427 protein-coding genes, 4 tRNA genes, 3 rRNA genes, 1 other RNA gene, 3 pseudogenes and 1 riboswitch (2 of these 439 only partly in view) are annotated in these 461,373 nt (G+C 55.8%); of the genes and pseudogenes, 182 read left to right on the top strand and 256 right to left on the bottom strand.

Features of this window, described 5'->3' with window-relative positions; all coding sequences use genetic code 11:
- From mtgA to mpl, 7 genes are all read right to left on the bottom strand, one after another.
- Positions 1–189 carry the start of a monofunctional biosynthetic peptidoglycan transglycosylase gene (mtgA, locus tag LT85_RS04390; RefSeq protein ID WP_038485754.1) on the bottom strand. The gene continues 504 nt to the left of window position 1, outside the view, so only the first 189 of its 693 coding nucleotides appear in the window; it begins with the start codon at positions 187–189; the stop codon falls past the left edge of the window.
- A gap of 52 nt (positions 190–241) precedes the next feature.
- Positions 242–1,081 (bottom strand): shikimate dehydrogenase, encoded by an 840-nt coding sequence (gene aroE / locus LT85_RS04385; protein WP_038485751.1) that lies wholly within the window; start codon positions 1,079–1,081, stop codon positions 242–244.
- A complete protein-coding gene (locus tag LT85_RS04380; protein WP_038485748.1) occupies positions 1,078–1,977 on the bottom strand; it encodes a TonB C-terminal domain-containing protein in 900 nt (299 codons plus the stop codon). Before LT85_RS04380 ends, aroE begins: the two co-directional genes overlap by 4 nt.
- 139 nt (positions 1,978–2,116) lie before the next feature.
- Positions 2,117–4,222: a ribonuclease catalytic domain-containing protein gene (locus LT85_RS04375; protein ID WP_052134641.1), complete on the bottom strand. Its 2,106-nt coding sequence runs from the start codon at positions 4,220–4,222 to the stop codon at positions 2,117–2,119.
- Between the two features lie 68 nt (positions 4,223–4,290).
- Positions 4,291–4,956, bottom strand: a complete 666-nt coding sequence (locus tag LT85_RS04370) for a chorismate--pyruvate lyase family protein (RefSeq protein ID WP_253273661.1) — start codon at positions 4,954–4,956, stop codon at positions 4,291–4,293.
- A complete protein-coding gene (locus LT85_RS04365; RefSeq protein WP_038485745.1) occupies positions 4,953–5,540 on the bottom strand; it encodes a YqiA/YcfP family alpha/beta fold hydrolase in 588 nt (195 codons plus the stop codon). The genes LT85_RS04370 and LT85_RS04365 overlap by 4 nt, the downstream gene beginning before the upstream one ends.
- On the bottom strand, positions 5,537–6,925 hold the full coding sequence (mpl, locus tag LT85_RS04360; RefSeq protein ID WP_081992024.1) for a UDP-N-acetylmuramate:L-alanyl-gamma-D-glutamyl-meso-diaminopimelate ligase: 1,389 nt from the start codon (positions 6,923–6,925) through the stop codon (positions 5,537–5,539). The genes LT85_RS04365 and mpl overlap by 4 nt, the downstream gene beginning before the upstream one ends.
- Before the next feature lie 186 nt (positions 6,926–7,111).
- Here mpl and LT85_RS04355 point away from each other — a divergent pair, with 186 nt between their 5' ends.
- The 10 genes from LT85_RS04355 (at position 7,112) to LT85_RS04310 (ending at position 15,516) form a co-directional block, all read left to right on the top strand.
- Entirely contained in the window at positions 7,112–7,744 is a 633-nt protein-coding gene (locus LT85_RS04355) for a hypothetical protein (RefSeq protein ID WP_052134639.1), read from the top strand.
- Complete coding sequence (locus tag LT85_RS04350; RefSeq protein WP_038485739.1) at positions 7,744–8,265, top strand: peroxiredoxin family protein; 522 nt, start codon at positions 7,744–7,746, stop codon at positions 8,263–8,265. The genes LT85_RS04355 and LT85_RS04350 overlap by 1 nt, the downstream gene beginning before the upstream one ends.
- A gap of 128 nt (positions 8,266–8,393) precedes the next feature.
- The gene (aroQ, locus tag LT85_RS04345; protein ID WP_038485736.1) at positions 8,394–8,831 is read left to right on the top strand and encodes a type II 3-dehydroquinate dehydratase; all 438 of its coding nucleotides are present in this window, start codon (positions 8,394–8,396) and stop codon (positions 8,829–8,831) included.
- A gap of 127 nt (positions 8,832–8,958) precedes the next feature.
- Positions 8,959–9,426, top strand: coding sequence for an acetyl-CoA carboxylase biotin carboxyl carrier protein (accB, locus tag LT85_RS04340; protein ID WP_038485733.1), 468 nt, complete (start codon positions 8,959–8,961; stop codon positions 9,424–9,426).
- Positions 9,427–9,623: 197 nt separating this feature from the next.
- Positions 9,624–11,006, top strand: a complete 1,383-nt coding sequence (gene accC, locus LT85_RS04335; protein ID WP_038485730.1) for an acetyl-CoA carboxylase biotin carboxylase subunit — start codon at positions 9,624–9,626, stop codon at positions 11,004–11,006.
- A 63-nt stretch (positions 11,007–11,069) separates the two neighbouring features.
- Positions 11,070–11,981: a 50S ribosomal protein L11 methyltransferase gene (prmA, locus tag LT85_RS04330; RefSeq protein WP_038485727.1), complete on the top strand. Its 912-nt coding sequence runs from the start codon at positions 11,070–11,072 to the stop codon at positions 11,979–11,981.
- A gap of 10 nt (positions 11,982–11,991) precedes the next feature.
- On the top strand, positions 11,992–13,431 hold the full coding sequence (locus LT85_RS04325) for a DUF3426 domain-containing protein (RefSeq protein ID WP_038485725.1): 1,440 nt from the start codon (positions 11,992–11,994) through the stop codon (positions 13,429–13,431).
- A 53-nt stretch (positions 13,432–13,484) separates the two neighbouring features.
- Positions 13,485–14,417: a carbohydrate kinase family protein gene (locus tag LT85_RS04320; RefSeq protein WP_038485722.1), complete on the top strand. Its 933-nt coding sequence runs from the start codon at positions 13,485–13,487 to the stop codon at positions 14,415–14,417.
- Positions 14,418–14,618: 201 nt separating this feature from the next.
- On the top strand, positions 14,619–14,861 hold the full coding sequence (locus tag LT85_RS04315; RefSeq protein ID WP_253273660.1) for a hypothetical protein: 243 nt from the start codon (positions 14,619–14,621) through the stop codon (positions 14,859–14,861).
- A 115-nt stretch (positions 14,862–14,976) separates the two neighbouring features.
- On the top strand, positions 14,977–15,516 hold the full coding sequence (locus LT85_RS04310) for a peroxiredoxin (RefSeq protein WP_038485716.1): 540 nt from the start codon (positions 14,977–14,979) through the stop codon (positions 15,514–15,516).
- A 74-nt stretch (positions 15,517–15,590) separates the two neighbouring features.
- Here LT85_RS04310 and LT85_RS04305 read toward each other — a convergent pair whose 3' ends face one another.
- Positions 15,591–16,826 (bottom strand): MFS transporter, encoded by a 1,236-nt coding sequence (locus LT85_RS04305; RefSeq protein WP_038495009.1) that lies wholly within the window; start codon positions 16,824–16,826, stop codon positions 15,591–15,593.
- Positions 16,827–16,995: 169 nt separating this feature from the next.
- Here LT85_RS04305 and LT85_RS04300 point away from each other — a divergent pair, with 169 nt between their 5' ends.
- A complete protein-coding gene (locus LT85_RS04300; RefSeq protein WP_038485713.1) occupies positions 16,996–17,802 on the top strand; it encodes an AraC family transcriptional regulator in 807 nt (268 codons plus the stop codon).
- Here the strand turns inward: LT85_RS04300 and dapA are convergent.
- Both dapA and LT85_RS04290 read right to left on the bottom strand, forming a co-directional pair.
- On the bottom strand, positions 17,799–18,656 hold the full coding sequence (gene dapA, locus LT85_RS04295) for a 4-hydroxy-tetrahydrodipicolinate synthase (protein WP_038485710.1): 858 nt from the start codon (positions 18,654–18,656) through the stop codon (positions 17,799–17,801). The two genes, LT85_RS04300 and dapA, sit on opposite strands and share 4 nt — an antisense overlap.
- A 293-nt stretch (positions 18,657–18,949) precedes the next feature.
- Complete coding sequence (locus tag LT85_RS04290) at positions 18,950–19,558, bottom strand: glutathione S-transferase N-terminal domain-containing protein (RefSeq protein WP_038485708.1); 609 nt, start codon at positions 19,556–19,558, stop codon at positions 18,950–18,952.
- 256 nt (positions 19,559–19,814) lie between these two features.
- On the opposite strand from LT85_RS04290, the gene purB reads away from it, so the two are divergent.
- Positions 19,815–21,188: an adenylosuccinate lyase gene (purB, locus tag LT85_RS04285; protein WP_038485705.1), complete on the top strand. Its 1,374-nt coding sequence runs from the start codon at positions 19,815–19,817 to the stop codon at positions 21,186–21,188.
- A 94-nt stretch (positions 21,189–21,282) separates the two neighbouring features.
- Here the strand turns inward: purB and secF are convergent, their stop codons facing one another.
- The 5 genes from secF to queA all read right to left on the bottom strand — a co-directional run bounded on the left by secF (position 21,283) and on the right by queA (position 27,216).
- The gene (gene secF, locus LT85_RS04280; protein WP_038485702.1) at positions 21,283–22,227 is read right to left on the bottom strand and encodes a protein translocase subunit SecF; all 945 of its coding nucleotides are present in this window, start codon (positions 22,225–22,227) and stop codon (positions 21,283–21,285) included.
- Between the two features lie 211 nt (positions 22,228–22,438).
- Positions 22,439–24,304 (bottom strand): protein translocase subunit SecD, encoded by a 1,866-nt coding sequence (gene secD / locus LT85_RS04275; protein WP_038485699.1) that lies wholly within the window; start codon positions 24,302–24,304, stop codon positions 22,439–22,441.
- Positions 24,305–24,483: 179 nt separating this feature from the next.
- Complete coding sequence (gene yajC / locus LT85_RS04270; RefSeq protein WP_038485696.1) at positions 24,484–24,837, bottom strand: preprotein translocase subunit YajC; 354 nt, start codon at positions 24,835–24,837, stop codon at positions 24,484–24,486.
- Positions 24,838–25,050: 213 nt separating this feature from the next.
- Positions 25,051–26,178, bottom strand: a complete 1,128-nt coding sequence (gene tgt, locus LT85_RS04265) for a tRNA guanosine(34) transglycosylase Tgt (RefSeq protein WP_038485693.1) — start codon at positions 26,176–26,178, stop codon at positions 25,051–25,053.
- Positions 26,179–26,196: 18 nt separating this feature from the next.
- Positions 26,197–27,216, bottom strand: a complete 1,020-nt coding sequence (queA, locus tag LT85_RS04260; RefSeq protein ID WP_038485690.1) for a tRNA preQ1(34) S-adenosylmethionine ribosyltransferase-isomerase QueA — start codon at positions 27,214–27,216, stop codon at positions 26,197–26,199.
- A gap of 150 nt (positions 27,217–27,366) precedes the next feature.
- On the opposite strand from queA, the gene recG reads away from it, so the two are divergent.
- The 4 genes from recG to LT85_RS04240 all read left to right on the top strand — a co-directional run bounded on the left by recG (position 27,367) and on the right by LT85_RS04240 (position 31,917).
- Positions 27,367–29,496 carry an ATP-dependent DNA helicase RecG gene (recG, locus tag LT85_RS04255; RefSeq protein WP_038485687.1) on the top strand — a complete coding sequence of 710 codons (2,130 nt, stop codon included), beginning with the start codon at positions 27,367–27,369 and terminating at the stop codon, positions 29,494–29,496.
- Between the two features lie 105 nt (positions 29,497–29,601).
- Positions 29,602–30,549: a hydrogen peroxide-inducible genes activator gene (locus LT85_RS04250; RefSeq protein WP_038485684.1), complete on the top strand. Its 948-nt coding sequence runs from the start codon at positions 29,602–29,604 to the stop codon at positions 30,547–30,549.
- Positions 30,550–30,644: 95 nt separating this feature from the next.
- Positions 30,645–31,499: a 4-hydroxybenzoate octaprenyltransferase gene (gene ubiA / locus LT85_RS04245; RefSeq protein ID WP_038485681.1), complete on the top strand. Its 855-nt coding sequence runs from the start codon at positions 30,645–30,647 to the stop codon at positions 31,497–31,499.
- A 97-nt stretch (positions 31,500–31,596) separates the two neighbouring features.
- The gene (locus LT85_RS04240) at positions 31,597–31,917 is read left to right on the top strand and encodes a DUF883 family protein (RefSeq protein WP_038485678.1); all 321 of its coding nucleotides are present in this window, start codon (positions 31,597–31,599) and stop codon (positions 31,915–31,917) included.
- Positions 31,918–32,185: 268 nt separating this feature from the next.
- Here LT85_RS04240 and proC read toward each other — a convergent pair whose 3' ends face one another.
- Positions 32,186–33,010 carry a pyrroline-5-carboxylate reductase gene (proC, locus tag LT85_RS04235; RefSeq protein WP_038485675.1) on the bottom strand — a complete coding sequence of 275 codons (825 nt, stop codon included), beginning with the start codon at positions 33,008–33,010 and terminating at the stop codon, positions 32,186–32,188.
- A complete protein-coding gene (locus LT85_RS04230; RefSeq protein ID WP_038485672.1) occupies positions 33,007–33,759 on the bottom strand; it encodes a YggS family pyridoxal phosphate-dependent enzyme in 753 nt (250 codons plus the stop codon). Before LT85_RS04230 ends, proC begins: the two co-directional genes overlap by 4 nt.
- A gap of 218 nt (positions 33,760–33,977) precedes the next feature.
- Here LT85_RS04230 and LT85_RS04225 point away from each other — a divergent pair, with 218 nt between their 5' ends.
- The 3 genes from LT85_RS04225 to LT85_RS04215 are packed head-to-tail and all read left to right on the top strand — an operon-like array spanning position 33,978 to position 36,708.
- The gene (locus LT85_RS04225) at positions 33,978–35,021 is read left to right on the top strand and encodes a type IV pilus twitching motility protein PilT (protein WP_038485669.1); all 1,044 of its coding nucleotides are present in this window, start codon (positions 33,978–33,980) and stop codon (positions 35,019–35,021) included.
- Between the two features lie 50 nt (positions 35,022–35,071).
- The gene (locus LT85_RS04220) at positions 35,072–36,208 is read left to right on the top strand and encodes a PilT/PilU family type 4a pilus ATPase (RefSeq protein WP_038485666.1); all 1,137 of its coding nucleotides are present in this window, start codon (positions 35,072–35,074) and stop codon (positions 36,206–36,208) included.
- Positions 36,205–36,708 (top strand): glutathione peroxidase, encoded by a 504-nt coding sequence (locus LT85_RS04215; RefSeq protein ID WP_038485663.1) that lies wholly within the window; start codon positions 36,205–36,207, stop codon positions 36,706–36,708. The genes LT85_RS04220 and LT85_RS04215 overlap by 4 nt, the downstream gene beginning before the upstream one ends.
- A gap of 60 nt (positions 36,709–36,768) precedes the next feature.
- On the opposite strand, the gene LT85_RS04210 is transcribed toward LT85_RS04215, so the two are convergent.
- The 4 genes from LT85_RS04210 to LT85_RS04195 form a co-directional block, all read right to left on the bottom strand.
- Positions 36,769–37,482 carry an MIP/aquaporin family protein gene (locus LT85_RS04210; RefSeq protein WP_038485660.1) on the bottom strand — a complete coding sequence of 238 codons (714 nt, stop codon included), beginning with the start codon at positions 37,480–37,482 and terminating at the stop codon, positions 36,769–36,771.
- Between the two features lie 90 nt (positions 37,483–37,572).
- Entirely contained in the window at positions 37,573–39,069 is a 1,497-nt protein-coding gene (gene glpK / locus LT85_RS04205; protein WP_038485657.1) for a glycerol kinase GlpK, read from the bottom strand.
- A 177-nt stretch (positions 39,070–39,246) separates the two neighbouring features.
- Complete coding sequence (gene glpD / locus LT85_RS04200; protein ID WP_052134637.1) at positions 39,247–40,779, bottom strand: glycerol-3-phosphate dehydrogenase; 1,533 nt, start codon at positions 40,777–40,779, stop codon at positions 39,247–39,249.
- A gap of 311 nt (positions 40,780–41,090) precedes the next feature.
- Positions 41,091–41,900: a DeoR/GlpR family DNA-binding transcription regulator gene (locus LT85_RS04195; RefSeq protein ID WP_052134636.1), complete on the bottom strand. Its 810-nt coding sequence runs from the start codon at positions 41,898–41,900 to the stop codon at positions 41,091–41,093.
- A 170-nt stretch (positions 41,901–42,070) separates the two neighbouring features.
- Between LT85_RS04195 and LT85_RS04190 the strand changes: the two genes are divergently transcribed.
- The 8 genes from LT85_RS04190 to LT85_RS04155 all read left to right on the top strand — a co-directional run bounded on the left by LT85_RS04190 (position 42,071) and on the right by LT85_RS04155 (position 52,487).
- On the top strand, positions 42,071–43,144 hold the full coding sequence (locus LT85_RS04190) for a LacI family DNA-binding transcriptional regulator (protein ID WP_038485651.1): 1,074 nt from the start codon (positions 42,071–42,073) through the stop codon (positions 43,142–43,144).
- Positions 43,145–43,430: 286 nt separating this feature from the next.
- Positions 43,431–44,786 carry a glucarate dehydratase gene (gene gudD, locus LT85_RS04185; RefSeq protein WP_052134635.1) on the top strand — a complete coding sequence of 452 codons (1,356 nt, stop codon included), beginning with the start codon at positions 43,431–43,433 and terminating at the stop codon, positions 44,784–44,786.
- Positions 44,787–44,834: 48 nt separating this feature from the next.
- On the top strand, positions 44,835–45,725 hold the full coding sequence (locus LT85_RS04180; protein ID WP_052134634.1) for an SMP-30/gluconolactonase/LRE family protein: 891 nt from the start codon (positions 44,835–44,837) through the stop codon (positions 45,723–45,725).
- Positions 45,722–46,507, top strand: coding sequence for an NAD-dependent epimerase/dehydratase family protein (locus LT85_RS04175; protein WP_038485649.1), 786 nt, complete (start codon positions 45,722–45,724; stop codon positions 46,505–46,507). The genes LT85_RS04180 and LT85_RS04175 overlap by 4 nt, the downstream gene beginning before the upstream one ends.
- Positions 46,504–47,460, top strand: coding sequence for an aldose 1-epimerase (locus LT85_RS04170; protein ID WP_052134632.1), 957 nt, complete (start codon positions 46,504–46,506; stop codon positions 47,458–47,460). Before LT85_RS04175 ends, LT85_RS04170 begins: the two co-directional genes overlap by 4 nt.
- A 45-nt stretch (positions 47,461–47,505) precedes the next feature.
- A complete protein-coding gene (locus tag LT85_RS04165) occupies positions 47,506–48,783 on the top strand; it encodes an MFS transporter (protein ID WP_038485646.1) in 1,278 nt (425 codons plus the stop codon).
- A gap of 36 nt (positions 48,784–48,819) precedes the next feature.
- Positions 48,820–51,228 (top strand): glycoside hydrolase family 31 protein, encoded by a 2,409-nt coding sequence (locus LT85_RS04160; protein ID WP_038485643.1) that lies wholly within the window; start codon positions 48,820–48,822, stop codon positions 51,226–51,228.
- A 77-nt stretch (positions 51,229–51,305) separates the two neighbouring features.
- A complete protein-coding gene (locus LT85_RS04155; RefSeq protein WP_038485640.1) occupies positions 51,306–52,487 on the top strand; it encodes a porin in 1,182 nt (393 codons plus the stop codon).
- 54 nt (positions 52,488–52,541) lie between these two features.
- Here LT85_RS04155 and glcF read toward each other — a convergent pair whose 3' ends face one another.
- From glcF to LT85_RS04130, 5 genes are all read right to left on the bottom strand, one after another.
- Positions 52,542–53,792: a glycolate oxidase subunit GlcF gene (gene glcF, locus LT85_RS04150; protein ID WP_038485637.1), complete on the bottom strand. Its 1,251-nt coding sequence runs from the start codon at positions 53,790–53,792 to the stop codon at positions 52,542–52,544.
- An 11-nt stretch (positions 53,793–53,803) separates the two neighbouring features.
- Positions 53,804–54,886 (bottom strand): glycolate oxidase subunit GlcE, encoded by a 1,083-nt coding sequence (glcE, locus tag LT85_RS04145; protein ID WP_038485634.1) that lies wholly within the window; start codon positions 54,884–54,886, stop codon positions 53,804–53,806.
- A 3-nt stretch (positions 54,887–54,889) separates the two neighbouring features.
- A complete protein-coding gene (locus LT85_RS04140) occupies positions 54,890–56,401 on the bottom strand; it encodes an FAD-linked oxidase C-terminal domain-containing protein (RefSeq protein ID WP_038485631.1) in 1,512 nt (503 codons plus the stop codon).
- A gap of 158 nt (positions 56,402–56,559) precedes the next feature.
- On the bottom strand, positions 56,560–57,447 hold the full coding sequence (locus LT85_RS04135) for a LysR substrate-binding domain-containing protein (protein ID WP_156117643.1): 888 nt from the start codon (positions 57,445–57,447) through the stop codon (positions 56,560–56,562).
- Positions 57,448–57,485: 38 nt separating this feature from the next.
- Complete coding sequence (locus LT85_RS04130; RefSeq protein WP_038485625.1) at positions 57,486–58,895, bottom strand: FAD-binding oxidoreductase; 1,410 nt, start codon at positions 58,893–58,895, stop codon at positions 57,486–57,488.
- Between the two features lie 98 nt (positions 58,896–58,993).
- Here LT85_RS04130 and LT85_RS04125 point away from each other — a divergent pair, with 98 nt between their 5' ends.
- Positions 58,994–59,551: a cob(I)yrinic acid a,c-diamide adenosyltransferase gene (locus LT85_RS04125; RefSeq protein WP_038485622.1), complete on the top strand. Its 558-nt coding sequence runs from the start codon at positions 58,994–58,996 to the stop codon at positions 59,549–59,551.
- 73 nt (positions 59,552–59,624) lie between these two features.
- Here LT85_RS04125 and folE2 read toward each other — a convergent pair whose 3' ends face one another.
- From folE2 to LT85_RS04105, 4 genes are all read right to left on the bottom strand, one after another.
- Positions 59,625–60,434 (bottom strand): GTP cyclohydrolase FolE2, encoded by an 810-nt coding sequence (gene folE2 / locus LT85_RS04120; protein ID WP_038485619.1) that lies wholly within the window; start codon positions 60,432–60,434, stop codon positions 59,625–59,627.
- A gap of 204 nt (positions 60,435–60,638) precedes the next feature.
- Positions 60,639–62,510, bottom strand: a complete 1,872-nt coding sequence (gene dxs, locus LT85_RS04115) for a 1-deoxy-D-xylulose-5-phosphate synthase (RefSeq protein ID WP_038485616.1) — start codon at positions 62,508–62,510, stop codon at positions 60,639–60,641.
- 11 nt (positions 62,511–62,521) lie between these two features.
- Positions 62,522–63,448 carry a polyprenyl synthetase family protein gene (locus LT85_RS04110; protein ID WP_081992018.1) on the bottom strand — a complete coding sequence of 309 codons (927 nt, stop codon included), beginning with the start codon at positions 63,446–63,448 and terminating at the stop codon, positions 62,522–62,524.
- Positions 63,445–63,711, bottom strand: a complete 267-nt coding sequence (locus LT85_RS04105) for an exodeoxyribonuclease VII small subunit (RefSeq protein WP_038485613.1) — start codon at positions 63,709–63,711, stop codon at positions 63,445–63,447. Before LT85_RS04105 ends, LT85_RS04110 begins: the two co-directional genes overlap by 4 nt.
- A 234-nt stretch (positions 63,712–63,945) precedes the next feature.
- Here LT85_RS04105 and LT85_RS04100 point away from each other — a divergent pair, with 234 nt between their 5' ends.
- Positions 63,946–65,049, top strand: coding sequence for an aromatic ring-hydroxylating oxygenase subunit alpha (locus tag LT85_RS04100; RefSeq protein WP_038485611.1), 1,104 nt, complete (start codon positions 63,946–63,948; stop codon positions 65,047–65,049).
- Between the two features lie 130 nt (positions 65,050–65,179).
- On the opposite strand, the gene LT85_RS04095 is transcribed toward LT85_RS04100, so the two are convergent.
- Genes LT85_RS04095 through LT85_RS04085 form a run of 3 tightly spaced genes read right to left on the bottom strand, consistent with a single transcriptional unit; the run spans position 65,180 to position 67,852 of the window.
- Positions 65,180–66,613, bottom strand: coding sequence for a hypothetical protein (locus LT85_RS04095; RefSeq protein ID WP_038485608.1), 1,434 nt, complete (start codon positions 66,611–66,613; stop codon positions 65,180–65,182).
- Positions 66,610–67,479 carry an ABC transporter ATP-binding protein gene (locus LT85_RS04090; RefSeq protein WP_052134631.1) on the bottom strand — a complete coding sequence of 290 codons (870 nt, stop codon included), beginning with the start codon at positions 67,477–67,479 and terminating at the stop codon, positions 66,610–66,612. Before LT85_RS04090 ends, LT85_RS04095 begins: the two co-directional genes overlap by 4 nt.
- Positions 67,463–67,852, bottom strand: coding sequence for a GntR family transcriptional regulator (locus LT85_RS04085; protein WP_038485606.1), 390 nt, complete (start codon positions 67,850–67,852; stop codon positions 67,463–67,465). Before LT85_RS04085 ends, LT85_RS04090 begins: the two co-directional genes overlap by 17 nt.
- A gap of 121 nt (positions 67,853–67,973) precedes the next feature.
- Here LT85_RS04085 and LT85_RS04080 point away from each other — a divergent pair, with 121 nt between their 5' ends.
- The 3 genes from LT85_RS04080 (at position 67,974) to LT85_RS04065 (ending at position 71,181) form a co-directional block, all read left to right on the top strand.
- A complete protein-coding gene (locus LT85_RS04080) occupies positions 67,974–68,897 on the top strand; it encodes a DMT family transporter (RefSeq protein WP_038494989.1) in 924 nt (307 codons plus the stop codon).
- Between the two features lie 57 nt (positions 68,898–68,954).
- Positions 68,955–69,821: a sulfurtransferase gene (locus tag LT85_RS04075; protein ID WP_038485603.1), complete on the top strand. Its 867-nt coding sequence runs from the start codon at positions 68,955–68,957 to the stop codon at positions 69,819–69,821.
- 122 nt (positions 69,822–69,943) lie between these two features.
- Positions 69,944–71,181 (top strand): IS3 family transposase gene (locus tag LT85_RS04065; protein WP_156117425.1). Its coding sequence is split into 2 segments (ribosomal slippage): positions 69,944–70,294 and positions 70,297–71,181, totalling 1,236 coding nucleotides; the frame shifts between segments, so codons are not numbered across the junction.
- A gap of 54 nt (positions 71,182–71,235) precedes the next feature.
- Here LT85_RS04065 and LT85_RS04060 read toward each other — a convergent pair.
- The 3 genes from LT85_RS04060 to polA all read right to left on the bottom strand — a co-directional run bounded on the left by LT85_RS04060 (position 71,236) and on the right by polA (position 75,920).
- Entirely contained in the window at positions 71,236–72,030 is a 795-nt protein-coding gene (locus tag LT85_RS04060) for a ZIP family metal transporter (RefSeq protein WP_081992727.1), read from the bottom strand.
- 165 nt (positions 72,031–72,195) lie between these two features.
- Positions 72,196–73,080 carry a dienelactone hydrolase family protein gene (locus LT85_RS04055; RefSeq protein ID WP_038485591.1) on the bottom strand — a complete coding sequence of 295 codons (885 nt, stop codon included), beginning with the start codon at positions 73,078–73,080 and terminating at the stop codon, positions 72,196–72,198.
- A gap of 47 nt (positions 73,081–73,127) precedes the next feature.
- Positions 73,128–75,920: a DNA polymerase I gene (polA, locus tag LT85_RS04050; RefSeq protein WP_038485588.1), complete on the bottom strand. Its 2,793-nt coding sequence runs from the start codon at positions 75,918–75,920 to the stop codon at positions 73,128–73,130.
- On the opposite strand from polA, the gene LT85_RS04045 reads away from it, so the two are divergent.
- The 4 genes from LT85_RS04045 (at position 75,921) to LT85_RS04030 (ending at position 79,081) form a co-directional block, all read left to right on the top strand.
- Positions 75,921–76,661: a TIGR00730 family Rossman fold protein gene (locus LT85_RS04045; RefSeq protein WP_038485586.1), complete on the top strand. Its 741-nt coding sequence runs from the start codon at positions 75,921–75,923 to the stop codon at positions 76,659–76,661.
- A gap of 113 nt (positions 76,662–76,774) precedes the next feature.
- Positions 76,775–77,212, top strand: coding sequence for a hypothetical protein (locus LT85_RS04040; protein WP_038485583.1), 438 nt, complete (start codon positions 76,775–76,777; stop codon positions 77,210–77,212).
- 103 nt (positions 77,213–77,315) lie between these two features.
- Positions 77,316–78,272 carry a homoserine kinase gene (locus LT85_RS04035; protein ID WP_038485580.1) on the top strand — a complete coding sequence of 319 codons (957 nt, stop codon included), beginning with the start codon at positions 77,316–77,318 and terminating at the stop codon, positions 78,270–78,272.
- An 11-nt stretch (positions 78,273–78,283) separates the two neighbouring features.
- Positions 78,284–79,081, top strand: coding sequence for a BPSS1780 family membrane protein (locus LT85_RS04030; RefSeq protein WP_038485576.1), 798 nt, complete (start codon positions 78,284–78,286; stop codon positions 79,079–79,081).
- A 48-nt stretch (positions 79,082–79,129) separates the two neighbouring features.
- On the opposite strand, the gene LT85_RS04025 is transcribed toward LT85_RS04030, so the two are convergent.
- On the bottom strand, positions 79,130–81,409 hold the full coding sequence (locus tag LT85_RS04025) for a UvrD-helicase domain-containing protein (protein ID WP_038485573.1): 2,280 nt from the start codon (positions 81,407–81,409) through the stop codon (positions 79,130–79,132).
- A gap of 247 nt (positions 81,410–81,656) precedes the next feature.
- Between LT85_RS04025 and LT85_RS04020 the strand changes: the two genes are divergently transcribed.
- Together LT85_RS04020 and LT85_RS04015 are read left to right on the top strand one after the other, a co-directional pair.
- A complete protein-coding gene (locus tag LT85_RS04020) occupies positions 81,657–82,889 on the top strand; it encodes an MFS transporter (RefSeq protein WP_052134628.1) in 1,233 nt (410 codons plus the stop codon).
- A gap of 108 nt (positions 82,890–82,997) precedes the next feature.
- Positions 82,998–83,486, top strand: a complete 489-nt coding sequence (locus LT85_RS04015) for a Dps family protein (protein ID WP_038485570.1) — start codon at positions 82,998–83,000, stop codon at positions 83,484–83,486.
- A 16-nt stretch (positions 83,487–83,502) separates the two neighbouring features.
- Here LT85_RS04015 and thiE read toward each other — a convergent pair whose 3' ends face one another.
- The 5 genes from thiE to thiC form a co-directional block, all read right to left on the bottom strand.
- A complete protein-coding gene (gene thiE / locus LT85_RS04010; protein WP_038485567.1) occupies positions 83,503–84,117 on the bottom strand; it encodes a thiamine phosphate synthase in 615 nt (204 codons plus the stop codon).
- A 13-nt stretch (positions 84,118–84,130) separates the two neighbouring features.
- Entirely contained in the window at positions 84,131–84,937 is an 807-nt protein-coding gene (gene thiD / locus LT85_RS04005; protein WP_038485564.1) for a hydroxymethylpyrimidine/phosphomethylpyrimidine kinase, read from the bottom strand.
- Positions 84,934–85,746 carry a thiazole synthase gene (locus LT85_RS04000; RefSeq protein ID WP_038485561.1) on the bottom strand — a complete coding sequence of 271 codons (813 nt, stop codon included), beginning with the start codon at positions 85,744–85,746 and terminating at the stop codon, positions 84,934–84,936. Before LT85_RS04000 ends, thiD begins: the two co-directional genes overlap by 4 nt.
- 173 nt (positions 85,747–85,919) lie before the next feature.
- The gene (thiS, locus tag LT85_RS03995) at positions 85,920–86,120 is read right to left on the bottom strand and encodes a sulfur carrier protein ThiS (RefSeq protein WP_038485558.1); all 201 of its coding nucleotides are present in this window, start codon (positions 86,118–86,120) and stop codon (positions 85,920–85,922) included.
- Between the two features lie 8 nt (positions 86,121–86,128).
- A complete protein-coding gene (gene thiC, locus LT85_RS03990) occupies positions 86,129–88,042 on the bottom strand; it encodes a phosphomethylpyrimidine synthase ThiC (RefSeq protein WP_038485554.1) in 1,914 nt (637 codons plus the stop codon).
- A 113-nt stretch (positions 88,043–88,155) separates the two neighbouring features.
- Positions 88,156–88,263, bottom strand: a riboswitch (TPP riboswitch).
- A 236-nt stretch (positions 88,264–88,499) separates the two neighbouring features.
- Here thiC and LT85_RS03985 point away from each other — a divergent pair.
- Positions 88,500–91,334 (top strand): valine--tRNA ligase, encoded by a 2,835-nt coding sequence (locus LT85_RS03985; protein ID WP_038485551.1) that lies wholly within the window; start codon positions 88,500–88,502, stop codon positions 91,332–91,334.
- A gap of 111 nt (positions 91,335–91,445) precedes the next feature.
- On the top strand, positions 91,446–91,880 hold the full coding sequence (locus LT85_RS03980; protein ID WP_437177289.1) for a DUF2147 domain-containing protein: 435 nt from the start codon (positions 91,446–91,448) through the stop codon (positions 91,878–91,880).
- Between the two features lie 97 nt (positions 91,881–91,977).
- On the opposite strand, the gene LT85_RS03975 is transcribed toward LT85_RS03980, so the two are convergent.
- From LT85_RS03975 to LT85_RS03930, 10 genes are all read right to left on the bottom strand, one after another.
- A complete protein-coding gene (locus LT85_RS03975; protein WP_038485545.1) occupies positions 91,978–92,820 on the bottom strand; it encodes a 2-keto-4-pentenoate hydratase in 843 nt (280 codons plus the stop codon).
- A gap of 150 nt (positions 92,821–92,970) precedes the next feature.
- Positions 92,971–93,423: a YaiI/YqxD family protein gene (locus LT85_RS03970; protein ID WP_038494981.1), complete on the bottom strand. Its 453-nt coding sequence runs from the start codon at positions 93,421–93,423 to the stop codon at positions 92,971–92,973.
- A 43-nt stretch (positions 93,424–93,466) separates the two neighbouring features.
- Positions 93,467–94,525 carry a Holliday junction branch migration DNA helicase RuvB gene (gene ruvB, locus LT85_RS03965; protein WP_038485542.1) on the bottom strand — a complete coding sequence of 353 codons (1,059 nt, stop codon included), beginning with the start codon at positions 94,523–94,525 and terminating at the stop codon, positions 93,467–93,469.
- A gap of 91 nt (positions 94,526–94,616) precedes the next feature.
- Positions 94,617–95,195: a Holliday junction branch migration protein RuvA gene (gene ruvA / locus LT85_RS03960; RefSeq protein ID WP_038485539.1), complete on the bottom strand. Its 579-nt coding sequence runs from the start codon at positions 95,193–95,195 to the stop codon at positions 94,617–94,619.
- 277 nt (positions 95,196–95,472) lie between these two features.
- A 5S ribosomal RNA gene (gene rrf, locus LT85_RS03955) occupies positions 95,473–95,585 on the bottom strand.
- A gap of 191 nt (positions 95,586–95,776) precedes the next feature.
- A 23S ribosomal RNA gene (locus LT85_RS03950) occupies positions 95,777–98,649 on the bottom strand.
- Positions 98,650–98,982: 333 nt separating this feature from the next.
- A tRNA-Ala gene (locus LT85_RS03945) sits at positions 98,983–99,058 on the bottom strand.
- 9 nt (positions 99,059–99,067) lie between these two features.
- A tRNA-Ile gene (locus tag LT85_RS03940) sits at positions 99,068–99,144 on the bottom strand.
- A 122-nt stretch (positions 99,145–99,266) separates the two neighbouring features.
- Positions 99,267–100,797: ribosomal RNA gene (locus tag LT85_RS03935) — 16S ribosomal RNA — on the bottom strand.
- The 16S, 23S and 5S rRNA genes sit together here with 2 tRNA genes alongside, the layout of an rRNA operon.
- Positions 100,798–101,282: 485 nt before the next feature.
- Positions 101,283–102,059, bottom strand: coding sequence for an enoyl-CoA hydratase (locus LT85_RS03930; RefSeq protein ID WP_038485536.1), 777 nt, complete (start codon positions 102,057–102,059; stop codon positions 101,283–101,285).
- A gap of 236 nt (positions 102,060–102,295) precedes the next feature.
- Between LT85_RS03930 and LT85_RS03925 the strand changes: the two genes are divergently transcribed.
- Positions 102,296–102,733 carry a universal stress protein gene (locus LT85_RS03925; RefSeq protein ID WP_038485533.1) on the top strand — a complete coding sequence of 146 codons (438 nt, stop codon included), beginning with the start codon at positions 102,296–102,298 and terminating at the stop codon, positions 102,731–102,733.
- A 74-nt stretch (positions 102,734–102,807) separates the two neighbouring features.
- On the opposite strand, the gene mltA is transcribed toward LT85_RS03925, so the two are convergent.
- Positions 102,808–104,016, bottom strand: coding sequence for a murein transglycosylase A (mltA, locus tag LT85_RS03920; protein WP_052134627.1), 1,209 nt, complete (start codon positions 104,014–104,016; stop codon positions 102,808–102,810).
- 11 nt (positions 104,017–104,027) lie between these two features.
- On the opposite strand from mltA, the gene LT85_RS26880 reads away from it, so the two are divergent.
- Positions 104,028–104,183, top strand: coding sequence for a hypothetical protein (locus LT85_RS26880; RefSeq protein ID WP_172656938.1), 156 nt, complete (start codon positions 104,028–104,030; stop codon positions 104,181–104,183).
- Between the two features lie 9 nt (positions 104,184–104,192).
- Here LT85_RS26880 and apaG read toward each other — a convergent pair whose 3' ends face one another.
- A complete protein-coding gene (gene apaG / locus LT85_RS03915) occupies positions 104,193–104,567 on the bottom strand; it encodes a Co2+/Mg2+ efflux protein ApaG (RefSeq protein WP_038485530.1) in 375 nt (124 codons plus the stop codon).
- Positions 104,568–104,755: 188 nt separating this feature from the next.
- Here apaG and rpe point away from each other — a divergent pair, with 188 nt between their 5' ends.
- The 6 genes from rpe to trpC all read left to right on the top strand — a co-directional run bounded on the left by rpe (position 104,756) and on the right by trpC (position 110,427).
- A complete protein-coding gene (gene rpe / locus LT85_RS03910) occupies positions 104,756–105,421 on the top strand; it encodes a ribulose-phosphate 3-epimerase (RefSeq protein ID WP_038485527.1) in 666 nt (221 codons plus the stop codon).
- Complete coding sequence (locus tag LT85_RS03905; RefSeq protein WP_038485524.1) at positions 105,418–106,116, top strand: phosphoglycolate phosphatase; 699 nt, start codon at positions 105,418–105,420, stop codon at positions 106,114–106,116. The genes rpe and LT85_RS03905 overlap by 4 nt, the downstream gene beginning before the upstream one ends.
- Before the next feature lie 269 nt (positions 106,117–106,385).
- A complete protein-coding gene (gene trpE, locus LT85_RS03900; RefSeq protein ID WP_038485521.1) occupies positions 106,386–107,900 on the top strand; it encodes an anthranilate synthase component I in 1,515 nt (504 codons plus the stop codon).
- The gene (locus tag LT85_RS03895; protein ID WP_038485518.1) at positions 107,900–108,469 is read left to right on the top strand and encodes an aminodeoxychorismate/anthranilate synthase component II; all 570 of its coding nucleotides are present in this window, start codon (positions 107,900–107,902) and stop codon (positions 108,467–108,469) included. The genes trpE and LT85_RS03895 overlap by 1 nt, the downstream gene beginning before the upstream one ends.
- Before the next feature lie 85 nt (positions 108,470–108,554).
- Complete coding sequence (gene trpD / locus LT85_RS03890; protein ID WP_038485515.1) at positions 108,555–109,592, top strand: anthranilate phosphoribosyltransferase; 1,038 nt, start codon at positions 108,555–108,557, stop codon at positions 109,590–109,592.
- Positions 109,593–109,623: 31 nt separating this feature from the next.
- Positions 109,624–110,427 (top strand): indole-3-glycerol phosphate synthase TrpC, encoded by an 804-nt coding sequence (gene trpC, locus LT85_RS03885; protein ID WP_038485512.1) that lies wholly within the window; start codon positions 109,624–109,626, stop codon positions 110,425–110,427.
- A 47-nt stretch (positions 110,428–110,474) separates the two neighbouring features.
- On the opposite strand, the gene LT85_RS03880 is transcribed toward trpC, so the two are convergent.
- A complete protein-coding gene (locus LT85_RS03880) occupies positions 110,475–111,278 on the bottom strand; it encodes a MetQ/NlpA family ABC transporter substrate-binding protein (RefSeq protein ID WP_038485509.1) in 804 nt (267 codons plus the stop codon).
- A gap of 243 nt (positions 111,279–111,521) precedes the next feature.
- Between LT85_RS03880 and LT85_RS03875 the strand changes: the two genes are divergently transcribed.
- From LT85_RS03875 to LT85_RS03845, 6 genes are all read left to right on the top strand, one after another.
- Positions 111,522–113,411, top strand: coding sequence for an alpha/beta hydrolase family protein (locus LT85_RS03875; protein ID WP_038494975.1), 1,890 nt, complete (start codon positions 111,522–111,524; stop codon positions 113,409–113,411).
- 420 nt (positions 113,412–113,831) lie between these two features.
- Positions 113,832–114,812 (top strand): LacI family DNA-binding transcriptional regulator, encoded by a 981-nt coding sequence (locus LT85_RS03870; RefSeq protein ID WP_038485506.1) that lies wholly within the window; start codon positions 113,832–113,834, stop codon positions 114,810–114,812.
- Between the two features lie 12 nt (positions 114,813–114,824).
- On the top strand, positions 114,825–116,054 hold the full coding sequence (locus LT85_RS03865; protein WP_052134625.1) for an AGE family epimerase/isomerase: 1,230 nt from the start codon (positions 114,825–114,827) through the stop codon (positions 116,052–116,054).
- Positions 116,051–117,007, top strand: coding sequence for a carbohydrate kinase family protein (locus LT85_RS03860; protein ID WP_052134622.1), 957 nt, complete (start codon positions 116,051–116,053; stop codon positions 117,005–117,007). Before LT85_RS03865 ends, LT85_RS03860 begins: the two co-directional genes overlap by 4 nt.
- Before the next feature lie 164 nt (positions 117,008–117,171).
- Positions 117,172–119,787 (top strand): GH92 family glycosyl hydrolase, encoded by a 2,616-nt coding sequence (locus LT85_RS03850; protein WP_081992010.1) that lies wholly within the window; start codon positions 117,172–117,174, stop codon positions 119,785–119,787.
- A 144-nt stretch (positions 119,788–119,931) separates the two neighbouring features.
- Positions 119,932–122,892 (top strand): GH92 family glycosyl hydrolase, encoded by a 2,961-nt coding sequence (locus tag LT85_RS03845; RefSeq protein WP_038485500.1) that lies wholly within the window; start codon positions 119,932–119,934, stop codon positions 122,890–122,892.
- 92 nt (positions 122,893–122,984) lie between these two features.
- On the opposite strand, the gene LT85_RS03840 is transcribed toward LT85_RS03845, so the two are convergent.
- The 3 genes from LT85_RS03840 to LT85_RS03830 all read right to left on the bottom strand — a co-directional run bounded on the left by LT85_RS03840 (position 122,985) and on the right by LT85_RS03830 (position 125,495).
- Entirely contained in the window at positions 122,985–123,626 is a 642-nt protein-coding gene (locus LT85_RS03840) for an FMN-binding negative transcriptional regulator (protein ID WP_038485497.1), read from the bottom strand.
- Between the two features lie 14 nt (positions 123,627–123,640).
- Positions 123,641–124,084, bottom strand: coding sequence for a GNAT family N-acetyltransferase (locus LT85_RS03835; RefSeq protein ID WP_038485494.1), 444 nt, complete (start codon positions 124,082–124,084; stop codon positions 123,641–123,643).
- Positions 124,085–124,229: 145 nt separating this feature from the next.
- Positions 124,230–125,495 carry a dicarboxylate/amino acid:cation symporter gene (locus LT85_RS03830; RefSeq protein ID WP_038485492.1) on the bottom strand — a complete coding sequence of 422 codons (1,266 nt, stop codon included), beginning with the start codon at positions 125,493–125,495 and terminating at the stop codon, positions 124,230–124,232.
- A 587-nt stretch (positions 125,496–126,082) separates the two neighbouring features.
- On the opposite strand from LT85_RS03830, the gene LT85_RS03825 reads away from it, so the two are divergent.
- The 3 genes from LT85_RS03825 to LT85_RS03815 all read left to right on the top strand — a co-directional run bounded on the left by LT85_RS03825 (position 126,083) and on the right by LT85_RS03815 (position 128,542).
- Positions 126,083–127,300 (top strand): ABC transporter substrate-binding protein, encoded by a 1,218-nt coding sequence (locus LT85_RS03825; RefSeq protein ID WP_038485489.1) that lies wholly within the window; start codon positions 126,083–126,085, stop codon positions 127,298–127,300.
- A gap of 145 nt (positions 127,301–127,445) precedes the next feature.
- Positions 127,446–127,970, top strand: a complete 525-nt coding sequence (locus LT85_RS03820; protein ID WP_038485486.1) for a class IV adenylate cyclase — start codon at positions 127,446–127,448, stop codon at positions 127,968–127,970.
- Between the two features lie 119 nt (positions 127,971–128,089).
- Positions 128,090–128,542, top strand: a complete 453-nt coding sequence (locus tag LT85_RS03815) for a methyltransferase family protein (RefSeq protein ID WP_038485483.1) — start codon at positions 128,090–128,092, stop codon at positions 128,540–128,542.
- Between the two features lie 49 nt (positions 128,543–128,591).
- Here LT85_RS03815 and LT85_RS03810 read toward each other — a convergent pair whose 3' ends face one another.
- Complete coding sequence (locus tag LT85_RS03810) at positions 128,592–129,650, bottom strand: NAD-dependent epimerase/dehydratase family protein (protein ID WP_038485480.1); 1,059 nt, start codon at positions 129,648–129,650, stop codon at positions 128,592–128,594.
- 425 nt (positions 129,651–130,075) lie between these two features.
- Here LT85_RS03810 and LT85_RS03805 point away from each other — a divergent pair, with 425 nt between their 5' ends.
- Both LT85_RS03805 and LT85_RS26385 read left to right on the top strand, forming a co-directional pair.
- Positions 130,076–133,528: a hypothetical protein gene (locus LT85_RS03805; protein ID WP_038485477.1), complete on the top strand. Its 3,453-nt coding sequence runs from the start codon at positions 130,076–130,078 to the stop codon at positions 133,526–133,528.
- Between the two features lie 162 nt (positions 133,529–133,690).
- Complete coding sequence (locus LT85_RS26385; RefSeq protein WP_156117424.1) at positions 133,691–133,894, top strand: hypothetical protein; 204 nt, start codon at positions 133,691–133,693, stop codon at positions 133,892–133,894.
- Positions 133,895–133,987: 93 nt separating this feature from the next.
- Here the strand turns inward: LT85_RS26385 and LT85_RS03800 are convergent, their stop codons facing one another.
- Both LT85_RS03800 and LT85_RS03795 read right to left on the bottom strand, forming a co-directional pair.
- The gene (locus LT85_RS03800) at positions 133,988–134,566 is read right to left on the bottom strand and encodes a hypothetical protein (RefSeq protein ID WP_038485474.1); all 579 of its coding nucleotides are present in this window, start codon (positions 134,564–134,566) and stop codon (positions 133,988–133,990) included.
- A gap of 185 nt (positions 134,567–134,751) precedes the next feature.
- Entirely contained in the window at positions 134,752–135,336 is a 585-nt protein-coding gene (locus LT85_RS03795; protein WP_038485471.1) for a hypothetical protein, read from the bottom strand.
- Positions 135,337–135,509: 173 nt separating this feature from the next.
- Here LT85_RS03795 and LT85_RS03790 point away from each other — a divergent pair, with 173 nt between their 5' ends.
- The gene (locus tag LT85_RS03790) at positions 135,510–135,938 is read left to right on the top strand and encodes a hypothetical protein (protein WP_038485468.1); all 429 of its coding nucleotides are present in this window, start codon (positions 135,510–135,512) and stop codon (positions 135,936–135,938) included.
- A gap of 307 nt (positions 135,939–136,245) precedes the next feature.
- The gene (locus LT85_RS03785; RefSeq protein ID WP_038485465.1) at positions 136,246–136,683 is read left to right on the top strand and encodes a VOC family protein; all 438 of its coding nucleotides are present in this window, start codon (positions 136,246–136,248) and stop codon (positions 136,681–136,683) included.
- Positions 136,684–136,847: 164 nt separating this feature from the next.
- Here LT85_RS03785 and LT85_RS03780 read toward each other — a convergent pair whose 3' ends face one another.
- Entirely contained in the window at positions 136,848–137,081 is a 234-nt protein-coding gene (locus tag LT85_RS03780; protein ID WP_038485461.1) for a hypothetical protein, read from the bottom strand.
- 281 nt (positions 137,082–137,362) lie between these two features.
- Here LT85_RS03780 and LT85_RS03775 point away from each other — a divergent pair, with 281 nt between their 5' ends.
- The 5 genes from LT85_RS03775 to LT85_RS03755 all read left to right on the top strand — a co-directional run bounded on the left by LT85_RS03775 (position 137,363) and on the right by LT85_RS03755 (position 142,638).
- Complete coding sequence (locus LT85_RS03775; RefSeq protein ID WP_253273659.1) at positions 137,363–138,763, top strand: PLP-dependent aminotransferase family protein; 1,401 nt, start codon at positions 137,363–137,365, stop codon at positions 138,761–138,763.
- A gap of 726 nt (positions 138,764–139,489) precedes the next feature.
- On the top strand, positions 139,490–139,843 hold the full coding sequence (locus LT85_RS03770) for an ArsR/SmtB family transcription factor (protein WP_038494962.1): 354 nt from the start codon (positions 139,490–139,492) through the stop codon (positions 139,841–139,843).
- Positions 139,785–140,315, top strand: coding sequence for an SRPBCC family protein (locus LT85_RS03765; RefSeq protein ID WP_081992004.1), 531 nt, complete (start codon positions 139,785–139,787; stop codon positions 140,313–140,315). The genes LT85_RS03770 and LT85_RS03765 overlap by 59 nt, the downstream gene beginning before the upstream one ends.
- Before the next feature lie 14 nt (positions 140,316–140,329).
- A complete protein-coding gene (locus tag LT85_RS03760) occupies positions 140,330–140,914 on the top strand; it encodes a dihydrofolate reductase family protein (protein WP_038485455.1) in 585 nt (194 codons plus the stop codon).
- A gap of 452 nt (positions 140,915–141,366) precedes the next feature.
- A complete protein-coding gene (locus LT85_RS03755; protein WP_081992001.1) occupies positions 141,367–142,638 on the top strand; it encodes a tyrosine-type recombinase/integrase in 1,272 nt (423 codons plus the stop codon).
- Positions 142,639–143,085: 447 nt separating this feature from the next.
- Here LT85_RS03755 and LT85_RS03750 read toward each other — a convergent pair whose 3' ends face one another.
- The 4 genes from LT85_RS03750 to LT85_RS03730 form a co-directional block, all read right to left on the bottom strand.
- Entirely contained in the window at positions 143,086–143,376 is a 291-nt protein-coding gene (locus LT85_RS03750; protein WP_038485453.1) for a hypothetical protein, read from the bottom strand.
- A gap of 359 nt (positions 143,377–143,735) precedes the next feature.
- The gene (locus tag LT85_RS03740) at positions 143,736–144,266 is read right to left on the bottom strand and encodes a hypothetical protein (RefSeq protein WP_156117423.1); all 531 of its coding nucleotides are present in this window, start codon (positions 144,264–144,266) and stop codon (positions 143,736–143,738) included.
- A gap of 106 nt (positions 144,267–144,372) precedes the next feature.
- A complete protein-coding gene (locus tag LT85_RS03735) occupies positions 144,373–144,594 on the bottom strand; it encodes a hypothetical protein (protein ID WP_038485444.1) in 222 nt (73 codons plus the stop codon).
- A 56-nt stretch (positions 144,595–144,650) separates the two neighbouring features.
- Positions 144,651–144,842: a hypothetical protein gene (locus LT85_RS03730; RefSeq protein ID WP_038485441.1), complete on the bottom strand. Its 192-nt coding sequence runs from the start codon at positions 144,840–144,842 to the stop codon at positions 144,651–144,653.
- A 125-nt stretch (positions 144,843–144,967) separates the two neighbouring features.
- Between LT85_RS03730 and LT85_RS03725 the strand changes: the two genes are divergently transcribed.
- From LT85_RS03725 to LT85_RS03700, 8 genes are all read left to right on the top strand, one after another.
- A complete protein-coding gene (locus LT85_RS03725) occupies positions 144,968–145,405 on the top strand; it encodes a transcriptional regulator (protein ID WP_038485438.1) in 438 nt (145 codons plus the stop codon).
- A gap of 313 nt (positions 145,406–145,718) precedes the next feature.
- On the top strand, positions 145,719–147,077 hold the full coding sequence (drt2, locus tag LT85_RS03720) for an antiviral reverse transcriptase Drt2 (protein WP_253273658.1): 1,359 nt from the start codon (positions 145,719–145,721) through the stop codon (positions 147,075–147,077).
- 95 nt (positions 147,078–147,172) lie between these two features.
- The gene (locus LT85_RS26380; protein ID WP_156117422.1) at positions 147,173–147,319 is read left to right on the top strand and encodes a hypothetical protein; all 147 of its coding nucleotides are present in this window, start codon (positions 147,173–147,175) and stop codon (positions 147,317–147,319) included.
- A 130-nt stretch (positions 147,320–147,449) separates the two neighbouring features.
- Positions 147,450–148,409, top strand: coding sequence for a DUF932 domain-containing protein (locus tag LT85_RS03715; protein ID WP_038485432.1), 960 nt, complete (start codon positions 147,450–147,452; stop codon positions 148,407–148,409).
- 67 nt (positions 148,410–148,476) lie between these two features.
- Positions 148,477–149,484 (top strand): YqaJ viral recombinase family protein, encoded by a 1,008-nt coding sequence (locus LT85_RS03710; RefSeq protein WP_052134618.1) that lies wholly within the window; start codon positions 148,477–148,479, stop codon positions 149,482–149,484.
- A 114-nt stretch (positions 149,485–149,598) separates the two neighbouring features.
- Positions 149,599–150,516, top strand: a complete 918-nt coding sequence (locus LT85_RS03705) for a recombination directionality factor (protein ID WP_038485429.1) — start codon at positions 149,599–149,601, stop codon at positions 150,514–150,516.
- The gene (locus LT85_RS27280; RefSeq protein WP_301280493.1) at positions 150,513–150,635 is read left to right on the top strand and encodes a hypothetical protein; all 123 of its coding nucleotides are present in this window, start codon (positions 150,513–150,515) and stop codon (positions 150,633–150,635) included. The genes LT85_RS03705 and LT85_RS27280 overlap by 4 nt, the downstream gene beginning before the upstream one ends.
- Positions 150,636–150,699: 64 nt before the next feature.
- Positions 150,700–150,879 carry a hypothetical protein gene (locus LT85_RS03700; protein ID WP_038485426.1) on the top strand — a complete coding sequence of 60 codons (180 nt, stop codon included), beginning with the start codon at positions 150,700–150,702 and terminating at the stop codon, positions 150,877–150,879.
- Positions 150,880–150,881: 2 nt separating this feature from the next.
- On the opposite strand, the gene LT85_RS03695 is transcribed toward LT85_RS03700, so the two are convergent.
- Positions 150,882–151,202, bottom strand: coding sequence for a hypothetical protein (locus LT85_RS03695; RefSeq protein WP_038485423.1), 321 nt, complete (start codon positions 151,200–151,202; stop codon positions 150,882–150,884).
- A 41-nt stretch (positions 151,203–151,243) separates the two neighbouring features.
- The gene (locus tag LT85_RS03690) at positions 151,244–151,516 is read right to left on the bottom strand and encodes a hypothetical protein (RefSeq protein WP_038485420.1); all 273 of its coding nucleotides are present in this window, start codon (positions 151,514–151,516) and stop codon (positions 151,244–151,246) included.
- Between the two features lie 582 nt (positions 151,517–152,098).
- Between LT85_RS03690 and LT85_RS03685 the strand changes: the two genes are divergently transcribed.
- The 6 genes from LT85_RS03685 (at position 152,099) to LT85_RS03660 (ending at position 159,421) form a co-directional block, all read left to right on the top strand.
- Complete coding sequence (locus LT85_RS03685; RefSeq protein ID WP_081991996.1) at positions 152,099–154,897, top strand: type VI secretion system Vgr family protein; 2,799 nt, start codon at positions 152,099–152,101, stop codon at positions 154,895–154,897.
- 39 nt (positions 154,898–154,936) lie between these two features.
- Entirely contained in the window at positions 154,937–157,213 is a 2,277-nt protein-coding gene (locus tag LT85_RS03680) for a phospholipase D-like domain-containing protein (protein ID WP_038485417.1), read from the top strand.
- On the top strand, positions 157,210–157,536 hold the full coding sequence (locus LT85_RS03675; RefSeq protein WP_038485414.1) for a hypothetical protein: 327 nt from the start codon (positions 157,210–157,212) through the stop codon (positions 157,534–157,536). The genes LT85_RS03680 and LT85_RS03675 overlap by 4 nt, the downstream gene beginning before the upstream one ends.
- Before the next feature lie 109 nt (positions 157,537–157,645).
- Entirely contained in the window at positions 157,646–157,957 is a 312-nt protein-coding gene (locus LT85_RS03670) for a hypothetical protein (protein WP_038485411.1), read from the top strand.
- 194 nt (positions 157,958–158,151) lie between these two features.
- Positions 158,152–158,472 (top strand): H-NS histone family protein, encoded by a 321-nt coding sequence (locus tag LT85_RS03665; RefSeq protein WP_038485408.1) that lies wholly within the window; start codon positions 158,152–158,154, stop codon positions 158,470–158,472.
- A gap of 94 nt (positions 158,473–158,566) precedes the next feature.
- Positions 158,567–159,421 (top strand): Shedu immune nuclease family protein, encoded by an 855-nt coding sequence (locus LT85_RS03660; RefSeq protein WP_038485405.1) that lies wholly within the window; start codon positions 158,567–158,569, stop codon positions 159,419–159,421.
- A gap of 169 nt (positions 159,422–159,590) precedes the next feature.
- Here LT85_RS03660 and LT85_RS03655 read toward each other — a convergent pair whose 3' ends face one another.
- Together LT85_RS03655 and LT85_RS03650 are read right to left on the bottom strand one after the other, a co-directional pair.
- Entirely contained in the window at positions 159,591–160,301 is a 711-nt protein-coding gene (locus LT85_RS03655; RefSeq protein WP_038485402.1) for a hypothetical protein, read from the bottom strand.
- Between the two features lie 353 nt (positions 160,302–160,654).
- Positions 160,655–161,809 (bottom strand): DUF3883 domain-containing protein, encoded by a 1,155-nt coding sequence (locus LT85_RS03650; protein ID WP_038485399.1) that lies wholly within the window; start codon positions 161,807–161,809, stop codon positions 160,655–160,657.
- A 431-nt stretch (positions 161,810–162,240) separates the two neighbouring features.
- Between LT85_RS03650 and LT85_RS03645 the strand changes: the two genes are divergently transcribed.
- From LT85_RS03645 to LT85_RS03610, 8 genes are all read left to right on the top strand, one after another.
- Entirely contained in the window at positions 162,241–164,181 is a 1,941-nt protein-coding gene (locus LT85_RS03645) for an ATP-binding protein (RefSeq protein WP_038485395.1), read from the top strand.
- 101 nt (positions 164,182–164,282) lie between these two features.
- Positions 164,283–164,852 carry a hypothetical protein gene (locus LT85_RS26875; protein ID WP_216595043.1) on the top strand — a complete coding sequence of 190 codons (570 nt, stop codon included), beginning with the start codon at positions 164,283–164,285 and terminating at the stop codon, positions 164,850–164,852.
- Positions 164,853–164,854: 2 nt separating this feature from the next.
- Positions 164,855–165,769 carry a DUF4868 domain-containing protein gene (locus LT85_RS03635; RefSeq protein WP_038485389.1) on the top strand — a complete coding sequence of 305 codons (915 nt, stop codon included), beginning with the start codon at positions 164,855–164,857 and terminating at the stop codon, positions 165,767–165,769.
- A 126-nt stretch (positions 165,770–165,895) separates the two neighbouring features.
- The gene (locus LT85_RS03630) at positions 165,896–166,354 is read left to right on the top strand and encodes a hypothetical protein (RefSeq protein WP_038485386.1); all 459 of its coding nucleotides are present in this window, start codon (positions 165,896–165,898) and stop codon (positions 166,352–166,354) included.
- Between the two features lie 28 nt (positions 166,355–166,382).
- Positions 166,383–166,793 (top strand): hypothetical protein, encoded by a 411-nt coding sequence (locus LT85_RS03625; RefSeq protein ID WP_038485383.1) that lies wholly within the window; start codon positions 166,383–166,385, stop codon positions 166,791–166,793.
- A gap of 118 nt (positions 166,794–166,911) precedes the next feature.
- Positions 166,912–167,817 carry a hypothetical protein gene (locus LT85_RS03620; protein ID WP_038485380.1) on the top strand — a complete coding sequence of 302 codons (906 nt, stop codon included), beginning with the start codon at positions 166,912–166,914 and terminating at the stop codon, positions 167,815–167,817.
- Between the two features lie 226 nt (positions 167,818–168,043).
- Positions 168,044–168,538 carry a hypothetical protein gene (locus LT85_RS03615; RefSeq protein ID WP_038485377.1) on the top strand — a complete coding sequence of 165 codons (495 nt, stop codon included), beginning with the start codon at positions 168,044–168,046 and terminating at the stop codon, positions 168,536–168,538.
- A gap of 156 nt (positions 168,539–168,694) precedes the next feature.
- Positions 168,695–169,378, top strand: a complete 684-nt coding sequence (locus tag LT85_RS03610) for a hypothetical protein (protein ID WP_038485374.1) — start codon at positions 168,695–168,697, stop codon at positions 169,376–169,378.
- Positions 169,379–169,455: 77 nt separating this feature from the next.
- Here LT85_RS03610 and LT85_RS03605 read toward each other — a convergent pair whose 3' ends face one another.
- From LT85_RS03605 to LT85_RS03590, 3 genes are all read right to left on the bottom strand, one after another.
- Complete coding sequence (locus LT85_RS03605; protein WP_253273657.1) at positions 169,456–170,130, bottom strand: hypothetical protein; 675 nt, start codon at positions 170,128–170,130, stop codon at positions 169,456–169,458.
- A 455-nt stretch (positions 170,131–170,585) separates the two neighbouring features.
- Complete coding sequence (locus tag LT85_RS25190) at positions 170,586–173,153, bottom strand: phage/plasmid primase, P4 family (RefSeq protein ID WP_052134613.1); 2,568 nt, start codon at positions 173,151–173,153, stop codon at positions 170,586–170,588.
- 105 nt (positions 173,154–173,258) lie between these two features.
- Positions 173,259–173,471, bottom strand: a complete 213-nt coding sequence (locus LT85_RS03590) for a hypothetical protein (RefSeq protein ID WP_038485368.1) — start codon at positions 173,469–173,471, stop codon at positions 173,259–173,261.
- A 79-nt stretch (positions 173,472–173,550) separates the two neighbouring features.
- On the opposite strand from LT85_RS03590, the gene LT85_RS26375 reads away from it, so the two are divergent.
- Positions 173,551–173,826 carry a hypothetical protein gene (locus tag LT85_RS26375; protein ID WP_156117420.1) on the top strand — a complete coding sequence of 92 codons (276 nt, stop codon included), beginning with the start codon at positions 173,551–173,553 and terminating at the stop codon, positions 173,824–173,826.
- Positions 173,827–174,096: 270 nt separating this feature from the next.
- Here LT85_RS26375 and LT85_RS03585 read toward each other — a convergent pair whose 3' ends face one another.
- From LT85_RS03585 to petA, 8 genes are all read right to left on the bottom strand, one after another.
- A complete protein-coding gene (locus LT85_RS03585; protein ID WP_052134611.1) occupies positions 174,097–175,935 on the bottom strand; it encodes a DNA primase family protein in 1,839 nt (612 codons plus the stop codon).
- A complete protein-coding gene (locus LT85_RS27460) occupies positions 175,932–176,240 on the bottom strand; it encodes a helix-turn-helix transcriptional regulator (protein WP_038485365.1) in 309 nt (102 codons plus the stop codon). Before LT85_RS27460 ends, LT85_RS03585 begins: the two co-directional genes overlap by 4 nt.
- A 472-nt stretch (positions 176,241–176,712) precedes the next feature.
- Positions 176,713–176,788: transfer RNA gene (locus LT85_RS03575), tRNA-Thr, on the bottom strand.
- Between the two features lie 25 nt (positions 176,789–176,813).
- A complete protein-coding gene (locus LT85_RS03570) occupies positions 176,814–177,323 on the bottom strand; it encodes a ClpXP protease specificity-enhancing factor (RefSeq protein WP_038485362.1) in 510 nt (169 codons plus the stop codon).
- An 84-nt stretch (positions 177,324–177,407) separates the two neighbouring features.
- Positions 177,408–178,019: a glutathione S-transferase N-terminal domain-containing protein gene (locus LT85_RS03565; RefSeq protein WP_038485359.1), complete on the bottom strand. Its 612-nt coding sequence runs from the start codon at positions 178,017–178,019 to the stop codon at positions 177,408–177,410.
- A gap of 82 nt (positions 178,020–178,101) precedes the next feature.
- Complete coding sequence (locus tag LT85_RS03560) at positions 178,102–178,869, bottom strand: cytochrome c1 (RefSeq protein WP_038485356.1); 768 nt, start codon at positions 178,867–178,869, stop codon at positions 178,102–178,104.
- 16 nt (positions 178,870–178,885) lie between these two features.
- A complete protein-coding gene (locus LT85_RS03555) occupies positions 178,886–180,289 on the bottom strand; it encodes a cytochrome b (protein ID WP_038485353.1) in 1,404 nt (467 codons plus the stop codon).
- A 3-nt stretch (positions 180,290–180,292) separates the two neighbouring features.
- Positions 180,293–180,913, bottom strand: a complete 621-nt coding sequence (gene petA, locus LT85_RS03550) for a ubiquinol-cytochrome c reductase iron-sulfur subunit (protein ID WP_038485351.1) — start codon at positions 180,911–180,913, stop codon at positions 180,293–180,295.
- A gap of 296 nt (positions 180,914–181,209) precedes the next feature.
- Between petA and mscL the strand changes: the two genes are divergently transcribed.
- The 3 genes from mscL to LT85_RS03535 all read left to right on the top strand — a co-directional run bounded on the left by mscL (position 181,210) and on the right by LT85_RS03535 (position 183,118).
- Complete coding sequence (gene mscL / locus LT85_RS03545; protein WP_038485348.1) at positions 181,210–181,620, top strand: large conductance mechanosensitive channel protein MscL; 411 nt, start codon at positions 181,210–181,212, stop codon at positions 181,618–181,620.
- Between the two features lie 185 nt (positions 181,621–181,805).
- Positions 181,806–182,390 (top strand): RNA polymerase sigma factor, encoded by a 585-nt coding sequence (locus tag LT85_RS03540; RefSeq protein WP_038485345.1) that lies wholly within the window; start codon positions 181,806–181,808, stop codon positions 182,388–182,390.
- Entirely contained in the window at positions 182,390–183,118 is a 729-nt protein-coding gene (locus LT85_RS03535) for an anti-sigma factor (RefSeq protein ID WP_038485342.1), read from the top strand. The genes LT85_RS03540 and LT85_RS03535 overlap by 1 nt, the downstream gene beginning before the upstream one ends.
- 97 nt (positions 183,119–183,215) lie before the next feature.
- Here LT85_RS03535 and clsB read toward each other — a convergent pair whose 3' ends face one another.
- The 20 genes from clsB to LT85_RS03430 form a co-directional block, all read right to left on the bottom strand.
- Complete coding sequence (gene clsB, locus LT85_RS03530) at positions 183,216–184,379, bottom strand: cardiolipin synthase ClsB (RefSeq protein ID WP_038485340.1); 1,164 nt, start codon at positions 184,377–184,379, stop codon at positions 183,216–183,218.
- 103 nt (positions 184,380–184,482) lie between these two features.
- Complete coding sequence (locus LT85_RS03525) at positions 184,483–185,289, bottom strand: endonuclease/exonuclease/phosphatase family protein (protein WP_038485337.1); 807 nt, start codon at positions 185,287–185,289, stop codon at positions 184,483–184,485.
- A gap of 27 nt (positions 185,290–185,316) precedes the next feature.
- Positions 185,317–185,781: a dihydroneopterin triphosphate diphosphatase gene (nudB, locus tag LT85_RS03520; protein ID WP_038485334.1), complete on the bottom strand. Its 465-nt coding sequence runs from the start codon at positions 185,779–185,781 to the stop codon at positions 185,317–185,319.
- Between the two features lie 123 nt (positions 185,782–185,904).
- The gene (aspS, locus tag LT85_RS03515) at positions 185,905–187,707 is read right to left on the bottom strand and encodes an aspartate--tRNA ligase (RefSeq protein ID WP_038485331.1); all 1,803 of its coding nucleotides are present in this window, start codon (positions 187,705–187,707) and stop codon (positions 185,905–185,907) included.
- A 102-nt stretch (positions 187,708–187,809) separates the two neighbouring features.
- On the bottom strand, positions 187,810–188,457 hold the full coding sequence (locus LT85_RS03510; protein WP_038485328.1) for a DUF502 domain-containing protein: 648 nt from the start codon (positions 188,455–188,457) through the stop codon (positions 187,810–187,812).
- Between the two features lie 70 nt (positions 188,458–188,527).
- Positions 188,528–188,896 (bottom strand): FmdB family zinc ribbon protein, encoded by a 369-nt coding sequence (locus tag LT85_RS03505; RefSeq protein ID WP_038485325.1) that lies wholly within the window; start codon positions 188,894–188,896, stop codon positions 188,528–188,530.
- A 148-nt stretch (positions 188,897–189,044) separates the two neighbouring features.
- Complete coding sequence (locus LT85_RS03500; RefSeq protein WP_038485322.1) at positions 189,045–190,106, bottom strand: ABC transporter substrate-binding protein; 1,062 nt, start codon at positions 190,104–190,106, stop codon at positions 189,045–189,047.
- A gap of 18 nt (positions 190,107–190,124) precedes the next feature.
- Positions 190,125–190,913: an ABC transporter permease gene (locus LT85_RS03495; RefSeq protein ID WP_038485320.1), complete on the bottom strand. Its 789-nt coding sequence runs from the start codon at positions 190,911–190,913 to the stop codon at positions 190,125–190,127.
- Positions 190,906–191,814 carry an ABC transporter permease gene (locus LT85_RS03490; protein ID WP_038485317.1) on the bottom strand — a complete coding sequence of 303 codons (909 nt, stop codon included), beginning with the start codon at positions 191,812–191,814 and terminating at the stop codon, positions 190,906–190,908. The genes LT85_RS03495 and LT85_RS03490 overlap by 8 nt, the downstream gene beginning before the upstream one ends.
- Positions 191,807–192,892 carry an ABC transporter ATP-binding protein gene (locus LT85_RS03485; RefSeq protein WP_038485314.1) on the bottom strand — a complete coding sequence of 362 codons (1,086 nt, stop codon included), beginning with the start codon at positions 192,890–192,892 and terminating at the stop codon, positions 191,807–191,809. Before LT85_RS03485 ends, LT85_RS03490 begins: the two co-directional genes overlap by 8 nt.
- A gap of 136 nt (positions 192,893–193,028) precedes the next feature.
- Positions 193,029–193,643: a methyltransferase domain-containing protein gene (locus LT85_RS03480; protein ID WP_038485312.1), complete on the bottom strand. Its 615-nt coding sequence runs from the start codon at positions 193,641–193,643 to the stop codon at positions 193,029–193,031.
- Positions 193,644–193,645: 2 nt separating this feature from the next.
- Positions 193,646–195,223 carry a ubiquinone biosynthesis regulatory protein kinase UbiB gene (gene ubiB / locus LT85_RS03475; protein WP_038485310.1) on the bottom strand — a complete coding sequence of 526 codons (1,578 nt, stop codon included), beginning with the start codon at positions 195,221–195,223 and terminating at the stop codon, positions 193,646–193,648.
- 235 nt (positions 195,224–195,458) lie between these two features.
- Positions 195,459–196,058, bottom strand: a complete 600-nt coding sequence (locus LT85_RS03465; protein ID WP_038485306.1) for a ubiquinone biosynthesis accessory factor UbiJ — start codon at positions 196,056–196,058, stop codon at positions 195,459–195,461.
- Positions 196,059–196,173: 115 nt separating this feature from the next.
- The gene (locus LT85_RS03460; RefSeq protein ID WP_038485303.1) at positions 196,174–197,118 is read right to left on the bottom strand and encodes a Tim44 domain-containing protein; all 945 of its coding nucleotides are present in this window, start codon (positions 197,116–197,118) and stop codon (positions 196,174–196,176) included.
- Between the two features lie 10 nt (positions 197,119–197,128).
- A complete protein-coding gene (gene ubiE / locus LT85_RS03455; protein WP_038485302.1) occupies positions 197,129–197,863 on the bottom strand; it encodes a bifunctional demethylmenaquinone methyltransferase/2-methoxy-6-polyprenyl-1,4-benzoquinol methylase UbiE in 735 nt (244 codons plus the stop codon).
- Between the two features lie 154 nt (positions 197,864–198,017).
- Positions 198,018–199,406 carry an FAD-dependent oxidoreductase gene (locus LT85_RS03450; RefSeq protein ID WP_038485300.1) on the bottom strand — a complete coding sequence of 463 codons (1,389 nt, stop codon included), beginning with the start codon at positions 199,404–199,406 and terminating at the stop codon, positions 198,018–198,020.
- A 31-nt stretch (positions 199,407–199,437) separates the two neighbouring features.
- Entirely contained in the window at positions 199,438–200,004 is a 567-nt protein-coding gene (locus tag LT85_RS03445; protein WP_038485298.1) for a phosphonate degradation HD-domain oxygenase, read from the bottom strand.
- 23 nt (positions 200,005–200,027) lie between these two features.
- On the bottom strand, positions 200,028–201,485 hold the full coding sequence (gene phnY / locus LT85_RS03440; RefSeq protein ID WP_038494943.1) for a phosphonoacetaldehyde dehydrogenase: 1,458 nt from the start codon (positions 201,483–201,485) through the stop codon (positions 200,028–200,030).
- Positions 201,486–201,541: 56 nt separating this feature from the next.
- Positions 201,542–202,780, bottom strand: a complete 1,239-nt coding sequence (gene phnA, locus LT85_RS03435) for a phosphonoacetate hydrolase (RefSeq protein WP_038485296.1) — start codon at positions 202,778–202,780, stop codon at positions 201,542–201,544.
- Positions 202,781–202,849: 69 nt separating this feature from the next.
- The gene (locus LT85_RS03430; protein WP_038485294.1) at positions 202,850–203,566 is read right to left on the bottom strand and encodes a phosphonate utilization associated transcriptional regulator; all 717 of its coding nucleotides are present in this window, start codon (positions 203,564–203,566) and stop codon (positions 202,850–202,852) included.
- Positions 203,567–203,725: 159 nt separating this feature from the next.
- Between LT85_RS03430 and LT85_RS03425 the strand changes: the two genes are divergently transcribed.
- Positions 203,726–204,856, top strand: coding sequence for a 2-aminoethylphosphonate--pyruvate transaminase (locus LT85_RS03425; RefSeq protein WP_038485292.1), 1,131 nt, complete (start codon positions 203,726–203,728; stop codon positions 204,854–204,856).
- A 20-nt stretch (positions 204,857–204,876) separates the two neighbouring features.
- Here LT85_RS03425 and LT85_RS03420 read toward each other — a convergent pair whose 3' ends face one another.
- Genes LT85_RS03420 through LT85_RS03410 form a run of 3 tightly spaced genes read right to left on the bottom strand, consistent with a single transcriptional unit; the run spans position 204,877 to position 209,777 of the window.
- On the bottom strand, positions 204,877–205,308 hold the full coding sequence (locus LT85_RS03420) for a gamma-butyrobetaine hydroxylase-like domain-containing protein (RefSeq protein WP_038485290.1): 432 nt from the start codon (positions 205,306–205,308) through the stop codon (positions 204,877–204,879).
- Positions 205,309–205,329: 21 nt separating this feature from the next.
- Entirely contained in the window at positions 205,330–205,758 is a 429-nt protein-coding gene (locus LT85_RS03415) for an HIT family protein (protein WP_038485288.1), read from the bottom strand.
- Between the two features lie 2 nt (positions 205,759–205,760).
- A complete protein-coding gene (locus LT85_RS03410; protein ID WP_038485285.1) occupies positions 205,761–209,777 on the bottom strand; it encodes a DUF3683 domain-containing protein in 4,017 nt (1,338 codons plus the stop codon).
- A 323-nt stretch (positions 209,778–210,100) separates the two neighbouring features.
- Here LT85_RS03410 and LT85_RS26370 point away from each other — a divergent pair, with 323 nt between their 5' ends.
- Positions 210,101–210,238 carry a hypothetical protein gene (locus LT85_RS26370; protein WP_156117417.1) on the top strand — a complete coding sequence of 46 codons (138 nt, stop codon included), beginning with the start codon at positions 210,101–210,103 and terminating at the stop codon, positions 210,236–210,238.
- Between the two features lie 24 nt (positions 210,239–210,262).
- On the opposite strand, the gene LT85_RS03405 is transcribed toward LT85_RS26370, so the two are convergent.
- Positions 210,263–211,123, bottom strand: coding sequence for a hypothetical protein (locus tag LT85_RS03405; RefSeq protein ID WP_038485282.1), 861 nt, complete (start codon positions 211,121–211,123; stop codon positions 210,263–210,265).
- A 108-nt stretch (positions 211,124–211,231) separates the two neighbouring features.
- The gene (locus LT85_RS03400; protein ID WP_038485279.1) at positions 211,232–211,723 is read right to left on the bottom strand and encodes a YqaA family protein; all 492 of its coding nucleotides are present in this window, start codon (positions 211,721–211,723) and stop codon (positions 211,232–211,234) included.
- A 176-nt stretch (positions 211,724–211,899) separates the two neighbouring features.
- On the opposite strand from LT85_RS03400, the gene ilvA reads away from it, so the two are divergent.
- The 7 genes from ilvA (at position 211,900) to LT85_RS03365 (ending at position 218,800) form a co-directional block, all read left to right on the top strand.
- Positions 211,900–213,426, top strand: coding sequence for a threonine ammonia-lyase, biosynthetic (ilvA, locus tag LT85_RS03395; protein WP_038494940.1), 1,527 nt, complete (start codon positions 211,900–211,902; stop codon positions 213,424–213,426).
- A 137-nt stretch (positions 213,427–213,563) separates the two neighbouring features.
- Positions 213,564–214,403 carry an NADPH-dependent 7-cyano-7-deazaguanine reductase QueF gene (gene queF, locus LT85_RS03390; protein ID WP_038485277.1) on the top strand — a complete coding sequence of 280 codons (840 nt, stop codon included), beginning with the start codon at positions 213,564–213,566 and terminating at the stop codon, positions 214,401–214,403.
- 132 nt (positions 214,404–214,535) lie between these two features.
- On the top strand, positions 214,536–215,147 hold the full coding sequence (locus tag LT85_RS03385; protein ID WP_038485275.1) for a hypothetical protein: 612 nt from the start codon (positions 214,536–214,538) through the stop codon (positions 215,145–215,147).
- Positions 215,148–215,469: 322 nt separating this feature from the next.
- Positions 215,470–215,946 carry a PTS sugar transporter subunit IIA gene (locus LT85_RS03380; protein WP_038485271.1) on the top strand — a complete coding sequence of 159 codons (477 nt, stop codon included), beginning with the start codon at positions 215,470–215,472 and terminating at the stop codon, positions 215,944–215,946.
- Between the two features lie 130 nt (positions 215,947–216,076).
- Positions 216,077–217,024, top strand: a complete 948-nt coding sequence (gene hprK, locus LT85_RS03375; protein WP_038485268.1) for an HPr(Ser) kinase/phosphatase — start codon at positions 216,077–216,079, stop codon at positions 217,022–217,024.
- Positions 217,025–217,247: 223 nt separating this feature from the next.
- On the top strand, positions 217,248–218,129 hold the full coding sequence (gene rapZ / locus LT85_RS03370; RefSeq protein ID WP_038485265.1) for an RNase adapter RapZ: 882 nt from the start codon (positions 217,248–217,250) through the stop codon (positions 218,127–218,129).
- Positions 218,130–218,173: 44 nt separating this feature from the next.
- Positions 218,174–218,800, top strand: coding sequence for an LON peptidase substrate-binding domain-containing protein (locus LT85_RS03365; RefSeq protein WP_038485262.1), 627 nt, complete (start codon positions 218,174–218,176; stop codon positions 218,798–218,800).
- Between the two features lie 506 nt (positions 218,801–219,306).
- Here the strand turns inward: LT85_RS03365 and mutY are convergent.
- The 3 genes from mutY to mutM all read right to left on the bottom strand — a co-directional run bounded on the left by mutY (position 219,307) and on the right by mutM (position 223,304).
- Complete coding sequence (mutY, locus tag LT85_RS03360) at positions 219,307–220,434, bottom strand: A/G-specific adenine glycosylase (protein WP_038485259.1); 1,128 nt, start codon at positions 220,432–220,434, stop codon at positions 219,307–219,309.
- Complete coding sequence (locus tag LT85_RS03355) at positions 220,435–222,372, bottom strand: dynamin family protein (protein WP_038485256.1); 1,938 nt, start codon at positions 222,370–222,372, stop codon at positions 220,435–220,437. It lies immediately after the preceding gene.
- A 110-nt stretch (positions 222,373–222,482) separates the two neighbouring features.
- Entirely contained in the window at positions 222,483–223,304 is an 822-nt protein-coding gene (gene mutM / locus LT85_RS03350; protein WP_038485253.1) for a bifunctional DNA-formamidopyrimidine glycosylase/DNA-(apurinic or apyrimidinic site) lyase, read from the bottom strand.
- A gap of 276 nt (positions 223,305–223,580) precedes the next feature.
- On the opposite strand from mutM, the gene LT85_RS03345 reads away from it, so the two are divergent.
- The 11 genes from LT85_RS03345 to LT85_RS03300 all read left to right on the top strand — a co-directional run bounded on the left by LT85_RS03345 (position 223,581) and on the right by LT85_RS03300 (position 234,653).
- The gene (locus tag LT85_RS03345; protein WP_038485250.1) at positions 223,581–225,410 is read left to right on the top strand and encodes a tetratricopeptide repeat protein; all 1,830 of its coding nucleotides are present in this window, start codon (positions 223,581–223,583) and stop codon (positions 225,408–225,410) included.
- Entirely contained in the window at positions 225,407–226,105 is a 699-nt protein-coding gene (gene lolB / locus LT85_RS03340; RefSeq protein WP_253273656.1) for a lipoprotein insertase outer membrane protein LolB, read from the top strand. The genes LT85_RS03345 and lolB overlap by 4 nt, the downstream gene beginning before the upstream one ends.
- 16 nt (positions 226,106–226,121) lie before the next feature.
- Entirely contained in the window at positions 226,122–227,006 is an 885-nt protein-coding gene (ispE, locus tag LT85_RS03335; protein ID WP_038485247.1) for a 4-(cytidine 5'-diphospho)-2-C-methyl-D-erythritol kinase, read from the top strand.
- 88 nt (positions 227,007–227,094) lie between these two features.
- A tRNA-Gln gene (locus LT85_RS03330) sits at positions 227,095–227,171 on the top strand.
- A gap of 173 nt (positions 227,172–227,344) precedes the next feature.
- Positions 227,345–228,295, top strand: a complete 951-nt coding sequence (locus tag LT85_RS03325; protein WP_038485244.1) for a ribose-phosphate pyrophosphokinase — start codon at positions 227,345–227,347, stop codon at positions 228,293–228,295.
- Between the two features lie 103 nt (positions 228,296–228,398).
- The gene (locus LT85_RS03320) at positions 228,399–229,031 is read left to right on the top strand and encodes a 50S ribosomal protein L25/general stress protein Ctc (protein WP_038485242.1); all 633 of its coding nucleotides are present in this window, start codon (positions 228,399–228,401) and stop codon (positions 229,029–229,031) included.
- A 126-nt stretch (positions 229,032–229,157) separates the two neighbouring features.
- Positions 229,158–229,742, top strand: coding sequence for an aminoacyl-tRNA hydrolase (pth, locus tag LT85_RS03315; RefSeq protein WP_038485239.1), 585 nt, complete (start codon positions 229,158–229,160; stop codon positions 229,740–229,742).
- A 135-nt stretch (positions 229,743–229,877) separates the two neighbouring features.
- Positions 229,878–230,969: a redox-regulated ATPase YchF gene (gene ychF / locus LT85_RS03310; RefSeq protein WP_038485236.1), complete on the top strand. Its 1,092-nt coding sequence runs from the start codon at positions 229,878–229,880 to the stop codon at positions 230,967–230,969.
- A 281-nt stretch (positions 230,970–231,250) separates the two neighbouring features.
- A complete protein-coding gene (locus LT85_RS25790; protein ID WP_081991990.1) occupies positions 231,251–231,658 on the top strand; it encodes a CzcE family metal-binding protein in 408 nt (135 codons plus the stop codon).
- A 377-nt stretch (positions 231,659–232,035) separates the two neighbouring features.
- Positions 232,036–234,339 carry an FdhF/YdeP family oxidoreductase gene (locus LT85_RS03305; RefSeq protein ID WP_038485233.1) on the top strand — a complete coding sequence of 768 codons (2,304 nt, stop codon included), beginning with the start codon at positions 232,036–232,038 and terminating at the stop codon, positions 234,337–234,339.
- 17 nt (positions 234,340–234,356) lie between these two features.
- Positions 234,357–234,653 carry a transcriptional regulator gene (locus LT85_RS03300; protein ID WP_216595041.1) on the top strand — a complete coding sequence of 99 codons (297 nt, stop codon included), beginning with the start codon at positions 234,357–234,359 and terminating at the stop codon, positions 234,651–234,653.
- A 21-nt stretch (positions 234,654–234,674) separates the two neighbouring features.
- Here LT85_RS03300 and LT85_RS03295 read toward each other — a convergent pair whose 3' ends face one another.
- Entirely contained in the window at positions 234,675–236,120 is a 1,446-nt protein-coding gene (locus LT85_RS03295; RefSeq protein ID WP_038485230.1) for a PLP-dependent aminotransferase family protein, read from the bottom strand.
- Positions 236,121–236,300: 180 nt separating this feature from the next.
- On the opposite strand from LT85_RS03295, the gene LT85_RS03290 reads away from it, so the two are divergent.
- The 3 genes from LT85_RS03290 to LT85_RS03280 all read left to right on the top strand — a co-directional run bounded on the left by LT85_RS03290 (position 236,301) and on the right by LT85_RS03280 (position 239,163).
- Positions 236,301–236,570, top strand: a complete 270-nt coding sequence (locus LT85_RS03290) for a MoaD/ThiS family protein (RefSeq protein WP_038494930.1) — start codon at positions 236,301–236,303, stop codon at positions 236,568–236,570.
- A 2-nt stretch (positions 236,571–236,572) separates the two neighbouring features.
- Positions 236,573–237,661: a WD40/YVTN/BNR-like repeat-containing protein gene (locus LT85_RS03285; RefSeq protein WP_038485227.1), complete on the top strand. Its 1,089-nt coding sequence runs from the start codon at positions 236,573–236,575 to the stop codon at positions 237,659–237,661.
- A 224-nt stretch (positions 237,662–237,885) separates the two neighbouring features.
- Positions 237,886–239,163, top strand: coding sequence for a dicarboxylate/amino acid:cation symporter (locus tag LT85_RS03280; protein ID WP_038485224.1), 1,278 nt, complete (start codon positions 237,886–237,888; stop codon positions 239,161–239,163).
- A gap of 17 nt (positions 239,164–239,180) precedes the next feature.
- Here LT85_RS03280 and LT85_RS03275 read toward each other — a convergent pair whose 3' ends face one another.
- Positions 239,181–239,684, bottom strand: a complete 504-nt coding sequence (locus LT85_RS03275; protein WP_038485220.1) for a cupin domain-containing protein — start codon at positions 239,682–239,684, stop codon at positions 239,181–239,183.
- A gap of 313 nt (positions 239,685–239,997) precedes the next feature.
- Here LT85_RS03275 and LT85_RS03270 point away from each other — a divergent pair, with 313 nt between their 5' ends.
- From LT85_RS03270 to LT85_RS03235, 8 genes are all read left to right on the top strand, one after another.
- Positions 239,998–240,963, top strand: a complete 966-nt coding sequence (locus tag LT85_RS03270; protein ID WP_038485217.1) for a MurR/RpiR family transcriptional regulator — start codon at positions 239,998–240,000, stop codon at positions 240,961–240,963.
- A 1-nt stretch (position 240,964) separates the two neighbouring features.
- Positions 240,965–241,957 carry an isoaspartyl peptidase/L-asparaginase family protein gene (locus LT85_RS03265; RefSeq protein WP_038485214.1) on the top strand — a complete coding sequence of 331 codons (993 nt, stop codon included), beginning with the start codon at positions 240,965–240,967 and terminating at the stop codon, positions 241,955–241,957.
- 31 nt (positions 241,958–241,988) lie between these two features.
- Positions 241,989–243,845, top strand: a complete 1,857-nt coding sequence (locus LT85_RS03260; RefSeq protein ID WP_038494927.1) for a dipeptide ABC transporter ATP-binding protein — start codon at positions 241,989–241,991, stop codon at positions 243,843–243,845.
- A 129-nt stretch (positions 243,846–243,974) separates the two neighbouring features.
- Complete coding sequence (gsiB, locus tag LT85_RS03255) at positions 243,975–245,528, top strand: glutathione ABC transporter substrate-binding protein GsiB (RefSeq protein WP_038485211.1); 1,554 nt, start codon at positions 243,975–243,977, stop codon at positions 245,526–245,528.
- A gap of 85 nt (positions 245,529–245,613) precedes the next feature.
- The gene (gene gsiC, locus LT85_RS03250) at positions 245,614–246,534 is read left to right on the top strand and encodes a glutathione ABC transporter permease GsiC (RefSeq protein ID WP_038485208.1); all 921 of its coding nucleotides are present in this window, start codon (positions 245,614–245,616) and stop codon (positions 246,532–246,534) included.
- Positions 246,535–246,542: 8 nt separating this feature from the next.
- On the top strand, positions 246,543–247,448 hold the full coding sequence (gsiD, locus tag LT85_RS03245; protein ID WP_038494924.1) for a glutathione ABC transporter permease GsiD: 906 nt from the start codon (positions 246,543–246,545) through the stop codon (positions 247,446–247,448).
- A complete protein-coding gene (locus LT85_RS03240) occupies positions 247,448–248,482 on the top strand; it encodes a DmpA family aminopeptidase (RefSeq protein WP_081991987.1) in 1,035 nt (344 codons plus the stop codon). Before gsiD ends, LT85_RS03240 begins: the two co-directional genes overlap by 1 nt.
- Before the next feature lie 16 nt (positions 248,483–248,498).
- Positions 248,499–249,317, top strand: a complete 819-nt coding sequence (locus LT85_RS03235; RefSeq protein ID WP_038485202.1) for a M55 family metallopeptidase — start codon at positions 248,499–248,501, stop codon at positions 249,315–249,317.
- 471 nt (positions 249,318–249,788) lie between these two features.
- On the opposite strand, the gene LT85_RS03230 is transcribed toward LT85_RS03235, so the two are convergent.
- Positions 249,789–251,018 (bottom strand): MFS transporter, encoded by a 1,230-nt coding sequence (locus tag LT85_RS03230; protein WP_038485197.1) that lies wholly within the window; start codon positions 251,016–251,018, stop codon positions 249,789–249,791.
- Between the two features lie 134 nt (positions 251,019–251,152).
- Between LT85_RS03230 and gcvA the strand changes: the two genes are divergently transcribed.
- Together gcvA and LT85_RS03220 are read left to right on the top strand one after the other, a co-directional pair.
- Positions 251,153–252,055 (top strand): transcriptional regulator GcvA, encoded by a 903-nt coding sequence (gcvA, locus tag LT85_RS03225; RefSeq protein WP_038485194.1) that lies wholly within the window; start codon positions 251,153–251,155, stop codon positions 252,053–252,055.
- A gap of 6 nt (positions 252,056–252,061) precedes the next feature.
- Positions 252,062–252,913: an MOSC domain-containing protein gene (locus LT85_RS03220; protein ID WP_038485189.1), complete on the top strand. Its 852-nt coding sequence runs from the start codon at positions 252,062–252,064 to the stop codon at positions 252,911–252,913.
- A 3-nt stretch (positions 252,914–252,916) separates the two neighbouring features.
- Here the strand turns inward: LT85_RS03220 and LT85_RS03215 are convergent, their stop codons facing one another.
- The 3 genes from LT85_RS03215 to LT85_RS03205 form a co-directional block, all read right to left on the bottom strand.
- Positions 252,917–254,491, bottom strand: a complete 1,575-nt coding sequence (locus tag LT85_RS03215; protein ID WP_038485186.1) for an aldehyde dehydrogenase (NADP(+)) — start codon at positions 254,489–254,491, stop codon at positions 252,917–252,919.
- Between the two features lie 22 nt (positions 254,492–254,513).
- The gene (locus LT85_RS03210) at positions 254,514–255,188 is read right to left on the bottom strand and encodes a GntR family transcriptional regulator (protein WP_052134608.1); all 675 of its coding nucleotides are present in this window, start codon (positions 255,186–255,188) and stop codon (positions 254,514–254,516) included.
- 88 nt (positions 255,189–255,276) lie between these two features.
- The gene (locus LT85_RS03205; RefSeq protein WP_038485183.1) at positions 255,277–256,197 is read right to left on the bottom strand and encodes a dihydrodipicolinate synthase family protein; all 921 of its coding nucleotides are present in this window, start codon (positions 256,195–256,197) and stop codon (positions 255,277–255,279) included.
- 216 nt (positions 256,198–256,413) lie between these two features.
- Between LT85_RS03205 and LT85_RS03200 the strand changes: the two genes are divergently transcribed.
- Positions 256,414–257,538, top strand: coding sequence for a branched-chain amino acid ABC transporter substrate-binding protein (locus tag LT85_RS03200; protein ID WP_038485180.1), 1,125 nt, complete (start codon positions 256,414–256,416; stop codon positions 257,536–257,538).
- An 89-nt stretch (positions 257,539–257,627) separates the two neighbouring features.
- Positions 257,628–258,392: an AraC family transcriptional regulator gene (locus tag LT85_RS03195; protein ID WP_052134606.1), complete on the top strand. Its 765-nt coding sequence runs from the start codon at positions 257,628–257,630 to the stop codon at positions 258,390–258,392.
- A gap of 15 nt (positions 258,393–258,407) precedes the next feature.
- Here LT85_RS03195 and LT85_RS03190 read toward each other — a convergent pair whose 3' ends face one another.
- From LT85_RS03190 to rsmD, 7 genes are all read right to left on the bottom strand, one after another.
- On the bottom strand, positions 258,408–259,682 hold the full coding sequence (locus LT85_RS03190; protein ID WP_038494914.1) for an NAD(P)/FAD-dependent oxidoreductase: 1,275 nt from the start codon (positions 259,680–259,682) through the stop codon (positions 258,408–258,410).
- Entirely contained in the window at positions 259,682–259,945 is a 264-nt protein-coding gene (locus tag LT85_RS03185; RefSeq protein ID WP_038485176.1) for a (2Fe-2S)-binding protein, read from the bottom strand. Before LT85_RS03185 ends, LT85_RS03190 begins: the two co-directional genes overlap by 1 nt.
- Positions 259,938–261,083 (bottom strand): NAD(P)/FAD-dependent oxidoreductase, encoded by a 1,146-nt coding sequence (locus LT85_RS03180; protein WP_052134605.1) that lies wholly within the window; start codon positions 261,081–261,083, stop codon positions 259,938–259,940. The genes LT85_RS03185 and LT85_RS03180 overlap by 8 nt, the downstream gene beginning before the upstream one ends.
- Positions 261,080–262,015, bottom strand: coding sequence for a 4-hydroxyproline epimerase (locus LT85_RS03175; protein ID WP_038485172.1), 936 nt, complete (start codon positions 262,013–262,015; stop codon positions 261,080–261,082). Before LT85_RS03175 ends, LT85_RS03180 begins: the two co-directional genes overlap by 4 nt.
- 103 nt (positions 262,016–262,118) lie before the next feature.
- Positions 262,119–262,397, bottom strand: a complete 279-nt coding sequence (locus LT85_RS03170) for a YfhL family 4Fe-4S dicluster ferredoxin (RefSeq protein WP_038485169.1) — start codon at positions 262,395–262,397, stop codon at positions 262,119–262,121.
- A gap of 106 nt (positions 262,398–262,503) precedes the next feature.
- On the bottom strand, positions 262,504–262,992 hold the full coding sequence (gene coaD / locus LT85_RS03165; protein WP_038485166.1) for a pantetheine-phosphate adenylyltransferase: 489 nt from the start codon (positions 262,990–262,992) through the stop codon (positions 262,504–262,506).
- Positions 262,993–263,038: 46 nt separating this feature from the next.
- On the bottom strand, positions 263,039–263,686 hold the full coding sequence (gene rsmD / locus LT85_RS03160) for a 16S rRNA (guanine(966)-N(2))-methyltransferase RsmD (RefSeq protein ID WP_038485163.1): 648 nt from the start codon (positions 263,684–263,686) through the stop codon (positions 263,039–263,041).
- Positions 263,687–263,912: 226 nt separating this feature from the next.
- On the opposite strand from rsmD, the gene ftsY reads away from it, so the two are divergent.
- The 17 genes from ftsY to LT85_RS03075 all read left to right on the top strand — a co-directional run bounded on the left by ftsY (position 263,913) and on the right by LT85_RS03075 (position 279,388).
- Positions 263,913–265,067 carry a signal recognition particle-docking protein FtsY gene (gene ftsY, locus LT85_RS03155; RefSeq protein ID WP_038485159.1) on the top strand — a complete coding sequence of 385 codons (1,155 nt, stop codon included), beginning with the start codon at positions 263,913–263,915 and terminating at the stop codon, positions 265,065–265,067.
- 171 nt (positions 265,068–265,238) lie between these two features.
- Positions 265,239–265,943: a cell division ATP-binding protein FtsE gene (locus tag LT85_RS03150; protein ID WP_038485156.1), complete on the top strand. Its 705-nt coding sequence runs from the start codon at positions 265,239–265,241 to the stop codon at positions 265,941–265,943.
- A complete protein-coding gene (ftsX, locus tag LT85_RS03145) occupies positions 265,940–266,866 on the top strand; it encodes a permease-like cell division protein FtsX (protein WP_038485153.1) in 927 nt (308 codons plus the stop codon). The genes LT85_RS03150 and ftsX overlap by 4 nt, the downstream gene beginning before the upstream one ends.
- A gap of 15 nt (positions 266,867–266,881) precedes the next feature.
- Entirely contained in the window at positions 266,882–267,718 is an 837-nt protein-coding gene (locus LT85_RS03140; RefSeq protein ID WP_038485150.1) for an AraC family transcriptional regulator, read from the top strand.
- Positions 267,719–267,807: 89 nt separating this feature from the next.
- The gene (locus LT85_RS03135; protein WP_038485147.1) at positions 267,808–268,767 is read left to right on the top strand and encodes a DMT family transporter; all 960 of its coding nucleotides are present in this window, start codon (positions 267,808–267,810) and stop codon (positions 268,765–268,767) included.
- A gap of 37 nt (positions 268,768–268,804) precedes the next feature.
- The gene (locus tag LT85_RS03130) at positions 268,805–269,350 is read left to right on the top strand and encodes a hypothetical protein (protein ID WP_253273655.1); all 546 of its coding nucleotides are present in this window, start codon (positions 268,805–268,807) and stop codon (positions 269,348–269,350) included.
- Positions 269,351–269,471: 121 nt separating this feature from the next.
- Positions 269,472–269,816 carry a DUF1840 domain-containing protein gene (locus LT85_RS03125; RefSeq protein ID WP_038485144.1) on the top strand — a complete coding sequence of 115 codons (345 nt, stop codon included), beginning with the start codon at positions 269,472–269,474 and terminating at the stop codon, positions 269,814–269,816.
- On the top strand, positions 269,816–270,715 hold the full coding sequence (locus LT85_RS03120; RefSeq protein ID WP_038485141.1) for an alpha/beta hydrolase: 900 nt from the start codon (positions 269,816–269,818) through the stop codon (positions 270,713–270,715). Before LT85_RS03125 ends, LT85_RS03120 begins: the two co-directional genes overlap by 1 nt.
- 193 nt (positions 270,716–270,908) lie before the next feature.
- Complete coding sequence (locus LT85_RS03115) at positions 270,909–271,547, top strand: LysE family translocator (RefSeq protein WP_038485138.1); 639 nt, start codon at positions 270,909–270,911, stop codon at positions 271,545–271,547.
- An 83-nt stretch (positions 271,548–271,630) separates the two neighbouring features.
- The gene (gene rsmB, locus LT85_RS03110; RefSeq protein ID WP_038485135.1) at positions 271,631–272,938 is read left to right on the top strand and encodes a 16S rRNA (cytosine(967)-C(5))-methyltransferase RsmB; all 1,308 of its coding nucleotides are present in this window, start codon (positions 271,631–271,633) and stop codon (positions 272,936–272,938) included.
- A 95-nt stretch (positions 272,939–273,033) separates the two neighbouring features.
- On the top strand, positions 273,034–273,612 hold the full coding sequence (locus tag LT85_RS03105; protein ID WP_081991981.1) for a DUF4390 domain-containing protein: 579 nt from the start codon (positions 273,034–273,036) through the stop codon (positions 273,610–273,612).
- Between the two features lie 2 nt (positions 273,613–273,614).
- On the top strand, positions 273,615–275,867 hold the full coding sequence (locus tag LT85_RS03100) for a sensor histidine kinase (RefSeq protein WP_038485131.1): 2,253 nt from the start codon (positions 273,615–273,617) through the stop codon (positions 275,865–275,867).
- Positions 275,868–276,038: 171 nt separating this feature from the next.
- Complete coding sequence (locus tag LT85_RS03095) at positions 276,039–276,761, top strand: response regulator (RefSeq protein WP_038485128.1); 723 nt, start codon at positions 276,039–276,041, stop codon at positions 276,759–276,761.
- Positions 276,758–277,132 (top strand): hypothetical protein, encoded by a 375-nt coding sequence (locus LT85_RS03090; protein WP_038485125.1) that lies wholly within the window; start codon positions 276,758–276,760, stop codon positions 277,130–277,132. Before LT85_RS03095 ends, LT85_RS03090 begins: the two co-directional genes overlap by 4 nt.
- Positions 277,133–277,391: 259 nt before the next feature.
- A complete protein-coding gene (rpoH, locus tag LT85_RS03085; RefSeq protein ID WP_038485122.1) occupies positions 277,392–278,291 on the top strand; it encodes an RNA polymerase sigma factor RpoH in 900 nt (299 codons plus the stop codon).
- Between the two features lie 126 nt (positions 278,292–278,417).
- Positions 278,418–278,984, top strand: coding sequence for a DUF4166 domain-containing protein (locus LT85_RS03080; protein WP_081991978.1), 567 nt, complete (start codon positions 278,418–278,420; stop codon positions 278,982–278,984).
- Positions 278,981–279,388, top strand: coding sequence for a thiol-disulfide oxidoreductase DCC family protein (locus tag LT85_RS03075; protein ID WP_038485116.1), 408 nt, complete (start codon positions 278,981–278,983; stop codon positions 279,386–279,388). The genes LT85_RS03080 and LT85_RS03075 overlap by 4 nt, the downstream gene beginning before the upstream one ends.
- Positions 279,389–279,475: 87 nt before the next feature.
- Here the strand turns inward: LT85_RS03075 and LT85_RS03070 are convergent, their stop codons facing one another.
- The 5 genes from LT85_RS03070 to LT85_RS03050 all read right to left on the bottom strand — a co-directional run bounded on the left by LT85_RS03070 (position 279,476) and on the right by LT85_RS03050 (position 283,548).
- Complete coding sequence (locus tag LT85_RS03070) at positions 279,476–280,108, bottom strand: SCO family protein (protein WP_038485113.1); 633 nt, start codon at positions 280,106–280,108, stop codon at positions 279,476–279,478.
- A gap of 8 nt (positions 280,109–280,116) precedes the next feature.
- Positions 280,117–281,001 carry a heme o synthase gene (cyoE, locus tag LT85_RS03065; RefSeq protein WP_038485110.1) on the bottom strand — a complete coding sequence of 295 codons (885 nt, stop codon included), beginning with the start codon at positions 280,999–281,001 and terminating at the stop codon, positions 280,117–280,119.
- Positions 280,998–282,158: a COX15/CtaA family protein gene (locus LT85_RS03060; protein ID WP_038485107.1), complete on the bottom strand. Its 1,161-nt coding sequence runs from the start codon at positions 282,156–282,158 to the stop codon at positions 280,998–281,000. The genes cyoE and LT85_RS03060 overlap by 4 nt, the downstream gene beginning before the upstream one ends.
- Positions 282,159–282,179: 21 nt before the next feature.
- Entirely contained in the window at positions 282,180–282,698 is a 519-nt protein-coding gene (locus LT85_RS03055; RefSeq protein ID WP_253273726.1) for an SCO family protein, read from the bottom strand.
- A gap of 79 nt (positions 282,699–282,777) precedes the next feature.
- Positions 282,778–283,548: an SURF1 family protein gene (locus LT85_RS03050; RefSeq protein ID WP_052134603.1), complete on the bottom strand. Its 771-nt coding sequence runs from the start codon at positions 283,546–283,548 to the stop codon at positions 282,778–282,780.
- 40 nt (positions 283,549–283,588) lie between these two features.
- Here LT85_RS03050 and LT85_RS03045 point away from each other — a divergent pair, with 40 nt between their 5' ends.
- On the top strand, positions 283,589–283,789 hold the full coding sequence (locus LT85_RS03045) for a twin transmembrane helix small protein (protein ID WP_038485100.1): 201 nt from the start codon (positions 283,589–283,591) through the stop codon (positions 283,787–283,789).
- A gap of 128 nt (positions 283,790–283,917) precedes the next feature.
- On the opposite strand, the gene LT85_RS03040 is transcribed toward LT85_RS03045, so the two are convergent.
- The 12 genes from LT85_RS03040 to rnpB all read right to left on the bottom strand — a co-directional run bounded on the left by LT85_RS03040 (position 283,918) and on the right by rnpB (position 294,426).
- A complete protein-coding gene (locus LT85_RS03040) occupies positions 283,918–284,784 on the bottom strand; it encodes a cytochrome c oxidase subunit 3 (RefSeq protein ID WP_156117416.1) in 867 nt (288 codons plus the stop codon).
- Positions 284,785–284,920: 136 nt separating this feature from the next.
- On the bottom strand, positions 284,921–285,136 hold the full coding sequence (locus LT85_RS03035) for a DUF2970 domain-containing protein (RefSeq protein ID WP_038485095.1): 216 nt from the start codon (positions 285,134–285,136) through the stop codon (positions 284,921–284,923).
- Between the two features lie 34 nt (positions 285,137–285,170).
- The gene (locus tag LT85_RS03030; RefSeq protein ID WP_038485092.1) at positions 285,171–285,752 is read right to left on the bottom strand and encodes a cytochrome c oxidase assembly protein; all 582 of its coding nucleotides are present in this window, start codon (positions 285,750–285,752) and stop codon (positions 285,171–285,173) included.
- Between the two features lie 159 nt (positions 285,753–285,911).
- On the bottom strand, positions 285,912–287,513 hold the full coding sequence (ctaD, locus tag LT85_RS03025; RefSeq protein WP_038485089.1) for a cytochrome c oxidase subunit I: 1,602 nt from the start codon (positions 287,511–287,513) through the stop codon (positions 285,912–285,914).
- Between the two features lie 15 nt (positions 287,514–287,528).
- A complete protein-coding gene (coxB, locus tag LT85_RS03020; RefSeq protein WP_038485086.1) occupies positions 287,529–288,701 on the bottom strand; it encodes a cytochrome c oxidase subunit II in 1,173 nt (390 codons plus the stop codon).
- Positions 288,702–288,733: 32 nt separating this feature from the next.
- Positions 288,734–289,189: a DUF2244 domain-containing protein gene (locus LT85_RS03015; RefSeq protein WP_038485082.1), complete on the bottom strand. Its 456-nt coding sequence runs from the start codon at positions 289,187–289,189 to the stop codon at positions 288,734–288,736.
- Positions 289,190–289,539: 350 nt separating this feature from the next.
- Positions 289,540–289,989 (bottom strand): DsrE family protein, encoded by a 450-nt coding sequence (locus tag LT85_RS03010; RefSeq protein WP_038485080.1) that lies wholly within the window; start codon positions 289,987–289,989, stop codon positions 289,540–289,542.
- 95 nt (positions 289,990–290,084) lie between these two features.
- Positions 290,085–291,245 (bottom strand): enoyl-CoA hydratase/isomerase family protein, encoded by a 1,161-nt coding sequence (locus LT85_RS03005; RefSeq protein ID WP_038485077.1) that lies wholly within the window; start codon positions 291,243–291,245, stop codon positions 290,085–290,087.
- On the bottom strand, positions 291,245–292,045 hold the full coding sequence (locus LT85_RS03000; RefSeq protein ID WP_437177281.1) for an enoyl-CoA hydratase: 801 nt from the start codon (positions 292,043–292,045) through the stop codon (positions 291,245–291,247). The genes LT85_RS03005 and LT85_RS03000 overlap by 1 nt, the downstream gene beginning before the upstream one ends.
- Positions 292,042–293,202 carry an acyl-CoA dehydrogenase family protein gene (locus LT85_RS02995; protein ID WP_038485074.1) on the bottom strand — a complete coding sequence of 387 codons (1,161 nt, stop codon included), beginning with the start codon at positions 293,200–293,202 and terminating at the stop codon, positions 292,042–292,044. Before LT85_RS02995 ends, LT85_RS03000 begins: the two co-directional genes overlap by 4 nt.
- Positions 293,203–293,401: 199 nt before the next feature.
- Positions 293,402–293,956, bottom strand: coding sequence for a fasciclin domain-containing protein (locus LT85_RS02990; RefSeq protein WP_038485071.1), 555 nt, complete (start codon positions 293,954–293,956; stop codon positions 293,402–293,404).
- 144 nt (positions 293,957–294,100) lie between these two features.
- Positions 294,101–294,426, bottom strand: an RNA gene (gene rnpB / locus LT85_RS25705) — RNase P RNA component class A.
- Positions 294,427–294,645: 219 nt separating this feature from the next.
- Between rnpB and LT85_RS02985 the strand changes: the two genes are divergently transcribed.
- The 4 genes from LT85_RS02985 (at position 294,646) to LT85_RS02970 (ending at position 298,005) form a co-directional block, all read left to right on the top strand.
- Complete coding sequence (locus tag LT85_RS02985) at positions 294,646–295,932, top strand: D-amino acid dehydrogenase (protein ID WP_038485068.1); 1,287 nt, start codon at positions 294,646–294,648, stop codon at positions 295,930–295,932.
- 8 nt (positions 295,933–295,940) lie between these two features.
- Entirely contained in the window at positions 295,941–296,870 is a 930-nt protein-coding gene (locus tag LT85_RS02980) for an ornithine cyclodeaminase family protein (RefSeq protein WP_038485065.1), read from the top strand.
- A 159-nt stretch (positions 296,871–297,029) separates the two neighbouring features.
- Positions 297,030–297,701, top strand: coding sequence for a MarC family protein (locus tag LT85_RS02975; protein WP_038485062.1), 672 nt, complete (start codon positions 297,030–297,032; stop codon positions 297,699–297,701).
- 154 nt (positions 297,702–297,855) lie between these two features.
- On the top strand, positions 297,856–298,005 hold the full coding sequence (locus LT85_RS02970) for an entericidin A/B family lipoprotein (protein WP_081991975.1): 150 nt from the start codon (positions 297,856–297,858) through the stop codon (positions 298,003–298,005).
- 79 nt (positions 298,006–298,084) lie between these two features.
- Here the strand turns inward: LT85_RS02970 and LT85_RS02965 are convergent, their stop codons facing one another.
- From LT85_RS02965 to LT85_RS02935, 7 genes are all read right to left on the bottom strand, one after another.
- A complete protein-coding gene (locus LT85_RS02965; RefSeq protein WP_038485058.1) occupies positions 298,085–298,849 on the bottom strand; it encodes an enoyl-CoA hydratase in 765 nt (254 codons plus the stop codon).
- Between the two features lie 242 nt (positions 298,850–299,091).
- Positions 299,092–300,288: an acetyl-CoA C-acyltransferase gene (locus LT85_RS02960; RefSeq protein WP_038485055.1), complete on the bottom strand. Its 1,197-nt coding sequence runs from the start codon at positions 300,286–300,288 to the stop codon at positions 299,092–299,094.
- An 85-nt stretch (positions 300,289–300,373) separates the two neighbouring features.
- Positions 300,374–302,761 carry a 3-hydroxyacyl-CoA dehydrogenase/enoyl-CoA hydratase family protein gene (locus tag LT85_RS02955; protein ID WP_038485052.1) on the bottom strand — a complete coding sequence of 796 codons (2,388 nt, stop codon included), beginning with the start codon at positions 302,759–302,761 and terminating at the stop codon, positions 300,374–300,376.
- A gap of 72 nt (positions 302,762–302,833) precedes the next feature.
- Positions 302,834–304,624: an acyl-CoA dehydrogenase C-terminal domain-containing protein gene (locus tag LT85_RS02950; protein ID WP_038485049.1), complete on the bottom strand. Its 1,791-nt coding sequence runs from the start codon at positions 304,622–304,624 to the stop codon at positions 302,834–302,836.
- A 22-nt stretch (positions 304,625–304,646) separates the two neighbouring features.
- Complete coding sequence (locus LT85_RS02945; RefSeq protein ID WP_052134602.1) at positions 304,647–305,327, bottom strand: TetR/AcrR family transcriptional regulator; 681 nt, start codon at positions 305,325–305,327, stop codon at positions 304,647–304,649.
- A 367-nt stretch (positions 305,328–305,694) separates the two neighbouring features.
- Entirely contained in the window at positions 305,695–306,081 is a 387-nt protein-coding gene (locus tag LT85_RS02940) for an RNA-binding S4 domain-containing protein (RefSeq protein WP_038485044.1), read from the bottom strand.
- A gap of 21 nt (positions 306,082–306,102) precedes the next feature.
- Positions 306,103–306,840 carry a Nif3-like dinuclear metal center hexameric protein gene (locus tag LT85_RS02935; RefSeq protein ID WP_038494894.1) on the bottom strand — a complete coding sequence of 246 codons (738 nt, stop codon included), beginning with the start codon at positions 306,838–306,840 and terminating at the stop codon, positions 306,103–306,105.
- A 74-nt stretch (positions 306,841–306,914) separates the two neighbouring features.
- On the opposite strand from LT85_RS02935, the gene LT85_RS02930 reads away from it, so the two are divergent.
- Entirely contained in the window at positions 306,915–308,081 is a 1,167-nt protein-coding gene (locus tag LT85_RS02930) for a S1C family serine protease (RefSeq protein WP_038485041.1), read from the top strand.
- Between the two features lie 36 nt (positions 308,082–308,117).
- Here the strand turns inward: LT85_RS02930 and LT85_RS02925 are convergent, their stop codons facing one another.
- Positions 308,118–309,557, bottom strand: coding sequence for a DHA2 family efflux MFS transporter permease subunit (locus tag LT85_RS02925; RefSeq protein WP_052134600.1), 1,440 nt, complete (start codon positions 309,555–309,557; stop codon positions 308,118–308,120).
- Between the two features lie 163 nt (positions 309,558–309,720).
- Here LT85_RS02925 and LT85_RS02920 point away from each other — a divergent pair, with 163 nt between their 5' ends.
- Positions 309,721–310,407: a DUF2461 domain-containing protein gene (locus LT85_RS02920; RefSeq protein ID WP_038485038.1), complete on the top strand. Its 687-nt coding sequence runs from the start codon at positions 309,721–309,723 to the stop codon at positions 310,405–310,407.
- A 48-nt stretch (positions 310,408–310,455) separates the two neighbouring features.
- Here the strand turns inward: LT85_RS02920 and tatC are convergent, their stop codons facing one another.
- From tatC to LT85_RS02780, 28 genes are all read right to left on the bottom strand, one after another.
- Positions 310,456–311,223: a twin-arginine translocase subunit TatC gene (gene tatC, locus LT85_RS02915; RefSeq protein ID WP_038485035.1), complete on the bottom strand. Its 768-nt coding sequence runs from the start codon at positions 311,221–311,223 to the stop codon at positions 310,456–310,458.
- A gap of 72 nt (positions 311,224–311,295) precedes the next feature.
- Positions 311,296–311,790 (bottom strand): Sec-independent protein translocase protein TatB, encoded by a 495-nt coding sequence (gene tatB / locus LT85_RS02910; RefSeq protein ID WP_038485033.1) that lies wholly within the window; start codon positions 311,788–311,790, stop codon positions 311,296–311,298.
- Between the two features lie 67 nt (positions 311,791–311,857).
- Positions 311,858–312,067: a Sec-independent protein translocase subunit TatA gene (gene tatA / locus LT85_RS02905; RefSeq protein WP_038485030.1), complete on the bottom strand. Its 210-nt coding sequence runs from the start codon at positions 312,065–312,067 to the stop codon at positions 311,858–311,860.
- A 102-nt stretch (positions 312,068–312,169) separates the two neighbouring features.
- Positions 312,170–312,541, bottom strand: a complete 372-nt coding sequence (locus LT85_RS02900) for a histidine triad nucleotide-binding protein (RefSeq protein WP_038485027.1) — start codon at positions 312,539–312,541, stop codon at positions 312,170–312,172.
- 76 nt (positions 312,542–312,617) lie between these two features.
- The gene (locus tag LT85_RS02895) at positions 312,618–312,995 is read right to left on the bottom strand and encodes a phosphoribosyl-ATP diphosphatase (RefSeq protein WP_038485024.1); all 378 of its coding nucleotides are present in this window, start codon (positions 312,993–312,995) and stop codon (positions 312,618–312,620) included.
- Positions 312,996–313,140: 145 nt separating this feature from the next.
- On the bottom strand, positions 313,141–313,536 hold the full coding sequence (hisI, locus tag LT85_RS02890; RefSeq protein ID WP_038485021.1) for a phosphoribosyl-AMP cyclohydrolase: 396 nt from the start codon (positions 313,534–313,536) through the stop codon (positions 313,141–313,143).
- Entirely contained in the window at positions 313,533–314,297 is a 765-nt protein-coding gene (hisF, locus tag LT85_RS02885; protein ID WP_038485018.1) for an imidazole glycerol phosphate synthase subunit HisF, read from the bottom strand. The genes hisI and hisF overlap by 4 nt, the downstream gene beginning before the upstream one ends.
- On the bottom strand, positions 314,294–315,130 hold the full coding sequence (hisA, locus tag LT85_RS02880) for a 1-(5-phosphoribosyl)-5-[(5-phosphoribosylamino)methylideneamino]imidazole-4-carboxamide isomerase (protein WP_038485015.1): 837 nt from the start codon (positions 315,128–315,130) through the stop codon (positions 314,294–314,296). Before hisA ends, hisF begins: the two co-directional genes overlap by 4 nt.
- Positions 315,131–315,163: 33 nt before the next feature.
- Entirely contained in the window at positions 315,164–315,802 is a 639-nt protein-coding gene (gene hisH, locus LT85_RS02875) for an imidazole glycerol phosphate synthase subunit HisH (RefSeq protein ID WP_081991972.1), read from the bottom strand.
- A 137-nt stretch (positions 315,803–315,939) separates the two neighbouring features.
- Complete coding sequence (gene hisB / locus LT85_RS02870) at positions 315,940–316,536, bottom strand: imidazoleglycerol-phosphate dehydratase HisB (RefSeq protein ID WP_038485012.1); 597 nt, start codon at positions 316,534–316,536, stop codon at positions 315,940–315,942.
- Positions 316,537–316,741: 205 nt separating this feature from the next.
- A complete protein-coding gene (locus tag LT85_RS02865) occupies positions 316,742–317,530 on the bottom strand; it encodes a DNA-methyltransferase (RefSeq protein ID WP_052134599.1) in 789 nt (262 codons plus the stop codon).
- A 19-nt stretch (positions 317,531–317,549) separates the two neighbouring features.
- On the bottom strand, positions 317,550–318,872 hold the full coding sequence (gene hisD / locus LT85_RS02860; protein WP_038485006.1) for a histidinol dehydrogenase: 1,323 nt from the start codon (positions 318,870–318,872) through the stop codon (positions 317,550–317,552).
- Between the two features lie 44 nt (positions 318,873–318,916).
- Complete coding sequence (gene hisG / locus LT85_RS02855) at positions 318,917–319,564, bottom strand: ATP phosphoribosyltransferase (RefSeq protein ID WP_038485003.1); 648 nt, start codon at positions 319,562–319,564, stop codon at positions 318,917–318,919.
- Positions 319,561–320,811: a UDP-N-acetylglucosamine 1-carboxyvinyltransferase gene (murA, locus tag LT85_RS02850; protein ID WP_038485000.1), complete on the bottom strand. Its 1,251-nt coding sequence runs from the start codon at positions 320,809–320,811 to the stop codon at positions 319,561–319,563. The genes hisG and murA overlap by 4 nt, the downstream gene beginning before the upstream one ends.
- A 91-nt stretch (positions 320,812–320,902) precedes the next feature.
- Positions 320,903–321,139: a BolA family protein gene (locus LT85_RS02845; RefSeq protein WP_038484998.1), complete on the bottom strand. Its 237-nt coding sequence runs from the start codon at positions 321,137–321,139 to the stop codon at positions 320,903–320,905.
- 54 nt (positions 321,140–321,193) lie between these two features.
- Positions 321,194–321,949 (bottom strand): ABC transporter permease, encoded by a 756-nt coding sequence (locus LT85_RS02840; RefSeq protein ID WP_038494885.1) that lies wholly within the window; start codon positions 321,947–321,949, stop codon positions 321,194–321,196.
- Positions 321,949–322,902: an ABC transporter ATP-binding protein gene (locus LT85_RS02835; protein WP_038484995.1), complete on the bottom strand. Its 954-nt coding sequence runs from the start codon at positions 322,900–322,902 to the stop codon at positions 321,949–321,951. The genes LT85_RS02840 and LT85_RS02835 overlap by 1 nt, the downstream gene beginning before the upstream one ends.
- A gap of 187 nt (positions 322,903–323,089) precedes the next feature.
- A complete protein-coding gene (locus LT85_RS02830; RefSeq protein WP_038484992.1) occupies positions 323,090–323,383 on the bottom strand; it encodes an STAS domain-containing protein in 294 nt (97 codons plus the stop codon).
- Between the two features lie 41 nt (positions 323,384–323,424).
- Complete coding sequence (locus LT85_RS02825) at positions 323,425–324,051, bottom strand: MlaC/ttg2D family ABC transporter substrate-binding protein (RefSeq protein WP_038494882.1); 627 nt, start codon at positions 324,049–324,051, stop codon at positions 323,425–323,427.
- 114 nt (positions 324,052–324,165) lie between these two features.
- Entirely contained in the window at positions 324,166–324,903 is a 738-nt protein-coding gene (locus tag LT85_RS02820) for an MlaA family lipoprotein (RefSeq protein WP_038484989.1), read from the bottom strand.
- Positions 324,900–325,373, bottom strand: coding sequence for an outer membrane lipid asymmetry maintenance protein MlaD (mlaD, locus tag LT85_RS02815; protein WP_038484986.1), 474 nt, complete (start codon positions 325,371–325,373; stop codon positions 324,900–324,902). Before mlaD ends, LT85_RS02820 begins: the two co-directional genes overlap by 4 nt.
- A 121-nt stretch (positions 325,374–325,494) precedes the next feature.
- A complete protein-coding gene (gene mlaE / locus LT85_RS02810) occupies positions 325,495–326,292 on the bottom strand; it encodes a lipid asymmetry maintenance ABC transporter permease subunit MlaE (RefSeq protein WP_038484983.1) in 798 nt (265 codons plus the stop codon).
- Positions 326,292–327,095, bottom strand: a complete 804-nt coding sequence (locus tag LT85_RS02805) for an ABC transporter ATP-binding protein (RefSeq protein WP_038494879.1) — start codon at positions 327,093–327,095, stop codon at positions 326,292–326,294. The genes mlaE and LT85_RS02805 overlap by 1 nt, the downstream gene beginning before the upstream one ends.
- A 244-nt stretch (positions 327,096–327,339) precedes the next feature.
- The gene (locus tag LT85_RS02800) at positions 327,340–328,803 is read right to left on the bottom strand and encodes a glutamate synthase subunit beta (RefSeq protein WP_038484980.1); all 1,464 of its coding nucleotides are present in this window, start codon (positions 328,801–328,803) and stop codon (positions 327,340–327,342) included.
- A 124-nt stretch (positions 328,804–328,927) separates the two neighbouring features.
- Positions 328,928–333,616, bottom strand: a complete 4,689-nt coding sequence (locus tag LT85_RS02795) for a glutamate synthase-related protein (protein WP_038484977.1) — start codon at positions 333,614–333,616, stop codon at positions 328,928–328,930.
- A gap of 170 nt (positions 333,617–333,786) precedes the next feature.
- Entirely contained in the window at positions 333,787–334,518 is a 732-nt protein-coding gene (locus LT85_RS02790) for a transposase (protein WP_038484974.1), read from the bottom strand.
- A gap of 302 nt (positions 334,519–334,820) precedes the next feature.
- On the bottom strand, positions 334,821–336,989 hold the full coding sequence (locus LT85_RS02785; protein WP_081991969.1) for a TonB-dependent receptor: 2,169 nt from the start codon (positions 336,987–336,989) through the stop codon (positions 334,821–334,823).
- A gap of 237 nt (positions 336,990–337,226) precedes the next feature.
- Positions 337,227–338,105, bottom strand: coding sequence for a LysR family transcriptional regulator (locus LT85_RS02780; RefSeq protein ID WP_038484971.1), 879 nt, complete (start codon positions 338,103–338,105; stop codon positions 337,227–337,229).
- Positions 338,106–338,251: 146 nt separating this feature from the next.
- Between LT85_RS02780 and LT85_RS02775 the strand changes: the two genes are divergently transcribed.
- Positions 338,252–339,355, top strand: coding sequence for an NAD(P)H-dependent flavin oxidoreductase (locus LT85_RS02775; RefSeq protein ID WP_081991966.1), 1,104 nt, complete (start codon positions 338,252–338,254; stop codon positions 339,353–339,355).
- 56 nt (positions 339,356–339,411) lie between these two features.
- Positions 339,412–340,593 (top strand): YbfB/YjiJ family MFS transporter, encoded by a 1,182-nt coding sequence (locus tag LT85_RS02770; protein ID WP_038484968.1) that lies wholly within the window; start codon positions 339,412–339,414, stop codon positions 340,591–340,593.
- Positions 340,594–340,595: 2 nt separating this feature from the next.
- On the opposite strand, the gene LT85_RS02765 is transcribed toward LT85_RS02770, so the two are convergent.
- From LT85_RS02765 to LT85_RS02740, 6 genes are all read right to left on the bottom strand, one after another.
- Positions 340,596–340,826, bottom strand: coding sequence for a hypothetical protein (locus tag LT85_RS02765; RefSeq protein WP_038484966.1), 231 nt, complete (start codon positions 340,824–340,826; stop codon positions 340,596–340,598).
- Between the two features lie 7 nt (positions 340,827–340,833).
- Positions 340,834–342,327, bottom strand: coding sequence for an AMP nucleosidase (locus LT85_RS02760; protein WP_038484963.1), 1,494 nt, complete (start codon positions 342,325–342,327; stop codon positions 340,834–340,836).
- Positions 342,328–342,444: 117 nt separating this feature from the next.
- Positions 342,445–343,116: a glutathione S-transferase gene (locus tag LT85_RS02755; RefSeq protein ID WP_038484960.1), complete on the bottom strand. Its 672-nt coding sequence runs from the start codon at positions 343,114–343,116 to the stop codon at positions 342,445–342,447.
- Between the two features lie 137 nt (positions 343,117–343,253).
- Positions 343,254–344,825, bottom strand: coding sequence for a thioredoxin family protein (locus tag LT85_RS02750; protein WP_038484957.1), 1,572 nt, complete (start codon positions 344,823–344,825; stop codon positions 343,254–343,256).
- 83 nt (positions 344,826–344,908) lie between these two features.
- Positions 344,909–347,650 (bottom strand): TonB-dependent receptor, encoded by a 2,742-nt coding sequence (locus LT85_RS02745; protein ID WP_038484954.1) that lies wholly within the window; start codon positions 347,648–347,650, stop codon positions 344,909–344,911.
- A 196-nt stretch (positions 347,651–347,846) separates the two neighbouring features.
- Positions 347,847–348,734 (bottom strand): HTH-type transcriptional regulator ArgP, encoded by an 888-nt coding sequence (locus LT85_RS02740; RefSeq protein ID WP_038484951.1) that lies wholly within the window; start codon positions 348,732–348,734, stop codon positions 347,847–347,849.
- Positions 348,735–348,886: 152 nt separating this feature from the next.
- Between LT85_RS02740 and LT85_RS02735 the strand changes: the two genes are divergently transcribed.
- Positions 348,887–351,250, top strand: a complete 2,364-nt coding sequence (locus LT85_RS02735) for a penicillin-binding protein 1A (RefSeq protein WP_253273654.1) — start codon at positions 348,887–348,889, stop codon at positions 351,248–351,250.
- A gap of 4 nt (positions 351,251–351,254) precedes the next feature.
- The gene (locus LT85_RS02730) at positions 351,255–351,878 is read left to right on the top strand and encodes a trimeric intracellular cation channel family protein (protein ID WP_038484948.1); all 624 of its coding nucleotides are present in this window, start codon (positions 351,255–351,257) and stop codon (positions 351,876–351,878) included.
- Between the two features lie 37 nt (positions 351,879–351,915).
- Here the strand turns inward: LT85_RS02730 and LT85_RS02725 are convergent, their stop codons facing one another.
- The 20 genes from LT85_RS02725 to chrA all read right to left on the bottom strand — a co-directional run bounded on the left by LT85_RS02725 (position 351,916) and on the right by chrA (position 373,159).
- Positions 351,916–353,001 carry a porin gene (locus tag LT85_RS02725; RefSeq protein WP_038484945.1) on the bottom strand — a complete coding sequence of 362 codons (1,086 nt, stop codon included), beginning with the start codon at positions 352,999–353,001 and terminating at the stop codon, positions 351,916–351,918.
- 185 nt (positions 353,002–353,186) lie between these two features.
- A complete protein-coding gene (locus LT85_RS02720) occupies positions 353,187–354,137 on the bottom strand; it encodes a PDR/VanB family oxidoreductase (protein ID WP_038484942.1) in 951 nt (316 codons plus the stop codon).
- Between the two features lie 57 nt (positions 354,138–354,194).
- On the bottom strand, positions 354,195–355,229 hold the full coding sequence (locus LT85_RS02715; protein ID WP_038484938.1) for an aromatic ring-hydroxylating oxygenase subunit alpha: 1,035 nt from the start codon (positions 355,227–355,229) through the stop codon (positions 354,195–354,197).
- Positions 355,230–355,256: 27 nt separating this feature from the next.
- A complete protein-coding gene (locus LT85_RS02710) occupies positions 355,257–355,490 on the bottom strand; it encodes a recombinase-like helix-turn-helix domain-containing protein (RefSeq protein WP_038484935.1) in 234 nt (77 codons plus the stop codon).
- A gap of 61 nt (positions 355,491–355,551) precedes the next feature.
- Positions 355,552–356,709 carry an FAD-dependent monooxygenase gene (locus tag LT85_RS02705; protein WP_038484932.1) on the bottom strand — a complete coding sequence of 386 codons (1,158 nt, stop codon included), beginning with the start codon at positions 356,707–356,709 and terminating at the stop codon, positions 355,552–355,554.
- 14 nt (positions 356,710–356,723) lie between these two features.
- Complete coding sequence (locus LT85_RS02700) at positions 356,724–357,689, bottom strand: VOC family protein (RefSeq protein WP_038484930.1); 966 nt, start codon at positions 357,687–357,689, stop codon at positions 356,724–356,726.
- 45 nt (positions 357,690–357,734) lie between these two features.
- Entirely contained in the window at positions 357,735–359,210 is a 1,476-nt protein-coding gene (locus LT85_RS02695) for an aldehyde dehydrogenase (RefSeq protein ID WP_038484927.1), read from the bottom strand.
- Positions 359,211–359,225: 15 nt separating this feature from the next.
- Positions 359,226–360,032 (bottom strand): aspartate dehydrogenase, encoded by an 807-nt coding sequence (locus LT85_RS02690; protein ID WP_038484923.1) that lies wholly within the window; start codon positions 360,030–360,032, stop codon positions 359,226–359,228.
- A 10-nt stretch (positions 360,033–360,042) separates the two neighbouring features.
- On the bottom strand, positions 360,043–361,740 hold the full coding sequence (locus LT85_RS02685; RefSeq protein ID WP_038484920.1) for a thiamine pyrophosphate-binding protein: 1,698 nt from the start codon (positions 361,738–361,740) through the stop codon (positions 360,043–360,045).
- Positions 361,733–362,542: an SDR family oxidoreductase gene (locus LT85_RS02680; RefSeq protein ID WP_038484917.1), complete on the bottom strand. Its 810-nt coding sequence runs from the start codon at positions 362,540–362,542 to the stop codon at positions 361,733–361,735. Before LT85_RS02680 ends, LT85_RS02685 begins: the two co-directional genes overlap by 8 nt.
- A gap of 5 nt (positions 362,543–362,547) precedes the next feature.
- Complete coding sequence (locus tag LT85_RS02675; protein ID WP_038484914.1) at positions 362,548–363,390, bottom strand: IclR family transcriptional regulator; 843 nt, start codon at positions 363,388–363,390, stop codon at positions 362,548–362,550.
- A gap of 9 nt (positions 363,391–363,399) precedes the next feature.
- On the bottom strand, positions 363,400–364,284 hold the full coding sequence (locus tag LT85_RS02670; RefSeq protein ID WP_038484911.1) for an alpha/beta fold hydrolase: 885 nt from the start codon (positions 364,282–364,284) through the stop codon (positions 363,400–363,402).
- A gap of 21 nt (positions 364,285–364,305) precedes the next feature.
- On the bottom strand, positions 364,306–364,845 hold the full coding sequence (locus LT85_RS02665) for a cupin domain-containing protein (RefSeq protein ID WP_038484908.1): 540 nt from the start codon (positions 364,843–364,845) through the stop codon (positions 364,306–364,308).
- Positions 364,846–364,892: 47 nt separating this feature from the next.
- Entirely contained in the window at positions 364,893–365,657 is a 765-nt protein-coding gene (locus tag LT85_RS02660; protein ID WP_038484905.1) for an SDR family oxidoreductase, read from the bottom strand.
- A 287-nt stretch (positions 365,658–365,944) separates the two neighbouring features.
- The gene (locus LT85_RS02655; RefSeq protein ID WP_038484902.1) at positions 365,945–367,237 is read right to left on the bottom strand and encodes an MFS transporter; all 1,293 of its coding nucleotides are present in this window, start codon (positions 367,235–367,237) and stop codon (positions 365,945–365,947) included.
- Positions 367,238–367,305: 68 nt separating this feature from the next.
- Complete coding sequence (locus tag LT85_RS02650; protein WP_038484900.1) at positions 367,306–368,265, bottom strand: NAD-dependent epimerase/dehydratase family protein; 960 nt, start codon at positions 368,263–368,265, stop codon at positions 367,306–367,308.
- A 16-nt stretch (positions 368,266–368,281) separates the two neighbouring features.
- On the bottom strand, positions 368,282–369,553 hold the full coding sequence (locus LT85_RS02645) for a D-amino acid dehydrogenase (RefSeq protein WP_038484898.1): 1,272 nt from the start codon (positions 369,551–369,553) through the stop codon (positions 368,282–368,284).
- Between the two features lie 133 nt (positions 369,554–369,686).
- Entirely contained in the window at positions 369,687–370,988 is a 1,302-nt protein-coding gene (locus LT85_RS02640; RefSeq protein WP_038484895.1) for an MFS transporter, read from the bottom strand.
- A 470-nt stretch (positions 370,989–371,458) separates the two neighbouring features.
- Positions 371,459–371,734, bottom strand: a complete 276-nt coding sequence (locus tag LT85_RS02635; RefSeq protein WP_038484892.1) for a hypothetical protein — start codon at positions 371,732–371,734, stop codon at positions 371,459–371,461.
- 249 nt (positions 371,735–371,983) lie between these two features.
- A complete protein-coding gene (gene chrA / locus LT85_RS02630; protein WP_038484889.1) occupies positions 371,984–373,159 on the bottom strand; it encodes a chromate efflux transporter in 1,176 nt (391 codons plus the stop codon).
- Positions 373,160–374,094: 935 nt separating this feature from the next.
- Here chrA and LT85_RS02625 point away from each other — a divergent pair.
- Positions 374,095–374,724, top strand: coding sequence for a malonic semialdehyde reductase (locus tag LT85_RS02625; protein ID WP_038494869.1), 630 nt, complete (start codon positions 374,095–374,097; stop codon positions 374,722–374,724).
- A gap of 285 nt (positions 374,725–375,009) precedes the next feature.
- On the opposite strand, the gene LT85_RS02620 is transcribed toward LT85_RS02625, so the two are convergent.
- Positions 375,010–375,912, bottom strand: a complete 903-nt coding sequence (locus tag LT85_RS02620) for a LysR family transcriptional regulator (protein ID WP_038484886.1) — start codon at positions 375,910–375,912, stop codon at positions 375,010–375,012.
- A gap of 105 nt (positions 375,913–376,017) precedes the next feature.
- Between LT85_RS02620 and LT85_RS02615 the strand changes: the two genes are divergently transcribed.
- The 5 genes and pseudogenes from LT85_RS02615 (at position 376,018) to LT85_RS02600 (ending at position 381,703) form a co-directional block, all read left to right on the top strand.
- Positions 376,018–377,442: an aldehyde dehydrogenase family protein gene (locus LT85_RS02615; RefSeq protein ID WP_038484883.1), complete on the top strand. Its 1,425-nt coding sequence runs from the start codon at positions 376,018–376,020 to the stop codon at positions 377,440–377,442.
- Between the two features lie 664 nt (positions 377,443–378,106).
- Positions 378,107–378,286 (top strand): hypothetical protein, encoded by a 180-nt coding sequence (locus LT85_RS26365; protein ID WP_156117415.1) that lies wholly within the window; start codon positions 378,107–378,109, stop codon positions 378,284–378,286.
- A 29-nt stretch (positions 378,287–378,315) separates the two neighbouring features.
- Entirely contained in the window at positions 378,316–378,855 is a 540-nt protein-coding gene (locus tag LT85_RS02610; protein ID WP_038484880.1) for a hypothetical protein, read from the top strand.
- A 378-nt stretch (positions 378,856–379,233) separates the two neighbouring features.
- Positions 379,234–379,569: pseudogene (locus tag LT85_RS02605) on the top strand (transposase); the annotation flags it as partial.
- A gap of 594 nt (positions 379,570–380,163) precedes the next feature.
- A protein-coding gene (locus LT85_RS02600; protein WP_253273653.1) for an IS3 family transposase occupies positions 380,164–381,703 on the top strand; the annotation gives its coding sequence in 2 pieces (ribosomal slippage) (positions 380,164–381,663 and positions 381,665–381,703; 1,539 coding nt in all).
- A gap of 139 nt (positions 381,704–381,842) precedes the next feature.
- Here LT85_RS02600 and LT85_RS02595 read toward each other — a convergent pair.
- The 15 genes from LT85_RS02595 to LT85_RS02525 all read right to left on the bottom strand — a co-directional run bounded on the left by LT85_RS02595 (position 381,843) and on the right by LT85_RS02525 (position 394,657).
- Positions 381,843–382,436, bottom strand: a complete 594-nt coding sequence (locus tag LT85_RS02595; protein WP_156117414.1) for a hypothetical protein — start codon at positions 382,434–382,436, stop codon at positions 381,843–381,845.
- 5 nt (positions 382,437–382,441) lie between these two features.
- Positions 382,442–383,536, bottom strand: a complete 1,095-nt coding sequence (sctU, locus tag LT85_RS02590; protein WP_038484871.1) for a type III secretion system export apparatus subunit SctU — start codon at positions 383,534–383,536, stop codon at positions 382,442–382,444.
- On the bottom strand, positions 383,533–384,321 hold the full coding sequence (gene sctT, locus LT85_RS02585; protein ID WP_038484868.1) for a type III secretion system export apparatus subunit SctT: 789 nt from the start codon (positions 384,319–384,321) through the stop codon (positions 383,533–383,535). The genes sctU and sctT overlap by 4 nt, the downstream gene beginning before the upstream one ends.
- Before the next feature lie 26 nt (positions 384,322–384,347).
- Positions 384,348–384,611, bottom strand: coding sequence for a type III secretion system export apparatus subunit SctS (gene sctS, locus LT85_RS02580; protein ID WP_038484865.1), 264 nt, complete (start codon positions 384,609–384,611; stop codon positions 384,348–384,350).
- A gap of 138 nt (positions 384,612–384,749) precedes the next feature.
- Complete coding sequence (sctR, locus tag LT85_RS02575) at positions 384,750–385,409, bottom strand: type III secretion system export apparatus subunit SctR (RefSeq protein ID WP_038484862.1); 660 nt, start codon at positions 385,407–385,409, stop codon at positions 384,750–384,752.
- Positions 385,403–386,542, bottom strand: coding sequence for a FliM/FliN family flagellar motor switch protein (locus LT85_RS02570; protein WP_038484859.1), 1,140 nt, complete (start codon positions 386,540–386,542; stop codon positions 385,403–385,405). The genes sctR and LT85_RS02570 overlap by 7 nt, the downstream gene beginning before the upstream one ends.
- A gap of 38 nt (positions 386,543–386,580) precedes the next feature.
- Entirely contained in the window at positions 386,581–387,201 is a 621-nt protein-coding gene (locus LT85_RS25185; RefSeq protein ID WP_052134594.1) for a hypothetical protein, read from the bottom strand.
- A gap of 1 nt (position 387,202) precedes the next feature.
- A complete protein-coding gene (locus LT85_RS02560; RefSeq protein WP_038484856.1) occupies positions 387,203–387,706 on the bottom strand; it encodes a hypothetical protein in 504 nt (167 codons plus the stop codon).
- Positions 387,703–389,094, bottom strand: coding sequence for a FliI/YscN family ATPase (locus tag LT85_RS02555; protein WP_081991956.1), 1,392 nt, complete (start codon positions 389,092–389,094; stop codon positions 387,703–387,705). The genes LT85_RS02560 and LT85_RS02555 overlap by 4 nt, the downstream gene beginning before the upstream one ends.
- 8 nt (positions 389,095–389,102) lie before the next feature.
- Positions 389,103–390,122 (bottom strand): FHA domain-containing protein, encoded by a 1,020-nt coding sequence (locus LT85_RS02550; RefSeq protein WP_038494859.1) that lies wholly within the window; start codon positions 390,120–390,122, stop codon positions 389,103–389,105.
- Between the two features lie 118 nt (positions 390,123–390,240).
- Positions 390,241–392,328, bottom strand: a complete 2,088-nt coding sequence (sctV, locus tag LT85_RS02545; RefSeq protein WP_253273651.1) for a type III secretion system export apparatus subunit SctV — start codon at positions 392,326–392,328, stop codon at positions 390,241–390,243.
- Positions 392,325–392,663 carry a hypothetical protein gene (locus LT85_RS02540; RefSeq protein WP_253273650.1) on the bottom strand — a complete coding sequence of 113 codons (339 nt, stop codon included), beginning with the start codon at positions 392,661–392,663 and terminating at the stop codon, positions 392,325–392,327. Before LT85_RS02540 ends, sctV begins: the two co-directional genes overlap by 4 nt.
- A complete protein-coding gene (locus tag LT85_RS25180) occupies positions 392,660–393,130 on the bottom strand; it encodes a hypothetical protein (RefSeq protein WP_156117413.1) in 471 nt (156 codons plus the stop codon). Before LT85_RS25180 ends, LT85_RS02540 begins: the two co-directional genes overlap by 4 nt.
- Positions 393,127–393,465 carry a hypothetical protein gene (locus LT85_RS02530; RefSeq protein ID WP_038484853.1) on the bottom strand — a complete coding sequence of 113 codons (339 nt, stop codon included), beginning with the start codon at positions 393,463–393,465 and terminating at the stop codon, positions 393,127–393,129. Before LT85_RS02530 ends, LT85_RS25180 begins: the two co-directional genes overlap by 4 nt.
- A 10-nt stretch (positions 393,466–393,475) precedes the next feature.
- Complete coding sequence (locus LT85_RS02525; protein ID WP_156117412.1) at positions 393,476–394,657, bottom strand: hypothetical protein; 1,182 nt, start codon at positions 394,655–394,657, stop codon at positions 393,476–393,478.
- Positions 394,658–395,139: 482 nt separating this feature from the next.
- On the opposite strand from LT85_RS02525, the gene LT85_RS02520 reads away from it, so the two are divergent.
- Positions 395,140–395,580, top strand: coding sequence for a hypothetical protein (locus LT85_RS02520; RefSeq protein ID WP_038484847.1), 441 nt, complete (start codon positions 395,140–395,142; stop codon positions 395,578–395,580).
- Between the two features lie 507 nt (positions 395,581–396,087).
- The gene (locus tag LT85_RS02515) at positions 396,088–396,654 is read left to right on the top strand and encodes an RNA polymerase sigma factor (protein WP_052134588.1); all 567 of its coding nucleotides are present in this window, start codon (positions 396,088–396,090) and stop codon (positions 396,652–396,654) included.
- A gap of 288 nt (positions 396,655–396,942) precedes the next feature.
- Here the strand turns inward: LT85_RS02515 and LT85_RS02510 are convergent, their stop codons facing one another.
- The 3 genes from LT85_RS02510 to LT85_RS27275 all read right to left on the bottom strand — a co-directional run bounded on the left by LT85_RS02510 (position 396,943) and on the right by LT85_RS27275 (position 398,372).
- A complete protein-coding gene (locus tag LT85_RS02510) occupies positions 396,943–397,467 on the bottom strand; it encodes a hypothetical protein (protein WP_156117411.1) in 525 nt (174 codons plus the stop codon).
- A gap of 257 nt (positions 397,468–397,724) precedes the next feature.
- A complete protein-coding gene (locus LT85_RS02505; protein WP_052134585.1) occupies positions 397,725–398,183 on the bottom strand; it encodes a hypothetical protein in 459 nt (152 codons plus the stop codon).
- A gap of 54 nt (positions 398,184–398,237) precedes the next feature.
- Complete coding sequence (locus LT85_RS27275) at positions 398,238–398,372, bottom strand: hypothetical protein (protein ID WP_301280490.1); 135 nt, start codon at positions 398,370–398,372, stop codon at positions 398,238–398,240.
- Between the two features lie 149 nt (positions 398,373–398,521).
- Here LT85_RS27275 and LT85_RS02500 point away from each other — a divergent pair, with 149 nt between their 5' ends.
- Positions 398,522–398,737, top strand: coding sequence for a hypothetical protein (locus LT85_RS02500; RefSeq protein ID WP_038484844.1), 216 nt, complete (start codon positions 398,522–398,524; stop codon positions 398,735–398,737).
- A gap of 128 nt (positions 398,738–398,865) precedes the next feature.
- Positions 398,866–399,075, top strand: coding sequence for a hypothetical protein (locus tag LT85_RS02495; protein WP_038484841.1), 210 nt, complete (start codon positions 398,866–398,868; stop codon positions 399,073–399,075).
- A 555-nt stretch (positions 399,076–399,630) separates the two neighbouring features.
- Here LT85_RS02495 and sctC read toward each other — a convergent pair.
- The 10 genes from sctC to LT85_RS02445 all read right to left on the bottom strand — a co-directional run bounded on the left by sctC (position 399,631) and on the right by LT85_RS02445 (position 409,108).
- Positions 399,631–401,676, bottom strand: a complete 2,046-nt coding sequence (sctC, locus tag LT85_RS02490) for a type III secretion system outer membrane ring subunit SctC (RefSeq protein ID WP_172656935.1) — start codon at positions 401,674–401,676, stop codon at positions 399,631–399,633.
- A 35-nt stretch (positions 401,677–401,711) separates the two neighbouring features.
- Positions 401,712–402,167: a hypothetical protein gene (locus LT85_RS02485; protein WP_156117410.1), complete on the bottom strand. Its 456-nt coding sequence runs from the start codon at positions 402,165–402,167 to the stop codon at positions 401,712–401,714.
- A gap of 4 nt (positions 402,168–402,171) precedes the next feature.
- A complete protein-coding gene (locus LT85_RS02480) occupies positions 402,172–402,399 on the bottom strand; it encodes a hypothetical protein (protein WP_038484836.1) in 228 nt (75 codons plus the stop codon).
- 415 nt (positions 402,400–402,814) lie between these two features.
- Positions 402,815–403,426: a FliH/SctL family protein gene (locus LT85_RS02475; protein ID WP_038484833.1), complete on the bottom strand. Its 612-nt coding sequence runs from the start codon at positions 403,424–403,426 to the stop codon at positions 402,815–402,817.
- A gap of 83 nt (positions 403,427–403,509) precedes the next feature.
- Positions 403,510–404,130: a hypothetical protein gene (locus tag LT85_RS02470; RefSeq protein ID WP_156117409.1), complete on the bottom strand. Its 621-nt coding sequence runs from the start codon at positions 404,128–404,130 to the stop codon at positions 403,510–403,512.
- Positions 404,131–404,189: 59 nt separating this feature from the next.
- Positions 404,190–405,032, bottom strand: a complete 843-nt coding sequence (sctJ, locus tag LT85_RS02465; protein WP_052134577.1) for a type III secretion system inner membrane ring lipoprotein SctJ — start codon at positions 405,030–405,032, stop codon at positions 404,190–404,192.
- A gap of 4 nt (positions 405,033–405,036) precedes the next feature.
- On the bottom strand, positions 405,037–405,450 hold the full coding sequence (locus LT85_RS02460; protein ID WP_038484827.1) for an EscI/YscI/HrpB family type III secretion system inner rod protein: 414 nt from the start codon (positions 405,448–405,450) through the stop codon (positions 405,037–405,039).
- Between the two features lie 102 nt (positions 405,451–405,552).
- Positions 405,553–406,506, bottom strand: coding sequence for a hypothetical protein (locus tag LT85_RS02455; protein ID WP_038484824.1), 954 nt, complete (start codon positions 406,504–406,506; stop codon positions 405,553–405,555).
- 128 nt (positions 406,507–406,634) lie between these two features.
- Positions 406,635–408,173: a sigma 54-interacting transcriptional regulator gene (locus LT85_RS02450; RefSeq protein WP_156117408.1), complete on the bottom strand. Its 1,539-nt coding sequence runs from the start codon at positions 408,171–408,173 to the stop codon at positions 406,635–406,637.
- A gap of 251 nt (positions 408,174–408,424) precedes the next feature.
- Positions 408,425–409,108, bottom strand: coding sequence for a response regulator transcription factor (locus LT85_RS02445; RefSeq protein ID WP_038484821.1), 684 nt, complete (start codon positions 409,106–409,108; stop codon positions 408,425–408,427).
- Positions 409,109–409,555: 447 nt separating this feature from the next.
- Between LT85_RS02445 and LT85_RS02440 the strand changes: the two genes are divergently transcribed.
- Positions 409,556–410,650, top strand: coding sequence for a type IV pilus twitching motility protein PilT (locus LT85_RS02440; RefSeq protein ID WP_038484819.1), 1,095 nt, complete (start codon positions 409,556–409,558; stop codon positions 410,648–410,650).
- 354 nt (positions 410,651–411,004) lie between these two features.
- Here LT85_RS02440 and LT85_RS02435 read toward each other — a convergent pair whose 3' ends face one another.
- From LT85_RS02435 to LT85_RS27055, 10 genes are all read right to left on the bottom strand, one after another.
- Positions 411,005–411,481: a lytic transglycosylase domain-containing protein gene (locus LT85_RS02435; RefSeq protein WP_081991953.1), complete on the bottom strand. Its 477-nt coding sequence runs from the start codon at positions 411,479–411,481 to the stop codon at positions 411,005–411,007.
- A gap of 61 nt (positions 411,482–411,542) precedes the next feature.
- The gene (pilV, locus tag LT85_RS25175) at positions 411,543–413,135 is read right to left on the bottom strand and encodes a shufflon system plasmid conjugative transfer pilus tip adhesin PilV (RefSeq protein WP_172656934.1); all 1,593 of its coding nucleotides are present in this window, start codon (positions 413,133–413,135) and stop codon (positions 411,543–411,545) included.
- Positions 413,136–413,156: 21 nt separating this feature from the next.
- Positions 413,157–413,621, bottom strand: coding sequence for a type IV pilus biogenesis protein PilM (pilM, locus tag LT85_RS25170; protein WP_052134572.1), 465 nt, complete (start codon positions 413,619–413,621; stop codon positions 413,157–413,159).
- 54 nt (positions 413,622–413,675) lie between these two features.
- Positions 413,676–414,224 carry a type 4 pilus major pilin gene (locus LT85_RS02420; RefSeq protein ID WP_052134570.1) on the bottom strand — a complete coding sequence of 183 codons (549 nt, stop codon included), beginning with the start codon at positions 414,222–414,224 and terminating at the stop codon, positions 413,676–413,678.
- 82 nt (positions 414,225–414,306) lie between these two features.
- Positions 414,307–415,383 carry a type II secretion system F family protein gene (locus LT85_RS02415; RefSeq protein WP_038484816.1) on the bottom strand — a complete coding sequence of 359 codons (1,077 nt, stop codon included), beginning with the start codon at positions 415,381–415,383 and terminating at the stop codon, positions 414,307–414,309.
- Complete coding sequence (locus tag LT85_RS02410; protein ID WP_081991950.1) at positions 415,373–417,019, bottom strand: GspE/PulE family protein; 1,647 nt, start codon at positions 417,017–417,019, stop codon at positions 415,373–415,375. The genes LT85_RS02415 and LT85_RS02410 overlap by 11 nt, the downstream gene beginning before the upstream one ends.
- Positions 417,016–417,552: a type IV pilus biogenesis protein PilP gene (gene pilP / locus LT85_RS02405; RefSeq protein WP_038484814.1), complete on the bottom strand. Its 537-nt coding sequence runs from the start codon at positions 417,550–417,552 to the stop codon at positions 417,016–417,018. The genes LT85_RS02410 and pilP overlap by 4 nt, the downstream gene beginning before the upstream one ends.
- Positions 417,542–418,822 (bottom strand): type 4b pilus protein PilO2, encoded by a 1,281-nt coding sequence (gene pilO2 / locus LT85_RS02400; RefSeq protein ID WP_038484811.1) that lies wholly within the window; start codon positions 418,820–418,822, stop codon positions 417,542–417,544. The genes pilP and pilO2 overlap by 11 nt, the downstream gene beginning before the upstream one ends.
- Positions 418,823–418,836: 14 nt before the next feature.
- Positions 418,837–420,492, bottom strand: a complete 1,656-nt coding sequence (locus LT85_RS02395) for a PilN family type IVB pilus formation outer membrane protein (RefSeq protein ID WP_253273649.1) — start codon at positions 420,490–420,492, stop codon at positions 418,837–418,839.
- Positions 420,489–421,121: a toxin co-regulated pilus biosynthesis Q family protein gene (locus LT85_RS27055; RefSeq protein WP_052134568.1), complete on the bottom strand. Its 633-nt coding sequence runs from the start codon at positions 421,119–421,121 to the stop codon at positions 420,489–420,491. The genes LT85_RS02395 and LT85_RS27055 overlap by 4 nt, the downstream gene beginning before the upstream one ends.
- Positions 421,122–421,544: 423 nt before the next feature.
- On the opposite strand from LT85_RS27055, the pseudogene LT85_RS02385 reads away from it, so the two are divergent.
- Positions 421,545–422,504, top strand: a pseudogene (locus LT85_RS02385) (IS5 family transposase).
- Positions 422,505–422,709: 205 nt separating this feature from the next.
- Here the strand turns inward: LT85_RS02385 and LT85_RS02380 are convergent.
- Complete coding sequence (locus tag LT85_RS02380; RefSeq protein ID WP_038484808.1) at positions 422,710–422,907, bottom strand: YqaE/Pmp3 family membrane protein; 198 nt, start codon at positions 422,905–422,907, stop codon at positions 422,710–422,712.
- 128 nt (positions 422,908–423,035) lie between these two features.
- Here LT85_RS02380 and LT85_RS02375 point away from each other — a divergent pair, with 128 nt between their 5' ends.
- Positions 423,036–423,641, top strand: a complete 606-nt coding sequence (locus LT85_RS02375; RefSeq protein ID WP_038484805.1) for a hypothetical protein — start codon at positions 423,036–423,038, stop codon at positions 423,639–423,641.
- A 371-nt stretch (positions 423,642–424,012) separates the two neighbouring features.
- Here the strand turns inward: LT85_RS02375 and ssb are convergent, their stop codons facing one another.
- Both ssb and LT85_RS02365 read right to left on the bottom strand, forming a co-directional pair.
- Complete coding sequence (ssb, locus tag LT85_RS02370) at positions 424,013–424,507, bottom strand: single-stranded DNA-binding protein (protein ID WP_038484803.1); 495 nt, start codon at positions 424,505–424,507, stop codon at positions 424,013–424,015.
- Positions 424,508–424,573: 66 nt separating this feature from the next.
- Positions 424,574–425,893 (bottom strand): MFS transporter, encoded by a 1,320-nt coding sequence (locus LT85_RS02365; protein ID WP_081991947.1) that lies wholly within the window; start codon positions 425,891–425,893, stop codon positions 424,574–424,576.
- 528 nt (positions 425,894–426,421) lie between these two features.
- Between LT85_RS02365 and LT85_RS02355 the strand changes: the two genes are divergently transcribed.
- From LT85_RS02355 to LT85_RS27050, 4 genes and pseudogenes are all read left to right on the top strand, one after another.
- Positions 426,422–428,329: a S53 family peptidase gene (locus LT85_RS02355; protein ID WP_052134566.1), complete on the top strand. Its 1,908-nt coding sequence runs from the start codon at positions 426,422–426,424 to the stop codon at positions 428,327–428,329.
- Positions 428,330–428,777: 448 nt separating this feature from the next.
- Positions 428,778–430,130, top strand: coding sequence for an ATP-binding protein (locus tag LT85_RS02350; protein ID WP_038484794.1), 1,353 nt, complete (start codon positions 428,778–428,780; stop codon positions 430,128–430,130).
- 234 nt (positions 430,131–430,364) lie between these two features.
- Positions 430,365–430,613, top strand: a pseudogene (locus LT85_RS27455) (YXWGXW repeat-containing protein); the annotation flags it as partial.
- Between the two features lie 34 nt (positions 430,614–430,647).
- Positions 430,648–430,851 carry a hypothetical protein gene (locus LT85_RS27050; RefSeq protein ID WP_253273648.1) on the top strand — a complete coding sequence of 68 codons (204 nt, stop codon included), beginning with the start codon at positions 430,648–430,650 and terminating at the stop codon, positions 430,849–430,851.
- Between the two features lie 257 nt (positions 430,852–431,108).
- Here LT85_RS27050 and LT85_RS02340 read toward each other — a convergent pair whose 3' ends face one another.
- The 3 genes from LT85_RS02340 to LT85_RS02330 all read right to left on the bottom strand — a co-directional run bounded on the left by LT85_RS02340 (position 431,109) and on the right by LT85_RS02330 (position 436,645).
- Positions 431,109–433,217, bottom strand: a complete 2,109-nt coding sequence (locus tag LT85_RS02340) for a peptidase domain-containing ABC transporter (protein WP_253273647.1) — start codon at positions 433,215–433,217, stop codon at positions 431,109–431,111.
- A gap of 151 nt (positions 433,218–433,368) precedes the next feature.
- Positions 433,369–434,202, bottom strand: coding sequence for a CPBP family intramembrane glutamic endopeptidase (locus LT85_RS02335; protein WP_038484788.1), 834 nt, complete (start codon positions 434,200–434,202; stop codon positions 433,369–433,371).
- Between the two features lie 1,117 nt (positions 434,203–435,319).
- Positions 435,320–436,645 carry an HlyD family secretion protein gene (locus LT85_RS02330; RefSeq protein ID WP_156117406.1) on the bottom strand — a complete coding sequence of 442 codons (1,326 nt, stop codon included), beginning with the start codon at positions 436,643–436,645 and terminating at the stop codon, positions 435,320–435,322.
- Positions 436,646–437,605: 960 nt separating this feature from the next.
- On the opposite strand from LT85_RS02330, the gene uvrA reads away from it, so the two are divergent.
- Together uvrA and LT85_RS02320 are read left to right on the top strand one after the other, a co-directional pair.
- Positions 437,606–440,479 (top strand): excinuclease ABC subunit UvrA, encoded by a 2,874-nt coding sequence (gene uvrA, locus LT85_RS02325; RefSeq protein WP_038484783.1) that lies wholly within the window; start codon positions 437,606–437,608, stop codon positions 440,477–440,479.
- Positions 440,480–440,531: 52 nt separating this feature from the next.
- Complete coding sequence (locus tag LT85_RS02320; RefSeq protein WP_038494803.1) at positions 440,532–441,311, top strand: phytanoyl-CoA dioxygenase family protein; 780 nt, start codon at positions 440,532–440,534, stop codon at positions 441,309–441,311.
- A 102-nt stretch (positions 441,312–441,413) separates the two neighbouring features.
- Here the strand turns inward: LT85_RS02320 and LT85_RS02315 are convergent, their stop codons facing one another.
- Together LT85_RS02315 and LT85_RS02310 are read right to left on the bottom strand one after the other, a co-directional pair.
- Positions 441,414–442,556 (bottom strand): PepSY-associated TM helix domain-containing protein, encoded by a 1,143-nt coding sequence (locus tag LT85_RS02315; RefSeq protein WP_156117404.1) that lies wholly within the window; start codon positions 442,554–442,556, stop codon positions 441,414–441,416.
- A gap of 65 nt (positions 442,557–442,621) precedes the next feature.
- Positions 442,622–444,646 carry a cation:proton antiporter domain-containing protein gene (locus LT85_RS02310; RefSeq protein ID WP_038484776.1) on the bottom strand — a complete coding sequence of 675 codons (2,025 nt, stop codon included), beginning with the start codon at positions 444,644–444,646 and terminating at the stop codon, positions 442,622–442,624.
- 139 nt (positions 444,647–444,785) lie between these two features.
- On the opposite strand from LT85_RS02310, the gene LT85_RS02305 reads away from it, so the two are divergent.
- The 7 genes from LT85_RS02305 (at position 444,786) to hpf (ending at position 450,492) form a co-directional block, all read left to right on the top strand.
- Positions 444,786–445,817 (top strand): KpsF/GutQ family sugar-phosphate isomerase, encoded by a 1,032-nt coding sequence (locus LT85_RS02305; protein ID WP_038494800.1) that lies wholly within the window; start codon positions 444,786–444,788, stop codon positions 445,815–445,817.
- 11 nt (positions 445,818–445,828) lie between these two features.
- Positions 445,829–446,428 (top strand): HAD hydrolase family protein, encoded by a 600-nt coding sequence (locus tag LT85_RS02300; protein WP_052135473.1) that lies wholly within the window; start codon positions 445,829–445,831, stop codon positions 446,426–446,428.
- Complete coding sequence (gene lptC, locus LT85_RS02295) at positions 446,425–447,042, top strand: LPS export ABC transporter periplasmic protein LptC (protein WP_038484773.1); 618 nt, start codon at positions 446,425–446,427, stop codon at positions 447,040–447,042. The genes LT85_RS02300 and lptC overlap by 4 nt, the downstream gene beginning before the upstream one ends.
- Positions 447,043–447,097: 55 nt before the next feature.
- Positions 447,098–447,643, top strand: coding sequence for a lipopolysaccharide transport periplasmic protein LptA (gene lptA / locus LT85_RS02290; protein WP_038484770.1), 546 nt, complete (start codon positions 447,098–447,100; stop codon positions 447,641–447,643).
- Positions 447,640–448,386 carry an LPS export ABC transporter ATP-binding protein gene (gene lptB / locus LT85_RS02285; protein ID WP_038484767.1) on the top strand — a complete coding sequence of 249 codons (747 nt, stop codon included), beginning with the start codon at positions 447,640–447,642 and terminating at the stop codon, positions 448,384–448,386. The genes lptA and lptB overlap by 4 nt, the downstream gene beginning before the upstream one ends.
- A 110-nt stretch (positions 448,387–448,496) precedes the next feature.
- Entirely contained in the window at positions 448,497–449,978 is a 1,482-nt protein-coding gene (locus LT85_RS02280; protein WP_038484764.1) for an RNA polymerase factor sigma-54, read from the top strand.
- 163 nt (positions 449,979–450,141) lie between these two features.
- Positions 450,142–450,492: a ribosome hibernation-promoting factor, HPF/YfiA family gene (gene hpf / locus LT85_RS02275; RefSeq protein ID WP_038484761.1), complete on the top strand. Its 351-nt coding sequence runs from the start codon at positions 450,142–450,144 to the stop codon at positions 450,490–450,492.
- Positions 450,493–450,730: 238 nt separating this feature from the next.
- Here the strand turns inward: hpf and LT85_RS02270 are convergent, their stop codons facing one another.
- The 8 genes from LT85_RS02270 to LT85_RS02235 form a co-directional block, all read right to left on the bottom strand.
- Positions 450,731–451,420 carry a DUF4197 domain-containing protein gene (locus LT85_RS02270; protein ID WP_038484758.1) on the bottom strand — a complete coding sequence of 230 codons (690 nt, stop codon included), beginning with the start codon at positions 451,418–451,420 and terminating at the stop codon, positions 450,731–450,733.
- Positions 451,421–451,514: 94 nt separating this feature from the next.
- A complete protein-coding gene (locus tag LT85_RS02265) occupies positions 451,515–452,663 on the bottom strand; it encodes a deoxyguanosinetriphosphate triphosphohydrolase (protein ID WP_038484755.1) in 1,149 nt (382 codons plus the stop codon).
- Entirely contained in the window at positions 452,660–454,423 is a 1,764-nt protein-coding gene (gene aroKB / locus LT85_RS02260) for a bifunctional shikimate kinase/3-dehydroquinate synthase AroKB (RefSeq protein WP_081991940.1), read from the bottom strand. The genes LT85_RS02265 and aroKB overlap by 4 nt, the downstream gene beginning before the upstream one ends.
- Positions 454,424–454,460: 37 nt before the next feature.
- A complete protein-coding gene (locus LT85_RS02255) occupies positions 454,461–456,653 on the bottom strand; it encodes a type IV pilus secretin PilQ (RefSeq protein WP_437177280.1) in 2,193 nt (730 codons plus the stop codon).
- Positions 456,650–457,198, bottom strand: coding sequence for a pilus assembly protein PilP (locus LT85_RS02250; protein ID WP_052134563.1), 549 nt, complete (start codon positions 457,196–457,198; stop codon positions 456,650–456,652). Before LT85_RS02250 ends, LT85_RS02255 begins: the two co-directional genes overlap by 4 nt.
- Positions 457,195–457,854, bottom strand: coding sequence for a type 4a pilus biogenesis protein PilO (locus LT85_RS02245; RefSeq protein ID WP_038484749.1), 660 nt, complete (start codon positions 457,852–457,854; stop codon positions 457,195–457,197). The genes LT85_RS02250 and LT85_RS02245 overlap by 4 nt, the downstream gene beginning before the upstream one ends.
- Before the next feature lie 10 nt (positions 457,855–457,864).
- Positions 457,865–458,512, bottom strand: coding sequence for a PilN domain-containing protein (locus tag LT85_RS02240; RefSeq protein WP_052134562.1), 648 nt, complete (start codon positions 458,510–458,512; stop codon positions 457,865–457,867).
- Positions 458,512–459,591, bottom strand: coding sequence for a pilus assembly protein PilM (locus LT85_RS02235; RefSeq protein WP_253273646.1), 1,080 nt, complete (start codon positions 459,589–459,591; stop codon positions 458,512–458,514). Before LT85_RS02235 ends, LT85_RS02240 begins: the two co-directional genes overlap by 1 nt.
- Before the next feature lie 536 nt (positions 459,592–460,127).
- On the opposite strand from LT85_RS02235, the gene LT85_RS02230 reads away from it, so the two are divergent.
- Positions 460,128–461,373: the 5' portion of a penicillin-binding protein 1A gene (locus LT85_RS02230; protein ID WP_038494784.1), read on the top strand. Its footprint extends 1,067 nt past the window's final position; 1,246 of the gene's 2,313 nt are visible here — the first part of the coding sequence; it begins with the start codon at positions 460,128–460,130; its stop codon lies off the right edge, out of view.

Here is a 461,373-nt window from a genome sequence, read left to right as displayed (position 1 = left end):
CCATTTGAATTGCAGCTGCGCGTCCGGCACGGTTTCCTGCATCTCGGCCAGACGATGACGCATGAAGCTGGTGGAACTCGGATTGTGGTCAACCCACCACCAGATCTGCACGAAGAAATAGACTTGCAGCAGCAGGACTGCAGCGATCAGCAGCAAACATAAACGTAAAAATAACTTGCCGACTTTCATTCCGCGACTTTCATTCCGATTCTCTGCAAACAATTAAACCAGGCAGCCATGCTTAGAGCTGGGTACGCAAGGCCGCAAATACGGCATCGGTGGAGGGCCGCACGCCGCGCCAGACAAAAAACGCTTCTGCCGCCTGCTCCACCAGCATGCCCAGCCCATCGCGCACCTGCGCGCCGTGCGCCGCAGCGAACTGCATGAATACAGTTGGCTGGCTGCCATACATCATGTCATAAGCCAACGTCGCCGGGCCGAACAGGCTGGCGGCAAGCGGCGGCAATTCCGCTTGCAGACTGGCCGAAGTAGCATTGATCACCAGATCGAACTGCTGCCACGCGTCGGTAAAACCGCAAGCGCTGAGAATGCCTGGACGATCACCATAAGACTGGAATTGCTGCACCAGTTCCTCTGCCTTAGCCACCGTCCGGTTCGCAATCACCAACTGCGCCGGCTTGCCTTCCAGCAGCGGCAGGATAACCCCGCGCGCGGCGCCGCCGGCACCCAGCAGCAGGATTTTTTTATGCGTCAGGTCGAAGCCGGCGTTACGCACGATATCGCTCACCAGCCCGATGCCATCAGTGTTGTCGCCCAGGATCCGGCCATTTTCAAATTTCAGGGTATTCACCGCGCCGGCAGCTTTGGCGCGGGTAGTAAGCTCATCGGCCAGCGCGTATGCCTCCAGCTTGAACGGCACGGTGACGTTGGCACCGCGACCGCCTTGGGCAATGAACTCCCGTACCGTTGCAGCGAAACCGTCGAGCGGCGCCAGCAGATGGGTATAGCGCATGTCTTGCGCCGTATCCGCAGCAAAGCGGGCATGGATCGCGGGTGACTTGCTATGTGCGATCGGATTGCCGATCACGACATAAGCTGCAAACCCGGCGGCGCTCGTCATTGGTTAACTCCTCCCATCAGCTGCGCTTCCAACTGCCCCTCGCGGGTAAATTCGAAGGTGGAGATCACTTCCCACACATCGTCTTTGCCGCTGCTGCGCATGTTTTCCGGGAAGCGGCCGAATGGCGCCGACCGCTCGATAATTTTCAAGGTCGCAGCGTCGAGATCACGGTTGCCCGAACCGCGCTCGATGCGGGCGCCGCCCTCTTTGGTGTAGAGCGAACCATCTTGATAAATCGGAATATAGACCACCAGCTTTCCGTACAGGTTCTTGCCATTCTTTTTCGGAAAATTCAGCGTCCCCAGTTTTTCGACGCGATCCTGGAATGCCTTGTAATACGCTGCGTAACCAACTGCACGCGTGCTCGGAGTAATCTGGGTTTTCTTCGGCCGTTTGTTGTAATCGTCGATATTCTTCGCGATCTCTGCTTCCTTGCGCGCAATGGCCTTGGCGCTCTCGACCAGGTCCCTGCCGTTAGGCTGCGGTGTATTGTCGCTGGCCTTGTCCTGCACATCCATGGCTGGCATTTTCAACGGCGTTTGCTTGTTCATCTGCGCCAGCATCTGTTGTTGCTGTTGTTCCAGTTGCTCGATACGGCGCTTGGTGGACTGGACGTTGTCGCCGTCTTCCGATTTGCGCATGTCCGGCAACGGCGATTTGGCGCGGCCGGCGTCGGCATTGCCGCCGCCATCCAGATTCGCTTGCGCCAGCGCCTCCGGCTTGACTGGCTTGGTGTTGTGCTTGGCGTTGACCAGGATCACTTCCAGCGCCGGATCGGTGGGCTTCAGCTTGAAGGCTTCAGGTGCGGCGAAACGCACCGCCAACAGCGCCGCATGCGCCACTACCGATGCCACGATGGCGCCGACCAGGATTCGATTTTGAAAAAAGGATTTCACGCGTGTGCCAAAGGTCGCTGTTAAGAAAGAGAGAATTTAAGAGAAGAATCCAACAAACCAAGAATTCTACAAGGGAAGCATTCTACGACAGAGAGATGCCCACAGGAAATTTACTGCAGGTCCCGACTGCCTGATTCCATCACTCCGCCACTGGTTTGCTCTCCTGAGTTGTACTCTCGTCATCAGCCGCCACGCCAACCGTCTCATCCGTCGCCGCTAAGACTGCCTCGCCATCCGCCGCAATCTCGACGGTTTCGTGCGGCATGTCCATGGCGGCGTCCAGCTCTTCCGCGATGTCGGCATCGTCCTCTTGCTCTTCGAACTGTTGGCCATCGACGACCGGCGGTGGCGCTGACACCTCCAGCAAGCGCGCCTCGACTGTCAGGTCAATCTCGTCCCAACGGATGATATCCAGCTTGACTTGGGTGCCGCGCGCTAGTTGTTGCAAGCCCGGCAATTTGATGATCAGTGGAATCTCGGCCAGCCGCAAGATTTCATCCTTGAGCACTGCGGCTTCGACCTGACGCACCTGTTCCTGGCCCAGCCAGCGCAGGCACCAGTAACGCTCCATGTTGGATTGGAAATCGCCGTAGCCCGAATACGCCGCGTCAAAGCCGGACACGATCGCAAACAAATCAGCATCGCGCGGTTTGAACGGCGCAACCAGCGGCGCAGCAACGCCGCCTTCGACGCACGCCAGGATCTGCCACTGGTTAACCAGGTCGGTATAGCGGCGCAAAGGGGAAGTACTCCATGCATATTGATCAACGCCCAAGCCCTGATGGGGAGCAGCGTGCGTGACCATGCGCACCTGCATCTTGGCGGCCCAGCCACCGCTGCCACCACCCTGCGCGCGATAAATGCCCGGCACGCCGTGATCGGACATCAGCTTGCCCCAGGTGCTGTTAGCGAAGATCATCAGCTCCGCGACGATCTTGTCGAGCGGCGCGCCACGCTTGCGGCGCGCGATGGTCACAACATCCTCTTCGACATAGAAATTGAAATCGACGCGATTGTTTTGCTCAGGTCGCAAGCCGAAGCCTTCGCGCTTGGCCATGCGGCCTTGCTCCAATACCTGTATCCATTTCCACAACAAGGCGATATCGGCCTTGTGCGGATAATCGCCGGCGTCGTTGGCGAGATTTTCTTCGGTCACCAGCTCATCCAGCGTGTTGTGGCGCAGGTTGGCGGAAATCGGCACCAGCTCGGCCTTGGTTTCCGTGCTGATCACGCTCCAGTCTTCCGGATTCAAGATGGCGTAGAGCGACAACGCCGGGCAGTTCTTGCCTTCTGCCAAGGTAAACGCATCCACCAGCTCATCCGGCAACATGGTGATTTTGTCGCCCGGCATGTAGACGGTAGACATGCGCGCCCGGGCAATCGTGTCCAGCGCGTCGCCGCGCTTGATGCCCAGCCCCGGCGCAGCGATATGGATGCCGACCCGGACGGTGCCGTCGGCCAGCGTTTGCACCGACAAGGCATCGTCGATTTCGGTAGTGGTGACGTCATCGATAGAGAATGCCTGTACCGGCGCCAGCGGCAACGTTGCCACGCTTGGAATCTCGATCTTCGGAAAGCCCGCACCCTTGGGGAAGAATTCCAGCAAGAATTTGGACAGATGCAGCTGCTTCGGCGAAGCGATGCCGCCGACCGACAGCATCAAGCGCTGCGGCGAGGTCTGCAATTCGTTGCAAGCTGCTTCCAGCGCCTTGTATTCGATACTGTTCTTGTCCGGTTTGAACAACAATTGCAGGGCCAGCGGCTTCATCACGTCCGGCAATTCACCGGCCTTGAGCTGCTCGACGTAGCCGGCTTGAACCTGGGCTTGCAGCTTTTTCTTTTCGATACCGGCCTGCGCTGCTTTCAGCGACGCCTCCGGCGCCGCCTTGTAGCGGCCCTTGCCCTTTTTATAAAAATAAATAGGCGCGGTGTGCAGGCTCAGCAGCAAGCCAGCGGCTTCCGCCGGCAATGGCGCATGGCCGAAATACTCGGCGCCCAGCTCTGCAAAGCCGAATTCTTCCTGGCCTGCGACTTCCCACAGGAAATCAAGCTCAATGCCCTGTGCGATCTGCTTGGCTTCATCCAGCAATTCCTGTGGCGTCGGCGACGTGAATTGCAGCAGCACATCCTTGGCTTTCACCTTGCTGCGTTTGCCCGTTGGCAGTTCGACCTGATAGGCCTCGCCTTGCTGCGACAGTACGACACCTGCTTTAAAGTCGCCGGACTCTTCAAAAAATAGATTCATTGCATGCTTTACGTGTGGATTTCTGATGATACCGCTGCCGGTACCGAGTGCTTAATTAGAGTGCTTAATTATCTGGCAGCGCCAAAGGAAAGTAATTGATGGGCCGGATGGATATGCCGGGACAGGTCGGAGGCCAAAGAAAAGCCGGTGGACAGCACCTTGAAGTCTGGCCGCGCCCGTTGTAACTGTTCGATATCAGGAAAGAATACTTCCGTTACCAGCATGACGCCGGTTTTACGCCGGAAAGCCGAGCGCCGCGCCCATAGCGGATAAGGAAAACTGTCGACGCCGCCAGCCATGCGCATGCGCCGCACCAGCGGATGATTGCCGTACAGGCGGGCGTATTGCAGCTGCCCGCGCTCTACCAGCGGATCGCCAAACAAGGTAGAGCCAAGTGAGCGCTCACCCAGGCTACCGAAGAACGGCCACTCGGTAGTTGTGGCATCCAGCGCCAGCACCGTATGCCCCAGCACCATAGGATGTTCGTCGCAACGTAGCAAGACATCGCGTTCCTGCACCTGTATCCGGCGCGGTAAGCCAATCGCTCGCCATTCATCGGCCAACGGCAGCGCCCGCTGCTGGTGAAGGCGCTGGATCCGGAACTGCTGGCAGTGCGCCATTAGCTTGTAGGTCAGCGAGACGCGATCGGTCAGCCAATCACGCATGTTGACGGACGGATCGACGCCATTGGCGTGGTCATGCCATTTGGCGATGGTGCGGGAGCGCGCCGTCACGTTGCCGGTCCCGAGGTCGCTACACCGCAAAAAGCCAGGACTTGATCCGCATAGTCGGCGAATTCGCTGATGCCATGGTCGCTGCCCTGGATGACTTGCTGCCGGGCTTGAGGGTAATGGCCAACCATTTCCCGCCAGTCCAGCACTTCGTCACCGGTGGCGGCAATCAGAAAATAGCGTTGCGGCTTGGAGATGACGTCAATTTGCAGGGCTTGCAATTCCGCCATGTACTCGCGCTTGAATTCAAATGGCTCGCCTGAATGATATTGCGTGCTGACGCCAACATACTTCTCGAGATCGCGCGGTGGCTTGACTGCAGGATTGAGCAGCACAGCTCGGCAACCGGTCTGTTCTGCCAACCAAGTGGCGTAGTAGCCGCCCAGCGAAGAACCGATTAGGGTCAGATTGGCCGGATCACAGTCTTTGATTAAACCTTCCGCCAAGGCTATCGCCGCCGCAGGAGATGCCGGCAGTTGCGGGCTAAGATAATCACCGGCCCGGCCCAGCTGCTGCATGCGCTCGGCCAGCAAGCGCGCCTTGAACGATTTTGGTGAAGAACGAAAGCCGTGCAGATACAGAATCATGAAGCTGCCGACAATGCCGTCAAGAGTTTTTGATGGACGCCGCCGAAACCGCCGTTGCTCATCACCAGCACCTGGTCGCCAGGTTGCGCTGCTTTGACAATCGCCGCCACCAGTTGCTCCAGGTCGCTGTAAGCACTCGCTTTGCTGCCGAGCGGCTGTAACGCTTCGGCCAGATTCCAGTCAAGCGCCTCCTTGCCGCTGCCCTTGGCGCCATAACCAAACACCAGGTCGGCCTCGCTCAGGCTGGCCGGCAACGCATCTTTCATGGCGCCCAATTTCATCGTATTAGAGCGCGGCTCAAGCACGGCCAAGATACGTGCCTGGCCGACCTTCTTGCGTAAACCGGCAACGGTGGTGGCGATCGCGGTCGGATGGTGGGCAAAATCGTCATACACAGCAATCTCGCGTACTACCCCGCGCAACTCCATGCGTCGCTTGACGTTTTCAAAGCGCGACAAGGCGGTAATCGCCTGCGCCGGCGGCACGCCGACATGGCGCGCAGCGGCGATCGCCGCCAGCGCATTCATACGGTTATGTTCGCCGCTCAGCTCCCATTGCACGCTGCCTTGCAACGCGCCATTAAAGAACACATCAAAGTGGCCGTTATCTTGCGTAGTCAGCGCCCAGCCTTGCTGATCGCCGCCGAACAGCTCTTTTTCACTCCAGCAGCCACGCTCCAGCACGCGCTGCAATGCCGGTTCGCGGGCATTCACCAACAAGCGGCCAACACCGGGAACCGTGCGTACCAGATGATGAAACTGGGTTTCTATCGCCGCCAGATTGGGAAAAATGTCGGCGTGATCGTATTCCAGATTGTTCAGGATCGCAGTCTTGGCGTGGTAATGGACAAATTTGCTGCGCTTGTCGAAAAATGCCGTGTCGTATTCGTCAGCTTCGATCACAAAGAATGGGGATGCAGGTGCGCCGGCTTTTCCCGACAACCTTGCAGAAATGCCAAAATTCATCGGTACGCCGCCGATCAGGAAACCCGGATCGTAGCCGGCGTCTTCCAAAATCCAGGCCAACATCGCCGAAGTCGTGGTCTTGCCGTGCGTACCAGCAACTGCCAGCACCCATTTATCACGCAAGATGTGCTCGCCAATCCATTGCGGTCCGGAAATATACGGCAAGCCGCGGTTCAGGATCTCTTCCATCAGCGGATTGCCGCGCACCACGACATTGCCGATCACATACAAATCCGGCTGCAAGCTGATCTGTTCAACGCCAAAGCCCTGGATCAGGTCGATTCCCTGCGCCTCAAGCTGAGTGCTCATCGGCGGGTATACATTGGCATCGCAGCCGGTGACTTTATGTCCAGCCTGTTTAGCCAGTACCGCCAAACCGCCCATAAAGGTGCCGCAGATACCAAGGATATGAATGTGCATTCTTGAGTTTCACTATTCTGAAAAGAGGGAATACCGTGATTTTACCTGAGCGGCCGCTACCGCCGTTAGCCGTGCGTTCAAAAAGTACCACGCTGGAATTTCATGCATGATTGAAATACCAGTATCAATCACGCACTGCACGCCAAGACGCCTATATGTAAATCGCGATTTGCACATTGAGATATCATGCCGGTCATGGCCTCCAATCTATCCCCCGAATTAGAACAACTGCGCGCAGAAATTGCGGCAGCAGCAGCACGCATGATTGCCGAAGACGGCGCCGATTACGGTACCGCAAAACGCAAAGCGCTGGAACTGTGCGTCGGCAGCACGCGCGCACGGAGTGGCAGTTTCATGCCGGATAACGCCCAGATCGAAGACGAAGTACGTATATATAACGAATTATTCTTTGCTGATACACAACCGGCCCGGCTTTTGCATTTGCGCCAACTGGCGGTAGAAATCATGGGCGAACTGGCGCAGTTCAGACCTTACCTGACCGGCGCAGTCCTGAATGGCACCGCAGGCGAACATTCAGATATTTACCTGCATTTGTTTGTAGATAGCCCGAAAGACGTAGAAATATTTCTTTTTAACAAGAATGTACAATTCGAGCTATCATCCAGTCCTTCACTTAAAAGCGGCGGGAATAACGACCCGGTAGAAACTGTGAGTTTTATGTATAAGAGAGAGGGATTGCATCTCACCCTATATGAAACTGATGATTTGCGCGGTAATATCAGGGCCGCCTCAGGGAAGCGAATGGAACGGGCAGATCTGAATACTGTACTTGCGCTGATCAACAAAGAAGAAGATTAATGAAAAGAAATATTCTAATATTTGTACCGATTGCGATCCTATTTTGCGTGATCGGCGTGTATTTCGGCGCACAACGACATACCCCAACCTCTCCAGAGAGCGTCGCAGTAGCGGGTTTGTTTGCGCAGGAAATGCCGGATGCCAGCGGCAAGGCTAGCTCCCTGTCGCAGTGGAAGGGCAAACCCTTGATCGTCAACTTCTGGGCGACCTGGTGTGCACCATGCGTGGAAGAGATGCCGGAATTGAATGCATTCCAAACAGAAATTGCTGCAAAGAACATTCAAATCATAGGGATCGGCATCGATTCTGTAGATAACATCGGAAAATTTGCCGAAAAATACAAAATCTCCTATCCCTTATATGTCGCTGGCAGTGGCGCTACCGCATTGCTGCGGCAGTTCGGCAACCAAGCTGGCGGCCTGCCCTTCACGGTCTTGATCGGGCGCGACGGCGAGGTCAAAAAGATGTATCTTGGCAGCATTAAATTCGACGAATTGCGGAAAGACCTAGCATTACTGTAAGCGCAAACCCTGCTCAAAAAACATTTAACAATGCCGCGCTGAAATTTCACAGAAACAAATTTTCTCTTGCCAGTCAACGTCATTTGACGGCAAAATGCGCCATCGTCGTCAAACGGAGCATCATCTCCATGGCAAAAAATATACTTCTACTCAACGGACCCAACCTGAATTTGCTGGGTACAAGAGAGCCGGAAGTCTACGGTTCGACCTCGCTGAGCGATGTCGAACAAGCAGCTCGGGTCCAGGCTACTGCCGCTGGCGCCCGGCTTGTGCACTTCCAAAGCAATCACGAAGGTGCACTGATAGACCGCATCCATGCGGCCAAGACAGAAGGCATCGACGCTATTGTGATCAATCCCGGTGGGCTTACGCATACCAGCGTCGCCTTGCGGGATGCGCTGACGGGAGTTGCAATCCGTTTTGTCGAAATCCACATCTCGAATATCCACCAGCGAGAAGCGTTTCGGCATCATTCTTATTTATCTGAAGTCGCTGTCGGCGTTATTTGCGGGTTGGGCGTGGATGGCTATCGCGCTGCTGTTGATTTTGCCATTAAGAAACTCTAGTTGATCTCTATTAAAGCTCTGTAGTAATCGATGCCTTTGCAATACATTGCAACTGCGTTGATCTGCATGTTAAAAAAACGAAAATAGCTTTAAATTTTCATTATTTATATATTCTGAAGGATTGCACATGGATTTGAGAAAACTCAAAACGCTGATCGACTTGGTCGCGGAATCAGACATCGAAGAGCTTGAAGTCACGGAAGGCGAAAGCAAGGTCCGTATCGTCAAGTCGTCTGCATCCCAGCAAAACCAGGTTGTCATGATGCAACCACAAGCACAGCAACAACACCCTGCCCAGTATCAGGTCGCCGCGCCAGTCGCAGCAGCAGCGCCGGTAGAGGCAGTGGCTGCAGTACCGGAAGGCCATATCGTCAAGTCACCAATGGTCGGCACTTTCTACCGCTCTTCGGCTCCCGGCTCGCCGGCATTCGTCGAAGTCGGTTCGGAAATCAAGGAAGGCGGCACCTTGTGCATCATCGAAGCGATGAAATTGCTGAACGAGATCGAAGCTGATGCATCCGGCGTAGTGAAGAAGATCCTGGTTGAAAACGGCCAGCCGGTCGAATTCGGCCAGCCATTGTTCATCATTGGCTAACTCGGCAGCACTGAGTCGTCCATAGTAAGCACCACGTAATCTGCACGGCGGCATCCGCTTTACCGGGGTTTCGCCGTTCTGGTTGTCAATACAGGCTTATTGCAGTTGTCCGCAATTTTCATCGATGCGGCACGCCTAATCCGATATTGGCAATCCAAAGTTTGATAACGCTTGACCCTTAGCGACACATACCACCTATGTTTGAAAAAATCCTTATCGCCAATCGCGGCGAAATCGCCTTGCGCATCCAACGCGCCTGCCGTGAAATGGGCATCAAAACCGTGATGGTCCATTCCGAAGCGGATCGTGACGCCAAGTATGTAAAACTGGCGGATGAATCTGTCTGTATCGGCCCTGCGCCGTCCAGTCTGAGCTATCTCAACATGCCGGCCATTATCAGCGCCGCAGAAGTGACCGATGCCGAAGCGATTCACCCTGGCTATGGTTTCCTCTCGGAAAATGCCGATTTCGCAGAGCGCGTTGAGCAGTCCGGCTTCGTTTTCATCGGACCGCGTCCCGCGAACATCCGCTTGATGGGCGACAAAGTATCTGCCAAGCAAGCCATGATCCGCGCCGGCGTACCCTGCGTTCCGGGCTCGGAAGGCGCGTTGCCGGACGATCCGAAGGAAATCGTCAAGATTGCCCGCAAGATCGGCTATCCGGTCATCATCAAGGCAGCTGGCGGCGGCGGCGGACGCGGCATGCGAGTGGTGCATACTGAAGCGGCCCTGGCCAATGCGGTGACCATGACCAAGACTGAAGCCGGCGCCGCTTTCGGCAATCCGGAAGTGTATATGGAGAAGTACCTGGAAAATCCGCGCCACGTGGAAATCCAGATCCTCGCCGACCAATTCAAGAACGCAGTCTGGCTGGGCGAGCGCGATTGCTCAATGCAGCGCCGCCACCAGAAAGTGATCGAGGAAGCGCCGGCGCCCGGCATTCCGCGCAAGATCATTGAAAAAATCGGCGACCGTTGCGCCGAAGCTTGCCGCAAGATGGACTATCGCGGCGCTGGCACCTTTGAATTCCTGTACGAAAACGGCGAGTTCTATTTCATCGAAATGAATACCCGGGTCCAGGTTGAGCATCCGATCACCGAAATGATCACTGGCATCGACATCGTGCAGGAACAGATTCGCATTGCGGCCGGTGAAAAACTGCGCTTCCGCCAACGCGACATCCAGCTCTCCGGTCATGCTATCGAATGCCGTATCAACGCCGAAGACCCGTTCAAGTTTACGCCATCGCCAGGTAAAATCTTGTCGTGGCATGCTCCGGGCGGCCCTGGCATCCGCGTCGATTCGCACGCTTACGCCGGTTATTTCGTGCCGCCGCATTACGATTCGATGGTGGGCAAGGTAATTTCTTACGGCTCCACCCGCGAGCAAGCGATCAAGCGGATGCAGATTGCGCTGTCGGAAATGGTCGTCGAAGGCATCCAGACCAACATCCAGTTGCACCGTGAGCTAATGATCGACGCCCGCTTCATCGAAGGCGGCACCAACATCCATTACCTGGAGCACAAACTGGCTGAACGACCAGTAGTGGCCAAGGAAGCGGACAAGGCTGTAAAGAAATAAGGATTTTTCACCGCAAACAGTCCGTGCGGTGAAAAATCCATCACACACATAGTAAGGCATCTGATGAGCTGGACCGAAATTGTTATTGAAGTAGCACTGAGCGATGCCGAGACTTTGTCCGATGCGTTGATGGAAGCCGGCGCCTTGTCGGTCTCGGTCGAAGATGCCGACCTGGGCACGCCGGACGAACAACCGCTGTTTGGCGAGCCTGGCATGGAGCCGAAGGAAGCTGCCTGGCAACGTAGCCGGGTAGTGGCGCTGGCCGAGGTCGATGCCGACCATGCAGCCATCGTCAGCAATGCTGCTGCAGCTTGCGGCATCGCAGTGCCGCCCTATTCTTTACGCCCGGTAGCGGCGCAAGACTGGGTGCGCCTGACGCAATCGCAATTCGACCCGATTCATATCGGCAAGAACATTTGGGTGGTGCCAAGCTGGCACGATGCACCGGACGCCAACGGCCTGATCCTGGAACTCGATCCCGGCCTCGCTTTCGGTACCGGCAGCCATCCGACTACCCGCCTCTGCATGGAATGGCTGGAAGTTAACGTACCGCTGCAAAAACCTGCGTCGTTGCTCGATTACGGCTGCGGTTCAGGCATCCTGGCAATGGTCGCCAAGAAACTCGACAATGCAACGACTGTCGTCGGGGTCGATATCGACCCGCATGCAATCGATGCGGCTCGCTACAACAGCGAACGCAATCATTGCGAAGTCGCTTACTATCTGCCGGAAGATTTCAGCAGCCACACCTCGCTGCAGGTATTCGATATCGTCGTCGCCAACATTCTGTCCGGCCCGCTCAAGCTCATGGCGCCAATGCTGTGCAGTCGTATCGCAGCCGGCGGCAGCCTGACGTTATCGGGTGTGCTGGCGGAACAAGCCAACGACGTCATCGCAGCCTATGCGCAATGGCTGCCATTGACGGTGTGGGCCGAGCAAGACGGCTGGGTCGCGCTGTCCGGCACTCGCAAGTAAGCCGCACGCCATGGCGCTCGCGACGCAATGTCCGCACTGTCAAACCACCTTCCGGGTCGCCAATGACCAGCTGAAGCTGCGCGGCGGTCTGGTCCGCTGCGGCAGCTGCCGCGAAGTATTCAACGGTATCGAGCACCTGGTGCGGCCAGAGTTGGCGGCACCTGTAGCGCCCGCCGCATCCCCTGCGCCGGAACAACCCGCCGTTGCATCGCCCGTAGCTGAGGCAATTGCAGATCATGTGACCGCGCCATCGTCGCCAGAGATTACCGGCCGATCGGCAGCCCCCGTTGATGATCCGATTCATGAGCATGTTCCTGCGCCTGAAGCAAAGCCGGAACCGGCCCAGGGAATCAATACTGCAATCGGAGTCGCAACCGGCCACCCGCTGCCGGCGACACATACCAATCCAGCGCCTGAAGCAAAATCTGCTAGCCTGGAGGTGAGCCCGAACAAGACCGCAGATCGGGTAGAAGCCGCTATCGACGGCCTTGAAGAAGATCTACGCATCGCCGAAGAAACCAGCCAGTCTGCGCCGGCCGATGTCCATCACACGCCGTTCGGACTGATCAAGCCATCCGCTGTCGAAACAGACGACAACGGCGACAAGCTGCCTGCGCCGAATGTCTGGCATCGCCATGTAGACGACGATGACGAGCCGGACAACCAGATGGCCCGCATGACCTTGATGCATGTCGCAGGACAGGACGATTACACGCTAGCGGCCAAAACCAATGCAAAAGACGCTGCCAACGCCGCCAATCGTGATGACGATGAACTCGATCGAATTATCGATGAATTACAGCGCAAACCATGGCGCGGAGAAAAGAATGCCTCGTCAGCATCGGATACAAGTGACGACACTGAAGGCCGCGGCAAGAAAAAGAATCGTGAGAAAGCCGCTGAGACAGAAGATAAATTAGCCGACGAACCTGATTTTGTTCTCAGCGCCAGGCGTCAGAAACGTATCGGCGGTACGCTGCGCTTGGCCATGTGGATTGCTGGTGGCCTATTGCTGATCGGCCTGATCGGTCAGTCGGTTTATTTTTTCCGCGACCAGTTGGCGGCCCGCATGCCGCAAGTGAAACCACTGCTGACCAGCGCCTGTGCAAAAATCGGCTGCAGCGTCGGCTTGCCGATGAGGATCGACAGTATCTCGTTCGAAGCCAATGAATTGCAGGCGCTCGATCCCGCCCGCAACCTGTTCTCGCTGAACCTGCTATTGCGCAACCACAGCGATACCGTGCAGGCATGGCCCAACATCGAGCTGACCTTGAACGACGGCAATGACAAACCTATCGTACGCCGCGTGTTTACGCCGCACGATTACCTGAGTGCGGCGACCAATCCAGCGCTGGGTTTTGCCAGCGACCAGGAACAAACGGTTAAAGTCACGTTTGAGTTATTGCAATTGAAGGCCTCGGGTTATCGAGTCTATCTGTACTACCCCTGATTATTTATTGCGCAGGCTAACGCGCCAACCAGCAAGTTTTCTCCTTATTTACTATGACCTCTCTTATCTGCGGTTCATTGGCCTTCGACGTCATCATGCAATATCCGGGGAAATTCTCGGATGCGCTGCTGGCGGATCAGTTGCACAAGATCAGCGTTTCCTTCCTGGTGCCGACCATGCGTCGCGAATTTGGCGGTTGCGCCGGCAATATCGCCTACAACCTGAAACTGCTGGGTGGCGAGCCGCAAATCATGGCGACCATCGGTCATGATGGCGGCGACTATCTGCAGCGGTTGGACCAGCAAGGCATTTCCCGCAAATCGATACGAACCATCGATTCGATCTACACCGCGCAATGTTTCATCACCACCGACGCCGACAACAACCAGATCAACGCCTTCCACCCGGGCGCGATGACCTATTCCCACGAAAACAAAGTGGCTGAAGCCGGTCCGGTCAAACTGGCGATTGTCGCGCCGGATGGCCGCGACGGCATGCTGCAGCACTCGGAAGACTGTGTGGCGCAAGGCATCCCGCTGATTTTCGATCCGGGCCAAGGGATGCCTATGTTTAACGGCGACGAATTGAAACATTTCATCGAGCTTGCCACCTATATCGCGATGAATGACTATGAAGCCGAAATGCTGGCGTCGCGCACCGGATTGTCGCTTCCGCAAATTGCAGAGCGGGTCTCAGCCTTGGTCGTGACGCGCGGCGAACTCGGCGCAGAAATCTATACCGGCGGCGACAAGATCGATATCCCTTGCGTCAAGGCCGAACGAATCCTGGATCCTACCGGCTGTGGCGACGCCTTCCGCGCGGGCATGCTGTATGGCCTGAGCAACGGCATGGACTGGGCCACTACCGGCCGCCTCTCAAGTTTGCTCGGTAGCATCAAGATTGCGCATCAAGGACCGCAGAACCATGCGCCAAGCCGGGCCGAAATTGATGAGCAATTCCACCGTGTATTTGGTTACCGTTTGTAAAAGTAGCACATGATTTTCCCTACTCCATCCATGTACTGGGTGGAGTATGGGATAAATTGATAAATTTTTATCCTGATACTTTGGATAATTTTCATATACTCCCAATCACTGCCGTTCTGGCGTGATACATGCCTCCCTTCCCAAGCTGAACTTATCTGCTACGCTTAAATCCAATTTGCATTAGTCGTATGGACGGAGGGCATGATGAAAAAATTACTTTTAGTCGGTATCGCTGCGCTGGGAGCAAGTCTGTTGCTGGGCGGCTGCGTCGCCGTGCCATATGGCGGCAACGGCTACTATGGCGGTTATGGCTATGATGGCGGTTATTACGGCGGCGGCTATTATGCGCCTGCGTATATCGCGCCTAGCGTCAATGTCGGCTTTGGCTATTATCGTGGCTGGGGCGGCGGCGGTTGGGGTGGACGTGGCAGAGGCTGGCGCTAACGCGAGCGACGCACTGAAGGCGGTATAAGTTGCCCGATGTTCCGTGCAGAACAAGTGATTGGACAACTCTCGAATCTCGCAGCATGATGGTGTGTATCTTTAACCAGGAGTCACCATGAAGCGACTGATTGCCACATTATTGATTTGCAGTGCTGTTGCAGCACCGGCGTTTGCCGCCCTCAAGGCCGGCGAGCAAGCGCCTACCTTTACCACCCAAGCATCGCTTGGCGGTAAAGTGTTCAGCTACTCCCTAGCCGATGAACTGAAAAAAGGGCCGGTGGTGCTCTACTTTTATCCGGCGGCATTCACTAAAGGCTGTACTATCGAAGCCCATCTGTTTGCCGATGCGGTCGACAAATACAAGGCGCTGGGCGCCACTGTTATTGGTGTTTCCGCCGACAACATCGATACGCTCAACAAGTTTTCAGTCAGCGAATGCCGCAGCAAATTCGCTGTAGCGGCCGACACGGATCAGAAGATCATGAAATCTTATGATTCGGTGCTGCTCTACAAAACCAACTACGCCGATCGGGTTTCGTATGTGATCGCGCCGAACGGCAGCATCATCTATGCATATAGCAGCATGGATCCGGACAAGCATGTCGCCAATACGCTGCAGGCCTTGGAAGAATGGACTGCGAAGCAAAAGAAATAATCTCCTGGACATTAAAAAGCGCGCTGACGTGAACCGATCAGCGCGCTTTTTTTATGGCTTGGCGTAATTTGTCGTCAACTCGCCGCTTTGCGGCGATGGCCATCTAGATTCGGCAAGAACATCGCCAGCAAGCCGATCAGCGGCAGGAAAGAACAAACCTGATAGACAAAGCCGATGCTCGTCATGTCAGCCAGCTTGCCCAGCGCTGCGGCGCCGATACCACCCATGCCGAAAGCAAAACCGAAGAACAAGCCCGATACGGTACCCACTTTACCTGGTACCAGCTCTTGTGCGAACACCAGGATCGCCGAGAACGCCGATGCCAGGATCACGCCGATCACCACGGTCAGTACGCCTGTCCAGAATAGGTTGGCATAGGGCAGCATCAGAGTAAACGGCGCCACGCCCAGGATCGAGACCCAGATCACCAGCTTGCGCCCGACCTTGTCGCCGATCGGCCCGCCCAGCACGGTGCCAGCCGCCACCGCAAACAGGAACACGAACAGATGCAACTGCGCCGCCTGCACCGACAACTGGAATTTATCGATCAAGTAAAACGTGAAATAACTGCTCAGGCTGGCCATGTAGAAGTACTTGGAGAAGATCAGCATCAGCAAGATGCCGATAGAAAACATGACCTTCTTGCGCGGCAGCGCTACATAGTGATGCTGCACCTTGGCCGGCTTGCCCTTGGCTTCCAGGCGCTTGCGCTTGTACCAGTTACCGATCTGCCACAACACCAGGATCGCCAGCAAAGCCGCAGCAGAAAACCAGGCGATGCTGGCCTGGCCGTGAGGGATCACTATCCATGCCGCCAGCAACGGCCCCATCGAACTGCCGGCGTTGCCGCCCACCTGGAAAATCGACTGCGCCAGACCATGACGGCCACCAGACGCCATGCGCGCCACGCGCGACGACTCCGGATGGAAAATGGAAGAGCCGGTGCCTACCAGCGCCGCGGCAAACAGCAAGATGCCGTAGCTAGGCGCGACCGAGAGAATCAGCAGGCCGACCAGCGTGAAACCCATGCCCAAGGCCAGCGAATACGGTTTCGGATGCTTGTCGGTGTACAAACCCACCAGCGGCTGCAGGATCGATGCGGTGATCTGGTAAGTCAGGGTAATCAAGCCGATCTGCGTAAAACTGAGATTGAAATTTCCTTTCAACAGCGGATAAATCGACAAGATCAGCGACTGGATCATGTCGTTCAGGAAATGCGCAAAACTGATGGCGCCTAATACGCGGAAACCGGTTTTCTCGGCATCCTGCGACCCTAAAGTAGGGGAAATCTGCTTGGCTGCGGTTTGCATGATGATGAACTGATAGTTGGAAAGTAGCGCAAATGAAAAGTACAAGGCGCCGGATTGGCGGCTGAAATCGTCTTTGTCGTTCGCAAGAATGCAGTGTAAGCAAAAAACACAAGACTGTTTTAAGATAGAAAGACATAATTTATCGCTTTTCAGTCAAATCACACACCTTATGCCCGCCAGTATTCTTACGCATACCACGATAGGCCTGCTTGACGTGGTACCTGACACCCGGCATCCGGTGCGTCTGCGCGCACGCGATCTTGGCGCTGCAAAGCTGCTGCCATCCCACTCCCATCCCTGGGGTCAAGTCACTTATGCGCCGGAGGGCGTGCTGCGCGTCACCGTCGGCAACAGTACCTGGATTGTGCCGCCGCTGCGTGCCATCTGGATTCCACCGCAACTGGTGCATGAAATCGCGACCATAGAAAAATCGCAATTGCGCGCCCTGTATATCCATAGCGACGCCAACCCGTTTCCCGGCCAGGAATGCATTGTGCTGGAAGTGTCGAACTTGCTGCGCGAGTTGATCGCGGCGCTAACGCAAACCGATGTCGACAGCGTGCGTGAATCGTTGCTTACTCAGCTGATATTGAATGAACTGGTCGAGGCAAAAACCCCGGGCATACGCGTCGCCTTGCCAACCGAAAAGCGCTTGCAGGCAATCTGCCAGGCCTTGATCGACGCTCCTGATTCAAGCATGACCCTGGCCGCCTGGGCCGATCGCGCTGGCGCCTCGGAAAGAACGCTGGCGCGTCTATTTGAAAAAGATCTCGGCATGACTTTCGGCCAGTGGCGGCAGCAGATCCGGCTAGCGCACGCCGCACCGATGATCGCGCGCGGCATGCCGCTGTCTCTGGTCGCAACGGAACTCGGCTACGCCAGCCAGTCGGCATTTTCCGCCATGTTCAAGAAAACCTTCGGCCAATCTCCGTCGACCTTCTTTGCACCGAAAAAGGCCAGCCGGCCTGCCAGTTAACCTTCGGCAAGCTGCAGCAATTGCGCCCGTAATGCCGGGCTGGCGACAGTCATCGGTACGCGCAACTCGTCCTTGATCCAGCCCTGCTGTGCCAGCACCGCCTTCACCGGCCCCGGACTGGCTTCGGCAAACAGCAGGCGGATCAGCGGTGCCAGTTCATGGAAGATGGCGCGCGCATCGTGCAGGCGTTGCTCACTGACGGCACGGTACAACGCGACAAAGCGTTGCGGCTTAACGTGCACTGAAGCAGCAATCGCACCACTGCCGCCCATGCACAAATTATTCAGAACGTTGATATCTTCCCCGGACAGCACTTGCAGGCGTCCGTCTGCAATCAGAGCCTGCGTCGTCGCCACAGAGCCGGCGCAGTCTTTCACCGCTTGTATCTGCGGATGAGCGGCCAGGGTCAACAAGGTACTGAGTTCGATCTGTACGCCGCTACGATAGGGAATGTCGTACAACACCAGTGGTACCGGGCTGGCGTCGGCAAGGCTGCTGAAATGATCGATCAAACCCTGCTGCGAGGGCCGTACGTAACATGGTGCGGGAATTAAGAAACCGGCGATATCGGATGCGCCAAAATATTGCAGGTTTTCATGCAGCTGCCCGCTGTGATTACCGCTCAAGCCGACAATGACCGGCAGGCCGGCAGCGGCTTGCAGCACCGTCGCGACGACGGCACGTTGTTCAAGCTGGTCCAGCGCAGCGGCTTCGCCGGTGGTGCCGAGCGCCACCAGCCCGCTCACGCCCGCTTCGACGTAGTACCTCGTCAGCTTGCCCAATGCTGCGTGATCCACCTGCCCGTTGAAAAAAGGCGTGATCAACGGGACCCAGATACCTGTAAAAATTGACATGATAAAACTCCTGAAAAAATTGACCGTTTGGGGTCCGTTCAGAAGTGCGAAGGAGTTTGCGTGCCGGGAGGGAGTTACCGAGAGCTTGCTGTTCCGTCGCCCATCTGACGGAACAGCGCGCTCCGGTCAGATGAGCTGCTGTTTTTTTGCTTTGACAACGCGGCACAATGCCAATGCGCCGTTAGCGGCGGCCTGGCATGTGGAATTGAAATTCTGCGTTGTCATATAGTTGAAGATGCCTATACACAAATCAGCCGCATCGCGTCAGCTCTCACTGACGCTTGGCAGCCAGCTTATTGAGGGACAGTATCCTTGAACGACTGGCGTTCTGATAATTTTTCAAACAGCTTGGCCAGCGTCGGATAATCTTCGCGCCAGGTGATTTGCGGGAAGCGGAAGCTGATCCAGCCCAATGCGCAACCCACCGCCACGTCGGCTAGTGAATAATGCGTGCCGGAACAAAACGGCTTTTCCGCCAGACCCGCAGCCATGGCTTTCAGGCCGGCGTCGATCTTGCGTTGCTGGCGGTCGATCCAAGCCTGGCTGCGCAGTTCTTCAGGTCGCTGCAAACCTTCCAGGCGAATCAGCACGCCGGCTTCCAGTACGCCATCAGCCAGCGCTTCCCAGCATTTGACTTCGGAACGTTCGCGGCTGTTGATCGGGATCAGCTTGCCTACCGGCGTCAAGGTATCGAGATACTCGACGATCACGTGCGAATCAAACATGGCGCCGCCGTCTTCCATCACCAGGCAAGGTACTTTGCCCAAAGGATTGGAGGCCTGGATCTTGGTGTCAGGCGACCACACATCCTCCAGCACAAAGTCGTAATCAAGCTTTTTCTCGGCCATGACGACACGGACTTTGCGAACAAAAGGACTACCCAGGGAACCGATCAGCTTCATATGTCACTTATGGTAAAAAATGTTGGCTGATTATAGCATTCGACCCTGGCGACTTTGCTCATTGCCAATCCTGTCCGCATTCAAAGCGGCATATTTACCACGTTGCAAATGGTAAAATTCGGTTTCGCTTTGGGTTTAGCCTGTATTTCAATTGTTACCATCGGCGTTGTTGCCTTGCGTGGTTGCCATGTTTTGCAAAATGGAAACTATCGCTGCACCAGCCTTATCTTCATCCACTTCTATAGCCGTCACTATCATGTCTCTTACCACGCTTTCTGCCCTGTCCCCGCTGGATGGCCGCTACGCTGCCAAAACCGACAAGCTGCGCCCGATCCTGTCTGAGGCCGGCTTCATGCACCACCGGGTCAAGGTTGAAATTGCCTGGTTGCAAGCATTGTCGAACGCCGGCTTCGCCGAAATCAAGCCGTTCTCAGCCAGCGCCAGCGCCTTGCTGGACAAACTGGCAAGCGACTTCACCGAAGCTGATGCAGAGCGCATCAAGGCCATCGAAGCGGTCACCAACCATGACGTCAAGGCGGTTGAATATTGGCTCAAGGAACAGGTCAAGGACGTGCCGGAACTGGTCGCGGCGTCGGAGTTCATCCACTTCGCCTGCACCTCGGAAGACATCAACAACACCTCGCACGGCATGATGCTGAAAGCAGCGCGCGATACCGTGCTGCTGCCAGCGCTGCGCAACGTGATCTCCAAGCTGACAGATCTGGCGCATGCCAACGCTGACCTACCGATGATGTCGCGCACTCACGGCCAGCCGGCCAGTCCGACCACGCTCGGCAAGGAAATCGCCAATGTCGTGGCGCGCCTGCAACGCGCCGTCAAGCGCATCGCCGCAGTGGAAATCCTGGGCAAGATGAATGGCGCGGTCGGCAACTACAATGCCCACCTGTCCGCCTACCCTGACTTTGATTGGGAAAATTTTTCCAAGGACGTGATCGAACAGCGCCTCGGCCTGACGTTCAACCCCTACACCATCCAGATCGAACCGCATGACTACATGGCTGAACTGTTCGATGCCGTCAGCCGCTGCAACACGATTCTGCTCGACCTGAATCGCGACATCTGGGGCTACATTTCGCTGGGTTATTTCAAGCAACGGACAAAGGCCGGTGAAATCGGTTCGTCGACCATGCCGCACAAGGTCAATCCGATCGACTTTGAAAACTCCGAAGGCAACCTCGGCATGGCTAACGCCGTGCTCAAGCATATGTCCGAGAAGCTGCCGCTGTCGCGCTGGCAGCGTGACCTGACCGACTCGACTGTACTGCGCAATATCGGCGTCGGCCTCGGCTACGCGATCCTGGCTTACGATAGCTGCCTGCGTGGGCTAAACAAGCTGGAAGTCAATCCGGCGCGCCTGGGTGAAGATCTGGACGCCACCTGGGAAGTGCTGGCAGAACCGGTGCAAACAGTAATGCGCCGCTACGGCATTGAAAATCCGTACGAACAGTTGAAAGAACTGACCCGTGGCAAAGGCATTTCCAAGGATGCGCTGCGCGAGTTCATCCTCAAGCTGGAAATCCCGCAGGACGCCAAGGACCACTTGCTGGCGATGACGCCGTCCAACTACATCGGCCATGCGGCCCTGCTGGCGAAGAAAATAAGCTATTAATACGCAAGGATGGCTGCCGGATTTTAATTGGCAGCCATTTTTTCCCGAAAAAAAACCAGCCCGAAGGCTGGTTTTTTTATTTTGCCTGCGACGCTTATACCACTGCGCCATCAGCCTCATCCTTTTCCTTGATCGGTTTGATCATGTCTTCACGCTTGACGCCCAGCCACATTGCTACGGCTGCGGCGACGAACACCGATGAATAGATACCGAACAAGATACCGATGGTCAGCGCCAGTGCAAAATAATGCAGCGCCGGACCGCCGAACACGAACATCGACAGCACCATGATTTCAGTGCTGCCGTGAGTGATGATGGTGCGTGAAATGGTGCTCGTGATCGCATGGTTCATGACATCGGCCACGGCCAGCTTGCCGAAGCGGCGATCGCGGAATGTTTCGCGGACGCGGTCAAACACCACCACCGATTCATTCACAGAGTAGCCCAGAACCGCCAGGATCGCCGCCAACACGGTCAGCGAGAATTCCCACTGGAAGAAGGCAAAGAAACCGAGGATGATCACCACGTCATGCAAGTTGGCGATAATCGCCGCCACCGCATATTTCCATTCGAAGCGGATCGCCAGGTAGATCATGATGCCGATCACCACGAACAGCAACGCCATCAAACCGTCATGCGCCAGCTCGTCGCCCACCTGCGGGCCGACAAACTCGGTGCGTTTCAGAGCGACATCGGGATCCTGTTTTTGCAACGCAGCCAGCACCGTAGCGCTTTGTGTATTGGCGTTCTCACCCTTTTTCGCTGGCAGGCGAATCATGACATCTTGCGCCGTGCCGAAATTGGTCACCTGGTTGTCGGCATAACCAATACCTTCAACCGTCTTGCGGATGCTGTCGATATCCGCCGGTTTGGTATACGCGACTTCGATTACCGTACCGCCGGTAAACTCGATCGACAGATGCAAGCCTTTCGAGAACAGGAAGAATACGGCCAATACAAACGTCAGCGCCGAAATTGCATTGAAAATCAATGCATGGCGCATGAACGGAATATCTTTTTTGATACGGAAAAGTTCCATCACATTCCTTTTGGTTCACACCACTGGTTCTTGCCTGTGTGGCCGCGCATCCTCTGATGCCGGTGCGGCCACAACGTTATTTGAGTATTTCAATGAGGCTCCAAAACCGTAGCGAGCGGTCCAAGGTCTGGTTGAGAAGCGCAGCTGTACGGAAGTACAGTGAGCATCGCAAACCGAATATTGGGCCGCGCAGTAGGTTTTGGATATCCCCTTAAGCGGTCGGCTTCCAGATCTGTCCTATCGACAAGCTGGTCAGTTTCTTCTTGCGGCCGTACCACAGATTGGCGAAACCGCGCGAGACGAACACCGCTGAGAAAATCGAAGTCAGGATACCCAGGCAATGCACCACCGCGAAGCCGCGAATCGCGCCGGAACCGAAAATCAGCAATGCCAAGCCGGCAATCAGCGTCGTCACGTTGGAGTCCAGGATCGTCGCCCAGGCGCGGTCGAAACCAATTGAGATAGCTGCTTGCGGCGAATTACCGTTACGCAGTTCTTCGCGGATACGCTCATTCACCAACACGTTGGCGTCGATTGCAATACCGAGCGTCAGCGCAATCGCGGCGATACCCGGCAAGGTCAAGGTCGCCTGCAAGGTCGACAGCACAGCGATCAGCAACAACAAGTTGACCGACAAGGCCAGCACGCTGAACAAGCCGAACAGCATGTAATAGATGATCATGAAGGTAGCGATCACGGCGAAACCGTACATCGTCGAATCAAAGCCCTTCTGGATATTCTCGGCGCCAAGTTGCGGGCCGATGGTGCGTTCTTCGATGATGGTCATCGGCGCCGCCAGCGAACCGGCGCGCAACAGCAACGCCAGGTCGGCTGCAGCTTCCGGTGAGCCCATGCCAGTGATCTGGAAGCGCGAACCGAGTTCGCTCTGGATCGTCGCAACAGTCAAGACTTCGCCTTTGCCTTTTTCAAACAGCACGATCGCCATTGCCTTGCCGACCTTGCCGCGGGTAGCGTCGCGCATCTTGCGGCCGCCATCGCCGTTAAGGTCGAGGCTGACTGCAGGCTGCTGGTTCTGGTCAAAGCTGACAGCGGCGCTGGAAATATAGTCGCCGGTCAGTACCGGTTCCTTGTACAGCACCACTGGCGCGCTCTTGCCTACCTTGAACAGTTCGGAACCAAACGGAATGGCGGCAGTGGCTTCAGTGCCTCGCGTAACGGTTTCGTCCACCATTCGCACTTCCAGCGTCGCAGTACGGCCAATGATGTCCTTGGCGCGCGACACATCTTGCACGCCTGGCATCTGGATCACGATACGATCAGCGCCCTGGCGCTGGATGATCGGCTCGTTGACGCCCAGTTCATTGACCCGTTTCGACAGAGTCGTGATATTTTGCGTGACGCCGTTATCGACAATCTGTTTGAGCGCTTCCGGCTTCAGCGAAGCAACCAGCATCGGATCGCTGCCTGCAACCGCCGGCGCCGCCTGGATCAGCATTTCCGACAGCTGTGGTGCAAGAATATCGCGCGCCTTGTTCAGGGTATCCTGGTCGCGGAAACTGATTTCGATCGTATCGCCATTACGGTTGATGCCGCTGTAGCGGATATCCTTGTCGCGCAACTCGCTGCGGGCGCTGGCTTGCAATCCTTGCAAACGCTTGTTAATGACCGCCTTGGTGTCGACTTGCATCAGGAAATGCACGCCGCCGCGCAAATCCAGGCCCAGATACATCGGCAGCGCATGGATGCTTTGTAGCCAGTGCGGCGTATTCGGCACCAGATTAAAGGCGATCACATAAGTCGGATCGGTTGGATCGGTGTTCAGGCTTTGTTCAAGCAGGGTCTTGGCCTTGAACTGCGTGTCGGTATCGTGAAAACGGGCGCGTACAGTACCTTGCGCGCCTGCGGTTTCATAGGAGACACCGTCGGTCTGCAAATTGCCTTGCTGCAGAATTTGCGTCACCCGGTCAGCCAGTGAACTGTCGATCTTCAAGGTTGCTTTGCCACTGCTCACCTGTACCGCAGGGGTATTACCGAAAAAGTTCGGTATGGTGTACAGCACGCCGAACAACAGCGCGATGACGATCAGAATATATTTCCAGAGAGGATAGCGATTCATAGTGATTCTGCGTTCTGTGTGAGTCTCAGAGGGAGTCTCTTGCTTGCATTGTTGATGCAGCCTATGCCCTGAGCGCGATGTCTTGTGGCATTGCGCCGCCAGGCTCTTTTTTATTCCCGGCCCTACATTTGAATAGAGCACCCGAAGCGGATGCTCTCACTCCATCAGTCGGGCGGTAATTACAGCGCCGTCTTGATTGTGCCTTTTGGCAACAATGTGGTGACCGAGCCCTTTTGCACCACGACTTCAGTACCGCTGGCGATCTCCAGGGTGATGTAGCCATCGGCAACCTTGGTGATCTTGCCCAGCATGCCGCCGGCTGTCACGACTTCGTCGCCCTTGCCGAGCGCATCCATCATGGCTTTCTGTTCTTTCTGACGCTTCATTTGCGGGCGGATCATCAAGAAGTACAGCACCACGAACATCAGGATGATCGGCAAAAAGCTGGTCAGGTTGCTACTCAAGCCCAGCGGGCCGGTGGCAGCAGTAGCCGCAGGTGCAGTTTGCGCGTAGGCGCTAGAAATAATTGACACGAGTTGCTCCAGGTAATAGTTTGAAAATAGCCCAGCATTCTAGCATTGGGTAACGGCATACAACCGTCCAGCCATCCCCTGCCGCTATTTATTGCCGGGAAAATCAGCCCGAGCCGTCTTCGCTACGGTGAACTTCGACTGCCTGGGCCAATAGAAATAGATCGTTATAGCTGAAAATAGTTGCAAAATACATACGTCAGTGCAAGAAAAATCCTATACTCCACGCGCCCGGTCCAGATGGAACTGGGTCACGAACACGCTGAATTGCCCGACATCCAGCGCAGCCCGGATATTTTTCATCAGATCAAGGTAGTAATACAGATTGTGGATCGTATTCAGCCGCGCGCCAAGGATTTCGCCGGTACGATGCAAATGATGCAAGTAAGCGCGCGAGAAATTACGGCAAGCATAGCAGCTGCAAGTCTCGTCCAATGGCTTTTCGTCATCCTTGTAGCGGGCATTCTTGATCTTGAGGTCGCCAAAACGGGTGAACAGCCAGCCATTGCGGGCATTACGGGTCGGCATCACGCAATCGAACATGTCGACGCCGTTTTCGACGCCCGCTACCAGGTCTTCCGGCGTGCCCACGCCCATCAGGTAGTGCGGCTTGTCGGCCGGCAAGCGTGGGCCGATATGCTCCAGCACGCGCATCATTTCCTCTTTCGGTTCGCCCACCGATAAACCGCCGATGGCGATGCCATGGAAACCGACGTCTTGCAACCCGGCCAGCGACTCGTCGCGCAGATTTTCAAACATGCCGCCCTGGACGATGCCGAACAGCGCATTCGGATTTTCCAGCTGGTCGAATTCGTTCTTGGAGCGCTTGGCCCAACGCAGCGACATGCGCATCGATTGCGCCGCTTCTTCGCTGGTGGCCGCACGGCCGTCGATTTCATACGGCGTGCATTCGTCGAACTGCATCACGATATCGGAATTCAGCGATTTCTGAATCTGCATCGATACTTCGGGCGAGAGGAACAATTTGTCGCCGTTGATCGGCGAGGAGAACTTGACGCCCTCTTCCGTAATCTTGCGCATCGCACCCAGGGAAAACACCTGGAAACCACCGGAATCGGTGAGGATCGGCTTGTCCCAGCCCATGAACTTGTGCAGGCCGCTGAACTTGTCGATGATGTCCGTGCCGGGCCGCAGCCATAAATGGAAAGTATTGCCAAGAATGATCTGCGCCTCGATCTCGACCAGCTCCAGCGGCGACATTGCCTTGACCGAACCGTAGGTGCCGACTGGCATGAAAATTGGCGTCTCAACAGTGCCGTGGTTAAGTTTCAGACGGCCGCGGCGGGCTTTGCCTTCGGTTTTTATCAGGGTGAATTCAAGCATGGATAAAGTCTTTGGTAATCAAACGTTGTAAGTAAGCAGCATCGCATCGCCGTAGCTGAAGAAACGATAGCGTTGCACGATGGCATGGGCGTAAGCGGCGCGTATGCGGTCATAGCCGGCAAAAGCCGAGACCAGCATCAGCAAGGTCGATTTCGGCAAATGAAAATTCGTGATCAATCGATCAACAGTCTTGAATACATAGCCAGGCGTGATAAACAAGGTGGTATCGGCGCTACCGGCCTGCAAAGCGCCGGATTGCGAGGCCGATTCCAGCGCCCGCAAGCTGGTGGTGCCGACAGCCACCACTTTGCCTCCAGCCGCCTTGGTGGCGCGTACGGCATCCACAGTAGCCTCGGTAATGGTGTACCACTCGCTATGCATCTTATGCTCCGCCAGATTCTCGCTACGCACTGGCTGGAATGTACCCGCGCCTACGTGGAGCGTGACATAGCCGAAGCTGACGCCTTTTTGGCTCAGCTGCTCAAGCAGAACCTGGTCAAAATGCAAACCCGCGGTTGGCGCGGCCACCGCGCCTGCATGCTTGGCGTAGACAGTTTGATAACGAGTCTCGTCAAATGCATCTGCGTCATGCTCGATGTATGGCGGCAACGGCAAGCGGCCATGGGCATCGATCAGATCGAAGACATCGGCGGGAAACACCAGCGTATAAAACTCGCCGACGCGCTCTCCCACCACCACGTCAAACACCTCCGCCAGACGGATCCTGGTGCCAGCGGGCGGCGATTTCGAGGCACGCACCTGCGCGTGCACGGTGCGATTATCCACTACCCGCTCAACCAGTACCTCGACCTTGCCGCCGGTTTCCTTGACGCCAAAGAAGCGCGCCTTGAGCACGCGGGTATCGTTAAACACCAGCAGATCGCCGGCGTTCAACTGCGCGACAATGTCGGTAAATTGACGATCTATTAACTGTTCGCCATCCAGATGTAGCAGGCGCGATGCGCTGCGCTCTGACAAGGGCGTTTGCGCAATCAATTCTGGCGGCAGGTCGAAATCGTAATCGGAAAGAGAATGCATGTTCGGATAAATAATGAAAAATAACGCTCGGGTTGCCATTACAGCTATAGGCTTTACAATGGCAAACGCTGAAATCCGTACCAGACAGGGATACAGCGAATTATCGAGCAAACCCGCTATTTTACGCCCTGCCGCCACTAACAGCTCTATATGCCTGCTCCAAAGCGAAAACCTGCCACCAAAGCCGCTCCCGTCCCAGCCGCGAACACCCGCGCCAGCAAGCTGGAGAAACTCGGATTGCGTACCGACATGGACCTGGTTTTGCACCTGCCGATGCGCTATGAGGACGAAACCGCGATCGTTACGATCCGGCAAGCCGGCATGATGGGCACTAGCGTAGCGCAAGTCGAAGGGGTCGTCAGCGCCTGCGAGATCCAGTACCGGCCGCGGCGCCAGCTGATTGTGACCATTGTCGACGATACCGGCCAATTGGTGATGCGCTTCCTGAATTTCTACGGCAGCCAGACCAAGCAACTGGCGGTCGGCACCCGGGTCCGCGCGCGCGGCGAAATCCGCCACGGCTTTTTTGGCGCCGAGGTGGTGCATCCGAATTACAAAATCGTATTGGAAGGCGCGCCTCTCCCCGATGTCCTGACGCCGGTATATCCTGCCGGCGAAGGCTTATCTCAGATCTTCCTGCGCAAGGCGATTGCCGACGCCATGACACGGGTCGAATGGCGTGACACCTTGTCGCCGGCGCAACTGGCGGAACAGCAGCTCAGCAGCTTTGAAGATGCGGTGCGGCTACTGCATAACCCGCCGCCAGAGGTCGACGAATATGCGCTGGAAGACCGCTCCCATCCAGCCTGGGTGCGCATGAAATTCGACGAATTGCTGGCCCAGCAATTGTCCTTGAAACGAGCCCAGGTTGCGCGCCGCAACAAGAACGCCCGAGCACTGCCGCTGGCGGGGGAATTGTCAGCGGCCTTTCTTAAAGCCTTGCCGTTCACGTTGACCAAAGCACAACAGAGGGTGGTTGCCGAAATCAGCGCAGACCTGCGCGCCTCGTTCCCGATGCAGCGCCTGCTACAAGGCGATGTCGGCAGCGGCAAGACCGTGGTCGCGGCGCTGGCGGCGGCCCAGGCCATCGACAGCGGCTTTCAGGCAGTGCTGATGGCGCCCACAGAAATCCTGGCGGATCAACATTTCCGCAAGATTGCTGCCTGGATGGAGCCGCTCGGCGTGAAGGTTGCCTGGCTCACCGGTAGCCTGAAAAAGAAAGAAAAACTGGCAGCCCAGGCGATGATCGAATCTGGCGAAGCGCAACTGGTGATCGGCACCCACGCCTTGATACAGGACAGCGTACAGTTCGCCAGGCTGGGACTGGTGATCGTCGATGAACAGCACCGCTTCGGCGTCGGCCAGCGCTTGGCGCTGCGAAACAAGACCACATCCGAGAATGGCGGTGGCAATCCGGCGCATGACGATGAAAAAGCCGCCGCAGTCGTACCGCACCAGCTGATGATGAGCGCCACGCCGATCCCGCGCACACTGGCGATGACCTATTACGCTGACCTGGAAATCTCGGTGATCGATGAGCTGCCGCCAGGCCGCACGCCGATTGTCACGCGTGCCGTGGACCAGATGCGGCGCGATGAGGTGATCGCGCGGGTCCATGCCGCTGTGCAGGATGGCCGCCAGGCATACTGGGTCTGCCCGCTAATTGAAGAATCGGAAGCCCTGCAACTGCAAACCGCGACCGATACCTACGCCATGCTGGCTGAAGCGCTGCCAGATCTGAAGGTCGGACTGGTCCACGGCCGCCTCAAACAGGCCGAGAAGCAGGAAGTAATGGACGCCTTCAGCGCCGGCGTTTGCCATGTGCTGGTGGCCACCACGGTAATTGAGGTCGGGGTCGACGTTCCCAACGCCTCACTGATGGTGATCGAACACGCCGAACGTTTCGGTCTGTCGCAATTGCACCAGCTGCGTGGACGGGTTGGACGCGGTTCGGCAGCCAGCGTATGCTTGTTGTTATACCAAAGCCCGCTCGGCCACATCGCCAAGCAGCGCCTGTTGACCATGCGCGAAACCACGGACGGCTTTGAAATCGCCCGCCGTGACCTGGAAATCCGCGGCCCCGGCGAGTTCCTTGGTGCGCGACAATCGGGCCAGGCCATGTTGCGCTTCGCCGACCTGATGACAGACCAGTGGCTGGTCGACCGCGCACGCGACCTGGCGCAAGCGCTATTGCAAGACCCGACGCCGGCCAACAACGCCACCGTTAGCGCCCATCTCGCGCGCTGGCTGGGCATGCGTGAAGATTTTCTGAAGGTTTGACCAGATGTTTTGAACAGTATCGACAGGGAGAGATGCCGTGCACGCAAAAACGGCACTAAAACACGGAGATACATCCTCCATTAAAAAATATGCGAAGATAACAACATGACTCTGACCGAACTCAAATATATCGTCGCGGTAGCGCGCGTAAAGCACTTTGGCCATGCCGCGGAAGCATGCTTCGTGGCGCAGCCGACACTCTCCGTGGCGATCAAGAAGCTGGAAGATGAACTGGGCGTCGTCATCTTCGAACGCGGAGGCACCGAAATTTCGGTGACGCCACTCGGTGGCCAGATCGTGGCGCAGGCGGAACGGGTGCTGGAGCAAACCGCCACCATCCGCGAAATCGCCAATCAGAACAAGGATCCGCTGGCCGGGCCGCTACGCCTCGGCATCATCTACACCGTCGGCCCTTACCTGCTGCCGCCACTAGTGAAAACCATGATCGAGCAAGTGCCGCAAATGCCGCTGGTGCTGCAAGAGAATTTTACGGTGCGCCTGCTGGAATTGCTTCGCCAGGGCGAACTCGATGCCGCCATCATCGCCCTGCCGTTCCCGGAACACGGCTTGATGGTGCAACCGCTGTATGACGAACCGTTCGTGGTGGCGTTGCCCAAGCACCATGCATGGGCCGACCGTGCCAGCATCAGCGCCCAGGACTTGAAGTCAGAAACCATGCTCTTGCTCGGCAACGGCCATTGTTTCCGCGATCAGGTGCTGGAAGTCTGCCCGGAAATGTCGCGCTTCTCGACCGCCGGCGATGGCATCGCCCGCACCTTTGAAGGTTCGTCGCTGGAGACCATCCGCCACATGGTAGCGTCCGGCATCGGCATCACCGTACTGCCGCAAGCGTCTGTACCTGATCTGGAAGCCAAGGACGGCATGTTGCGTTACGTGCCGTTTACCGCGCCAGGCCCGTCGCGCCGCGTGGTGATCGTCTGGCGCAAAAGCTTTACCCGTCACGCCGCTATCGAGGCGGTACAAAAGGCTGTGCTTGCCTGCGGCCTGAAGGGCGTGACCTTGCTGCATGACGCAGTAGCGGTCGAAGGCTGAGCTTAAAGCTGGCGACGCAACTGTAGCGCCAGCCGGCTTTTCACGGCCCCCTCCGAGACCTTTACAGGTCTCTTTTTTTGATCACATACATTGCAATGAATCGCCTCAAACTCTATTTCCAACTGGTCCGCTTGAATAAACCCATCGGCATCCTGTTGCTGCTGTGGCCAACCTTGGCTGCTCTGTGGCTGGCGTCCGGCGGCAAACCGGCCTGGACGCTAGTCGTTATTTTCTGCCTCGGCACGGTGCTGATGCGTTCGGCCGGCTGCGCCATCAACGATTTCGCCGACCGCGATTTCGATAAACATGTCAAACGCACCGCCGAACGGCCGCTCACCAGCGGCAAGATTGCAAGCTGGGAAGCCGTGATGGTGGCGGTTGTGCTGACCTTGCTGTCGCTGCTGCTGATCCTGCCACTGAACACGCTGACCAAGGAACTGTCTGTGATTGCCGTCATCGTCGCCGGCAGCTATCCCTACTTCAAACGCTTCTTCGCGATACCCCAAGCCTATCTCGGCATCGCCTTCGGCTTCGGCATTCCCATGGGTTTTGCGGCGATACAGGGGACCGTGCCTGTAGCCGCCTGGCTGCTACTGGTTGCCAACATCTTCTGGGCAGTCGCCTACGATACCGAATACGCCATGGTCGACCGCGACGATGACCTGCTCATCGGCATCAAGACCTCGGCGATTACCTTCGGCCGCTATGATGTGCTGGCGATCATGCTTTGTTATGCAGCCAGTTTAGGTTTAATATTTGCCGTAGGCTGGCAGTTCGGCCTGCGCGGCTGGTTTATTGCCGGCATGCTGCTCGCCGTCGGCTGCGCGATATACCACTACCAACTGATCCGCAACCGCGATCGCGTCGCCTGCTTTGCCGCTTTTCGCCACAATAACTGGCTGGGCGCTGCGGTATTTGGCGGCATTGCGCTGGATTACGCTTTCCGTTAAAAACCACGCTGCGATTTTTTAGCGCGACCTTTCGTGATATATTAGTCAACACATTTGAGCAACATCTTTCCCTGCAATCCACATTGAAGAGGCAAACATGGCTACTACCGACAACGTAAAAGAGATGCGCGACAATCTGGCTGGCGAACTCAAATCGGTCATCAAAGATGCGGAAAACCTGCTCGACGAGACCCATGACCACGCTGAAACAAAATACAACCAGGCGCGCACTAAATTGAAAGCGGCGCTGGAAACCGCCAAATCGGAATTGCCGAAAGCGACTAAAAAAGCCGTGGCCAAGACCAAGCACGCCGCGCATGTGACCGACGAATACGTTGGTGAAAATCCATGGAAAGCTGTCAGCGTGGCAGCCGCCATCGGCTTGCTGGCAGGCCTGGCGATTGGCCGCAGCAAATAACACCAACCAGAATTCCACCGCAATAAAAAACAGCGGTAGCCGCCATGCGACTACCGCTGTTTTTTTTCAACTTCGACGTTGACGGCAACGCAAGCTTAGTGGGCTGTTACCGTAAAATTGGGAGTGAAGGACGCGCAGACGATGTGCAGAGCAAGCGGATGGCCGCCCCGGGCACAGCGCAGCGATAGCTGGCTATCGCGAGCATTTGCAACGCCGCCATATGCATCGCCTGCGTGGCAGGCTCTCTCGATTTTACGGTAACAGCCCGCTAATCCCGTCCGAACTCGTCGCCCAATTCCTGCCCGCGCACTGCCGCCGCCTTGATGGCATCGACGATGGACTGTTTGACGCCTGCATTCTCCATGCTGGTCAATGCCGCATAGGTTGTACCGCCTTTCGACGTCACGCGTTCACGCAACAAGGAAACCGGCTCGTCCGATTGCGCCGCCAGTTGCGCGGCGCCGACGAAAGTCGCCTTGGCCAGTTCGATCCCCTGTTCCGCTGTCAGCCCCAGCTCCTGTGCCGCCTGCTGCATCGCTTCGATGAAATAAAACACATAGGCCGGACCGCTGCCTGAGACCGCTGTCACCGCATCGATCTTCGCTTCGTCATCCAGCCACACCGTGCTGCCCACGGCCCGCATGATCAGGTCGGCGGTTGCGCGCTGTTCTGCCGACACCCCGGCGCCGGCGACCATGCCTGTGATGCCCTTGCCGATCAATGCCGGTGTATTCGGCATGCAACGCACGATGACGTCGTGTCCGCCCAGCCAGCGCGACATATCGGCAGCGCGGATGCCGGCGGCGATCGACATCACTAGTTGGTCTTTCAGATACGGCCGCAGTTGACCGATGACGCCTTTCATTTGCTGCGGTTTGACCGCCAGTACGATGACGTCGCTGACGCTGACCATGGCATCGATCTCGCTCGCAGGCGTCACCCCAAAGCGCTGCGCTAGGTTCTGCAAGGCTTCCAGGTTCAGATCGATGACATGGATATTGCCGCCGTCGGTGACTTTTCCAGCCAGGCCGCCGATGAGCGCAGCCGCCATATTGCCGCCGCCGATGAAGCTGATGTTCAATTGTTTTTTCATGATTGTCTATTCTGCTCACGTTGTCCGAAAATTGCACTGCCGACGCGCACGATGGTGGCGCCCTCTTCAATCGCCACGGCCATGTCGGCCGACATGCCCATCGATAGCGTATCCAGTTGTGCGGCATGCGCCGGCAGCGCGGCTTGCAATTGCAGCAGCAGCTCCCTGGTCTGGCGGAATGCCGTATGTTGCTTCTGCTGATCTTGTGTCGGCTCGGGAATCGCCATCAGGCCGCGCAACCTAAGTCGCGGCAACTCGATAACGGCGCGCGCGACATCCAGCACTTCGGCAGGCGCCATGCCGCTCTTGCTGGCCTCGCCGCTGATATTGACTTGCAGGCAGATGTTCAGCGGCGGAATGTGCGGCGGCCGCTGTTCGGATAGACGCTGGGCGATTTTTTCACGCTCTACCGTATGCACCCAGGCAAAATGTTCGGCGATCGGTCGCGTCTTGTTACTTTGAATCGGGCCGATAAAATGCCATTCAAGCAAGATCTCCGCCGCCGGAGCGGTCGTCGCATGCGCCGCTCGCAAGGCAAGGTCAACCGCAGTCATTTTGGCGACGGCTTCCTGCAGATAATTTTCGCCAAAAGCGCGCTGGCCGGCAGCGATCGCCTCCAGCACCATGTCGGCGCCAAAGGTCTTGGATACGGCCAGCAACGCAACACTGTCAGGCTGGCGCGACACCGCAGCGGCAGCGGCCTGAATACTCGTATGCACGGCTTGCAACTTCTGGGACATTAAGGACATAATCGGAGACTTTGGAAATTGCCGCTAGGAACTACTAAGTTGTATCATCAAACGCTTATCGCCAAACGCCTCTGCCGGGCCTGTTTGGCAATTTCGGGATTTTGCCGCTGGCCAGATCGTGAAGAAAGCGCTACAACTAAGCTGCAACTCAGTTACGACCTTAACCAGCGCTTCCAAAGATGCCTTTCAACAAACAAAATTCAGCACAGGGATTATAAATGGACATTTCCGAACTTCTGGCTTTTTCGGTAAAGAATAAGGCATCCGATTTGCATTTATCCGCAGGCTTGCCGCCGATGATCCGGGTTCATGGAGATGTGCGTCGCATCAACCTGCCGCCGCTCGAGCACAAAGACGTGCACTCGATGATCTATGACATCATGAACGATGGCCAGCGCAAAGCCTACGAAGAACACCTGGAATGCGATTTTTCGTTCGAGATTCCCGGCCTGGCGCGCTTCCGCGTCAACGCCTTCAACCAGGATCGCGGCGCCGCCGCCGTGTTGCGGACCATTCCATCCACCGTGCTGACCCTGGAGCAACTCAACACGCCGCGCATTTTTGCCGAGCTGTCGCTCAAGCCGCGCGGCCTGGTGCTGGTCACCGGCCCTACCGGCTCGGGTAAATCGACCACGCTGGCGGCGATGGTGAATCATGTCAATGAAAACGAATACGCACACATCCTGACCATTGAAGACCCGATCGAATTTGTCCATCAATCCAACAAATGCCTGATCAACCAGCGTGAAGTCGGCCCGCATACCCATTCGTTCAACAATGCGCTGCGTTCGGCCTTGCGTGAAGACCCGGACGTGATCCTGGTCGGCGAATTGCGTGACCTGGAAACCATCCGCCTCGCGCTCACAGCAGCCGAAACCGGCCATCTGGTATTCGGTACCTTGCACACATCCTCCGCAGCAAAAACCATCGACCGTATCGTCGACGTTTTCCCGGCGGAAGAAAAAGAAATGGTGCGCGCCATGTTGTCGGAATCGCTGCAGGCTGTGATCTCGCAAACCCTGTTGAAAACCAAGGATGGTTCGGGCCGCGTCGCCGCCCATGAAATCATGCTGGGTACGCCGGCGATCCGCAACCTGATCCGCGAAAGCAAGATCGCCCAGATGTATTCGGCGATCCAGACCGGCAGCAACATGGGCATGCAAACCCTGGACAGCAATCTGACCGAACTGGTCAAGCGCAACGTCATTTCACTGGCTGCTGCGCGCGCTGCGGCCAAGACGCCGGATAACTTCCCAGGCTAAGCCGCAAACAAGCTAAAAATATAAGCACAGACAATTTAGGATAGAAATATATGGAACGCGATCAAGCCACCAAATTCATGCACGACCTGCTGCGCCTGATGGTCAGCAAACGCGGTTCCGACCTGTTCATTACCGCAGACTTCCCGCCGGCATTCAAGATCGACGGCAAGATCACGCCGGTCTCGAATCAGGCCCTGACCGCGATGCATACGCTGGAACTGGCGCGCGCAATCATGAGCGACAAACAGGCTGCCGATTTTGAAGAAACCAAGGAATGCAATTTCGCCATCAGCCCAGGCGGGCTGGGACGCTTCCGCGCTTCGGCATTTATCCAGCAGGGCCGGGTCGGCATGGTATTGCGTACGATTACCACCGATATTCCGAAATTCGAAGATCTAGGCCTGCCGGCGACGCTCAAGGACGTGGCGATGACCAAGCGCGGCCTGGTCATCATGGTCGGCGCGACCGGTTCCGGAAAATCGACCACCCTGGCGGCGATGATCGGCTACCGCAATGAGAACAGCTACGGCCATATCATCACGATTGAAGATCCGGTGGAATATATCCATCCGCACAAGAACTGCATCGTGACCCAGCGCGAAGTCGGCGTCGATACCGAAAACTGGGGCGTGGCCCTGAAGAACACCTTGCGCCAGGCGCCGGACGTGATCCTGATCGGCGAAATCCGCGACCGCGAAACCATGGACTACGCCATTGCCTTCGCCGAAACCGGCCACTTGTGCCTGGCTACCCTGCATGCCAACAGCTCCAACCAGGCGCTCGACCGCATCATCAACTTCTTCCCAGAAGAACGCCGGCCGCAGTTGCTGATGGATTTGTCGCTTAACCTGAAAGGCATTGTCTCGCAACGGCTGGTGCCGCTGAAAACGGTCAAGGGCCGTGCGGTAGCGGTTGAAATCCTGCTCAATTCGCCATTGATTTCCGACCTGATTTTCAAGGGCGACGTCCATGAAATCAAGGAAATCATGAAGAAGTCGCGCGAGCTCGGCATGCAGACTTTCGACCAGGCCCTGTTTGATTTGTACGAAGACGATAAAATCAGCTACGAAGACGCTTTGCGCAACGCCGATTCGGTCAATGACCTGCGGCTTTCCATCAAACTGCGCGGCAAGGATGCAAAAGACCGCGACCTCTCTGCCGGCACTGAACATCTGGGGATTGTATGAGCAACGACACTGGCAGCAAACAAATTTACGACTTTACGGTCAATCAGCTGGATGGCAAACCGAGCTCGCTGGACGCCTACCGCGGCAAGGTATTGCTGATCGTGAATACCGCGAGCAATTGCGGCTTCACGCCGCAGTACAAAGGCCTGGAAGAGATTTACCAGAAATATCATGCACAAGGCTTTGAAGTCCTCGGCTTTCCGTGCAACCAGTTCGGCGCGCAGGAACCGGGCACCGCCGACGAAATCGGCGCCTTTTGCGAGAAAAACTATGGCGTCACGTTTCCCTTGTTCGAGAAGATCGACGTCAACGGCGACCATGCAGCACCTCTCTACCAGTATCTGAAAAGCGCTGCACCGGGCTTGCTCGGCAGCGAAGGTATCAAGTGGAATTTCACCAAGTTCCTGGTGAACAAGGACGGCGCGATTGTCGACCGCTTTGCGCCGCAAACCAAGCCGGAATCACTGGCTGCGGATATAGAAAAACTGCTGGCGAAATAATTATAAAGACCCGCACAGCGCAACGTCGTCCGACATTACGCTGTGCGGGCCTTTGCGTTCTTAGTGCGCCAACTGCAGGCCGTACACCAGCGCTGCCAACACACCGCCGCAAATCGAACCGACAACCGGCACCAGGGCATAGCCCCAGTCGCTGTCGCGCTTGCCTGGAATAGGCAGCAATGCATGCATCAGACGTGGTCCCAAATCCCGTGCAGGATTGATCGCGTAACCTGTCGTACCGCCCAACGAAACGCCGATACTCATCACCAGCAGCGCCACCGGCAACGCATCCAGCGCACCCAGGCCCATCTTCGGCGATGCAATATTCAATACGCAATACACCAGCACAAAGGTGCCGACCACTTCCGACACGACGTTGCCGAAGGTGTTGCGGATTGCAGGCGCGGTACAAAAAGCTGCCAGCTTGAGATTGCCGTCTGTGGTTTCGGCGAAGTGATTGCGGTACACCAGCCATACCAGGAATGCGCCCATCATCCCGCCCAGCATTTGCGACAGGATGTAGCCAGGCACGCTACCCCAGGCGAACTTGCCGGCAACTGCCAGCGCCAAAGTCACTGCCGGGTTCAAGTGCGCGCCGCTTGAGGACGCTGCAACGAAAACACCGACAAACACCGCCATCGCCCAACCGACGGTGATTACAATCAGGCCGCTGCCGTGGCCATGGGTTTTACTCAACAAGACGTTGGCAACCACACCGTTGCCAAGCAAGACAATCAGGGCGGTGCCCACGAATTCAGCTAAAAAGGGAGTCATGACAAACTCTTTCGGAAATAGGAGGGGGAGGAACAGAGCAACGCTGTGCTCTGTCCTGTTTCTCATTCAACAGTGGAAAAAGGCTTTAGGTCAGGAATCGGCCCATACCGTGGCGGCGGAAATCGCCCGCTGCCATCCCTTGATGCTGCTCTGCACTTCCTCTGCCGGCAGCGCCGATTTGAAGCGCTGGTCGAGTTGCCATTGTCCTTGTACGTCGGCCGTGCTGCTCCAGTAACCAACCGCCAGGCCGGCCAGATAGGCTGCGCCAAGCGCTGTGGTCTCCGTGACCTTGGGACGAACCACGTCAACGCCGAGGATATCCGACTGGAATTGCATCAGCAGGTTATTGGCAGTTGCACCGCCATCGACACGCAATTCCGGAATCACTATGCCGGAATCGGCTTCCATTGCCTTCAGCACATCCATGGTTTGATAGGCGATGCTATCCAGCGCTGCTCTTGCGTAATGCGCCGACGTGGTGCCACGCGTGATGCCGAAGATGGTGCCGCGTGCGTGCGGGTTCCAGTGCGGCGCGCCGAGACCGGCAAAGGCTGGCACCAGATACACGCCGTCGCTGCTCTTGACGCTGCGCGCCAGGGCTTCGATTTCCGTGGAAGTCTTGATGATGCCGAGGCCGTCGCGCAACCACTGTACTACCGCGCCGCCGATGAAAATGCTGCCTTCCAGCGCATAGTTGACTTCGTTGCCGATTTTCCAGGCAACCGTCGTCAACAGATTGTTTTTCGAGGCGATCGGCTTGGTGCCGGTATTCATTACCATGAAACAACCGGTGCCATACGTATTCTTGACCATGCCCGGCTGCGTGCACATCTGGCCGAACAAGGCGGCCTGCTGGTCGCCTGCAATCCCGGCCAAGGGAATTTCCGAGCCGAATCCGGACATTTCAGTATGACCGTAGACTTCACTTGAGGAGCGTACTTCCGGCAGCATGCTGCGCGGCACGCCCATGATCTTGAGCAGCTCGTCGTCCCACTGCATGGTGTGGATATTGAACAGCATGGTGCGCGAAGCATTCGAGACATCGGTCAGATGCAGTTTGCCGCGCGTCATGTTCCACACCAGCCAGGTATCGACCGTGCCGAACGCCAGACGTCCCTGATTCGCCAATTGCTGTGCGCCTTCGACGTTCTTCAGTATCCAGCGGATCTTGGTAGCGGAAAAATATGAGTCCACCAGCAAGCCGGTCTTGGCACGAATGGTTTCGCCCAGGCCGTCCGCTTTCAGCTGATCGCAAAATTCTGCCGTGCGGCGATCTTGCCAGACGATGGCGTTATAGACCGCCTTGCCGGTTTCGCGATCCCAGACGATGGTGGTTTCGCGCTGGTTCGTAATGCCGATAGCGGCGATCGATGTGCCGTTCAGGCCGATGTTGGTGGAGGCTTCCGCAGCAACGCCAACCTGGGTGGACCAGATTTCCTGAGGATCATGCTCGACCCAGCCCGGCTGCGGATAGATCTGGCGAAATTCTTTCTGCGCTGAAGAAACGATATTGCCCTGGCGGTCGAACAGAATGGCGCGCGAGCTGGTAGTCCCTTGATCCAGGGCTAAAATGTATTTTTCTTTCAACTTGTCTACTCCAAGGTTGGTAAATCCGCCAGTGCGGATCGGGTTGACTTTGATCCGGCGACAAGGCTGGATCCGTCTTTTTTATCTGCCGGAATCATCTGCAAAAAAGAAACGTTGCCTGCAGATGATTCCGGGGTAAAACAGAAAAAACACAGTGGTCAATCGCAGTGATGAATCTTAAGCACGCATTGCAACTACCGGTTGCGCTTGCTCCTGCTCTTGCAACCAGGTCCGCAGTCTTTCTACCGCTACAGCATCGAGACGCAATCCCAGCTTGGAACGACGCCACAGAATATCTTCAACCGTCAGCGCCCATTCTTCGCGAATCAGATAGCGCACTTCCGCTTCGTACAGGTCTGCGCCGAACAGCTCGCCTAATCCGGTAACGTCGTGAATTCCCTCAAGCAAGCGCGCAGAGCGTGTGCCGTAAGCACCGGCGTAACGCGCCGCCAGGGTAGCCGGCAGCCATGCGTGGCGTTGCTGGAAAATCCTGTGGAACTCTGTGAAATTCGCGTTCGGAATATCGCCGCCCGGCAGCGGTTCATGCGCGGTCCAGTGCGATTTCATGTAGCCGAACAATGGCTGTAAATGCTCCATGACTTCTTCCGCCAAGCGCCGGTAAGTAGTGATCTTTCCGCCGAACACCGACAACACTGGCGCCAGGCCCGCTTCGTTACGCAGCTCAAGTTTGTAGTCACGCGTCACGGCGGAGGGATTGGCCACTTCCTCTTCGAGCAAAGGGCGAACGCCGGCATACGACCAGACCACTTGCCGGGGCGTCACGGCGACTTCGAAATAGCGGCTCACCGACTCGCACAGATAAGCGGTTTCCTCTTCGGAAATCTCGACCTTACCCGGATTGGCGCTGAACTCGACATCAGTGGTGCCGATCAGCGTGAAGTCTTTTTCGTATGGAATGGCAAAAACGATGCGTTTGTCGGGATTCTGGAAAATATAGGCGTGATCGTGATCGAACAAACGCTTGGTCACGATATGGCTTCCCTTGACCAGCCGGATATGATGCTGCGCCGGCGTATTCAAGGCGCCGTTCAACAGGCTGGCAACCCACGGGCCGGCAGCATTGACGACACAGCGCGCCTTGATCTCGGTGGTCTCGCCGGTTTGGGTCGACTGCAAGGTGGCGTCCCAATACTGTGCGCCTTGCTTAGCCTGGATCAAACGGGTTTTAGTAAGAATGGTGGCGCCGCGCTCCCTGGCATCCATGGCGTTCAGAACCACCAGGCGGGCATCTTGCACGGCAGCGTCGGAATAGACGAAGCCCTTGCTGATGGTTTTCTTGAGCGGCGCGCCGGCGACGTGCTTACGGAAATCGATGGTGCGGGAACCGGGAAGCAATTCGCGCTTGCTGAGGTGATCGTACAGGAACAGGCCGGCGCGTATCATCCAGGCCGGCCGCAGGCTCGATACATGCGGCATCACGAAGCGCAGCGGCGCAATGATATGTGGCGCCAGGCGCAGCAACAATTCGCGCTCTTGCAACGCTTTGCGCACCAGGCTGAATTCGTAATGCTCGAGATAGCGCAAGCCGCCATGGATCAGTTTGGTGCTGGCCGATGAGGTATGCGAAGCCAGGTCATCCTGTTCGCAAAGTAACACGCTCAGGCCGCGGCCCGCTGCGTCGCGCGCAATCCCGGCGCCGTTAACGCCGCCGCCCACTACCAGCAAATCTACAATTTCACCTGATGCCACAGCTATCTCCTTGTGTCGGTAACTCGCTCATCGGACAAGCTCGTTATTGCCAATTGGCAAAACGACATGCTTGCAATGTCACCGCACATCATAAAATATTTATATTCGAAAGTATATTGTTCGAATTCGAACATTGAAAATCATTTATATTTATTAAAAGCAATCCCGCGATAGGAATAATCTTATTTACGGATAGGCAATACCAATCCATCCACCTCGAAGGTGAATGGTCGTCATGTGCAAATAAGAGCGACGGCAGGAGATGGAGGGCGAGAGTGAGGTGACCCTCGCCAGAACGGGAATGACGGGGATTAAGCGGCTGCGTTACTGTCGGCGACAAATACGTCGATTTTCGCATCTGAAAAAATGTTGTTCATTTCCTCCGGCACAGGCTGGTCGGTAAACAAGGCATTGATCTTCGATATATCGCCCAGCCGCACCAGCGCCGGGCGGCGGAATTTGGAGTGGTCGGCGACTAGGAATACAGTGCGCGAATGCTCAATGATTGCTTCCGAAACCCGCACCTCGCGATAATCGAAATCGCGCAAGGTGCCGTCGGCTTCAATGCTGGAAATACCGATGATGCCGAAATCGACCTTGAAGCGCCGGATGAAATCGATGGTTTCTTCGCCGGTGATCCCGAGATCGCGCGCGCGCACCACGCCACCGGTGATGATCACTTCACAGCCGGGATAGCCGCTCATGATCGCCGCCACATTCAGGTTATTGGTGATCACGCGCAAATTGCGACGTCGGCTCAACGCCTTGGCCACCTCTTCGTTGGTGGTGCCGAGATTGATGAACAGCGTGGCCTGGTCTGGAATATGTTCAACCACCAGTGCAGCAATGCGGCGCTTCTCTTCCGAGTACAAACCCTGGCGCGCGCCGTAAGCGATATTTTCGGCGCTGGACGGCAGGCCGACGCCGCCGTGATAGCGCTGCAACAGGTTCAACTCTGCCAGCAGATTGATATCGCGCCGAATGGTTTGCTGGGTGATCTGGAAGCGCGTGGCCAAATGTTCTACCGTCATGAAACCGTCGCGCTGCACATAGCTCAATAACTCTTGCTGGCGGCTATTGAGCTGTTGCGCGGATATTTCTGGCTTGAACCCTGCTGGCATAAAACCTGTCCCGTACGATTTTTCAAAGACTTTTATTATGATGTGAATTCTGCGATATAGGGAGAATGCCGGCCAGATTGTATCGCACTGATCTCATGCACGGCCGTGGCTTTATCCGCTTACTTGCAAAATGGTAACGGTATCATTTTCATTGATGTTAAAATTTCGCCATGGAAAAAGAAACTCTACTGGATGCAGTCGTCGCCGATGTCACCGCCCGCCGCAAAGGCGGCCGCAAGACCGGAGGATTCACCTTGCGCGACGTCGCCAAACTGGCCGGCGTGGCCCCAATCACCGCTTCGCGCGCGCTCAACACGCCGGATGCGGTTTCCGCCAAGGTGTTGCAAAAAGTACAGGCCGCAGTACAGCAAACCGGTTACGTACCAAACTTGCTCGCAGGTGCACTAGCGTCGCAAAAAAGCCGCTTGGTGGCAGCCGTTGTGCCTACCTTGTCCGGCCCGATGTTCCTGGAAACCGTGGAATCGCTGACAGACACTTTGGCAGGAGCAGGCTATCAGGTCATGCTGGGTCAAAGCGGTTATGAAAATTCGCGCGAAGATGCGCTGCTGGACGCCATCATCGGCCGCCGTCCTGACGGCATTGTGCTGACCGGCATCAACCGTTCCGCGCAGGCGCGGCGACGCTTGCTCGCGAGCGGCATTCCGGTCGTAGAAACCTGGGATCTGACGCCGACCCCGGTCGACATGCTGGTCGGTTTTTCCCATGAAAAGATCGGCGCGGCGGTAGCTCAGTACCTGCACGCGGCCGGCCGCCGCCGGGTAGGCGCCATCTGCGCCAACGACGACCGTAGCCGTCGCCGCGCCAACGCCTTCTCCCAAGAAGCGATCCGGCTTGGCATGGCTATGGCGCAAGAAACCGAGATACCTTCCTGCGAAGTGGCGGCCCCTACCACGCTCGGCAACGGTCGCAGCGGCCTGCGGGCATTGCTAGCCCGCGCACCCGATATCGACGCCGTGTTTTGCAGTTCAGACCTGCTCGCTTTGGGCGTGATGATTGAAGCCCAAGCCAGCGGTATAAGCATTCCCAAACAACTGGCCGTCATCGGCCTGGGCGACCTGAGTTTTTCACTCGACTTGCAACCGCCGCTGACCACGGTGCGCATCGACGGCACCGCTATCGGCAGCACAGCGGCGCGCTTTATCATCGCCCGCTCCGAAGGAAAAAACGTCGCCGAACCGATCTGCGATATCGGCTTCAGCATCATAGAGCGCGCCAGCGTTTAATCCCTTTCGTTACAAAAAAAGTGATTGACAGCCAAAAATGGGACCGCTACCATTTGAATTTGGTAGCGGTCCCATTTTCTTAATACCGCATCTTGGAACCGGTTCGGGATGCGTTCGACACAAGCCCGCTCCTGCAGCATTAACAATTAGATTAGGACTTACGCAAAATTTCGCCAGCAAGGCATGCCGACGAAGATAGTACGAAGGTACAGCTAGGAGGCATAACGCCGCTGGCGGAATTTTGCGTAAGTCCTATAGATAACAATTCAGCCAGAGGCAGCCTTACATGATAACTTCGAGCACCAAGCCACCCGTCCCGAGCACGCCGCAGATCGTCGAAATGCGGGTAGTGCCGGTAGCCGGACGCGACAGCATGTTGCTCAATCTGAGCGGCGCCCATGGCCCCTACTTCACGCGCAACATCGTGATCTTGACTGACAGCGCCGGTAATATCGGTCTCGGCGAGGTTCCGGGCGGCGAACGGATCAGGCAAACGCTGGAAGACGCGCGCCCGCTGCTGCTAGGGAAAGCCATCGGCAACTATCAAGCGATCCTTAACAGCGCCCGCGCGGCGTTCAGCGACCGCGATGCCGGTGGCCGCGGCTTGCAAACCTTTGACCTGCGCATAGCGATCCATGCGGTGACGGCGCTCGAAGCCGCCCTGCTCGATCTGCTGGGAAAATTTCTTGACGTGCCGGTGGCGGCCTTGCTAGGCGAAGGCCAGCAGCGCGATGCGGTGAAGATGCTGGGCTATCTGTTCTACGTCGGCGATCGCAACGTCACCGACCTGCCTTACGCCAGCGAACCGGATGCCGGCGACGACTGGCTACGTTTGCGCCACGAGCCGGCACTGAATGCGCAAGCGGTGGTGGCGCTGGCGGAAGCCGCATACCAACGCTACGGCTTCAACGATTTCAAGCTCAAGGGTGGCGTATTACGCGGCGAGGATGAGATGGAAGCGGTAACTGCGCTCGCCGAACGCTTCCCGCAAGCCCGCATCACGCTCGATCCGAATGGCGGCTGGCTGCTGAAGGATGCCATCCGCCTGTGCCGCGACCAGCATGCCGTGCTAGCCTACGCGGAAGATCCTTGCGGCGCCGAGAACGGTTTTTCCGGACGCGAAGTCATGGCGGAATTCCGCCGCGCCACCGGCTTGCAGACGGCTACCAACATGATCGCCACCGACTGGCGCGAAATGGGCCATGCGATCCAGCTGCAATCTGTCGACATCCCGCTGGCCGATCCGCATTTCTGGACCATGCAAGGTTCGGTCCGGGTCGCGCAAATGTGCCATGAATGGGGACTGACCTGGGGCTCGCACTCCAACAATCACTTTGATATTTCGCTGGCGATGTTCACCCACGTGGCTGCCGCCGCGCCGGGCCATATCACTGCGATCGATACCCATTGGATCTGGCAGGATGGCCAGCGCCTGACCAAGGCGCCGCTGCAAATCGTCGGCGGTATGATCGACGTACCGAAAAAACCCGGCCTCGGCATCGAACTCGACCCGGCACAACTGGAAGCTGCGCATCAGCTCTACCGCAACATGGGGCTTGGCGCGCGCGACGACGCCATGGCGATGCAATACTTGATCCCTGGTTGGAAATTCGACAACAAGAAGCCTTGCCTGCTGCGCTAAGGCGCTCGACGTAGACCTATGACCCATGACCAGCCATAAGGTAGCACCATGATCCAGCAATTCGATTACCCCTTACACGTGATATGCGCCGATGGCGCAATCGTCGGTGAATCGCCGGTTTGGTCGCAGCGGGAACAGGCACTGTACTGGGTGGATATCCTGAAGCCAGCGCTATATCGTTTCGATCCGGCATCAGGACAGCGACAAAGCTGGGTGGCGCCCGCCTCCATCGGCTCGATCAGCCTCGCAAAGAACGGCAAGATTGTCGCCGCACTGCGTACCGGCTTTCACTGGTTCGATCCGGCCAGCGCGTGCTGGACCTTGATTGCGCATCCCGAGCCGCATATTTCGCACAACCGTCTCAACGACGGCAAGACCGGCCCGGACGGCGCGTTTTGGGCCGGCACGATGGACGACCGCGCAGACAAACAGGCTTGTGCTTCGTTGTATCGGCTGGCGCCAGACGGCAGCATCAGTGCGCACGGTAACGAACTGGTGGTATCGAATGGCCTGGCATGGAGCCCTGACGGCCGTACCATGTACCACTCCGATTCACGGCGCGCAGTGATTTACCGCTACGATTTCGATGTCGCCAACGGCACACTTGGCCCGCGCGAAGTGTTCGTGCAGATGCAACCTGAATGGGGGCGCCCTGACGGTGGCGCAGTCGACGTCGACGGCTGTTACTTGAGCTGCGGCATCACTGCCGGACGCATCAACAAATTCTCGCCGCAAGGTGAACTGCTGGGCTTTATCCCGCTGCCGGTATCGCGCCCCACCATGTGTGCATTCGGCGGCGCAGATCTGAAAACTATGTATGTCACCTCACTGACCGAAAACATGAAACCCGATGAACTGGCGCGGGAACCGCTGGCGGGCGCTCTGTTTGCTATAGACATGCCGGTCGCAGGTACACCCGTCGCGGAGTTCGGCATATGAAAACCATCGTCCTTACCGGCGCTGCCGGCAATATCGGCAAGGTCCTCAGGGAGCAATGGTCGGATGGTCGCTATCAGCTGCGGCTGAACGACATCAAACCGCTGGGCGAACTTGCCACGCATGAAACAGCATACATCGGCGATCTGCGCGATGCGGGCTTTTGTACAGAGTTGCTAAAAGGCGCAGACACCGTGGTGCACATGGCGGGCATCGGCACCGATCTGGAACTGGACCTGCTGATCGAGCACAATCTGAAAGCCTTGCTCAGTCTGTACCAGGCTGCCAGCACACATGCTGTACGCGTGATCTATGCCAGTTCCAACCATGCTATCGGCATGTATGCATCGGAGACCGACATCGACGAACATGCGGCAGTGCGGCCGGACAGCCTTTACGGCGTCAGCAAAGTCTGGGGAGAAGCGATCGCCAGGCTGTATTTCGACAAACATGGCGTTGAATCGATTTGCCTGCGTATCGGCTCATTCGAGACCGAGCCGTTCGAACGGCGTCATTTGCACACATGGCTGTCGCATGCCGATATGCAGCACCTGGTGGAGCGCTGTATCGAAGCGCTGCATCCGGGATTCCATATCATGTACGGCGTTTCGGCCAATACCCGCAACTGGTGGCGACAACGCGACAATCCGATTGGATATCACCCGCAAAGCAATGCGGAAGATTTTGCCGAGCGGATTGCCAGTATTCCGACCCGCGGCGGTCCACTGGCCGAGCTGTTCCAAGGTGGCGGTTTTGCAGCATCCGACTACACGAAAAAAACATGAAGACGCTTTTGCTGTCGCCCGAAATCAGCCTGAGTAAAGATGGCTGGCAACTGACGCTTTCGCCGTCCGCCGGCGGCCGCATCACTTCATTGCATTGTTCGCGCGACGGCCAGGTAACTGACTGGATCGTGCCTATGCAGGCGTACTGCCGTCAGCAGGGCTTTCCAGCAACGGCCTGGCCCAAGGCTGGCATTTATCCCTTACTGCCATTCTCCAATCGCATCCGCGCTGGAAAATTTTCCTGGGACGGGCTGGAAATCAGCTTGCCACTGCATCCGGGAGAACAACACGCGATGCATGGCTTCGGCCACACAGCTGAATGGCAATTACAGGATCGTGACGACAACAGCGCGAAAATGTTGTACCGCCATGCACCCGGCGCCAGTGGCTGGCCCTGGGCATTCATGGCGAAGCAGACGATCGTCCTGGAGGTCGGCGCACTCGCCATGCGGATGGAAATTACCAATGCCAGCGACGAGGCATTGCCGCCGATGCCGCTCGGCGTCGGCTTCCACCCCTATTTTCCACGACGGTTTGCACGGCATGTTGCGTTTGATGCGCAGCAGCTATGGCAAGCCGATGCGGAACATGTCGCAATCGGCGTAGGCGACATTCCCGCCCGGCAGAATTACCGCAACGCACGCCGGATTGCACCAGATGAAGAAATGACGCTGTACTACGGCGGCTGGCAACGGCACGCCGACATGGCGGACGATCACGGTAACCGGATCGTCATGACAGCGTCTCCGCTGCTGTCGCATCTGGTGTTGCACGCACCGAAAGCGCTCGATTATTTCTGCCTTGAGCCGGTGAGCCATGTCGCCGACGCTGTCAACCTGGCGCAGGCAGGCTTTGCCGACACCGGTTTGCAGCGCTTACCGTGCGGCCATACCTTCAGCTGCGATATGCGGCTGGATTTTTTTGATAGCGGGAGCACTCCGGAAGCACCATGACGCCTGTCAGGCGATCACCTATAAAAACTAACCGAGACAAAAAATATGAAACACATCAAAGGTCTGCGCTGGTGGATTATCGCCCTCGTTTGTTTTGGCACCATTCTTAACTACATATCGCGCAACTCGCTGGGCGTCCTGGCAGACACGCTGAAGCACAATCTGGGATTCAGCACCAAGGAATATTCCTATGTGGTCGCGGCCTTCCAGGTCGCCTATACCATCATGCAGCCGGTATGCGGCTACATCATCGATTTTCTCGGTTTGAAAGTCGGCTTTGCCTTGTTTGCCGCGGCCTGGTCTGTAGTCGGCATGCTGCACGGCTTTGCCACCGGCTGGATGTCGCTGGCATTCTTCCGCGGCATGCTGGGCCTGACCGAAGCAGTGGCGATACCGGCCGGGGTCAAGGCAGTCTCGGAGTGGTTTCCTAAACAGGAACGCTCGGTGGCGGTAGGATATTTCAATGCAGGCACTTCGATGGGCGCCGTGATCGCGCCAGTGCTGGTGGCGTGGCTGCTGTACAAGCACAGCTGGCAGGCTGCATTCATCGTGACCGGTGCGCTGGGCTTCATTTTCTCCGGCTTGTGGTTCTTCTTTTACCGCGCCCCTAAAGATCATCCTAACCTGTCCGATTCGGAACGCGCCTACATTCTATCCGGCCAGGAAAGCATTGCCGAGAGCAACGCGCACGGCAAGCCATCCATCAAGACGATCGTCAAGACGCGTCGCTTCTGGGGTATCGCAATCACTCGCTTCCTGGCGGAGCCGGCCTGGCAAACCTTCAATTTCTGGATTCCGCTGTACTTCATTTCCGTGCGCGGGATGAACCTGAAAGAATTCGCCATCTTCGGCTGGATGCCTTTCTTTGCCGCTGACATGGGCGGCATCCTGGGCGGCTATCTGTCGCCGTTCCTGATGAAGCATTTCAATTTCAAACTGGTGAATTCGCGCATCGCCGGCATCGCCACAGGCGCCGTATTGATGACCAGCGTCGGTTTTGTCGGCTACGTAGAGAGCCCTTATCTCGCCATTGCGCTGTTTTGCATAGGCGGCTTTTCGCATCAAATGATTTCCGGCCTGGTCAATACCATGACCGCGGATGTCTTCAATACCCGTGAAGTTGGTACGGCGAACGGACTGACCGGCATGATCAGTTGGATTGGTGGCCTGTCGTTCTCGCTGCTGATCGGACAACTGGCTGAATCGGTAGGCTATACCCCCTTGTTTGCGGCGCTGGGGATGTTCGACGTGGTCGGCGTAACGATCCTGTTCCTGCTGTATCGCGGCTATCAAGATAACAGCACTGCGATGTCCAAGAACTGACGTCCGGAAACTGAACAAAGATTATTGGAGATTTGCATGTCGGTTAATCACATTCCTGAATTCCATCTGGCAGAGCGGGACGGCGCAACGTTGACGCTGAAGAGCGCTGATGGCCATGTTGCGCATATCTTCCTACTGGAACAAGACATCATCCGCGTCATGGTGCTGCCGGACGCAACGCTACATTTTCCACGCACCTGGGCCATCGCTCCCGGAACACAGCATTGTCCGCTAGACGGACGCGAACGCTTCTCGCTCGCAGGTTTTTCCCAGCCTGGCTACATCCTCACCGATACTGCCGGCGCCTTGCAGATACAGACTGAAAAGATCCGCCTGACGGTGCAGCTGAAAGGCCTGTTCTGCAGTTGGGAAACCCGACCGGACGGAGATTGGAAACTAGTTGCGCAGGATCGCAACACACAGCATCTGAATTTCGATTACTGGGACGACAAGGTCTATCATTACCTGAAACGCGATGCCGAGGACGATATGTACTTCGGACTGGGCGAACGCAGCGGTGACAGCAATCGCCACGGCCGCAGTTATTCGCTGAAAACCATCGACGCGATGGGCTACAACGCTAGCAGTACCGACGCCCTGTACAAGCACATTCCGTTCTACATCACCTGGAGCAAGAAGCAGAAAACAGCTTTCGGCCTGTTCTACGACACTCTGTCCGAAGGCAAGCTGGACATGGGTTGCGAGCTCGACAACTATCACGGCCACTATCGCTACTTCGTCGCCGAGCATGGCGACCTTGATTACTACTTCATCGCCGGCGACAACATGGAACAGGTGGTGCGGCGTTACACCTGGATGACCGGCAAGCCGGCGTTCACGCCGAAGTGGGGCCTGGGTTATTCCGGTTCGACCATGAGCTATACCGACGAGCCGGACGCCCAGGAAAAAATGAATGAATTCCTGGTGAATTGCGAACAGCACGATATCTTGTGCGAGTCGTTTCACCTTTCTTCGGGTTACACCTCGATCGGCAACAAGCGCTACGTATTCAACTGGAACCGGGACAAATTTCCAGATCCGCACGCTTTTGCGCAACACTACCTGGAGCATGGCGTGCGCTTGTGCGCCAACATCAAGCCCTGCCTGCTGCAAGACCATCCGCGCTTCTCCGAAGCCGAGAGCCTCGATCTATTCATCAAAGACCAGGATGGCAAGCCGGAAATGGTGCAGTTCTGGGACGAGGTCGGCGCCTATCTGGATTTCACCAATCCGGACACCATCGACTGGTGGAAACGGGCGGTGACTACTTCCTTGCTGGAATACGGCATCACAAGCACCTGGAACGACAACAATGAATTCCAGGTATTGAATCCGCAAGCCACCGTCCATGGTTTCGGCCATCCGTTCAAGGCGGTCGAGGCCAAGGGCTTGCAAACCATGCTGATGATGGCCGCTTCGCAAGAGGCGCAAACCGAGTTTGCTCCTGAAAAAAGGCCCTATCTGGTGTCGCGCTCAGGCGCCGCCGGTATGCAGCGTTATGTCCAGACCTGGTCGGGTGACAATTACACATCGTGGCAGACGCTCAAGTACAACATCAAGATGGGGCTTGGCCTGGCGCTGTCCGGCATCTCCAACACCGGCCACGACGTCGGCGGCTTCAGCGGTCCGGCGCCAGGTCCGGAGCTGTTGTTGCGCTGGGTCCAGTTCGGCATATTCATGCCGCGTTTTTCGATCCATTCCTGGAACGACGACAAGACCGTCAACGAAGCATGGATGTATCCGGAAATCACGGGCGCCATCCGTAACCTGCTGAAGCTGCGCGCTTGCCTGACACCTTACTTCTACGATCTTCTTTGGCGTTATCACCAGCACTACGAACCGATGATCAAGCCGACTTTTCTGGCCTTCCCGGACGATCCGAAGTGCTATGCGGAAAACGACGACATGCTGGTCGGCGCCAATCTTCTACTGGCCGCAGTCGTCGAACCGGGCCAGAAAAGCCGCGCCATTTATCTTCCGGCAGGCGCAGACTGGTACGACTTCTGGAGCGGCGCGCATCATCGTGGCGGACAAGAAATCGCGCTGCCGGCAGCTGGCGAACAGCCGCCGTTGCTGGCCCGCGCAGGCAGCGCCATCGCCGTCAATGTCGCAGAACAACACTTCAACCAAGCCGCGCACCAACAAGGCTTCATGGTTTTCCCGCATCAGTTCGACGGTAGTTTCGATACCGAATTTTTCGATGACGACGGCGATAGCAATGCCTACGTCGACGGCAAGAGCAGCATGTGGAAAATCCGCGTACACAGCACGACATCGACCTTGGAGATCAATCTTGAATGCACTGGAATCCAACCGACATCCGACTTCGTAACACTACTTTTACCGCAGCACGAAACACGTCAGGTAGTAACTGGCGCCACTACTATTTCAGGAGATGCCATCGTCAACCAGCGCCGCGAAATAACATTGAAAATCAAATCGTAATCCAAGCCAAAGCTATCCAACATATAAAAATCGACAGCACGCTGCTTCGGTTAAAACAGTAACACCTCGGAGGAGACATGAAATACAACACACTCACATTATTGCTGGCAACGGCCGCGATCAGCGGCGTCGGTTATGCGCAAGCACAAACCAGCGTCACCATCTATGGCACGGCTGATGCGGCAATTGTTTATTCAAGCAATCAGCGCGGCAATTCCAACACCTATATGAACAGCGGCAATCTGAACGCCAGCAAACTAGGCTTTATGGGCAGCGAAGACCTGGGTGGCGGCAGCAAGGCCATTTTCACCCTGGAGCAAGGCTTCAGCATCAATACCGGTGCCCAGAGCGACGCCACAAAGGCGTTCAACCGCCAGGCTTTTGTCGGCCTGAGCGATGCCAGATACGGTACGTTCACACTCGGCCGCCAGTACACGCCATACTGGCGTTATGTCGGTGGACTGGGGCCGACAGGCGTGCTGACCGGCGCCACCGGCGCACATCCCGGCGATCTTGACGGCCTCGACACCACCATACGGATTAACAATTCGCTGGTGTATGCAAGCCCTGTGATTTCGGGTTTCCAAGCCAGCGCCTTGTACGGTTTTGGAGAAAACGCTGGCAATATCAGCGCCGGTAATTCTTCCAGTGCGGCATTGCGCTATGACTACAACGCGCTGAGCCTCGCCTTGGGATACGTCAAGCTGACCAATAATAATCTCAAGGGCTTTGCTCCGTGGGATCCGAATGTCACTTCAGGCAGCTATGCCCAGTCTCCGGTCAATGCCGGTTATGCCTCCGCCAGATCGGTGCAGATGATTGCGGCTGCGGCGCGCTACAACCCGTCGGACAAATGGATGCTGGGCCTGAATTTTTCAAATGTCCAAATGACGCCGGGAACCGCATCGCTGTTCACGCACCAGGCGACTTTCAATACTGCCGGGCTGATATCAACCTACAAGCTGACACCGGCAATCACGCTGGCAGCCGGTTATAGCTACACCCGCGAATCGGCAGCGAACGGTATCAGCGATCCGGCGCGTTATCAGCAACTTTCGCTTGAACAGACCTACGATTTTTCCAAGCGCACGGCGCTGTATTTCTTGCAGGCCTATCAACGGGCGCGCGGCCAGACCTTGGGCGCCAATGGCGTGACGCCGGTCAATGCAGTGGCGGTTGTCGGCGATTCGCAAAATGGTTCGCCGTCTTCGAATGGCAAGCAATTCGTGGGAGCTATCGGCATTCGCCATCAGTTCTAACTATCAGTTCCAACTGAGGGGCATGTAGGCCGGATGACGCTGCGTTCTTCCGGCCTACACGCTTTTATTCCCACAAAGCGCCTGATCCAGCAGCTCTATCCAATGCCTGACTGGAGTCTCCGTTCCCGATTGCAGATGCGTCAGGCAGCCGATATTCGCCGACACGATCATGTCGGGCTGGGTAGCCTGTAAATTTTCCAGTTTGTTATCGCGCAAGCGATACGACAGTTCCGGCTGCAATACCGAGTACGTACCGGCCGACCCGCAACATAAATGACTGTCCGCGCATAATTTCACGTCGACGCCGACGCCACGCAGAAGACCTTCGACTTTGCCGCGGATTTGCTGGCCGTGCTGCAAGGTGCACGGCGGATGATAGGCGACACGCTGGGAAATTTTTCCGCTCAGCTTCTGCTGCAGTTCAATTTCAAACTCCGGCAGGATCTCACTCAAATCCTTGGTCAACGCTGAAATGGCTTTTGCCTTCACTGCATAGAGAGGATCCGCGGCCAGCAAATGGCCGTATTCCTTTACGGTGACGCCGCAACCAGACGCCGTCATCACGATCGCTTCCACACCCTGTCCATTGCTGCCAATGACATAAGGCCACCAGGCATCGATATTGCGACGCATGTCGTCGAGGCCGCCTTGCTGGTCATTCAAGTGATAGCGGATCGCTCCGCAACACCCGGCTTTCGGCGCCACCAGCAACTGCACTTCCAGTGCATTCAGCACTCTGGCGGTTGCGCTATTGATATTCGGCGACATCGCCGGCTGTACGCAACCGTCAAGCAACAGCATCTTGCGCGCATGTTCCCGCTGCGGCCAGATGCCGGCATTCTGTTTTTCCGGTATCTTGTTTTTCAATTTCTGCGGCAGCAAGGGCCGCAACAACTGGCCGCTGGCCATCGCCGGCTTGAACAGCCATTGCCGCGGCAACAATTCCTTGAGCACGGTACGGGTGATTTTCTGTGCAAGCGGACGGCCGACCTGCTTCTCTACCACCTTGCGGCCAATGTCCAGCAAACGTCCATATTCGACGCCCGATGGACAGGTCGATTCGCAATTGCGGCAAGTCAGGCAACGGTCCAGATGCGTTTGCGTCTTGGCACTGGCTGGCTTACCCTCCAGTACCTGCTTGATGAGATAGATGCGCCCGCGCGGCCCATCCAGCTCATCGCCCAGCAATTGATAGGTTGGACAGGTCGCGGTACAAAAGCCGCAATGCACGCAGGCGCGCAAGATCGCATCGGCTTCCTTGCCATCGCGGGTGTTCTTGATGAAATCGGCTAGATTGGTTTGCATGGAGGCGTTTTCTAGAAATCCGGATACATACGGCCGCGATTGAAGATTGCCGACGGATCGAAGCTGGCTTTCAAATGGCGATGAATTTGAGCGACGACAGGCGCCAATGGCTGAAACGCACCGACATCTTTGTCGGCGCCGCGGAACAGCGTGGCATGGCCACCGGCGTCACTCACCACGCTGCGAATCATCGCTGCTTCCGCTGCCGTGCCGGACTCGGAAATCAGCCAGCGCTGCGCTCCACCCCATTCGATCAAGGTACTTCCGCTCAAGGCCAGCGGCGCGGCGGTCGACGGCACAGATAAGCGCCACAAGGCCTTGTCTGTGGCACCCGCAAAATATGGATGCGTCTGCTCGCGCAAGACTTGCCAGAATTCGCCGGCATTGGCAACGATATCGCCGCCGAGCTTTTTTTCTGCCGCGTGCACAGCGGCCTCGGCACCTGCCAGCCTGATTGTCAAACTACCGTCATGCCAGCAGCTGGCGGTAATCGGCAAGGGTTGGCCGCCCCATTGATTGAGGTTGCGAATCGCCTCGGCCTCACTCATCGAAAAGCGACGGCTGCTGACGGCAACCGGGAGCGGCAGTACTTTTATAGAGGCTTCCAGTATCAAACCCAAGGTCCCCAGCGAACCGGCCAGCAAGCGCGAGACATCGTAGCCCGCCACGTTCTTCATGACCTGGCCACCAAAGTGCAGAACCTCGCCTTTGCCATCCATCAGCACCGTGCCCAATACAAAATCGCGCAAGGCGCCAACTGCCTGCCGCGATGGTCCGGACAAGCCGCTGGCTAGCATGCCGCCGAATGTTGCGTCATTGCCGAAATGCGGCGGCTCGAACGCCAGCATTTGCTGATGCTGCGCCAGCAGCGCTTCAATTTCAGCCAAGGGAGTGCCGCAACGGGCAGTGATCACCAGTTCAGTCGGCTCATAGTCGACCACTCCGCTGTAGCCCCGCGTATCCAGCACGTCGCCTTGCACTTGCTGCCCGTACCAGTGCTTGCTGCCGCCGCCACGGATCTCCAGCATGCGATGACCCGCGGCGGCGTCAAGAATCTGCGCACGTGCCTGGTCTTTAAATTGTTGTGGGTCCATAGCTTAAAACCGAGGTAAATCAGGAAACTTGATTAAGCCGCGCTGTACGTGCATTTTTCCGTACTCGGCGCAACGCTGCAAAGTCGGAATCGCCTTGTCCGGATTCAACAGGAATGCTGTGTCGAATGCGCGCTTGACGTTGAAGAACGCCTCTCGCTCCAGCGGCGAAAACTGCACGCACATCGAGTTTATCTTTTCAATGCCGACACCGTGCTCGCCGGTGATGGTGCCACCGACAGTCACACACAACTCAAGAATCTCAGCACCGAATTCTTCGGCGCGATGAAATTCACCGGGTACATTGGCATCGAACAAAATCAAGGGATGCAAATTGCCGTCACCAGCATGGAACACATTGGCGCAGCGCAAACCGTATTTACTTTCCATCTGCTCGATGCCAAGCAACACCTGCGCCAGATTCTTGCGCGGGATGGTGCCATCCATGCAATAGTAATCGGGAGAAATCCGGCCGGCGGCCGGGAAGGCGTTCTTGCGGCCGGACCAGAAGCGCAGGCGCTCGGCTTCCGAGGTCGAGACTTCAATCCGGGTTGCACCGCTGGCGCTGAGAACATCGCTCATGCGGGCGATTTCCTCTTCCACTTCTTCGGTGGTGCCATCCGATTCGCACAACAGGATCGCTGCGGCGTCGGTATCGTAACCGGCCTTGACGAAGGGTTCCACCATCCGCGAGCTGGTGCGGTCCATCATTTCCAGTCCGGCCGGAATGATGCCGGCGGCAATCACGTTGGCCACCGCATTGCCGCTAGCGACCGCGTCGTCGAACGATGCCATGATGACACGCGCTGCTTGCGGCTTAGGGATGAGCTTAACCGTCACTTCGGTCACCACGCCAAGCATGCCTTCCGAACCGATGAAAACCGCCAGCAGATCCAGCCCCGGCGCATCCAGCGCGCCGCCGCCCAGTTCGACGATCTCGCCATCGATAGTGACCATCCGGACCCGCAGCACGTTATGCACCGTCAAGCCGTATTTGAGGCAATGCACGCCGCCGGAATTCTCGGCGACATTGCCGCCTATGGTGCATGCAATCTGCGAAGACGGATCCGGCGCGTAGTACAGATTATGCGGCCCCGCGGCCTCGGAAATCGCCAGGTTGCGCACGCCCGGCTGCACCACGGCGGTGCGCGCATAGGGATCGAGTTTGACGATACGGGTGAATTTGGCGGTAGACAGCACTACGCCGTCAGCAATCGGCAAGGTGCCGCCCGAGAGGCCGGTACCAGCGCCACGCGGCACGATCGGAACCTTGAGGTCGCGGCAAGTCTTGAGAATCGCTATCACCTGCGCTTCGGTTTCAGGCAAGGCGACCACCATCGGGCTTTGGCGGTAAGCGGCCAGGCCGTCGCATTCGTAGGGACGCGTATCTTCGTCGTTGAACAGCAGTGCATGCGGCGGCAGCAAGGTACGCAGCGCCGCCACCACTTGCTGCTGGCGGGCGGGGTCGAAAGCTGATTCAGCGGCGTTTGAAGCAGGCGCTGCGGCTGGCAAGTTCATGCTGGCGTCCCGGCTGTTGTGTGATTATTGACAGGTATCCAAGCAAGTATAAGGCCATTGTGAAGCCGGCAAGGCGCTTTCCTGTCGATTCCGCCTGAAAACCTTGCATGCCGCCTGTGAAATATTTTCAGCCATTGCCGAGCGCAACCGGGGCTTGTTCACATGCGGCTGAAGGTACTTTTCATCCAATGGATAAATGTCGTCACTTCCGGCCGTTCCTGCGGCTTTTGCTGGTACACCAGATAGTAGGCATGCGGCGGCGAAGTGAGGCTGATGTCGAACAACTGCACCAGCTTGCCTTGTTCAATCAGTTCCCGCGCAAAATGCTTGCGCGTCAGGCCGACGCCGTGGCCATGCCGCACCAGTTCCAGCAACAAACCCAGATCGTCGGCGCGCAAACCCGAGGACGGTTCCGACCAGTCCAGTCCGGCGGCCTGAAACCAAGGTTGCCAAGGCTCTAGCGCCGAGCGCAGCAAACTGGCCTTGCGCAGGTCGGCAGGATGATTTAGCGGGCCGATCTTTTTCAGGTATGCCGGGCTGGCGACGGCGAAAGTCGGCTCTTCGAACAGCTTCTCGGTCGTGGTATTGGGATACTTGCCGGCGCCAAAACGTACTTCCAGATCGCTCTCGGTCAGGCTCAGGTCGTACAGCGGCACCGACAGGAATATTTCCACCACGATATCAGGATGGAGATCGACAAATCCCTGCAGATGCGGAATCAGCAACTGCCGCGCAAACGTCGGCGGCGCGGTGATCTTGACGCGTGGCTGCACCTGCACGTGCCGTTGCGGTAGCGGAAATTCAGTCAGGGTGCGCAAGGCGTTGCGCACCACTTCCAGATAACGATGGCCGAATTCCGACAGGGCCACCGTGCGCCCTTCGCGCGAAAACAGGCGTTCGCCGACAAAATCTTCCAGCAAACGGATCCGGTGCGACAGCGCCGAGGGTGTAATGCAAAGCTCTTCTGCCGCCAGCGCGAATGAATGATGGCGCGCGGCAGCTTCAAAAGCGGACAAGGCATGCACCGGCGGCAAGCGATTGACCAAGGGCGTTTTATTCGACATGGCTGATTTTTTCGCTGGACTTACCACCGGATGATCTTGCCGGGATTCATGATGTTCTTGGGATCGAAGGCGTGTTTCAGCGCGCGCATGGTGGCGATCGCTTCAATCCCATGTTCTTCGATCAGGAAATCCATCTTGTGCAAGCCAACTCCGTGCTCGCCGGTGCACGTGCCGTCCATGGCAATGGCGCGGCTCACCATGCGCGCATTGACGCCCTCGGCGCGTGCGATGTCGGCAACGTCATTCGGATCGACCAGCATCTGCGCATGGAAATTGCCATCGCCGACGTGGCCGATAATCGAGTACACCATGCCGTTCGCTTCGCAGTCGGCTTTGGTGTCGAGTATGCACTCCGCCAGGCGCGAGATCGGCACGCAGCAATCGGTAGAAATCGCGCGGCTGCCCGGCCGCAATTGCAGCAAAGCGAAATAGGCATTGTGGCGGGCAGTCCACAAACGAGACCGGTCTTCCGGCAGGGTTGCCCATTCGAAACCGGTGGCGTGATGATCGGCAACGACTTCCTGGACGATTTCAGCTTGTTCCTTTACACCATTCTCGCTGCCATGGAATTCAAACAGCAGCAAGGACTGTTCCGGCAGCGCCAGCTTGGAATACGCGTTGATGGCGCGCACGCCGTTCTCATCCAGCAGCTCTACCCGCGCAATCGGCACGCCAAGCTGTATGGTCTGGATCACTGCATTGACTGCATCGGCGATATTTTCAAATGAACATACCGCAGCAGAAATGGCTTCCGGCTGCGGATACAACTTGACCGTCACTTCGGTGATCACGCCCAGCGTGCCTTCGCTGCCGACAAAAATCCGCGTCAGGTCGTAACCCGCCGCCGATTTCTTCGCGCGCGTACCGGTCTTGATGATGCGGCCGTCGGAAGTCACCACGGTTAGCGCAAGCGTGTTCTCCCGCATGCTGCCGTAGCGCACGGCATTGGTGCCGGAAGCGCGGGTGGCCGCCATGCCGCCGATCGAAGCGTCAGCGCCCGGATCGATCGGGAAGAATAGTCCGCTATCCTTGATTTCGTGATTCAGCTGTTTGCGGGTAACGCCGGCTTGCACCGTTGCCGTCAAGTCTTCTGCATGGATTGCCAGCAACCGGTTCATGCGCGTCAGGTCGATGCTGATACCGCCCTGCAACGCCAGAACATGACCTTCCAGCGAGGTGCCGCTGCCGAAAGGAATGACCGGGGTCTGGTGTTCGCTGCACAGCTTGACCACCGCCGCCACTTCTTCAGTGGTTTCGGCGAACACTACCGCATCGGGCAGCATGGGGTCATACGAAGATGCGTCGCGGCCATGCTGGTCGCGCATTGCCAGGGCAACCGAGAAACGCTCGCCAAGCAAGTCTTTGAGGGACGTCAACAAGGCTTCGGGCGGTGCTTTCTTCAAAGCGGCGAGATCGGTGATGTGATTCATGGGCAAGTCTCCTTATCCATGAATTTTACTCTGCAGCTGCATACAGCGCTGGTGTACAGTACCAGCATTGCTATTTCATCTTGAATATACTGAAACTCATGGGTAACCGACTTTCCAAGATCGCCACGCGTACCGGCGACAAAGGCAGCACCGGCCTCGGCGATGGCAGCCGCGTCGATAAAGACAGCCTGCGGATCCAGGCGATCGGCGATGTCGATGAATTGAATTCGCAACTGGGCTTGCTGCTTTGCGACAAACTGGATCCTGCGTTGCGGGAGACCTTGCTGTCGATACAACACGATCTTTTCGATCTTGGTGGTGAACTATGCATTCCGGGCTATACGCTGATCGTCGATGCGCAGGTCGCACGGCTAGACGCATTACTGGAAAAGTACAATGCCGACCTGCCGCCACTGAAGGATTTCATCTTGCCTGGCGGTAGCCACGCGGCGGCGCTGGCGCATGTATGCCGCACCGTTTGCCGTCGTGCGGAACGCAGCATTGTCGGCCTGGGCAAAAGTGAAACGGTGAGCGAGCCGGTACGGCAGTATGTCAATCGCTTGTCGGATTTGCTGTTCGTGCTGTCGCGGGTGTTGAACCGGATGGATGGCGGCAGCGATGTGCTGTGGCAGAAGGACAGAATACGGGGCGTCTAAAAAAAGGGCCTGGCGACGTAGCCAAGCCCTTTTCGGCAACCATCGGTTTTACTGGTTGCCTGTGCTGAGCACGTTACTTGAGCACGTTGCGCTTATCGTGTTCGATCAGCGCGTAGGCCGAATGGTTGTGGATCGACTCGAAATTTTCAGCTTCCAGAACGTAGGCTAAGACACGCGGTTCGTTGTTCAGGGCCACCGCCACATCGCGCACCAGGTCCTCGACAAATTTCGGATTTTCGTAAGCGCGCTCAGTCACGTATTTCTCATCCGGGCGCTTCAAAAGACCGAACAATTCACAGGAAGCTTGCGCTTCGATGCGGGCAATCAGTTCATCTACCTGGATTTCACCATCCAGAACCGCATTGACAGTGATGTGCGAGCGCTGGTTATGCGCGCCATAAGCTGAAATCTGTTTCGAGCATGGGCACAGGCTGGTCACCGGCACCATGACTTTGAGGCTGATTTCCAGCTTTCCCCGGTTGATCTCGCCGGTCAGGCCGACCTCGTAATCCATCAGGCTTTGCACGCCGGAAACCGGCGCGGTCTTGTTGATGAAATACGGGAAGGTCAGTTCGATGCGGCCGCGCTCGGCGTCCAGTAACGTAACCATCTCGCGCATCAGTTCGCCGAACGATGCCACATCCAGCGGACCTTCCATACCTTCCAACAGCGCGATAAAGCGCGACATGTGAGTGCCCTTCTGCTGCTCAGGCAAATGCACGTACATGTTCCAGCTGCCGATGGTCGCTTGCGCTGCGGCGCCGGTACGCACCGTCAACGGATAACGCACGCCTTTGACGCCGACGCGCTGGATCGCCAGGCGGCGGGTGTCGACGCTACTTTGCACGTCTGGGATCGTCAGATTCTGGTCACGAGTATTCATTGAATGTTTAACCTTTTGAGCAATAGACTGCCGTGGCGGTCTTATCCCGGCCCCGGTCATGCATCTTGCGGCACAACGCTGACGGGTAACCGGAATGATTGGAAACAAGCTGGCTTGAACGCTGCCGCTCCTTGCGACAGCGTCCTGGCTGGAACAACTGCGGACGCTAGGGCCCGCAAATTTCTGCGAGATTAATTCTGCAGGTTAATTCTGATTCACGACCAGACGCGGCTGGTCCTTGCCAAAGCGTTGCCGCACCGATGCCGCGATGCCCTCTGCATTCAGGCCGCATTGCGCCAGCAGCAGGCCGGCATCGCCGTGATCGATAAAGCGGTCAGGCAAGCCCAGATTCAGAATCGGCTTGACGCATGCGGCGGCGGCTAGCGCTTCCGCCACTGCAGCCCCGGCGCCGCCCATGATGCAGCCTTCTTCCACTGTCACCAACGCATCGTGGGTACGAGCCAGCTCCAGCACCAATTCCACGTCCAGCGGTTTGATGAAGCGCATGTTGGCGACTGTCGCCCCAAGCAATTCACCAGCGCCTAAACTCGGCGCCAGCATGGAGCCGAATGCCAGGATCGCGACACTCTGGCCCTGACGCCTGATCTCGCCTTTACCCAGCGGCAAAACGCTCAGCGCCGGATCGATGGCAACGCCAGTGCCGGCGCCGCGTGGATAACGCACTGCGGCCGGACCGTTATATTGATAAGCGGTAGTCAGCATCTGGCGGCATTCGTTTTCATCGGAAGCAGCCATCACCACCATGTTCGGAATGCAACGCAGGTACGCCAGATCGTAATTACCGGCGTGGGTTGCGCCATCGGCGCCAACCAGGCCGGAACGGTCCAGCGCGAAGGTGACATCGAGATTTTGCAGAGCGACGTCATGGATCAGCTGGTCGTAGGCGCGCTGCAGGAAAGTCGAATAGATCGCCACCACCGGTTTCAAGCCTTCGCAAGCCATGCCGGCGGCGAAAGTGACAGCGTGTTGTTCTGCGATGCCGACGTCATAGAAGCGCTGCGGATAACGCTTGGCGAAGGTATCCAGGCCAGAGCCGCCTGACATCGCCGGCGTGATGCCGATCAGCTTGTCGTCTTGCGCAGCCGTGTCGCACAGCCAGTCACCGAATACCTGTGTGTAGGTCATCTTGCTGGCTGCAGCCGGCTTGATGCCTTCGGCCGGATTGAATTTGCCTGGGCCGTGATACAGCACCGGATCGGCTTCGGCCAGCTTGTAGCCTTGGCCCTTCTTGGTCACCACATGCAGGAACTGCGGACCTTTCAGGTTCTTCAGATTCTGCAAAGTCGGGATCAGCGATTCCAGGTCATGGCCATCGATCGGGCCGATGTAGTTGAAACCGAATTCTTCAAACATGGTGGCAGGCACCACCATGCCTTTGGCATGTTCCTCAAAGCGCTTGGCCAGCTGGCGCATCGGCGCCGGCAGGATCGACTTGCCGACATTCTTGGCTTGCGCATAGAACTGGCCCGACATCAGGCGCGCCAGATAGCGGTTCAGGGCGCCAACCGGCGGCGAGATCGACATGTCGTTGTCGTTGAGAATCACCAGCATGTTGATGTCTTCATAGACACCGGCGTTATTCATCGCCTCGAACACCATGCCGGCAGTCATCGCGCCGTCGCCGATCACGGCAATCGCGTGGCGGTCGGTTTCGCCTTTGGTTTTGGAGGCCAGCGCCATGCCCAGTGCGGCAGAAATCGAGGTCGACGAATGGGCGGTGCCGAAGGTATCGTATTCGCTTTCGCTACGACGCGGAAATCCTGAGATGCCGTCGAGCTGGCGCAGCGTGTTCATGCGGTCGCGGCGGCCGGTAAGGATCTTGTGCGGATAGGTTTGATGGCCGACATCCCAGACAATGCGGTCTTCCGGCGTATTGAAAACATAGTGCAAAGCGATCGTCAGTTCCACCGTACCGAGGTTGGAAGACAGGTGGCCGCCGGTTTGCGACACCGATTCGATGACGAATTCGCGCAGCTCATCGGCCAGCGGTTTGAGTTGCGCCCGCGACAATTGTCGCAGGTCTGCCGGGCTGTCTATTGTGTTAAGTATTTCCATATGCCCTAAACCTAAGCTTTCCGTTGCACGATCAAATCCGCCAGCTCACGCAGGCGGCGTGCCTTGTCGCCAAAGATCGCAAGCGCCTGATGGGCGTCATTGCGTAATTTTTCTGCCAATGCCTGCGATTCGGGCAAGCCCAGAATCGAGACGTAGGTCGGCTTGTTGTCTGCGGCGTCCTTGCCCGCTGTCTTGCCTAGCGTGGCGGAGTCCGCCGTCGCGTCGAGAATATCGTCCACCACCTGGAACGCCAGGCCGATCGCTGTGCCGTAAGCTTCCAGCGCCAAAATCTCATTTTGCGCCAAAACCTTACCGCCCCACGCGCCCAACAAAACCGAAGCGCGCAGCAAAGCGCCTGTTTTCAGCTTGTGCATCTGTTCCAGCTCAGCTAGCGATAAATTTAGGCCGACGCTGGCGAGGTCGATCGCCTGGCCGCCGCACATACCCAGCGAACCCGACGCTTGCGCCAGCAAACGCAGCATCACGATCTGGCGCGCGGCATCCATCTCGCCATCGGCCAGCACCACGAAAGCCTGCGCCTGCAAGGCGTCGCCCACCAGCAAGGCGGTAGCCTCATCGTATTGCACGTGGACGGTCGGTTTGCCGCGACGCATGGCGTCGTCATCCATGCATGGCATGTCATCGTGCACCAGCGAATAGGCGTGGATCATTTCGACTGCCGCGGCCGCACGTTGCGCAACGGCTATCTGCGTCGAAAACAATTCCCCTGCAGCAAATACCAGCAAAGGCCGCACGCGCTTGCCGCCATCCAGTACGGCATAGCGCATAGCCTGGTGCAGCTTGGCCGGCGCAATGTTTTCTGCCGGCAAGAATTTTCCAAGCGCCGTTTCCATATCGGACTGGACCTGGCGCATCCACTCGGCAAAGGTTGGTTCTGTGGCTAGCGTTATCATTGCTAGCTGAGCGGCTGCTGTCATGCGTCTGCTCCGCCGCTGTGATCATTCAGCGCTTCGCCGGCGAAGGGCTTGAGCATGTCGCCTTCCAGCACTTTGACCTGGCTGTCGACTTTTTCGAGTTGCGCGGCACAAAACTTGACCAGTTCCGAGCCACGTTTATAGGCGGCAACTGATGCTTCCAGCGGCAACTCGCCAGCTTCCATTTGGGCTACCAGTTGCTCCAGTTCGGCCATCGCTTGTTCGAACGAGGCCGGGCTGCTGGCGGAAATCGGATTTTTTGGCATAGTAGGTGTAAAGAGATTAGACCGCTATTTTAGAGCAAAGCTTTATAGACCGTTGAATTTCGACGACGAATTTGGGCACCAGACTCGATAAAATGCCCGAAACGACCCCAAATCCGGCTTTTTTATGGGATAATCCTTGGTTCTGTCCAAAATTTCCGTTTCATATTATTTGAACACAGGTTTTTGCGGATTCTTTCTCTCTTAGGTTGATACAACACATTTGGGGGTGGAGGGATGTCCGATCTGGCTTCTATTACCAAACTCGCGCGCTCCGATGCGCAACTTCCGGTCAACGTCTACTTTGACGAAGCGCTGTTAAAACGCGAAATCCAGCAACTCTTTCAGAATGGCCCGCGCTACGTTGGCCATGAGCTGATGGTGCCCAATGTTGGCGATTACGCTACCTTGGCTTCTGAAAACGAAGGCCGCATGCTCGTGCGCAATCCTCAAGGGATTGAGCTGATTTCCAACGTCTGTCGTCACCGTCAGGCCAAGATGTTCGATGGCCACGGCAATGCGCGCAATATCGTCTGCCCGCTACACCGCTGGACTTACGACCTCAAGGGCGAATTGATTGGCGCACCGCATTTCGGTGAAACGCCCTGCATGAACCTGTCCAAGACACCGTTGCAAAGCTGGAACGGTTTGCTGTTTGAGCAAAACGCCTTCCATGTCGGCGAAAAGCTGCAGCAACTGGGCGTCGCCAAAGACCTCGATTTCAGCGGCTATCTGTTCGATCACGTCGAAGTCCATGAGTGCGACTACAACTGGAAAACCTTTATCGAGGTTTATCTGGAGGACTATCACGTCGAACCGTTTCATCCCGGCCTCGGCAGCTTTGTCAGCTGCGATGACCTGGAATGGCAATTCGGCAAGGATTACAGTGTGCAGACCGTGGGCGTCAATCACGGCCTGGCAAAATCCGGTTCGCCATCGTACAAAAAGTGGCAGGAGCAGGTACTCAAGTTCAACAACGGCCAGGCGCCGAAATTCGGTGCGATCTGGCTGACGCTGTATCCGAACATTATGGTGGAGTGGTATCCGCACGTGCTGGTGGTATCGACGCTGTGGCCGCGCGGCCCCCAGAAAACCACCAACGTGGTCGAGTTCTACTATCCCGAAGAAATCGCGCTGTTTGAGCGCGAGATGGTCGAAGCCGAACGGGCTGCCTACATGGAAACCTGCGTCGAGGACGATGAAATTGCCCTGCGCATGGACGCTGGACGACGCATCCTGATGGAACGCGGCGTCAACGAAGTGGGCCCTTACCAGTCGCCGATGGAAGACGGCATGCAGCATTTCCATGAGTGGTATCGGAGCCAGGAAGGGCTGATCTAGCCTCTTCTGACGGGCTTGCGCCTACAAGCTGGAGTTTGTTCGCGGAGCGAATGAACTCCAGCTTTTTTATTAACCGCTACGAAATTTTCGTCCATGCCATAGATGAAAAATGCGGCGGCCTAGATCGGAATCAATACAATTCGGAATCCTTGCTTAACCGGCCCAGAGCTCCGGGCCAAGTAAACCAGCGGCAGCCTGCGACGATATCTTCGTTAGCCGGAGCACCGGCAGCTATGTATGGCAGCAGACGTTGGATAGTCCAAAGACGATTCGATAGCGCCACCGCTGCGCCAATGGCAATCAACAAGCAGACTACATAGGCCGGACCGATATCCAGCCAAGGAACAAGCGCCTTTTCCCTGAAAAACCAGAAATAAGCCAAGCCGATCATCAATATACCAATCAGCACAATGAAATAGGCGAGCAACGGCCGGTGAAATCCACGTAAGGCGACGGCCACGGATATCATGAACAGCAACTCGATCGGCAACACCACGTAACGTGCGGCAAATTCCATATTACGCATGGGCGTTACACCAAAAATCATCCAACTCGCAGCGCCCCAAATCAAAGTAGCTATCAAGGCGATCACCAAGGCTATGGTCAAGGTCGAAGAAATGATATGCCAGCCAAGACGACCCCGCGCAAAACCGTTCGGCGCAAGCAGACGCCGCCAATGCAGGTCTTTGCAGAAGATGCCTGGGCTAAGACTCGCTGCGAAGAGAATCAACATGCAAACATAAACGAGACCAACGTGGTCACCCCATTGGCTTCTTTGGGACAGCCCCCGCAGCACCGGAAAATAGATCAATTGCAATGCCGTAACGCAAACTGCCCATTTGCGAGATCGCGGTCTGCGCGACATGGGGAAATTGAGTAAGGTGAAGCGCCGCATATAATCGGCGCCAAGACGCCACAAATGCAAAGTCGCCCGGTTACTTGAAGTGACCCGTTGAGGCAGCCGTCCGCGCCAATACACTGCCAGGCTCCCTACCAATAGCGGCCAGCTTGCTATAAACGGCACTTGCCAGACTGCGTGCAGCCGCATGAGATGCTCCAACCCACCAAATCCGCAGGCGATTAAAAGCAAGAACACAAGCAATGCAACGCCCCACTCCCAGCCCCAATGCAGTTCCCCATAATGCGCCAATGAAGCGACCAGGCTTAAGAGCATGATCGTGGAATACAAAAAAGCAGCGGAACTCCAGGTCCATGTCGCGTCCTTCATCGCCAAGGCTAGTGTTCCTGCAATGACAGCCAGCCCCCAGCACATGCAGGCGTCAGTCAACGCGCGGCGCAACCACGTGTGCCAAAGGCTGCGCGGAGCCTGCATCGCATGCAATACACGCGCTCCGCTTACAAGTACACGACCAGCACGCCACCCTGTCACCGCCAGGCTGAATCCCATGACAATAATCAATGCATGGATGCCTGCGCTGGCAGATGCCGTGGACGAATTGAGAAAAAAAAGACTGCCCCAATAAATCACCAGCATGGCGACCCAGAAACTCCCGACATATTGCTCAAGGTCAGAGCGCAGCTTCAGGCGAGAGCCGGTCATCATGAATTTAACTCGACAAAAAGTTCGTCCAGCGACATGACGCGGCCTGTATCGTGCAGCGCCGGCGCGAGTCGCGTATCGATAATATTATGAGAGCGATTGCTACAGACTATGGCTGCAGCGGGTATGTCAACAGCGCCGGATGGCACAAGACGCAAGTGTTCCAACATCGCGTCCCAGGTGTCAAACAGCTGCAAGCGGCCATCGCGCAGAAACGCAATGTGCGAAACGACACGTTCAAGGTCGTTCAGCAAATGGCTGGAGATGATGATGGTGGGCGCAACCCTGGACGGCTCCGCATCGTCGTTTTCGGCATGTCCGCTAAACATGGAACGCATGAAATCGCGCCGCGTCATCGGATCCAGGCTGGAAACCGGTTCGTCAAGGACCAGGACTTCCGGGTCGTGCGCCAGCGCCAGCACCACCGCTAATTTTTGCTGATCGCCGCCGGACATTTTGCGCACAGGCCGACCCAGCGGCAAGGCCAGGCGTAACGCCAGCAACATGCAGCGCTCCTGGTTCCAGGATGGGTAGGCTCGGCCGAGCGTCTCGATATGCTCGTACCCTGTCATCCACTCAAACAGGTCCGGTGTTTGCGCCACATAGCCCAGGCGCCCGCGCACCGCATCCGTCAAGTCAAGCGAAGGGCAACCGAGTAGAGTGGATACGCCGCTGCTCGGGGCAGCCAACCCCACCATGCAACGCAAAAGCGTCGACTTGCCCGCACCGTTACGACCGACCAAGCCGACAACGGCTCCGCGCGGAATATCCAGGGTAACTCCACTTAATATATTCGCGTAGTCGGCATGCAGGCCCAATTCACGGCAGCCAATAATGCTGCTTCGTTCCACCTCAATCATCTGGCTCATTCTTGCTCCATTCATTCAGGCAGGTTTGGAATACAGCATGCGCGTCAGCCTCGGATATATTCAATTGCCGCACGATCTGGGTAGCGCTCAATAATGCCGGCCGCAATAGCGCCAGCTTGTCCTGAACCGGCGGATCTGTGTCCGCGACCATCATCCCGACGCCACGCCTGCGCGTCAGCACGCCTTCCGCCTCCAGCAAGCTGTAGGCTTTGCTAACGGTCATGGGATTGATTGCGTGCTGCAAGGCGACAGCGCGCACCGACGGCAAATCATCGCCAGGCCGTAATGCCCCGCTTGCGATCAGACGGCGCACCTGTTCGACGATCTGGCGATAGATCGGCGTTGGCGCTCTGGGAAGGATGTCGAAGTTCATTGCGTCTTAGTGTATCACTACAATAATACACATCGCAACAAGGAAAGAATTTTCGTAGCCGTCCTGTATTTCATGGACAATGCATTCTCTGTCGCCCGCAAAAAATCTACGCCATCGCCTTATGCAATCACTCTGGATGCTCTTCGCCAGCCTCATGTTTTCCATCATGGGGGTCTGCGTCAAGCTCGCCGCCGAGCACTATTCCATCTCTGAAATCCTGCTCAGCCGTGGCTTGATCGGTATGCTGTTCATCGTTGCCCTGATCGTACTCAAGGGCGGCACGCTAAAAACCCCGCTGCCGCGCCAGCATATGTGGCGTGGCGTCATCGGCGTGATTTCCTTGGGGATGTGGTTCTATTCCTTCAGCCTGCTGCCGGTAGCCACCGCTACCACCCTTAACTACACGTCGTCGATATGGCTGGCCGCAATCCTGTTAGGTACCGCCTGGTGGCGCAGCAAAGCGCGCTTCGAATGGGGCATGGCAGCTACCATCTTGCTCAGTTTCATCGGCGTAATGCTATTGCTGCGGCCATCATTCGCTCCTGAGCAAACTGTGGCGGCGCTGGTTGCGCTCGGTTCAGGCCTTGTTTCTGCAATTGCCTATTTGCAAGTAAGACAGCTAGGCCAGCTGGGCGAGCCGGAGTATCGCGTGGTTTTTTATTTTTCCACCGTCAGCGCCCTCGCCGGCCTGGCTGGATGCCTTGGCTTGCCGGGCGGCGGTATCCCGTTCTGGCATCCTCACAACTTGGAAGGTTTGAGTTTGCTGATTGCCCTCAGCGTATCCGCGACGGTGGGACAAATCGCGATGACGCGCGCCTATCGTCTTGGCAACCCCTTGCTGACCGCCAACCTGCAATACACCGGCATCGTCTTTTCCAGCATCCTGGGTATCGTAATCTGGCAGGACCGGCTCGGCTGGCGCGGCTGGCTGGGGACAATCGTTATCCTTATCGGCGGTTTGCTGGCAACGTTTTATAATCAAAGGAAGGCGCGTGCACCGATACCGCTGCACACTGAAAAGCCGCTGGCAGAGGAGACTGCCTGAGACCGCTTACAGCAGACCGTCGCCGTATCTGATCAACACTCACACAGAAGGAATGTCATGTCTCAAGCCCATCCCTACACTACGCTGATTTCTGCCACGAATCTGCAGCAGAACGCGCAAAATCCGAACTGGATCATCGTCGACTGCCGCCATGACCTGATGGATCCCAACGCAGGAAGAATCGCTTACGATGCCGGACACATTCCAGAAGCGCGCTTTGCCAACCTGGATCGCGACCTGTCCGGCGCCAAGCAAGCAGCCGACGGCAGCTTCAAAGGCCGCCATCCCCTGCCGCAGCAAGACGCCCTGATCGCCGCCTTGCGCGGATGGGGTATCAACGATGACACGCAAGTGATCGCCTACGACGGCCAGGGCGGCATGTATGCAGCACGCCTGTGGTGGCTGCTGCGCTCCATCGGCCACGCCTCGGTGGCGGTGCTGGACGGTGGTTTGGCGGCTTGGCAGGCGGCAGGACAAGGATTGACGACTGCCGAACCGAAGCCTGCGCCTGGCGGCATCAGCGCCAAGTCGCCGCTGACCACCAGCGTTAGCGCGCATGATGTTCTGATCAACCTGACCAATCTGCGCCGCACCATCGTCGATGCGCGCGCACCGGACCGCTTCCGTGGAGAAAATGAAACCATCGATCCGGTCGGCGGCCATATTCCGGGCGCCAAGAATCGCTTTTTCAAAGACAATCTGCAAGCCGATGGCCGTTTCAAGCCTGGCCATCAATTGCACGAAGAATTTGGCGCGCTGATCAGCGAGCCGCAGACGGCAGTGATGCAATGCGGCTCGGGCGTGACAGCCTGCCATAACTTGCTGGCGCTCGAAATCGCCGGCTTGCATGGCGCAGCCCTGTATCCGGGATCGTGGAGCGAGTGGTGTTCCGATGCCACGCGACCAGTGGCCAAGGGCGCTTAAGGAATTGCCAAGCGGGAAATAAAAAAAGGGGAGCTGTGAATCTGCACTGCTCCCCTTTTTTGCATCAGGTGACTCGTCCTGAAATAGGTTGACACTTTTTCGTCGCAACGAAGGAGAAGTCAATGGAATCAATGGTTAAGCGGACGCAGCGCGATTATGGATTGGCCTTTAAATTGGCAGTGGTAGAACAGGTAGAAAAAGGCGAACTGAGCTATATAGAGGCGCAGCGCCGATATGGCATACAAGGTAGATCGACGGTACTGGTATGGTTGCGGAAATACGGTCATCAGGATTGGAGTGGCCAATCGAGCCGTAAGACTGTGGAGTTCGCAATGGGAAACGAGGTAAAGAAAGTGCTCACGCCGGAACAGCGCATCAAGGAATTGGAGGCACAACTCAAGGCTGCCAATGAGAAAGCGCAGCTGTTTGAGGCCATGATCGATGTTCTGAAGAAGGATTACGGAGTACGCATCGTAAAAAAGCCTTTGGGCAGGTCCTCTCACAAAGGCTCGTCGAAGGATTGAGCGTGAGCAAGGCCTGCGAATATGTTGGCATCAGTCGCCAAGCATATTACAAACGCCATCAAAGCCAGCAACAAAAAGATGAGCGAGAAGGCAAGATCATTACGTTGGTGAAGCAGGTTCGCTTACGTCAGCCTCGCCTTGGCACCCGCAAACTTCAACACATCTTGAGTCCGCCGCTGGGCGAGATTGGCGTCAAGCTAGGGCGAGACGGCTTGTTCAATGTGCTACGTAGAGCACGCCTGCTGGTCGTCCCCCGCCGGGCATATCACAAGACAACCAATAGCCACCATCGTTTCCGCAGGCATCCGAATTTGCTCAAGGATGGACCGTCGAAAATCGTACCGACTCAGGCTGAGCAGGTCTGGGTGGCCGATATTACCTATCTGCCGACGGCCCAGCGGTTTGCTTATTTGAGTTTGATCACCGACGCCTACTCTAGAAAGATTGTCGGCTACCATGTCCATGATAGCTTGCAGACCGAGCAAGTAAGCCAAGCACTGAAGATGGCACTAAGAGAACGTCAATCTCGGCAGCAATTGGTCCATCATTCCGATCGGGGAATGCAATACTGTTCGACCTATTATCAAAAAATTCATGCACGTCACGGTATCACCTGCTCCATGACCGATGGTTATGATTGTTATCAGAACGCTTTGGCAGAACGCGTTAATGGCATCTTGAAGGGAGAGTTTCTCTTGCAACGACCTGCCAATCTTCAACAGGCAGCCTTAATGGTAAAACAATCCGTGCGCATTTATAACGCTGAAAGGCCGCATCTGTCTTTACAATACAAAACGCCCGATGAAATTCATCGGGCGTCTCTGGCTACTATCTGATCAGTGAATCGACGCACTGACAGGTGTCAACCTATTTCAGGACGGGTCAAGGTGTTAATGCTGATGAGCGTGGCGCGTCAGGAACAGCACGATGGCGACGCCGGTGCCGATCAGCAGAATCTGCGGAATGGTCTCGCGCCAGGTCGAGCGACGTTGCATCTGAGGCATCAGGTCGCTGACGGCAATATAGATAAATCCAGACGAAGCAAATACCAGTACGTAGGGAATCCACTCCATGCCGCGCTCAAGCGTAAAGTAGCCGAGCAAACCGCCCAGCACCGCCATCAGGCTGCAAATAAGGTTGTACACATAAGCGCGGGTGCGTGAAAAACCGGCGTTGAGCAACACGATGAAGTCGCCGATTTCCTGCGGAATCTCATGCACGATGATGGCCAGGCCAGTGATCAACCCCAGATGCGGATCGGCCAGGAAAGCGGCGGCGATGAGGATGCCGTCGGTAAAATTGTGCAAGCCGTCGCCGACCAGGATCATCCAGCCGGCTTTACCGGCTTCTTTCTTGTCGTGGCCGTGATGATGGCCATGGCCGTCATCTTCGTGATGATGCGAGTGGCGCAGGATGGCAAACTTTTCCAGGACGAAAAAGGCCAGCAAGCCGCCCAGCAGCACCGCAAACAAGGTGTGGCTGTCAGCCTTCGATTCGAAAGCTTCCGGCAGCGCATGCAGCAAGGAGGTCGCCAGCATGATGCCGACCGACAAGCTGACCATGCGCTCGACCATCTTGGACAGCAACGCGAACGAGAAAATGGCAGCGGCAGTAATGCTGAAAAGGCCGGCGATGGTAGTCGCCAAGAGAATTGAAACAAGTGTGGAATTAATTTTGGGCCTCAGCAAACAAACGTCAGATGCAACAATGTTGCAAATTAAAACACAGCCGCTGCATTTCAGCAAACTTATCTGTCTATTTTCTTGCCCGGTTGACAGAAATTTTGTATCCGGACGCTACGCATCCGGATACAAATGAAGATCGGATAATTCGGACTCAACCCACCTTGATCAACTCACACCGTGCGCTTTAAACCACGCCAGCGTTCGCTTCCAGCCATCTTTTGCATCTGCTTCAACATAGCTTGGACGGTAATCGGCGTTGAAGGCGTGACCGGAATTCGGATACACCACGAACTCCGATTTGCTATTGCCCTTTGACAACGCCGCTTTCATCTGCGCTACCGCATCTTGCGTAATGCCTTGGTCCTTGGCGCCATACAAACCCAGCACAGGTACTTTCAAGGCCGCTGCAATGTCGACCGGATGCTTTGGCCTCAGTTCGCTCCGCTCTCCAACCAGGCCGCCGTACCAAGCGGCAGCGGCCTTTACCTTGGGATTGTGGGCGGCATACAGCCAGGTGATGCGACCACCCCAGCAAAAGCCGGTAATCGCCAGCTTGTCGACATTGCCGCCATTCTCTTTGGCCCAGGCGACACAGGCGTCGATATCGCCAAGCACCTGGTCGTCAGGCACCTTCGAAATCACTTTGTCTTGCAATTCCGCAATCGAGGCGAAAGCCATCGGATCGCCCTGGCGCTTGAACAAGTCCGGCGCGATCGCCAGGTAACCCAGTTTGGCGAAGCGGCGAGCGATATCGGCGATATGCTCATGCACGCCGAAAATCTCCGAGATCACCAGCACCACCGGCAAATTGGTTTTCCCCTCGGGCTGAGCACGGTAAGCCGGTACGCTCAAGCCGTTTTCCTGGACTTCGAGCGAACCTGCAGTGAGGCCAACGGTATCAGTCTTGATGATGGTCTGCGCCGACACCGGCAGCACCGCCGCGGCGAAGCCTGCGCCCAGCGTAGTTTTCAGAAAAACACGGCGGTCCACATTGTCAGACAAACTGGTTTTTGCAACCAGACTATCGAAATTTTCTTTCAAATTCGTCATCAACGTTCTCCTTTGCGGTTAACCATTTACCATCGCGCACCACTACATCAATGCGCCTCGTCCCAGTTCTTGCCAACGCCTACTTCGGCGATCAGCGGTACTCGCAACTCGGCCACACCGGCCATCAGTTGCGGCAATTTCTCCCGTACTAGCGTCAGTTCCTCCTGTGGCACCTCCAGCACTAGTTCATCGTGCACCTGCATCACCATCTTAGATTTTAGCTGCTCTGTCTCAATCCAGTTTTGCACGGCAATCATCGACAACTTGATCAGGTCGGCAGCCGTACCTTGCATCGGCGCGTTAATCGCAGCACGTTCTGCCCCTTGGCGACGCTGTCCATTGGGTGAATTGATTTCCGGCAGCCACAGACGGCGTCCGAATACCGTCTCGACGTAGCCTTGCGACTTGGCTTGCACCCGCGTCATGTCCATGAACTGCTTGACGCCGGCAAAGCGCATGAAATATTTTTCGATATACATCTGCGCCGCGGCGCGCTCGATGCCTAGGTTACCGGCCAGGCCAAATGCGCTCATACCGTAGATCAGGCCAAAGTTGATGACCTTGGCGTAGCGACGCTGTTCGCTGGTGACTTCCTCCGCGCCGGTACCGAAAATTTCCGCCGCAGTAGCGCGATGGATATCGATCCCTTCGGCAAATGCGCGCAGCATGTTTTCATCGCTCGAGATGTGCGCCATGATGCGCAGTTCGATTTGCGAATAGTCGGCTGACACGATCACGCTATCGGCCGGCGCCACGAATGCTTCGCGAATACGACGGCCTTCGGCAGTGCGGATCGGGATGTTTTGCAGATTCGGGTCGTTCGATGCCAGGCGTCCAGTGACTGCTACCGCTTGCGCATAGTTGGTATGCACGCGGCCGGTTTCCGCGTTGACCATCTTCGGCAGCTTGTCGGTATAGGTCGACTTCAGCTTCGACAAGCTGCGATAGTCGAGCAATACTTTCGGCAAAGGATAATCCTCGGCCAGTTTTTGCAGCACTTCCTCGTCGGTCGACGGCGATCCGGACGGCGTCTTCTTGACCACCGGCAGCTTGAGTTTTTCAAACAGGATTTCACCCAGCTGCTTAGGCGAACTGAGATTGAAAGGCTGGCCCGCCAGATCGTAAGCTTGCTGCTCAATCTCCAGCATGCGCTTGCCAAGTTCATTCGATTGCGTCGCCAGCAAACTGGCATCGATCAGCACACCATTGCGCTCAATCTTCTGCAGCACCACCGAAGTCGGCACTTCGATTTTTTCGTAGATGAAACGAAGCTTGGCATCATCGACGATATGCGGCCACATGGTCAGGTGCAGTTGCAGAGTGATGTCTGCATCCTCTGCGGCATATTCGGTAGCGCGACCGATCTCGACTTCATCGAAACCAATTTGCGACGCGCCCTTGCCGCACACTTCCTGGAAAGTAATCGTCTGATGATTCAGATGCCGCAGCGCCAGACTATCCATGTCATGGCTGCGGTGCGATTCGAACACATACGATTCCAGCAAAGTATCATGGACGATGCCGCGCAAATTCACACCCTGGTTGGCGAAGATATGGCTATCGTATTTGAGATTCTGACCGACCTTCGGCTTGCTATCGTCTTCCAGCCATGACTTCATTTTTTGCAGCACCAGTTCGCGCGACAGCTGCTGCGGCGCGTCCTGGTAGCGATGCGCCACCGGAATATACGCAGCGATGCCCACTTCGCAGCACAGCGAGATGCCGACCAGCTGCGCAGTCATCGGCTCGAGCGAGGTGGTTTCAGTATCGACAGCGGTCAATGCCGCCTTGTCGATGCGCTGCAACCAGGCATCGAGCTGCGCTTCGGTCAACACCGTTTCATAGTGCCGCTCGACGGCATCGAACAGACTGCTCTGCGCCGGCGCCGCGCTCTCAGCGCCAGGAGCGGTAGCTGCCGCAACTTCAGCAGTTGCGGCCTTAGCGCTACTTGCACTTGCGGCTGCGCCGGAAGCCGCCCCCGGAACGCTCAATTCACGCAGCCAGGTCTTGAAGTTATAACGGGTAAACAACTCGGCCAGCGTGTCGTTGTCCTGCGCCGGTGCAATCAGCGATTCCGGGATCGAGACCATGTGCGCACTCAAGTCGCAATCGGTCTTTACCGTCACCAGTTCCTTGGCCTTGGGTAGCCAGTCCAGCACCTGCCGCAGGTTCTCGCCCACCGCGCCGCCGATGTTGGCGGCGTTGGCGATCACCTGGTCGACTGTATCGTATTGCGCCAGCCATTTGACGGCGGTTTTCGGACCGACTTTGGACACGCCCGGGATATTATCGACAGTGTCGCCGATCAAGGTCAGGTAATCGACGATACGTTCAGGCGGCACACCGAATTTGGCGATCACGCCGGCGCGATCGAGCGTCTCGTTGTTCATGGTGTTGATCAGCGTAACGTGCTCGTTGACCAGCTGCGCCAGGTCCTTGTCGCCAGTCGACACCACTGCCTGCAAGCCATGCTGCACAGCCTGCACAGTCAAGGTACCGATAACATCGTCGGCCTCGACTCCCTCTACCATCAGGATCGGCCAGCCCATCGCTCGCACGGCGGCGTGAATAGGCGTAATCTGTTTAACTAGGTCTTCCGGCATGGAGGCGCGGGTCGCCTTGTAGTCGGCATACATATCGTCGCGGAAAGTTTTACCTTTTGCATCGAACACACAGGCAAGGTAAGCTGCGGGGTAATCAATACGTAAACGACGCAGCATATTTATGATGCCGTACAGAGCGCCGGTCGGTTCATTGGCGGCATTGCGCATATCAGGCAATGCATGGAAGGCGCGATAAAGGTAACTCGAACCATCAACTAACAGCAGGGTTTTTTGCATATGGAATTGAACGGAAAAAATGTGCCGCGTTTGCGGCAAGTGACGGATATCGAACGCGCAACGTCGAAAAAGGCGCGCGAATCGTGGCATATGTTCACGATTATGGCAGAATTTATCGAGTCGACCGAACGCCTTTCCGAGTTGCATCCGGCGGTATCGATTTTCGGCTCGGCGCGTATCAAGGAAGATAATCCGTATTACCCACTTTGCAAAGATATTGCACGACGCTTTTCCGACGAAGGTTTTGCCGTAATTTCGGGCGGCGGGCCGGGCTTGATGGAAGCAGCAAACAAAGGCGCTTTCGAAGGAAAATCCCCTTCGGTAGGCCTGAATATCGAATTGCCGCATGAACAAAGCGGTAACAAATGGCAGGATATTTCACTCAGTTTCCGCCATTTTTTCGCCCGTAAAGTTGCCTTCGTACGCTATGCCGACGCTTATATCGTGTTGCCCGGCGGTTTCGGAACCTTGGATGAACTGACCGAAGTCCTGACGCTGATCCAGACCGGCAAGTGCCGCCATATTCCTATCATCCTGGTCGGCAGCAGCTTCTGGAGCGGTTTGCTGGACTGGTTCCGTACACAGCTGGTGGGCGACGGCATGATTGCCGCGAAGGATATGGACCTGATCCAGGTGCTGGACGATCCTGCGCAGATTCTTGAAGCGGTGGTGAAGTTTTATGAGGCTGGTGAAACTGCCATGGCGGATGAATCTGATCGCCATGCGAGCGTATTGTTGTAATTGCGTACGTAGACGAAACAACATGCGCCTGCCGGCCCCTTATCGCCTATAGGGGCCGGCGGTTTGTTACAATGCAGCCATAGTCTTGTTTTCCTCAAGGTAGCCAAATTCACATGAATAAATCCAAAGTCTGGCCATTGCTGGCGATATGTCTTGCCTCTCTTGCAACACCCTTGCTGGCAACCGCGCAGCAGGCTACGCCGCCGGCCAAAACCATTGCACCGCCTCCTCCCGAGCTGCAAAAGCTGGAAGAAGGCGAAGCACCGGCCGTCACCGTCCGCAAACCGGGCGAAGACAACGGCGACATCACACAAACCCGCCAGCAAGGCCGGGTTGATGAAGTCAAAGTGAAGAGTGGCGGTAGCACCTATTACGTGAAGACGCCATCGCAGGCTGGTACCTTGCAGCCCGGCGATGCACCGCCACGTGGCGCGCAATGGCAGATCAAGGAATTCGACTTGGGCCAGAAAGTACGTAAGCCAGGCGAAGCGGTGCAGTCCGATAGCGATGCCGGCTTGCCGCCGCCTGCAATCTCCGAGCCCAAGAATTAGTCTACAAACACGCTCCAAGCAGCCATGCGGCTAATGCGCGGAAATATCCGCGTATTCGCCGCATATTTATTCCGACGAACATTGTCTTTCCGCGGTTTTTCTCATGGCAGTATTTACCCCCGTCACACTAGACGATCTCATCCAGTGGATCCCCCCTTTTTCCTTAGGCAAGGCACTCGCCATCAGGGGCATTTCATCCGGCATCGAGAACAGTAATTTTTTCATCGACACCGAGCGCGGCGAATACGTGCTGACGGTATTTGAGAATCTCAGCTTCGAACAACTGCCGTTCTATCTGGAACTGATGCGTCATCTGGCACAGCGCGGCGTACTGGTGCCGGCGCCCATCGCCAACCAGCAGGACCAGATTATCAATCCCTTGCATGGCAAGCCGGCGGCAATCGTCACCAAACTGGAAGGCGATTGCCAGATGGCGCCAGCGCCGGTCCATTGCGCAGCTGTAGGCGCGATGCTGGCAAAAATGCATCTGGCGGCGCAAGACTTTTCAATTCGGCAACCCAATTTGCGCGGACTGCCCTGGTGGCGCGAAACCGCGCCCGTGGTGCGGCCTTATCTGCCGGCGGACGGTCAACAGTTGTTGCGCGATGAAATGGCTTTCCAGGAGGCGTTTGCCGCCTCTGATACGTACCGCCAGTTGCCCAACGGCCCGGTACATGCCGACCTGTTCCGCAACAATGTCATGTTCAACGGCAACCAGCTGAGCGGATTTTTCGACTTTTACTTTGCCGGCTGCGACACCTGGCTGTTTGACCTCGCCGTCACCGTCAACGACTGGTGCATCGACCTTGCCACAGGCAAGCTTGACATTGCCCGAGTACGCGCCATGCTGGATGCATACCATGCCGTGCGGCCATTCAGCGTAGCCGAACAAGCCGCCTGGCAGCCGATGCTGCGTGCCGGCGCCTTGCGTTTCTGGCTGTCGCGGCTCTACGACTTTTACTTGCCGCGCGCGGCAGAAATGTTGACGCCGCACGATCCCGGTCACTTTGAACGGATCCTGCGACAACGTGTGGCTCACCCAGCCCCGAACCTGTACTGATTAGATAAACAATGGAAAAACTGCCTGCCAAAACCGGATGGATCTGGATCAAGGAAGGATTTGCGCTGTTCCGCAAACAACCAGCCGAAATATCCACCCTCTTCCTGGCGTATATGTTCACGATGCTGCTGCTGAATTTCATTCCGCTGCTGGGACAAGTATTACCGCTGATTCTGGTGCCGGTATTCGCCATGTCCTTCATGCAGGCCTGCCTCAGCATTGAACAAGGAAAACGCGTCTATCCGAATCTTCTGACAATCGGATTTCGCTCACCGGCGCTGCAGAAACTTCTGCTTCTGGGTGTGCTGTACCTGGTCGCCGCGGTTATCGCGCTAGCGGCATCATCCTTGATCGATGGCGGCCTGTTCTGGCAGATGGTGACCGGCCAGAGTACGCCTGATCCGAAGGAAATACAGGATTCCAGCATATCGCTGGCGATGATGTTTTCCGCAGTCGTCTACATCCCGGCGGCAATGGCGTTCTGGTATGCCGCACCGCTGATCATGTGGCAAAAAATGGGCGTGTCGAAAGCTATTTTCTACAGCTTCTTTGCAGTCTCGCGTGAAATGAAAGCGTTCGCCGTCTATGGCCTGGCATGGGCTGCCATTGGCGTGCTGCTGCCAGCCATTATCAGTGTGTTGATCGCTGTCGTGATCGGCAGTCCGTCGGTAACGATGATGATTCTGCTGCCGCTGTCGATTGCTTTGACCGTCGTGATGTATTGCTCTTTCTATCCTACCTACACCCATATCTTCGGCAAACCAGAAGAAGATTCGCCTCAGCAGCAAGAGGCCGGCAGCAAAGAGTAAAAAGATCCGGCGCAGGACGGGAAAATCATCCCGTCCCGCTCGTCCTTTCTAAGCGACCTTCTCCAGCTTCGCCACACTCAGATCCAGCAGTTTCATGCCATGCTTGCCGAAGTTGATATGCGCACGGGCGTTGCCGCCGCTACCTTCGATATTGACGATCACCCCCTCACCAAACTTCAGGTGAGCGACATTTTCACCGATGCGCCAGCCGATATCGCGCCGGCCGAAGTTCTTGGAAATATTGTTCGCAGCCTTTTCGGGTGCTTCATCCCATGCCGACTTGGTATTCGCAAACCAGCTGTGCTGTTGCACTTTCGGCGACAGCCATTTCAAAGCGTCTTCCGGCAACTCGTCAAAAAAGCGCGAGCGCATGTTGTAACGTGTCTGGCCGTGCAGCATCCTGGTCTGCGAAAAACTCATGTAAAGACGCTTCTTGGCGCGCGTAATGGCGACATACATCAGGCGCCGCTCTTCTTCCACGCCGGCGTCTTCCTTCTGCGAATTTTCGTGCGGGAACAAACCCTCTTCCAGGCCCGTGATGAAAACCGCATCAAACTCCAGGCCTTTGGCAGAGTGGACCGTCATCAGCTGCAAGGCATCCTCCCCGGCCTGCGCCTGATTGTTGCCGGCCTCCAGCGAGGCATGCGACAGGAATGCCGATAATGGCGACATCACGGCGGACAGCGGCGCATCGGCGTCGAGTATTTCGATCCCGTCGGCAGTCGTGATCGCCGCGCCTGACGCCGCTTGCGCCTTGGGACCAAGCAGGGCTGGAGCATCGACGCCAAAACCTTCTTCCGAGACAAACAGGGTCGCAGCATTCACCAGCTGCTCCAGATTCTCGATACGGTCTGCACCTTCCTTTTCGTTTTGGTAATGCTGCATCAGGCCGCTCATGTCGAGCACGATCTGCACCATTTCCGGCAGCGGCAGATGCTGGGTTTCAAAGCGGCCGCCTTCGATCAGTTTCAGGAAAGAGCCAAGAGTGGCGCCGGCTTTACCGGCCACATACGGCACCGCCGCGTACAAGGAAATGCCGTACTGCTTGGCGGCGTCCTGCAACTGTTCCAGGGAGCGCGCGCCAATTCCGCGTGCCGGGAAATTCACCACGCGCAGGAACGCTGAATCATTGTGCGGATTATCCATCAGCTGCAGATAGGCGATCGCGTGCTTGACTTCGGCGCGCTCAAAATAGCGCTGACCGCCATACACGCGATACGGAATGCCGGACGCCACCAAAGCGTGCTCAATCACCCGCGACTGCGCATTGGAGCGATACAGTACGGCGATTTCGCTGCGCGTAGCGCCGTCGTTGATCAGGCTCTTGGTTTCTTCGATGATCCACTGCGCTTCCTGCAAATCGCTGGTGGCTTCGTAGATCCGGACCGGCTCGCCATGGCCGGCATCGGTGCGCAGATTCTTGCCGAGGCGCTTGCTGTTGTTGGCGATCAGCGTATTGGCGCTATCCAGGATGTGACCGTGCGAACGATAGTTTTGCTCCAGCTTGATCAGATTCTCGACCCTGAATTCATGTTCGAAGGCGGTCATGTTGCCGACATTGGCACCTCGGAAAGCGTAGATGCTCTGGTCATCGTCGCCCACTGCGAACACCGCGCCGCGCTGCCCGGCCATCAGTTTCAGCCATTTGTATTGCAGGTCGTTGGTATCCTGAAATTCGTCCACCAGGATGTGCTGGAAGCGTGCCTGGTAATGCTCGCGCAACGGCTGGTTACGGCTCAGCAGTTCATAGGTACGCAACAATAATTCGGCAAAATCGACCACGCCTTCACGCTGGCATTGCTGGTCGTACAAATCGTACAGCTCGACGAATTTACGGTTGTAATCGTCATTGGCTTCGACTTCATTGGCGCGCAAACCTTGGTCCTTGGCGCCGTTGATGAAGTACATCAGGTTGCGCGGGGGATATTTCTCATCATCGACATTCATCGCCTTCAGCAGGCGCTTGATGGCCGACAACTGGTCTTGTGAATCGAGGATCTGGAAAGTTTGCGGCAAGGCGGCGTCACGGTAATGCGCGCGCAGCAGCCGGTTACACAGGCCGTGGAAAGTGCCAATCCACATGCCGCGCGTATTGATCGGCAGCATCGCCGACAAGCGCGTCATCATTTCTTTCGAAGCTTTGTTGGTGAAGGTCACCGCCAGCACACCGGACGGTGAGACCTGGCCGGTCTGGATCAGCCAGGCGATGCGGGTGGTCAATACCCGCGTCTTTCCAGAGCCGGCGCCTGCCAGGATGAGTGCGGATTGCGCTGGCAAGGTGACTGCCGCGAGCTGTTCTGGATTGAGATTATGAAGAAGATTTTGCATCTCCACATTATAAGCTGCGCGCGTGCTTGCCCGATGAACTGATCAAGACGGGCAGTCTTTTGATCGTTTCCTTAGGTGTCTCTCAGTGCAATGCAGATCTTCACCGGAAAACCCGAAAAACAAGCAATTCACGGATTAAATCCCGGCAAAGGTAGCGCTACCAGCGCGATTCTGCGCAGGAAGGTAAAATACTGCGTTGCATCAATCCCTCCACACACCGCAACAATCAACCGAATCGCCGTCCGCCATGCCTGAAGAAGTCCGTCTCGACCGCGCCAGCCGGCCGCTGTCTGAGAGTAGTACCACCGCAGTGACTTTCCACATCGTTTCCACTGCCTTTTTTACATTTATTTGCTATCTGGCAATTGGAATTCCGCTGGCGGTGCTGCCTGGCTATGTCCACGTCGACCTTGGCTACAGCTCAGTGCTGGCAGGCCTGGCGATCAGCATGCAATACCTGGCGACCTTGCTCAGCCGCCCGTTCGCCGGCCGCATGGCGGATTCGGTCGGACCTAAAACCGCAGTCTTGCACGGCCTGGTCGGTTGCAGCATCAGCGGCGTGTTCCTGCTGATAGCAGCCTTCTTTACCCATCTGCCGGCGCTGAGCCTAGCGATCTTGCTGATCGGCCGCCTGGTGCTGGGTTGCGGTGAGAGCATGGTCGGTACTGGTGCGATTACCTGGGGCATTGGCCGGGTTGGCGCGCAGCATACGGCGCGCATGATTTCCTGGAATGGCATCGCTACCTACGGCGCTTTGGCTATCGGCGCGCCGCTGGGCGTGGTAATCGCACACACATGGGGTCTGGCGGCGGTTGGCGCGACCGTCACAGCGCTGTCGATCATCGGCTTTCTGCTAGCCCGCATGAAAGCCGCAACAGCGGTGGTGCGCGGCGAACATTTGCCGTTCGGTCGCGTATTGCGCAAGGTTTTCCCGCATGGCATGGGATTAGCGCTAGGCTCGATCGGCTTCGGTTCGATCGCCACTTTCATCACCCTGTTCTACGCCAGCCATCAGTGGCCGAACGCAGCATTTGCGCTGACCTTGTTTGGCACTTTCTTCGTTGGCGCACGGCTGCTTTTCGCCCACACCATCTCACGCTTTGGCGGCTTCCGGGTTTCGATCGTCTGCTTTTCTATCGAAGCGCTGGGCCTCCTGTGTTTGTGGCAAGCCGGCTCCCCATTCTTTGCGCTGCTGGGCGCAGCCCTGACTGGTTTCGGCTTTGCCTTGATCTTCCCCGCACTTGGCGTCGAAGCGGTGAACCTGGTGCCTGCCCATAATCGCGGTAGCGCCTTAGGCGCTTACTCGGTGTTCCTTGATCTTGCACTCGGCGTTACCGGCCCGCTGGCAGGATTGATCGTAAGCCAGTTCGGCTATCCCGAGGTATTCCTGTTTGCAGCAGTGGCGTCGATGACTGCAGTGGCGCTGACTGTCAGTATGTATCGACGCTCACAGACGATAGCAGGTGCCGCCGCCGATTAGAACGGCTGCAGCGATCATCGTAAAAACGCGCATTTCTTTGCTTCCTGTGAATTGACATAAAATCGAGGTGCAAGTCTCTCATTCAACTGTCACTGAAGGAGCAGCATAATGGCAAAGAAGAACGTTGCAGTCATCGATATCGGTATCAGCGACAAGGACCGCAAGAAAATCGCCGACGGCCTCAGCAAACTGCTGGCCGATACCTACACCCTGTATCTGAAAACCCATAACTTCCATTGGAATGTTACCGGGCCGATGTTCAATACATTGCATCTGATGTTCGAGACGCAATACAACGAACTCTGGCTGGCGGTCGACCTGATCGCCGAACGGATACGCGCATTGGGCTATCCGGCGCCGGCCACCTACAAGGCATTCGCCAAACTGACGTCGATTTCGGAAGAAGAAGGCGTGCCGAATGCAACCGCCATGATCCAGCAACTGGTAGAAGGCCAAGAGGCGGTCACCCGCACTGCCCGTTCGATCTTCCCGGTGGTGGATGCTGCGGCCGACGAACCGACCGCCGATCTGCTGACCCAGCGCATGCAACTACATGAAAAAAATGCATGGATGTTGCGCAGCCTGCTGGAAACCTGAGCGCGCCTGCGGCCGCTTAGTTGTTTTCGAATAAAGCGACGAAACTGCGCGCTGCGGCCGTCGGATCTTCCGCCAGGTAAACACTACTGATGGCGGCCACCATATCCGCACCGGCGGCGATCAACGGTAAGGCATTTTCCTGCGTCATGCCGCCGATCACGACGTTCGGCAAAGCGATTTCAGCCTTGGAGCGTGTGACGATATCGGCCGGCGTGGTCACTGGATATTTCTTGACGCGCGACGGATAGAACCCGCCGAACGCGACGTAACTCGCGCCTGCACGCTGCGCTGCGTGCGCCAGTTGCAGATCGCCGTAACAGGAAGCGCCGACGATCTTGCCGGGGCCAACCAGCGCGCGCACTTCAGCCACACTGACGTCGGTGCCGCCGACGTGAATGCCGTCGGCATCCAGCGCCAGGCAAAGATCCACATAATCGTTAATGATGAACGGTCGCTGATAACGGCGGCAGAGCGCCAGCAACGCTTCCGCCTGCTCCCTGCGCAGTGCCGCATCGGCAGTCTTGTGGCGGTATTGCAGCAATGCCGCACCGCCTTGTAGAGCCTGCTCGCTGACTTTCAGCAATTTCGCAGTGTCATCCCAATCGGGTGTGACGATGTATAAGCCCTTCATCGCTTTATCCTCATTATTTCAAAAACGGCAGTGTCCGGTTAGGTATCCGCTGGCCGGGAGCGATCCCGTACGATGTCGCCAGAGCTTCCTGGCAATAGATTTGCGCAGCATCGATCGCCAGTTCTACATCCATCCCTTGCGCCAACAACGCGGCGAGCGCTGCTGCCAAGGTGCAGCCGCTGCCGTGAAACTCTCCCGGCAAACGCGGCCAGCGCCAATTGCGCTGCCGTCCTTTGCCAATCCAGCGGTTCAAGACTTCATCTTGCTCCGGTCCGTGGCCGCCCTTCAACAACACGTTCTGGCAACCGCGTTCAAACAGCATTGCGGCTTGTTGTTCGGGATTGGTTTCGGGGCTGCACAAACGATTGGCTTCAAGCCGGTTTGGGGTAATCACCGTGGCCAGTTCAAACAAGGGGGCGACCGCCGCAACCGGATCTTCGCTGGCCAGGCTATCGCCGTGGCCGTTCGCCAGCACAGGATCAAACACCACGGGCAAATCCGGCTGCCGAGAACGCAAGTCGCGAATGATGGCCGCAATCACTTCGGCGTTGGCGCGATTGCCCACGATGCCAAGCTTGACCGCGGCAATCGGTATGCGATCGATCAATGCCTGCGTTTGTTGCCTCACCAGTTCAGCCGCTACCGGGTAGACGCCAAATACGCGCTCATTATCCTGCACCGTCAGCACCGTTAATACAGAGAGTGGATGTGCGCCGAGTGCTGCAATCGCCGTGATATCGGCTTGCATGCCGGCGCCGCCGCTCGGATCCGAACCGGAAAACACCAGCACGCAGGGTGGCGCAACTGCTCCTGTACTCACTTGAGTCGTCCGGCCATCGGTGAAGACGGCGACGCCGCAAAACGCTTGGGAATCCGGCCCGCAAGAAAGGCTTCGCGCCCGGCTTCAATCGCCAGCCGCATCGCCCTTGCCATGCGAATCGGATCCTGTGCGCCGGCAATCGCGGTATTCATCAGCACGCCATCGCACCCCAGTTCCATTGCAATCGCAGCGTCGGACGCGGTACCTACACCGGCATCGACCAGTACCGGCACCTTGGCCTGTTCGATGATCAGCGACAGGTTCCATGGATTCAAAATGCCCATGCCCGAACCGATCAAGGACGCCAGCGGCATCACCGCAACGCAACCAATCTCTTCCAGGATACGCGCCTGGATCGGATCGTCGCTGCAATACACCATCACATCGAAACCATCCTTCACCAACGCTTCGGCGGCTTTCAAGGTTTCCGGCATATTCGGGAACAGCGTCCGCTCGTCGCCCAGTACTTCAAGCTTGGCCAGCTTGTGCCCGTTCAGCAGCTCCCGCCCTAGTTGCAGCGTGTAGACCGCATCGGCTGCGGTATAACAACCTGCCGTGTTAGGCAGGATCGTGTAGCGCAACGGCGGCACCACATCCAGCAAATTAGGCGCATTGGGATCTTGCCCGATATTGACGCGCCGAATCGCCACTGTGATGATTTCCGCACCGCTGGCTTCGGTGGCAGCCCGTGTTTGTTCCAGGTCACGATACTTGCCACTGCCAACCAGCAACCGTGAGCTATAGGTCTTGCCGGCAATGGTCAAGCCAGTGTCTGCTAGTTCCGTCTGAGAGGATGAATTCAGATCCATGATAAATCCTTAAAAGATTCCTACGATTTCCGGTGCGCACCCAAATGACTCTGTGCCACCGCCAGAAACCGTAGCGAGCGGCTCAAGGTCTGGGTAAGAAGCGCAGCCGTACGAAAGTACGGTGAGCATCGCAGCCCAGAGATTGAGTTGCGCAGTAGGTTTATGGCGGTGGATTATCCACCGCCTATGGCGCGCACTACATCGACTTTGTCTTCCGGCTGCAAAACGCGTTGCGGCCACAGGCTGGCCGGCACGACCTGCCGGTTGACAGCCACCGCAACCGCCTTGCCGGCCAGTTCCAGCGCCACGATCAGCTGCTGCAGGTTTTCACCGTCGGCCAGCGGATGCGGCGCACCATTCAAGACGATTTCCATCAGCGGCCTCACTGTTTGCTGTAGATTTCCGCACCGTTCCTGACGAACTCGATGGCTTTCACTTCCATTCCCTGCTTGAGTGCGGCGATGTCGGAAATGCCTTGCGCGGCGGCATATTCACGGACTTCCTGCGTGATCTTCATCGAACAGAAATGCGGCCCGCACATCGAGCAGAAATGCGCCACCTTGGCCGAGTCCTTAGGCAAGGTTTCATCGTGGAATTCACGCGCCTTGTCCGGATCAAGACCAATGTTGAACTGGTCTTCCCAGCGAAATTCGAAACGCGCCTTCGACAAGGCGTTGTCCCGGATCTGCGCGCCGGGATGTCCCTTGGCCAGATCGGCTGCATGCGCTGCGATCTTGTAAGTGATGATGCCGTCCTTGACGTCGACCTTGTTCGGCAAGCCCAGATGTTCCTTTGGCGTGACGTAGCACAGCATCGCCGTGCCGTACCAGCCGATGGTGGCGGCGCCGATGCCGGAAGTGATGTGATCGTAGCCAGGAGCGATGTCTGTGGTCAATGGCCCGAGCGTATAGAACGGCGCTTCGTGGCACTGCTCCAGCTGCAGGTCCATGTTTTCCTTGATCAGATGCATAGGCACGTGGCCCGGACCTTCGATCATGACCTGGACATCGTGCTTCCAGGCGATCTGGGTCAGTTCGCCCAGGGTTTTCAGTTCACCCAGTTGCGCTTCATCGTTGGCGTCGTAAATCGAACCTGGACGCAGGCCGTCGCCAAGACTGAAACTCACGTCATAGGCCTTCATGATTTCACAAATGTCTTCGAAATGATCGTACAGGAATGATTCGCGGTGATGCGCCAGGCACCACTTGGCCATGATCGAACCACCGCGGCTCACGATGCCGGTCAGGCGCTTGGCGGTCATCGGCACGTACTGCAGCCGCACACCAGCGTGGATGGTGAAATAGTCGACGCCTTGTTCGGCTTGTTCGATCAAGGTGTCGCGGAAAATTTCCCAGGTCAGGTCTTCTGCCTTGCCGTTGACTTTTTCCAGCGCCTGATAGATCGGCACTGTGCCGATCGGCACTGGCGAATTACGGATGATCCATTCGCGCGTTTCGTGAATGTGCTTGCCGGTGGACAGGTCCATCACGTTGTCGCCGCCCCAGCGGATTGCCCAGGTCATTTTTTCGACTTCTTCGCCAATCGACGAGGTCACTGCCGAATTGCCGATGTTGGCGTTGATCTTGACCAGGAAGTTGCGGCCGATGATCATCGGCTCGATTTCGGGATGGTTGATATTGGCAGGTATGATGGCGCGGCCGCGGGCGATTTCATCGCGCACGAATTCCGGTGTGATTTCGGCCGGCAGCGAGGCGCCGAACGATTGGCCCGGATGCTGGCGTCCCATCAGCTCGGCCAGTTTGTTGCCCATCGGACCGGAGGCCTTCAGCTCTTCCAGGTACTCTTTGCGGCGCATGTTTTCGCGGATTGCCACGAACTCCATTTCCGGCGTGATGATGCCTTGACGTGCGTAATGCATTTGCGAGACGTTCTTGCCGGTCTTGGCACGGCGCGGCTTGCGATGCAGGTTAAAACGCAATTCGGCCAGCTTCGGATCGTTGAGGCGCTCGATGCCGTATTCGGAACTTGGTCCTGGCAGCTCTTCGGTATCCTCGCGCTCCATGATCCACGGCAGGCGCGGGGTCGCCAGGCCGGAGCGGATATCGATCTTTACGTCCGGATCGCTGTACGGTCCCGACGTGTCGTAGACATAGATTGGCGGATTTTTTTCCGCGCCGAACGAGGCCGGCGTATCAGACTGGCTGATCTGCCGCATCGGTACGCGAATGTCAGGGCGCGAGCCGGTGACATAAATCTTGCGGGAATTCGGCAGCGGATGGATTGCAGCTTCATCCACCGTGGCTGTGGCGGACAGGAATTTTGGGTTGGCGTTCAATTTTGGCTCCTTTGCTTGTATTTCATGGCTTGGAGCCAGCAAAGGAGTTTTCGAGTCTGGCGGTGCGGGACTACTGCATAGATATGATGATAAATACGCGGTAAATCGGCCGACAACATTCTCGACAGCTTCCCTTCGCTGGCATTACCCAGATCAGGTTCGAGGGTATTTCTCACCCGATTACATTGGCATTTCAGCAATCAGGACCCCTAGCGTTGTGCTGCCCGGCGTTTGAATTCCGAGGCAGCGACAAGGATTTTACACCCGCAATCGGCTTGCGGTATATCAAAAATGTGCGGTTCCTTATCCCCGGTCAAGTATAAAAGGCCGCATCCGTGGCAAATCAATCCACATGATTGTCTTTACATCAAAAATCGCCCCGTCGTCGCCTGCAATGTTAGGAGCAGTCGGCTGCGTACTTTATAATCATCGTTTTAGCAAAAAACACTAACAGATCATGGAATTAGCCAAGTCTTTCGACCCTGCCGAGATTGAACAATTCTGGCGTACGGAATGGGAAAAACGCGGGTACTACACCGCCACCACCGACGCCGACAAACCGTCCTTCAGTATTCAGTTGCCGCCACCCAACGTGACAGGCACGCTGCACATGGGCCACGCGTTCAACCAGACCATCATGGATGGCTTGACCCGTTACCACCGCATGCGCGGTTTCAACACCGCATGGATTCCTGGCACCGATCACGCCGGCATCGCCACGCAAATCGTGGTCGAACGACAACTCGATGCGCAAAAGGTATCGCGCCATGATCTGGGCCGTGAAAAATTTGTCGAAAAGGTCTGGGAGTGGAAAGAAAAATCCGGCTCGACCATTACCGGCCAGATGCGCCGCATGGGTGCTTCCACCGACTGGAGCCGTGAATACTTCACGATGGACGACAAACTGTCTGGGACCGTGGTCGAAGTATTCGTCCGCCTGTTCGAGCAAGGCTTGATCTATCGCGGCAAGCGCCTTGTAAACTGGGACCCGGTGCTGGGCACCGCCATCTCGGAACTGGAAGTAGCGCAGGAAGAAGAAGACGGTTCGATGTGGCATATCCGTTATCCGTTCGCCGATGGCAGCGGCCATCTGACGGTTGCCACCACGCGCCCCGAAACCATGCTGGGCGACGTTGCCGTCGCCGTCGATCCGACTGACGAACGTTATATCCATTTGGTCGGCAAGATGCTCAAACTGCCGCTGACCGACCGCGAAATCCCGGTCATCGCCGATAGCTATGTCGACAAGGAGTTCGGCACCGGTTGCGTGAAGATCACGCCGGCTCATGACTTCAACGACTATGCTGTGGGACAACGGCACAAGCTGGCGCAAATCTCCATCCTGACGCTGGACGCCAAGATCAACGAGAACGGCCCGGTCCAATATCAGGGCATGGATCGCTTCGTGGCGCGCAAACAGATCGTTGCCGATCTGGATGCCCAAGGTTTGCTGGAATCGGTCAAGCCGCACAAACTGATGGTGCCACGCGGCGACCGCACCGGCGTTGTGATCGAGCCGATGCTGACCGACCAGTGGTTTGTAGCGATGAGCAAGCCGGCGCCGGAAGGCACGCATTTCCCGGGTAAATCGATTACCGAAGTGGCGCTGGAAAAAGTCGCCAACGGCGAAATCCAGATGATCCCGGAAAACTGGAACAACACTTATAACCAGTGGCTCAACAATATCCAGGACTGGTGCATTTCCCGCCAGCTGTGGTGGGGCCATCAAATTCCGGCCTGGTACGCCGACGACGGCAAGATCTATGTCGCCCGCAATGAAGCGGAAGCGCAGGCCAAGGCAGCAGCAGCCGGCTATACCGGTAAGCTGACACGCGACGACGATGTGCTCGATACCTGGTTCTCGTCAGCGCTGGTGCCATTTTCGACCCTTGGCTGGCCGGAAGAAACGCCAGACTACAAGATGTTCCTGCCATCGTCGGTGCTGGTCACCGGCTTTGACATCATCTTCTTCTGGGTAGCGCGGATGGTGATCATGACCACCCACTTTACCGGCAAGGTGCCGTTCAAGACCGTCTATGTGCACGGCCTGGTACGCGACGGCAACGGCCAGAAGATGTCCAAATCGAAGGGCAATACGCTGGACCCTATCGATCTGATCGACGGCATCGATCTTGAAACGCTGGTGGCGAAACGCACGGTCGGCCTGATGAATCCGAAGCAGTCCGACAGCATTGCCAAGGCGACCCGCAAGGAGTTCGCCGATGGCATTCCAGCGTTCGGCACCGACGCCTTGCGCTTCACTTTTGCATCGCTGGCAACGTTGGGCCGCAATATCAATTTTGACCTCGGCCGCTGCGATGGCTATCGCAATTTCTGCAACAAGCTGTGGAACGCCACCCGTTTCGTGCTGATGAATACCGAAGGCAAGGATTGCGGTTTCGATGGCCATACACCAGGCGAGTGCGATAAGGAAAAGCTGCAATTCTCGCAAGCCGACCGCTGGATCGTTTCGCTCCTGCAGCGTACCGAAGCCGAAGTCGCCAAGGGTTTCGCCGACTACCGTTTCGACAATATCGCTTCGGCGATCTATAAATTCGTTTGGGACGAGTATTGCGATTGGTACCTGGAAGTCGCCAAGGTTCAAATCCAGCAGGGCAACGAAGCGCAACAACGCGCCACTCGCCGCACTTTGTTGCGCGTACTCGAAGTCGTGCTGCGTCTGGCGCACCCGATCATCCCGTTCGTCACTGAGGCTTTGTGGCAAAGCGTGGCGCCGCTGACCGGCAAGACGCTGGAACCGGCAGGCGACTCCATCATGCGCCAGCCTTATCCGGAAGCTAATCTGGAAAAGATCGACGACGGCGCTGAAGCCTGGATGACCCAGTTGAAGTCGCTGACCGATGCCTGCCGCAACCTGCGCGGCGAAATGCAATTGTCGCCGGCGCTGCGGGTGCCGCTGATCATCGCCGGCTCGGCCGAACAGCGAACTACCTTGCTGTCGTTTGCACCGTATCTGCAGGCATTGGCGAAATTATCAGAAGTGCAAGTAGTAGAGACTCTACCCGAATCCCCGGCACCGGTCTCGATAGTCGGCGATGCTAAGCTGTTGCTCAAAGTAGAAATTGATGTTGCAGCTGAGCGGGAACGTTTGGGTAAGGAAATCACTCGTATCGAGGGTGAGATGGCGAAAGCCGAAGCCCAGCTAGGCAATGAGAGCTTTGTGGCAAGAGCACCGGCACAGGTGGTTGCGCAGATGCGGGAACGTCTGGTCAATTTTTCGGGTACCCTTGAAAAATTGCGCGAACAGTTTGCAAAATTAAAAGTATCTTGATTTCTTAATAATAGGATGACGCCGGCCTGCAGTAGTGCGGCCGGTGCAACAGATACCAGGAGACGAAACATGCATAAACTTTTAATCAATAAACTATTAATGCCGCTCTTGATGACGGCGGCTGCCGGTAGCGCCTTACTGGCTCCCGCCGCTTTCGCCCAGGCCCCCAATTCAGCAGTCGGCCTGTGGAAAAATATTGACGATCACAGCGGCAAACCAAAAGCGCTGATACGCATCACTGAAGCCAACGGCGTCCTTAGCGGCAAAATTGAAAAGCTGTTACGCGATCCAAGCGAAGATCAAAATCCCAAATGCGTCAAATGCGAAGGTGATCTCAAGGATCAACCTATCCTCGGCATGACCATCATCACGGGCATGCAAAAAGATGGCAGCGAATATAACGGCGGCAAGATTCTTGATCCGGATAACGGCAAAGTTTACAAGAGCAAGATGACGTTGCAGGAGAATGGTCAGAAACTCGATGTGCGCGGTTATATCGGCGTGCCGATGCTCGGCCGTACGCAAACCTGGTTGCGTCAGGAATAATCACCATACCAGCTGTCGGCTCGCCCAGCGCGTGCCGGAAAAAAAGCCGTTCCAGCTTGTCGCTGAACGGCTTTTTTTGCTAACGCTATCAGGATCCTTAGACGAATGACACTGTGAGTCCTGGCAGCGTAATTCCCGAAAAAGCAGTGACCCAGGTTTGTCCTGCCTGCACTGGATAGGCATCGGTCCAAGTGCCGGTAGTAATGATTTCACCGGCCTGCAAGGGAGTGAATTCAGGATGAGCGTTGAGTTCCTGGTGCAAATGCCACAAAGCGTGTACCGGACTGTCCAGTACGTCGCTGCCAAAACCGGCCCCGCACAGGGTGACAGAATCCTCAGTGCAGCAGGATAGCGAAACGCTGGCGTTGGCCAGCATGCTGGCGAGATTGCGCCGCGTAGCGCTCGACAGCACATGCGGCTCGCCGATGATCAAGGTACCGTGCAAACCGAAAGCGGCGATAGCATCGACCGCTTCGAATTTCCAGTCGGGAAATGGACAGACGACAATTTCGAAGGCATGTGCCATCCACTCGATGCAGTCGGCAAGCTCCTCCAGATCGGCATCTGGTGCCGGCGTGCGACCCAGACTGAACACCACTTCCGGTTCGATCCGCGGCTGCACTGCGCCTTCCAGGCTCTGAATCCCGCGATTGTCTTCGGCGTAACGTACTGTGGTGTCGAAGATATGTGCCCAGATCGGCGCGCTGATCGATTGCGCGATGCCATATTTTTGCCAGATATTGCGATTGCAGAACCCAAGCTTGCGGCCAACCGGATTCGATCCCTGGCCAATACTTGCATCCAGGATCCGCTTGCCGATTTCATAACCATCCATCAGCGACAAAGCGTCGGCATCGGACAGCAGGGGCATCAGTTTGGCTTGCGCTCGCGCGTCCAAAAGCTGATGAGCATAACGGTTAGCTTTGGTAGACATAAGCATGGTTGACTTGCACACTATTAGTGAAGACTATCGTATTGTCTGTGACGTTTAATTTTTACACAAGCACCGAGATAGTGACATTTCGACACCTGCACCGCGGGACGGCACGATGCCCGCGCATTTACAGCTATCTGCTGCGATTAGAGATGATTATCGAATTCGCGATTTCTGCAAAAACTGATCAAGCTGTGAAGCGAACAAATGGCGATCGCTTTGGCTGAATGTCGTCGGATCGCCAGTTTCGACGCCACTGCTGCGCAATTCCTCCATGAATGTACGCATCGTCAGGTGCTGCTGGATATTATCCTTGGTATAAAACTCGCCACGCGGATTGAGCGCTTTTCCGCCTTTTTCAAGTACGTCGGCCGCCAACGGGATATCCGCCGTAATGACCAGGTCGCCAGCTTGCAACAAGCGGACAATTTCGTTATCCGCTACATCGAAGCCCGCTGGCACCTGCACCGCCTTGATAAAACGCGATGGCGGTACTCTTAACAGCTTGTTAGCCACCAGCGTTACTGTAATCTGCAAGCGATCGGCAACCCGGAACAAAATTTCTTTGATGACATTCGGACAAGCATCGCCGTCAACCCAAATCTGTATCGTGGCTGGCGTCGGCGCATTAACGTCGCTAGTTGGGGGTGAATTAATTTTGCCCCCATAACTCGCCGTTCGGCCCGGCTCGCGGCGCCGTGACGCCAAAATGCGTATAGGCCGCAGGCGTTGCGATGCGACCGCGCGGCGTGCGCTGCAAATAACCCTGCTGAATCAAATAGGGTTCAAGTACGTCTTCAATGGTGTCGCGCTCTTCTCCGATCGCAGCCGCCAGATTGTCCAAACCAACCGGACCACCGCCAAATTTGAACAGCACTGCCTCCAACAGTTTTCTATCCATCACGTCGAAGCCAACCGGATCAACATCCAGCATGACCAGCGCCGCATCAGCCATCGCCTTGGTGATTTCTCCATTACCTTTGACTTCCGCATAATCGCGCACACGGCGCAACAAGCGGTTGGCGATACGCGGCGTACCGCGGCTGCGCTTGGCGATCTCGAAGGCACCGTCGTCCATGATCGGCGCGCCCAATAAGGAGGCGCTACGCGTTACGATCTTGCCCAGCTGCTGTGGAGTATAAAATTCAAGGCGGGCAACAATACCGAAACGGTCTCGCAGGGGATTCGTCAACATCCCGGCTCGCGTTGTCGCACCCACCAATGTGAAAGGCTGGAGATCCAGACGCACCGAGCGTGCCGCAGGACCTTCGCCGATCATGATATCTATCTGATAATCTTCCAATGCCGGATACAGGATTTCCTCGACCACGGGGGAAAGACGATGAATCTCATCGATGAACAAGACGTCGTTGGCTTCCAGATTGGTCAACAACGCAGCCAAGTCGCCGGCGCGTTCTAGTACAGGGCCTGAAGTCTGGCGTAAATTGACGCCCATTTCACGCGCAATAATGTGTGCCAGCGTAGTCTTGCCTAAGCCCGGAGGACCGAATAACAGCGTGTGATCCAACGCTTCACGTCTTTGCCGGGCGGCGGTGATAAATATTTGAAGCTGATCGCGTATCTTTTCCTGGCCGACATATTCGTCCAGTTGCTTCGGCCGCAAAGCGCGTTCGATCGCCTCTTCATTCGGCGACGCAGGCGTGGCGGCAATAATGCGTTGTTCAGTAAAATCGTCGGTTTGGATACTCATGATCGGATTGTAGCCAGAGTGCGGCGATTAAAAATGAAAAAAGACTTCGCTCCGCCGATAAAACACAAAGATGTTGCTTTGCCCTGCTCGATTACAGCTTGGAGAGCATTTTCAGTGCCAATTTGATACCTTCCGAGACCGTGGCTTCCGGTGGCAATTGCTTGAGCGCCAACAATGCTTCCTTGTCTGAATAGCCGAGTGCAATCAGGGCGTTCAGGATATCGCCGCTGGCGTCGCTTCCATGAGGACTGTCAACCGGCCCCAGATCCGCGCCCAGTTTACCTTTCAGCTCAAGCAACAGGCGCTCCGCAGTTTTCTTGCCGATCCCAGGCACTTTGGTCAATCGGCCGGCTTCCTGCAAAGTCACCGCCTGCGCCAGATCTTGCACCGACATGCCGGATAGGATCGAAAGTGCAGTACGAGCGCCCACACCGCTGATCTTGATCAACTGCTTGAATACATTCCGTTCTTCCGCTGTGCCGAAACCATACAGCACGTGCGCATCTTCGCGTATCGCCAGATGGGTCAACAACGCAACTTTTTCGCCAATCCCCGGCAAATTATAGAAAGTGCTCATCGGCACCCCGACTTCATACCCGACGCCATTGCAGTCGATAAGTAGCTGGGGAGGATTTTTCTCGAGCAGAGTGCCTGAAAGACGACCGATCATTGCAGTATGGCCTAAATATGAATCAATGAATCATACAGGACAACTGGTTAAAAACACAGTGGTTTTGTTGTTGGAGCGCAGAAATTAGAGGAGGTGTCGGGAAATCTGGTGCTTACGAGGCGAGAATAAATGCATAAGTGGCTTTTTCATGCCTGCCATTACCGGATTTTTGCAGCGCATCTGTGCGTTACGAAGTAATTTTGCCAATGCGAATTTCAAATCCAAAGCCCAAAGCAAAAACCCTCCCAGCAATCGCTGAGAGGGTTTTCTAATAAAAGCCTGACGATGACCTACTTTCACACTGGTTGCAGCACTATCATCGGCGCAAAGTCGTTTCACGGTCCTGTTCGGGATGGGAAGGGGTGGTACCAACTCGCTATGGTCATCAGGCATAACTTGTACCGCTGTCTGTTCTCCAGTTGGAGCAACAAACCGCGCAATCTAGAAGAAGTAGTTTTTTATACCGAACTCATCGGGGTGGATGAGTCCGGTTGGGTATGAATGTCCAAACGGTTGGTATCTCTTTCGAGGTTCAACCTTGGCAAACAAATAAAGCTCATCATATAACCTGCTAAGGTTATAGGGACAAGCCTCACGGGCAATTAGTATCAGTTAGCTTAACGTATTACTACGCTTCCACACCTGACCTATCAACGTCCTGGTCTCGAACGACCCTTTAGGGGAATCTAGTTCCCGGGAAATATCATCTCAAGGCAAGTTTCCCGCTTAGATGCTTTCAGCGGTTATCTCTTCCGAACTTAGCTACCCGGCAATGCCACTGGCGTGACAACCGGTACACCAGAGGTTCGTCCACTCCGGTCCTCTCGTACTAGGAGCAGCCCCCTTCAAATTTCCAACGCCCACGGCAGATAGGGACCAAACTGTCTCACGACGTTTTAAACCCAGCTCACGTACCACTTTAAATGGCGAACAGCCATACCCTTGGGACCGGCTACAGCCCCAGGATGTGATGAGCCGACATCGAGGTGCCAAACTCCCCCGTCGATATGAACTCTTGGGAGGAATCAGCCTGTTATCCCCAGAGTACCTTTTATCCGTTGAGCGATGGCCCTTCCATACAGAACCACCGGATCACTATGTCCTACTTTCGTACCTGCTCGACTTGTCAGTCTCGCAGTTAAGCACGCTTATGCCATTGCACTATTAGCACGATGTCCGACCGTACCTAGCGTACCTTCGAACTCCTCCGTTACACTTTGGGAGGAGACCGCCCCAGTCAAACTGCCTACCATGCACTGTCCCCGATCCGGATAACGGACCAAGGTTAGAACCTCAAACAAACCAGGGTGGTATTTCAAGGATGGCTCCACGAGAACTAGCGTCCCCGCTTCAAAGCCTCCCACCTATCCTACACAGATTGGTTCAAAGTCCAATGCAAAGCTACAGTAAAGGTTCATGGGGTCTTTCCGTCTAGCCGCGGGTAGATTGCATCATCACAAACATTTCAACTTCGCTGAGTCTCGGGAGGAGACAGTGTGGCCATCGTTACGCCATTCGTGCAGGTCGGAACTTACCCGACAAGGAATTTCGCTACCTTAGGACCGTTATAGTTACGGCCGCCGTTTACTGGGACTTCAATCAAGAGCTTGCACCCCATCATTTAATCTTCCAGCACCGGGCAGGCGTCACACCCTATACGTCCACTTTCGTGTTTGCAGAGTGCTGTGTTTTTATTAAACAGTCGCAGCCACCTTTTTATTGCAGCCCTTTCGTCCTTCTGGCGCAGGCCAGTCAAACTACCGGGGCGTACCTTATCCCGAAGTTACGGTACAAATTTGCCGAGTTCCTTCTCCCGAGTTCTCTCAAGCGCCTTAGAATACTCATCTCGCCCACCTGTGTCGGTTTGCGGTACGGTCTCGTTAGACTGAAGCTTAGAGGCTTTTCTTGGAACCACTTCCGATTGCTTCACCAATAAATTGGCTCGTCCCATACCCTTGAATTACGCTGCCGGATTTGCCTAACAGCCTTCTCTGATACAGAAACCGGGACTTCCAACACCCGGACAACCTTCCGCGATCCGTCCCCCCATCGCATCTAACGACGGTGCAGGAATATTAACCTGCTTCCCATCAGCTACGCATCTCTGCCTCGCCTTAGGGGCCGACTCACCCTGCTCCGATGAACGTTGAACAGGAAACCTTGGGCTTACGGCGTGGGGGCTTTTCACCCCCATTATCGCTACTCATGTCAGCATTCGCACTTCTGATACCTCCAGCATCCTTTACAAGACACCTTCGCAGGCTTACAGAACGCTCTCCTACCATATCCTTACGGATATCCGCAGCTTCGGTGACTGGCTTAGCCCCGTTACATCTTCCGCGCAGGACGACTCGATCAGTGAGCTATTACGCTTTCTTTAAAGGATGGCTGCTTCTAAGCCAACCTCCTGACTGTTTTAGCCTTCCCACTTCGTTTGCCACTTAGCCAATCTTTGGGACCTTAGCTGGCGGTCTGGGTTGTTTCCCTCTTGACGTCGGACGTTAGCACCCGGCGTCTGTCTCCCAAGCTCGCACTCATCGGTATTCGGAGTTTGCAATGGTTTGGTAAGTCTCGATGACCCCCTAGCCATAACAGTGCTCTACCCCCGATGGTGATACTTGAGGCACTACCTAAATAGTTTTCGGAGAGAACCAGCTATTTCCAAGTTTGTTTAGCCTTTCACCCCTACCCACAGCTCATCCCCTAATTTTTCAACATTAGTGGGTTCGGACCTCCAGTGCGTGTTACCGCACCTTCATCCTGGCCATGAGTAGATCACTTGGTTTCGGGTCTACACCCAGCGACTGAACGCCCTATTCGGACTCGATTTCTCTACGCCTTCCCTATACGGTTAAGCTTGCCACTGAATGTAAGTCGCTGACCCATTATACAAAAGGTACGCAGTCACGGAACAAGTCCGCTCCTACTGTTTGTATGCACACGGTTTCAGGATCTATTTCACTCCCCTTCCGGGGTTCTTTTCGCCTTTCCCTCACGGTACTGGTTCACTATCGGTCGATATCGAGTATTTAGCCTTGGAGGATGGTCCCCCCATGTTCAGACAGGATTACACGTGTCCCGCCCTACTTGTTGCAAGCTTAGTTCCACAATGATCATTTCGTATAAGGGGCTATCACCCTCTATGGCCGACGTTTCCAAGTCGTTCTACTATGTCCACTGCTAAAACTTGCGGCTGTTCCCATTTCGCTCGCCACTACTTTGGGAATCTCGGTTGATTTCTTTTCCTGCAGCTACTTAGATGTTTCAGTTCGCCGCGTTCGCTTTGCATACCTATGTATTCAGTATGCAATGACCACTAGGGCCGGGTTTCCCCATTCGGAAATCTGCGGATCAAAGCTTGTTTGCTAGCTCCCCGCAGCTTATCGCAAGCTACTACGTCCTTCATCGCCTGATATCGCCAAGGCATCCACCATGTGCACTTATTCACTTGTCCCTATAACGTTAGCCTCTGACTGCGTTCACAGCCAAAAAGCGGTTATAGAGGTATTTCTATGAGTTTAGCGTTTGCCGTATCCAAAGTGTTTTCGCAGTTGTTGATGCAGCTTGCGCCCATCAACTCTTTTGAGAACTCTTTACATACTTTTTGATTTGATACAATCATACCCATCAACAAACAATGTCTTGTCTGCTGACGAATCTTTACTACTTCTTCTAGATTGTTAAAGAACGGTAAATCCATTGATCTTAAAAAGACCAAACCTAAATCCCAACGCACTCTCTGCGCCGACTTAGGTTTGATATTTCTTGCTTCGTGCCACCGGAAACTTGGTGGAGGTTGACGGGATCGAACCGACGACCCCCTGCTTGCAAAGCAGGTGCTCTCCCAGCTGAGCTAAACCCCCGAAACTTGTTGGTGGGTCTGGTTGGGCTCGAACCAACGACCCCCGCGTTATCAACACGGTGCTCTAACCAACTGAGCTACAGACCCGCTTGGATCAGTACGAGCCACCCATCAACTACTGCGCTCTCACGCAACAGTCTTGACCGATACCTGTTCTTCTTTATTAACAGACGATAAGTGTGGACGCTTAACTTTCATGCAAACTCTAGAAAGGAGGTGATCCAGCCGCACCTTCCGATACGGCTACCTTGTTACGACTTCACCCCAGTCACGAATCCTACCGTGGTAAGCGCCCTCCTTACGGTTAGGCTACCTACTTCTGGTAAAACCCGCTCCCATGGTGTGACGGGCGGTGTGTACAAGACCCGGGAACGTATTCACCGCGACATGCTGATCCGCGATTACTAGCGATTCCAACTTCATGTAGTCGAGTTGCAGACTACAATCCGGACTACGATACACTTTCTGGGATTAGCTCCCCCTCGCGGGTTGGCGGCCCTCTGTATGTACCATTGTATGACGTGTGAAGCCCTACCCATAAGGGCCATGAGGACTTGACGTCATCCCCACCTTCCTCCGGTTTGTCACCGGCAGTCTCATTAGAGTGCCCTTTCGTAGCAACTAATGACAAGGGTTGCGCTCGTTGCGGGACTTAACCCAACATCTCACGACACGAGCTGACGACAGCCATGCAGCACCTGTGTTACAGTTTTCTTTCGAACACTCCCAAATCTCTTCGGGATTCTGTACATGTCAAGGGTAGGTAAGGTTTTTCGCGTTGCATCGAATTAATCCACATCATCCACCGCTTGTGCGGGTCCCCGTCAATTCCTTTGAGTTTTAATCTTGCGACCGTACTCCCCAGGCGGTCTACTTCACGCGTTAGCTGCGTTACCAAGTCAATTAAGACCCGACAACTAGTAGACATCGTTTAGGGCGTGGACTACCAGGGTATCTAATCCTGTTTGCTCCCCACGCTTTCGTGCATGAGCGTCAGTGTTATCCCAGGGGGCTGCCTTCGCCATCGGTATTCCTCCACATCTCTACGCATTTCACTGCTACACGTGGAATTCTACCCCCCTCTGACACACTCTAGCTATGCAGTCACAAATGCCATTCCCAGGTTAAGCCCGGGGATTTCACACCTGTCTTACATAACCGCCTGCGCACGCTTTACGCCCAGTAATTCCGATTAACGCTTGCACCCTACGTATTACCGCGGCTGCTGGCACGTAGTTAGCCGGTGCTTATTCTTCAGGTACCGTCATTAGCAAGGGATATTAGCCCTCACCGTTTCTTCCCTGACAAAAGAGCTTTACAACCCGAAGGCCTTCTTCACTCACGCGGCATTGCTGGATCAGGGTTGCCCCCATTGTCCAAAATTCCCCACTGCTGCCTCCCGTAGGAGTCTGGGCCGTGTCTCAGTCCCAGTGTGGCTGGTCGTCCTCTCAGACCAGCTACTGATCGAAGCCTTGGTGAGCCTTTACCTCACCAACTAGCTAATCAGATATCGGCCGCTCTATGAGCACGAGGTCTTGCGAGCCCCCGCTTTCATCCGTAGATCGTATGCGGTATTAGCTAATCTTTCGACTAGTTATCCCCCACTCAAAGGTACGTTCCGATATATTACTCACCCGTTCGCCACTCGTCAGCGGAGCAAGCTCCCTGTTACCGTTCGACTTGCATGTGTAAGGCATGCCGCCAGCGTTCAATCTGAGCCAGGATCAAACTCTTCAGTTCAATCTCTGTTTTGTGGCATTGCTGCCTAGCATCTCTGCTATCGCTCACTCAAAATACTGACAGGCTACTTCTTGCGAAGCATCCTATTTTCTTCTTTTGTGAACATTTAATGTTTTAAGTTATACGCCACCGACTTACGTCAGCAGCGCTGCACTTCCATTAAACGCCCACACTTATCGACTGTTAATTGTTAAAGAACCTTCTACTTCGCGTCACCAGCTACCCGGTTCGCGTCGCCAACAAATCGTTTTGTTTGTCAGCAGCAGAGAGATGAGATTATGTAGCGTTTCAAGTTTTTCGTCAACTACTTTTTTACTAACCACCGAAAAACTTTTTACTCACCACACCTACTTCTTCCCCGCTTTTACCCCTCAAACTTCACCCGCAAAACAGACCTTTTACTACCTGCCTGCTTCGCTTCTTTCGCGTCGTTCTCAACGGGAGGCGAACTATAGCAACCCCTCCCGTTGGTGGCAAGCGTTTTGTTAAATATTTTTAAAAATAGGTAAACGCTTGCCCAGGAATGCTTGCATGCCTTCCTTTTGATCCTCTGTTGCGAAGGTGCTGTGGAACAGGCGGCGCTCGTAATTGATGCCTTCTGCCAGCGTGGTTTCATAGGCGCGGTTGACCGATTCCTTGATCATCATTACCGCAGGCAGCGACATCGAGGAAATCACGATTGCCGCTTCCAACGCTTCCTGCAGCAGTCGTTCCAGCGGCACGACACGAGAAACCAGGCCGACGCGCTCGGCTTCGGCGGCATCCATCATACGCGCGGTCAGGCACATGTCCATGGCCTTCGACTTCGATACTGCACGCGGCAGGCGCTGAGTGCCGCCGGCACCGGGGATAATACCCAGCTTGATTTCCGGCTGGCCGAACTTGGCGTTGTCGGCGGCAATAATGAAGTCGCACATCATGGCCAGCTCACAACCGCCACCCAGCGCAAAACCTGCCACGGCCGCAATCACTGGCTTGCGCACGCTGCGAATTTGCTCCCAGTTACGGGTGATGTAGTCACCTTTGAAGACATCCATATAGCTCAGCTCAGCCATGCCGCCGATATCAGCGCCGGCGGCGAAAGCCTTGTCGCTCCCGGTCAAGACGATGCAGCCGATCTCTGGATCCGCATCAAACGCCACCAGCGCCTGACCCAGCTCCGTCATCAACTGGTCATTCAGGGCATTCAAGGCTTTAGGACGGTTCAGATGGATCAAACCGACTTTGCCCTGCGTCTCAACCAGAATATTTTCGTATGTCATTACAGATCCTATCTCTATGTTCGATGTTAGTTAGTTGATTACGTATGCTAAATCAGCTCAATTGTAGCGCCGCTAAGTCAGATAAGGGATAGGATGACTACATTGCAAATGAACAATGCGGCCGGCCCGAGGAATTTTTCAAATTACCAACTGTCTATATAAGTACAAGCTGACTATATTACCGACAAGATCGCCCGATTTTGACCGACACCCCTTTTACTAGAAGGAGGCAAGCCATGTTCAAAACCATTCTTGTGCCCACCGACGGCTCTCATTTATCGGAAAAGGCCGTCAATACAGCGATTGAATTTGCAAAATTTAGCAGCGGCAAGATATACGCACTCTCCGTCGCCGAACCCTACCCGTTCTCGCCAATGGCGGAAAGCAGCATGGCGACCGATCCCGGCACCTATGAAGAAAACATGCTGGCATTGGCCAAGCTGAACGTGCAAAAAGTCGCCGATGCCGCAAAGAACGCCGGTGTAACCTGCGAAATGCTGACTGCACAGGCGTTTAATCCGGATGAAGAAATCATCAATGCAGCTGAAAAATACCATTGCGACGCAATTTTCATGGCCTCGCATGGCCGTAGTGGTCTGAGCCGTCTGTTTTTGGGCAGCAAAACCCAAAGAGTACTGGCGCATTCGACCATTCCGGTACTGGTATTGCGCTAAAGAGAGCGCCGGACTCGATTTCAAACAGGATCGAGTCCGCCGGCAATTTCCTCTCTCTCTATATATATAGGTGCTTAACGTGCCGCAGCCACCTTCGGCAGCAACAGCCACATCATGCCGCGCTGCTTCATCTTGCCAGCCTTATCGCCGGCCTCGTTGCCAAAACCCCAGAAAAAGTCGGCACGCACCGCGCCTTTGATCGCGCCGCCTGTATCCTGCGCCACCACCAACTGCTGTAGCGGCGCATTGTTATTGGGCTGGGTGGTCGCCAGGAATACCGGCGTCCCCAGCGGCACAAACTGTGGATCCACGGCAATCGAACGCATCGGCGTCAGCGGCACGCCTTGTGCGCCTTTCGGCCCCTTGCTCGGATCCAGCACTTTCTCTTCCTTAAAAAAGACATAGCTAGGATTAGCGTTCAACAATTCCTGCTGACGTCCCGGATTGGCCGCCAGCCAGCCTTTGATGCCCTGCGCGGATGCCTGGGCCAAGGTCAATTCGCCTTTATCCACCAGATAGCGGCCGATCGAGCGGTAGGGATAACCGTTCTGGTCGGCGTAGGCAACGCGTACAATACTGCTGCCGTCATTCATCTGCACTCGGCCGGAGCCCTGCACCTGCAGGAAAAAAGCATCGATCGGATCATCCACCCAGAGGATTTCCTTGCCGGCCAGGACCCCGGATTTATCCAGCTCGGCGCGACTTGGATAGGGCAGCACTTTATTACCGACAAGGCGGCCACGCAGGCGCAAGCCTTTCAATTCCGGGTAAATGCTCGCCAGATCAACTGTAATGAGATCGTCCGGAGCACGGTAAATCGGCGTCTGATAAGAGCCACCGCGCTTGCGCGAGCCTTTCAACAGCGGTTCGTAATAGCCGGTAACCAGGCCGTTATCGCTGCCATCGGCATTAACAACCTGATAAGGTGTGAAAAACGACTGGAAGAAGGTACGGATGGCTCGCTCATCTCCACCGTCCAACCCGGCCGCTATGGCGCAAGGCTCTTTCCAGTCGCTTTTACGCGCTTGCGTCGTGCAGGAGGTCAAGAAAGCCGGCAAAACCTGGCGCAAATCGTCATTCCCCCAGCCCGGCAAGGTCGCAAACGTGGTGGCGCGCAAGTTGGCGCCTGGGGCAACCGACGGCAAACCGGGAGTGGTGCCCGAGCGTGGCGGCTCCTGCACAGTCGGAGTACCAGGAGTGGTCAGCGGTGTAGTAGTACAGGCAGCTAAACTGAATCCGATAACAAGAACAGAAACGGGTAAACTGAGACGTTTAAATAGCATTAGGATTCTTTATGTGGTTAGTGGCTCTCGAAGCATGCTTCGCCTTCTTTGTATTCGCATTCATTGTCTGGTGGACCATGTTTTCCGGCCGTAAGCCGGATCAGAAACCAGGTCAAAAGCCGCCAAGCAAATCGCTACCGCCGAAAGACGACAAAAAGGGCCAATAAGTTCCGTCGTCAGTGCAGGGTACGCGGCAGGGATAGGATGAATTCTGGAATGCGGGCTTCAAATTGCTCGCCGTCTTCGGCCACGCAAAAATATTCGCCCAGCATCGAACCTTGCGGTGTCGCCATCGAGGTGCCGCTGGTGTATTCGAACTGCTCTCCCGGTTGCAACAGCGGCTGATGGCCGACCACGCCAAGGCCGCGCACTTCTTCCACATGATTGTTGGCGTCGGTGATGACCCAATGGCGCGAAATCAGCTGCGCCGCGACTTGCCCAGTATTCTTGATCGTTATCGCATAGGCAAATACATAGTGCGAACTGTCCGGCTGGGATTGTTCTTCCAGATACTGGGTTCTGACAGTGACGGTAAATTCATAGGCGGCCATGCTGGTTTCCTTGATTGGTGCTTGGTTGATGCTTGATTGATGCTTGATTGATGCTTGGTTGGTGCTTATATATAACGCTAACGGCCCATTGCACACGAATTTCTCCGCAGACGCAAGCTGCAAGGACGCCGGAGCCGGGGCTAAAGGGTAAAATAGCGATCTTTTGCGCCTTTCCCTGGATAGCCCTCATGCCAACCTACCGTATCGCTCCAAGTATCCTCTCCGCCGACTTCGCCCGCCTGGGTGAAGAAGTACGCAATGTTGTCCGCGACGGCGCCGACATGATCCACTTCGACGTCATGGACAATCATTACGTGCCCAACCTGACCATCGGCCCGCTGGTGTGCGAAGCGATCCGCCCGCACGTGCAGGTGCCAATCGACGTCCATCTGATGGTCAAACCGGTGGACCGCATCATCCCCGACTTCGCCAAGGCCGGCGCCAACATCATCACCTTTCATCCCGAAGGCTCGGAACACATCGACCGTTCGCTACAACTGATCCGCGATCACGGCTGCAAGGCTGGCCTGGTGTTCAATCCGGCAACTTCGCTGGATTACCTGACCCATGTGATGGACAAGATCGACATCATCCTGATCATGTCGGTCAACCCCGGTTTCGGCGGCCAGTCTTTCATCCCTGAAGCGCTCAAGAAAATCGCCGAAGCGCGCCGCCGCATTGATGAATCGGGCCGCGACATCATGCTTGAAGTCGATGGCGGCATCAAGATCGACAATATCGCGGCGGCCGCCAAAGCAGGCGCCGACACCTTTGTCGCCGGTTCGGCCATTTTCGGCAAGCCAGACTACAAGGCTGTCATCAACGATATGCGCGCGCAGCTGGCAAACATATGAATACTGTGACGACCGCTTCGATTGCACTGACCGGCATCAAGGCGGTCATCATTGATCTCGACGGCACCATGCTGGATACCGCGCCGGATTTCCACGCCGCAGTCAACCGCATGCGCGCCGAGTTTGATCTGGCGCCGCTCTCGCAACAAACCATCGTCGATTTTGTCGGCAAAGGCAGCGAGAACCTGATCCGCAAGGTACTCAGCGTGGACTACCCGCCAGCCAAGGCCGAGCAACATTTCGAGGCTGCGCTGGATTCCTATCAGCGCCACTACGCTGTAATCAATGGCAACTTTGCCAGCGTTTATCCAGGCGTACTCGAAGGCCTGGAAACCATGCGCAAGCAAGGCCTAAGGCTGGCCTGCGTTACCAACAAGCCGCTCGTCTTTGCCGAAGCGCTGCTGGAAAAGGTCGGTTTGCGCGACTATTTCGAGGTGGTCTACGGCGGCGATTCGTTTCCCAAAAAGAAGCCGGATCCGATGCCGCTACTGGCGGTGTGCGCCGATTTCAAGCTGCAACCGTCGCAAGTACTGGCCATCGGCGACTCCAGCAACGACGCCCAAGCTGCCCGCGCGGCCGGTTGCCCGGTATTTAATGTGCCCTACGGATACAATCACGGCGAGTCTATACAAGATGTCGATTCCGATGGTATAGTCACCTCGCTGCTTGTTGCAGCACAAAATTTAAGCCACTGAATCGACTGATTTAAGACGCCCTACCTCTCATGTTTTTCAACAAAAAACTTCATGTCCTCCTAGCCGCCCCCGGGGCCTGGCTATGGCGACGCTGGCAATCCTGGGCTAACTGACCCACCGATAGCAGCTGCCTGTTATTGATTAGTTGGGGACAGAGTAATTCGCCACGCTACGGTGGCTCTTAAACTCTTTCCCACAATAATGAAAACTCAGGCAACGTTTTTTGTAGTGAACCACCGCTGTTCTACAATAGCGGTCTGGAGAGAAACATGACCGAACTCGAATTCAAATCGCTGGCCACGCAAGGCTACAACCGCATCCCTCTGATCGCCGAAGCATTCGCCGATCTCGAAACGCCATTGACGCTGTACCTGAAACTGGCGCAAACCCAGCAGACCGGCAAGAATACTTTCCTGCTTGAATCGGTAGTCGGCGGCGAGCGTTTCGGCCGTTACTCCTTCATCGGCTTGCCGGCGACGACCCTGCTGCGCAGCTACGGAACGCGGATCGAAGTGGTCAAGCACGACAAAGTAGTCGAAAGCCTCGAAGGCAATCCGCTCGATTTCATCGCTGAATTCCAGTCGCGCTATAAAGTGGCGCTGCGACCTGGCCTGCCACGTTTTTGCGGCGGTCTGGCCGGCTATTTCGGTTACGACACCGTGCGTCACATTGAAAAACGGCTGGCGCACTCAACACCCAAAGACGATCTCGGCCTGCCCGATATTCAATTGCTGCTGACTGAAGAGCTAGCGGTGATCGACAACCTGTCGGGCAAACTGTACCTGATCGTGTATGCCGATCCGACCCAGCCGGAAGCCTTCTCCAAGGGCCGGCAGCGGCTGAAAGACCTGCGCAACATGCTGCGCCGTCCAGCCGATGCGCCGGTGACCTCGGCTTCGGTTCGCACTGAAACCATCCGCGAATTCAAACGCGATGATTATTTAAAGGCGGTCGCCAAGGCCCAGGAATATGTGATGGCGGGCGACCTGATGCAGGTCCAGATCGGCCAGCGCATCAAGAAACCTTACGTCGACTCTCCGCTGATGCTGTATCGCGCCCTGCGCTCGCTGAATCCGTCGCCGTATATGTATTTCTATAATTTCGGCGACATGCAGATTGTCGGTGCATCGCCGGAAATCCTGGTCCGCAATGAACAGACTTCTGCACCTAAAGCCGATGGCGAAGCCAAGCGCAAAGTCACGATTCGTCCTCTGGCAGGCACTCGTCCGCGCGGCAGCACGCCGGAACAGGATGCGCAACTGGCCACTGAATTGCTGGCCGATCCGAAAGAAATCGCCGAACACGTGATGCTGATCGACCTGGCGCGTAACGACATCGGTCGTATCGCCGAGACCGGCAGCGTCAAGGTCACCGACCAGATGGTGATTGAAAAATATTCGCACGTGCAACACATCGTCTCGAATGTCGAAGGCGAGCTCAAATCCGGTTTGTCCAATCTCGATGTGCTGAAAGCCACCTTCCCGGCCGGCACCTTGTCCGGTGCACCGAAAGTGCGCGCCATGGAAATCATCGATGAGCTGGAACTGACCAAGCGCGGCATCTACGGCGGCGCTTGCGGCTACCTATCGTTCGGCGGCGAAATGGATGTCGCCATCGCGATCCGCACCGGCGTCATCAAGGATGGCATGCTGTATGTGCAGGCTGCAGCCGGCATCGTCGCCGATTCGGTGCCCGAGATGGAATGGCAGGAAACCGAGAACAAGGCGCGTGCGGTATTGCGCGCAGCGGAACAGGTACAAGACGGTCTGGATGGAGAAATCTGATGCTGCTAATGATCGACAACTACGATTCCTTCACCTACAACCTGGTGCAATACTTCGGTGAACTCGGTGAAGATGTGCGGACTTACCGCAACGATGAAATCACGCTGGAACAGATCGAGGCGCTGAAACCGGACCGCATCTGCCTGTCGCCAGGCCCTTGCAGCCCGCGCGAAGCCGGGATTTGCGTCGATTTGCTGAAGCAATTTGCCGGCAAGCTGCCTATTCTCGGCGTCTGCCTTGGCCACCAGGCCATCGGCGAAGCGTTCGGCGGCAAGGTGATCCGCGCCCAACAGGTCATGCATGGCAAGACCTCGCCGATTACCCATACCGGGGTTGGCGTATTCAAGGATTTGCCTAGTCCGTTTACAGTGATCCGTTATCACTCGCTGGCGATCGAGCGTGCTTCGATTCCGGCCTGCCTGGAAATTACCGCGTGGACCGATGACGGCGAAATCATGGGCGTGCGTCATAAGGATTACGATATCGAGGGTGTGCAGTTTCATCCGGAATCGATCTTGTCGGAACACGGCCATGCGCTGCTGCGCAATTTTGTCCAGAGAACTGCCTGAACAGGCGATAGCCGTATGCCGGCGCCGCACTTAGCTGCGCGGTGCGGCCACTTTCGCCGTCATTCTAACTTCCGGTAAAGACATCATGCCAATCACCGACCAAGAAGCGCTGTTGCGTTGCATCGAGCACCGCGAAATTTTTCACGACGAAATGCTGTCGCTGTTCCGTCGCATCATGAAGGGCGAGATGTCGCCGCTCATGATTGCAGCGCTGACCATGGGCTTGCGCGTCAAAAAAGAAACCATTGGCGAAATCGCCGCTGCTGCGCAAGTAATGCGTGAGTTCGCCACTCCGGTGCCCTGCCGCGATACAAGCAACCTGGTGGATATCGTCGGCACCGGCGGCGACGGTGCGCAGACTTTCAACATTTCTACTGCCTCGATGTTCGTTGCCGCCGCCGCTGGAGCGCGCGTGGCCAAGCACGGCGGACGCAGCGTCTCGTCATCGTCCGGCAGCGCTGACGTATTGGAATCGTTCGGCGCCAATATCAACCTGACGCCCGCGCAAGTAGCGCAATCGATAGAGCAGACCGGCATCGGTTTCATGTTCGCGCCGAATCACCACGCGGCGATGAAGCATGCGGCGCCGGTGCGCAAAGAACTGGGCGTGCGTACGATCTTTAATATCCTGGGGCCGCTGACCAACCCGGCCGGCGCGCCGAACATTCTGATGGGTGTATTCCATGCCGACCTGGTCGGGATCCAGGTGCGCGTGCTGCAGCGCCTGGGAGCGCAACATGCCATTGTGGTCTGGGGCCGCGATAACATGGATGAAGTTTCGCTCGGCGCCGGCACCATGGTAGGCGAGCTGGTCAACGGCGAAATCCGCGAATATGAAATTCATCCTGAAGATTTCGGCCTGCAAATGACCGCTAGCCGCAACTTGAAAGTAGCCAATTCTGCCGAATCGAAACAGAAAGTGCTGGAGGCGCTGGAAGACCAGCCTGGCGCAGCGCGTGATATCGTCGCGATTAATGCCGGCACCGCCTTGTATGCGGCAGGCGTCGCCAGCTCGATAGCGGACGGCCTCGACAAAGCGCGCGCCGTGATTGCTTCAGGTGCTGCCAAAGCCAAACTCGATCAGTTCGTACAGGCGACGCAAACCATTGCCGCGGCCGGGTGATCGCCACAAACTGCCGTAAAGGAAGAACCTCATGCCTGATATCTTGAACAAAATCCTGGCCGTCAAAGCGGACGAAGTCGCAGCGGCAAAAAAGCAGCAAGACTTCGCCAGCCTGCGGCGTGAAGTGGAATCTGACGCTGATGCGCACGTCGGTTTGCGCGGGTATGAAGCAGCCTTGCGCGGGAAAATCGCCGCAGGCCATGCCGGCGTAATCGCCGAAGTCAAGAAAGCATCGCCATCCAAGGGCGTGATTCGCGCCGACTTCCGGCCCGCCGAGATTGCTGTCGACTATGCAGCGCATGGCGCCGCCTGTCTGTCAGTGCTTACTGACATCAATTTCTTCCAAGGTACGCCAGAATATCTGCAGCAAGCGCGCGCCGCATGCACCCTACCGGCACTGCGCAAGGATTTCATGATCGATCCCTATCAGGTGTACCAGGCGCGCTCATGGGGAGCCGACGCTGTCTTGCTGATCGTCGCCGCGCTGGATCACGGCCTGATGGCGGAAATGGAAGCCGTCGCCCATGAACTAGGGATGAGCGTACTGGTGGAAGTACACAATATGGAAGAACTGAATGCGGCGTTGAAGCTGAAGACCAATCTGCTCGGCATCAACAACCGCAATCTCCGTACTTTCGAAACGTCCTTGCAAACCACGTTGGACCTGCTGCCGCACATCACACCGGACAAGCTGGTCGTTACCGAATCCGGCATTCACACCCGAGATGACGTCAAACGCATGCGCGATGCCAATGTCCATGCCTTCCTGGTGGGTGAAGCCTTCATGCGCGCGGAACACCCAGGTACAGAACTCGGTCGCCTGTTTAACGACTAAATCAGCTTTTCTCATGCCTTGGCGGCGGCAAGGCATGAGATCGAAGCTTAAAACGCCGGAATCAAGGAACCCTTGAATTCAGTCTCAATGAATTTACGCACCTCCTCCGACTGATATGCCTTGATCAGTTTCTTCACCCATGGCTTGTCCTTGTCTTCCGCCCGCGTAACGATCAGGTTGGCATACGGCCCCTTGGCTTCCTCCACCACAATCGCATCGCGCCGCAACGACAATCCGGCTTTCACCGCGTAATCGTTATTGACCGATGCAGCAGCAAGGTCGTCCAGTGAGCGCGGCAGCTGTGCCGCATCCAGCTCTACCAGCTTAAGCTTTTTCGGGTTCGCGATGACGTCAAGCGGTGTTGCATTAACGCCGTTTTCGCCGACGCCAGCCCTCAATTTGATCAAGCCCGATTTCTGCAGTAACAGCAATGCGCGATTGCCGTTGGACGGATCGTTCTGAATGCCGATGCTGGCGCCCACCGGCAATTGATCGACATTTTTATATTTCTTCGAATAGATCCCCAGCGGCGCCGTGATAGTCAGGGCGACCGGGACGATCTTGTAGCCGCGCGCCTTGATCTGGCTATCCAAGAAAGGCTTGTGCTGGAAAGCGTTGGCGTCGAGATCGCCAGCCGCCAGCGCTTCATTCGGCTGCAAGTAATCGCTAAAAGTGATCAGCTGGATTTCCAGTCCATCGCGCGCCGCCACTTTCTTGACCACTTCAAAAGTCTGCTCGGCATTACCTACGGAAACACCGACCTTGATCTTTATCTTGTCCTGCGCATGGGCCATGCTGATGCCGACAGCCAGCAATAAAATCGGTAATGTCTTGAAGATGAAACGACGCATTATTTCTCCGCTGCGGTATGTTGACAATAAAGTAAATGGCCATATTTACATAATCGTCGCAATTCACTAAGGAACGATTTTGCATGTCGATATATCTCAATTTTTGATTGATTGAGAGTCATTCCTGTTTTGTTCATATAATAAGCTTGCCGATCAAGCAAGCCATACCGCCGCTTATGACGTCACTTAAGGCCACGACTAATTACGACCGAAGTACTTTTTTGGAGGGTTTTGATGCGCGCTATTTATAAAGTGGTTACCGCCACATGCTTCAGTTTGTCCATCATCGGCGGAGGTGCAACGGCAGCTGACTCGCCTAAACACTATTCGGTCCGCGATTTCTTCAGGAATCCCGAGCAAGCCAGTTTCCAGCTTTCGCCCAACGGCAAGTACATCAGTTTCATGCAGCCGTGGGAAGGCCGCATGAATATCTTCATCCGGACTGTCGGCTCGGATGCCGCGCCGCTGCGCATTACTTCGGAAAAGGAGCGCGATATCAGCGGTTATTTCTGGAAGGGCGATGATCACATCCTGTTTGCCAAGGACTTCGGCGGCGACGAGAATTTTCACGTGGTGTCGGTCGGGCGCGACGGCAAGGACCTCAAGGACCTGACACCCTACCCCAAGGTACGGGCACAGATCGTCGACGACTTGAAGGACGACAAGGATGAAATCCTGGTCAGCCACAACAAGCGCAATGCGGAAGTATTCGACGTTTATCGTGTCAACGTCAAGACCGGCGCCGAAAAGCTGGTGGCAGAAAATCCCGGCACGATCCAGTCATGGATTACCGATCACGATGGCAAGGTGCGGGCGGCGACCACTTCGGATGGCGTCAATACCAGTTTGCTGTATCGCGCTACTGAGAGTGGCCCATTCAAGACCATCCTGACCACCTCGTTCAAGGATGCGGTCAGTCCGCTGTTTTTCACCTTCGACAACAAGAAACTGTATGTCGCGTCGAACCTCGGCCGCGACAAGCAGGCAATCGTGATTTTCAATCCGGAAACCGCCAAGGAAGAACAGGTGCTGTATGAAAATCCCGAAGTCGACGTCGACGGTCTTTCCTATTCGAGAAAGCGCAAAGTCCTGACGGAAATCAGCTACACCACCTGGAAAACAGAGCACAAATTCCTCGACGCTGAAACAGAAGCCCTATACAAAACCTTACGGGAAAAACTGCCTGGCTATGAAATCGTCACACAGTCGAACACCAAGGATGAATCGAAGTGGATCGTGGCTGCCTACAATGACCGTACTCAAGGCAGCCGCTATCTGTTCGACAGCAAAACCGGCAGCCTGACCAAGCTTGCCGACATCAATCCCGCCATCGCCGAACAGGATATGGCAGAGATGAAACCGGTGCAGTACAAGGCGCGCGACGGCTTGCTCATCAATGGCTACCTGACCCTGCCGCTGGGCAAAGATCCGAAGAACCTGCCGGTCATCATCAACCCGCACGGCGGCCCGTGGGCGCGCGACGTCTGGGGCTACAATCCGGAAGTGCAATTGCTTGCCAACCGCGGCTATGCGGTGTTGCAGGTAAATTTCCGCGGCTCGACCGGCTATGGCCGCAAATTCTGGGAAGCGTCGTTCAAGCAATGGGGCAAGACCATGCAGGATGACATCACGGACGGCGTGCAATGGCTGGTCACGCAAGGCATTGCCGATCCTAAACGGGTGGCGATCTACGGCGGCTCCTACGGCGGCTATGCAACGCTGGCCGGCGTCACCTTCACACCGGATCTGTATGCGGCTGCGGTCGATTATGTCGGCGTCTCCAATCTGTTCACCTTCATGAACACGATTCCCCCTTACTGGAAACCTTTCCTCGACCAGATGCATGAAATGGTCGGCGATCCGGAGAAGGACAAGGCTTTGCTGAGCTCCGCATCGCCGGCCTTGCATACCGACCGCATCAAGACACCGCTGTTCGTTGCACAAGGTGCCAACGATCCGCGCGTCAACAAGGCGGAATCTGACCAGATCGTGGAAAGCCTGCGCAAGCGCGGCGTGCCGGTGGAGTATATGGTGAAGGACAATGAAGGCCACGGCTTCCACAATGAAGAAAACCGTTTCGACTTTTATACAGCGATGGAAGGCTTTTTAGGCAAGCATCTGGCGCCGCAATAAAAATCACTGCATGGCTTTGAGCCAGAAATGGCGGGCGCCGGTAACGGTTGCCCGCTTTTTTTTTTGGCCGCAGCCAAGGTAACAATCAAAATGCAGCAGCTTTCCTCGCATGCACATCCATTCCGTCGGTCTTTAGATACTGTTTCTCAGCAAATGCCTATTTGTCAGATGCTGAATCACAAAAGTTTAGTAAGTTTACTAAACAAATATAAATGATATATGTAAAATAAAACCTTATATATCAGTTAGTTATGCGAATTTATTTTCCTAAAAATTTGTATATTTCTTTTTTTTACTATACATTAATACTCACAAAATATTCTTGAGTTCCGGCAACATAAACCGCAGCGAACAGCCGCGTCGTCAGCCTGCTCAGGTAAATGCGTGCGCCGCTGGCCGCGTGCAAATAAGGAGGAGAGAATGAGAGCAACGATTCGCGATATCGCCCTGGCCGCCAACGTGTCGATTGGCACCGTATCGCGGGCTTTGAAGAAGCAATCAGGTCTGACCGAGCAAACCCGCATCCACGTACAAAAAATTGCGACCCAGTTGGGCTACAACGAATCCAACCTGCGCCAGGGAAAGATCCGCCGCCTGACTTTCCTGCTGCATCGCCAGCATAATAATTTTGTCGCCAGCCCGTTTTTCTCGCATGTGCTGCACGGCGTGGAAACCGCCTGCCGCGAGCGCAGCATCGTGCCGACTGTGCTGTCGATCGGCCCTGCCGACAACGTGATGGACCAGATTCGTCTGCACGAACCCGACGCACTGGCGGTCGCCGGCTTCATGGAGCCAGAAGTGCTGGAGTGGCTGACCGAGACTGGCAAGCCTGTAGTACTGATCGATTTGTGGGCGCCCGGCTTTCGTTCAGTCAACATCGACAACCTCGGCGGCGCGCTAGCCGCGACCCGCCACCTGATGGATCTCGGCCGCCAGCGGCTGGCCTTTATTTCCGGCCCGCTATCCCATTACAGTATTGCGCAACGCGCACTCGGCTATCGCCAGGCATTGTTCGAAGCCGGCCGCCTGTTCGATCCGCGGTTGGAAATCACTTTGCAGCCGGGTCAGGAATTGCATCTGCAGGCCGCCGCCGCGATGCAAACCTTGCTGCAAACAGGCCAGCCGCCAGATGCGATATTTTGCTACAACGACGCCACGGCGCTCGCCGTCATGAGCGTATGCCAGGCGCGTGGCTTGCGGATTCCGGAAGATATCGCGATTGTGGGATTCGACAATATCGATAGCTCCACCAGCGCCACCCCACCGCTCACTACACTCGCTGTAGATAAGGAAATGCTGGGCCGAATGGGCATCAAATTATTGCTGGAAGATGCTCCCTCAAACACTGAAATGATGTTGCCTGTGGAACTGATCCAGCGCGCCAGCACACTTGGCAACTGAGCCGACAACACCATGAACATGCTAGAACTGACCGTAATGCCCAAAGACGAATTTCGCAATCCCTCGTTCCTGCTGCAACATGTGCGCGACACCATGCGCTTCTATCATCCGACCGTAATTGACGCCTCTGGCGGCTTCTATCATTTTTTCAAAGACGACGGCAGCGTCTACGACAGCGAAACTCGTCACCTGGTCAGCAGCACCCGTTTCATCTTCAACTATGCGATGGCTTACCGTCAGTTCGGCGATGCCGCTTATCTGGATGCGGTACATCATGGCGTGAAATTCTTGCGCGAAGTGCATTGGGATCCGCAACTAAAAGGCTATGACTGGACCTTGTCATGGAAAGACGGACGCAAGCAGGTAACCGACGCAACCCGTCATTGCTATGGCCTGGCGTTCGTGCTGCTGGCGTATGCACACGCGGCGATGGCTGGCGTATCCGGCGCAGAAAAATGGTTGTACGAGACCTATGATCTGCTTGAGGAGCACTTCTGGGAGCCGCATGCTGGCTTATATGCGGACGAGGCCAGCGCCGACTGGAAAGTGCAGCCGTATCGCGGCCAGAACGCCAACATGCACATGACCGAGGCTTTGCTGGCAGCCTATGAAGCCAGCGGCGACCCGTTATTCCTGGAGCGCGCCGACACCGTGGCGCGTCATATCACCGTACGCCAGGCAGCGTTGAGCAACGGCCTGATCTGGGAACACTATCATCAGGACTGGTCGGTCGACTGGGACTACAACAAAGAAGACAGCAGCAACATCTTCCGCCCCTGGGGCTTCCAGCCCGGCCATCATACCGAGTGGGCCAAACTGCTGCTGATTCTAGAACGGCACCGACCGCAGGAATGGCTGCTGCTGCGCGCCATCGAATTGTTCGACGCCGGACTGGATGCAGCCTGGGACATGGAATGCGGCGGCATCTACTACGGCTTCGCGCCGGACGGCGTGATCTGTGATCAGGACAAGTATTTCTGGGTGCAGGCGGAGAGTTTTGCGGCTGCCGCGCTACTCGCCAAACGTACCGGCAAGAACCGCTTCTGGGATTGGTACGACCATATCTGGCAATACAGCTGGCAGCATTTTGTCGATCACCAATACGGTGCCTGGTTCCGTATCCTGACGCGCGACAACCGCAAGTATAGCGACGAAAAAAGCCCTGCCGGCAAAACCGACTATCACACCATGGGCGCATGCTACGAAGTGCTCAGCGCCTTGTCCGCTGAACCCCTGCCATGAATTTCATTCCTCAAACCCGACTTCCGCAGTTTGTCTCCGCCGGCGACATTCTCACCGACCTGATCCGCGTTGACGACTTGCATTGGACAGCGCAAGCCGGCGGCGCAGGCTGGAATGTGGCGCGTGTGGTGGCGACGCTTGGCGTGCCAAGCGCCTTCGCCGGCGCCATCGGCTTCGATCATTTCAGTGACGAACTTTGGACACAAAGCGAACGCGCCGGGCTGGATCTGCGTTTCCTCCAGCGCTACTCGCAGCCTCCATTGCTAGCGGTAGTGTCGGAAACCGATCCGCCCGATTACTTTTTCATCGGCAGCGACAGCGCCGATCTCGCGTTCGATCCTGAACATTTGCCGGCAGGCTGGATGCAGCAAGCCCGATGGGCTCACTTCGGCTGTATCAGCCTGGTTCGCCAGCCGCTGGCAGACAAGCTGATCGCACTGGCAGCGACCTTGAAGGCCAGCGGCGTCCGCATCAGCTACGACCCCAATCATCGCAAGCTGATGGATGAACATTACCTGCCGACGCTGGAAAAAATGATGGCGCTGGCTGACATCGTAAAAATCTCCGACCAGGATCTGCAAGCCTTCTTTCCAGAACTAGATACCGCCACGGCAATCGCCCGGCTGCAACAAATGCAGCCGGGCGCCACCATCCTGTTCACCCGCGGCAGCGCCGGCGCCTGCCTGTTGCAGGATGGGGTTGAAATCGCCGTCAGCCTGCCGCCGAAAGTAGCGGTACGCGATACCGTCGGCGCAGGCGATGCTTCGATCGGTGGTTTGCTATTCAGTCTTATGCACCATACGCACCGCAGCTGGGCCGAACATCTAGGCTTTGCCGTCGCAGTGGCGGCTGCGTCCTGTCGTCAGCAAGGCGCTTACGCGCCGACGCTGGACGAAGTGGAACAGCTGCTGATTCTCAACCTGTCGAACGTATCGACCGAATGCTTCTACTAAACATCTCGTAGTCTGCGGCGCCCTTGTGGCCCGCCCTGTCGCCAATCCACATCTGGATATTGGCAACACCAGCAAATCTTGACATCGAATTACATACGTAATTCGTAGTGGGTAGGTGTATCCGATTACTTTGCACAAGCAAGTAACGACTATAAGGAGGAACAATGAATAAGCAGTCATGCAGGAAGCTTGCTATTGGTGTTCTCGCGGTCATGCTGTTCGGCTGTGGCGACGGTTCAAACGGTCTGGATGGTGCGACAGGAAGCGCCGGTGCGAACGGCGCCACAGGAGCTGCAGGCGTCGCTGGCATTAACGACGTTCCCGGCCAGCCTGGCGCGGCTGGAGCTACAGGAACTACAGGTGCAACCGGACCGGCCGGACCTCCTGGGCCGCCGGGAACCAGCACTATACCTCCGGTCGCGGAGGTGGATACCAGCCAGACGAAACCGCTGCCTGAACTGGCGCTGACCAAATATATCAATCCCTTCCTCGGCACCAAACAACAGCCAGGCGGCACGCATCCCGGCAACACCAGCCCGGCCGCAACGCTGCCTTTCGGCATGGTGTCGTTCGGGCCGGATACCGACATCGATCATGAGTACTATTCCAGCGGCTCCGGCTATAACTACGACAGCAACATGATCAATTATTTCAGCATGACTCGCATCAGCGGCCCGGGTTGCCGCAGCGGCGGCACCTTGCCGATCATGCCGACCATGCTGACCAGCCAGCTCACCAGCAACAGCAACCTGGTCATGCGCCAGTCCAGTAACACCTTCGACCACAAGGATGAAAGCGCGGCGCCTGGCTACTACAAGGTCAAGACCAAGGATGGCATCATCACCGAGCTGACGGCGACCGCCCGTAGCGGCTATGCCCGCTTTACCTATCCAGACAAGACCAAGGCTATCCTGGTGATCGATGCAACCCAGAACAACTCGATGACCGGCGTCAATGCACAGATCTGGCAAGATCCCGCCGATGCCAGCGGCTTCTACGGCAAGACCACCAACAAATTCAACTGTGGTGGCAGCTATGACGTGTACTTCTACATCCAGTCCGGCTCCGCCTATGCCAAGGCGCCGCGCTTCATCAACAACACCGGCACCTTGATCCTGAATTTCGATCTGTCTAAATCCGCGGGTAGCAGCGCCGCAGTCAAGGTCGGCCTGTCCTACGTCAGCCCGGCCAACGCTTTGCGCAATCTGAAAAAGGAAAACGCCGGCTTTGACTTCGATAAAACAAAAAGCAAGGCGGACGCCGCATGGAATACACGTCTTAATACAATCCAGGTGGATGCGACCGGCGCCACCAATGACTCCCTGACGCAGTTCTATACAGCGTTCTATCACGCCATGTCCGGCCCGACTTTGTTCAGCGATGTCGACGGCAGCTACATCGGCCTGGATAAGCAACGCCATCAGACCGACACCTACAAGGACAAGAACGGCGCCCTGGTGCGCCGGAACCATTACACCACCTTTTCCATCTGGGATACCTACCGTTCGCTCGGCGCCATGCACGCCTGGCTGTTCCGCGACGAAGCGGCAGACATGGCGCAATCGCTGGTGAACGACGCCGTGCAATGCGGCGCCTTCCCGCACTGGGCCGACGCCAATGTCGATGACGTGCCGATGGAAGGCGATCATGCGCCGATGCTGCTGGCCAGCCTGCAAGCCTTTGGCGCCACCCGCTTCGACAGCGCCACCGCCCTGACTTACATGCGTCGCGCCGCGTTCGGCCCTACTCCGGATTGGCCGCAATGGCCGGCATGCAACGGCAATCCTGCGTTCGGCAGGAATGTGGCCGGCACTGCGCAGGGTAATATGCCGGACTATCTGAAACTGGGCTACGTCGCCGAAGGCAGCGACGCCAGCGGCATCCATACCGGCTCGATCACCATCGAAGGCGCCAACCGCGATTTCGCCATCGGACGCTTCATCAACAACCTGAATCAAAGCAGCGTCAGCGACGACGACAAGAAGAACGCGACCACCCTGCTCTTGCGCGGGGAGAACTGGAAAAATATTTTCAACCCAACCACCAAGGTCATGGCGGTCAAAGACGTGGCCGGCAACTGGGCCTCGCCGTCGCAAGACGATGGCTATCATGAAGGTACGGCGGCGCAATACCTGTGGGCGATTCCGCACGACTTAAGCAAGATCGTCACCGCCTTGGGTGGCAACGCTGCAGCCGTGCAGCGGCTGGATACGCTATTTTCGATCAGCGCCAAACCAAGCGCGCCATCGGGATTGACCATCGATTCCAGCAGGCTGAACGGTGGTGAAAATTCCAATGACTTCTACATGGGTAACGAGCCTGGATTCGCATCGCCATGGGCCTATAACTGGAGCGGTACGCCTTCACGCGCACAGTTCGTTCTGCCGCAAATCATGGCCGCCACTTTCTCCAACAAACCCGAGGGCCTGCCTGGCAATGACGACGTCGGCGCCACGTCTGGCTGGTATGTATGGGCCGCGTTGGGACTGTATCCGATGATCCCTGGCGTGCCGGGACTAACCATGGCGACGCCGCAGTTCTCGAGCGTCACGCTCCAGCTGGCAGACAGAAAACGGCTAGTGATCAAGCGCGACCACAACGCTGCGTTTGTCAAAGCCCTGAAGGTCAACGGCAAGGACTGGGCCAGCACCTGGCTGCCTTTGAGCACAGTACAGGCCGGCGGCACGCTGGATTTCAGCGTCGCCGACAAGCCGACCTCGTGGGGACAGACAAGCACGCCGCCGTCGGGCGCAAATGGGAATTTCTCCCAGACTCCCTGAGCTGATGTAAGGAGAGCGAATCGGCCATACGGCCGGTTCGCCGGCGTTCGCCTGCTGCTGGCGCGGATCGCGTTCGCCTTTGTCAAAACACGCCAGCGTCATCCAGAAATTTGGACTTTCAACAATACAGTTATTGGAGGAACAATGAATCTGCACTTGAAGAAGAATCTTGCGATCGGAATAGCGATAGCCTCGCTATTCGGTTGCGGTGGCGGCTCTGACCAGACATCAATTGCCGGCGCCGGCGCTACTGCAGCCGCCAACAGCATGGCAAAGAATGCTGATCCCGCAAACATCGACGAATCGCAAGCAGATAGCGACACGGTCACCAAAACGGCCCTGACCAACTACGTCAATCCTTTCGTCGGCACCGCGGACTCAGCGGCGCCAGCCACCGATCCGGTGCCGGCAGGCGCCAGGGGCGGTACGTTCCCCGGCGCCACGACGCCATTCGGCATGGTGCAATGGACCCCGATGACGCCTAGCAACGGCGGCCAGGACCAGCCAGTGGGTTACATCTACAAGGAAAATACCATTATCGGTTTTCCTTTGACGCAGATGAGCGGTTCCGGTTGCAGCGGCAACCAGGGCGAACTGCCGATCATGCCGACCTTCGATACCAGCTCGGTCGGCGTCAACGCCAAACCGAATTTCGATCACAAAAACGAAGCGGCAAAACCCGGTTACTACCAGGTTACCCTGAACGATGGCATCAACACCGAGCTGACAGCCACCACCAGAACCGGCTTCGGACGCTTTACCTTCCCTGCCCAGTCGGCCATCGCCAGCACCAACAAGACACCTTATCTGGTATTCGATGCCACGCGCACCAACACCATTGCGTCGACCACCGGCGTCATTAAGACCGAAGGCAAGGATGCCTTGTCCGGTTCCACGGTAGGCGGCAAATTCTGCGGGGCGCGCACTTACACATTGTATTTTTACGCCAAGTTCGACCGCGACATCACTGCGACCATCAGCAACGGCAAAGCCAACGTCACATTCGACGCCAGCAAGAAGCCGGCTGTATTGATGAAAATCGGCTTGTCTTATGTCAGCAGCGACAATGCCAAAAAGAATCTGGAACAGGAGCTTCCGCACTGGAATTTCAATGCCGTGCGCAATGCGGCGTCCCACGCATGGAACAAGCGCCTCAAGACAATCCAGGTCAGCGGCGGCACCGATGTGGAAAAGCGTAAGTTCTACACTGCGCTGTATCACTCGATGCTGTCGCCGAACACCAATAGCGATGTGAACGGCGACTATCTCGGCTTCGACCAGAAGACGCACAAGGTGCAAGACGGCCGCACCCAGTATGTCAATTACTCCAACTGGGATATTTACCGCAGCCTGATCCCCTTGAACAGTATGCTGTTTCCAAAGGAAACCAGCGACATGCTGCAATCGCTGGTTAACGATGCAGACCAATGCGGCGCCATCCCGCGCTGGACCCCGGTCAATGTCGACGCCGGCATCATGCCGGGCGATTCAGGGGTAGCGACCGTTGGCGGCGGCTATGCCTTCGGCGCCACCAATTTTGACGCCAAGAAGGCGCTGGACTACATGACGCTGGTTGGTAGCAAGGCCGACGTGCAATGTACCGGCGATCACGTTCGCGATAGCGTCGACCGCATGAACGACTACCTCGTGCATGGTTACGCCGCCATGGACAACGGCTGGTGGGCAGGCTCGCTGACATTTGAATTCGGCACGGCAGACTTCGCCACTTCGCAATTGGCAAAGGCACTCGGCGACAACATGAATTACCAGCTTTTCCTGAGCCGCTCCGCCAACTGGAAGAACCAGTACAACTCCGCTCAGAAACAGCTCTTGCCGCGCTATCGCAACGGCTCCTGGCTGTTGAATCCACAACCGAACGCCGATATGGTGGAAGGCAATGCCGAGCAATATACCTGGATGTCGGCCTACGATGCACGCGGCTTGTTCAATCTGGTGGGCTGCAATACGGCAGCCATCACGCGCCTCGACGCCTTCTTCCAGAATCTCAACGCCGGCATGAATCTGCCAAATTTCTACATGGGCAATGAACCGAGTTTTGCCACGCCATGGCTCTACAACTGGAGTGGCGCGCCATGGCGCACGCAAAAAGTGGTGCGTGACGTCGTCAACACGGTGTTCTCGGATGGTCCCGGCGGTTTGCCTGGCAATGACGATCTGGGTGCTGTCTCTTCCTGGTACGTGTGGGCCGCTATCGGCCTGTATCCTGAAGTACAGGCAGTCAGCGGCCTGACCATCGGCAGTCCGATGTTCGACAAGGTAGTCATCCACTGGGCCGACGGCAGCAAGAAGCTGGTGATCAGGGCCAGCGGTGCTGGCACCAACTCGCCGTATATCCAGACCCTGGCGTTGAACGGCAAGGCGCTCGACATGCCATGGCTTTGGCTCAAGGATTTGAAAGATAACGCAAAGCTGGATTTCACCCTCGCGGCCAGCCAGTCGCAATGGGGCCAGGATTCGTCGTCCAGCATGCCATCCTTCGGCCTCGATGGCTTTACCAGCCTGGCCGATGCGCTAAACAACCATGGCATAGGCACCGATGGACAGAAAACCACCCGCGGACTGGAAGGCTATACCTACGACATGGGCGGTTGGAGCTATTCTTCGCAAGCACTGGCGGCGGCGGGTGCGACGCCGGGTGCCAGCGTCAGCTTCAACGGCATCTCGTTCACATGGCCGGACGGCAAATCGGGACTGGACAATATGGTCAGCCAGGGCCAGACCATCACGCTTGCCAAAGCACAGGCAGCCGGTACGCTCGCCATACTGGGCAGCTCGACAAACGCGTCAAGCGCGCCTAGCGGCAAGCTGACCATCACCTATACCGACAATACCCAGGCCAGTTTCGATTTGCGCTTCGATGACTGGACCCTGGGCGGCGGATCGGCCAAGGTTGGCAGCTATAACAAGATCGCCCTCACCAGTGCGCATCGGGTTGACCAGAACGGCAATACCGATAGCACCAAGGCCTATGTCTACTACTGGGATGCCCAGCTGGACAAGCAACGCCAAGTCAAGAGCATCACCCTGCCGTACCAGACCGACAACGGCGCGTTGATGCATGTGTTTGCGATGCAATTGAAATAATGTGAAACGCGCTTACCGGCCCCCGTCGGTAAGCGCAATGACAGGTTGCAAACGCAGTCTGTCCATTCTCCCGAGTGGTACGGATCCGGCTCTTAGCCGCTGTTCTTGCGGCTCTCAACCAAGGCTGCCATGTCCAGGAATTCCTGGCTTTCGCGCGCCCGCAAACCCTCAATGACAGTTGCCTGGTTTTTTTCAGGCTGGTTCTGGCTGACTTTCCATTTTCCCGATAAACGCGTGATGACGATCTCAATGCCGACAATGGCGGTAATCAGCTTGTCGGTATAGTCGCGTGGCGCGTCGGAGACATGCCAGGGCTGCTCGAACGCCGCTTCGTTATGCGCGGTCAGCATTTCGAGATGAGCGCGCAGCCAAGCCGCGTCGTCAATAGGCCGTAGCGTGCCATAGGCATGCGCTACTGCGTAGTTCCAGGTTGGCACCACCTTTCCGGTCTCGGCTTTGGTGGCATACCAGGATGGCGTGATATAGGCATCCGCGCCCTGGAATATCGCCAGCACCTCAATCTCTTTCGTGAAGTTCTGCCAGACCGGATTGGCGCGAGCGACGTGGCCGCGCAACGTACCGAAAGGGGCCGGCTCCGTTGAAAGCAGCAGAGGGATGTGATTGGCGTTGAGGCCGTCCGGCGACAAGGTCACCAGCGTGGACAAAGGCCTTGCGCGAATCAGATCGTGCAGGACATCGACTCTCGGTTCATCAAAGTGTTTGGGAATATACATGGCGTGCGTGGTGGCTAGTCTGGACGTGTGGACATGGCGGCATAGGCATCCGGCGCAAAGCGTTCCATCAGCGTTTGCGGTCTGGCGGGCGCGCTAAAACCAAATTTTGCGTAGAGTCCGTGCGCGGTGCTGGTCGCCAGCATGAAGCGCCGCAACCCCTGCAGCCGCGGATGCGCCATGACGGCAGTCATCAGTTGGGCGCTGTAGCCTTTGCCGCGTTGCTCGGCCAGCACGAACACATCGACCAGATAGGCGAACGTCGCGTAATCGGTGACAACACGTGCGTAAGCCACTTGCCGGTCGCCGGCAAACAAGCCGAAATTCAGTGAATGGCGAATCGATTCTTCCACCATCGCCAAAGGAATGCCACGAGCCCACGCCGACTCTTCGGACAGGAAGCGATGAATCGACGGGATATCCAGTTCAGCCGGTTCGGTGGTGATGCGCAGTTCTTCCATCAGGGATTCTTTCCAGTTATTTACAGAAAACTACAGCCCTGTAAATTAGCATACTCCCGAATGAAAAACAGCGCCTTGGCGGCGCTGTCTCTCAAATGCTACTGTTCAGCTCTTGCTTTTCAAGCTTGATTTTCAAGCTCTATTTTCAGGCATTGCTTTCCAATGCCTTGCGGCCAGCGCCCTCGTCCAGCTCGCCTTCCCATTTGGCGATCACCGAAGTGGCGATGCCGTTGCCGATCACGTTGGTGGCGGTACGCCCCATGTCGAGGAACTGGTCGATGCCGATGATGAGCAGGATGCCGGCTTCTGGCAAATGGAACATTGGCAGGATGGCAGCGACCACCACCAGCGAACCGCGCGGCACGCCGGCCATGCCCTTGCTGCTTACCATCAACACCAGCAGCATAGTCAGTTGCTGAGCAAACGACATTTCAATGTTGTAGGCCTGGGCCACAAAAATGGCGGCAAATGCCTGATACATCATGGAGCCGTCGAGATTGAAGGAATAACCGAGCGGCAGCACAAAACCGGTGATCTTGTTGTTGACCCCGAATTTCTCCAGCTGCTCCATGGTCTTCGGATAGGCAGCTTCGCTGCTGGCGGTAGAAAACGCCAGCATGATTGGCTCTTTCAGCAAGCGCAGCAAGACAAAGATGCCGTCGCGCAGGAAGATGTAACCCATCGCAATCAGCAAGGCCCACAAGGTTGCCAGACCGATATAGAAGCCGCCGAGGAACTTGGCATAGGTCGCAAGCACGCCGAAACCCTGGACCGTAATCACGGCGGCGATGGAAGCAAAAACCCCAATTGGAGCGAAGCGCATCACATAATCAGTGACCTTCAGCATGACATGCACCAGGCCGTCTATCGCCGCAGTCACTACTTTTGCCGACTCGCCTTTGATGGAAGCCAGGCCAAAACCGAAAAACAGCGAGAACACCAGGATCTGCAGAATTTCATTTTTCGCCATGGCGTCCACGAAGCTGCTCGGGAACACGTGGGAAACAAAATCCTTGAGGTTGAAACCGCTTGTATTCAGCTTGGTGTCCGCGCCCAGAGCCGGCAGCGGCAAGTTGAGCGCGTGGCCGACCTGGAGTACGTTGACGAAAAACATGCCGAGCGCCAGCGACAGCAAAGAGGCGAGCACAAACCAGCCCAACGCCCGAACGCCGATACGCCCGACCGAACTGCTGTCCTTCATGCCTGCAATGCCTGACACCAGCGTACCGAACACCAGCGGCGCGATGATCATCTTGATCAACCGTAAAAACACATCGGTGATGATGGAGAAATAGCCGGCGATTTCCTTCGCCGCCGCGTCATCCGGCGCCAGGTTGTGGCAAATATAGCCAACCACGATGCCCAGAACCATGCCGACCATAATCCAGGTCGTTGCCTTAATCTTCTTCATTTGCGTATCCTGCAGTTAACCATACAAAAAATACTCTTCAACCGATCCGGGCGCGGCAAAGCATTGGCCGCCCCGTCATCAGTGCTTGTTCAGGCTATGTTGTTTTGTGTCGACATATACTACATCGCAGAATTATCCGGCAAAACGCAGTAACGTAGATTTTGCGGAAATGACAATGTCTTACGAATCAAAATAAAAAAGCCCTCGTGGCGGAGGGCCTTATGAAACCTGGCGTCGGCTGCGGGTTTGACACCACCACGGCCCGAGTACAAAAGCGTAAACAGGCCGCATGTTACCTTACAAAACATGCCTCAATCAACCAAAAACAACGGATCGGAGAGCCGTAAAATCTTGATCCGTCACAGGCTACAGGTAAGCTCGTTGCAACTGCTACTTTATCGGTGCAAAAATGAGACAAGCTGGGCGCGCACCTTGGCTTTTCTTGTCCGAATACACTCCCTTCAAGCTGTATAGACCACATCCTCCGTTATATTTTGATTTTGGGGCAGCAAAACGCCGCGCTTTGCATCTCCCTGATGTATATTTCCACGCAGAAACTATAACAGTGATTTATCCAGGAGATAGCAATGCAAAAACGTAGCATCAGTAGCGTCATTTTTTGCCTCACAACTTTAGGATTCAGCGCCGGCGCCTATGCCGAATTACCCCCCATTAAAATCGGCGTGATCGGTCCGATCACAGGCCCTTCGGAAGACATGGGGCAAAGCATGATCGGCGGCGCCAGGGTCTTCCTGGCCGACATCAACCAGGTCGGCGGGGTCCTTGGGCGCAAGATTGAACTGGTCGAGCGCGACGACCGCGCCAAACCGGAAGTCGGCGTAGCCATGGCCAAGGAAATGATTGAAAAGGACCAGGTCGTCGCCGTCGTCGGCTTCGGCAATACCGGCGTCGCCCTGCCTGCGGCGAAACTGTTTGAAGAAGCCAAAATCCCCTTGATCGTCACCGGCGCCACCGGCGCCACGATCACCAAATCCTTCATGCCGCCGGCCTATCCGGCTAATTACATATTCCGCACCGCCGCCAGCGACGCGCTGCAACCGATCGTGATCCTCAACGATGTGATCGACCGCCGCAAGATCGAGAAGATCGCGGTACTCCATGACGACAGCCCCTACGGCCAGTTCGGCAAACAAAGTATGATGACTGAACTGGGTCGACGCAACATTAAACCAGTGCTGGTGGAAAGCTTCAAGGTTGGCGACCAGGACATGACGGCGCAGCTGCAACATGCCAGAGACAACGGCGCGCAGGCCGTCGTGATGTATTGTCTCGCTCCCGAGGGTGCGATGGTCGTCAGAAGCGCAGAAAAATTGAAACTCAGATTGCCGATCGTTGGTCCGTGGGGCATGTCGCAGCAAACCTTCATCGACAAGGCTGGCCAGGGCGCGGAAGGCGTACGCAGCTCGGTGACCTTTATCGAAAACGAACTGAGTTCGGTCAGCAACCAGTTCTCGCTGACCTATCGCAACGTGAACAAGACCAACCACATTCCATCCGCCGTGGCTGCGGCGCAAACCTATGACGCCTTGCGCTTGATTACGCTAGCGATATTCCAGGCCAATTCGGTGGAGGGCGTCAAGGTCAAGGATGCGCTGGAGAACCTGCAGGTACACACTACCTCCACCGTCGTTTCACGGTATTTCAAACCCTTCTCGCCGACCGATCATGAAGCCATCGCCGTCAACATGATCGTCATGGGTGAAATCCGTAATGGCAAGGTGGCTTATGCCTACAAGGAAGACGCCAGCAGCGGATCAATCACGCGCACCAAGAAGACCCAGTAAACGCGTTGCCAGACGCTGACGGTTAGCGTTACCAGCGTGGCGCCTGAACTTCGCTTTCCATAAGAAACCTGTACTTGTGGGAACGCGATTCAGGCATCGCCGCTGTCTATGCTAAATTGGCTTTTTTACCGCCAGCAAAGAACGTATGCCACGCAACATAGAAATCAAGGCGCACATCGACAGCATCGAAGCGCTCGCAGCCATCGCAGCAACCATCGCCAGCGATGGACCTCATCTCATCGACCAGGACGACACCTTCTTCACCTGCCCCGCCGGACGCCTGAAGTTACGCGCGTTCGCGGACGGCAAAGGCGAATTGATCTACTACCGCCGCGCCGACCTGCAAGGTCCGAAGGAATCGTTTTACCAGATCTCTGCCACTTCAGAACCGGACACCTTGCGCGAGTGTCTGACCCTGGCCTACGGCCAAGCCGGCCGGGTGCAAAAACAGCGGACTGTATTCCTGGCAGGCAGAACCCGCATTCATCTGGACAGGGTTACCGGCCTGGGTAAATTCATGGAACTAGAGGTAGTGCTGGAAGACCATGAAACGCCAGAAACAGGTATGCGAGAAGCGCAGGGCCTGATGACGCGGCTCGGCATTCATCCGTCGCAACTGCTTGAGGGAGCATATGTGGATCTTCTTTTTCCCAGCGCACGAAGCGAATGAAAATGATTCATTTTTCTCGACGCTCTTAAGTCAATCATTCGACGAAAGTGCGACATAGATTCGCCATCCTGCCTGGAGTAACATACTGAGCGGAACAATCTTCCTGCAGGGTGGAATTTATGCTCATACGCGCATTGTTGGCCGTTCTTGCATTACCTGGCGTAGTTGCCTTTGCCGTTCCAATCACGTTGATCATGGCGAATTCGACCAGCCAAGTTAGCCAGCCGCTGGGCTTCCTGCCTTTGATTTCAGGAACCTGTGCATTGCTCTGGTGCGTACGTGATTTCTACGTTGCCGGCATGGGCACTCTCGCACCATGGGCGCCGCCGACTCACCTCGTCGTCGTAGGACTATACCGCTACACGCGAAATCCGATGTATATCGCCGTCACTGCCATTCTTCTCGGCTGGGCGCTGTCATTCGCTTTGACTGCACTATATGTCTATGCAGTCATCGTCGCTTTGGCATTTCACCTGCGCGTGGTGCTGGTTGAAGAACCCTGGCTCGCCATTACACATGGCGCTGCATGGGACGAGTATGCGAACCGAGTGCCTCGTTGGCTATTACGATAAATCCGTTTCCTGAATTGCACGCAAAACCAGAACTGACATGCAAAGCGCCTCATTTGACTAGCTGCCCGGTCTCTACGAGCTGTTGGAAGAAGTCGTTCATGGAGTCAGCCAAGGGCCGATAAGCTACCCCCAGTTCGTTGCGACTACGACTGTTGTCGGCTCTCCAGGGGAGGCCGACATTCAGCAATACCATTTTCCTGGTCAGAGCCTTGTTGGCAATCGGCCCGACCAGCCAGACCAGCCATTTGGGCAGTGCGTGCCGCGGGATGGGGTAATCCTTGCCATACCGGTCCAGCAAGGTGGCGGCCATTTCCAGAAAGCTGGTATTGTGACCCGAGGTGATGTAGCGGCCATTCGCTGCCAAAGTAAAAGCTGCGCGGAAATGCGCTTCGGCCACGTCGCGCACGTCCACTACACCGATACCGATATCCGGTACACCGGCCTTCATCGTGCCATCACCCAATTGACGAATAATATTGAAGCTTTCAGAACTGCCGTTTGGGTTGATGCCAGGACCGATCACCAATGATGGATTGATCGTCACCAGATCCCAGCGATTCTGCGCCTTGACGATTTCCCATGCTGCTCGTTCGGCAAGCGTCTTGGAATAGGAATACGGCTGATGCGTCGCGGACGAACTGGTGTTCCAGATCTCCTCCGTGAACATCCGGCTGGGTGTCTTGTCGAGATCCGCATTGTCGCCATAAATCGCCGCGCAACTGCTGGTGAGCACGACACGTTTGACCGAAGGCGTCTTGTTTGCCGTAGCCAATACATTTTCAGTACCGAGCTGCGCCGGCTCGATCAGTTCTTTTTGTACATCCTTGACATCGATCTTGAAAGGTGAAGCTGTATGAAACACAACTTGGCAACCTGCCATGGCCTGTTCATAGGAGCCGACCTGCATCAGGTCGGCCTTGAAGTAGCGAATCTTCCTCGGTGAATTTTCCGCTATTTCATCAAGGTATTGCAACTTGCCGACATCGTCGGGATTTCTCACCGGCGCATGAACGGTCAAGCCTTCCTCCAGAAGTCGCTTAACCAGCCAGCCTGCAACATAGCCGGTCGCGCCAGTCACCATGACTGGGATGTTTTTATCGATGTTCATTTTGGCAATCTATTGAGAAGCGATGGAGCAATAATGCCAGTCGAGGCGCACCTTGTAACTAGCAAAGCTCGCTAATGGACATTTCGCATGCGCAGCGACCTCCTGCACTGTCAATTTTGATAGGTTGTTTTCCTCGATGGTAGTTCTTAGTATGAACCATAGCTGCAGCGCGTTACCGGGGGCAGGCGAGCTTTGCCAATTTGAAAATATCCCGGTTTCCAGTACATACACGGCGCTTCAATTTCCAATTCACTTTCTGCAATTCTGGCAGACAAATGTCCGAAATTATGACGAAAGCTGCAACTTAATGAACGGTCAACTCCATTCACTCTACATTGCGTCGAAAAACAGATTGAGAAAACGCGTACAGGCGTGACCTGCGTCGACCTCATCCAGTGAATGCCGGTTGATCAGGGAGACGTTTGATGGCCGATATCCGAATGCTCATCGTGGCCGACGGGCCTTATCTTCAGAACACACCGGCGGGCGGCGGGATAAGCTTTGCGCCCAGCCAGGATCTGACCGACAACGTCTTCACGATTACTGAATTCATTTACCTGTTGAAGCTCAGCCAAGCGCCGACGATTTCCATCGACACCGCGCATCGGCGCCAGGACCGGGACACCAGCACGACACCTCCGACGGTCTATCCCACTTTCGAGAATTTCAACTTCGCCACCACCACGAATCTCGATAACTACGACGTCATTTGGCTGTTTGCCTATGAGGGATGGAACGACGGCCTCAACGCCCATGCCAGCCCAATCACCCCGGCGGAAATTGCGGCGATCAATGCGTTCATGGACACGGGCGGAGGGGTGTTCGCGACCGGCGACCACTACGGCATGGGCTCGCTCATGTGCGGCCAAATTCCGCGCGTCCAGACAATGCGCAAGTGGTGGGGGCGCACCGCCGATCAGCCCGCCGGCTATCCGGCGCAAGTCCTCGATTGGAGCGGTGCGACAGTGACATCCGTCAACCGCCCCGCGTTTTCGACCCAAAGCACGACCAACCCTCCTTATCCCGCCGATCCGAACGATCCGAGCATGAATCGGGCGGACACGACACAGATGAATCCCGAGACGGGCGGACCGGCTCCAGATACTGCAAACGTCTTCCAGTTCGATGATCAGTCGGACAACATCCCTCAGATCCTATCCTTCCCGGGTAGCGCCGTGCATCCGATTCTGGAAGGGTCGACCGGACCTCTCACGCAATATCCCGACCATATGCATGAGGGCGAAGTGGTGGCGCCATTTATGCCAGATGGAACGGAATATCCCTCGGAAGGCGGATATCAGCCTTTGCCCAGCGTCATCGCGACCGGCGCGATCGTGCCAAACCACATCACGATGGTCGACGGGGCGAGTTGTGAGCAATCCAATTTTTCCCAGGACTCGACCTATACAGCTGGAGGAACGAACGGTATCCTCTGCGCCTATGACGGGCGTGGCGCCGGCAAAGGCCGAATCGTGACGGACTCGTCGTGGCATCACTTTCTCGACATCAACCTCATCGGCGATCCCTGCGGCTCGACTCTGGATCGCAGGCAAGGGTTCGGCCTCGCCAAAATGCCGCCGGCGAGCGGCAGCGTCCTCACGGAATTGCAGGCCATCTACGTCAACACCGTCGCCTGGCTCGCGCGGCAGAATCCGAATTTCTATTTCGTGGTCGACAAGAGCACCTACGGCTACGACGAAAGCGAGACGGGCGCGACATTCGCGGCGTTCTGGCTTGTGATCGAGGGCTACACGCTGTCGCAGGTGCAAGCCGCCGTGAGCGCCGGAGCGCCGCAATTCGCCGGCGCCTTCGCGGCCCTCAACGCCATTTCTCCGCCCGGTACCCTGATCGCCGAAGGCGGCCCCAATTCACAGCGCATTCTCATTCCCTATACTGTCAAATTTCCAGCTTCCGTGCTGAACGCATTCCCGATGCCCGGCCATCCCGCCGAGCAGAAGCTGCTGATTGCCCGGTTCTCGGTGACAGTCTCCGGCAACACAAACAGCTACGCGGCCGAGACGAGCATGGAACTAACGGCCGGTGCCGATCCCTATTTTCAAAACGTTAATCCAAGCGCAAACAATCCGTTCTACTTGAGCCAGGATCTCTGCGTCTTCACGCTCAATCCGCAGCAGTCCACGACGATCCCGAGCGTGCCAAACGCCGCTTTCCCTCAAACCAATACGACGGTGCGGAACACGAGCGCCGCAAACACGTTCATCACGCAAGTCCTGAACTCGATGAACAACAATGTGCAGTTCACAAATCCGGGTACCGCAAATCCGTTCGCCAATTTTCCTAGCGTGATCGACGGCACAGGCGACTCATCCGTGACCGGCGAAGAAACCATCAACTCGAACCAGTACGTCAATTACAATTTCGCGATCGCGCGTGTGCGGCTGCAAGGCGCGCCGGGGGTGACGACGAATCCCAAGACAGCCCGCGTGTTTTTCAGGCTGTTCCTGACCCAGACCAACGACACCGACTTTCAGCCAAACACGACCTATCTCAGCCAGCTTGATACGACGACCGGCCTACCGCGAGCGCCGCAGCCCGACCCCGACGGAAGCTCCCAGCCTTTCTTCGCCACCGGCGGCGTCATGGGCGACTATCTGACCACTGTCGGCCCGGTCAATAATTTCGCCCTCACCGTCGGCCCCAGCGGCGACACATCGGCCTATTTCGGCTGCCACCTCGACGTTTTCGATCCTGCCAATAACGCCAAATATCCCGGCACCCATCATTGCATCGTCGCCCAGATCGCCTATGACGATGACCCGATCATCAACGCCAACGGCATAACGCTCGGCCCGGAGAACTGCGATAAACTCGCGCAACGGAATCTGCAGATCACCAAATCCGGCAATCCAGGAGGGCCTGACGCGCACCGCATTCCACAGACGTTCGACACGCGCCCAAGTGCACCGACCGGCATGTCTTTGAACGAACTGCAAGGCTATCCCGACGAGCTCATGATTCAATGGGGTAACGTGCCGCTCGGCAGCACTGCGACGATCTATTGGCCGGCGACCGACGCACTCGCAATCGTTCGGCTCTCCATGCGGCTGCACTCTACAGACCAGCTCACGCTCGTCGATCCGCACACGATCAAGTGCACCGTCAACTCGGCCGTGTCCTACGTGCCCATTCCCTTCGGTACGGGTGCCAAATTCGCCGGCCTGTTTACGATCGACCTGCCGGTCGGCGTGCGCGCTGGACAGGAGTTCGATGTGCTCGTGCGTCGCATTAGCACCCGGAAATCGGACAATCGCAATGCGCCCGCACAGGCAACGATTGAAGCAGCGCTCTCGACGCAACGCGCGGCGGTGCATCACTCGACGCCCGCTGCGACAAAGAGCGAACATACGTCGCGCGAATGGCGCTATGTCGTGGGCACGTTCCAGGTCAAGATTCCGGTCGCCAAAGACGACATTCTTCTTTTACCCGAAGAAAACACGCTCGCCATCATGAAATGGCGCTTGTTGCAGACACCTCCCGGCAGTCGGTGGTATCCGGTCCTGACCCGTTACATCGCGTATCTCTCGGGCCGGGTCAACGCCTTTGGCGGCAATGCTGGTTCTGTTCTACCTTCGCCCACCGGCGTCCCTGTTCCCGCAGGCGGTGGCGGCAAAGGTTCGCACGGCGAGGAATTCATGGGTAAAGTGGAAAGCATCACTTATGATCGCTTCGGGGATTTTGAGGGCTTCCATCTTCTCACCGAGGCAGGTCATCGTCGCGAATTTCGTTCGCACGAACCAGAGATTGAGCATCTGGTCCGCTTCGCCTGGACAGATCGCGTTGTCATCTCGGTGCTGATCCACCATCATCATCCGGAGCGACCGGTCTCAATCGTTCTGCGGCGACCGCCGATTTTATAGGATCGAGCGGAGCCTTGCACGGGAAGTTTGAGACAATCCACATCCTACCGTTCACCGCAATAGCATTGTCGTGAGAGAGTTCAAAAAAAAAGCCCGCTAACCTTGCGGCGCGGGCTAAGTGTTACCAGGGGAATGGTGAAACACCGAGAAACGGTGACACGTTTGAACTATAACGCTCGCCTCATCAGCGAGCCAGCTGTTAAACCTACCAGTTACGTCCCTATAGTGTTGGGCATCGTGATCGATCTTGGCAATGGCGCCGAAACGGATCAAATGCAAGAGCAGGCGCGGCAATTCGGAGCGGTCAATAATCATGCAATGCATGTTGCAGGCTCACCAAAATCAGTACGCCTGGCAGCGGGTTGATATGGGCATTAACAACTAACGGGATTTTTTACAACGAGGGAACATCATATAGTGCAGGGCTTGAAAAAAGAACGCAGCCCCACAGGATGGCGACTAGAACCAAGACGCGATCCACCCCTTGATGGAGTTGAAAATATTTTTAATGCTATTACAGGAGTCAACTAACCAGGTTTCAACATTTCTGGTGATATGTGTAATGAGATTTGCTATTTTTTTAAAAAGATCGTTAAAGAGTGACCCGATCCTTAGCGTTAAATTTAAGATATCGCCCTGAAGTTCAGGGTTAGCTTCGCCACATTGAATGCCGTCGTTAAAAATCCTATCAAGCTTTCTTTCGCAATTATGCTTAGCGTAAGTCTTTCGTTGCTCCAATAAAATCGAAAAGCCGTCTACTGCATCGGGTGTTGCATGTGATTTTTCGAGCTCTAAGGTGGCATCCTGGATAGCCAGTTGTGTAACGATTGCCTCAGCGGTAGCAGAATCTTGCGCATTTATTTGCAACGGGATCAACAGGATATTTCTTTTTGACGAAAGAAGCGATGTGCCGTCCTGGATGCCGTAGTAGTAAGTTGCGTACTGGGGTGACGGAGTATAAGGCCGGTTACCGGATTGACCAATTGAAGCCTTTGCGTACTCACGTTGTTCATCCATAACGGCGGAAAAATTACTCATCCAATTCTCCAATACACATCATTAATCAAACTAGATATCAGTGCATCTTCTTAAGCAATCCATCGCGTTACAGCGTGTGGGGCATTTCGAATTGCGATGTTCCCATCCCTTTCTCCGCGTTCCATCATTCAGACGCAGCAACCCTATATCAACAGTTATCTTTCAAACAATTTTAGACGTGATTATCACGGGCAATACCAGCGAGTTACCCATGCTCTTATTGCATTAAAAATATTACTAATACTGGCCCAAGCATTCGGTAACCATTCAGCAACATCGTTGATGATTTGTGCAATGAATTCGCTCACCTTAACCACTAAATTTCTCAAGTACGATCCGCACTTATTCAAGAGATCAAAAATCCTGCCCAGGATTCCTGGATACGCGCCCCCCAGAATTTTTGCCTCGTCGTAAATAGCATTCATGATACGCAATGCGTTGAGGCGCGCTTGCTCATTGACCTGCTCCATGAGATCTCTGAAAGAGGTAATAGCAAATGGATAAACGCCATCCTGATAGAGTTTCATTGTGGCCTTCTCTATTTTCATCTGAATAGCACTGACTATTTCGTATGCCGAATCTTTCGCGCTCAATTTCAACAACAGGAGTAAATGATTTTCCTTTTCCGAGAGCGGCAATTTTTCTCGCTGAAGCGTGGAAAAAAAATCTTCCAAATATGGCGATGGCAAATAAGTTCGCCACTGTAGTTGAGTCAATGATTCTTCGAAATGCTCACTGTGCTCTTCGATGATCGCAATAAATTCATTCACGTGAATCTCCGTTCACATCATCGAATTAACCATGGTTTCAATGCATATTATTGAACCGTATTACCATTCTTCTGGCAGCAAATCATAGACTCCAATCGTCCAGCCATAAACTGTTAATAGTGGCAGTGAATTTATCTACTACTTACTACTTTCTGTTAACCGAGTTGATAACAATGGGTGAAATGAAAGCGAGCCTATTGGTTCAAGAGATTGATGGAAAATGGCATGGGGTGAGTTGGATCAAACGTTACAAACTTATTCCAAGACGTCGAAGCCTGAAAAAATTATTCACCTCCAAAGGAGTAATAAGCCAAAATGCCCTTCTGATTGAATTTGATGCCGAACCAGGTCAGGTTTACACGGTCAAGACGCCCCTCAATTATTCTTCAATGAAATGGGGGTCTCAGGTAATTAATGTAGATACGAAAACTGTACTCAGTAAAGTGGTAGGGACCACAATCGTCGAGAAGCGAAAATCGGGACAGATACTCCGCAAAAACACTCTTTGCGACGCAAAAGAAAAAGGCCCACATCTCTGCGGGCCTTTTAGATATTGGTGCTGGCAGCAGGACTTGCCCCCCCTGATTACAAGTCTGAGCTAGAAATCAATAAACTCAACAAGTTAACATTAATTTTGCTCCGTAATTCGTCTCATATAACAGCCCGCAAAGCCTCTACGAGCCTCGTTCGTTAATTTATTGCGAAGCAAGAACTAGCGACTGGATATGACGAGCAAGTCACGAGTTTCTGATAAAGTTAGCCGACATCTGGATGGCTGCAATCGGCCAAGTGCAGACACTCGCGATTGAGACCTGACACGTTGCTTGCACACCAGATTGACGGCGCAGTTCGCCTTATTTATGTAGCAAAACTGCGCCCGAAAACAAAGTTAGACACCAAGGAGACATCATGACGGTCAAACGAATGGACAACGTCGGCATCGTGGTGGAAGACATCGATGCAACCATTGGGTTCTTTATCGAACTTGGCCTTGAGCTCGAGGGGCGAGCCCCAATCAAAGGGGACTGGGCAGATGGTGTCACTGGATTGTGCGACATGCGCGTCGAGATTGCCATGATGTGTACGCCAGACGGTCACAGCCGACTCGAGTTGTCCCGATTCCTCGCGCCGCCTGTGGTCACCGATCACCGCAGCGCCCCAGTAAACGCGCTCGGTTACCTACGCGTCATGTTTACCGTGGAGGACATCGACGATACGCTCGCCCGACTCGTCAAACGCGGCGCGGAGCTCGTCGGCAAAGTGGTCCAGTATGAAAACACATATCGGCTATGCTACATCCGAGGGCCCGAAGGAATCCTCATCGGGCTCGCCCAAGAGCTAGGGTAGCCATGACGTCTAACAGCAACATACAACGGACAGCGCTACGCGCCGCGGCTCATGCCGAGCTTTGAACGGCGGCGATCGGGAAAGCTATTTGGCAGCTTTGGGTCGATAGCCGCATCGGGGAATTGCTGCCGCATCACTGGATATCGGCCGACTATTCTTTGCCATCATGGGGAGGTCAAGTCCAAACCGAGCTTCCTGCTAAGGACGAAGGTGACGAGCCCCAGGCTCAGGAGCGATAGCACGAAGACTACGGCCACTTTGCCGCCCGCGCGTAGCACCGCTCGCTTCTCCTTCCCCTTCTTCCCTTGATCGTAATGCCACTTGATGGCGAAGAACATGCCCGTGCCGAGCACGAGAACCTTGAATGTAACGAAGACTATAGGGATCCAATCCACCATTTTGAGTATTTCCAGGCTATTACTTGACACTATCTATCGTGAGGAGCACTACCTCAAAACGCTGCTTCAGCAGCTCCATTTTTTGTTCAAACCATCCTCCCAGGCATCCTGCTTGAAATCTTTCATTACATCTATCTATGAAATAACAATGGCATCCAGCGGAGTGATTTGCCGAATGCGGATGAGAGAGGAGAAAACGTCAGCAACTACCATGCAAGGATGGTGTTGCTGCACGCTCTGAGACATACTACTTTAAAACAATTTCCATACATTGAGACAAAATGTCCCAGTTGAAAACCATGCAAGATGAAAATTTGCCAATTTGGTTGCCGCGATTGGCCGTGCACGGCGGGCCACGTTTTTTGCAGATTGCGGATGCGTTGCAGGCGGCGGTGATAGACGGATCGCTGAAACCGGGTGACCGTCTACCTCCGCAACGCCAGTTGGCAGCACAGCTGGACGTCGACCTGACGACGATCACGCGCGCATACGACGAAGCCAGACGCCGCAACTTGTTGGAGGGCCGCGGCGCTCGAGGCACTTATGTCGCGGCGCCGAAAGTCGAATTGACCTCGATCCTCGACCTGAGCATGAATACCCCACCACCGCCGGATGGCGTCGACTTCGACGACATGTTGAAACAAGGTTTGTCTCAAGTATTGATGAGGGCAGATACTGAGTTGCTGATGACTTACCACCTGGGCGGGGGAAGCGACTCCGACCGTAAGGCTGGAGCCAAATGGCTCGAACCGATGTTTGGACATCTGGATTCTCGACAGGTTGTTGTCTGTCCGGGTGCGCAAGCGGCGATCGCCGCATTGATCCTTGCGCTGACGGAGCCTGGCGATATTATCCTGGCAGAGCCAACGAATTATCCCGGCTTGCGTGCCGCAGGAACCCAATTCGGCCGGCACATCATTGCGGTGGAAGCGGACAAGCACGGGATGGTGCCTGAGATGCTTGAGGAAGCGTGCCGCCAGCACAAGCCTGGACTGGTCTACCTCAATCCGACATTACAGAACCCGACCGCCATCACCATTCCGGAACGCCGGCGCAAGGAGCTCGCCAGCATCGCGAAGCGCTGCAACGTACGCATCGTCGAGGACGATCCCTACTGGCTCCTTGCCGATGCCCCGCCACCACCTATTGCCACGTTTGCCCCGGAACAGGTGTCCTACATCTCAACCCTGTCGAAATGCCTGACGCCCGGCTTACGTGTCGCCTTCGTGTTAATACGCGACCCGCACGAACGCGAACGTTTCCTGGTCGCGCTAAGATCATTTGCGCTGATGGTCGCTCCTCTAACGGCCGCACTGGCCACTCAGTGGATCCTCGACGGTTCGGCTGACGGATTGATGGAAGGCGTACGCAACGAGGCGCGCCTGCGCCACCGGATGGCTCGGGATATTCTGGCGGGGCGGTACAGCGGCGCCGGAGACGGCCTGCATGTATGGCTCGAGTTGCCGGCGTATTGGAACTCCTCACAGCTTGCGCGTGCAGCCAACAGCGAGGGCATCGCAGTCACGCCGGCGGAGGCATTCGCAACTGGCAGCGGATCCGTGAATGCAATTCGGATCTGTTTGGGTAGCATCAAGGACCGTGGACGCTTACAAGCGGGTCTTCAACGGCTGTCTCATCTGCTTGCGCGGCGGCCCGAGTCGTTCAGCGCTGCTGTGGTTTAACTGTCCAGGAAACACTGTGCTTCATCCGGGAGTTCTCTGAAAACGGTCGTACATTGGTTTGCTGCCTCAGTGTTTATTTATCGTGAGATCACGCGCGAAAGTGAACAGACTGGAAGAAAGCTGCGTTAGCCGTGCAGCACAACGTCCGCTTTGGGTCGGAAGCTGTCATTGGGCGCGTATACGTTTTAGAACTTGCTCCGCAAAAAAGAAAAGGCCCACCGAACTGTGAGCCTTTTAAATTCTGGTGCTGGCTGCAGGACTTGAACCCGCCCCCCTGATTACAAGTCCTAGCCAGAAATCAATAAAATCAACAACTTAACCTAAATTTTTCTCCGCAATTCGTCTTATATAGCGGCTCGCACAGCCTTTATGAGCCTCATTCGGTAATTTATTGCGGAGCAAGAACAAGCGCCTAAATATGGCGAGCAAGCAATGACTTTCTGATAAAGTTATATGGAATCTGGATGGCCGCTATCGGCCATAACCGGCCAGTGCGCAAACAGAAAATATCGCTTCGCGAACGGCCGATATCCCCAAAGACCGGCCGGTCGCATCCAAAAAAATCGCGCTACGTACGGCAGCTCCACCCTCCATGCAACCACCGGTGATTTCCCCATGGATGAGCAGCACCTTGTCATGCCGGCAATCAGGGAATTTTCATTGACACGGGTTTTAAGGCAATTTATATTACACCATTAGGTTAATTAACCATTGGATGTAATATATATGAATACCGACCCACTTAGTATCACCTTCGCCGCCCTCGCTGATCCAACGCGTCGCGCAATTCTTGCGCGATTAGCAATGGGCGAGACATCAGTCGCCGAACTTGCCAAGCCGTTCTCGATAAGCCCGTCAGCCGTAACGAAGCACCTCAAGGTGTTGCAGCGCGCCAAACTGATCACACAAGGTCGTCAGGCGCAATGGCGCCCCTGCCAGCTCAATGCCGCACCATTGCACGAGGCTGCCGATTTTATCGGCCAATATCGCGAGCACTGGGAGCAGAGCCTGGATCGCCTGGATGCGTATCTTAAAAACCTTCAATCCGAGGAGACGAAAAGTGCAGGAAAGAAAAAATAATGCCGCGAACAATGCTGATACCAGCGACCGCGAAATAATCATGTCACGTTTGATAGACGCGCCGCGCGAATTAGTGTGGGAGGCGATGACCAAACCTGAGCATGTCGTGCATTGGTGGGGGCCGAATGGGTTTACCAACACGCTGGAGAAAATGGATTTTCGCGTGGGGGGCGAATGGCATCATGTCATGCACGGGCCTGATGGAAAAAACTACCCCAACCGCAGCGTGTATACCGCGATCGACAAGCCTCACCGCATCGAGTTTTGCACTGGTGGCACGTACAAAGGCGACCCGAATGCGATTTTTGAGGCGATATGGACGTTCGAGGTGGTGGATGGACAAACCAAAGTGACGATACATTTGTTTTTTCCCGATGCGGAAGCACGCAAGATGGCGTTGGAGAAAATTGGTGCGATTGAAGGCGGGAACCAAACCCTGGCGCGCCTCGCAGGCTATGTAATCAAAACTTAATCAAAGAGAAAATCATGAGAAAAATAGTTTCGTTTGTCCATGTGTCGCTGGATGGTTTTGCCGCTTCCACCGCTGAGGGCCCGGCGGGTCTGGCCTGGATAAGCATAAGCCCCGACTTGTTTGAATACGTGGAGCAGCGGATTCAGCAGACCGACACCGCTTTATATGGGCGCACGACCTACCAGATGATGGAGTCGTACTGGCCAACTGCTGCCGATAAGCCTGACGCCAGCCCGCATGACCATGCGCATTCGCGTTGGTATAAATCTGCCCACAAAGTGGTGTTGTCGAAAACCTTGTTGGAAAAAAATCACCCTAATACGCAAATTATCAGTAGCAATTTAAGCGACGAAATCAGCAAGCTCAAGCATAACGCGGGCAGCGAAATCTTAATATTTGGCAGTCCCTCAGCTACTCACGCGCTAATGGCGGAAAACCTTATCGATGAGTATTGGCTATTCGTCAATCCGATTCTGCTGGGGCAAGGCATTCCCTTGTTCAAAAACATAAAAGACAGAACCCCACTCATGCTGATGAATAGTAAAGTTTTCCCATCGGGCGTAGCGTGCCTGCAATACGAGGTGAAACGAAATCAATAATGCAAGGTTCTGATATTTCGTGGTGGAAATGATCGCAAAGAAGGGTGAACTGCCGGTGACGTCTGAAACGGCTATGTCCGCTTGTCCGTGCAAATCTGACGTACGCACTTTTTTGGTCGATAGTCGGGTTTGGGTCGGAAGCTGTCATTGGGCGCGTATGCGCTTTAGAACTTGCTCCGCAAAAAAGAAAAGGCCCACCTAACGGTGGGCCTTTTAAATTCTGGTGCTGGCTGCAGGACTTGAACCCGCCACCCCCTGATTACAAGTCAAGGATCCTTGAAACACAGGGAAATTATGAGCATCAAATTTAATCCTTAAAATTCAATGTGTTAGGATATTTTTTAAAGGAGTAGTCATTTAATTTGTCGCCTGTTGTTTCTCACTATTTCAGCCATATTGCTACCCAGCTGCTACCCAAATATAATTAATCTACTTATATAAGAAAGACAAAAATGGCTAGATTAAATGACACAACAGTAAAAAGCTTGCGGGCTAATCCGGGACAGGATCGCAAAGACGTTTGGTTCGACGAAAAAGGCTTGGGAATGAGAGTATCCAAGACCGGCAGAAAATCTTGGGTCTTTGTCTACCATTTCAGTGGTAGAGCCCGCCGAATAACTTTCGGGACATATCCGACGATCGGAGTTGCCGAAATCAGAAGTCTTCATGCGACAGCATTACAAAATTTAGAACGAAATATTGACCCCGGCGACCCGATTCAACTACAACGGGCAGAAATCCGCTCAGCACCGACGATAGATGATCTGGCAAAGGAATACCTGCTTCGCCATGCTGCACGGAAAAAATCGGGAAAAGAGGACGAGCGCATGCTCAACCATGATGTACTTCCTTTCTGGCGGACTTTGAAAGCAGCGGATATATCTCGCCGTGATGTAAACGCATTGCTCGACCGCATCATTGAACGAGGAGCACCGATTGCGGCAAATCGAGTTCTTGCGCTGATAAGAAAAATGTTCAATTTTGGCATTCAAAGATCAATCATTACGGAAAATCCATGCGCCAATGTAGTACAGCCGGCTCTGAGTATCCAACGTGATCGGATTTTGAGTTTGGACGAAATCAGGACGTTCTGGCTCAATATTGAAGGCGCAGCAATGTCTGCACCTGTGATATCTGCTCTCAAACTGGAATTAGTCACTGCTCAGCGCAAAGGTGAAATCGTTTCGGCAGAATGGTCAGAGGTCGATTTTGAAACACGCATTTGGACCATCCCAGCATCCAAAGCAAAAAATGGCATAGCGCATCGTGTCTACTTGACAGACCTGGCCCTGGAACTTTTGGCTAAGCTAAAGGCACTATCTGGTAATAGCCGATATTGGTTGCCATCACGAATCGGTGATAAGCCATTAACCGTTCGATCCATTAGCCACGCTCTACGCATCAATCTTGAGTCAATAGGCATCAGCAATGTCACACCACATGACTTGCGCAGGACTGCGGCCAGCATGATATCCAGCATGGGTACGCCTCGCTTAGTCGTGTCCAAAATACTTAACCATGTCGATTCATCGGTAACTGCTGTATATGATAGGCATGGGTACGATCAGGAGAAAAAAATTGCGCTTACGTCTTGGGCAAACAAGCTCCTGGAAATTTGCAATCTCATCCCTCGTGTCAGTTATGAACCGGCTCGGAAAGAGCAAAAAATTGCTGTGAAATACTCTGTGAATCTAGCAACAAATACACCCGTGCAATGGGCCTGACAATCAACGTATATGACGAAATAAAAATGCCCATCATTTCTGTGGGCATTGACACGTCCATGCGCTCGCTGTGCAAGCAGCGTCCGCTAATTTTTTGTTGGTTGCTGCGGCTCTTTTGGTGGCTCCGGCGGTCGGCCATTGGGAAAATATTCCCAGTGCCATATATTTAACACAAGAATTTCTCTCAAGTAATTGGCCTAATAAATCGATGTGATTTTATAACGTTTCAAACAATTTAAGTGTGATACTGAAATTTACAACATCTCTGTTGTTTGCGGGACAGGGATGCCATCAGCCAGTGACATCCAAAATGCGCCGTCGAAATAAGTAGGTGCATTCCCTTGTTGGAATTGTACTTACCAATGCGGTCACTTCGGCTCATCGCATTTCCCGTCATCAAACCTCGACTCCAGCGAGAACAGAAACCACGTGATCAAGAAGGCGATTTCAAAGGCCATAGCGCCTTACCACTGCGTTGATCTCAGCACGTGCCTCTCGATGCCATAGATAGGTCCGCACGAGCTTGTACAGGTCCATATCCTCTACCGAGCCGCCAGATAAGTTACAGGCATGCACCAGCGATATTACGCCCTGGTCAATCTGGTGCCGGGTCAACTTCTGGTAGTCAGCATAACCGACTACCTTCTTGGGCGGGCTAACGTACGCCGGACCACGATACAGCTTCAATGCCGCATTAATGACGGCCACGGATTTTTGCTTGAGTTGTTTGTCGCTCATCAGTAGGTGCTCCTAAGCTGCTGGAGCTCTACACCACTTAGCTTCGCCATCAGTTTGGCTCTGTCTATATTTATGATTCTGCCTTGCTTGATCCAGCTATGGATGGTCGTTCCTGACACGGCCATAGCATTTGCTGACTTGGTAACTCCGCCGATTCTATCAACGGCAATCTTTACGTAATTTTGTGGAAGGGGGTACATGTTTGTCCTTGTTATTTTTCTTATATGGACCTGACAGTTACTTGTTAACTGCCTGTCATTCTTATTTTAGTTCGACTATGGGGATGTGTCGAAAATAACGTGGTAAAAATCAAAACCCGCTCTAGGCGGGTCTAGGCACGGAGAATTCACGCCCCTCAATCAGAGCACCGCTTTGATCCTCGATAAATCATCACCGTTCAGTGCATCAGAACCGACCAGGGGAATCAGCGCTGTTAAAAAATCTTCCGCATTCTCGAAGGGTTTCTTCTCGGACAACTCGCTGATAAGGTGCGATACTTTTGACCGAAATTCCTCTTCGCTCAATAAGCCGCTTTTGTTCAACGCATAAATTTTTTCCACCTTGATCACCAGATCAGCAACTTTGGTTCTGGTTGAAGCAATCTCTTCCGTTTTATTCTTCTGTTCGATTTCATATTGCCGTTCTTTGTCGAGCTCCTGGTTTATTTCGACAGCACGATGATGTGCGTCACCAATGCTCCAAATGGCCAACGGGATCAATAGCGGCCAAAATCCAATGCCGAAAAGAATTGCAAAAATAAAAAATGCCCCGCCTTTTTGAAAATCACCGTTATAGAATTGGCCAAATCCCGAACAAACGAGGCTCCAGATCATTGCTACTGCGGGACTCTTTCTCGATGTTTCGATGGTATCTGTATTATTAATATTCATATTTTTCTACGCATTCCCTTTCTTTCAAAACCTGAAATATCTACCGCAGACCGATTACAAGAAGACCGCCAAGTGCTGCAAGGCTTCGCAATTCCTACCGCCTTGCTCAGGCTTTGGTTTTGATGACTGCCTTACGTGATTTTTCAAGGCCCTGGTAGTCCGTTGACGTAGCCCGGTCAAATCCCCGATCCGTCCAGTTGCCATTGCTATCGGCGTAGCCTTGCCGCTTCTGGGCAGCTCCGGACATGCTCCCGAGGGGTTTAAGTTTCGTGTCATACGGCGACCCCATGACCATTAGGCCCGCATCAAGAAATTTCTTCAGACTCATGACTGCTCCAACTGTACGTTTGAAATTACGGGGAAATTGCCAAAAATGCATGCCACTTATTCTTCGCCGTTGCGTTTTTGCATCGCTCCCCACAGGGAACTAATGGCCAAGCCTGTAAGCGTAGCGATAGCAGTGAAATAAATAGTCCTAGCCGTTTCCGCCGCCAATGCCTCCATTTGCATTCGCCTCGCTCCTCGTTCGGCTTGCTGTATCTCGTCGGCACTTTCGCCATCATTAAGATTTTCCATCGCATTGCCTCGTTACCATGCGTTCCAAACCGAACGCCATGCGGGTTAGTAAAAACAACCATTTGATATCTTACAACACCTTACTAGGCGTCAAGAACAATTAAACGTGTTTCACACTTGGGGTTATGTCAAGCCCACAAGATGAAAAGCTAGCCTTTGCTCTGCGACTGAAGCAGGCGCTCAAGCGCAGCAAGAAAAAAATCGACACGCCGACGGAGCTGGCGCTGCAATTCAATTTGCTATACCAGGGCGATTCAATTACCCAGCAGAGTGCCCAGAAATGGCTGACTGGCTTAAACCGACCGGCACCGGACAAGATTGAAACGTTGGCGGCGTGGCTGAATGTTTCGCCGCAATGGTTACGCTATGGCATCGCCGAAGAGCGGCCTCAGATCACAGTCGGAAGAAAGCCACCGAAGGGAAAAACTGCAGCGGCGATCGAACCGACTGCGGATGAGATTAAGCTACTCGCTCGGATTCGGGCGCTACCGGAGCATCGGCGCTACTTGGTCAATGAAATCGTTGATCAGTTTGCGCTTGAGCAGGAGATGTGGTTGAAATAGGAATAGAGAAATCCCTATTGACTAGCGCCAATACCAAGGCGACAGATCAAGGGAAATTTTCGAAAAAAACTGAAAATTTTGCAATAAATCAACAAAAACGAGTATAGTTAATGCGCTCTACGTGTAGATGTAGAGGAATATTACAGGTTGTCAAGTCCACTGAGCCAGAAAGCAAGTTTGGCAAAGCAGATTGATAACAGAACTGTGCCTGGATTCCGCAAGGAAGCCTCCATAGTGATATTAATAGTATGAAGCATTTCTAACATATGCGGCTTGGCTCAACTTGTTGAGTGAGATGGTAGAGAAATACTACTTGGTTAATCCGGGAGAACGGTCAATAGATTGCCGCCATCTTCGTTCTCCCGGTTTGCTAGTCCATCCTGAAAAGGTACGCTTGTTTAAGAAAAAGCATCCTTGGTTCCGCAGACGAGGCTACCGACATTTCGATAATCCCATCGGATTTGCGACCGCACGAAAAATTGTGACGAGTCCGCATCGAGTTGAAACTCACAGTTTTTATCCTCTCATTGATTTTAATGCAACATCTATTAAGGTGAAGCGAGAGGCATCAACCAATCAGCTAAAAAAAATTCCTAAAATACGGCCAATTTGTTACGCCGCCCACATAGATAGCCATATCTACTCCTACTACGCTTACATGCTTGCAAAGCGCTACGAACAAGCGGTTCACGAAAATGGACTTGATACCTGTGTGATTGCGTTCAGATCTCTGAAAAAAAGTAATATCGAATTTGCAGCAGATGTCTTCGATGAAATCAAACGACGTGACAATTGCCATGTCATATGTCTGGACATCAAAGGTTTCTTCGATAATCTGGATCATGAAACGTTGAAAAATTCCTGGGCCAATATTCTTGGCCAGGAAAAATTACCCGGCGATCACTATGCCGTGTTTCGCTCGCTAACAAATCATGCGAAAGTCGGTAAAACTGAACTATATGCGCTGCTGGATATTTCAATTCACAATCCTGGCGGCAACTCTAAACGGCTTTGTTCCGTTGAAGACTTTCGAGAAAAAGTTAGAAAAGCAAAGATAATTAAACGTCAAACTGGCACTAAAGGAATACCCCAAGGCTCACCGATTAGTGCCTTGCTGTCGAACATATACATGCTCGCTTTTGACATTGTAATTAATAGCTATGTACAGAAATGCGGTGGCCGCTATTTTAGATATTGTGACGACATGCTTTTGATAGTGCCTGCTGAGGAAAAAAATCAGGCGCTGAATTTAGCTGAAGCTGAAATTAAGAAACTGTTGCTGATTATCCAGTCAGAAAAAACTGAACAACGAGATTTTGCAGTTGTTGCCGGAAAGCTCCAGTCGTCAAAGCCACTCCAGTATCTTGGATTTCTCTTTGACGGCCAGCGCATTCTTCTTCGCTCAGCATCTTTAGCACGCTACTCTGACCGAATGAGACGGGGAATCCGGCTCGCTAAAGCCACAATGAAAAAAAAGAATGAGGTACGAACGGCGAATGGGGACGCAGCAAAAGCACTATTCAAAAGAAAAATATACAAACGCTACACATGCGTTGGCCGTCGGAATTTTATTACCTACGGCTATCGAGCAGCACAAATGATGCAATCGAAAAGTATCAAGAAACAACTAAGATGTCTTTGGCTACGGGTACAAAAAGAGATTCTAAAATAAGCCATAAAGTTTGCATGATCATTAAATATCGGCCTTGCATCTTGGTATAAGAACGATGGAAATAAATCCCCATCAACCTACCAAGGAGGCCCCGTATGAACGCATCGCTAATGAGTTTCTTGCTCGTACTGCTGGTGGAAGCCATCTCCGTCATTGCCAGCTATTTGAAAGATAGACTGAACCGCCACATGCGTGATCGAGATCAGGAATATGGTTTCGATCAAGGGTCGGAATTCGCCTGAACAGCACCCCGTCCGACAGTAACCACCTCAGTCCCCGCACTTCTCTCCACCATTCAACGCACTGCCCTCGCTCTTGCTGCCTATTCGCAGCGGCTTTGCTACGTGCATCAAAAACGAAAAGGAACACAACATGGCACATCTAGTAGAAACAATGGCATACGCCAATGAAACACCTTGGCATGGTCTCGGCAAAAAACTAGCCGCCAAGCAGTCCATCGAAGTCTGGGCAGAACAAGCAGGCATGGACTGGCAGATCAAGGAAAGCCCAGTGCGTTTCATGACAGAGAGCGCTGGCAGCCTCGGTGCAATCATGTCTTTCCCTGAACAGAAAGTGCTTTACCGTTCCGACACCGAGGCTGCACTGTCCGTCGTCTCGAACCGTTACCAGGTCGTCCAGCCCCGTGAAATTCTGGAGTTCTACCGTGACCTGACAGAGATTTCCGGCTTCGAGCTGGAAACTGCTGGCGTGCTGAAAGAGGGAAAGAAGATCTGGGCGCTGGCAAAAACCAACCAGTCGGCAACGCTGAAGGGTGACGACACCATCAAGGGTTACCTGCTGTTGGCAACTGCATGCGACGGAACACTAGCAACCACGGCCCAGTTCACGAGCGTTCGTGTGGTCTGCAACAACACGCTAGCGGTGGCACTTGCCAATGGTACAGGCGCAGTCAAGGTCCCCCACAGCACGTCCTTTAACCCTGAGGCAGTCAAGAAGCAGTTAGGTATTTCCGTCTCTGGATGGGACAGCTTTATCTATCGTATGAAAACCCTGTCGGAACGCAAGGTGAAATCCCACGAAGCCATGAATTATTTTCTGCGTGTGTTCACCGACCAAGCTACCACCGCTTCCGGCCTAACCAATGAACGTGCCATGAAACGGGTACAGGCGCTGTACGAGGGGCATGGGAAAGGCGCAGAACTAGCCTCATCCAAAGCAACAGCGTTCGGCCTGCTGAACTCCGTTACCGAGTATGTCGATCATGAGCGTCGGGCCCGTAGTACGGATCATCGCCTGGAATCAGCATGGTTCGGTCCCGGAGCCACACTGAAGCAGAAGGCACTGGAGCAAGCGTTGCTGATGGTTGCCTAACAATCCCCGCAATTTGCAGCACAAGCCTCGGCCTTCGCCGGGGCTTTTTCATTTGAAGGAGCGCAACATGAGCATTGCAGAAAGAGTCGTGAGAAGCAAAGCGAACCGGCCAGCATTAAGGCTTGTAAAAACCAATGACCTAAACCGGGAGGACTGGCTCACGGTCAGAAAAAACGGCATTGGTAGTAGTGATGCAGCGGCAGCGGTTGGCCTCAATCCTTACCAGTCGCAGTTGGAGCTGTGGATGATAAAAACCGGCCGGGATGGTGGTCTGCCGAAAATCGATCCCAACGACGAGTCTTCGCCCATGTATTGGGGAACGTTGCTGGAGCCTATCGTTGCTGCGCATTACACGAAACGTACCGGCAATCGTGTTCGTAAAATCAACGCTGTCCTTCAGCACCCTGACCCGGACAAGGCTTGGATGCTAGCTAATATTGACCGGGAAATTATCGGTGTCAGCGACGTTCAGATTCTTGAGTGTAAAACTGCCGGCGAATTCGGTTCAAGGCTATGGCGAGACGGTGTTCCGGAATATGTTCAACTTCAGGTACAACATCAGCTTGCCGTGACCAACAAGGCTTCTGCCGACGTTTGCGTTCTGGTTTGCGGGCAGGAAATCCGCATTCATCGGATTGATCGTGACGATGCCCTGATCGCTCGGCTGATAGAACTGGAACGGCAATTCTGGCACTACGTTGAAAGCGATACGCCACCACCAGCCGATGGTAGTGATTCTGCTGATGTTGCATTACGTTGCCTGTATCCGCACGATTCGGGGAATCGTCTTGACCTTACTCACGACCGTGACCTGTCCAGTGCCTTTGCCGATCTGGTTGCAGTTCGGGATGATATCAGCGCCAGAGAAAAAGTCGAAGCAGAGTTGAAACAAAAAATCCAGCAACGCATGGAAGACGCCAGCACAGCAGTGTTTGAAACTGGCAGCGTCAGCTGGAAGCGCAGCAAGGACAGCCGTGGCATTGACATGGCGTCCCTACTGAAAGACCAGCCTGATATACCGCAGCGCTACCCCCTCCTCAAACCAGGCAGTCGTCGTTTCCTCGTCACCACGTAGTTCATCCGTAGCTCAGTAGTTCACCGAAGTCAGTTGCCCCGCCGCAGGGGCCGTTTGTGCTTGCCTGCCCCTTTGCGGTGACTGGGGGCGGGCATTATTATTGAAGGAACAGAAATGATTAAAGGTCTAGCAATCACGCCACCAATTCTCGGGCGAATATCCATCGGCAAGGTTGTTGAGAAAAACGGTAAGAGATTGCCGGAGAAAGATGACAGTTTTACTGTCACATCGCAGGTTCAGAACCGGGAAGGCTGGATATTGCATCCGTTCGATGAAGGTCTGCGTAAGGCATCGATTGGGGGCAAGATCAGGTCCATCCCCATCAGGGTTTTATTCAACGATCCTGATTTAAACCTGCGTGCGGAATACAGTCTGTTTGACAGGGCCACTGGCAGACCGATGTGTACCGGCAATGGAGAGCAATGCAAGCGCTATATGCCGTCCGGGCTACAAACCCTGCCTTGCCCCTCGCCGGACAACTGCGAGCTTGCTAAAGGCGGTCTATGTAAACCGTATGGTCGATTAAATGTCTTGATCGGTGATGATGACGAGCTGGGTAGTTTCATCTTTAGAACTACTGGTTACAACAGCATCCGGTCACTGGCAGCACGGCTCAGTTATTACAAGGCTGTCTCTGGGAACCTGCTGGCTTGTCTCCCAATGGAATTACGCCTGCGGGGGAAATCTACGACGCAATCGCATAGGGCTCCCGTGTACTACGTTGACCTGACCGTGCGGGAAGGCAGAACGTTAGAAGAAGCGATTACCGAAGCCAAAGAGAATGACGAGCGACGCAGGTCAGTCGGATATGACCAAGCGGCGTTGGACGATGCAGCGAGGCTGGGGTTTTCCAATGGCAGTTTCGAGGACAGCAATGAAGAAATTGCTGAAGTCGTGGAAGAATTTTATCCTGAGTCTGGCTCTGGCCCCGGAGTTGCTACTAGCGACGCTACACCAGCGATTCCCGCTAAAACCAGCCTGAAGGACAAGCTCGACAAGAAGGCTACCGGTCAAACGGGAGAATCGTCATGATTTTCATACGGCTGCTGCTGTTCTGTTTCGGTGTCCCCATCGGGGTGCTCGTGATCGGCGTGTTGTGGCTGTGGGGCGGCACGAAGCTATTCGGATTTGTTTTTGCGGGTGGTTCATAACCACTCGTTGCTCCTGCTGTTCGGGGGCTTTTTAGATTGACGCAGAAGAAGCGAACACCGCACCATGGAAATGATGGCGTATGCAGCGCTGATCGGTAGCGAAGCGGCCTGCTCTACAGGTTTGTTTTTCTATCTTATATTAGAAAACGTTCACACCTTAAACCATCAATGGGAAAAGGCATTGCAGCGCTTTTTTCACCCACAAAATATCGACTTTTTGTGGGTTGCTGTGGCGACGAAATAGGCTCAAGCCAAAAGGTCCGGGTCAGACTGCGTACCGCTCGTTCTAATTTTCTTGCGGCGATCCCCCATCAGAGTGCGCAATTCGGCGATAGTCATATCACTGACTTCATGCATACTGATTAACAGCGTAGGGCCTACAGACAAACGACGATGGCGGATTTTGCTCATCACTGGCGGCGCAACTCCCAGCGCACGACTAAGTGCAGCATCGTTTTTCAATTTCAACTTTGCGATCAATGTATCCAGCAAGCGATCTGGATCATACGTCGCAGCTTCATTTAACTTGTTACCAGTGACTGCATCAGCAGCGGCGTGAGTAGTCATGATCAATTCGCCTTATAGTGCGCAATATCCGGCTATCCCCATCAGGGACGCTTAAAAATGACCCGTTCGATGAAAAATCTCTCCAGGCACATGCTACCTACAACAAATGTCGTCATCCCAAAAAACCAAGCCAGCAACGAAAAATCAAAGAGGGGAATTTGCGATACCAGTATCCCAAAAAGAATACTCGCTGTTACTAGTGCAAGGTAAGCCGTTCGAGGTGCCCCATATTCAATTTCTGCTTTGCATCCGATGCAGACGTTTTCCCCGAACAGTATTGTTTCGCCGCAGTGCGGACACATTATCTCGTTCATATTTTTCTTCTAAAAGTAAAACTACATCGCCGCTCACTCAGTTTTAAGAACGCCTACGACACACCATACAAAGTGAATCACCCGATAAAAACTGTCCTTTGCTACGGCTACGCTTGCATGGCCCCTGACATCGCTGTTGAGCGTGATTGATCCAAGTGGTGCCGCTTGTCGTTCGGCGGAATGCCTCTATTGCTTTCGGATGTGTGTTCATGTCGTTATATGGCTTTGCAGAATTCCGATGAAGAGATTCTAATCAGCAAAGTCGCAAACAAATAGCCCAAAATTATTAAATAGATCGCAGTTTGCAATCGTTTACATATTTGCGTGGAACACATCGAAATGGCTGTAATCGATATGTTGTAGCTGCTAGTGGGTGCAAAGCTGTTCCATTTTATGGACTGTTCATCGCCATCCTTTACACTCGCTGTTTTGGAATTTTTAATTAATGACTATCTTTAACATTGACGGACATTACGTAAAAAATCACAACTGTAAATCATTGTGTCATCAATACTAATTCCATATACAGATAGGTCTTTCTTTGATATTGCTTGGTCTATGAAAAATTATCTGGGGTAACACATGGGATCGGATACGAACGACCGGATGTCAACACTTGGTTTAGGCGTCGTGCAGCCTTATCACCTTCATGTTCCTCGTGCCGGCGCCAGCGGCAAAGACCTCAGTGTTGTCGAATTTGATGGTTACGAAGAACTTGGTGAACCCAGTCGATTTGTGATTCGTTTAACGCACCCACAATCTGATCTTCCCCGCTCTGCTTTTGTCGGAATGCCTGCTACCTTCACCATTACCCCACCCGCTTTGCCGGGTCTGCCCACCTTGGGAGCAGGTCGCAAAACGCAAGGCGTTATCACCAGCTTTCGGCAACTTGACAGTAACGGGGATGTTAGTACCTACGCAGTAATACTGGAATCTCGCATCGCACAGTTACGCAACGTTACTCGGTGCCGTTTGTTCTTAGAAAAAACCTTCCCAAAGATCATTGAAAGCATCCTACGTGAACATGGCTTTGCGGGCGACAACAGCAACTTCAGCTTTACGCTACGGCGTGAATACGAGAAGCGCCCCATCGTCACCCAGTGGCATGAAAGCGATCTGGCCTTTATTCAACGACTATGCCGCCGCAGCGGCATCTGGTTCCGGATCGATGCCGGCGAGTATGGAGAAGTTATCCATTTCGGCGATGACTTCACGCATTACGGGCGCAGCCCCGCATTGTCGGCACCATTGAGCCGGGATGCCGGATTGGAAAGTGTTGGCAGCGAAGCGGTACGTGCATTGGAAACCCATGCCAAGATGATTCCGCAATCCTATATTGTCAGGGACTACAACCACCTTACCGCACCGGCCCCGATAGAGGCCGAAGTCAATCTTGCTCGCAACGACAAGACCACTTTCGGTCAATCATGTGCCTTTGGCTCGATGCACCTGAGCAAAGAACAGGCTGAATGGGAAGGACGTTTGCGCCACGAAGCAGCGCTGTGCGAACAAGTCATCTACAAGGGTAAAGGCAATGTGCTTGGCCTGATACCTGGTGCTGTGTTCCGTTTCACCAACAAAGTTTTGCCTGATGCCGAATACGGCCAACTGATCACCAAGATAACCCATCATGGCGCCAGAGATACCGCCTATCACAACAGCTATATCGCCATCCCGTCCGACCGTATTTATCGTCTGCCGCTGCATGAGGACGATTGGCCGAAGGTTGACGGCACGGTGAGCGCCCGGATCGCCTCGCCGGATCGCTATCCCTACGCCTATATGAGCAAGACGGGTGATTACGTTGTGCAATTCGACTTCGACCGTGACCCACGCCAAAGTGGACTCAATAGCTGCTGGATGCGTCTTGCCAAGCCATTCGCAGGAGGCCTGCAAACCGGTTTTCATTTCCCGCTGATCGATGGGGTTGAAGTCGCCGTGGCCTTTCACAACGGCGATCCGGACCGCCCCTATATTGCTCATGCACTTCACGATAGCCAGAACAGCGACCTGATCACCAATGAAAACCGGTGGATGAGCCGCAACGAAATCCGCACCCAGAGCAACAACAAGTTGCGGATGGAAGACTGGGAAGGCCAGGAACACATCAAACTGGCGACCGAGTATGGCAAGAGCCAACTCAATTTAGGTCACTTGGTTGATGCAAAGAAGCAGCAGCGTGGCGAAGGCGTAGAAATGCGCACCGATGGCTGGGGCAGCGTGCGGGCGGGCAAGGGTTTATTTGTCTCCGCTGATGCACAACCGAAGGCCAACGGGCAACAACTTGAGATGCAAGCGACCGTTACCCGACTGGAGCAGGCGCTGGAACAAGCACAGATATTAGGTGGCGCAGTCAAGCAAGCGCAGGCCATTGCAGCCGACTTTGATCAACAGCAGGGATTGTTAGACAAGACGCTCAAAGATCTCAAGCAATCCGGGGTTTTGTTTAGTGCTCCCGCAGGCATTGGCCTTGCCTCCGGCGGTAACCTGCAACTAAGCGCATCGCAAAATCTGATCGCTACCGCTGGTGGCAACGCCGATATCAGTGTGATGAAAAAATTCACGGTGGCCGCTGGCGAGGCCATATCGCTGTTTGCACAGAAGCTCGGCATCAAAATCTTCGCTGCAAAGGGCAAGGTCGAGATTCAAGCGCAAAGCGACGAGATAGCGCTGTCGGCCTTGAAGGACCTGAAGATCGTCAGCGTGGAAGGCAAACTTGTTTTGTCGTCGACCAAAGAGGTCTGGATTGGCGCCGGCGGCTCCTACATCAAGATTACGCCGGAGGCCATTGAGAACGGCACGCCGGGGGACATACTGGAACGGTGTGCTATGTGGAATAGGCCGGGAGCCGCTTCGATGAGTATTCCCGTGTCTCCAATGCCTGTTAGTGAACTCAAGCCTATTAAGCTGGCTATCAATCTACAAGATATTCCCGGCGCACATGGCGTCACTCCGGTTGGTCAAGCCTGGAAGATTGTCCTTCTGGATTCGCAAACGCTAAATGAAAGCGACAGTGGTGCGGTTAGTCCAAACGTGTTTGCAAAACAGCATTGGGAAAAAATTCTCCATGAAGGCACCATTACCGCCAGCGGGAAAATTGATCTCACAGATACGCAGCAGCAAGAGCTATTTGCTGCGGTAAGCCAACAGCGCAATCAGATTTTTTTCATCAGCGGTCTCAGTGCAATGCCTCTTACTGTCGCTGGCTGGAATAACGAATCGTTCTACGATAATCCTCCACACACGTTGGATGCGCTTAACTTCATTCCAAATGGCGTTGATATAGATCCGATCCGCCAAGGTCTCATGAACGAAGTCGCAAAAAAAGACGGCGATGTGCAAGAGCTGTCTCAGCTCATTAAAAAAACGGTTATTCGATAAATCCTGCCATCCTCCTCCTATCCGTTAGAAACTATATCCATGGACTCCTACACCGCACAACTGACTGCCGGGACGAATACTTCTATCACTGGACAATATTTTGATTTGGATCAACCTTTTGCGTTTCCACGCTATGGCAATGAATGCATCCGACGCACAACTGGGAAGGATTACTTTGAAGCCGTAGCCAGGGAGATTCGTGCAGCGAAGAGCTTTATTTTAATTACTGATTGGCAGTTGGACTATGACGTTGAATTGGATCAACGTGGTGTATCTGGTCACCCTGGACGGTTGTCGGAGTTGCTGGCAGCTGCGATGCAGCGTGGTGTGCATGTGCGAGTGATGCTGTATGACCCAATTACGATAGCTGTAGATACTCATGCTCAGAAATCCAGAAAATATTTAATGGAATTACCACAAGGAACAGGATCAATTGAAGTCATGCTTCAGAATCCAAACACCGGCAGAGATATTTTAGACAGAAAGAATTCGAATGATTTTTTCTCCCATCATCAAAAAACGTTAGTAATTGATGGACAGATCGCTTTCCTGGGTGGCATGGATTTGGCCTATGGCCGTTGGGATACCAATTCATTTGATGTTGTGATTGATCCCAAGATGCACGTTATCAACGATGCCTATAATCAGCAATTAACGCCCGCACATTCTCTAACGCCGGAAGAAATTTTGCTCACTAATGGGAATAATAAGAGGCCTGGTTTTCAAGCCTCGTACGGAGCAGATGGCAAAGTATTTGATGCCTCTTTTCAGCCACGTCAACCTTGGCAGGATATTAATTTACAAATTAAAGGACCGGCAGCCTTTGACGTTTTCGTGAATTTTATTTTACGTTGGAATAGTTTTGCTGGAAAAGACACTAATTTGCTTGATCGTGGCATGGCGGTCAACTGGTTCAAGCAAGCTAAGGGAGCCGACTACTTATGCGACCCCTTGCAAAAGGGAGCTGGCACAGCAGTAGTTCAAATATGCCGCTCGGTATCTTCACAGCAATTAAAAGATGAGCTGTCGTTATGGAATAACGCCCATCAATACATCAATGATGATTGGAAGCAGCCCGATCGGACACGCCGCAACGCTGTGCAGGCGGCCCGAAAGGCATGGGTGCAAGATAATCAGACGAGTGTCTTGGATGCGATGATTAACTGTATTCGCTCTGCGCAAGGTTTTATTTACATCGAAAATCAATTTTTCGTATCCGATTGTGGGGTAGACAAATTTGGAACTCACTCACCGGCGAAAAATAAAATCATTGCTGAATTGGCAAATGCGATTGGAAAAGCAATCTATGCAGAACGCCCGTTTCATGTATGGCTGGTGTTGCCAGAACATCCGGAAGGCATGCTTGAAGAGGCAGGTACAAGCTCACAGCTTTGGTGGGCCCTACAAGGCGTTAAACGTGCTCAAAATAGCCTTATCCATCGTATCAATGCAACGCTGGTCGGCTTTCATTTGAAAGAGTGGAAGTTAGAGGTGCAACCTAAGACTAATGACGAAATTTCGATGTTGTTGCAGCAGCATGGTATGCAAGATAAATGGCGTGAGTATTTAACCGTTCTTAATCTGCGTAACTATGGGAGTACCGAAAAATCGGTGCTAACGGAAATGGTCTATATCCACAGCAAATTAATAATTGTAGACGACGCCGTTGCTATTATAGGAAGCGCTAATATCAATGACCGTAGTTTGAACGGTGATGGGGATACGGAACTTGCTGCTGTTGTTGTCGATACTGCGGAAGCTGGTATGACTGATGTCGGTAATGGCATAAAGATCATCACACGCAAATTCGCACGTGAATTGCGCATGCAACAATGGAAAAAACATCTCGGAGTATTAGTCGATCAATCCACGACCGGCGTTCAAAAGGAAAATCACCCGCCGCAGAGTATCAATATTGAACACCCTTTAGCAGACGCAACAATTAAGGGCATTCAGAATCTAGCCCAAGAGAACCGTGCTGCATACAACGAAGTATTTCTCCATACACCACGCAATAGTTTCAAAACATTGACAGAAGGCCGAGAAAAAGCATATCCGTTGCTATTTAGCGGAAATGGTAAGCATGATTTTGCGGCGCAGCCTAGTTTGCAGCCAGCCTATATGAGCAGAACTAATACGGTGACTGAGCATCATGTAGTTGATAAGGCAATAGATACTTTACGAGCTAAAGTTAAAGGTTTTTGGGTCGAGATGCCATTAGATTGGGGATCTGAGGAAAAGAAAACACCAAAACCGCCTATATCTCCTACTGTGATTGCGTCCATATCCAGCAACTCTACATTGGACACGGTATGAAAGATCTCGACAAACTTGATTTAGTCCTCATCGGATTAGATTTTATATATCACTACAGATACCTAACTTGGACCATTGCAATCGGTTCAATGACTTGGATTTTTATTAGAAAATTTATGGGCATAGTTAATTTTTATAAAATATCGACAATTCTTTGGTGGATTACGATTTTTATGGCCGCTGTCGAAATAATATCTCTTGCATCTTGGTTTTTGTTTTTTGAAAAAGATGATCTAGGTGCTGCATTCTATGTAGGTTTTTTAGGCTCTTTGCCAATTATCATTCCTTCATTTTTATTTTTATTTTTTAAGCCTAGTCAATAAAAATAATAATATCACGATAGAAATAAAATGAAATCATTAAATATTATCATATGCTGACGCAGCTTAATATTTCGTTAAATTATTTCAATAAAATTGAATCAACACAATAATGGAAATATATTTTGAAAAAGCGATTAAATTATTAGAGATTTTTTTCTATGGATGGCCTATTTTATTATTTTTATTTCTGATTATTTTTTTAAATAAATTGAATATATATACTTTGGAATATATATTTATCAATGCGATTTGGTGGACATTAATTACAATTGGAATTTTAGGTATTGCAATTTTTATATTCGCATTTTTTACAATACCAAGAGATGGTGTATCTTTTATTGTTTTCTTTGGTACTTTAATGTTTGATGGACCATTACTATTATTGACTTTACTAACATTTTTTTTAAAACCAAAAAAATAAGACTTTAAATAATTGTTTATTCCCTCTCCATTGCAGCCTAAATACCTTGTATTTCCGGGGAAGTGAAGGCTAAAAAAATATAGATTAACAGTGCGAGCCACATTGACACATTTCGTCAAATAGTAGACATTCAACTTCTATGCAATTTTTTTGTTGAAATAATTTCAACAAAAATCAACATTAAAGGGGTTGTTATGGATTTATCGAATATGTCAGTCGCAGAACTACGCACGTTACAAGACCAGGTGCAACAAGTAATCAAAGTCAGAGAGAAAGAGGAGCAAGCAGCCGCTCGCCAGAAAATACTGGAGATTGCTCAGGGCGCAGGTATTTCCCTTGAAGAGCTGATGAGTTCTACGCCCAATGTGAAAAGTGGTGTTGCAAGGGCAAAGGTTGCTGTTCAATACCGTCATCCTAATGACACTTCATTGGAATGGACTGGCCGGGGTCGTCAACCGAAGTGGGTGCAAGAATGGGTAAGTGCAGGGAAGTCGATGGATGAACTGAGGGTGTGAGTTAATTACGATCGGGAAGTAAAACCGAGCAGCATTTAAGTAGTGCTGCTTGGAATCCGTATTATGTTAATGCCTAATAAAGAGGAGATACCGGGTGCAAGAACTGGACAATTCCTTGATCTTAGAGTTCGAAAACTTGTTGTCCTTACCTGCACCTAAAGGGCGTCAGAAAGAGCAAGTAATTCAAGATTTTCTCGAAACTCATACCGAATTAATACCATTTACAAATCGGCTGAATCATCACCTTCATTTTCGCATGATTTTGTCTAAATTTCCATTGGGAACGGAATTAACTACTGATTATGTGTATATAACTAAAAGCTCAGATAGATGGCGTATTACTTTGGTAGAGTTGGAGACTCCAGATAAATCGATATTTACTAATAATATGCATGCCGCAACACCTTCCGCAGAATTCAGTGCGGCATTAAATCAAGTAAGAAATTGGCAAATATTCATTGATGATCACAAACAAGAAGTAGTACGTAAATTAGATCCGCTTCTTCGACCACTAGTTATGCGGAATAATCCAATTGAATTTAATTATCAGCTAATTATAGGAAGATCAGACAATAAGAATATAAGTGAGGCTCGGAAGAAACTAATAAATAAATTAAATAGTGAATCAAATATAGAGATCCTTACATATGATTCTTTGATCAATTGGTATAAGAATGACCAAAAATTCAAAAAAAATATTCTAAGTCTTGCAGGATTTGGATTTAAATTTAAATATATGCATTTTGAACCAGCTCAAATTTTTGCACATGTTGGACCAGATTTTTTATTTCTTACAGCAGAAGAAAAAAGCGAATTACGCAGCGCTGGTTATGAGATTGATAAATGGAGTGAAGGCGAATTACTTATTGCCAATATAAAATATGCAAGATCGACTTTGGAGAAGGAGATGAGTGATGAAGCCACTTTAAAAATGTTGAACAAAAAGTAACGACAAATATCAAATTTACGGCATTTATAATTTCCTCTTGTCTACAGTACACTCCACTCAATTCAATTCAATTCAATTCAATTCAATTCAATTAAAAGTATCATAACAGGCGGGCTTCCCTGGTGCCTCAAATAGTTTGCTCCGACCATACTAGGTTAACATAAGGGCCTCAATTCAGGGCGTCAACCTCAAGTTTCGGCAATATCTTATGTGAGTCAACAAAGCATTTGGTATCAACGTCTGATAAAGGGTCTGCAATGTTTACTTTTGATGCTCTTATATTTGAAGATAACATCTTCGCAATCACATAACTTTGGTTGTCATTGAAAAATTTATCTAGATCATCATCAGAAAAATAGCGCTCTCTTTCTGGTTGAGACCATCTTCCGCCGGCACAAATATCGACATAAATAAAATCCCCTCTCTTAAGCCATTCGTAAAATTTTATTTCCCCCCAAACATTACTATCAAGATAGCGCCCAAAATATCGTTTAAAGTATTTATCGCAAAGATTTGCTAGTTCGTTGCGTATCGCTCTGGGAAATTCTTTAGAATTATCGACTTCTTCGTATTTGGCAACTGTTGCTGCTGTAAATTTAATTAGATTACTAACGAAATCATTTATTTTATTTGGATTCACCAAATCAGTAGATTCCATCAAGTTTTTTATGGTTACGTTAATGTCAATTGCTTTATTTTTTATTTCAGAAACATTTCCGCCATACTTAATTTGCCTCAATAATTTATCAAAATCTGTTTTTAATTCATTCAGTCTAATATCTAAGATAGAATTAACTACAATATGGTTAAACACCACTATCGTCTCAATCTCAATTTTAATGTACATATCTTTAATTTCGGTTTGTGTATTTGAATTCATTTTTTAGTTTATCGAAAATAAACAAGTTATTCAAGATGTTGCAGTATTTGAGAAATCGAATTTTATTCGACTGAGCTTGACGTCAAATTAGATTTAAGAAGGGTCATTCAATAAATTTTTTATTTTCCCGGTATAAGCCTGATCTGGCCTACCAATTCTCTTCTTCTTTATTTTATTTTTTAAATTATAGAAATACCCAGCACCAATCTCATGAAACCTCATACTTGCATAGAGTTTTGGTAATGTCGGGTACGGGCTGGACCCGACACTACCTATCTCTTTCTATCTCAACGCCTCAAAAACGCTTGGTGATCAATTGTGCCGCCCATAGCGGTAATGCGCAGAGTGTGGCACTACTTCGCTTTTGATACATCGCTGCGATCGAACTGAACCACGTAGGCTGCGGGAGCTAACGAAGCGGTATCGTAGAGAGCATCAGCCCGAATTGGCAAAAGCTCAATCGGCTGTCCATTGCCATCAAAGAAAACCAGATAGAAAAAATATTGGTCACGGTGTTCGTTCGTGAGCGATGTCGAATGTTCATTTTCGGATAAAAAAAACCTATACCCTTCTTCACGCGAGAGTTTGGCTACCGATTTCACCTCGATGAAACGCTGTTGAGTTGGCAATGTATGCGACAAAAAATCGTAACCATAGCCAGGGCGGTTTGTTCGAACATCTATTTTTGAGATTAGGTGACTTAGATTTGCACCCGTCAGACGATCTTTTTCCCACTCTAACGCATAGTCCTCCGCCGCTTTCCCGATAATTCCTCGTTGTTTTTGCAAGTCTTCAAAGTTGACTTTTCGATGCACTTTCTTCCTGGGTTTTTGGATACCTACAGCAGCTCCAGGTTCCTCGTTCACGTAAGTATCGTACAAGAATGCCATAAACTTCGGGTTACTCCATTTATCGGTAAGTGAATGACTCAACTTGGCTTGAATTAAGAGGTGTTGATATTCACAAGTGACCAGATCTGTTGGGAACTTGAAGATGCTTGCTAATAACTCCAAATGGTCGGGGCTACATACGTTGAGGAACTGATCAGGGAAATATAGGCTCAGAATTTTGGCCTTGAACATTGGCGATAGCGGGTTGACGTTGATTGTCGCAAAATCAAGATTCTTTTGACCGCCTTGGTAGATCAAATCCAATAGAGCGGTTTTGACTGATTGAAAAGCGTTGTTTTTGGTGATACCAAATTTGGCACTGAAGCGGTAGATCAGTTGCGGATCGGATGCTGTTTTTCCAAAATAGATTCCGAATTTTTTTGCTGTCGCTCCCTGGATACTTGCCCATGGTCGGGTTTTAACCTCAACGTAAGTGCAGAACGTGGGAGTTTGATGCCCGATCACATATTCATCCAGGTCTATGTAGTTGAGTTTTGACAGTGGAAAAGCGTTTAGAAATTCCCCTCGAGTACGAATGGCAATGTCTTCATGCGAAGTGTTATAAGATTTTTCGAACACTTTTAGGGCAGCGGGATTGAGAGCAGAGTGAACAACCATATTGTGTCCTTAACATGTTAGCAGCGATTTTTTTAGATTACTCATATTGCATTTTCTATTTAAACTTGCTTGCGATGACGCACTGGCTCCCTCTCCCCAAAATGCTAGCATTGCCATTTTATCTACAACCCAGAACTTCCCCCATTGACTGATTGCGGGTCTATTAAAATTACCGACAGCCGCTCAACCTGATGTGTGGTTTTTGCGGTCAACCGAGCAACCAGAACCAAATATTTGCTTATAAATTTGAAATTGTCTTGATTTCAACTATTCCCACATGTCAATATATTATCGGTAATTGCACGAAATGGCGTAAAAACCTAATTCAGCATCTGTGTGGTCCCATGAGCGGCCGTCAGAGTAGCCGCATTCATTAAGAAGAGACCCTGATCTATTGCGAATAGCTTGATCAAGAATGCAAAGAGGAAACTATGGAACAGCGAACCCTTCTATATGACGAACGGTTTTTGGAAAGCTACGCTGGGTCTATCATCACAGACCCATCAACTGCCATCGTTGAGCTCGTAGCCAACTGCTGGGACGCATATGCTACTAAGGTTTTTATTACCTGGCCTGACGTCAAAACTGAACGACAGTTCAAGATCACTGACAACGGGCATGGCATGACCCGTGAAGAGTTCCAGCACATTTGGCGGACCATTGCTTACAACCGCATATCGGCCCAAGGCGCCACGACAGAGCCACCAGAGGATGTTTCAGGCCAGCCTCGTACAGTCTTCGGAAAAAATGGCAAAGGCCGTTTTGCTAGCTTTTGTTTCACCAGCGAATACCTGATCACATCCCGAAAGGACGGACAGGAATTTGTTTGCCGAGTCCATCGCACACCGACTGACCCATTGGTGCTTGAAGAGATATCATTTAAGGCTGAAGGTGTCATCGGACATGGTACCGAGATCGTTGGAAATGGCGAAATCCCAAAGCTTGGCTTCACGGAAGAACGTGCCCGAGAGCTGATCGGAAGCAGATTTCTCGCTAACCCTGCTTTCATAGTGTCCGTCAATGGAAGCCAGATAACCTTCAATGACATACCCGACCTCTTGGCTACCGAAGAGGTTAACGTTGAAGGCTATGGCAAAGTTCGCCTCTTGCACATAGACGCCAAGAAGGCTGACAAAACTACAAAGCAGCACGGAATTGCATGGTGGGTTCAAAACCGTGCAGTTGGTCAGTGCAAGTGGAGCAGAAGTGACTACGAACGAATCCTTGACGGGCGTACCTCAGAAGCTAAACGGTTCACCTTCATCGTTCAGGCCGACTTCCTCAATCAACATGACGCAGTACTTGAAGATTGGAGTGGCTTCCATGAGGACAGCGAAGCATGGACAAAGAGTTGTGAAGCAGTTCAAGACCGTATTCGCCAAATAATCTTTGAAAGTAGCAAAACCGAGCGGGAGGCAAAGCGTAGTGCCGTTATTGAACGCATCGGTAGCACCGTCAATACTCTCTCACCAGTAAGTAAAGACAGAATTGAAACCTTCGTCAATGAAGTGGTGGACACATGTCCCAACTTCGGCGAACAGGAAATTATTCAACTATCCAGCATTCTTGCAAAATTGGAGAAGGCGAAATCTCGTTATGGGTTACTTGAACTTCTTCACAACTGCGACCCGAACGACTATGACACCTTACATACCATTCTGGCCGAGTGGACTATCGGAATGGCGAAGCTGGTGTTGGATGAAATACAGAATCGATTGAAGCTTATCAATGAACTACGGACCAAGCTCCAGGTCGCAGGCATTGACGAAGTGCATGAGCTCCAACCGTTGTTTGAAAGAGGGTTATGGATGTTCGGAGCTCAATTTGAGTCCATTGAATTTACGTCCAATAAAGGCATGACCACAGTCATTCGCACTCTCTTTGGCGATACCACTGGTAAGGGTAGCAGGAACAGGCCTGACTTCGTTGCTTTACCTGATAGCAGCGTCGGCTTTTATGCCCGTTCTTCGTATGACGAAGAATACAACGAAGACGGCATTGAGCATGTAGTGATCGTAGACTTGAAAACCACAGGTTTACCCCTTGGGTCAAAGGAAAAAGAACAAGTCTGGAAGTATGTGAAGGAGCTCAAGACCAAAGGCCATATCCGTAAATCTACGAGGGTAGATGGCTTTGTCCTTGGCAGTGTCATTGAGCAAGGCGAAGATGAAGCCATCAAACACGGCGACGAGGTCAAGATCATTCCTATGCTCTACGGAACAATTCTCGCCCGTGCAGAAAAGCGCTTGTTGAATCTTCATTCACGTGTCAAGGATGCTCCTTTTTTAATTGATCAACAAGATGAATTGAGTAAATTCATTGCCCCCATTCCAGTCGTTCAATCGGACTTGTTGAACGAGGTTTCTGCCTGATGTTTTATATCAGTTAATAGCAGCGATTGAGGATCTGCTACACGTATGACGTAGCGATGATGTGACACAAAAATTCTCAAAGGCTCAAGATGCAATTTAGATTGATCTCAGCTTTCCTGATATTCATTGGCTCATACCTGCCCCTTGCAATTATCCTAGCCGTTCAGGATATACCCAAAGTATGGTGGGGGTTACCTGTCTGCGGTTTCAGCAGGACACCAATTCCAGAATGTACGTTCATCCCATTTAAGAATCCGTCATTTTCACTTACATTTCTCGGCCTTACATTTATTTCGATAATAGTGGCAAATTTATCTTTCAAAAAAATATCATACCCCCACAACATCGAAGTTGTAGCCGTAAAATCAACGCCAAGCGATTTAATAAATTACGTATTTCCTTATGTCGTTTCTTTCATGGGGATCAGCTATAACGAGCGAGAAAAATTACTGGGATTTGCTGTGTTCTTATTGTGGATGTTTGCAATCACTTACAAATCAGGGCAAATCATCATGAATCCACTTCTGCTGATGTTCAATTGGCGTCTGCATGAAGCGACCATTTCCATAAATGGCACTACACGAGTAGTTCGAATATTGAAGCAAGGTTTGTTGATTCCAGGCGCACAGAAGGCTCAAACCATCCAGGATTTTTACATTACACGAGACTAGTTATGTCAAACGAATTTAACTCACTGCGCACCTTCGATTTCGCACAAGCTACTGCCCACTTGTGGGTATTCAAAAAAAGTACGACCAGCAAGAAATATCTGGCTCATTATGTTCCGACCGATGACGCCCTGACCAATACGTTGAAGGAACTCATTCAGTCGGAGATGAAAAGAATTACTGAGTTTTTGCCTTACTCTTATTTGTCTCAAACGAACGAAAATAGCTGCCTAGCCACTTCTCAGCAAGGAACAGATTTTGAATTTCTGAAAGCGCAAGTCGATCGACCTGAACCTGAGTGCCATGCAAAGGGAATTAAAGATTTAAAAGGGGCCGATGGATACCTAGTCAAATTTTCGAATAATGGCGAAACGGTTTATGCCATAAAACGATCAACCGCATCATGGAAAACATCATATCCAAAGAAATTCATAAATATAATTTTTTCAGACGGTGAACTCTCTGCCGCCGAGGATAACGGATTTTCCATTGAGCGTAATTTCGATTTTTTTTGCAAAGATGCGCTTATATTTATTGCAAATAAGCGCAGTTTTGAATCGGCAATGCAGTGTAAATTCGCTTACACTCAGGCTTTTTCAGACTTACAGAATAGTCCATCTTTTTCTGCGCTATTTACAAATCTTCAGCCATTAGTTACCTACGTTGGCAACAACTCCATTCAGCTGCGGCGCATGGCAACCGTGGAACAAAAGAATTTGTACGCTCAACCCAATTTTTTGGCGAATTTGCAAAGCGTCAACGGGACACGTAACTGGGGAATTAACTTTGACCCGGTAACAAACAAAATTATTGCTTGCGACCTCACAGCGAAAACCATTCTCCAAGTTCTCTTGGATCATCGACTAATGAGCGAAGTAACCGACAATATTTATGACGTTCCTGACGCCACACAGATCTAGTGAGAAAGCAAGTGGGAACAGATGCTGTGAATTACACGATGCTGGCTCTCATCCCCCGTTGGCTACCTGATTTCATAGCCCTACATAGCCCTATTAACCCTACACAGCATTTCACGAGGCAACGTAATGGCACGAAGCGAAGGCATCGTAATCTTTATCAGCAGCCTGATCCCAGCTTATACCTGGGAAAAAATTGACGGCATAATATGCGCTCGGTCCCTCATCGATGGAACGCTGATTCTTCCGATCCACGATCCCGAAGAGGAAGAGCATGACGGTTCATCTGCGGATGTATTGGTGCATTGGCAGGGTGATCAGAATCGGAAAACAACCGTGTCGGGTTCTCAATTTGCAGCCACCGTCATCGCCAAACATTTCGAACTGCAGGCTATCTTACAGGGTAAGCCATCAGCCAAAGAAGAAGTCCGTGACCTGGTTCGTCACTACGCCATCAAGACAGGTGAAGAGTTGATCTATCACGACGCACAGGACGACTCAAACCTATCGCCGCTGATCGGTAAAGCCGTAAAGAAGCTGGGTGAAGTCGCAGTCGTTCAGCTTCTGCGTAAGGCGATTGGGATGTGATCTAGCAAAAGCGGATCGGAGAAAATACATGAGTTGGGACATCTCTATTTCTAAATTTTCGAAGAAATACACGTCGATTGCCGACATTCCAGACGACGAAAAACCTCTGGAAATTGGCTCCCTAAGCATAGTGCATGAGGCAGTCCTCAAAGTGTTTCGAGGGACAAGCTGGGCTGACCCGTCGTGGGGCATTTGGGATTCGCAGGCCGGATCGATCGAATTCAACCTAGGTCATGTGGATCCAGCCAGCGGTATTATGTTGCACGTTCGTACCAATGCGGAAGTTATTCCATTAATAGTAAAACTCTGTCTCGATAATGGCTGGCAAGGCATAGACTGCAGTTCAGGCGATTTCATTGAACAAAGCGAAGAACCAGCAAATGGGCTTCAATCCTGGGCGGCCTATCGAGATCAAGTCATTCGTGGTGGCAGTGCGTAGATCTGGAGCAGGATAGTGGGTTGAAGCTTGCAGCGTCATCGGCTCAGTATGTTTTGCATGAAGTCTCCGCTCTGCGACATTTTATTGCAATCTCGGGTCAACATGGACTGGTGAAACTATGCAATACGGATACTTGGTTGGACTTTTTGACATCCTCGGATTTGAACATCGCCTTGCCGAGATGGGGTTGCCGAAGATGGTGAGCCTGTATGAAGAACTAATGGGTGTGGTCAATTACAGAAAAGATCAAGAAAAGCGTGTATTCGGCGATTTGGGTTTTACAGAATCCGCATACTGGACCAGTGAAGGCGATGTTTCTATTTTCGACAAGGTTCAAGGGGCCTATTCCAGCGATTCAATTTTGCTTTGGTCCAATCGAACATGGCCAGAGGGGCGCAACAAGACAGCCGATGAACTAAATGTACTTCAAAAAGATGCCGCTCACGGTTGGCAATTTCATCCCATCCCCTGCGACAATTTTTTAGACGTTTGCAACGACGTAATCTGTCATGGGCTAGAAGTTGGACTACCCCTGCGTGGTGCCTTGTCTCTCGGAGAGGCATTTTTTGATGAAAGCAGAAATATTTTTCTTGGCCGACCGATCATTGATGCCGCTCGCCTGGAACCAGGACAAAGATTCATCGGTGCCAGCCTTTGCACTCCGTTCTCTGGGCAAACTATTCCCGAGCGCTTTCTACTGCGATTCGATAAGCACTTAAAGAACGGATATGAAAACGCATTCGACGGCTACGTTCTCGATTGGCCACGTCATTGGCGCAAAACAAGAACTGGTGACGTACGTAATGTTATCGAATCACTGAACAAAGATGTTCGTTATGCTGTGTATTATGAAACCACACTAGAATTAGTTGAACATTCGATGAAATTCGCAGGGCAATTTGAATCCGACTTCGAAACATCGATCAGAACTGTTTATCAGCAGTTCTCACGAGCTAATGATCAGCTTACCATGAGAGCTCGTGCTGTTCGTCGAATCCCCATAGAACCCGACAAATCAGAGTGAAATTTTGATTTAATTTCTTCCCGAAAAAGCCACATAGCTAGCGCTATTCGTGGTTGCAGAACGACTCAAACCTATCGCCATTGATCGGTAAAGCTGTAAAGAAGTTGGGCGAGGTTGGGGTGATTCAGTTTCTGCGTAAGGCGATTGGGGTGTGACGTGGTTGAGCATGTAGAAGCGACGATGCCGTATAACCATAAATAAAAATTTTTTGACCGTGGGATTACAAATGAAAATCGATCGTGCTTTTCAAAACGAATTGTTAGAAAATTTAGCAGCGGCTTATCCAGATAAGCTCCGGAAAATATTCATACACGGCGAGCCAAAGATAGACGATGAGAAAAAAATAGCAAACTTATTGTATCTGGAAGAGCATGGTCTTGTGGATGCGGGTTTAACCCAAGGACTTAATGGCGATTACGGACATGCAGGCTCAAAGATAACGGCCAAGGGTATCGATTTTCTCGCTGATGACGGAGGCTTAAGTGCCATTCTAGGCACGGTGACGGTAAAGATTCATGCCGACACGATTAAAGAGTTACTTGCAGCAAAAATCGATGCGAGCAGCCTACCCAAAGAAGAAAAATCAAAGTTTAAAAAGCACCTGGATACGATCTCAACAGAGAGCCTGAAAGTTCTCACGAAATCGCTTCTTGAGCAAGGGTTGGCAAGCGTGCCAAACTTAATGCAGTGGTTGCACACCGTAGGTTTTCCTAGCTCTTAACTAAGAATCAAAATTAGCACGTATATGCTTGTCCTGATGCGCCTCCCTTATGCATAGCCATCTTCAGTCGCAGATTTCTCGTTGATTTCCAAACCGAGTTCTTCACCTTTCATGCAACCAGCATATCTCGATCGTCTCTCATCCGATATCCGCTCTATGGTCGAAGAAGTCGAGCGGGCCAGTGGGATCGAGATTGTCGTCGAAGTGACCTCAGCCCGGGTTCGATATCTCCCAGACCAACCGGACACCATGGCGTGCAAGTTCAGCCCGCATGGTGCCAAATTTCTGATCCCAACTCTAGATTATTTCCCCGATGGCTCAGTGCTACACGAGTTACTTCACATCCGAAGGTTTTTGGTTGACGGAGTGCCATCCCTCAGCGACTGTGATACCTATGAGCACTGGAGACCAAGCTTTGCTGCCGGCTTGACCCGTCTCGATAACAGCCTTGAACATCTCATTATTGTTCCAGAAGAGCTTCACATCCGGCCTGATAGAAAGGAACATTGGGAGCGTGTAATGACGCACATGTGGAATGGGCTTGCGAACGAGAGCTTCAGTGAAGTGGATCGGCAACAACAGGCGCTTATCAATTGGGTATTCCTTCGGCACGTAATACCAGACAGCCCAGTGCGAACAAGTGCTACGAGCGTATTGGAAAAATTTAATCTCAGCAATTTAGCTCAACGATTTTACGAGGCACTGATCCCCAATCTTTCGAACAAGGAAGACCTTGTCAGGGAGTGCTTCAATCACCTGGAACTACCTCTGGAGATGGCATGTCTGGAATACATCGACATCCATAATGGCATACGCAAGGAAGTTCCCCTGGTTCAGTGAGCTTTCCATGAAATGCAAGACTAGCCTTCCCAACATAAAAGACGTCGAACAGTGTTGCTACCGTGGTAGGCATATGTCTATACCGAATTCCTCGCCATAAAATTGACGACGCCTTGGCACATAACTTCGACTTGCTCTTTTGTGTACTCGGAATATTTTCCGTGAGCGGCTTTGTTGCGCAGATCTAGCCAAGCTGTGACCGATTTTTGATCGAGCATGTTGTACGCACCTGCTTTGGAAAGATCAGCATTTAACATGTCCCCCATTTTAGGAGCCAGTTTTCCATTGACCGGACGGGAAACATCAACACAATACTTGGAGCAGAGTTGCCGAAGATGCTCTTCAAGGACGCTACCAATCATTACCGCAGCAGGATCTTTATAGTCCGACGCAAGTAGATGCTCTGCCATCTCAAGAAAATCCGAAAATATTTCAGCACTCACGAGAGATTTGACGCTGATCAACCAGCCTCCAGAAACTTCGCCACGTATTGACTTCAAAATTGCAATGCCGGACAGCGCTTGGTTTTCTGTGTGGCCGCTGGTGGCTTGCAGAAATTCGACGTAGTACGCATGTTTCGAACCGAAATGCCTGTCAATAAACGACAAAGCCTCAGAGCGAAATCCTTTCATCTCTGCAAGGCTCACGTACCAGGGATTATTGTGATCGAATTGGGTACGTGTCGTTAAAAGTTGTTCCCCATGTCCCAGAATTTCATCTATTCGCTTGACCAGATCGTTCAGCGTCATCATCTCTCCCCTTTGTCTACAAATTTAGGTATAGCACGAGCATGGCGATGTCTACCATGTCTCCCATGTCTCCCACAAAAAACGTAAAACTGAAAAACCACCGCCCGAGCCAATACATCACAAAATTTAGGAACTACAGCCATCCGGTGTCGGGCTAGCCTGAAAAGGTGTCGGGCTATGTCACCGCCCCGACACTCTGGATCATCAATATCGACAAAGGACCTATGCAATTGGTGTCGGGTGTGTCGGGCTTTTGGCAAATTCAATAAACTTTTTATTCTGCAGATATATGCCTGATCTGACCTGGCTATCCTGTTCTTCTTTATTTTATTTTTGAATTATAGAAAACCCCGACACACCCGACACCAATCTCGTGGAACCTCATATTTACATGGGGCTTTAGTGGTGACGGGTACGGGCTAGACCCGACACTAACCCGACACCACCCGACACCGTTATCAGACCTTATAGTTGCCAGCTCGTGGTGAAATGCTTGAAGCTGGAACTGGCGGACATGTCGGAACACCAAAGTCATGATATTCCGCCGCCCAATATCGTCCATTTTTGTCCCGTTCCTTCTTAAAGCCAATGCTGCCCAAGCGTTCAGCAAATTGATTGCTGGCCAGTGCTTTGTAGCCGTTGTCATTGTTCCACGCTTTATAGCTCTCATAAAGGGCCCCACTCGACACCCATCGCTTAGAATCCTCAACGGGCCTAAGGAACTCTTCCGCAAACTGGCGTACAGGGTCGGAATTGACCCTATACTGCGCCACTTCATCCTGTGAACTTTGCGGCATCACAAATTCACCACGCTGCAACAGGTTCTGTAACCCTGTTACTGCCCAGTTCAGAATACCTGGCAGTTCAGCCATGAGCTTGACCCCACGTTGCTTGTCCTGCTCTTCCAGCTTGAACTGACGGTTGAAGCGCACAATCATTGCTCGTCGAAAGAATCCGTCAGAATGATCCAGCAACCTTGGCAATGCATTGGTTGCGCCGATCAAACGTGAATACGGCTTGAACGAAAACGGCTTTTCATTCTTTCGCTCTGCTTCGATGATATCCCCAGCGGTGATCTGCTTGAGATATCCATCGGCAACGGTCGCTCGTGCAGACATTTCCGAACTCATATTGATCAGTTTTCCTTGAAGCTCCGCACGTACAAATTTTTCTTCCAAACGCTCAATCGGGGCATAGCTGATGTTGACCTTGCCGATTAATGCCGTAATCATTTCCAGTATCAGCGATTTACCGTTACCACCAGCGCCGACCAACCACAGAAACCGGTGAAAGCGAGTATCTGGAATCAAACAATAGCCGATGTACTCTTGCAGCAGTTGGATTTTTCCAACCTTGTCCGCATCTGGAGAAAAAATTTCATCAAGCGTCTGCAACCACAAGGAACAGCTAAGCGTGGCGTCATACGTGACGTTCAATTTATTCGTCAGATAGTGATCAACCGAGTGCGGAAGCAGCTCACCAGTTACCGGATTCAATGTGCCGTTGTTCAGACAAATGAACGGCGAGTTGCGTTCGAATTTTTCTGGCATCGCTGCATACTTGATCTTGACCAGTTCGACTATGCGGTTTACATCCGACGCACTAACCTTGCTGTCCCCAGAGGCCACTATGGCTTCTAGGATTGGCTTTTTTACGCTTACGTCAAGGTTAAGCGGTTTCCAATACCCTGCCTTGTATGCAACCATCTGATTGTTGAACCAAGCTACGTGGTCACCGTGGTTTGTCATCGCAAATTCAACCGCCAATTCCAGCGCTTCCTTTTTTTTAGGCAACGCAAGACGATTTGATTTCCTGGCTCGTGTTGGTCTCTTCGCTGGCGCAGGTGGTGGAACAGGAGGAGTCGGATCATCAAGAGATATCTGCGCCCAAAGCGCTTCACCAAGCTCAGCAAGCGATTCTGCTGTCCAGCCGTCAGCTGCAGCATCAGCCAGGTCATAGCCCTGTGCAAGCGTCCGACCGTCCTTGACCAGCATATCCAATCGCAGCACTGCAACGACTTCGGCACCGACAGTACGTAGCAGGCCAATCAGCTTGTCCGTATAAGCAGTACCAGCGTCATCATTATCTGGGGCAAAGTAGACCTTGCGACCAGCGAACGGGCTGAAATCCGTTTTCTCTGGCGACTTCGCTCCGTTCATAGTCGTCACTGCCACAAATCCAGGAAACAATAGCTGTGCAGCATCAGCGGATTTTTCGCCCTCGTTGAACAACACTGGCGCATTAGGCCTCGCAGCGAGACGATCAAGGCCATACGCAGGGCGTGGTGCCGTAGGCGCTTTATTTTGCCAACTAACCCAACCTGTAGAATCCCTGCAATAAGTCTGCGGCAGGAACGATTTTCCGGTCTCGGTATTAAAACGGTTGATATAAAACATCGCTTGACCGTCAGCATTACGGTACGCCCATTTCTTAGCAGGATGACCGAGCTTAGAACCAAAAAAGACAGGGCATGGTCTAGCATCAGCAGGGATCGGCATGATGGCCGTGTATTCTGGCGGTGGTGCGACCTTGTTAGCTGCATTACGTTTGACAATCGCAACACTGTCAGCGCTTGACAGCCCGGCGATGAATTCAAGAATCTTGACTGCGGCAGCGAGCTGACTAATTCCGCCTTCAATATAGGCAATCAAACTGATCGGGTCACCGCCTGTGTCTTTTTTGTCACCGGCAAAATCTGACCAGACGCCAGTTTCAATGTTGATGGAGAATGATCCAAGCCCGCTATCGTCACGTGTGGGATTCAGTGCAACGTACTGCTTGCCACGTTGTTCACCATCGGGTAACCAACGCTCCAGAATGTCGTCGATGCATTCCAGCGCCAACTCCCTCGTATGTACGAAACTGAGGCCGCTTGTGGCTGAATGGTGCAAGGCCAACAGTTCCTTGGCACGGGATACCGGATCATCGTTTGTTATTAGCGCTGCTGATTCCACGCCAATATTGTTGCTGGTTGCTACGCTTGTTTGGGACTTCACGTCCTCTTTTTTTGGATTAAAATAAGTCATCTGATTATTATTTATATTGTTTTTATTGGCCCGTCTGAAACCATTAATTTCGACGGGCTTTCTCTTTACTACCTTGTCTCCTGCAACACGGCCAACAGCGCCGCATTACATGATTTTCTGCTGCTCATACCGTGGACGAAGCGAAGCGATATCAAACCCGCTTGCTGCCGCAACCCTAGTAGCCATGTCCAGATTCGGAATAACACCGTTTCGAATCCACTTGCTGATTACACTGGTCGAGACCCGTAAATTTGCAGCTGCAATCTTCGGACCACCCATGTTGTAAATCGCCTTTTTTATCTCTGGTTCCTTTGCCATTAGTAATTTCCTTTTCAAGTAAACGACGGTGACTTTTTATCCACCTCTATATTTATGTTAACTCCCGTTTTCCGGATTAATGAAAATCCCGAAAATATTTTTCACGCCAACCTCCGCTGCCACCGGCACTGCATTTGGAGATGGCAACAGACGTGACTTCTCCCGCACGGACAATGCCCATGCTTCGTTTTACAACTGGTTATTTGCACTTCAGAACGAAGAGCGTATCGCTCACCTAAAGCTCGGTGCGTTGCTTGTGTCGCCGCTGTTGCTTGAAGTTACCAAGCTTCGTTATTATTCTGGCGGCGTTATTGATAGGTGCGTCGATTACGGCAATGAATCACCTACCCCTTGAGCTTATCGCATACCAGATGATGAAGTCCAAGAGTAAACGGGGGTAAATATAACGAAGTATGTCCGGATATGGATGGCCGAAATTCGTGCAATTACCGGTAGTGATTTACGCCGATGATTGCCGAAAATTTTTCATCGTCAATAATGAAAACATCCTCCCGATCCTCCCAACGTTGCTGCATTGGTCACGACCTGGGAGGATGGGAAGATGATTTACAATTTTCTCCGCAAAACTTGCCAAAAAATTTAACAAGCTGCGGCAAATGACAAGTCAGGCCTCGGCCAACAACGAGGGCTCTTCGGGCACGATTTGCAATGGGCGAAAATACTCTTCTGCTATCGCATCCTTGGCTTGCACTAACCACCAAGTCTGATCGGATTTGCGCTGTTGGAAACCCAGTGATGACAGTTCCCGCCCGAGCGTAATAATGTTCCCGGCATTAAGCCCTCGATCCCCGCACCACGCTCTGAACGCCAAGAATAGATCCCTCGGGACGTAGCCTGAACGGTCGGTGGCTTCTTCAAGGCATTCATCAGCAAAGAGCCGGACAGGAGACAGCTCCTCCTGGTAGCGTTTGACCGCTCGTTGGGAAGACGGCGGGATGCTGAACCTGCCTTGCTCTCGCAGCTCGTACAACCCCTCTAACGCCCAGTGAATAATTCCCGGTATCTCAGGAAGTAGCGATTGCAGCAGATTCGGGTCACGTTCCTCCGCAGAAAAATGCTCATTGAATTCAAGGACAATCAAGCGACGGATATAGCCCTCCGTGGTGTCTTTGCTTTCCGGCATATTGTTCGTTGCGACCATCAGCCTGACGTACGGTTTTATCGTATAGGACGGCTTATGCTTCGGCGAAACTTCAATCGAGTCTCCTGAAATCAGAGCCTTCAAGTCACCATCGGAAACAATACCTCGCTTCGGCAAGTCGGCAGACTGGTTCAGCAACTTCCCCTCCAGCGTTGCCCTCACGTACGGCTGTTTCAAGCGATCGAGCATTGCACTGGAGATATTCATCTCGCCGATGATATGTCTGATCAGGTCCATGAGAACCGATTTGCCATTCGCACCCAGGCCGAGCAGGATCAACATGGCTTGCATGCTGACATCCGCTACGAGCAGATATCCAATCCACTGTCGGATGAAGCGAATTTTCTGCTCTCGGTCGTCATCACTTCGCCATATCCGATTGAGGTAGGCGATAAAGCGCTCACAAGTCGCTTCCAGCAGGTAAGGGTGCTCAATCCTATTTAGCAACAGGTGCGCTGGGTCATGCGCTTCAAGCTGTCGTGTCGCCACATTCAACGTGCCGTTGTTGAAGCAAATGTGATTTGCGCTCGGCTGGATGACCTTCATCCGCTTCACATGTGTAAGCCGGATTCTTTTATTGATTTCTGCTAATTGTCGCATAGTACCTCGAGGCCCCAGGTGTCGGATGACCATCTCGTACAACTCATCCTGCTCAACCTCGAAATAAAATCCTTGACCGTAGATGTAAATCTTATCCTTGGTGCTGATCAATTCGCCACGAAACTCACTTGCTACAATCGACCTTGCGTGGGTATCAGGACTAACATCTTTGATGTTGCAATCCCATGTACGCAAATCTATCGGTGCAGTTGCGACCGTACCATCTGGCATGAGGCAACCCCCAGCGGGGCAGTTGATTGATCCGTCGATACGAGCCTGGGCACAACTGTATTGAGGATTGCGGGGTGCAGAGCTAGTTGCCATGTCGCCGTCAAAGCGCTGCTGATCGAAATATGATGCGGAGCTACAGGCACGATAAGCCGCTTCCTGCCCACCTTCAAACGGTGCCAGGGTGCGATTCAATCCTGATACCAGTGCTTCGGACATTGAGCCAACGGTGCCATCGCCACAATAACTGCGAATGACACGGCATTTCAACAAGACTGCTTTCCGCTCCGTCCCCGCATAAATGACTACTGACTGCGCCACTACGGGGGACACCGCTGCATCAATGCTAACAGGTGCAAGAGTGTCGGCCAAAGGGACTGGGGCCGAATCTTCGGCAGGTGCAGCGTTCTGAAGCACTACGTCTTGATCGGCGTTTACGATGACCGCAGCCACCATTTGCGTGGACGAATTCATCGTGCACCTCTCAGACCGCTAACAGCGAAGGCCTGTTGACCAGAAAGGCTAAAGTCAGCAATGCCAATGTGCGTGTTGTCCGGGACAATTCGGTTGCTGTCGGCCATTCCGGTGCGAGTACTTGCAGCCCAAGCCATGACTTCATCAACAAGCCACTGCGCTTTGCGAATGTTAAGGTTTATAGGTCGGGGGAATGAGGAATCCCGGCTCTCGATTCTCCAGAGCGTAGAACGGGAAATATTGAGCAGGTCGCAGATTTGCTTCCTGACGACAAATTTGAGACTGCTATTTGTGCTATATGCCATTTTTAATTTCTCAGTTCATAAATGTGATCCCTCCCAGCAAAAAAATGCCGTCTATGAAGGGAACAAAAATACAACTGAGCAAATGGCATGTTGCAGGACTGCATCATGTTCCAATGGCCTAGGCGACCATCAGCGGCTCAAGGTTGTTCGATTACACTACCGACTACGTTTACTACAGTTAGATAATAGCAATTTCAAGCAGCCCGTTCAACCGTTTGAATGTTTCACACCGTTTCACCATACCTAAATCACATGGGATGTTGCAGTTATGGTGCCGACCACAAACTCCGCCAGTGATGGAAATGCTTTATGCATGGAATTTTTCCTACTCATCGAAGTCGGGGGCCACGTTTGCAAGATTCAAACCAATTAAATTATTTTTCTAAATTTGGTCAATTCCGGGTTTGCTACCCAGATTGCTACCCAAAAGAAAAAGGGTTATAACCGTGAAGGCTATAACCCCTTTAAACATTGGTGCTGGCTGCAGGACTTGAACCCGCCACCCCCTGATTACAAGTCAGGTGCTCTACCAGATGAGCTAAGCCAGCTAAACTGCGAAGACCGCAATTATACCTATTTAATTCGCGTTAGGGTAGGTCTTCCACCTTTTTTTGGTGGTTCCGGATCTTTTTCTGGTCCGGAATCAGACAAATCATGTTTTGCATCGCTTGTTGGCGATGGCACCGAGGTCAAAATCGGCGTCACTGTAGCTGGCGGTTCGCTGCTGGTCTCTTGTTCAGCAGCGACTTCGGTCATATCCGAGTCGGTCGGGATCGATGGTTCGAATGCCATGCCTTGACCATTCTCGCGCGCATAAATGGCGATTACATTATCCACAGGCACGGAAATATCGCGTGAGACACCGCCGAAACGAGCGCTGAAATTGACAAATTCATTGTCCATTTTCAGACCGCTGGTGGCTTCGAAACTAATGTTCAATACGATTTCGCCGTTTTTGACGAATTGCATCGGCACCCGCGTGTGCGCATCTACCCTGGCCGCCAGATACGGGGTGTAGCCATTGTCGGTGCACCACTCATAGATGGCGCGCAACAAATACGGTTTGGTAGAGGTCTCGGACATGGGTGAAAACTGGTTCGGTACAAATGATTAAGCAAGGGCTGTCCTGTACCGCCGAAGCAATACAGGACAGTCAACTACTACGTCTTAACGACGCATGACTTTTTCCGACGGCGTCAGCGCTTCGATGTAGGCTGGACGCGAGAAAATACGTTCAGCATACTTCATCAGCGGGGCAGCCGTCTTCGACAGCTCGATACCGTAGTGATCCAGACGCCACAGCAATGGCGCAATCGCCACGTCCAGCATCGAGAATTCGTCGCCCAGCATGTATTTGTTCTTCAGGAACAAAGGCGCCAGCGTGGTCAGACGATCGCGTATTTCGGAGCGTGCCTTATCGTGGCTCTTTTCTGCTGCTTTGGTTTTCTCGTTTTCCAGCGTGTGCACGTGGATAAACAATTCTTTCTCAAAGTTGAACAGCATCAAACGCGCACGGGCGCGCATCAGCGGATCGGCCGGCATCAATTGCGGATGCGGGAAACGTTCGTCGATGTACTCATTGATGATATTGGACTCGTACAGAATCAGGTCGCGCTCGACCAGGATCGGCACTTGACCATAAGGATTCATGGTCGAGATGTCTTCCGGCTTGTTGAACAAGTCGACATCGCGAATTTCAAAGTCCATGCCCTTCTCGAACAGAACGAGACGGCAGCGTTGTGAAAATGGGCAGGTTGTACCCGAATAGAGAACCATCATTTTTATAGTTCCTTAGAAACAAAAGGGTGAGACCCGATACGGCTCACCCCAAAACGCATACCCGCAAAATCGCGGATATGAACTACTTAACGTCTTTCCAGTATGACGCGTTGAGACGCCATGCCAGAACAAAGAACATGCCGAGGAACAGCAGAACCCAGACGCCCAGGCGCTTGCGGGTATTCTGAGCAGGCTCGCCCATCCATTCAAGATAGGAAACCAGGTCGGCGACTGCAACATCGTATTCGACCTTGTTCATCTTGCCTGGCTTGACTTGCTCGAAACCGACAAACTTGTGCTCCATCTTGCCTTCTTCGTGAGGATCTTTTACATCTTCGTATTTGGCAGTACGAATTCCTTCCAGTTCCCACAAGACGTGCGGCATGCCGACGTTGGGGAAGACCATGTTGTTCCAGCCGGTTGGGCGGCTGTCATCTTTGTAGAATGTTCGCAGATAAGTATACAGCCAGTCAGGCCCGCTACCGGCGCTGGATGACTTGGCGCGCGCAATCACCGACAGGTCTGGAGGCGCAGCGCCAAACCATTCCTTCGCATCTTTCGGCGCCATGGCGATTGTCATCAGACCGCCGACTTTGTCGGTGGTAAACAACAAATTGGTTTTGATCTGCTCTTCTGTCAGGCCGATATCGCGCAGGCGGTTATAGCGCATGGACGAAGCGGAGTGGCAGTTGAGGCAGTAATTCACAAACAGCTTGGCGCCGTTTTGCAGCGCCGATAGGTTATTCCCCTGAGGCGGCGCGGTATCCAGCGGATAACCGCCCTCTTCACTGGCAAAAGCCAGCGCAGGCAGCAACACCAGAGTAGCCATCAATCTTTTAAGCAATGTCATGTTCTTATCCTCTGGCTTAGTGCGGGTGATAAACAACACGGTCCGGCACCGGCTTGAACGTACCAGCGGCGCTCCACCAAGGCATCAGCAGGAAGAAGCCGAAGTAGATGAAGGTGCAGACCTTTGAGACATAGCCGCCAATTTCCGACGGCGGCTGCACACCAAGATAGCCCAGAACCACGAACGTAATTGCGAACAGGATGTAAATGTATTTGTGCCAGCTTGGACGATAGCGGATCGACTTGACCCTTGAGTGGTCCAGCCACGGCAAGCCAGCCAGAATCATGACAGACACACCCATCAGTACCACGCCGAAGAATTTGGCGTCAAATACAAACATCGCGCCAATCATCACGGCGCCAATCACAACGGCAGCCATTTTGGCAAAGCTGCTCAGCCTGGACTTGAACAGCAACAGCGCAACATAGGCGCCGACGCCGACTTGCAGGTAAACGATGAAGTCCGAAGTAATTGCCCGCAGGATCGAGTAGTAAGGCGTGAAATACCAGACCGGTGCGATATGCGGTGGCGTCTTCAGTGAATCTGCTGGAACGAAGTTGTTGTACTCGAGGAAGTAGCCGCCCATTTCCGGGCCGAAGAACACCACGGCGCTGAAAACGATCAGGAATACCGCAACTGCCATCACGTCATGCACCGAGTAGTAAGGGTGGAACGGTACGCCGTCCAGCGGGATGCCCTTGGCGTCCAGTTTTTCCTTGATTTCAACGCCGTCCGGATTGTTCGAACCGACCTCATGCAGAGCGACGATATGTGCTACCACCAGGCCGATCAGGACCAGCGGAATGGCGATCACGTGGAACGAGAAGAAACGGTTCAGGGTAGCGTCCGACACCACGTAGTCGCCACGAATCCACAGCGACAGATCAGGGCCGATGAAAGGTATCGCGCCGAACAGGTTTACGATCACCTGCGCGCCCCAGTAGGACATCTGGCCCCATGGCAGCAGATAGCCCATGAAAGCTTCGCCCATCAGGCACAAGAAAATGCCGACGCCGAACAGCCATACGAGCTCACGCGGTTTGCGGTACGAACCATACAGCAGGCCGCGCACCATGTGCAGGTAGACCACAATGAAGAAAGCCGAAGCGCCGGTCGAGTGCATGTAGCGCACCAGCCAACCCCAAGGCACATCGCGCATGATGTATTCAACCGAGGCAAAAGCGAGGGTTGCATCCGGCTTGTAATGCATCACCAGGAAGATCCCGGTAACGATCTGGATCACCAGCACCAGCAACGCCAGCGAACCGAAGGCGTACCAGAAATTGAAATTCTTTGGTGCGTAGTATTCCGACAGATGCGCCTTCCAGGTGGAAGTCACTGGGAAGCGTGCATCGACCCAGTTCAAGGCTTTATCGGCGAGCGGAGCGTCGGCCGGCAACTGCTTTTCGTGGAATGCCATGGTTTAAGCCTCACCTTTCTCGTCTTTACCAATAACGATCTTGGTATCCGACAGGTACATGTAGCGTGGCACATCGAGATTATTTGGCGCTGGCTTGTTCTTGAAGACTCGGCCGGCCAGATCGAAGGTAGAACCATGGCAAGGGCACAGGAAGCCGCCTTGCCAGTCATCCGGCAAAGACGCCTGCGCGCCTGGAGTAAATTTCGAGGATGGGGAGCAACCCAGATGCGGGCAGATACCGACCAGCACCAGGGTTTCCTCATGGCCGACGTGGCCACGGTTGTTCGATTTGTTCTTGCAGTAGTCGGGCAAGTCCATGGTGTAGGGCTTGAGCGACTCAGGGTCGGCAACTTCAGAAGCCGTATGCTCCAGCCCTTTCAGTTGCTCAGGGGTGCGTTTCATGATCCAGACTGGCTTGCCGCGCCACTCGAAGACTTGCATCTCGCCTGGTTTAATGCCAGAAATATCCACTTCCACCGGCGCTCCGGCTGCTTTCGCCCGCTCAGACGGCTGGAACGTGGACACAAAAGCCCCCGCTGTGGCCAGACCGGCCACGCCACCCGCTGCGCATGTAGCGACGAGCAAACCACGCCGACCGGAATCGACCTGCTTTTCGATACTCATACCAACCCCAATCAGTCAAAATACGAAAAAATGCACGGAACTTCTAGCAACCCAAGATTATATCGAAGCTGGCGACTGTTTTAAAGGAAATAGATGCAGTCAAGTACAAAATCAGCTAATTACATTGAATCTGCTGTTAAATCTGGCACAATTCCCTTGGGAAACAACTAAACCGACGTAAGGACAGGGTTTCCAAGGGAAGAAAACTAACAAGAATTGACAAATTTATCCTTTTAATCTGGTCGCGATCGCAGTATCTTCCCGACTGATCAACATTAATCTGGAGAACAAGCAAGATGAGCATGATGCAGGAATTCAAGACCTTTGCACTCAAAGGCAACGTAATGGACCTGGCCGTCGGCGTGATTATCGGCGGCGCTTTCGGCAAGATCGTCGATTCCCTGGTGCAGGACATCATCATGCCAGTAGTCGGCAAGATCTTTGGCGGCCTGGATTTTGCCAACCACTACTTCCCCCTGAATGGCCAAAGCGCGGACCTGACCCTGGCTGAAGCAAAAAAGGCCGGCGCTGTACTGGCCTACGGCAACTTCATCACCATCGCGCTGAATTTCGTGATTCTCGCCTTCGTGATTTTCCAGATGGTGCGCATGATCAACAAGCTGAGAGGCGAAGAACCGCCGGCGCCGGTGGCCGATCCGGAAAATACCGTATTGCTGCGTGAAATCCGCGACTCCCTGAAAAAATAGTCCCGACTTTAGCAACTGACATACAAAAAAGCCCGCTGATTCATAGCGGGCTTTTTTTACGCCATGCCTGGCGTTGCCGGTTGCGCCGCGAGTTACCATACGGTAATGTGCTTACTGACATGTCTGTTTCGGCAACATCAAAATTCAATCGCGACGTACTGGATGTTTATTAAAAGGAAGTCGAATTGCCATCCAAAGACTTGCAACCGGAACAACTGAAAATCTGGCTTGCTGCAGTCACGCGCAAGGACGCTATCGCTTTTCGCGCACTCTATGACGCAACCTCCTGGAAACTGTTTGGCTTCGCGCTACGTATACTAGTTAAGCGCGAGTGGGCGGAAGAGATTCTGCAGGAAAGTTTCGTCAACATCTGGAACAACGCCGATAGCTACCAGGCTAGCCTGGCGGCACCGATGACCTGGATGACCACCATCGTGCGCAACAAGGCATTCGATCTCCTGCGCCGCACGGATGGCGCCGTCGAGATCGATGCCGACACATTTGACAAGGAAGTCATGAACGCAATGGAAAGCGCCGACCCGACACCGTTGGAAGCGCTGCAACTCACTGATGATGCGAAGGCGCTGGCCAAATGCCTGGGACGCCTTGAGGGCGCGCATCGCCAAGCCATTGCCCTGTCTTTTTATCATGACCTGTCGCATAGCGAAGTGGCAGAACAAATGAAATTGCCGATTGGCACCATCAAGACATGGATACGGCGCGGGCTTGAGCGCCTCAAAACATGTCTCGGCAAACTTGGGAGCGTCTGATGAATATCCAGACCAACCCGTCCCTGGTAGATAAGCTGGCGGCCGAATACGTATTGGGCACGCTGCGCGGCGGTGCGCGCCGCCGTTTCGAGAGTTTGCTGCGACGTCACGATGTATTGCGCATCGCGGTTGCCGAATGGCAGGACCGGCTGCATCCGATGGCGGAATTTGCGCCGGCAGCGCAGCCTTCTGCAGCCGTGTGGCCTGCAATCGAAGCCAAGCTAGGCTTATCGAGCAAGCCGCAACGCAAGCGTCCCTTCTGGTTTGAACTGCGTGAAGACATCAGTTTCTGGCGCGGGTTGGGCATGTTTTCGACTACTGCGGCCATTATCCTGACCTCGCTGCTGCTGACCAAGCAATTGCAACCATTGCCGGCCGCTGTGCCCACCCCTGCCTCATATATCGCAATGCTGAGCAACGATCAGGCGCAGCCGATTGCCGTCGTGACCGGCGATGCCCAAAACGGCCAGATGACCGTCAAGGTGGTGACGGCGCAGACGATTGCAGCCGACAAGAGCCTGGAATTATGGGCGGTGCCAAAAGACGGCCCGCCGCGTTCGCTGGGCTTGCTGACAGCAAACGGCAGTGTCACCCTGGCATTGCCGGCCAACGCTACGCCGCAGTCGATACCGCTTCTGGCGGTGACGCTGGAACCGAAGGGCGGATCGCCAAATCCTAACGGCCCGACAGGACCGATCGTCTTCAAGGGCGCCTGGGTTCAGATCTAGCCGATGACGAATGATACGTCCCGCTGCGGACGATTCAGCGGCGACGCACCAACTTTACGCGGGATGCATTCCAGTCGATACGGCATTGGATATGCCGTTATTCGCGGTTACCGATAGTGATGATGCGCATCAGCATGCGATACAGGAAAAACGCCGTGCCGTGCCAGGCCCGAGCCAGCCATGACTGGTTATCAAACGCATCTGCGGCGACTGCATCGCCGTCGGCGATGCCAACTTCTATCTGACGCCTCAACGCACGCGAAAAATCGACATCCCTGATCACCACGTTCGCCTCTTGATTCACTAGCAGGCTCAAGCCGTCGAAATTGCTGGAGCCGACCGTGGCCCAGTTATCATCGACCACCGCAACCTTGGCATGCAAGTTGGTTTTGCTGTACTCGACGATCTTGACGCCCGCCTTCATCAGCTTCGGATAATACGACTGGCTCACTGCATCCTGCAGGCGATAATGCCCCACTCCCAGCAACAGTGTGACGTCGACGCCGCGCCGCGCGGCTTCTTCCAGGCCGCGCCGCAGTTTCCTGCCCGGCGCAAAATATGGACTGGTCAGCAAGGCGCTATGACGGGCGTGTCCCAACGCCTGTAAATAAGCGCGCTGGATCGTGCGGCGATTGCGCAAGTTGTCGCGCAATACCAGGCCGGCCAGTGCGGGGCCGTGTGATGCGCCGCGGACGCGTGCGCGGCTGCGCTTGAATTGCTGGAAACGCGCCAGCAGCTTCATCTCGCCCAGACGCATCCATTGCGCTTCCAGTTCGGCATGGATTGACGCCACCAGCGGACCGCTGATGCTCACCGCGAAATCCCAGCGCGGCGCCGGCAATGGCAAGCGCAAGTCGTCATCGGAAACCATGTCGTCGATGATATTCAAGCCGCCGATAAAACTGACCTGCCGGTCCACCACGCACATCTTGCGATGCATTCTGGCGACGCCGCGCTGGAACCAGGGATTAAAGGCGCGATACATGATGCCGCTGGTATGGAATTCCAGCTCCAGGGACGCCGAACGCAGGCGGCCCGTACCCAGCCAGTCGGTAATTACCCTCACTGCAACGCCACGCCGCGCCGCGCGCGCCAGCGCCTGCTGCACCGACATTGCCGTGTCGTCAGCCGCGAAAATATAGGTTTCCAGATAAATTTCCGTATGCGCAGCATCAATCGCAGTAATCAGTGCCGGGAAAAAAGCGGCGCCGTTATGCAATAACGTGATGTGATTATCTGCGCTGAAAGTTACCGCGCGCATGCAGGCAGATTAAGACTGGCCGATAGCAGGACTATCTTCATGAGGTTATCGCTCAAAAGTACGCCTGATGACAGGCAAGGAATCATCGTCGGCGACAACAGCGCTAGCGCAGTTTCAGGGTCGCCAGAATCGGCGCATGATCAGACAATTTTGCCCATTCGGCGCCATGTAGGACTTCCGCCGATTCTACCGTAAAGCCGCGCAAGTAAATACGGTCCAGACGCAACCAAGGGAACGCCGCCGGGAAAGTGCGCGCCGGCTTCAGTTGCGGCGTGCGTCCCATCATTTGCCGCAGATAGGAACCGACGCCGCGCAAGACGCCTCCGGTGGCGATGCCCTCATCGAATATCTCCATGACATCCAGGCGTACTCTCAACAATTCGCTCAAGCGATTGCCCCAATCGTTGAAATCGCCAGCAATGATTAAAGGTGCATCCGGCGGCGATGAACTGCGCACTGCCTCGATCAGAGCTGCGGTCTGACGCCGCCGGCCACCGCCGAACAAACCCAGGTGCACCACGTAGCAATGGATATCCACGGAAGGCGTTTTCAACACGCAATGCAAAATGCCGCGTGCTTCATAGGCATGGTCTGACACATCCTGATTGCTTTGCGAGGCGATTTCGAAACGGCTCAGCAAGGCGTTTCCGTGATGGCCATGATCGTAGACAGCGTTCATCCCATAGGCGGCGTGATGCGAATCACCGGCCAGAAAATCATGCTGCGGCTGGTCCGGCCAATGCGCCGCATGACGCGCCGCCAGCAAGTCATGCCGGCCCTGCACCTCCTGCAAGAAAAAGACGTCGGCCTCCATCTGCGCCAGCGCCTGCTTCAACGCATGCACGCGAGGCCGGCTTCCCAGCGAGGAAACGCCTTTGTGGATGTTGTAGGTTGCGATACGCAGTTTCATGGACTTCAGTCTATTGCTGCCTATGGCTTACAGTTTAACGCGGTGCGGCAGTTGCAGGATAGCTTCGGCATTCGAAGGCGAAAAACACGCATCGGCGGCTTCGCGATAGGGCAGCCACTTACATTGCAGATGTTCGCGCGGCGCCAGCGTAATCGGGGTCATTCGAGGCACCAGCAAGCCAAACACATGCTCGGTATTTTTTGTAACACCCGGCGCATAACGATGGCGCCAGACCGGATAAATCTCGTAGACGTTGGATACATGCCAGTCATTCAAATTCGATGCCGGCACAATACCACCGGTATCGGCAACGATGATGCCGGTTTCTTCCGCTACTTCCCGCATGGCCGTCATCGCCAGCGCTTCTTCCGGGAAATCCTTGGAACCGGTTACCGATTGCCAGTAGTCGTGCTTATCGGCTCGCTCCATCAACAAGACCTGAAGGTCTTCCGTATAAATGACTACCAATACCGATTCAGGAATTTTATACATGCAAATAAGCAAAAAAAGACGGTCAAGGCCCAGCAACCTAAAACACTACTATAAACCGGTTTCGGCGGGCATAAAAAAAGCGCGGAAAACCGCGCTTTTTTCGCTGATGCTTTTTATCGGAAATTAAACTACTTTCGCTTCCGGCATACGCAAACGGATATGCAATTCCTTCAATTGCTTTTCGTCGACTTCCGACGGCGCTTGCGTCAACAGGCATTGCGCGCGCTGGGTCTTCGGGAAGGCGATCACGTCGCGAATCGATTCGGCGCCGCACATCATGGTGACGATACGATCCAGGCCGAACGCCAGACCGCCATGCGGAGGCGCGCCGTATTGCAGAGCATCGAGCAGGAAGCCGAACTTGAGTTGCGCTTCTTCGGCATCAATCTTCAACGCGCGGAACACTTTGCTCTGCACTTCTGCACGATGAATACGGATCGAACCGCCACCCAGTTCCCAGCCGTTCAAGACCATGTCGTAGGCCTTCGCGATAGCCTTGCCCGGATCGGTCTCGATGAAATCTTCGTGACCGTCTTTTGGCGACGTGAACGGATGATGCAAGGCATTCCAGCGATCGCTATCTTCGTCGTATTCGAACATCGGGAAGTCGACCACCCACAATGGACGCCAGGTGTCGTCGAACAGACCGACCTTCTTGCCGAACTCGCTGTGGCCGATCTTGACGCGCAACGCACCGATGGCGTCATTGACGACTTTGGCTTTGTCGGCGCCGAAGAAAATCAGGTCGCCGTCTTGCGCGCCGGTTTGCTCCAGGATTTGCGCCAACGCAGTATCGTGCAGATTCTTGACGATAGGCGATTGCAGACCGTCACGGCCGTTGGCCTTCTCGTTGACCTTGATGTAAGCGAGGCCCTTGGCGCCATAGATGGCGACAAATTGGGTGTAAGCGTCGATTTCCGAACGCGGCATCGCCGCGCCGCCCGGCACGCGCAGACCAACCACGCGACCGTTTTCCATGTTCGCAGCACCGGAGAAGACCTTGAAGTCGACATCTTTCATAACTGCTGTCAGGTCAGTGAACGCCAGCTTCACCCGCATGTCAGGCTTGTCCGAACCGTACAGCGCCATCGCAGTTGCGAAGTCCATCACAGGGAACGGGTTAGGCAGGTCGATATCCAGTGCGTTCTTGAACACCAGGCGGATCATGCCTTCGAACATGTCGCGGATTTCCTGTTCCGACATGAAGGAAGTTTCGCAGTCGATCTGCGTGAATTCCGGCTGGCGGTCAGCGCGCAAGTCTTCGTCGCGGAAGCATTTGGTGATCTGGTAGTAACGGTCGAAGTTGGCCACCATCAGCAATTGCTTGAACAATTGCGGCGATTGTGGCAACGCGAAGAAATGGCCGGCGTTGACGCGGGACGGCACCAGGTAGTCGCGCGCACCTTCAGGGGTCGACTTGGTCAGCATCGGCGTTTCGATATCGATGAAGCCATTGGCATCGAGGAATTTACGCACTTCCATCGTCACCTTGTAACGCAAACGCAGGTTGTTTTGCATTTGCGGACGGCGCAGGTCCAGCACGCGATGCGTCAGGCGAGTGGTTTCCGACAGATTGTCGTCGTCCAGCTGGAACGGTGGCGTGATGGATGGATTCAGTACCTCGAGCTCATGCGCCAGCACTTCGATCTTGCCGGATTTCAGGTTGCTGTTGCCGGTGCCGTCAGGGCGCAGGCGTACGATGCCGGTGATGCGCAGGCAGAACTCATTGCGTACCGCTTCTGCATTCTTGAATACTTCGGCACGATCCGGATCGCATACGACCTGCACCAGGCCTTCACGGTCGCGCAGGTCGATGAAGATGACGCCGCCATGATCGCGACGACGATGCACCCAGCCGCACAGGCTAACGGTTTGGCCGAGAAGTACCTCAGTAGTGAGGCCGCAGTATTGGGTTCGCATGGACATATTCAGTTTTTCGCAGTTCAGATGTTGTACGGATGTTTTAAATTTGTGTTGATTCTTGTAACCGGGAGATTATCAGTACGGCTTTGCCGTCGCCCGCCTCTCCTATACGCCAGACTTGTTTCCGGCTACCGGCGGCAAGTCGATGGCCGGTTTCTTGCCGGCCTGCTCAGGCGCAACCACGCCCATTGAAACAATATACTTCAACGCTTCATCGACGCTCATGTCGAGTTCGACAGTGTCTTCGCGCGGAATCATCAGGAAAAAACCGGAAGTAGGATTTGGCGTAGTAGGCACATATACGCTGACGTAATCGCCGACCAGATGGTTCTTGACATCGCCGCCCGGGACCCCGGTCAGGAACGCAATGGTCCACGATCCCTGGCGCGGATACTGCACCAGCAAGGCTTTGCGGAAAGCATTGCCGGAGGACGAAAACAAGGTATCCGACACCTGCTTGACGCTGGAATAGATCGAGCTGACAACGGGAATCCGCGTCAGCACCGCCTCCCATACCTGGACAATCTGGCGGCCGATGAAGTTGCGCGTCGCAAGGCCGGTCAGGAAGATCACCAGCAGGGTCAGGATAGTGCCGAGGCCGGGTATATCAAGGCCCAGCAATACCTTCGGCCGCCATTGCTCAGGCAACAGCAGCAACGATTGATCCATCGTGCCGATGATCAGATTCAGTACCCACAGCGTGATTGCCAGGGGTACGAGAACCAGTAGACCAGTGATGAAATATTTACGCATGGCTTTCTTTGTCGAACGTCAGCTGTCATACAGCTGCGCCGGGTTCAACTTGCTGACTAAGTAGATGACTTTATGATGCCGCTGCCGTGCCGCCAGAATTACTGCCGGCGCTGCTGCTTGCCGCTACCGGGGCAGCACTGGCGACAGGGGCCGCTGCAGTTGCAGCCGGAGCCGCTGTGGTAGCTGGCGCCGTCACGCTGGCTCCGGCCGGCGACGCTGCTTCTGCCGCACCTGCCGACGGCACCGTCGCACCTGCACCGCCACGGAAATCGGTGACGTACCAGCCGGTGCCCTTGAGCTGGAAACCAGCCGCAGTCACTTGTTTCTTGAACGCAGCTGCGCTGCAGGACGGGCAGACCGTCAACGGATCATCGGACATCTTTTGCAACACATCTTTGGCAAAACCACAGGCTTCGCAGCGATACGCATAAATCGGCATGGTGAAACTCCGCAAATATCTTACAAAACCCTGAATTATAAAGGTTTTTTTCAGTATATACGGGGTTCGGCGCCGGCTTGTGGCGACGACGCCATGAATTGACGCCGCCGTTGTCGGTTTTACATCGAATAAATCGATAAATGCCGAACTAGCGTGCGCGGATCTCGGTCCAGATGCGGTTGATGGCGCGCCGTTGTTTGCTGTTCAAGTCTTTCAGCATTTCCAGCTTGGCGAAGCCGGCTTTGTCCGGAAAAATCGCCTGGTTGTTGGCGATCTCTGGCTTGATGTACTTGGCGGCATCGGCGTTAGGATTGCCGGAACCGATCAGATTGCTCAGTTCGGCGGCATTTTTTCCGTCCAGCATGAAATTGATAAATTTCAGCGCCAAATCGGGCCGCGGCGCCGCCTTGTGGATCACCATACTGTCCAATGCCAGCACCGCTCCCTCTTTCGGCATGCCGTGACGGATACGGAACTTGCGGCCGGCTTTCTGGGCATCGACATCGGCCTGGAAAATGTCATTCGAATAACCTTGCACCAGCCAGATATTGCCAACAGTTAATTCCTTGATATAGCTGCTGCCATTGAATGCCGCCCAATACGGCTTGGCCTTGATGATGACATCCTTGGCCTGTTGCCAGTGCTGCTCGTCGGTATCGTTGGCGGAATAGCCCAGGTATTTCAGCGCGGCAGCCATCAATTCATTGGCGGAATCCAGTACGGTTACCTTGCCCTTGATCTTGGCCAAGATCTTCGGATCGAAGATCGCGGCCCAGCTATCCACCGGAATCCCCAGTTCTTTCATCTTCTGATCGTTGTAGCCCATCAAGGTGACGGTGTAAGCGTAGGGCACGGAATATTTGTTGCCCTTGTCGAAATCGGTGTTCAGGTAGGCAGGATTGACGTTTTTCAGGTTCGGCAATTGCGACTTGTCGAGCGGCAGCAGCGCCTGCTGCTTGATCAAGGCATCCAGCGCATTACCTGTCGGGACGATGATGTCATATCCCTTCGCGCCGGCGGCCAGCTTGGCCAGCATTTCCTCGTTGTCGCCGTAGTAAGTCTGCACCACCTTGCACTTGCAGAAAGCCTCGAAGCGCTCCAATGTCTCCGGCGCGATGTAATTATTCCAGTTGTATAAGCGCAGTTCGTCGGCGGCATGGGCCGAGATGCTGGCAAACAACAGGGCGACGATGGTAAACAGTTTTTTCATGGCTATCCTGATAAGCAGTTAGGAGGAACGGAGAGCATTTGGAGCAAGCTTGGACGCGATGATTATAAGCAGCAGCGTCAGTCCCATCAACAAGGTCGAGACGGCATTCACTTCGGGCGTGACGGCAATCTTGATCATCGAATAAATCTGCAGCGGCAAGGTGGAGGCATTGGCGCCAGCAGTAAAGAAGGTAATCACGAAGTCGTCGATCGACAAGGTGAAGGCCATCAGCGCCCCTGCCACCACACCCGGCATGATCAGGGGCAAGGTCACCAGCCGGAATGCCTGCATCGGCGTAGCGCCGCAATCGCGCGCCGCTTCGGTCAGGCTTTCATCCATGCCGGACAGGCGCGAACGTACCACGATAGCGACAAAGCCGATACAAAAGGCGATGTGCGCCAGCGTAATCGACACCAGGCCCAGCGTGATATTGAGCATGACGAAGAAAATCAACAGGGACACGCCGACCAGGATTTCCGGAATCGCAATCGGCGTCAGCACCAGTAGCGGCAGCAATTTGAGCTTGTAGCGGTGCATGGCGAAACCAGCCATGGTGCCTAGCAAGGTTGAGACTGCGCTGGCCACCAGCGCGATCATCAGCGAGTTGCCTGCGGCGCGCAGCATTTCGTCGTCATTGAAGAGCTTGCGATACCAGTCCAGCGTAAAGCCGACCCACTCGGCGTTGAGCTGCGAATCGTTGAAGGAATACACCACCACAATAATCAGTGGAACATACAGAAAGGCATAGACGAACAGCGCCACCAGCCACAAACCGAGCGGACGCCGTACTGCATTCAGCTTAGCCATGGGTTTCTCTCCTTGGCCGCGCCACCAGCACCGCAATGCCGGCGGCGATCAGCGCCGCCACCGTGAGGACGATAGACAGCACGCTGCCAAACGGCCAGTCGCGGGTTTCCAGGAATTGCTGCTTGATGACATTACCGATCATGTCGCTGCCGGTGCCGCCCAGAATATCGGACACCGCAAAAATCCCCAGCGCAGGAATGAATACCAACGCCGCGCCAGCGTACACGCCTGGCAAGGACAAGGGAAAAGTGATGCGCCAGAAACGTTGCCAGGCCGATGCGCCCAGATCCTGGGCCGCATCGACCAGCGCCGGATCGTGCTTCTCCAGATTGGCGTAAAGCGGCAACACCATGAACGGCAAATGCACGTAGACCAGGCCGACAATCACCGAAAACGCCGTAAACAACAAGCGCACCGGCTCGATGCCAACCAATCCCAGAACGTAGTTGACGGCTTGCGTCAGGCCAGATTGCGGACCCAGGATAATCATCCAGGCGTACACACGGATCAGGAAGTTGCTCCAGAACGGCAGGATCACCAGCAGGATCAGCAAGTCGCGGTATTTTTTCGGGCTGCGCGCAATCAGCAGCGCCAGCGGATAAGCCATCAGCAGGCAACAGCAAGTTGTGATCACCGCATACATCAGCGACTTGAGGAAAATGGCCGTGTAAATGAAATCGGAAGTGAAACGCTGGAAATTCTCCAGCGTCAGGTTCAGCTTGCCAGCTTCATCGAAGACCGGTGCCAGGCCACCGTAGTCACCGGCATAACGCACCGACGCAAACACCATGATCAGGCTGGGAATGGCGAAGAACAGCAGCAAATAAAACAGCGGCGGCCCGCTGATTAGCCAGCGCGCCAGGCGGCCACGGTCGGCTGACTTGGATACCGGCTTATTCATACAAGAAATGCCCTGCATCGAATTGCCAGGCAATATCGACCATATCGCCAACCTCGAAGAACTTGGCGCGGCCTGCCGCCGAATTAGCCAGCAAGGCTTCGATCGTGGTGCCGCCTTCGGTCTGCACGATATACACCGTCACATCCCCGAGATACAGCAGCTCTTTGACGAAGCCCTTGAAATGATTTTCCGCGTTATCGGTGCTGATCTCGGCGCTGATGTGGATTTTTTCCGGGCGCAGGGCCAACGTACCTTTGAGGCCGACCGCCGCATTTGCCGGCACCGCACTTTTCACCAGACCCAGGCCGGGCACATCCAATTGCATCGCCGCGCCATCGATACTGGCGATCGCACCATCGAGCAGGTTGCAGGTGCCGATGAAATCGGCGACAAAGCGGGTGCGCGGGTAGCTATAGATGCGCGAAGGTTCGTCCAACTGCTCGACATTGCCACGGTTCATGACCGCGATGCGGTGCGACAACGCCAGCGCTTCGCCCTGGTCGTGGGTAACGTAGACGAAAGTGATATCGACTTCCTTTTGCAGGTTGATCAGTTCAATCTGCATCTGCTCGCGCAATTTGGCGTCCAGGGCCGACAACGGTTCATCCAGCAACAGCAGTTTGGGACGCGAGACCAGTGCACGGGCGACGGCAACCCGCTGCCGTTGACCGCCTGACAACTCATGCGGAAAACGCGCGGCAAAACCGGTCAGGCGCACATCTTCCAGTGCTTCTTCGACCCGGGTGCGGATCTGTTCGGCCGGCACTTTGGCCATCTTCAAGGGAAAGGCGATATTCGCCGCAACCGTCATGTGTGGAAACAGCGCGTAATTCTGGAATACGGTACAGACCGGCCTGTGTTCCGGTGGACTACCCACCAGATCGACGCCGTCTAGCAAGATCTGGCCCGAATCCGGCAGATCGAAGCCTGCAATCATCCGCAACAAGGTGGTTTTGCCACAGCCGGACGGGCCAAGCAGTGTAAAGAATTCGCCAGCTTCAATTGACAGGCTGATATTGTCAACGGCGGCAAAGTCGCCAAAGCGACGACTGACATTACGGATTTCTAGCAGCGCCATATGTCTTCAGTTCCAGGAGGGCGAAAAACCGCCAATTGTAGCAAGATGACTGCGAATTATGTGAAAAAAGCCAGCGTATGCCCCATTGGACATACGCTGGCTCATTTTTTTGCAACATCGAAACCAAAACTGTCTGTCAGCCTCTCCGCCGCCATTCCAGCCAGCGTTCCTTGCCGGCGAATACAGCAATGGAATCAGTCACATCGCGTTCGTCGACCAGCTCGAAATCGGCATGCAATAAACGTTCCAATTCGGCACGGTTGATGCCGAACGGTGGCCCTTTTGGCGCATCGTCAAAAAAGAAGAAACCTGCCAGGGTAGCGCCGGCCGGCAACAGCTCTGCCCAGCGGCTGGCGATGGCGGCGCGCCTGGCAGGCGGCAAGGCGCACAGGAAGGCGCGTTCATAGATAAAGCCTAGCGGCTGTTGCGGCACATGCGTAAAGAAATCGGCTTGCAGTACACGCTCCGACCACTGGCCCAGCACCGCCCGTGCGGCGCTTACTGCGGCGCCGGAGAAGTCGATTGCGGTCACGTCCCAACCGGCTTGCGCCAGATAAGCCACCTCGTAACCGGTGCCGCAACCGGGAATCAGGGTCGACGCCGGTTGACTGCGGTTCACGTACTCCTGCAGCGCCAACGGCACGCCACCGTTATCCCAGGGCATGAATTCCTTCTCGAAGCGCTCGCTCCAGAAATCGGGATGGGAAGGATTGCGACTGGTAAATTTGGGCGGGGAATCAGGTATCGACATGGCTACCACCAGATGCTATGGCCAAAACGCAGGTAAATCAGCGTCAGCAACACACCCGCCGCCAGGCCGCCGCCGACATAGACAAGAATGCCAAGGAAATGGTTGGTTTTGCGCTGCTCTGCAATCAGACGCCACATCAGTTCGTTGTTTTGCTCACTCTTGTGTTCGATTGCATGCGTCATCACCTGATGCGCCAACCGCGGCAACTGGGGCAACAACTTGCTGTATCGCGGCACCTCGATTTTCAAGTGCTGCAGCAAACCACGCAAGCCCATCTGCTCGCTCATCCAGCGCTCCAGGTGCGGTTTGGCGGTTTTCCACAGGTCTAGCTCGGGATCGAGCTGGCGGCCCAGGCCTTCAACATTCAGTAGCGTTTTTTGCAGCAATACCAGCTGCGGCTGCACTTCTACATTAAAACGGCGCGAAGTCTGGAACAGCCGCAACAACACCTGACCGAAAGAAATATCTTTCAACGGCCGGTCGAAGATCGGTTCGCAACAGGCGCGCACCGCCGATTCCAGTTCGTCGACCCGGGTTTCCTTGGGCGCCCAGCCGGATTCGATATGCGCTTCAGCCACGCGCTTGTAGTCGCGTTGAAAAAACGCCAGGAAATTCTGCGACAGATAGTCTTTGTCGAAATCGTTCAGCGTGCCGACGATACCGAAATCGAGCGCAATATAGCGACCGAATGTGGCCGGCGCCACCGACACCAGGATATTCCCGGGATGCATGTCGGCGTGGAAAAAACCGTCGCGGAATACCTGGGTGAAGAAAATTTCGACGCCGTCGCGCGACAGTTTGCCGAGATCGACGCCGGCATCGCGCAAGCGGTCCAACTGCGAAATCGGAATGCCGTGCATACGCTCCATCACGATCACCGACGACGAGCAATGGTCCCAGTACATCTCAGGCACCACCAACAACTCGGAATCGGCGAAATTGCGGCGCAACTGGCTACCGTTTGCGGCTTCACGCATCAGGTCCAGTTCGTCGTGCAGGTATTTATCGAATTCTCCGACCACCTCACGCGCTTTCAGCCGTTTGCCGTCTGCCCACAGCTTTTCCAGCAGCCCGGCTGCGATGTGCATCAACGCCACATCCTCGTCGATCGACTTTTTCATGCCGGGGCGCAGCACTTTGACTGCAACTTCCTTGCCATTCTTCAGCGTCGCAAAATGCACTTGGGCGATCGAAGCCGAAGCCACCGGCACACGCTCGAAACTGGCGAATAGCTGATCAGGATGCGCGCCTAAAGATTTTTCGATTTGCGCAATCGCCAGGTCGGAGCTAAACGGCGGCACCCGGTCTTGCAGGCGCGACAGTTCATCGACCATATCCCCCGGCAGCAGATCGCGGCGGGTCGACAGTACCTGGCCGAACTTGACGAAAATTGGTCCCAGCTCTTCCAGCGCCTTACGCAAGCGCTCGCCGCGCGGTGCCGAGATATCACGCCAGAAAATCAGAGTGTCGATCAGCTTGGAGATGCGCGGCGTGTCGAAACCCGACATGGCGATATCGTCCAAACCATAACGCACGGCGACACGGACGATTTTCAGAACTCGCAGAAATTTCAGGATCATCCTAAGAACCGTAGTTGAATACGTCTGAATGGGTATGCATCGCGGCGGCTGGCAAGGCGCGAGGACGCAGCAGGCACATGCCTGCAAGAACGAGTAACGCTGCCAGCTGCCGTGAGGCATGCTCAGTCAGGCGTGTAGCGCGCTCGCCCGTCAGAGGCATATTTAATATAGAAAAAATCTCAATGTTCATGTGGCATTCCAAATTCAGCGGAGCGGTCAACTGCGGTTTTTAGGATCAAGTCTTCAGTCTGTTGATGCGTTTCGCCAGCCGCTCCACGTCGTCGCGCAGCCTGGTGACATCATTCGTAAAATCGGATACAGCCTGCGGTCGCACCAGCATCGGCTGTTCTTCCAAAAAATATTCGGCCAGGTTTTCAGTCAGCTTCTTATGCGTAGACCGCAGGCCGGCGACCAACGCATTGCCGCCGGAGACGAGGCGCACTGCGGCGATATCGCCGACCAGTTTGCTCAAATCGTGCTCGGCATCCCAGCGCAATCCCTGGCTGACCTGTGAAATGGCATTGGCAAAATCGGCATCGCCGTCGATCTTCACATAAGAAAAGGCGCGTTCACGGTTCTGCGCAATCAGCGGCAGATCCGCCAGATTGACGCGGATGGTGACATTTGGAACATGCACGACATTCTCATCGGTATCACCCGGCGGCGCCTGCAGCAAACCATCCGGGCTGACTTGCCAGCTCAGCTTGACCGCTCCGCCATCGAAGCAGGCAACTTTGCCGGCATGCGACGCCAAAATACGCTGCGCCCACGGTTCCTGCGCCAGCAAGTGGTTGATGGAGGCGGTGATCGGCTTGAGATTCGGTAGAGGAGTCATTGTCACAACATTTGTCACAAAATAAAACCGCCCGTGACGGTTCACGGGCGGTCCAAGTTTATCAGTTTGTCCGGTTCAGAGCCCGATTATGCTCTGGCACGGTGAATTGACCAGCTTATGCTGCCACTTGCTGAATCCCTGCCAAAACCCAGCCGCCCTGCCCTGACAGAGGCTTGGACAAGTTCCAGACCTCGGTGAACGGTTCGGCAGAGGCTTCCGGCACTTCCTTGATCAGACCGGTGAATTTGACGCTAGCCAGATAATCGTTACCGACGGTTTCGATGCCCATCAGTTCGCCGTCCAGTTGCACAACATCGGTATTGTTAGGTGAGGCGCCGCGTTCCTGCAATTGCAGGCGCAGCTCACCGAACATTTCCGGCGTGGTGAATTCGCGGATATCGTTGATATCGGCCTTGTCCCAGGCCGCTTGCAGACGGATAAAGTAAGTCTTAGCGCTACGGACAAAGCCAGGCACGTCGAAATCTGCAGGAATTCCCCAAGGACCGCTATTTTCTGTTGCCGCTGGCGCAGCCGATTGCAATGCCGAAGGTTGGAACGACGGACCGGAATTGATGCGGGAACCGATTTCAGGCGTAAAACTGGATGCATTGTTGTCAAAAGGTGCGTTTGCTCCCGGATTGGAGCCGGAATACGCAGCGGGCGCCGGTGCGCCGCTATTTTTACGCATTAGCAACCGCACAACGAAAATCACCGCAACCGCTAGCAGGGCCATCATCAGGAATGAGCCGAAAGCGCCGCCCATGCCGAAATGCGACATCAACGCACCCAAGCCGAGGCCTAGCAAAGCGCCGCCCAGGATACCTTTCCATGGGCTGGCCGGTTTAGGCGGGATAGCAGTTGGCGTTGCAGCAGGTGCTGCCGGCCGCGCCTGATTGGCGTTGCCGAAGTTCTGCGACGGCGCACTTGGCGCCTGACGCGAAATGCCGGAAGACTGCTTGCCGAACGATCCTCCGCCGCCAAGACGGCGGGCGTCGGCGTTCGATATCGTCATCGACAAGGTCGTTGCAACCATCAGCAACATCAGCAAAAATTTCTTCATCTGCCTGCTCCTACAGTTTTATGCCGGTATGCAAGGCCGCCACACCGGCAGTTAAATTGAAATACTCAACGCGCGCCAGACCGGCATCCGTCATCATCTGTTTCAGCGTGTCCTGATCGGGATGCATGCGAATCGACTCCGCCAGGTAGCGGTAGCTTTCAGAATCGTTGGCGATTTTCTTGCCCAGCCATGGCAATACGGAAAACGAGTAAACGTCGTAGGGCTTCTTCAAGGGTTCCCATACTTTCGAAAACTCCAGCACCAGCAACTTGCCGCCCGGTTTCAACACACGCCGCATTTCAGCCAGCGCGGCATCCTTGTGCGTCATGTTACGCAAACCGAACGCCACCGAGACCCGGTCGAAATAATTGTCCGGGAACGGTAATTTTTCCGCATCACACAGCAAGGTGGGGGTGGACAGGCCATTATTCAAGAGACGGTCGCGGCCAACGCGCAGCATCGACTCGTTGATATCGGTCAGCCAGACTTCGCCGTTAGGTCCGGCGCGCCTGGCGAAAGCCTTGGCCAGGTCGCCAGTGCCGCCGGCGATATCCAGCACTTTAAAGCCCGGACGTATTGCCGCCTGGGCAATGGTGAAAATCTTCCATACGCGATGCAAACCGGCCGACATCAAGTCATTCATGACATCGTACTTAGGCGCGACCGAGTGGAAAACTTCGGCGACTTTGTGGACTTTATCGTCCTCGGAAACGGTTTTATAACCGAAATGGGTGGTGTTGGTCATATCAGCAACCTTATTGGGCAGACTAGCATTATACAAGTCCCGCCCATGGTTGCTTAGCTTGCTTAACAAGTTAATAAAAGCATCGCTGTTTTTCTATACAAGCCGTTTTGCGTTATTCCAATTGTATCCGGCCCCAAATTGACGGCCGCAATTTCTAGGCCTTATCAGCCTTACCCGCCGCATTCGCCAGCTTGCTCAGCATCTGGTCCAGCATCCAAGGCTTGCGGTCCTGGTCTTCGGCCAGTTCTTTGCGGCGAATCGCATTGCGCACTACCAGCGATCCGATATAGCGTACCGGCTCAGGCGGGAACAGTCCGCGCGGACCGACAGCTAGCGGGCTGCGGCTCCAGGCGTTGTCCAGGCCGAGTACTAGAGATGAGAGCAATTGTCCGCCCATATAGCTGGGGCCGACGCCGTTGCCGGAGTAGCCGAAGCCATAAAACACGTTCGGCATGTCGTCGAGACGTCCGAAGAACGGGAAGCCGGTGACTGAGCGGTCGGAAGGACCGTTCCAGCTGGCGGTGATCGGCACTTCGGCCAGCGCCGGGAAAAACTCGTGCAGGCTGCGCTTGAGTTGCTGTTCATACGGCGAACGCTGGTCAAAGACCGGCAGGATGCGGCCGCGCCAGGCGAAGGTATTGCCGCCTTTGCCCAGCATCAGGCGGCCATCTTCGGTTGTGCGGTAATAGAACACGAAAGTGCGTGAATCGAGCACCGAAACGCCATCGGTCAAGCCGATTCTCTGTAGCAGTTCAGGACATTTTTCGGTGATCACCATGTCGCTGGAAACTACAGCAAGAGTACGTTCAAACTGTGGGAAGCGGCTGGCCATCCAGGCGTTGATCGCCAACACCATCTTGCCGACCTGCAGGCTGCCGGCAGGCGTTTGCACAGTGACGGTAGCGCCGGGCGTGAACGACAGCATCGGTGTTCTTTCGTAAATCCGGATCCCCATTTCCAGCGCTACGCGACGCAAGCCGCGCACCAGCTGTCCCGGGTGCACTGTCGCTGCCATCGGAGAAAACACGCCGGAGAGATTGCGTGCGGAGCCGGAACGGCGTTGCACTTCAGCGTCCGGCAGCGTGTGATACGAGCTGATGCCTTGTCGCTTCAATTCGTCCAGCACAGGGTCCAGCACACCTAGTTGCGCCTTGGTGGTGGCGGTATAAAGCGTGCCGTCCTGACGAAACTCGGCGTTGATCTTGTGCTCGCGGCAGAAGTCGCCGATATGCCCGACCACCGCCTCGGATGCCTTGACCAGGCGTACCGCTTCAGCCTCGCCGAACAGCCGCCGCAAGGTAAAGAATTTAGTGGACCAGGTCAGCAGGCAACCGCCATTGCGGCCGCTGGCGCCGGCCCCGCACAGGTCGCTTTCGATGATGGCGATGTCCAGCGTCGGATTTTTCTGTTTCAGCTGAATCGCCGTCCACAGCCCGGTGAAGCCGCCGCCGACGATGCCGACGTCAGCACGTTGCGTTCCTTGCAAAGCGGGCGCTAGCTCGCCGTCGGCGAATAATGCATCTTCCAGCCAGAATGGGCGCATGGGTTTCTATCCTGAATAAGGTCGGGCCGGATCAAGCTACGCCGGCTTGGCTTGGGTCCACTTTACAAGCGTTCATCAGCTTGGAAAAATACTGTAAATCGGGTGTTGCCATGCCGTCTACCTTGGCTTGGTCGTCCCACAGACGCAACCGGACAGCGTCCGCAGCGTAGGGGCGGGAAATGAATTGCTCGGCATCGGTAGCCGAGAAAATTCCACCCTGCAGTTCCAGGCTGCGCTTGGAATCTTCGGAAAGGCGTCCCCAGTAGCCGGCATCGGTCGCGCACAGGTAGCGCTTAGCGTCGACATGCAGGCGGATCGGCTCAAGCACCGCCGAACTGAACAGACCGCGCAGATAAGGGATGGCGAAATACTGATGGGTATCGTCGACACCGCGCGCGGATGGCGTCTCGCCCTGCGGATTCAGCAAGTGGCCAAGGTCGTGCAGCAAGGCGGCGCAAACCAGCTCCGGCAAAGCGCCGTCCTGTTCGGCCAGCGTGGCCGATTGCAGCGCATGCTGAAGCTGGTTGACCGGCTCGCCGCTGTACATTGCATGGCCGCCTTGTTCGAAAAGATCGCAAATTTGTGGAATAGTGAGCATGCTTTGTTCAGCGTTATTTCCTGTTAATTCCAGGGCAATGAATAGGTTTTGGTATTGCAGAAGCTCTTCATCGCCTCTTGCACGCCTTCCTTGTAGCCCAGGCCGGAGTCCTTGATGCCGCCGAACGGCGTCAATTCCAGGCGATAGCCGGGAACTTCGCGGACGTTGATGCTGCCGACTTCCAGTTCGCGCACAAAGCGGGTGATGTAATCGAGACGGTTGGTGCACACCGATGACGACAGGCCGTAAGGCGTGGAATTCGAGATGCGGATCGCGTCGGCAATATCGGTGCAGCGAATGACTGGCGACACCGGTCCGAAAGTTTCCTCGGCGACCAGCTGGCAATCGGCGGGCACGTGATCCAGCACTGTCGGCGAGTACACCGCGCCGTCGCGGATATTGCCGAACAGGAGTTTGGCGCCACGCTGTTGCGCATCATTCACCTTGGCTTCGAAGGCGGCGGCGGAACGGGCGTCGATCACCGTCCCCATGTCGTTGTGCAGATCCATCGGATCGCCGTATTTGATCGCCCTGGTTTTGCTCACCAGCAGATCGACGAATTCATCCGCCACGGCCTGATGCACGATCATGCGTTTGATCGCTGTGCAGCGCTGGCCGGAATTTTTATACGAGCCGGAGACCGCCAGCGTCGCCGCCTCATCCAGATCGGCGTCTTCCATCACGATGATCGGATCATTGCCGCCCAGCTCCAGCACCTGCCGCTTGTACACTGCTTTGCCGGCGATGTATTTGCCGATCGGCACGCCACCGGTAAACGTCACCAGGTCGACGTCCGGATTGGTCAGCATTTCATCGGCGATTTCCGCAGGGTCGCCGGTTACCACCGAAAACATTTCCGGCGGCAAGCCAGCCTCATACAAGATATCTGCCAGCAGCAACGCCGACAAGGGTGTCTTTTCAGTCGGCTTCAGCACCATGCGGTTATTGGTGGCGATGGATGGCGCCACCTTGTGGGCGACCTGGTTGAGCGGATGATTGAAAGGCGTAATCGCCGAGATGGCGCCGAGCAACGGCTCTTTCAGAGTATAGATCTTGCGCTGCTTGCCATGCGGCGTCAGGTCGCAGGAAAACACCTGGCCATCGTCCACCAGCGCCTGGTTGGCGGCGAACACGAACACATCGCAAGCGCGGCCGACTTCGTACAGGCTGTCTTTCTTGCACAGGCCGGCTTCCGCCGTGATCAGGTCGGAAATGGCGTCGGTATTGGCGCGCAGCAGTTCTGCCGTGCGCAGCATGATGCGCGAACGCTCGTAGCGCGTGAGTGGCGAGCGGAAGGCGCGCGCCACACGGAACGCATGGCGGATATCTTCGACCGTGGCCTTCGGCACCGAGCCGACCAATGCGCCGTTGAAAGGGTTGCGAATCTCTATACGGCGCGGGTTGCCGACCAGCTTGCCGGCAATCCGCAGGTCTTGATGTAAAGGTTCGCCCTGCTTGAGCTTGCTTAGTTCGGTCAGCATCATGTCCTCAGATCAGGTGTCGCATTTAAGTGTCACATTTGTAAGACGGTTGAAATCTACTGTGCGTTGTTCATTGCGAGATAAAACACATCGAAATTGCGCAACCGGTGATCGGCAGGTATCGCGCTCAGCTTGCGATTGAACATCAACGGCACTCTTTGTTCAGAGATGCCGCCGTGCGAACGCAAAGGTAATTTCAGTTCCGACAGGTCGTGCCGGCTGGCGGCGGTGCCGATCACGGTCAGGCGTTCGCTGACCACCACCAGGTCGCCGATTCGATCCGGCGGCAACTCGAAGCGCTGCGCCGCCTGTTCGCGCGTCAGCACCAGTTCGATGCCGGGAATAGCGCGGATCTGGTCAGCGATCTCGGCGGCGTTTGCCGTTGTACCCAGATATACCGTGGCGTAGGAGCCAAGCGCGCCATGATGCACCACATAAGGATCGGTAATCGGCAGGATGACGCGGCTCTTCTCGACGCCGACCTTGGCGTCCAGCACGTCCTGCAGGTAAATCACGTTGGGCTTGCCCGCGCTGTCGGTCTTGGCGTTCATGCCGTGGTCTGCCGTCAGGCCGATGACGGCACCCAAGGTATCGAGCTGGGTCAGGTAATGGTCCATCATCGCGTAGAAGGCGTTGGCGCCGGGCGTGCCGGGAGCGTATTTGTGCTGGATGTAGTCGGTGGTCGACAGATACATGATATCCGGTCGTTCGCTGGCCAGCAGCTTGACACCGGCAGCAAATACGAACTCCGACAATTCCGCGCTATAAACCGATGGCAGCGGCATGCCGACCCGCTCCAGCAGGTTGTCGATGCCGTTTTGTTCTGTCGTTGCCTGGTCGGCCTTTTCCGCCGAGAAGCAGATACCGCGCATCTTGTGGCCCAGCAGGCCGCGCAGCTTGTCCTTGGCAGTGATGACCGCCACCTTGGCGCCGGCATCGGCGAAAGTCGCCAGGATAGTAGCGGCGCGCAGGTATTTGGCGTCGTTCATCATCACTTCCTGCTTGGTTTCCAGGTCGTAGAAGTAGTTACCGCAAATTCCATGCACTGCTGGCGGCACGCCGGTCACGATCGACAGGTTGTTCGGATTGGTAAAGCTTGGCACCACGCAATCGGCGCTCAATACCGTGCCATGCTCCACCATCTTTTTAAGGAACGGCGCGACGCCGGCCTGTATCGCCTGGTTGATGTACTCCTGCTCGCAGCCATCGACACAGACCACGACCAGCGGCTGCTGCATCGCCGGATAGCTGCGGCCGTTGACGTTGAGGGCGCCAGTGATTTTGGTATTGGACATGGAATTACCTTCGCTAAGAATCTGACTGGGTTGCTATGGTTCGCTTGATGGGTAGCGTTACGGATTGCCTCAAGATGATTTCAAGGCGATCTGTTCAGCTGCGGCGGTTTTTTGCGCCTGCGCCTTGTGCATGCGGTTGCGTCCTGCCACTGCGTGCTCACGCATGATGTCGCCGGCCGCTTGCGCGTCGCCCGCGGCGATGGCATCGACGATCTGATGATGCTCAGTGGTCGAAGTAGGCAAGCTGCCTTTTTGCGCCAGCGCCGAGCGGCGAAACAGATTGAGCTCGTTGACCAGGCGACGGTAGGTATGCAACAGCTTCTTGTTGGCCGTGAACTGCACTAACGCGTCATGGAAACTCAGGTTCAGCTTGAGATAGCCGTCGACATCGCCCAGGGCCACCATGCCATCCATCCGCTCCAGCAGCATGCGCAATTCCTGCACTTGCACCGGCTTGATGATGCTCGCCAGCTTGCGGCCGATCAGTTCATCCAGTGCAGCGCGCACCTCATAGATTTCATCGGCTTCTTCGACCGAGATCTGGCGCACGAAAACGCCGCAATTTTTTTCCTGTTGTACCAGCCCCGCCTCTTCCAGTGCGCGGAATGCTTCGCGCACCGGCCCGCGAGAAACGCCCAGCATTTCGGCCAGCGAGACTTCATTGAGCTTGTCGCCGGCCACCAGGTCACCGGCCAGGATCATCCGCTCCAACTCCTTCTGAACTAGTGAAGGCAGGGAGTTTTTCTGGACCAGGGCGATGGTGTTCATAGTGCGATTTGTTGTCATGGCATTTTGCTTTTTTTCGAGTTGGTGATTGCACTTTAATTTAACAACGTGTAGATTGTCAACAAAATACATAAGACATGATGTAATACGAGTTAAACAAAAACAAATACATATCAGCGACAAATTTGCCTGAACCCGCACCAGACCAAAGGAAATATCATGAGCTTGCAAAGCCGCGACCCGATTCTTCTGACCCCGGGACCATTGACCACTTCGCTCGCCACCAAGAGCGCTATGCTGCAGGACTGGGGTTCGTGGGATGCCTCGTTCAACGCCATTACCGCCAAGGTTCGCAAGCAGTTGCTGGATATTGCAAACGCCCACGAGAGCCACGTCTGTGTGCCGATGCAAGGCAGCGGCACGTTTTCGATAGAGGCTGCGATCAATACCCTGCTGCCGCGCAACGGCCATATGCTGGTGCTGATCAATGGTGCCTATGGCAAGCGCATGGCCAAGATTGTGGAAATGATGGGACGCCAGGTCTCGGTATTTGAAACAGCGGACGATGTGCCTACTACCGGCGCCGATGTCGAACGTATCTTGAGCAACGACCGTAGCATCACCCATATCGGCGTGATCCATTGCGAGACCAGCACCGGCATCCTCAATCCCTTGCAAAATATCGCCGAGGTCGTGGCGTCACACAAGAAAAGCCTGATCATCGATGCGATGAGCTCCTTCGGTGCGCTAGAAATCGATGCTGCCAAAATCAGTTTCGACGCCCTGATCGCCGCCAGCGGGAAATGCATCGAAGGTCCTCCGGGCATGGGTTTTGTCATCGTGCGCAAGTGCGTACTGGAAAAGGCCGCCGGCAACTCGCGCTCCCTGTCGCTCGACCTGCATGATCAATGGGTCTACATGGAAAAGACTACACAATGGCGCTTCACGCCGCCGACGCATATCGTGGTGGCTTTCCATCAGGCCTTGAATCAGTTCGTTGCCGAAGGCGGCCAGCCGGCGCGATTGGCGCGCTATACCAAAAACTACGACACGCTGATGGCGGGCATGCGCGAGCTTGGCCTGATCCAGTTTTTACCGGCGAAAATCCAGGCGCCGATCATCGTCACCATGCATGCGCCGAAAAGCGCCAGTTATGAATTCAAGGATTTCTACAACCGGGTGCGCGATAAAGGTTTCATTCTCTACCCGGGAAAACTGACCCAGGCCGAGACGTTCCGCGTCGGTTGCATAGGCGCGATCGGCGCTGAAGAAATGCGACAGGCAGTGCATGCTATCGGCGATGCGTTACGCGAGATGGGAATCAAACCGAGAAACGCGGCCAATTCCTAGAGGCCGCAGGCCACCGCTTCTTATGCGCAGCCGTGACCGCCGACGGACTTGGCTGTCATGGACAGGTCGCGGCCGGCTTCTCGTCCATGTCCGGCATCGTCCAACCGGCGCAAATAATCTTCCCACATTGCGTCCTGGTCGCGCCCCAGCTTGTACAGATAGGCCCAGGTAAAAATGCCGCTGACATGGCCGTCGGAAAAGGTCGGCTTGACCGCGTAGTTGCCAACCGGTTCCAGCGCCACCATCTCGACGTTGCGCTTGCCGGTCTGCAGTACTTCTTGCCCCGGACCGTGGCCGCTGACTTCGGCGGACGGCGAATAGACCCGCATCAATTCGAACGGCAACGAAAAAACTGCGCCATCGTCGAAAGCGACTTCCAGCTTGCACGATTGCTTGTGCACAGTGAAAGACACGGGTACGGGCGCTGGTGCGGATTGTTTTGAGCCGGTCATTGGAGATTAAATTGGATAAGATTAAAACTGCGTAGCGACCGCCGAACGCAGCGCGTCCAGCAATCCCTGCCGTTGCGCCAGGCTGACCAGCGGCGTTTGCCGCTGTACTTCCGCCCAGACGGGACTCGGAAATTGCGCGTCGTCCAGATAGCGCGGAATCACGTGCCAATGCAGATGCGGCGTCATGTTGCCGAGGCTGGCCAGATTGATTTTTTCCGGCTGCATGACGGCGCGCACAATGGATTCGACTTTGCATACCGCAGCCATCAGCGTACTGCGATCGGCCACAGGTAAATCCGTCATTTCCTTGACATGGCTGTTCCAGATAACGCGGCAAAAACCCGGATAGGCTGCGTCGTCCACCAGCACCACGCGGAATTTTTCGGCGCGGTGGAGAACTTCCCCACCGTCGCCGCTGCACAGTTCGCAATCAATCGGATGTTCTGCCATGGTCACACCAGGATCCGTTCGATGCCGCCGTTGTTGGCGCGGGCAACATAATCCGGCAACCAGTTTTCACCCAGCAGGTGACGCGCCATTTCCACTACGATGTAATCGGCGGTTGTGCCGGAGTCATCGTTGTAGCGCGACAGACCTTGCAGGCAAGACGGGCAGGAGGTGAGGATCTTGACGTCGCCGCCAAAACCGTCGGCGCGCAACTTGTCTGCACCCTTGTTCATTTCCTCTTCCTTGCGGAAGCGCACCTGGGTCGAGACATCCGGACGGCTGACGCCGAAGGTGCCCGATTCGCCGCAGCAGCGTTCGTTCTTCTCGATCTTGGCGCCGTTGTCGGTGGTGATCAGTGCGTTCACCGTCTTCATCGGATCCTGCTGTTTCATCGGGCTGTGGCAAGGGTCGTGATACATGTAACGCGTACCGCTCACGCCTTCCAGCTTCAGATTTTTCTCCAGCAGGTATTCGTGGATATCGATGATGCGGCAGCCCGGGAAGATCTTGTCGAACTGGTAGCCCTGCAACTGGTCGTAGCAAGTGCCGCATGAGACGATCACGGTCTTGATGTCGAGATAGTTCAGGGTATTCGCCATGCGATGGAACAACACGCGATTGTCGGTGATGATCTTCTCGGCCTTGTCGAAGTCGCCCGAACCGCGTTGCGGATAACCACAGCACAGGTAGCCCGGCGGCAGCACAGTCTGCACACCGACTTGCCACAACATCGCTTGCGTTGCCAGGCCGACTTGCGAGAACAGCCGCTCCGAACCGCAACCAGGGAAATAAAACACGGCTTCGGTATCGGCGGTGGTGCTCTTCGGATCGCGGATGATCGGCACGATCTTGTCGTCTTCTATATCCAGCAAGGCGCGCGCAGTCTTCTTCGGCAGGTTGCCCGGCATCTTCTTGTTGATGAAGTGGATCACCTGTTCTTTGATCGGCGCTTTACCCACCGTGGCCGGCGGTTTCTTGGTCTGCTTCTTGGCGAATTTCTTGAGCATGTCGTTGCCGAAACGCTGCGCCTTGAAGCCCCAGTCGGTCATGACCTTACGGGTCATGTTGATGGTGGCCGGATCGGTGGCGTTGAGGAAGAACATGGCCGCAGACGTGCCGGGATTGAACGATTTCTTGTTCATCTTGCGCAGCAGGTTGCGCATGTTCATCGAGACATCGCCGAAGTCGATATCGACCGGGCATGGCGTCACGCATTTATGACAGACGGTGCAATGGTCGGCCACATCTTCGAATTCTTCCCAATGCTTGATCGAGATGCCGCGCCGCGTCTGCTCCTCATACAGGAAGGCTTCCACCAGCAGCGAGGTAGCAAGAATCTTGTTGCGCGGCGAATACAGCAGGTTGGCGCGCGGCACATGGGTTGCGCACACCGGTTTGCATTTACCGCAACGCAGGCAATCCTTGACGCTGTTGGCGATGGCGCCGATATCGCTTTGCTGCATGATCAGCGATTCATGGCCCATCAAGCCGAACGACGGCGTGTAGGCGTTGCTCAGGTCAGCTTCGAAGCCAGGCAGGTTGAGCAGCTTGCCCTTGTTGAAGCGGCCTTCCGGATCGACGCGCAGCTTGTAGCTGCGGAAATCCTTGATTTCATCCTCAGTGAGGAATTCCAGCTTGGTGATGCCGATGCCATGCTCACCCGAAATCACGCCGTCCAGCGAGCGCGCCAAGGTCATGATGCGCGCCACAGCGGCATGCGCATCCTGCAGCATTTCGTAGTGATCGGAATTGACTGGCAAGTTGGTGTGGACATTTCCGTCGCCGGCGTGCATATGCAGGGCGACGAACACGCGGCCGCGCAGCACACGCTTGTGGATTGCACTGCACTCGTCGAGAATCAGCTTGAACGAAGCGCCATTGAAAATTTGCCGCAGCAAGGCGCGCACTTCCTGTTTCCAGGAGACGCGGATGGTGCGGTCCTGCACTACGTCGAATACGGTTGCCTCTGGCTGCGTTCGCAGACGTTCGTCAAATACCAGGCCCAGTTTGTCCAGCCCAAGTCCCGCCAGTTCCTGCTTGGCGTCCTTTAGCGGCTGATCCAGGTTTGCCAATAGATAGGTCCAGCGCGCCTTGACGTCGACCAGCAATTGCTCGGCCTGATGCACGCGGTCTTCCAGGATTTCGGTAGCCGGAATGTCGTCGCCGTCAGCGTCGTCGCCCTTGCCCAAGGGCAGATTGCCATTGAGCAGGAAGTCGCGCAATTCGTCCAGCAATTGCAGCTTGTTCTTGCCCGACAGTTCGATGTTGATGCGTTCGATGCCATCGGTGTACTCACCCATGCGATTGAGGGGAATCACCACGTCTTCATTGATCTTGAAGGCATTGGTATGTTTGGCGATGGCGGCCGTGCGGGCACGGTCCAGCCAGAATTTCTTGCGCGCTTCCGGGCTCACCGCGACGAAACCTTCTCCGACCCGGTTGTTGGCCATGCGCACCACTTCCGATGCCGCATGCGCTACCGCGTTTTCATCGTCGCCGACGATATCGCCGAACAAGGCCATCTTCGGCAGTACGCCGCGCTTGGATTTGGTGGTGTAGCCGACTGCGCGCAGATAGCGCTCATCCAGATGCTCAAGACCGGCCAGGATCGCACCGCCCTTTTTAGTTTCCGCGTCGAGGAAATCCTTGATCTCGACGATCGATGGAATGGCATCGCGCGCCTGGCCGAAAAATTCCAGGCAAACCGTGCGCGTATGCTTCGGCATCTTGTGCAGGATCCAGCGCCCGGAGGTGATCAGACCGTCACAGCCTTCTTTTTGAATCCCCGGCAAACCCGCCAGGAATTTATCGGTGACGTCCTTGCCCAGACCTTCCTTGCGGAACACGCGGCCGGCAATTTCCAGGATTTCCGTCTTGAACGGCTTTTCGCTTGGACGCCCTTTTTCCGCCGGATGACGCCATTCAAGCTGGAAACGCGCCAGCGGCGTATCGTGGATCTTGCTGAGGTTGTGATCAAGACGGGTAACGTCGAGCCAATCACCGTTCGGATCCACCATGCGCCAGCTCGCCAGGTTATCCAGCGCAGTACCCCACAACACTGCTTTCTTGCCGCCCGCATTCATGGCGATATTACCGCCGACGCAGGATGCCTCAGCCGAAGTCGGATCGACCGCAAATACGAAGCCGGCTTTTTCAGCGGCGTCGGAGACACGCTTGGTGACTACGCCGGCGCCCGAGTAGATCGTCGCGTATTCTTTATCCAGCCCTGGCAGCACAGCCATTTCGACTGCGCCGAGCTGTTCCAGCTTTTCGGTGTTGATGACCGCCGACAAAGGCGTCAGCGGAATCGCGCCGCCGGTATAGCCGGTGCCGCCGCCGCGCGGGATGATAGTCAGGCCGAGTTCGATGCAGCCCTTGACCAGGCCGGCCATTTCATCTTCGCCGTCCGGCGTCAGCACGACGAACGGATACTCGACGCGCCAGTCAGTGGCGTCGGTCACATGCGAGACGCGCGACAGGCCGTCGAACTTGATATTGTCCTTGGCGGTATAGCGCCCCAGTATCTTGTTGGCGCGCTTGCGCAGGTCGTAGGTCTGGCGGAATTCGTCAGAGAAAGCGGCAATCGCTTTCCTGGCTGCGGCCAGCAGCGCTTCGACATTTTCGCTGCGTTTTTTGGCTTCTTCGTCGCTAACCGCGTCACCATTGTCGGCCGCATCGGTGACGATGCGACGCTTATCGACTTCACTCAGGCGATGATGCAGCGCATCAATCAGAGCTTGGCGACGCTTGGGATTGTCCAGCATGTCATCTTGCAAGTACGGATTGCGGCGCACTACCCAAATGTCGCCCAGCACTTCGTACAACATGCGTGCGGAACGTCCAGTCTGGCGTTTACCGCGCAGCTCGTCGAGCAAGCGCCAGGACGCTTCGCCTAGCAGACGAATGACGATCTCGCGATCGGAAAACGAGGTGTAGTTATAGGGAATCTCGCGCAATCGCGTAGGGGTGGCGCCGTGTGGCGCGTCTGACAATAATGCCTGGATTTTGACTGGGGCGTTCATTGATCTTAAGAGGTGACTACTGCATGGTCTTCAGCTGCTGGAGCATCATTTTAGCTGATTGCGCCCCTTCGCGACGGCAACATGGCGATTTGTGCACCGCAAGGTAGCGGCTTGCCAAAGATAGCCAAAACCAATAAAAACAATAAAAATAATCAATTTTTATAATTTAATAGTCTATATCTATAATAATTTCACCACCACTAGAATTATGGAGCATTCGTGTTCAGCCAGATCATCAGCGAAATCATGGAAAGTATCGCCCTCACATTGGCCGACTACGGCCAATGCAAAGGCTGAACAGCCGATTCTTGAGGAGTTGCAGCATGACGCCCGTGTCCTTATCCACCAGAAACCCCTACTTCGGCCTTTCCCATCTGCTGCGCAAGCGCGCCTGGCCATTGCGCATGCTGCCCTATGTGGTTTTATTGCTGATTACGCCGGCGATGTTGCGTGCTCTTTGAATGCAAATCATGGATTTCCGCGGCTCACACCTGCAATTCGGTGCGTACCGTGGCGACAATCTCCCTCTGCCGCATCACGCGGGTTTCGAACACATAGTGCGACAGATAGGCGGAGGCCGACATGCAGCTGGTATGAAAAGACAGGGGCTCGGACGCCGGCACCAGCTGATGCGCCGACAGATCGCACTTGACAACGGTGTAGCTGACTTCTTTGTCGAGGATATGATGCAGCAGCCTGCTGGTGGTTTGCGCCACCGTATGGACAATGATGGCGACCGGCCATGCCGGGTAATCGAGAAAATGTCCGGCGCAACGGGCTGGCGCCAGCGCCTTGCTGCGGGCGATAAGGGAATGGCCGACGGCGTCGTCAAACTCAAGCTGTACCGATTGTCTATAGGGAGAATGATCGGGAGACGGCGTCGACGGCACCCGGTAATCCTTGAACAGGCGCAGGAATACCGGCTCCGTTAAAGCCTGGTATTCGCAATGAAGATGGGCAAACGGCTTTTCAGCCGAAATGGTGGCCTGCGTAATTAGCGAACGCCGGTCCTGCCGTAAGACTTCCGCCGTGGCCTGGAACACAGCACCCGGTTCGCGAGGAGCTACATCATATAGTTTACTGTAACGGGCCTTGGTCGCCAGATAATAGATCTGCGAGACCGGCGGCTCTGCTTGCCAGGCGACAGCGGCGCATGAACCCAGAATCGCCAGGTGACGGCCGATTTCTGCGGAGGCAACGGGGCCATTTTCAAAACCTAAAGGCTGCTCTGACGAAAACGTTCCTTGGACTATCCGATTCGGTACGCCGCGCAATTCTGTAAATGCAAAATACGGCGCTTGCACTGCGATGCGCTCACAAATCTCCCTGATGTCCAGTTTGTTCATAGCGTTCTCTCCTCGAAAGATTTTCGATTTCAAAGAAGCATGCAAACTAGTGTTGACCCAGGGAAATATATAATAGTGCGCCGCAAAAATCCACGCTTTATTTCCAGCTTACGCCAGCCAGCTTGCAACCTCGCGCCAAAAGCCATCCGGCACATGCAGCAACAGCCAGACCACCAGGATGTAGCGCAAAAATTTGCCGATCGCCATATACATGACGGAAGGCCAGAACGGCAGCTTGAGCCAGCCGCCAAGGGTACAAATCGGGTCGCCGATACCAGGCACCCAGGCCAGCAGCATGGTCTTTGCGCCATAGCGCTCCAGCCAGCAGAACCAGCTGCTGCCACGCTCGCGCGCAAAGGCTTGCTTGGCGCCGTAACCCATCCAGTAATCAACCACGCCGCCCAGGGTGTTGCCCAGGGTGGCGACAAAAATCACGGGCCAGAACAGCGCGCCATTGGCCTTGATCACAGCGAACACCGCCGGCTCTGAACCTAACGGCAACAAAGTCGCGGCAACAAAACTGATGATAAAGACGGAAGTCAGGCCGACGGTAGGCACAGCCAGCGTCTTGAGCAGCCATAAAACAGCGGATTCGATCATGGAAAACAATTCATAAATACGGCAGATCGGCTTGCGCGACGGCTCAAGATAAGACGTGGCCGAAAAACCTGGTGGCGCTAAAAAAGCCCTCCATTATAATGACCGGCTGTTTCCCTCCGCCTGATCCTGTTGCCGATCACGTTCAAAATGCTACCGGACCGCTACTGACTAACGACATGACTACAGATTATTTGCAAAAAATCCTCACCGCCCGCGTCTACGATGTCGCGGTCGAAACCCCGCTTGAACTGGCGTCAACGCTTTCGCAGCGAATTGAAAACCAGATTTATTTCAAGCGCGAGGATATGCAAAGCGTGTTCAGTTTCAAGTTGCGTGGCGCCTACAACAAAATGGCCAGCCTGACGCCGGCGCAGCTCAAGCGCGGCGTGATTTGCGCTTCGGCCGGCAACCACGCCCAGGGACTGGCGCTGTCGGCGGCCAAACTCGGTTGCCGCGCTGTGATCGTGATGCCTACCACCACGCCGCAAGTCAAAGTCGATGCGGTCCGCGGCCGCGGTGGCGACGTCGTACTGTTCGGCGACTCCTATACCGACGCCTACAACCACGCGCTGACACTGGAAAAGAAGCTCAAGCTGACTTTTGTCCATCCTTTCGACGATCCGCACGTAATCGCGGGCCAAGGCACCATAGGCATGGAAATCCTGCGCCAGCATGCCGGGCCGATCCATGCGATCTTCGTGCCGATCGGCGGCGGCGGCCTGATTGCCGGCATCGCAGCTTATGTCAAAGCAGTGCGGCCCGAGATCAAGATCATCGGCGTGCAAACCACGGATTCCGACGGCATGGCGCGCAGCTTGGCCGCCGGCCGCCGCGTGACACTGCCGGACGTCGGCCTGTTTGCCGACGGCACCGCAGTCAAGCTGGTCGGCGAAGAAACTTTCCGCCTGGCGCGCCTGTATGTGGACGAAGTGATCCTGGTCGATACCGACGCCGTCTGCACCGCAATCAAGGATGTATTCCAGGATACCCGCAGCATCCTGGAACCTTCCGGCGCGCTGGCGGTAGCCGGCGCCAAGGCCTATGTCGAGCGGTTCAAGGGTACGCGCAAGGCCATCAAGAACCAGACGCTGGTCACCATCGCCTCCGGCGCCAACATGAATTTCGACCGCCTGCGCTTCGTTGCTGAAATGGCCGATATCGGCCAGCTGCGCGAAGCGGTGTACGCAGTCACCATCCCCGAGCAGCGCGGTAGCTTCCGCCGCTTCTGCGAGCTGGTTGGACCGCGCAACGTTACCGAGTTCAACTACCGCATCAGCGACGAAAAAACCGCACATGTGTTTGTCGGCGTGGCGATTTCGGGCCGCGACGAAGCCAGCCAGATCGCCAGGAATTTCGAAAAACACGGCTTCAGCACGCTCGACCTGACCCATGATGAACTGGCCAAGGTCCACGTCCGTCACCTGGTTGGCGGCAAGAGCGCGCTGGCGCAGGACGAATTGCTGTACCGCTTTGAATTCCCGGAACGCCCGGGCGCGCTGATGCGCTTTTTGAATTCGATGGCGCCTAACTGGAATATCAGTCTGTTCCATTACCGCAGCCAGGGCGGCGACGTCGGCCGTATCCTGGTCGGCCTGCAGGTGCCAAAAAAGGAAATGAAAGCGTTCCGCACCTTCCTTTCCAGTCTCGGTTACCGCTACTGGGATGAAAGCGCGAATCCGGTTTATAAGCTGTTCCTTGGCTAGAGCGCTCAAACTCGCTTGCGGCACACCGCTGCAAGCGAACAGCAAGATTCCGATAGCCGGCATTACACGGCCAATATCAGGGACATCATGCTTATCTGGCAAAATACTGCTTTTACGCATATGTATAAGCAGGAGCCATGACCATACCCAATACACCCGACGCTTCGCCGTTGGGCAAACCCGCCGCCTACCAGACCCAGTACCAACCTTCGCTGCTGTTCCCGATTGCTCGCCAGGGCAAGCGCGATGAAATAGGCGTTAGCGGCACTTTGCCATTTTTCGGCGTCGATATCTGGAACGCGTACGAGGTGTCCTGGCTCAACGCGCGCGGCAAGCCTCAGGTAGCCATCGCCACGTTCACAGTACCGGCCGATTCTCCAAATATCGTCGAGTCGAAGTCGTTCAAGCTGTACCTGAACTCCTTCAATCAAACCAAACTGGCAGATACAGATGCCTTGCTGCAGCTGTTGCGTACCGATTTGTCGGCAGGTTTCGGCGCCCCTGTACACGTGACGCTGACCACGGCAGACGCCTTTGCAAGCATGAAGCTGCAGGAACCACAAGGCTTGTTACTGGACCGGCTGGACATTGAAGTCAACGAGTACCAGCCGAATCCGTCGCTATTGAAAGCCGATCCGAATCAAGTTGTCGTTGAAGAAACGTTGATATCACACCTGCTCAAATCGAATTGCCTGGTGACCGGCCAGCCGGACTGGGGCAGCGTACAAATCCATTATGTCGGTCCGGCCATCGACCAGGAAAGCCTGCTGCGCTACCTGATCAGCTTCCGCGACCATAACGAATTCCATGAACAGTGCGTCGAACGCATTTTTATGGACGTCATGCGCAACTGTGCGCCGCAAAAGCTGTCTGTATATGCGCGCTATACCCGTCGCGGCGGCCTTGACATCAATCCATGGCGCAGCAATTTTTCCACCGGGCAATCGCCATTGAATTGCCGCCAAGCAAGGCAATAACACACAATTCGTTACGTTTGTAGCAAAAAGACAGCACTTATGTAGATAAATACGCATTAAATTAGCGGGGATATTGACGCGTGGTGGCTCAGCGTCTACCGTACCACCTCGCTGTAAAGGACCCTATTTTTTATGACTATTTTTTCTCGTTTTACCTCCCTCAAAAGGACCGCATTTTTCTCCGGCATGACTGCGATCGCTGTAATCTGCGCCCCGGCCCACGCTCAGGAAACCCCGGATACCACCGGCTGGTTCAGCAAAACGCTCACACAGACCAAGAGCCGCCTGGATAACATCGTTGATAACGGCGACATGGAGGTTTATCTGTCTGGATATGCTTATCATGGCCGTCACACCTATACCGAAGAAAGAATTCGGGAGTTGAACGAAAAAGCCTGGGGCCTGGGTGGCGGCCGCACCATTCGCAATGCCGACGGCAACGACGAATCCTTGTATCTGCTGGCGATCCGCGACTCCCACTGGCGTCCGCAGATCATGGCCGGCTATGCCTACGAATGGATCTGGAACGTCCCCAAGACACCGGTCGAAGTCGGCGCCGGCTATACCGCGATGCTGGTGAGCCGTCAGGATTATTTCGGCGGCTTCCCGTTTCCGCTCGCCTTGCCGGTGGTATCGCTGGGGGTCAAGGGCGCCAAGTTGATGGGTTCCTATGTACCGCGACTGTCGTCGAACAAAGGCAATGGCGACGTCTGGCTCATCTTCGCACGCTTCGAAGTTAAGTAAAAAATCACACTATTCCGCGACAAGCATCGCTGCAAGTTGATGTTGTTGGTTGGAATCAAGTCTATAATTCGATTTGGGTGTCGCCAATAGAAACCGAATCGGCGCCTTGGCGACGCTTCAAGGGTGTCATCAGCACCGTAGCCTGAGCAATGCTGACTTGGGCCAAATCGGGGAGACGTTGTAGTAGAATCTGCGGCCAAGCAGTAACGAGCCGCAGCCTAGTCCCGAAATTGGCATGTTTTCGACATGCAGCGCTAGATTTTCAGCGATGGCGGCTCTTAAGACACAACCATCCATACTGGACCGCAAACCAATTTGTATTATGACTAATCTTGCAAAAATCCTGCCCGCACAAAATGTGGCGCTGGATCTGGAAGTCTCCAGTAAAAAACGGGCTTTCGAACAAGCCGGTTTACTCTTCGAAAACAACTGCGGCATTGCCCGCTCTACTGTCTCCGATAACCTGTTTGCACGCGAGCGCCTGGGTTCTACCGGCCTTGGCCATGGCGTCGCCGTACCGCATGGCCGGGTCAAGGGCTTGAAAGCGCCGCTGGCGGCGTTTGTCCGCCTAGCCGAGCCTATCCCGTTCGAATCGCCGGATGGCGAACCGGTCAACCTGCTGGTATTCCTGCTGATTCCAGACAACGTCACCCAGCAGCACCTGGAAATCCTGTCGGAAATCGCCGAAATGTTTTCCAGCGATGCATTCCGCCAAATTCTGGCCAGCGATCCTGATCCGGCCTCCGTGCACGCCCACATTGTCGCCTGGCAGCCCATGGGCACCGAAAATGCGACATAATTTGGCATAGGGACATCGTTTTATTATCTGGGCTTCACAAATACCGCTGTAAACCGGTTTTTGAAGCGCCTAAAGGTGTCTGCGGGCGATCTTGCCCTAACTAACTATGTAACTATGTCAGACGCCAATCATGCCCGCTTCCACGCCTCTATCGATTCAGCAACTGTATGACGAAAACCGCGAGTCGCTGCAACTAGGCTGGTTTGCCGGCTTTCCCGGCGGCGAGCGCCTGATTTCCGGCGACGCGGCTTCAGCCGCCGACCAGGTCGGTCACTTGAACCTGATCCATCCGGGCCGCATCCAGGTCTTCGGCCACCAGGAAACCGAATACTACCAACGCCTTTCAGCTACCTCCCGCGTCTATCAGACCGCGGAACTGGTGGCGGGCGCACCGCCGGCATTCATCATCGCGCAAGGGCTGGCGACGCCGCCAGATATCCTGGAAATTTGCGACGAAAAAAATATCCCGCTATTTTCAACGCCGCTGCCCGCAGCACAGGTGATTGATTATCTGCGCGTATATTTGTCGAAAAAACTGGCCCAGCGCATCACCATGCACGGCGTGTTCATGGATGTGCTTGGAGTCGGCGTATTAATTACTGGCGAATCAGGCCTCGGCAAAAGCGAGCTGGGCCTGGAATTGATTTCGCGCAGCCATGGGCTGGTGGCTGACGATGCGGTCGAATTCGCACGCATCGCACCGAACATGATCGAAGGACGCTGTCCGCATCTGCTGCAAAACCTGCTGGAAGTGCGCGGCCTGGGTCTGCTCGATATCAAAACCATCTTTGGCGAAACCGCGGTACGCCGCAAAATGCGGCTCAAGCTGATCGTCCATCTGGTGCGTCGCGCGACGCTGGAAGAAAACTACGAGCGCTTGCCGCTCGACGCCCACACGCAAGAAGTACTGGGGCTGGCAATCCGCAAGGTCATCATCCCTGTGGCCGCCGGCCGCAACATCGCGGTGCTGCTGGAAGCGGCGGTGCGTAATACGATCCTGCAATTGCGCGGCATCGATACGCTCAAGGATTTCATCGCCCGGCAACGGATTGCGATGGATAGCGACAGCGATCTTTGAACGTCCGCATGACGGGCACATAACGTTACAAAACCACAATCGGATCTGGCCCAATTTGGCGTCAGTGCCATATAGAATACGTGGCGGAAAATTGGGCAAAAGCGTACTCCTCAAGTGCGCTTTTTCGACGAGCAGGATTATCTGTTCTATTTCTGCCCGCTTCCAATTTCGATGTTCCCTGTGGCCTGACGGCATAAACCCCGACTTACGGTATCATTCTCCAATGCGCATTATTCTTATTACTGGAATTTCCGGCTCCGGCAAATCGGTCGCTCTTCGGGTACTCGAAGATGCGGGTTATTTTTGCGTCGACAACCTGCCGCCAGTGCTGCTGCGCGATTTGGTCGCCACCCGCCAGCATGAAGGTGCGCAAATGCTCGCCGTCGCCACCGATGCCCGTAGTGCGGATTCGTTGGCTGGCCTGCCGAGCGATATCCAGCAATTGCGCGCCGAAGGACACGACGTCAAGGTGTTTTTCCTGACGGCGCAGACCGAATCCCTGATCGCACGTTTTTCCGAGACCCGCCGCAGCCATCCGCTATCGCATCGGTTGCGGCCCGGCCAAAATCCGAGCGACCGCCTGACCTTGACCGAGTGTATCCAGATCGAGCGTGAGATGCTGGTCGAAATCGAGAGTATCGGCCATACCATCGACACCTCCGACATGAGCGCCAACCGTTTGCGCAGCTGGATCAAGGAGCTGGTCGACACCGAACCGGCGCCGTTGACCTTGCTGTTCGAATCGTTCGCGTTCAAGCGCGGCGTGCCGCTGGATGCCGATCTGGTATTCGATGTGCGGATGCTGCCAAATCCCCATTACGACGTGAAATTGCGGCCGCTGACCGGGCGCGATCAGCCCGTAATCGCTTTTCTGGAAGACCTGCCCCGGGTCACCGACCTGTTGAGCGACATTCGCAATTTTGTCGAAAAATGGCTGCCTGAGTTCAAGAACGATAATCGCAGCTATCTGACGGTGGCAATCGGCTGCACCGGCGGCCAGCATCGTTCGGTATACATGGTCGAGCAGTTGGCGGAATACTTCCAGGTCTCCGAGCGCGTAGTACGTCGCCATCGCGAACTGGCCAAGCGCGCCGGCGAGCACTAACCTGCGACGCTGCTCAATTTATCCGTCGTTCACGCTCTCTTTCCATGCACGAAAATAATCCCTGGATTCCCTTGTTTCCTCTGAATACCGTCTTGTTTCCGGGGGGCGTGTTGCCGCTCAAGGTATTTGAAACGCGTTACCTCGACATGCTGCGGGATTGCATGAAGATCGAACAGCAGTTTGGCGTCGTTTTGATTAAATCCGGACAGGAAGTAGGTAATGCCGCGGAGCCGGAAAGCGTTGGCTGCCTGGCACAGATCATCGAATGGGACATGCAGGATCTGGGAGTAATGATGTTGCGCACCGAAGGTCGCCAGCGGTTTCGGATTTTGCAGCAGCGGGTGTTGAAGGATCAGCGGCTGGAAGCGCAGATTGAGTTGATCGATGAAGATCCGACGACTGGCCCCGATGCGGTGCATTTGCAATGTGCCAGCACCTTGAAGGTGGTGATCGATGATATCAACAAAAAGGGCCGGGCCGCACATGGCGTGGATTACGCCAGCCCGTTCTCGCTGCCGGTACGATTTGACAACCCGGGATGGGTTGCCAATCGCTGGTGTGAGATCTTGCCGATTCCCTTGAAGGCGCGGCAGAAATTGCTGGAGCTGACCGATGGTCGCGAACGGCTGGGTATCGTTCATCAATATCTTCTGCAGCACAACATCATTTAGATCCAGAAATTCCGTGCCACCACAAGCGTAGTTAAATAGGGTCGGAGTTTTTTTCGGCAGCTCTATCGCCGAAAATTACTCCGACCCTATTTAACGGGCCACGGAGAATATCCGTGTGCGTTCAAATATGTGTTCGTCGTTACTTAAAACGTTTTCTGCTTCGTGGATACAAGCCGGGGGTAGCCCGGCAGCTACTCACTTTCTTTTGCTTGCCTGCGCGGCCCGGCCAAAAGAAAGTAAGCAAAGAAAAGGCGACCGCAAAGCCCTTGCCTTCCCTTCGGTCAGGTCCCCAAAAGAGGCGTGTACCAGTCGGGTGAGACACAAACTCGCTACGCTCAGACATGTGTCTCACAATTCCCGACAGGTACGCGCCTCTTTTGGCAAGTTCTCAATGCGGAACACGTCAAAATCAAAATCAAAATCAACGTCAACGTCAACGTCAACGTCAAAAAATCACAGCTTTGTACCTTTTACTCATACGCGTTTAACTTAGCATCAGAATCTGTTTAAGCAAACAAATCTGCTTCGCGGAAAACTTCCAATAGCAATTTCTTGACCGGCGCAGGCAGCGGCGCATCTATCAATTTTCCAGCTGGATACCAAACATAATTGGCTTGAGCAATGCCATCCAATCTGTCTGCAAGACTAATCTGGAACGGCGATATCTGCAGTTTGAAATGAGTAAACACGTGGGTGAAGGGCTGCAACGGCTCGCATGATGCGACCGTGCCGAAGGCTGCCGTGGCGCGGCTTAGAGCTGTGTCGAAATCAGCTTCCGGAGAAATCTCCGGTAGTGACAACAAGCCTCCCCAGATGCCGCTGTCAGGGCGCTGTTCCAGCAATACCTGGTGCCGGTCTACGATCACCAGCATGCCGGTGTGTTTTTCCGGGATGGCTTTCTTCGGCTTGCGCACCGGCAGCTCACCTACCCGGTCGGTGGCCAACGCAACGCAGCGCCTGGCCAGCGGACAAGTCTGGCAGGACGGACTGCTGCGTGTGCAAAGGGTCGCGCCTAAATCCATCAGGCCCTGAGTGTACGACTCCACGCCCTGCTCCGGCAGCAACGCTACCGCGCGCTGCCACATTGCATCCTCGATCGGTTTGCTGCCTGGATAACCTTCGATGCCGAAAACCCTGGCAAATACGCGCTTGACGTTGCCGTCCAGGATCGCTGCCTGCACGCCATAGGAAAAGGCGGCGATGGCGGCGGCGGTGGAACGGCCAATGCCGGGCAAGTCCTGCAACAACTCCGGATCGTGCGGAAATACGCCACCGTATTCAGCGACCACTCTTTGCGCGCAGCGATGCAGGTTGCGCGCCCTGGTGTAATAGCCCAGGCCGCTCCAATGCGCCATTACCGCCTCGCTGGGCGCTGCAGCAAGAGCATGCACATCGGGGAAACTGGACAAAAACTTTTGGTAGTAGGGAATTACCGCCGCCACCTGCGTTTGCTGCAGCATGATTTCCGACAGCCAGACGCGATAGGCGTCACGCGTTTGCTGCCATGGCAAAGCGTGGCGGCCATGCTGCTTCTGCCATGCAATCACCGCAGCGGAAAAAGACGGGTCGGCAAATGCATCGGCTGCCTGCTTGTTTGCCGATGCGAGACTACTGCTGTTTACTACGCGTTTCATTTATACCGCAACTTTCATCGTCGACAACTCGTTTCCAAGCGCACCTCTCAAATCATTCTCCAACGTCATCAAAGTATTTCTTTGCGCAGTCAGTTCTTTCTGCAGCATTTCCACCGACTGGATTTTCTCTTCCAGGCTGTCAATCGCAACGTGCACCCGTTCAATCGAATCGGTCCGCTGCTTGAGCTGCGATTTATGGGCGCGGATCTGCTCTTCCAGCGGCGCCATCACCACCTTGAGCCAAGCGTCGACGTCCCGATTGGCTTGCAGAAAGCTCTGCTTGACGCGCGAGGCGATCGAATCGAAGAATTTCTGCATCAGCACCACCTGGCTGGTTTTCACCAGGGTGACCGTGCCGAACTGGCGATGGTAGGCGGCTTCGATAACGCTTATTTCCTTGCGATACTTATCCAGAGAAAACGGCATCGGCGTCGACAAGGCCAAACCGTGTTCGGTCGAGAACTTGCGGTACATGATAGTCATCATTTCCGAGATTTCATCGGTTTTCTGACCGGACAGCATCAGGTTTTCCTGCGACTTGTCGAAAAATTCCTTCACCGCGTGACGGAAGCCGGCCGTAAACATGCTGCCTTCCATGGTTTCCCGCGCCTTGCGGATTTCGTCTTTCAGCAAACCCATGCCCAGCGTCGTGAAAACGCCGGCCGAGAGACGCGCAAATACCGTGCGCGTGCCCTGCAATTTCAGCAGGCTCTCGTCGAATTCCTTTTTCTCGATATCGATACGCTTCATCATGTGGCTGATGATGGAAGTATTCTTGCCGCGCAGGCTTTTCAGTTCCAGCAACTGCTCCACCACGCTGCGGATATGCGCTGACATCAAGGCTTGCTTGGTAACGGTCAAGTCTTGGATATCAGCGATCAGTTGCGAGCGGATGATGTCGCGCTTGGCTGGAATCAATTCGTGCGACAGGGCATTTTCCAGCGCCGGCAAGCGGCTTCTGCGCAACAGGTCCGGCTCGCCATTGATCTTGCCGACCAATCCTTTCTGCGCCGAGACCGGATAGACCTGCGCCTCCGATAATCCCAAGGTATGCGCCACGCTCGATACTTGCCTGCTGATCTGCTGCTCGACTTCGAACGGTGAACGCAACTCGTCCCACATGCTATCGATCTTGTTCAACACCACCATGCGGCCGGCGCCGCTACCGATATGGTGACGCCAGACGTCGATGTCGCTCTTGGTGACGCCAGTGTCGGCCGCCAGGATAAACAGCACTGCATGGGCGTTGGGAATCAGGTTAAGGGTCAGTTCCGGTTCAGTGCCGATCGCGTTCAGTCCCGGCGTATCGATAATCACCAGTCCCTCTTTCAGCAAGGGATGCGGGAAGTTGATGATGGCGTGCCGCCACTGGGAAATTTCGACCCGGCCCAGAACATCGATTGCGACCGCGGCATCCGGATCGTCTTCATCGTACAAACCGTACAGTTTCGCCTCTTCCACCGGCACCCATTTGGTCAGGCTGACCTGCTTGAATGCTTCCAGCATGCCATCGGTAGAGGAGATATCCAGCGGCAGCACCGTCCACACATGATGTGCACCCTTGTAATCGCTGGTTGATTGCGATTCGGCGCGGGTTTCTATCGGCAGCAGCCGGATACAGGATGGAAACGAGGCATCGTACAGCAGCTCGGTCGGACACATGGTGGTGCGTCCGGCGGCCGACGGCAGGATGCGCTGGCCGTAGTCAGCAAAGAAGATCGCATTGATCAGCTCTGATTTGCCGCGCGAAAATTCCGCCACGAAGGCGATCGACAATTTATCGTCGGTCAGCCGCGCCAGCGCGCGCGCGATACGCTGCTCGCTGGCGATATCCGACAATTTCGATGCGCTCGCCCAAGTCTGGTAACGCCGCAGTGCGCCTGCTACCCCGGTACGCCACTCACTGTATTCCTGGAATTTCTGGACTAGATTGCTCACTATCTCTCTCGCCTATCGTTTCTGATATTTGTTTCTGATATTTTTAATAGCTTCACGTGCTATTTCTAAAAATCTTTTCTCTACCTGCTTGTGCAGCTTGGTTTGCAACTTTACTTCTGACATTTCTTGCAATAAAACGTTGACCGCTGGCCTTGCTTGATCTGCGTAATCAACGTTCCACAATTTCTGCATGGCAACCCAGCACGATCATAGACGAAATAAGTCTGCTGGAAGTACCCAGATTGGCCATCAGCACCAATAAAATCGCGCAAAGTGCTGCCGCCCTTCTCAATTGCCGTCGCTAAAATTATGCGAATGGCATCAACCAGCCGTTCATAACGCGCCAGACTGATGCGATTGGCCGGCGTTTTCGGATTGATGCCGGCGCGGAACAGGCTCTCGGATGCATAGATATTGCCGACCCCGACCACGATATCGCCCGCCAGCAGCACCTGCTTGACTGGCGCGCTGCGGTTGCGCGTCTGCTGGTAAAGAATCTGCGCCGAAAACACTTGTTCCAGCGGCTCCAGCCCGAGACCAGCCAGCAGTACGTGCTGCTCCACCGGGCCATCTGCATCGTCATGCCACAATACGGCGCCGAAACGGCGCGGATCGGTCAGGCGCAGCAATTGCTGACCGACCACAAGATCGAAATGATCGTGCTTTTGCGGCGCAGTACCAAGCGTCAGGATCCGCAGATGACCGGACATCCCCAAATGGATCAGCACGGTCCCATGATCGAAACGCAGCAGCAGATACTTGCCGCGACGCTCAACGCGGCGCACCGCGCGGCCGATCAGCAGTGCCGGCAAATCTTGCGGAAACGGCCAACGCAAACCACTGTGACGGAAGGTCACGGCAGTGACCACACGGCCATCGAGATGTGGCGCAACGCCGCGGCGGGTTACTTCTACTTCAGGTAATTCTGGCATAAGTCGTTATTTTCAGAGACGGGGTTTAGCAGTAACTGACAAATTCTGTCGCGAACTACTCGGCCCCCGACGGATCTGATAAAGCAATAAATAAGTGCGCAATAAAGTACGTAATAAGCGTTTACATTAAACAGGACAGGAAATGCAGCACGCTGCGATACATTTTTTGAAACAAAAACACGCGAGCGCCGCTACGCGTTGCTCTCTGGTTGGGCGTAAAATCAAGATTACTTCTGAAATTCAGATCTCGAATGCTGACAAGCTAGGATATGTCCCTTGAAAAAAGCCCTTGCCATTGTAACGCTCTCTACCCTGCTGTCGGCTTGCGCCGGTGTTACCCCAAGCAACAACGATGCCAAAGATTCAGCGGCGGCCACTGGCGCCACGCCTGCCGATCCGCATGCAACTGCAACGGCTGCCAGTCCTGATCCGCTCAAAACACGTAAGCTGGCGACCCGGGCGATGCCGGTCAAGCCGCCGGAAGAACATTTGCCGGCGGTGCCGCTCACCAAGGAAATCCTGTTCAAGGTGCTTAGTTCGGAAATCGCTTTTCAGCGTGGAAACTGGCAATCTGCGTATGTAACTTTGCTCGGCGCTGCGCAACAAACGCGCGACCCGCGCCTGGCGCGACGCGCTGCCGAAATGGCGCTGAGCGCTAAGCAGGCCAGCGAAGCCCTGGTGGCGATCCGGCTGTGGCGCGAACTGGCGCCCGATTCTGAAGAAGCGACCCAGTATTATCTCGGCTTCATCATGCTCAGCAACAATCTGGCCGAAGCCAAGCCGATCCTGGAAAAGCGCCTGCAAGATGCACCGCCGCAGGCGCGCGGCGTCATGATGCTGCAAATCCAGCGCTTGCTGGCGCGAGCACAAGACAAGGCCGGCGCTTTCACGCTGCTGGAACAACTGGTAACCCCCTATACCGCGATGTCTGAAGCACATCTGGCGCTGGCGCAGGAAGCCTTCAGCATCGGCAATACCATGCGTGCTCAGGAAGAAGCGCACATTGCGTTGAATCTCAAGCCCGATTCCGAATTGGCAATCCTGACCAGTGCGCAAGTCGCGTCAGATAATACGGAAGTCGAACGCATCCTGACCGATTTCCTCAAAAAATACCCCGGCTCGCGCGAAGTGCGAGTGGCTTATGCGCGCACATTGATCGATCAAAAGCAATACGAGAAAGCCCGCAGCCAGTTTGAGATTCTGCTGAAAAACGACAAGCAAGACGTCACCACTTTGCTGGCGCTAGGCTTGCTGAATGCACAGATCGGCGACAGCTTTGCTGCCGAACGTTACCTGACCGGCTATCTCGATCAGTTGAGCAAACATCCCGACGAGTCGCGCGACAGTACCCAGGCTTTGCTGATCCTGGCGCAAATTGCGTCAGACCGGAATGACACCGACACCGCCTTGAAATGGCTGGCGCAAGTCGAGCCGGGCGATGCCTACCTGGATGCCCAGCTACGCCGGGCGCAATTGCTGTCCAAACGCGGCGACCTGGACGGCGCGCGCCGGGTGCTGGCGGAAATCGAGACCAACGGCGAACGTGAAAAGACGCAAGTCACCCAGGTCGAAGCACAATTGCTGCGCGAAGCCAACCGTCCGCAAGAAGCCTTCAAGGTGCTGGAAACCGCGCTCAAGGCGCAACCCGACAATGCAGACCTGTTGTACGACTATGCGATGGCGGCGGAAAAACTCGACAACCTGACCGCGATGGAAACCGCTTTGCGCAAACTGATTGCAATAGCGCCGGAAAATCAGCAGGCGTATAACGCACTTGGCTATTCGCTGGCCGAGCGCAATATCCGTTTGCCGGAAGCGCTGAGCCTGATCCAGAAAGCGCTGTCGCTGGCGCCGCAAGATCCATTCATTGTCGATAGCATGGGCTGGATACAGTACCGCATGGGCAATCTGGATGAAGCCGAAACGCGGTTGCGCACTGCCTATAGCTTGTTGCCCGATCCGGAAATCGCGGTACACCTGGGTGAAGTGCTGTGGGTCAAGGGACAAAAAACCGATGCCCAGAAACTGTGGCGTGAAGTGCACCAGAAAGATCCGCAAAACGATGCATTGAAAAGCACTCTGGCAAGACTGCGCGCAACACTATGATGCGAAACATCAGCAAGACTTCATGGCCGTTGCTGCCGATTCTGTCGACTCTGCCGGCATTGCGCGGCGCCAGCCTTGCGGCCGTCGCACTGGCCGCCATTGCATTGAGCGGTTGCAGCGTCCTGCCGCAAGCGCCCTCTACCACCACAACGGCCAGCACCGCCGGCAGCGCTGCGCGCCAATATCATCAAGCCATCGATGTCAGCGGCCGGCTGTCCCTGCGCTATCAGCAGGACGGCAAGGAGCAAGCGGTGTACGGCAGCTTCACCTGGTCCCAAAGCAAGCAGGAAACAGCGATCACCTTGCTGTCGCCACTGGGGCAAACGCTCGCCACCATCAATATCGACGCCGACCAGGCCACTCTGAAGCAAGCCGGCAAGCCGCCGCGCATCGCCAGCGATGTCGATGCCTTGACGGTGCAAGCCTTGGGTTGGCCACTGCCGATTGCCGGTTTGCGCGATTGGCTGCAAGGCTTCGGCCAGAACGCTGCCGGCCAGCGCTTTACCGCGACGCCTGCCACCGATGATAGTTTCAGCGTGACTACCGCCGATAAATGGCTGATCCAATACAGCAACTGGCAAAACCCGGACAATGCCGCCGACAGCTATCCGAAGCGGATAGACCTGGCGCGCAATACCACCCAGGCTGGCGACGTTGCGATCCGCATCGTCATCAGCGATCGCCAATCACACTGAATACATTGAATTTGCCATGCCCCGTACGCTGAACAACTGTCCTGCGCCAGCCAAGCTGAATTTATTCTTACACGTCACCGGACGGCGGGCAGATGGTTATCACCTTCTGCAAACCGTGTTCCAGCTGGTCGATTTCAACGACTTGCTGCACTTCGAAGTGCGCGATGACGACCTGATCCGGCGCAGCACCGACATTCCCGGCGTGCCGGAACAGAGCGATTTGGTCGTCCGTGCCGCCAGATTATTGCAGACGGCGATCCGGGCAAAAAGCAGCGTGGTTGCCGGATCGGCGTACAAACCGTTGGGTGCGAATATCGGCATCGAAAAAAACCTGCCGATGGGTGGCGGCCTGGGTGGCGGTTCTTCCGATGCCGCCACTACGCTGATGGCACTTAATCATCTGTGGCAAGGCGGCCTGTCACGTGAGGAATTGATGGCTTTGGGCTTGCAATTAGGCGCCGATGTCCCGTTTTTCCTGTTTGGCCGAAATGCATTTGCAGAAGGAATCGGAGAATCGCTACAAAAGCTTGACACCCCCAGGCTATGGTTCGTTATAATTCAGCCCGGCGTAACAATTCCAACTGAAATAATTTTTTCATCTTCGGAATTGACAAGGAGTACGAAACCCGTCAAAATGACGGACTTTTCGATAGGTACTAAAAAACTCTTCGGAAAAAACGATCTGGAAGCCGTGGCAGTAAAGCAGTTCCCGGAAGTTGCAGAAGCCATCAAATGGCTCGGCAATTACGGAGATGCCAGGATGACCGGATCAGGTGCTTGTGTTTTTTGTGCGTTTACCGAAGAACACCAAGCTGACGCAGCACTGAAATCAGTGCCAAGCCAGTGGAAAGCATGGAAAGCCAAAGCGATGCAGGAACATCCGCTCGCTGGATTGTTATAGAAAGTTAGTTGTACAGAATTCGGTTTAGCATCAGATTCAAGCGCAGCATACGGTGTAGCGCGGATTTATGATAGACAACAAGTTGCGTAGGGGAATCGCCAAGCTGGTTAAGGCACTGGATTTTGATTCCAGCATTCGAAGGTTCGAATCCTTCTTCCCCTGCCATTAAATTCGGACAATAATGTCCTGCAGTAACTAGTCTTATCGCGGCAGAAACATTGGCCGCATCAGAAATACAACAACTGCACACAGCGAACACATAAGCCGCCAACGCAAGACTCCATCAGTCTGGCATTGTCGGCTTTTCAACTTTTTAACGACAGTATCCAGGAAACTCCATGGCAAACGAAAACCTGATGGTTTTTACCGGCAACGCAAACCCGGAACTAGCTATTGGAGTTGCCAAGCAACTCGGCATCCCGCTAGGCAAAGCCAACGTTACCAAATTCTCCGACGGCGAAGTCATGGTCGAGATTAACGAGAACGTACGCGGCAAGGATGTGTTCGTGCTGCAATCGACTTGCGCACCGACCAATGACAACCTGATGGAAATCATGCTGATGGTCGATGCCCTGAAGCGCGCCTCTGCCGGCCGCATTACCGCAGCGATTCCTTACTACGGCTACGCCAGGCAAGACCGCCGCCCACGTTCGGCGCGGGTTGCGATTTCGGCCAAGGTCGTCGCCAACATGCTGCAGGAAGCCGGTGTTGAACGGGTCCTGATCATGGACTTGCACGCTGACCAGATTCAAGGTTTCTTCGATATTCCGGTAGATAACATCTACGCATCGCCAATTTTGCTGGGCGACCTGGTAAGCAAGAACTACGACGACCTGCTGGTCGTATCGCCGGACGTCGGCGGTGTGGTTCGCGCCCGCGCTTTGGCAAAACGCCTGAACTGCGACCTGGCGATCATAGACAAGCGCCGTCCGAAGGCGAACGTGTCGGAAGTCATGAACATCATCGGTGAAGTCGAAGGCCGCAACTGCGTGATCATGGATGACATGGTCGATACCGCAGGCACCCTGACCAAGGCAGCCGAAGTATTGAAAGAGCGCGGCGCCAAGAAAGTGGTCGCTTACTGTACACACCCTGTGCTGTCCGGCCCTGCCCTTGAGCGCATAGTCAATTCGCCGCTGGACGAACTGGTGGTCGTCGACACCATTCCGCTGTCGGCGGAAGCCAAGGCCTGTGGCAAGATCCGCCAGTTGTCATGCGCGGAATTGCTGGCTGAGACCTTTAAGCGCATTACCAAGGGCGACTCAGTCATGTCGCTGTTTGCCGAATAAAGAATTTCCCTGCCGGGTCTGACCTGGCAGGTTTAACAAAACCTTCTGGTCGCGGAAGGTTTTTACCGCCGGACTTCAATCCGGCACACATTGGAGCTTCAAAATGAAAGTAATCGCATTTGTACGCAAAGAGCAGGGGACCGGAGCGAGCCGCCGCCTGCGCAATGCTGGCCAAACCCCAGGTATCGTTTATGGTGGTTCCGACGCGCCGGTCAATATCTCGCTGGACCACAATGCGCTGTACCACGCGCTGAAAAAAGAAACTTTCCATTCCTCGATCCTCGACCTCGAAATCGACGGCAAGGTACAGAAAGTTTTGCTGCGCGACTTCCAAGTCCACGCATACAAACAACTGGTCCTGCACGCTGACTTCCAACGCGTTGACGCTAAACAAGCAATTCACGTTAAAGTGCCTCTGCATTTCATCAATGCAGAAATCGCTCCTGCAGTGAAATTGCACGGCGCCATCATCAGCCACGTTCTGGCTGAACTGGAAATCACTTGTTTGCCAGCAGATCTGCCAGAGTTCGTTGAAGTCGACCTGACCAACATCGAAGTCGGCCACTCGATCCACTTGGCCGATCTGAAATTGCCTAAGGGCGTTTCGGCTGTGTCGCAAGAAAACCTGACTGTCGCTACTGCATCGATCCCAGCTGGCAAGGTTGAAGCTGAAGCCGAAGCAGCTGCTGCTCCAGCCGCTGCTACGCCAGCCGCTCCTGCTGCTGACAAGAAGTAATAGTCGCTGTATCTCTGCCAGGGTATTTTTCTGGCTGAAAACCCGCCCTCGTGGCGGGTTTTTTATTGTTGGCCACGCACATCTTCTATAATTTGCGCACGCTATTCATACGAAAATCAAGAAAACATGTCCATCCGCCTCATCGTTGGCCTCGGCAATCCCGGTCCGGAATATGAACAAACGCGCCACAACGCCGGTTTCTGGCTGGTCGACAACCTGGCCAACCAGCTTGGCCGCAACCTGGCGCGCGAAGCCCGCTTCAATGCGTTTGTCGCCAAGACCAGCATCGCCGGCCAGGAAGTCTGGCTGCTGGAACCGCAAACCTTCATGAACCGCTCCGGCCAGTCGGTCGGCGGCATCGCGCGTTTCTACAAGATAGCAGCGGAAGAAATCTTGGTGGTGCACGATGAACTGGATCTGCCGCCAGGCAGCGCCAAGCTGAAAAAAGGCGGCTCATCCGGTGGCCACAATGGTTTGAAAGACATTACCGCGGCGCTTGGCACTCAGGATTACTGGCGTCTGCGGCTAGGCATCGGCCATCCGCGTACACTCAACCTGCAGCAGGTGGTTGCCGATTTCGTATTGCACCGGCCGCGCAAGGATGAGCAAATCCCGATTGAAGAAGCAATTGCCGACAGCCTGAAAATCATTCCGCTATTATGCGAAGGTAAATTCGAAGCCGCGACCATGCAATTGCATACTGCCAAATAACGCCTGATCGCGCCAATACTCGGGGGCAAACGCAATTGCCTGCGGCGATTGCTTACCGCTTACTTACTGCTTAAGCAGCCGCTTCCGGTAAAATAGCGGGTTAGTTCCAATAATTCACTCACTAAAGTCCATATCATGAGTCTCAAATGCGGCATCGTCGGCCTACCCAACGTCGGCAAATCTACCCTCTTCAATGCCCTGACTAAAGCGGGCATTCCGGCAGAAAACTATCCTTTCTGCACCATCGAGCCGAACGTAGGCATGGTTGAGGTGCCCGATCCGCGCCTGAAGGCGTTAGCCGAGATCGTCAAACCGGAACGCATCCTGCCAGCGACCGTTGAGTTCGTCGACATCGCCGGTCTGGTGGCAGGCGCCTCCAAAGGCGAAGGCCTGGGCAACCAGTTCCTCGCGCACATTCGCGAAACCGACGCTATCGTCAACGTGGTGCGCTGCTTTGAAGATGACAATGTGATCCACGTCGCCGGCAAGATCAATCCGCTGGACGACATCGAAGTGATCCAGACCGAACTGGCGCTGGCCGACATGGGTACGGTTGAAAAAGCCATCCATCGCGAAAACAAGAAAGCCCGCTCCGGCGACAAGGACGCCGCCAAACTGGTCGCCCTGCTGGAACGCCTGATGCCGGAACTGGACCAGGCCAAGCCGGTGCGCGCCTGCGGCCTCGACGCTGAAGAAATGGCGCTGATCAAGCCGCTTTGCCTGATCACAGCAAAACCGGCAATGTATGTCGCCAACGTCTCCGACCATGGCTTCACCAACAATCCGCTGCTGGACCAGCTGACCGCCTACGCCGCTTCGCAAAATGCGCCGATCGTCGCCATCTGCGCCGCCATCGAATCGGAAATCGCCGATCTGGACGAAGCCGACAAGCATGAATTCCTGGCTGACATGGGCATGGAAGAACCTGGTCTGGACCGTTTGATCCGCGCCGCCTTCAAGCTGCTTGGCCTGCAAACTTACTTCACGGCTGGGGTCAAGGAAGTCCGCGCATGGACCATCCATGTCGGCGATACCGGCCCGCAAGCGGCTGGCGTGATCCATACCGACTTTGAACGCGGTTTCATCCGTGCCCAGACCATCGCCTATGAAGACTTCATTAGCCACAAGGGCGAGCAAGGAGCCAAGGAAGCCGGCAAGATGCGCGCTGAAGGCAAAGAATACGTGGTCAAGGATGGCGACGTTTTGAATTTCCTGTTTAACGTCTAAACATTAACGTCTGAACAAACGGCGGCATTGCCGCCATATATATCGCCATATATATCGCCATATTGCTTCGTTATTCGCATCAAAACCGCGGCGCTCCTGGAGCGCCGTTTCTTTTTCCTCCGCAGCAGTCCTGCTACAGTAAATCTGGCATATGGATACTTGTCCGGCCCCCTCCTTAACTCTTGGCCAGCAGTGAACAAACCTAAGCACGGCGCACTCTAATTACATGTGGTTTGACACGCATCTGTTGCTATCCGGCCACACCTGTTTCAGGAGGAGCCATGAACGCCAAACTGCTTATCTCAACCGTTTTCACAGTCGTACTGTGCGCAGCATGCTCATCAACGCCCAGACTTGATCTTTTGGGCGATCCGGCACCGGTGACGGCAGCCACACGGACCATCGTTATTACTCCTGACACTGCATACGTAAACGTCACCGGTGGCGAAATCATTAAATTCGTTGTCGGTGACAAAGCATTTGCCTGGAATTTTGATGGCGAGGAATTTCTTGAAAGATTCTACTTAAACCAGACCGCGCCAGCCGGTATGCTTGACCACAAAGTGGTCGCCTATGTCGCTCCCAATCCGCTTTATCTCGGCGGTGGCGACGGGCGCCACGGTGGGCATGGCGGCGACCACGACGATCATAGTGGTGGAAATGGTGGTCATGGCGGCGGTCATAAATGAGTGCGCAAGCAAACACCAACATAATGTCAGGCAGGGTTAAAGCAGCGCTGCCACTGATTACTTTCCGGCTTGAAGAAATATCCAGGCTATTTAGCCACGCTCCGGCGCTGCCAGTTTTTCAGGCAATCGAATAGCCGCAATTCCTGAATGTGATATTCACAAATCCCGGCTAGTAACACTGCTCACTGAGCAGGTTTTTCCTCTAAACAAACAAAAAAGCACAGTTATAATTAAATATGTAACTGTGCTTTAAATCTACCGCGCTGACTGTACATACAGCGATAAACGCGCGCCCACTACACTCCACCTGACCCTGCGCATTGTGCGCAAACAACGTTTCGCGTGGCGGACGCCTGCGCCCGGAACAAGGACCAAAATTGAGCACCGAAAAGATTGAGCAATACAACCAGCCGGCCGGCGGCTGGGGCGCCCTGAAATATGTGGCGCTACACCTGTTGAAGGAAAAAGTGCCGGGCGGCGGCATTCGCACCCTGCTGGCGCAAAACCAGCCGGACGGTTTCGATTGTCCCGGCTGCGCCTGGCCGGACCGCGACCACGCATCGACCTTCGAATTCTGCGAAAACGGCGTCAAGGCGGTGGCGGCGGAAGCCACCTCCAAACGCGTCACGGCAGATTTTTTTGCGCAAAACAGCGTCGCTTCGCTCCTGTCGCAATCGGACTACGAACTGGAAGAACACGGCCGCCTGACCGAACCGATGGTGTATCACGCCGCCAGCGACAAGTACCAGCCGATCTCGTGGCCGGACGCGTTCACTCTGATGGCGGATCATCTCAACGCGCTGGAAGATCCCAACCAGGCCTCGTTCTATACCTCGGGCCGCACCAGCAACGAGGCTGCGTTCCTGTATCAATTGTTCGTGCGCGAGTACGGCACCAACAATTTCCCCGACTGCTCCAACATGTGCCACGAACCGACCAGCGTCGGCCTGCCGGAGACCGTGGGCGTCGGCAAAGGCACGGTGACGCTGGACGATTTCGACCTGGCCGATACCTTCCTGATCTTCGGCCAGAATCCGGCCACCAATCATCCGCGCATGATGGGCGAACTGCGCGAATGCGCCAAGCGCGGCGCGACCATCGTCTCCATCAACCCGCTGCGCGAGCGCGGCCTGGAACGTTTCTCCAGCCCGCAGCATCCGTCAGACATGCTATCGCGCTCCGGCACCGCCATCAGCAACATGTTTATTCGCCCTACCTTGTGCGGCGACCTGGCCCTGGTCAAGGGCGTCATCAAACGCGTGCTTGAACTCGACGATCAGGCACTGCAAGACAAGAGCGAGCGCGTGATCGACGTGCAGTTCATCGCTGAACACACCGCTTACTTTGACGAATTCGCAGCTGACATACGCGCCGAAAGCTGGGACGACATCGTCACCGAATCCGGCGTCGAGCGCGACGATATCGAGAAGTTGACGCAACTCTATGTGCGCGGCAAGAACGTCATCGCCACCTGGGGCATGGGCCTGACCCAACACAAGCATGGCGTCGACACCATCCAGATGGTCTCCAACCTGATGCTCTTGCGCGGTAATATCGGCCGCCCAGGCGCGGGCTTGTGTCCGGTGCGAGGCCATTCGAATGTACAGGGCGACCGTACCGTCGGCATTGATGAAAAGCCGACAGCTGCTTTTCTCGACCGTATCGAAAAAGTCTACGGATTCAAGCCGCCGCGCGAACACGGCCTGGATGTGGTCGGCACGATTGAAGCGATGCTGCAAGGCCAGGTCAAGGTCTTCATCGGGCTCGGAGGCAATTTCGCCATGGCTACGCCGGACACGCCGCGTACCTGGGAAGCGCTGCAATCTTGTGCGCTGACCGTGCACATCACCACCAAGTTGAACCGCAGCCATCTGATCCACGGCAAGGATGCATTGATCTTACCGACCATGGGCCGCACCGAAATCGATATGCAGGAAACCGGCGCGCAAGGCGTGACGGTCGAAGATTCGATGAGCATGGTGCACATCTCTTACGGCATCAACAAGCCTGTGGCCAAGACCTGTTTGTCGGAGATCGACATCGTTGCGCGACTGGCCCACGCCACGCTCAAGGAGAGCCGTATCCAGTGGATGGAGTACGTCAAGAACTATGCCCTGATCCGCGACGACATTGAAAAAGTGTACGACGCCTTCAAGGATTACAACGCCCGCATCGCCAAGCCTGGCGGTTTCCATCTGGGTGTCGCTTCCCGTGAACGGGTCTGGAAAACCGCCAGCGGCCGGGCTCAGTTCAAGACCATCGCCATCCCCAGGGACACGCCGATTCACCGGGCGCGCCGCAAGCATGGTCCGGAACTGATGATCCTGATGACCACCCGCTCGCACGACCAGTACAACACCACCATCTACGGTCTCGACGACCGTTATCGCGGCGTCTTCGGCCAGCGCCGGGTGGTGTTCGCCAATCCGCTGGATATCGCCATGCTGGGGTTCAAGGCAGGCGACTGGATCGACCTGATCGGCGTCTGGGAAGATGGCATAGAGCGCCGTGCCGACCGCTTTCTGCTGGTTGAATACGACATTCCACGCGGCTGCATCAGCAGCTACTATCCGGAAACCAATCCGCTGGTACCGCTCAACAGCTTCGCCGACAAGGCGCGCACGCCGACCTCCAAGTCGATCCCTGTGCTGCTGCGCCGTTCAATGCAAATGGCAGCGTGATATGGCGGTTTGATTCGATGATGATCCTGGAAAATGAAATCGACGACGCAGTGCTGGTCATATTGTCCGCACTGCATGCCGATTCCGTCGATGAAGATAATCATCGCGGCGAACCCGGCCTGTCGCTGGCCAAGCTGAGCAAACGCACAGAGCTGCGCATGAGCACCTTGCTGCGCCATCTGACCGCGCTGGACGATGCCCGGATTGTCAGCGTGGTCAACAATGATGATGGCACCGGCCGCGCCGCCTTGACGCCCTATGGCATGGCGATTTTCGATGCCCTGGATGAAAGCCAGAGCGCTGACATGGCTTGAATGGTTTGACGTCGACGACGGTCAATCGAGCATGGCCGCCAGCATCTCCCCCAGCCGCCGCAATGCCTGCTCGATGTGCGGCGTCCAGCTGTAGCTGTAATTCAGGCGAATGAAGCTGCGATAGGCATCCGATGTCGAAAACAACCGGCCCGGGGCAATCGTAATCCCCTCCGCCAGCGCCTGCCGGTACAAGGCCATGGAGTCGATCGCCGGCGGCAATTCTATCCACAATACATAGCCGCCGCCGGGTCGCGTGATGCGCGTCCCGGCGGGGAAAAATCGCCCGACGAATGCGCTCATGATGTCGCAACGCTGCTGCAATGTGCGGCGCACCCGGCGCAAGTGGCGGTCGTAGCCGCCTGCCATGAGGTAAGCCGCAATCGCCCGTTGCGGCAAGGTCGAGGTGCTGAGCGTATTGAGAAATTTCAGCTTCTCGACTTGCGCCCGATAACGTCCCGGCAAAGTCCAGCCGATACGGTAGGCCGAAGTCAGGCTCTTGGAAAACGAAGAACAGTACAGCACCATGCCGCGCTTGTCGTAGGCCTTCAGCACGCTCGGATGCGCTGTGCCAAAGTAGAGTTCGTTGCAGACGCCGTTTTCGATGATCGGCATGTTGTAGCGCGCACCCAGCTCGACCAGTTGGCGCTTGCTGTCCTCCGGCATTTCAAAACCCAGCGGATTCTGGAAATTCGGCATCACCATGCAGGCTGCCACCGGCTGCGACTGCATGATGGTACTTAGTGCTGCGACATCCATTCCCAGCCGTGGGTCGGTCGGCACTTCGATGGCGCGCATGCCAAGCCGCTCGATCGCATGCAGCATCGCGTAAAAAGTCGGCGATTCCACCGCGATGGTGTCGCCGGCCTTGGCCACCGCCTGCAGACACAGGTTGATGGCTTCGGTCGCACCTACCGTAACCACCACATCATCCGGACTAACCACCAGTCCGGTTTCCAGGTGACGCCGGACAATCTGCCGGATCAGGTCCGGATGCCCGGGTGGCAAATCATCCAGCACTCCCAGCGGGCCGCCGCTACGCAGGATGGCGCCGTTGTACTGGCTGATACGGCGCGCAGGAAACAGCGACGGATCGGGATAAGGCGAGCCCAGCGGAATCGCGTCATACTGATGTATCGATTTCAGTGTCGCCAGTACATGGCGGCTGACGTCGACTTCGGCCGACACCGGCAGCGGCATGGATCGGCCGGGCTCGGCCGGCGAAACCGGCAAGGCCGTCGCGGCAAACTGCGCCCGCACAAAGTAACCCGACTGCGGATGGCTTTCGACCAGTCCGCTGCTCTCCAGCAGTTCATAAGCGCGCACCACCGTCGTGATGCTCAGGCCGTGTTGCTGGCTAGCCTGCCGTACCGAACTGAGGCGGTCGCCGGGACGCAGCACGCCGTTCTGCACCGAAGTCTTGATCTGTTCGGCGAAACGTTGGTAAAGGGACTGGCGCGCTGTTTTCAATGCGGACGATGACGAAGATCAGGTTGTCGGTCATTATAGTGAAAATCCGGCAATGCCTTTGTTGATAAGCAGGAGTTATCACACAGGCATGGCAAAAATCCCGGATCCATCTATAGTGATTTAACGGCAACATGGCCGCACCCCCGGGGCCGGACAGCCATGACGACTTTTGGCGATATGATGGCGACCCTGATTTTCACTCCGCAACTGGCGCGCTTTACCGCCGCGCCGGAAATCCATACCGACGCCCTCACCTTGCGCGCCGGCCTGGAAACCGCGTTCGCGGCCAACCCGCGACTGCGTGCCTATCTGCTCGACGAGCAAGGCTGCCTGCGGCCGAATGTCGCCATCTTCATCGACGGCCATACCGTGCGCGACCATGTGCGGCTGGACGCGCCGTTGACGGCGCATAGCAAGGTACATGTCCTGCAAGCTCTCTCTGGAGGTTAATCATGACTGAACGGGCCTGGATCGCAAGCCGTAAAGGATTATTTGAACTGCTGAAGCGCAACGAGCGCTGGACCATCGGCCCGGTAGCCTTTCTCGGCGAGCCGGTTTCCATGGTATTGGCGGATCCGCGCGATGGCGCGGTCTACGCCGCACTCAATCTCGGCCATTTCGGCGTCAAGCTGCATCGCAAGGATGCCGGGGCTGAGCACTGGGTTGAAATTACCGCGCCAGCCTATCCGCTCAAGCCTGAAAACTCCGCCGATCCGGTTGACTGGACCGTAAAATTCATCTGGTCGATGGCTTACGGCGGCACCGACGAACCCGGCGTCATCTGGGCCGGTACTTTACCGGGCGGCTTATTCCGCTCCACCGATCGCGGTGAATCATGGAGTCTTGTGCAATCCTTGTGGAACGCCCCTGAGCGCAGCGAATGGTTCGGCGGCGGCTATGATGTCCCCGGCATACACAGCATCTGCGTCGATCCGCGCGACAGCCGCCATGTGCTGGTCGGTATCTCTTGCGGCGGTGCCTGGGTCACGCATGATGGCGGCAGCAGCTGGGCCTTGAGCGCCAAGGGCATGCACGCCAGCTACATGCCGCCGGAGCGCGGCGACGAGCAGAACGTGCAAGATCCGCACCGTATCGTCGGCGCGACGGGGACGCCAGACCAGCTCTGGTGCCAGCACCACAACGGCATCTGGCGCTCTGGTAATTTCGGCGCCGACTGGCATGAAGTCAGCGCTGCGCCTTTGTCGAATTTCGGTTTCGCGGTTGCCGTCCATCCGACCGATGGCAATACCGCCTGGTTTGCACCGGCACTGGCCGACCAGACGCGGATTCCGACGGATGCTGCCCTGACCGTCAGCCGCACCACCGATGGCGGCAAAACTTTCACCGCCTTGCGCACCGGCCTGCCACAGCAAGATTGCTACGACCTTGTCTATCGCCACGGCTTAGCGGTAGCGGACGATGGCTGCACCCTGTTGATGGCGTCCACCACCGGCGGCGTCTGGTTGTCGGAAAATGCCGGGGACAGCTGGCGCACCATTTCCAGCAGCATGCCACCGGTTTATTCAGTATGCTTCGGCTAAAAAGTATTATTGTTTGTATAAAATAAATATCAATAAAACAAACAGATATATGAATAGAGCAAAAAAATATTGGACGTAAGCGCAGTCAGCGCCGATACTTCCCGGTCGTTCGGCGTATGTGCCGTTTCCAGGCATGCCGTAGCAAGCATTCTTATCTTTCGCGTTATTGCGTTATTGCGCTGTCATAACGCAACGCACCGTTTCAATCTTCCCCTGATTACTCTATGAATATTTTCTCTCTCTGGTTCCGCATTCCATTTTGGCAACGAGTGCTCGGCGGCTTCGTGCTCGGCGCACTGGCCGGCTGGCTAGTCGGCGCACCGGCCGAAACCTGGTTTGGACCGCTCGGCAAACTGTATGTCACGCTGATCAAGATGATCGCCGTGCCGCTGGTGTTCTTTGCCGTCACCAACAGCATCTCCAGCCTGCATGGCATGAAGAGCGTCGCGGCGCTGGGCGGCAAGACCTTCTTGTGGTTTGCCATCACGGCGGTGCTGGCGGTCGGCGTCGGCCTGTTGGTGGCTAACTTCACCAATCCCGGCCAGAACCTGGGCCAGCTGGTAGCCGCCGCCGATTACACCGTGCGCGAAGTACCCACCCCGATCCAGGTGTTGCTGGACGTGGTGCCGTCGAATCCGTTCAAGGCGCTTTCCGAAGGCAAGATCCTGCAAGTGATTTTCTTCGCCGCGCTGCTCGGCATGGCGCTCGTCAAGCTGGGCGACAAGGTCAAGCAAGTCCGTGAGCTGATGGGTGAAGCCAGCAGCGCCATGATCCAGATCACGCGCTTTGTACTGGAGATGACGCCGCTCGGCACCTTCGGCCTGATCGCCGCACTGGTCGGCTCCTACGGCTTCGAGCGCCTGCTGCCGCTGGGGAATTTCGTATTCACGCTGTACCTGGCTTGCGCGCTGCACATCGTGGTGGTGTACGGCGGGCTGCTGCTCACGCATCGCCTGAACCCGATCCGCTTTTTCCGCGGCGCATTTCCAGCCATGCAGGTAGCCTTCACCAGCTCATCCAGCTTTGCTTCGATGCCTATCGCCCTGCGCAGCGTGGTGCATAACCTTGGCGTGAAGCAGGAATACGCGGCGTTTGCAGTGCCGCTGGGCGCCAGCATCAAAATGGACGGATGTGGCGCAATCTATCCGGCGATTGCCTCGATTTTCGTCGCACAGTACTTCGGCCTGCATCTGGACATGTCGCAATACTTCGTCATCATGCTGGCGTCAGTGCTTGGCTCGTTTGGCACCGCCGGCGTTCCCGGCACGGCGATCGTGATGGTGACGCTGGTGTTGAGCTCGGCCGGTTTGCCACTGGAGGGCATCGGCTATCTGGTGGCGATCGACCGCATTCTCGACATGATGCGCACCATGACCAATGTCACCGGTCAGATGCTGGTGCCGGTGTTGGTGGCGAAGGAAGAAGGTTTGCTGGACCTGGAAATCTACAATGCGGCCAACAGCGATGTCGGCCTGGACCAGAACAGCAACGCCGCTGCCTGATCCGGCCAGGATTATTTTTAAGGCTCACCATCCCAGTAATCCAGATCGTTTTCAGCGCGCTGGATTACATCAAACACCCGCTCGCCACCGGCAGCTGCCATCGCCAGGAATTTACCTGAGTCAGGATATTCGCAGACCTCCGGCTGTTCCTTGGTGCTGATCGAGAGATACTTCAGCGGCTGGTCCGAGGTATTCACTATCTGGTGCGGATACTCCGGACCGGGAGGAATAAAAATAATGTCGCCGCTGACCAGCGGCAGCATTTCTCCCGCGACTCTTAGCGTGCCGCTGCCTTCAAGAATGATAAACATCTCCTCCTGCGCATAATGAAAATGATAAGGGCAGGAGATCTTGCCCGGGGCGACGATATCGATGCTTGCGCCCAGTTTTTGCGCTGCGGTATCCGTCGCCAGGCGCGCACTCAGCGCATCATATAAAGGCTCTCGCACATCGTGCTTGAGTGTTGCGGCATTGAAGTTGCGTATCAGACTGCGGCTCAAATTCTCTGCTTTTTCATTCATTCTTTTCTCCGCGATTTTTATTCGTTATGGCGGCGCCGGGAAGCTCGCCTTGTGTCTGCCCAGCAGAATACACTTAAGTACATCTTGCCGTCATTTTCAGACAAATCCGCTCGCACCAATGCGGACATTTTCTAGGTAAAAATGGTGCAGAGCCGCATTCCATCGCCATCTACGCAACATCCGCGCACCACTTCCGCACACAATTGATGGCACAAAATACACATCTCAAAAAAGAAAATAAATTTCCTTTACTTGCGATGAAAATGAAAATATATTTACAGAAATTAAAATAAATATTCACCGGGGACAGACAGTGCAACACGCCGCAGTCACAGCATGGCAACGCGAAAGTGCGGTTGCCGCACGCATAGGCAAAGCCTATCCGGAATTATCAAAAGCACACCGCAAGACGGCTGACTACGTCCTCGCGAATGTGTTTCGCGCCGCTACCATGACCATCGACGAACTGGCCGACGTGGTCGGCGTCTCGCTGGCGACCGCCAACCGTTTCGCCCACGCGCTGGACTTCGATGGCTATCCCGCATTCCGCGCCGCGCTGGTACTGGATTTCGCCTCTTCGCTAGCGCCGGTTGAAAAACTGCGCGACCAGGTGCAGCGCCCCGCCACCAGCGCTGAAATCATCGCTGCGGCGCTCAGCGTCGACATGCACAACCTGGAAGCCACCAAGCGCGCACTCGCGCCAGCGCAATGCGACCAGGCGGTCAGCATGATCCTGAATGCGGAGCGCATCTTTATCCTTGGCTTCGGCGCTAGCGCATTTTTGGCCGGCATCATGGCGCATGCGCTGGAACCGTTTTGCCGCACGGTTCAATCGGTGGCCGGTCCCGGCGGCCCCTCGCAAGCCAGCCGCCAGTTCTTCAAACTCGACCAGCGCGACCTCGTGATCGCCTTAGCTTTTCCTCGTTATGTCACCGATACCGTGACCCTGGCGACGCGCGCAAAAGAACGCGCCGCGCAAGTGCTGGCGTTTACCGACAGCCCCACCTCGCCGCTGGTGCCGCTGGCGGATGTCACCCTGTACGCACAGACCGAGCGTCAACTGTCGCCAACTTCCGATGCCGCCTCCCTTGCGTTGATCCAGGGGGTGTGCGATGCGGTCGCGCATCGCGCCAATCGGTCGGTGCATGCCGCATCAAAAATGACCGAAGCCGTATTGCCCTGGCTATACCACGCGGATGGCAGCGGGCAACCGAAGGCCAAGAACAAAGGCAAGAGCAGCAAAGCCGTCACCAACAAACCAGCAGTGAAAGTGAAATAACGTGTCCACATCAAACAACATCGCCACCATCGCCATCCACGGCGGCGCCGGCACCATCTTGCGCAGCGCCATGAATACCGAGCAAGAGCGCGCTTACCATGACGCCCTGACAGAGATTCTCAGCGCCGGCCAAAAAATCCTTGCGGACGGCGGCAGTGCGCTAGATGCGGTCTCCAAGGCCGTCAGCATGCTAGAGGATTGCCCCTTGTTCAACGCCGGTAAAGGCGCTGTATATACGCATGCCGGTACGCACGAACTGGATGCGGCGATCATGGATGGCGCCACGCTGGCTGCCGGTGCGATCGCCAATGTGGCGCATGTGCGCAATCCGATTCTGGCTGCGCGTACCGTGATGGAGCACAGCGAACATATTTTCCTGGTCGGCGCCGGCGCTGAAGATTTCGTCTCCCGGCATGGCGCTGAACTGGTAGAAGCAGATTATTTTCATACCGAAGCACGGCATGCGCAATGGCTGCGCGCGCGTGACCAGGAAGGCATGTTGCTGCTGGATCACGACGCCACCAGCCAGGCTGCCGGCAAGCTCCCTGCGGCTGAAATCGCCCCTATCGATCCGGATGACAAATTCGGTACGGTCGGCGCTGTCGCCGTTGACATGCACGGCAACCTGGCGGCCGCCACTTCGACCGGCGGCATCACCAACAAACGCGTCGGCCGCGTCGGTGACTCGCCGCTGATTGGCGCCGGCTGCTACGCCAACAACCGCACCGCGGCGATTTCCACCACCGGCACCGGCGAAGCCTTCATGCGTACAGTGGCTGCCTATGACATTTCAGCGCGCATGGAATATGCGGGCCTGTCTCTGCAAGACGCGGCGCAACAGGTCGTGATGGATCTGCTGCCACGCTACAAAGGCCGCGGCGGCCTGATCGCCATCGACGCCCAGGGCAATGTAGCGCTGCCCTTCAACACCGAAGGCATGTACCGCGGCTACGCCAGGGTTGGCGCTGCGCCGGTGACGGCGATTTACAAGTAGTACGCAAGCGACTGAAAGCGATTATATGAACATGCAAACTGGCCGCCGGGTGCTGACGGTAGAACAAATGAGCGTCGGCTTTACCACCTCGGAACGCAAGGTGGAAGCGGTGCGCAACCTGTCCTTCCATATCGATGCCGGAGAAACGCTGGCGATCGTCGGCGAATCCGGTTCCGGAAAATCGGTCTCGTCGCAAGCCATCATGCGCCTGATCGACTATGGCGGCGGCCGCATCTCGGGCGCCAGCATGAATTTCCAGCGGCGCGACGGCAGCACAGTCGACCTGGCCAACGCGGACCAGAACACCATGCGCCGCATCCGCGGTTCGGAAATCGCCATGATCTTCCAGGAGCCGATGACCTCGCTCAACCCGGTCTTCACGGTCGGCGAACAGATCGCTGAATCGATTCGCCTGCATCAGGGCAAGAGCGTGGCAGAGGCACGCGCCGAAGCTTTGCGCATGCTGGAAGTAGTCCGCATCCCGGAAGCGCGCCGTATTCTTGACCGCCATCCGCACCAGCTTTCCGGAGGTATGCGCCAGCGCGTGATGATCGCCATGGCGCTGTCCTGCAAGCCGTCTTTGCTGATCGCCGACGAACCGACTACCGCACTGGATGTGACGATACAGGCGCAGATCCTGCAACTGATCCGTGCGTTGCAAGACGAAATGCAGATGGCGGTGATCTTCATCACCCACGATATGGGTGTGGTGGCCGAAATCGCCGACCGCGTAGTGGTGATGTGCCGCGGCGAAAAGGTCGAGGAAAACACCGTCCATGCAATCTTTGAAACGCCGCAACACCCCTATACCCAGGCTTTGCTCGCTGCCGTACCGCGCCTTGGTGCGATGCATGGCACCGACATGCCGGAGCGGATTGCCATCGCCGGTGCAGCCGTCACGTCGGAAATGGCGGCCGAAGCGAAAATCATCCGCAGCATTCCGGGCAGCGATCCGCAGCAGCAACCGCTGCTGAAAGTACGCAAGCTGACTACCCGTTTCGACGTCAAAAGCGGCATCTTCAGCAGAGTCAAGCAACGGGTGCATGCGGTAGAACAAATCAGTTTCGACCTGTATCCCGGCGAGACGCTGGCGCTGGTCGGAGAATCCGGCTGCGGCAAGTCGACTACCGGCCGCTCCCTGCTACGCCTGGTTGACATCACCAGCGGCAGCGTCGAGTTCGGCGGCCGCGATCTGGCCACGCTGCCGCGCTCGGAATTGCGCTCGCTGCGGCGCGAGATCCAGTTCATTTTCCAGGATCCGTTTGCCTCGCTCGATCCGCGCCTGACGGTCGGCTATTCCATCATGGAACCGTTGCTGGTGCACGGCATGGCGGAAGGCGCGCAGGAAAAAGTCGCCTCCTTGCTGACCAGAGTCGGCCTGCTGCCAGAACACGCGCAGCGCTATCCGCACGAATTTTCCGGCGGCCAGCGCCAGCGGATTTGCATCGCCCGTGCGCTGGCGCTGAATCCGAAGATCGTCATCGCCGATGAATCGGTATCGGCGCTAGATGTGTCGATCCAGGCGCAAATCGTCAACCTGATGCTCGATCTGCAGCGTGAAATGGGAATCTCCTTCATCTTCATCTCGCATGACATGGCGGTGGTCGAACGCATCAGTCACCGGGTGGCAGTCATGTATCTGGGACAGATCGTCGAAATCGGCCCGCGCCGCGCGATCTTTGAAAATCCACAGCATCCCTACACGCGCAAGCTGATGGCGGCGGTGCCGGTGGCTGATCCCAACCAGCGCCATCGCCAGCGCGAGATGCAAACGGAAGAAATTCCAAGCCCGATTCGCGATGTCGGCGATTTGCCGATAGTCGAACCGCTCAAGCAGGTCGGGCCGGGACACTTTGTAGCAACTCATCGGATTTCCGCTTCTTTTTGATCGTACTTTTGTTTCAACCTTTGTTTTCATTAGATTTTGTATTGTTTACCCATCCACCAACCGGATGGTTCTAAAACCGTAGCGGGCCGCGCAGTAGGTTTTAGAGCCAACCTTTAGAAGGAGTAACACATGCGCACTACTCGACAATTCGGCAAGATACTAGCCAGTACCGCCGTTGTACTGACTACACAATTTGCAGCCAGTCACGCCTTTGCCGCCAAAGACGTCACGCTCGCGGTCGCCTCGACCTTTACCACACTCGATCCTTACGACAGCAACGACACTTTGTCGCAAGCAGCGATCAAGTCCTTCTACCAGGGCTTGTTCGGTTTCGATAAAGACTTGAAAGTGGTCAACGTACTGGCCGACGGCTATGAAGTCAGCAAAGACGGCCTGGTGTATACCATCCGCCTGCGCAAGGGCGTCAAATTCCAGGATGGTACCGATTTCAAGGCAGACGCAGTCAAGGTCAACCTGGAACGGGTGATCAATCCGGACAACAAACTGAAGCGCATCAACCTGTTCAACCGGATTTCCAAAGTCGATATCGTCAACGACTATGAAGTCAAGATTACGTTGAAAGAGCCATTCTCGCCGTTCATCAATACCCTGGCGCACTCTTCCGCCGCAATGATTTCGCCGGCGGCGCTCAAGCAATACGGCAACAAGGATATCGGCTTCCATCCGGTCGGCACCGGCCCGTTCAAGTTTGTGGAATGGAAGCAAACCGACTACATGAAGGTCGTCAAGTTCGATGGCTACTGGAAAAAGGGCTATCCGAAGGTCGACAGCATTACCTGGAAACCGGTAATCGACAACAACACCCGCAGCGCAGTGATGCAAACCGGCGAAGCGCAATTCGCCTTCCCGCTGCCTTACGAACAAGCCGAACTGCTGAAGAGCAAACCGAATCTGGATCTGATCACTTCGCCTTCAATCGTACAGCGCTACATCTCGATGAACACGCTACAAAAGCCGTTCGACAATCCGAAAGTACGGCAGGCGATCAACTACGCAATCAACAAGGATGCATTGATCAAGGTGGCCTTCTCCGGCTATGCCATGCCACAGGACGGCGTGTTGCCGCAAGGCGTCGATTACGCGCTGAAGACCGGCCCTTGGCCTTACGACCCGAAGAAAGCCAAGCAACTGCTGGCGGAAGCCGGCTATCCGAACGGCTTCGAAACCGAATTGTGGTCGGCCTACAACCACACCACGGCGCAAAAAATCATCCAGTTCGTGCAACAGCAACTGGCGCAGGTCGGCATCAAGGCCAAGGTCATGGCGCTGGAAGCCGGTACCCGCGTAGAGAAAGTCGAAAGCGCGCCGGTTCCTGCCAACGCGCCGGTACGCATGTACTACACCGGCTGGTCGTCCTCGACTGGAGAAGCTGACTGGGGCCTGCGTCCATTGCTGGCATCGGAATCGTTCCCACCGAAGTTGTTCAACACTGCTTATTACAAGAACGAGAAGGTCGATGCCGATATCGCCAAGGCCTTGACTACCACCGACCGCGCAGAAAAGACCGTGCTCTACAAAGATGCACAGTCGGAAATCTGGAAAGACGCGCCATGGGCTTTCCTGGTGACTGAAAAACTGTTGTACGCACGCAGCAAGAATCTGAAGGGCATGTATGTCATGCCAGACGGTTCGTTCAATTTTGATGAAATTGAATTGAAGTAAACACGTTTCAGGCATTACCCGCAGGTTGGGCCAACATGGCCCGGCCTGCATCCCGTTGCAATACAGCAGTCAACCAGAGCACGCCATGTTTCCTTACGTATTAAAACGCCTGATGGGCCTGATACCAACCTTGCTGATCGTCGCGGTGGTGGTATTTTTGTTTGTCCATTTGCTGCCGGGCGATCCGGCAAGACTGGTTGCCGGCCCTGAGGCCGACCAGCAAACCGTAGAGATGATTCGCAAGGATCTTGGCCTTGACAGGCCACTGCCGGAGCAATTCGTCAACTATTTCAGTAAAGCCCTGCGCGGCGATCTCGGCACCTCTCTGCGCAGCAAGCGCCCGGTCAGCACCGAAATCGCCGAACGCTTCTGGCCCACTTTCTGGCTCACCGTCACCAGCATGGTGTGGGCAGTGTTGTTCGGCCTGATCATCGGCATTGTTTCCGCCGTGTGGCGCAACCAATGGCCGGATCGTCTCGGCATGACGTTGGCAGTGTCGGGCATTTCCTTTCCTTCGTTCGCACTGGGGATGCTGCTGATGGAACTGTTCTCGGTCAAGCTCGGCTGGCTGCCGACAATCGGCGCCGACAGCTGGCGTCACTATATACTGCCGTCGCTGGCGCTGGGCGCTGCGGTGGCTGCGGTGATGGCGCGCTTCACCCGCTCCTCCTTCGTGGAAATCCTGCATGAAGATTTTGTCCGCACAGCGCGCGCCAAGGGCCTGTCGGAAACCGTCGTGGTGCTCAAGCATTGCCTGCGCAATTCGCTGATCCCGGTGGTGACCATGATGGGCCTGCAGTTCGGCTTCCTGCTGGGCGGTTCCATCCTGGTGGAAAAAGTATTCAACTGGCCCGGCATGGGACGGCTGCTGATCGACGCCGTCGAAATGCGCGATTACCCAATCATCCAGGCAGAGATCCTGTTGTTCTCGCTGGAATTCATTTTCATCAATCTGGTGGTTGACGTGTTGTACGCCGTCATCAACCCAAGCATCCGTTACAAGTGAGGCCGCCCGTGACCAAGCCAATCAACCCTGTCGCGGCGATTGCGGCCGCACCATTACCAAATACCATCCGCACCCCCTGGAGCGAATTCTGGCGTAAATTCAAGAAGCAGCATCTGGCGGTCGCCGCCGGCTGTTTCGTGCTGTTCCTGATCGTAGTCGCGATTGCCGCCCCCTGGCTGGTGCCTTACGACGCCGAAAACTACTTCGACTACGACGCCCTGAACGCCGGGCCATCGCTGGCGCACTGGTTCGGCGTCGACTCCCTCGGGCGCGACATTTTCAGCCGCATTCTGATGGGTACGCGGATTTCGTTGACCGCCGGCTTTTCGTCGGTGGCGGTGGGCGCAGTGATCGGCACCCTGGCCGGCTTGATCGCCGGCTATTACGAAGGCTGGGCCGACCGCATCATCATGCGCATCTGCGATGTGCTGTTCGCCTTCCCTGGCATCTTGCTGGCCATCGGCATCGTGGCGATTCTCGGCGGCGGCATGACCAACGTGATTTTTGCAGTGGCGATTTTCAGCATCCCCACTTTCGCCCGGCTGGTGCGCGGCAATACGCTGGCGCTGAAACATCTGACTTTCATCGAGGCGGTACGCAGCATCGGGGCCAATGACCGTACGATTATCTTGCGCCATATTTTCCCGGGCACGATATCGGGCGTCGTGGTGTATTTCACCATGCGCATCGGCACGTCCATTATCACCGCCGCCGGCCTGTCCTTCCTCGGCATGGGTGCGCAACCGCCGATGCCTGAGTGGGGCGCAATGCTCAATGAAGCGCGCTCCGACATGATGACGGCGCCGCATATCGCGATTTTCCCCAGCCTGGCGATTTTCCTGACGGTGCTGGCGTTCAACCTCCTCGGCGACGGCTTGCGCGACGCCCTGGATCCGAAGATCGACCGCCGCTGATGCTTACCTTGCCACATATCGGCGTACTGCCGTCCGGCCCGCTGAACGCCATCAGCGATGTCGCCGGCGTCACTGTCGGCCACGCCACCTTGGCGCAAGACTCAATTCAAACCGGCGTGACGGTGATTCGGCCACATACCGGCGATCCGTTCCGCGACAAGGTGCCGGCAGCCGCAGTGGTATTCAATGGTTTCGGTAAAAGCATCGGCCTGGTGCAGGTACAAGAGCTGGGCGTGCTTGAGACGCCGATCGCCCTGACCAACACGCTTTCGGTCGGCGCAGTCGCTACCGGCCAGATCATCTCCGCCATTGCCGCCAATCCTGGCATCGGCCGTACCGATCCCACTGTCAATCCGCTGGTGTTCGAATGCAATGACGGCTATCTGAACGATATCCAGGCGATGGCCGTCACCGCCGAACATTACCGGCAGGCGCTGGATTCCGCCGCGGCAGAATTTTCCCAGGGCGCGGTTGGCGCCGGGCGCGGCATGTCCAGTTTCGACCTCAAGGGCGGCATCGGCTCCGCGTCGCGCTACGCGACCATCGGCGGTCAGCAATATTGCGTTGGCGCGCTGGTGCTGGCCAACTTCGGCAAGCTGCCCGCGTTGACCCTCGCGGGACAGCGAGTTGGCGCGCAATTGCTGGCGCTGAACAAACCTGACAGCGCAACGCCGGAAATGGGTTCGATCATCATGATCATCGCCACCGATGCGCCGCTCGACGCACGCCAGTTGGGACGCCTGGCCACTCGCTGCGGAATCGGTCTGGCGCGGACAGGATCGATCTACGGCCATGGCAGCGGCGACCTGGCGCTGGCGTTCTCCACCGCACAAACCGTCCCGTACCGTCCGCTTGAGCCTGTCCGCCATTCTTCAAGCTTGCAAGACAACTTGCTTGATCCGCTGTTTGAAGCGGTCGCCGACAGCACCGAGCAAGCTATCGTCAACGCCCTGTTTGCTGCAGAAACAGTTACCGGCCGCGACGGCCATCAACGCCAGTCCTTATATGACATGGCGGCTGGTCAAACTATCTAGACTGAATCCAACAACAATGAAAATCCTGATTTCCGTTGATATCGAAGGCATCGCCGGTGTATTCCATCCAGAACAAGTCCGTCCCGGCAATCCCGAATACGAACGCGCACGCCGTCTGATGACGGCGGAAGCCAATGCCGTCATCGAAGGCGCGCTAGCCGGCGGCGCCAGCGACATCCTGGTGAACGATTCGCACGGCGGCTTCCGCAACCTGCTGCCGGACCTGCTGCATCCGGCAGCCAGCCAGATCCTCGGCAAGCCGCGCCTGCTGGGCATGATGAGCGGCGTTGAAACCGGCGTAGACGGCGTCATGATGGTCGGCTACCACGGCCGCGCCCAAAGCCGCGGCATCCTGGCCCACACGATCAATGGTTTTTCCTTTGCCCGCATCTGGCTCAACAACCAGGAGCTGGGTGAAGCCGGCATCTACGGCGCACTAGCCGGAGAATTCGGCGCACCAGTCATTTTCGGCAGCGGCGACGACGTCTTCGTAGCAGAAAACCAGCCGCTATTTCCACATGCCACCCTGGTCAGCGTCAAAACCGCCCAAGGCGCCAACAGCGGCATTTCGCTATCCCCGCAAAACGCATTAGCGCTGCTAAAAGACGGCGCAGCAACAGCAATCAGCAAGCTCAAGGACGCACGCCCATTTGTCTTGCAACCGACAATCAAATGCAAACTGCAAACCCAAAGCCCGGCGCTAGCCGATCTGTTCTGTCAGTTACCGATGCTAAACCGGATTGATGGCGTCAATCTGGAATTCGACGCACCGTCAGTACAATACGCCGTCAGGATATTGAACAGTTTGTCAGCAATGTCCTTCATGCTGCGCTGAAGTCGCTTTTGACGTTGCAGTTGCAGCTGCTTTTGAAGTTGCTTTTGAAGTTGAAGTTGCTTTTGAAGTTGACCTTGCTTTTGAAGTGCCCCGCATTGAGAACTTGCCAAAAGAGGCGCGTGGCGGTCGGGAATTGTGGGACACATGTTTGAGCGCAGCGAGTTTGTGTCCCACCCGACAGGCACGCGCCTCTTTTGGGGACCTGACCGAAGGGAAGGCAAGGGCTTTGCGGTCGCCTTTTCTTTGCTTACTTTCTTTTGGCGAAGCAAAAGAAAGTGAGCGGCTGCCGGGCCGCCCCCGGCTTGCATCTACGGAGCAGCAAATTCTTTATTTACAAACGCCCTTACTCCGTGGCCCGTTAAAAGGGGTCAGAGGCGCTCGGCCAGAGTAATTTTCGCAAAAACTGCGAAAAAAACTCTGACCCCTTTTAACTATGGCCGCGCGTCGCAGCCGTCCCCATATGCGCGACTATTAAGCTAACTGATCGCCGGTACGCGAAACGGCACTCCGTAATGGTCGGCAAAACCAGACCCCGGCAACCAACTGCACCACCAACGCAACAATCCAAGAAATCCGATGCGCCACCGCCGCATACCCCCCACCATCATGCGGCCAAGCATTCAGCAACAACCCAAACCCATACTGCACAACAAAAGCACCAGCAAAGATCGCCAAGGTCAAACCAGTACTAACCCGGCCAGCCAAATGCGCAGGAAACTCCCTCACCAGCGCCGCATAAGACAACACCCCCGAAGTCCCAAACACCCCATACATCCCCCACAACAGCCAACCCGGCAAAGGCGCATCCAGCAAAATCAGCAACTGCGCCAGCATGAACAAGAACATCCCTGCCCCCGCCGTAGTGTGCAAAGAAATCCCCCGTCGCTGCAACCGCCGCGCCAACCACCCCGACCCCACCGCCCCCAACACCATCGCCAAGCCCACCAACGCCACGATATTCGCCGCAGCAACCGCCGGCAATCGGCTCACATCCCGCAAATAAGGCCCCGCCCATAAACCCTGCACGCCAAGAAACACCCCCTGGCTAGCCATCACGAAAGGCGCGGTACGCCAAAACACCGCACTCCTGAAAATCCCGCCAATATCGCGCATCTGCGCCCCGAGCGTACTCTTGGGATGCTTCTCGTCCTTCTCCGGCACCAGAGTGAACAAGGCCAAAACAATCAACACGATCAACACCGCCACCACAACAAACAGCACGCGCCAGGTAGTCACTCCAAGCGCCCACGCAATCGGCGTGCCGGTAGCCACCGCCCCCAAGCCGCCAATCGCATAAATGGCGCCATTCATGACCGGCAAGTGATCATGTGGGAACCAGGCCACAATCGCCTTCAACCCCGCCATCAGGCAAGCGGAGGTTCCGATCCCCAGTAACAGGCGGCCAAGCAGCAGGCTGCTGAAGCCATGCGCATTCGCCGACACCAAAGCGCCAGTCGCCGCCACTAGCAGCAGGCAAGCGAGCACCCGGCGCGGACCGAAACGGTCCAGCAAAATCCCCAAGGGCAGCTGGCAAGCGGCAAAAGCAAAGAAATACAGGCTGGTCAGCAAACCCAGCTGCGCCGGCGACAGGCCGAGTTCGCTGCTCAACAGGGGCGCGAGCGGCAAATTGATGCCGCGCGCCAGGTAGGAAATAAAATAGCCTGAAGAAAATATCAGGAAAACACGGGTTGCGAGTTTCATGGTCGGTCGCTAATAAGAACAGAATGTCTTAATACTAGTGAGCAAGCTGTACGAATGCCAACGAAGTGTTTTATCCTTATATGTGAATGGAATTAACCGATTAACTCGAAAAACGGCCATCAAGCCCTCCCAAAATGTTTGAACGCCTGCCGCCAACCCAGACCCTGCGCGCTTTCGAAGCTGCCGCCCGGCTGGGCAACTACACCCGCGCCGGTGAAGAACTGAACCTGACGCACAGCGCCATCAGCCATCAGATCCGCGCGCTGGAACAACGCACGGGACGCAAACTGTTCCAGCGCGATGGCCGGCAGATGACATTAACCGATAGCGGCCGCTTGCTGGCCGAGGAAGTGCGGCAAGCGCTGCACGCCCTGGACCTGGCTTTACAGCTAGGAAAAGTAGCGCGCCAGCATGCTGCGCAAATGCTGCGCGTCAGCGTCTCGCCATCGTTCGCCAGCGCCTGGCTGGTGCCGCGTCTGGCGGCGTTTCACCGGCAGCACCCGCACATCAGCATCAGCCTGCGCAGCACCCATGAACTGAGCGAGCTGGATTTCAGCGATGCCGATGTCGCCATCTGGTACGGCCGCGCCGGCGACAAGAGTTTCCGCTACCAGCGCTTGCTCAAGGAAGTAATTTTCCCGGTATGCAGCCCGGCGTTCGCCGCCGCCCATCCGGGTATCACGCCGCAGGATCTGCCGCAATTTCCCTTGCTGCGTTTCGCCCATACGCTCGGTTGGGCACCATGGTTCGTGACCGCCGGCGTCAAGCATGGCGAGCCGCAAAGCGGGCCGGTATACGACGATCCCATGCACTTGCTCGATGCAGCTGCGGCCGACCAGGGCATTGCGCTGGCGCGCGGCTGCCTGGCGCACAACCATCTCGCCAGCGGCCGCGTGGTGCGCTTGTTCGATATCCACGCACCGGCGCGCGGCAATTATTTTTCAGTATCGCCCTTCGATACCGCGAAAGAAGGCGTGATCAACGAATTCCAGGATTGGCTGCGCGCCATCCTGGCTGAATCCACCGCACAGGAATAAATACCGATGTCCACGATTACCACGCTAACGCTCTACCCTATCAAATCCTGCGCCGGCATTTCGCTGCAAGCGGCCACCATCACCACTGCCGGCCTCAGTCATCAGGAAGTACACGACCGTGAGTGGATGGTTGTCGACCGCGCCGGACAATTCCTGTCGCAACGCAGCCATCCGGTCATGGCGCTGATCGTCCCGGCTCTGCAAGCTGACGTCATGACGCTGCAGGCTCCGGGAATGCCATCGTTGGAGATTTCCACTGCTCCGCTGGTGCAAGCGCAAGCCACATCGATGAACGTGACCGTATGGGACAGCAGCCTGAGCGCACACGACTGCGGCGACGCAGCCGCCGCCTGGTTCTCTCAAGTCGTGGGCCAGCCCAGCCGGCTGGTGCGCTTTGATCCTGAGGCAAGACGCCTGGCCAGCAAGAAATGGACGCTCGATGTCGATGCGCCCACACGCTTTGCGGATGGCTATCCGGTGCTGCTGATATCGCAGGGCTCGCTGGATGACCTGAACCAGAAATTACAGGCGCAAGGACGCGCCGCATTACCGATGAACCGCTTCCGTCCAAACATAGTGATCGACGGCGTGGATGCGTTTGAAGAAGATTTTGCTGCATTTATCCAGGCTGGACCAGTGCGTTTGCAGCCGGTCAAACCATGCACGCGCTGTCCGATGCCGGCGATCGACCAGGCTACGGGGAAATTCGGCCCCGACCCGATGGATATCATGCTGACTTACCGCGGCAATCCACGCGTCGACGGCGCGGTCACCTTTGGCGTCAATGCGGTTTTGCTGGAAGGCGCAGGTGAAATCCTGCGCACCGGACAAGAAATAGAAATCGAACTGGATTTTTAGGCGCTACCTGGTCAATTGACCGTCACGACGCTGCCAGATGGCCAGAGGATTAGCATCTTGCAAAGCCTCCGGCAACAAATCTTGCGCCAGGTTCTGGTAAGACACCGGACGCAGGAAGCGATAGATCGCAGCACTACCCACCGAGGTGCTGCGGCTGTCCGACGTGGCCGGAAACGGGCCGCCATGCACCATCGCATGCGACACTTCGACGCCGGTCGGAAAGCCATTGGCCAGGATACGGCCAACCTTGCGCTCCAGCAGCGGCAGCAGGCGACGCACCAAAGGCTTGTCAGCCTCATCCATTTGCAAGGTGGCAGTGAGCTGTCCTTCCAGATGCTCGGTCACTTGCATTAATTCAGCTTCATTTGCACAGGCAACCAGCAAGGAAACCGGGCCGAACACTTCTGCATTCAACACTGGATTGGACAGAAAGGTCGCCGCGCTGGCGGCAAACAAGGCCGGTGCCGCCTGGCATCCGTCCGCCATCGCGGCCTGCCCTAATTGCCGGACACCGGCTTGCGCCGCCAATGTCGCCACGCCACGCTGATAGGCTGCATGAATCCCTGCCGCAAGCATGGTAGCTGCACCGCGCTGCGTCAATTCCTTACCGGCTAGTTGCGCAAAGTGCTCAAAATCCGCCCCCGCGAGGCCCAGCACCAGTCCCGGATTGGTGCAAAACTGGCCGGCTCCCATGGTGACCGAATCGACGAAATTCCGTGCAATAGTTTCCGCCCGCGTCGCCAGCGCAGCAGGCAACAAGTAAGTCGGGTTGATGCTGCTCATTTCCGCATACACCGGAATCGGCTGCGACCGCGCCGCCGCCACTTTCATCAAAGCCAGGCCGCCTTGACGTGAACCGGTAAAGCCAACAGCCTGGATGTGCTGATTCTGCACCAGCGAAACTCCCAGTTCATTGCCGATACCCGTCAACAGCGAAAAAACGCCCTCAGGAAAATTGCAGGCGGCGACCGCCCTTTGTACTGCGTGTCCGACCAGCTCCGATGTGCCAGGATGCGCCGGATGCGCCTTGACCACAACCGGGCAACCGGCCGCCAGCGCCGCAGCGGTATCACCGCCGGCGACCGAAAACGCCAGCGGGAAATTACTGGCGCCGAATACCGCCACCGGGCCAATCGCAATATTGCGCAGGCGCAGGTCGATCCTCGGCAGCGGTTGCCGTTCAGGCAAGGCCGGGTCGATGCGGGCATCGTTCCAGGAACCTTCGCGCAGCACCGCCGCAAACAAGCGCAACTGTCCTACAGTACGGCCGCGCTCGCCTTCCAGGCGTGCGCGCGGCAGGCCGCTTTCAGCCATGGCGCGCGTAATCAGTTCGTCGCCCAGGTCCAGAATTTGTTGCGCAATGGCTTCCAGAAAGCAGGCGCGCATTTCCTGGCTGGTTTCGCGATAGGTATCGAATGCAGCTTGCGCCAAGGCGCAGGCACGCTCGATGTCACCTTCATCCGCAGTATGAAAATCAGGTGCGATTGCTTTTCCCAGTGACGGGTCAACCGCCTGGAATACAGCGCCGCTGCTATTGCTGCCGGCAGCGCCGATCAGTGATTGTCCGGTAATGCTCATGTTTTTCCTTGCTGTCGCTTGCTTAATTTTCGATGACTTTACGCGTAAACAATTCCAGGTAATCAATCAGAGCGTCGGCGCCCTTGGCAGCTTCTTTGGGATCGCCTTCGGCAACCGAAGCAGCCATCTGCATATGGCATTTGGCGCCTTCGACGATATCGCCTTCATGCTGGAAGGCATACCAGAAGCGCCGGCACTTGATGATCAGCGGCGTCACCGCCGCTACCGCCGACGCATTGCGGCAAGCGGCGTGAATCACGTGATCCAGTTCCTGGTCGGCTTGCATATAGGCGTCAAGGTCATCTTTCTTTGCAGCAGCCACCATCCGTTTTGCACAAGCCAGCAAATCCTTGCGCTGCTGCGGCGTAGCCTTGCGCGCGGCGCTTTGTGCAATCAACTGGTCCAATACGCGCCGGGTCTCGATCAAGGTCAGATGTTCGGCAGCCTCGATATCGCTGACGACCAGACCGCGCCGCGGCATCTGCTCGATCAGCCCGTTCGACGTCATGCGCAACAACGCTTCACGCAAAGGCGTGCGTCCATGTCCTGTCATTTCAACCAGATCGGCTTCGACGATAGGTGCGCCGGGCTGTATCCGCAGCGTGACGATCAGGTTTTCCAGCGTGTCGTAGGCGATATCTGCCGCTCGCAATTTCGGCGGCGGCAGGGTGCGTTCACTTTGTTTGCTGCTGATCATGGTGTTTTACTCATCCCTATTCTGCTTACGGTGCACACAATGCCAAATGATAGCAGTCCAGGTAAAGCATGCAGCAGATTCAGGCCCCCTACCGATCAAGTTTGAGCTGGCTCAGGTCAGGACGGGTATCGATGGCCTTCTGGATAACGGCCGCCACTCTTTCACGCTCTGCTCCGGCCAGCGGCTGGCGCGGACGGCGCACGAACTCGTTGCCGACGCCAGCCATCGCTTCGATCAGCTTGAGGTTCTGCACCAGCTTGGTCGACACGTCCAGATGCAGTAGCGGCGTCATCCATTGGTACAGCTTGAGCGCTTCATCGTAGCGCTTGGCTTTCATCAGCGTGTACAGCGCCACCGTTTCTTTCGGGAAGGCGACCACCACCCCAGCCAGCAAGCCGTCAGCGCCGATCGCCAGCGCTTCGAACGCCAGGTCGTCGACGCCCATGAACAACTGATAGCGATCGCCAAGCGCATTGCGCAAGTCGGTGATGCGGCGGATGTTGTCAGTCGATTCCTTGATCGCCACCAGCCATTTGCAATCTGCCAGCTCGATGAAATCCTGCGGCGTCAGGTCGACCCGGTAGGCCACCGGATTGTTGTAGACCATGACCGGCACTTGCGCAGCGTTGGCGATTGTGCGCAGATTGTCCTTGGCTTCGCGGGCGTCGGCGACGTACAGCACCGACGGCATCACCATCAAGCCTTGTACGCCCAGCTTGGCGGCTTGCTCGGCGAAATGTACTGCATCGCGGGTGCGCAGTTCGGAGACGTTGGCAAGCACCGGCACGCGGCCACCGGCCACTGAGAGCGCTATTTTGGTGACTTCCAGTTTTTCATCCAGCGACAGCGTGCTGGCTTCTCCCAGCGATCCGCAGGTGACCAGGCCGTGGACGCCGCTGTCGATCTGGAAGGCGTAGTGCTTTTCCATCTCGGCGTGATCGAGGTCTTCGTTTTCCTTGAATTTGGTGGTGACTGCGGGAAAGACCCCTTCCCATTTGACTGACGACATGTGCGGCTCCTTTAAAGAAATGGTGTTGCAGGCTTTGGTTTTTATCGATACTAATATCTTGCAAATATATTTGCAATATATTTAAATGAGACATTCTTACAAAAACAAGGAGCGGAAAACTGCCGCGTAAAAGCCGGCGCCGACACTGTGCAGAACTCTGCATGGATCTTGCGTAACCCAGTACAAATCCACAGAACTTATTCAGGAGCAAAGAAAATGAGCTTTACCATCAAAGCAATTTGCCTGGCCTGTAGTTTGGTAATCAGCGCTGCATCGTCGGCGCAGGAAGTCGTCAAGATAGGTCTCAGCAGCCCCTTGACAGGCGCGCAAGCGCCGGCGGGGAAAGATAATGAGAGCGGCGCCAGAATGGCGGTCGAACAGCTCAACAAAAGCAAATTCACGGTGGCCGGCAAAGTGTTGAGTTTCCAACTGCTGACTGAGGACGACCAGGGCGATCCGAAAGCCGGCGTCGCGGTGGCGCAAAAACTGGTAGACAGCAAAGTGAAAGCGGTGCTTGGACCGTACAATTCCGGCGTCGCGATTCCTGCATCCAAGGTGTACAACGATGCCGGTGTCGTCATGGCCACTGTCGGCACCAATCCGCGCATCACGCAACAAGGTTACGAACAGGTATTCCGGCTCGATCCCAACGACAACCAGCTGGGCGGCAATATGGCGGTGTATGCGGCCAGACAGCTGAAGTTGAAGAAAGTCGCCGTCATCGACGACCGCACCGCCTATGGCCAAGGGGTTGCCGACGCCTTCCTGAAAGCGGCCAAGGCCAGCCAGATCGACATCGTCAGCCGAGAATTCACCAACGACAAGGCGAGCGAGTTCAGCGCCATCCTGACCTCGATCAAGGGCAAGCAAGTGGACGCCATTTTCTACGGCGGCTACTTTGCCCAGGCGGCGGCGATGAAGCGCCAGATGAAGCAGTTGGGACTGGACGTGATCCTGATGGGCGGCGACGCTATCTGCAATGCGGAAACCGGCAAGCTTGGCGGCGAGGCTGTCAATGACAAGCTGTATTGTGTGCAAGGCGGCACCGTGCTGGGCGACAGGGCTGCTGAAAAGGCGTTCCTCGGCGACTTCCAGAAAACATACGGCAAGGCTCCGCTGACTTACGCACCGTATTTCTATGACGGCATGTTGATGATTGCCGAGGCGATGAAGAAGGCAGGCTCCACCGAACCTGCCAAATTCGGGCCGGTATTGGCAGCCATGAAATATACCGGGGTGGTCGGCGAGTATGAATTCGACGCCAGCCACGACTTGAAGAATGCGCCCGTCACCATCTATCAGTTCAAGGGCGGCGAACCGGTCGCGGTCCCCGCGCATTGAGATCCAGGTCTCGCCGGCGCGGAGACGCCGGCATTTTCCACGGGGTATGATGCAAGCAAACCAAAGCCACGCTATCGCATGAATCGACCATGATCCAGCCCGCCGCACCGATTGCCATACAGACCGACCGCAACTTGCTGGCGGCGTCGCTGGATAATGTATTTTTTGCCGAAGCGCTGTTTGACGCCTTGCCGGATGTCGTATTTTTCGTCAAAGGCAAGCAGGCTGAATACCTGGTAGCCAACCAGACTCTGGTGGCGCGTTGCGGCCTGACGGACAAAACTGCCCTGCTGGGCCGCACCGCCCGCGACATTTTCCCGCCCAGCCTAGGCGCAAGCTTTCTGGAACAAGACCTGCGAGTGCTTGGCACCGGCGTCGACATCCACGATCAGCTGGAACTGCACCTGTATCCGAACCGCGCACCGGGCTGGTGCCTGACCCATAAAATCGTGCTGCGCGACCGTGATGGCGGCATTGCCGGCATGGCGGGCATTTCACGCGACCTGGCCATGCCGGACAAGAATCATCCGGTCTACCAGCGCGTCGCAGCGGCGGCCAGTTTTATCCACGATCACTACGACCAGCAAATCCATATCAGAGAACTGGCCCGCATTGCCGATCTGTCGGTATCTCAGATAGAGCGTTATTTTCAGAAAATCTTTTCGTTGAATCCGCGTCAGATGATCATCAAGACGCGCCTGGATGCGGCGTCCGCTATGCTGGCCGGCCAGCGCAGCATCACCGAGATCGCCGCAGCTTGCGGCTACCAGGACCACAGCGCTTTCACGCGGCAGTTCAAGGCCACCGTCGGCATCACGCCACGCGCCTACCGGCAATTGCTGCAAGCTGGATAACTATCCTTTTCGCCTCTAATCTCCATCTACAGGAGAGGTACTATGCAATGTAATCAGACTGGAGATGCGCGCTGGTGAAATTGGCAAGCGCACCGAATCCGGCTTCCAACCGAACAAGAAGTCGCTGGCGCCGCCGCAAACCCTGCCTTGGCACGGTCCCATGCCGCAACGCGTTTGCAATTTCGCACTACGCCAGCTAGCGTGCGCCTGCAAATCGGCATAAGCAACATCTTCGCAACGGCAAACCAACGTATCGGGATCACACAAACGACGCAGCTCCGGGCGTAAAGCAAATGCATCCTGCAGACGCTCGGCGAAAGCCTGTTGTGCACGGCGCTGCGTCAGCCAGCGCTGCGCAGGCGGGCCAAGAGCAGCGGCTTGTCCACCAGCGATATGACCTTCGGCCAGCGCCAGATCGACGCCGCCTACGCCGGTTCCCTCTCCTGCGCAGTAAACGTTTTCGATGCTTGTTTGCTGATGTTCATTGACCTGTATTGCGCTATCCGCGATGCGACAGCCGAGCGCCTGCGCCAGTTCAGTATTGGGCAACAAGCCATAGCCGCAAGCCAGGTAATCGCACTCTATGCTGAGCCTCCGCTCCGCTATCGTCACCTGCACCGCTCGCAACTGCTGCTCGCCCAGCGCTTGCAACACATAGCTGCCAGCGTGATACGGCACACCCGCCAGCTGACTGCGCAATTGCCAGGCCTGCCGCAATTTTTCAGGAGTACGCACCAGTTGCAGCGCAAAACCCGCCAGCTTGCGCCGGCTGCTTTGCTCCAGCACATGCAGCACCTGTGCGCCATGCTGCCGCAAAGTCGCCGCCACAGCCAGCAACAACGGTCCTGAACCGGCGACGACGATACGCTTGCCGCGCACCGGATAACCGCCTTTGACCAGCGCTTGCAAACCGCCGGCACCGGTGACGCCGGGCAGCGTCCAGCCGGGAAACGGCAACAGCCGCTCGCGTGCACCTGTGGCCAGTATCAATTTGCGATAGGCCAGCTTGAACGTCTGCTGCGGTGTTTCCAGCAACAGTTGCGCCGCCGCTGCCTGTCCAACTACGCGGCTTTGCATGAACCATTGCACGTTGGCCATTTGCTGCAGTTCGGCCCACAGCTTTCCAGCCTGGGGATGCTGGCTGTGTTGCGGTCCGCCGCGCCAGATCTGACCGCCGGCCAGTGGATTGTCATCCACCAATGCCACGGTAACGCCTCTTTGCGCTGCGCTTCTGGCGGCCGCCAGCCCGGCCGGCCCGGCGCCGATGATCACTATGTCGGCAGCGTGCATCATGCTTTAGCCTGCGCGGTTTCTATTCGCATCCCCGCCGCACAAATAGTCTGACAGGCCAGGCAATATTCACGGCCGTCGATGCTGACCCGGCATTCCTGACAAATCCCCATGCCGCATAACGGTGCTCGCAACATGCCGCTGACCGAACGCCGCGTGATTGCCGGTGCGCTATCCAATGCCAACGCTGCCGCCACGCTGCAACCGGCAGCCACCTGGATGCTACGACCGTTGATGTATATCGTGATGTCATCCTCAGCCATGGTGCATTCCCGATTGTTCATCCAACTGTACAGCCAGCTGTGCAAAGCGTGCCGGCAGATACGGCGCTGTCGGGATTGCCGTCTGCTTGCCGGTAATCTGTGCGGCAAGCAGTTGCGCGCTTGCCAGCGAAGTGGTGACTCCCAATCCTTCGTGGCCGGTGGCCAGCCAGACATTTGGCCGCGACGGATGCGGGCCGATCAGCGGCAGGCCGTCGCTGCTGGCGGCGCGCAATCCGGTCCAGCAGCGCAAGGCGTTCAAGCCAGCCAGTGCCGGCAAGAAGCTGGCCGCATGCGCCAGCATGCGCGCCAGGATAGCCGGATCGACCGCCTTGTCCGTGACATCGAATTGACGCGATGAGCCGATCAATAATTGTCCGGTCGGACGCGGCTGCAAATTGAAGGCGACTGAATCGCCATCGGCCGCGTGTGCACTTTTGATGTAACCGAGTTCGACCAGCTGATGACTGATCATGCCGGGATAGCGATCGGTAATGACGATATGCCCCTTCTTGGGCCGGATCGGCAGTTCAGGCAGCAACTGCACGGACGCGCTGCCGTTGGCGACCAGCACTTTGCCGGCTTGCAGTTCACTGCCGTCGGCCAGCAACACGCCGCCCCCGGTAATTGCCTGTACTTGCCCGATGCGCAGTTGTGCGCCGCGGCTCTGGGCTCGCGCCAGCAGCAATGCGGCGCTTTTCGGCGCATAGACCACTGCATCGGCGCCAACTCTCAGGCCACCTTTCAAGCCGGGCCGCAACTGAGGTTCACGCGCGTAGAGAGTCGCGGCATCCAGCAGTTCGCAGGCGATTTCGTGTGCATGCAAGATGCCTTGCTTGTCGCGCGCCGCCGCCATTTCTTCGTCATCGGCCGCAATCCATAAGGTGCCGCAATTGCTGTATTCATGCGGCGCGGGATCCGGCGTGGCAAGCTGCCGCCACAGCGCAAGCGAATAAGAAGTCAGCGCCAGTTCGGCAGGATTGTCGTCCATGACCACCAGATGGCCCATGCCGGCCGCAGTGGCGCCGCTGCCAATGGCTTCGCACTCCACTACCGTCACCGCCAAGCCCTCTGCAGCCAACGCATCCGCACAGGCGGCGCCAACGATGCCGGCGCCGATTATCAGTACATCGATGCTCAAACGATGCCCCAGGCGAAAGGATCGTCCTGGTTGAAAATAAAGCTGCTTTCAGCGTTGACAAAGGCGGTGCCGCGGATAGCTGGCAAGATCTGCTCGCCGTGACGCCGATATGAGGCTTCGAAGACGCTACCGATAATGCTTTCCTGGCGCCAGATTGCGCCCTCGGCCATCTTTCCGTCCGCCGCCAAACAGGCGATCTTGGCGCTGGTGCCGGTGCCGCAAGGGGAGCGGTCGTAGGCTTTTCCCGGGCACAGCACGAAATTGCTGCTGTGGTTGCCGGCCTGCCGGGCCGGACCGAATAACTCAATGTGGTCGATCGGCGCGTCTCCTGCACCAGTAATACCGGCCAGCTCTAGACTGGCGCGCACTGCCCAGGAAAAATCGGTCAGGGCGGCGATGTTTTCTTGCCGCACATCCTGCCCATGATCGCCGATCAGAAAAAACCAGTTGCCGCCCCAGGCAATATCGCCGACTACACGACCATAATCTGGCACTTGCAACGCGACGTCCTTGCGCCAGCGGTACGCAGGGATATTGTGCACGGTCACGCTGGCGTCGGCATGTAGCTCAGTCTCGACCACGCCGACCGGTGTCTCTATCTTGTACCGGCCAGGACCGATGCGCCCCAGATAGGCAAGCGAAGCGACCAGCCCGATGGTGCCGTGGCCGCACATGCCGAGATAGCCGACATTATTGAAGAAAATGACGCCAGCCTCGCACGCAGGATCTTGCGGCTGGCATAACAGTGCGCCGACCAGCACGTCGGAGCCGCGCGGCTCGCACACCACTGCGCTACGCAAGCGATCGTGTTGCGAGCGCAGTAGTTGCAGCCGCTCCGACAAAGGTCCGTTGCCAAGATCCGGGCCGCCAGCCAGCACCAGACGGGTAGGTTCGCCACCAGTGTGGGAATCAATAATCGAAATTTTTTCCATGCCGACAGCGTAGCGGGGCCGGGAAACGCTGTCTTGTCGTTACCGGCTGCAATAGATGACGAAATCGGCATAGTGCCGATAGCTGTGCCTGCAGCGGCAAGAATCAGGGTTGTTTGTTGGTAGCCGGGGCTGTCAGTTCAGCCTGCAGGCGCTCGTACTTGGCTTGCAGCTGTTCTTTGGATTCACGCCAGGCCGGATCGAAAGGGATGCAGGCGACCGGACAGACTTGCTGGCATTGCGGCTCGTTGAAATGGCCGACGCATTCGGTGCATTTATGCGGGTCGATCTCGTAGATCTCGGGCCCCATGTAAATCGCACCGTTGGGGCACTCTGGCTCGCATACGTCGCAATTAATGCAGTCATCGGTGATCAATAAAGCCATTGCACTACTCTTTTTAACTCAAGTTACAGCGGAAGCCGGAAGCAAAACACGGAAATGCACCTTGCTTCGGCTATTTTATTCTTTTCGGATAGGCGCCGCTTGCCGCTTAAGGCTGTTGGGCGTCGAGTTTTTCCTTCAGCCATTTTTCAACAGAAGGGAAAACGAACTTGGAGACATCCCCGCCCAGGGTCGCGATCTCGCGCACGATGGTGCCGGAGATGAACTGGTACTGGTCGGATGGCGTCAGGAAAAGCGTTTCAACATCCGGCAGCAGATAGCGGTTCATGCCGGCCATCTGGAACTCGAACTCGAAATCGGAAACCGCACGCAAGCCGCGTACGATCACATTAGCGTCGTGCTGGCGGACAAAATCCTTGAGCAAGCCGGAAAAGCTCTCCACCTGCACATTGGGGTAGTGGCCCAGCACCTCGTTGGCGATCGACAAACGCTCTTCGAGAGAGAAGAACGGCTTTTTGTTTTTACTGTCGGCGACCCCGACCACCAGCTTGTCGAACAGCCCCGACGCCCGCCGGACCAAATCTTCATGACCACGCGTGAGCGGATCGAACGTTCCCGGATAAACTGCAGTAACCATCTTGTTCCCCCTCCCAATCAGATCGCGCATTATGCCTGAAATTGCCTCAGACTGAAGTAGCTTGCCTTTTAAGCAAGTGATAGAACACCATGCCCGCCTTGTCGGCTCTGAGCAGTTGCCAGCCGCCCAACCAGGACGGCAAGGCATCCGCCTCCAGCGCGAACTCGGCTTCCAGATACAGCAAACCCTGTTCCGCCAGCAAACCCTGGCACAGCGGCAGGATTTTTTCCAGCCAGCCCTGCTGATAGGGCGGATCCAGGAAAATCAGGTCGTAGCGCCCGGCTTCCGCGCCGGCCTTGCTCAGCCAAGTCGCCGCATCGCTGCGCAGGATCCGTACCTGGCTGGCGTCCAGCTTGATTTTAGTGGCTTCCAGCTGGCGCACTGCCGGCGTATTGTGTTCGATCATGGTGACGTCCTGCGCACCGCGGCTGGCGGCTTCAAAACCCAGGGCACCGGTGCCGGCAAACAAGTCCAGGCAACGTACCGCCTCCCAGTTGCCATCCAGCAAATGATTGAGCCAGTTAAACAGGGTCTCGCGCACCCGGTCCGGTGTCGGCCGCAAGCCTTCGCTATCGAGCACAGCCAACGGCGTGCGCTTCCAAGCACCGCCAATGATTCTGACCTGGCGCGCCAAGGGCGGCCTGATGGCATGCACCGGTGTTTTCGGCGGCTTTTTACTGCTTGGTTTTTTCATTAATTTTAGTAAATAGGGGAAAAATTTCCGGGATTTTATCGCTTCGACAGCATTTTGACGCCAATTCGGGCGCCAACACTACCCGCATTAGAGGGCGGCCGGCAAGACTATCCTGAATTCGATAGCCTGCGCTCTGATAGAATGCCGGTGATTGTACCTCTTGTGCGACTGGCTCTGGCAGCCCGCCGCCGTACCCTATTTCACCGCCCGACCGACCAGGCCTCAGATGTTTAGTTTCTTCAAGAAAAAACCCAAACCCGAAGTTGCGCCAGTGCCGGAAGCGCCGGCAGCAGAATTACCGCAGACGGCGGCAGTCAACATTCCAGCCGACGCAACGCCTGCCGTTGTCCCCGCTACTGCTACTGCTACTGCTCCTGCTATCGCGCCGATTATAGAAGTACCCGCGCCAATCGCTATTGCGACACCGGCCGTCGTCGCTGAGGCGCAAGCCGAGATTGTCTCGGCTCCCGTGGCTGCGGAGCAAAAACGGTCCTGGCTGTCACGCCTGAAAACCGGGTTGTCCAAGACCTCATCCAACCTGAGCACCTTGTTTGTCGGCGCCAAGATCGATGAAGACCTGTATGAGGAACTGGAATCGGCGCTGCTGGTTTCCGACGCCGGCGTCGACGCCACTCATTTCCTGTTGAACGCCCTGAAAAAGAAGGTCAAGGAAGAAAAACTGACCGAGGCGGCCCAGGTCAAGGCCGCGCTGCGCACTTTGCTGATCGATTTGCTGACGCCTTTGCAAAAGCCGCTGGTGCTGGAAGAGCATCAGCCGCTGGTGATCATGATCGCAGGCGTCAACGGCGCCGGCAAAACCACGACCATCGGCAAACTGGCCAAGCATCTGCAGGCGCACAAGCAATCGGTATTGCTGGCAGCAGGCGATACGTTCCGTGCCGCCGCACGCGAACAACTGACGATCTGGGGCGAACGCAACAACGTCACGGTAATCGCCCAGGAATCCGGCGACCCTGCCGCAGTAGCTTTCGACGCCGTCCATTCGGCGCAGGCGCGCGGCACCAATGTGGTGATGGTGGATACCGCCGGCCGCCTGCCGACACAGCTGCATCTGATGGATGAGCTGAAGAAAATCAAACGCGTGATCGGCAAAGGCATGGCCACTGCCCCGCACGAGATTTTGCTGGTCATCGACGGCAACACTGGCCAGAACGCGCTGGCCCAGGTCAAGGCTTTCGACGATGCGCTGGGACTGACCGGGCTGGTGATCACTAAACTGGACGGCACCGCCAAGGGCGGCGTGCTGGCGGCAATCGCCACCACGCGCGCAATCCCGGTCTATTTCATCGGCGTCGGCGAACAGATCGAAGACTTGCAGCCGTTTAATGCCGCCGATTTTGTGGATGCGCTACTTAATTAATTGCGGGACAGAGACGGCCAGCGTTGGCTTTAAGAGCCACCGCAGCGTGGCGAATTACTCTGTCCTTAACTGATCAGATCGGGCGTACCAAGCAACATAGTACTTCGCAAAACAAGCGAAAAATGACAAGTTCCAAGCGTTTCCATTCAACCTGCTTAGCCAACATTTGCGATGATTGAATTCAACCAGGTATCCAAGAAATACGCCCGCGACGTAGTCGCGCTGCGCGACATCACGCTCACGGTCAACAAGGGCGACCTGATTTTCCTGGCGGGGCCATCCGGCGCTGGCAAAACCACTCTGCTGAACCTGATTGCGGCGATCGAACGCCCCAGCAGCGGCACGTTGACTGTCAGCGGCGCCAATGTCGGCAAGCTGAAATCGTCGGGCCTGCCATATTTGCGGCGCAATCTCGGATTGATCCTGCAACAGCAAAAATTACTGCAAGACCGTAGCGTGCTGGCCAATGTCATGCTGCCCCTGCTGGTCACCGGCGCCACCCGCGTCGAAGCAGAGAAGCGAGCCCAAGCCGCGCTGGACCGGGTCGGCTTGCTGGACAAGGCAGCCACTGATCCCCTTGCGCTGTCCGGCGGTGAGCAGCAACGCGTCTCGATCGCCCGCGCTATTGTCAACCGGCCCCAGATCATCCTGGCCGATGAACCGACCGCCAATCTCGACCGCGACAACGCCAACAAAGTGCTGGATGCGCTCAAGTCCTTCCATGCGGTCGGCGTGACTTGCCTGATTTCTACCCATGACGAACAGTTCCTCAACAGCGCCAACCGCGTCGTGTTCCTCGACCAGGGCCAGATCGTGGATCACTGGCAGAATTCCGCTGTCACTGTTAATGCCGGCAATACGGGAGGTGCAGCATGAAGAGCTGGCTGCGACAACATCTGTTCGCCATCAGCGACGCCTTCACCCACCTGTTCAAGGCGCCCGGCGGTTTTGCGTTGAATGTGCTGGTGGTGGCGATTGCCTTGGCGTTGCCGTTCGGCGGCCTGACCCTGATAGAAAACATCCGGCCGGTATCGGAGCAACTGGCGGTGGAACCGGAAATCAGCATCTTCATGACGCTGGACGCCGCGCGCGACAAGACTGTGGCGCTGGCCAAGCCGATCGATGCGGTTTTGCAGCAGCACCATAGCTCGGCCAAGGTATTGTTCATTCCCCGCGAAGACGCCTTGATCAGCCTGAAAAACAAAACCGGCATGGACGACGCTCTGACGACGCTCGGCCAGAATCCTTTACCGGATGCCTATGTGCTGAAACTGGCAGGTTTCCACGACGCCCCTGACGCAGCCCGCATCGATGTGATCGCGGCCGACCTCAAGGCTTTGCCTGGCGTCGATACCGTGCAAGTCGATTCGGAATGGGTCAAGCGGCTGGCGGCCCTGCTCGGCATCTTGCGCCTGGTGCTGCTGTTCTTGGCCACGACGCTGGCTGTGGTGGTGGTTGCGGTGGTATTCAATACCGTGCGCCTACAGGTGCTGACGCAGCGCGAAGAAATTGCGGTGGCCAAGCTGGTCGGAGCGACCGATGGCTTCATTCATCGGCCTTTCTATTACACTGGCGCCCTGCTCGGCCTGTGCGCAGGCGGCGTGGCGTTGGCGGCCGTGGCGCTTGGCTTGCAACCGCTGAACCAGGCGATAGCCGAATTCGCTCGCTTGTATGCTTCCGAATTCCGTCTGCTGCCGCTGAACTGGCTGGCCAGTATTGTGTTGCTGGCCATCAGCGCCGGCCTCGGCCTGGTGGGCGCGGTGCTGTCCGTGCGGCGTCATCTGGCGCGATTGGCCTAGAGCCTGGAGAATGGCATGTTCCATCATCCTTCCGAATTCGTCACCTTCAAGACCAGCCCGCATCTGCCGGGCGTGGAATTGTATTCGGCGCGACTGGTGGATCATGAATTTGCGCCGCATGTACACGATGCCTATTCGCTGGGCGCGATCGAAACCGGCGTGGAGCGTTTCAGCCACAAGGGCTCGCAGCATCTGGCGCCGGCCGGTACACTGGTGTTGCTCAATCCGGACGAGTTGCACGACGGCCATGCCGAGGTTGCTGCCGGCTGGGCTTATCAGATGCTGTATATCGAGCCGCAGGTGTTGCACGAAATGACTGGCAGCGAGGCTTATTTCACCGGAGCTACGGCGCATGACCCGGCCTTGGCCGAGAATTTCCGGCTGCTCTTCAGGCGTATGTGGCAAGCGCCGGACGACATTGCCTTTGTCTCGCACTTCACCTTGCTAATTGATGCCGTGACCCAGCGTTACGGTAAGAACCTGCGCCCGGCAGCCGCTGCCGCAGCGCATTATCCACAGCGCATGCTGGCCATGCGGCGGGTGCTCGACTGTATCGAAGCCAATCTGGACCAGACTTTGCATATCGATACGCTGGCGGCGGAGGCCGGCATGTCGATATTTCATTTTGTGCGTACCTTTTCCGCGCAATTCCACGCTACGCCGCACCAATATCTGCAAGCGCGCCGGGCAGCGCGCGCCAAGACCTTGCTGGCTCAGCGCAGCACACCGACCGATGCCGCCGCCGCAGTCGGACTGACCGACCAAAGCCATCTGACGCGCTGGTTCAAGCGCGCCTATGGCGTCACGCCGGCGCAGTATCAACAGCAAATTGGTACAAGACCGCTGGCGTAAAGCTTGGCATCATGAGTACAGTCGCTACTCATTTCTGGTCTTCCTATGGCATCACCTCGTTTCCCCCTCCTCTTACCGGCCCGCGCATCATGCTGACCGGCATCTTGTGCGCACTCGGCGCAGGCCTGATGTGGGGGCTGGTCTTCATCGCGCCGCTGATGCTGCCGGATTATCCCGGTCTGATGCTGTCGTTTGGACGCTATGTGGCCTTCGGGTTGATCGCGCTAACGCCCGCCTTGTTGCATCGCAAACGCATCGCCACCTTGAGCAAGGCTGACTGGCGTGCCGCCCTGAAACTCTCCCTGGTCGGTAACCTGCTCTACTACGCAGCGCTGGCGACCGCGATCCAGCTGGCCGATGCGCCACTGCCGACCATGATCATCGGCACGCTGCCAGTCGTGATTTCCGTGTTTTCCAACTGGTCCCCCGGTCACGCAGCTGAGAGCGTGGCTTGGCGCCGGTTGGCGCCTTCGCTGGTAATCATCTTTATCGGTATACTTTTCGTCAACGCGGCAGAGCTGGCCCACATGCGGCAAATGGGCAGCAGCAATACCCGTTCGATGTCTGACTATCTGCTAGGTTGCCTGATTGCGCTCTGCGGCGTCGCTGCCTGGACCTGGTATCCGATCGTCAATGCCCGCTACCTGCGCGCCAATCCGCATATCAGCCCGTCCATTTGGGCTACCGCGCAAGGGCTGGCTGTATTGCCGCTGGCGCTGATCGGCTTGTTCTCCTATGGCGGTTACCAGAAACTGACTGGCGGTTCTTATGCTTTCCCGTTCGGCCCTCGGCCGCTGCAATTTGTCGGCCTGATGCTGCTCATCGGCCTTTCGGCGTCCTGGATCGGCACGCTGCTCTGGAACAAGGCCAGCCAGCGCTTGCCGACAGCGCTGCTGGCCCAGTTGATAGTCTTTGAAACCCTGTCGGCCTTGCTGTATGCCTTCATTTTCCGCGGCGCGGTACCGGGTATGCAAGTGGCGGCAGGGATTGTTTTGTTGTGCATAGGCATCATTTTCGGTGTGCGCACCTTTCAGCATCAGATACCATAGGGGTTGCTTCCATTTTTGCAGCCCGCTGCGCAATCCCGTGAAATTTTCCTCCAGCCTGACACCCCGCCTCCTGTTGCTCTGCGCTTGCGCACTGCTGCTGGCGGCTTGCTCGCCCAAGTTCAACTGGCGCGAAGTGCGCAGCAAGGACGCGCCTTACAGCATCCTGCTGCCGACCAAACCTTCGACATTTGCACGCCCCATTGATCTGGACGGCATGCCGCTGACCATGACCATGACCGCCTCCAAGGTGGACGACACGGTATTCGCAGTTGGCAGCGCCACCGTGCCCGATGCCGCCAAGGCGCAAACCGCCCTGATCGCCATGAAAACAGCGCTGGTGAAGAATATCAACGGCACGGTGCGCTCGGAAAAATCGACCGCGGCCGCCAGCAGTACACAGGGATTGTCCGCCAGCATCGACATTGAAGCAGTCGGCAAGACGCCCGGCGGCAAGGATGAAGTACTGTTCGGGCATTTTGTCAGCAAGGACAAGGAAATTTATCAGGTCATCGTAATGGGGCCTGAAAAGGAGATTTCCCGGGAAAACGTCGATACTTTCATCGGCTCATTCAAACACAATTAGCATTGTGACCACATTTTCGCTTGTCAGCTCTGTAACCGCCGGTGACAAAACTGGCGGCCACCGGGACAAGCGCGTATTCTGTACAATGTCTTTTTTATCAAAAACAATATTTTGAGGTTTTATGTTAGTTACGTTCAAATCCAAGGCATCGTCCGAAGTCATCATGTTCGAACACGACGCCAAACGCATCCTCGATCTGCTGAATAAAGATGTAAAGATCGGTGTGATCACGGCAGAAGAAGGCGCAGCAGCGATTGCGCGCCTGGAACAGGAAACCTCGGAAAGCCGTGCACATCCTGCGTCCGACAGCGTGCAACACGATATTGCCGCCCATCACAATGCTGGCGGCGACGACACTGGCCATGAGCCGGTGCAAACGGTCAACTTCGCCAGCCGCATCCATCCTTTGCTGGAAATGCTGCGCGAAGCCCACAAGCACAACAACGACGTCCTCTGGGGCGTGTAATGTCGGCTGCCCGTGAGCAGCAACTGTCCAGCGACGACGGTATTTCACTGTTCGTCACTGACTGGCCGCTGGCTCCCGGCGAGCCGGTAACCGGCAGTATCCTGCTGATGCACGGGCTGGGTGAGCACTCCGGGCGCTATGCCCACGTAATACGTTTTTTCAACCGCTGCGGCCTGCTTGTGCGTAGCTACGATCATCGCGGCCATGGACGTTCAGGCGGCCGCCGTGGCGATATCCCTGATGACAACGCATTGTTGCGTGACGCCAAGCTGGTGCTGGACGACTTTAGCCAACAGCAAGGGCTGATTCATCCGGAACTGGCGAACCATACTCCTTTACTGTTTGGTCACAGCATGGGCGGTTTGTTTGCTGCGCGCTTTGCTGTGGCGAACATGGCGCCCCTGCGTGGCCTGATTCTGTCTTCGCCGGCGCTGGCCTTGTACATGAGCGGGTTCCAACACGGCTTGCTGAAACTCATGTCAATGCTTGCGCCCGGACTGCCAGCGCCTAACGGCCTGGATGTCCATCTTCTGTCACACGATCTCACCGTTGCCAAAGCGTACAGCCGTGACCCGCTGGTGCATAACAAAATTAGTCCCCGCATGCTGAACAGCATGCTGCATGCCGGCGCATTTGCCATCAACCATGCTCCGACGCTGGCAATACCGACGCTGATGGTGATTGCCGGCGCGGACCGCATCATCAATCCGGAAGGAAGCCGCCGTTTTTTTGCAGCCTTGCGCCCTGAGATCGGCACGCTGCGTGACTATGAAGGCATGTATCACGAGATTTTCAATGAAATCGGCGCCGAGCGCGTGTTTGCTGACGTGCGCCGCTGGCTTGACGGCCAGCACATGTTGCAATCCTTGTCTGCTACCCAAGCAGCTTTGGCAGATTAGCATTATCTGTCCGGCAAATATTTTCCTTTATAACACCATCTCATTGACAAGCCTCTCCGGTAAGGCAAGCCACCGCTGCTGTCAAGCCATCCGGTAAATTCAGCATTTTTCCTGTCACAATCGCGACCTAACCGTAGGTTCTCGAGCATATCCCCGCTACAATCGCATTGTTACCATCCTGTCTAGCGCCGCCATGATTTCGTTCGGCATTACCGATTTTGGCCTGTTCCTGATGGCCGTCCTGCTACTGAACGCCACTCCCGGCCCGGATACCGCCTATATTGTCGGGCGTAGCGTGGCGCAAGGTCGCCGCGCAGGCTTGCTGTCGGCGCTCGGCATCACGGCTGGCTGCTGCATCCACGCAACCTTGTCCGCTTTCGGCCTGACAGCGCTGCTGGCCGCCTCGTCGACTGCGTTCATGATGGTCAAGCTGGCAGGTGGCGCGTACCTGGTCTACCTTGGTCTCAAGATGCTTTTTAGCAATAAACAGGGCGTCAGCGAAAATCAGCCCAGGCTGGATTTGCGTTCGCACAAGACAATTTTTGTGCAAGCATTGATCACCAATGTTCTCAATCCTAAGGTGATCTTGTTTTTCCTGTCATTTTTCCCGCAATTCGTGCTGCATGATTCACCGCATAAAATAGCTGCCTTCTTATTGCTGGGCGCGGTATTTTCCGTGGTAACGCTGTGCTGGAACAGCGGCACCGCCATGCTGGCAGGAACCCTGACCCGGCATGCCAGCAACAATCCTCACATCAAGCACTGGCTGGAGCGTTCGGTTGGCGCAGCCTTTGTGGCTTTGGGAGTTAAGCTGGCGCTCACTAAACATTAAACCCTTCGATCCTTTTTTTGATCTTTTTTGTTACCCGACTGATCTTTTGAAAACCATAACCGTAGTATCGACCTGAACCACTTGTGACCTATTCCACTCTCAAAAAAGATTCGCTCGCGTTTAGCCTGCTCGCCGCCGCCCAAGCCGTTGCACTGGTGCGTGAAGGTGCCGCGTTGCCGCAAGCACTAACTCAGGTGTTCGCCCAATCGGCGTCACCAGCGCCGACCCGCGGCGCGATCCAGGACATCGCTTATCGCACCATGCGCGGTATCGGCCGTGCAGAAACCTTGCTGGGCAGCCTTGCCAGCCGGCCACCGGAACCAACCTTGCTGCATTGCCTGCTGTGCGCTGCCTTGTGCCTGCTGGCTGATGTCGACGATCCTGCTTACGAAAATTTCACAGTGGTTAACCAGGCGGTCACCGCGGTATCTTCCGATCCGCAAATGGCCCACGCCAAGGGCATGGTGAATGCCGTGTTGCGCCGCTTCCTGCGCGAACGTGAAGCGCTGGTGGCGGCCGCCGTCAAGTCGCCGTTCGCCTTGTGGAATTATCCGGTGTGGTGGATCGACCGCATGCGGGCAGCCTATCCCGAACATTGGCAGTCCATCCTGACAGCCGGAAATACGCCACCGCCGCTGACCTTGCGCGTCAACCGCCGTAAGACTTCAACAGCTGCCTATCTGGAAGCCCTGGCCAGCCACAATATCGGTGCACGCCAGATCGGCGTCGACGCTATCCGCCTGGATGTAGCCATGCCGGTGACGCAGATTCCCGGCTTTGACGACGGCCTGGCTTCGGTCCAGGACGCAGCGGCGCAACTGGCGGCGGCGCTGCTGGATGTGCAGGATGGCATGCGGGTACTGGATGCCTGCGCCGCTCCTGGCGGCAAAACCTGCCATATCCTGGAGACGGCCGAGGTCGAACTGACCGCACTGGATAACAATCCCAAACGTTTGCAACGCATCACCCAAAACCTGCAGCGCCTGCAATTGCAGGCCACGCTGCAATTGGGCGACGCCAGCCTCGGCGGCGACGGCAAGGACTGGTGGGACGGCAAGCCCTTCGACCGCATCCTGGCCGACGTGCCCTGCACCGCCTCCGGCATCGTCCGACGTCATCCGGATATACGCTGGTTGCGGCGCAAGACCGATACCGAGCAACTAGCAACACTTTCAGCAAAGATTCTGGACAATCTTTGGCAGATGCTACGACCCGATGGTAAATTGCTGCTGGTAACATGTTCCGTCTGGCCACAGGAGTCCGAGGCCCAAGCCGTCGCATTTGCCGAACGCAATAACGCCCGCAGGCTGCCAGCGCCCGGCCAGTTGTTGCCACGGGCCGATGCCGAGCAAGATCACGACGGGCTGTTTTACGCCCTGTTTCAAAAATGATGTAATGAGCACTGCCTGGCGTCAAAAGCGCTTGGCAGTTCCGCCTTCTTGTTGATGAACCATTTTTAACGGATTTTGCTCCGTAACAGATACCAGTGACACGACCATTGCCTCAATTCATCAAATACTGGCTGCTGGCTCTGATGCTAGTTCTGTCTTTCAGCCACGCGTCCAGCTTTGCTTCTGACGGCGTTGAATTGAGCCAGGCCCATATCGAAGCCGGCGACGATGGCTACCGGCTGTCGGCGACCTACTCATTCGATCTGAACCGCGGGCTGGAAGATGTAGTCAACCGTGGCGTTGCCCTCTATTTTACGACTGACGTCGAACTGACCCGGCCTCGCTGGTACTGGTTCGATGAAAAAGCAATCACTGCAACCCAGACTATCCGCCTGCAATACAACGTCATCACACGGCGTTATAACGTCGGCATCAACGGCAGCTTGCAACAAAATTTCAATACCCTCGACGATGCGCTGTCACTGATCCGCCGGCCAAGCCGCTGGCTGATCGCCGATAAGAGCGCCCTCACGACCGGCGAGGTGTACCGGGTCGCCGTACGCATGAGGCTGGACCTGGGCCTGCTGTCCAAACCGTTCCAGGTCAATGCGCTCAACAATAGCGACTGGAACTTTTCTTCCGACTGGAAGAACTTCAACTACAAGGCTGAATAACCGTGCCGCGCGCGCTACGCTATCTGCTGGTGATCGGCGGCGCCATCGTCAGCATCCTCCTGTTCCTGCTGTCGTCGGCATCCTCCAATTCCGATTTTTTCGATAAACATTATTCCTGGCTGCTCGGCTTGAATGCGCTGGTGGCCGTGGCTTTGTTCATGCTGGTTTGCCTGCTGCTCGGCCGTCTCTATAGTCGCTATAAACGTGGCAAGTTCGGCTCCAGGCTGACGGCCAAACTAGTGTTCATGTTCGCCTTGATCGGCATCTTGCCGGGCGTGGTGATTTATCTGGTGTCGGTCCAATTTGTCTCGCGCTCGATCGAATCCTGGTTTGATGTCCACGTCGAGTCAGCCTTGCAATCCGGTTTGAACTTGAGCCACGCTGCGCTTGAGTCATCTCTCAGCGACCTCAGCGCCAGGGCGCGTACTCTGGCGGGCGAATGGTCGGACCTGTCGAATTCTGCGCAGGCAACCCAGCTCGGCCGCCTTAGCGACCAGAATCTGGAAGCGTCGATTGTCACCGCCAAAGGCGAAGTTATCGCCTCCGTCGGCGGTCATCTGGGAACGCTGGTGCCCAATCTGCCGACACCCGCCATGTTGCAACAGGCCAGGTTATCGCGCGGTTACGCCGCAACCGACAGCGGACCGGACAGCAGCGGTGCCGACAACGGCAGCAACGACCTGCTCCTCCATGTGGTGGTGGAAATCCCGCCACCGTTGAAAAGTTCGTCTCTGCAGAACGAAACGCATTTCCTGCAAATGATACAGCCGGTTCCATCCTATCTGGCGACCAATGCAGATGCGGTGGCTTCCGCGTATACCGAGTATCAGGAGCGTTCGTTGGGCCGCTCCGGCCTGCGCAAGATCTATCTTGTAACCTTGACGCTGACGCTGCTGCTGGCAGTGTTCGGCGCCATCGCCAGCGCCTTCCTGATTGCAACCGATCTGGCCAAACCTTTGCTGTTGCTGGCGGAAGGCACCAAGGCAGTGGCAGAAGGCAATCTGTCGCCGCGACCGATTGTAGCCACCTCGGATGAACTCGGTACCCTGACCCAGTCGTTCAACCTGATGACGCGCCAGTTATATGATGCCCGCGGTGCGGTGGAGAAAAACCGCACTGAACTGGAAAACGCCAAAGCCTATCTGGAGTCGGTGCTGGCCAACATGTCTGCCGGCGTGATGGTGCTGGACGGTGATTTCCGGCTGGTCAGCAGCAACCAGTCGGTGGCGCGCATCCTGCAGTACGATTTTTCACCGCATATTGGTCAACCGCTCAACATCATTGACGGCCTGGCGCACTTTGCCGAAATCATCACCGACGCCTTCTCCGAACAGAATGCGCAATTCGCCACCGGGAAGATCGGCCCCGAACTGCTGCACTGGCAACAGCAGATAGAAATTCCGCGACGGGTCGACAGCGTCGAGACCAATGATAGCGACGACATCACTCTGCTCGCGCGCGGCTCGCGCCTGCCGGTCGAAAGCCGGACCGGTTACGTGGTGGTGTTCGACGATATATCCGATGTCATTTCCGGTCAGCGCTCGATTGCCTGGGGCGAAGTGGCGCGCCGCCTGGCGCATGAAATCAAGAATCCGCTGACCCCGATCCAGCTGTCCGCCGAGCGCTTGCAGATGAAACTGGAAGACAAGCTGATGCCGCAGGATGCGACAATCCTGAAAAAAAGCACCGACACGATCGTCAACCAGGTAGCCGCGATGAAGCGCATGGTGGACGATTTCCGGGACTACGCCAAAACTCCGCCTGCGGTACTGAGCGAGCTGGACCTGAACGTGCTGGTGGCGGAAATACTGCACCTGTATCTGGCCGGTGACGAGCGCGACATGATTCATGCTTCGCTGGCGTCGGACCTGCCAATGGTCATGGGCGACGCCACCCAGCTGCGGCAAGTGATCCACAATCTGCTGCAGAACGCCCAGGACGCCGTCATGGACCGCAGCGACGACCCCCTGCCGCCGCGCATCGACCTGGTGACCGAGCGCGTCAGCTATCAAAGCTCGGACGGCTCATCGCGCACAGCGGTACGGCTGTCGATTACCGATAACGGCGCCGGATTCTCGCCTAAAATACTGGCCAGAGCGTTTGAGCCGTATGTTACCTCGAAGCCGCGCGGCACCGGCCTGGGTCTGCCGATGGTGAAGAAAATTATCGATGAACATGGTGGCCGCATCGATCTGCAGAATCGAAGCGACACAAAGGGCGCAAAAATCCTGATTTTGCTGTTAAAGTTAGCCTGAAGTCATGATTCGATCATAATTTGATGCAGAACATCTGCAAATCGGCAGTTGAGTGATATAGCATGTATCAGTACGCGGAAATAAAACAAAGAGACATCAACAATTTAACTGGGCTATCTGAACGGTCCATACAGTGGGATTTGATGCAACAGGAAATGGGAAGGCAACCGCATGGCTAACATCCTAGTCGTTGACGACGAAATGGGAATTCGGGAATTGCTCTCGGAAATTTTAGGTGACGAGGGGCATGTAGTAACCGCCGCGGAAAATGCACAACAGGCTCGTGAATTTCGTCAGGGTGGCGTACCCGATCTGGTGCTGCTCGATATCTGGATGCCTGACACCGACGGCGTGACGCTGCTCAAGGAATGGCAGCGCGATGGCTTGCTGACCATGCCGGTCATCATGATGTCCGGTCACGCCACTATCGATACCGCGGTCGAAGCAACCCGCATCGGGGCCCTGAATTTCCTGGAAAAACCGATTGCCTTGCAAAAGCTGTTGAAAGCCGTTCAGCAAGGCTTGTCGCAAGGCCCCAAGACTGCCCGCGCGCCGACGCTGTATCCACAACCGACCGCCACCGTCAACGACATGAATGACGTGGTTGTCGCTGCAGGCAGCTTCAACGGCCCGGCTTCCTCCGAAGCCGCACACGCCACCGCGCTGCCATCGGTCGCGGCGTCGTCGGAAAACCTGTTTTCATCTTCGTTCGGCCTGCCACTGCGCGAAGCGCGCGATGCTTTTGAACGCGCCTATTTCGAATACCACCTGATTCGCGAAAGCGGCAGCATGACCAGGGTGGCTGAAAAAACCGGACTGGAACGCACCCACCTGTACCGCAAACTGAAACAACTCGGAGTAGATCCGGGAAAGTTGTCGAAAAAAGGCGGATGACCCTTACCACGCTGGTGTGCGGCAGATCGACGAGCGTCCGCGAGGCGGCGATCTGGTCTGCCCTGCAGGAAGAATTTACGCGCAACGGCGCGCACCTCAGCACCGCACTCATTCTTGAAGGCCTTGCGGACGGCATGTCCGCTCCCGAGTCACTGCCCCCGGTGCTGGAAATCAAACGAATCGCGCCTGGTTGCTTTTGTTGCATTGGTAATCTAACACTACGCGTCACCTTGAACCGCCTGCTGCGCAAACCGCCGCAGCGTTTGTATCTGAGTATCGCCGCCAGCAGTCACCTGCAGCAAATTCGCGATTTTCTCAGCCTGCCGCCTTACGATGCCTATCTTGCAATGACGCCGGACCTGATCGCCTGAACAGCCGGGCACTGTTGTTCGCACTTTCCCTGCGGCTATGCAGCATTTTCCTTCCTCGAGATCGCAACTTTCCAGGGATTTATCCCTCTAAGTGCTTGTACATGGCAATCATAAGAATAATTTCAATAGCAATACTCTATATACATTCTCTAACAAATCCTATTAGCACTCCGTAATAGAGAGTGCTAATATAATCCAGTCAAACGTCTGATCGTTGATCAACCGGCAGCCTGAGCTGGCCGGACAGCAAGGAGAAAGAATGAAGAATCCATCAGTCAACACTGCATTAATGCCAATCGAGACCAATGCCTTGGCGCTCGGCTTTTCCGGTACGCTGGGAAATATTGACGCGTACATCTCGGCGGTAAATCGCTTGCCGATGTTGACACATGATGAAGAAGTTTCCCTGGCAAAACAATTGCGCGACAAAAACGACCTTGGCGCCGCGCAAAAGCTGGTGCTTTCGCATTTGCGCCTGGTGGTGTCGATCGCCCGCGGCTATCTCGGTTATGGCTTGCCACACGCCGACCTGATCCAGGAAGGCAATATCGGCTTGATGAAGGCCGTCAAACGCTTCGATCCGGATCAAGGCGTACGGCTGGTGTCGTATGCAATGCATTGGATCAAGGCGGAAATGCATGAATACATCCTGAAAAACTGGCGCTTGGTGAAGGTTGCCACCACCAAGGCCCAGCGCAAACTGTTTTTCAATTTGCGCAGTCACAAGGAAGGCCTGGACGCGATGACGCCGTCGCAGGTTGATGCTTTGGCCAAGACCTTGAACGTCAAGCGCGAAGAAGTGATTGAAATGGAAACGCGCCTGACCGGCCGCGACATCGCATTGGATGCGCCGACTGACGACGACGATGAGAAATTCGCACCAATTGCCTATCTGTCATCTGAATTGCAAGAACCGACCAAGGTGCTGGAAGCGCAGCGCTATGACCGCATGCAATCGGAAGGCCTCGAGTCTGCTCTGAGCAAGCTGGATGAACGTTCACGGCGCATCGTCGAAGCGCGCTGGCTGGCCAACGACGACGGTTCCGGCGCCACCTTGCATGAGCTGGCGGACGAGTTTGGCGTATCCGCAGAACGGATACGGCAGATTGAAGCAGTCGCGCTGAAGAAGATGAAGGGTTCGTTGGCGGCGTTTTCCTGATCAGCGAAACTTGGCAAGACGCATCAGCCCGCATTGCCGATGTATAGGCAAGGCCAGATATAGCTCCCTCCAACCACTCGGTTCAGGGAGCTTTATTTTTGCTCCGGGTGCTACACTATTGCTTCCATGCAAACACGCCCCACGAACTCCACCGACTCCCTCTATCGCCAGGCAATGGCAGATGAGTTCCATTCATTGGCGCCTGAACTGCAACTCTTCCATAGCTTGGCCGGGCGAGTCACCTTGCCTGGCCGATGCACGGTCAAAGGCCCACATACGACGATCGGACGCCTGTTCGGCAAACTATTCGCTCTTCCCAAGGCGACAACTGAAACCGACTTCTGGTTCGAACTGGATGCCGATACCCGGCAAGAGACGTGGCGTCGCCACTTTCCTGGCCGGTCGATGACCTCGCAGATGCGCATCCGGTCCGGCAGCCTGGTCGAGAGCCTGGGCCCGGTAGATTTGCATTTTCAACTCAGCGTCCTTCAGGGGCAGCTACGCATGATCATCCAGCGCATCACATTTTGCGAACTTCCTTGCCCGAAATTTCTGCTGCCTTCGATACTGGCCGAGGAAACCGGCGCGGGAGGAAAACTGTATTTCAACGTCGCGGCGACTCTGCCGCTGGTTGGGATACTGGCTGAATATCGGGGTTATCTGGATCTGGAACAAGCGTGGGCGATAGCATGATTATCGTGTTCGACGCCAAATGTCTGATTTGCTCGACATGGGTGCAATTCCTGTTGAAGCACGACCGGCGCCGGGTGTTCCGGTTTGCATCGATGCAATCAAGCGCCGGCGTTGCTTTGCTGACCCAAGCCGGATTGAGTGTCACCAGGCTTGAAACCCTATTGCTTGTCGACGGCGAACGCAGCTATCAGCATACCGCTGCGATTTTCAGGGTGCTGCATCAACTGGGATTTCCTTGGAAGCTGGCATGGATCATATGGCCGTTACCGGCCTTTATACGGGATGGCGCCTATCGCTGGATAGCACGTAACCGCTATCGCCTGTTTGGCAGCAGCGAGTCGTGTTTTCTGCCCGCCGCCAAAGATCGTCTCCGTTTCGTAGAGGACATGTCTGAGATTATCTGAGATTGAAGGCGCTACAATGCAAAAGGCAGGATCGCAATCAAGCGATCCTGCCTTTTTAGTTGTCGCTGGGGACTGAGTCGCCCCGGGTCACTGAAGCAACAATTTCAAATCATGCGCAACCGGCTCAGGTCCCTGTCCATGGCGTATGAACAGGCGGATGTGGCCTTCAGGATCAAACACATAGCTGCCAGCCGTGTGATCCATGCTGTAACTGCCCGGAGTCTTGCCCGGTACTTTCTGATAGAACACGCGGAATTCCTTGGCCACCTTTTCGGTCGCTGCCGCATCGCCATACAAGCCCACAAAACTTGGATCAAATGCTGGCACATACTTGGATAGCAGTTCTTGCGTATCGCGCTCCGGATCGACTGTTACGAACAATACCTGTACCTTGCTCGCCAGCGGTCCCATTTCCTTCAAGACATTGGCCATCTCTACCATCGTAGTCGGACAGACGTCGGGGCATTGGGTATAGCCGAAAAACACTACGACCACTTTGCCCTTGTAATCAGCCAGCGTGCGCGGCTTGCCGGTGTGGTCGGTCAGAGCGAAATCGCGGGCGTAGCCCAGTCCTGTGACGTCGGTATTGTTAAACGCGCTTTTGGCTGGCGAGAGTGTCATTTCCTGGCTGCTGCCGGCTGATTTATCGCCGCATGCAGCCAATGACAAGACCATCAGCAAGCCGACAAACAAGGAGACGACAGAGGTAATACGCTTCATGTTTGCTTTCAGAATTTGAGGTAATGATCGACCAGCAGGGCGGCGAACAGCAACGACAGGTAAATGATCGAATAGGCGAAAGTCTTGCGCGCAATCAGATCGGTGTAATGCTGATAAATCTGCCATGCATACCAGAGGAAAATCACGCCCAGCACTGCAGCACTGGCCAAGTAAATCAGGCCGCTCATGCCAACCGCAAATGGCAGCATGGTGGTGGCGACCAGGGCAATTGTGTAGAGCCAGATTTGCAGCTGGGTGAATTTCAGGCCATGCGTGATCGGCAGCATCGGCAAGCCGGATTTGGCGTAGTCGTCGCGACGATACATGGCCAGCGCCCAAAAATGCGGCGGAGTCCAGACGAAGATTATCATCACCAGGATCCAGGCTTGCATCGGCACGTCGTTGGCGATTGCGGCCCAGCCCAAGGCTGGCGGCATGGCCCCGGCGAGGCCGCCGATGACAATGTTCTGCGGCGTCGCCGGTTTCAGGATGATGGTGTAGATGATGGCGTAACCGACAAAAGTGGCGAAGGTGAGCCACATGGTCAGCGGATTGACAAAGTTATACAGCACCCACATGCCGGCGCCGCCGATGACGCCGGAAAATACCAGCGTCTGGTTGACTGTGATCTCGCCACGCGCCATAGGACGTCGCGCCGTACGCGCCATACGCGAGTCGATTTCGCGTTCCACCAGGCAATTAACAGCAAATGCTGCGCCGGCCAACAGCCAGATACCGATGGTGGCGGCCACGACGCGTTGCCAGTCTGGCAAACCAGGGGTCGCCAGAAACATACCGATCACCGCGCAGAATACCGCCAGCTGCGTAACGCGCGGCTTAGTCAGCGCCCAATATTGGGCAATTCGATTAGGTGGTATGGTCAAAGCGGTCATGGGTGCGGGTTGAGGCGGTCAACAATTACTGGATGGCTACCCACCCCCGAAACAGCATGCAGCCCGGGAGCAAGTCTAGTCTTATAGTTTAACATGACCAGCAACACCAACAGCGCCGCCGCCCCACCGTTGTGCACGACGGCGATTGCCAAAGGCCAGTTGAAGTAAATAGTAGACAAGCCGGTCAACAATTGCAAACCAATAACAACCAGCAGCCAGCGGCCGGTTTTCTGCAAACCCTCGGTGTGCAATGCTTTCCATGCCAGCCAGACGACAAACGCAATCACCACGAACGCAAAGCTGCGATGGGTCCAGTGAATCGCCGTGAGGGCCTGGAAGGATATAAACTCGCCGTCAGCGGTCATACCGAGATGCCGCCACGGCGTAAAGCCGTTCACAAAATCCATCTGCGGCACCAGCGCGCCATGGCACAAAGGGAAGTCGGTACAGGCCAAAGCGGCATAGTTAGTACTTACCCAACCGCCCAGGGCAATCTGAATCACCAGCAATACCAGGCCGATCAAGGCCGGCTTGACCAGTTTGCCAGCGCTGGCCGCCACCGGCGCATGGTCATTCTGGCGCGCACCCATCCAGGCGATCAACGCCAGCAAGGTCAGGCCAAGCAGCAGATGGGTGGTAACGATCACTGGCTGCAGTTTCTGGGTGACGGTCCAGGCGCCGAAAGCGCCTTGCAGGCAGACACACAAAAACAGCAGGGTCGGATACCACGGAGAAAACTTCGCCAGCCGCTGCGCCGGCCGGTGCTTCGATTTCAGCCAGCGCAACCAGCTGATCGCCATCAACGCCATGATCATCACACCCACACCCATCGCGAAATAGCGGTGGATCATTTCGATCCAGGCCTTTTTCACGGATACCGGACCGAACGGCATGGCTTCTTGCGCCGCGCTGATGTGTGCATGCGCCAGCAGCGGATTGGAATGGCCGTAGCAGCCAGGCCAGTCGGGGCAACCGAGGCCCGAGTCAGTCAGCCGGGTGAAAGCACCGAACATGATCAGGTCGAAGGTCAGGAACAGCGTGACCCAAACCAGCTTGCGGTACTTATTGGTATCGCTGGAAACCCACACCACGCAGAACGCCAGCAAGGCGACCAGTATGCCCATGCTGCCAAGCTGGGCCAGCGCTGCTGCCGTCATTGGAAACTCATCATGGCAAGGTCATCCTATCGACGAAGCGCGTAACAATTTGGACAGGTCTTTTTTTACCTTGTTCGGATCGGCATCTTTGGGGAAGCGCATCATCAGGTGGCCAAGCGGATCAATCAGATAGATATGATCTGCAGCGCTGGTATCTGCGTCAACCGGCAGCCAGGCTTTGAGCAACTCTGGTTTGACCCGCAGCAATTTGGTGCCGTCGTATTCGCGCATCACCATGGTTTGCAGGGGCTGGTCGTCGGTGATCAGCCAGACGCGCTCAATACGCTCCATTTCCTTGCCTTGCATCAGGCGCAGCTGGCGCATTTCATACAGCTTGTCCTGGCAAGCCTTTTGGCAATCGCTGCCGTCGACCTGCACCATCAGCCATTTGCCTTTGTAGGCATCCAATGATTCCGGCTTGCCATCGAGCGTGGTGCTGCCCAGTTCGGGAATCGGATAATCGCGCGGATCGATCAGCGCGCCATAGTTGGTGCGGCTTTGCGGCTTGATCACGTAATACGTGAAATAAGAAGCAATCATGGGCGCCGCGCACACGGCGATCACCGCAAACAGCTTCCAGCGTCCGCTCTGGCGTTGCTTGCCCCCCGCAGTTGCCGGATTAGCCGGATTGCTGATCGGCTGGCTTGTTGGTATTTTCTGATCCACGTCTAAATCCTGTCACAACAAAAAAAATGAATGCCATTGCGGCCAGCGCATACCACTGGAATGCGTAACCGCGGTGCCGTTCGATCCCCAGCGACGGCCGGGGCCATGCACGTTGCATATGATCGTCTGCGTCGCCGGTTTGTTCAACTACAAACGGTTGCAACTTGAATTTGCTGGCGGCGGCAAATTCGCCGATACCGAGATTTTGCACGATGGCTTGAGGTACCGGCGGGCCGGCGTCGCCCAATTGCATGACATGGCCAAAATCGCGCCTCGCCAGTCCTTCTATCTCGACTGTACCAACCGGTGTAGGATAAGTCGGCAGCTTGCTGCGATCCGACGGGTCACGCGGCAGCCAGCCACGCGCCACCAGCACATAACTATCTGTGCCGGCTATCTTGAATGGCATCAGCACGTAGAAGCCGGCCACGCCGTTCAAGGGGCGGTTATCCAGATAAACAGGCCAGGCGCCTATAAATTCACCACGCAACGCAACGCGCCGGTACTCGATTTGATCGGCATCCGGCAGGGCGTCGCCCAGCCTGAGCACCGGTTCGGATTCTCGCTGCAACAGTTTGCTTTCGATCAGTTGCTTTTGATCGCCACGCCGCGTTTGCCATTGTGCCAACGCGATACCGAGCGCCACTAGCACTACGGTCGCCACAAATGGAATCAGCCGGAAGCGGAATCTGCGTTTGGAGCTTGGACTCGAGTCATTCCGCATTACAATATTGCCTTAGTCAACATTTCCCCTGGCAAAAAAAATGAAAATCGTTGTCATCATTGCCTTCATCCTGATCCTCGGCAGCCTCGCCTCCGCATTGATATTCCTGATGCGCGACAAGGGTAAAAGCAACCGCACGGTACAGGCCCTGACCTGGCGCGTCGGCCTGTCAGTGACGTTGTTTCTCTTGATACTGATCTTGTACAAGCTGGGCTATATCCAGCCGACCGGCTTGCACTGAACAATTTTCTTCTAGCACGGCGCCAAAACATCTCGTAAAAAAGGCCGCACCGAAGTGTGGCCTTTTTTTATGCACTACCGCGTAAGCTAACCCGGCAGATCAAACGCTGGGATTCGCCGCAACCGGCTTTACAGCCAGTACACCACCACATACAGACCGAGCCAGACAACGTCGACAAAGTGCCAGTACCAGGCGGCGCCTTCAAAGGCGAAATGATGATCCGGGGTGAAATGCCCCTTGAGCACGCGATACAGCACCACCGATAGCATGATCGCACCGATGGTGACGTGGAAACCATGGAAACCGGTCAGCAGGAAGAAAGTCGAGCCGTAGATGCCGGAAGTCAGCTTCAGGTTGAAATCGGTATAGGCTTCCATGTACTCTGCGGCCTGGAAACCCATGAAGGTCGCACCCAGCAGGATGGTGGCAAACAACCAGGCAGCGGTCTTCATGCGATGACCAGCGCGCAATGCGTGATGGGAAATCGTCAGCGTCACGCCGGATGTCAGCAACAGGAATGTATTGATGGTCGGGATCGGGAACGGTCCCATGGTGCTGAACGGTTCTATCGTTCCAGCTGGCCCTGCGTTACCCCAATGGGCGGCGAAATCAGGCCACAGTACTTTGTTGTCCAGATCGCCCAGCCACGGCATCGAGATACTGCGGGCATAGAACAAGGCGCCGAAAAACGCGCCGAAAAACATCACTTCGGAGAAAATGAACCAGCTCATGCTCCAGCGGTACGATGTATCGATGCGAGCGCTGTACAGGCCGCCTTCGGATTCACGGATGGAATCGCCGAACCATTTATAGAGCACGGTCAGGAACGACAGGATGCCGATCACGCATAGCTCCGGCCCCCATAGTACGCTATTGACCCACGCCGCCGCGCCAGCCATCGTTGCCAGCAGTGCCAAGCCACCCAGCACCGGCCATCTGGACGGACCTGGGACAAAATAGTAGGGTGCACTGCCTTGTTGAGAACTCATTGCCATCTCCGATACAAATTTAAATAGTTATTTCAACAATTTGCGGGACAGAGGCTGCCAGCGTTGGATTTATAAGGCTCCGCCGTGCGCCGAATTACTCTGTCCTCAACCGATCAAAATATTGTGCTGCACTTATTTTGTTTTATTTGGCGACAACCAGCTTCACGATAGTGATCAGTATCCCGATAAAAATCAAGGCGCCAAGTATGCCGGCAATCACGACATGCACCGGATTCAGCCCGGCTGCATCGCTTTCATAATCTTTTCTCTTGCGAATCCCGAAAAACGACCAGAATATCGCCTTCATGGCGGCGCCAAATGAGGCTTTACGACGACTTGCTTCTTCCAGATCCGACATATGACATCCCCCTGCTTAGGCCTGACGTTGCAGCTTAACTTGTCGGCTTGTCCGGCTGGCCTGCAATCTCAAAGAACGTATACGACAGCGTGATCACCTTTACGTCTTTAGGTATAGCAGGATCTATGTAAAACACCACCGGCATTTCCTTGGCCTGGTTCGGACCCAGCGTCTGCTGGGTGAAACAGAAACATTCGACTTTCTTGAAGAACTCCGCCGCCTGCTGCGGCGCGTAGCTCGGAATCGCCTGGGCATCCATCTTGCGTGCCTGCTTATTCACTACCTCGTACATCACCGTGGTCATTTCGCCTGGATGCACTTGCAAACTGCTGACAGTCGGCCGGAAACGCCATGGTCCCTGCGAATTGCCATCGAACTCAATGGTAATGGTGCGGCTCTTGTCGACCTGGGTATTGGCGGGGGCGACTACCGTGCCATCTTTCGGCGTAAGGTAATTGACGCCGGTAATGTCACAGATCTTCTTGTACACCGGCACCAGACCATAGCCGAAACCGAACATCATGACGGCAATCACCATCAGCTTGCCAAGCATCTGCCAGTTCAGTTTCCTTGACTCGGCCTTCGCTCCGCTATCGTTATCCGCAGGATTAGTCATCTATTTGAACCACAACATCTTGACGAAGATCGCAATGAAGAAACTCAAGGCAAGCAAGCCAACCAACAAGCCGGTACGCAGGTTATTCGGTTTTTTCTGCTGATTCATATTCAACACCCATGCAGAGGTGGCGGGAATTCTCATTCCCGCCAGCTTCTATTATTTAAAGACCGGCGGCGTTTCGAATGTATGGAAAGGAGCTGGGCTCGGCACTGTCCACTCCAGGCCTTCAGCACCGTCCCACGGCTTGTCGGCTGCCTTCTTGCCACCCTTGATCGATGGAATGATCACGAAGAACAGGAAGTAGACCTGTGTCAGGCCGAAACCGAAAGCACCGATTGAAGCCAGCATGTTGAAGTCGGTGAACTGCGCCGGGTAGTCGGCATAGCGGCGTGGCATGCCGGCCAGGCCGAGGAAGTGCATCGGGAAGAAAGTGACATTGAACCAGATCAGGGAATTCCAGAAATGGATCTTGCCGCGGGTTTCGTTGTACATGAAACCGGTCCACTTCGGACCCCAGTAGTAGTAACCGGCAAACAATGCGAACAGGGAACCTGCCACCAGCACGTAGTGGAAATGCGCCACCACATAATAGGTATCTTGCATCTGGATGTCGATCGGCGTCACCGCCAGGATCAAGCCAGTGAAACCACCCATGGTGAACACGAAGATGAAGCCGATTGCGAACAGCATTGGCGTTTCAAAAGTCATCGAACCGCGCCACATGGTAGCAATCCAGTTGAAAATCTTGACGCCGGTAGGCACCGCGATCAGCATCGTTGCGTACATGAAGAACAGTTGCGCAGTCACTGGCATGCCGGTGGTGAACATGTGGTGCGCCCAGACGATGAACGACAGGATCGCGATCGAGGCGGTAGCGTAGACCATCGATGCATAGCCGAACAGCTGCTTGCGGGCGAAGGCTGGAATGATCTGCGAGACAATGCCGAAGGCCGGCAGAATCATGATGTACACCTCGGGGTGGCCGAAGAACCAGAAAATGTGCTGGTACATCACCGGATCGCCGCCGCCGGCAGCGTTAAAAAAGGAAGTGCCGAAGTGACGGTCGGTCAGCGTCATGGTGATCGCGCCAGCCAGCACAGGCATCACGGCGATCAGCAAGTAGGCGGTAATCAGCCAGGTCCAGCAGAACATCGGCATCTTCATCAGCGTCATGCCAGGAGCGCGCATGTTGAGGATGGTGGTGATGATGTTGATCGAACCCATGATCGACGAAGCACCCATGATATGGATCGCGAAAATCGCCATGTCCATGCCAGGGCCCATCTGGGTCGACAGCGGTGCGTACAAAGTCCAGCCGGCGGCGGTGGCGCCGCCAGGCACCAAGAACGACGTCAGCAGCAACAGCGCTGCCGGCGGCATCAGCCAGAACGAGAAGTTGTTCATCCGCGCAAACGCCATATCGGAAGCGCCGATTTGCAGCGGAATCATCCAGTTGGCGAAACCGACGAAAGCCGGCATGATCGCACCGAACACCATGATCAGGCCGTGCATCGTGGTCAGCTGGTTAAAAAACTCCGGCTTGAAAAATTGCAGGCCAGGCTGGAACAGTTCAGTGCGAATCAGTAGCGCAAGCACGCCGCCTGACATCAACATGGTGAACGAGAACCACAGGTACAGGGTACCGATATCCTTGTGGTTGGTGGCGAACAACCAGCGACGCCAGCCGTGCGGATGCTCATGCGCGTGGTCGTCGTGAGAATGATCGTGTGCGTGATCGACTGCGGTAGTGCTGCTCATCTCAATCTCCTGATTTTATTTACGCGCAGCCAGCACTTCTGCTGGTTGGACAATATTTTCTTGCGCCTTGTTGGACCAGTTGTTGCGGGTGTAGGTAATCACCGCAGCAATTTCGGTATCCGACAACACGGCTTTCCAGGCCGGCATCTGCAGCGCGCCGTCGATCTTGCCGTTCAGCACCACATTGATTTGCGCCGCACGCGGGCCGTTCACGACCGGATCGCCATCGAGTGGCGGGAAGGCGCCAGGGACACCCTTGCCGGTTGCCTGGTGGCAGGCCGCGCAATTCGCGGTGTAGACTTTTTCGCCGCGCTGTTTCAGTTCGTCGATGGTCCATGTCTTGTTCGGATCGTCTGCCTGCGCAGCCATTTCCTTTTTCTTGCCGTCGACCCAGGTCTTGTAGTCGGCGTCGCTCAGGACGTTGACCACAATTGGCATGAAGGCGTGGTCCTTGCCGCACAGTTCAACGCATTGGCCGCGATAGACGCCGACTTTCTCTGCCTTGAACCAGGTATCGCGAACAAAACCGGGAATCGCATCCTGCTTGACGCCGAACGCCTGAATCGTCCATGAATGGATGACGTCATTCGCGGTGGTGATGATGCGGATCTTTTTATTGACCGGAACCACCATCGGATTATCGACTTCGATCAGGTAGTTGTCGTCCTTGACCTTGGTGGAATCGACAATCTGTTCATGCGGTGTCGCCAGATTAGAGAGGAAGGAAATGCCGGCGCCATCGCCGTTCAGGTAGTCATAGCCCCATTTCCATTGCATGCCGGTGACCTTGATGGTGATGTCGGCATTGGAAGTGTCCTTCATCGCCACCACGGTCTTGGTCGCCGGGAGCGCCATACCGATAACGATCAGGAAAGGAATCACGGTCCAGGCAATTTCAACGCCGGTGCTTTCGTGGAAACTGGCCGATTTGTGGCCCAGTGATTTGCGGTGCTTGAGGATGGAATAAAACATCACCCCGAACACGGCAAGGAAAATAACCAGACAAATGATCAGCATTAAATTATGCAGATCGTAAATTTGTTGCGCAATCTCGGTTACTGGCGGTTGAAAGTTCATCCCTAGTACTTTAGGACCACCCGGGCTATCGACCACCGCCCATGAAGGCATTGCTGCCGACAGGAGCGACGCACCGAGCGTCAACGATGTAAGGCGCTTCGCATATTCCATGATTTCCTCAAAAGCCCAAAATTATAATTTTATCAACCACCAGGCAATGACCTGCGCTGTATCTCCTGCCTTAACTCTCGCACAAACTCACGCCGCTTCCATTCCGTCAAAAACCGACCGACTTCCACTTGGGTCCCCAGTGCTTCCAGGCCGATGAGGCCCTTCTTTGTCTCCTGCACTGCAATCCGGATGGAACGCAAATCCAGTTTAAATTGCAGAACTTCCTGTGCCTGTATCAGTTCTACAAGCAGATAATCATCCAGCATCGCGATGTGCTCACGATCCGTGGCATGTCGTGCATAGATCAGAAATGCGGCTGCGACCGCCGACATTTCCAGCACCGCGAACAGTAAAACAAACCAAGCCCCGCGCAAGGCAAAGCCAAACGCCACGACCATCGAAGTAGCACAGAGGATCACATAGAAAAAACCAAGCTGGCGCGGCGCGATAGCGCAATTACGCCTCAAGTCCCATTCTCGCTTAATCATGATGCACCATCGACATCAAGCATGTTGCCTGTACGCACAAGCTAAAACCTTTGAAGTATAAGGTCTAATCGAACTTGTTATCAAGGAGAATCAAATCTCCCGCCACTGCCCCACAAATCCCGTCGAAACCCCGATTTCAAGCCATTCAGCCAGGCAAAAGCTGGCTATCCACCCTACCCTCAATAACGAATTCCAGATAGTCGTTATATGCGTACACTGGTATATCTCTCAGGGAAAAAGCAGGATTCATGAGGTAAATTGACAACATTTCCTTTCATGTAGCAGCACTTCATGACATCTCAAGAAAATAATTGGGGCCAGAGTCGATTTATTTCGCACCGGCCGACTCATCAAGGCCGCAGATAGGCATAACCCTGCGATTGCAGATCGGCTAGCAACACCACTGCGCCCTTATCGGCTACGCTGAAATTAGGCAGCAAGTCTTTTAACGCAACGTTCTGCGCTTTCATGGTGTTGATGCAGGCGCTCATTTCCAGCCCCATTTTTGCCAGTTGGCTGACATGCGCGCTGAAATCCTTGCCGGCCTGCGCGGCATGGAATGCCTTCAATCCCGAGCCATGTATCACCAGCACAATTTTCACTTTGTCCGGACCGCCCATGCCATCGTAGTGATTCTCGATATTGCCAAGTACAAAGCCGACCTTATCAAGCTCGCTCAGGTGATAGGCCACTTTGGCTTTATCCACATTGGCGGCATTTGCGCGCGATGTGGTTGCGGCGAGGACCGACGCCGCACCGATTGATGAGAACATGGTCCACAGGATGCTGCGTCGTTGCATCTTCGCTCCCGGTCGAAAAATAAAACAGGATAAGGCTGGGTTATTCGCCTCCATCGACATCGTCCGCCATGTCGACATCAATCAAGTAATCAACCTTAACTCAAATCCGCCAGCGGGTGATTTTTCTCTGGCCATGGATTATCAAAGAATCCGTTACCCCAGTCGCTGGCGACTTCGGCCAATGTCGCAGGTTGCCATTTCGGCTGCCTATCCTTATCGATGATCAATGCACGTATCCCTTCGGCGAAATCGGCGCGAGCTGCGCAATGCAACGACACCACGTACTCCAGCCGGAACACTTCCGCCAGCGACATGTGCAGCGCGCGCTTTTGCAGATCATGCGACAACCAGGTCGAAGCAGGACTGCCGGCAACCAGGGTGACGATACCTTTTTGCAGCCATGCATCGTCCGTTTTCAGGTCAACGATATTTTGCACGACCTCGCCCAGGGTAGGCGCGCTGCAAAGCTGATGTATCAATTCAAAATGCTGGCGCAATGGCATTGCTGCAGCAGCGAACGTTGTCGCTGCTTTGTGTTCTGCATCGAGCAAAACACGGGTCAGCAAGACATCGTCCTGACGGCCGTCCCATGGCTGGACCAGCAAGGTCTCCAGCAGCGCTTGCTTTTGCGCATGATCGATCTGGTAGTCGGCCAGGCGAGCAAAGATGGCGTCGGCGGCGCCGATGGAAGCGCCGGTCAGCGCCAGGAATAAACCCAACTGTCCCGGCATACGGTTCAGGAACCATGTACCACCGACATCCGGATACAAGCCGATCGTAATTTCAGGCATGGCGAGCCGCGACTTTTCCGTCACGACGCGATGGCTGGCGCCGGCCATCAAGCCAACACCGCCGCCCATCACAATGCCATGCGCCCATGCCAGCATCGGTTTGGGATAGGTATGGATCAGATAGTCGAGACGGTATTCGCGTTCGAAGAAATCGCAAGCGTAGGTATTGCTCGTAATGTCTTCGCGCTGGCCGGATGCGTGCTGGTCCAGCATGGTACGGTACAAATCTTGCAAATCGCCGCCGGCGCAAAACGCCTTCTCTCCGGCCGCCTGCAGCACCACCATCGCGATGCCCGCATCGTTTGCCCATGCACGCAACTGGACATCAAGCAAGTCGACCATCTCCAACGAAATCGCATTCAGCGTTTTTTCGACGTTCAGAGTGGCGACGCCGATGCGTTTGCCGTTCTCCGCAATCAACTCTTCAAACAAAGCAGGCGCGGCGGCTTTTACTACATCTTCCATTATTCATTACTCCAGACAGGCGGGCGTTTTTGCAGGAAGGCATTCACGCCTTCCTTTTGATCTTGCGTATCGAACAGGTCGAGGAACAGTTCGCGCTCCACCGGCAGCAAGCTGGCCAATGGATTGGAGCGCGCTCCCTGGATCAGTTTCTTGCAAGCGTTGATACTGGAAGGACTTTGCCGGGCGACCTGCTCGGCGAGCACCAGGGCACGCTGTTTCGCCTCGCCCTTTTTCACCAGCTCCTCGACCAGGCCGATGCGTAATGCCGTTTCGGCATTGACCCGTTCACCGCATAAAATCATGCGCTTGGCCCAGCCTTCACCCACCAGCCATGGCAGGTTCTGGGTGCCGCCAGCACAAGGCAGTAAGCCGACTGCCGCTTCCGGCAAGGCCATCTGCGCATGCTCTTCCGCGATGCGCAGATCGCAGGCAAGCGCGCACTCAAGGCCGCCCCCCATAGCGTAGCCGTTAATGGCTGCAATAGAAACGCCGCGAAACGCGGACAAGGTTTCAAATGCTTCGCCAAAGCGGCGCGCCATCTTGCGCGCCATGACCTTGTCGCCATCGGCAAACACTTTCAAGTCAGCGCCAGCGCAAAAGAACTTTTCGCCTTCGCCTGTCAGCACCAGACTGTAGATATTCTTGTCTGCGTTGAGCGCCTGCACCAGACGCGTCAGATCGCGCAGCGCATCGCCGGTCCAGGTATTTGCCGGAGGATTGGCGATGGTCACCACCGCCGTGTGGCCGATGATTTCCAGTCGCAGATTGGTGTAAGTCATTTCAGTGAGAGCGCTGTTCATCGGATGTCCTCGTTGGATGCGTTACCCAGCAATTGTCGCGCAATAATCACGCGCATGATTTCGTTAGTGCCTTCCAGAATCTGGTGCACGCGAACGTCGCGGAAATGGCGTTCCAGCGGATACTCGCGGATGTAGCCGTAGCCGCCATGGATCTGCAACGCCTCGTTGCAGATCTGGAAACCGATGTCGGTGGCGAAGCGTTTCGCCATTGCGCAATACGTAGTGGCGTTAGGATCTTTGGCATCCAGCTTGCAGGCGGCCAGGCGCACCATCTGGCGCGCCGCGACCAGCTCGGTCTGCATGTCGGCCAGCTTGAATTGCAGCGCCTGGAAATCGGACAGCGGCCGGTTGAACTGACGGCGCTCGCTCATGTACGCATGCGCTGCATCGAGCGCTGCTTGTGCAGTACCGACGGAGCAGGTGGCGATGTTGATACGGCCGCCATCCAGGCCACGCATCGCCAGGCGGAAGCCCTCGCCCTCCGCACCCAGCAGATGGTCGGCGGGAATCCGCACATTGTCGAAACTGATGGTGCGCGTCGGCTGGCTGTTCCAGCCCATTTTTTCTTCCTTGCGGCCGTAGCTGATGCCAGGGGTGTTCGCCGGCACCACGAACGCCGATACGCCATGTGCGCCACCGGCGCCGGTACGCGCCATCAACACCAGCACATCCGTGGAGCCCGCGCCGGAAATGAATGCCTTGGAGCCGTTGATGACATAGTGGCCGTCGACCAGCTCAGCGCTGGTTTTCAGCGAAGCGGCGTCGGAGCCGGAACCCGGTTCGGTCAAGCAATAGGAGCCTAGCTTTTTGCCGGCTGCCAGTTGCCCGCACCAGTTCTCTTTCACCGCCGGCGTCGCCCAGTTAGCGATCATCCAGCTCACCATGTTGTGAATCGTCAGGTAGGCTGTCGTCGAGGTACAGCCACGCGCCAGCTCTTCGAATACGATGGTAGCGTCCAGCCGCGACAAGCCCAGGCCGCCCACTTCTTCCGGCGTGTACAAGCCGCAAAAACCCAATTCACCGGCCTTGGCGATGACGTCGACCGGGAAAATCGCTTCGGCATCCCATTTGGCCGCATTCGGCGTTAGTTCTCCTGCGGCGAAATCACGCGCGGTCTGTTGAAATGCGCGTTGATCTTCTGATAATTCAAAGTCCATGGTGGTCTGTCTCCAAAGCGGATAGATGTTGTTGATTGCTGCTGATGGCAATTTCGGTCTTCCAGCAGAATAACAATAATTGACGTTAACGTAAACGTCACCCAATCGCTGCGGACGAAAAAAAGGCGACGGGGAGAATGCCGTCGCCTAACTCGCTGCCACTGAAACGCTTGAATCCGATTGACCTGCCTGCCCTTGTTTATTTAGGCAGCAACACAGTATCGATGACGTTGATCACGCCGTTCGACTGATTGACGTCATAGGTGGTGATGTTGGCGACATGGCCACCATCGTCCATGACGGTGATATTACGTGGGCCGTTCTGCTCGAAAGTCAGCTTGCCGCCGCTGGCGGTTGCCAGTTCAGCCTTGCCACCACCCTTCTTGATTTCGCTTTCCAGCTTGGCAAAGCCGTAACGGCCCGGCACAACGTGGTAAGTCAGGATCTTGGTCAATGTGGCCTTGTTTTCAGGTTTAACCAAGGTTTCCACTGTGCCCGCCGGCAGTTTGGCGAAAGCGGCATTGGTCGGTGCAAAAACGGTAAAAGGACCTTTGCTCTTGAGCGTATCGACCAGTCCTGCGGCTTTTACGGCGGCCACCAAGGTGGTGTGATCGGCTGAATTGACGGCGTTATCGACAATGTCCTTGCTAGGGTACATGCCTTGTCCGCCCACCATGACGGTGTCCTCTGCATAGGCCGCGCTGGCGGCGATCATAGCTGCGGATAAAGCCAAAACATAAGTAAGTTTGCGCATGATAATTCCTTAGAATGAGAGTCAGTTTTCGGAGCCTGCACAGTCATATACGCAGTTGTTCCGAAACTGGATTCGCCGGATTCAAAAAAATCATGCAAAAGGCGTGATGGCGATGCGCCTGCAACATCGGCATCAACCGGAAGAAAATGAAGTAAGCCGATAGGCCGGATTCTGTTACGACGTCCGGGCTTGCGCCCTCGCGTTATGACAACCATTCCTCTAGGCGCTGGATTACTCCAGCGCTCCAGCTCTCTACCCGCACGCTCCGCGAGCAACATCAACGCGTGCCTATTTGAGATTGCTCCGGGTGGAGGTTACCGCGTTTCACCGTAACTTAATACGCTCGTCTCTGTGGCCCTATTCCTCGCCTCACGGCGGACGGCCGTTAACCGTCACCCTGCTCTATGGAGTCCGGACCTTCCTCCCGCCGGCGCCTTGCAGCGCCAGCCAGCGGCTGTCTGGCTTACTTCAGGCGGCATTCTACCGCAATGCAAGGCTCAACTAGCTGATATGCATTGATATTCGCTGATATTTTATTAAGTTTAAAGATGGAACCCGGTCGACGATGCCAAATTGGCATGAGACACCGTACATGGTCGCAAGTATAGTATTTGGAGTTTATTGCAGTGCAAAACCAGAAGCGGCAATGAACCCCATCGATTGACTATTTCCGCAACAGGACAAAACCAATGCACATCTGCGTACTAGGCGCCGGCATCATCGGCGTGACCTCCGCATATCGTCTGCTGGAAGCCGGCCACCAGGTCACTCTGGTCGACGCCGCCGCACAGCCAGGCAGCCAGACCAGCCTGGGCAATGGTGCGCAGCTGAGCTATTCGTACGTGGCGCCGCTGGCCGATCCCTCGGTGTGGACGCACTGGCCGGAGTACTTGTTCAGCGCCGCATCGCCGCTGACCTTGCGACCGAAAATGGATACGGCGCAATGGCGCTGGTTACTAAAATTTCTGGCTGCCTGCAACGGCAAACGGGTCCGGCAAACCACCATAGACCTCCTGCGGTTGTCGTTCTACAGCCGCGCGCAATTGCAGCAACTAAGCAGCGCCATACCGCTCGATTTCCAGCACCGAACCGCTGGCAAGCTGGTGATGTACGCCGACGCTAAAGGACTGGAAGGAGCCCGCAGGCAGATTGAATTCCAGGCGCAGCACGGCTGCCAGCAAGAAATCATCGACGCCGCACGCTGCCTGCAAATCGAACCGGCCTTGGCCAGCGCCAAACGCGACTGGGCCGGCGGCGTGTATACCGCCAGCGAAGAAGCCGGCGATTGCGCACTGTTTTGCCAACAGTTGGTGACGGCCATGTTGCAGCAACCCGGCTTCCGCTTCGCGCATTCGCAACGCATCAACAAACTGGAAATGCGCGATGGCGCATTGACGGCGATATATACCAGCGATACCAGTGATGCCAGTGATGAAAAGATCGATGCCGAGGCATTCGTTCTCGCGCTGGGCGCAGAAAGTGCGAGCTTTGCACGCCAGGCTGGATTCACCCTGCCACTCTATCCCCTCAAAGGCTATAGCATCACGGTGCCTCTGAACGACGCGGCCAGCCAAGCCGCAGCGCCGCAAGTATCGATTACCGATCTTTCCAGGAAGATCGTCTACGCTCGCCTCGGCAACCGGTTACGGGTTGCCGGACGGGTGGAACTCGTGGGCATGGACCGCAGCATACCCGCTACGGCAATCGACGAGTTGAAACGCGGCGTCAGCGAGCTGTTTCCCGGCTGCGCCGGTCTGGCCGACAACGACAACCTGTCGCCATGGGCCGGATTTCGGCCGGCGACGCCAAGCGGTGTGCCGATCATCGGCGCTTCGCCTGTCAAGAACCTGTATCTCAATATCGGCCACGGCAGCCTCGGCTGGACCCTGGCGCATGGCAGCGCAAGCTTGTTGACGCAACTGATCGCCGGCAAAACCACAGCCATCGACGCCAGTCCCTTTTCATTTAGCGGATAGGAAAAATCATGAAACTCATTACTAACCAGCAAGTCGCAGAACTGATCAACACCAACGATGCGATCGACGCCATGCGTCAGGCCTTCCAAGGTATAGGACAAGGCGCCCAGCAAGCGCGTATGCGTACCAGCGCCGCAGGCAGCAATGGTCCCATCATGATGTCCAGCATGGGTGCACTTTTGCCAGCGGCTGGCATTGCCGGCTACAAGATCTACACCACCATCAACGGCAAGTTTCACTTTGTCACCGTGCTGTTTTCCACAGAAGACGGCCGGCCGCTGGCGACGATTGAATCCGACACTATGACCGGCCTGCGCACAGCTGCCGCCACCGCGGTTGCGGCCGACCATCTGGCTAACCGCGACGTCGCCACGCTATCGGTCATCGGCACCGGGGTCCAGGCGCATTCGCACGTGCCGGCTTTGCTGTCTGTGCGCCGATTCAAGGAAATCCTGGTCGCCGGCCGCAGCGGCCAGCAGGAATTTGCCGAGAAAATCACGCAGCAAACCGGTGTGGCGGCGCGCGCCGTGAGCATCGAAGAAGCAGCACAGTCCGGCGACGTAGTAGTGACCGTGACGCGTTCCGCCACGCCGCTGTTTTCCGGCGACCTGCTGAAACCGGGCGCCTTCGTCGCCGCAGTAGGCGCCAGCAAAGGCAACCTGCGCGAACTCGACGACCGCGCGATCGCTCGCGCCAATGCACTGGTGGTGGAATGGAAACCGCAGGCGCAGCAAGAAGCCGGCGACCTGTTGCTATGCCAGCCCGGCACCTTCGATTGGGATCAGGTGTGGGAACTGGGACAGATTGTCGACGGCAGCAGTAACTACCAGCGCCGCCCCGAGGATTTGGTGATCTACAAGGCGATTGGCGTCGGCGTCGAAGATATCGCCCTGTCAGGCCTGGTCTATCGCCGCGCATGTGAGCGTTTCGGCTGGTAACCGCAGCTTGTCTTTGCACGCAGAACTGCTCGCTGGCCCTCTTGATCCAGCTTTACTTGCCGCCGTTATGCCGCCGGTCTAGAATCGGGCTCTCACTGCAAATGCTGCCATTTCCCTGGCCGTTTGCAGTCAATGCACGATTACCGGTTATTGGCACACATGGAATTTCACTTACTCAGCTTCATGAAGACGGTGCTCTTTGTGCTCGCGGCGCTTTTGCCCATCATGAACCCGCCTGGCGGCGCGCCGATTTTCCACTCCCTGACCATCACCGCATCCGACGCCACCCGCAATGCGCTGGCGCGCCGGGTAGCCATCAATTCCTTCATGCTGCTGGTCGGCGGCATGTTTATCGGCACCCACGTGCTGGCTTTCTTTGGCTTGTCGCTGCCGGTGGTGAAAGTTGCCGGTGGCCTGCTGGTGATCGCCACCTCCTGGAAAATGCTGAATTCCGATGAAATGCCGAAGGCCGAATCGGTGCCGGAATCGCTCTGGACTCAAGAGCTCGCGTCAAAGAAGGCATTCTATCCGCTGGCTTTTCCATTAACGGTGGGGCCTGGTTCCATCTCGGTCGCTATCACTCTCGGCGCCGGCGTACGGGTGCCGAATGTACCGCTGCCGCTGTCCATGGTTGCCGCAGTAGTCGGCCTGGCATTGGCGGCATTGACTGTATATCTCTGCAATCGTTTTGCCGGCGTCTTGATACGCTTGCTGGGCGATACCGGCACCACCGTGATGCAGCGGATGACGTCGTTCATCCTGCTGTGCATCGGCGTGCAAATCCTGTGGGATGGCGTCAGCGGCCTGTTATTGCAATGGCAAGCTCACTGATCCGGACTCGTCGGCGACGGAGTTTATTGGCAGGGAAATACGTTGTTTGGCCACGCCTGACCATGACGGAATATCCGGTTTTCGGATTAAGACATGGACAATTGAAAGGCTAGTGATAAGATTATTGCCTCACCAACCAACGTAGGAGAAGACTATGCTGAAGAAAATGCTCGTAGTTGTCGCAATGTTTGGCGTGTTTGGTGCGCTGTCGGCATGCAATACCGTAGCTGGCATGGGCAAGGATGTCCAGACCGGCGGCGAGAAGGTACAAGACGCGGCGCAAGACGTACAAAAGAAAATGTAATTTGCAGCAGCCTCCGAATGCAAACAAAAAACCCGACTCGAAGTCGGGGTTTTTTATGCTCGCTATCGGTGCGCGCGGCTCAGCAGAACTTGCTGAAATCAGGCCGGCGTTTTTCAAAGAAAGCCATGAATGCCTCCGCAGCTTCCGGCGCTTTCAACATTGCGCTGAAATGCTCAATCTCCTGCATCATCCGCGCTTCCACGACAGCGGTCTGATCGCCCTTCATCAGACGCTTGGTGATGCGGATCGACGCTGCCGGCAAAGCCACCAGCTTGGCTGCCTGCGCCTGCGCAAATGCCAACAGCTCTTCTGCAGGCAAAACTTTGTTGACCAGCCCCATGGCGGCAGCCTCTTCAGCCGTGAAGGCTTCGCCCAGCAACAGCTTTTCGGCAGCGCGCTGATAGCCGGCGATTTGCGGCAAGATCAGGCTCGACGCAGCTTCCGGGCACAAACCCAGCTGCGTGAACGGCATCGAAAAGCGCGCATTGTCGGCCGCGTAAACCAGGTCGCAATGCATCAACAAGGTCGTGCCGATACCAACCGCAGCACCCGCTACCGCCGCCACCATCGGCTTGCTGGCGTGGCTGATCTGATGCAGGAACTGGAACACCGGACTATCCATGCCGGTAGGCCGGTTCTTCATGAAATCTTCAAGATCGTTGCCAGCGCTGAATATCTGCGGCTTGCCGGCAAACAGGATCGCCCGCACCGCGCTATCGGTCTCTGCATCTTTCAAGGCATCGACCATCGTCTGGTACATGGCGGCGGTAATCGCGTTCTTTTTTTCAAGACGGTTGAACTCAATCGTCAGGATGCCGTTTTCCTTGCTAGTCAATATGTCCATCTGGTACTCCATTCAATACAACGATACGTTCGATAGAATAATCGCAAAACCCGCACTTCCAGTTCGCCAGAGGCGTAAAAACAAGGCGCATGACGCACAGACAATATGCTAGTACGGCAAGCGGCATGCAACGCGGTTATCGCGTCTCTGGCGGACTGGAAGACAAAAAAGCCGTGCGGAGGATAGCTGCACGGCTTTTTTGTTTTTTACGATTGCTTATGACAATCTGCTAATTCAAACAATTACATGCGTTCGAAAATACCTGCGGCGCCCATGCCAGTACCAACGCACATGGTAACCATGCCGTATTTCTGATTGCGACGACGGATGCCGTGGATCGCCGTAGCGGCACGGATCGCGCCGGTAGCGCCCAGCGGATGGCCGAGGGCGATCGCGCCGCCCAGCGGGTTGACCTTGGACGGATCCAGGCCGAGATCCTGAATCACCGCCAGCGCTTGCGCTGCGAATGCTTCATTCAATTCGATCCAGTCCAGCTGGTCCTGGGTGATGCCGGCGGCGCGCAGCGCTGCTGGAATCGCTTCCTTAGGACCGATACCCATGATTTCCGGCGGTACGCCGCGTACTGCGAACGACGCAAAACGCGCCAGCGGCGTCAAATTGAATTCCTTCAAGATCTTCTCGCTGACCAGAATCAGCGCACCTGCGCCGTCCGACATCTGCGAGCTGTTACCGGCCGTGACGCTGCCTTTGGCGGCGAACACTGCCTTGAGCTTGCCCAGGGTTTCCATGGAAGAATCGGCGCGTGCGCCTTCGTCACGGTCAACGCTGCGGGTTTTCAGATCAATCTGGCCGGTCGCAAGGTTCGGGAAGCGTTCGATGATTTCGACGGAGGTGGTTTCGTCCTTGAATTCACCCGCCAGTTGGCCTGCGACGGCACGACGGTGGGATTCCACCGAAAACGCATCTTGCGCTTCACGCGACACTTTCCATTGTTGAGCGACTTTTTCAGCCGTCAGACCCATGCCGTAGGCCATGCCGACGTTTTCGTCCTTGAACACGTCCATGTTGACCGATGGGTGGAAACCCATCATCGGCACCATCGACATCGATTCAGCGCCGCCGGCGATCATCACATCAGCCTGGCCGACGCGGATACGGTCGGCAGCCATGGCGATTGCAGTGATGCCGGATGCGCAATAGCGATTGACGGTAACGCCGCCGATAGTGTTCGGCAGACCGGCCAGCAACACGGCGTTACGCGCCATGTTCAAGCCTTGCGCACCTTCAGGGAAAGAACAGCCGATGATGGCGTCTTCGATCAGTTTAGGATCCAGGCCTGGCACTTGCGCCACGGCGGACTGGATTGCGCGCACCAGCAGGTCGTCCGGACGGGTGTTCTTGAACATGCCGCGCGGCGCCTTGCCGATTGGCGTACGTGTTGCGGAGACGATATACGCTTCTTGAAGTTGTTTGGTCATTTCCTGCTCCTGATATAGTCAGTTGGGGACAGAGTAATTCGCCACGCTACGGTGGCTCCCAAACTCTTTCCCACAAATATTCAGCTTAGTTGCGCACTGGTTTGCCGGTTTGCATCATGCCCATGATCCGCTCTTGCGTCTTAGGGTTGTTCAGCAGTTCGATGAACGCTTTACGCTCCAGGTCCAACAGCCATTGTTCATTCACCACGCTGTTGTCGTTCACTTCGCCGCCGCAAACGATGTTGGCAATCATGTGGCCCAGTTTGTAGTCGTGCGCGGAGATGAAGCCACCGTCACGCATGTTGACCAGCTGTGCCAGGATGGTGGCGATGCCGTTGCGGCCGATGACCGGGATCTGCGCCTTCAGCGGTGGGCGATAGCCAGCGTCAAACATGGCCCGCGCTTCAACCTTTGCCACGTGCAACAGCTCGTAGGCATTGAAGACGATCACGTCGTCGGCCTTCAGGTAACCCATGCTCTTCGCTTGCAAGGCCGATTTCGAGACATTGGCAGTCGCTGCATTCATGAAGGAAATCTTCAAGAATTGCAGGATGTCGTTGCCCTTGGCGTCGTTGGCCGCACGTACTGCCGCTTCCTTCAAGCCGCCGCCGGCTGGAATCAAGCCAACGCCGACTTCCACCAGACCGATATACGACTCGATGGAAGCAACGCGCTTGGCAGTATGCAATGCCAGTTCGCAGCCGCCGCCCAGCGCCAGACCGGCCACGGCAGCAACTACCGGGACGTTCGCGTACTTGAGACCCATGAATGCTTGTTGCAATTCGGCGACCATCGGTTCGATCGCCTTGGCGCCACCCGACATGAACAACGGCAGCATCGATTGCAGGTCCGCGCCAGCCGAGAACGCACCGCCTTCAGCAGCATCCGCGTGCCACAGAACCAGGCCCTTGAAATTCTTTTCTGCTTCGGCAACCGCCTTGTTCAAACCGGCAATGACTCCCGGTCCGATCACGTGCATTTTTGTCTTGAAGGACAGGATCAGGACGTCGTCGTTTTGATGCCATGCGCGTACCGAGTCATCCTCGAATACGGTGGTGCCGGCAGTCTTGCCGTCGGCCACGCCTTCACCCAGCAACGGTGCACGGAACACCTGGCGCTCGTAGACTGGCAGAGTGGAACGGGCAACATTGGCTTTCTTGGCCGGCGAGTAGGAACCGTCGGCGGCGTGCACGCCAGTGCGGCCGTCGAATACCCAGGCTGGCAGCGGTGCGTTGCACAGCGCCTTGCCGGCATCGATATCTTCCTTGACCCAACCTGCGATCTGTTTCCAGTCGGCGGCTTGCCAGATTTCGAACGGGCCTACGCTCCAGCCGAAGCCCCAACGCATGGCGAAATCGATATCGCGCGCATTGTCGGCGATCGACTCCATGTGCACTGCGATGTAATGGAAACCGTCGCGGAAGATAGACCACAGGAACTGCGCTTGTGGATTGGTCGATTCGCGCAAGGTCTTCATGCGCTTGACCGGATCCTTGTCTTTCAGGATGCGCGCCACCAGTTCGTCGGCCTTGCCGCCGCCGGTAACGTAGTCGCCCTTGGCGGCGTCGATACGCAGAATGTCCTTGCCAACTTTCTTATAGAAACCGGCACCCGATTTTTGACCCAGCGCACCTTGCTCGACCAGCTTGGCCAGCAGCGGCGGCGTTGCATACACACCGTAGAACGGATCGTCCTTCAGTGTGTCCTGCATGGTCTTGATTACATGGCCCATGGTGTCCAGGCCAACCACGTCGGCGGTACGGAAAGTACCCGATTTGGCGCGGCCCAGCTTGGCGCCGGTCAGGTCGTCGACAACGTCAACCGACAAACCGAATTTTTCAGCCTGATGCACGGTCGACAGAATGCCGAACACGCCAACACGGTTAGCGATGAAGTTAGGCGTATCTTTAGCGCGGACCACGCCCTTGCCCAGCGTCGTCGCCAGGAAGCCTTCCAGCTGGTCGAGAATCTCTGGCTTGGTGGTTGCGGTCGGGATCAGTTCCACCAGGTGCATGTAGCGCGGTGGGTTGAAGAAGTGAACGCCGCAGAAACGCGCTTTCAGTTCAGCATCGAAACCTTCCGACAAAGCGGTGATCGACAAGCCGGAAGTATTGGAAGCGAAAATCGCGTTCGGTGCAATGTGCGGCGCAACCTTCTTGTACAGGTCATGCTTCCAGTCCATACGTTCAGCAATGGCTTCGATGATCAGGTCGCAGCCTGCCAGCACGTCCAGGTTGTCTTCATAGTTGGCGACTTCGATCAGTGAAGCGTCATCCTTGTTACCCAGCGGCGCAGGACTCAGTTTCTTCAGGTTTTCGATGGCGCGCAGGACGATGCCGTTTTTCGGGCCTTCCTTGGCCGGCAGATCGAACAATACGACAGGCACCTTGGCGTTCAGGCAGTGGGCCGCAATTTGCGCACCCATCACGCCGGCGCCGAGAACGGCGACTTTTTTAACGATGAAATTCGACACTTGTATCTCCTTGGTCAGTCTGTTGGGAGTGTGAAGCCGGCATGTCCGAGCCCGGCCCATCCTACGGCTAAATTAGAACAAATCCGCGTCCAGCGCCATCAGGCTGCCCGAACCGGAGCGCGCCTGACGGATCAGCATTGCTGTTTCCGGCAGCAGGCGGGCGAAATAGAAACGTGCTGTCGCCAGCTTGGAAACATAGAACTTGTCGCCTGAATCTTGCTTGGCCAGTGCAATCTTCGCCATTTGCGCAAAGAAGTAGGCATACACCAGATGGCCGACTACGCGCAGGTAAGGCACAGCTGCCGCACCAGCTTCGTCAGGGTTCTGGAAAGCCTTCATGCCGATTTCCATGGTCAGCTTGCTGACCTTGTCGCCCAGATCCGCCAACGGCGTGATGAATTCCGACAGCGATTCGTCAGCGCCGTTCTCTTCAATGAACGCTTGTACCTTGGCGCCGAATTTCTTCAGCTTGGCGCCGTTGTCCATCAATACCTTGCGGCCCAGCAGATCCAGCGACTGGATGGTGTTGGTGCCTTCATAGATCATGTTGATGCGGGCATCGCGAACATACTGTTCCATGCCCCACTCGGCGATGAAACCGTGGCCGCCGTACACTTGCATGCACTCCGAAGTCGCCACCCAGGCGTTGTCAGTGATGAATGCCTTGATCACCGGCGTCAACAGGGCGACTTCATCAGCCGCATTCTTGCGCACTTCTTCATCTGGATGGTTCAGTTCCTTGTCCAGTTGCAGGGCAACGTAAGAGCAGAATGCGCGTGCGCCTTCTGCATATGCTTTTGCCGTCAACAGCATACGACGGACATCAGGATGAACGATGATCGGGTCAGCTGGCTTGTCCGGCGCCTTGATGCCGGACAGGCTGCGCATCTGGATGCGGTCTTTTGCATATACCAGCGCATTTTGGTAAGCCACTTCCGTCAAGCCCAGGCCTTGCATGCCGACGCCGAGACGGGCGGCATTCATGAACACGAACATCGCGTTCAAGCCTTTGTGCGGGCCGCCGATGATCCAGCCGGTCGCGCCGTCCAGGTTCATCTGGCAAGTCGAGTTACCGTGGATGCCCATTTTTTCTTCGATTGCGCCGCAGGTGATCGGATTGCGCTCACCCAGCGAACCGTCTGCATTCGGCAGGAACTTCGGCACCAGGAACAGCGAGATACCCTTCGAACCTTCCGGTGCGCCCGGCAAGCGTGCCAGCACCAGATGCAGGATGTTGGCCGACATGTCGTGTTCGCCGGCCGAAATGAAAATCTTGCTGCCGGTGATTTTGTAGGAGCCATCGGCTTGCGGCTCAGCCTTGGAGCGCAGCATGCCCAGATCGGTGCCGCAATGCGCTTCGGTCAGGCACATGGTGCCGGTCCACTCGCCGGATACCAGCTTAGGCAAATACAGCGCTTGCTGCTCAGGCGTGCCGTGTGCGTGCAGGCACTCATAGGCGCCGTGCGACAAACCAGGGTACATGGTCCAGGCCTGGTTGGCCGAATTCATCATTTCGTAAAACGAATTGTTGATCACCAATGGCAAGCCCTGGCCGCCGAAATCCGGATCGCAAGACAGCGAAGGCCAGCCTGCTTCAACATATTGCTTGTAGGCTTCCTTGAAACCCTTGGGCGCGGTCACGGTGTGCGTGGCCTTGTCGTGATGGCAGCCTTCGCGGTCGCCGGAATGGTTCAACGGGAACAGCACCTGGGAGGTGAACTTGCCACCCTCTTCCAGCACTTGATTGATGATGTCCGCATCGATTTCAGCGTGCTTCGGCAACTGCTTCAGTTCATCTTCTACATGCAGCAACTCGTGCATGACGAATTGCATATCCCGCAGTGGCGCGACGTATTGACCCATGGTGCTCTCCTGATGATTAACTTTACTGGATTGGTCTGGCTACCGTTTTGGCAGCGATTTTTTGGTTCGTTTTCTGATTCTGCGACGCTGGCTTGCTGACGGCCGCCAGCGGCTGGGCATTGCGGTAACTGTCGATCAGACGGTCAAAACCCTTTTGCGCGCGCTCGACACTGCCGGCTTTCTTGAGAAAACGCGCGTCATGATGCAAACCCAGGATCAGGCCGTACATTTCATAGACCAGCTGGTCGGCATCGGTATCGGCACGCAGATGGCCAGCCTCGACCGCTTGCAATGTGCAACGGTGCAGGGCCAGTTGCCAGGTGCGCACCATGGTCACCAGCTGATCGCGGATTTCGCCCGGACGGTCATCGTATTCGACTGCACCGCTGATATAGATGCAACCAGAGGCGATTTCAATCGTCACCTGCCTGATCCAGCGTGCAAACATGCACTCCAGACGCGGCAAGCCACGTGTTTCCTTGATACTCGGATAAAACACTTCCTGCTCAAACTGGCGGTGATACAACTTGACCACTTCAATCTGCAAGTCTTCACGCGAACCGAAATGGGCGAACACGCCGGACTTGCTCATGTTCATCTTTTCGGCCAGCAAACCGATGGTCAAGCCTTCCAGACCATCGCGGCTCGCCAGCGTGATGGCGACATCCAGGATCGCTGCGCGCGTCATTTCGCCTTTACGCATAAATTTTGGCGGCGTGTCAGTGTGTGCCACGATAATCCTGTCTCTGCCTGGTTGGCTTTAGTTAGCTTTGGTTACGAGCGGCGCCTGCCCGCTTTGGCATGATGGTTTTACTCATGCCGGCAAGAATGCGAACGCTCGTACTATTATGCACCAGAATCGAAATGTCAAACAGCGACTTAGAGGGGCGGTTCTACCGAGAGCCACCTCGAATTTAGCCGGGAGTTTATTTGCGCGGTTTGGGTCCGATGGCGAACGTAGCGCCTCATCCTTGACGAAGGCTGCCGCTGCGGAAAAACGCTCTGGGCTGCTCCACGCTACCGGTAAAACAGCGTGAAAGCGATGTCAGACCGTTATTGAAAATTCAGACCTAGGATTGTGCTTTATCCAACAAACGACGGTCGCGTTTGGTTGGCCGGCCCTTGATTGCCATGGTCGGCTCTTTGAAAAACTTCCGGTCCTCAGCGATGACGCTGCGCTTGGCCATGCTTTGCTCGGTTTCCCGGTACAGCGTTTGGGCTATTGCGGCGGAACCTCGCGTATCCGCCAGCAGCAACACCTCAACTTCCCAGACATTGGCGCCATTATCGATCGTCAGAATTTCGCCGGCCTTGAGGTTGCGCGCCGGCTTGATGCGCTCATCGTTCAGCTTCACTTTGCCGTTATCAACCGCGTCGCTGGCCAGGGTACGTGTCTTGAAAAACCGCGCCGCCCACAGCCATTTGTCGACTCTTACCGCTTCAACTGTTTTACTCATGTTTGAACTCTGGCTTGCCAATCAAACCGGGTTGTCGATATCGATAAACTGATGTTCCAACCCGAAACGCTCCGCCAGATGACGTCCCAGCGCCTGCACGCCGTAACGTTCTGTAGCGTGATGCCCGGCCGCGAGATATGCCACGCCGCTTTCCCGCGCAAGATGCACGGTCGGTTCTGAAATTTCACCGCTGATGTAGACGCTGGCTCCAGCGGCAATCGCGTCGCCCAGCATGTTTTGCGCAGCGCCGGTGCACCAGGCGACTCTTGCCAATGGCTGGGCCGGATCGCCGATCAACACCGGAACCCGGTTCAAGCGGCGTTCAATCACGGCGGCAAGCTCGCCCACGGTCTTGACCTGTGGATCGGCGACGCTACCCAGCCAACCCAGTTGATCGTCGCCAAAGCGGCCGTTCGGGGTGAGATCCAGTTGCTGCGCCAGTTGCACGTTGTTGCCGAACGCGGGATGGACGTCTAGCGGCAAATGGTAGGCGAACAGGTTGATATCATGTGTTAACAACAATTTCAGCCGCTTATGCCTGATGCCGACGACGCGCGCATCTTCGCCGCGCCAGAAATAACCGTGATGCACCAGGATCGCATCGGCGCCAGCCTCCAGAGCCGCTTCCAGCAACGCCTGGCTGGCGGTGACGCCAGTCACCAGACGCTTAATTTCTGCGCGTCCTTCCACCTGCAAGCCATTTGGACAATAATCACGGAACTGTATAATGTTTAATGCTTCGGCAAGATACTTCGCCATTTCAATGCGGCTTACCGACTTTTGACCCACGATCTTTGATTCCTCGATTTTTGATCTCACTCTAAGACTCCACTATGCGACGTTTCTGGCTGTTATTTGCACAAACCGTAACCATCGGTTTAGCGATCCTGTTCATTGTAACGACCTTGAAGCCGGATTGGCTAAACGGTTCGCTGACCAGCTCGCGCCTGCATATTGCAGCCTCCAAGGTGCCGTTGCAGGAAGCCGCGCCAGGCACGATCGCGCCGAGTTCTTATCGCCAGGCCTCGCAGCGTGCAATGCCGTCGGTGGTGAATGTCTTCACCAGCAAGGACGCTAAACCGCCTAGCCCGGAAGTGCTGGAAGATCCGTTGCTGCGCAAGTTTTTCGGCGATCGTGGCGATGATGCGGATGACCGGCAATCAAGCCTGGGATCCGGCGTCATCGTCAGCTCGCAAGGCTATATCCTGACAAACAACCACGTTGTCGAAGCCGCCGATGAAATCGAGGTAGCGCTGGCCGATGGCCGCACCACCACTGCCAAAGTAGTCGGCACCGATCCGGAAACCGACCTGGCCGTGATCAAGATCGACTTGCCTAACCTGCCTGCAATCACCCTCGGTCGGGCGGACGAAGCCAGCGTTGGCGACGTGGTGCTGGCGATCGGCAATCCGTTCGGCGTTGGCCAAACCGTCACCATGGGGATTATTTCCGCCCTCGGTCGCAGCCATCTCGGCATTAACCAGTTTGAAAACTTCATCCAGACCGACGCCGCCATCAATCCGGGCAATTCCGGCGGCGCCCTGATCGATACCAACGGCAACCTGCTGGGGATCAATACGGCAATTTATTCACGCACCGGCGGCTCGCTCGGGATCGGCTTTGCAGTGCCCATGACAACCGCAAAAACCGTGATGGAATCGATCATCAACACCGGCCACATGGTGCGTGGCTATATCGGCGTCGAACCTCAGGACATCACGCCAGAGCTGGCCGAAAGCTTCGGCCTGACGCGCAAGACCGGCGCCATCATTGCCGGCGTCATCAAAAGCGGCCCGGCCGACAAGGCAGGCCTGAAGCCGGGCGACATCCTGGTGGCGATCGAAGGCAAGCCGATTGCCGACAGCACCGACATGACCAACCTGATCGCCCAACTGCCTCCCGGCAGCAAGGCCAAACTGACGATATTGCGCAAGACGCAGGAAACCACCGTTGAGGCCGTCATCGGCAAACGCCCTCCGATGAAACGCGAAGCGGAATAACTGCCCACAGGTCGGGTTACGCTACCCTGGCCCGACCTAAGCCTGCCCCGCCGCATCCTCAGCAACGGTACTCGCCACCGGACGCAACAAGACAGCGCTCAGCACCGCCGCCAGCGTGGCGAAGACAGCCCCACCCAGGAACGCTACCTGATAGCCGCCGTTGAGCGCGGCAGCCTCTCCCCAGCCGATCGCCTGCAAACTGCCGCTACGGGCATCAGCAAGACTGGCCAGCAGCGCCAGTCCCAGTGCTCCCCCCATCATGAACGACGTATTGACGACACCGGACGCCAGCCCGGAGTCGCCAGGCGCCACCTCACTCATCGCCGCCAGCAGCATGGGATTGAAGGCAATCCCCGCGCCCAGACCAAGCAGCAGCATGCCCGGCAGGACATCGGTCACGAAGCTGCCGTCCACCGGCGCTCGCGCAAACAAGGCCAGGCCGACAGCTGCGACGAGCAAGCCGGTCGCCAGCGGCAAACGGATGCCAAAATGCATGACCAACTTGGCGGACAGTCCGAGCGAAAAAACCGCCATGATCAGATTGGCTGGCAAGAAAGCCAGGCCGACCTGCAGCGGCCGGTAACCAAGCACGCGCTGCAGATACAGGGCGGAAATGAAGAACCAGGCGAACATCGCCGCCGCCCACAGCACCCCGACCACATTAGCGACCACCACGCTGCGCAAGCGGAACAACGCCAGCGGCACCAGCGGCGCCTTGACCCGCGCTTCGATACCGAGAAACAGGATCAGCAGCGCAACCGCTGCCAGCAGCATGACGATGGTCTGGGTCGAAGTCCAACCGGCTTCGTTGCCATTGACGATCGCATACACGGCGAGCATCAGCGCGATAGTGATGCTCGCCGCACCTGCCACGTCCAGTTTGTGATGACTCTCGGCACCGCGGCCGGATGGCAGCAACCTGGCGCACAGCACATAAACAGCAATTCCTATCGGCAGGTTGACCAGGAAAATCCAATGCCAGCTTAAGGCGCTGGTCAGCAAGCCGCCAAGAAGCACACCGATACTACCGCCGCCGGCACAGACAAAACCATACACGCCCATCGCCTTGGCGCGCTCGGCCGGCTCGGTGAACAGGTTCATGATGAGCGACAGGGAAACTGCCGACACCACAGCACCGCCCAAACCCTGTATCGCCCTTGCGCAGACCAGCAGCACTTGCGAATTGGCCAGGCCGCACGCCAGCGAAGCCAGCGTGAACAGGGTAATCCCGAGCAGGAACATGCGTCGGTGGCCGAACAGGTCGCCCAGCCGGCCGCCCAGCAGCAGGAAGCCGCCAAAGGTCAGCATGTAGGCGTTCACCACCCACACCAGCGACGTCTCGGTAAACCTGAGATCGGCGGCGATCGAGGGTAGCGCGACATTCACGATCGTGGTGTCAAGCACGATCATGAGCACTCCGAGGCAGAGCACTATCAGGGCCGACCAGCGTTTGCGGCTATCGATACCATGCGTCATAACAAAGTCTCCGGTGAGGCGCCGCCAAGCTTGCAGCGCGGCCTTATTTCAAAATACTAGCATGGCAATCGAATATCGGATCTGGTGCGATAATTGGCGCCAGGCCGCATTCAAGCCATCAAACAAGCTTTCTATAAAAATATGCACATAAAGGAAAATTGCAATGCATGTCCGTGACTTGACCCAATACCTTGCAGAACTCTCTGAAAATAACAATCGGGCCTGGTTCGTCATGAACAAGCCGCGCTACGACATCCTGCGCGCCGAATTCCTGGAGCTAGTGGTACGCCTGATCGCCGACATCAGCAAGTTCGATCCGGCGATTGCGGGCTGCAACCCCAAGAAGGCGCTGTTCAGGATCAACCGCGACATGCGTTTTTCGCATGACAAGAGCCCATACAAGACGTATTTTTCGGCGTCGATCACTGCCAGCGGCCTGAAAAAGCCAAGCCAGGGCGGCGGCCCCGCCTATTATTTTCACATAGATGCCGATGGTACGCTGCTGGTGGCCGGTGGCGAATACATGCCGCCAGCTGACCGCTTGCGGGCGATTCGCAACCAGGTGGTGGCTGATTCCCTCGGCTTTGGCAAGCTGCTGAAGAACAAGAAGTTCAAAGAAACCTACGGTACGCTGCAAACCGAAGGCAAGCTGGTGCGGCCGCCGAAAGGCTTCGATGTCGATTCGCCGCACATTGAATATATCAAACTGAAGAATTTCATCGTCTGGAAGGAACAGCCGTTGAAGAAGATGCTGTCGGATGCGCTGGAGAAGGAACTGGTGAGCGGCTTCAAGGATGCCTATCCGCTGGTGGGCTGGCTACGGCAGATCAAGACACCGGTGACAGAGTAGAGATTTGTAGTGCGAAGGAGCGGCCGCATAGCCGCTCCGGTTAAATTCTTAAACCGTTTCTTCTGACTCCACCGGCGCCTGCGTCGCCTTGACGAACAATGGCGCGACCAGCAGGCCGATTTCATACAGCAGGCACAACGGCACGGCCAGCAACATCTGGCTCATGATGTCCGGCGGCGTCACCACTGCAGCCACCACGAAAGCACCGACGATCACATAAGGCCGGATCGATTTCAGTTTTTCCAGCGATACCAGACCCATGCGCACCAGCACGATCACCACGATCGGCACTTCAAACGTCATGCCGAAGGCGATGAACATGGTCATCACAAAATCGAAATAATTATCGATATCCGGCGTCACCGAAATCGAGGCCGGTGCCACCTTGTTGATGAAGTGGAAGATCACGCCAAACACCAGGTAGTAACAAAAGGCGACCCCGGTGATGAACAAGATGGACGACGACACCACCAGCGGCGCAATCAGTTTTTTTTCATGCGCATACAAACCCGGCGCGATAAATGCCCATAGCTGGTACAGCACCCACGGCAAGGCGATCACGAAAGCCACCAACAGCGTCACTTTGACCGGGATCAGGAATGGCGTGATGACGCCGGTGGCGATCATCTTGCTACCGTGCGGCAAAGCGGCCAGCATTGGCGCGGCCAGGAAGTCGTAGATATTCGCAGACCACGGCATCAGGCACAGGAAGACCACGATGATCGCGATCGATGCCTTCATGATGCGATTGCGTAATTCCACCAGGTGCGAAATGAACGTCTCTTCGACGCCGCTGGTTTTCTGTTCTTCAGTCATGGGGGCGGTTAAGTTGCGAACATGTGCGGATTTCAGGCGTCAACCGGACGTGGATTGCGTTGACGCATGAAATCATGAAAAAAACGAGCCGGAAGACTTGCCCTGACCAGACGGACGGTATTTGGCAACCCGCGCAGCGCCGGACAGGACTCGCGATTTCTGGCCGCTTTGCTGCTTGTACCAGGCGGGAACAGCGCTGCTGCGCGCCAGTTTCTTCCTGCGAAAACTCTTGGCTTTGATCGCCAGCTGCTCAACTTTATATGTCTCAGGCGTGCTGCTGAGGCCGTCATCCCAGGCGGCATGAACGTATTTGTTGGCGTCGGACATGCCGCGCGAGATGCTTTGCTCGATATCGCTGGCCGCTTCCTGCACGTCTTGCTGCATTTTGCGCAATTCTTCCAGCTCAATCTCGCGGCTGACTTCCGATTTCACTTCATTGATATAGCGCTGCGCACGGCCGAACAGGGAGCCTGCCATGCGCGCGACAGTCGGCAGTTTTTCCGGGCCGACTACGACCAGAGCAACTACGCCGATCAGAGCGAGTTTAGTAAGACCAATATCGATCATGGGATGGAGCGGTCAACGTCAAACCGGACCGGCGCCTCACGAACCTGCGAGCGCCGGTTGCCGCAACTCAGTTGCCGGACTTGTCCTTTTCTTTGGCTGCCACATCAATCGTCGGCTTGTCTGCAGCGGCTTTTTCTTCCTCGCCCTTGACGCCATCCTTGAAGCCCTTGACCGCTTTACCCAGGTCGGAGCCCATGTTGCCGATTTTTTTGGTGCCAAATACCAACATTACGATAACCAGCACGATCAACCAGTGCCAAATACTGAACGAACCCATTTTTTTCTCCTTGCCGGACACCCTGTGTCCAAGCCTACTAAGTCAGATTAACCGTTAAATCCTTACAACCCGTCGGCAGCTGCCGGCCTGATCGAACCAGGCTTAGCGCTGCCCGCGCCACGGCTTAGGTCCGCCGATGACGTGCATATGCAAATGGTACACCTCTTGGCCACCATCCGGTCCGGTGTTGAACAAGGTCTTGAAACCGCCGCTGGCCTGGCCCTGCCCATCGACCTGGTAACCACAACCTTGCTCTTTTGCAAGACGCGGCGCCAGGAGCGCCATTTTACCTAGCAAAGCAACGTGGTGCTCATCGCAATCGGCAAGAGTTGCAATATGTTGCTTCGGTACAATAAGAAAATGGATGGGCGCCGCTGGATTGATGTCATGAAAGGCAATCAGGTCATCATCTTCATAGATCAGCTTAGACGGAATCTGCTTGGTTGCAATTTTGCAAAAAATACAATTTTCCAAATTATCTCCAGATATCAAACAGCCGTAGGGATGCCGGTCATGATCATAAAATCACGCACCCATAAGTGCGTGGGTCTCAACTCTTGTGCTGGTCGGCTTCCTGTTGTTCGCGCTCAGTCAGCTTGCGGCTGGCCTTCTCTTCGATTCCGGACAAGCCTTCGCGCCGCGCCAGTTCTCCCAGCACATCTTGCGGCGTCAGGTTGAATTGCGCCAGCATGATCATCGAATGAAACCACAAATCAGCGCACTCATACAGTACATGCGACACATCGCCGTCGACCCGCGCATCCTTGGCGGCCATCACGGTTTCGGTAGCTTCTTCGCCGATTTTTTTCAGAATCGCATCGTCGCCCTTGGCGAACAGGCGCGCCACATATGAAGTGGCCGGATCGCCGCCATTAGCCGGTTTGCGCGATTCGATAACCGCCGCCAGGCGTTGTAGGGTTTCACTCATGATTGTTGCAAATCCGTTATGTATAGGACTTACGCAAAATTCCGCCAGCGGCGTTATGCCTCCTGGCGTACCTTCGTACTATCTTCGTCGGCAGCCTTGCTGACGAAATTTTGCGTAAGTCCTGATGTAGTTATGTGTCAGTCAGTTACTTGTAGATCTCGTCCGGCTCTTTCAACACCGGCTCGACTGCTTCCCAGCTCTTGCTGTCGCTTTCGTACTTCTGGAAGAAGCAGGAGTGACGGCCGGTATGGCAAGCGATGTCGCCAGCCTGGGTCACCTTCAGCAACACCACGTCTTCGTCGCAATCGAGGCGGATTTCGTGCACTTTCTGCACGTGGCCGGATTCTTCACCCTTGTGCCACAGTTTCTTGCGCGAACGGCTCCAGTAGACAGCTTCGCCCAACGCCACCGTCTTCGCCAAAGCGTCGCGGTTCATCCAGGCGAACATCAACACATCGTTCGATCCCAGCTCCTGGGCAATCACCGGCACCAAACCGTGCTCGTCCCATCTCACCTTATTCAACCAACTTACGCTACTCATGCCAGCCTCATCGGAATCTGTTGCGCAGCCATGAACTGCTTGGCTTCTTGCACAGTGTGTTGACCATAATGGAAAATGCTCGCTGCCAGCACCGCGTCGGCGCGGCCGATCTTGATGCCGTCAGCCAGGTCTTGCAAGCCGCCGACGCCGCCGGAGGCAATCACCGGAATCGTCACGGCATTGGATACGCTGCTGGTCAAGGCCAGGTCGAAACCAACCTTGGTGCCATCGCGGTCCATGCTGGTCAGCAGGATTTCACCAGCACCCAACTGTTCCATCTTTTGCGCCCACTCGATGGCGTCAAGGCCGGTCGCCTTACGGCCGCCATGGGTAAACACTTCCCACTTGCCGGGTGCGACCTGCTTGGCGTCGATGGCGACCACGATACACTGCGAGCCATACTTGGCAGCTGCATCGGCTACCAGCTGCGGATTGGTGACTGCGGAGGTGTTGATGCCGACCTTGTCGGCGCCTGCATTCAGCAAACGCCGCACGTCTTCCACCACGCGCACACCGCCGCCGACCGTCAGCGGAATAAACACTTGCGATGCCACCGCTTCGATAATCGGCAAGATCAGGTCACGGTTGTCGGACGAGGCTGTGATGTCGAGAAAAGTAATTTCATCAGCACCCTGCTCATCATAGCGGCGCGCGATTTCTACCGGATCGCCGGCGTCGCGCAGCTCCAGGAAATTGACGCCCTTGACAACGCGGCCATTGGTCACGTCGAGACAAGGAATGATACGTTTGGCGAGAGTCATGGCTTGTCAGCTTCTGGCTGCTCCGATAAATCTTCGTCCTCGGCAAATTCACCCACGAAATTGTCAGACTCGTCGCTCAATTCATCGGCGCGCTCTTGCGCCGAACGCAAATCGAGCGTGCCTTCATAAATCGAACGGCCGCAAATCACTGCTTCAATGCCTTCATCCTGCACCGCGCACAGTGCCTCCACGTCATGGACGTTATGCACGCCGCCGGAGGCAATCACCGGGATCGTCATGCTTTGCGCCAGCTTGACGGTAGCTTCGATGTTGACGCCGCCCATCATGCCGTCGCGGCCGATATCGGTGTAGACGATCGAGGCGCAGCCGTAGTCTTCGAATTTCTTGGCGAGATCGATCACTTCGTGGCCGGACAGTTTGCTCCAGCCATCCGTGGCGACTTTGCCATCCTTGGCATCCAGGCCGACGATGATCTGGCCCGGGAACGCGCTACAGGCATCATGCAGGAAGCCAGGATTCTTGACAGCCGCAGTGCCGATGATAATGTAGCTCAGGCCGTCGTCCAGATAGCGTTCGATGGTGTCGAGGTCACGGATGCCGCCACCCAGTTGCACCGGGATTTCCTCGACGCCGTTGAGCAAGGCAAATTCACGCACGGCCTTGATGATGGCCTTGACCGCCGGTTCGTTCTTCGGCTTGCCGGCAAACGCGCCGTTCAGGTCGACCAGATGCAGGCGTCGCGCGCCTTGCATCAGCCAGTGCCGGGCCATTTCGCCCGGATCGTCGGAAAATACAGTGGCTTGGTCCATATCGCCTTGTTTCAGGCGTACGCAGTGACCGTCTTTAAGGTCGATGGCAGGTATCAGCAGCATGGCTACAGGTTCAGTTAAAGGTCAATGTTTGGTTTAAGGCTGCCATTGCACAAAATTCTTGTACAACTGCAAACCGGCGGAAGCGCTCTTCTCCGGATGGAACTGTGTCGCGAAAATATTATCACGGCCAACGGCGCAGCTAAACGCAGCGCCATAAATGGTCTCGCCGAAGGTATGCTCGGCGGCGGCCGGTACCGCGTAGTAACTATGCACGAAATAAAAATAATCGTCGTCGGCAATGCCATTCCAGAGCGGATGAGACTGTGCCTGGCGCACCCGGTTCCAGCCCATCTGCGGTACTTTGAAACGCGAGCCATCCTGCTGCACCTGGCCGTCGAGCTGGAAGCGCACCACTTTACCTGGCAATAATCCCAGACCGGCAGTGTTGCCTTCTTCACTGCTGTCGAACAGCATTTGCTCACCTACGCATACGCCCAGCAAGGGCTTGTTACGCGAAGCCTCCAGCAATGCTTCCTGGACGCCCGATTCGCGCAGGCAGCGCATACAATCCGGCATCGCGCCCTGGCCCGGCAGCACCAGCCGGTCAGCCGCTTTGATATCGGCGATAGCGCCTGAAATAAGCACTTCGGCTTCAGGCGCAACCTGGCGCAGGGCCTGCGCCACCGAGCGCAGGTTACCCATGCCATAGTCAACCACAACGATTTTGTTCATGATAAAGAGTCAAGTCTGAAGAAACAAACCCCGTGCGCACCCGCAGGCACAGTACCGGCGCAATGGATTGCAAGGACTGCGGCACAGGATTAAAGCGGCGCTTTATTGATTACATTAGTCGTCAAACAACTACTGGTCTAGAGACTACCCTTGGTCGAAGGAATGGTCCCGGCGGAACGTGGATCCAGCTCTGCAGCCATGCGCAGTGCGCGGCCGAACGCCTTGAATACGGTTTCGCATTGATGGTGGGCGTTTTCGCCGCGCAGGTTGTCGATATGCAAAGACACCAGCGCGTGATTCACAAAGCCCTGGAAAAATTCGTGGGTGAGGTCGACGTCGAAGCCGCCGATCATGGCGCGCTTGAACGGTACGTGGAATTCTAGTCCGGGACGCCCGGAAAAATCGATAACGACACGCGACAGCGCTTCATCCAGCGGCACGTAGGCATGGCCGTAGCGGCGGATGCCTTTCTTGTCGCCAATAGCCTTGGCAAACGCTTGCCCCAAAGTAATGCCAACATCTTCCACCGTGTGATGCGCATCGATATGCAAGTCGCCGTTGGCTTCGATATCCAGATCGATCAGCCCGTGCCGCGCAATCTGGTCCAGCATGTGGTCCAGGAACGGTACGCCGGTATTCAGTTTTTGCTGGCCGCTGCCGTCAATATTGATGGAAACGCGAATTTGCGTCTCATTGGTGTTGCGGGTAATCGATGCAGTACGAGGCGTAGACATGTTGAGCTTGAGACCAATTTACGATGTGGTGACGCACACGGCGCCATGGAGGTAAGTGTACTAATTGCTAAATATTACAGCTTCTCCGTTATTGAAGCTTGCTAGGCGCGCCTTTTGAGCAGCCCCATCATTTTACCGGCTTTTTCCGGCTTTCCAGCGAAGACCCGTTTTGATAATCCTTATCAGCGTTGCTTTTCGCAGAATCTCAGGCGCGCACCCGTTCATCCGGTTTCTTGGCGTCAAGTTGCGCAAGACGCCGTTCGATCAAAGCGCAGTATTCAGGATTCAATTCAAAACCGACAAAGTTACGCCCGCAACGGCGCGCCGCCACCGCGGTAGTACCGCTGCCCATGAACGGATCCAGCACCACCCCGCCCGGCGGACAGGACGCCTTGATCATGCGTTCGACGATTTCCAGCGGCTTCTGTGTAGGATGATCGGCACGCTCGCGATGTTCGCGGTGCAGGCGCGACACGCTCCAGACATCCTTCGGGTTGTAACCCAGCTCCAGCCACTTGGCGCCAACGAAGATCGAACGCGAACGCGCTTTCTTGGTTTCAGCGTCGTAGGGAATGCGGATGGCGTCAAGATCGAAGTGATAATCCTTGGCGCGGGCAAAGAAGCCGATGGTGTCGTGCACCGATGAAAACCGCCGCGTGCCGCCACCCATGGACGGAACCCGGCGGTCCCAGATAATTTCATTGATCATGGTCATGCGCTGCTTCAGCATGACAAAGATTTCCGGCGAAAAGCGCCAGGTCAGGAAAATATACAGGCTGCCGTTCGACTTCAGCTTCGGCAATGCAGCGTCGATCCATTCCTCGGTCCATTGCAGGTAGGCGGCGGTATCGAGTTTGTCGGAATCGTTGCCGTAATCCTTGCCCAATCCGTACGGCGGATCGGCCAGCAACAGATCGACTGAGCCATCCGGGATGCGCTGCAAACCTTGCAATGCATCCTCGCCGAAGACGCGGTTAATCCAGTCGCCGCTCATACCTGCCACACGGCTGCCATTACGGCTTGTCTTTCAGACGATATTCCGCCGAACGCGCATGCGCTTGCAGACCCTCGCCGTAAGCCAGCTCTGCAGCCACCTTACCCAAGGTCTGGGCTCCGGCTTCGCTGATGTTGATCATGCTGGAACGCTTCTGGAAGTCGTAGACGCCAAGCGGCGACGAGAAACGCGCGGTGCGCGATGTCGGCAACACGTGATTCGGTCCTGCACAATAATCGCCCAGCGATTCCGAGGAATAACGACCAAGGAACATGGCACCTGCATGGCGGATCCGGTCAGCCCAATGCTGCGGATTCTCGGCAGAAATTTCCAAGTGCTCAGCTGCGATATGATTAGCGATCTCGCAGGCCTGTTCCATGTCGCGTACTTTGATCAGCGCGCCACGGTCGGTGAGCGAGGTACGGATCACTTCGTGGCGCGGCATCTGCGCCAGCTGGCGGTTGATGCTGGCTTCCACTGCCGCGATATAGCCAGCGTCCGGGCACAGCAAGATCGACTGCGCCAGCTCATCGTGCTCTGCTTGCGAAAACAGATCCATCGCAATCCAGTCCGGATCCGTTGTGCCGTCGCAGATCACCAGAATTTCCGATGGTCCGGCGATCATGTCAATGCCGACAGTACCGAACACTCGGCGCTTGGCGGCAGCTACGTATGCGTTACCGGGACCGACGATCTTGTCGACTTGCGGAATAGTGGTCGTGCCGTAGGCCAGCGCTGCCACTGCTTGCGCGCCGCCGACAGTGAATACGCGATCGACGCCGGCGATAGCCGCGGCAGCCAGCACCAGCGGATTCTTGACGCCGTCCGGGGTCGGCACCACCATGATGATTTCCTGCACGCCGGCGACCTTGGCCGGGATAGCATTCATCAGCACGGATGACGGATAAGCGGCTTTGCCGCCGGGGACGTAGATGCCAACGCGGTCGAGCGGAGTGACTTTTTGCCCGAGTACGGTGCCGTCAGCTTCGGTGTAGCTGAAGCCATCCGAACCGCACTCCTTCTTTTGCCGCTCATGATAAGCGCGCACACGGTCGGCTGCAGTTTGCAAGGCATTGCGACGCTCCGGCGACAACTGCGCCAAGGCATCCTGTAATTCCTGCCGGCCGATTTCCAGCGCTGTCACGCTGGCGGCGCTGAGGCGGTCGAAACGGTTGGTGTAGTCCAGCACGGCAGCATCGCCGCGCGCTTTGACATCGGCCAGGATCTGCGCCGCAGCCTGGTCGATCGCTGCGTCTTCGCCAGCCTCAAAAGCCAGCACGGCGGTCAGTTGCGCCTGGAAATCCGGCTGCGCCGCATCGAGTTTTCTGATTGCTATGCTCATGTTGCTTCCAGTTCGCCGGTGCGGGATACAGCCGCAGCCGGACTTTATTTAATCGACGCTTTTTCGAAGGCGTCCAGAATCGGTTGCAGCCGTTCGCGCTTCAGCTTCAAGGCAGCCTGGTTGACCACCAGCCGCGACGAAATATCCATGATGTGTTCAACTTCGACCAGGTTGTTGGCGCGCAAAGTGCCGCCGGTGCTGACCAGGTCGACGATCGCATCGGCCAGTCCGACCAGCGGCGCCAGCTCCATCGAGCCGTACAGCTTGATCAGGTCGACGTGCATGCCTTTGGCGGCAAAATGCTCGCGCGCGGTCAGCAGGTATTTGGTGGCGACGCGCAACCGTGCACCTTGGCGGATCGCGCTAGCGTAGTCGAATCCGGCCGAGACCGCGACCGACATGCGGCACTTGGCGATCTCCAGATCGATAGGCTGGTACAAGCCTTCGCCGCCATGCTCCAGCAGCACGTCTTTGCCGGCCACGCCGAAATCGGCAGCGCCGTATTGCACATAGGTCGGCACGTCGGAAGCGCGGACGATGATCACGTTGACCAGCGGATCGTTGGTCGGCAGGATCAGCTTGCGCGAGGTCTCCGGATCTTCCGTGACCTCGATTCCGGCTGCTTTCAGCAGCGGCAAGGTCTCTTCAAAGATGCGTCCCTTGGACAGGGCCAGAGTCAGCTTTTGGCTCATTTGATTCTTTCGATATTGGCGCCGACGGCCGACAGCTTGCGCTCCATCTGGTCGTAGCCGCGATCGAGGTGATACACGCGCTCGATCATGGTCTGGCCTTGCGCCACCAGGCCGGAGATCACCAGCGAAGCCGAAGCACGCAAGTCGGTCGCCATGACAGGCGCGCCGACCAGCTTGTCGACGCCCTTGATGATGGCGGTATTACCCTGCACATCGATGGCGGCGCCGAGACGGTTCATTTCCTGCACGTGCATGAAACGGTTTTCGAAGATGGTTTCAGTGACATGGCTGGTGCCTTCGGCAATGCTGTTCATCGCCATGAACTGCGCTTGCATGTCAGTCGGGAAACCAGGGTATTCGGTAGTGCGGAAGCTGACCGCCTTCGGGCGCGCCGCCATCTGCACGCGAATCCAGTCTTCGCCGGATGTCAGGATCACGCCGGCTTCACGCAGCTTGTCGAGCACCGCGTCGAGGATGTGGCTGCGCGTGTTTTTCAGCATGACGTCGCCGCCGGTCGCCGCTACCGCACAGAGGAAGGTGCCGGTCTCGATACGGTCTGCAATGACCGAGTGCTCGGCGCCGTGTAGCTTGTCGACGCCCTGGATCACCAGGCGGTCAGTGCCAATACCCTCGATCTTCGCACCCATCGACACCAGCAAATGCGCCAGGTCGCTGACTTCCGGTTCGCGCGCAGCGTTTTCCAGCACCGTTTCGCCGTCTGCCAGCGTGGCCGCCATCAGCAGGTTTTCAGTACCGGTGACAGTAATCATGTCGGTGACGACGCGAGTGCCTTTCAATTTCTTGGCCTTGGCATGGATGTAGCCGGCTTCGATCGAAATCTCGGCGCCCATCGCTTGCAAGCCCTTGATGTGCTGGTCGACAGGACGTGACCCGATGCCGCAGCCGCCTGGCAGCGATACCCGCGCCTCGCCGAAACGCGCCAATAGCGGACCCAGCACCAGGATCGATGCACGCATGGTTTTCACCATTTCATACGGCGCTTCGAGATTGGTGATGGCGTCGCCCTGCAGGGTCACGAAATGGCCATCCTGGGTGGCTTTCAAACCCATCTGGCGCAATAGCTTGAGGATGGTCGAGACATCGTGCAGGTTCGGCACATTGCTCAGCTGCAGCTGGTCGGAAGTCAGCAGACCGGCGCACAGGATAGGCAGCGCCGCATTCTTTGCGCCGGAAATAGTGATTTCACCGGAAAGGCGGTTGCCGCCTTGTATCAATAGTTTATCCATGATTACTTCTCTCTTTGCTACACGTTATGCCTGGCCATCAGGACCAGAAGTGTTCATCGGGCGACGCCGGCTGCGATCAGCAGGCGCGAAATTAATTGGCAAATTCTTCGGGTGTGAGCGTCTTCATCGACAACGCATGAATCTCTTCGCGCATACGGTCGCCAAGGGCGGCGTAGACGATCTGGTGACGCTGGATCGGGCGCTTGCCGGCAAACGCCGCCGATACGATCACTGCCTTGAAATGCTGGCCGTCGCCTTCGACTTCCAGGTGCGAACACTCCAGGCCGGCGGCAATATAACTTTTAACGAGATCGGGTGTAGGGAACATGATATTTTCTTACCGGTTACGAAATTACAGAATGACAAAGTGTAATGACTTGAATTAATGACGCAGCTTGTAGCCCCGTCTCAGCATCTGCACCGCCAATGTCGACAGCAGCGCCAGCGAAATGCAAATGATCGCCAGGCTGATCAGCGGATTGACGTCGGATTGCCCGAAGAAGCCGTAGCGGAAACCGTCAATCATGTAGAAGAACGGATTCAGGTGCGACACCGCTTGCCAGAATGGCGGCAACGACTTGATCGAATAAAACACGCCTGCAAGGAAAGTCAGCGGCATGATCAGGAAGTTCTGAAACACTGCCAGCTGGTCGAACTTGTCGGCCCAGATACCGGCGATCAAACCCATGGTGCCCAGCAGCGCCGCACCGAGGAAGGCGAAAATCACGATCCACCATGGCGCCACAAACGACAGGTTGCCGAACCAGGCGGTAATTACGAATACCCCCAGCCCTACCGCAAGCCCGCGTACTACCGCGGCCAGCACATAGCCGCCGTACAATTCCCAGTGCGACAACGGCGGCAACAGGACAAACACCAGATTGCCGGTCATTTTCGACTGTGTCAACGACGACGAGGTATTGGCGAAGGCATTTTGCAACACGCTCATCATGACCAGGCCCGGAATCAGGAAGGCCGTGTATTGCACCCCTGGATAAACTTCGACGTGGTCTTTTAGCGTATGACCGAAAATCAGCAGGTACAGCATGGCGGTCAGGATCGGCGCGCCGATAGTTTGCGTCGCGACTTTCCAGAAGCGCAGCACTTCCTTATAGAACAGCGTTTGGAAACCGACCATCATTTGACACCGCCCGCACTATATTCTTCAGCATAGACATTGAAACCGTTGGCGCTGACCTTGCTATCCATGATCTGCAAGAACACGTCTTCCAGATCTGCCTGTTGCAGCTGCATGTCTTCGATCACTGCGCCAGCCTGGCGCAAGGAGGCGAGAATCGGTTCGACATCGGCGTAATGATTGACGCGCAGGGCAAACCTGCTGCCATCCGCGTGCAACACCAGATGTTGTAAAGCTGCGGGCAAGCTGCCGCTGGATAACTGGATCAGCAACTGCGAGCCGGCAATCCGCTTGATCAGCGCCGAAGTAGTATCGAGCGCCACCACCTGTCCCAGTTTGAGCATAGCGATGCGGTTGCACTGTTCCTGCGCCTCTTCCAGGTAATGTGTGGTCAGGACCACCGTGTGGCCTTCACGGTTCAGACGCGAGATGAAGCGCCACAGCGTCTGCCGCAATTCGACGTCGACGCCGGCGGTCGGCTCGTCCAGGACAATCACCGGCGGCTTGTGCACCAGCGCCTGCGCCACCAGCACGCGGCGTTTCATGCCGCCCGACAGCGCGCGCATATTGGTATCTGCCTTGTTGGTGAGGTCCAGGTTTTCCATGACCTCGTCGATCCACTTGTCGTTATTTTTCAGGCCGTAGTAACCGGATTGCATACGCAAGGTTTCACGTACCGTGAAAAACGGATCGAACACCAGCTCTTGCGGCACCACACCGAGATTGCGGCGTGCAGCGCGATAATCGCTGACGACATCGTGGCCGTGAATGGTGACATTGCCGGAATCGGGACGATTGAGACCCGCGATGATCGAAATCAAGGTGGTTTTACCTGCGCCGTTAGGCCCAAGCAAGCCGAAAAATTCGCCTTCTTCGATGGTCAAAGAAACGCCGCCCAGTGCCTGCAAGGACTGGTAACGTTTCTTGACGTTAGTGATTTGTATGGCCGCCATAGGTGCCTGGATACTCTTAAATTGGGTGCCGCCGCAAAGCGGTCGATTGCGTATCTGGAAACAATCCGGATCCAGCCGCTCTGGCGCTCTGCCTAATGGCGTAACCCTTGATTATATTGGATTTTTGCTGACGGGGCCGTGCAACAGCCACAAACCCGGCGAACTACGAGGGAAGAGAAAGATGAGGTCAGTGATGTCGTGTGCTAGCAGCAACAATCACCGATGCAGGCGACAACAGATCAGTCACGCCGTACAGGTCGATCAGGCTTTCCAGATTGGCTGGCAAACTGGAAAAATGCAGGGTAAGGCCTTGGTTCATCGCTGCAACTTGCCAAGCGAGCAAGGTTGCCACCGCAGCCGAATCGACTGCGACGACATCGCTCAGGTCTATCTCGGTCTCGCCACCGGCGATCGCGCGCAAGCCCTCTTCCAGAGTGACTTTGGCGTTACCGACGGTGAGCGAGTGAGAAGGCCTGAACATGGTAATCAATCAATAAAACAACAATCAGCTATAACGCGAAATTACTTGCCCTGAGCAGCACGGGTTTTGTTCTTGTCCGACAACGCTTTGATCAGACCGTCGATGCCGGATTTGCCGATTTCGGAGGCAAATGTACCCTTATAGGATTCAACGAGCCAAGCACCCAGAACGTTGACATCATAAATCTTCCAGCTTGTGCCAACCTTTTCCATACGGTAATTAAGTTGGATAGGGTCGCCACGCGGCTGGATCACTTGCGAACGGACTTCCACTTCGGTATCGGCCGGATCGCTGCGCAAAGGCTTGAAATCGATCTTCTGATCGCGTACCTGGCGCAGGGCGCCTGAATAGGTATAGATCAGCAAGCTGCGGAATTGTGTAATCAACTGCTTTTTCTGGTCATCAGTTGCATCGCGCCAATAGCGGCCGGCTGCCAGCGACGTCATACGCTCGAAGTCGACATAAGGGATGATTTTTTCTTCAACCAGCGCCAGGATGTGCTTTTGATCGCCGCCCTGGATGCTTTTATCCGACTTGGCGGAATCAATTACGTCTTGGCTGATGCGCTTGACCAGCGCATCCGGCGCTTCTTGCGCTTGGGCCGCAGCAGTGAACAACAGGCTGCCGACAGTCAGCGAAAGCGCTAGGTATTTTTTCAGAATTTTCATATTTTCAACAATCTTCATGGTTGTTAGAGGACGCTCCAAACAGCGTTGCAGGTGGGGACTAAGACGCCGAATTCAAGTATCGGTTCCGGCTGCACCCACTATCCTCTCGGTAAATCACTCGTCGGATGACTTGCTTTTGGCCGGCTTATCGCCTTTGTCACCTTTATCGCTACTATCTTCGTCGCTGCCGCGAATCTGGCTTTGACGACGTTGCGTATATGCATCACGCACAAATTCGTATTTATCCAGCGCCGCATCTTCCAGCAAATCGCCGGCGTCCAGCAGATTGGCTCGCTTGTCGATCAGACGCACCACGGAACCGGTGTTACGCACGGCAATCGGATACTTGTAAGACCAAGGATCGCCGTAGAAATCGACCGGCAACGCCGCAGCATCGCGGATATTCGATGGACCGAACAACGGCAATACCAGATAAGGACCAGATCCAATGCCCCATTTACCCAGTGTCTGACCGAAATCCTTGGTACGCTTCTGCAAACCGGCTTCCGAGCTGATATCCAGCAAGCCGCCCAAACCTAGCGTGGTGTTGACTGCTACCCGCATCACGTCGGTCGTACCGTCTACAACGTTTCCTTGCAGGAAACCGTTGACCGAGCTCCATACATCACCCAAGTTACCAAAGAAATTGTTGACGCCCGTCTGCACAAAGCTTGGCAGCCAATTGCGGTAAGCCGTCGCCACTGGTTTCAGAGCAACCTTATCCAGCGTGTCGTTGAAGCTGAACATTGCGCGGTTAAAGCCCTCCAGCGGGTCTTGCGGATTGCTGGTAGTGGCGCAGCCGCTCAATGCGGCTACCAGCGCCAGCGCGCCGAAGCGAGTCATGGTTTTCATTGTTCTGTGTCCTTTACATCCGCAGCTTTGCTGTACAAGAACTGACTGATCAGATTCTCCAGCACAATTGCAGATTGCGTTAATTTAATACGGTCGCCGGCAGCAAGGTTTTTGGTGTCGCCACCCGCCTCGATACCGATATATTGTTCGCCCAGCAAGCCCGCTGTCAGGATTTTAGCCGAACTGTCTTGGGGGAACAGGTAGCGTTGGTCCATGTTCAGTGTCACTACTGCCTGGAAATTCTTGTCATCGAAGTTGATAGACGCCACCCGTCCGACTACAACACCGGCGCTTCTCACCGAAGCGCGCACTTTCAAGCCGCCGATGTTGTCGAATTTAGTAATTACCGGATAAGTCTTGTTGAAAGTCGAGCTACTCAGATTCCCGGCCTGCAGCGCCAGGAATCCCAAAGCCAGGACACCAATCAACACAAATAAACCCACCCATACGTCTACTGATTTTTGTTGCATGATTCATCACCTTAAAAATACCACTTGAGGCGAATAATCCCCCAAGAAAATAGTAACGAGAAGTAAAGCGCGCTGCTCCCGATAACGTCGCAGCAGGAACAACTGATTCTATTGCGAAACTCTAGTTGAACATCAACGCCGTCAGCAGGAAATCCAGCGCCAGCACTGCCAGCGAGGCAATCACCACCGTCCGTGTAGTTGCCCTGGAAACGCCTTCCGGGGTCGGTTTAGCCTCATAGCCCTGCCACACAGCAACGAAGGTCACTGCAATACCAAACACGATACTCTTTACCACGCCATTCGCCACGTCCATCCAGACATCGACGCCGCCCTGCATCTGCGACCAGAACGCCCCCTCATCGACGCCGATCAGCTTGACGCCAACCAGATAGCCGCCATAGACGCCGAGGGCGCTGAACAGCGCCGCCAGCATCGGCATTGCCACCACGCCGGCCCAGAAACGCGGCGCCACGACCCGTTGCATCGGATCGACCGCCATCATTTCCATCGCCGACAACTGTTCGCCAGCTTTCATCAAGCCGATTTCAGCCGTCAGAGAGGTACCTGCCCGCCCGGCAAACAGCAAAGCCGTCACCACCGGCCCCAGTTCGCGCACCAGAGACAGCGCTACCAGCAAACCCAAGGCCTGCTCGGAACCGTACTTGTTCAGCGTGTAATAACCTTGCAAACCCAGCACGAAGCCAACGAATAAACCCGATACGCCGATGATCACCAGTGAATAGTTGCCGATGAAATGAATCTGGTCGGTAATCAGCCGCGGCCGCCGCCATAAACCTGCGGAGGCGCGCAGGATCGTCAGGAACATGCGCGTCGCAACGCCCAATCCGGTGAGCGACTCACGCACGGTACGCCCTACGGCGCCGAGAGAATTACTTACAACTTTGGTGAGGAAACTCATCAACCACGCCCCTTCATTCCCAGATCCTCGGCCAGCGACTTGCCTGGGTAGTGGAACGGCACCGGGCCGTCCGGTTCGGCGTTAACGAATTGTTTCACATATGGATGGGTCGACGCCAGCATCTCGGCCGGCGTACCTTGCGCAACGATCTGTCCTTGCGACAGGAAATATACATAGTCGGCAATCCCGAACGATTCGTGGACGTCATGCGACACCAGAATACTGGTGGAGCCGAGCGCATCGTTCAGCTTGCGGATCAGATTGGCGGTAACGCCCATCGAAATCGGGTCGAGGCCGGCGAACGGCTCGTCGTACATGATCAGCGACGGATCCAGCGCAATCGCGCGCGCCAACGCTACCCGCCGGGCCATGCCGCCGGAAATCTCGGATGGCTTCAGTTGCGCAGCATTGCGCAAGCCAACCGCGTTCAGCTTCAACAACACCAGGCTATTCAATAGCTCGGGCGGCAAATCGGTGTGTTCGCGCAGCGGAAAAGCCACGTTTTCGAAAGCAGTCAGATCGGTAAACAGGGCGCCGCTCTGAAACAGCATGCCCATCTTGCGCCGCAGCGCGTACAAGCCAGACGTCGATAAGGTATGCACGGTTTCGCCGTCGACCTTGACACTACCCGACTGCGGCCGTAACTGACCGCCGATCAGCCGCAGGATGGTGGTCTTGCCAGAACCCGAGCCGCCCATGACGGCGATGACCTTGCCACGCGCGAAGTCCATGTTGAGACCCGATAAAATCGACCTCTCACCATAGCCAAACTGCAAATCACGAATTTCGACGATATTTGCCACACTGCTCACCGAATAAATCAAAGGGGCTATTGTAGTGCAAATGCGACAATCGTTCAGAGTGCAGCAATAGTAGACAGGCTGACATGTGCCTCTATTGCAACAGTTTGACTATTTATTGAATGCATGAGCAAAACGCTTGTTACAGAAAAAAAAAAGAGTATGCCGGCTTACCACGGACATACTCTTCTCTGAAAGGCCGCGAATTCCAGCCTTTATTACAGTTGCGGTTAACGCTAAAGCAAAATCAGCGCGGCAAGACCGAGGCTCCCATCAGGAACTCGTCGACTGCGCGTGCACATTGACGACCTTCGCGGATAGCCCATACCACCAATGATTGGCCGCGGCGCATGTCGCCGGCAGCGAACACCTTGTCCACCGATGTCTTGTAGCAAGCATCGCCTTCGGTAGTCGCCTTGGCGTTGCCACGCGCATCCTTGTCGACGCCAAATGCTTCCAGTACCTGCGCCACCGGCGAGACAAAGCCCATCGCCAGAAACACCAGGTCGGCCTTCATCTCGAATTCCGAATTCGGCACTTCCTGCATCTTGCCGTCTTTCCATTCGACGCGGGCGGCGATCAGTTTTTCGACCTTGCCGTTCTTGCCTTCCAGGCGCTTGGTCGCCACTGCCCAGTCGCGGTCGCAGCCTTCGTCATGCGACGATGAGGTGCGCAGCTTGGTTGGCCAATAAGGCCAGACCAGCGGCTTGTTTTCCTGTTCCGGCGGTTGCGGCATCAGTTCGAACTGCTGGATCGATACCGCGCCCTGGCGATTGGAAGTACCCACGCAATCGGAACCGGTATCGCCGCCGCCGATTACGACCACGTGCTTGCCGCCCGCCAGGATCTGGTCCTTGACCTTGTCGCCGGCATTGATTTTGTTTTGCTGTGGCAAGAAATCCATCGCGAAATGCACGCCCTTCAGCTCACGCCCTGGGACCGGCAAATCACGAGGCTGCTCGGCGCCGCCGGCAATCACCACAGCATCGAACTCGGCTTTCAGTTCTTCCGGAGAGATGGTCTTCTTGGCCCAGTTATTCACATTGGATGGAAAATCCTTACCAACCAGAACACCGGTGCTGAAGGTCACGCCTTCCGCTTCCATCTGCTCCACACGGCGGTCGATATGCGATTTTTCCATTTTGAAATCAGGAATGCCGTAACGCAACAAACCGCCGACCCGATCGCTCTTTTCAAACACGGTGACATCGTGACCGATACGCGCCAGCTGCTGCGCTGCTGCCAGGCCGGCAGGACCGGAACCAACCACGGCAACCTTCTTGCCGGTTTTTACCAATGGCGGTTGCGGCACGATCCAGCCGTTCTCCCACCCCTTGTCGACAATGAAATGCTCGATCGACTTGATGCCGACAGGGTCGCTATTGATACCCAGCGTGCAGGCGCTTTCACATGGCGCCGGGCAGATGCGGCCGGTAAATTCCGGGAAGTTGTTGGTTGAATGCAAGGTCTCCAGCGCTTCATGGTAAGCGCCGCGATAAACCAGATCATTCCAGTCCGGAATGATGTTATTGACCGGACAGCCATTGTTGCAAAATGGAATACCGCAATCCATGCAACGTGCGCCCTGCGTCTTAGCCTCGTCGTTACTCAGACTGAGGATGAATTCCTTGTAATGCTTCTTGCGTGCCTGCGGCGCTTCATACGTTTCGCCGACCCGCTGAAACTCCATAAACCCTGTTACTTTTCCCATTTTTTACTCACATTCCTGGCTGCAGGTGCGCCGTGACCGAACTTTGTCGATCGCGGCGCTCCTTATCGTTACTTGGCTTAAGCTGCGTGTATTAAGTCGCGTCCAACCTGGCGCAATCTGTTGATTACGCGGCGACTTTTTCCTTGGCTGGCGCTACGCTCTTGGCTGCATTCAATTCGCCCAACGCCCGCTTGTACTCAGTCGGGAACACTTTGACGAATTTGCTGCGAGAAACCACCCAGTTATCCAGCAGATTGCGCGCACGCGTGCTGCCGGTGTACTTGAAGTGGCGTTCGATCAGTCCCTTCAAGATGGCTTCGTCGGCCTGTACTTCACCGCCGCGCGTAGTGCTGTGCCAGATCGCCTTGTCGATAGTGGCCTCCTGCTCGCCCTGGCTCAAGACCGATTCCAGGGTCACCATGGACATATTGCATTGAGCTGCAAATACGCCATCCGGATCGTAGACGTAGGCCAGACCGCCCGACATACCCGCGCCAAAGTTACGGCCGGTATCACCCAGCACGACCACCGTGCCGCCAGTCATGTATTCACAACCGTGGTCGCCGGTGCCTTCGACCACTGCAGTCGCGCCCGAATTACGCACCGCGAAGCGCTCACCGGCGACGCCGTTGAGGAAGGCTTCACCGGCAATCGCACCGTACAGCACCGTGTTGCCGGCGATGATGTTGTCGACTGCGCGGCCACGGAATTCAGTGTTCGGACGGACGATGATGCGGCCGCCGGACAGGCCTTTGCCCACATAGTCATTACCCTCGCCAACCAGATCCAGTGTCACGCCGTGCGCCAGGAACGCGCCTGCCGACTGGCCGGCCGTTCCCTGCAACTGGATGTGGATGGTGTCGTCGGGCAAACCTTCGTGACCGTATTTTTTTGCGACTTCGCCAGATAGCATGGCGCCGACGGTACGGTTCAGGTTCTTGATCGGCGAGATGAACGATACCCGCTCGCCCTTGTCCAGGGCCGCTTTGGCTTGCGCAATCAGCTTGAGATCGAGCGCCTTGGCCAAGCCATGGTCCTGCTCTTCTGTGTGGTAGTACACGCCGCCTTCCGGCAATGCCGGCTGATAGAAAATCCGGCTGAAATCCAGGCCTTGTGCTTTCCAGTGCGTCAGCGCCCGCGACTTGTCGAGCAGATCGGCGCGGCCGATCAGTTCGTTGAAACTGCGGATACCCAGCTGCGCCATGATCTGACGTACTTCTTCAGCGATAAAGAAGAAGAAATTGACCACGTGCTCAGGCTTGCCGGAGAACTTGGCGCGCAGCACAGGATCTTGCGTAGCAACGCCGACCGGGCAAGTGTTCAGATGGCATTTACGCATCATGATGCAGCCTTCAACCACCAGCGGCGCGGTTGCAAAACCGAATTCATCCGCACCCAGCAAAGCACCGATCACGACATCGCGGCCGGTCTTCATCTGACCGTCTGCCTGGACCCGGATACGATTGCGCAAACCGTTCAGCACCAGCGTCTGCTGGGTTTCCGCCAGGCCCAGTTCCCAAGGCGTGCCAGCGTGCTTAATCGACGACAACGGCGAAGCGCCGGTACCGCCGTCATGGCCAGCGATCACGACGTGGTCAGACTTGGCTTTGGCGACGCCGGCGGCAACCGTGCCGACACCCACTTCCGACACCAGCTTGACCGAAATCGATGCGCGCGGATTGACGTTCTTCAGATCATGGATCAGCTGCGCCAGATCTTCGATCGAGTAGATATCATGATGCGGCGGCGGCGAAATCAACCCGACGCCCGGCACCGAGAAGCGCAGCTTCGCGATGTACTCCGACACCTTGTGGCCTGGCAACTGGCCGCCCTCGCCCGGCTTCGCGCCTTGCGCCATCTTGATCTGGATCTGGTCGGCGGAAATCAGGTATTCAGCAGTCACGCCGAACCGTCCGGACGCCACTTGCTTGATCTTGGAACGCAGCGAATCACCCGCTTGCAACGGGATGTCGACTTCGATCCGATCCTTGCCGATAACCGACGCCAGCGTCTCGCCTTGCTTGATCGGGATGCCTTTCAGCTCCTGGCGATAGCGGTTCTCGTCCTCGCCGCCTTCGCCCGTATTCGATTTGCCGCCGATACGGTTCATCGCCACCGCCAGCGTGGCGTGGGCTTCAGTCGAAATCGAACCGAGCGACATTGCGCCGGTAGCGAAACGCTTGACGATTTCCTTCGCCGGTTCAACTTCGTCCAGCGAAATCGCCTTGCTTGGATCGATCTTGAATTCAAACAGGCCGCGCAATGTCATATGGCGCTTGGACTGGTCGTTAATCAGCTGCGCGTACTCTTTATAGCTGTTGAAATTGTTGGCGCGGGTTGAATGCTGCAGCTTGGCGATCGCATCCGGCGTCCACATGTGTTCTTCACCGCGGATACGGAATGCGTATTCGCCGCCGGCGTCGAGCGCATTTGCCAGCACCGGATCGTCGCCGAATGCTGCGCGATGCAGGCGCAAGGCTTCTTCGGCAACCTCAAAAACGCCGATGCCTTCCACATTTGAAGCGGTGCCCTTGAAGTACTTCTGGGTCATGCTCTTGTTGAGGCCGATCGCTTCGAAAATCTGCGCGCCGCAATACGACATGTAGGTCGAAATACCCATCTTCGACATGACCTTCAACAAGCCTTTGCCGATCGCCTTCTGGAAATTGTAGATCGCTTTTTCAGGCGACAACGCTCCCGGCAAACCATGCGCCAGTTCGGTCAGCGTATCCATCGCCAGGTAGGGATGGATAGCTTCCGCGCCGTACCCGGCCAACAGCGCGAAGTGGTGCGTCTCGCGTGCAGAACCAGTCTCGACCACCAGGCCGGTGGACGTGCGCAAACCCTTGCTCACCAAGTGCTGGTGAATCGCAGAGGTTGCCAGCAACGCCGGAATCGCGACCTGCTCGGCATCGACCTTACGATCGGAAATGATCAGGATGTTATGGCCGGACTTGACCGCGTCGACCGCTTTGGCGCACAGCGATGCCAGGCGCGCTTCGATGCCTTCCTTGCCCCAGGCGACCGGGTAGCAGATGTTCAGTTCATGTGATTTGAACTTGCCGCCGGTATGCGCGCTGATGTTGCGCAGCTTGGCGATATCGTCGTAATTGAGAATCGGCTGCGACACCTCCAGACGCATCGGTGGGTTGATGTTGTTGGTATCCAGCATGTTCGGCTTCGGACCGATGAAAGACACCAGCGACATCACCATCGCTTCGCGGATCGGATCGATAGGCGGGTTGGTGACCTGCGCAAACAGCTGCTTGAAGTAGTGATACAGCGTCTTGTTCTTGTTAGACATGACCGCGAGCGGCGAGTCATTGCCCATCGAGCCGATTGCTTCCTCGGCAGCGGCAGCCATCGGCGACATCAGGAACTTGATGTCTTCCTGGGTATAGCCGAACAGCTGCTGGCGATCCAGCAACGGAATCGTCGAGCCGGATTCCGACGGTTCTGCCTTCAACTCATCGAGCTTGACGCGCACCGACTCAATCCATTGCTTGTATGGCTTGGCGTTGGCGAAAGTATCCTTGAGCTCCTTGTCGTCGATGATACGGCCGGCGTCAAGATCGATCAGGAACATCTTGCCCGGTTGCAGACGCCATTTCTGGATGATCTTGGATTCCGGAATCGGCAGTACGCCGGATTCGGACGCCATCACCACGAAGTCGTCGTCGGTGACGATATAACGCGCCGGACGCAAACCATTGCGGTCCAGCGTGCCGCCAATATGACGGCCGTCGGTAAACGCCATCGCCGCCGGGCCGTCCCATGGCTCCATCATAGCGGCGTGGTATTCGTAGAAAGCGCGACGGTTGTCATCCATGGTGGTGTGGTTTTCCCACGCTTCCGGGATCATCATCATCATCGCTTGCGCAATCGGATAGCCGGACATCAGCAGCAATTCGAGCGCGTTGTCGAAACAGGCGGTATCGGATTGGCCTTCATAAATCAACGGAAACAACTTCTTCAGATCATCGCCCAGCACATGCGACTTCATCACGCCTTCGCGCGCGCGCATCCAGTTGAAGTTGCCCTTGACGGTATTGATCTCGCCGTTATGGGCCAGCAGGCGATACGGGTGAGCCAGCGGCCACTCAGGGAAGGTATTGGTGGAAAAGCGTTGATGCACCAGCGCCAGCGCCGACAGGCAACGCGGATCCTGGAGGTCCTTGTAATACACGCCGACCTGGTCCGCCAGCAGCAAGCCTTTATAGACGACGGTACGTGCCGACATCGACGGCACGAAAAATTCCTTGCCATGCAGCAGATTCAAGGCCTGGATCGCATGGCCTGAAGATTTGCGGATCACGTAGAGTTTGCGTTCCAGCGCGTCAGTCACCATGATGTCCGGACCGCGGCCGATAAAAATCTGGCGGATCACCGGTTCCTTGTCGCGCACGGTAGGCGACATCGGCATCTCGATATCCACCGGCACATCGCGCCAGCCCAACACAACCTGGCCTTCAGCCAGCACCGCGCGTTCGATTTCCTGCTCGCAAGCGATGCGCGAAGCGTTTTCCTTTGGCAAAAACACCATGCCGACGCCGAATTCGCCTGGCGGCGGCAAGATCACGCCCAGCTTCGCCATCTCTTCGCGGTAGAACTGGTCAGGCACCTGGATCAATATCCCGGCGCCGTCGCCCATCAGCTTATCTGCGCCGACCGCGCCCCGGTGATCCAGGTTCTTCAGGATCAGCAGGCCTTGTTCAATAATCGAGTGGCTCTTGTTGCCTTTGATATGTGCAATAAAACCGACACCGCAGGCATCATGTTCATTAGCCGGATCGTATAAACCTTGCGCTTGCATAACGTTGCTCCACCACTTTGAGAGTAAGGATATTAAGAATAGTGCAGACGGTTTCAGACTTCAATCACAATAAATGGGGTCAGAGTCAAATTAATTCTGCTTATTTTTGCACCAAAATTAAATAGGGACAGAGTCAATTTAGTGCACACGATATTTATTTGATATTTTTCTTATTTTTTGACGACGGGCTCGACAGCTTCCTCCGCGGGATCCGGCAGCTGTTTGAATGGCCGCCCACGTCTGGCCGGTCGCACTCTGAGATTACCCTGTTTTTCCAGACCAGCCTTGAATTTATCCGAGCCTAGCGGCCAGCCTTTATTGGTGGCTTCCATCAGTTGCGACGCCTGAGCTGATGTAAGCGCTTGCTCAGACATTTCCCTATACGCAGCCTCGCGATCAAAGGGCGTGTTACCCAAAGCCCAATACAGGGCATGGTCTGTCACCAGCGGATCGGATTTGACGCCAACATGGTGCAAATAGCTGGACCAAGGGTATTCCCCGGCAGTCGAAGTGATGCCTCCACGCACAGGATTCTGGTCGATGTAGCAGCTGCACAACATGAAATACCGCTCCGTATCAATCACCACCGCCTTGTAGCGTCCTTGCCACAGTGTCCCGACTCGTCCATATTTCTGATTGAAATAGGGAACGTAGTAACGCCCCACCCACTGCATCATCCGGGCCAAGCCCTCGGCATCGCTGGGCGTCGCCAATAAATGTATGTGGTTAGTCATCAACACATACGCATGGATGGCTACCTTGAACTGCCTGGCGGCATCGCGCAGGCGTCCAAGAAAATTCACATAATCTTCGGTTTCACGGAAAATTGCCTGGCGATCAACGCCCCGCTGAATCAAATGATGTGGCTGGTTGGGAATGACGAGTCGAGGTAAGCGGGCCATGGAGAAAACAGAGTGAATTGCGGAGCTTCTATTTTATCCATTAAATTGACTCTGACCCCAATTATTTTGTGTTGCTGCGGGCCGATGGAGAAACGACGATATCAGGCCAGAAGCCCGCTGTGTAACCCGGCGATGAGTTGCATGCGTACACACCCAGTCGAGAAACGACTTGAGGAAGAACCGCTAAACTGCCACGCTCGTTATCGCGATACTCGGTATAAATCTGCTGTCCGGGCGATCCAGATCACCGAACCCTGAGCGGCATGGAGTGTGTCAGACGAGGGCTGATCGTGTTGCGAAATTCAGTACTTGAAATTCGCCGTCAGCAAAACCGAGCGACCAGGCGCAATATTGGCAAACACACCGACGTGTGAGCCGTCAAAAATCGTGGCATTGCTCAGGTTCTGGATATTGAGCCGGAAATCGAGATGCTTGCTGACCTTGTAGCTGGCCATTGCATCGTAGCGCCAGTAAGACGGTAAGCGGCGTGTGTTGTCGTCGGTGACGAAACGCTCCGACATATAGCTGGCGCCGGCGCCGACCGTCAACTGCGTCGACGGTTTATATGTGGTCCATGCGCTGAAGCTGCGCGGGGCCACATATTTGAGTTGTTTGCCGCTGTTGCCACCGGCGCCGTCCGCACGCAATATCGGACGCAACCAGGTATAACCGCCGAACAAGGTCCAGGCCGGCGTCAGGTTACCGGCTGCGCCCAATTCAACGCCGTCGACCCGGCTGTTGCCGATCAACTCTACCAGGCCGCTGGTCGGATCAACTGCCCGGCCATTAACCTTTTCGGTACGGAATACCGCGGCGGTCAGCATCAGCTGTTCATCCAGCACATTCCATTTGCTGCCCACTTCGATACTGCGGTTCGATTCCGGCGCAACGTCGCGCAGGCCGCCGCCGGCGACACCATCTGCGCCACCAATCTGTCCTTCTGCTTCACCCGATGGATTGGATGAGGTGCCATAAGATGCATAAATGCTGGCATTTGGCTGCGGCTTGAAAACGATGCCAGCCTGATAGTTCCAGAAGCCCCAACTGCCGCGTTTTCCGGCGCTGCTTGAGACCTCATAGCGGTCATAGCGTAAGCCGCCGTTAAGGTCCCATTGCGGCGTAAGCGCGATCGTATCGAACATATAGACGGCGCGGTTATCGTGCTTGGTCAGGCCCGCCGGCGCGCTCCTGTCGATGGTGCCGGTGAAGGCTTGTCCGAAGTCCGGATGGTACAAGTCAGCAACCGGCGCGTCATTGCTGATAATGAAACGACTGTTGTAAGTCCGTTCGCGGCTCAGCTCCACCCCGGCGGCATAGCTATGCTCAAGGCCGGCGGTGCGCAACTTGCCGGTCAATTCGGTTTGATTGATCAGGCTGCTATTTTCCAGCTTGTTGCCCAGGCCGCGCCGGGTCACCATGCCATAGTTGCGCTTCTTGGGATCGTCCTGCAGGGTCGGCCGTGAATACACGTACTCGTTGCTGGTTTTACCGTAGCGCGTGACGTTGCGCAGTTTGCTGCCGTCACCCATCTGGTGCGACACATCCAGCGTACCAATATCGGCGGCGTTGCGACGGTAGTCGCGGCTGCTCAGACCATAAAAATTCTTGCGATCGACCTGAACCGGCAAGCCGGTACGATTGATTGTGTCAAACGGCAACCCTTGGTCGGGAATGTCATCAGTGCGCAAACCGTAGTAGCTCAGCGTCACCTCGATCCCGCTGTGCAGCCCGAGCGTCAGCGATGGCGCCACACCCCAACGGCTAACTTTGGCCGCGTCGCGGCCAGCGACATCGGCATCGTGCGCCATCAGGTTCAGCCGCAGCGCGGTGTCATCGCCGAGTAGCCAGTTGGCATCGGTAGTCAGACGCCGGGTTTGATCGGTGCCAAGTGTGATGCTGCCGGTATAGAAATTTTCTGCTTTTGGTGCCTTGCTGACCATGTTGATACTACCGCCGGTCGATCCGCGACCGGTGTAAGCCGAGCCGGGACCTTTGACGATCTCGATCTGTTCAATGTTGAACGCCTCGTGCGAAAAACGGCCGATGTCACGCAAGCCATCGATCATCAAGTCGGTGCTGGCGTCGTAACCGCGGACGAAAGGCCGGTCACCAATCGGTGTGCCGCCCTCCCCCGCGCCCAGCGTAATCCCGGGCGTTGTCCGCAACACCTCGGTCAGCGAGGTCGCGCCGCGCTCATCGATCAACTCATGTTTGATCACTGTGACAGTCTTGGGCGTATCCAGCAGCGGCGCGGTAAATTTGTCGGAGGCAGAACGGTCCACTTGATATGCCCCCTTGCGCTCGCTGCGGACATTGATGGGCGCCAGCTCCGCCTCGGGAATGGCCGTGGCGGCCAAGGCCGGCGCAAACAGACTACTAAAAGCAATGCTGACCGCTGCACATCGCCCTTGCGCGGAAGCACGTTCGTTGATATCGGTTGATCGAGGGGTAGATGTGAAGATGACGCTCATTACATATCCTTTTGTCTGAAAAACCATTAGGCACTAGAACGGCCTGTAGCCAGCCTGAAAGATCGGGTGCTCTACGCGCCGCGGTACAAGTGCACTAGGCAAATGCGGCAGTTAAAGTTATCAATTTATACATATAATAATGAATGATAAGCGTTCTCATATAAAAATAACAAGAAATACTTGTTTATTTTTTTTACTTGAGCAAAGGGCAATTAATTGGGGTCAGAGTCGATTTATTTAGAGCCGACTTATTGCTTCAGCCTGGAGGATCTGGCTAAGAGCGTCGAAAGCCGGGGAGCTGTAATCATGCCGGCGGATCAGGTAGGTCGGGACATTGCCTGCAGGGCCAATGGGGTAGATGGCGAGGCTTTCGGTGCAATTGTGCAGTTCGAGCACGGAACGAGGGGCCAGGGCGATGCCTGCGCCAGCGGCTACGCATGCGAGCATGGCGTGATAGGAGCCGAGTTCGAGGATACGATCAGGGCGACGGCCGGGGATGCCGCCTGAAGCCAGCCAGTTTTCAGCGTGGCGGCGATAGGCGCAGCCGTGTTCGAAGGCAACCAGGGTACGCGTCTGAAGGTCGTCGGGGCTGCTTATCGGCGGGTGGCTGCGCGCTGCTAGCAACACTAATTCTTCGGTATACAAGGGCAGCGCCACCAACGAGGGATCATCCAGCGGGCCGGCTACCAATGCGGCATCGAGCGTGTATGCACGAACCCGGTCGATCAGCATCTGGGTCGGGCCGGTGCTTAGCTCCAGCAGCACGGCCGGCCATTGCTGGTGAAAGCGCGCTAAAGGAATCGGTAAACGGCTGGCGGCTGTGCTTTCCATGGAACCGATGCGCAAACGTCCTTGCGGTACCGCCGGCTGCACCGCTTCGCGCGCTTCGCCGGCCAGATTCAACAGGCGCTCGGCGTATCCCAGCAGGGTTTCGCCGGCTGGGGTCAGCACCAGGCGTTTATGATCGCGGGAAAACAGGCTGACACCCAATGAGACTTCCAACTGGCGTATGCGGGTCGTGACATTCGACTGAACGCGATGCAATTGGGCCGCAGCGCGGGTAATACCGCCTTCGCGCACTACGGTGCGGAAAATTTCCAGGGACAAGAGATCCATGAATCATCTCATTTTAAGATGGGTAATATCCTAATTATTCATTTTTCAGGATGTATATGTCAAGGTAGGATGAACACTATCGCCTGCTGCGCAACATCGATTTAAGCGCATCCATGTCATGACAGCAACTCACCAGGAGCTACAGCATGTCCAATACCAGCCCGCATTCCGATACCAATGCACGCGGACCGCAACCGTCATTCGCCGCCGCGCTCGATATTCGCTATCCGATCGTACAAGGCCCCATGAACGGCGGTTCGCCAATCGAACTGGTCACCGCGGTCAGCAATGCAGGAGGACTAGGCTCTTTTGCCGCCGCCCTGCTCTCGCCGACTGCAATCATCGAAGCCGTCAAGAAAATTCGTACATTGACGAAGCGACCGTTCAACGTCAATTTATTTATCCTGGAAGAAAGCCAGCCTGACGATGCGGAAATCGCCGCGGCGCAAGTGCTCTTGCAACCATTCCGGACCTCACTCGGCCTGGAAGCGGCAAGCAGGCCGCAGAAATTCAGCGAGAATTTCCAAGAGCAACTGGCCGCGCTGCTTGAAGCCGCCCCGCCGGTAGTCAGCTTCACCTTCGGCATTCTCGATGCCGCCACCGTGGCCCAGTTCCAGGCCAAAGGCTGCAAAGTGATCGGCACCGCGACCACGGTTGCCGAAGCCAAGGCCTGGGAACAGGCGGGTGCGGATTTCGTTTGCCTGCAGGGCGCGGAAGCTGGCGGTCACCGCGCTACATTCCTGGGAGACATCGAACAATCCTGCGTCGGCTTGATGACCTTGATACCGCAGGTGGCGGCAGCGGTAAAACTGCCGATCATCGCTGCCGGCGGGATCATGGATGGCCGCGGCATTGCTGCTGCCTTGCTGCTGGGTGCGCAAGCAGCACAACTGGGCACTGCCTTCCTGGCTTGCCCTGAATCCGGCATAGCACCCGCCTGGCGCGAACAACTGGCCAGCGCACGCGACGACAGCACGCGCCTGACGCGCAGCTTTTCCGGCCGCTATGCCCGCGGCATCGTCAATCCCTACATGGAACAAATGCGGCAGCACGAAAGCGTCTTCCCCGCTTATCCGATCCAGAATGCGCTGAGCGCTGAAATACGCCAGACTGCCGCCAAAGCGCAGCACCCCGAATTTATGTCCTTGTGGGCCGGCCAAGGCGTGGCGATGACGCGGCCGATGCCGGCTGAACAATTGGTGGCAACGCTGGCGGATGAATTACAGGCACCGCACGCGATCAATTACTAAAACTGACGATGCACAATATAGATAACTGCCGGCAAGACATAAAGGCAACCATCGCAATGAAGACCGACCACAGCCAGGAAGCGTGGCGCGTAGCGCTGGCAGGCGCGCTGGCCATGGCGGTAGCGATGGGGATCGGCCGCTTCGCCTTCACCCCGCTGCTGCCGATGATGCTGCACGATGGCGTGATCGATCTGACCGCAGGCGGCTGGCTGGCAACAGCAAATTACCTCGGCTACTTTATCGGCGCCCTGTTGTGCATGGCATTGCGCGGCAGCGCTACCGGCCTCATCAAGATCGGCCTTGCGAGTACCGTGCTGCTGACATTGGGGATGGGCATATTCCAGTCGCCCGTCGTATGGCTGGCGTTGCGCACGCTGGCGGGTATCGCCAGCGCCTGCACTTTTGTCTTCGCTTCCGGCTGGTGCTTGCAGCGTCTGACTCAACTCCACGCACACGCGCTAGGCGGCATCATTTATTGCGGCCCTGGCATCGGTATCTTGCTGACCGGGCTGGCGACCAGCGCGATGGTGTCACATGGCTGGAGAGCTTCGTATGGGTGGTTGACCTACGCGCTGCTGGCGCTGATATTGGCGGCGATATCCTGGCGTACTTTTACCGGCTCGTCAGCCGTATTACCTCCGCATGCACCAGCCTCGCATGCGCTGCCGCCAGCACAAATCGCGCGGCAGGCGCGCGGGCTGACCGTCGCTTACGCCTTGGCCGGATTCGGCTACATCATCACGGCGACTTTCTTGCCGGTGATTGCACGCCAGGCCTTGCCGGGCTCCAGCTGGCCGGATTTGTTCTGGCCCCTGTTCGGTATCTGCGTTGCCGCCGGCGCGTGGCTGGCGACCAAGCTGCCGATACACTGGGATAATCGCTTGCTGCTGGCTGCCTGTTACCTGGTGCAGGCAGGCGGCGTATTGCTCAGTGTGGCGTCACCCAGCGTGGCCGGCTTTGCGCTCGGCAGCATCCTGCTGGGAATGCCGTTCACCGCGATCACCTTGTTTGCGATGCGCGACGCTCGCCGCCTGCGTGGCGATCACGCGCGCAGCCTGATGGGATTGTTGACGGCGACCTACGGCATAGGCCAGATTATCGGGCCGCCACTGGCGACTCGCCTGGTCCGTGGCAGCGGCAATTTCACCTCGTCGTTATGCGTGGCAGCATTCGCGCTGCTGGCTGGCGCCTGCCTATTGAGCATGGTGTATCGACAGGACCGCAAACAACGCGCCTGAACTCACTCTGCGGCGAATTCTGCCGCCGCCTTGGCGGTCCACAGCGCCTTGTTATACGAAGGAAATGGCGCATCGTAACCGTCGATCGCGCCATCCTCATCGACAAAATGCACCCACCATCCGGCATCGTCCTGGACCAGGGCGATGTCACCGTTGCCGCAGTGCTCCGGAATCGCTTCGCCCACCGTCAAGGTGACGATATTGATACGCCGGTGCTTGATCGCTGTAGACATGCCGGGATTAACGGAACGCCGGTTCGCTGAAGCTGCGCAGCTTGCGGCTGTGCAGTTGTTCCACACCCTGATTGCGCAGCAATTCCAGCGCCTTGATACCGATCTTCAAATGCTGGTTGACGCGTTGCTCGTAAAACCGGTTAGCCATGCCCGGCAATTTGATTTCGCCGTGCAGCGGTTTGTCCGACACACACAGCAAGGTGCCGTAAGGAACGCGGAAACGGAAGCCGTTGGCGGCGACAGTCGCGCTTTCCATATCCAGCGCAATTGCCCGGCTCTGGTTAAAGCGCAGTAACGGTTTGCGATGATCGCGCAACTCCCAGTTACGGTCGTCGATCGAGGCGACGGTGCCGGTACGCATGATGCGTTTCAGCTCATAGCCTTCCAGCTGTGTGATGGCCGCCACCGCGTCTTGCAAAGCGAGTTGTACCTCAGCCAGCGCCGGTACAGGCACCCATAATGGCAGATCGTCATCCAGCACATGGTCATCGCGTACATAGGCATGTGCCAGGACATAATCGCCCATCCGCTGCGAAGTCGACAAACCGGCGCAATGCCCCAGCATGATCCAGCCGTGCGGACGCAATACCGCTACGTGATCAGTGATGGTTTTTGCATTCGACGGCCCTACTCCGATATTGATCAGCGTGATGCCGGAACCGTCTTCGCGCTGCAAATGATATGCCGGCATTTGCGGCTGGCGGGATGGCGCCACGCCGGTCAAAGAACGGCCGGACGGCAGGTCATCCAGATTGGCGTTCCAGGTCGTGAGATCCCCTGGCTCGACAAACGCCGAGTATTGCTGGCGGTAGGCGCGCTGCTCCGGATCGCTGGTGGCTTGCATCAGTTCACGCCCCATGCGGATGAATTCGTCGATATAGAAAGCGTAATTGGTGAACAGCACATAGCGCTGGAAACGATCCGGCGAGGTAGCCGTGTAATGCTTCAGCCGATGCAACGAATAATCGACGCGCGGTGCGGTAAACAAAGCCAGCGGATGCGGATCCCCCGGAAATTCTTCAAACGTGCCGTTGACGATGCGGTCGTCCATGGTCGCCAGGTTCGGCAGATCGAATACATCCGGCAACGTGCGCAGATGGTCGGGGTCCAGCGTGCCTTCGACATGGATTCCTTCGGGGAAGGCAAAGTGCACTGGAATAGGCATTTCGCTGACGCCGATTTCCAACGGCACGTCATGATTGTCGCGCAGCAGCTTGAACTGGCTGACCAGGTAATTGGTGTAGAGCGAAGGACGCGTCAATGTGGTTTCATAGACGCCGGGACCGGAGACGAATCCGAACGAATGACGGGTATCGGCACGGGTGTTGAATTCGGTGGTGACGCGCACAAACGGATAGCAGGCGCGGACCCGGTCCGGCATCACCTCGCCATTCGAAAATCGCTTGAAGGCTTCGCGCAGCAAGGCAGTGTTGTGCTCGTAAATCTCGCGCACGCGCTCGACGGCTGCGTGGGGATCGGTGAATTGCTCAGTGGGGAACATTGACTCTCCGTAGCGGTATCAGTTGCGCTCGGGCCCGGCGATTTTATCCGGGCCGTATGACGCAATTCTACTGTGATTGGAGAGTGAGCGCGCAGAGAGTATCCGCGGCAGCTGTGACTATTTCAACAAATCGTACTTGCCGCCTCTTTCAATCGCACGCTGATAGGCTGGACGTGCATGGATCCGCTGCAAGAAATCGAGCAGACGTGGCCGGCTGGCGTCGAGGCCGCCACGCGATTGAAATGCTTCCAGCGGAAAACTGATCTGGATGTCGGCGGCGCTGAATGCTTCGCCTGCGAACCAGGTGGATTTGCCCAGCTCGCCTTCCATGAAATCCATATGCGACTTCAGCTGCGGATCGATGTAGCTGCGCTGTACGCCCTTTGCAATCATGCGCGCAACAGGTCGCAGCAGCGCTGGCATTGGAGGATGTCCAAGACGGCCGAAGATCAGCTTCATCAGCAACGGCGGCATGGCCGAGCCTTCGGCGTAGTGCAGCCAATAGGTATAGCGCAAGCGGTCCTTGCTGTCGGCGGCCGGAATCAGGCGGCCATAGCCATACTTCTGCACCAGGTATTCGATAATCGCGCCGGATTCGGCAATCGTGTTGTCGCCATCCGTAATCACCGGCGATTTACCCAGCGGATGAATCGCCTTTAGCGACGGCGGCGCCAGCATGGTTTTGGGGTCGCGCTGGTAAGACTTGATTTCATAGGCCAGCCCCAGCTCTTCGAGCAACCACAGCACGCGCTGTGAACGGGAATTGTTGAGGTGATGGACAATTATCATGGTCGGCTGATCCGGTCAGGTAAATGGGAAACTGCGGCACTGGTTGCTTGCATATGCTTGCAAACAAGTGCCGCTAGCGTAACCCATTTACCGAGAATCATTCTTTCCTTACCGACTTATCCCAAGCAAGTTAGAGGCTACGCTCGGGTCGGACTCAGCAATCCCTGGCAGGTTGCGCGCTGGGCATCTGCCGTCGGCAGTTTGACGCACACGCCATCCAGCTGACCGCGCAAGCGGCCCAACGCAGCCTCATGGCTGCCCCCGCTGTTCCAGGCCGTGAGTTTTTGTCCGAGGCGTTCCAGCACCGAACGATTGCGTTCATAAAACGCGTTCTGGGTGCCGCCAAGTTCCTGGAATACGCCATGGGCGACCTTCTCGATACGCGTTTCGTCCTGCGGCGCCAGCTCCAGCAATCCGGACAGATACGCCACGCCCCATTGCAAGCGGGTCGCCGGGCCTTGCGCAGCCTGATAGGCTTGCTCGTACCAGTTGATGGCCGCGCCCTTATCGCCGCGTTTCTTAGCATTGGACGCCAGGCTAAGCATGAAATAGTAAGGTGCATGCGAGCGCTTCAGTTCCGCTTTGAGCAAGCTGTCCGAATCGTCCAGCAGACCTGCATCGCTCAAGGCATGAGCAGCGGTATTGATGACTGATTGACGCTCGAAGGCGTCGGTGGTGGCGCTGTCGGCTTGCGCCACTTTTTGCCGCACTTCTTTAATCAACGCGGGTGACAAGGCGCCGTCCGGATTATCTATGCGCGCCAGCGATACCTGCGCCGCCAGCGCCGACAGCCGGTCGGTTTTCGACAACGTGGCGTCGACCGACAGGCGCTGCATGGCAAGGTTCGAGGCCGCCAGCAATTTCGTCCGCGACGCCGATTTAGGATCGCTCGCCAATTGCACCAGCTCCACCGGATAGTTGGTCAATATATCCATGTTCTCGCGCGCGCTGCGGACATCGCTCAACGTCTTGTTCAATTGCGCCGCGGCTACGGTTTTGTCGACCACGCCAGACTCTCCCGGCTTCGCCGTGCCGGCCGCCACCAGTGCGCTCAGCGCCAGGCGATTGGCGATGTCGCCGGCCGGGCTGGCTGCCGCCAGCCGCTTCAAGGTCGCGGGTAAATCCTTGCGGCCGACCAGCTGCTGCTCATCGGTATCCCACGAGTAGTAAGCCAGAAGACGCCATTCATCCGCAGTCAGTTTGCCGCCGGCCAGGGCGGCTTGCAAGGTTTGCCGTACCGGACGGTTGGCGCTGATGCCGAGCGTCAGCGTTTGCAGGTAGCGCTCCGCATCTACTTCGCCAGGCAGGCGGGTGATTTCCGTCCCGTCCGGCTTGAACAGGATCATGGTCGGATAGCCGCGCACCTTGAAACGCTCGCCGAGCTTTTGCGCACCGGCGCTATCGCCATCGATATGCACCGGTACGAAGAAACGCGAACGCTCGATGAATCCCTGACGGTTGAATATGGTCGCCTTGACTTGATTGCAGGGCGGACACCAGGTCGCGCCCCAATACAGGAACAACGGTTTGTTGTTGGCTTTGGCATAAGCAAAAGCGGCGTCGACGTCGCCTTCATACCAGTTGATGCCTTCGGTCGTGGCTGCCGCGGCGGTCGCTGGCTTTTGGCTGGCGGCGGGTAGCGCCAGGACCGTTCCGGCTGCGCACATCAGGGTAGCGACGAGAGCAGCGGTAGCAGAGTGGATTTTCATCGTGTACTTGTATAAATGGTTAAACCGCAAAAGGAACGGCGTTGCGCCGTGCCTTTTGCGGCCGGATAAATACCGGTCAGGCTCTAAGAACCAAAGTGATAATTAAACTCCAGCCATCCCTGGCGGCCATAAGGATTATAGTTTCCTACAGGATAATACGGCCAGCCTGCGGTATTGTCTTGTTTCACCGAATTGAACACATTGTTGACGATCAGCGATACCGACGCCTGCGGACTGATCTGGTAGCTGGCGCTCAGATTGACCAGCGCAAACGGCGAGATGCGACGGGTCTGGTCGGCGCTCGGCAAGCTGCCGTAGCGCGTGACTTGCGCCGTGCTGGTCCACTGGCCGCGCAGCCAGGTGAGGCTGGCGTTGACCTTGGAACCCCAATCCGGATTGGTCAGGGAATTCAGCAGATCCTGATCGGGATCGGCCGCAAATTGCCGGTAGTGATGGCTGAGCACCTTGGTATAGTTCGCTTTCAGCAGGAAATCGCCGACACCGCCGCCCTTGATGCGCCATTTGCCGCTGAAATCCAGGCCGCTGGTGCGCTCCTGTGCTGCATTGATCGGGTTCACCAGGATGTTCTGGATCGCATTCGGCTGGAAGATGGCGTTGGGCGGATTGCGGATGACGCGCGTCAGCGCATCCACGCAGGTGGGCGAATTGATATCCAGGTTGCCGGCGCGGCAATTCGCTTCATTATGCAAAATGATATCGGGATCGAGATTGGTCACCAGATTGTCGATCTGGATACGCCAGAAATCGGCCGAGACATCGAAGTTGGAGCTTGGCGACCAGACCACGCCGTAGCTCCAGGATTTGCCGTTTTCCGGCTTCAGGTCCTTGCTGCCGGTCTGAATGTAATTCGCACCCGGCGAATAATTATTGTAGGCGCAACCGGCCAAAGCTTGCCCCGCCAGCTGGCACCGGTAGTAATCGGTGGTCGCCGCATAGTAGCCACGGGTGGTGGTCGAATAAATGTAATTCATGTCTGGCGCACGGAAGCTGGTGGCATAGTTACCGCGAAACAGCAGGGTTTTGGCAGGACGGAATTCAAGCCCGGTGTTATAGGTGAACTTGCCGTCGCTACGGCCGGCAAAACTGTAATCGTCATAACGGCCGGCGACGGTCGCCACCAGTTGCTCGAGCAGCGGGATATTCAACTCCGTACCCAGCGCATAACGCTTGCGCGAACCGCTGGCGCCCTCGGCGCCCGACTGGTTGTAGAACACTCCCTGGTTGATTTGCGGGTCCGGCGTATTGCTGAATCCCTGGCTGCCAAGCTCCGCCACCGCCGCCAGGCGCACCGGCCCGGCGGGTAAATTGAATAGCTCGCCGTTGGCGCTCAGGCTCAGTGTCTGGGTCCACGATTTGTTGCGGCTGATGGCTTCACCGGTGATCGAATTGAATTGATCCGGCGTCAGGGGCTGGTAGAGCCGGTTCGGATTCGGCGCATAGATAGCGACGCCATCAGAATTGTAGCCAAGCCGCGGGCCAAGGAAAAAGCTGTCGACGTTAGTCAGCAACAACGGCGTGGTCTGCCGGCTGGTATAAGCGGAAATATTATATGCCGCCTCGTAGTTCCAGCTGCTGGTGGCCGGGATATCTCCGCGCACGCCGATGCTCCAGTTGCCGGCGACGTCATTCCACTTTCTGTTGTAGCGCGTAGCGCCACCGATTTCTTCCGGCGCAATACGGCGCGACCAGCTCTCGTTGGCGCCGGTATTCTGGTTGAAAAAATAGCTGTTGCCAGCCCCTTCGGAAGTCCAGCTCGGTCCACGCGTATTGTTTTGCGTCGTATTAAAGCCCAGCATCAGATCGCTGAATACCTCGGTCTTGGGGCTCAACTGATAAGTCAGGCTGCCAAACAGGTTTTCACTCTCGTTCTGCGTCATGGTGGTCCAGTAAGCAGGTTTAGCTTTGCCGCTGGCGCAATACGGGTCACTGGTTTGCACCACGCTGTTATAGAACAACTTGCCAAGCTGGCCGCAACCGTTGGCGCCGGGATCCACGTAATTGCCGCTGTCGACATTCATCCGTGAGGCGATCCGGGTCGGCGCGGTGCCGTCGGACGACGCCGACGACATGAAATCGCGCTGACGGCTCCAGATCGGCTGGGTACGGCTCAGCTCTACGCCGAACACCCCGCTCAGGTCGCCGCTGCTGCCGCCACCGGTAAACTGGATGCGCTGGTTGGAACCACCGCCGTCTTGCGTGCCGCCGGCCTTGACATTGAGATCGAAGCCGCTGGCCTTCTTTTTCAGGATGACGTTGACCACGCCGGCGATCGCGTCGGAGCCATAGACTGCCGATGCGCCGCCGTTCAATATCTCGATGCGGTCGACCAGCGCCGACGGAATATTCGCCAGGTTGACGAAATTGACCGAGCCGTCGTACGCCACCGGATAGTCGGCGACCCGTCGGCCATTGACCAGGATCAGCGTGTGATTCGGCCCGAGGCCGCGCAAGCTGATGGTGTTCGCCGCAGGAGTAAAGGTATTGCCGTAGTCGGCGCCCTGCGTCATGCCGGTGTTTTGCGTTTGCGCGCTGAGCGCATCGAAGACGTTGCGATAGCCTTGTTTCTCGATATCCTCGCCGGTAATCACGGTAACGCTGGTCGGACCCTCCTTGCTGGCGCGAGGAATGCGGGAGCCGGTGATCAATACCTGTTTGCCATCGTTACCCGAAGCTGCTGCTGTGTCATCTACTGCCGGGGTTGTTTGCGCCGTTTGCGCGTACGCTGCCTGATAGAGGTTTGGAACGCCATAGGCGATCAATAGCGACAGCGCGGAACGCGCCGGCCAGGTGTTGAATCTCTGCATGTATATGTCTTCCTTCCCATGTTTTCTTTTGTAAAGAACTGTTTCGTTCTTTAATGGGAGATTAGAATACAATATCCATACGGCAATAGAAACTGATGTATTTACATATCCTTATGCGTTGCATGAGGAAGGAAAATTGTTGCCTCGACAACTGCATTGAAAGCTGAAATTTGCAGGTCCAGTTCCCTTGGAAAGATCATTTAAGGATCTTCCGAGCCGCTGCAATGATCTGGCGCGACAAGTTTTCCATACGGGGCGACTGCACCTTCCAGGTGTGCCAGTACAGCTCCAACTCCAGCGGCCTGGTCGGCGCCAGATGTATTACTTCATTCTTCTTTCCTGCGGCCTTGAGTAGCAACTCGGGCACCATACCATAACCGAGGCCATAACGAATTGCATTGAAGTGCGAAGCGGCGCCCGGAACGTAATGGCAGGGATATGCCCCCTCCGGCAACCCTAGCTTGCTGAGTAAGAATGAAGACTGCAAGGTGTCCTTATGCGTGTACGCCACCACCGGCGCGTTGCGTGCAGCCTTGCGCGTCAAGCCATCGGCGAACCAATGGTCGCGGAACGTTTCCGCTGCCACTAGCCAGTAGCGCATCACGCCCAGCAATTCCGCAGAACAGCCGCGCATCGGTTTTGATTCGGTGCTGATGCAGCCGATCGCCAGGCCGGTCTCCAGCAAAGAATAGGTATGATCCTGATCCTCCACGGTCAAATCCAGCAGCACTCGCTCCCGTATCAACACATCCGACAATGCCGGGAAAAACCAGGTCCCGATCGAGTCGGCATTCAACGCCAGCACCAGTGTCAGCGGTGCATCCTGTTCCACCGCCAGTTCCGCCGCCAGATCGGTTTCCAGCAGCTTTGCGCGCTTCAGGTATTGCATCAGCCGCTGCCCCATGCGGGTTGCGCGGGCCGGGCGGCTGCGCACTATCAAGGCGCTGCCAAGCTGGCTTTCAAGAGCACGCACGCGCTGGGAAATCGCCGGCGACGTCAGATGCAACCGCAAGGCCGCCTGCTCAAAACTGCCGGTTTCGATCACGGCACGGAAGGCCTCGGTGTGTTTGGGATTGAGTTTCATCCGCGCCATCCTTAGATTAGAAATATTTATGACTACTTAATAATACTTAATTTTATTAAGTATATCCCTCGCTGCCGTCACAATGGCCGCTCACCAGTCCGTCACACCCCGCATCCGCCAAAGATTCGTGTGCCATATCAACAGGAGCGACCATGCGGCAACCCGCCATGCAAGAAAAAACCGGCATCTCCCGCCGCCTCAAATTCATCCTCGGTTTTAGCATCGGACTGATCCTTGCCGCCGGGCTCACCGGCGGTTATTGGTTGCGCCATGCCTGGCAACAACTGCCCGCGGTAGATCATCTGGCGCAATATAATCCTGCGCTGCCGTTGCGAATTTATTCCAGTGAAGGAATCTTGCTGGCGGAATATGGCGAAGAGCGCCGCGAGTTTCTGCCGATTGGACAAATTCCGCTGGTAATGCGGCAAGCTCTGCTGGCAATCGAAGATGCGCGCTTCTATGAGCACGGCGCCGTCGATTTCGTCGGCCTGATGCGCGCTTCTTTCGCCAATCTGCTCACCGGCCAGCATGGGCAAGGCGCCAGTACTATCACCATGCAGGTAGCGCGCGGATTTTTCCTGACACGCGAGAAAACCTTGCAGCGCAAACTAAATGAAATTCTGCTTTCCTACAAGCTGGAGCAGCAATACAGCAAGGACAAGCTGCTTGAGCTATACATGAACCAGATCTATCTCGGCGAGCGCTCGTATGGCTTTGCTGCGGCGTCGAACATTTATTTCGACAAGCCGCTGGAGCAGATCAGCATCGCCGAAGCGGCCATGCTGGCCGGCTTGCCGAAGGCGCCGTCCGCTTACAACCCGGTAGCGAACCCGCAGCGCGCAGCGACGCGCCAGCACTATATTTTGCAGCGCATGCTGGAACTTGGCTATATCAACCAGGAAAATTTTCAGCAAGCCACTGCGGAAAAGCTGGTGATCAACCCGACCCGCAATCCTTCGGTGCGGGAAGCTGCATATGCTGTAGAAGAAGCGCGGCAGATGGTGATGCAGCTGTATCAGGAACGCGCCTACACCATGGGTCTGGACGTCACCACCACGCTCCAGATGGAGCCTCAATTGGCGGCCGATAAACACTTGCGCTCCGGCCTGCTGGATGCGCAGGGTCGTCGCGGCTATCGCGGCCCGGAGGCGCAGCTTGGCGCCGCTGCTACCAATAGCGAAGCCGCCAAGATGTTGCTGCCCTATCCGGATAGCGGCGAAATCCGCGCTGCGATCGTCACCGCCATATCGCCGAAGCTGATCCATGCCACGCTACGTAACGGTCAGGCCCTGCAGATCAACAACATGGATCCGCGCATCGCCGGCGGCTGGGCAAAACTGCCAGCCAGCGGCAAGCGCAACATTGCTGCAGGTTCCGTGATCCGGGTCTATCGCGACAGCGGCGATCGCTGGCTGCTGAGCCAGACGCCGGAAATGGAAGGCGCACTGATTTCTGTCGATGCGCAAAGCGGCGATATCCTGGCGCTGGCCGGCGGTTTCGATTTTTTCCGCAACCCCTTCGATCATGCGCTGCAGGCTTATCGCCAGCCTGGTTCAAGCTTCAAGCCCTTTGTCTATTCTGCTGCGCTGGAAAAAGGCTATTTCCCCGGTACGCTGGTCGATGACACCCAGCGCGTGCTGCTGCCGCAAGATACCGGCGCCCGTGCCTGGCGGCCGCGCAATTTCGGCAATAATTATGAGGGCTTCATCACCGTTCGTCGCGGTCTGATGCGCTCGAAGAATCTGGTGGCGGTGAGTCTGATGCAGGCGGCCGGAGCCGGTTATGTACAAGCGTTTGCAACGCAATTCGGTTTCCTGTCCGAGCGCAACCCGGTATCCCTGCCGCTGGCGCTGGGCGCCGGCGCAGTGACGCCGCTGCAATTGGCGCAATCCTACGCTGTGTTCGCCAACGGCGGCTATTCCCAGCCGCCACGGCTGATCAAGGAAATCCGCGACCGTTCCGGTCAGGTGCTGTTTGCCGATACGCCAAGAAAAAACCTGGGGAAAAAGATCGTGTCTGCCCGCAACGCTTACGTCATGGACAGCATGCTGCAAGACGTCGTCAAATCCGGCACAGGCCACGGCGCCAAGATGCTGAAGCGCGGCGATACGGCGGGCAAAACCGGCACCTCCAACAATGCCTATGACGCCTGGTTCGCCGGTTATTCATCGGGCGTGGTATCGGTAGTCTGGCTGGGCTATGATCAGCCTAAATCGCTGGGCAACACCACAGGCGGGGTAGCCGCCTTGCCGATCTGGAGCCGCTATATGCAGGTTGCATTGAAGGACCGCAATGAGCGCCTGCAAGAAGAGCCGGCAGGTCTCAGCGTGTACGATGGCGATTACGTCTATTCTGAATATCTGAAGGGCAGTTGCATGGCAGACAGCAATCCCTTCATTCACAGCAAGCTCAAATGCCAGGCCGACGGCAGTAGTGATCAAGCGATTGAGAAAGAAGCCTTGAACGCAGCGCAAGAACGCGCACAGATTCTGAAATTATTTTCTTCCGGAGATTAAGGCCATGCTACTGCACACTATCTATCTGGTTGCGATCGTGGCGGAGGCCATGTCTGGCGCCATCATGGGCATGCGGCGCGACATGGACCTGTTCGGCATCTGCGTGGTTGGCACGATCACCGCGCTGGGTGGCGGCACCATCCGCGACGTTTTGTTGGGAAATTATCCGCTGGGCTGGATTGCTCATCCCGAGTACCTGCTGTTCACCATCGGCGCGGCCATCGTCACCGCCATGGTGGCGCGCTTCCTGCATCATCTGCGCAGCGTGTTCCTGGTCGTCGACGGCCTCGGCCTGGTGGCTTTCAGCGTGATCGGCTGCGATATCGCCCGCGCCAACGGCATGGTTCCAGGCATCGTGATCCTGGCCGGCATGATTACCGGCGTGTTCGGCGGCTTGCTGCGGGACGTGCTGTGCAACGAGATTCCACTGGTGCTGCAGCGCGAGCTGTACGCCACCATCGCGCTGTTCACCGGCGCTTTGTATGTCGGCCTGTTGTGGTTGAATGTCGATCCGAGCGTCGCACCGCTAGCCGCTATCGGCGTCGGCTTCGTGGTCCGCCTGCTGGCCATGCGCTTCCACTGGAAATTGCCGAGTTTTAACGGCAGCGGTATTCGGGGATTTGAATAAAGGACCGTCCGCAGACGGCCCGTTTTCCATTCCTGTCTTAGAACGAGTGATGCATGCCGACCGTCGTCACCAACTGACTAGGCCCGCCAGAAACACCGGTCGAACCGCCGACGCCGGTGCCGTTCATGACGGCATATTTGGCGTCGCCGCCCGCGCGCTGATAGGCTGCTTGCACATATAGCTCAGTGCGCTTGGACAAGGCATGCACATTGCTCAGACTGACAGTATTCCAGCGTGCGCCCTCCAGTTTTGACAAACCATAGCCGACGTTCAATGTGTCGGCCGTTGCGTAATGCCAGGCCAGGCCGAGATCGAGGTTTTTCTGTTTCGGCGCAACATCCGTCGGCAATGCAATCTTGACCTGGGTGTACATACCGTTCAGCCGCACGCTGCCGATCGTATAACCGACCCCGGCCGCCACCGTGGTCAGGCTGTTGAAAACGGTAGCCGCACTACCGAGCCCGACGCTACCCAGAAATGCGCCAGCATAACCAGCCGGCCGGTCATTCAGTTTGGAGTAGGCCAGCACGGCGCGTAACGGACCGTTCACATAACTGGCGCCTGCGCTCAGATTACGGCCCTTGCTGTTATCGCCTGCGACCTCGCCGAAACCGACCATACCGCTCATCTGCAGGCCGGCGAAGGTCGGCGACGTATAGCGCACGGCATTGTCGAACTGGTAGGTATTGGCCAGGCTGTCCAGGTTACCGGGATGGAACAGGTACCAATTGGTCAATTGATAGCCGTTGCTGAGTTTGCCGGCATAGTCGAACACGATATCCGGCATATGGCCCATGGTGATGGCGCCGAAATCGCCTGACAGGCCTACCGTACTCATGCGGTTGAACAGCTTTCCTGCCGAAGGCTGCGCACCGGTATCCGTATAAAATCCGCTTTCCAGCTGGAAGGTGGCTTTCATGTTGCCGCCCAGGTCTTCGCTTCCGCGAAAACCGATGCGGTCCGGCTGCATCGTACCCTGATCTTCCCGCACCACGGATTTCCCGCCCAGATTATTGACGTAGGCAACGCCTGCATCCAGGCTGCCGTAGATCGTCACATTGCTTTGTGCAAATGCACTCGCCGCCAGACCGCTAGCCGCCACGGCCATCAGTATTTTTTTCATGCGTGTCTCCCCTCATCGAATTACCACGGCCTCGGCCGTGTCCACCTTTCCCATATGCCCCGCGCCTACGAGATGTGTGCTTGGCGGATCGTTGATATCACTCTTGTTTTATATGTGAACCAACGTTCCATAAAAATGGTTGCACAAAAAAATACCCGAAGCCGATTCGGGTAAATGCTTTGCGACTACAGGTCGAGTACCAGACGCTGTCCTTTGCAGCCTGATACGCACACCATCATGATCTTGTTCGATGCGCGCTCGCTCTTGCTGAGCACGCCGTCGCGGTGATCCGGTTCGCCTTCCAGCACCCGGGTTTCGCAAGAGCCGCAGACGCCTTCGCGGCAGCTATGCTCAACGTCCAGGCCGGCATCCAGCAAGGCATCCAACAGCGATTTCCCGGCAGGCACCGAAATGGCCTTCTTGCTGCGCGCCAGTTCTGCCACGTATTCTCCGTTTTGCACCGCAGTGATATTTTCAGCGGCGGCGAAACGTTCGATATGCACATTCGGCAAATCCAGCTCGGCGCAGATAGCTTCGAAAGCGTTCAGCATAGGCGTCGGACCGCAACAATAGAAATGCGCATCCTTCGGTTTGCTTGCCAGATAGGCGCGCAGATCGGGCGGTGCCCCTTGCTCGTCGTCGAAATGTCCTGTGACGCCGTCCTGCTGCAACAGCGTCGCACTGAATGCCGCCTCGGCGCGCGACCTGGCGCAATACAGCAACTCGACCGACTTGTTCCGGCTGCGCAGGTGATTCAGCATGCACGAGATCGGTGTAATGCCAATGCCGCCTGCGATCAGCACTGAATGGCTCGCTGACTCGTCGAGTGCAAAATTGTTGCGTGGTGCAGAGATCGTCATGGTCGAGCCGACGCGCAGTTGCTCATGCACGTAACGCGAGCCGCCGCGGCTGTTGCGGTCGTTCAGTACGCCGACCACATAGCGTTGGCGTTCCGTCGGCGCGTTCAACAAGGAATAGCTGCGTACGACGCCGTTGCCCAGATGCAGATCGATGTGGGCGCCGGCCTCGAAAAGCGGCAACTCGGCGTCGCCGATCGCCTCAAGTTCCACGCTGACGATGCCTTTTGCCTCGTAGCGCATTGCCTGGACCCGAACCGAAATCAAAGAACTGCTCATAAAAACCTCATACTAAACAATAACCCGTTTCAAGCCGACGCCGAACCGGGAAACTCATCACGCCTTCACCTGCTCCGTTGCTTCTTCTTTGGCCAGTTGTTCCTTGGCTAGATTACGCATATGCCGACGCCAGCGAACGATGCCCATGTCGTGCTGATACAGCATCTCGCGCTGGTTGGCGTCCGGCTCCATCACTTCCAGCACCACGCGGTCCTGCTCCAGCACAGCCCAATGGCGCGCTTCCAGGCGGTTGCGATACAGGAAGCGCCAGGTATCGCGCTGCCATCCGCTGAGCTTGCGGCAACGCCAGAAAAAGACGGCAGAGACGTTCTCGCTGATCGGGGTATAGCTGCCAATGATGAAAAAACTGCCGCCCGGGCCGCCGGTTTTCGGATACGGGATCGCCAGACGCATCCAGTGCAGATCAGTGTCGGCCCATTCGGTCCAGTCGAAATTGACGTCGCGCTGCCCTTCTTTTTCAAACACGAAACCGATGTCGGTTTCGCGCACGCGGAAGGTGGCTGTATTGTCGCCTTCGGCCATCGAGTGCGATTGCTTGTGCAGGAAAGTGCCATGCATCGGATCCATCACGTTGTCGGTGACGTAGCGATAACCGCCCTTCCATTCCGCATAGCAGAGAAAATTGGAAAACTCGTCGCTGGTCAATTCCTCCGGCAGGCGCAATGGCGGCGGCTGGTCGACATCGACGCTGGAGTTGTACAGGAAGATCGCGCCGCAAGCCTCTTGCACATGGAATGAACGCGTTGCCTTGGCGCCTTCCAGCTTGCAACCCGGGCTGCCCGGCACGCTGGTGACAACGCCATCGAAGCGCACCTGCACACCGTGATAGCCGCAGGCAATGCGATCGCCCAGTGCCATCCCCATCGACAACGGCGCGCCACGGTGCGGACAATGATCTTCCAGTGCATGCAACTTGCCGGAGGTTTCGCGCCAGATGACGAACTTCCGTCCCAGGCGGCGCAGCGACACCGGCCGCTCGGCTACAAATTCGGACGGGCAAATCGGGTACCACAAATCTTTCAATCCAACGGCGAGCACCGCTTCAACCGGATCATTGGCTATCGTTCTCATCACTATCTCCTGAATGGATCGGTCTGCTTACGCAGCCAGTCTTGCAATTTCTTCTTGGTACAAAGTTTCGGTCCAGATACCTTCGTTCAGTGGGCAGCCCGGTCCGGTGCGGTTCAAATACGCGACCAGTTCCGATAAATCGTGTATCCCTGCCCCAAAGGCGCGCTCGATGGAATCGCCCAGCAGATCTTCATACTGAGTCGGCGGGCGACGGCGCGCCTGATGCGGGTTGAGATAGATGTCTTGTTTGATTTCGTTCATTGCAGTCTCCAAATGTGCTTCGCTTGTCGTTCGCAGCTGTCAGTTGCCGGGCGAACCGGCTTTACACCGTTTCCGTTTCCGCTTCCGCTTCCAGCGGTACGGCCCATGCGTCATAGCCGTAGACCCAATCGGCGTTGCCGCCTTCGCGCAGCCAGTTATTACCGCGCGATCCTATCTGTATCTTGCTGGTGCGTTCCAGGCGCAACGCTTCATAGCGCTGCAGCGCCTGAGGAACGACGGCCAGGGTTGTCGCGTTTTCCAGGCAGCGCGCCAGCACTACCGCATCTTCGATCGCCATGCCGGCGCCTTGCGCCATGAACGGCATCATCGGATGGCTAGCGTCGCCGAGCAGCGTCATGTTGTCCTTGGACCAATGCGGCAGCGGATCGCGCTCATATAAAGCGGTCTTCAACACTTCGTCACAGGCGTCCAGTAGCGCACGTGCGTCGCCATGAAAACCAGCGTAGCTGTCGCGCAGTTCCTGCACGCTGCCCGGTGTGGTCCACGACTCCAGGTGCCAGGTTTCCTGCGCCGTGGTGGCAAAGATGAAAATGTCCTTGCCGCGATTGAGTGGAAAAGTGACGATCTGGCTTTCGGGATTCGACCCCCACCATTTGGTGAATGCCTGCAGGTTCGGTATGCCGGCGACGCTCTCCGCAGGAATCACCGCACGGAAAGCCACCACGCCGGTAAAGCGAGGATTTTCCGCGCCGAACATCGCGGTGCGCACTACCGAGTGAATGCCGTCGCCGCCGATCAGCACATCAACTTTGTCGCTCGTGCCATCGGTGAACTTGAGCGTGATGCCTTGGCTGTCCTGCGTAATCGCCTCGGCGCGCTTGGCAAACCTGACGCGCTCGGCAGGGAAAATCTCTGCCAGCGCCGCCAGCAGGTCAGCGCGGTGTATCGTCAATTGCGGAGCGCCGTATTTTTTTTCGGCGGTGTCACCCATTTCCAGGCGTGAAGTCTCTTCGCCGCTATCCCAGGTACGGCTGATCCGGTGCGTAGGACGCGCAGCAGTACGACGCACCGCCTCGCCTATGCCCAGACCATCCAGAGCACGTACCGCATTCGGTGTCAGGTTAATGTCGGCGCCGACACGCAGGAATTGTTTGGATTGCTCGTACACGACGACGTCGTGGCCGGCGCGGTGCAAGGCAATCGCCGCCGTCAGGCCGCCGATGCCGGCGCCGAGAATACCGATTTTCAACGAAGACATGTTATTTCCTCTTATCAGGACTTGGGACGGTCGGTCAGGAATTTTCCGCTCGGGCCTTCGGCGTTCTTCTGCCGGCGCGTGTTGCCATCGATGCCACCGTCGATCGCCCATTCCGCGAATACGGTCGGGCCTGGTTCAAAGTCGCGCGGCTCCCATTCTTCGTTGAGCTGGTCTTCGTCCGCGTAGTACTCGATCAGGCCGCCTGCCGGATTGCGGAAATACCAGAAATAAGCCGACGAGATCGGATGACGGCCAGGGCCAAGCTGCGTATCCCAGCCTTTGCGCGACATGTGCATGCCGCCGCCGAAGACTTCGTGGATATCGCGCACGGTGAAGGCCACATGATTGAGGCCAGCGCGCGCCTCCGGCGGCTGCAGCAGGAAAATGTCATGATGGCCGCCGTCAGCTGCGCAGCGCAGGAAAGCGCCGCGGCCTGGATAGTGGTCAGACGGCACGAAGCCGAAATTATCGCAATAGAAGCTTTCGCAGGCTTTCACATCCTTGACGAAGAACACCACGTGGCCGACCTCGATCGGTGCAGCGCGCTCGTAAGCCGGGCTGCGCTGGTTGATGCGATGCTTGTGCGACCAGGTATTCATTTCCGCGCATTCGACATCGATCTCGCGCTTCTGCGTAACCTGGAAGCGCACAGCCAAACCGTTAGGATCGGTGCAGCCGATGCGTTTGCCTTGATTCACATAGCCGGGTAAGCCGGCAATACGCACAGCAAAGCGTTCCAGAACCTCTGGCGCCGATACGCCCCAGACCACTTCACGCAGGGTCGGGCCGGCTTCGATGGCCGGCGGCAGGTCGGCGGCGTCGCTATGCTTGACGATCACGCGGCAGCCATTTAGCGTTTCGAACACCAGCGCCTGTTCGCTCTCTTGCGCCAGGGTCATGCCCCAGTCTGAAAAGAATTTCTTGCATAACGGCAGGTCGTCCGCGCCGTAGGTGATTTCATCTATGCCTAGTACATCCATTACTGTGTCTCCTCGCTTTACCTCTTGGTTACCGCTGTGTTGTCGTCAACTTGCCCACGGCAGCGGCTGTTCATTCAAACCCCAGTACATGCTCTTCTGCTCCATGTACTGCAAGATCCCGAGCCGGCCTTTTTCACGGCCCAGGCCGCTGTCGCGCCAGCCGCCGAACGGCGTCGAGATCGACAGCTGCTTATAGGTGTTGATCCAGACATTACCGGCTTGCACCGCACGACCGAAGCGCCAGGCTTTCTTGTAGTCGCGGGTCCAGATGCCGGCCGCCAGCGCATAGACGCTGTCATTGGCCTGGGCAATCAACTCTTCTTCGTTATCGAAAGGCATCGCCACCAGCACCGGGCCGAAAATTTCTTCTTGGCAGATTCGCTGCGTATTGGTTAAACCTTCAATGATGGTTGGCAGATAATAATTACCGCGTTCGAACAGCGCCCCTGCCGGGCGCGTACCGCCGGTGCGGATGCGGCCGCCATCGGCCACGCCCATCGCTACATAGGATTCGATCGAATCGCGATGACGCGGTGTAATCAGCGGTCCTAGTTGCGTGCGTTCATCGGCGGGATCACCAACCCGCAGCGCTGCGGCGCCAGCGGCCAGGCGTTCGATGAAATTGTCGTAAATGCCACGAGCGACGAACAGGCGCGAACCGGCGATGCAAGACTCGCCCGACGAACTGAAAATGCCGTACAACACGCCGGCTACGGCATGATCCAGATCCGCATCTTCGAACACCATGGTCGGTGACTTGCCGCCCAATTCCAGCGATACCGGCATCATCTTGTCTGCCGCGATGTGAGCGATATGTTTACCGGTAGTGGTGCCGCCAGTGAACGACACGCGCCGCACCAGCGGATGCAGGGTGATGGCGTCGCCGATCACCGAGCCCTTGCCGGGCAACACGCTGATCAGTCCTTTTGGCACACCGGCTTCCTCGCAGATACGAGCAAGTTCCAGCGCCATCAGCGGCGTCACTTCTGCAGGCTTGACCACTACCGCATTGCCGGCGGCCAAGGCCGGCGCCATTTTTTGTGCTTCGCTGGCGATCGGCGAATTCCACGGCGTGATGGCGGCGACGACTCCCATCGGCTCATAGACACTCATGGTGAGGTTATCGCCACGCATCGGCGTGATGGTGTCTTCCATGGTTTCGCAAGCAGCGGCGAAGAACTGGAAGGTGCCGGCGGCGCTGGCCACCAGTGCGCGGGTTTCCGTGATCGGCTTGCCATTGTCGAGACGCTGGCGCTGTGCCAGATATTCCGCCTGGTCGCGTATCAGTTGCGCGACGCGATATAGCACAGCCGCCCTTTCGTGCGGTTTGCGCTGGGCCCAGCCGCTGGTGCGGAAAGCATGGTCGGCGCCACTGATTGCTTCCTCGACGTCGGCAAGGCTGGCCGCGTTCAGCCATGCCACTGCTTCACCGGTAGCTGGATACAAAGTGGCGTAGCGGTCGCCCTGTCCCAGACGCCAGTTGCCGGCGATGCAGATCGGCAGCGTTTCGTTAGAATTCATTGCTTTCCTAAGATCTCAGATAGATAAGGCATGGGCGCGATTGCCAAGCGCGCGTACCACGCTGAACACGGTCAGGGCCGAGGTTTTCGGATTGGCTGCCAGCGGCTTGCCGCGCATGGTCAATTCGAATCCGCCGAATGCGCCCTTGGCTTCTACGTGATGGACGTTTTCGGTGACGCCGGGATCGGCCAGCAGGCGCACCTGCGTGTGATCCAGGCCAAGGCCTGCCAGCGACAAGGTGGCTGCGACGTTGGCGTTCTTTGGATACAGGCGCGCTGCTTCACGCGCCGTACCTTCAAAAATCACGGTCGCTGTTTGCAGATTGTCGAGATCGAACAAACCGTCGGCCGGCGTATCCTTCCAGGCGCCCGGTGGTTTGCGGCCGGTATAGACCACGGAATCAAGGCCGCCCACGCGCGCCGCCGACAAGGCATCGATCGCACCGATCGCGCCGGACAGCAGTTGTACCTGGGTCTTGCCTTCACGGGCCGCCGCTTCCAGCTTTTCCACCAGCCCACGTTCGGACAAGGCGCCGATGGAAACCACCATGCAAGGGATGCCGCGTTTCAATGCAGGAATGATGTGTTCTTCGATCGCCTTGTGGCCGGCGCACTCTATCAGCAGGTCCGGTTGCTGGCCCTGCTCTTCCAGGCGATCAGCAACACGGGCATGCGGCGCCAGCGAAAACACGAGCGGCCGCGCTGCTTCCATATGCGCCTCCGGCACGATCACCACATCGAATGCGACTTCCGGATCGCTTTTCAGCAGCTCCATCACGCCCAGGCCGATGGCGCCGCAACCTATCATCGAAACATGCAGCATGTCATTCTCCTCAAGCTACCGTTGCAACGGATTGTTCCGCCGGATTTTCTTCATTCACCGGCGGCCCGGCGAATGCAGTCTTGAATTTGCCGATGGACAGCATGTCGATTTCCAGCATGAACGGGCCCGGCTCCGCCAGTGCCGTACGCAAACCGCTTTCGGCATCGGCCAGGTTGCTGATACGGACATGGCGCAATTTCAACGACTGCGACAACAACGCGTAATCCGGCGTGTGCAGTTCGACGTAATGGCGTCGGCCGCCATATTGCACATCCTGGATATTCTTGATGACGCCGTAGCTCTGGTCGTTCATCAGCACGATCACCATGTCGGCGCGCTCCTGCACTGCAGTCGCCAGTTCACCCAGATTGAGGATGAAGCCGCCGTCGCCGGCGAGGCAGAAAGTCTTCTTGCCAGAAGCGGTCACTGCCGCGCCGACAGCCGCGCCTATCCCCATCGCCAGACCCTGGCCGATACCTCCGCCCAGTGCATGCACACCAGCCAGCGGATCGAAAATGCGCAGATAGCGATTACCCCAGGTGCTGTTGGAGACGGTGACGTCGCGCACCCAGTTGAAGTTGTGGCCGGCGGCTTTTTGCAGCTGCTCGACCAGGGCGTTGTATGGACCGAGTCCATCGACCAGACCATGTACTGCCGCTTCGCGCGCCTGTTGCAGGTCGCCGATGAAACCCGGATCCACCTGCAAGGCTTGCAGCCGGTCGGCCAGGCCATCCAGCGCCAACGCGGCGTCACCGCAAACAAAATAGTCGCTGTTATAGCAGCGGCCTTCGGCGGCAGGATCGGCATCGATGCGATAACGCGTCTGCGGCAACTTCAGTTCATATTTCAGGGTTTCGTTGCCGCGCAAGCGCGAACCTACCACCAGCACCGCATCGCAAGTCTGGTAGAAATTCTCGACCGGCTTGTGCAGATTGAAAGCACCCAACGAACGTGGATCGTCTTCTGGCACTATGCCACGGCCCTGCGTCGTGCTGACGATGCCGAAACCTAGATCGAGCAAACGCTGCACCTGTTTTCCGGCATGTCGTGCGCCGCCGCCGACCCATAGCATCGGCCGCTTGGCTTTGACAAGGCGTGCCGCCAGTTCGTCCAGCGCGTGTTCCGACGGTGTATTGGCGGGAATCGGCAAAGGACGTAAATCGGATGGCATGGCGATCAGCGCTGCCTGGATGTCGATTGGGATTTCCACGCTGACTGGCCCCATCGGCGGTGTCAGCGCGGTTTGCACCGCCAGCTTGACTGTACTGATGGCGGTATCGACGCTGCGCACACGGAATGCGGCTTTCGAGATGGACTTGAGCATGCTCAGCTGGTCCGGCGCTTCGTGGATATAGGACAGGCTTTGATCCAGGTAGGGCGTCTCGATCTGGCCGGTCAGGTGCAGCAAGGGAGTACCCGCGGTCAAAGCTTCGACCATGGCGCCGGCAGCGTTGCCGGCAGCAGTGCCGGTGCTAGTCAGGCAAACCCCGAGGCCGCCGGTGGTGCGGGCGTAGGCGTCGGCCATGTTGGCGCCGCCGGCTTCGCCGCGCGCCATCACGAAACGGATCTTGTCGCGCTCGCCGAAGGCATCCAAAATCGGCATGTTGTGAATCGAGATCACGCCGAAGGCGGCCTTGACATTGCATTGCTCAAGAAAGGCGGCGATGGCGCAGCCGACGGTAACTTGTTGCTGATTCTTTTTAGGCATGGCGGGAAAGTCCTCCTGAAACGTCGATATGACTGCCAGTTGTGTACGAAGAAAGGGGCGTCGCCAAAAATACAATGGCGCGTGCTGCTTCCTGGGGATGGCCGAGACGACCGAGTTGGATATGTTTTTTCCGCGCCAGCTCCTGGGTCCATTGTTCCCAGGACATCTCGCGTTCGGCGCGCGCTTCATAGCGGCGACGCCACTGGCCAGACTCCACCAGTCCGATCAGGATGCCGTTGACGCGGATGCCCAGCGGGCTGAATTCTGTGGCTAACGAACGCACCAGGTTATGCACGCCGGCGCGGGCGGCGGATGTCGCCACCATGTGCGGCTCCGGCTGTATCGCCAGCAGCGAATTGACGCAGACCACGGCGGCGTCGCCATCGGCGCCGCTCATGCGTTGCAGTTGCGGCTGGAAAGCGCGGGTCGGATAGATCACAGAGAAAAATTTGAGGCGCAGCTCTTCCAGCCAGGCGGTGTCGTCGGTATCGGCAAAGGTCGATACCCTTCCTTGGCCGGCGTTATTCACCAGTATCGATGCTGGCCCGAGATGCTGCTCGACCGCGGCGGCGAATGCTTGCACCTGCTCCTGCACCAGCACATCGCATACGCCGCAATACAAATGCGCTTGCGGGAAACGCAGGCGCAGCATGGCTTCGACCTGCGTCAGGCGTTCCTGGCTGCGGCCGCACAATGCTACCGCAGCGCCGGCTTCCAGCAGCAGCTCCACGGTCGCCAGGCCGATGCCCGATGAACCGCCGGTAACCACCGCCACTTTGCCTTCGAGTCTTACCATGCTCATGCTGTTTACTCCCGCCACATGTTGACGACCTTGCTGCCTGATTTCTCAGGGGCGTGGTCCAGCAAACCCGATAACTCGCCGGCGGTATCGCGCACGCTCCGTACGATGCCATCGAGTTGGCTCGCATCGATATGCGGCAAAGGAATCGTCGCTCCCATCGCCGCAACTACCTTGCCAGAGTGATCGCGCACCGGTGCGGCGATGGTCGAGATGCCGGTTTCGAAAAAACCTTCCTGCAGCACATAACCGCGCGCTTTATCCTGCTGCACCATGTCGAACAGTTCTACGACGGTCTTCGGCGTATTGCTGGAGAAGCTTTCCAGATGTTCTTCCGGATACAGTTCACGCAACTCGGCCAGCGACAGATCTTCCAGCAGCACGCGGCCGAGGACCGTGGCGTGCGCCGGCAAACGTGTACCGACATTGACCGAACTGACGAATGCGGTCGGCGTCACCGATTTGGCGACATATACAATGGAGCGGCCGTCGCGCACCACAAGGTTGCAGGGATATGAAATCTGGTCACGCAGGCGGTCCAGCAACGGCCGGCCGATTTCCGTCAGTTCCAGCGAAGCCAGGTATTCAAAACCGAGGCGCAGCACTGCCATGCCAAGGCGGTAATCGCGGCCACCTTCGTTGCGTTCGACAAAGCCCATGCGTTCCAGCGTGGTCAGCAGGCGAAACACGGTCGAACGCGGCACACTCAAGCGGCGCGCCAGTTCCGGCGCCGACAGACTCTTGTCCTGACGGCTGAATTCACACAACAGGCGCAAACCGCGCTCCAGCCCCGGCACGAGATATTTTTCTTGCTCTTGGTTTTCTTCTTCTGGCAGCTCTATTTTATTCATGATGTTTTCTTAAGAGAGTTGATCAAGATGACGACGTATCACTGCAGCGACTGCTTGCGGCTGTTCGATGTAGCAGGCATGTCCAGCAGCTTCTATCAGCTGGAACGGCAACCGCAAACTATCGGCCAGCATCCGGCTGTCCTGCGGCGTGGTAACCACGTCGTCAGCGCCGCAATATATCGCACACGCCGGCCCTGCTGCGGGTAATCGGTAGCGGTGGATATCGTCGCCGCACAGCATGTATACCGCTTGCGTGTAACTGGCGGGATTCAGCCTTTGCGTATTCCAGCGCACCCAGGCGCGGGCGAATTCGCTGGCTTGCACCGACAGCATCCGCTCCGGGCTTTTCAGGGCCATCCCCGCGATACCCAGGTTTTCCAGTGCCGCCAGACGTTGCTGCGCAATCTCTTCGCCACGCACGCGCTTGTCACCGCCGCCATAACCCTGCGCCGGACTGACCAGCAATAGTTGCTCGGCGCGGGTGTAACCCGCGGCGACATATGCGGATGCCATCAACGCACCCAGCGAATGCCCAACCAATACGCAATTGCGCACATCCAACGCTTGCAGAAGCTGCTCCAGGCGCATGGCGTAATCTGCTGCGCTGGGACGCGCCATCGGCAATGCCGATGAGCCGCCGTAGCCGGGCGCATTCCAGGCGACGACCTGTGCATCCTGTTGCAAATCCAAGGCGCACTGTAGCCAGGATGCAGCGCCCGAACCGATGCCATGCAACAGGACTACCGTTTTGCCGCCGGGCACCGCTGTGCCGCAGCTACGATAGGAAACCAGGCTGCCGCCAACATCGACAGTGCGCTCGGAAAACCCCCGCGCCATCAGGCCCAGGGCGTGTTCCAGTTGCGTGGCGCAGGCGGTGGCGGTGGCGGTCGACATGTTTTTCACGCTTGATCCTGCTTAATCGCGCTTGATCTGCGCCAGCGGATGATCGGCCGGATAGGTCGGACGGATAGGCGCTTTCGAACCCAGCATCACGCACATCAGCGCATCTTCTTCGCCGATATTGATTTCTTCGCGATATACGCCGGGCGGAATGGACACCACATCGCGCTCGGTCAGGATGGTTTCGTAGCGCTCACCGTCTTTCTCAAGCACCAGCTTGAGCGTGCCGCGCAACACAAAAAACACTTCTTCGACATCGATGTGCAAATGCGGCGGACCTTCATGGCCGGCCGGAATGATCATAGTCGAGAAAGTGAAATGCTCAGATGGAATCACACTGCTATCGCTGGCCACGCCAGTGCCGCCGGTACCGATGTAGCGCATTTGCGCGCGACGGTATTTGGGATCGTGGTCGGCCTGGAATTTTAGTGCGTTCCAGTCGTACTTGCGGCTGGAAAAGCGCGCCACGCGCGTATCCATCCACTGGCTGAAGCTGCTGCCTTCGGCTTGCGCCCAGCTTGGCTTGATATTCTGCTGTTCGGATAAATCAGTCATTCGTTTCTCCTTGCGTTGGTCCAGAAATACTCTTGCGTAGTCAGTTTTCAGTTCATTACAAAGCCGCCGTTGACGGCCATGACTTGCCCCGTATAGAAGCGGGACATATCGGACAGGGCATAAATCACCGCGCCGCAGACGTCTTCCGGCAACTGCTCGCGCTGGATTGCGCGGCGGTCGTGATACATCTGATGACGCGCCTGCGGCACATATTCGGTGGCTTCCACCAGCGTCAGGCCCGGCGCCACGGCGTTGACGGTGATGTTGTCGGCGCCCAGTTCACGTGCAAGCGAACGCGTCATGCCGATCACCGCGCTCTTGCTCGCCACATAGGCCAGCAGATTAGGCGCGCCCCACAACGGCGTATCGGAAGACAGGTTGACGATGCTGCCGCGCCCGGACGCACGCAGCGCCGCCAGACAAGCATTGGTCATCAGCCAGGTACCGCGCACGTTGACCGCCATGACCTTGTCCCACATCTCTATTTCCAGCTGCTCGGACGTGCGGCCACCGGAGTTGGTGACGGCGGCGTTATTGACCAGGCCGTCCAGCCCGCCGAGCCAGCCTATTGCCTGGTCCGCACAGGATTTGATCGATTCCGGGTCCGCCAGATCAAGCGGGAAGCCGGTGACGTTGAAGCCGCGCTGCTGCAGATCGCTGACTGCCTGCTGCAAGCTGTCTTCCAGGATGTCGGCCATTGCCACGCTGGCGCCGGCTTCGGCAACAGCCGTCACAAACGCCAGGCCGAGGCCGCGCGCTGCGCCGGTGATGAAAATCCGTCGTCCTGCCAGAAGTTGCGTGCTTTGCTTCATTGTTGTCTCTTCATTTTTAGCGATTGCCATGATTTCTTTTTTGTTTCATATATAAACCAGTAATTCATATATGAGTCATTACATGGAAATATATCAGATATTTTGCGCATTGCCAGTGCTTTTTATTTTTTATTTCACACATAAGCCAATGATTTATATATGAAAACTATGATCACAAAGCTATGAATAGGGATCGGGATAAGCTGCAATGCCTGGCAAGTCCTCGATCCCCGCTGAAACCGGTGCAATGCTGTTACCGAAGCAACAACACCGGCCCCACAGCATCTCTACGCGCTCAGGCCGGAAGACGCAGGCACCAAACTCCGTCTTTCGGCGCGCTCGCGCAGCCAGAGAATCAGGCCGCAAATGAACACCACCAGTTGAGTACCGATCAGCAATGCAAATCCTGCGAAGAATCCCGATGCCGCCCCGCCGGAACCCGCCGACACCGCACTGATGACACCCCCCATCGCCAACGGCATGAGACCGGCGATCAGGCTCCCGACACCGTTCACCACGCCAAAGGCGCTGGCGGTATATTCGGCGCGAGAGTTGTCCTGCACGATGCTGGGAATGGCGGGAGCTTGCAGCCCCCAGAAGAAATTCGCGGCAACCATGCCGGCTGCGGCCCAGTAACGATCGGCAGTCTGAATGGTCAACCAGACAGCCAATGCCACGCTCAAGCTGCCGACCAGAAACATGCATGGCACCCATCGGCGCTGCAGCTTGTCGAGCACGATGCCGCCCATCAGTACGCCGCACACCATCGCGTACTGCGGTAACGACGCGAGCCAGCCCATTTCACGCAGCGAGAAGCCGCGCGATACCTTGAGATAGGCGGGCAGCCAATTGCTGCTACCCCACAGATAAGCCAACGCCGCCGACGTCAGCACGGTGATCAGGATCAGGTGGCGCGTTTGCCATGCACCGGCGACAACCTGTCTCACCGGCATTGCAGCGCGCGGCGGCGGCGCCGAGGAACCGTGCCGTTCCTTGCCCGGCATGTGCACGAAAGCGATCACGAGCGGGATACCCAAGACGATATTAACGAGGCCGATGACGTGAAACGAGGTTTGCCAGTCGAAATGCGTGAGCAGATAGCTCACTAGCGGATAGCCGATCGCCAAACCGATTCCCGTTCCCATATTGACCAGCGAATTCGGCTTGCCGCTCTCCCGGCTGGTGAAGTGCGCCTTGATATAAGCGGCGGCGAGTGAGTACAAAGGCCCTTCGGCTATCCCGAGCAGAAGCCGTGACGTGAGGATCAGCCCGTAACCGTGCGCCAACGGTGACGCGAAAGTCAATGCCCCCCAAAATGCGAGACCGTAAATGAGGCTTTGGCGCACGCCGAGCAGCGCCGAGCAGAACGGCGTGAGGAGAACCGACGATAGACCGTAGCCAACCAGGAAAACAGTGGCGAACATGCCCTGACGGACACGGTCGCCGGACTCGAGGCCGATATGCGCCAGAAATGCATGGTCCGTAACCAGTACTGCGAGGTTGATGCGATCGATGTACGAGATGGCGGCAACAACGAATAAGGTGAGGACACCACACCAACGCCAAGATTTGGACTCCATTGCACTCCTCCTTGTATTTTTCGTCTAACCGCTAACCACGTATGGCTCGGGTATCCATCTGGAAGCCGTCAATCGGCGCCAGCGATGTGCGAGATCGTGTCCGCTAGGGAATAGCGGGCGCGAAAACCCAATTCCCGCCAGGCGGTGCCGACATCGGACGGCGCCGGGCGCTGGAACGCGAACCCGGACAAACCGCCGGCGGGAAGGCACAGGTCGGCCACTTGCAACGTCTTGAAGCTACGCCGCACCACCGCGACAAATTCGTCGAACGTGAAACATTCACCCGTGGCGATGTTGTAGATTCCTTGGGCCGGATTGGGCGCGTGCAGCGCGGCGGCGGCAGCGGCAGCGCAGTCGCGCGCATCGATGAATTCCTCTTGTCCGCCCCATAGCAGGTTCGTGCTTTCGTACCGGGCGGGCTCGCCGCTGCGGCCCGCGCGCAACAGGCAGTCGAGCATCTGGCCGGGCACGCTGGACGCGGCTTCCGAGCCCGCTCCCAGAACGGCGCCGAACCTCAGCACGATAGCCTCCACGCCATACTGCTGCGCATAAGCCAGCGCCAAATGCTCGTTGGCGATCTTGGTGCACGCATAGAGACTCGCGGGTCGTTCACTGACGATCCGATATGAAAAATCTTCTGGAATCGGCGTATCTGGCAGCGATCCAAACGCCGAATACATCACCGTGGTCGAACTGGCGATGAGCACGCGCCGAAGCTTGAACTGCCGCGCGGCCTCGAGAATGTTCGCCGTTCCCATCACGTTCACCCGGATGCCCGTCAACGGGTCACGACGGATCGCGGGGGTGAGCATCGCCGCCGTATGCACGATCGAATGCACCTGATGCTGATGGATGAGATGACCCAGGCCTGGCCAGTCGGTCACATCGGCCTGCACCAGAGGCAGGTCACCCAGGTCGTCGGACGGCGGGCGGCGGATATCCGCCAGCAACACCGTTTTTCCCTGCGCGCGCAGCTGGCGCGCCGTCAGTCGGCCGATCAAGCCGGCTCCCGTGATCAGTGTGGTCATCCTATCTCCTGGTTGGTTAGCGGCGCAGTGGAGATAGCAACGCGTAGTCGGTCGCGTCGATATCGGTAGGCCGTCCCGTGACAATGTCTGCCATCAATTTCCCCGACCCACAGGACATGGACCAGCCGCTGCCCCCGTGACCGGTGTTGACGTATAGGTTTTCACAAGCCGTCCGGCTAACAAGCGGCACACCATCCGGCGTAGCCGGTCTCAGTCCGGCCCACGAGGTAGCGCCTTGAAGGCCGATCGCGCCCGGAAATGCGCCCTCGAACGCCGCGAGCAACTGGTCGGAACGGGCGGCATCCGGCGTGGTGCCATAGCCCGCGACTTCGGCGATACCCGAGATTCTCATCCGGTCGCCGAGGCGGGCCATGCCAGTCTTGGTCGCGAAGTCGAAGAGCGAATGCCGTGGAGCACGCTCCTCCGTTGCAATCGGCGCGGTGACGGAGTAGCCCTTGATGGGGTAAACGGGGATGTCGGCAAGCCCCTTCAGCAACATCGGCGTATCGGCTCCGGCAGCAAAGACATAAGCGTCTGCCTTGAACTCCCTGTCTTGTGAAACGATCGAGCGAATCTTGGCGCGGGCAGCACCGGATTGATCGACGTGGATCTGTTTCACGGTCGTATTCCAGTCAAACACGCCGCCCCGCGCCGCCACCGCCTCCGCCAGTTTGGCCGTGAATACCTGGCAGTCCCCCGACAAATCGTCATGCACATGCAGACCGGCAAACAGATGCGGCGTGGAGCGCGCAAGCGCCGGTTCCAACGTAAAGACCTGCGCGCGCGAAAGGAAGTTCGCCGCAATCCCCATGGTTTCCAGATAACGCAAATGCCCATCGATCATCGCCTGCGGAACCGGTTCTCGATAAATCTGCAACACGCCGTTCACGCTGCGCTGGTAGTCGATGGGGAGCGCAGATTCGATGTGCCGCAGGCATTCCAATGCATATTTCGCCATCCGAGTCAGCCGGGCACGGTTGATGGAAAACCGGTCGGGCCGGCATTCCTTGAGCGATTGCATCATCCAGGTGATTTGCCGCCACGTAAAATCGGGGCGCCACTTGAAGGCGGCCGACTTGTCGAACTGAGAGACGACCGCCATCCGGATGGCGCCAGGCGCCGACCAGGGGGCCGAGAGTCCAGCCGAATAGAATCCGCCGTTGGCATAGCTGCATTCCATGCCTGGCGCCGGCCTGCGATCGACGATCCGAACCTGGCATCCTTGCTGTTGCAGAAAATGCGCTGTCGCGACGCCGATCACACCAGCGCCGACAATAATGACCTCCATGGATTTTTCTCCCTCGCCTGAGCAGCGATTTCAAATTCGCACCGATCGGCGAGCGGACGGCATCGATGTCGTTCCAGTCATTCCGTTCGGCGCATCGAGATGCCACGGCATGCCGATAGCATCGAATCATGGTTCAAGGTTGGCATGCCACCTTCTCCGGGACAGCATCGACTGCATCTCTGGACCGCGCCCACAACACCGCCCCGCAAATAAATACCACTACCTGCGTGCCGATCAGCAACGCAAATCCTGCGAAGAATCCGGACCCTGCATTCGCCGACGCTCCCGAACCTGTCGCCACTGCACTGATCACGCCGCCCATCAGTGCAGGCATGAATCCCGCCACCAGGCTGCCAGTGCCATTGACTACGCCGAAGGCGCTGGCGGTGTGTTCAGGGCGTGAATAATATTGGACTGTGCTGGGAATTGCGGGGCTCAGCAAACCCCAGAAAAAGTTCGCTGCAATCAGGCTGTAGGCGGCCCAATATGGGTTCGCCACATTGATAGCCAGCAGTACTGACGAGGCAACGCCCAGGCTGGCCGCCATGAAGATGAACGGCACGCGCTGGCGGCCGACCTTGTCGATGATGACGCCGCCCAACAGCACCGCCAGTACCAGTGCGTACTGCGGCAAGGACGCCAGCCAGCCCATTTCCCGGATCGAGAATCCGCGTGCTTCCTTCAGGTAAGCCGGCAACCAGTTACTGCTACCCCAGAGATAGGCGAGCGCAGCGGAAGTCAATATTGTGATCAGGAGCAAGTGACGGGTTTTCAACGCTCCCCTGATGATGTCTCCCGCACGGGCAACTGCATCGCCCAGCGATGCAGGCCGATTCGCATAGGCAGCCATCTTCGGCATACGTACAAAAGCCAGCACCAACGGAATACCCAGGGCGATATTCAACAATCCAACCAGGTAGAACGACATTTCCCACTGGAAGCTAACCAGCATGTAGCCGACGATGGGATAGCCAAGCGCCAGGCCCAGCCCCGTTCCCATGTTGACGAAAGAGTTCGGCTTGCCGTTTTCGTGGTTTTCAAAATGCGCCTTGATATATGACGACGCCAGGGAAAACAAGGGACCTTCGGCCACGCCTAGCAATAAACGCGATGCCACCAGTAATCCGTAGCCATGGAAATGCGGTGTCACGAAAGTCACCACGCCCCACATAATCAAGCCATACAGCAAGCTTTTGCGCACGCCGAACAGAGCTGCGCAAAACGGTGTCAGGATGAAGGCCGAGATGCCGTAGCCCAGCATGAAGGCGGTAGCCAGGAAACCCTGGCTGGCGCGGTCGCCTCTGGCGATGCCTATGTGCTCCAGAAATGCAGGATCTGTGATCAGCACAGAGATGTTGATTCTGTCCACATACGATATGGCGACGATGATGAACAAGGTAATCACGCCATACCAGCGGCCGCTATTCGACTTCATGAAATCTCCAATGTTATTGATTTATTTTTTCAGTAACGTCTGCTTGCCTGAGGCAAGATTGGCTTTTTGTTTCATATATAAACCAATGGATCATATATGGAAGCTCTTGGCTGAAAATATAGCAGAGATTCAGGGAAATGGAAGTGTTTTTTGTCTTGCTTATAAATTATTGATTTATATATGAGGCAAATTGACATCGTTAGATAAATCGATGAGCAAGCGTATCGATGTGAATTTCGTCCACGAATACCGTCCTCGAATTCCGCCGGTCAGACGGTATTTCTATTCAGAGAAATTGGCAGCGAGACTGAAGGAGCGTGCTAAGCGATCGACGCGGCGGGCGCGTTTTCCGGCAGGATTGGGATATTTATAGAGTAGTACAGATGTTTGACAAACAAAGCCCCCGGAAGCCATGGCTTGCCGGGAGCATTGCTTGATATCTAGGCGCTATCGTTGAAACCTGGATTGCATCAAGGCTTGATTCTGGTGATTTCGCTGATGTGGGCTTTCCCGTTGAGCGGCTTAAAGATGTAGACCAAGGCCGGAAAATGAGGAGCGTTGGGTACGCTGACTTCACCGGTGGTCAGGAAGCAGTAATTGGTTCCGGCAACGACTTGCGTCGCAAAGGCGGACGGCACGTAACTCACGCCGACAAAACCTTCCAGCGCTTCCTTGAACACCGCTTTCACAGCGCTGGTCAATTCATAGTCAAAGGAACTCCAACCACCGACAATTTCTGTTGTCATGATATTCACCCTTATGATGACCGCATGTTTGGATACCTGCGGCTGTTGCGGCCTTCCAGACGCAGGCGACAAAAAATCCAGAAAATCATGCTGCCCCGAATTGGCTGGTCATTCAGGCTATGCAACAACCTCAAATTATTTCCAAGAAGAAATTAGATGCTCATCCTATGCGCATGCAGACAGAAAAAATACTGTTGAAAGTGATAGGTCCGCGGCGAGTTCAACCCCGAAGCACAGACACTGCCAGCCTTAGAATATGGCGGCGGCAAACGCGGTCAGCACAACTACCAGCCAAGGCGGCCATTTCCAGGCGACCAGCAAGAGAAATCCCAGTGCAGCAAGGGCGAAGTCGGTGGGACGCAAAATGGCGCTGATCCAGACCGGGTTGTAAAACGCAGCCAGCAGCAAGCCGACCACGGCGGCGTTAATGCCGGCCAAGGCCCTTCTGGCACCTTGATGCTGCCGCAGCGCTTCCAGGAATGGCAGCGCGCCGCAGACCAGCAAAAATGAGGGAAGGAAAATCGCCACGACGGCGACTATCCCACCCAGCCAACCGTTTGGCATTTTGGACGAAGCGCTGCCGAGATAGGCGGCGAAGGTAAACAAGGGACCGGGGACCGCTTGCGCTGCACCATATCCAGCCAGGAACAGGTCATTCGAGACCCATCCCCTGGGTACGACCTCCGACTGCAACAGCGGCAGGACGACGTGGCCGCCGCCAAACACCATCGCTCCAACCCGGAAAAATACGCTGAAAAGTTCAGCGTCATAACGTCCTGAAATCTCCGCCAGCAATGGCAGAGCCGCCAACAATGCCAGGCACAGCAGGATGGCAGAGATGCCGGCGCGCCGACTGATGTTCGAAGCGGGAAATTCCACCAGCGCAACCGGCGCAGTCTTCAGGAACAGTGCGCCCGCGATCCCGGCAGCCAGAATGACGCCGATCTGGCCGAAGGCATTGGGCAGGACAGTCGCAATGCATGCGGCTATCAACGCAATGGAAGCTCTTTTAACATCCGGCGTCAGCGTCCGCGCCATGCCCCATAGCGCTTGTGCTACAACAGCAACTGCAACGATTTTCAAGCCATGCAGCCAGCCGCTTCCTGAAGCGGCACCCAAATGGCTGGCGAGGATGCCAAAAATAATGAGCGCTAGCGCCGACGGCGCCGTAAATCCAAGCCATGCGGCAAACCCGCCGGCATATCCGGCCCGGGTCAAACCCAGCGCGATGCCCACCTGGCTGCTGGCGGGACCAGGAAGCAACTGACAGAGCGCCACCAGATCCGCATAAGCCGACTCCGCCAGCCATTGACGCCGTACGACGAACTCTGTCCGGAAATAACCGAGATGCGCGACCGGCCCACCAAACGATGTCAGGCCAAGCCGCAGGAAGATGAGGAATACCGACAGGGGTGAATCACGCATTTTTCGGATATTGAAATTTTCTGGCCGCCAGCATGAGGAATGCATCACATGGTTTTTACAAACCGGGGCTGAGCCCACGTACTATACTTCATGACCTGTTGCCATCGAGATTTGAAGCAGCACGGTACCCGCTATTTCACCGTAATCAGATTTTTCCTTTTGCGTTCCAACTCCCCCGGCCATGAGTTGTAAACGGACTTCGACGATATTCGGTTTGTTGCGTAAAACTGACTGTAATGCCATTTAACAATTGTTTGCCAATGCAACATTGAATATGCCATATGCTTCGCTAAGCCTCTATGAAAGACAGCGCGAATCGTCCGAATAGACAGGCTTTCCAAGCCATGGCGCGGGTTCAGAAATTTTTGCCTTGTCATCTTTTTGTCACACAATTTCATGAAGATGGCAGACAGGACTTGATGCTGCTCTTAAGCCGACAGACTATTTATTACCTCTGACTACGTGAGTGTAAACATGAGAACATTCGTGCATTTGTATCGCTACTACCGACGCGGCGGTTATCGTATTTTTCCAGCAGTCAAGCGCGCCAGCCGCGCCTGGAACCACGGATTTTAAAATCAGCATGCGTTGTTTCGCATGCCCAGCTCCCCTATTTCGTAGCCTGGGATATCTTCCCTCGTACATGTAAATAACGCGTGGCAACTTTCGGCGCCGGCCTCGCCGCCGAACCGCAACCAGCCATCACTATGGCTGCCGGTAATCGGCGCCACCGACAGAATTTGCCGCAGCGATGTGTCATGATCGGCAACTCCCCCTCTTTCACATGTGCTGGACCGCGTGCTGCCGCAACGCCGACAATGGTCCATGCAAACAAACGAACTCAGATAGCCTTTTGATTCCCGCCTCCTATACTGGTGTACTGGATATGCTGAAGAATGCACACTGCATCCTCAACCAACTTCAAGGTGATAATCATGAGCGAGCAATTGAACCAGGAAGGACTCGACCTGCTGTTCTTCAAGGCCAGGACTCACAATGCATGGCTGGATAAACCGGTCAGCGACGACACATTGCGGCGTCTTTATGACGTGATGAAATGGGGACCGACCAGCGCCAATTGTTCACCGGCACGGATTTTGTTTCTGCGCACGCCAGAATCCAAGGAGCGGCTACGCCCGGCGCTGGCTCCGGGAAATGTCGACAAGACCATGGCAGCGCCGGTTACAGCCATCATCGGCTATGACGGCAAGTTCTACGAACAGCTGCCCAAGCTGTTCCCCCATGCCGATGCACGCGCCTGGTTCGCGGACACGCCTGAGCTCGCGGGGGTGACTGCCAGACGCAACAGTTCCCTTCAAGGCGCGTATTTCATGCTGGCGGCGCGCGCACTTGGACTGGATTGCGGCCCCATGTCAGGATTCGACCAGGGGAAGGTCGACCATGAATTTTTCCCGGATGTGAAGTCGCTGAACTTCGAGTATGAATATTTTCCCGACAGTCATATCAAAACCAATTTCCTATGCAACCTGGGTTACGGAGATCCTGAAAAACTCTTCCCGCGCAGCCCTCGCCTTGATTTCGATGAGGCGTGCAAATTACTTTGACATGGTCATTTTCAAACTGCATCAGCATTGATGACATGGGTCTGCACAAAAGCAGCGCAACAGAATCCCCAAAAAAACAAAGCCCGCCAAGTCAATGATTTAGCGAGCTTTGTTTTCACAGAATCACGCGCGCGGAGTGTCAGAAGTGTTTGGATACCAAACTATGCAAACAAACATATTGCTCCTATAACCCGGCGGCGCATTGTACCAACACGCCCAACACTTCCTACCTTCGTTCAGTAGACGAAGGCAATCCTGCGAATCATCCTGCCTGGCCCATCGCAACTACGCTCCACTCAGCCGCAGCTCATGAACCAGGCCGATGAGCGCGCGCAACCGCGCAGGAACGAAGCGATGACCGGAGTAGTAAAGCCTCAATCCTCCAAACGACGGGCACCACGGAACCAGCACGGACACCAGGGCGTCGGTTTTCAGCTCTTCCTCAATGAACCATTCGGAGATGAAGCCAATGCCCAGCCCGAGCAGCACCGCCTTCTTGATGGCTGACATCTCATTGAGCGTAAAACGCACAGGCAAATCCATCTGCAGCTTCTGGCCGCTGCGCTCCAGTTCCCAGTGATAAGTGCCGCCGTGCGACATGCGCATGCCGATGCTTTGGTGCTTGAGCAGATCGCGCGGGTGCCTGGGCGTGCCGTGGCGTTTCAGGTACTCGGGTGTTGCCACCACGAGCATGCGGATGTCGCGCGAAAGCGCCACAGCGATCATGTCCTGCGGCACGGACTCGGCCAGACGGATACCGGCGTCGAACCCATCGGCCACGACGTCGATCATGCGCGACTCGCTCGCAATGTCGATACATACCTCGGGATAGCGCTGCGCGTACTGGTTGAAAAGCGGCTCCAGCAGCAGGGTTGCCGCACCCTGCGGCGCATTGATGCGCAGCGTTCCGCTGGGTACGTCAGGGCCGGTGCCGGCTTCTTCGCCTGCGCTTTTGATTTCCGCCAACGCGGGGGCAATGCGCTCCACATAACGCTGCCCTGCATCAGTGAGAGCCACGCTGCGTGTCGAGCGATTGAAAAGACGCACCTTCAGGCGAGCCTCCAGTCCGGCCACGGCGCTGCTCACTGCAGTGGTGGACATGCCCAACTCCAGTGCCGCGCCACGAAAACTGTTGCGACGTGCGACGGCCAGCACCACCTCCAACTCGGTCATTCCTGTTTTGTGCATGGATTATCCTGAATTGACGGATACGTCATAAACAATAAGACGGCTTATCAGAACAATATACCACTCCTATACTTCGTTGCATCCCCCCTCAACCAAGGAGCCACCATGCAACGCATTGAACACATTTACATCAACGGCGAATTCGTCACACCGCACGGCCAGGAATGGTTCGACCTTCACAACCCGAGCACAGAGGAAGTCATCGGCCAGGTGCGGCTGGGCGATGCGCAGGACGCGCAGCGCGCCATCGCGGCAGCCCAGGCAGCATTCCCGGCCTGGTCACGCACCACGCGCGAGGAGCGCATCGCAGCCCTGCAGCGCATGCACGCTGCCGTGGCGGCACGTGAAGATGCGCTGATGGAAGCCATCCTTGCGGAATACGGCGCGCCTTTGGTGCGCGGACGCTGGATGGCGACCTATCCGGCCGATGTCATTGTCCAGGCGATCGATGCGCTGAAGTCCTTCGCGTTCGAGGAACAAGCCGGCGCGGCAACGGTGATCCAGACGCCAGTGGGCGTTGCGGGCCTGATCACACCCTGGAACAGCAATGCGGGCTTCATCTGCAACAAGCTGGCCACCGCGCTGGCGGCAGGTTGCACAGCCGTCATCAAGCCCAGCGAGATGAGCGCGATGCAGACGCAGATCGTGGCCGAGGCGCTGCACGAAGCCGGCCTGCCCCCGGGCGTGTTCAACATCGTCAATGGCCGCGGCGATGTCGTCGGCGAGGAGATCGCACGCAACCCCGGCATAGCCAAGATCTCGTTCACGGGCTCGTCCGCGGTGGGTCAGCATCTGCTGGTCACTGGTGCTGCCACGATGAAGCGCGTAACGCTGGAGCTTGGCGGCAAGTCGCCCACGGTGGTGCTGGATGACGCGGACTTTGCCGCCATCATGCCGCTGGTGCTGCACGCCGGTTTCATGAACAGCGGCCAGGCCTGCATTGCGGGCACGCGCATCCTCGTGCCGCGCAGCCGCCTGGCCGAATTCGAGCAGATCGCGAAGGAGGCGGTCTCACACATTCAATCCGGCGACCCGCGCAATGCCGATACCGACATCGGCCCGATGGTGAGCCAAAAGCAATGGGAGCGGGTGCAGGACTACATCCGTATCGGACAGGAAGAAGGCGCGATATTGCTGGCGGGTGGCGAGGGCCGGCCTGCTGGCTTGCGCTCCGGCTGGTTCGTCAAGCCGACCGTCTTTACCCGTGCCAACAACCAGATGCGCATCGCGCGCGAGGAAATCTTCGGCCCCGTGCTCACCATCGTCCCCTACAAGGACGAAGCTGACGCAATCGCCATTGCCAACGACACGCTCTATGGCCTGAGCGCCCTCGTGTTGGGCAAGAACCGAGACAGTTGCGAACGTGTAGCGCGGCAGATTGATTCCGGCCGCGTGCTCATCAACACCCTGGCGCACGAGCCGCGCGCACCATTTGGCGGCTTCAAACATTCGGGGCTCGGACGGGAAATGGGCAAATGGGGTATGAGCGCCTACTTGGAAACCAAGACCTTGCTTGGCAACGCAAACTGAGCTTAGCGGGAGTTCTTGCCAGATACGCTCGTACTTGCGATTAATAAATCGCCTGGACTACCGGCGTTCAGAGCACGCAGGAGACACTCGCAAAAATTATTTACAGGAATAGATTGGTACACCCAGATAAAAGATAAATATAGCTCGTTAAAAAATTAGTAAACAACAAAAAACCCAGACAGGCTCTTTGCCTGTCTGGGTTTTGTTTACAGAATTAAGCTTACTGGATCTTAGAACGGTTGTGCATATCAAAATATGTGAACAACTGGCGATGCCATAGCTAAAATCTTTAGTTAACCGTGACATTTTAAGAAAAAAAGTAAACAACTGGGAAATTATGCGCTCGTTGTTTACATTTTCAGATTGTCACGAGGTACAAAAAATAAGATATCTGGGCGCAATTAGTTTTAGGGCAGCTACGAGGCTGCAAAAAAAATAAATGGATGGTGATCGATTAACTTGAAGGGGCAATTGCTTATGTGTGTTAAGCAATATCCTTGGATGGATTCATAGATTGCCGGGAGCCGACGTGAAAATAATAGCACAAAAAATTAATTGGCAACCAATTTACCGTTCAAAATTATGACAAAAACGGCAATAAGGTGGGTGCTCCGTTTTCATTAGATATACTCTTGGGTGTGTGGGCTCGAAATACGACCTCGACATGCTCGAAGCAACATCTCAAGCTTTGCGTGATGCCGATGGTGTTCGGAAGTATCGATTTTTCACATCACTTAACGTTGAGCTTGATGGCAAGGCGCCCTTGGATATTTTGGCTGAAGGTAATTTAGAGCAGGTTGTGTTGGCTGCAAAAAGCTTCCGAAAGCTAACACGTCGAACATAGAGCGTCGAGCGTCAGTATGGAGAAGTAAAATGGTGAATAAAATGCCACCGCCAATCGACGATTGGGAGTCGAAATTGGCAGAGGTCCCTGATGATTTCCCTCATGTCGGAATTACCTCCGCTATTGGTGGCTTTCAAAATAAGTTAGCGCTAACCGGGCGCGACGAAAAATATTACACTTCAGGGAATGCGCCAACCGAACGTTACCAGCAATGGTGCACATGCGAAGACCTGGTCCAACAATACGCTACTCAATACAGACAAGCGAAAGCCGGTGAGCATTCGCATATCGCGGCGGAAGACCTGCTGCGGGAGCACCACGAGGTAGCCACAAAAGCTGGATGGGGACTCAGCATAGAACAGCTTAAATATGTCTTTCGCCAGGTGACGAGCCAGCTTGGATTGCCTTCCCCTGAACTGCAGGACAGACCGTGGTATCCGTCCTCCGTTCATGTCGACGATTCAATTGTCGAAGAATTCAATAAGCGAATGAATAGCTTGCCACAAACAAAGTCTGCGCTTCAAAAAATGCTTGAACAAAGGCTCCGTGCCATCAACAAAAGTAGGTGAGAATCAATGTTCAGGCCATGAAAACGTTTTGAGCTTCGTAATTCCATGTTCTATTGAGTTCGCTGGCAGTAACGGCAAAACACCAATATCGCGAGATGCAGGCGTTGGTGCACGTTGACCGTTGCGCCGGTTCTGGCCGACCTGCTGTGCTGGCCCACGCTGACCTATCCTTATTGCGTTGACCTCGCTGTTCATGATTGATCGACTGATGCGTATTGCGACGGACAGCAAACGACCGAGGCTGTGTGAAAACGCATCGAACTAGTAGACTATTTCTCGATACAAGCGTCAAATCGATATTGCATATTTGACCGAGGCTTCGATGAAACGCTTTGTCCAGGGAAGAAACAGATCGAAGGGTTCAACGAGATCAACAAGCAACTGCAGCAGACGCCAGATAAACAAATATCTCTGACAGATCCGGGTGCCAGATCCATGGCCACGAGTGGCCGTGGCACAGGCATGGTGGGCTACAACGTCCAGACTGCGGTCGATACCAGAAACCATCTGATCGTGTCGCATGAGGTGAGCAATGTCGGGCATGACCGAACGCAGCTGGCGTCGATGGCGGCACAAGCGCAAAACGCAATCGGAAAGCAAGATTTGACTGCGGTCGCAGACCGCGGCTATTTTAGCGGAGCGGAAATTCTCGCATGCGAGAAGCTTGGCGTGACGCCATTGGTACCGAAACCTCTGACCTCGGGCAACCGGGCACAATAAAGGACCGTTGGCGCGAGCCAGGAAGAAATTCATGGAATATAAATATCACGTCTTCTACGACTACGATGCGGCACGACAGTCGACGGGCGGACTATTATTTGGAGCGCAAGCTGACTGGACATCAAAAAAAGGGGATGGAAAGTCTGTAGGCTAAAGGTCACGATTAATTTCTGTGACATGTCGCGAATAAAATTGACAAATACATTCGAGGCAAACGAGTGTCTGGAGACGGTTTCTGCTGTTCTCCGCGGACCTCACCAGCCTTATTACACAGGCGCTATGTGACAGCTATCCATGCCAACCTAGTTACCCACGGATATTTGAAATGAAAACGGCCCGCGTCAGCGGGCCGTTTAATAGTTGGGGAGAATAGTAACGCGGAACTCTTCGTCACAGACCGTTAAAACCTAGCCCCTTTGATCTGTTGCCAATTACCAATGGCATGCGTGTATACTAACATATTCTGCCTCCCCTAAGCCAATTCTTTATGCGATTCGATAATAAGATCAAACCCGTCAACTGTTGGTGCTGATTGAAACTTGACCCAGCGGGGTGCGGACAATAACTTGGACTACTTGGAGGTAGTTCATGTACTCATACGAAGACCGCATTCGAGCAGTCAAGCTTTATATCAAGCTCGGGAAGCGCATTCGCCCGACCATTCGGCAGTTGGGCTATCCAACAAAGAATGCACTCAAGAGCTGGTATCGAGAATACGAACAAAGTCGCGATCTGCAGGTGGGCTATGTGCGCTCAAGGCAGAGGTATTCTGAGAAACAAAAACAGGCGGCGGTTCAACATTACCTAGAGCACGATCGCTGTATTGCTTCAACTATGAAGACACTGGGATACCCCGGCCGTGCAACGCTCACTGGGTGGATTGATGAACTGCACCCCGAAGTTCGCCATCGCGTTATCGGCAGAGCTGCAAACGTACAGTACTGCCCTGAGTTCAAGAATGCGGCAGTCATTGATCTGTGTACCAGGAAGACAAGTGCACAAGCAATTGCTCAAAAACTAGCAGTGTGCAGGCCGACGTTGTATAACTGGAAGAATCAATTACTCGGTCGTGAGGCACCCCCGTCCATGAAACGCCAGAACGATTCAAAGCCAGTTCCTGAACAGACGGAGCTGCAGCGGCAAGTCGAGTCGCTTCAACGGGACATCCGGCGATTACAGCTTGAACACGACCTATTGAAAAAGGCCAATGAACTGTTAAAAAAAGGCCTGGGCGTCGATCTGCAGATCCTGAGCAACCGGGAGAAGACGCTGCTGGTTGACGCCCTGAAGCAAACCTATTCGCTGTCAGAACTCTTTGTTGAACTTGACCTCGCCCGCAGCTCCTACTTTTATCATCGGGCCCAACTCCGGGGCGCTGACAAGTATGCTGATGCGCGTCTTGCCATCACCGAAGTCTTCGAGTGCAATCACCGTTGCTACGGTTATCGGCGGATGCGTGCGGCACTTGGCAGGCGCCAGGTGTTTATCTCGGAGAAAGTCGTACAACGTTTGATGAAGCAGGAACGTTTGGTCGTCACCGCTAACAGAAGGTGTCGGTATGGATCCTATCTGGGCGAAATCAGCCCAGCGCCAGAGAACCTCATCAACCGGGACTTCCAGGCTGCCACCCCAAATGAGAAATGGCTTACCGACATCACGGAGTTCCAGATCCCGGCTGGGAAAGTGTATCTATCGCCCATGATCGATTGCTTTGATGGCTTGGTTATCAGTTGGTCCATCGGCACACGTCCAGATGCCGATCTGGTGAACACGATGTTGGATGCAGCCATCGAGACGGTAGCCAACGGCGGAGATCGGCCTGTCGTTCACTCTGATCGTGGCGCCCACTATCGTTGGCCTGGATGGCTCTCAAGGATACACAACGCAAAGCTGATTCGTTCGATGTCGCGCAAAGGATGCTCACCCGACAATGCCGCCTGTGAGGGCTTCTTCGGGCGGCTGAAGACGGAGTTGTTCTACCCTCGTGACTGGCAGGCTACAACCGTTGAGCAATTCATTCAGGTAGTTAATTCTTACATTCGCTGGTATAACGAAAAGCGCATCAAGATATCCCTTGGCTCACTCAGTCCCCCTCGAATACCGAGAAAGCCTCGGATTTACGGCATAAATCAGTCCAAGTTTTACGCCGCACCCCCACTGGGTCAATTTTCGGTCAGCCGCAACATCTCTGAGATGAAGCCTTGCTGAACATGATTGCTACGAGATACGCTGACAGCCGGGAGACATTGCTGTGCAATGTGGGTTTTCTATAGCAAACCGTCGTCGTCCTGATCACCCGCGCCATGTCTGCGGCAGTCAAACGCACCGGACGGATCGCGGGCATCGTGGTCGCCACCGCCATATGCCGCACCGCGTTTGCCAGGCCTGACCGGCGCAATGGCTTCAGTCTTTTTCGGCAACAGCGGCGAGCGCAACAGCACGCCGCCGACCGCGCCGCTCATTGCCAAATAGCCGGTGCGGTCGCTAATACCTGCCACTTCGGCAATTGGCGGCTCATCCGCGCCGGACAGATTGCCGGCGCTGATTCCAGTTCTCTGTCGCGTCTCAGTCGTGGCGCTTTCATTGATCAGCCACCTACTACCGTCGATGAAATCCGCAATCAACCAGTCTCCACTCTCCGGCATCGGCGCAACGTCAACAGTACTGACCGCAAACTCGACGCCAACCATCGGCGCCGGTTCCGATACACCGAAGATCGGTTCTGAGCTAGCTGTCAGGCTTGCCGGCAGCGCCACAGAATGGCCGGTATGGTCTTGCGCCAAGCTGATCTGCTCCTGATCGTCCACGGTGGACGACCTGAGCGCTGCCATACCGCATGCCGCTGTTCCAGACGTATTCATTCCACTTACCCTTCCTGCATTTCGCCAAAACTTTCCAACTCGAATACCTGCCCCATCTGACCGGCATGGCGCAACTCCTCGACCACGGCATAGACATGCGCTACCGCCTCATAGGTCGATTTCGGGATCACCTTATCGGCCTGGCCGGTGGCGTACAACGAGCGCGCCAGCCATACATGCCGGATCACCGGTATGCCGCACTCGCGCGCCCGCACGATCATGGCTTGCGCAGTTTCATCCTTGCCTTTGGCCAGCACCATCGGCACCGGCACTTCGCTCGGGTCGTAGCGCATCGCTATGGCAAAATGGGTGGGATTGACCACCACCGCGTTAGCGTTCTCGGTATTCGCCACCGGCGCAGACATCGCCAGCTCCTGCGCTATATGTTTGCGCATCCCCTTCACCATCGGATCGCCTTCCGATTCCCGGTATTCGCGCTTGATATCGTCCATGCTCATCTTCAGCGAATTTGTATGGGAACACTTCTGCAAGCCAAAATCCACCAGGCCGAAGCACAGGCAAATTCCAGCGATAGTGCGAAACACCGAATGCAGAATCGCGATGAATCCGAAGTAAATATCCTTGGGTTCGCCGCCGGACAATTTCACAATGGTCGGCAACTGTTCGCGAATCACGCTATACATCATCAGTGCGATCACCGCCGTCTTGAGCAGCATGATCGCCACTTCACCTAGTTTTTTCTTGGAAAAAAGCTGTTGCACACCATTCACCGGATTCAGCTTATCGAAGTTCAGCTTGATCACTTCAGGCGAAATCAACACGCCGAACTGTCCCCAAAACGCCGACACGCCAACCACCGCACAGGTGACAAAAACCGTGCAAAAAACGATGAGCAGCGTAGTGCCGGCAGCAACCGTCATTTCCCACATCGCTTCCGGAAACGGCTGCCCAATACGCATGAACGCCAGATTCATCATCGCCTGGATCGATTCGCGCCACATTTTTTCGGTGCCGAACGCCAGCTCGCCGACCGCCACCAGCGTGCATAATTTCGCCAGATCGCGGCTAACCACCACTTGCCCCGATTTGCGCGCATCCTCTACCTTCTTGTCGGTCGGTTCTTCGGTCTTTTCGCTCACTGCTGGCCGCCTGCCTGCAACAGCAGCGCCGCCAGGTCCAGCATGTGCGCAAAGTCGCCGCTGACGTAGTGCGACAGCGTAGCCCAATAGACCAACAAGATGAACAACCCGGCCAGGCTCTTGACCGGCGACGACACGAAAGACACTTGCAGCCCCGAGGCAAATATGCCGATGATGGCAAAACCGAAATCGATCAAGAGCAAGGGAATGATGACCGGCCCGCCGTACACCACGATATGCCAGAAGAATTCACCGAAGCGCTGCATCAGCACTCCCATATGCCCGGTCTCAAATGGCGGCATCAGGCTGAACGCCGGCCACAGGCCGTAACTGTCGATCAAGACGCGCACCAGCGACACCAGCAACCCCGCCTGGATCATGAGCACCACCACCGCCTGCATCAGCAGCGCGCCGGTGGCGCTGGCATCGGGATCGCTGTTGGACTGGATCTGGATCGGCGAGCGTTGCGCATCCAGGATCGAGCCGATCGACTGCGTCACCCACATCGGCATAGCCAGCAGCACCCCGAGCAGCCCGCCGATGGCTGCCTCTTTGAACGCCAGCGCGCCGGCCAGCATATACCCCGGCTGGAACTCCTGCACAAAGGCATAGGTCGGCAATAGCGCCGGCAACGCTATCGCCATCGCCACCGCATTACGGGTAATCCCGACCAGGGTGCGCGAGCCGAAGCAGGGCAAAATCGCCAGGCATATATAGGAACGCGGTGTAATCAGCGCCATCGACACCAGCAGATTCTGAGCATCGATAAAAAGTGTGGTCGCCATGATGCTCCGTGTGGTTGGCGATATTGCTATCGGCCGACGGTCGATACCAGCGACAGGCCGGTATCGGTAAGTTGGATGATTTCGCTGCCCAGCCAGCGCCCCATCAGCGCCAGCGTTACGGCCACAGAGATCAGCTTGACGATATACGGCAGGGTCTGATCCTGGATCTGGGTGATGGCCTGTATGATGGATATCAGGCAACCGAACAACGTCGCGACGAGCAGCGGCGGAGCCGACATGGCAATCACCAGCCATAGGCCCTGCTGGAAGAAATTGAGTGTATCGGGCATGGCGATTTCCTTTGGTTAAGCGGATGACGGAGTGCGCTGCGATTTGATTTGTAGATTGGGCTGCAATCGGGCTGCAAATTCCGACGTCCCTTTGATGGCCGTCAAATGTCGGGTTTTCCAGGCCAATCCGCGCGGCCTCTACAGATACGACATCGCCAACGCATTCAACAACTTTCCCCAGCCGTCCACCAGCACGAACAGCAGTAGCTTAAGCGGGATCGAGATGGTCTGCGGACTGACTTGCTGCATGCCCAGCGCCATCAGCAGGTTGCCGATCAACAGGTCGATCACGACAAACGGGATGTAGATCAGGAAGGCGATCTGGTAGCCGGTTTGCAGTTCGGACACGACGAAGGCCGGGATCAGCACCAGCACGTCGCTCGAAGTGGCTTCGCGGGCGACATCTTTCGGCCATAGCTTTTTGGCCGAATTGAGGAAGATTTCACGCTGCTCCGGCTTGCTGAAGCGCAGCATGAAATCGCGCAGCGGCTCGAACGCTTGCTTGGCCTGCTCCATCATCGGCGCCGAACGCACATCGACGTTGCGCGTTTCCACCGCCATCACGCGCTTGCCGATTTCCTGCACGGTGGGAGCCATGATGAACACGCTCATCGCCAGCGAGATGCCGTAAATCGCCAGGGTCGGCGGCACTTGCTGAACCCCGATGGCGTTGCGCAGCACCAGCAGGACCAATGAAATTTTAAGGAACGAGGTCGTAGTCACTACAATCAGCGGTATCAGCGACAGTAGCCCGAGCAGGACTGCGAATGAGACGACATCGGTCTGACCGTTCAGCATGCTCCGGCCCACTGCACGACGCGAATCCCGAGTTGCGCGCCGACCTCGACCAGCTCGCCGCGCCCCAGCGTGCGGCCCGACGCGACAATCGCCACCGATTCCGGAGAGCCGCCGTTAATCTGCAGGATATTGCCGGCCGCCAGCGTGCGCAGCTCGCCAAAGGTCATCGAAATTTGTCCCATGCGAAACTCCAGCAGCACCGGCACGTTGTCCAGCACTGCTTCCTCCTGCTGCACAGCGGCCGCTGCCAGACCGGAATCCGCATCATGATCCGCGCCGGGAAGTGCTGTTGTAGTCGATTCAGGCACGCTTGCGGCCTTGGCGTTCAACTGATCAAGGTGTTGTTCGTAGTTGGCTTGTTCCAATTTTTTCTCCAGAATGATGATTTTCAGCGAGCAAGGCGCGAGATATTGAACCCGGGCAGCGATGTCTCCCAAACCGAGATCGCCTTCACCGCGGCACAAGAAGCGCGGCGTCGCCGGCACGATCACATCGCCGGCCTGAACGCTAGCCAGCGCCGCCGCAGGCAGCACATGACTGGCCAGCGTGACCGGCCACGACAGCGCCAGACCGGCCCAGCGCTCGAATGCATCCGGCACGCTGCGCCAGCCGCCAGCCGCTAGCCAGGCCAGCATGGCCGAGGCCTCGGCCCGTATCTCGCTGATCACCGCGTGCTGCGCGCTGCGCACCACCAGTTGCAGCGCGACGCCGTCGGCAAATATTGTGTGAGCACCGCGAGTGAGTTGGGTTGCAGCGGCAAACGGCGTTGCCTGCAAGCGCCCCAGCGCGGCCGATCGCAACCATTGCGCGCCGTCGCCATCACCATCGCCCGGCGCATCGCTCAGATCGATCCCACACAGCGCCCGTATAACGCGCACTCCCTGGGTCAACTGAATCGCGCCGTAAGGGCCGGCCAGGGTCAAGGCACCGGACAAGGCGTCCTTACTCGTATCCTCATTGGCGAGGAACAAGCTGAGCGCAATGTCGCCTTCGGCAGACGAGCGCCGGATATGGCACCCCCTCCCGATCCGGCGCGACAGCGCTGCCTGCCCGGGCGACACGCTGGCGAATGCACTGATCGCAACCGCAACTGCATCCCCGGCATGGGGCAGCTTGATACAAACATCTGGCATGGCGAACTCTCGGAAAAATGGTCCGCACTGCACGGAAACTACAGTACGGTAAGAAGCACATCTCGTCCTATACGTTGCGCCAGACCCCGTTCCAGTTCCATTCGGCCGCGTTTTAATTGCCCGCCGAGCGCTGCGCTAGACGGCGACAACAGCAAGCTGGTCTTGTCAGGCATGCGGTTGACCACGATTCCCAGGCTGTCGCCATTTCCCAATATCAGCTCGAAAATGCCATGCTCGCCCGCCAACGGCAGCATGGCGTCGGCCAATCCATCTAGTTCCAGGCCCTGCTCTTGCAACACGCTCGCCCTGGCAATCGCGCCGGTGTCGGCCGAGCCGCTGCCATCCTGCTCTGGATCTTGTTGTTGCCGCGGCAAATTCTGCTGACGCAGCGGCCAGCCGTTCAGCGCCGGCGCGCAATCCTGATCACAGCCATCAGCTTCCGCATCGGCGGTTCTGGCTTGCGCCGCTGCGCGCCTGGGCACCGTTTTATTTGGCGTTGCATAGGCCGTGTTTCGCACCGCAGCCAGGGCCGGGGGCGCGCTAGCGGCTGGCAGCGCTTTGAGCATAAAAGGCGGAGCCGTCGCTCCGGCATGCCGCTGCTCCTGACGGCGGACGAGCGGTGGCAAAGGTGCCTTGTGCACACTGTGTACGTTCGACATATCAATCGTCCTCCGATGGTCGTTGCGACCTGATTTCATCCCTCAAAATCGACAATTTTTCCAGCTGCCGACGCGCCTCGGACAATTGCTGATTGGCATCGAAAAAAGCTCGTCCGGCAACGCGGCAGGCGGCAACCGTCTGCCACGCCTGTTGCAGCAGCAAGGCCGCCGCCTGCTGCAAACGCTCGTACACCGCTTTGCTCTGACGGAATTGACCGCTACTCGTCGTCATCTTGAAAAAGCCGGCCCGGGCCTGCTGCCAATACGCCTGCGCTTGTGCAACAGCATCGCTCCAGCCCTGCTTCTCCTGGCGCAGCCGGGCGCGCTGCTGACGCCATTGCTGGCGCGCTTCAAGCCGCTCGAACTCCATCCGGTCCAGTCGCTGACGCCGGACGGCGATCAGCTTGTCCAGGCTTTTGTCTTCCTTTTTTCTCTCGGCCACATCGATCAGCTCGCGCTTCGAACGCTTGCGACCCATGCTGTCGCAGCCTTGGCGAACACTCATTCCGCCAGCACCGCCAGGCTATCCAGGGTGTCGCCGATGGCAGAAGATTCGCGCGTGTCCTGCCGTAGAAAATCCATCTGCGCCGGCCGTAAGCGCACTGCGCGATCCGCCAGCGCATCGCGCCCTGGCTTGTATTCGCCGAGCCGGATCAGCAGCTCCATCTCTTGATATTGGGTCAGCAGCTGGCGGAACTGCGATGCCGCCTTGCGCTGCGCCGAACTGCTGACATTGCTCATCACGCGGCTGATGCTGGCCAGCACATCGATTGCCGGATAATGCCCCTGCTCCGCCAGCTTACGGGTCAGGATGATATGCCCGTCCAGCAACGAACGCGCCTCGTCGCCGATCGGATCGGAACTGTTCTCGCCATCCACCAGCACCGTATACAATGCCGTGATCGAGCCCGCAGCGACGTTGCCGGCGCGTTCGATCAGACGCGGCAGCATGGTGTAGACCGACGGCGTAAAGCCGCCGCGCGCCGGCGGCTCGCCGGCGGCCAGACCGATCTCGCGCTGTGCCCGCGCAAAGCGGGTCAGCGAATCCACCAGCAACAGCACATTCTTGCCGCGTGCGCGAAACGCCTCGGCGATGGCGGTCGCGGTGAATGCAGCGCGCGAGCGTTCCATCGAAGTGCGGTCCGAGGTGGCGCAGACGATAATGGTTTTTTTGACCAGCTCGGCATCCAGTTCATGCTCCAGGAATTCATTGAGCTCGCGGCCGCGTTCGCCGATCAGGCCGAACACGATCGCATCGGCATGGCAGCCGCGCGCGATCGCCGCCATCAGCGTGGTCTTGCCGCAACCTGGGCCGGCGAACACGCCGATGCGCTGACCCAGCCCCATCGTCAGCAGACCATCGATGGCGCGCACCCCGGTCGGCAGCAAGGTCGCGATCCGCGGCCGGTCGGTAGCCTTGGGTGCATCGCGGATCACCGGCACCGTCTCCCGCCAGGTCGAGATCACTTCTGACGCCGCCGGCGCGCGGAACTGCATACGGCCAAAGCCGTCCAGCACGCCGCCGAACAGATGGTCTCCAACCTCGATCGTGTGCATGCGCCGCAGCGGTTCAATCACAGTGCGGGTCGACACCCCTTCCAGCGGGCTGAGGGAAGACAGGATCGCGGCACGGTCGGTAAAGCCCACCACCTCGGCCAGCATCGGTTTATCTGGATGGGCCGGATTGATCAATTGGCACAATTCGCCGATTTCCACTGGCGGCATATGCGCTTCGATCAGGGTTCCCAGTACCTGCGCCACCTTGCCATGGCTGCTGAATCCGGGTGCCGCAGGCAAACGCCGCAGCCAGCCTGCGGCCCGTGCGCCGACTTGCGCCAGCGCCTGCTCCTGAGCGGCAGCATGGTCGATTGCATCGCTCGCCGAGGCACTCATCAGCTTACTCACCAGCGCACCTCGACCTTACGCTTGCCGGAAAACACCAGGTGATTGTCCTGAATCGAGACCACCTTCATCCCATGCGACGCGTCGCCCACATACAGACGTTCGCCATCCGCCGTCACCACGCTGGCGTTGGCGCCAGAGATGACCTGGCGGATCGTGAACGGCAGCATGTTTTCGGCACCCACCACCCGTGCCCGCACCGGGAAGCTGATGTGATTTTCCTTGATGAATCCAGCCAGCACCCGCTCGAAGCGCGCCGCTTCTTCATCGTCCAGATCGGCCCGCATATCCCAGGCGTCATCGCCCAAGGCCAGGTCGAAACGGCTGAGCAGGTCGGCGCTGCTCAAGCGACGCCGGAACGCCTTGCGCAACTGCTCCGGCGTCAGCTCGGCCGCGGCCTTGAGCGGCTCGCGCTCGATGTTATCGGGAAACGCGGATTTGCGCCCCAGCTCCTTGCCGATATCGGCCTGTTTCGGCGTGACGATGGCTGGCGGCCTGGCGCTGATGGCGTAGGCCGCTGCGGCGCACAGCACAGTCAGCATGCCGATGGATGCGTACAACATCTTGCGGATGCCGCCACGCTTGGCGGCGCGCATGGTGGCTGGCGGCGGTTCGCTCACCGGCGCCGCGTCTGCCTGCGGCTCCACGGTCGACGCCAGCGGCTGTTCCAGCTCCGCGGGATCGAAGCGCGCCAACCCTCTGCCGAGCGGCGCCTGCTGCCAAGCGTCGCCCTCCGCCGCCACCGCCAGCCAGACATGCCCCAGGCACACGCATTCGCCTGGCGTCAAATCCAGCACTTTCTGCGCCTGTTCGCCGACGGCCGAATACAACAGGCCGCCGTCGGCAGACAACAGCCAGCCGGCATCGGACCGGCTCAAAGTCGCATGATGATCGGCCATGCCAGGATCGACCAGCACCACATCGGCGCTTTCACTGCAGCCGATCGTCAGCGGCTGGTCATCCAGCGGCAGTGTCGCGCCCCGATGAAGGCCGCTCAGAATTCGCAGTTCGTACGTCATGCTTTGGCTCTCGTAAGTTGGATTTTCTGGTAGTGCTGATGAGTGGCGCATGGGCGGTTCGGGTTCCATCCGGTTGCGGTCGCGGTCGCCGCGATCAATGGTCAATGGTCGCAGCCTGCTACACCTCCACCATCCCGACCGGCTGCAACCGTGAATGCTGGGTCAGCTCAGAAAACGCGAATACCGGGATCGAAAAAAATTCTTCCTCGATCATTTTGCGCACGGCGCGTCGGATATCGGCCGCGGTCACCAATACCGGCGTTGCAGCGGCGGTGCCGCCGGTGCCGACCAGTTCGCCGAGCTTGTCAAGAACCGCCTGCTCTATGTCGGGCGCAATATCCAGATAACTGCCCTGGCTGGTCTGACGCATAGCGTTACGCAAAGTGTCTTCCAGTTCTGGCGACAGCAGCACTACTTCGATCAAGCCGTCGCGCGCCACTTCGTGGCATAGCTGGCGTTTCAGCGCCAATCGCACGTAGTCGGCCACGACGTCCGGGTCGCGCTCCTTGGGCGACCACTCCAGGACCGTCTCCAGGATCAGGCGGATATTGCGCAAGGACACGCCTTCCTTCGCCAACCGTTGCATTACCTCGGCCAGACGCGGATGGGTGACTCCTTTGGCTAGTTCCTTCGCCAGCCCCGGCACCCGGCGCTCGGCCCAGTCGGAGAAGCGATGCACTTCCTGCACCCCGATAAACATCTGGCAGTTACGCATCATTTCGACTTCCATGTCGGCCGCAAACACCTTTTCCCAAGGTTCGTGCAGAACGCCCGCTGCGGTCAATTGTTCCGGCTGATCGTTCCTGACCCAGACCCGGCGACGCCTGGTGCCCGCCAGGCCGTCTTCGACGGCACTGAAACCCAGTTGCTCCAGCCGCTCCACCGACTCAACCGTAGCGGCATAACCGTCGCGGATCTCGACATCGACCAGCGGCACTTCCGACATCAGGAAATGAATCCGCCCTTCAGGGACGTGCGGCGAATACTCAAAATCGATGATCGGCAAGTCAGGAATGCCGCGCCGCAGCAGCACGTCGTTACGCATGATTCTTACAGCGGTATTGATCGCTGCCGCGACCGGAGTGTCCTTGAGCGCGACAGGCATGCGGATCATGAACGGCCGGGTCGCAGCGAAAGTCAGGAGATCGGACACGCCCGGTTTGGACGACGCGTTTTCCCGGCGCTGCATTTCCTTGCGCGCCTTCGGCATCAATAATCCAACCGCGCCGCCGCCGCACAGGCCCAATCCAAGCAAAAGGAAGACCACGGTCGGCATGCCCGGGATCAGGCCGAACAGCAGCATGATCACGCTGGCGGTGATCAACGCCTTGGGTTCGCTGAACAATTCGCCCACAATATCCTGTCCGATATTGCTTTTTTCTTCGCCTTCGACGCCATCGTCGCGCGTGACACGGGTGGTGATCATGCCGGCCGTCAGCGAAATCAGCAGCGCCGGAATTTGCGCAATCAATGCGTCGCCGATGGTCAATACCGAATACACCCGCATCGCTTCGCTGGCAGGCATCTGGTGCTGCAACACGCCGATCGAAATTCCGCCGATCAGGTTGACCGCGACAATGAAAATGCCGGCAATCGCGTCGCCCTTGACGAATTTCATGGCGCCGTCCATCGCCCCATGCAGCTTGCTTTCGGTGGCAAGCTCGGAACGCTTGGCCTTGGCTTCATCCGGTGATAGCAGGCCCGCGCGCAAATCGCTGTCGATCGACATTTGCTTGCCCGGCATCGCATCCAGAGAGAAGCGCGCCGCGACTTCGGATACCCGCTCGGAACCCTTGGTGATGACGATGAACTGCACCACAGTCAGGATCAAGAACACCACCAGCCCGACCACCAGGTTGCCGCCCACTACAAAATTACCGAAGGTCTCGACGATATGGCCGGCGTTTGCCTCCAGCAGGATCTGGCGCGTGGTAGAGACCTCCAGCGCCAGCCGGAACAGCGTGGTAATCAGCAATACCGTCGGAAATGTGGAAAATGCAGTCGGCCCCGACATATACATCGACACCACCACCATCAAGCCGGCGGAGCACAGATTGACTGCGATCAGGATGTCCAGCAGCCAGATCGGCATCGGCAACACCAGCATCATGACGATCGCGATGACGACCGCCGCCGCCATCAGTTCGGCGCGCTTGGCAACCTGCGCCGCATAGCCGTTTATACGTATTACCAGTTCGTGCATCATGCCATGCTCCAGTTGCCGTCCCAACGCTGTCCGGCGCGCCGCAGCACCAGCCCGCTCCACTCGGGGCATGCCGCGCTGTGCAAGGCTACCAGCGTATCCGGCGGCAACGGATGGCCCAGCTCCACCGCAGCGTAGGCGGACATCAGGCGCGGAGCCGGCTGATCGGGCCAGACGCACAGGCAGGCGGCTGCCAGCTGGTAAGCAGGCTCAAACTGACGGGCATTCAGATGACCCCAGATCAGGCCGATCGCCAGCACCAGTTCGGCCGGCATGGATGCGGCCCTGGTTGCCGGCCTGGCGCTCAACTCGATTGCGGATTGCGTTGCGGGCATCATCGTCTTTCCTTTAAGTCACTACCGGAGTCCAGCATGTCGAGTTCCGACATGCGCAATTGCTGCAGGCGCAGGCGCAGAGTGACGGCCTGCTCCACCACCGAAATCGCAGCCAGGCACGGATCGCGTTCAGCGCGATCAAGCGTCAGAGAATGCGCCACCAGTATTTTTTGCAGATCGCGCATGCGCGGCACCGGGTCGCCGCTCCAGGCCGGGCTGGCGATTGTCAGCAACGGCCCCAGGAAATCGATCAGCGGCGCCAGCGCACGATCCACCGCCTGCGCGGGCTGCGCCAGGGCAGCCGCTAACTGGTTGAAATCCTGATCGGCAATTTCTGCGGCGTTGGCCACGCTGGCCGGGTACAAGACCTGGCGCGTGATCCGGGCCGGTTCAAGATTGCGGATGTCGCCGGCGGCGCTGGTAGACGGACGGCCGCCGCCGCGCGGCAACCCCGCTCCGACCCCACTCATGCCAGCAATTCCCGCGCCGCCGCCAAGTCCAGCGTTGCCGCCTCGCGGGCATTCTGCGCCGGATCGCGGGCGTTAAGGCGGCTCAGCAAAAAATAGCTGCCATCCACAAACATCGACGGCAACCAGCTGCCGTAGCGCGCCATCTGCTGTCCACGGCGGCGCAAAAGCAGCTCGGCATCCACCACGTGGCCGCTGTTGCCGTCATAGCCGATGCCGACCAGCACGCCGTCGGCCAACGGATAGGCCAGCAAGGTCAAGCCTTTATCGACGACCTGACTGGCAACGGCACCTTCGCGGCGTGCAGTGAGGATCAGGTTGAATAGTGTTTTGTGCATGCTATCTCCACTAGATTTCTGATTTTTGCGGGACTGTCGAAGCGCCTGCCCGTAAATGCTTTTCAAGCGCGGCTTCGGCCGAGTTGGCAAATGCTGCCGCTGAAGCCTGGCCGGCGGCGGCGGCTTGTCCGCGCAACGCCACCAACAGGTCGGCGCGTTGCCCCATCGATTCTTGCGGCCACAAGCGCTGCGGCAGCGTATCCACCGCCTGCGCCAGCAGGCGCGCCACCTGCCCTTGCTGGACCGGGGTTCTGGTCTGATCGCCATTGATCGCTGCCAGCAGCGCCGCCTTGGACTTGCCGATATCCTGCTCCGGCGCGCGCAACAGCGCGATGCCGGTTTCCGCCTCGCTGGCGTGCGGCGTCACCCCGGCCACCGCAAGTTTTCCATGCAAATCGTGGCCAATTGCGAAGCTGGACTGGATCGCATTGAAACTGGCGGCGTCCGACATCGACAGCCACATGCGCGAAGCCTGGTTGCTGCCACGCGGCGAATGCAAAGGCGCACTCATGGCAGAGCGCAATTGCGCCAGCCCGGCGACAAAATGTTGTGCCCCGAATTTGGCCAGCAGCGTCTGCGCCAGCTCGGTGGCTGCGAACGGCTTGTCCTGCCTGTCTCCCGTCTTGGCCCCGAACATCGCGCGGATCTGGTGCGACGCCGCCGGATTGGCATGGCCGCCATCGGCCTTGGCCAATGTCCCCAGATGCTCCAGAGCGCTCTCGAACGCCTCGGCCTGCGGTCGTGCGCCTTTCAGTGCATCGCCATGCTTTTCTTCCAGGCGCGAGATGGCCTGCTTCAACCCTTCGCTGTCCTTGCCGTCGCTGTTTTCCAATGCATGGCGCAGCAGGGTGTGCTGTTCCAGCGCATCGTATTTTCCCGCCAGCCAGTCATCAAGCGCCGTGCCGCCGCCATGGTTCATGCGCTCGACAGCCTCATTGGCGGCAGCGCCCAAATGATCGTCGTCATGGCTGTCCGCCGAATTGACCGCGTTCCGATTGACTCCCGGCCGCTTTTGCGTGCGTTGCGGCGCAGGCCGGGGCGCTTTCCGGACGTGGTGATGATGCACATTGGCACGGGCGCCAAATTCAGCCATTGGAGTGAGATCGACCTGCGCCGGCGAATCGGCCTCATTCGAACTGGTCGCGGCAAACACGACGTTGCCGGAGGCGGCATTGATATTGAGATTAGGCATACCTGGTATGTGGCGCAATCCGCCGTTCAGTTCCATTGCGGCGCTGGTATGCGCGGCGGGTGTCAGACCTGAAAGCTTTGTAAGTTCTGATTGCCGAGATATTTTCTGGCGCAGAAGCGATTCAGGCTGGCGAGCTTTTTCGGATGGACCAAGGAACCAGCTTTCCTTCTGATGCCACACATCGGTAGCGTCGAAAGTGATGCACACAATCCTGTGGGAATGACATGTATCGCCATTTCTCAGTAACAAATGAAGCGATAAGCGAATTTCTTGCAGGTAAATTTCAGATACTTAATTTAAGGAAGAATTGCATAATGCCCAATATCGCCCCGACTAACAGTGTTCACATAGCCAATCCACTTTCGCGCCCAGAGGAGAACCACGTGCCTTCAGCGGCGACCGAGTCGCAACCGACGGCCAAGCTACCCAATTCGCAGCAAATGCGAAACCCGGATAACGCGTGAGCGCAAGCCACCCGTTTTATGGTGAACAGTCCAAATGAAGATGGTCCTGCCGCCAGAGCTAATGGTCATGCGACCGGCGGCGTGGTCGGCTTAGTGCGGGCCGTCCTTGGGAAGACGCCCATGGGTCCATCACAAAACGTTACCAATTTTTATGACAGCCATCCCGATTTAACGAACGCGCCATTTCACCGTGACGACCTCAAGACGCTACTGGACAAAGAAACCGCTGCAGCACAGCAAACACCTAAAACTACAGCGGATGTCGTCGCCCAAATGACCCCTGGCACAGTCAGACAAGGTTTCGGTCACATGTTTGCATTTAACGCTGTAACTTCTTCAACTGTGGGACAAAACCACGCAAATCTCGTTTCTGAAGCGCGCACCAATGCCCTTGGGTATGGCCATGAAGCCGGTATAAAGCTGGCATCAGAACATTACGGACAAGATCTTGCGTCGTAATATCTCGAACGCATTTCGCAAATAGGCGAGACGCGATCAAGCGATTCGTTCAGGTGAGCATTCCGCAGCAAACCCCGGCCTATCCCTAGGCCGGGATCTCAACCCAATTTTCGTGATCGCGCCCCCTCTATCCTGAGATACAAGAAGAGGCGCTCGGCTACCGCATGGCCCGACAATTCCGCTGACAGCGCACGTTTCATTCAATGCCGTGCCCGCCCGGTAATACTTTGATACGGCGTCGCCCAATACAAAACGCCGCTCAACAATAATGGCAACAACTCCCACTCGGCGATTCGCATTCTCCCGCGCTCCAGGCATGGCGCATTTTTCCTTGAATTTTTCTAAAACCACTATTGGGATTTTTAGAAATTCTCTAAAAATCCGTATTAAATTCTTACACATCCCTTTTATTTTCAACGACTTACATTTTAAAACAGCGGTGGCACAGGGGTTGCGAATACATGGTCACGCCCGCCAAGTGGCGCGTTTCCAGGAGCAAGCTTCAAAATGCCATCTATCTCTCTCACGCCAGAAACCACCGTCTTCCAAACCGTTGGCGATACTGTCTCATCTTCTATCCCGCCCATCGATATCGACCAACTGTACCGCACCCACCACCAGCATCTTTACCGCTTTGTGCAGCGCTATCTGCGCAACAGCGAAGATGCCGAAGACGTGGTGCAAAATACCTTTCTCGAAGCCGCCCGTTGCGCCGACCGCTTCAGCGGGCTGTCCAAGCCATCTACCTGGCTGTTCGGCATCGCGCTCAATCTGGCGCGCAACCAGGTGCGTCGCAATTGCGCCGATCCTTGCGATGCGATGGAAGAAGAAATGCTGGAGCAGGTGGTCGACTTGAATTCCGATCCGGCCGAACTGATAGAACGGCGTCAGATCGTCGGTATGGTGCGGTCGCTACTGGATGAAGTTCCCGTCAAGCTGCGTGCCACATTCGAGGCAGTGCTAGACGGCGAAAGCACTTATCAGCTGGCAGCCGAACGGCTGCAGATTCCGATTGGCACGGTGCGCTCGCGGGTGTCGCGCTTGCGCGGCCAGATTCGTGCGCAGTTGGCTTGAATTGCCGTACGGCTGCCGATCCGGAACCTGCTGGGTTATACAATGGCGTGATCCGCGCAGGGATGCAGCAATGGCGCGGCTCAATGGGTCAGCAGCTCTGCTTTCAGGTAGCGTGCCAGCATTCCACCCGACTGGGCGGACGATGCCCGGCGCGAGGTAGGTCGAAAAAAATCTGCCGATGCAGACACTGTCTTCGTTAACGCGAATTGGGGTCAGCGTTTTTCAGTCATCAAATCACCTGAAAAAAGCTGACCCAAATTCACTACACAATTGGATCGAACCGGCTCGCTAAACGGGCTGTTCCGTTATTGCAGAGCGAGGTTGGCGCAAATGGGCGACATATTTGGCGCTAAGCTCGAAACTGACGGCATTAGCCATAACATTTGTACGCTTGAAATTACTCCGCTCCAATAAGCGGATGCATTTTTCGTTGTTTATCGCGACATCGACAAAAACCGGATCCTGCAACGAAAACAACCAAGCAAGTGCGGGCATCCATAACAGGGACCAGCGTCCGTGATATTCGGGCAGTACCGCCATATGCGCCTTCCGTTCATGCAGCAGCATACCGCCAACCATCTTGCCATCAATCTCGAAGCCTACCGAATGAACGTTGGCATAATGGGCAAGAAACATTTCTTTTGTAAAATTTAAACTGCGAAACCAATCGGGGTCGTAATTTTGAATCTCGGCATCGTACAAGACGCCAAGATCGGCTTTTTCAGTCAATCGTAAATTTGCCAAAGTTGCCCCTTGATCAAGTAATGCGTGGCGCAAAGAGCCCGGCCTGCGCTCTCTGCGACTAATCACCATCGGCTTCACTTAGCCGTCGATGGCGCCCCCGCTGAATTGCTTCGACAAATCATGCTTTTGTGCTGGTGGTGGCGGTGGAGGTGGTGGTGGTGTTAGTGCGCTGAGGACTGACGGTAGAACAGCCGCTAAAACTTGTGGCATGGTATTTCTCCTGAAAGTTAATTAATCACGCATCATATTGCGCATTTATATGTGGCAAGGAATGAGGTGGTTGTTCCATTGTCCGAGGAATTTATTTGTCATCGACATCGCTTGCTTCAGATACGCCGAGCTGCGCCGGAAATAACACAAAACCAGTCGAACGCATCCTCCGAAAGGTCGAGGATGGCATCCAGCACGCTGCGCTCATCTGGCAAATCAAGCACTGGCACCAGCCGTATCACGACGAAACGCCCCTGTTCAGCATGCCAAAAAAACTCCCCGCCGCCGGTGATTCCCCGATAGCCGCCAATGCTCACGGTATGTAGCACATCAAGGTAGCCGGTGTTCTCTTGGCGCGGCAGCAAAGCGGTAATGGATAAGCTTGGCCCAGGATTGTCCAGCAGCAACGAGGTGATGGTCAGGACCTCCCCCAATTGCAGTTCGATCACTGGTACCGTATAGGGGCTATCGGCTTGATCGACATACTCGACCATCTCACGTAGAAAACGCCGCATGCGGCCGACAGCTTCGTCTATCGGTTCGTCCTGTTTTTTAGTTTGATTTTGGAAAGGCAAAGTAATGACTTGGCTGATTCAAGTGTCTTGTCGACGCCTGCTTTTAATCGGTTGTTACGGCGCTTCGGCGGCTATCGGATAGTTCAGATCGCCGGTCTCCACCACCCGAACCGGCAAGGTGCCGGCGGTACGCAATACGCTTATGTGTGATGAAAGAATCGTCAAAGTTCCCAGAAACAGCAATTTCAAGGCGTTGCGCTAAGACTGCAGGCAAACTTCAAGCGAAAGAATGAAACGAACGGAACCAAACGATGGCTTAATGCCACCTACTTTGGACTGTCGAAAGCAAGTAAAGAGCAGTCAAATTCACTTATTCAACTTGATACGAAAGGATATATATGGCAGGTAAATTCGGAGGTGTAGATCTCACAAATTTAACGCAAACCGGGCTGAACGCATGGCGCGAAGCAGATGCCTTGAAACAAGCGCAGGAAATGGCTGCAATTGAACACCAAGAAGGCGAAAATGCTATTGCCGGCGCAAAAGTCAATTTGCAGCACAATCAAATGCGTCGCTACAACGATGGGCAAAAAGCCATGGGTCAACTTGGGTAATCCATTTCCCTGATAAAGCGACCGGGCCAAATTTTGCCTATGTCATAGCAATGCAACCGAAGGTGCTCATCACATTCTTGAGCACCTTCTTCACGTGTAAACATTGACTCTTCCTTGGAGACTTACAGATGGACTCAACGGGATACAGCTTCAGCCAAAACCAATCCAATCTTATCAACGCCAATCTGGATAAAAATGCCGCCGACGTCAACGCCCAGATGGCACAACTGGAACAGCAGGCGATGGACGATGCGCTCTGGAGAATGGCGCAAAACAATATCATGGCAAAAATGAAGGGCCTCAACACACTGGCCAAATCGGCCAACGATATGTCCTGACTCTCGCAACCTCGTCCCGCACGTCCGGCATCTCGCAAAACGCTATCGGATGTGCGTTATCTTCTGCGCCATCCAGCACGCGCGCAACGCCGATCCGGCTGCAAATAACAGCAAGCCGCTTGCGGCAAAAACCTATCACAAGCTTCCTGTCTGCCTCTCCCTGCATCGTACAAAATCCGCCCCAGATTCCTCCCGATGCAATGCCCCGATTCTGCCTGCCAGTTTGATTCCTTCGGATATAGGGCAGGCACAACGATGACCTCACCCGCCATGGTTCTTTCGTCTCGGCCAAAGAATAGCCAATGGAATCAATCTGGAATTTTTGGAAAGACATCCTTTTGTGTGGCGAGCTGGCGTTCAAGCCCGAATGATAGTCGACACATTTTGAAGCGTGCCTGCGGCTGGATGCAACCGCTTGCGCTATGCAACCCGCTCAACGGGCTCAGAGTAATTGACGCGATGATCTCGCGTAAAAAAGCTCTGGCCCCGGCGAGCTGTTTTTTGCAGTCGCCGCCGGGGTAAAAAACTCTGCCCCGTGTAAACTCGCCATTTGCCTTACCGGAAAGCGCCGGAATTGCTGATGGCGGTCATGCCGGATTCACCCAGCAAGCGTGGCGTAATCAGGAACGGCGACTCCTGATTCCGCACTGGTTCAGCCCGGGTAACCTCGTCACGCACGACCGCATGTTTCGCCTGGGCTGCCGGCGCACCCGCAGGAAGTGCCGGAACAGCGGCCGGGCCGGCAGGGACGCCGCCAGGAACAGGAAGCACGATAGCCGGACCACTCTCAGGGATTGCACCGGCACGGCCATCATTCGGAATGGAGATGGCTGGAATAAATGCCGGCACAGGCGCCGCCACCGGAACCACCCGGTCCTGACTTGCCGGCACCAGCTGGCGTGCCAGTTCGGAAACGCCGGAGCTGGCTGCAGCCGGGATGCCGGAGGCGCGGATCAAGCGCGGCGTAATCAGGAATAGCCGTTCGCGATTCTTGGTTGAGGATGCGCTATTGCGGAACAAGGCGCCCAGCACTGGAATATCTCCCAGCAAGGGAATCTTTCTCATGTCCTGCGTGGTCGATTCCTGGTGATAACCGCCGATCATCAGCGTTTGCTGCTGTTCGACTATCGCCTGGGTACTGACAGTAGAACGGGTCGCATTGGTCTTGCCGGTGGTGTTACCCAGCACACCGTCTTCGATGTCGATATCCATCCGGACCCGGGTATTGGCGCCTTCACGCACAATCCGCGGCAATACTTTCAGCGTGGTGCCGGCTGTCACATTGACCACATCGGCCACCCGTTCGCCGACCAGCGGCAAATACACGGTCTGGCTGAGATCGAGTACGGCGGCGACGTTGTCCAAGGTCATCACGGTCGGCTTGGCCAGCACATGCGCATCGCCGCTACCTTCCATGGCCTTGAGCCGGGCGTAAAAGCTGGCGGCGTTTTTAATCAGCAAGGTCGAGCCCGGCAACGGCAAATTGACGCCGCTCGAATCGGCGGCGCTGCCGTTGACGGTGGCATTCACCGCGCCCAATGAAAAACTCCATTCGGCGCCCATTTCGGCCAGCTTGTTGCGGTCGATATCGACAATCAACGCTTCGATTTCGACTTGCTGGGGTTCAATGTCGATTTCCGCAATCAGGCTCTGGTACATCTCGCGCTTGTTGGCGTTGTCGTAAATGATGATGGCGTTCAACGCCGAATCGGCTTCGATCCGTGGCGCGCTGTTTTTCATTTTTTTCCGGTTACCGTCGCCGTCGTCGCCGTTTCCATAGCCGTAATCATTGCGCGGCTGCCCTTCACCGCCTTGCATGCGGCCGCCATCTTCACTGCGCTGGCTCATCAGCTCGCGTGCAACGCCCGCCCCTTGCCCATTCCGGCGCGAACGCCCGCCTCGCAAATCGGGTCTGTCGCGGTCATCGGCAACCCCGGCCTGGTTATCCTTGGTCAACAGATTGGTGAGTATGGTTTTGATACCGGGCACTTTTTCCTGCTGGCCGCGGGTGCTGATAACACGATCCGTGGCGCTGGCATATTTCAGCCGGAACACCATCACTTGCCTACCCTGGCTGACGGCCTTCTTACCATCCGTCAGCAAGGTGGTGCGCACCAGGTTGACGTATTCGCGCGGGCCGCTGACCATCACTACCCCTTCATCCGGGATTTCCCCCCAGCCGAAACGGCTATCGAACAAGCCCAAGCCAATCAGCGCCGCCTTGGCATCGCCCACTGCGTCTTCGCCGATTTCAAGCCGCATCGACTGGTAATCGTCGCTCGGCACGATGTTGAGCGTATCGTTGTAGACGAACCAGCGGAACTTGTGCACCAGCGCCAGCCGCTCCAGAAACTCGCTACCGGTGGCGCCTTGCACGCGGCCTTTCAATACCATATCCGCAGCGGCATTGACCGCAATATGCACCCCGTAAGCGGAACCGAATTCTTGCAGCACCTGGCGCAGCGTCATACCGCTGGCGTTGATGGCAAAGCTGGAATCCTTCCAGCTGGCAGGCACAGCGGCGCCGGCGTACGGTGCACCGACCAACAGGGCACCGGCCAACAGTGCAGCGATCAATGACCGCATCAAGAAGTGTTTCATGCTGGACCCTGTCTGCAATCTGTAGATAACATTCATCACTTTCCTGCCGTCATCAGCAGGCGCAGGCGCTGTTCGGTCCGGTCAAACGCCGCTGCGGGCGCAAGCGACACGTCCAGCGTGCTGGCTTTGGGAGCGAAGATCACACGCCATGCCGTCAATTGGGTCAACAGGTTTTCCAAGGGGCGGGCCGCCTCCTGCCAGCTGCGTATTCCAGGCAGCCATTGGCTCAGCCTCAGGCTATCCCCAACGGCGTGGTCGGCGTGATAAACGAGACCGGCGCCATACGCAAGCGCATGGGAAAACCCTTGTTGCAGCGCCAGCCGAATCTGCTCCCCGGTAGGGGCCGGCAGCAGCAGCGCGCCCAACTCGGCGCCACCGGCATCGGCTTTCAGGTAGATCGACTCGCCATCGAGATCGACCAGGCAGCCCATTTCCTGCTGCACCAGCCAGGTGTGAAGATCGTCGGTATCCATTGCGTCCATCCCATTCATCGACTTAACGGCTTTCCGTCATCACCGTTTTCACCGGCTTTTCGTTGAGTTTGAGCTGTGCCTCCATTGCCCTCTGGGTGACTGTGCGCTGCTCCAGCATTTTGAGAAATTCACCGCCGTCGCTTGCTTCGCCGTTGGCCTGGCCCTGAAGATAGACATCCATCTTCTGGTCAGCGTCATCCAATTTGTGGCTGAGGCGGCGGATGACGGGCATGGTTTGATTGATCGACATGGGATCTCCTTACGATTGAGGTTGCTCGAACGCGGTTTGGTCCGATCTATTGATGAGTGGCGCGTGACGTCAAACAGTTCAGTTTGGTGTGAATATTCTGTGACAAATAGGCGGGCAAACTCGCTGCGCCCAAACAGGTCCTCTATCGCAATTGCCAACTGCCAACTGCCGGCACCACTTGACAACGTCCCGAACCGGAATTCAATCCAGCGTCGGCATTTTGTAGTTGGGTAAGCCAACGACTATCCGCCGCCCGCAATTTTCGAGATTAGAAAGTTGAAATAGGCAATCAGAAAGACAGGAAGGATTGGGAGAATCGCTATAAATCGTTTGTTGTTTTTCTAAAAAATCCAGCTACATGCGATAAAGTACCGGCAACCATTTGCCGGCCCGGTCATATAGTTCCGGCAGGTTCTCAGCGTTCGGCTTCACCATCGGCCGAAGGCGCAGCTACCGCCTTGATGAACGCCGACTTCAGCGCCGCCACAGCCGCATCGAAGCTGACGGACCACTCGCCGCTATCCGCCTCCAGCCGACAGCAGCCGCGCGGCATACCGGGGTCGGCCTTGAGTTCCCAGTCGATCTCCGGCAACAACGCGATATCATCCGGATGCACGCGCAGCATCGGCGACACCAGTTTCGGCGGTGCTTCCACCAGCAGCAGCCGCAGCCCTGCCACGACCCGTTCACGCGGCGTCAGTTCGCCGACCAGTCGTTCGAACAACGCCTGAGCAAGATCGACCACGATCTGCTGCGCGCCGTCCAGCAATGCGGCGTGCCTTTGTTGTAGCGTTTGCAGCAGATGCCCGGCCTGTTCGATCGTGCTGCATTCTGCCTCGTGCACCGCTGCTTGCGCGTCCGCATCGGCTTGCCGGGCCAGCGCCTGTGCCTTTGCCACGGCATCTTCCATGATCGCCGCCGCCGCCGCCGCCGCATCGCTGGTGACGGCAATGGCGGACGCGCGCAATACGCCGTCGTGAGCGCGTAATTGAGAAGGAACTGAAACGACGTCGACACAAAATTGCATGGAAATATCTCGCTTGGCTGTTTAAAAAAACGTGTACGGAAACGCAGATTTTCCTGCAAAGCCAAACCTGCCCGCTAGCACGATCATCGGCTCTCTGAAACCACCTGACTCAAATCCGCCTGCCCCGCAACCGCAACCCGAAGCAGGCACATCCGCCAGCATCGCTGCGCACGCACAATCTGCACGGCGGGCGCAACGCTCCCCTCGGACATCGTCTTCAACAGCGTATCAACCTGTGCCGCCTGCGCCGACGGCAATGTCAAACGCAAACGCGACCACATGCCAGGAAATCCATCATGCAAATACAGCGCCAATTCGAGCAAACCGCGCAGCCCGATCGCGCCGGCATCAACCGCGATGTCATCCGCAAAGCGTCTGAGCGGTTGCGTCGCAGCCACTGACAGGCACCATTTACGCTCTGCCGGCGACAGCGACAACAGCGCCGCCCGTGCATTCGCGTTGTCATGCTCGCGCGCTGCAAGCAAACCCGCAAACAAGCGCGCCGCCGCTAGCAGTTGCGCGCCATCGCTAATCGACGCCACGCCCCACCCGGAATCGCACTGCGCCGGAAAATCGGCAACCACATCGGCCGCCCGGCACCACAAGCGATAGCGGTCGCGGCTGCCCAGTTGCTCCGCCATCGGCGGCCATGCAGCACCGGGTTGCAATGCATACGACCACGGCATGAACCACCAATCAATCATTGACTGCGCAAACATCGCTTCACCCTTGCTTCAAATAATCATGTGGAGCGCATGTCATCTCACCCCTGATGACCCAATATGAACCCTGCTTTCTTCGGGAAGCGCTGCGCCACCCAGGTCGCAACTTTCTTGTGACGCAACACCAGCAACACGGCCACCAGCAGCAGTCCGGCCACTCCCAGCACCAGCAATCCGGTCAGCAGATTTCTCAAACCTGCCGCCGATCCGGCCGCCACCTGGAACGGGCCAAGCTGCACCCATTCGATCTTGGTGATTCTTTCCTCGGACGGCATCAGCACCACGCTCACCTTGGAGCGCCCTTCCTCACCCGACAGCCCGGGAATACTGGAGGCCACCAGGTTGCGCACACGCGGCAAGATCATGTCTTCGTCGAACGGCAGCCGATGCTTGATGAACACCGCGGCCGAGGATGGCTGGATCGGCTCGCCCGGCGCCACTCGCTCTGGCAGCACCACATGGACCCGCGCCGTGATGACGCTATCGAACTGCTGCAAGGTGTATTCCAATTCCTGCGACAAGCCGTGGATGTAGCGCACCCGCTCTTCCAGCGGGGTCGAGATCATGCCTTCCTTTTTGAATACCTCGCCGAGTTGCGCCAGACTTCGCTTCGGCAAACCGGCCGCCTGCATGACTTCGGTAGCACGCGAAATATCGCTGTCGTTGACCGTGATCGTCGCCCCCTCCTTGCCGCTGCGTTTCTGGGAGTCGATTCCGTGTCGGTTCAGCAGCATCACGATGTCGTTGGCGTCAGCGTCGTTCAGTGCGCTTTGCAGATTGACTTTCTCGCTACAAGCACACAAGGTCAGCATCAGCAAAGATAGCAGCAGCCGGGCGCCGCCAAGGTGGATCCGTTGCGCGATGACAGAATGAATTGGGCGCATCAGATCACTGCAACTTGGTGAGTTGATCGAGCGACGAGGTGGCCTTCGATACCGTTTTCGACACGAACTGGACCCGCGTCTGATAATCGTTGAGCGCCAGCATGGCCTTCATCAGCGACGCCGAATCGCCGCTGCGGGTGGCCTGCTCCAGCATTTTCGACACATGCACTTGATTCTGCTTGACGTCTCCCGCCAGGTCGGTCGCATGCGCCATGATTTTATCGCCCAGCGATACGCGATTTCCATGCTGTACTTTGGGAGCGGTGCTTGCTGCCGGCGCGGCTGCGCCATGCTGCTCAAGCGCGGCGCGAAACTGCTCGACATCGGCACGATCGAACGACGGCCGCTCGATCTGCAACTGGCCGCTCTGGCCGGCCGGCTTGATTGAAGTGACGGGATTGGTGACTGGCAACGGCATGTGGTTCTCCTATAACGTTTTACGCAAACCTTGAATACAAACCTCGATATCCATGAGTAGCGCATACATGCGCAGGGTTCCATTTTCAGCAGCCAGTTCAGCTTAACCTAACTGCCCAAGCGCTTTAATCGCATCACTAATACGTCGCATTTGCGCGAGAATGCCGTCCATGATCAAGGCTTGCAGCGCCTGCTGTCCCTGGTGCGCCTGTACCCTGGCTGAGTCTATTGCCGTTTGCTGCTGCATTGCCGTCAATTCATCCATTTGTGTCTGGTACTTCGTCGCATTGCCATTTACTTGACCAGACTGAACCTGGTCATGAGAACCCGGCTGTGCCGTGCCTGCTGCGGCCTGCGTATTTTGCTCGCCAAACAGCTTGTTCATGCCCTGCAAGTGATAGGTGTGCGCCGATCTTATATCGCCCATCTGTTGTTCCACCTGCTGTGCTGCCAGAGCCTTGGAGGCGGCAATGTCCGCCTCAAGCTTGACAACCTTGTCTTTCACGCTTGGAAACTCGACTCCTAAGTCTTTCGCAGGCGCTGCCGCGCCATGTTGCTGCTGCGCTGCCGGGGCTTTGGAGGCGGCAATGTCCGCCTCAAGCTTGACAACCTTGTCTTTCACGCTTGGAAACTCGACTCCTAAGTTTTTCGCAGGCGCTGCCGCGCTATATTGCTGCTGCGCTGCCGGGGCTTTGGAGGCAGCAATGTCCGCCTCAAGCTTGACAACCTTGTCTTTCACACTTGGAAACTCGACTCCTAAGTCTTTCGCCGGCACTGCCGCGCCATGTTGCTGCTGCGCTGCCGGGGCTTTGGAGGCGGCAATGTCCGCCTCAAGCTTGGCAATCTTGTCTTTCACGCTTGGAAACTGAAGTCCTAACTTGTGTTGCAAAGACGTGTTTGGCTGGTATGTACGCTGCTGGGACGCGACAGCAGTTTGTGCAGATGTCCTTTCGTTGTCTTTGTGCGCCAGTACCTGATTCTTGCCTTCAGTGCCGATCCCCTCAAACTTGGCGATCGTAGTTTGCACACTTGACAAAGACGTCCTATTCACACTCATGACAACTCCTCGAATATCGGCTTGTTCAAAAAGTCGCGCCGAATATCAATGAGTAACGAGCGAGTAAAACCGGTTCCGTGCGCAACGATTATTTCTGCTCTGCGCCCCAGGGATTTTCCGGTTTCCTACTACGACACTGCCCGAATCGCGATCCGCTTTTCAGTGGCGATTTTGCTATTACGAATGGCAGCGCCGCGCTTTCCGGTGGTCACAGCGCTGCCTTCAACGGCGCCAGTTTTCACCCCATCGACAGCCATGCCGGACGAGATACCCAGGTTCTTCAACTTGTAATAGAGCACGTGCGGCTCGACATTCAACTCCTTCGACGCGCGCGCGACGTTGTTCTCACAACGCAACATGGTCGATTCCAGCAGCGAGCGCTCAAATTGCAGCATCACATCCTTCAGCGAACTGGCGCCGGTCGCCGCCGCGGCTCCCGGCAGCGGCGCAAAACCCAGCGCGAAACGCTGGGCGGCAGCGCGCAACTCGCGGATATTCCCTTCCCATTTATGCGCCAGGATTTGCGCTTCCAGCTCGGATCGTGAACCGGTGCCGAGCCGGGTCTTGAAGCGCGCGGCCGCTTCCGCAGCGCAGCGCCAGAACAGCAACAACATGCGTTTTGGCTGATTGCGCAAGACCGGCAACTGCAACTCGACCACGCTCAAGCGGTAATGCAGGTCGGCGCGAAACTTGCCTTGTTCGACCAGTTTGATCAGCGGTATCTTGGTGGAGGCGATGACCCTGAAATTGCATGGCCGGAATACCGTCGAGCCGACCCGTTCGATCCCGCGCTCCTGCAATGCGCGCAACAGCTTGGCCTGCAAGGTCAGCGGCATGCTGTCGATTTCGTCCAGGTAAAGGATGCCGTCGCGGGCCGCTTCGATGCGTCCGGCGCGCGATTTGGTGGCCCCGGTATACGCCCCGACCTCGACCCCGAACAGCTCGGCCTCTGCCAGGGTTTCCGGGATAGCCGCGCAATTGAGCGCCATGAACGGGCCGCTGACGCCGGAGTGCTCATGAATGAAGCGCGCCAGCCAGTCCTTGCCGGTGCCGGTTTCACCGACCAGCACGATATCGACATCGGCGCCGGCGATTTTGCGCGCCAGCGAAAAAACCTCGTGATCGGTATCGGCTACATGATGCGTTTCACCTTCCTCGCCCGGCACTGGCTGCAGCGTCTGGATATAAGGCTGATCGACAAAAGTCGGTTCGCAGAACTTGGCCAGCAATTCGCGCAGACGGGTATCGGTTTTCGGCGTATTGACCGCCAGGCAGATCGCGGCGGTTTCAATGCATGCGCCATAGTCGCTGCCATCGACCAGCCGCACCAGGCAGTCTTGCATTTCCAGCGCACGTTCGCGGCAATGCCCCACCACATCATGAAAGCGCGCATCCTCCAGACACAACAGCACCGTCAAGCTGGGTTCCTGCACAATGGCCGCCGCCACATTGCCGGCATCCAGCTCGCGCAGGCTGACAAACAAGGTTGTGGCAACGCGCCTGATGCGCGCCAGCAAAGCAGGCGAATCGACGCAGATGGCAAAAGTACGGCGTCTTGCTTTCAGGGAGCTGGAAGGGGGATGAAAATTGCGGGGTTCAAGTACGGCGGTCGTGTTGACCGCATCCTTCTGCATCCGCTTATCGGCGACAACAAACGCGCTTTTCATATTTTCCTGCCTTCGATTAAATGCCCGACGTGCATCGTAATCCAGCAAAGCGCGGCGAATTCGTTTCAAGAACAAATTTGAGAATGTGGCGGATGATTCTTTTGTTTGCCTTATTTCGGCGAAGGAAAATAAAGCGAGTCGCCGTCAAGGCGAAAAGCTGAGGTCGTCAAGACCATGGCTTGTAAAAACAAACCAAACCCATCGGTTTAACTGGCTGGTCGCCGCGCTGACGCATTGTCGAGAGTTGTCGCTCAAGCACACATCTCCAAGCGATACCCCTGGGTATAAGCGGTCCGTATGATGACTCCTCGCTCGGTGCCCAATTTTAATTTCTTGCGTAACTTATAAATATGCTGCTCGATAGTACGGCCCGTGATATCGCTATCGACCCCCCAAATGGCAATGCTGATGGATTCACGCGACAGATAGGTATTCGGCGTCGAAAAGAACAGCCATGCCATGGTGAATTCACGCGGCGTCAGCTCGACCGGCATCCCATTGTCGAGAAAACTGCAAGCGCTGCGATCCAAGGCAAAACCCAGCAATTCAATCGTACGACGCACGCTGCGACGATTACTGCGCCGCAGCAGCGCATTCACCCGCGCCACCAGTTCGATCGCTGCAAACGGCTTCCCGATAAAATCGTCGGCGCCGACATCCAGCGCCAGCGCCACCTGTTCCGCGCTCGGCGCCGATGACAACAGGATCACCGGCGTGCGTTCGTCGATCCGGCAATTCAGCCACGACAACAGCCGGTCCTTGTCGAGCCGGTCATGCCCCGTATCGAGCACAATCAAATCGAAGTTGCGCCGCCGTAGCGCATGCAATAAGCGTACCTCCGAGACAAACTGTTCGCTATCGAAACCGGCACGCGCAAGGATAGCCTGCAGCTGCTCGAATTCTGCGCTTTCAGGCACACAGCAAGCAATGTTCATGCGCCGCTCCTGCATCGTGAAAAGAACATTTTCCGTTGCGGATGACTAGCTTCAAGCAACGCCAGTAAATGGCATTTGGCAATCCTTGATCTCACTACCTGGATGTGCGGCATAGCGTTCGTTTCAAATGAAAAACATACTGTTACACGTCTCAACTTGGCCGAACTCAGCCAATCTGATAAAAAAGACAATCGCGATACTGTACAGTAATTAATTGCTTTTATTCAAGTAAATTCGCATGCAAATTTCAGTTCTTTTCGGGCCTTTTCATTAGCCGAAATATTTGTTGAGACACGCTTGCGCCATTTGTCTTTACACTGCGATTCGCAGAAACAATATCTAGCAGTCTCACATTGGTTATCTGCCTCTGCGTGCCGCTGTACGGCGCTTCACGGCAAGATCCGAGGATGCTATTCTTGACGCCTTTTTCTTAATTTGAGAGTAATCATGAGCAATGATTCTGTCCTTTCCCGCGATTTGATCTATGAAATTATCGACCTGGTCAACAGCGGAAGAATCTTTACCGATATCCATATCGAACAAGATGCCCCGCTGATGATCAAGACGCCGCGCGGATGGCAGGAGATAAGCCCGGAGCCTGTCTTGCTTGAGGAGATGCGGCCGGTGTTGAAGGCCATTGACGAGGATTGGGAAGACAAAGTCCTGGAAGGCGCGCTCGACCGTCCGTTTGTATTAACCCAATGCCGCCTGCGCTGTAACGTCTATCGCATGTATGCGGCCGAAAAAATTGCAATTTCGATTCGGCGCCTGTCCTTGAATCCAGTTCCGCTCGAGCAAAACGGCCTGCCGCAGTACGTCAGGATCATGCTCGAAGCCAGCAAGGGCATCATCCTGGTGACCGGACCTACCGGCTCGGGAAAAACCACCACGATTGCGTCGATGCTCGACTACATCAATACCCACCGCAGCTCGCATATCATTACGATTGAACAGCCGATCGAATACGAGCTTGAGCGCAAGCAGTCGATCGTGTCGCAAAAGGAAGTGCCGACTGACACCCCCAGTTTTTCTGCCGGTCTGCGCGACGCCCTGCGTCAAAAGCCAGACGTGTTGATGGTCGGGGAAATTCGCGATTTCGAGACCGCGGACACAGTATTGCATGCCGGCGAATCTGGCCACCTGGTATTGGCGACGATGCATACCAACAGCGCCGCCGGCGCCATCTCGAAATTACTGACGTTCTTTGCGCCGGAACAACGCGAGCAACGTGCGGCAGTGCTGGCCAACTCGCTGATCGGTGTCATCTGCCAAAGCCTGATCCCGGCCGAGAACGGCGAGTCGTTCGTCCTCGCCAGCGAAATGATCTTCAACAACAACCAGCAAGTCGCGTCGATGATCGCCGACTCCGGCAAGCTTTATATGCTTGCCGACTTCATGAAGCGCAAAGATGACAATATGTCGCGCAGCCTGAATGAAGACCTGCAACAACTGGTCGCCAAGAAAATGATTACCTCGAAAGATGCAATGCGGGCGGCGTACAACCGTATGGAATTGCACGAGATGATCAACAGTCAGCGCTAGTGGCTTCAAGAGCGGCGCGCGGATTTGCCGCCGTTCTGAACAGGTCGTATAGATAGGTTAAATAAGGGCGGAGTTTTTCGCAGGCTTATCGCGGGAAATACTCCGCCCTTTTTAACGAACCACGGCGCGCCAAGGTCTATTGTTGAAATTGAAGTCCGAGAAAATGCAACGATCCGCCCTGCGTAGCCCGTTGATAGCCGCTTAGCTTAGCTTAGCTTAGGCTGGCAATCGCTACGTTTGCCGGCGGCCAAAGAAATGCGGGGCTCCGCCGCCGCGCAACCCTTGCAGAGAGCATATCGGCTTGCAAGCGGATTGCATGCCGCCCGGCTGAGTGAAAAAAACCTGGAATGTTTTCTAACGCTTACCGCCAATTATTTCCAACGGTACCGGCGCCAACGCCGCCGGCGGAATGTTCCTGTAAACCCGCATCGCATATTTCATCCGCAACACCGGATTGCCCGAGTTATATGCACCCACCGCGTTCCACGAATTACCTAGCCGCCGCATATTTTGCGCCAGTATCCAGGCGCCGATCTGGATGCTGACGCAAGGATCGAATAGCTGCTCGCGGTCGACACCGTATTTTTCCAATTGTGGAAACCAGCGGCTGTTGATTTGCATCAGGCCGATGTCGTAGGTACCGTCTTTATTACGATTGATCGCTCGCGGATTGAGGCTGGATTCGGTTTTTGCAATCGCATATAACAGATCGGGATTGACGCCATATCTGGTCGCCGCCTGCTGCCAGCAGGCGGCCGCGTGCACCGCTTGCAGCCACAGCGCCACGGCCAGCACAATACGGCATGCCTGCATGCCTACGTTTATACTCATCAACCAGTTCTCCCTCTGCTATTACGCATCTTTATCGGCATAGTCAGTATTGCCATTGGCTTCAACGGCTGTTGAAAATTGTGAGCCACATTCTGGTGTAGTTCTCGGGACTTCCTTTTGATCTCATCACGACATGCAACCATCCTGCGTTTTCCGGAATTTTTTGCAAAGCCATGTAATTTCCAGCCATGACCCGAATTTGCAAGTCGCCGCCTGAGGTCGGATAAGTGCCATCGGGCTGGGCCACTACGCCATTGCTTTTTGTATTGCTATATACGTTGCTCAAACTGGCGCATCCCCCGACATAGCCTAGCGAGGCGATTCTCGATGCATCGATATATTCGGCATAGGCGGAGGATTCATTGTTGTCATACGACTTGCATCTATTTAAGCCGCTGACAAACAATGGACGGCTTCCGCTAACCGTGGACAGATCCAGCCAGTACTCGTAGTCGCCGTCGGGCGCCTGTTGCTTGTAACTCCAGGTCCGCACAGGATCGCCTTGGCCGGTTGGAATAATCTCGCTCTCGGCAAATTTGCGCCAGATGCCCGACTGGCACGAGATCGCCATGCCGGTGGAATCAGCCGCGATCAAACCGTTTTTATCACAACGCGTGCCCGCAGTGATTTGCGCTTGAATCAACACATCGTTGACCGTCAATCGCTGCGGAACATTCAGGTTGCCGTTCTGGTCAACGGCCAGTGGGGACCAGGCATTGTCAGCAGTCCAGGTAAAGGCGACATTTTTCCCCGTGACCATACGCACGTCTCCTGTCACGTTGGCGCTGCCCGGGCCGCCAGGCGGCAGCGACTCGTAATCGGATACAGGTTCTTTCCAGGAGCCGCCGCCGTAACGCCAAACCCCGGCCTGACAACTCAGCACCGCTCCGATGTTGTTGACCGCAATCCGGCCATAGGTAGTGGCATCGGCGGCCGTGCACAAGCGGTCCGATGTATTTTCCCGGGCAACCTTGGGCAATTGCAACGGCGTTGTCATTGCATTCAGTTCCGGATGCCCGGGCACCGCGCCGCGATAGACAAAATCGGTCGTTGGCTGTCCGAGACCGTCGTAGAACAATGCCGTTGCCAAATGGCCGGCACCGGTCGTGGCGTTTTTATCGCATTTGGCGCTCATAAAATTATTCAGCGCAGGCGTGCCTGTTTCCTGCAATGCCCATGATCCAAAGGCGCCTTTTGCCTGCAGTGGCGCGCCACTGTCGAAATAGCCCCCGCCCTGCCCCGCATTGCCGGCGATGTAAGCGATATCTTTGGCGAGGATGGAATCGCCGCCTTCAGTGACCACCAACGCGTCCAGATGACCTTCCGGCGTTTTCAGCACCAGCACGCAAGGAGTCTGGCCATAAGCGTTGGTCAGATTGAAATTTCTTGACAAATGACCGGTGTTTTTCAACGCCTCGACGTTGACCGCCACAGCTGACGTCTCGCTGGCGCGGCTGACCAGATCGGCATAATTCTCGACGATATATTTGCCGGTAGCCGCTGCAACCTGGGCTTGGTATAGCGCGGTCTGCTGTGCCTTGGTGTCGTCCAGCGAGCGGTCGATCATGACGCTCAGGCCAAGTATCATCATCGCCCCGATGGCCAGTGCCGCCATCAATTCCAATAAGGTAAAGCCATGCTGTAGTCGGTTCATGCTTGTCATGCTCAGTGATGGTCAATGACGTCTGGCGAGCCAGACCGGACTGCCGTTCGGAATCCTGACCGGCAACTTGATGTTGGTGTCGCCGAACAACGGCGAGCGGAGCGTATTTGTCGACGCATCCGCCTCGCCGACCAATATCGAGTTATGCGACAATCGCATCAGATCTGCCGTGATGCTGACCGGCGGCAGTTGCGCCGTATAAATCGTGATGCCGCCGTCGACCTCGACTTGGTTGCGCCACAACGGATACGGCCTGTACCACGATGGCAGGCTCAACATCTCGTTCGGCACCGGACCTGCGGTAAATGAAGGCGTCTTCTGCAGGAAGGCGATCACGGCGCCCCGGTAGAGGCCCATGTTGTCTGCCAGGTCCGCACTTTTATGTGCAGCCAATACCGGAGGGCCGCGCACTTCGTCGCTTAGCGCCAGACAGCCTGCAATAGCGATCAGCGCCGCCATGATCCATGTCATCCACATCGCACTCTCCGAATCGCCGGCAGATCGCTGGCTGCTGCATGCCGTGCCATCGCTTTACAACGCAGTCCAGACGATTTTATTGCCGGCAGTTGATGTGCAAGCGTCAGTCGCAGCTTTCGGCGTTATCGGGAATGCCGTGTTTTCCGCGCCATCGTTGACGGCAACACTGACCCAGCCATTGCTTCCGCTTATCATGTTGATGCAGACATCCTGCGGTACAGCAGTGTAAGAGATCGTGAAATTGGCGTTAACGCCGGTCACGGTTACCGCACCGTTCCAGGTATTGGTGACCCCTCCCGCCTCGGTAACTGCCAGCGTAGTGGGAAATACCTTAGCCGTAATCAATTGCGGATTCAACGATCCTGTCGAATAGGCTGCCGACTGTCCCATATACAGCTTCTTGACACCGGTACGTATCGACACCACCTCTTCCGATGCCCGATTGGTTTGCGCGCTGCTGAATGCACCCATCAACAGCGATACCGCGCCCAGAATCACAATCGCGGCAATACCCAGGTAAGCAATCCCTTCCAGTAGCGAAGCGCCGCGCTGGCGATTGATGATGCTAGATTTGCCTGATTGCATAAAGCGTGAATTTTTCATAACGATCTCCGATGTAAAAATATGAATTTCAGGTAAAAAATGAAGCCGATAAACCTAATATCTAATACCCAATACCTAATACCTAATGCACCGCTCTAGCCATCGCAGCGATTTCTTGCTGAATTCCGAAAAATCCGGTGACCAGCCAGCCGATCACCACCGCCAGCGACACGATGGCAATACCGTTGAGAACTTTCATCTGGCTTTCGATGATTTCAACGCCGTCCGCCATCCACTCATCGGCCAGGATCTTCAGCGCATCGCCGAAGCCTTTGTATTCGGCGTAGACGCACAGATCGTCGATCACTTCTTTCGAGGGAAAGCCATAGCCGGCGTTCTTCAATGCTTCGCCGCAGTTCAAGCCAGACTTGACGCCAAGCAGAGCGCCGTTGAGGCGCTCGCGCAGCCACGGCGGTGCGGCCTCGGCCAGCCGGATCAGTGATTTTTCAACCGTAATGCCGGCCAGTTGCAGCGCCGAGAACGCCATCAGGAAGCTGCTGCCTGCCATTAGCCGATAGATCGAATAGGGGGCAAAACGATCCATGAATACCCGCACGTCGCCGCGCCAGCGCGGCATCGACAGCGCCAGTCCGATCCCGGCTGCGAACAGGACCAGTACCAGGTAGGGCATCCAGGATTGCACTGCTAACGACATCAGATACAACGATCTGGCCGAGCCATGCCAGGTGGCGGGATCGACCATGCGCGCGAACTGTGGGATCACACGGGTGCCAAACACATAGATGTAGACGATGATCAGTACGAAAATCGCTATCGGGTAGGCGACGCCGCCGACGATGACGCTCTTGATTTTTTTCCCGGATTGAACCACGTCGACCAGCGCCACCAGCGTCCCTTCCAGCCGTCCGCCCTGCTCGCCGGCCAGGATAATCATTTGTTCTGTGTACGGAACCCAACGGCCCAATCCTTCGGCCAGCATGCGGCCGTTTTGCACCATGCGGCGACAATCGTCGAGCACGATGGCGAGCGGTTCGTTCGGATTCTTGCCGTTGTTGGAAGCGCGGTCCTGCAACTCTTCCAGGATTTTCAGCAGCGGCAAGCCGTTCGCCAGCATTTTTGCGATTTTGCGGTAAAGACGCAGCCGTACAGTGCTACCGAACTGTAATTTCGCCCAGCGGCGGTTAAGTTCAAGCTGCATCTTCCGCTCCGGCCAAGGCCAATTGAGGCTCGAGCGTCAAATGACCGACTATTTTCTCGGCCATGCGCGGATCGACCATACCACTCGCCACTTTTTCGATCGCATGCTGCAGCAAGGTCTTGCCGCCCAGTTCGCGCAGCCAGTATGCATGCGCTCTGAGCTTGTCTCCAGCGCGCACATAATCATAGAAACGCGGATCTGGCAGGATCACTTCGGCCACCACGGTGCGGCCGATAGTGCCGTGTTTTTTACAATGCACGCAGCCAGGCCCAGCCAGGCAGACTTCGTTGAACGCCTCGCCGACGGTGCGCTTGACTCTTTCCAGCAGGATGGCCGGGACCTCATGCTGATGTTCGGCCAGTTTCCTTTTGCAATGCGGACACAGGACTTTGACCAAGCGCTGGCTAATCAGTCCGGTGACCAGGCTGTGATCGGCCACCATGCTGAGCGGCAGCCCGAGGTCCAGCAAGCGATCGACGATCGCCATGGCGCTATTGGCATGCACCGTGGTCCAGACCTGATGGCCGGTCATCGCCGCACGCAGGCTGTTTTGTGCGGATGCTTTATCACGCACTTCACCGATCATGATGGTGTCAGGGTCAAGCCGCATGGCGTTGGCGATGGCAGCGGAAAACAGGCGCGAACGCTCTTCCTCGGTATTGGCGTTGGTGACCGAGGTCTGAACCGCGCCGGCGATCGGATATTCGATTGGATCTTCGATCGTCAGGACGTGGATCTTGCCTTCGGATTCGCGGATTTCGCCCGCTAGCACGTGCTGCAGCGTGGTTGATTTTCCAGAACCGGTGGGGCCGCTGATGATATTCATGCCGATTGGCTGCTCCTTTAGCACCTGGATCTGCGCCGCATGCGCCGGAGTGTAGCCAAGCAGCTGGACGTCGTTGTTGTCGCCGGCGTCGTTGTATAACAAGCGCAATACCATGACGCTGCCATCGCTGGTCGGAGCGGTGGCTATACGTACGCCGTACAAGGTGCTGGGTAATTTGTCGCGGTCGCCGATGCTGGCGTCCTGCCGTTCGGTCGGCTTGTAAGCGTTGTCCGATACGGTGGTCATGGCACCGTATAGCGTCGCCAGCAGGCGTTCGCCGTATTCGCGGGTCTGGCCGCCGACTTTGACCAGATCGTTGTGAATCCGGAAATAGAATTCGGTGCTCTGTTCACGCAACCGGATATGAATATCGGAGGCGCGCTCCTGGCAAGCCTTGCTCAGCAAGCCCTTGGCCGTGACCTGCATCATCGTGTGTTCCTGGAGCCGGATTCTGCGCTCGGACATATCGACCTGATTGGCTTCGTTGACGGTCTCCAGCGAAGTCAATACGACCTGGAACGGGTGCTTCATGCGCTCCAGCCGGGCCCGATACGACAGCACGTGTGAATTAAGGACATGCTCGGCGGCGATCAGCAGGCGATTGTCGGATAGCAGGCACAGGAATTTCTGTTCTTCCACACCGCCTGCATAGATACCACTTTTGCTCAGTATCTTGATACTTGAGAAGTCGATGTAGTCCGTCGCCGATTGTGGCTGGTCCGGCGCGTGGCCGGCGGCTTGCAGCAAGACCTGGGCGCCGCGCACGCGGGGCCCAGGCACCGCCGGCAGGTTGACGTTCAGCGTGTTCATTGCGCTGCCCCTTTGGACGGCAGTGCCGGTTGCAGCGGCGGCAGCGCGACAGTGGCGCCCGGATAGCTGGGATAAATCGTGTTGCCGCCATTACCAGCCGCCAGCGGTGCAAACAAGGCCAGCCGGATCTGGCGCTTGTCCCGTTGACCGGATTGGACAATCACTTCATTCTGGCGTATCGAGAGCACCTTCATGCCGTTGGGCAGCGTCGATCCCGACCTGACATCGACCGTGCTGCCGTTGTCCAGCGCCAGAGTGGCATATAGCGTATTGCCGATTCCTTCGATGGCGCGAATCACCGGGTCGCCAGGTCCGGCGTTGCGGCCGACTTTATCGCTCTCGCTTTGCCTGGAAGCGATTTCCGCTTCCCGTGCGGCGATCTGGGCCTTGACCTGGATCTGGCGCTCCTGCGCTTTCAGGATCAATGTTTCCGCCTCGATCCGGGTCAGGTTGTCGGCGGTGGAGTCCGCCCTTGCATTGCCAGCGGCCGCCAGGCAAGAGAGGAAAATCAGTTTCAAGCTGTTATTTCGCATACATAACTCCTTCGAATGTCCATGCGCCGCCGCGATACGAGAGCTTGTCAAGCCGAATTCCGGGCTGCGCGAGGATGGCGGCAATCTCGGCCGGCGGCACGCCGCCTGCATTGACCGCCAGTGAATAGGTTTGCCAATCGGGTAACGGGACTTTTTGGTCTTCCGCGCCGGGCAATGGTTTGGGCACCGGCACCAGGGCCACCTTGAGCGCTAGGCCGAGCAACTGGAATCTGGTTTGCAAGGGTCGCAACAACTGCTCGGTCGCCAGCAAGGTTTCATTGCCGCCGGACGGCATGCTCAGCGGCGCGTTGAAACTGGCCTTGTCGCCGCTGGCGTCCAGCGTGGCGGCAGGCACCTGCGCCAGCAGATAGCCGGTGGTCGAGCCGGCACGCGACCAACTGGTACGGCTTCGGCCGGCCTCGCATACATATTCCTCAAGCAGCCAGCCGCCGGGCGACATGGTGTCCAGTTTCGCGACACAGGCCCGCGCAAATGCTTTAGGCAGCGGCTTGCCGGGCCACGGATGGGGCGCCTGGCTGGGGCCGGCCTGGCCCAGCATCTGCTGGCGCACCGCTTCCAATGCACGCTCCCGCTCTCGCTCTTGCGCTTTATGCTGATAGACTCTCCAGCCGGCAACAGCGACCGTCGTCATCAACACCGCCAGCGCACCGGCCAAAGCCAGCTGCTTGCGTGAAATCTGGCGCTGCAGCGGCCGCAACGCTGCCCATTTACCGACCTTTATCTGACCGTCTTTCTTGCGCGGCAGCAGTTCTTCAATCCCCTTTGGGGTGAAGTTGTGAAAGCCGCATTCGGCCAGTTCAGGATCGCCGATCACACGGTGCCATCCCCCCAAAGCGTAGTCACCGAACAGGCGCTCCAGCACTTCTGCCTTGGTCCCCGCAAAATCGCCATTCGGTAAAAAATTCGAGTCGCGTATCGCGCAGTAAGCCCACTTGCCATCAGGTAGTTTGAAGGCAGCCAGCCAGTTGCTCAGCGATTGCTGGCTATCGTCGCCATCACCGGCTTCGCGCGCAATCGCCTTGGCTATCAGCGCTGCCAACGACAACATGCCGCGCCGTGCGCCCTCCCCTGTATTGGCGTAGCCGGCCTGGACGGTTGCTTGTTCCCGACGCACCAACAGCAGGTCGGAGTCGATCTTCTTGCCGAGTTCGGCCGCCTCTCGCCATAATTCGCGCGGCCGCGACAGCGATTGCCAAAACAAGCCGCAAATGAATTTGCGCTTGTCGATCTGAGTGATAAGAATGGGCATGTCTGCGGCTCCGGTCAGGCGCCGTCCATCATGATCGGCGTCACCAGGATCACGATCACTTCTTTGTTAGCCTGGGCATTGAAGCCGCCGCCGAACAGGTAGTTGTTGGCCTTCCCCACGCCCTGGCGGTCGAGATTGTCGTCGGTCTGTTCGAAGCCGCTGATGATCAGGGTCTGGTTCGACTTCATCGAAACCCGCTGCAAGAAATTGCGGGTGTCGACTTCCGGCGTCTGGATCAGGTTGCCGCCGTCCCCGCTTTTGACTTCCCCGATCCTGCGCAACGCAGAGATGTCCACGGAAAATTGCAGCATCACCGTGCCATTGTTAAGGACGTGTGGCAGGATCGTCATGTTGAAGCCGGATGTCACCACTCCAGGATTCAAGGACGAGGTCGCGCCGACATTGGACGCCAGCGTAGTGGTCGATGACTTCAGGTAAGAGGTCTGTTTGGCGACTTGCAGCGGTACCGGCTGGTTGTTCAGCGTCACCACCGATGCGCTGGTCTCGCGCCTTACCCGTCCTTGGCTGGAGAGCGCGTCGATCACCAGTTTGCTGCCGGCCAGCTTGCTGCCGGAGGTATTCAGGATGCCGGCGGAAAACTCGGTGCTGCTGTTGGTGACGGCAGTGGAAAGTACGTTCTTGATGCCAAAATTCCGGAACAGGTCGCCGTACACCAGCGACCAGTTGATGCCGTAGTTATCGCCATCGTTGACAGTCACCGCCAGGACGGTGACATTGAGCATCACCTGCTGTGACAAGGATTTATTTTCGCCTTCGATAAAACTGGCGATGCGCTCCAGCGTGTCTGGCGTATCGACCACCGTGATGGTGCCGGTCGCCGGCGAGGACACCACTTTGCCGGACGCCGACAGCATCGCCGTCACCGATTTCTCGATACTGGGGTAGACCGCAAGCTGCGACTTCACTGCCGTGGTTTGGGTATTATTCGAATTGCTGGTGCCGTTGCCAGAGCCACCACCACCGCCGCCACTGTCGCCGGTGACGGAACCGCTGTTGACGGATGCCGATACCGCCGAGTCCCCAGGAATCGCCTTGATCTGGAAGGTGCGTATATCGGTGTAGAAAAACTGTATCGTGCCGCCACTATATTTCCAGAATATGCCGTAGCGGGTTGTAACGCTGTCCAGGAAATTTTTGAAATTCCCGCTATAGACAATATGCATCCCTTGGTGTTGCTGGTTGCTTCCGCCCACGTTGCCGCCGCTGGTGAACACGCCCGGCGGCGGCATGCCGTCAACCACGACAGTCGGATTGGCTGCGCCCGCAGTGCCGCTTGCCTGCAGCCTGCCGGTCGCTGCCAGCAGCGCATCCGGCATCACTTTGACCGGAATTCCAGAACGCAGGGAGATCCGCTCAGCCAGTTCGGCCAATGAATAGACAGTACGGTCGAACACGGTTGGTTCATAGAATATCGGCGGCAGCAAGCTACGATCCAGCTTGACGGCAGTGTTGCCAAGCCAGATACCTGCGTCATGCGTCACCGATGGCTGGTTACCGGCGACCGGTGACGCATGCCCTACTTGTTTTGCCAGACGGCCTGCACGCGCACCGGCGTCAATGCTGCCGCTGTCCAGTTTCTCGGTTAATCCGCTGCAGCCGCACATCAGCGCTGCGGCTGCCAGCATCGCACATAATTTAATCTGCATCATTCCCGTCCTTTGACAACGATTCGAAGAACCTTGTTGCCATCGTAAAAAATCGCATTCATCGGTACTTCCGCTTGTTCCATGCTGCGGCTGACCGCTGCAATCGCATCTTCAAAGGTGCCGCTGATGGAGGCATGCGCGTCGATCGAATAATCGACCGGCAGCTCCCATACCATTTGCCAGCCTGCGCTGCGCGACCAGCGCGCCAGCGCGGCATTGAGCGTGCGGTCGGAGGCCAGCATTTCCCATTTTTGAGTCGCTTGGGATGACAGCTGCGGCGCATCGGCAGCCACCGAAGGAACCGAGGCCGGCGTAATATTTTTTCCCGTCACGACAGTCACGGTCGCCGCAATGTCGGCACTGCGCTGCTGCGCATTGCTGAGGTTCGGCGCAGACGATACCAGCGGCATTCCGGTCAGCCGATGATGCACGGAATCGGGACGATCGATCTCGGCGACCGAGACAATCGAGGCAATCGAGACCGCTGAAGCAGATGCAACAGATGCGGCAACGCCATCATCAATCCCTCCGATCGACGCCTGAACTGACGTCAGCGCACAGTTAGACAAAGCGCAGGCTACTATTTGCAATAGCAACCGGCGCGCTCGCAGCCGCGCCACTTTCGTTTCCATAACGTTTCCTCATTAGCTGGCGTCTCGCGCCTGGTTTCGTGCCGCAACGCTTCTACAAACTGCCGCACGATCTGGACCTACGCGTCGATTTTCGAGAACCGGCATGCCCTCACTCCGCGCAACAGCGCTCGCCATACAGCGCAAGCCGGTTCCAACTTGAATTAATCCCTGCGTTTTCAACCCTGCGTAAAGTAACCCAGATTAATTTTTACAAATATCAACTTTACTCAAAACACGATGAGGAATTGAATGGCATATTTTTGAGTTCCCATAGACAAAACCTCTCTCTGCGGCGTTGAGAATCATTGAGAATTCATTCGCCGGGAATGCGGAGAAATTTATTTATGGAATCTCTGATTAAGTAAACGCCAATGCGCTCTGAAACGTTAAGCGGCGTATCTGAACCAAAAGCCGATTAAATCGATGAAACAAAGCACACTTGCTAACGGCAGTTTTGACAAATACGCAAAGACAACTCGTCGTGCGGTGTTTTTGTCGGAGATGAATAGCGTCGTGCCGTGGGCGGCGCCGAGCGAATTGGTTGCTCCCCATTATCCGAAGGCCGGCAATGGCCGGCCGCCGGTGGGCGTGGAAAGAATGCTGCGGATTTATTTTTTGCAGCAATGGTTCAATTTGTCCGACCCCGCAGCGGAGGAGGCGTTGTACGAATCGATTTCGATGCGCAACTTTGTTGGCATTGATCTGGGGCATGAACCGGTCCCGGATGAGACGACGATGTGTAAATTTCGGCATCTGCTTGAGCGCCATGACATGGGCAAACGGATTTTTGAGAAGGTTGGCCGCCATCTGCAATCAAGAGGAATGAAAGTCTCTGGCGGTACGATAATCGATGCCACGATTATCGCAGCGCCACCATCGACCAAGAATGGCAGCGGTGAACGCGACCCGGAGATGCGTCAGACCAAGAAGGGCAACCAGTGACACTTTGGCATGAAGGGGCATATCGGCGTTGACAGCAAGACCAAGCTGATTCATTCGGTTGTTGCTACGCCTGCCAATGTTCATGGCAGCCAGGTCTTGCCTGATCTGCTGCATGGGCAGGAAACGCGTTATTGGGGTGATTCCGCCTACATCGGACAACAGCAGGCGGCGCTCAGCAAAGCACCCAAAGCCAAGGATTTTACCAATCGTCGCGGCACCCGTAGCCATGCATTGACGGAGGAAGAGCGTATGACGAATCGCCGCAAATCGCGCGTTCGCGCCAAGGTTGAGCACGCGTTTTGCATCATCAAACGCGTCTTCGGATTTGCCAAGGTGCGCTATCGCGGCATAGCGAAGAACGCAAACCGCTTGTTTGTGACGTGTGCCTTGGCCAATTTGTTCATGGTGCGCAGGTGTTTGATACGACTTCAGGAGGCGTAGTCCGTGCGCTGTGCGAGAAATCGCACAGCAAACGGAAAATCAGGCCGGTTGTGCCTCGATTTAACGCGAAATTCGCTTCCCTGAAATCGCATTTGTTTGTAGCGGTAAATTTTATTATTCAAATTCAGAACGACTGATACTTATTCAGACGTTCCTTAAGTATATATTTAAACGATATTTAATTAGCACGATGCTACTATTAATTTTAAATTGCGCGCCGATTTAGGGCTCTCTCGATTTTTTTATCGGTCTTATACTGGCTCAAAGCAAGCAGCGACCAGATGCCAGCGGGAATCCAGCCGATCAACGTCAATTGCAAAAGCAGGCAAATAATCCCTGCGATCGGCCGCTCCATCAAGAAAAACGTTAGCCAGGGAAAAATGATAGAAATCAACAGGCGCATAAAATCCGTTTTCCTTCCCTATTTCTCCGCTACGCGAGGCCCGGCATGAGTAAATTCCCGTTTCTAAAATACGCTGTCTTCGAGTGAACTAAAGACAACCCCAATTACTATGTCACTTGGATGGCCGTTTGTGGCACGACAAATGGTTCCACGAACCCAATTTCACTGGCTGTACGTTTACTGCTGCTGCGGCAGAATTCCACGGCGCGGATAATGCCATCTTACGTATAGTCATCAAGCAGAAAAAATATCTGACGAACCAAATTAGTGAAGTACTGACGCCACTGATTGGTCATATAAGCTTTGTGCATTTGACCTTATTGAGATTACCCGTACACATTGTGGGGATCTTGTTCACACGGGCGGGATCGGAAGGAACCTATTTTCGAAGCTATCAGCCGATCACCGATGAGATTGAACAGTTGAAGTCTCGACCAAGCCTCGACGGTTTGTGCGCACTAGTTGGGTTGGTTTTCGAAGCAGCATCAATCCGCGACATGGTGCGCCTTAGGTTTGCAAAGAAGGCGCTGCGCGAGTCTGTAGGAATTATTGGTGAGATCATCGAGTGTCAGAGATTCAACTACCTCCTTATGCAAATGATCGATCGAAATTGCCTGCGGACAAGCAATCCAAAGTACTTCTTGCGATTGCATCATGGATTCGGCCTTCCGATGTCTTGGCGCGCTGGAGCTGGCGCATCTCTATTGGAAGAGATTGAGGTTGAACGCACTTAGTTCGATGAACTCGCCTGGAATGAATTTTTTTGATCTTGAGTAGTCATGTTTAGTCCTTTGCGTAATGCAAGGTCCCGCAAAAGCCTTGGGGAAGCGAATTCAGCTTCGCTTCACCCGTAAAACCCGCTCATGCTGATCTGTGTAAACAACCCCATCCTTGCCGCCAAGCTTTACACTAATTTTCAGACGAGTTCCTATCTTGTCAAAGTCGTGCTTGTACGAATCCCCACCATTACAACGTCCTTGGGCGAAAAAAACCTCCCAATCCTTTACAGAATTGAGAGGCATCGATTCAACACTTTCCCCTTAGAAATCAATAGATTAAGGAAGAGAAAAATTGAATCTACTTTACAAAAATTTCCTTGTCCGATTCAGAAAGGAATATCGTCATCCATATCCGAGAAATTCGGCGCCGGGCGCGACGCCGGTGCCGGACGGGAGGCTTGAGCAGCAGGTGCGCTGGTGTTCTGGCGAGCCGGCGGCGCGCTGCTGTAGCCGCCGTCGTCCATGGAGGCGCTACCGCCCTGGCCTTGACGGCTGCCCAGCATTTGCATGGTGTCGGCGATGATTTCGGTGGTGTAACGCTCGGCGCCATCCTTGTCTTGCCATTTGCGTGTCTGCAGACGGCCTTCGATGTAGATCTGCGAACCCTTTTTCAGGTATTGTCCGGCGATCTCTGCCAATTTGCGGTAGAACGTGATGCGGTGCCATTCGGTTAATTCTTTTTTCTCGCCGCTGTTCTTGTCTTTCCAGCTTTCCGTCGTGGCAACGGCAATGTTGGTGACTGCTTCACCGTTTGGCATATAGCGCGTTTCCGGATCGCGGCCGAGATTGCCGACGATGATGACTTTATTGACCGATGCCATGTTTCTCTCCTAATACGAGTATCTTGATAAATGCGTTGAATTTTGCTTTAAACCAATGCGTTGAATTTACGCTGCCGCCGTGGCGGCCGCCTTGCTGCGGCGTGGCAAATTTTTCATGCTGGATGCGATTATAAGCCAGCACAGGGTCGCAACCGATCCTAAAATGAAAACCGACGGTGCCCCGGCATGCTGTTTAAGCAATCCACCTAGGGCTCCGCCACAGAACAAACCCAGCGCTTGCATGGTGTTATACACACCCAGCGCAGCGCCTTTGGCGGCTGGCGGCGCTATGCGTGATACCAGCGACGGCTGGCTGGCCTCTAGCACGTTGAAGGCAATGAAAAATCCCAACAACAGTACAACCAGCCACTCCCAACGAATAGTTTCCATTGAGAATGTCAGCAACAAGCCAAGTTGCACCATAAACAACAGCGCCACCGCGGCCACCATGACTTGCTTCATCTTGCCCTGTTTTTCGCCGACAAACACTGGCGGCAGCATCATTACAAACGACGCCAGGACGACCGGCAGGTATATTTTCCAGTGCGAGGTAATAGGCAGGCCGGCGTATTTGACCAGCGCCGCCGGCATCACCACAAACATGGCCATTTGTGTCATGTGCAGAGCAAACACGCCGTAGTTGAGCCGCATCAATTCGCTGTTGCGCAAGATTTCCGACCACGCCACTCGCCGGGCCTTGACCAGCGGGACGCTTGGCACCAGCCAGATTACTACGCCGATGGCGGCCAGCGACAGTATCCCGGTCATGGCGAAGATGCCGCCCATGCCGATCCATTCATAGAGCAGCGGCGAAATGATGAGCGACAAGGCAAAAGTCAGGCCGATCGAGCCACCAACCAGAGCCATGGCCTTGGTGCGATGTTCTTCCCGGGTTGAATCGGCGATGAAAGCGGTGACTGCGGCCGAGATCGCACCTGCGCCCTGGATCGCGCGACCGGCGATCACCCAGTAGATATTCCCTGCACCGGCGGCGATGAACGAACCCAGCGCAAACAGGATCAGACCGACCACGATGATCTTCTTGCGACCATATTTATCGGAAGCGACGCCGAACGGGATTTGCCCGAACGATTGCGCCAGGCCGTAGATCCCCATCGCAAGTCCAACCAGGGCAGCGCTATCGCCCCCCGGCAAAGTTTTTGCGTGCACGGAGAAGACCGGCAAGATCAGGAACAGGCCAAGCATGCGCAGCGCAAATATCGAGGCCAGCGAAGCGCTCGCCTTGACTTCGGCACGGCTCATGCCGCTGGTTGCCTCGCTATCGGGAGGGGAGGACGGATTATTCATATTGAGCATCGCCAGGAGCGGCGTGAAAGCACTGCAAGGAGCAAGATCCAAACCCAATATAGTAGCAGGGAATGACATGCCCACAACCTGCAAGGCAGCGAACGACTAGGTAAAAGCCGTTTCGCATGGATCTGGAATGGCTGATTTTTTTGAGAGCCGTTGTTGTTTCAGCATGGCCGGCGTCGCAAAAAAATGACGCTGTTCTCCAGCTTCCTGGCCGCGCTAACAATTGCTTACAATTAATAGACCGTTCTGTTCAAATATTCCCCAAAAGCATGACCCCTTTTCACATCTCGATTGGCATACCCAGTAAGACTTCACAAAAAGTCGCGATGGCGTTGTTAATCCTTGAGAGGGAATTACATGACTTTGACTAAGCGCACTCCCCTGTTCCTGTCCTCGATGCAAGTTCGCCACACCACCGCCCCGCCCACCTTCCGGCACAGGCAGAGCCAGCGCTGCCGCCATCCCTATTAGCGGACTGATCTCCGCTAATCGCCGCATCACGGTATGCGATGCGGAACCCAGCGCCAAGACAACCTGCATGGTTACAAGCCATGCGGGCCGCGGCGTCCTTTATCGGCTCCACTTAAGAGGAATAAGCAAATGAAATCGGAAACATCAGCGAAAACAGCAGCAGGCAGTTTTGCGGTTCCCCGGGCTTCGGTCTTGTCATTGGCGCTGTCCCTGGCGCTTGCATCCTTGTCGGTACATGCGGCGACTAACGATACCTGGGTCGCGACCAAGACCAAGGCATTCCTGCCGCAAGTACAAGCGAAACAAAAAAGCGCAGCAGTTGACGCCAGCGTGCAAACATCTGCGGAAGCTGCCGTGCAAATGGCGCAAGGCGAACCAGTCCACGTCACGCTGAGCCTGAACCTGCGCAATGAAGCCAAGCTGGATAAATTTCTGCGGGAGTTGCGTACGCCTGGCAGCCGGGTCCACAACAAATTCCTGACGCCCGCACAATTCAAGGCGGAATATGCCCCTACTGAAAAAGATGTGGTGACTGTAGTTGCCCATCTGCGCAAAGCCGGTTTCGTCAATATCAAGGTCGCGCCGAATCGCCAGCTGGTGACAGCTGACGGTACTGCAGCTACCGTCCAGGCTGGTTTCCATACCGCGCTGAAACGCTTCGAACAAGATGGCCGCAAGGTGTTTGCCAATACGGACGCCGCACAAGTGCCGGCAGCGCTCGGCCACATCGTCGGCTCAGTGCTGGGCTTGCAAAACGTAGCGCTCGCCCATACCAACCACGTCATGCTGCCGGCCGCCAAAGCCAACGCATCGCTGTTCGCCAAAGCACGCACCAACGCGACGCCGATCGCCACTTCACATAGCCCTGCGGAATTCCCCGGCATCTACAACGCCGGTTCCACGCCAACCGCTGCCAATACCACCGTCGCCGTCATCTCGGAAGGCGACCTGACGCAGACGATTGCCGACCTTAATACCTTCACCGCAAACAATAATTTCGCCACCGTCAATACCAACGTGGTGCAAACCGGTCCCGACGGCAGCGACTATAGCGATACCTCTGGCATGGTCGAGTGGAATCTGGATAGCCAGACCATCACCGGCACCAGCGGCGGCGCGGTACAACAATTGATATTCTACGCATCGCCAGACATGCAGTTCAGCAGCATCACCGCGTCTTATAACCAGGCCGTATCCGACAATCTGGCAAAGGTCATCAACGTCTCCCTGGGCGGCTGCGAATCGGATACCAATAGCGACGGCACCCAGGCCGCCGACGACAATGTATTCAAGCAAGCGGTGGCGCAAGGCCAGACTTTCTCAGTCTCGACCGGCGATGCCGGCGCCTACAACTGCCAGACCAGTTCGATTTCCGGCCAGCCTGGCGTGCCGACAAACAAGGCGGCCTATGACGTCAGCGAACCGGCTGCATCACCCTATGTGATCGCGGTCGGCGGCACCACTCTGTACACAACGTCAGGCTCGTACAGCAGCGAAACCGTCTGGAATGAAGGCTTGCGCGCCATCGGCCAGTACGATGCCGCCGGCGACGTCGACAATACCAAACGCATCTGGGCCACCGGCGGCGGTTACAGCAAGTTCGAGGCAGCGCCAAGCTATCAATCCGGCGTAACGGCAACGGGCGCCACTACCCGCGGCTTGCCGGACATCGCATTCGACGCCGCCAGCGCCAGCGGCGCCAATCTGGTCATCAACGGCAGCACCACCAACCAGAACGGCAACCTGTACACAGTCGGCGGCACCAGCCTCGCTGCACCGATATTCACCGGCGTCTGGGCCCGCATGCAGTCGGCCAACAACAACGGCCTGGGCTTCCCTGCCGCCAGCTTCTACAAGTACTTCCCGCAGTCAGCCAACGCATCGCTGCTGCATGACGTGACTTCCGGCACCAACGGCTACAGCAGCTCTTACGGCTACAAGGCTGGCAAGGGCTGGGATGCGGTTACCGGCTTCGGCAGCCTGAACATCAGCAACCTGAACAGCTTCATCGCCAATACGTCTGACTTTGCGCGTTAATCGTCAGCCGTTCTAGTTAGCCTGCTTCACATCGCCGCCACGGCTTCGCTCTCTCCGTGGCGGCGACAATGAGTTTTGACGCCTTCAACACAAAGCTAAACCCGGTATCTTCGCACACCCCGGAACCGTCTTAAAACACCTGCTCTGAACAACATCAAGCCACCCAGCTCCTCCCAGAGATTCCAAAAGTGGCGCAACTGGAGAAGATCTCAAAAAAAACGTATTTCAGCCCAAGAATGAGATATGTGATTATATTTCTCGTCGCCGCTTAATCTCTGCTTTAAACTCCGCCAAAAATGGCGGAATTACTAGCTGGACCGGTTATAAAAAGCCATTGCACCATTGTCAAATGTTTATGATCAATCGACGCCGTCTGCGTAGCGCAATATTTCTGGATTTTCATTTGTACGACTGTCAATTTAATTAGGACCGTGTAGTAGGAGACGAAATGCTTTTGATAAGAAATTTTATTGGTTCGGTAGGCAACAGGGTTTTTATCATTGTGGCAGGAGGAGCCTTGATTGGCGGCATTACAACGCACATGCTTTCCGCCTACGCCCATTACAATTCACAATTGAAATCGCGTGAGAACAAGATCGCTGAACGAGTGGACATGATCGTTTCTCCCATAGTAGATGCATCGCCGAGCGCCTACGAGGATGAACAAAAGCTGAGTAAATATTGGGGTATAGAATCGACGCAAGTCGATGATACGGGAAATGCTTCCAATGACTATCCGTCGCTGGCGACAGCGATAAAGAATAAGCTGGGAGACAATCGGACTGTCATCGTCAGCAAGCAAATCGGCTGCCTGCCGGTAAAAAAGCCGCACAGTCTTGACTCGCTTTTTCGCGACGATAAATGCCAGGCAGTATTTGTCCGCTTACAAAATGGGAAATATCAGAAAATAAAATTCCGAACAGATGCGCATAACTTGAATTGGCAACTCATTTACTATCGCTCCCCATATTTCGGCCTCTTCCTTTTTCTGTTGGCGGGCCTCGCATATATAGTGGCGAGGATCACCGTCCGGCCAATACAGAATCTTGCCCGCGCTGCCGGTGAACTTGGACATGACATTGATCACGCTCCTTTAGCGGAAACAGGGCCAATCGAAGTAAGACAGGCCGCAATGGCATTCAATGCCATGCAGGCCCGCATCAAGCGGCAAATTCAGCATCGGACACACATGCTCGCTGCGATTACCCACGATTTGCAAACACCGCTGACCAGATTACGCTTGCGCCTTGAAAAAATCAGCGATGTCGAATTGCACCGCAAATTCGCACAAGACCTGGCAATGATGCAGACCATGGTACGTGAAGGCCTGGATTTGGCTCGCAGCATGGATTCGACGGAAGCAATGCAGAAACTGGACATCGATTCGCTGCTCGACAGCATATGCGCCGATGCGACGGATGCCCGGCAAGACGTAACGCTGGCAGGCCGCACCGGCGCCTCCATCAAAGCGCAGCCAAACACATTGAGGCGTTGCATCAACAATGTACTGGATAACGCAGTCAAGTACGGACACCATGCACGCGTGCATGCAATGCGCGAAGGTAACGACATAGTCATCAAAATTCGTGATGGCGGCCAGGGAATTCCAGCCGATCAGCTTGAGACCGTATTCGACGCATTTTCACGACTGGAGACCTCTCGCTCGCGCGAGACGGGAGGCACCGGCCTGGGACTCACCATTGCGCGAAATATCGCTGAAAATCATGACGGGACGCTGCAATTGATGAATCATCCGGATGGCGGGCTGGAAGCGATTTTACGGTTGCCGGCACTGCGTTGAAATTTGAAATGAAGCCTCCGCTCCCTACGCTTCAGGGCGTAAAATGACGCAGATGACCGGTTCAGGTTAGTCCGTCGAAGCACATTCTGAGAATCTTGTGATTGAATTTAACGATCCTTAACAGATCGCAATGTGTATATGGGCGATTATTGGCAACGTCAATCGTTGCCAAGTATCTGCTGCACGGATGCAATGTAATTAATTGCAATCGCTGTAGAACTCTGGATTCGTCGAATGTATAGTCCCAGCCATCAAAAACATATGAGAGAAAATATGAAACGTATCTTCTGCGCAGCCGCTCTTGTCGTCGCCGGCGCTTCTGCTTTTATGCCAACCCTTGCGATGGCGCAAATCGGCGTCAACATCACCATCGGCACGCCACCTCCACCACCACGATATGAGCTCGTGCCGCCGCCGCGAGTTGGTTATGTATGGGCGCCCGGATACTGGAACTGGGACGGCCGTCGCCATGTCTGGGCAGGCGGACATTGGGAACGCGCACGCAGCGGTTATATGTATGACCGCCCTGAATGGCGTCAAGGCAGCAATGGATGGGAATTGCGTCGTGGCGGATGGCATCGGGGCGACGACCATGGCCGATATGAAGATCGTCGGGACGATCGTCACGGCGATGACCGTCGCGGTGATGACCGGCATGATGACCAACCTCGCTATCATTGCCCTCCGGGACAGGCAAAAAAAGGAAATTGCTGAGACTTAAATCAGTACAAATGGTGACTAATCCTATGCGGTGCATGGGGTTTGTGGAAGGACGCGGGTTCGATTCCCGCCGCCTCCACCATTACAAACCAGCCAAGATCACGCCAGGCCGCGTAAACACTAGAGATCATAAAATCTAGCCGGTCTGGCGAGGGCTGAAAAGGTCTCCGCTTTCGCCCAAATTTCTCCCAAGCTTGACACATCTCACTCAACGAAAATCGATTCTATAGCTGACGGCGTGGAATGAGGCGCTTGATGTTACATCAAGGCAATCTTGTGACTCTCCAACTGTGCACGTTGCTCAATGATCTGTCCTCCCTCAATTGCAACCACTCTTCCAGCGGAGTTGATAGTCTCGGGCCGATGAGCCACCATTATTCGGGTCAAATTTAACTGACTAAGAGCATCATTGACTTTCTGTTCATTACTCACGTCCAAATGACTAGTGGCCTCATCCAACGCCAATATTTTCGGCTTCTTATACAAAGCTCGAGCCAGCAAAACGCGTTGCTTTTGGCCGCCAGACAGACTGCTGCCCATGTCGCCAACCAGAGTCTGGTAGCCCATTGGCATCGCCACTATCTCTTCATGAATTGCGGCTTGCTTGGCACAGTGTTCTATTTGTTCGAAATTTATATGACTGTCAAAAAAACTGATGTTGTCTTGTATTGACCCAGCCAACAAAACGTCTTCTTGCATTACGGTTCCTACTAATTGGCGATAAGCGCGAATACCAATTTGTGTGATTGGAATATTGTCGATCAAAACTTCGCCTTCAGTTGGCTCCAGCAATCCTAAAATGATCTTGCATAAAGTCGTTTTCCCGCAGCCGCTCGGACCAACCAAAGCGATGTTTTGGCCAGACGGTATGTTTAAATTGATATTGTTCAGTACCCAAGGTTCACCCTCGGCATAACGGAATTTGAGATTCCTCAATGTGATCGAAGGCTTGATGCGGCTCAAGTCCGTTTCTGTAGCAACCTCTGGCTCGCTTTTCTCCATCACGATGTCTGCAAGTCTTTCGGAATGCATCCCCAACATTCTCAGATCAATGAACAAGTCGATGAGATTGAAGATACGGCTGGAGAATGTTCCGGCATAACTTGAAAAAGCCATCAACATGCCGACTGTCAAAGCGTTTTGCATGACTTCTCCGGCGCCGACATAAAACAGCGCTAAACCTTGTCCGCCAAAGATGGCTGTATGGCTAATTTTGAATAAAATCGCCAGTTTTTGTGTTTTGATCTCGCGATTTTGCACATCCATCATCAAATTCTGCCAGCGCGCCATTCGTTCAACTTCTCTGCCGAACAGCTTTAAAGGAGTGATGGCGCGCACCGTCTCCAGGAAATTGCTGCTTTCCTTCGACGACAAAATCAACATCTCCTGCGACGCATCACGAAACGGCTGATAGAAGATCCAACGCAAGAGCGCATAGAGAACTACTGCGATGACAACCAACGGCGTCATTTTTGGACTGTATGCCAACATCATGCCGAAAGCCAAAAGTGCCATTAATCCATCTAAGGCACTTTCGACAAACATGCTGGTCAGCGTACTTTGTATGGCATGAATACTGCTGAAGCGAGATACCACATCGCCGAGATGACGTTTTTCAAAGTAAGCCACGGGCAAGCGCGTCAGGTGCGCGAATACACGTACCGACCATTGCATACTAATGTCCATGCCCCAACGCATCAGAAACCAACTGCGCGCCAAACCGATGGCGGTCTGGACAATCATCAGCAAAGCAAAGCCCAGTACCAGCACCGTCAGCAGTTCTCGATCGCCGCTGACGATGACATCGTCAATGACGAATTGATTAAACAGCGGTGAGGCAATTGCAAAAATTTCCAATACCAACGCCAGGATCAACACTTGTGTGACAGCGCGACGCAGGCCAATGATGGGGCCGGTCAGATCACGCAATGCTATTCGCTTGCGTTCATCTTTGCTCTTAAAAGCCGGATTGGGTGAAATCTCAAGAGCAACGCCAGTGAAATACTGCGATATTTCTTCCAATGATACTCGTCGTTCACCCACTGCTGGATCAAGCACAAGCGCGCTCAACTCGCCTCTCCAGTTCTTGCTCACTTTCTTGAGAACCACAAAATGATTCAGGTTCCAATGCAAGATACATGGTGTTTGTAGTTGGGTCAGCTCATCCAACTCCAAGCGTAAAGGTCGTGTGTTCAACTCCAGCACGGCAGCGTGACGCATTAACTGCGCAAGCGTCACTCCTTTTAAACTAATCAGGAATTGACGACGCAGATCTGCCAGATCAACGCGATAACCATAGTAGTTGGCGACCATAGACAAGCATGCTAGGCCGCATTCGCTCGCTTCAGTTTGAAGTTGTGGTTTCAACAAATTATCCCATTAACAGATGCGCTCTTCTTTGCGCTTTTCTCATGACGAACATTTATGATGTGTTGGGCACTTGGAGCTTAGTTTCCAAATACCATTTTTTTAAACCGCCTTATAGAAATTGAATAACATTGTGAGTGATTTTCCATGCTCATTGAGTAATATTGTATTGGTAAGGAAGAATGGAATCTTTAATAGGCCATATTTTTTTCAGGAAAAAAAGCAACCCTATCAAGCCAAGAATTGAACAAAGAAGCAACCAAGGTCCAATCGCTGTCATAACGTTAGCTAAATCTGTAATTTCACTTGCGGACATTTTTTCACCGGATTCAGAGTTATAAAACATAAACACAGTAATATTATTATTAATAATATGAATAATAATAGCGGAAAATAATGAATGTGTTTTTATATAGACAATTGAAACAAAAATTGCAAAGAAAAATTGAATAAATATAAATGCGTGAAAATGTACAAGTGCAAATATTATTGATGAAAAAATAATGGCACGAGTGACGGACATTTTTAACATGAATTTTTGCAAGATTAGCCCGCGAAAGAAAAATTCCTCAATAATTGGAGCGAATAAGCACGGAAATAAAATATCAAGAAAAACCGACCTCTGTAGTAAATTTGCTTTAGAAGATGCATTGTCAATCAGCAAATATAATGAATTTGGGGAAAAGCGAAAAATAACATAAAATACTGCCCCGAGAATCAGCATCATTAATATCAGCAGAAAAATATAAAGAAAAATGTATAAAAAATCTTTAAAAAATCTGGGAATATTGCCAAATATAGCTGTTAATGAAATTTTTTCTTTAAATACAAATAATATTGAAGAAATTGCAAAAATCACATTTGGAATTACAATTAAATTCTCTTCATCAACATAACCCTTTATTAATGTTATCACTATTACATTAACAAATAATCCGACGATAAATATCCATAAAACTGGAAATTTAGATAATTTTTTTTGCATTTGTTTTTATCGGAAATTAGTCAAAATGATTTTTTAAGAAAAAATATTTATTCAAAAAATGAATTTAATAAAAAAGAATGCAGCTACATATATATTATTTAATGTAGCTGCATTTATATCCAACCTATATTATCTACACCGTCATGATACGTACACTACCACTGCGTGGCATCCCGCTTTGCCCGCTTCCAGTATAGTCGCCCCGGAATGTTTCCCGACGACCAGTATCCCCGCCTTTATCATGTTTGGGCTCTTGCGGTGGGTTTGGCGGTGGTGCTGGAGGCGCAGGCGGAGGTGGCTTTGGCGTTAGCGCATCAACAATTCCCTGCCCGATTGCACTCGAAGCAGCGTCTTTGGCTATTTCCTTAATCACTGGCCATAATTTTTTTCCGACATCTGTCAAACCGGCTCCTGTTACTGCCTCAATTTCGATTGCATTTAACTCGCGCATCTATTTCTCCAACTACGACAGAATAAAGGGGTCTGTCCTTTCCCCAACGACACCTGTTTGCAGCCAATCCAATAAACGCCAGGCTAACGGGTTCACATGCCTCCGACTTCGTAATCACTTTCAGCGACGTGTAACTGCCACATCAGCGCTGCCCCGAGGTTTTAGCCCTAGGTATTTTATTTATCGAAAGGGGAACAAGTCCTTTTCTACCAATCTGCCAATTAATCCTGATTAATGGCGACTGAGCCTCTTTTCAAACTTCCGCCAGCACCTGTACCCGTACCGGCACCTGCGCCACTACCGCCGCCACCGCCGCCACCGCCACCGCCGCCTCCGCCTCCACCGCCTCCACCACCGCCATTTTTAGGAGGTGGTGGAGGCGGTGGCGGTGGTGACTTTGGCGTTAGCGCTTCAACAATTGCCTGTCCGGCTGCACTCGCAGCAGCGTCTTTGACCATCTCTTTAACCACTGGCCCTAATTTTTTTACGACATCTGTCAAACCGGCTCCTGTTACTGCCTCAATTTCGATTGCATTTAACTCGCGCATCTATTTCTCCAACTACGACAGAATAAAGGGATCTGTCTTTGTCCCAACCACACCTGCTTTCAGCCAATGCAAAAACTCTCGACTAATGTGTTCAGATCCTCGGACTTTGCAATCACGTTCAGCGATGCGTAACCGCCAAAATCGGCTCAACAATCCACTCCCAAATCTTTCTTCTGTCTTGCATCACATCTGCTTCCAAGGTCATACCCGGCTTGAGATATTGCGCTTGTCCATATGCTTCTATGCTCTGCTTGTCCAGCCTGACCTTGATCCGATATAGCGCTTCGTTGCTGTTGAATCCCTGAATGGTTTGCTGTGCATTGCTGAGTATTGTGCTGGCCAAGTTAGGTGGAAGCTCATTCGGCGCAAAAGGGGTTTTACTGACATCAATGACACGACCTTGTTGCAGGCCAAATTTCTGATAGGGATAGGCGCTAAAGCGAATTAGTACCTGCTGTCCTGGAATAACGAAACCTGCATTCCGGCTGGGGGTATATAGATGGACTTCGAGGCTATTACATGCTGTTGCGGTGTCAGTCCCGCTTGCGGGTATCATCGTCGCAAGAACCTGTCCTGCGCTCACAGCTTGCCCCGGTTGATAGGTAATTGTGGTAACTATGCCCGCTTGCGCTGCGACGATCAGACTTCCTTTGCGAGAATGGTTCTCAGCCATTTCTTGTTGCAAGCTCGCTTCATTACCTTGTAGTTGAGCGTTGTCAGTCGCTAAATTGTTGGCCAGTACAGCCAAGTCAGCCTGGAGACTTTGGCGGTTCGCCTGCAATTGAAGTTTATTTCTATTGAGACTACTCACACGTGCTGCTAGATCGATCAGATCTTCTTGTTTTTGCTGGGTCTGTGCCGGCGATACATAACCACTTGCTTGTAGGGCCTCATATTTGCTTAGGCTTGATTGCCCTAGATCATGCCGGCGTTGAGCAAGTGCAATTTCTTGTTCCAGTTGTCCGGCCTCGGCGGCGAGATTATTGAGATGTTGAATAATCGCCTGCTTTTTCTCCAGGTATTGTGTAGCGCGCAAACGCTGCTCAGTTTCTAGCGATTGTTGACGAGCAGCCAATTGTTGTGAGATCAGCGCAGTGATTTCACCTTGATTTCCCTGACGTTCCGTTGATAGTTCAAAGAGGGTCTGCCCAGCGACAACTCTTTGTCCCTCTGTGACATGGGTATGAATTAATACGCCGACATTCGGAGCATTTATCGTCAAACTGCCACAGGTAGGGACAGTGATGCCAGCAACCCTAGCTTTTTTTGTGATGCTGCCAAAGGAAGCGTAAGCAACGAGTGTGGCGCCTACCACAAGAGCCATAAAGGTTATCGCCCAAGCCGAGAGTGGTTGCGCCAGACGAATAGAGCCAACCCATTGACTACTGTAGGCGGTCAATACCTGGGGGCGAAACAATGATAACGGCTTATTTATTTCGCTCACAAATGCTCAATCCCGACAAAATTATGCATAGATAACATTGCTTTATTTCTTTATGAATCTTTGTGTATCGAAATGTATCTTAATAGATTGTCTAATTGTTAAACATTGTTAATATGGAATTTTTTTGGCGTGTTGTTAATTCGCATCATCGTATTTGTTTACCAAACAGCATGCCTGACTGTGGCTGCTCGTTAAATAAATCGTGATCAAAATGCGCCTTTTTGCGTCAAACCGTTGCAGCCAATTTTCCCCCGAACCCAGTGCATCTTGGGGACTTGGCGTTTTTGCGAACTGCGTTAAAAGCAGTGTATTTAACCTCCTGGGCAGGCGTGGGGGACTGCGTTTTAAAGGCCGGATACATGCATGTTCGCCATGGATAAGACCAGGAACAGGGGGGGTAAAAAAACAGCACGAGGCGGCTTGAAACGATACAGGCGCAGCCGTCTCACTACGGCAGCGGGACAGGTATGCGCTCGACAGAAATTAGAAATTTAAAGTGGAGCCAAATAGGATCGATTGACAAACTTGATTCGCTTCCAACCTTCAAAAAGGCTAAAGACCTCAGCGGATCGGGTAAATTGGCTACTTACGAAAGTAATTGAAGCAGTTCTCAAAATCGCGGTCACGATAAAACCCACTTGCGATTATGTAATTCACGATGGTCATGGCATATCCCATATCGCGAAAGATGTGCGCGAAAACTGGAACAAAGCGTGCAAGAAAGTTGGGTTAAAAAATAGCCGCTATATGATCAAAGATCTCCGCACAAATATTGGCTGTGCAAGGCAGCCGGATAAAACTCAAAAATCCCTATCCTGATATAGTGTCAGGTTGATCCGTTTGATATGGCATTGCCGTGCCGGCCTAGTCACCGGCCAGCGGCATAACTTAGCCTTTCAGGCGTGAAAATTGCATTTCCAACAAGCCAACACGGCCTTAAACTTACGCTGAAAGCTGTAGATGGATAAAAATCGGGAAGAGATCCGCATCCGGGGTGCACGTACGCATAACCTCAAGAACATCAATCTGGATTTACCACGCAACAAACTGATCGTGATCACCGGCTTGTCCGGCTCCGGCAAATCGTCGCTGGCGTTCGACACCCTGTATGCGGAAGGCCAGCGGCGCTATGTCGAATCGCTGTCTTCCTACGCGCGCCAGTTCTTGCAGTTGATGGAGAAGCCGGATGTCGATCTGATCGAAGGCTTGTCGCCGGCGATTTCCATCGAACAGAAAGCCACTTCGCACAATCCGCGCTCTACTGTCGGCACCGTGACCGAGATTCACGACTACCTGCGCTTGCTGTATGCGCGCGTCGGCACGCCGTATTGCCCGGACCATCCCGAGAAGCCGCTGGCGGCGCAATCCGTGTCGCAGATGGTCGATGCCGTGCTGGCGATGCCGGACGATACCAAGCTGATGATCCTGGCGCCGGTGGTAGCCAATCGCAAAGGCGAGCATGTGGATCTGTTTGAACAGATGCAGGCGCAGGGGTTTGTACGCTTCCGTATCCAGAGCGGCACCGGCACGGCGAAGATCTATGAAGTCGATGATCTACCCAAGCTGAAGAAAACCGAGAAGCACACAATTGACGTGGTCATCGACCGCCTGAAGGTAAAGGCGGATACCAAACAGCGCCTGGCGGAAAGTTTTGAAACCGCGCTGCGGCTGGCTGAAGGCCGTGCAGTTGCGCTGGAGATGGACTGCGGCGCCGAGCACATGTATTCCAACAAGTTCGCTTGCCCGATCTGCGGCTATTCGCTGCAAGAGCTGGAGCCGCGTCTGTTTTCGTTCAATAATCCGATGGGCGCCTGCCCGGAATGCGATGGCCTCGGCCATATCGAATTTTTCGATCCGAAGCGGATTGTCGCCTTCCCTAACCTGTCGCTGGCCAGCGGTGCTGTCAAGGGCTGGGACCGGCGCAACCAGTTCTATTTCCAGATGCTGACCAGCATCGCCGCGCACTACGATTTCGACATCGACATGCCGTTTGAAAAATTGCCGGAAAAAGCCCAGCAGGCTGTGCTGTACGGCTCCGGCAAGGAAACCATTCCGTTCAGCTATGTCAATGAGCGCGGCCGCACCGTGATCAAGGAGCACACCTTTGAAGGCGTGGTCAACAATCTGCAGCGGCGCTACCGCGAAACCGATTCGATGGCGGTCAAGGAAGAACTGGCCAAATTCATCAATGAAAAAGAGTGCCCGTCCTGCCACGGCGCTCGCTTGCGCGTCGAGGCGCGTTTCGTCAAGGTCGGTAATGGCAAACAGGAACGCGCCATCTATGAAGTCGCGGCGACACCGTTGCGCGAGACTTTGTCGTTCTTTGAAAAACTGAAGCTGACTGGCGCCAAGAAAGAAATCGCCGACCGCATCATCAAGGAAATCGTTTCGCGCCTGACCTTCCTGAATAACGTCGGTCTCGATTACCTCTCGCTGGAACGCAGCGCCGATACCTTGTCCGGCGGCGAAGCGCAGCGGATCCGCCTGGCTTCGCAAATCGGCTCGGGCCTGACCGGCGTCATGTATGTGCTGGATGAACCGTCGATCGGTTTGCATCAACGCGATAATGATCGCCTGATCGAAACCCTGCGGCACCTGCGCGACATTGGCAACAGCGTACTTGTGGTGGAGCATGATGAAGATGCGATCCGCACCGCCGACTACGTGGTCGACATGGGTCTCGGCGCTGGCGTGCATGGCGGCGAAGTGATCGCGGAAGGTACGCTGGAGCAAATCCTCAAAAGCAAAAAATCGCTGACGGCCAAGTACCTGAACGGCACCCTGAAAATTGCCGTGCCGGAAAAGCGGACTCCGGCAGATCCGGATCGCCAGTTCATTATTACCGGCGCTACCGGCAACAACCTGAAGAACGTGACGATGAATTTGCCAGTCGGCTTGCTAACGTGCGTTACCGGCGTTTCCGGTTCGGGCAAGTCGACGCTGGTCAACGATACCTTGTATCACGCAGCCTCGCGGCATCTGTACGGTTCTCAGGCGGAACCGGCGCCGCATGAATCGATCGGCGGCCTGGAGCATTTCGACAAGGTCATCTCGGTCGACCAGGCGCCTATCGGCCGCACGCCGCGTTCCAATCCGGCGACCTATACTGGCTTGTTTACACCGATCCGCGATCTGTTCTCGACCGTGCCAATGGCCAAGGAACGGGGCTATAACGCCGGACGCTTCTCCTTCAACGTCAAAGGCGGCCGCTGTGAAGCCTGCCAGGGCGATGGCGTGATCAAGGTTGAAATGCACTTCCTGCCAGACGTGTATGTTCCTTGCGACGTTTGCCACGGCAAGCGCTACAACCGCGAAACGCTGGAAGTGCACTACAAGGGCAAGAGCATCACCGAAGTGCTGGGCATGACGGTGGAAGAGGCCTATGAGTTCTTCAAGCCAGTGCCGATCATTGCGCGTAAATTGCACACCTTGCTGGATGTCGGTCTCGGCTATATCCGCCTCGGCCAAAGCGCCACCACGCTCTCCGGCGGCGAAGCGCAACGGGTCAAGCTGTCGCTGGAACTTTCCAAGCGCGATACCGGCCGCACCCTTTACATCCTGGACGAGCCGACTACCGGCTTGCACTTCCACGACATCGATCTACTATTAAAAGTGATTCACCGCTTGCGCAATCAAGGCAATACCGTGGTCATCATCGAGCACAACCTGGATGTAATCAAGACTGCCGACTGGCTGATCGACCTGGGTCCCGAAGGCGGCGCCGGCGGTGGCCGCATCATCGCTACCGGCACACCGGAACAGGTGGCGGCGAATCCAGCCAGCGTCACTGGTAAGTACCTTGGACCCTTGCTGGAAAAACCAAAGAAAAAATAAACAAGCATTGCTCCGACCAATACGGCCGGAGCAATGCAATAACGAGATAATGATGTCTACCAAACCCGCACCGGCGCTATCCGCAACGCAGATTGACGCTTTTGAAAAAGATGGTTATTTGATTTTGCCGCGCATGGTTTCCGCGGCAGATTGCGGATTAATGGCGGCCACTACCAATGCCCATCTGGCGCAGGCGGTGGCGCCGCTGGAGTATGAATCCGAGGTCGGCTATGCCGGCGCCCCGGCTTCGCTTGAAAGCGTCGGCGGCCGCACTGCGCGCCGCCTGCGCAATGCCTATCAGCGTCACGATACGTATCGCGCCTGGGCCACGAATCCGCAGTTGGTGGCGATGCTGGAGCTGCTGTTGGGCGAAGCCGTGTGCCTGACCTTGTCGCATCACAATTGCGTGATGACAAAGCATCCGCATTTCGGCACCGCAACCGGTTGGCATCGCGACATCCGCTACTGGTCGTTCCTGCGCAACGAATTGATTTCAGTGTGGCTGGCGCTGGACAATGAAAATGCGAATAACGGCGCCCTGCGCTTCATTCCGGGCTCGCACCGTTTTGACATCAAACCACAGCAGATGGATGAGCTGGATTTCCTGCGGCCGGAAATGGCGGAGAACCAAGCCTTGTTTGCACAGGGAAAATCTGTCGAGCTACAGCAAGGGGATGTCGTATTTTTCCACAGCGGACTATTCCATGCCGCCGGCAGGAACAACACGGAAGCGGTCAAGGAGTCGGTGGTGTTTGCCTATCACGGACAAAGCAATCCACCCTTGCCCGGCAGCCGCTCCGCCGCATCGGAAGACATTCTGCTGACCCGCTAATCACTGCTTGGTTTCTTGTTGGCGGCAGTATCACTCGCGCCGCCAGCGCATTGTTCCTGCCGCACGCCGGCCCGTCAGTTCACACTTTCAGGCCGGGTTAATTCAGACTTGATGCAGATGCCGGGCGCGCACGATTGTTTCCGATTTACGCTTTTTCAGCCAGATGGCGATGCCGGTAATCGTGAACAACAACGGCAGCAAACCCAGGAAAGCGATCAGGATCTTGCCCGGCAAACCCAGCAACTGCCCGGTATGCAGGCCGTACTGGACGCCGATAAAGGTATCGCCCGCCGAACCTTTCAAGGGATCAAGCGCATTCAGCACCTTGCCGTCCACTGCATCGACAAAGACCCGCACGCTACCGCTATCCTGAATGTCGTTTTGCTTGCGCAGGCGCACCTGATACAGGCGTTGCTTATCGTCGCGCGCAATTCGCACTGGCGTCGACAGCGGCACGCTCGCCTGAGCCGCCTCCAGCGCTTGCTGCCAGTCGATTTGCGGCTTGCCCTCATGCATTGAAGACTTCGGTGGTTTTGTCAGCGACGACAGGCTGGCGACCATCGGCCGCGCGACATCGGGCAGATTCATCACGGCGCCCGTAAAGGCGGTCACTACCAGCAATACTCCCGCGACCATCCCGACCGAGCGGTGCAAGTCATACATCAAGCGAAAACCGCCGGCGCCGCGCTTGATCGAAAGCGCCTTGCGCCAGCCGCTGCGATGCTTGGGCCAAGCCAGCGCAAAACCGATCAGCAAGGTTGCCAGCCACAGCAAGCCAAGGCAACCGGAAATAATGGCGCCTGTCTTGTCCAGCAGCAGGTAGCGATGCAGGCGAAACAGGAAGGGCATCAGGTTTTGCGGCGCAAGACTAACAGCCTTGGTGTTACGTTCGCCGACCATGGCAGCGGTGACCGGGTCGATAAACACGGTATCAACCGGCAATGCGTCATCAGGATGGCGGGCACGTAATCTGGCCTGCAAAGGCGCATTGTCACCCGGCTCCATTGAAAAGAAAGCCAGCCGGGCATGGGGATATTCGTGCTCGATCTTGGCTGCAAGTACCTCGAAAGGCTGGTGCGGACCGGTAGAGGCACGATGATAGAACTGGGGATTGAGCCAGGCATCGAGCTCATCATTGAATGCCAGCGCACTGCCGGTGAGTCCCGCCATGACAATGAACAAAGACAGCAACAAGCCGCTGTAGCGGTGCAATTTGACCAACCAATGACGCAATGCTTTTTTCACAATCCCACACCTGCCCTTAAAAGATGTGTATTGTAAATGCCGATTGAATGAGAATGGGTATTATTTCAAAAATCTTCATCGCTGCGCTGGCTGGCGCTGGTCCACGCTTGCAGCAAACGCCCTTCGGCACGAGAAATGGCTTCGGCAGCGCCCCGCAAGACGACAATGTCTCCTGCCTGCAACACCGCATCAGGCGTGACGGCAATCCCGCTGCGGCCACGCCGCACGGCGGTGATTTCCGCCCCCATTTCCGTCAGCCCGAGCCAGGCCAGCGTACGGCCGATAGATCGGGCGCCGTCCGGCAGTGCGACCGAATGCAGGCGCACCTGCAGATGATCGGCAGCATCCGGCGCATCGTCGACGCCATGGAAAAAGCCGCGCAAGGCGGCATAGCGCTCATCGCGCGAAGCCTGTACCCGGTGCACCACACGACGCAAAGGTACGCCAAGCATGACCAGCGCATGCGAGGCCAGCATCAGGCTGCCTTCCATGGCTTCCGGCACGACTTCGGTGGCGCCCGCGGCGCGCAGTTTGTCGAGATCGGTGTCGTCATAGCTGCGCACAATCACTGGCAAGGCTGGCGCCAGTTCGCTCACATGATGCAAGACTTTCAAGGCTGACGGCGTGCTGGCGTAGGTGATGACCAGGGCGGCAGCGCGGTGCACCCCGGCGGCCACCAGGCTTTCGCGGCGCGAAGCGTCGCCATACGAAACATGGGCGCCGGCGGCACGCGCATCGCGCACCCGGTCGGGGTCGAGATCGAGTGCATGATAGCCGATGCCCTCCTCTTCCAGCAGCTTGGCGAGGCTTTGGCCGCTACGGCCGAAACCGGCAATGATCACGTGTTTCTTGGTTGACATGGTACGGGTGGCGATCTGCGTCAGCGCCAGCGATTGCATCATCCATTCGCTGGAGGACAGCTTCATGACGATCGCATCGGATTTGGCCAGGATAAAAGGCGCCGCCAGCATCGACAACACCATCGACGCCAGGATCAGTTGCACCAGCAAGGGGTCGACCAGCTGCAGGCCGCCCGCCTGGTTGAGCAGCACGAAACCGAACTCCCCGGCCTGCGCTAGCGCCAAACCGGTACGCAAGGCGACACCGGTGGACGAGCGGAATACCTTGGCCAGACCGGCGATCAGGGCAAACTTGAGCAACACCGGACCGATCAACAGCAACAATACCAACCACCAGTGCTCAACCACCAGACGCAGGTTGAGCAGCATGCCGATGGTGATAAAAAACAAACCCAGCAGCACGTCGCGGAAGGACTTGATGTCCTCCTCTACCTGATGCTTGTATTCGGTTTCCGAAATCAGCATGCCTGCAATAAAGGCGCCCAACGCTAACGACAAGCCCGCGCGCTCTGTAATCCAGGCCGCTGCGAGGGTGATCAGCAGCAAGTTAAGCATGAACAACTCTTGCGAACGACGCCGCACCACGATCTGGAACCAGCGGCGCATCAGCTTTTGTCCGAAAAACAGCAACACGGCCAACACCAGCAACGCCTTGCCGCTGGCCCAGGCGAGCGTCGCCAGCAGGTTGCCGTTATGTTCAGCCAGCGCCGGCACAACGATCAGCAGAGGCACCAGAGCCAGGTCCTGAAACAGCAGAATGCCGATAATACGGCGGCCATGCTCGCTCTCCAGTTCCATGCGTTCGGTCAGCAATTTGGAAACGATGGCCGTGGACGACATGGTTAACGCGCCACCCAGGGCGAACGCCGCCTGCCAGCTGATATTGGTGAGTTGCGGCAGGATGATCGCCATCAACCAGCTGAACAGCATGGTCGCACCGATAGTCAGCAGCACCTGCGCCATGCCGAGGCCGAACACGATATGCCGCATAGCCGTCAGTTTCGGCAAGGAAAACTCGAGGCCGATAGAAAACATCAGGAACACCACGCCGAATTCGGCCAACGCATGGGTAGTGGCGTTGTCTTCGGCAAAACCAAGCGCATGCGGTCCGATCAGGATCCCCACCGCCAGATAGCCAAGCATCGGCGGCAAATGGAAACTGCGGAACGCCACCACGCCCAGTACCGCCGAGCCCAGCAATAAAATGGTCAGTTCAAGTCCGGAAAGCATCTTCGCCTAAAATGTAAATTGATTTAATACCAATATTATGTTGCAGCAACGCCAAATGCGGACGGACTGAACACAGATTAATTGAAGCTGATCTGGACTGGCAAGTTTTTTGCTTTGGGAATTCGTTTATACTTTCGGGATGACTCTACCCGATGCCCCACTTTCGCCCAAAACCTTGTCCGTCACATTCGATGCAGGACGTGCGCTGGAGCTTGCTCGCAGCACCTTGCAAATCGAAGCAGATGCCATCACTGCACTGAAAAACCGGATTTCCGACAACCCTCACGATCCTTTCGCCAAGGCGATCGGCTTGCTGCTCGGCTGCAGCGGCCGGGTGGTCGTATCGGGAATCGGGAAATCCGGCCATATCGCGCGCAAGATCGCCGCGACGCTGTCCTCGACCGGGACGCCGGCGCTGTTCATCCATCCTGCTGAAGCGGCGCATGGTGACCTCGGCATGGTTACTGAACATGACGCCTTCATCGCCATTTCCAATTCCGGAGAAACCGCCGAACTGATGGCGATCGTGCCAATCATCAAGCGCATGGGCGCCACCTTGATCGCCATGACCGGCAAACCGGATTCAGCGCTGGCGCAACTCGCCAATGTGCACTTGGATGTCGGCGTTGTCCAAGAAGCCTGTCCGTTGAACCTGGCGCCTACCGCCAGCACCACCGCTACCCTGGCGATGGGCGACGCCCTGGCGGTAGCGCTGCTGGATGCGCGCGGCTTCCGCGAAGAAGATTTTGCCCGCTCGCATCCGGGCGGCGCCCTTGGACGCCGCTTGCTGACCCACGTGCGCGACGTCATGCGCAGCGGCGAAGCGATTCCCGCGGTGACTGCAGATGTCTCGATGTCGGTGGCGCTGTTTGAAATCACCCGCAAGGGCATCGCCATGACGGCGGTGGTCGACGAGAATTTCCATGCAGTCGGCGTGTTTACCGACGGCGACCTGCGCCGCCTGATCGAGCAGGTGCAGGATTTCACCAAGCTGAAAATCGCCGACGTGATGCATGTCCCTCCACGCACCATAGGCCCGGACCAGCTAGCCGTCGATGCGGTGCAGATGATGGAAGAATTCCGTATCAACCAGTTGTTGGTGACAGACGCCGACGGCAAGTTGGTCGGCGCCTTGCATATCCATGATCTGACCCGCGCCAAGGTAATCTGATGGCGGCCACCATGTCGACCGATGCAAACAACGGCAAGGGCGTCGCTGCAGACGTCTTAAGCGCGGACGCCAGAGTGCGCGCAGCGAGGGTGCGCCTGATGATTTTCGACGTCGACGGCATCCTGACCGACGGCGGCCTGCTCTATGGCGCCGACGGCGAACAGATCAAACGTTTCAACGCTCTCGACGGACACGGTATCAAGCAGCTACAGCAAAGCGGCGTCGCCACAGCGATCATCAGCGCCCGTCAGTCTGCCATCGTCAGTCGTCGCGCCGGCGACCTGGGCATCGCCCATGTGCAGCAAGGCGTACACGACAAGTACGCGGCTTTTGTCAAACTGCTGGAGCAACTACAGCTGACGGCGGATGACTGCGGCTTCATCGGCGACGATGTGATCGACTTGCCGATCCTGTCGCAAGCCGGTTTTGCAGTCAGCGTGCCGAACGGCCACCGCGATGTGCGCAGCCGTGTCCACTATGTCACGCAAGCCAGCGGCGGCCATGGTGCAGCGCGCGAAATCTGCGACATCATCATGCAGGTGCAAAATACCTACGACGCCACACTGGCGACCTATCTGCCTCCCCACCAGCCAGGCGTGGCTCCGGTATGAAAAATCTCCGCACCACTTACCGTTTTCGTTTCCTGCTGCTGCTGGTGCTGTTCATCCTGCTGGCATTGGGCAGCTTCTGGCTGCTGCAAGTCATGCACAAGAACACCGAAGATTCGCTGCCGAAACCGGCCCGCACCGAGCCCGACTATTACGTTGAGCATTTCAACTATGTCCAGATGTCGCCCACCGGACAGCCGCGCTACAACATCGCCGGCGACCTGCTGACGCACAATCCGGTCAATGATTCTTTCGACGTGCAGAAACCGGTCATCCACAGCCTGGACAAGGAGAAGCCGCCGATGAACCTGGTCGCCGACCGCGGCATGATTGAGGACAACAACAGCAAGGTGCACCTGTACGGCAACGTCAATGCCGATCGTCCAAAAACGCCGAAGGCCGACAACTTCCACCTGAAAACGGAATACCTGCTGCTATTACCCGACGACGACATCATGGAAAGCGACAAGCCGGTAGAAATTACCTTGGGACTGTCGACCTTGAACGGCACCGGCATGCATTTCAATAATTCCACGCGTGAACTGAAGCTGTTCAGCAAGGTGCGTGGCGTCTTGCGCAGTACGCCGCGCGTTGCCGCCGATGAAGCGAAAAAATAAGCGGATCAACAAGACATTTTATGTGTAGGCCCCTATTCATTACCCAGGATTTTTCATGAAACGATTACTTTTTCTTTCCCTGCTGCTGCTTGGCGCCATAGGCGTCGCTCATGCAGAAAAAGCCGACTCGGAGAAACCGACCCTGATCGACTCCGATACGCTCACCTACGACGATGTCAAACAGGTCAACGTCGCCACCGGCAATGTAGTCCTGACCCGCGGCACGCTGGTGATGCATGCTGACCGGGTAGTAGTGACCACTGATCCTTCGGGCTATCAGTTCGCCACCCTGTATGCGGATCCGGGCAAGCTGGCCACTTTCCGTCAGAAGCGTGACGGCGGTCCCGACTTGTGGATTGACGGTCACGCGGAACGCATCGAATACGATGGAAAAACCGAAGTCACCAAACTGTTTTCGAAGGCGCAGATGCGCCGCTTGCAAGGTGACAAGCCGACCGATGAAGTCAACGGCGAATTCATTTCCTACGATAGCCGCACTGAATTTTATTCCGTCAACAACACCGTCAACGGCGTCAGCGAGGCTGGCAAAGGGCGGATTCGTGCGGTCATTCAACCACGGCCAAAGGTAACAACGCCATGACCGCTCCTAGCACCCTGATTGTCAAAGACCTGCAAAAAAGCTACGGCGCGCGTCAGGTGGTCCACGACGTTTCGCTCGAAGTCCGCTGCGGCGAAGTAGTCGGTTTGCTGGGGCCGAACGGCGCTGGCAAGACCACCTCGTTCTACATGATCGTCGGCCTGGTGCCTTCCGATGGCGGTGCGATCGACCTGGACGGCGTCGACATCTCGCGTCTGCCGATCCATCGGCGCGCAGTGCTGGGCCTGTCGTATCTGCCGCAGGAAGCATCGGTATTCCGCAAGCTGACGGTAGAAGACAATATCCGCGCTGTGCTGGAACTCCAACGCCCCAACGGCAAAGCGCTCAGCAAAGCCGAAATCGACGAGCAGCTGCACAAGCTGCTACATGAGTTGCAAATCGAAAAGCTGCGTGAAAACCAGGCTTTATCTCTCTCAGGCGGTGAGCGCCGGCGTGTCGAAATCGCGCGTGCGCTCGCCACCAATCCACGCTTCGTGCTGCTGGATGAACCGTTTGCCGGGATCGATCCGATCGCGGTGATCGAGATCCAGCGCATCGTCCGCTTCCTCAAGGAACGTGGCATCGGCGTGCTGATCACCGATCACAATGTGCGCGAAACGCTGGGCATCTGCGACCGCGCCTACATCATCAACCAGGGCAGCGTGCTGGCCAGCGGTAGTCCGGATGACATCATCGCCGACGAGTCGGTGCGCCGGGTATATCTTGGCGAGCATTTCCGCATGTAAGTTCACAGGATTCGGAATGATGTAGTCGGAGACAGAACAGGCCGCTGTCCGGCAGCGGAAATTAACGTTGTCTCGCATTTAGTTAACAGTGAATTGTCAGCACGGAATCCATGAAACAATCACTCCAGCTTCGCACCTCTCAACATCTTGCGCTGACCCCGCAGCTGCAACAGTCGATCCGTCTGTTGCAGCTGTCGACGCTTGAATTGCATCAGGAACTGGAACAGATCTTATCCGACAATCCACTGCTCGAGCGGGTCGACGATCCACTCGACAATTCGGTGCGCCTGCTGGCTGATGGCGCCATCAGCGGCAGCACCTCCACCATGGATGCGCCGGTAGGCGACAGCGAGGTCAGCAGCTCGCCGGCCGAAGGCGAAGCCAATTTCGATGCGCCCGCAGCGCCTGAGAGCGCTCCGGAGAACGCCGATAGCGACTGGAGTTTTGACGATATCGCGCGTAGCGCGAAGAGCTCGGACGATGAAGATGCGCGGCCCCAGCTGGAGGCCCACGAATCCACGTTGCGCGAACATCTGCAACACCAAATGCGCGAGACAGTGCACGATCTGCGCGATCGCGCCCTGGTCGAACTGATGATCGATGCCCTCGACGATAACGGCTATCTGGAAGAGTCGCTGGAAGAAATCCTGGGGCGCTTGCCGGTTGAGCTGGAGATCGCTATCGAAGAACTGTCGATGGCGTTGAAAATGGTGCAGAGCTTCGATCCTGCCGGTGTCGGCGCACGCAATGCGGCAGAATGCCTGGCCTTGCAGATCAGGCGCTTTGTCAAATTGCCATTTGTCACGCGTCGCCTGGCATTGGCGATTGTGCAAGATCACCTGATGCTTTTTGCGCAACGCGATTTCAATAAAATCAAGAAGGCTCTGGATTGCGACGACGAGGATCTGCGCGAGGCGCAAGCCGTCATCAAACAATGCAACCCGCACCCCGGTGCGCCGTTCGCGGCCAATGCATCCGATTATGTGGTGCCGGATGTGATCGTCCGGCGCGGCAAACAGGGCTGGCAGGTCATGCTTAATAATGACGTCATGCCAAGGCTCAGGGTGAATGTCCTGTATGCCAATATTTTAAAGCAGAGCAAGGGCGACGGCGCCCTTACATCCCAGTTACAGGAAGCCAAGTGGCTGATCAAGAACATGCGGCAGCGCTTCGACACTATCTTGCGCGTTGCACAAGCGATAGTGGAACGCCAGAGGAACTTTTTTTCGCACGGGGCGGTCGCCATGCGGCCGCTTGTGTTGCGCGAAATAGCTGATACACTGGGTCTACACGAGAGTACTATTTCTCGTGTAACCACTCAGAAATACATGCTCACTCCCCACGGGATGTTTGAACTGAAGTATTTCTTCGGCAGCCATGTTGCTACTGAGGCAGGTGGAGAGGCTTCCTCAACAGCAATACGGGCACTCATTAAGCAACTCATAGGAGCGGAAGATTCAAGAAATCCTTTCTCTGACAGCAAGATTGCCGACATGCTTGCGGAACAAGGTATGGTGGTCGCCCGCCGCACCGTCGCAAAATATCGCGAAGCATTAAAAATTCCGTCTGTTAATCTGCGCAAGGCCTTGTAGTTGTTTCTGGTTTGATTGTTAAGCTTACCCTTGCTATGTTCGGACATTACGGCTGTTTGTGATTTAACGACTCTTGCCAGAACAGTCCCCTGCGGATTGTTCGCTTAAAGATTCGATGCAGTCTGTTCAGAACCGCTAGCAATATTCTTGATAGGAGCGCTGTATGAACTTCACCATCAGTGGGCATCACCTCGAGTTAACCCCTGCCATTCGCGAATATGTACAAAGCAAACTAGAGCGTATCAAACGCCACTTCGACCAGGTCATCGATATCAGCGTGATCCTGACGGTCGACAAAATCACCGAAAAAGAAAAGCGCCAAAAAGCAGAAATCAATCTGCGCGTTAAAGGAAAAGATTTGCATGCTGAGAGTATCGCCCATGATCTTTATGCCGCCATTGATGCCCTGATCGACAAGCTCGATCGCCAAGTCATCAAGTACAAGGACAAGATGCAGGATCACCAGCACGATGCGATCAAGCACCTGCCGGAAGACCTCCCAGCCACGACCTGAACCGGCCGCCAATCCCGGCGTATGAGCTGCACTGCTCACGCCAATGAATGAACAAGGGCGCAGTCAATGCGCCCTTTGTTATTTTCAACTCTTTAGAGCGGCTTCAAACACATCTGGGGTTGCTGCCTCTCCTGGCCGTACTACTCGCGCTGCCTTCGTCGAAGCGTCTAGCCAGTTGTGTTTGAAGCCGCCTCTTAATTAATTCATGTAAATCATTTTACTGTTTGCGGCAGTCCGCCTATTTGAGAGCGCCGAAAACTTTGCCGATGATCGCGCTGCCGGCGCCGACCGGATCCTGGCGAATCGCTTTTTCTTCTTCGCCGATCATGGTGTACAAACCATCCAGTGCACGTTGGGTAACATATCCCTCCACCGTCGATTGCTGCGCCGGCACCATGCCGGTTTTGCCGACCTGCCCCATGATCGCGTTATATTGTCCCGACAAACCGTTGCGGTCGGTCACCCCTTTGACGATGGGCAGGAATTTTTCACCCAGTTGGGCCGAGGTCTTTTGCCGGAAAAAATCCGTCACCGAGGTATCGCCGCCGGTCAGGATGTTTTTGGCATCGGTCACCGACATTGATTTGACCGCATTCAGCAGCAAGGGCTTGGCCATCGGCACCGCCGCTTCCGCCGCATGGTTCATCGATACCACCAGGTCATCCAGTTTCTGCCCTTGGCCGGTCATCTTCAGGATGGGCATGGCCTTGTCGAGCACGCTGGGCAGGCCGATTTTTACCTTGTCGTTATTCAGGAAGCCATTTTCCACGCCCAGTTTTGAGACCGCGACGTCGGCGCCTTTTTGCAGTGCTGCCTTGAGGCCGCTGCTGGCATCCTGGTTGCTGAGATCGCTTAGCGACAAGGCGAAGGCTGCGGATGCGGATACCGCCAGAGTCAATGTGATTGCTGTTTGATATAGGTGTCGCATAGTTGATCCTCAATGAAGTGAAATGGACAGGGATAAAGTCTACCCCAACTTATTGCAATGAGATCAAGAAATGGAAAACAGCGTCGAAGTGCTCTTACAAATGCCCTTCGTCCACCAGGAACAGGCGCCGGTGTTCACGTATCGCATAGCGGTCGGTCATGCCCGCGATGTAGTCGGCGATCTCCCGCGCCTGCTGCTGCGGTTCCGCTGCCCGTTGCGCAAGCTGGTAGGCGGGCGGCAACAACGATGGCTCCGCGCTAAAGCAGGCATAGAGTTCTGCGACAATGCGACGCGCCTTGGCGGTCATGCGATTAACCAGGTAATGACGATACAGATTTTCACGCAGGAAGCGCTTCAGTAAAGCAGCCTGCTGCGCCATGCTATCGGAAAAGGCGATCAACGGCGGCGCATTGCGCACATCGTCGACGGTCTGCAGTCCTGCATCCCGGATACGTTGCTGCGAAGTCTGGATCAGGTCGGTGATCAGAGCATTGATCATGCGCCGGATAGTTTCATTGATCGCCCGCCGTCCGCTCAATCCCGGGAACAACTGTTCGACCTGGCGGCTGTGTTCCGCATAGAAATCGATCTGGTTCATCTGCTCCATGGTCAGCAAACCTGACCGCAAGCCGTCGTCGATGTCATGATTGTTGTAGGCGATCTCATCCGCCAGATTGGCAACTTGCGCTTCCAGCGTCGGCTGTTTGCGTTGTATGAAACGCTGGCCGATATCGCCGAGTTTCTTGGCGTTGGCCAGCGAACAGTGTTTCAAAATCCCTTCGCGCGTCTCGAACATCAGATTCAAGCCATCAAAGGCACCGTAGCGCTGCTCCAGCTTGTCGACCACCCTCAAGCTCTGCAAATTGTGTTCAAAACCGCCATGCCCTTCCATGCAGTCGTTCAGCGCATCCTGACCGGCATGGCCAAACGGCGTATGGCCGAGATCGTGAGCCAGCGAGATGGCTTCCACCAGATCTTCGTTCAACCCCAGGTTACGCGCAATCGAGCGGGCGATTTGCGCAACCTCGATACTATGCGTCAAACGGGTACGGAACAGGTCGCCCTCATGATTGACGAATACCTGTGTCTTGTATTCCAGCCGGCGGAAGGCGGTGCAATGAATGATACGGTCACGATCGCGCTGGAATTCAGTACGCGATCCGGGCGCTTCTTCCTCAAATAAACGTCCTCGCGATTGTGCAGAATGTGCGGCATAGGGTGCGAGCGACGTTTCTTGATTCATCGCGGCAGGTCTCCGGAAGCTAGTTGTTGAAGAGTGGCCAGCAACGCTTCTTGCGGCGCGGTGGCGATCAAATGACTGCCCAAGGGTTTCATCAAGATGAATTTGATCTGGCCGTCTTCGTTTTTCTTGTCGACTTGCATCAGCTCAAGCCAGCGTTGGGCGCCAAGGTTGGGGGCTTCGGTCGGCAAGCCAGCGGCGCGCACTAGCGCGCATATGCGCTCTTTATCGATGGCGTTAATGTGTCCAAGCCGATGCGACAAATCCGCTGCCATCACCATGCCACAACCGACAGCTTCGCCGTGCAGCCACTTGCCATAACCCAGGCCGGATTCGATCGCGTGACCGAAGGTATGGCCGAAATTCAGGATCGCGCGCAAACCGCCTTCGCGCTCATCCTGCCGCACGACGTCGGCCTTCAGCTCGCATGAGCGACGGATTGCGTAGGCCAGCGCGGCATTATCGCGCGCCATCAATTTGTCGATATTGGTTTCGATCCATTTGAAAAACTCGGCGTCGATCACGGCACCGTATTTGATCACCTCTGCCAGCCCGGCTGACAGCTCGCGCTCGGGCAAGGTATGCAAGGTCATTGTATCGGCTATCACCGCCTGCGGCTGATAGAACGCGCCGATCATGTTTTTACCGAGCGGATGGTTGATACCGGTTTTGCCTCCCACTGACGAATCCACTTGCGCCAGCAAGGTAGTTGGAATCTGGACAAAAGGTACGCCGCGCATGTAGGCTGACGCGGCAAAGCCGGTAAGGTCACCGATCACGCCACCGCCCAAGGCGATCAAGGTAGTCTTGCGGTCGCATTTCGCGGCTAGCAGGCGATCGAAGATCTGCATCAGGCTGCCCCAGTTCTTCTCTTCTTCGCCATCCGGCAGGACTATTTCCAGGACGTTTTTACCGGCATCGCGCAAAGTCTGGCTGAGCCGCTCCAGATACAGCGGTGCAACGACGGTGTTGGTCACTACCACCACCTGTTTGCCGGTAATCTGACGGGCAATTCGCTCGCGGTCAACCAGCAGGGATGGCCCGATCTCGATCGGATAACTACGCTCGCCTAGTTCTACCTGGAGTGTGATGGCTGGCGTGACGGTCGAAGGGATAACCTGCTGGTTCATAGAAAAATCTGGTGAGTGATGGGGCGCGCCGCTATACCGGCCGGGGTTGCCATTACCGGTTTGTCCGGACTCCTGCCCGACCTCGTCGGGCAATACATCGAGTTGGCTTAATATACTATGCACCAAGAATTGTACGTTAGGTCGACCGGTATCGATAACAATGTCGGCAACGTCGCGATAATACGGCTCCCGCTGCCGTGACAACTCTTCCAGTCGCCGGCGCGGGTCTGCGGTTTGCAGCAAAGGCCGGTTCTTGTCGCGGCTGGTGCGCTGGAGGATATTGTGAATGCTGGCACGCAGATAGATCACGGTGCCGCGGGTTTTCAGATATTCGCGATTTTCAGCGCGCATGATGGCGCCACCACCGGTCGCCAGCACAATACCGCTGCGGGCGCTCAGGTCACGTATCACCTCCGTCTCGCGCTGACGGAAGCTCTCTTCGCCTTCAATTTCAAAAATCAAGGGAATCGAAACGCCGGTGCGCGCCTCGATTTCGTGGTCGGAATCAATGAAAAGCTTGTTGAGTTTTCTTGCCAGAGCCCGGCCAACCGTAGTCTTGCCCGCGCCCATCAGGCCTACCAGAAAGATATTGCCTGTGTACCTTACCATTTCACTACTTAACCTTTTGCTCATGGACAGACACCGGCGTCGCGCCGGTGTCCCTGTGCAATTAGTGCCCAGCGATGCGGTCTATGACGATTTTTGGTGTCAAGAAGATCAATAATTCAGTTTTACTATTACCGACTGACGATTGTTTGAAAAGATAACCCAGAACTGGAATATCTCCAAGCAGAGGCACTTTACTAACACTATCCTTAATTGTCTGAGTATAAATACCACCAATCACCACGGTACCACCGTTTTCAACCTGTACCTGAGTTTGAACGTGCTTGGTATTGATGGCAACACCTCCGGGAACGGTTGCACCAACGCTGTCATTCGTTACATCGACAGTCAAAATAACATTGCCATCTGGCGTAATTTGCGGCGTAACCTCCAGTTTCAGATTGGCTTTTTTGAACTCAACCGATGTAGCGCCACTGCTGGTTGCACTTTGATAAGGAATTTCAGTACCCTGTTCAATCAAAGCTTTTTGCTGGTCTGCAGTAACTACGCGTGGGCTGGAGATGACCTTGCCTTTGCCGTCGGCTTCCAGCGCCGATAATTCAAGACTGATGAACTTGGATGCCGCTGCATTGAACAGGCTCAAAGCCACAGAACCAGCGGTTCCGGTAGCAGGAGCGGCAGGCAAGTTCACTGCGGACGAACCCAGCCCAGGAATACTAGGACTTACGCCAGTCGTGGTAGCGGTGGAAGCAGTTTGGTTACCACCGGCGGCGGTATTATTGCCTTTGAAGCCAAAGCCAAGCTTGGCGCCAAGGTCACGGCTGAATGTATCGGTTGCCTCAACCATGCGCGCTTCGATCAATACCTGGCGTGAGGCGATATCCACTTTTTGCACCAGATTGCGGATATTTTGCAAGATGGTCGGCGTATCGGTAACAAACAATTGATTGGTCCGCGGATCAATCACAGCACTGCCGCGCGATGACAAAATACTATTTTTCTTACCCCCGCCTGCACCGCCACCGGCATCATCAATCCCGAATATCTTTTTGAAAGCATCGGCTTTTTGATAATTCAGCTGGAAAGATTCCGTACGCAGGGGCTCCAGTTCAGCGATTTGCGAACGCTGCTCAAGCTCCAATTTTTCCTTCGTCAGCAATTCATCTTTCGGCGCAATCCAGATGACCGAACCGTTCTTACGCATGTCCAGACCCTTAGCTTGCATCACGATATCCAACGCCTGGTCCCAAGGAACGTCTTTCAAACGCAAAGTCAGATTGCCGCCGACAGTATCGCTGGTAATGATATTCAAACCGGTAAAATCGGCGATCACTTGCAGGACCGAACGCACTTCAACGTTCTGGAAATTCAAGGACAGCTTGTCGCCGCGGTAACCCTGCGTACCCTGCGCCAATTTGTTCGGGTCTTCCTTGATCGGCTTGACTTCGATCACCAGCTGGCTGTCGCTTTGATAAGCGCTCTGTTCCCACAGACCTTTCGGTTCGATGATCATGCGCACATTGTCGCCTTGGGTTACGGTGCTGATGGTCTTGACGGGCGTACCGAAGTCGCCGACATCCAACTTGCGGCGCAGAACATCAGGCAAGCTGGTCTTGAGGAAGTCCACCACAATTGTCTGGCCCTGCTGATGGACATCGACGCCGACTTGTGTGTTTGGCAAATCGATCACAACCCGGCCTTCGCCGGCGGTACCGCGACGAAAATCGATATCGCGCAACGCAGGCTTGCCGTTCAGCAAAGGTGCGGCAGCAGGAGCTGCAGCCACACCCGAAACGGTCCGTGCAGCCGGCTGTACCGGCACGCCGACAGCATTTACCGGTGTCGCCAGGCCGCCGGAACCGTCTATCGTGACAACCAGAGAGTTACCATCCATCGCTGTCGCATAAGACAGAGACCGCTTTAAATTGAATACCAGGCGTGACCGGTCGTCGGCTTGCGCCAGCAATACATTGCGCACATCGCCCAAGCTGATGTCTTGCGTGGTCTTGCCGGTAGCGTTGCCGACGCCGACAAAGTCGAACGCGATCCGCGCCGGACTAAGGATGGAAAATGCTGTCGGCTGCGCGCTCAACGCATGCTTGAAGCTGATCTTGACGATCACATTCGCACCTTGCTGGTTAGCGCTGATCGATGTGATGGCGTTGTCTTCGGCCGCCATTGCTGACGCTCCGAATCCAACCATGCAGATCAACGCTCCCAACATCAGTGCTTTCTGTCGAATAATGCGCAACCGGCTCACGCTCAGGCTAACTAATTTTTTTCCTGCTGCAATCATTTTGTGCTCTCCTGCAACGCTAACTTGGCTTCGCGCTCGACCCATTCGCCGGACGCATCTTGTACAATTTCTTTTAACACGACTTCTGATTCAGTAATGGCTGTGACCATGCCGAAATTCTGTCCCATGTAATTTCCCACCTTGGCCTGGAACACAGTCTTGTCAACCTGCAGCAAGGCATAACTCAAGCCGACCTTCTGCAATGTGCCAACCATCTTGATGGTATCCAGCGGATAGTTCTCCAGCGTTTCACGACGCCGGTCCATATTTGGTTTCAAACCGTTCGACTTGCCCTGCAACTTGGCGAATGCGACCAGCAGCTTGTTAGGGCTATAGGGATCGACGCTGGTCGCGCCGGCATACACGAACGGAATGAACTTTTTCGGCTCGGTCAGCTTCGGAATTCCCACTTTGGTATGGCTCTTGACGTCAGCCATCCAGTCCTTCAATTCCTGCACGCCGCTGTCACCGCAACCTGACAAAGTTGAGATGAATACGACAAAAAACGTCACCCGGGTCAGACGCCCAATGCGAAAAAACGTCATTTTTGACCTTTCTGTTTAGCTGAATCGGCTGTCTTGCGCTGCTCAGCCACTTCGTCCTTATCCAGATAGCGGAAGGTCTTGGCAATCGCATCCAGGCTCAGCACACCATCCTTGCCCGTTACCAAATTCATATTATTCAAGGTCACGATGCGCGGCAGATTGGCAATATCACTGGCGAACGAGCCGACGTCATGATAGTTACCGGTCACCTTGATGTTGATCGGCAGTTCAGCATAGTAATTCTTGACCACCACCTGGCCTGGCTTGAACAGTTCAAACTGCAAGCCCCGCCCCAAACCAGCCTGGTTGATATCCGACAGCAGCGCATCCATCTCCGCCTTGCTCGGCAATTGCTTTTCCAGCGTCGCAACGTAGTCGGCAACTTGGAGCTTTTGCTTTTGCAGCTCTTCCAGATTAATAGCTTGCTGAATCTTCGATTTGTACTGCTCCTTCAGCTGTACTTCCTTCTGCTCGCCAGCGGCGAGCTCATCTTGCTGATCACTCCAGTAGAAATACCAGCCGACCAGAAGCACCAGCAGAAATACACCCACACCCGACAAAATGCGAGGAGCGATCGGCCACTGGCCGGGATGGCGGCCATTTAATCCACGAAACTGCGCACTCAGCGATGCGCTCAAATTATTCAAATCCGTCATTGCGCGTCTCTCATTTCAAGGTTGCTGCCGGTGCACCGGTGCCGGCCACCACAGCAGCTGCATTTTTCGGGGTTGCCGCAGCATCTTTGGCGTCCTTGTCAGACGGCCGTTTGATGCCGACATTGACGGTAAATGCGAAGACATGCTTGCTATCGCGTCCCGTCCCAATGACGGCGGAGCGAATTTCAATCAGATCAGGACGCTCCAGCCAGGCAGAGTTGTTGCCCAGGTTGCGCAGCAATTCCGATACACGCTCGTTCGACTGTGCGTAGCCATTCAACGCTACCCGCTGGCCTTCCTGCTTGAGAGAGTTCAGATAAACTCCTTCCGGCACTTGCTTGACCAGTTCGTCCATCAGATAAACAGGCTGATTGCGGTCGCTCTGCAAATCCTCAACGGCTTGTTGACGCGCCTTCAGCGCATCGATTTCCTGTTTGAGCGTGGCCACTTCCTTGATTTCACCGTCAAGGCGCGTATTTTCCGCTGTGATAAAGTTATTGCGCGTGGTTTGGTTAGCAATGCCGTTGGCGAAAAATGCACCGACCAGCAATACCGTTACCAAGCCAATCACAGCAGACAGCACCAGCATGGCGAAATAAGCGTTTTTGCGCTGCTTGCGCTTGGCTTCGCGGTGCGGTAATAGATTAATTTTGATCATCAGCCAAATCTCCGCATGGCCAGCCCGCAAGCAACCAGATAAGACGGCGCATCCATGCGCAGTTGTTTTTCACGTACGTTCGGCCCCAGTTGCATGCCGGTAAACGGGCTCACAACCGAGGTTGAAATCTTGGCGCGACCCGCCACCACTTCCACCAACCCGGGAATAGTGGCGCAACCGCCAGCCAGGAACAGCTGGTCAATCCGGGTATACGGCGTCGAAGTAAAGAAGAACTGGATAGCCCGCGTAACTTCCAGCGCGGCACTCTCCAGAAACGGATTGAGAATTTCCTGTTCGTAGCCCTCTGGCAGGTCGCCATTGCGCTTCTTCGTGTCAGCCTCTTCATACGACAAGCCATAGGCGCGTACGATGTCCTGAGTCAGCTGGTTGCCGCCAAACGGCTGCTCACGCTCATAGATCAACTGGCCATCCAGCAAAGCCGATACATGCGTGGTCTGGGTGCCGATTTGAAACAGGCCGACGATCTGGCCTTGCCCGGCTTTAGGCAATTGTCCGATGATACGGTTGATTGCCGCACGCGCCGCGTAGGATTCGATATCCATCACGGTTGGCTTGAGACCAGCCGCTTCCGCCACCGCCACCCGGTCCTCGACCTTTTCCTTGCGGGTCGCCGCCAGCAGCACTTCGACGTCTTCCGGCGAATGCTGGGCCGGACCGATCACGTCAAAATCAAGACTGACCTCATCCAGCGCAAACGGAATATATTGGCTGGCCTCGGACTCGACCTGCATCTCCAGTTCATCTTCCAGCATGCCGCTGGCCAGGATGATCTTCTTGGTGATCACCGAAGCGGGCGGCATGCCCAGGGCCACAAGCTTGGTGTTGGAGCCGCTTTTTTTCCACAGCCGGCGGATGACTTCCGTGACTTGCTCGATATTCTCAATGTTGCCATCCACTACCGCTCCCCGCGGCAATGGTTCAGAGGCGTAGCGGTCAAGACGCAGTTGATCCTTGCCGGTCTCAGACAATTCGACCAACCTGACGCCTGACGTGCTGATATCAATCCCCACCAGCGGCGGGTTCTTTTTACCGATCAGCGATCCTAGATCTAATGCCAAGAGCATTTCTCCCGAGTATGTATTATTTGGGGAACATTCTGCCTGCAAGGCGGTCGCATTAGCGGTATACCGTCTCGAAGTTAGGAAAAACCTGTAAAACAGGGCTTACAGCAATGTTAAATTTTATAACGTGAAATCGTAGCAATAAGAGGGCACTGCTGTAAAGAAATTTTCCTGAGGGCAATTGTTTAACTGTTACGAAACTTCGCTTCACAGCCACTCCATCCATACTATTTTGGTTTTAACCGACAATTTCTGTCTGAATTTCGCAACGCAATTCGCGTACGTACAATAAAGCGAGACGACAACACGAAACAAGAACGCATGATGCAGAGCAAGTTTTGAGCCATGCGCCGGCAACGGCTAGCGGCCATGGCATAAATTATCGATAAGTTAACATTCGCCGCTAGACATTTCGTTATCACCCCTGCGCCGTGCCGCTATAATGCGTGGCATCCATCTTTCATAAAACGCATTGCATGACGCCTCCAGATACAGCCAGCGATACCCATCCAAATCCCCCAGCGCGCCGCCGTATGCCACTAGCGCTGCGCTTGGTTCTTGGCTTTTTCGGGCTGATTGCCGGCCTGATAGCGATCGGCTGCCTGACTTTTCTCCTGATGCTGGCAATGGCCTATCCCAATTTGCCGGAACTGGATTCGCTGACCGACTACAAGCCCAAGATTCCACTGCGTATTTTTTCCGCTGATGGCGTACTGATCGGCGAATTCGGCGAAGAACGACGCAGTCTGGTGCACATTAACGAGATTCCCGACGTCATGAAGAAAGCCGTACTGGCGATCGAAGACGATCGTTTCTACCAGCATGGCGGAGTCGATTACCAAGGCATCTTGCGCGCCAGCTTTTCCAATCTGACCGGCGGCGGCGGCGGTGCCAGCACCATTACCCAGCAGGTCGCCCGGAATTTTTTCCTGACCAGCAACGAGCCGACTTTCTTCCAGAAGGCCTCTCGCAAATTCCTCTATGAAATTCCACTGGCATGGAAGATTGAACACAACCTGACCAAGGATCAGATTCTTGAGGTCTACATGAACCAGATTTATCTGGGACAGCGCGCCTACGGTTTTGCTTCGGCGGCGCAAATCTATTTTGGCAAGCGCTTGCAAGATATCACCACGGCTGAAGCAGCCATGCTGGCCGGCCTGCCCAAGGCCCCCTCGGCCAACAATCCTGTGGTCAATCCGAAGCGCGCCACTGTGCGCCAGCAATACATTTTGTTGCGCATGCTGCAACTCGGCTACATCACCGAAGCGCAATACGAACAAGCCAAGAATGAAACGCTGCATATCAAGACCGGCGCCAGTGAATTTGGCATCCATGCGGAATTCGTCTCTGAAATGGCGCGCCAGCTGGTCTATGAGCAATTCAAGGAAAACACTTATACGCGCGGCCTCAACGTTTTCACCACTATTACCAAGGCAGATCAGGACGCCGCCTATATAGCGCTGCGCCGCGGCGTGATGGATTACGAAAAACGGCGCGGTTATCGTGGTCCCGAGGGTTTCATGGAAATCCCCGACACGACCAAGGAAGCCGCCGAAGATGCCATCGAAGTAGAACTGGCCGACCATCCGGACAGCGATGAAATCGTCGCCGCGGTGGTGCTGGAGGCGACGCCCAAGCTGGTGCGCGCGGTGCTGTCTTCAGGCCAGGAAATCAGCATCAGCGGCACCGGCCTCAGCATCGCCACCAATCTGCTGAGCGATAAAGCGCCGCCGCAACGTAAAGTGAAGCGCGGCGCCATCATCCGCGTCATGCTGG

It is taken from the genome of Collimonas arenae, from assembly GCF_000786695.1.
GTDB lineage: Bacteria > Pseudomonadota > Gammaproteobacteria > Burkholderiales > Burkholderiaceae_D > Collimonas > Collimonas arenae_A.
Note: the sequence above shows the minus strand (reverse complement) of the source record. Positions and strands in the feature narration are given on the sequence as shown.

What these genes read in the sequence shown, in the direction of transcription:
- aroE (WP_038485751.1), bottom strand. Translation starts at nt 1,081, where the DNA reads ATGACGAGCGCCGCCGGGTTTGCAGCTTATGTCGTGATCGGCAATCCG.
- LT85_RS04375 (WP_052134641.1), bottom strand. Translation starts at nt 4,222, where the DNA reads ATGAATCTATTTTTTGAAGAGTCCGGCGACTTTAAAGCAGGTGTCGTA.
- LT85_RS04365 (WP_038485745.1), bottom strand. Translation starts at nt 5,540, where the DNA reads ATGATTCTGTATCTGCACGGCTTTCGTTCTTCACCAAAATCGTTCAAG.
- mpl (WP_081992024.1), bottom strand. Translation starts at nt 6,925, where the DNA reads ATGCACATTCATATCCTTGGTATCTGCGGCACCTTTATGGGCGGTTTG.
- LT85_RS04355 (WP_052134639.1), top strand. Translation starts at nt 7,112, where the DNA reads ATGCCGGTCATGGCCTCCAATCTATCCCCCGAATTAGAACAACTGCGC.
- LT85_RS04350 (WP_038485739.1), top strand. Translation starts at nt 7,744, where the DNA reads ATGAAAAGAAATATTCTAATATTTGTACCGATTGCGATCCTATTTTGC.
- aroQ (WP_038485736.1), top strand. Translation starts at nt 8,394, where the DNA reads ATGGCAAAAAATATACTTCTACTCAACGGACCCAACCTGAATTTGCTG.
- accB (WP_038485733.1), top strand. Translation starts at nt 8,959, where the DNA reads ATGGATTTGAGAAAACTCAAAACGCTGATCGACTTGGTCGCGGAATCA.
- accC (WP_038485730.1), top strand. Translation starts at nt 9,624, where the DNA reads ATGTTTGAAAAAATCCTTATCGCCAATCGCGGCGAAATCGCCTTGCGC.
- prmA (WP_038485727.1), top strand. Translation starts at nt 11,070, where the DNA reads ATGAGCTGGACCGAAATTGTTATTGAAGTAGCACTGAGCGATGCCGAG.
- LT85_RS04325 (WP_038485725.1), top strand. Translation starts at nt 11,992, where the DNA reads ATGGCGCTCGCGACGCAATGTCCGCACTGTCAAACCACCTTCCGGGTC.
- LT85_RS04320 (WP_038485722.1), top strand. Translation starts at nt 13,485, where the DNA reads ATGACCTCTCTTATCTGCGGTTCATTGGCCTTCGACGTCATCATGCAA.
- LT85_RS04315 (WP_253273660.1), top strand. Translation starts at nt 14,619, where the DNA reads ATGATGAAAAAATTACTTTTAGTCGGTATCGCTGCGCTGGGAGCAAGT.
- LT85_RS04310 (WP_038485716.1), top strand. Translation starts at nt 14,977, where the DNA reads ATGAAGCGACTGATTGCCACATTATTGATTTGCAGTGCTGTTGCAGCA.
- LT85_RS04305 (WP_038495009.1), bottom strand. Translation starts at nt 16,826, where the DNA reads ATGCAAACCGCAGCCAAGCAGATTTCCCCTACTTTAGGGTCGCAGGAT.
- LT85_RS04300 (WP_038485713.1), top strand. Translation starts at nt 16,996, where the DNA reads ATGCCCGCCAGTATTCTTACGCATACCACGATAGGCCTGCTTGACGTG.
- dapA (WP_038485710.1), bottom strand. Translation starts at nt 18,656, where the DNA reads ATGTCAATTTTTACAGGTATCTGGGTCCCGTTGATCACGCCTTTTTTC.
- LT85_RS04290 (WP_038485708.1), bottom strand. Translation starts at nt 19,558, where the DNA reads ATGAAGCTGATCGGTTCCCTGGGTAGTCCTTTTGTTCGCAAAGTCCGT.
- purB (WP_038485705.1), top strand. Translation starts at nt 19,815, where the DNA reads ATGTCTCTTACCACGCTTTCTGCCCTGTCCCCGCTGGATGGCCGCTAC.
- secF (WP_038485702.1), bottom strand. Translation starts at nt 22,227, where the DNA reads ATGGAACTTTTCCGTATCAAAAAAGATATTCCGTTCATGCGCCATGCA.
- secD (WP_038485699.1), bottom strand. Translation starts at nt 24,304, where the DNA reads ATGAATCGCTATCCTCTCTGGAAATATATTCTGATCGTCATCGCGCTG.
- tgt (WP_038485693.1), bottom strand. Translation starts at nt 26,178, where the DNA reads ATGCTTGAATTCACCCTGATAAAAACCGAAGGCAAAGCCCGCCGCGGC.
- queA (WP_038485690.1), bottom strand. Translation starts at nt 27,216, where the DNA reads ATGCATTCTCTTTCCGATTACGATTTCGACCTGCCGCCAGAATTGATT.
- recG (WP_038485687.1), top strand. Translation starts at nt 27,367, where the DNA reads ATGCCTGCTCCAAAGCGAAAACCTGCCACCAAAGCCGCTCCCGTCCCA.
- LT85_RS04250 (WP_038485684.1), top strand. Translation starts at nt 29,602, where the DNA reads ATGACTCTGACCGAACTCAAATATATCGTCGCGGTAGCGCGCGTAAAG.
- ubiA (WP_038485681.1), top strand. Translation starts at nt 30,645, where the DNA reads ATGAATCGCCTCAAACTCTATTTCCAACTGGTCCGCTTGAATAAACCC.
- LT85_RS04240 (WP_038485678.1), top strand. Translation starts at nt 31,597, where the DNA reads ATGGCTACTACCGACAACGTAAAAGAGATGCGCGACAATCTGGCTGGC.
- proC (WP_038485675.1), bottom strand. Translation starts at nt 33,010, where the DNA reads ATGAAAAAACAATTGAACATCAGCTTCATCGGCGGCGGCAATATGGCG.
- LT85_RS04230 (WP_038485672.1), bottom strand. Translation starts at nt 33,759, where the DNA reads ATGTCCTTAATGTCCCAGAAGTTGCAAGCCGTGCATACGAGTATTCAG.
- LT85_RS04225 (WP_038485669.1), top strand. Translation starts at nt 33,978, where the DNA reads ATGGACATTTCCGAACTTCTGGCTTTTTCGGTAAAGAATAAGGCATCC.
- LT85_RS04220 (WP_038485666.1), top strand. Translation starts at nt 35,072, where the DNA reads ATGGAACGCGATCAAGCCACCAAATTCATGCACGACCTGCTGCGCCTG.
- LT85_RS04215 (WP_038485663.1), top strand. Translation starts at nt 36,205, where the DNA reads ATGAGCAACGACACTGGCAGCAAACAAATTTACGACTTTACGGTCAAT.
- LT85_RS04210 (WP_038485660.1), bottom strand. Translation starts at nt 37,482, where the DNA reads ATGACTCCCTTTTTAGCTGAATTCGTGGGCACCGCCCTGATTGTCTTG.
- LT85_RS04195 (WP_052134636.1), bottom strand. Translation starts at nt 41,900, where the DNA reads ATGCCAGCAGGGTTCAAGCCAGAAATATCCGCGCAACAGCTCAATAGC.
- LT85_RS04190 (WP_038485651.1), top strand. Translation starts at nt 42,071, where the DNA reads ATGGAAAAAGAAACTCTACTGGATGCAGTCGTCGCCGATGTCACCGCC.
- gudD (WP_052134635.1), top strand. Translation starts at nt 43,431, where the DNA reads ATGATAACTTCGAGCACCAAGCCACCCGTCCCGAGCACGCCGCAGATC.
- LT85_RS04180 (WP_052134634.1), top strand. Translation starts at nt 44,835, where the DNA reads ATGATCCAGCAATTCGATTACCCCTTACACGTGATATGCGCCGATGGC.
- LT85_RS04175 (WP_038485649.1), top strand. Translation starts at nt 45,722, where the DNA reads ATGAAAACCATCGTCCTTACCGGCGCTGCCGGCAATATCGGCAAGGTC.
- LT85_RS04170 (WP_052134632.1), top strand. Translation starts at nt 46,504, where the DNA reads ATGAAGACGCTTTTGCTGTCGCCCGAAATCAGCCTGAGTAAAGATGGC.
- LT85_RS04165 (WP_038485646.1), top strand. Translation starts at nt 47,506, where the DNA reads ATGAAACACATCAAAGGTCTGCGCTGGTGGATTATCGCCCTCGTTTGT.
- LT85_RS04160 (WP_038485643.1), top strand. Translation starts at nt 48,820, where the DNA reads ATGTCGGTTAATCACATTCCTGAATTCCATCTGGCAGAGCGGGACGGC.
- LT85_RS04155 (WP_038485640.1), top strand. Translation starts at nt 51,306, where the DNA reads ATGAAATACAACACACTCACATTATTGCTGGCAACGGCCGCGATCAGC.
- glcF (WP_038485637.1), bottom strand. Translation starts at nt 53,792, where the DNA reads ATGCAAACCAATCTAGCCGATTTCATCAAGAACACCCGCGATGGCAAG.
- glcE (WP_038485634.1), bottom strand. Translation starts at nt 54,886, where the DNA reads ATGGACCCACAACAATTTAAAGACCAGGCACGTGCGCAGATTCTTGAC.
- LT85_RS04140 (WP_038485631.1), bottom strand. Translation starts at nt 56,401, where the DNA reads ATGAACTTGCCAGCCGCAGCGCCTGCTTCAAACGCCGCTGAATCAGCT.
- LT85_RS04130 (WP_038485625.1), bottom strand. Translation starts at nt 58,895, where the DNA reads ATGAATCACATCACCGATCTCGCCGCTTTGAAGAAAGCACCGCCCGAA.
- LT85_RS04125 (WP_038485622.1), top strand. Translation starts at nt 58,994, where the DNA reads ATGGGTAACCGACTTTCCAAGATCGCCACGCGTACCGGCGACAAAGGC.
- folE2 (WP_038485619.1), bottom strand. Translation starts at nt 60,434, where the DNA reads ATGAATACTCGTGACCAGAATCTGACGATCCCAGACGTGCAAAGTAGC.
- dxs (WP_038485616.1), bottom strand. Translation starts at nt 62,510, where the DNA reads ATGGAAATACTTAACACAATAGACAGCCCGGCAGACCTGCGACAATTG.
- LT85_RS04110 (WP_081992018.1), bottom strand. Translation starts at nt 63,448, where the DNA reads ATGACAGCAGCCGCTCAGCTAGCAATGATAACGCTAGCCACAGAACCA.
- LT85_RS04105 (WP_038485613.1), bottom strand. Translation starts at nt 63,711, where the DNA reads ATGCCAAAAAATCCGATTTCCGCCAGCAGCCCGGCCTCGTTCGAACAA.
- LT85_RS04100 (WP_038485611.1), top strand. Translation starts at nt 63,946, where the DNA reads ATGTCCGATCTGGCTTCTATTACCAAACTCGCGCGCTCCGATGCGCAA.
- LT85_RS04095 (WP_038485608.1), bottom strand. Translation starts at nt 66,613, where the DNA reads ATGATGACCGGCTCTCGCCTGAAGCTGCGCTCTGACCTTGAGCAATAT.
- LT85_RS04090 (WP_052134631.1), bottom strand. Translation starts at nt 67,479, where the DNA reads ATGAGCCAGATGATTGAGGTGGAACGAAGCAGCATTATTGGCTGCCGT.
- LT85_RS04085 (WP_038485606.1), bottom strand. Translation starts at nt 67,852, where the DNA reads ATGAACTTCGACATCCTTCCCAGAGCGCCAACGCCGATCTATCGCCAG.
- LT85_RS04080 (WP_038494989.1), top strand. Translation starts at nt 67,974, where the DNA reads ATGCAATCACTCTGGATGCTCTTCGCCAGCCTCATGTTTTCCATCATG.
- LT85_RS04075 (WP_038485603.1), top strand. Translation starts at nt 68,955, where the DNA reads ATGTCTCAAGCCCATCCCTACACTACGCTGATTTCTGCCACGAATCTG.
- LT85_RS04055 (WP_038485591.1), bottom strand. Translation starts at nt 73,080, where the DNA reads ATGACGAATTTGAAAGAAAATTTCGATAGTCTGGTTGCAAAAACCAGT.
- polA (WP_038485588.1), bottom strand. Translation starts at nt 75,920, where the DNA reads ATGCAAAAAACCCTGCTGTTAGTTGATGGTTCGAGTTACCTTTATCGC.
- LT85_RS04045 (WP_038485586.1), top strand. Translation starts at nt 75,921, where the DNA reads ATGGAATTGAACGGAAAAAATGTGCCGCGTTTGCGGCAAGTGACGGAT.
- LT85_RS04040 (WP_038485583.1), top strand. Translation starts at nt 76,775, where the DNA reads ATGAATAAATCCAAAGTCTGGCCATTGCTGGCGATATGTCTTGCCTCT.
- LT85_RS04035 (WP_038485580.1), top strand. Translation starts at nt 77,316, where the DNA reads ATGGCAGTATTTACCCCCGTCACACTAGACGATCTCATCCAGTGGATC.
- LT85_RS04030 (WP_038485576.1), top strand. Translation starts at nt 78,284, where the DNA reads ATGGAAAAACTGCCTGCCAAAACCGGATGGATCTGGATCAAGGAAGGA.
- LT85_RS04025 (WP_038485573.1), bottom strand. Translation starts at nt 81,409, where the DNA reads ATGCAAAATCTTCTTCATAATCTCAATCCAGAACAGCTCGCGGCAGTC.
- LT85_RS04020 (WP_052134628.1), top strand. Translation starts at nt 81,657, where the DNA reads ATGCCTGAAGAAGTCCGTCTCGACCGCGCCAGCCGGCCGCTGTCTGAG.
- LT85_RS04015 (WP_038485570.1), top strand. Translation starts at nt 82,998, where the DNA reads ATGGCAAAGAAGAACGTTGCAGTCATCGATATCGGTATCAGCGACAAG.
- thiE (WP_038485567.1), bottom strand. Translation starts at nt 84,117, where the DNA reads ATGAAGGGCTTATACATCGTCACACCCGATTGGGATGACACTGCGAAA.
- LT85_RS04000 (WP_038485561.1), bottom strand. Translation starts at nt 85,746, where the DNA reads ATGGATCTGAATTCATCCTCTCAGACGGAACTAGCAGACACTGGCTTG.
- thiS (WP_038485558.1), bottom strand. Translation starts at nt 86,120, where the DNA reads ATGGAAATCGTCTTGAATGGTGCGCCGCATCCGCTGGCCGACGGTGAA.
- LT85_RS03985 (WP_038485551.1), top strand. Translation starts at nt 88,500, where the DNA reads ATGGAATTAGCCAAGTCTTTCGACCCTGCCGAGATTGAACAATTCTGG.
- LT85_RS03980 (WP_437177289.1), top strand. Translation starts at nt 91,446, where the DNA reads ATGACGGCGGCTGCCGGTAGCGCCTTACTGGCTCCCGCCGCTTTCGCC.
- LT85_RS03975 (WP_038485545.1), bottom strand. Translation starts at nt 92,820, where the DNA reads ATGCTTATGTCTACCAAAGCTAACCGTTATGCTCATCAGCTTTTGGAC.
- ruvB (WP_038485542.1), bottom strand. Translation starts at nt 94,525, where the DNA reads ATGAGTATCCAAACCGACGATTTTACTGAACAACGCATTATTGCCGCC.
- ruvA (WP_038485539.1), bottom strand. Translation starts at nt 95,195, where the DNA reads ATGATCGGTCGTCTTTCAGGCACTCTGCTCGAGAAAAATCCTCCCCAG.
- LT85_RS03930 (WP_038485536.1), bottom strand. Translation starts at nt 102,059, where the DNA reads ATGACATACGAAAATATTCTGGTTGAGACGCAGGGCAAAGTCGGTTTG.
- LT85_RS03925 (WP_038485533.1), top strand. Translation starts at nt 102,296, where the DNA reads ATGTTCAAAACCATTCTTGTGCCCACCGACGGCTCTCATTTATCGGAA.
- mltA (WP_052134627.1), bottom strand. Translation starts at nt 104,016, where the DNA reads ATGCTATTTAAACGTCTCAGTTTACCCGTTTCTGTTCTTGTTATCGGA.
- LT85_RS26880 (WP_172656938.1), top strand. Translation starts at nt 104,028, where the DNA reads ATGTGGTTAGTGGCTCTCGAAGCATGCTTCGCCTTCTTTGTATTCGCA.
- apaG (WP_038485530.1), bottom strand. Translation starts at nt 104,567, where the DNA reads ATGGCCGCCTATGAATTTACCGTCACTGTCAGAACCCAGTATCTGGAA.
- rpe (WP_038485527.1), top strand. Translation starts at nt 104,756, where the DNA reads ATGCCAACCTACCGTATCGCTCCAAGTATCCTCTCCGCCGACTTCGCC.
- LT85_RS03905 (WP_038485524.1), top strand. Translation starts at nt 105,418, where the DNA reads ATGAATACTGTGACGACCGCTTCGATTGCACTGACCGGCATCAAGGCG.
- trpE (WP_038485521.1), top strand. Translation starts at nt 106,386, where the DNA reads ATGACCGAACTCGAATTCAAATCGCTGGCCACGCAAGGCTACAACCGC.
- LT85_RS03895 (WP_038485518.1), top strand. Translation starts at nt 107,900, where the DNA reads ATGCTGCTAATGATCGACAACTACGATTCCTTCACCTACAACCTGGTG.
- trpD (WP_038485515.1), top strand. Translation starts at nt 108,555, where the DNA reads ATGCCAATCACCGACCAAGAAGCGCTGTTGCGTTGCATCGAGCACCGC.
- trpC (WP_038485512.1), top strand. Translation starts at nt 109,624, where the DNA reads ATGCCTGATATCTTGAACAAAATCCTGGCCGTCAAAGCGGACGAAGTC.
- LT85_RS03880 (WP_038485509.1), bottom strand. Translation starts at nt 111,278, where the DNA reads ATGCGTCGTTTCATCTTCAAGACATTACCGATTTTATTGCTGGCTGTC.
- LT85_RS03870 (WP_038485506.1), top strand. Translation starts at nt 113,832, where the DNA reads ATGAGAGCAACGATTCGCGATATCGCCCTGGCCGCCAACGTGTCGATT.
- LT85_RS03865 (WP_052134625.1), top strand. Translation starts at nt 114,825, where the DNA reads ATGAACATGCTAGAACTGACCGTAATGCCCAAAGACGAATTTCGCAAT.
- LT85_RS03860 (WP_052134622.1), top strand. Translation starts at nt 116,051, where the DNA reads ATGAATTTCATTCCTCAAACCCGACTTCCGCAGTTTGTCTCCGCCGGC.
- LT85_RS03850 (WP_081992010.1), top strand. Translation starts at nt 117,172, where the DNA reads ATGAATAAGCAGTCATGCAGGAAGCTTGCTATTGGTGTTCTCGCGGTC.
- LT85_RS03845 (WP_038485500.1), top strand. Translation starts at nt 119,932, where the DNA reads ATGAATCTGCACTTGAAGAAGAATCTTGCGATCGGAATAGCGATAGCC.
- LT85_RS03840 (WP_038485497.1), bottom strand. Translation starts at nt 123,626, where the DNA reads ATGTATATTCCCAAACACTTTGATGAACCGAGAGTCGATGTCCTGCAC.
- LT85_RS03835 (WP_038485494.1), bottom strand. Translation starts at nt 124,084, where the DNA reads ATGGAAGAACTGCGCATCACCACCGAACCGGCTGAACTGGATATCCCG.
- LT85_RS03830 (WP_038485492.1), bottom strand. Translation starts at nt 125,495, where the DNA reads ATGAAGAAGATTAAGGCAACGACCTGGATTATGGTCGGCATGGTTCTG.
- LT85_RS03825 (WP_038485489.1), top strand. Translation starts at nt 126,083, where the DNA reads ATGCAAAAACGTAGCATCAGTAGCGTCATTTTTTGCCTCACAACTTTA.
- LT85_RS03820 (WP_038485486.1), top strand. Translation starts at nt 127,446, where the DNA reads ATGCCACGCAACATAGAAATCAAGGCGCACATCGACAGCATCGAAGCG.
- LT85_RS03815 (WP_038485483.1), top strand. Translation starts at nt 128,090, where the DNA reads ATGCTCATACGCGCATTGTTGGCCGTTCTTGCATTACCTGGCGTAGTT.
- LT85_RS03810 (WP_038485480.1), bottom strand. Translation starts at nt 129,650, where the DNA reads ATGAACATCGATAAAAACATCCCAGTCATGGTGACTGGCGCGACCGGC.
- LT85_RS03805 (WP_038485477.1), top strand. Translation starts at nt 130,076, where the DNA reads ATGGCCGATATCCGAATGCTCATCGTGGCCGACGGGCCTTATCTTCAG.
- LT85_RS03800 (WP_038485474.1), bottom strand. Translation starts at nt 134,566, where the DNA reads ATGAGTAATTTTTCCGCCGTTATGGATGAACAACGTGAGTACGCAAAG.
- LT85_RS03790 (WP_038485468.1), top strand. Translation starts at nt 135,510, where the DNA reads ATGGGTGAAATGAAAGCGAGCCTATTGGTTCAAGAGATTGATGGAAAA.
- LT85_RS03785 (WP_038485465.1), top strand. Translation starts at nt 136,246, where the DNA reads ATGACGGTCAAACGAATGGACAACGTCGGCATCGTGGTGGAAGACATC.
- LT85_RS03780 (WP_038485461.1), bottom strand. Translation starts at nt 137,081, where the DNA reads ATGGTGGATTGGATCCCTATAGTCTTCGTTACATTCAAGGTTCTCGTG.
- LT85_RS03775 (WP_253273659.1), top strand. Translation starts at nt 137,363, where the DNA reads ATGTCCCAGTTGAAAACCATGCAAGATGAAAATTTGCCAATTTGGTTG.
- LT85_RS03770 (WP_038494962.1), top strand. Translation starts at nt 139,490, where the DNA reads ATGAATACCGACCCACTTAGTATCACCTTCGCCGCCCTCGCTGATCCA.
- LT85_RS03765 (WP_081992004.1), top strand. Translation starts at nt 139,785, where the DNA reads ATGCGTATCTTAAAAACCTTCAATCCGAGGAGACGAAAAGTGCAGGAA.
- LT85_RS03760 (WP_038485455.1), top strand. Translation starts at nt 140,330, where the DNA reads ATGAGAAAAATAGTTTCGTTTGTCCATGTGTCGCTGGATGGTTTTGCC.
- LT85_RS03755 (WP_081992001.1), top strand. Translation starts at nt 141,367, where the DNA reads ATGGCTAGATTAAATGACACAACAGTAAAAAGCTTGCGGGCTAATCCG.
- LT85_RS03750 (WP_038485453.1), bottom strand. Translation starts at nt 143,376, where the DNA reads ATGAGCGACAAACAACTCAAGCAAAAATCCGTGGCCGTCATTAATGCG.
- LT85_RS03740 (WP_156117423.1), bottom strand. Translation starts at nt 144,266, where the DNA reads ATGAATATTAATAATACAGATACCATCGAAACATCGAGAAAGAGTCCC.
- LT85_RS03735 (WP_038485444.1), bottom strand. Translation starts at nt 144,594, where the DNA reads ATGAGTCTGAAGAAATTTCTTGATGCGGGCCTAATGGTCATGGGGTCG.
- LT85_RS03730 (WP_038485441.1), bottom strand. Translation starts at nt 144,842, where the DNA reads ATGGAAAATCTTAATGATGGCGAAAGTGCCGACGAGATACAGCAAGCC.
- LT85_RS03725 (WP_038485438.1), top strand. Translation starts at nt 144,968, where the DNA reads ATGTCAAGCCCACAAGATGAAAAGCTAGCCTTTGCTCTGCGACTGAAG.
- LT85_RS26380 (WP_156117422.1), top strand. Translation starts at nt 147,173, where the DNA reads ATGAACGCATCGCTAATGAGTTTCTTGCTCGTACTGCTGGTGGAAGCC.
- LT85_RS03715 (WP_038485432.1), top strand. Translation starts at nt 147,450, where the DNA reads ATGGCACATCTAGTAGAAACAATGGCATACGCCAATGAAACACCTTGG.
- LT85_RS03710 (WP_052134618.1), top strand. Translation starts at nt 148,477, where the DNA reads ATGAGCATTGCAGAAAGAGTCGTGAGAAGCAAAGCGAACCGGCCAGCA.
- LT85_RS03705 (WP_038485429.1), top strand. Translation starts at nt 149,599, where the DNA reads ATGATTAAAGGTCTAGCAATCACGCCACCAATTCTCGGGCGAATATCC.
- LT85_RS27280 (WP_301280493.1), top strand. Translation starts at nt 150,513, where the DNA reads ATGATTTTCATACGGCTGCTGCTGTTCTGTTTCGGTGTCCCCATCGGG.
- LT85_RS03700 (WP_038485426.1), top strand. Translation starts at nt 150,700, where the DNA reads ATGGAAATGATGGCGTATGCAGCGCTGATCGGTAGCGAAGCGGCCTGC.
- LT85_RS03695 (WP_038485423.1), bottom strand. Translation starts at nt 151,202, where the DNA reads ATGACTACTCACGCCGCTGCTGATGCAGTCACTGGTAACAAGTTAAAT.
- LT85_RS03690 (WP_038485420.1), bottom strand. Translation starts at nt 151,516, where the DNA reads ATGAACGAGATAATGTGTCCGCACTGCGGCGAAACAATACTGTTCGGG.
- LT85_RS03685 (WP_081991996.1), top strand. Translation starts at nt 152,099, where the DNA reads ATGGGATCGGATACGAACGACCGGATGTCAACACTTGGTTTAGGCGTC.
- LT85_RS03680 (WP_038485417.1), top strand. Translation starts at nt 154,937, where the DNA reads ATGGACTCCTACACCGCACAACTGACTGCCGGGACGAATACTTCTATC.
- LT85_RS03675 (WP_038485414.1), top strand. Translation starts at nt 157,210, where the DNA reads ATGAAAGATCTCGACAAACTTGATTTAGTCCTCATCGGATTAGATTTT.
- LT85_RS03670 (WP_038485411.1), top strand. Translation starts at nt 157,646, where the DNA reads ATGGAAATATATTTTGAAAAAGCGATTAAATTATTAGAGATTTTTTTC.
- LT85_RS03665 (WP_038485408.1), top strand. Translation starts at nt 158,152, where the DNA reads ATGGATTTATCGAATATGTCAGTCGCAGAACTACGCACGTTACAAGAC.
- LT85_RS03655 (WP_038485402.1), bottom strand. Translation starts at nt 160,301, where the DNA reads ATGAATTCAAATACACAAACCGAAATTAAAGATATGTACATTAAAATT.
- LT85_RS03650 (WP_038485399.1), bottom strand. Translation starts at nt 161,809, where the DNA reads ATGGTTGTTCACTCTGCTCTCAATCCCGCTGCCCTAAAAGTGTTCGAA.
- LT85_RS03645 (WP_038485395.1), top strand. Translation starts at nt 162,241, where the DNA reads ATGGAACAGCGAACCCTTCTATATGACGAACGGTTTTTGGAAAGCTAC.
- LT85_RS03635 (WP_038485389.1), top strand. Translation starts at nt 164,855, where the DNA reads ATGTCAAACGAATTTAACTCACTGCGCACCTTCGATTTCGCACAAGCT.
- LT85_RS03630 (WP_038485386.1), top strand. Translation starts at nt 165,896, where the DNA reads ATGGCACGAAGCGAAGGCATCGTAATCTTTATCAGCAGCCTGATCCCA.
- LT85_RS03625 (WP_038485383.1), top strand. Translation starts at nt 166,383, where the DNA reads ATGAGTTGGGACATCTCTATTTCTAAATTTTCGAAGAAATACACGTCG.
- LT85_RS03620 (WP_038485380.1), top strand. Translation starts at nt 166,912, where the DNA reads ATGCAATACGGATACTTGGTTGGACTTTTTGACATCCTCGGATTTGAA.
- LT85_RS03615 (WP_038485377.1), top strand. Translation starts at nt 168,044, where the DNA reads ATGAAAATCGATCGTGCTTTTCAAAACGAATTGTTAGAAAATTTAGCA.
- LT85_RS03610 (WP_038485374.1), top strand. Translation starts at nt 168,695, where the DNA reads ATGGTCGAAGAAGTCGAGCGGGCCAGTGGGATCGAGATTGTCGTCGAA.
- LT85_RS03605 (WP_253273657.1), bottom strand. Translation starts at nt 170,130, where the DNA reads ATGATGACGCTGAACGATCTGGTCAAGCGAATAGATGAAATTCTGGGA.
- LT85_RS25190 (WP_052134613.1), bottom strand. Translation starts at nt 173,153, where the DNA reads ATGACTTATTTTAATCCAAAAAAAGAGGACGTGAAGTCCCAAACAAGC.
- LT85_RS03590 (WP_038485368.1), bottom strand. Translation starts at nt 173,471, where the DNA reads ATGGCAAAGGAACCAGAGATAAAAAAGGCGATTTACAACATGGGTGGT.
- LT85_RS26375 (WP_156117420.1), top strand. Translation starts at nt 173,551, where the DNA reads ATGAAAATCCCGAAAATATTTTTCACGCCAACCTCCGCTGCCACCGGC.
- LT85_RS03585 (WP_052134611.1), bottom strand. Translation starts at nt 175,935, where the DNA reads ATGAATTCGTCCACGCAAATGGTGGCTGCGGTCATCGTAAACGCCGAT.
- LT85_RS27460 (WP_038485365.1), bottom strand. Translation starts at nt 176,240, where the DNA reads ATGGCATATAGCACAAATAGCAGTCTCAAATTTGTCGTCAGGAAGCAA.
- LT85_RS03570 (WP_038485362.1), bottom strand. Translation starts at nt 177,323, where the DNA reads ATGTCCGAGACCTCTACCAAACCGTATTTGTTGCGCGCCATCTATGAG.
- LT85_RS03565 (WP_038485359.1), bottom strand. Translation starts at nt 178,019, where the DNA reads ATGATGGTTCTCTATTCGGGTACAACCTGCCCATTTTCACAACGCTGC.
- LT85_RS03560 (WP_038485356.1), bottom strand. Translation starts at nt 178,869, where the DNA reads ATGACATTGCTTAAAAGATTGATGGCTACTCTGGTGTTGCTGCCTGCG.
- LT85_RS03555 (WP_038485353.1), bottom strand. Translation starts at nt 180,289, where the DNA reads ATGGCATTCCACGAAAAGCAGTTGCCGGCCGACGCTCCGCTCGCCGAT.
- petA (WP_038485351.1), bottom strand. Translation starts at nt 180,913, where the DNA reads ATGAGTATCGAAAAGCAGGTCGATTCCGGTCGGCGTGGTTTGCTCGTC.
- mscL (WP_038485348.1), top strand. Translation starts at nt 181,210, where the DNA reads ATGAGCATGATGCAGGAATTCAAGACCTTTGCACTCAAAGGCAACGTA.
- LT85_RS03535 (WP_038485342.1), top strand. Translation starts at nt 182,390, where the DNA reads ATGAATATCCAGACCAACCCGTCCCTGGTAGATAAGCTGGCGGCCGAA.
- clsB (WP_038485340.1), bottom strand. Translation starts at nt 184,379, where the DNA reads ATGCGCGCGGTAACTTTCAGCGCAGATAATCACATCACGTTATTGCAT.
- LT85_RS03525 (WP_038485337.1), bottom strand. Translation starts at nt 185,289, where the DNA reads ATGAAACTGCGTATCGCAACCTACAACATCCACAAAGGCGTTTCCTCG.
- nudB (WP_038485334.1), bottom strand. Translation starts at nt 185,781, where the DNA reads ATGTATAAAATTCCTGAATCGGTATTGGTAGTCATTTATACGGAAGAC.
- aspS (WP_038485331.1), bottom strand. Translation starts at nt 187,707, where the DNA reads ATGTCCATGCGAACCCAATACTGCGGCCTCACTACTGAGGTACTTCTC.
- LT85_RS03510 (WP_038485328.1), bottom strand. Translation starts at nt 188,457, where the DNA reads ATGCGTAAATATTTCATCACTGGTCTACTGGTTCTCGTACCCCTGGCA.
- LT85_RS03505 (WP_038485325.1), bottom strand. Translation starts at nt 188,896, where the DNA reads ATGCCGATTTATGCGTATCGCTGCGAAGCCTGTGGTTTTGCCAAAGAT.
- LT85_RS03500 (WP_038485322.1), bottom strand. Translation starts at nt 190,106, where the DNA reads ATGAAAAAACTGTTTACCATCGTCGCCCTGTTGTTTGCCAGCATCTCG.
- LT85_RS03495 (WP_038485320.1), bottom strand. Translation starts at nt 190,913, where the DNA reads ATGGCTAAGCTGAATGCAGTACGGCGTCCGCTCGGTTTGTGGCTGGTG.
- LT85_RS03490 (WP_038485317.1), bottom strand. Translation starts at nt 191,814, where the DNA reads ATGAATAAGCCGGTATCCAAGTCAGCCGACCGTGGCCGCCTGGCGCGC.
- LT85_RS03485 (WP_038485314.1), bottom strand. Translation starts at nt 192,892, where the DNA reads ATGGCGCTGCTAGAAATCCGTAATGTCAGTCGTCGCTTTGGCGACTTT.
- LT85_RS03480 (WP_038485312.1), bottom strand. Translation starts at nt 193,643, where the DNA reads ATGTCGATACCTGATTCCCCGCCCAAATTTACCAGTCGCAATCCTTCC.
- ubiB (WP_038485310.1), bottom strand. Translation starts at nt 195,223, where the DNA reads ATGATCCTGAAATTTCTGCGAGTTCTGAAAATCGTCCGTGTCGCCGTG.
- LT85_RS03465 (WP_038485306.1), bottom strand. Translation starts at nt 196,058, where the DNA reads ATGACTCCTCTACCGAATCTCAAGCCGATCACCGCCTCCATCAACCAC.
- LT85_RS03460 (WP_038485303.1), bottom strand. Translation starts at nt 197,118, where the DNA reads ATGAAGAAATTTTTGCTGATGTTGCTGATGGTTGCAACGACCTTGTCG.
- ubiE (WP_038485302.1), bottom strand. Translation starts at nt 197,863, where the DNA reads ATGACCAACACCACCCATTTCGGTTATAAAACCGTTTCCGAGGACGAT.
- LT85_RS03450 (WP_038485300.1), bottom strand. Translation starts at nt 199,406, where the DNA reads ATGCGCCCATTCTGGCTGGAAGATGCATTATTCGCCGACGGCGAGCTA.
- LT85_RS03445 (WP_038485298.1), bottom strand. Translation starts at nt 200,004, where the DNA reads ATGCTCACTATTCCACAAATTTGCGATCTTTTCGAACAAGGCGGCCAT.
- phnY (WP_038494943.1), bottom strand. Translation starts at nt 201,485, where the DNA reads ATGCTGACCGAACTAAGCAAGCTCAAGCAGGGCGAACCTTTACATCAA.
- phnA (WP_038485296.1), bottom strand. Translation starts at nt 202,780, where the DNA reads ATGTCCAATACCAAAATCACTGGCGCCCTCAACGTCAACGGCCGCAGC.
- LT85_RS03430 (WP_038485294.1), bottom strand. Translation starts at nt 203,566, where the DNA reads ATGACAACAAATCGCACTATGAACACCATCGCCCTGGTCCAGAAAAAC.
- LT85_RS03425 (WP_038485292.1), top strand. Translation starts at nt 203,726, where the DNA reads ATGAGCTTGCAAAGCCGCGACCCGATTCTTCTGACCCCGGGACCATTG.
- LT85_RS03420 (WP_038485290.1), bottom strand. Translation starts at nt 205,308, where the DNA reads ATGACCGGCTCAAAACAATCCGCACCAGCGCCCGTACCCGTGTCTTTC.
- LT85_RS03415 (WP_038485288.1), bottom strand. Translation starts at nt 205,758, where the DNA reads ATGGCAGAACATCCGATTGATTGCGAACTGTGCAGCGGCGACGGTGGG.
- LT85_RS03410 (WP_038485285.1), bottom strand. Translation starts at nt 209,777, where the DNA reads ATGAACGCCCCAGTCAAAATCCAGGCATTATTGTCAGACGCGCCACAC.
- LT85_RS26370 (WP_156117417.1), top strand. Translation starts at nt 210,101, where the DNA reads ATGACGCCCGTGTCCTTATCCACCAGAAACCCCTACTTCGGCCTTTCC.
- LT85_RS03405 (WP_038485282.1), bottom strand. Translation starts at nt 211,123, where the DNA reads ATGAACAAACTGGACATCAGGGAGATTTGTGAGCGCATCGCAGTGCAA.
- LT85_RS03400 (WP_038485279.1), bottom strand. Translation starts at nt 211,723, where the DNA reads ATGATCGAATCCGCTGTTTTATGGCTGCTCAAGACGCTGGCTGTGCCT.
- ilvA (WP_038494940.1), top strand. Translation starts at nt 211,900, where the DNA reads ATGACTACAGATTATTTGCAAAAAATCCTCACCGCCCGCGTCTACGAT.
- queF (WP_038485277.1), top strand. Translation starts at nt 213,564, where the DNA reads ATGACCATACCCAATACACCCGACGCTTCGCCGTTGGGCAAACCCGCC.
- LT85_RS03385 (WP_038485275.1), top strand. Translation starts at nt 214,536, where the DNA reads ATGACTATTTTTTCTCGTTTTACCTCCCTCAAAAGGACCGCATTTTTC.
- LT85_RS03380 (WP_038485271.1), top strand. Translation starts at nt 215,470, where the DNA reads ATGACTAATCTTGCAAAAATCCTGCCCGCACAAAATGTGGCGCTGGAT.
- hprK (WP_038485268.1), top strand. Translation starts at nt 216,077, where the DNA reads ATGCCCGCTTCCACGCCTCTATCGATTCAGCAACTGTATGACGAAAAC.
- rapZ (WP_038485265.1), top strand. Translation starts at nt 217,248, where the DNA reads ATGCGCATTATTCTTATTACTGGAATTTCCGGCTCCGGCAAATCGGTC.
- LT85_RS03365 (WP_038485262.1), top strand. Translation starts at nt 218,174, where the DNA reads ATGCACGAAAATAATCCCTGGATTCCCTTGTTTCCTCTGAATACCGTC.
- mutY (WP_038485259.1), bottom strand. Translation starts at nt 220,434, where the DNA reads ATGAAACGCGTAGTAAACAGCAGTAGTCTCGCATCGGCAAACAAGCAG.
- mutM (WP_038485253.1), bottom strand. Translation starts at nt 223,304, where the DNA reads ATGCCAGAATTACCTGAAGTAGAAGTAACCCGCCGCGGCGTTGCGCCA.
- lolB (WP_253273656.1), top strand. Translation starts at nt 225,407, where the DNA reads ATGATGCGAAACATCAGCAAGACTTCATGGCCGTTGCTGCCGATTCTG.
- ispE (WP_038485247.1), top strand. Translation starts at nt 226,122, where the DNA reads ATGCCCCGTACGCTGAACAACTGTCCTGCGCCAGCCAAGCTGAATTTA.
- LT85_RS03325 (WP_038485244.1), top strand. Translation starts at nt 227,345, where the DNA reads ATGGCAAACGAAAACCTGATGGTTTTTACCGGCAACGCAAACCCGGAA.
- LT85_RS03320 (WP_038485242.1), top strand. Translation starts at nt 228,399, where the DNA reads ATGAAAGTAATCGCATTTGTACGCAAAGAGCAGGGGACCGGAGCGAGC.
- pth (WP_038485239.1), top strand. Translation starts at nt 229,158, where the DNA reads ATGTCCATCCGCCTCATCGTTGGCCTCGGCAATCCCGGTCCGGAATAT.
- ychF (WP_038485236.1), top strand. Translation starts at nt 229,878, where the DNA reads ATGAGTCTCAAATGCGGCATCGTCGGCCTACCCAACGTCGGCAAATCT.
- LT85_RS25790 (WP_081991990.1), top strand. Translation starts at nt 231,251, where the DNA reads ATGAACGCCAAACTGCTTATCTCAACCGTTTTCACAGTCGTACTGTGC.
- LT85_RS03300 (WP_216595041.1), top strand. Translation starts at nt 234,357, where the DNA reads ATGATGATCCTGGAAAATGAAATCGACGACGCAGTGCTGGTCATATTG.
- LT85_RS03290 (WP_038494930.1), top strand. Translation starts at nt 236,301, where the DNA reads ATGGCGACCCTGATTTTCACTCCGCAACTGGCGCGCTTTACCGCCGCG.
- LT85_RS03285 (WP_038485227.1), top strand. Translation starts at nt 236,573, where the DNA reads ATGACTGAACGGGCCTGGATCGCAAGCCGTAAAGGATTATTTGAACTG.
- LT85_RS03280 (WP_038485224.1), top strand. Translation starts at nt 237,886, where the DNA reads ATGAATATTTTCTCTCTCTGGTTCCGCATTCCATTTTGGCAACGAGTG.
- LT85_RS03275 (WP_038485220.1), bottom strand. Translation starts at nt 239,684, where the DNA reads ATGAATGAAAAAGCAGAGAATTTGAGCCGCAGTCTGATACGCAACTTC.
- LT85_RS03260 (WP_038494927.1), top strand. Translation starts at nt 241,989, where the DNA reads ATGCAAACTGGCCGCCGGGTGCTGACGGTAGAACAAATGAGCGTCGGC.
- gsiB (WP_038485211.1), top strand. Translation starts at nt 243,975, where the DNA reads ATGCGCACTACTCGACAATTCGGCAAGATACTAGCCAGTACCGCCGTT.
- gsiC (WP_038485208.1), top strand. Translation starts at nt 245,614, where the DNA reads ATGTTTCCTTACGTATTAAAACGCCTGATGGGCCTGATACCAACCTTG.
- LT85_RS03240 (WP_081991987.1), top strand. Translation starts at nt 247,448, where the DNA reads ATGCTTACCTTGCCACATATCGGCGTACTGCCGTCCGGCCCGCTGAAC.
- LT85_RS03235 (WP_038485202.1), top strand. Translation starts at nt 248,499, where the DNA reads ATGAAAATCCTGATTTCCGTTGATATCGAAGGCATCGCCGGTGTATTC.
- LT85_RS03230 (WP_038485197.1), bottom strand. Translation starts at nt 251,018, where the DNA reads ATGAAACTCGCAACCCGTGTTTTCCTGATATTTTCTTCAGGCTATTTT.
- gcvA (WP_038485194.1), top strand. Translation starts at nt 251,153, where the DNA reads ATGTTTGAACGCCTGCCGCCAACCCAGACCCTGCGCGCTTTCGAAGCT.
- LT85_RS03220 (WP_038485189.1), top strand. Translation starts at nt 252,062, where the DNA reads ATGTCCACGATTACCACGCTAACGCTCTACCCTATCAAATCCTGCGCC.
- LT85_RS03215 (WP_038485186.1), bottom strand. Translation starts at nt 254,491, where the DNA reads ATGAGCATTACCGGACAATCACTGATCGGCGCTGCCGGCAGCAATAGC.
- LT85_RS03210 (WP_052134608.1), bottom strand. Translation starts at nt 255,188, where the DNA reads ATGATCAGCAGCAAACAAAGTGAACGCACCCTGCCGCCGCCGAAATTG.
- LT85_RS03205 (WP_038485183.1), bottom strand. Translation starts at nt 256,197, where the DNA reads ATGTCGTCAGTCAAATGGGAAGGGGTCTTTCCCGCAGTCACCACCAAA.
- LT85_RS03200 (WP_038485180.1), top strand. Translation starts at nt 256,414, where the DNA reads ATGAGCTTTACCATCAAAGCAATTTGCCTGGCCTGTAGTTTGGTAATC.
- LT85_RS03195 (WP_052134606.1), top strand. Translation starts at nt 257,628, where the DNA reads ATGATCCAGCCCGCCGCACCGATTGCCATACAGACCGACCGCAACTTG.
- LT85_RS03190 (WP_038494914.1), bottom strand. Translation starts at nt 259,682, where the DNA reads ATGCACGCTGCCGACATAGTGATCATCGGCGCCGGGCCGGCCGGGCTG.
- LT85_RS03185 (WP_038485176.1), bottom strand. Translation starts at nt 259,945, where the DNA reads ATGGCTGAGGATGACATCACGATATACATCAACGGTCGTAGCATCCAG.
- LT85_RS03175 (WP_038485172.1), bottom strand. Translation starts at nt 262,015, where the DNA reads ATGGAAAAAATTTCGATTATTGATTCCCACACTGGTGGCGAACCTACC.
- LT85_RS03170 (WP_038485169.1), bottom strand. Translation starts at nt 262,397, where the DNA reads ATGGCTTTATTGATCACCGATGACTGCATTAATTGCGACGTATGCGAG.
- coaD (WP_038485166.1), bottom strand. Translation starts at nt 262,992, where the DNA reads ATGGTTACTGCAGTTTATCCGGGAACGTTCGATCCGCTCACGCGTGGT.
- rsmD (WP_038485163.1), bottom strand. Translation starts at nt 263,686, where the DNA reads ATGAAAAAACCAAGCAGTAAAAAGCCGCCGAAAACACCGGTGCATGCC.
- ftsY (WP_038485159.1), top strand. Translation starts at nt 263,913, where the DNA reads ATGTTTAGTTTCTTCAAGAAAAAACCCAAACCCGAAGTTGCGCCAGTG.
- LT85_RS03150 (WP_038485156.1), top strand. Translation starts at nt 265,239, where the DNA reads ATGATTGAATTCAACCAGGTATCCAAGAAATACGCCCGCGACGTAGTC.
- ftsX (WP_038485153.1), top strand. Translation starts at nt 265,940, where the DNA reads ATGAAGAGCTGGCTGCGACAACATCTGTTCGCCATCAGCGACGCCTTC.
- LT85_RS03140 (WP_038485150.1), top strand. Translation starts at nt 266,882, where the DNA reads ATGTTCCATCATCCTTCCGAATTCGTCACCTTCAAGACCAGCCCGCAT.
- LT85_RS03135 (WP_038485147.1), top strand. Translation starts at nt 267,808, where the DNA reads ATGCTGACCGGCATCTTGTGCGCACTCGGCGCAGGCCTGATGTGGGGG.
- LT85_RS03125 (WP_038485144.1), top strand. Translation starts at nt 269,472, where the DNA reads ATGTTAGTTACGTTCAAATCCAAGGCATCGTCCGAAGTCATCATGTTC.
- LT85_RS03120 (WP_038485141.1), top strand. Translation starts at nt 269,816, where the DNA reads ATGTCGGCTGCCCGTGAGCAGCAACTGTCCAGCGACGACGGTATTTCA.
- LT85_RS03115 (WP_038485138.1), top strand. Translation starts at nt 270,909, where the DNA reads ATGATTTCGTTCGGCATTACCGATTTTGGCCTGTTCCTGATGGCCGTC.
- LT85_RS03095 (WP_038485128.1), top strand. Translation starts at nt 276,039, where the DNA reads ATGGCTAACATCCTAGTCGTTGACGACGAAATGGGAATTCGGGAATTG.
- LT85_RS03090 (WP_038485125.1), top strand. Translation starts at nt 276,758, where the DNA reads ATGACCCTTACCACGCTGGTGTGCGGCAGATCGACGAGCGTCCGCGAG.
- rpoH (WP_038485122.1), top strand. Translation starts at nt 277,392, where the DNA reads ATGAAGAATCCATCAGTCAACACTGCATTAATGCCAATCGAGACCAAT.
- LT85_RS03080 (WP_081991978.1), top strand. Translation starts at nt 278,418, where the DNA reads ATGCAAACACGCCCCACGAACTCCACCGACTCCCTCTATCGCCAGGCA.
- LT85_RS03075 (WP_038485116.1), top strand. Translation starts at nt 278,981, where the DNA reads ATGATTATCGTGTTCGACGCCAAATGTCTGATTTGCTCGACATGGGTG.
- LT85_RS03070 (WP_038485113.1), bottom strand. Translation starts at nt 280,108, where the DNA reads ATGAAGCGTATTACCTCTGTCGTCTCCTTGTTTGTCGGCTTGCTGATG.
- cyoE (WP_038485110.1), bottom strand. Translation starts at nt 281,001, where the DNA reads ATGACCGCTTTGACCATACCACCTAATCGAATTGCCCAATATTGGGCG.
- LT85_RS03060 (WP_038485107.1), bottom strand. Translation starts at nt 282,158, where the DNA reads ATGACGGCAGCAGCGCTGGCCCAGCTTGGCAGCATGGGCATACTGGTC.
- LT85_RS03055 (WP_253273726.1), bottom strand. Translation starts at nt 282,698, where the DNA reads ATGATTGCTTCTTATTTCACGTATTACGTGATCAAGCCGCAAAGCCGC.
- LT85_RS03050 (WP_052134603.1), bottom strand. Translation starts at nt 283,548, where the DNA reads ATGCGGAATGACTCGAGTCCAAGCTCCAAACGCAGATTCCGCTTCCGG.
- LT85_RS03045 (WP_038485100.1), top strand. Translation starts at nt 283,589, where the DNA reads ATGAAAATCGTTGTCATCATTGCCTTCATCCTGATCCTCGGCAGCCTC.
- LT85_RS03040 (WP_156117416.1), bottom strand. Translation starts at nt 284,784, where the DNA reads ATGGCAATGAGTTCTCAACAAGGCAGTGCACCCTACTATTTTGTCCCA.
- LT85_RS03035 (WP_038485095.1), bottom strand. Translation starts at nt 285,136, where the DNA reads ATGTCGGATCTGGAAGAAGCAAGTCGTCGTAAAGCCTCATTTGGCGCC.
- LT85_RS03030 (WP_038485092.1), bottom strand. Translation starts at nt 285,752, where the DNA reads ATGACTAATCCTGCGGATAACGATAGCGGAGCGAAGGCCGAGTCAAGG.
- ctaD (WP_038485089.1), bottom strand. Translation starts at nt 287,513, where the DNA reads ATGAGCAGCACTACCGCAGTCGATCACGCACACGATCATTCTCACGAC.
- coxB (WP_038485086.1), bottom strand. Translation starts at nt 288,701, where the DNA reads ATGGAATATGCGAAGCGCCTTACATCGTTGACGCTCGGTGCGTCGCTC.
- LT85_RS03015 (WP_038485082.1), bottom strand. Translation starts at nt 289,189, where the DNA reads ATGATTAAGCGAGAATGGGACTTGAGGCGTAATTGCGCTATCGCGCCG.
- LT85_RS03010 (WP_038485080.1), bottom strand. Translation starts at nt 289,989, where the DNA reads ATGCAACGACGCAGCATCCTGTGGACCATGTTCTCATCAATCGGTGCG.
- LT85_RS03005 (WP_038485077.1), bottom strand. Translation starts at nt 291,245, where the DNA reads ATGGAAGATGTAGTAAAAGCCGCCGCGCCTGCTTTGTTTGAAGAGTTG.
- LT85_RS03000 (WP_437177281.1), bottom strand. Translation starts at nt 292,045, where the DNA reads ATGAACAGCGCTCTCACTGAAATGACTTACACCAATCTGCGACTGGAA.
- LT85_RS02995 (WP_038485074.1), bottom strand. Translation starts at nt 293,202, where the DNA reads ATGGACTTTGAATTATCAGAAGATCAACGCGCATTTCAACAGACCGCG.
- LT85_RS02990 (WP_038485071.1), bottom strand. Translation starts at nt 293,956, where the DNA reads ATGCGCAAACTTACTTATGTTTTGGCTTTATCCGCAGCTATGATCGCC.
- LT85_RS02985 (WP_038485068.1), top strand. Translation starts at nt 294,646, where the DNA reads ATGCACATCTGCGTACTAGGCGCCGGCATCATCGGCGTGACCTCCGCA.
- LT85_RS02980 (WP_038485065.1), top strand. Translation starts at nt 295,941, where the DNA reads ATGAAACTCATTACTAACCAGCAAGTCGCAGAACTGATCAACACCAAC.
- LT85_RS02975 (WP_038485062.1), top strand. Translation starts at nt 297,030, where the DNA reads ATGGAATTTCACTTACTCAGCTTCATGAAGACGGTGCTCTTTGTGCTC.
- LT85_RS02970 (WP_081991975.1), top strand. Translation starts at nt 297,856, where the DNA reads ATGCTGAAGAAAATGCTCGTAGTTGTCGCAATGTTTGGCGTGTTTGGT.
- LT85_RS02965 (WP_038485058.1), bottom strand. Translation starts at nt 298,849, where the DNA reads ATGGACATATTGACTAGCAAGGAAAACGGCATCCTGACGATTGAGTTC.
- LT85_RS02960 (WP_038485055.1), bottom strand. Translation starts at nt 300,288, where the DNA reads ATGACCAAACAACTTCAAGAAGCGTATATCGTCTCCGCAACACGTACG.
- LT85_RS02950 (WP_038485049.1), bottom strand. Translation starts at nt 304,624, where the DNA reads ATGGGTCAATACGTCGCGCCACTGCGGGATATGCAATTCGTCATGCAC.
- LT85_RS02945 (WP_052134602.1), bottom strand. Translation starts at nt 305,327, where the DNA reads ATGCGTAAAGGCGAAATGACGCGCGCAGCGATCCTGGATGTCGCCATC.
- LT85_RS02940 (WP_038485044.1), bottom strand. Translation starts at nt 306,081, where the DNA reads ATGAGTAAAACAGTTGAAGCGGTAAGAGTCGACAAATGGCTGTGGGCG.
- LT85_RS02935 (WP_038494894.1), bottom strand. Translation starts at nt 306,840, where the DNA reads ATGGCGAAGTATCTTGCCGAAGCATTAAACATTATACAGTTCCGTGAT.
- LT85_RS02930 (WP_038485041.1), top strand. Translation starts at nt 306,915, where the DNA reads ATGCGACGTTTCTGGCTGTTATTTGCACAAACCGTAACCATCGGTTTA.
- LT85_RS02925 (WP_052134600.1), bottom strand. Translation starts at nt 309,557, where the DNA reads ATGACGCATGGTATCGATAGCCGCAAACGCTGGTCGGCCCTGATAGTG.
- LT85_RS02920 (WP_038485038.1), top strand. Translation starts at nt 309,721, where the DNA reads ATGCATGTCCGTGACTTGACCCAATACCTTGCAGAACTCTCTGAAAAT.
- tatC (WP_038485035.1), bottom strand. Translation starts at nt 311,223, where the DNA reads ATGACTGAAGAACAGAAAACCAGCGGCGTCGAAGAGACGTTCATTTCG.
- tatB (WP_038485033.1), bottom strand. Translation starts at nt 311,790, where the DNA reads ATGATCGATATTGGTCTTACTAAACTCGCTCTGATCGGCGTAGTTGCT.
- tatA (WP_038485030.1), bottom strand. Translation starts at nt 312,067, where the DNA reads ATGGGTTCGTTCAGTATTTGGCACTGGTTGATCGTGCTGGTTATCGTA.
- LT85_RS02895 (WP_038485024.1), bottom strand. Translation starts at nt 312,995, where the DNA reads ATGAGTGAAACCCTACAACGCCTGGCGGCGGTTATCGAATCGCGCAAA.
- hisI (WP_038485021.1), bottom strand. Translation starts at nt 313,536, where the DNA reads ATGAGTAGCGTAAGTTGGTTGAATAAGGTGAGATGGGACGAGCACGGT.
- hisF (WP_038485018.1), bottom strand. Translation starts at nt 314,297, where the DNA reads ATGACTCTCGCCAAACGTATCATTCCTTGTCTCGACGTGACCAATGGC.
- hisA (WP_038485015.1), bottom strand. Translation starts at nt 315,130, where the DNA reads ATGCTGCTGATACCTGCCATCGACCTTAAAGACGGTCACTGCGTACGC.
- hisH (WP_081991972.1), bottom strand. Translation starts at nt 315,802, where the DNA reads ATGAACAAAATCGTTGTGGTTGACTATGGCATGGGTAACCTGCGCTCG.
- hisB (WP_038485012.1), bottom strand. Translation starts at nt 316,536, where the DNA reads ATGTCTACGCCTCGTACTGCATCGATTACCCGCAACACCAATGAGACG.
- LT85_RS02865 (WP_052134599.1), bottom strand. Translation starts at nt 317,530, where the DNA reads ATGAGCGGCGACTGGATTAACCGCGTCTTCGGCGAGGATGCATTGCAA.
- hisD (WP_038485006.1), bottom strand. Translation starts at nt 318,872, where the DNA reads ATGAGCATAGCAATCAGAAAACTCGATGCGGCGCAGCCGGATTTCCAG.
- hisG (WP_038485003.1), bottom strand. Translation starts at nt 319,564, where the DNA reads ATGAGCCAAAAGCTGACTCTGGCCCTGTCCAAGGGACGCATCTTTGAA.
- murA (WP_038485000.1), bottom strand. Translation starts at nt 320,811, where the DNA reads ATGGATAAACTATTGATACAAGGCGGCAACCGCCTTTCCGGTGAAATC.
- LT85_RS02845 (WP_038484998.1), bottom strand. Translation starts at nt 321,139, where the DNA reads ATGTTCCCTACACCCGATCTCGTTAAAAGTTATATTGCCGCCGGCCTG.
- LT85_RS02840 (WP_038494885.1), bottom strand. Translation starts at nt 321,949, where the DNA reads ATGGTCGGTTTCCAAACGCTGTTCTATAAGGAAGTGCTGCGCTTCTGG.
- LT85_RS02835 (WP_038484995.1), bottom strand. Translation starts at nt 322,902, where the DNA reads ATGGCGGCCATACAAATCACTAACGTCAAGAAACGTTACCAGTCCTTG.
- LT85_RS02830 (WP_038484992.1), bottom strand. Translation starts at nt 323,383, where the DNA reads ATGTTCAGGCCTTCTCACTCGCTCACCGTCGGTAACGCCAAAGTCACT.
- LT85_RS02825 (WP_038494882.1), bottom strand. Translation starts at nt 324,051, where the DNA reads ATGAAAATTCTGAAAAAATACCTAGCGCTTTCGCTGACTGTCGGCAGC.
- LT85_RS02820 (WP_038484989.1), bottom strand. Translation starts at nt 324,903, where the DNA reads ATGAAAACCATGACTCGCTTCGGCGCGCTGGCGCTGGTAGCCGCATTG.
- mlaD (WP_038484986.1), bottom strand. Translation starts at nt 325,373, where the DNA reads ATGCAACAAAAATCAGTAGACGTATGGGTGGGTTTATTTGTGTTGATT.
- mlaE (WP_038484983.1), bottom strand. Translation starts at nt 326,292, where the DNA reads ATGAGTTTCCTCACCAAAGTTGTAAGTAATTCTCTCGGCGCCGTAGGG.
- LT85_RS02800 (WP_038484980.1), bottom strand. Translation starts at nt 328,803, where the DNA reads ATGGGAAAAGTAACAGGGTTTATGGAGTTTCAGCGGGTCGGCGAAACG.
- LT85_RS02795 (WP_038484977.1), bottom strand. Translation starts at nt 333,616, where the DNA reads ATGCAAGCGCAAGGTTTATACGATCCGGCTAATGAACATGATGCCTGC.
- LT85_RS02790 (WP_038484974.1), bottom strand. Translation starts at nt 334,518, where the DNA reads ATGGCCCGCTTACCTCGACTCGTCATTCCCAACCAGCCACATCATTTG.
- LT85_RS02785 (WP_081991969.1), bottom strand. Translation starts at nt 336,989, where the DNA reads ATGAGCGTCATCTTCACATCTACCCCTCGATCAACCGATATCAACGAA.
- LT85_RS02780 (WP_038484971.1), bottom strand. Translation starts at nt 338,105, where the DNA reads ATGGATCTCTTGTCCCTGGAAATTTTCCGCACCGTAGTGCGCGAAGGC.
- LT85_RS02775 (WP_081991966.1), top strand. Translation starts at nt 338,252, where the DNA reads ATGTCCAATACCAGCCCGCATTCCGATACCAATGCACGCGGACCGCAA.
- LT85_RS02770 (WP_038484968.1), top strand. Translation starts at nt 339,412, where the DNA reads ATGAAGACCGACCACAGCCAGGAAGCGTGGCGCGTAGCGCTGGCAGGC.
- LT85_RS02765 (WP_038484966.1), bottom strand. Translation starts at nt 340,826, where the DNA reads ATGTCTACAGCGATCAAGCACCGGCGTATCAATATCGTCACCTTGACG.
- LT85_RS02760 (WP_038484963.1), bottom strand. Translation starts at nt 342,327, where the DNA reads ATGTTCCCCACTGAGCAATTCACCGATCCCCACGCAGCCGTCGAGCGC.
- LT85_RS02755 (WP_038484960.1), bottom strand. Translation starts at nt 343,116, where the DNA reads ATGATAATTGTCCATCACCTCAACAATTCCCGTTCACAGCGCGTGCTG.
- LT85_RS02750 (WP_038484957.1), bottom strand. Translation starts at nt 344,825, where the DNA reads ATGAAAATCCACTCTGCTACCGCTGCTCTCGTCGCTACCCTGATGTGC.
- LT85_RS02745 (WP_038484954.1), bottom strand. Translation starts at nt 347,650, where the DNA reads ATGCAGAGATTCAACACCTGGCCGGCGCGTTCCGCGCTGTCGCTATTG.
- LT85_RS02740 (WP_038484951.1), bottom strand. Translation starts at nt 348,734, where the DNA reads ATGAAACTCAATCCCAAACACACCGAGGCCTTCCGTGCCGTGATCGAA.
- LT85_RS02735 (WP_253273654.1), top strand. Translation starts at nt 348,887, where the DNA reads ATGCGGCAACCCGCCATGCAAGAAAAAACCGGCATCTCCCGCCGCCTC.
- LT85_RS02730 (WP_038484948.1), top strand. Translation starts at nt 351,255, where the DNA reads ATGCTACTGCACACTATCTATCTGGTTGCGATCGTGGCGGAGGCCATG.
- LT85_RS02725 (WP_038484945.1), bottom strand. Translation starts at nt 353,001, where the DNA reads ATGAAAAAAATACTGATGGCCGTGGCGGCTAGCGGTCTGGCGGCGAGT.
- LT85_RS02720 (WP_038484942.1), bottom strand. Translation starts at nt 354,137, where the DNA reads ATGAGCAGTTCTTTGATTTCGGTTCGGGTCCAGGCAATGCGCTACGAG.
- LT85_RS02715 (WP_038484938.1), bottom strand. Translation starts at nt 355,229, where the DNA reads ATGAGAACGATAGCCAATGATCCGGTTGAAGCGGTGCTCGCCGTTGGA.
- LT85_RS02710 (WP_038484935.1), bottom strand. Translation starts at nt 355,490, where the DNA reads ATGAACGAAATCAAACAAGACATCTATCTCAACCCGCATCAGGCGCGC.
- LT85_RS02705 (WP_038484932.1), bottom strand. Translation starts at nt 356,709, where the DNA reads ATGTCTTCGTTGAAAATCGGTATTCTCGGCGCCGGCATCGGCGGCCTG.
- LT85_RS02700 (WP_038484930.1), bottom strand. Translation starts at nt 357,689, where the DNA reads ATGGATGTACTAGGCATAGATGAAATCACCTACGGCGCGGACGACCTG.
- LT85_RS02695 (WP_038484927.1), bottom strand. Translation starts at nt 359,210, where the DNA reads ATGAATTCTAACGAAACGCTGCCGATCTGCATCGCCGGCAACTGGCGT.
- LT85_RS02690 (WP_038484923.1), bottom strand. Translation starts at nt 360,032, where the DNA reads ATGCTGCATGTTTCGATGATAGGTTGCGGCGCCATCGGCCTGGGCGTG.
- LT85_RS02685 (WP_038484920.1), bottom strand. Translation starts at nt 361,740, where the DNA reads ATGCCTAAAAAGAATCAGCAACAAGTTACCGTCGGCTGCGCCATCGCC.
- LT85_RS02680 (WP_038484917.1), bottom strand. Translation starts at nt 362,542, where the DNA reads ATGAGCATGGTAAGACTCGAAGGCAAAGTGGCGGTGGTTACCGGCGGT.
- LT85_RS02675 (WP_038484914.1), bottom strand. Translation starts at nt 363,390, where the DNA reads ATGAATAAAATAGAGCTGCCAGAAGAAGAAAACCAAGAGCAAGAAAAA.
- LT85_RS02670 (WP_038484911.1), bottom strand. Translation starts at nt 364,284, where the DNA reads ATGTCGACCGCCACCGCCACCGCCTGCGCCACGCAACTGGAACACGCC.
- LT85_RS02665 (WP_038484908.1), bottom strand. Translation starts at nt 364,845, where the DNA reads ATGACTGATTTATCCGAACAGCAGAATATCAAGCCAAGCTGGGCGCAA.
- LT85_RS02660 (WP_038484905.1), bottom strand. Translation starts at nt 365,657, where the DNA reads ATGAAGCAAAGCACGCAACTTCTGGCAGGACGACGGATTTTCATCACC.
- LT85_RS02655 (WP_038484902.1), bottom strand. Translation starts at nt 367,237, where the DNA reads ATGGAGTCCAAATCTTGGCGTTGGTGTGGTGTCCTCACCTTATTCGTT.
- LT85_RS02650 (WP_038484900.1), bottom strand. Translation starts at nt 368,265, where the DNA reads ATGACCACACTGATCACGGGAGCCGGCTTGATCGGCCGACTGACGGCG.
- LT85_RS02645 (WP_038484898.1), bottom strand. Translation starts at nt 369,553, where the DNA reads ATGGAGGTCATTATTGTCGGCGCTGGTGTGATCGGCGTCGCGACAGCG.
- LT85_RS02640 (WP_038484895.1), bottom strand. Translation starts at nt 370,988, where the DNA reads ATGAAGTCGAATAGCGGCCGCTGGTATGGCGTGATTACCTTGTTCATC.
- LT85_RS02635 (WP_038484892.1), bottom strand. Translation starts at nt 371,734, where the DNA reads ATGACAACAGAAATTGTCGGTGGTTGGAGTTCCTTTGACTATGAATTG.
- chrA (WP_038484889.1), bottom strand. Translation starts at nt 373,159, where the DNA reads ATGCGTGATTCACCCCTGTCGGTATTCCTCATCTTCCTGCGGCTTGGC.
- LT85_RS02625 (WP_038494869.1), top strand. Translation starts at nt 374,095, where the DNA reads ATGAGCGAGCAATTGAACCAGGAAGGACTCGACCTGCTGTTCTTCAAG.
- LT85_RS02620 (WP_038484886.1), bottom strand. Translation starts at nt 375,912, where the DNA reads ATGCACAAAACAGGAATGACCGAGTTGGAGGTGGTGCTGGCCGTCGCA.
- LT85_RS02615 (WP_038484883.1), top strand. Translation starts at nt 376,018, where the DNA reads ATGCAACGCATTGAACACATTTACATCAACGGCGAATTCGTCACACCG.
- LT85_RS26365 (WP_156117415.1), top strand. Translation starts at nt 378,107, where the DNA reads ATGCTCGAAGCAACATCTCAAGCTTTGCGTGATGCCGATGGTGTTCGG.
- LT85_RS02610 (WP_038484880.1), top strand. Translation starts at nt 378,316, where the DNA reads ATGGTGAATAAAATGCCACCGCCAATCGACGATTGGGAGTCGAAATTG.
- LT85_RS02595 (WP_156117414.1), bottom strand. Translation starts at nt 382,436, where the DNA reads ATGAATACGTCTGGAACAGCGGCATGCGGTATGGCAGCGCTCAGGTCG.
- sctT (WP_038484868.1), bottom strand. Translation starts at nt 384,321, where the DNA reads ATGGCGACCACACTTTTTATCGATGCTCAGAATCTGCTGGTGTCGATG.
- sctS (WP_038484865.1), bottom strand. Translation starts at nt 384,611, where the DNA reads ATGCCCGATACACTCAATTTCTTCCAGCAGGGCCTATGGCTGGTGATT.
- sctR (WP_038484862.1), bottom strand. Translation starts at nt 385,409, where the DNA reads ATGCTGAACGGTCAGACCGATGTCGTCTCATTCGCAGTCCTGCTCGGG.
- LT85_RS02570 (WP_038484859.1), bottom strand. Translation starts at nt 386,542, where the DNA reads ATGCCAGATGTTTGTATCAAGCTGCCCCATGCCGGGGATGCAGTTGCG.
- LT85_RS25185 (WP_052134594.1), bottom strand. Translation starts at nt 387,201, where the DNA reads ATGTCGAACGTACACAGTGTGCACAAGGCACCTTTGCCACCGCTCGTC.
- LT85_RS02560 (WP_038484856.1), bottom strand. Translation starts at nt 387,706, where the DNA reads ATGAGTGTTCGCCAAGGCTGCGACAGCATGGGTCGCAAGCGTTCGAAG.
- LT85_RS02555 (WP_081991956.1), bottom strand. Translation starts at nt 389,094, where the DNA reads ATGAGTGCCTCGGCGAGCGATGCAATCGACCATGCTGCCGCTCAGGAG.
- LT85_RS02550 (WP_038494859.1), bottom strand. Translation starts at nt 390,122, where the DNA reads ATGACGTACGAACTGCGAATTCTGAGCGGCCTTCATCGGGGCGCGACA.
- sctV (WP_253273651.1), bottom strand. Translation starts at nt 392,328, where the DNA reads ATGATGCACGAACTGGTAATACGTATAAACGGCTATGCGGCGCAGGTT.
- LT85_RS02540 (WP_253273650.1), bottom strand. Translation starts at nt 392,663, where the DNA reads ATGATGCCCGCAACGCAATCCGCAATCGAGTTGAGCGCCAGGCCGGCA.
- LT85_RS25180 (WP_156117413.1), bottom strand. Translation starts at nt 393,130, where the DNA reads ATGAGTGGGGTCGGAGCGGGGTTGCCGCGCGGCGGCGGCCGTCCGTCT.
- LT85_RS02530 (WP_038484853.1), bottom strand. Translation starts at nt 393,465, where the DNA reads ATGCACAAAACACTATTCAACCTGATCCTCACTGCACGCCGCGAAGGT.
- LT85_RS02525 (WP_156117412.1), bottom strand. Translation starts at nt 394,657, where the DNA reads ATGCCTAATCTCAATATCAATGCCGCCTCCGGCAACGTCGTGTTTGCC.
- LT85_RS02520 (WP_038484847.1), top strand. Translation starts at nt 395,140, where the DNA reads ATGGTGAACAGTCCAAATGAAGATGGTCCTGCCGCCAGAGCTAATGGT.
- LT85_RS02515 (WP_052134588.1), top strand. Translation starts at nt 396,088, where the DNA reads ATGCCATCTATCTCTCTCACGCCAGAAACCACCGTCTTCCAAACCGTT.
- LT85_RS02510 (WP_156117411.1), bottom strand. Translation starts at nt 397,467, where the DNA reads ATGGTGATTAGTCGCAGAGAGCGCAGGCCGGGCTCTTTGCGCCACGCA.
- LT85_RS02500 (WP_038484844.1), top strand. Translation starts at nt 398,522, where the DNA reads ATGGCAGGTAAATTCGGAGGTGTAGATCTCACAAATTTAACGCAAACC.
- LT85_RS02495 (WP_038484841.1), top strand. Translation starts at nt 398,866, where the DNA reads ATGGACTCAACGGGATACAGCTTCAGCCAAAACCAATCCAATCTTATC.
- sctC (WP_172656935.1), bottom strand. Translation starts at nt 401,676, where the DNA reads ATGAAACACTTCTTGATGCGGTCATTGATCGCTGCACTGTTGGCCGGT.
- LT85_RS02485 (WP_156117410.1), bottom strand. Translation starts at nt 402,167, where the DNA reads ATGAATGGGATGGACGCAATGGATACCGACGATCTTCACACCTGGCTG.
- LT85_RS02480 (WP_038484836.1), bottom strand. Translation starts at nt 402,399, where the DNA reads ATGTCGATCAATCAAACCATGCCCGTCATCCGCCGCCTCAGCCACAAA.
- LT85_RS02475 (WP_038484833.1), bottom strand. Translation starts at nt 403,426, where the DNA reads ATGCAATTTTGTGTCGACGTCGTTTCAGTTCCTTCTCAATTACGCGCT.
- LT85_RS02470 (WP_156117409.1), bottom strand. Translation starts at nt 404,130, where the DNA reads ATGATTGATTGGTGGTTCATGCCGTGGTCGTATGCATTGCAACCCGGT.
- sctJ (WP_052134577.1), bottom strand. Translation starts at nt 405,032, where the DNA reads ATGCGCCCAATTCATTCTGTCATCGCGCAACGGATCCACCTTGGCGGC.
- LT85_RS02460 (WP_038484827.1), bottom strand. Translation starts at nt 405,450, where the DNA reads ATGCCGTTGCCAGTCACCAATCCCGTCACTTCAATCAAGCCGGCCGGC.
- LT85_RS02455 (WP_038484824.1), bottom strand. Translation starts at nt 406,506, where the DNA reads ATGAGTGTGAATAGGACGTCTTTGTCAAGTGTGCAAACTACGATCGCC.
- LT85_RS02450 (WP_156117408.1), bottom strand. Translation starts at nt 408,173, where the DNA reads ATGAAAAGCGCGTTTGTTGTCGCCGATAAGCGGATGCAGAAGGATGCG.
- LT85_RS02445 (WP_038484821.1), bottom strand. Translation starts at nt 409,108, where the DNA reads ATGAACATTGCTTGCTGTGTGCCTGAAAGCGCAGAATTCGAGCAGCTG.
- LT85_RS02440 (WP_038484819.1), top strand. Translation starts at nt 409,556, where the DNA reads ATGAGCAATGATTCTGTCCTTTCCCGCGATTTGATCTATGAAATTATC.
- LT85_RS02435 (WP_081991953.1), bottom strand. Translation starts at nt 411,481, where the DNA reads ATGAGTATAAACGTAGGCATGCAGGCATGCCGTATTGTGCTGGCCGTG.
- pilV (WP_172656934.1), bottom strand. Translation starts at nt 413,135, where the DNA reads ATGAACCGACTACAGCATGGCTTTACCTTATTGGAATTGATGGCGGCA.
- pilM (WP_052134572.1), bottom strand. Translation starts at nt 413,621, where the DNA reads ATGTGGATGACATGGATCATGGCGGCGCTGATCGCTATTGCAGGCTGT.
- LT85_RS02420 (WP_052134570.1), bottom strand. Translation starts at nt 414,224, where the DNA reads ATGAAAAATTCACGCTTTATGCAATCAGGCAAATCTAGCATCATCAAT.
- LT85_RS02415 (WP_038484816.1), bottom strand. Translation starts at nt 415,383, where the DNA reads ATGCAGCTTGAACTTAACCGCCGCTGGGCGAAATTACAGTTCGGTAGC.
- LT85_RS02410 (WP_081991950.1), bottom strand. Translation starts at nt 417,019, where the DNA reads ATGAACACGCTGAACGTCAACCTGCCGGCGGTGCCTGGGCCCCGCGTG.
- pilP (WP_038484814.1), bottom strand. Translation starts at nt 417,552, where the DNA reads ATGCGAAATAACAGCTTGAAACTGATTTTCCTCTCTTGCCTGGCGGCC.
- pilO2 (WP_038484811.1), bottom strand. Translation starts at nt 418,822, where the DNA reads ATGCCCATTCTTATCACTCAGATCGACAAGCGCAAATTCATTTGCGGC.
- LT85_RS02395 (WP_253273649.1), bottom strand. Translation starts at nt 420,492, where the DNA reads ATGATGCAGATTAAATTATGTGCGATGCTGGCAGCCGCAGCGCTGATG.
- LT85_RS27055 (WP_052134568.1), bottom strand. Translation starts at nt 421,121, where the DNA reads ATGGAAACGAAAGTGGCGCGGCTGCGAGCGCGCCGGTTGCTATTGCAA.
- LT85_RS02380 (WP_038484808.1), bottom strand. Translation starts at nt 422,907, where the DNA reads ATGCGCCTGTTGATTTCTATCATTTTTCCCTGGCTAACGTTTTTCTTG.
- ssb (WP_038484803.1), bottom strand. Translation starts at nt 424,507, where the DNA reads ATGGCATCGGTCAATAAAGTCATCATCGTCGGCAATCTCGGCCGCGAT.
- LT85_RS02365 (WP_081991947.1), bottom strand. Translation starts at nt 425,893, where the DNA reads ATGTCATTCCCTGCTACTATATTGGGTTTGGATCTTGCTCCTTGCAGT.
- LT85_RS02355 (WP_052134566.1), top strand. Translation starts at nt 426,422, where the DNA reads ATGAAATCGGAAACATCAGCGAAAACAGCAGCAGGCAGTTTTGCGGTT.
- LT85_RS02350 (WP_038484794.1), top strand. Translation starts at nt 428,778, where the DNA reads ATGCTTTTGATAAGAAATTTTATTGGTTCGGTAGGCAACAGGGTTTTT.
- LT85_RS27050 (WP_253273648.1), top strand. Translation starts at nt 430,648, where the DNA reads ATGACCGCCCTGAATGGCGTCAAGGCAGCAATGGATGGGAATTGCGTC.
- LT85_RS02335 (WP_038484788.1), bottom strand. Translation starts at nt 434,202, where the DNA reads ATGCAAAAAAAATTATCTAAATTTCCAGTTTTATGGATATTTATCGTC.
- uvrA (WP_038484783.1), top strand. Translation starts at nt 437,606, where the DNA reads ATGGATAAAAATCGGGAAGAGATCCGCATCCGGGGTGCACGTACGCAT.
- LT85_RS02320 (WP_038494803.1), top strand. Translation starts at nt 440,532, where the DNA reads ATGTCTACCAAACCCGCACCGGCGCTATCCGCAACGCAGATTGACGCT.
- LT85_RS02310 (WP_038484776.1), bottom strand. Translation starts at nt 444,646, where the DNA reads ATGCTTTCCGGACTTGAACTGACCATTTTATTGCTGGGCTCGGCGGTA.
- LT85_RS02305 (WP_038494800.1), top strand. Translation starts at nt 444,786, where the DNA reads ATGACTCTACCCGATGCCCCACTTTCGCCCAAAACCTTGTCCGTCACA.
- LT85_RS02300 (WP_052135473.1), top strand. Translation starts at nt 445,829, where the DNA reads ATGTCGACCGATGCAAACAACGGCAAGGGCGTCGCTGCAGACGTCTTA.
- lptC (WP_038484773.1), top strand. Translation starts at nt 446,425, where the DNA reads ATGAAAAATCTCCGCACCACTTACCGTTTTCGTTTCCTGCTGCTGCTG.
- lptA (WP_038484770.1), top strand. Translation starts at nt 447,098, where the DNA reads ATGAAACGATTACTTTTTCTTTCCCTGCTGCTGCTTGGCGCCATAGGC.
- lptB (WP_038484767.1), top strand. Translation starts at nt 447,640, where the DNA reads ATGACCGCTCCTAGCACCCTGATTGTCAAAGACCTGCAAAAAAGCTAC.
- LT85_RS02280 (WP_038484764.1), top strand. Translation starts at nt 448,497, where the DNA reads ATGAAACAATCACTCCAGCTTCGCACCTCTCAACATCTTGCGCTGACC.
- hpf (WP_038484761.1), top strand. Translation starts at nt 450,142, where the DNA reads ATGAACTTCACCATCAGTGGGCATCACCTCGAGTTAACCCCTGCCATT.
- LT85_RS02270 (WP_038484758.1), bottom strand. Translation starts at nt 451,420, where the DNA reads ATGCGACACCTATATCAAACAGCAATCACATTGACTCTGGCGGTATCC.
- LT85_RS02265 (WP_038484755.1), bottom strand. Translation starts at nt 452,663, where the DNA reads ATGAATCAAGAAACGTCGCTCGCACCCTATGCCGCACATTCTGCACAA.
- aroKB (WP_081991940.1), bottom strand. Translation starts at nt 454,423, where the DNA reads ATGAGCAAAAGGTTAAGTAGTGAAATGGTAAGGTACACAGGCAATATC.
- LT85_RS02255 (WP_437177280.1), bottom strand. Translation starts at nt 456,653, where the DNA reads ATGATTGCAGCAGGAAAAAAATTAGTTAGCCTGAGCGTGAGCCGGTTG.
- LT85_RS02250 (WP_052134563.1), bottom strand. Translation starts at nt 457,198, where the DNA reads ATGACGTTTTTTCGCATTGGGCGTCTGACCCGGGTGACGTTTTTTGTC.
- LT85_RS02245 (WP_038484749.1), bottom strand. Translation starts at nt 457,854, where the DNA reads ATGACGGATTTGAATAATTTGAGCGCATCGCTGAGTGCGCAGTTTCGT.
- LT85_RS02240 (WP_052134562.1), bottom strand. Translation starts at nt 458,512, where the DNA reads ATGATCAAAATTAATCTATTACCGCACCGCGAAGCCAAGCGCAAGCAG.